At 68.3% G+C, this 456,229-nt stretch carries 423 protein-coding genes, 5 tRNA genes, 1 other RNA gene and 2 riboswitches (1 of these 431 cut by a window edge); of the genes, 226 read left to right on the top strand and 203 right to left on the bottom strand.

The genetic code is table 11. The features are described 5' to 3' along the window. From hutC to HRU81_07985, 4 genes are all read right to left on the bottom strand, one after another. Positions 1-449: the 5' portion of a histidine utilization repressor gene (gene hutC, locus HRU81_08000; protein ID QOJ32043.1), read on the bottom strand. The gene continues 310 nt to the left of window position 1, outside the view; only the first 449 of its 759 coding nucleotides appear in the window; it begins with the start codon at positions 447-449; its stop codon lies off the left edge, out of view. Further along, entirely contained in the window at positions 446-2,254 is a 1,809-nt protein-coding gene (gene hutH / locus HRU81_07995) for a histidine ammonia-lyase (protein QOJ32042.1), read from the bottom strand. The genes hutC and hutH overlap by 4 nt, the downstream gene beginning before the upstream one ends. A 714-nt stretch (positions 2,255-2,968) precedes the next feature. Further along, positions 2,969-4,210 carry an imidazolonepropionase gene (locus HRU81_07990; protein ID QOJ32041.1) on the bottom strand — a complete coding sequence of 414 codons (1,242 nt, stop codon included), beginning with the start codon at positions 4,208-4,210 and terminating at the stop codon, positions 2,969-2,971. After that, complete coding sequence (locus tag HRU81_07985) at positions 4,207-5,874, bottom strand: urocanate hydratase (protein ID QOJ32040.1); 1,668 nt, start codon at positions 5,872-5,874, stop codon at positions 4,207-4,209. The genes HRU81_07990 and HRU81_07985 overlap by 4 nt, the downstream gene beginning before the upstream one ends. Positions 5,875-6,066: 192 nt before the next feature. On the opposite strand from HRU81_07985, the gene HRU81_07980 reads away from it, so the two are divergent. Next, on the top strand, positions 6,067-6,543 hold the full coding sequence (locus HRU81_07980; protein QOJ32039.1) for a hypothetical protein: 477 nt from the start codon (positions 6,067-6,069) through the stop codon (positions 6,541-6,543). Positions 6,544-6,558: 15 nt separating this feature from the next. On the opposite strand, the gene HRU81_07975 is transcribed toward HRU81_07980, so the two are convergent. After that, on the bottom strand, positions 6,559-7,320 hold the full coding sequence (locus HRU81_07975) for an SDR family oxidoreductase (GenBank protein QOJ32038.1): 762 nt from the start codon (positions 7,318-7,320) through the stop codon (positions 6,559-6,561). A 236-nt stretch (positions 7,321-7,556) separates the two neighbouring features. Between HRU81_07975 and HRU81_07970 the strand changes: the two genes are divergently transcribed. The 4 genes from HRU81_07970 (at position 7,557) to HRU81_07955 (ending at position 11,536) form a co-directional block, all read left to right on the top strand. Continuing rightward, positions 7,557-8,351, top strand: coding sequence for an alpha/beta fold hydrolase (locus tag HRU81_07970; GenBank protein QOJ32037.1), 795 nt, complete (start codon positions 7,557-7,559; stop codon positions 8,349-8,351). An 86-nt stretch (positions 8,352-8,437) separates the two neighbouring features. Next, on the top strand, positions 8,438-9,787 hold the full coding sequence (locus HRU81_07965; GenBank protein QOJ32036.1) for a hypothetical protein: 1,350 nt from the start codon (positions 8,438-8,440) through the stop codon (positions 9,785-9,787). 147 nt (positions 9,788-9,934) lie between these two features. Continuing rightward, positions 9,935-10,657 carry a hypothetical protein gene (locus tag HRU81_07960; GenBank protein ID QOJ32035.1) on the top strand — a complete coding sequence of 241 codons (723 nt, stop codon included), beginning with the start codon at positions 9,935-9,937 and terminating at the stop codon, positions 10,655-10,657. 47 nt (positions 10,658-10,704) lie between these two features. Next, positions 10,705-10,815, top strand: a riboswitch (cyclic di-GMP riboswitch). Positions 10,816-10,870: 55 nt separating this feature from the next. Further along, positions 10,871-11,536: a hypothetical protein gene (locus tag HRU81_07955; GenBank protein QOJ32034.1), complete on the top strand. Its 666-nt coding sequence runs from the start codon at positions 10,871-10,873 to the stop codon at positions 11,534-11,536. Between the two features lie 135 nt (positions 11,537-11,671). On the opposite strand, the gene HRU81_07950 is transcribed toward HRU81_07955, so the two are convergent. Beyond that, the gene (locus HRU81_07950; protein ID QOJ32033.1) at positions 11,672-12,976 is read right to left on the bottom strand and encodes a methyltransferase; all 1,305 of its coding nucleotides are present in this window, start codon (positions 12,974-12,976) and stop codon (positions 11,672-11,674) included. Between the two features lie 96 nt (positions 12,977-13,072). Here HRU81_07950 and HRU81_07945 point away from each other — a divergent pair, with 96 nt between their 5' ends. From HRU81_07945 to HRU81_07930, 4 genes are read left to right on the top strand one after another with little or no spacing between them, the layout of a single operon-like run. Then, a complete protein-coding gene (locus HRU81_07945; protein QOJ32032.1) occupies positions 13,073-13,537 on the top strand; it encodes a peptidylprolyl isomerase in 465 nt (154 codons plus the stop codon). A gap of 7 nt (positions 13,538-13,544) precedes the next feature. Continuing rightward, positions 13,545-15,026, top strand: coding sequence for a tetratricopeptide repeat protein (locus HRU81_07940; GenBank protein QOJ32031.1), 1,482 nt, complete (start codon positions 13,545-13,547; stop codon positions 15,024-15,026). Then, complete coding sequence (locus tag HRU81_07935) at positions 15,023-15,787, top strand: hypothetical protein (protein QOJ32030.1); 765 nt, start codon at positions 15,023-15,025, stop codon at positions 15,785-15,787. The genes HRU81_07940 and HRU81_07935 overlap by 4 nt, the downstream gene beginning before the upstream one ends. Before the next feature lie 10 nt (positions 15,788-15,797). After that, positions 15,798-16,691, top strand: coding sequence for a hypothetical protein (locus HRU81_07930; GenBank protein QOJ32029.1), 894 nt, complete (start codon positions 15,798-15,800; stop codon positions 16,689-16,691). Positions 16,692-16,708: 17 nt separating this feature from the next. Here HRU81_07930 and HRU81_07925 read toward each other — a convergent pair whose 3' ends face one another. Then, on the bottom strand, positions 16,709-18,793 hold the full coding sequence (locus HRU81_07925; protein ID QOJ32028.1) for a hypothetical protein: 2,085 nt from the start codon (positions 18,791-18,793) through the stop codon (positions 16,709-16,711). Positions 18,794-19,055: 262 nt separating this feature from the next. Between HRU81_07925 and xrtD (HRU81_07920) the strand changes: the two genes are divergently transcribed. From xrtD (HRU81_07920) to HRU81_07900, 5 genes are all read left to right on the top strand, one after another. Continuing rightward, positions 19,056-20,684, top strand: coding sequence for a VPLPA-CTERM-specific exosortase XrtD (xrtD, locus tag HRU81_07920; protein QOJ32027.1), 1,629 nt, complete (start codon positions 19,056-19,058; stop codon positions 20,682-20,684). Continuing rightward, positions 20,684-21,817, top strand: coding sequence for a UDP-N-acetylglucosamine 2-epimerase (non-hydrolyzing) (wecB, locus tag HRU81_07915; protein ID QOJ32026.1), 1,134 nt, complete (start codon positions 20,684-20,686; stop codon positions 21,815-21,817). The genes xrtD (HRU81_07920) and wecB overlap by 1 nt, the downstream gene beginning before the upstream one ends. Further along, positions 21,818-24,244, top strand: coding sequence for a tetratricopeptide repeat protein (locus HRU81_07910; GenBank protein ID QOJ32025.1), 2,427 nt, complete (start codon positions 21,818-21,820; stop codon positions 24,242-24,244). It abuts the gene before it with no gap. 95 nt (positions 24,245-24,339) lie between these two features. Then, positions 24,340-24,597: a hypothetical protein gene (locus tag HRU81_07905; protein ID QOJ32024.1), complete on the top strand. Its 258-nt coding sequence runs from the start codon at positions 24,340-24,342 to the stop codon at positions 24,595-24,597. Positions 24,598-24,600: 3 nt separating this feature from the next. Next, the gene (locus HRU81_07900; GenBank protein QOJ32023.1) at positions 24,601-25,794 is read left to right on the top strand and encodes a CoA transferase; all 1,194 of its coding nucleotides are present in this window, start codon (positions 24,601-24,603) and stop codon (positions 25,792-25,794) included. 181 nt (positions 25,795-25,975) lie between these two features. Here HRU81_07900 and HRU81_07895 read toward each other — a convergent pair whose 3' ends face one another. Then, complete coding sequence (locus tag HRU81_07895; GenBank protein ID QOJ32022.1) at positions 25,976-26,845, bottom strand: amidohydrolase; 870 nt, start codon at positions 26,843-26,845, stop codon at positions 25,976-25,978. A 79-nt stretch (positions 26,846-26,924) separates the two neighbouring features. Then, positions 26,925-27,027, top strand: a riboswitch (TPP riboswitch). Between HRU81_07895 and HRU81_07890 the strand changes: the two genes are divergently transcribed. The 13 genes from HRU81_07890 to HRU81_07830 all read left to right on the top strand — a co-directional run bounded on the left by HRU81_07890 (position 27,025) and on the right by HRU81_07830 (position 42,222). Further along, complete coding sequence (locus tag HRU81_07890; protein ID QOJ32021.1) at positions 27,025-29,238, top strand: TonB-dependent receptor; 2,214 nt, start codon at positions 27,025-27,027, stop codon at positions 29,236-29,238. Its footprint overlaps the riboswitch before it by 3 nt. Before the next feature lie 27 nt (positions 29,239-29,265). After that, positions 29,266-29,547: a hypothetical protein gene (locus HRU81_07885; GenBank protein ID QOJ32020.1), complete on the top strand. Its 282-nt coding sequence runs from the start codon at positions 29,266-29,268 to the stop codon at positions 29,545-29,547. Continuing rightward, positions 29,531-30,151: a nicotinamide mononucleotide transporter gene (locus tag HRU81_07880; protein ID QOJ32019.1), complete on the top strand. Its 621-nt coding sequence runs from the start codon at positions 29,531-29,533 to the stop codon at positions 30,149-30,151. Before HRU81_07885 ends, HRU81_07880 begins: the two co-directional genes overlap by 17 nt. Further along, positions 30,148-30,990: a phosphotransferase gene (locus HRU81_07875; GenBank protein ID QOJ32018.1), complete on the top strand. Its 843-nt coding sequence runs from the start codon at positions 30,148-30,150 to the stop codon at positions 30,988-30,990. The genes HRU81_07880 and HRU81_07875 overlap by 4 nt, the downstream gene beginning before the upstream one ends. A gap of 204 nt (positions 30,991-31,194) precedes the next feature. Continuing rightward, positions 31,195-31,986 carry a hypothetical protein gene (locus HRU81_07870; protein ID QOJ32017.1) on the top strand — a complete coding sequence of 264 codons (792 nt, stop codon included), beginning with the start codon at positions 31,195-31,197 and terminating at the stop codon, positions 31,984-31,986. A gap of 330 nt (positions 31,987-32,316) precedes the next feature. Beyond that, entirely contained in the window at positions 32,317-34,080 is a 1,764-nt protein-coding gene (locus tag HRU81_07865) for a hypothetical protein (protein ID QOJ32016.1), read from the top strand. 16 nt (positions 34,081-34,096) lie between these two features. Next, complete coding sequence (locus HRU81_07860; protein ID QOJ32015.1) at positions 34,097-34,942, top strand: AAA family ATPase; 846 nt, start codon at positions 34,097-34,099, stop codon at positions 34,940-34,942. A 31-nt stretch (positions 34,943-34,973) separates the two neighbouring features. Next, complete coding sequence (locus HRU81_07855) at positions 34,974-35,840, top strand: AAA family ATPase (protein ID QOJ32014.1); 867 nt, start codon at positions 34,974-34,976, stop codon at positions 35,838-35,840. Between the two features lie 59 nt (positions 35,841-35,899). Then, complete coding sequence (locus tag HRU81_07850; protein QOJ32013.1) at positions 35,900-37,372, top strand: lipopolysaccharide biosynthesis protein; 1,473 nt, start codon at positions 35,900-35,902, stop codon at positions 37,370-37,372. A gap of 41 nt (positions 37,373-37,413) precedes the next feature. Continuing rightward, positions 37,414-38,766, top strand: a complete 1,353-nt coding sequence (locus tag HRU81_07845) for a hypothetical protein (protein ID QOJ32012.1) — start codon at positions 37,414-37,416, stop codon at positions 38,764-38,766. Then, complete coding sequence (locus tag HRU81_07840; protein ID QOJ32011.1) at positions 38,744-40,252, top strand: oligosaccharide repeat unit polymerase; 1,509 nt, start codon at positions 38,744-38,746, stop codon at positions 40,250-40,252. The genes HRU81_07845 and HRU81_07840 overlap by 23 nt, the downstream gene beginning before the upstream one ends. A 70-nt stretch (positions 40,253-40,322) precedes the next feature. Next, the gene (locus tag HRU81_07835; protein QOJ32010.1) at positions 40,323-41,399 is read left to right on the top strand and encodes a glycosyltransferase; all 1,077 of its coding nucleotides are present in this window, start codon (positions 40,323-40,325) and stop codon (positions 41,397-41,399) included. Continuing rightward, positions 41,356-42,222, top strand: coding sequence for a class I SAM-dependent methyltransferase (locus tag HRU81_07830; GenBank protein ID QOJ32009.1), 867 nt, complete (start codon positions 41,356-41,358; stop codon positions 42,220-42,222). The genes HRU81_07835 and HRU81_07830 overlap by 44 nt, the downstream gene beginning before the upstream one ends. A 26-nt stretch (positions 42,223-42,248) precedes the next feature. Here the strand turns inward: HRU81_07830 and HRU81_07825 are convergent, their stop codons facing one another. From HRU81_07825 to asnB (HRU81_07815), 3 genes are read right to left on the bottom strand one after another with little or no spacing between them, the layout of a single operon-like run. Further along, positions 42,249-43,184, bottom strand: a complete 936-nt coding sequence (locus HRU81_07825; GenBank protein ID QOJ32008.1) for a hypothetical protein — start codon at positions 43,182-43,184, stop codon at positions 42,249-42,251. Positions 43,185-43,189: 5 nt separating this feature from the next. After that, on the bottom strand, positions 43,190-44,314 hold the full coding sequence (locus tag HRU81_07820; protein ID QOJ32007.1) for a glycosyltransferase: 1,125 nt from the start codon (positions 44,312-44,314) through the stop codon (positions 43,190-43,192). Between the two features lie 18 nt (positions 44,315-44,332). Then, positions 44,333-46,249 carry an asparagine synthase (glutamine-hydrolyzing) gene (gene asnB, locus HRU81_07815; GenBank protein ID QOJ32006.1) on the bottom strand — a complete coding sequence of 639 codons (1,917 nt, stop codon included), beginning with the start codon at positions 46,247-46,249 and terminating at the stop codon, positions 44,333-44,335. 104 nt (positions 46,250-46,353) lie between these two features. On the opposite strand from asnB (HRU81_07815), the gene HRU81_07810 reads away from it, so the two are divergent. The 12 genes from HRU81_07810 to HRU81_07755 all read left to right on the top strand — a co-directional run bounded on the left by HRU81_07810 (position 46,354) and on the right by HRU81_07755 (position 65,010). After that, positions 46,354-48,099: an alginate lyase family protein gene (locus HRU81_07810; protein QOJ32005.1), complete on the top strand. Its 1,746-nt coding sequence runs from the start codon at positions 46,354-46,356 to the stop codon at positions 48,097-48,099. A gap of 58 nt (positions 48,100-48,157) precedes the next feature. Further along, a complete protein-coding gene (locus HRU81_07805; protein QOJ32004.1) occupies positions 48,158-50,320 on the top strand; it encodes a Gfo/Idh/MocA family oxidoreductase in 2,163 nt (720 codons plus the stop codon). A 177-nt stretch (positions 50,321-50,497) separates the two neighbouring features. Further along, positions 50,498-51,757, top strand: a complete 1,260-nt coding sequence (locus HRU81_07800) for a glycosyltransferase family 4 protein (protein QOJ32003.1) — start codon at positions 50,498-50,500, stop codon at positions 51,755-51,757. A gap of 4 nt (positions 51,758-51,761) precedes the next feature. Then, positions 51,762-53,399: a VPLPA-CTERM-specific exosortase XrtD gene (gene xrtD, locus HRU81_07795; GenBank protein ID QOJ32002.1), complete on the top strand. Its 1,638-nt coding sequence runs from the start codon at positions 51,762-51,764 to the stop codon at positions 53,397-53,399. A gap of 75 nt (positions 53,400-53,474) precedes the next feature. Beyond that, positions 53,475-55,409, top strand: a complete 1,935-nt coding sequence (gene asnB, locus HRU81_07790) for an asparagine synthase (glutamine-hydrolyzing) (GenBank protein ID QOJ32001.1) — start codon at positions 53,475-53,477, stop codon at positions 55,407-55,409. Continuing rightward, the gene (locus HRU81_07785) at positions 55,406-56,932 is read left to right on the top strand and encodes a polysaccharide biosynthesis C-terminal domain-containing protein (protein ID QOJ32000.1); all 1,527 of its coding nucleotides are present in this window, start codon (positions 55,406-55,408) and stop codon (positions 56,930-56,932) included. Before asnB (HRU81_07790) ends, HRU81_07785 begins: the two co-directional genes overlap by 4 nt. A 27-nt stretch (positions 56,933-56,959) precedes the next feature. After that, positions 56,960-58,348, top strand: coding sequence for a hypothetical protein (locus HRU81_07780; GenBank protein QOJ31999.1), 1,389 nt, complete (start codon positions 56,960-56,962; stop codon positions 58,346-58,348). Further along, entirely contained in the window at positions 58,345-59,844 is a 1,500-nt protein-coding gene (locus tag HRU81_07775; protein ID QOJ31998.1) for a hypothetical protein, read from the top strand. The genes HRU81_07780 and HRU81_07775 overlap by 4 nt, the downstream gene beginning before the upstream one ends. A gap of 15 nt (positions 59,845-59,859) precedes the next feature. After that, complete coding sequence (locus HRU81_07770; protein ID QOJ31997.1) at positions 59,860-60,966, top strand: glycosyltransferase family 4 protein; 1,107 nt, start codon at positions 59,860-59,862, stop codon at positions 60,964-60,966. Next, a complete protein-coding gene (locus tag HRU81_07765; protein QOJ31996.1) occupies positions 60,963-62,717 on the top strand; it encodes a right-handed parallel beta-helix repeat-containing protein in 1,755 nt (584 codons plus the stop codon). Before HRU81_07770 ends, HRU81_07765 begins: the two co-directional genes overlap by 4 nt. A 53-nt stretch (positions 62,718-62,770) precedes the next feature. Continuing rightward, positions 62,771-63,910: a glycosyltransferase gene (locus tag HRU81_07760; GenBank protein ID QOJ31995.1), complete on the top strand. Its 1,140-nt coding sequence runs from the start codon at positions 62,771-62,773 to the stop codon at positions 63,908-63,910. Next, positions 63,907-65,010, top strand: a complete 1,104-nt coding sequence (locus HRU81_07755; GenBank protein ID QOJ31994.1) for a glycosyltransferase family 4 protein — start codon at positions 63,907-63,909, stop codon at positions 65,008-65,010. Before HRU81_07760 ends, HRU81_07755 begins: the two co-directional genes overlap by 4 nt. On the opposite strand, the gene HRU81_07750 is transcribed toward HRU81_07755, so the two are convergent. The 5 genes from HRU81_07750 to HRU81_07730 all read right to left on the bottom strand — a co-directional run bounded on the left by HRU81_07750 (position 65,011) and on the right by HRU81_07730 (position 70,215). Further along, complete coding sequence (locus HRU81_07750) at positions 65,011-65,910, bottom strand: hypothetical protein (protein QOJ31993.1); 900 nt, start codon at positions 65,908-65,910, stop codon at positions 65,011-65,013. Between the two features lie 8 nt (positions 65,911-65,918). Continuing rightward, the gene (locus HRU81_07745; protein QOJ31992.1) at positions 65,919-66,851 is read right to left on the bottom strand and encodes a hypothetical protein; all 933 of its coding nucleotides are present in this window, start codon (positions 66,849-66,851) and stop codon (positions 65,919-65,921) included. A 27-nt stretch (positions 66,852-66,878) separates the two neighbouring features. After that, on the bottom strand, positions 66,879-67,901 hold the full coding sequence (locus tag HRU81_07740) for a DUF354 domain-containing protein (GenBank protein ID QOJ31991.1): 1,023 nt from the start codon (positions 67,899-67,901) through the stop codon (positions 66,879-66,881). Positions 67,902-67,921: 20 nt separating this feature from the next. After that, complete coding sequence (locus HRU81_07735) at positions 67,922-69,142, bottom strand: delta-aminolevulinic acid dehydratase (protein ID QOJ33340.1); 1,221 nt, start codon at positions 69,140-69,142, stop codon at positions 67,922-67,924. Positions 69,143-69,237: 95 nt separating this feature from the next. Next, entirely contained in the window at positions 69,238-70,215 is a 978-nt protein-coding gene (locus tag HRU81_07730) for a GDP-L-fucose synthase (GenBank protein ID QOJ31990.1), read from the bottom strand. A 51-nt stretch (positions 70,216-70,266) separates the two neighbouring features. Here HRU81_07730 and HRU81_07725 point away from each other — a divergent pair, with 51 nt between their 5' ends. From HRU81_07725 to HRU81_07710, 4 genes are all read left to right on the top strand, one after another. After that, positions 70,267-71,013: a serine protease gene (locus HRU81_07725; GenBank protein QOJ31989.1), complete on the top strand. Its 747-nt coding sequence runs from the start codon at positions 70,267-70,269 to the stop codon at positions 71,011-71,013. A gap of 55 nt (positions 71,014-71,068) precedes the next feature. Further along, positions 71,069-71,359, top strand: coding sequence for a hypothetical protein (locus tag HRU81_07720; protein QOJ31988.1), 291 nt, complete (start codon positions 71,069-71,071; stop codon positions 71,357-71,359). Continuing rightward, entirely contained in the window at positions 71,341-71,637 is a 297-nt protein-coding gene (locus HRU81_07715; protein ID QOJ31987.1) for a type II toxin-antitoxin system RelE/ParE family toxin, read from the top strand. Before HRU81_07720 ends, HRU81_07715 begins: the two co-directional genes overlap by 19 nt. An 81-nt stretch (positions 71,638-71,718) precedes the next feature. Next, positions 71,719-73,191, top strand: coding sequence for a dihydroorotase family protein (locus tag HRU81_07710; GenBank protein QOJ31986.1), 1,473 nt, complete (start codon positions 71,719-71,721; stop codon positions 73,189-73,191). A gap of 183 nt (positions 73,192-73,374) precedes the next feature. Here the strand turns inward: HRU81_07710 and HRU81_07705 are convergent, their stop codons facing one another. Together HRU81_07705 and HRU81_07700 are read right to left on the bottom strand one after the other, a co-directional pair. Continuing rightward, positions 73,375-73,770, bottom strand: a complete 396-nt coding sequence (locus HRU81_07705) for a hypothetical protein (GenBank protein ID QOJ31985.1) — start codon at positions 73,768-73,770, stop codon at positions 73,375-73,377. 288 nt (positions 73,771-74,058) lie between these two features. Next, positions 74,059-76,605, bottom strand: a complete 2,547-nt coding sequence (locus HRU81_07700; protein QOJ31984.1) for a TonB-dependent receptor — start codon at positions 76,603-76,605, stop codon at positions 74,059-74,061. Between the two features lie 445 nt (positions 76,606-77,050). On the opposite strand from HRU81_07700, the gene HRU81_07695 reads away from it, so the two are divergent. Next, positions 77,051-77,950, top strand: a complete 900-nt coding sequence (locus HRU81_07695) for a hypothetical protein (GenBank protein QOJ31983.1) — start codon at positions 77,051-77,053, stop codon at positions 77,948-77,950. Positions 77,951-78,195: 245 nt separating this feature from the next. Next, positions 78,196-79,881 carry a glutamine--tRNA ligase/YqeY domain fusion protein gene (locus tag HRU81_07690; protein QOJ31982.1) on the top strand — a complete coding sequence of 562 codons (1,686 nt, stop codon included), beginning with the start codon at positions 78,196-78,198 and terminating at the stop codon, positions 79,879-79,881. 39 nt (positions 79,882-79,920) lie between these two features. Here the strand turns inward: HRU81_07690 and HRU81_07685 are convergent, their stop codons facing one another. Then, positions 79,921-80,706: an SAM-dependent chlorinase/fluorinase gene (locus HRU81_07685; protein QOJ31981.1), complete on the bottom strand. Its 786-nt coding sequence runs from the start codon at positions 80,704-80,706 to the stop codon at positions 79,921-79,923. 160 nt (positions 80,707-80,866) lie between these two features. Between HRU81_07685 and HRU81_07680 the strand changes: the two genes are divergently transcribed. Then, on the top strand, positions 80,867-81,202 hold the full coding sequence (locus HRU81_07680; GenBank protein ID QOJ31980.1) for a high-potential iron-sulfur protein: 336 nt from the start codon (positions 80,867-80,869) through the stop codon (positions 81,200-81,202). Positions 81,203-81,286: 84 nt separating this feature from the next. Here the strand turns inward: HRU81_07680 and HRU81_07675 are convergent, their stop codons facing one another. After that, on the bottom strand, positions 81,287-81,685 hold the full coding sequence (locus HRU81_07675) for a SirB2 family protein (protein QOJ31979.1): 399 nt from the start codon (positions 81,683-81,685) through the stop codon (positions 81,287-81,289). Positions 81,686-81,791: 106 nt separating this feature from the next. Next, positions 81,792-83,039 carry a molybdopterin molybdotransferase MoeA gene (locus HRU81_07670; GenBank protein QOJ31978.1) on the bottom strand — a complete coding sequence of 416 codons (1,248 nt, stop codon included), beginning with the start codon at positions 83,037-83,039 and terminating at the stop codon, positions 81,792-81,794. 55 nt (positions 83,040-83,094) lie between these two features. Between HRU81_07670 and HRU81_07665 the strand changes: the two genes are divergently transcribed. The 6 genes from HRU81_07665 to HRU81_07640 all read left to right on the top strand — a co-directional run bounded on the left by HRU81_07665 (position 83,095) and on the right by HRU81_07640 (position 89,543). Beyond that, positions 83,095-85,875: a molybdopterin-dependent oxidoreductase gene (locus HRU81_07665; protein QOJ31977.1), complete on the top strand. Its 2,781-nt coding sequence runs from the start codon at positions 83,095-83,097 to the stop codon at positions 85,873-85,875. Then, the gene (locus tag HRU81_07660; GenBank protein QOJ31976.1) at positions 85,872-86,558 is read left to right on the top strand and encodes a molecular chaperone TorD family protein; all 687 of its coding nucleotides are present in this window, start codon (positions 85,872-85,874) and stop codon (positions 86,556-86,558) included. Before HRU81_07665 ends, HRU81_07660 begins: the two co-directional genes overlap by 4 nt. Positions 86,559-86,568: 10 nt before the next feature. Further along, entirely contained in the window at positions 86,569-87,540 is a 972-nt protein-coding gene (locus HRU81_07655; protein ID QOJ33339.1) for a 4Fe-4S dicluster domain-containing protein, read from the top strand. A 134-nt stretch (positions 87,541-87,674) separates the two neighbouring features. Then, positions 87,675-88,079 (top strand): response regulator, encoded by a 405-nt coding sequence (locus HRU81_07650; GenBank protein QOJ31975.1) that lies wholly within the window; start codon positions 87,675-87,677, stop codon positions 88,077-88,079. Between the two features lie 92 nt (positions 88,080-88,171). Then, a complete protein-coding gene (locus HRU81_07645) occupies positions 88,172-89,068 on the top strand; it encodes a rhomboid family intramembrane serine protease (GenBank protein QOJ31974.1) in 897 nt (298 codons plus the stop codon). A 67-nt stretch (positions 89,069-89,135) separates the two neighbouring features. After that, positions 89,136-89,543 carry a hypothetical protein gene (locus tag HRU81_07640; GenBank protein ID QOJ31973.1) on the top strand — a complete coding sequence of 136 codons (408 nt, stop codon included), beginning with the start codon at positions 89,136-89,138 and terminating at the stop codon, positions 89,541-89,543. A gap of 74 nt (positions 89,544-89,617) precedes the next feature. On the opposite strand, the gene HRU81_07635 is transcribed toward HRU81_07640, so the two are convergent. Genes HRU81_07635 through HRU81_07625 form a run of 3 tightly spaced genes read right to left on the bottom strand, consistent with a single transcriptional unit; the run spans position 89,618 to position 92,968 of the window. Next, the gene (locus tag HRU81_07635) at positions 89,618-90,556 is read right to left on the bottom strand and encodes an aldo/keto reductase (protein ID QOJ31972.1); all 939 of its coding nucleotides are present in this window, start codon (positions 90,554-90,556) and stop codon (positions 89,618-89,620) included. Beyond that, entirely contained in the window at positions 90,547-91,875 is a 1,329-nt protein-coding gene (locus HRU81_07630; protein ID QOJ31971.1) for an MFS transporter, read from the bottom strand. The genes HRU81_07635 and HRU81_07630 overlap by 10 nt, the downstream gene beginning before the upstream one ends. Before the next feature lie 34 nt (positions 91,876-91,909). Further along, positions 91,910-92,968, bottom strand: a complete 1,059-nt coding sequence (locus tag HRU81_07625) for a hypothetical protein (GenBank protein ID QOJ31970.1) — start codon at positions 92,966-92,968, stop codon at positions 91,910-91,912. 109 nt (positions 92,969-93,077) lie between these two features. On the opposite strand from HRU81_07625, the gene HRU81_07620 reads away from it, so the two are divergent. Both HRU81_07620 and HRU81_07615 read left to right on the top strand, forming a co-directional pair. Then, on the top strand, positions 93,078-93,833 hold the full coding sequence (locus tag HRU81_07620; protein ID QOJ31969.1) for a GntR family transcriptional regulator: 756 nt from the start codon (positions 93,078-93,080) through the stop codon (positions 93,831-93,833). Next, a complete protein-coding gene (locus tag HRU81_07615; protein QOJ31968.1) occupies positions 93,834-95,126 on the top strand; it encodes an MFS transporter in 1,293 nt (430 codons plus the stop codon). A 21-nt stretch (positions 95,127-95,147) separates the two neighbouring features. Here HRU81_07615 and HRU81_07610 read toward each other — a convergent pair whose 3' ends face one another. The 4 genes from HRU81_07610 to HRU81_07595 form a co-directional block, all read right to left on the bottom strand. Beyond that, positions 95,148-95,465, bottom strand: coding sequence for a CcdB family protein (locus HRU81_07610; protein QOJ31967.1), 318 nt, complete (start codon positions 95,463-95,465; stop codon positions 95,148-95,150). Beyond that, complete coding sequence (locus HRU81_07605; GenBank protein ID QOJ31966.1) at positions 95,465-95,710, bottom strand: type II toxin-antitoxin system CcdA family antitoxin; 246 nt, start codon at positions 95,708-95,710, stop codon at positions 95,465-95,467. Before HRU81_07605 ends, HRU81_07610 begins: the two co-directional genes overlap by 1 nt. 147 nt (positions 95,711-95,857) lie before the next feature. Next, positions 95,858-96,160, bottom strand: a complete 303-nt coding sequence (locus HRU81_07600) for a DUF1330 domain-containing protein (GenBank protein ID QOJ31965.1) — start codon at positions 96,158-96,160, stop codon at positions 95,858-95,860. Further along, positions 96,157-97,359: an MFS transporter gene (locus HRU81_07595; protein ID QOJ31964.1), complete on the bottom strand. Its 1,203-nt coding sequence runs from the start codon at positions 97,357-97,359 to the stop codon at positions 96,157-96,159. The genes HRU81_07600 and HRU81_07595 overlap by 4 nt, the downstream gene beginning before the upstream one ends. Positions 97,360-97,425: 66 nt before the next feature. Here HRU81_07595 and HRU81_07590 point away from each other — a divergent pair, with 66 nt between their 5' ends. From HRU81_07590 to HRU81_07545, 10 genes are all read left to right on the top strand, one after another. Continuing rightward, positions 97,426-99,585, top strand: coding sequence for a xanthine dehydrogenase family protein molybdopterin-binding subunit (locus HRU81_07590; GenBank protein ID QOJ31963.1), 2,160 nt, complete (start codon positions 97,426-97,428; stop codon positions 99,583-99,585). After that, on the top strand, positions 99,569-100,510 hold the full coding sequence (locus tag HRU81_07585) for a formylglycine-generating enzyme family protein (GenBank protein ID QOJ31962.1): 942 nt from the start codon (positions 99,569-99,571) through the stop codon (positions 100,508-100,510). The genes HRU81_07590 and HRU81_07585 overlap by 17 nt, the downstream gene beginning before the upstream one ends. Continuing rightward, a complete protein-coding gene (locus tag HRU81_07580) occupies positions 100,507-102,027 on the top strand; it encodes a 4-hydroxybutyryl-CoA dehydratase (GenBank protein ID QOJ31961.1) in 1,521 nt (506 codons plus the stop codon). The genes HRU81_07585 and HRU81_07580 overlap by 4 nt, the downstream gene beginning before the upstream one ends. A gap of 49 nt (positions 102,028-102,076) precedes the next feature. Next, on the top strand, positions 102,077-103,480 hold the full coding sequence (locus HRU81_07575; protein QOJ33338.1) for an aldehyde dehydrogenase family protein: 1,404 nt from the start codon (positions 102,077-102,079) through the stop codon (positions 103,478-103,480). A gap of 150 nt (positions 103,481-103,630) precedes the next feature. Next, positions 103,631-104,533, top strand: a complete 903-nt coding sequence (locus HRU81_07570; GenBank protein QOJ31960.1) for an HDOD domain-containing protein — start codon at positions 103,631-103,633, stop codon at positions 104,531-104,533. 224 nt (positions 104,534-104,757) lie between these two features. Continuing rightward, positions 104,758-106,074, top strand: coding sequence for a DEAD/DEAH box helicase (locus HRU81_07565; protein QOJ31959.1), 1,317 nt, complete (start codon positions 104,758-104,760; stop codon positions 106,072-106,074). A 77-nt stretch (positions 106,075-106,151) separates the two neighbouring features. After that, a complete protein-coding gene (locus HRU81_07560; GenBank protein ID QOJ31958.1) occupies positions 106,152-107,261 on the top strand; it encodes an S-(hydroxymethyl)glutathione dehydrogenase/class III alcohol dehydrogenase in 1,110 nt (369 codons plus the stop codon). Continuing rightward, positions 107,261-108,442: a hypothetical protein gene (locus tag HRU81_07555; protein ID QOJ31957.1), complete on the top strand. Its 1,182-nt coding sequence runs from the start codon at positions 107,261-107,263 to the stop codon at positions 108,440-108,442. The genes HRU81_07560 and HRU81_07555 overlap by 1 nt, the downstream gene beginning before the upstream one ends. 70 nt (positions 108,443-108,512) lie before the next feature. Further along, complete coding sequence (locus HRU81_07550) at positions 108,513-110,909, top strand: TonB-dependent receptor (protein QOJ31956.1); 2,397 nt, start codon at positions 108,513-108,515, stop codon at positions 110,907-110,909. 45 nt (positions 110,910-110,954) lie between these two features. Further along, a complete protein-coding gene (locus HRU81_07545; GenBank protein ID QOJ33337.1) occupies positions 110,955-112,553 on the top strand; it encodes a sulfotransferase in 1,599 nt (532 codons plus the stop codon). Here HRU81_07545 and HRU81_07540 read toward each other — a convergent pair. From HRU81_07540 to HRU81_07505, 8 genes are all read right to left on the bottom strand, one after another. Beyond that, positions 112,504-113,952: an MFS transporter gene (locus tag HRU81_07540; protein ID QOJ31955.1), complete on the bottom strand. Its 1,449-nt coding sequence runs from the start codon at positions 113,950-113,952 to the stop codon at positions 112,504-112,506. The genes HRU81_07545 and HRU81_07540 overlap by 50 nt on opposite strands. Before the next feature lie 4 nt (positions 113,953-113,956). Further along, a complete protein-coding gene (locus HRU81_07535; GenBank protein QOJ31954.1) occupies positions 113,957-115,297 on the bottom strand; it encodes an MFS transporter in 1,341 nt (446 codons plus the stop codon). A 27-nt stretch (positions 115,298-115,324) separates the two neighbouring features. Continuing rightward, a complete protein-coding gene (gene rnk, locus HRU81_07530; GenBank protein ID QOJ31953.1) occupies positions 115,325-115,738 on the bottom strand; it encodes a nucleoside diphosphate kinase regulator in 414 nt (137 codons plus the stop codon). 88 nt (positions 115,739-115,826) lie between these two features. Then, complete coding sequence (locus HRU81_07525) at positions 115,827-116,429, bottom strand: DedA family protein (protein ID QOJ33336.1); 603 nt, start codon at positions 116,427-116,429, stop codon at positions 115,827-115,829. A 20-nt stretch (positions 116,430-116,449) separates the two neighbouring features. Next, complete coding sequence (locus tag HRU81_07520; GenBank protein QOJ31952.1) at positions 116,450-117,190, bottom strand: SIMPL domain-containing protein; 741 nt, start codon at positions 117,188-117,190, stop codon at positions 116,450-116,452. A gap of 3 nt (positions 117,191-117,193) precedes the next feature. Beyond that, positions 117,194-118,117, bottom strand: coding sequence for a hypothetical protein (locus tag HRU81_07515; protein QOJ31951.1), 924 nt, complete (start codon positions 118,115-118,117; stop codon positions 117,194-117,196). Positions 118,118-118,179: 62 nt separating this feature from the next. Continuing rightward, positions 118,180-119,889, bottom strand: coding sequence for a hypothetical protein (locus HRU81_07510; GenBank protein ID QOJ31950.1), 1,710 nt, complete (start codon positions 119,887-119,889; stop codon positions 118,180-118,182). Between the two features lie 106 nt (positions 119,890-119,995). Continuing rightward, positions 119,996-121,006 (bottom strand): LLM class flavin-dependent oxidoreductase, encoded by a 1,011-nt coding sequence (locus HRU81_07505; GenBank protein QOJ31949.1) that lies wholly within the window; start codon positions 121,004-121,006, stop codon positions 119,996-119,998. A gap of 160 nt (positions 121,007-121,166) precedes the next feature. Here HRU81_07505 and bioF point away from each other — a divergent pair, with 160 nt between their 5' ends. The 5 genes from bioF to HRU81_07480 all read left to right on the top strand — a co-directional run bounded on the left by bioF (position 121,167) and on the right by HRU81_07480 (position 126,474). Continuing rightward, positions 121,167-122,348 (top strand): 8-amino-7-oxononanoate synthase, encoded by a 1,182-nt coding sequence (gene bioF / locus HRU81_07500; GenBank protein QOJ33335.1) that lies wholly within the window; start codon positions 121,167-121,169, stop codon positions 122,346-122,348. Continuing rightward, on the top strand, positions 122,341-123,045 hold the full coding sequence (bioD, locus tag HRU81_07495) for a dethiobiotin synthase (GenBank protein ID QOJ31948.1): 705 nt from the start codon (positions 122,341-122,343) through the stop codon (positions 123,043-123,045). Before bioF ends, bioD begins: the two co-directional genes overlap by 8 nt. Continuing rightward, on the top strand, positions 123,011-124,303 hold the full coding sequence (gene bioA / locus HRU81_07490) for an adenosylmethionine--8-amino-7-oxononanoate transaminase (GenBank protein QOJ31947.1): 1,293 nt from the start codon (positions 123,011-123,013) through the stop codon (positions 124,301-124,303). The genes bioD and bioA overlap by 35 nt, the downstream gene beginning before the upstream one ends. Positions 124,304-124,327: 24 nt before the next feature. Further along, a complete protein-coding gene (locus HRU81_07485; GenBank protein ID QOJ31946.1) occupies positions 124,328-125,431 on the top strand; it encodes an enterochelin esterase in 1,104 nt (367 codons plus the stop codon). A 239-nt stretch (positions 125,432-125,670) separates the two neighbouring features. Next, complete coding sequence (locus HRU81_07480; protein QOJ31945.1) at positions 125,671-126,474, top strand: class I SAM-dependent methyltransferase; 804 nt, start codon at positions 125,671-125,673, stop codon at positions 126,472-126,474. Between the two features lie 143 nt (positions 126,475-126,617). Here HRU81_07480 and gstA read toward each other — a convergent pair whose 3' ends face one another. Further along, a complete protein-coding gene (gene gstA, locus HRU81_07475) occupies positions 126,618-127,226 on the bottom strand; it encodes a glutathione transferase GstA (GenBank protein QOJ31944.1) in 609 nt (202 codons plus the stop codon). Next, entirely contained in the window at positions 127,223-128,233 is a 1,011-nt protein-coding gene (locus tag HRU81_07470; protein ID QOJ31943.1) for an LLM class flavin-dependent oxidoreductase, read from the bottom strand. The genes gstA and HRU81_07470 overlap by 4 nt, the downstream gene beginning before the upstream one ends. A 78-nt stretch (positions 128,234-128,311) precedes the next feature. Here HRU81_07470 and HRU81_07465 point away from each other — a divergent pair, with 78 nt between their 5' ends. Together HRU81_07465 and HRU81_07460 are read left to right on the top strand one after the other, a co-directional pair. Further along, a complete protein-coding gene (locus HRU81_07465; protein ID QOJ31942.1) occupies positions 128,312-129,355 on the top strand; it encodes a hypothetical protein in 1,044 nt (347 codons plus the stop codon). Further along, the gene (locus HRU81_07460; GenBank protein QOJ31941.1) at positions 129,355-131,181 is read left to right on the top strand and encodes a multicopper oxidase family protein; all 1,827 of its coding nucleotides are present in this window, start codon (positions 129,355-129,357) and stop codon (positions 131,179-131,181) included. Before HRU81_07465 ends, HRU81_07460 begins: the two co-directional genes overlap by 1 nt. Positions 131,182-131,199: 18 nt before the next feature. Here the strand turns inward: HRU81_07460 and HRU81_07455 are convergent, their stop codons facing one another. The 5 genes from HRU81_07455 to HRU81_07435 all read right to left on the bottom strand — a co-directional run bounded on the left by HRU81_07455 (position 131,200) and on the right by HRU81_07435 (position 135,524). Further along, entirely contained in the window at positions 131,200-131,436 is a 237-nt protein-coding gene (locus HRU81_07455) for a DUF167 domain-containing protein (GenBank protein QOJ33334.1), read from the bottom strand. Between the two features lie 7 nt (positions 131,437-131,443). Further along, complete coding sequence (locus HRU81_07450; GenBank protein QOJ31940.1) at positions 131,444-132,652, bottom strand: ABC transporter permease; 1,209 nt, start codon at positions 132,650-132,652, stop codon at positions 131,444-131,446. Continuing rightward, on the bottom strand, positions 132,639-134,042 hold the full coding sequence (locus HRU81_07445) for an efflux RND transporter periplasmic adaptor subunit (protein ID QOJ31939.1): 1,404 nt from the start codon (positions 134,040-134,042) through the stop codon (positions 132,639-132,641). Before HRU81_07445 ends, HRU81_07450 begins: the two co-directional genes overlap by 14 nt. Then, a complete protein-coding gene (locus HRU81_07440; protein QOJ31938.1) occupies positions 134,035-134,733 on the bottom strand; it encodes an ABC transporter ATP-binding protein in 699 nt (232 codons plus the stop codon). The genes HRU81_07445 and HRU81_07440 overlap by 8 nt, the downstream gene beginning before the upstream one ends. 98 nt (positions 134,734-134,831) lie before the next feature. Further along, positions 134,832-135,524, bottom strand: coding sequence for a TVP38/TMEM64 family protein (locus HRU81_07435; GenBank protein ID QOJ31937.1), 693 nt, complete (start codon positions 135,522-135,524; stop codon positions 134,832-134,834). Between the two features lie 120 nt (positions 135,525-135,644). On the opposite strand from HRU81_07435, the gene HRU81_07430 reads away from it, so the two are divergent. From HRU81_07430 to HRU81_07410, 5 genes are all read left to right on the top strand, one after another. Continuing rightward, positions 135,645-137,075 (top strand): aldehyde dehydrogenase family protein, encoded by a 1,431-nt coding sequence (locus tag HRU81_07430; protein QOJ31936.1) that lies wholly within the window; start codon positions 135,645-135,647, stop codon positions 137,073-137,075. Positions 137,076-137,325: 250 nt separating this feature from the next. Then, positions 137,326-138,666 (top strand): MFS transporter, encoded by a 1,341-nt coding sequence (locus HRU81_07425; protein ID QOJ31935.1) that lies wholly within the window; start codon positions 137,326-137,328, stop codon positions 138,664-138,666. Next, positions 138,666-140,591 (top strand): thiamine pyrophosphate-binding protein, encoded by a 1,926-nt coding sequence (locus HRU81_07420; protein ID QOJ31934.1) that lies wholly within the window; start codon positions 138,666-138,668, stop codon positions 140,589-140,591. Before HRU81_07425 ends, HRU81_07420 begins: the two co-directional genes overlap by 1 nt. Positions 140,592-140,593: 2 nt before the next feature. Then, positions 140,594-141,487, top strand: a complete 894-nt coding sequence (gene gluQRS, locus HRU81_07415) for a tRNA glutamyl-Q(34) synthetase GluQRS (protein QOJ31933.1) — start codon at positions 140,594-140,596, stop codon at positions 141,485-141,487. 20 nt (positions 141,488-141,507) lie between these two features. Next, entirely contained in the window at positions 141,508-142,353 is an 846-nt protein-coding gene (locus HRU81_07410) for a restriction endonuclease (protein ID QOJ31932.1), read from the top strand. Positions 142,354-142,394: 41 nt separating this feature from the next. On the opposite strand, the gene HRU81_07405 is transcribed toward HRU81_07410, so the two are convergent. Next, positions 142,395-143,330 carry a hydrogen peroxide-inducible genes activator gene (locus tag HRU81_07405; protein ID QOJ31931.1) on the bottom strand — a complete coding sequence of 312 codons (936 nt, stop codon included), beginning with the start codon at positions 143,328-143,330 and terminating at the stop codon, positions 142,395-142,397. Between the two features lie 99 nt (positions 143,331-143,429). Between HRU81_07405 and HRU81_07400 the strand changes: the two genes are divergently transcribed. Both HRU81_07400 and HRU81_07395 read left to right on the top strand, forming a co-directional pair. Then, on the top strand, positions 143,430-143,903 hold the full coding sequence (locus tag HRU81_07400; GenBank protein QOJ31930.1) for a DNA starvation/stationary phase protection protein: 474 nt from the start codon (positions 143,430-143,432) through the stop codon (positions 143,901-143,903). An 87-nt stretch (positions 143,904-143,990) separates the two neighbouring features. After that, complete coding sequence (locus tag HRU81_07395; protein QOJ31929.1) at positions 143,991-144,968, top strand: ACP S-malonyltransferase; 978 nt, start codon at positions 143,991-143,993, stop codon at positions 144,966-144,968. Between the two features lie 51 nt (positions 144,969-145,019). Here HRU81_07395 and HRU81_07390 read toward each other — a convergent pair whose 3' ends face one another. The 12 genes from HRU81_07390 to HRU81_07335 form a co-directional block, all read right to left on the bottom strand. Continuing rightward, the gene (locus HRU81_07390; GenBank protein ID QOJ31928.1) at positions 145,020-145,340 is read right to left on the bottom strand and encodes a cation:proton antiporter; all 321 of its coding nucleotides are present in this window, start codon (positions 145,338-145,340) and stop codon (positions 145,020-145,022) included. Positions 145,341-145,362: 22 nt separating this feature from the next. Then, positions 145,363-145,644 (bottom strand): K+/H+ antiporter subunit F, encoded by a 282-nt coding sequence (locus tag HRU81_07385; protein QOJ31927.1) that lies wholly within the window; start codon positions 145,642-145,644, stop codon positions 145,363-145,365. Continuing rightward, complete coding sequence (locus tag HRU81_07380) at positions 145,641-146,138, bottom strand: Na+/H+ antiporter subunit E (protein ID QOJ33333.1); 498 nt, start codon at positions 146,136-146,138, stop codon at positions 145,641-145,643. Before HRU81_07380 ends, HRU81_07385 begins: the two co-directional genes overlap by 4 nt. A gap of 8 nt (positions 146,139-146,146) precedes the next feature. Continuing rightward, the gene (locus HRU81_07375) at positions 146,147-147,700 is read right to left on the bottom strand and encodes a monovalent cation/H+ antiporter subunit D (GenBank protein ID QOJ33332.1); all 1,554 of its coding nucleotides are present in this window, start codon (positions 147,698-147,700) and stop codon (positions 146,147-146,149) included. Further along, positions 147,700-148,047 (bottom strand): Na+/H+ antiporter subunit C, encoded by a 348-nt coding sequence (locus tag HRU81_07370; GenBank protein QOJ31926.1) that lies wholly within the window; start codon positions 148,045-148,047, stop codon positions 147,700-147,702. The genes HRU81_07375 and HRU81_07370 overlap by 1 nt, the downstream gene beginning before the upstream one ends. Then, entirely contained in the window at positions 148,035-150,926 is a 2,892-nt protein-coding gene (locus HRU81_07365) for a monovalent cation/H+ antiporter subunit A (protein ID QOJ31925.1), read from the bottom strand. Before HRU81_07365 ends, HRU81_07370 begins: the two co-directional genes overlap by 13 nt. Before the next feature lie 147 nt (positions 150,927-151,073). Then, positions 151,074-151,478 (bottom strand): methylmalonyl-CoA epimerase, encoded by a 405-nt coding sequence (gene mce, locus HRU81_07360; GenBank protein ID QOJ31924.1) that lies wholly within the window; start codon positions 151,476-151,478, stop codon positions 151,074-151,076. Further along, the gene (gene meaB, locus HRU81_07355) at positions 151,475-152,482 is read right to left on the bottom strand and encodes a methylmalonyl Co-A mutase-associated GTPase MeaB (protein ID QOJ31923.1); all 1,008 of its coding nucleotides are present in this window, start codon (positions 152,480-152,482) and stop codon (positions 151,475-151,477) included. The genes mce and meaB overlap by 4 nt, the downstream gene beginning before the upstream one ends. Positions 152,483-152,502: 20 nt before the next feature. After that, a complete protein-coding gene (locus HRU81_07350) occupies positions 152,503-154,488 on the bottom strand; it encodes an acetyl/propionyl/methylcrotonyl-CoA carboxylase subunit alpha (GenBank protein QOJ31922.1) in 1,986 nt (661 codons plus the stop codon). A 31-nt stretch (positions 154,489-154,519) separates the two neighbouring features. Continuing rightward, complete coding sequence (locus HRU81_07345; GenBank protein QOJ31921.1) at positions 154,520-156,052, bottom strand: acyl-CoA carboxylase subunit beta; 1,533 nt, start codon at positions 156,050-156,052, stop codon at positions 154,520-154,522. Between the two features lie 92 nt (positions 156,053-156,144). After that, complete coding sequence (gene scpA, locus HRU81_07340) at positions 156,145-158,298, bottom strand: methylmalonyl-CoA mutase (GenBank protein ID QOJ31920.1); 2,154 nt, start codon at positions 158,296-158,298, stop codon at positions 156,145-156,147. Then, complete coding sequence (locus tag HRU81_07335; protein QOJ33331.1) at positions 158,295-159,149, bottom strand: CoA ester lyase; 855 nt, start codon at positions 159,147-159,149, stop codon at positions 158,295-158,297. The genes scpA and HRU81_07335 overlap by 4 nt, the downstream gene beginning before the upstream one ends. Before the next feature lie 65 nt (positions 159,150-159,214). On the opposite strand from HRU81_07335, the gene arsC reads away from it, so the two are divergent. Next, a complete protein-coding gene (gene arsC / locus HRU81_07330) occupies positions 159,215-159,577 on the top strand; it encodes an arsenate reductase (glutaredoxin) (GenBank protein QOJ31919.1) in 363 nt (120 codons plus the stop codon). Between the two features lie 42 nt (positions 159,578-159,619). Here the strand turns inward: arsC and HRU81_07325 are convergent, their stop codons facing one another. After that, complete coding sequence (locus tag HRU81_07325) at positions 159,620-160,477, bottom strand: arylamine N-acetyltransferase (protein ID QOJ31918.1); 858 nt, start codon at positions 160,475-160,477, stop codon at positions 159,620-159,622. 117 nt (positions 160,478-160,594) lie between these two features. Here HRU81_07325 and HRU81_07320 point away from each other — a divergent pair, with 117 nt between their 5' ends. The 6 genes from HRU81_07320 (at position 160,595) to HRU81_07295 (ending at position 166,242) form a co-directional block, all read left to right on the top strand. Beyond that, positions 160,595-161,374 carry a (Fe-S)-binding protein gene (locus HRU81_07320; protein ID QOJ31917.1) on the top strand — a complete coding sequence of 260 codons (780 nt, stop codon included), beginning with the start codon at positions 160,595-160,597 and terminating at the stop codon, positions 161,372-161,374. Then, complete coding sequence (locus tag HRU81_07315) at positions 161,355-162,800, top strand: lactate utilization protein (GenBank protein ID QOJ31916.1); 1,446 nt, start codon at positions 161,355-161,357, stop codon at positions 162,798-162,800. The genes HRU81_07320 and HRU81_07315 overlap by 20 nt, the downstream gene beginning before the upstream one ends. Beyond that, on the top strand, positions 162,797-163,420 hold the full coding sequence (locus tag HRU81_07310; GenBank protein QOJ31915.1) for an LUD domain-containing protein: 624 nt from the start codon (positions 162,797-162,799) through the stop codon (positions 163,418-163,420). Before HRU81_07315 ends, HRU81_07310 begins: the two co-directional genes overlap by 4 nt. Before the next feature lie 133 nt (positions 163,421-163,553). Continuing rightward, positions 163,554-164,261: a VPLPA-CTERM sorting domain-containing protein gene (locus HRU81_07305; GenBank protein QOJ31914.1), complete on the top strand. Its 708-nt coding sequence runs from the start codon at positions 163,554-163,556 to the stop codon at positions 164,259-164,261. A gap of 160 nt (positions 164,262-164,421) precedes the next feature. Continuing rightward, a complete protein-coding gene (locus tag HRU81_07300) occupies positions 164,422-165,111 on the top strand; it encodes a VPLPA-CTERM sorting domain-containing protein (GenBank protein QOJ31913.1) in 690 nt (229 codons plus the stop codon). A 303-nt stretch (positions 165,112-165,414) separates the two neighbouring features. Next, entirely contained in the window at positions 165,415-166,242 is an 828-nt protein-coding gene (locus tag HRU81_07295) for a VPLPA-CTERM sorting domain-containing protein (GenBank protein QOJ31912.1), read from the top strand. On the opposite strand, the gene aceE (HRU81_07290) is transcribed toward HRU81_07295, so the two are convergent. Beyond that, complete coding sequence (gene aceE, locus HRU81_07290; GenBank protein QOJ31911.1) at positions 166,227-168,914, bottom strand: pyruvate dehydrogenase (acetyl-transferring), homodimeric type; 2,688 nt, start codon at positions 168,912-168,914, stop codon at positions 166,227-166,229. The two genes, HRU81_07295 and aceE (HRU81_07290), sit on opposite strands and share 16 nt — an antisense overlap. 136 nt (positions 168,915-169,050) lie before the next feature. Here aceE (HRU81_07290) and HRU81_07285 point away from each other — a divergent pair, with 136 nt between their 5' ends. After that, positions 169,051-170,241, top strand: a complete 1,191-nt coding sequence (locus HRU81_07285) for an alpha-hydroxy-acid oxidizing protein (GenBank protein QOJ31910.1) — start codon at positions 169,051-169,053, stop codon at positions 170,239-170,241. Between the two features lie 1,352 nt (positions 170,242-171,593). On the opposite strand, the gene nadB is transcribed toward HRU81_07285, so the two are convergent. Together nadB and nadA are read right to left on the bottom strand one after the other, a co-directional pair. Then, positions 171,594-173,189 carry an L-aspartate oxidase gene (gene nadB / locus HRU81_07280; GenBank protein ID QOJ31909.1) on the bottom strand — a complete coding sequence of 532 codons (1,596 nt, stop codon included), beginning with the start codon at positions 173,187-173,189 and terminating at the stop codon, positions 171,594-171,596. A 23-nt stretch (positions 173,190-173,212) separates the two neighbouring features. Further along, positions 173,213-174,250 (bottom strand): quinolinate synthase NadA, encoded by a 1,038-nt coding sequence (gene nadA, locus HRU81_07275; protein ID QOJ31908.1) that lies wholly within the window; start codon positions 174,248-174,250, stop codon positions 173,213-173,215. A gap of 195 nt (positions 174,251-174,445) precedes the next feature. Between nadA and HRU81_07270 the strand changes: the two genes are divergently transcribed. Continuing rightward, positions 174,446-176,596, top strand: coding sequence for an EAL domain-containing protein (locus HRU81_07270; GenBank protein ID QOJ31907.1), 2,151 nt, complete (start codon positions 174,446-174,448; stop codon positions 176,594-176,596). 17 nt (positions 176,597-176,613) lie between these two features. On the opposite strand, the gene HRU81_07265 is transcribed toward HRU81_07270, so the two are convergent. The 9 genes from HRU81_07265 to HRU81_07225 all read right to left on the bottom strand — a co-directional run bounded on the left by HRU81_07265 (position 176,614) and on the right by HRU81_07225 (position 185,941). Then, on the bottom strand, positions 176,614-178,512 hold the full coding sequence (locus HRU81_07265; protein QOJ31906.1) for an Ig-like domain-containing protein: 1,899 nt from the start codon (positions 178,510-178,512) through the stop codon (positions 176,614-176,616). A gap of 127 nt (positions 178,513-178,639) precedes the next feature. Further along, complete coding sequence (locus HRU81_07260; protein QOJ31905.1) at positions 178,640-179,080, bottom strand: prepilin-type N-terminal cleavage/methylation domain-containing protein; 441 nt, start codon at positions 179,078-179,080, stop codon at positions 178,640-178,642. Between the two features lie 24 nt (positions 179,081-179,104). Beyond that, positions 179,105-182,485 carry a PQQ-binding-like beta-propeller repeat protein gene (locus tag HRU81_07255; protein QOJ31904.1) on the bottom strand — a complete coding sequence of 1,127 codons (3,381 nt, stop codon included), beginning with the start codon at positions 182,483-182,485 and terminating at the stop codon, positions 179,105-179,107. Between the two features lie 33 nt (positions 182,486-182,518). After that, a complete protein-coding gene (locus tag HRU81_07250; GenBank protein ID QOJ31903.1) occupies positions 182,519-182,872 on the bottom strand; it encodes a hypothetical protein in 354 nt (117 codons plus the stop codon). A 34-nt stretch (positions 182,873-182,906) separates the two neighbouring features. Continuing rightward, positions 182,907-183,356 carry a hypothetical protein gene (locus HRU81_07245; protein ID QOJ31902.1) on the bottom strand — a complete coding sequence of 150 codons (450 nt, stop codon included), beginning with the start codon at positions 183,354-183,356 and terminating at the stop codon, positions 182,907-182,909. A 4-nt stretch (positions 183,357-183,360) separates the two neighbouring features. Next, positions 183,361-184,287, bottom strand: coding sequence for a PilW family protein (locus HRU81_07240; GenBank protein ID QOJ31901.1), 927 nt, complete (start codon positions 184,285-184,287; stop codon positions 183,361-183,363). Next, the gene (gene pilV / locus HRU81_07235; protein QOJ31900.1) at positions 184,287-184,757 is read right to left on the bottom strand and encodes a type IV pilus modification protein PilV; all 471 of its coding nucleotides are present in this window, start codon (positions 184,755-184,757) and stop codon (positions 184,287-184,289) included. The genes HRU81_07240 and pilV (HRU81_07235) overlap by 1 nt, the downstream gene beginning before the upstream one ends. 7 nt (positions 184,758-184,764) lie before the next feature. Next, positions 184,765-185,367 carry a type II transport protein GspH gene (locus HRU81_07230; GenBank protein ID QOJ31899.1) on the bottom strand — a complete coding sequence of 201 codons (603 nt, stop codon included), beginning with the start codon at positions 185,365-185,367 and terminating at the stop codon, positions 184,765-184,767. Between the two features lie 4 nt (positions 185,368-185,371). Continuing rightward, complete coding sequence (locus HRU81_07225) at positions 185,372-185,941, bottom strand: type II transport protein GspH (protein QOJ31898.1); 570 nt, start codon at positions 185,939-185,941, stop codon at positions 185,372-185,374. 464 nt (positions 185,942-186,405) lie between these two features. Here HRU81_07225 and HRU81_07220 point away from each other — a divergent pair, with 464 nt between their 5' ends. After that, on the top strand, positions 186,406-187,068 hold the full coding sequence (locus HRU81_07220) for a hypothetical protein (protein ID QOJ31897.1): 663 nt from the start codon (positions 186,406-186,408) through the stop codon (positions 187,066-187,068). Between the two features lie 9 nt (positions 187,069-187,077). Continuing rightward, entirely contained in the window at positions 187,078-189,057 is a 1,980-nt protein-coding gene (locus HRU81_07215) for an MFS transporter (GenBank protein ID QOJ31896.1), read from the top strand. Positions 189,058-189,072: 15 nt separating this feature from the next. Here the strand turns inward: HRU81_07215 and HRU81_07210 are convergent, their stop codons facing one another. Next, complete coding sequence (locus HRU81_07210; protein QOJ31895.1) at positions 189,073-189,261, bottom strand: hypothetical protein; 189 nt, start codon at positions 189,259-189,261, stop codon at positions 189,073-189,075. A 100-nt stretch (positions 189,262-189,361) separates the two neighbouring features. On the opposite strand from HRU81_07210, the gene HRU81_07205 reads away from it, so the two are divergent. Next, positions 189,362-189,868: a MarR family transcriptional regulator gene (locus tag HRU81_07205; protein ID QOJ31894.1), complete on the top strand. Its 507-nt coding sequence runs from the start codon at positions 189,362-189,364 to the stop codon at positions 189,866-189,868. An 8-nt stretch (positions 189,869-189,876) separates the two neighbouring features. On the opposite strand, the gene mscL is transcribed toward HRU81_07205, so the two are convergent. Further along, positions 189,877-190,287 (bottom strand): large conductance mechanosensitive channel protein MscL, encoded by a 411-nt coding sequence (gene mscL / locus HRU81_07200; GenBank protein QOJ31893.1) that lies wholly within the window; start codon positions 190,285-190,287, stop codon positions 189,877-189,879. Between the two features lie 99 nt (positions 190,288-190,386). Here mscL and HRU81_07195 point away from each other — a divergent pair, with 99 nt between their 5' ends. Beyond that, positions 190,387-191,784 (top strand): MBL fold metallo-hydrolase, encoded by a 1,398-nt coding sequence (locus HRU81_07195; protein ID QOJ31892.1) that lies wholly within the window; start codon positions 190,387-190,389, stop codon positions 191,782-191,784. 44 nt (positions 191,785-191,828) lie between these two features. After that, complete coding sequence (locus HRU81_07190; protein QOJ31891.1) at positions 191,829-193,403, top strand: cation:proton antiporter; 1,575 nt, start codon at positions 191,829-191,831, stop codon at positions 193,401-193,403. Here the strand turns inward: HRU81_07190 and uvrA are convergent. Next, complete coding sequence (uvrA, locus tag HRU81_07185) at positions 193,369-198,939, bottom strand: excinuclease ABC subunit UvrA (GenBank protein ID QOJ31890.1); 5,571 nt, start codon at positions 198,937-198,939, stop codon at positions 193,369-193,371. The genes HRU81_07190 and uvrA overlap by 35 nt on opposite strands. A gap of 130 nt (positions 198,940-199,069) precedes the next feature. Between uvrA and pyrB the strand changes: the two genes are divergently transcribed. Then, positions 199,070-200,101: an aspartate carbamoyltransferase gene (gene pyrB, locus HRU81_07180; protein ID QOJ31889.1), complete on the top strand. Its 1,032-nt coding sequence runs from the start codon at positions 199,070-199,072 to the stop codon at positions 200,099-200,101. On the opposite strand, the gene HRU81_07175 is transcribed toward pyrB, so the two are convergent. Beyond that, positions 200,025-200,876 carry a ParA family protein gene (locus tag HRU81_07175; GenBank protein ID QOJ31888.1) on the bottom strand — a complete coding sequence of 284 codons (852 nt, stop codon included), beginning with the start codon at positions 200,874-200,876 and terminating at the stop codon, positions 200,025-200,027. The genes pyrB and HRU81_07175 overlap by 77 nt on opposite strands. Positions 200,877-200,912: 36 nt before the next feature. Next, a complete protein-coding gene (locus HRU81_07170) occupies positions 200,913-201,572 on the bottom strand; it encodes a DTW domain-containing protein (protein ID QOJ31887.1) in 660 nt (219 codons plus the stop codon). A gap of 89 nt (positions 201,573-201,661) precedes the next feature. Here HRU81_07170 and HRU81_07165 point away from each other — a divergent pair, with 89 nt between their 5' ends. Both HRU81_07165 and HRU81_07160 read left to right on the top strand, forming a co-directional pair. Then, positions 201,662-201,940, top strand: coding sequence for a type II toxin-antitoxin system RelE/ParE family toxin (locus HRU81_07165; GenBank protein ID QOJ33330.1), 279 nt, complete (start codon positions 201,662-201,664; stop codon positions 201,938-201,940). A 10-nt stretch (positions 201,941-201,950) separates the two neighbouring features. Beyond that, positions 201,951-202,259, top strand: a complete 309-nt coding sequence (locus HRU81_07160) for a HigA family addiction module antidote protein (GenBank protein ID QOJ31886.1) — start codon at positions 201,951-201,953, stop codon at positions 202,257-202,259. A gap of 126 nt (positions 202,260-202,385) precedes the next feature. Here the strand turns inward: HRU81_07160 and HRU81_07155 are convergent. After that, positions 202,386-202,462: transfer RNA gene (locus HRU81_07155), tRNA-Pro, on the bottom strand. 115 nt (positions 202,463-202,577) lie between these two features. Further along, positions 202,578-203,576 (bottom strand): octaprenyl diphosphate synthase, encoded by a 999-nt coding sequence (gene ispB, locus HRU81_07150; protein ID QOJ31885.1) that lies wholly within the window; start codon positions 203,574-203,576, stop codon positions 202,578-202,580. A 21-nt stretch (positions 203,577-203,597) separates the two neighbouring features. On the opposite strand from ispB, the gene HRU81_07145 reads away from it, so the two are divergent. The 4 genes from HRU81_07145 (at position 203,598) to obgE (ending at position 206,231) form a co-directional block, all read left to right on the top strand. Next, complete coding sequence (locus HRU81_07145; GenBank protein ID QOJ31884.1) at positions 203,598-204,422, top strand: S1/P1 nuclease; 825 nt, start codon at positions 203,598-203,600, stop codon at positions 204,420-204,422. Positions 204,423-204,497: 75 nt separating this feature from the next. After that, positions 204,498-204,842 carry a 50S ribosomal protein L21 gene (gene rplU, locus HRU81_07140; GenBank protein QOJ31883.1) on the top strand — a complete coding sequence of 115 codons (345 nt, stop codon included), beginning with the start codon at positions 204,498-204,500 and terminating at the stop codon, positions 204,840-204,842. A gap of 6 nt (positions 204,843-204,848) precedes the next feature. Beyond that, positions 204,849-205,112 carry a 50S ribosomal protein L27 gene (gene rpmA, locus HRU81_07135; GenBank protein QOJ31882.1) on the top strand — a complete coding sequence of 88 codons (264 nt, stop codon included), beginning with the start codon at positions 204,849-204,851 and terminating at the stop codon, positions 205,110-205,112. A 69-nt stretch (positions 205,113-205,181) separates the two neighbouring features. After that, positions 205,182-206,231 carry a GTPase ObgE gene (obgE, locus tag HRU81_07130; GenBank protein ID QOJ31881.1) on the top strand — a complete coding sequence of 350 codons (1,050 nt, stop codon included), beginning with the start codon at positions 205,182-205,184 and terminating at the stop codon, positions 206,229-206,231. On the opposite strand, the gene rpsT is transcribed toward obgE, so the two are convergent. Next, positions 206,228-206,506 carry a 30S ribosomal protein S20 gene (gene rpsT, locus HRU81_07125; GenBank protein ID QOJ31880.1) on the bottom strand — a complete coding sequence of 93 codons (279 nt, stop codon included), beginning with the start codon at positions 206,504-206,506 and terminating at the stop codon, positions 206,228-206,230. The two genes, obgE and rpsT, sit on opposite strands and share 4 nt — an antisense overlap. A 104-nt stretch (positions 206,507-206,610) precedes the next feature. On the opposite strand from rpsT, the gene murJ reads away from it, so the two are divergent. Genes murJ through HRU81_07105 form a run of 4 tightly spaced genes read left to right on the top strand, consistent with a single transcriptional unit; the run spans position 206,611 to position 212,516 of the window. Then, positions 206,611-208,230, top strand: coding sequence for a murein biosynthesis integral membrane protein MurJ (gene murJ, locus HRU81_07120; protein QOJ31879.1), 1,620 nt, complete (start codon positions 206,611-206,613; stop codon positions 208,228-208,230). Between the two features lie 26 nt (positions 208,231-208,256). Then, complete coding sequence (locus HRU81_07115) at positions 208,257-209,189, top strand: bifunctional riboflavin kinase/FAD synthetase (GenBank protein ID QOJ31878.1); 933 nt, start codon at positions 208,257-208,259, stop codon at positions 209,187-209,189. 16 nt (positions 209,190-209,205) lie between these two features. Next, positions 209,206-212,025 (top strand): isoleucine--tRNA ligase, encoded by a 2,820-nt coding sequence (gene ileS / locus HRU81_07110; protein QOJ31877.1) that lies wholly within the window; start codon positions 209,206-209,208, stop codon positions 212,023-212,025. After that, a complete protein-coding gene (locus HRU81_07105) occupies positions 212,025-212,516 on the top strand; it encodes a lipoprotein signal peptidase (GenBank protein ID QOJ31876.1) in 492 nt (163 codons plus the stop codon). Before ileS ends, HRU81_07105 begins: the two co-directional genes overlap by 1 nt. Here HRU81_07105 and HRU81_07100 read toward each other — a convergent pair. From HRU81_07100 to HRU81_07065, 8 genes are all read right to left on the bottom strand, one after another. Further along, positions 212,513-212,977 carry a prepilin-type N-terminal cleavage/methylation domain-containing protein gene (locus HRU81_07100; protein ID QOJ31875.1) on the bottom strand — a complete coding sequence of 155 codons (465 nt, stop codon included), beginning with the start codon at positions 212,975-212,977 and terminating at the stop codon, positions 212,513-212,515. The two genes, HRU81_07105 and HRU81_07100, sit on opposite strands and share 4 nt — an antisense overlap. Then, a complete protein-coding gene (locus HRU81_07095) occupies positions 212,974-216,243 on the bottom strand; it encodes a hypothetical protein (protein ID QOJ31874.1) in 3,270 nt (1,089 codons plus the stop codon). The genes HRU81_07100 and HRU81_07095 overlap by 4 nt, the downstream gene beginning before the upstream one ends. Then, on the bottom strand, positions 216,240-216,599 hold the full coding sequence (locus HRU81_07090; protein ID QOJ31873.1) for a hypothetical protein: 360 nt from the start codon (positions 216,597-216,599) through the stop codon (positions 216,240-216,242). The genes HRU81_07095 and HRU81_07090 overlap by 4 nt, the downstream gene beginning before the upstream one ends. After that, a complete protein-coding gene (locus HRU81_07085; protein ID QOJ31872.1) occupies positions 216,596-217,081 on the bottom strand; it encodes a hypothetical protein in 486 nt (161 codons plus the stop codon). Before HRU81_07085 ends, HRU81_07090 begins: the two co-directional genes overlap by 4 nt. Continuing rightward, entirely contained in the window at positions 217,081-218,049 is a 969-nt protein-coding gene (locus tag HRU81_07080; protein QOJ31871.1) for a PilW family protein, read from the bottom strand. The genes HRU81_07085 and HRU81_07080 overlap by 1 nt, the downstream gene beginning before the upstream one ends. Further along, a complete protein-coding gene (pilV, locus tag HRU81_07075; GenBank protein QOJ31870.1) occupies positions 218,046-218,504 on the bottom strand; it encodes a type IV pilus modification protein PilV in 459 nt (152 codons plus the stop codon). Before pilV (HRU81_07075) ends, HRU81_07080 begins: the two co-directional genes overlap by 4 nt. Positions 218,505-218,506: 2 nt before the next feature. Continuing rightward, positions 218,507-219,121, bottom strand: a complete 615-nt coding sequence (locus HRU81_07070; GenBank protein QOJ31869.1) for a type II transport protein GspH — start codon at positions 219,119-219,121, stop codon at positions 218,507-218,509. Positions 219,122-219,214: 93 nt separating this feature from the next. Next, positions 219,215-219,748 carry a type II transport protein gene (locus HRU81_07065; GenBank protein ID QOJ31868.1) on the bottom strand — a complete coding sequence of 178 codons (534 nt, stop codon included), beginning with the start codon at positions 219,746-219,748 and terminating at the stop codon, positions 219,215-219,217. A 224-nt stretch (positions 219,749-219,972) separates the two neighbouring features. Here HRU81_07065 and HRU81_07060 point away from each other — a divergent pair, with 224 nt between their 5' ends. The 4 genes from HRU81_07060 to HRU81_07045 all read left to right on the top strand — a co-directional run bounded on the left by HRU81_07060 (position 219,973) and on the right by HRU81_07045 (position 221,562). Next, positions 219,973-220,308, top strand: coding sequence for a transcriptional repressor (locus HRU81_07060; protein QOJ33329.1), 336 nt, complete (start codon positions 219,973-219,975; stop codon positions 220,306-220,308). Between the two features lie 33 nt (positions 220,309-220,341). Next, a tRNA-Thr gene (locus tag HRU81_07055) sits at positions 220,342-220,417 on the top strand. A gap of 24 nt (positions 220,418-220,441) precedes the next feature. After that, positions 220,442-221,038 (top strand): UbiX family flavin prenyltransferase, encoded by a 597-nt coding sequence (locus HRU81_07050; GenBank protein QOJ31867.1) that lies wholly within the window; start codon positions 220,442-220,444, stop codon positions 221,036-221,038. 29 nt (positions 221,039-221,067) lie between these two features. Then, positions 221,068-221,562 (top strand): pyridoxamine 5'-phosphate oxidase family protein, encoded by a 495-nt coding sequence (locus HRU81_07045; protein ID QOJ31866.1) that lies wholly within the window; start codon positions 221,068-221,070, stop codon positions 221,560-221,562. On the opposite strand, the gene HRU81_07040 is transcribed toward HRU81_07045, so the two are convergent. Beyond that, positions 221,556-222,350, bottom strand: coding sequence for an SDR family oxidoreductase (locus HRU81_07040; GenBank protein QOJ31865.1), 795 nt, complete (start codon positions 222,348-222,350; stop codon positions 221,556-221,558). The genes HRU81_07045 and HRU81_07040 overlap by 7 nt on opposite strands. Before the next feature lie 139 nt (positions 222,351-222,489). Between HRU81_07040 and HRU81_07035 the strand changes: the two genes are divergently transcribed. From HRU81_07035 to HRU81_06925, 23 genes are all read left to right on the top strand, one after another. Continuing rightward, a complete protein-coding gene (locus tag HRU81_07035) occupies positions 222,490-223,986 on the top strand; it encodes a UbiD family decarboxylase (protein ID QOJ31864.1) in 1,497 nt (498 codons plus the stop codon). A gap of 59 nt (positions 223,987-224,045) precedes the next feature. Further along, a complete protein-coding gene (locus tag HRU81_07030) occupies positions 224,046-225,026 on the top strand; it encodes a 2-dehydropantoate 2-reductase (protein ID QOJ31863.1) in 981 nt (326 codons plus the stop codon). Next, complete coding sequence (locus HRU81_07025) at positions 225,019-226,308, top strand: 3-isopropylmalate dehydratase large subunit (GenBank protein ID QOJ31862.1); 1,290 nt, start codon at positions 225,019-225,021, stop codon at positions 226,306-226,308. Before HRU81_07030 ends, HRU81_07025 begins: the two co-directional genes overlap by 8 nt. 17 nt (positions 226,309-226,325) lie before the next feature. Continuing rightward, positions 226,326-226,826, top strand: a complete 501-nt coding sequence (locus HRU81_07020) for a 3-isopropylmalate dehydratase (GenBank protein ID QOJ33328.1) — start codon at positions 226,326-226,328, stop codon at positions 226,824-226,826. After that, positions 226,826-227,716, top strand: a complete 891-nt coding sequence (locus HRU81_07015) for an oxaloacetate decarboxylase (GenBank protein ID QOJ31861.1) — start codon at positions 226,826-226,828, stop codon at positions 227,714-227,716. Before HRU81_07020 ends, HRU81_07015 begins: the two co-directional genes overlap by 1 nt. Beyond that, positions 227,713-228,426, top strand: a complete 714-nt coding sequence (locus tag HRU81_07010) for a hypothetical protein (GenBank protein ID QOJ31860.1) — start codon at positions 227,713-227,715, stop codon at positions 228,424-228,426. The genes HRU81_07015 and HRU81_07010 overlap by 4 nt, the downstream gene beginning before the upstream one ends. Positions 228,427-228,438: 12 nt before the next feature. Further along, the gene (locus HRU81_07005) at positions 228,439-229,377 is read left to right on the top strand and encodes a hypothetical protein (protein QOJ31859.1); all 939 of its coding nucleotides are present in this window, start codon (positions 228,439-228,441) and stop codon (positions 229,375-229,377) included. Between the two features lie 150 nt (positions 229,378-229,527). Next, positions 229,528-230,316, top strand: coding sequence for a phytanoyl-CoA dioxygenase family protein (locus tag HRU81_07000; GenBank protein ID QOJ31858.1), 789 nt, complete (start codon positions 229,528-229,530; stop codon positions 230,314-230,316). 17 nt (positions 230,317-230,333) lie between these two features. Further along, on the top strand, positions 230,334-231,995 hold the full coding sequence (gene aepX / locus HRU81_06995; protein QOJ31857.1) for a phosphoenolpyruvate mutase: 1,662 nt from the start codon (positions 230,334-230,336) through the stop codon (positions 231,993-231,995). Further along, positions 231,992-233,149: a phosphonopyruvate decarboxylase gene (gene aepY, locus HRU81_06990; protein QOJ31856.1), complete on the top strand. Its 1,158-nt coding sequence runs from the start codon at positions 231,992-231,994 to the stop codon at positions 233,147-233,149. Before aepX ends, aepY begins: the two co-directional genes overlap by 4 nt. Next, positions 233,146-234,240: a 2-aminoethylphosphonate aminotransferase gene (locus HRU81_06985; GenBank protein QOJ31855.1), complete on the top strand. Its 1,095-nt coding sequence runs from the start codon at positions 233,146-233,148 to the stop codon at positions 234,238-234,240. Before aepY ends, HRU81_06985 begins: the two co-directional genes overlap by 4 nt. Before the next feature lie 11 nt (positions 234,241-234,251). Beyond that, entirely contained in the window at positions 234,252-235,019 is a 768-nt protein-coding gene (locus HRU81_06980; protein ID QOJ33327.1) for a phosphocholine cytidylyltransferase family protein, read from the top strand. 52 nt (positions 235,020-235,071) lie between these two features. Then, positions 235,072-235,341, top strand: coding sequence for a hypothetical protein (locus tag HRU81_06975; GenBank protein QOJ31854.1), 270 nt, complete (start codon positions 235,072-235,074; stop codon positions 235,339-235,341). Beyond that, positions 235,341-236,507, top strand: a complete 1,167-nt coding sequence (locus tag HRU81_06970; protein QOJ31853.1) for a CDP-glycerol--glycerophosphate glycerophosphotransferase — start codon at positions 235,341-235,343, stop codon at positions 236,505-236,507. The genes HRU81_06975 and HRU81_06970 overlap by 1 nt, the downstream gene beginning before the upstream one ends. Further along, on the top strand, positions 236,508-238,304 hold the full coding sequence (locus HRU81_06965; protein QOJ31852.1) for a DUF3413 domain-containing protein: 1,797 nt from the start codon (positions 236,508-236,510) through the stop codon (positions 238,302-238,304). 146 nt (positions 238,305-238,450) lie between these two features. Beyond that, positions 238,451-239,851 carry a membrane protein insertase YidC gene (locus tag HRU81_06960; protein QOJ31851.1) on the top strand — a complete coding sequence of 467 codons (1,401 nt, stop codon included), beginning with the start codon at positions 238,451-238,453 and terminating at the stop codon, positions 239,849-239,851. Positions 239,852-240,150: 299 nt separating this feature from the next. Continuing rightward, positions 240,151-241,107 (top strand): methylenetetrahydrofolate reductase, encoded by a 957-nt coding sequence (locus tag HRU81_06955; protein ID QOJ31850.1) that lies wholly within the window; start codon positions 240,151-240,153, stop codon positions 241,105-241,107. A 23-nt stretch (positions 241,108-241,130) separates the two neighbouring features. After that, a complete protein-coding gene (locus tag HRU81_06950) occupies positions 241,131-241,787 on the top strand; it encodes a cobalamin B12-binding domain-containing protein (GenBank protein ID QOJ31849.1) in 657 nt (218 codons plus the stop codon). Further along, positions 241,784-243,034: a hypothetical protein gene (locus HRU81_06945; GenBank protein QOJ31848.1), complete on the top strand. Its 1,251-nt coding sequence runs from the start codon at positions 241,784-241,786 to the stop codon at positions 243,032-243,034. Before HRU81_06950 ends, HRU81_06945 begins: the two co-directional genes overlap by 4 nt. A 3-nt stretch (positions 243,035-243,037) precedes the next feature. Then, positions 243,038-243,730, top strand: a complete 693-nt coding sequence (locus HRU81_06940; protein ID QOJ31847.1) for a hypothetical protein — start codon at positions 243,038-243,040, stop codon at positions 243,728-243,730. Continuing rightward, the gene (locus tag HRU81_06935; protein ID QOJ31846.1) at positions 243,727-245,598 is read left to right on the top strand and encodes a DUF4445 domain-containing protein; all 1,872 of its coding nucleotides are present in this window, start codon (positions 243,727-243,729) and stop codon (positions 245,596-245,598) included. The genes HRU81_06940 and HRU81_06935 overlap by 4 nt, the downstream gene beginning before the upstream one ends. Beyond that, complete coding sequence (locus tag HRU81_06930) at positions 245,595-246,467, top strand: dihydropteroate synthase (protein QOJ31845.1); 873 nt, start codon at positions 245,595-245,597, stop codon at positions 246,465-246,467. Before HRU81_06935 ends, HRU81_06930 begins: the two co-directional genes overlap by 4 nt. A gap of 8 nt (positions 246,468-246,475) precedes the next feature. Beyond that, a complete protein-coding gene (locus HRU81_06925; protein ID QOJ31844.1) occupies positions 246,476-247,687 on the top strand; it encodes an amidohydrolase family protein in 1,212 nt (403 codons plus the stop codon). Positions 247,688-247,781: 94 nt separating this feature from the next. Here the strand turns inward: HRU81_06925 and HRU81_06920 are convergent, their stop codons facing one another. Further along, positions 247,782-248,423 (bottom strand): MBL fold metallo-hydrolase, encoded by a 642-nt coding sequence (locus HRU81_06920; protein QOJ31843.1) that lies wholly within the window; start codon positions 248,421-248,423, stop codon positions 247,782-247,784. A gap of 142 nt (positions 248,424-248,565) precedes the next feature. Here HRU81_06920 and HRU81_06915 point away from each other — a divergent pair, with 142 nt between their 5' ends. Continuing rightward, on the top strand, positions 248,566-251,223 hold the full coding sequence (locus tag HRU81_06915; protein QOJ31842.1) for an EAL domain-containing protein: 2,658 nt from the start codon (positions 248,566-248,568) through the stop codon (positions 251,221-251,223). A 179-nt stretch (positions 251,224-251,402) separates the two neighbouring features. Beyond that, positions 251,403-251,657, top strand: a complete 255-nt coding sequence (locus HRU81_06910) for a hypothetical protein (protein QOJ31841.1) — start codon at positions 251,403-251,405, stop codon at positions 251,655-251,657. Here HRU81_06910 and HRU81_06905 read toward each other — a convergent pair. The 9 genes from HRU81_06905 to HRU81_06865 all read right to left on the bottom strand — a co-directional run bounded on the left by HRU81_06905 (position 251,654) and on the right by HRU81_06865 (position 258,273). Beyond that, positions 251,654-252,061, bottom strand: coding sequence for a type II toxin-antitoxin system death-on-curing family toxin (locus HRU81_06905; protein QOJ31840.1), 408 nt, complete (start codon positions 252,059-252,061; stop codon positions 251,654-251,656). The genes HRU81_06910 and HRU81_06905 overlap by 4 nt on opposite strands. A 6-nt stretch (positions 252,062-252,067) precedes the next feature. After that, entirely contained in the window at positions 252,068-252,295 is a 228-nt protein-coding gene (locus HRU81_06900; protein QOJ31839.1) for an AbrB/MazE/SpoVT family DNA-binding domain-containing protein, read from the bottom strand. A 327-nt stretch (positions 252,296-252,622) separates the two neighbouring features. Continuing rightward, complete coding sequence (locus HRU81_06895) at positions 252,623-253,072, bottom strand: peptidylprolyl isomerase (GenBank protein QOJ33326.1); 450 nt, start codon at positions 253,070-253,072, stop codon at positions 252,623-252,625. Between the two features lie 73 nt (positions 253,073-253,145). Further along, positions 253,146-253,628, bottom strand: a complete 483-nt coding sequence (locus tag HRU81_06890) for a YajQ family cyclic di-GMP-binding protein (GenBank protein QOJ31838.1) — start codon at positions 253,626-253,628, stop codon at positions 253,146-253,148. Between the two features lie 7 nt (positions 253,629-253,635). Continuing rightward, a complete protein-coding gene (locus HRU81_06885; GenBank protein QOJ31837.1) occupies positions 253,636-254,430 on the bottom strand; it encodes an NUDIX domain-containing protein in 795 nt (264 codons plus the stop codon). An 11-nt stretch (positions 254,431-254,441) separates the two neighbouring features. Continuing rightward, complete coding sequence (gene nadC / locus HRU81_06880; protein ID QOJ31836.1) at positions 254,442-255,314, bottom strand: carboxylating nicotinate-nucleotide diphosphorylase; 873 nt, start codon at positions 255,312-255,314, stop codon at positions 254,442-254,444. Between the two features lie 34 nt (positions 255,315-255,348). Next, entirely contained in the window at positions 255,349-255,894 is a 546-nt protein-coding gene (locus tag HRU81_06875) for a hypothetical protein (protein ID QOJ33325.1), read from the bottom strand. Positions 255,895-256,027: 133 nt separating this feature from the next. Beyond that, positions 256,028-256,708: a ribonuclease T gene (gene rnt / locus HRU81_06870; GenBank protein ID QOJ31835.1), complete on the bottom strand. Its 681-nt coding sequence runs from the start codon at positions 256,706-256,708 to the stop codon at positions 256,028-256,030. A gap of 11 nt (positions 256,709-256,719) precedes the next feature. Further along, positions 256,720-258,273 (bottom strand): leucyl aminopeptidase family protein, encoded by a 1,554-nt coding sequence (locus HRU81_06865; protein ID QOJ31834.1) that lies wholly within the window; start codon positions 258,271-258,273, stop codon positions 256,720-256,722. Positions 258,274-258,346: 73 nt separating this feature from the next. On the opposite strand from HRU81_06865, the gene aceE (HRU81_06860) reads away from it, so the two are divergent. From aceE (HRU81_06860) to lpdA, 3 genes are read left to right on the top strand one after another with little or no spacing between them, the layout of a single operon-like run. After that, on the top strand, positions 258,347-261,130 hold the full coding sequence (gene aceE / locus HRU81_06860; GenBank protein QOJ31833.1) for a pyruvate dehydrogenase (acetyl-transferring), homodimeric type: 2,784 nt from the start codon (positions 258,347-258,349) through the stop codon (positions 261,128-261,130). Positions 261,131-261,152: 22 nt separating this feature from the next. Then, on the top strand, positions 261,153-262,457 hold the full coding sequence (locus tag HRU81_06855) for a 2-oxo acid dehydrogenase subunit E2 (GenBank protein ID QOJ31832.1): 1,305 nt from the start codon (positions 261,153-261,155) through the stop codon (positions 262,455-262,457). 6 nt (positions 262,458-262,463) lie between these two features. Then, positions 262,464-264,257 carry a dihydrolipoyl dehydrogenase gene (gene lpdA / locus HRU81_06850; GenBank protein ID QOJ31831.1) on the top strand — a complete coding sequence of 598 codons (1,794 nt, stop codon included), beginning with the start codon at positions 262,464-262,466 and terminating at the stop codon, positions 264,255-264,257. A gap of 12 nt (positions 264,258-264,269) precedes the next feature. On the opposite strand, the gene HRU81_06845 is transcribed toward lpdA, so the two are convergent. The 13 genes from HRU81_06845 to HRU81_06785 all read right to left on the bottom strand — a co-directional run bounded on the left by HRU81_06845 (position 264,270) and on the right by HRU81_06785 (position 277,873). Beyond that, positions 264,270-264,818: a YbhB/YbcL family Raf kinase inhibitor-like protein gene (locus tag HRU81_06845; protein QOJ31830.1), complete on the bottom strand. Its 549-nt coding sequence runs from the start codon at positions 264,816-264,818 to the stop codon at positions 264,270-264,272. A 66-nt stretch (positions 264,819-264,884) separates the two neighbouring features. Continuing rightward, positions 264,885-265,754: a DMT family transporter gene (locus HRU81_06840; GenBank protein ID QOJ33324.1), complete on the bottom strand. Its 870-nt coding sequence runs from the start codon at positions 265,752-265,754 to the stop codon at positions 264,885-264,887. Positions 265,755-265,815: 61 nt separating this feature from the next. Further along, complete coding sequence (locus tag HRU81_06835) at positions 265,816-266,175, bottom strand: hypothetical protein (protein ID QOJ31829.1); 360 nt, start codon at positions 266,173-266,175, stop codon at positions 265,816-265,818. Positions 266,176-266,284: 109 nt separating this feature from the next. Then, positions 266,285-266,926, bottom strand: a complete 642-nt coding sequence (nth, locus tag HRU81_06830; GenBank protein QOJ31828.1) for an endonuclease III — start codon at positions 266,924-266,926, stop codon at positions 266,285-266,287. Continuing rightward, positions 266,923-267,441 (bottom strand): hypothetical protein, encoded by a 519-nt coding sequence (locus tag HRU81_06825; GenBank protein QOJ31827.1) that lies wholly within the window; start codon positions 267,439-267,441, stop codon positions 266,923-266,925. Before HRU81_06825 ends, nth begins: the two co-directional genes overlap by 4 nt. 75 nt (positions 267,442-267,516) lie before the next feature. Continuing rightward, positions 267,517-268,149 (bottom strand): electron transport complex subunit RsxG, encoded by a 633-nt coding sequence (rsxG, locus tag HRU81_06820; protein QOJ31826.1) that lies wholly within the window; start codon positions 268,147-268,149, stop codon positions 267,517-267,519. Positions 268,150-268,155: 6 nt separating this feature from the next. Continuing rightward, the gene (locus tag HRU81_06815; GenBank protein ID QOJ31825.1) at positions 268,156-269,187 is read right to left on the bottom strand and encodes an RnfABCDGE type electron transport complex subunit D; all 1,032 of its coding nucleotides are present in this window, start codon (positions 269,185-269,187) and stop codon (positions 268,156-268,158) included. Then, positions 269,184-270,572, bottom strand: a complete 1,389-nt coding sequence (gene rsxC / locus HRU81_06810; GenBank protein ID QOJ31824.1) for an electron transport complex subunit RsxC — start codon at positions 270,570-270,572, stop codon at positions 269,184-269,186. The genes HRU81_06815 and rsxC overlap by 4 nt, the downstream gene beginning before the upstream one ends. Before the next feature lie 11 nt (positions 270,573-270,583). Then, positions 270,584-271,156 (bottom strand): hypothetical protein, encoded by a 573-nt coding sequence (locus HRU81_06805; protein QOJ31823.1) that lies wholly within the window; start codon positions 271,154-271,156, stop codon positions 270,584-270,586. A gap of 9 nt (positions 271,157-271,165) precedes the next feature. Then, positions 271,166-273,205, bottom strand: a complete 2,040-nt coding sequence (metG, locus tag HRU81_06800; GenBank protein ID QOJ31822.1) for a methionine--tRNA ligase — start codon at positions 273,203-273,205, stop codon at positions 271,166-271,168. Between the two features lie 93 nt (positions 273,206-273,298). Then, positions 273,299-274,402, bottom strand: a complete 1,104-nt coding sequence (locus HRU81_06795; protein ID QOJ31821.1) for a type IV pilus twitching motility protein PilT — start codon at positions 274,400-274,402, stop codon at positions 273,299-273,301. Then, the gene (locus HRU81_06790; protein QOJ31820.1) at positions 274,389-275,480 is read right to left on the bottom strand and encodes a PilT/PilU family type 4a pilus ATPase; all 1,092 of its coding nucleotides are present in this window, start codon (positions 275,478-275,480) and stop codon (positions 274,389-274,391) included. Before HRU81_06790 ends, HRU81_06795 begins: the two co-directional genes overlap by 14 nt. A 14-nt stretch (positions 275,481-275,494) precedes the next feature. Further along, the gene (locus HRU81_06785; GenBank protein ID QOJ31819.1) at positions 275,495-277,873 is read right to left on the bottom strand and encodes a HEAT repeat domain-containing protein; all 2,379 of its coding nucleotides are present in this window, start codon (positions 277,871-277,873) and stop codon (positions 275,495-275,497) included. Between the two features lie 233 nt (positions 277,874-278,106). Here HRU81_06785 and HRU81_06780 point away from each other — a divergent pair, with 233 nt between their 5' ends. Both HRU81_06780 and HRU81_06775 read left to right on the top strand, forming a co-directional pair. After that, positions 278,107-279,207: an Mrp/NBP35 family ATP-binding protein gene (locus tag HRU81_06780; protein QOJ31818.1), complete on the top strand. Its 1,101-nt coding sequence runs from the start codon at positions 278,107-278,109 to the stop codon at positions 279,205-279,207. Next, on the top strand, positions 279,204-279,770 hold the full coding sequence (locus tag HRU81_06775) for a dCTP deaminase (GenBank protein QOJ31817.1): 567 nt from the start codon (positions 279,204-279,206) through the stop codon (positions 279,768-279,770). The genes HRU81_06780 and HRU81_06775 overlap by 4 nt, the downstream gene beginning before the upstream one ends. An 11-nt stretch (positions 279,771-279,781) precedes the next feature. On the opposite strand, the gene HRU81_06770 is transcribed toward HRU81_06775, so the two are convergent. Next, the gene (locus HRU81_06770) at positions 279,782-280,447 is read right to left on the bottom strand and encodes a phosphoribosylglycinamide formyltransferase (protein QOJ31816.1); all 666 of its coding nucleotides are present in this window, start codon (positions 280,445-280,447) and stop codon (positions 279,782-279,784) included. Next, positions 280,444-281,481 carry a phosphoribosylformylglycinamidine cyclo-ligase gene (locus tag HRU81_06765; GenBank protein ID QOJ31815.1) on the bottom strand — a complete coding sequence of 346 codons (1,038 nt, stop codon included), beginning with the start codon at positions 281,479-281,481 and terminating at the stop codon, positions 280,444-280,446. Before HRU81_06765 ends, HRU81_06770 begins: the two co-directional genes overlap by 4 nt. A gap of 90 nt (positions 281,482-281,571) precedes the next feature. On the opposite strand from HRU81_06765, the gene HRU81_06760 reads away from it, so the two are divergent. From HRU81_06760 to hda, 3 genes are read left to right on the top strand one after another with little or no spacing between them, the layout of a single operon-like run. Then, positions 281,572-282,615 (top strand): DUF2066 domain-containing protein, encoded by a 1,044-nt coding sequence (locus HRU81_06760; protein QOJ31814.1) that lies wholly within the window; start codon positions 281,572-281,574, stop codon positions 282,613-282,615. Positions 282,616-282,636: 21 nt separating this feature from the next. After that, positions 282,637-283,188, top strand: coding sequence for a CDP-alcohol phosphatidyltransferase family protein (locus tag HRU81_06755; protein QOJ33323.1), 552 nt, complete (start codon positions 282,637-282,639; stop codon positions 283,186-283,188). Positions 283,189-283,219: 31 nt separating this feature from the next. Then, positions 283,220-283,906, top strand: a complete 687-nt coding sequence (gene hda, locus HRU81_06750) for a DnaA regulatory inactivator Hda (GenBank protein QOJ33322.1) — start codon at positions 283,220-283,222, stop codon at positions 283,904-283,906. 4 nt (positions 283,907-283,910) lie between these two features. Here the strand turns inward: hda and HRU81_06745 are convergent, their stop codons facing one another. Next, entirely contained in the window at positions 283,911-284,213 is a 303-nt protein-coding gene (locus HRU81_06745; GenBank protein ID QOJ31813.1) for a DUF2069 domain-containing protein, read from the bottom strand. Continuing rightward, a complete protein-coding gene (gene wrbA / locus HRU81_06740; protein ID QOJ31812.1) occupies positions 284,210-284,818 on the bottom strand; it encodes an NAD(P)H:quinone oxidoreductase in 609 nt (202 codons plus the stop codon). Before wrbA ends, HRU81_06745 begins: the two co-directional genes overlap by 4 nt. A 51-nt stretch (positions 284,819-284,869) precedes the next feature. Between wrbA and HRU81_06735 the strand changes: the two genes are divergently transcribed. Beyond that, the gene (locus tag HRU81_06735; GenBank protein ID QOJ33321.1) at positions 284,870-285,145 is read left to right on the top strand and encodes an acylphosphatase; all 276 of its coding nucleotides are present in this window, start codon (positions 284,870-284,872) and stop codon (positions 285,143-285,145) included. Positions 285,146-285,151: 6 nt separating this feature from the next. Here the strand turns inward: HRU81_06735 and HRU81_06730 are convergent, their stop codons facing one another. Next, entirely contained in the window at positions 285,152-285,763 is a 612-nt protein-coding gene (locus HRU81_06730) for a lytic transglycosylase domain-containing protein (GenBank protein ID QOJ33320.1), read from the bottom strand. Then, on the bottom strand, positions 285,714-287,435 hold the full coding sequence (locus HRU81_06725; protein ID QOJ31811.1) for a proline--tRNA ligase: 1,722 nt from the start codon (positions 287,433-287,435) through the stop codon (positions 285,714-285,716). Before HRU81_06725 ends, HRU81_06730 begins: the two co-directional genes overlap by 50 nt. 114 nt (positions 287,436-287,549) lie before the next feature. On the opposite strand from HRU81_06725, the gene HRU81_06720 reads away from it, so the two are divergent. Genes HRU81_06720 through HRU81_06705 form a run of 4 tightly spaced genes read left to right on the top strand, consistent with a single transcriptional unit; the run spans position 287,550 to position 290,794 of the window. Further along, positions 287,550-288,356: a phosphatidylcholine/phosphatidylserine synthase gene (locus HRU81_06720; GenBank protein ID QOJ31810.1), complete on the top strand. Its 807-nt coding sequence runs from the start codon at positions 287,550-287,552 to the stop codon at positions 288,354-288,356. Next, complete coding sequence (locus HRU81_06715) at positions 288,316-289,047, top strand: uracil-DNA glycosylase (GenBank protein QOJ31809.1); 732 nt, start codon at positions 288,316-288,318, stop codon at positions 289,045-289,047. The genes HRU81_06720 and HRU81_06715 overlap by 41 nt, the downstream gene beginning before the upstream one ends. Then, complete coding sequence (rimI, locus tag HRU81_06710; protein ID QOJ31808.1) at positions 289,044-289,529, top strand: ribosomal protein S18-alanine N-acetyltransferase; 486 nt, start codon at positions 289,044-289,046, stop codon at positions 289,527-289,529. Before HRU81_06715 ends, rimI begins: the two co-directional genes overlap by 4 nt. After that, on the top strand, positions 289,529-290,794 hold the full coding sequence (locus HRU81_06705) for an MFS transporter (GenBank protein ID QOJ31807.1): 1,266 nt from the start codon (positions 289,529-289,531) through the stop codon (positions 290,792-290,794). Before rimI ends, HRU81_06705 begins: the two co-directional genes overlap by 1 nt. Here HRU81_06705 and HRU81_06700 read toward each other — a convergent pair. The 9 genes from HRU81_06700 to HRU81_06660 all read right to left on the bottom strand — a co-directional run bounded on the left by HRU81_06700 (position 290,754) and on the right by HRU81_06660 (position 306,184). Further along, on the bottom strand, positions 290,754-292,745 hold the full coding sequence (locus HRU81_06700) for a DUF3488 domain-containing transglutaminase family protein (GenBank protein QOJ31806.1): 1,992 nt from the start codon (positions 292,743-292,745) through the stop codon (positions 290,754-290,756). The two genes, HRU81_06705 and HRU81_06700, sit on opposite strands and share 41 nt — an antisense overlap. Next, positions 292,742-293,731: a DUF58 domain-containing protein gene (locus HRU81_06695; GenBank protein QOJ31805.1), complete on the bottom strand. Its 990-nt coding sequence runs from the start codon at positions 293,729-293,731 to the stop codon at positions 292,742-292,744. Before HRU81_06695 ends, HRU81_06700 begins: the two co-directional genes overlap by 4 nt. A 40-nt stretch (positions 293,732-293,771) precedes the next feature. Continuing rightward, on the bottom strand, positions 293,772-294,734 hold the full coding sequence (locus HRU81_06690; GenBank protein ID QOJ31804.1) for an AAA family ATPase: 963 nt from the start codon (positions 294,732-294,734) through the stop codon (positions 293,772-293,774). A 124-nt stretch (positions 294,735-294,858) separates the two neighbouring features. Further along, entirely contained in the window at positions 294,859-296,343 is a 1,485-nt protein-coding gene (locus HRU81_06685) for a glutamate synthase subunit beta (GenBank protein QOJ31803.1), read from the bottom strand. Between the two features lie 2 nt (positions 296,344-296,345). After that, the gene (gene gltB / locus HRU81_06680) at positions 296,346-300,971 is read right to left on the bottom strand and encodes a glutamate synthase large subunit (protein ID QOJ31802.1); all 4,626 of its coding nucleotides are present in this window, start codon (positions 300,969-300,971) and stop codon (positions 296,346-296,348) included. Between the two features lie 148 nt (positions 300,972-301,119). Then, entirely contained in the window at positions 301,120-303,909 is a 2,790-nt protein-coding gene (locus HRU81_06675) for a valine--tRNA ligase (protein ID QOJ33319.1), read from the bottom strand. A gap of 19 nt (positions 303,910-303,928) precedes the next feature. Continuing rightward, positions 303,929-304,213 carry a hypothetical protein gene (locus HRU81_06670; protein ID QOJ31801.1) on the bottom strand — a complete coding sequence of 95 codons (285 nt, stop codon included), beginning with the start codon at positions 304,211-304,213 and terminating at the stop codon, positions 303,929-303,931. After that, positions 304,210-304,662, bottom strand: a complete 453-nt coding sequence (locus tag HRU81_06665) for a DNA polymerase III subunit chi (protein ID QOJ31800.1) — start codon at positions 304,660-304,662, stop codon at positions 304,210-304,212. Before HRU81_06665 ends, HRU81_06670 begins: the two co-directional genes overlap by 4 nt. A gap of 28 nt (positions 304,663-304,690) precedes the next feature. Then, entirely contained in the window at positions 304,691-306,184 is a 1,494-nt protein-coding gene (locus tag HRU81_06660; GenBank protein QOJ31799.1) for a leucyl aminopeptidase, read from the bottom strand. A gap of 193 nt (positions 306,185-306,377) precedes the next feature. On the opposite strand from HRU81_06660, the gene lptF reads away from it, so the two are divergent. Further along, the gene (lptF, locus tag HRU81_06655; protein ID QOJ31798.1) at positions 306,378-307,478 is read left to right on the top strand and encodes an LPS export ABC transporter permease LptF; all 1,101 of its coding nucleotides are present in this window, start codon (positions 306,378-306,380) and stop codon (positions 307,476-307,478) included. Then, complete coding sequence (gene lptG / locus HRU81_06650; protein QOJ31797.1) at positions 307,475-308,542, top strand: LPS export ABC transporter permease LptG; 1,068 nt, start codon at positions 307,475-307,477, stop codon at positions 308,540-308,542. Before lptF ends, lptG begins: the two co-directional genes overlap by 4 nt. On the opposite strand, the gene HRU81_06645 is transcribed toward lptG, so the two are convergent. Continuing rightward, positions 308,539-308,886 carry an RDD family protein gene (locus tag HRU81_06645; protein QOJ33318.1) on the bottom strand — a complete coding sequence of 116 codons (348 nt, stop codon included), beginning with the start codon at positions 308,884-308,886 and terminating at the stop codon, positions 308,539-308,541. The two genes, lptG and HRU81_06645, sit on opposite strands and share 4 nt — an antisense overlap. Before the next feature lie 144 nt (positions 308,887-309,030). Then, positions 309,031-309,105, bottom strand: a tRNA-Glu gene (locus HRU81_06640). A gap of 78 nt (positions 309,106-309,183) precedes the next feature. Here HRU81_06640 and pcnB point away from each other — a divergent pair. The 5 genes from pcnB to HRU81_06615 are packed head-to-tail and all read left to right on the top strand — an operon-like array spanning position 309,184 to position 313,499. Further along, the gene (gene pcnB, locus HRU81_06635) at positions 309,184-310,539 is read left to right on the top strand and encodes a polynucleotide adenylyltransferase PcnB (protein QOJ33317.1); all 1,356 of its coding nucleotides are present in this window, start codon (positions 309,184-309,186) and stop codon (positions 310,537-310,539) included. Positions 310,540-310,568: 29 nt separating this feature from the next. Next, entirely contained in the window at positions 310,569-311,069 is a 501-nt protein-coding gene (gene folK / locus HRU81_06630) for a 2-amino-4-hydroxy-6-hydroxymethyldihydropteridine diphosphokinase (GenBank protein QOJ31796.1), read from the top strand. A gap of 56 nt (positions 311,070-311,125) precedes the next feature. Next, a complete protein-coding gene (locus HRU81_06625; GenBank protein ID QOJ31795.1) occupies positions 311,126-311,773 on the top strand; it encodes a deoxynucleoside kinase in 648 nt (215 codons plus the stop codon). 60 nt (positions 311,774-311,833) lie between these two features. Continuing rightward, positions 311,834-312,637, top strand: a complete 804-nt coding sequence (gene panB / locus HRU81_06620) for a 3-methyl-2-oxobutanoate hydroxymethyltransferase (protein QOJ33316.1) — start codon at positions 311,834-311,836, stop codon at positions 312,635-312,637. 10 nt (positions 312,638-312,647) lie between these two features. Then, on the top strand, positions 312,648-313,499 hold the full coding sequence (locus HRU81_06615) for a pantoate--beta-alanine ligase (GenBank protein QOJ31794.1): 852 nt from the start codon (positions 312,648-312,650) through the stop codon (positions 313,497-313,499). 12 nt (positions 313,500-313,511) lie between these two features. On the opposite strand, the gene queG is transcribed toward HRU81_06615, so the two are convergent. Next, entirely contained in the window at positions 313,512-314,576 is a 1,065-nt protein-coding gene (gene queG, locus HRU81_06610) for a tRNA epoxyqueuosine(34) reductase QueG (GenBank protein QOJ31793.1), read from the bottom strand. A 39-nt stretch (positions 314,577-314,615) separates the two neighbouring features. Between queG and HRU81_06605 the strand changes: the two genes are divergently transcribed. From HRU81_06605 to HRU81_06550, 12 genes are all read left to right on the top strand, one after another. Next, positions 314,616-316,106 carry an NAD(P)H-hydrate dehydratase gene (locus HRU81_06605; GenBank protein ID QOJ31792.1) on the top strand — a complete coding sequence of 497 codons (1,491 nt, stop codon included), beginning with the start codon at positions 314,616-314,618 and terminating at the stop codon, positions 316,104-316,106. Continuing rightward, positions 316,085-316,612: a tRNA (adenosine(37)-N6)-threonylcarbamoyltransferase complex ATPase subunit type 1 TsaE gene (tsaE, locus tag HRU81_06600; GenBank protein ID QOJ31791.1), complete on the top strand. Its 528-nt coding sequence runs from the start codon at positions 316,085-316,087 to the stop codon at positions 316,610-316,612. The genes HRU81_06605 and tsaE overlap by 22 nt, the downstream gene beginning before the upstream one ends. Before the next feature lie 107 nt (positions 316,613-316,719). Next, positions 316,720-318,189 (top strand): N-acetylmuramoyl-L-alanine amidase, encoded by a 1,470-nt coding sequence (locus HRU81_06595; protein ID QOJ31790.1) that lies wholly within the window; start codon positions 316,720-316,722, stop codon positions 318,187-318,189. A 58-nt stretch (positions 318,190-318,247) separates the two neighbouring features. Beyond that, complete coding sequence (mutL, locus tag HRU81_06590; GenBank protein QOJ31789.1) at positions 318,248-319,996, top strand: DNA mismatch repair endonuclease MutL; 1,749 nt, start codon at positions 318,248-318,250, stop codon at positions 319,994-319,996. Then, complete coding sequence (gene miaA, locus HRU81_06585) at positions 319,929-320,972, top strand: tRNA (adenosine(37)-N6)-dimethylallyltransferase MiaA (GenBank protein QOJ31788.1); 1,044 nt, start codon at positions 319,929-319,931, stop codon at positions 320,970-320,972. The genes mutL and miaA overlap by 68 nt, the downstream gene beginning before the upstream one ends. Before the next feature lie 112 nt (positions 320,973-321,084). Further along, on the top strand, positions 321,085-321,324 hold the full coding sequence (hfq, locus tag HRU81_06580) for an RNA chaperone Hfq (protein ID QOJ33315.1): 240 nt from the start codon (positions 321,085-321,087) through the stop codon (positions 321,322-321,324). Positions 321,325-321,385: 61 nt separating this feature from the next. Then, positions 321,386-322,690 carry a GTPase HflX gene (hflX, locus tag HRU81_06575; GenBank protein QOJ31787.1) on the top strand — a complete coding sequence of 435 codons (1,305 nt, stop codon included), beginning with the start codon at positions 321,386-321,388 and terminating at the stop codon, positions 322,688-322,690. Positions 322,691-322,728: 38 nt separating this feature from the next. Continuing rightward, positions 322,729-323,910, top strand: coding sequence for an FtsH protease activity modulator HflK (hflK, locus tag HRU81_06570; protein QOJ31786.1), 1,182 nt, complete (start codon positions 322,729-322,731; stop codon positions 323,908-323,910). Positions 323,911-323,930: 20 nt separating this feature from the next. After that, positions 323,931-324,782, top strand: coding sequence for a protease modulator HflC (gene hflC / locus HRU81_06565; GenBank protein QOJ33314.1), 852 nt, complete (start codon positions 323,931-323,933; stop codon positions 324,780-324,782). 48 nt (positions 324,783-324,830) lie between these two features. Continuing rightward, on the top strand, positions 324,831-325,028 hold the full coding sequence (locus HRU81_06560) for a DUF2065 domain-containing protein (protein ID QOJ31785.1): 198 nt from the start codon (positions 324,831-324,833) through the stop codon (positions 325,026-325,028). A 40-nt stretch (positions 325,029-325,068) separates the two neighbouring features. Continuing rightward, positions 325,069-326,376 carry an adenylosuccinate synthase gene (locus tag HRU81_06555; GenBank protein ID QOJ31784.1) on the top strand — a complete coding sequence of 436 codons (1,308 nt, stop codon included), beginning with the start codon at positions 325,069-325,071 and terminating at the stop codon, positions 326,374-326,376. Between the two features lie 6 nt (positions 326,377-326,382). Continuing rightward, positions 326,383-327,270: a hypothetical protein gene (locus HRU81_06550; GenBank protein QOJ31783.1), complete on the top strand. Its 888-nt coding sequence runs from the start codon at positions 326,383-326,385 to the stop codon at positions 327,268-327,270. Positions 327,271-327,291: 21 nt separating this feature from the next. On the opposite strand, the gene HRU81_06545 is transcribed toward HRU81_06550, so the two are convergent. Continuing rightward, the gene (locus tag HRU81_06545; GenBank protein QOJ31782.1) at positions 327,292-328,431 is read right to left on the bottom strand and encodes an aromatic ring-hydroxylating dioxygenase subunit alpha; all 1,140 of its coding nucleotides are present in this window, start codon (positions 328,429-328,431) and stop codon (positions 327,292-327,294) included. A gap of 89 nt (positions 328,432-328,520) precedes the next feature. Here HRU81_06545 and HRU81_06540 point away from each other — a divergent pair, with 89 nt between their 5' ends. Further along, a complete protein-coding gene (locus HRU81_06540; GenBank protein QOJ31781.1) occupies positions 328,521-329,120 on the top strand; it encodes a hypothetical protein in 600 nt (199 codons plus the stop codon). A gap of 25 nt (positions 329,121-329,145) precedes the next feature. Here HRU81_06540 and HRU81_06535 read toward each other — a convergent pair. Next, positions 329,146-329,230 (bottom strand) — tRNA-Leu (locus tag HRU81_06535). A gap of 115 nt (positions 329,231-329,345) precedes the next feature. On the opposite strand from HRU81_06535, the gene rnr reads away from it, so the two are divergent. The 8 genes from rnr to alr all read left to right on the top strand — a co-directional run bounded on the left by rnr (position 329,346) and on the right by alr (position 337,049). Beyond that, positions 329,346-331,556 (top strand): ribonuclease R, encoded by a 2,211-nt coding sequence (gene rnr, locus HRU81_06530; protein ID QOJ31780.1) that lies wholly within the window; start codon positions 329,346-329,348, stop codon positions 331,554-331,556. Beyond that, positions 331,553-332,308: a 23S rRNA (guanosine(2251)-2'-O)-methyltransferase RlmB gene (gene rlmB, locus HRU81_06525; protein ID QOJ31779.1), complete on the top strand. Its 756-nt coding sequence runs from the start codon at positions 331,553-331,555 to the stop codon at positions 332,306-332,308. The genes rnr and rlmB overlap by 4 nt, the downstream gene beginning before the upstream one ends. 89 nt (positions 332,309-332,397) lie before the next feature. Next, the gene (rpsF, locus tag HRU81_06520; GenBank protein QOJ31778.1) at positions 332,398-332,817 is read left to right on the top strand and encodes a 30S ribosomal protein S6; all 420 of its coding nucleotides are present in this window, start codon (positions 332,398-332,400) and stop codon (positions 332,815-332,817) included. 35 nt (positions 332,818-332,852) lie between these two features. Beyond that, entirely contained in the window at positions 332,853-333,077 is a 225-nt protein-coding gene (gene rpsR, locus HRU81_06515; GenBank protein ID QOJ31777.1) for a 30S ribosomal protein S18, read from the top strand. A 60-nt stretch (positions 333,078-333,137) separates the two neighbouring features. After that, a complete protein-coding gene (locus HRU81_06510; protein QOJ31776.1) occupies positions 333,138-334,019 on the top strand; it encodes a hypothetical protein in 882 nt (293 codons plus the stop codon). Positions 334,020-334,070: 51 nt separating this feature from the next. Further along, the gene (rplI, locus tag HRU81_06505) at positions 334,071-334,532 is read left to right on the top strand and encodes a 50S ribosomal protein L9 (protein QOJ31775.1); all 462 of its coding nucleotides are present in this window, start codon (positions 334,071-334,073) and stop codon (positions 334,530-334,532) included. A gap of 19 nt (positions 334,533-334,551) precedes the next feature. Beyond that, positions 334,552-335,940 carry a replicative DNA helicase gene (gene dnaB / locus HRU81_06500; protein QOJ31774.1) on the top strand — a complete coding sequence of 463 codons (1,389 nt, stop codon included), beginning with the start codon at positions 334,552-334,554 and terminating at the stop codon, positions 335,938-335,940. Then, positions 335,937-337,049 (top strand): alanine racemase, encoded by a 1,113-nt coding sequence (gene alr, locus HRU81_06495; protein QOJ31773.1) that lies wholly within the window; start codon positions 335,937-335,939, stop codon positions 337,047-337,049. The genes dnaB and alr overlap by 4 nt, the downstream gene beginning before the upstream one ends. Before the next feature lie 13 nt (positions 337,050-337,062). Here the strand turns inward: alr and HRU81_06490 are convergent, their stop codons facing one another. From HRU81_06490 to HRU81_06480, 3 genes are read right to left on the bottom strand one after another with little or no spacing between them, the layout of a single operon-like run. Further along, complete coding sequence (locus HRU81_06490) at positions 337,063-337,746, bottom strand: FHA domain-containing protein (protein QOJ31772.1); 684 nt, start codon at positions 337,744-337,746, stop codon at positions 337,063-337,065. 9 nt (positions 337,747-337,755) lie between these two features. Beyond that, entirely contained in the window at positions 337,756-338,580 is an 825-nt protein-coding gene (locus HRU81_06485; protein QOJ31771.1) for a Stp1/IreP family PP2C-type Ser/Thr phosphatase, read from the bottom strand. Next, the gene (locus tag HRU81_06480; GenBank protein QOJ31770.1) at positions 338,577-341,138 is read right to left on the bottom strand and encodes a protein kinase; all 2,562 of its coding nucleotides are present in this window, start codon (positions 341,136-341,138) and stop codon (positions 338,577-338,579) included. Before HRU81_06480 ends, HRU81_06485 begins: the two co-directional genes overlap by 4 nt. Before the next feature lie 117 nt (positions 341,139-341,255). Here HRU81_06480 and radA point away from each other — a divergent pair, with 117 nt between their 5' ends. Next, entirely contained in the window at positions 341,256-342,614 is a 1,359-nt protein-coding gene (gene radA, locus HRU81_06475; GenBank protein ID QOJ31769.1) for a DNA repair protein RadA, read from the top strand. On the opposite strand, the gene HRU81_06470 is transcribed toward radA, so the two are convergent. After that, positions 342,611-343,876, bottom strand: a complete 1,266-nt coding sequence (locus HRU81_06470; protein QOJ33313.1) for an HlyC/CorC family transporter — start codon at positions 343,874-343,876, stop codon at positions 342,611-342,613. The genes radA and HRU81_06470 overlap by 4 nt on opposite strands. Before the next feature lie 211 nt (positions 343,877-344,087). Between HRU81_06470 and ffh the strand changes: the two genes are divergently transcribed. The 11 genes from ffh to sppA all read left to right on the top strand — a co-directional run bounded on the left by ffh (position 344,088) and on the right by sppA (position 354,365). Next, the gene (gene ffh, locus HRU81_06465) at positions 344,088-345,449 is read left to right on the top strand and encodes a signal recognition particle protein (protein ID QOJ31768.1); all 1,362 of its coding nucleotides are present in this window, start codon (positions 344,088-344,090) and stop codon (positions 345,447-345,449) included. Positions 345,450-345,578: 129 nt separating this feature from the next. Then, the gene (gene rpsP, locus HRU81_06460) at positions 345,579-345,854 is read left to right on the top strand and encodes a 30S ribosomal protein S16 (GenBank protein ID QOJ31767.1); all 276 of its coding nucleotides are present in this window, start codon (positions 345,579-345,581) and stop codon (positions 345,852-345,854) included. 40 nt (positions 345,855-345,894) lie between these two features. Continuing rightward, entirely contained in the window at positions 345,895-346,410 is a 516-nt protein-coding gene (gene rimM / locus HRU81_06455; protein QOJ31766.1) for a ribosome maturation factor RimM, read from the top strand. A gap of 18 nt (positions 346,411-346,428) precedes the next feature. Next, positions 346,429-347,187: a tRNA (guanosine(37)-N1)-methyltransferase TrmD gene (gene trmD / locus HRU81_06450; GenBank protein ID QOJ33312.1), complete on the top strand. Its 759-nt coding sequence runs from the start codon at positions 346,429-346,431 to the stop codon at positions 347,185-347,187. A 58-nt stretch (positions 347,188-347,245) separates the two neighbouring features. After that, positions 347,246-347,590, top strand: a complete 345-nt coding sequence (gene rplS, locus HRU81_06445) for a 50S ribosomal protein L19 (protein ID QOJ31765.1) — start codon at positions 347,246-347,248, stop codon at positions 347,588-347,590. A 115-nt stretch (positions 347,591-347,705) separates the two neighbouring features. After that, positions 347,706-348,521 (top strand): hypothetical protein, encoded by an 816-nt coding sequence (locus tag HRU81_06440; GenBank protein ID QOJ33311.1) that lies wholly within the window; start codon positions 347,706-347,708, stop codon positions 348,519-348,521. 62 nt (positions 348,522-348,583) lie between these two features. Continuing rightward, a complete protein-coding gene (dctP, locus tag HRU81_06435) occupies positions 348,584-349,588 on the top strand; it encodes a TRAP transporter substrate-binding protein DctP (protein QOJ31764.1) in 1,005 nt (334 codons plus the stop codon). Next, entirely contained in the window at positions 349,588-350,103 is a 516-nt protein-coding gene (locus tag HRU81_06430) for a TRAP transporter small permease (GenBank protein ID QOJ31763.1), read from the top strand. Before dctP ends, HRU81_06430 begins: the two co-directional genes overlap by 1 nt. Further along, positions 350,103-351,356: a TRAP transporter large permease subunit gene (locus HRU81_06425; GenBank protein QOJ31762.1), complete on the top strand. Its 1,254-nt coding sequence runs from the start codon at positions 350,103-350,105 to the stop codon at positions 351,354-351,356. Before HRU81_06430 ends, HRU81_06425 begins: the two co-directional genes overlap by 1 nt. A 22-nt stretch (positions 351,357-351,378) precedes the next feature. Then, complete coding sequence (locus tag HRU81_06420; protein ID QOJ31761.1) at positions 351,379-352,482, top strand: sorbosone dehydrogenase family protein; 1,104 nt, start codon at positions 351,379-351,381, stop codon at positions 352,480-352,482. Positions 352,483-352,502: 20 nt separating this feature from the next. Beyond that, the gene (gene sppA / locus HRU81_06415; protein QOJ31760.1) at positions 352,503-354,365 is read left to right on the top strand and encodes a signal peptide peptidase SppA; all 1,863 of its coding nucleotides are present in this window, start codon (positions 352,503-352,505) and stop codon (positions 354,363-354,365) included. Between the two features lie 33 nt (positions 354,366-354,398). Here the strand turns inward: sppA and HRU81_06410 are convergent, their stop codons facing one another. The 8 genes from HRU81_06410 to HRU81_06375 are packed head-to-tail and all read right to left on the bottom strand — an operon-like array spanning position 354,399 to position 361,207. After that, positions 354,399-354,920, bottom strand: a complete 522-nt coding sequence (locus tag HRU81_06410) for a histidine phosphatase family protein (protein QOJ31759.1) — start codon at positions 354,918-354,920, stop codon at positions 354,399-354,401. A gap of 7 nt (positions 354,921-354,927) precedes the next feature. Beyond that, positions 354,928-355,482, bottom strand: coding sequence for a putative Fe-S cluster assembly protein SufT (sufT, locus tag HRU81_06405; GenBank protein ID QOJ31758.1), 555 nt, complete (start codon positions 355,480-355,482; stop codon positions 354,928-354,930). Between the two features lie 10 nt (positions 355,483-355,492). After that, positions 355,493-355,942, bottom strand: a complete 450-nt coding sequence (locus tag HRU81_06400) for an SUF system NifU family Fe-S cluster assembly protein (GenBank protein ID QOJ31757.1) — start codon at positions 355,940-355,942, stop codon at positions 355,493-355,495. Further along, positions 355,942-357,183: a cysteine desulfurase gene (locus HRU81_06395; protein QOJ33310.1), complete on the bottom strand. Its 1,242-nt coding sequence runs from the start codon at positions 357,181-357,183 to the stop codon at positions 355,942-355,944. The genes HRU81_06400 and HRU81_06395 overlap by 1 nt, the downstream gene beginning before the upstream one ends. 11 nt (positions 357,184-357,194) lie before the next feature. Then, a complete protein-coding gene (gene sufD / locus HRU81_06390; GenBank protein ID QOJ31756.1) occupies positions 357,195-358,514 on the bottom strand; it encodes a Fe-S cluster assembly protein SufD in 1,320 nt (439 codons plus the stop codon). A 6-nt stretch (positions 358,515-358,520) separates the two neighbouring features. Beyond that, the gene (sufC, locus tag HRU81_06385; GenBank protein QOJ31755.1) at positions 358,521-359,273 is read right to left on the bottom strand and encodes a Fe-S cluster assembly ATPase SufC; all 753 of its coding nucleotides are present in this window, start codon (positions 359,271-359,273) and stop codon (positions 358,521-358,523) included. 24 nt (positions 359,274-359,297) lie between these two features. Continuing rightward, on the bottom strand, positions 359,298-360,743 hold the full coding sequence (sufB, locus tag HRU81_06380) for a Fe-S cluster assembly protein SufB (protein QOJ31754.1): 1,446 nt from the start codon (positions 360,741-360,743) through the stop codon (positions 359,298-359,300). Beyond that, positions 360,740-361,207 carry an SUF system Fe-S cluster assembly regulator gene (locus HRU81_06375; GenBank protein ID QOJ31753.1) on the bottom strand — a complete coding sequence of 156 codons (468 nt, stop codon included), beginning with the start codon at positions 361,205-361,207 and terminating at the stop codon, positions 360,740-360,742. Before HRU81_06375 ends, sufB begins: the two co-directional genes overlap by 4 nt. 189 nt (positions 361,208-361,396) lie before the next feature. Here HRU81_06375 and HRU81_06370 point away from each other — a divergent pair, with 189 nt between their 5' ends. The 5 genes from HRU81_06370 to HRU81_06350 are packed head-to-tail and all read left to right on the top strand — an operon-like array spanning position 361,397 to position 364,447. Next, complete coding sequence (locus HRU81_06370) at positions 361,397-362,188, top strand: ATP-binding cassette domain-containing protein (protein ID QOJ31752.1); 792 nt, start codon at positions 361,397-361,399, stop codon at positions 362,186-362,188. A 1-nt stretch (position 362,189) separates the two neighbouring features. Further along, a complete protein-coding gene (gene mlaE / locus HRU81_06365; GenBank protein QOJ31751.1) occupies positions 362,190-362,957 on the top strand; it encodes a lipid asymmetry maintenance ABC transporter permease subunit MlaE in 768 nt (255 codons plus the stop codon). A 14-nt stretch (positions 362,958-362,971) separates the two neighbouring features. After that, positions 362,972-363,457: an outer membrane lipid asymmetry maintenance protein MlaD gene (gene mlaD, locus HRU81_06360; GenBank protein QOJ31750.1), complete on the top strand. Its 486-nt coding sequence runs from the start codon at positions 362,972-362,974 to the stop codon at positions 363,455-363,457. Continuing rightward, positions 363,432-364,097, top strand: a complete 666-nt coding sequence (locus HRU81_06355; GenBank protein ID QOJ31749.1) for an ABC transporter substrate-binding protein — start codon at positions 363,432-363,434, stop codon at positions 364,095-364,097. The genes mlaD and HRU81_06355 overlap by 26 nt, the downstream gene beginning before the upstream one ends. Next, on the top strand, positions 364,097-364,447 hold the full coding sequence (locus tag HRU81_06350; GenBank protein ID QOJ31748.1) for an STAS domain-containing protein: 351 nt from the start codon (positions 364,097-364,099) through the stop codon (positions 364,445-364,447). The genes HRU81_06355 and HRU81_06350 overlap by 1 nt, the downstream gene beginning before the upstream one ends. Here HRU81_06350 and HRU81_06345 read toward each other — a convergent pair. From HRU81_06345 to HRU81_06330, 4 genes are read right to left on the bottom strand one after another with little or no spacing between them, the layout of a single operon-like run. Beyond that, positions 364,414-365,172 (bottom strand): VacJ family lipoprotein, encoded by a 759-nt coding sequence (locus tag HRU81_06345; protein ID QOJ31747.1) that lies wholly within the window; start codon positions 365,170-365,172, stop codon positions 364,414-364,416. The genes HRU81_06350 and HRU81_06345 overlap by 34 nt on opposite strands. Then, the gene (locus HRU81_06340) at positions 365,169-366,659 is read right to left on the bottom strand and encodes a M48 family metallopeptidase (protein QOJ31746.1); all 1,491 of its coding nucleotides are present in this window, start codon (positions 366,657-366,659) and stop codon (positions 365,169-365,171) included. The genes HRU81_06345 and HRU81_06340 overlap by 4 nt, the downstream gene beginning before the upstream one ends. A gap of 20 nt (positions 366,660-366,679) precedes the next feature. Next, positions 366,680-367,147, bottom strand: a complete 468-nt coding sequence (locus HRU81_06335) for a peroxiredoxin (GenBank protein ID QOJ31745.1) — start codon at positions 367,145-367,147, stop codon at positions 366,680-366,682. Between the two features lie 32 nt (positions 367,148-367,179). Further along, complete coding sequence (locus tag HRU81_06330) at positions 367,180-367,707, bottom strand: glycine cleavage system protein R (protein QOJ31744.1); 528 nt, start codon at positions 367,705-367,707, stop codon at positions 367,180-367,182. Between the two features lie 131 nt (positions 367,708-367,838). Between HRU81_06330 and HRU81_06325 the strand changes: the two genes are divergently transcribed. From HRU81_06325 to HRU81_06310, 4 genes are all read left to right on the top strand, one after another. Then, a complete protein-coding gene (locus tag HRU81_06325) occupies positions 367,839-368,714 on the top strand; it encodes a 4-hydroxy-tetrahydrodipicolinate synthase (protein QOJ31743.1) in 876 nt (291 codons plus the stop codon). Between the two features lie 41 nt (positions 368,715-368,755). Further along, on the top strand, positions 368,756-369,013 hold the full coding sequence (locus HRU81_06320; GenBank protein ID QOJ31742.1) for a hypothetical protein: 258 nt from the start codon (positions 368,756-368,758) through the stop codon (positions 369,011-369,013). A gap of 59 nt (positions 369,014-369,072) precedes the next feature. Further along, positions 369,073-369,163 (top strand) — tRNA-Ser (locus HRU81_06315). 106 nt (positions 369,164-369,269) lie between these two features. Continuing rightward, positions 369,270-369,737 (top strand): TlpA family protein disulfide reductase, encoded by a 468-nt coding sequence (locus HRU81_06310; protein ID QOJ31741.1) that lies wholly within the window; start codon positions 369,270-369,272, stop codon positions 369,735-369,737. A 28-nt stretch (positions 369,738-369,765) separates the two neighbouring features. Here HRU81_06310 and HRU81_06305 read toward each other — a convergent pair whose 3' ends face one another. After that, the gene (locus HRU81_06305) at positions 369,766-370,386 is read right to left on the bottom strand and encodes a hypothetical protein (protein QOJ31740.1); all 621 of its coding nucleotides are present in this window, start codon (positions 370,384-370,386) and stop codon (positions 369,766-369,768) included. Between the two features lie 128 nt (positions 370,387-370,514). On the opposite strand from HRU81_06305, the gene ffs reads away from it, so the two are divergent. The 4 genes from ffs (at position 370,515) to recR (ending at position 373,264) form a co-directional block, all read left to right on the top strand. Further along, positions 370,515-370,611, top strand: an RNA gene (gene ffs / locus HRU81_06300) — signal recognition particle sRNA small type. Between the two features lie 51 nt (positions 370,612-370,662). Next, the gene (gene dnaX, locus HRU81_06295) at positions 370,663-372,258 is read left to right on the top strand and encodes a DNA polymerase III subunit gamma/tau (protein ID QOJ31739.1); all 1,596 of its coding nucleotides are present in this window, start codon (positions 370,663-370,665) and stop codon (positions 372,256-372,258) included. Positions 372,259-372,303: 45 nt separating this feature from the next. Continuing rightward, a complete protein-coding gene (locus tag HRU81_06290; GenBank protein QOJ31738.1) occupies positions 372,304-372,627 on the top strand; it encodes a YbaB/EbfC family nucleoid-associated protein in 324 nt (107 codons plus the stop codon). A 16-nt stretch (positions 372,628-372,643) separates the two neighbouring features. Then, positions 372,644-373,264, top strand: coding sequence for a recombination protein RecR (recR, locus tag HRU81_06285; GenBank protein QOJ31737.1), 621 nt, complete (start codon positions 372,644-372,646; stop codon positions 373,262-373,264). 5 nt (positions 373,265-373,269) lie between these two features. Here the strand turns inward: recR and rsgA are convergent, their stop codons facing one another. Beyond that, complete coding sequence (rsgA, locus tag HRU81_06280) at positions 373,270-374,169, bottom strand: ribosome small subunit-dependent GTPase A (protein ID QOJ31736.1); 900 nt, start codon at positions 374,167-374,169, stop codon at positions 373,270-373,272. A 96-nt stretch (positions 374,170-374,265) separates the two neighbouring features. Here rsgA and orn point away from each other — a divergent pair, with 96 nt between their 5' ends. Next, positions 374,266-374,841 carry an oligoribonuclease gene (gene orn, locus HRU81_06275; GenBank protein QOJ31735.1) on the top strand — a complete coding sequence of 192 codons (576 nt, stop codon included), beginning with the start codon at positions 374,266-374,268 and terminating at the stop codon, positions 374,839-374,841. On the opposite strand, the gene ppsA is transcribed toward orn, so the two are convergent. Further along, the gene (gene ppsA / locus HRU81_06270; protein ID QOJ31734.1) at positions 374,827-377,223 is read right to left on the bottom strand and encodes a phosphoenolpyruvate synthase; all 2,397 of its coding nucleotides are present in this window, start codon (positions 377,221-377,223) and stop codon (positions 374,827-374,829) included. The two genes, orn and ppsA, sit on opposite strands and share 15 nt — an antisense overlap. A gap of 74 nt (positions 377,224-377,297) precedes the next feature. On the opposite strand from ppsA, the gene HRU81_06265 reads away from it, so the two are divergent. Continuing rightward, positions 377,298-378,125: a kinase/pyrophosphorylase gene (locus HRU81_06265; protein QOJ33309.1), complete on the top strand. Its 828-nt coding sequence runs from the start codon at positions 377,298-377,300 to the stop codon at positions 378,123-378,125. Between the two features lie 25 nt (positions 378,126-378,150). On the opposite strand, the gene HRU81_06260 is transcribed toward HRU81_06265, so the two are convergent. Continuing rightward, positions 378,151-379,803 (bottom strand): alpha-D-glucose phosphate-specific phosphoglucomutase, encoded by a 1,653-nt coding sequence (locus HRU81_06260; protein ID QOJ33308.1) that lies wholly within the window; start codon positions 379,801-379,803, stop codon positions 378,151-378,153. A 215-nt stretch (positions 379,804-380,018) separates the two neighbouring features. Here HRU81_06260 and HRU81_06255 point away from each other — a divergent pair, with 215 nt between their 5' ends. Together HRU81_06255 and HRU81_06250 are read left to right on the top strand one after the other, a co-directional pair. Continuing rightward, positions 380,019-380,339, top strand: coding sequence for a DUF1249 domain-containing protein (locus tag HRU81_06255; protein QOJ31733.1), 321 nt, complete (start codon positions 380,019-380,021; stop codon positions 380,337-380,339). A 75-nt stretch (positions 380,340-380,414) separates the two neighbouring features. Beyond that, positions 380,415-381,461 carry a hypothetical protein gene (locus tag HRU81_06250; protein ID QOJ31732.1) on the top strand — a complete coding sequence of 349 codons (1,047 nt, stop codon included), beginning with the start codon at positions 380,415-380,417 and terminating at the stop codon, positions 381,459-381,461. Positions 381,462-381,491: 30 nt separating this feature from the next. Here the strand turns inward: HRU81_06250 and HRU81_06245 are convergent, their stop codons facing one another. After that, positions 381,492-383,450, bottom strand: coding sequence for a carboxy terminal-processing peptidase (locus tag HRU81_06245; GenBank protein QOJ31731.1), 1,959 nt, complete (start codon positions 383,448-383,450; stop codon positions 381,492-381,494). A 232-nt stretch (positions 383,451-383,682) separates the two neighbouring features. Here HRU81_06245 and HRU81_06240 point away from each other — a divergent pair, with 232 nt between their 5' ends. Next, a complete protein-coding gene (locus HRU81_06240) occupies positions 383,683-384,021 on the top strand; it encodes a hypothetical protein (GenBank protein ID QOJ31730.1) in 339 nt (112 codons plus the stop codon). 173 nt (positions 384,022-384,194) lie between these two features. Here the strand turns inward: HRU81_06240 and HRU81_06235 are convergent, their stop codons facing one another. From HRU81_06235 to HRU81_06220, 4 genes are all read right to left on the bottom strand, one after another. Further along, the gene (locus tag HRU81_06235) at positions 384,195-384,479 is read right to left on the bottom strand and encodes a hypothetical protein (GenBank protein QOJ31729.1); all 285 of its coding nucleotides are present in this window, start codon (positions 384,477-384,479) and stop codon (positions 384,195-384,197) included. Positions 384,480-384,553: 74 nt separating this feature from the next. After that, on the bottom strand, positions 384,554-384,862 hold the full coding sequence (locus HRU81_06230; protein ID QOJ31728.1) for a hypothetical protein: 309 nt from the start codon (positions 384,860-384,862) through the stop codon (positions 384,554-384,556). Between the two features lie 76 nt (positions 384,863-384,938). After that, the gene (locus HRU81_06225) at positions 384,939-385,631 is read right to left on the bottom strand and encodes a hypothetical protein (GenBank protein QOJ31727.1); all 693 of its coding nucleotides are present in this window, start codon (positions 385,629-385,631) and stop codon (positions 384,939-384,941) included. Further along, positions 385,621-386,229, bottom strand: a complete 609-nt coding sequence (locus tag HRU81_06220; GenBank protein QOJ31726.1) for a hypothetical protein — start codon at positions 386,227-386,229, stop codon at positions 385,621-385,623. The genes HRU81_06225 and HRU81_06220 overlap by 11 nt, the downstream gene beginning before the upstream one ends. A 211-nt stretch (positions 386,230-386,440) precedes the next feature. Here HRU81_06220 and HRU81_06215 point away from each other — a divergent pair, with 211 nt between their 5' ends. Beyond that, positions 386,441-386,905, top strand: coding sequence for an ASCH domain-containing protein (locus HRU81_06215; GenBank protein ID QOJ31725.1), 465 nt, complete (start codon positions 386,441-386,443; stop codon positions 386,903-386,905). Positions 386,906-386,917: 12 nt separating this feature from the next. Here the strand turns inward: HRU81_06215 and HRU81_06210 are convergent, their stop codons facing one another. From HRU81_06210 to HRU81_06190, 5 genes are all read right to left on the bottom strand, one after another. Then, positions 386,918-387,874: a cation diffusion facilitator family transporter gene (locus HRU81_06210; protein ID QOJ31724.1), complete on the bottom strand. Its 957-nt coding sequence runs from the start codon at positions 387,872-387,874 to the stop codon at positions 386,918-386,920. Positions 387,875-387,907: 33 nt separating this feature from the next. Next, positions 387,908-388,780: an urea transporter gene (locus HRU81_06205; protein ID QOJ31723.1), complete on the bottom strand. Its 873-nt coding sequence runs from the start codon at positions 388,778-388,780 to the stop codon at positions 387,908-387,910. Between the two features lie 291 nt (positions 388,781-389,071). After that, on the bottom strand, positions 389,072-390,406 hold the full coding sequence (locus HRU81_06200; protein ID QOJ31722.1) for a hypothetical protein: 1,335 nt from the start codon (positions 390,404-390,406) through the stop codon (positions 389,072-389,074). An 86-nt stretch (positions 390,407-390,492) separates the two neighbouring features. After that, positions 390,493-391,002, bottom strand: coding sequence for a hypothetical protein (locus HRU81_06195; protein QOJ31721.1), 510 nt, complete (start codon positions 391,000-391,002; stop codon positions 390,493-390,495). A 16-nt stretch (positions 391,003-391,018) separates the two neighbouring features. Continuing rightward, positions 391,019-392,431, bottom strand: coding sequence for an ADP-ribosylglycohydrolase family protein (locus tag HRU81_06190; GenBank protein ID QOJ33307.1), 1,413 nt, complete (start codon positions 392,429-392,431; stop codon positions 391,019-391,021). Between the two features lie 624 nt (positions 392,432-393,055). Here HRU81_06190 and HRU81_06185 point away from each other — a divergent pair. The 10 genes from HRU81_06185 to HRU81_06140 are packed head-to-tail and all read left to right on the top strand — an operon-like array spanning position 393,056 to position 409,081. Further along, positions 393,056-393,961 carry a WYL domain-containing protein gene (locus tag HRU81_06185; GenBank protein QOJ31720.1) on the top strand — a complete coding sequence of 302 codons (906 nt, stop codon included), beginning with the start codon at positions 393,056-393,058 and terminating at the stop codon, positions 393,959-393,961. A 1-nt stretch (position 393,962) separates the two neighbouring features. Further along, a complete protein-coding gene (locus HRU81_06180; GenBank protein QOJ31719.1) occupies positions 393,963-396,041 on the top strand; it encodes a RecQ family ATP-dependent DNA helicase in 2,079 nt (692 codons plus the stop codon). Continuing rightward, positions 396,038-397,447, top strand: coding sequence for a DNA-processing protein DprA (locus tag HRU81_06175; protein ID QOJ31718.1), 1,410 nt, complete (start codon positions 396,038-396,040; stop codon positions 397,445-397,447). Before HRU81_06180 ends, HRU81_06175 begins: the two co-directional genes overlap by 4 nt. 59 nt (positions 397,448-397,506) lie before the next feature. Next, positions 397,507-399,009 (top strand): SAM-dependent DNA methyltransferase, encoded by a 1,503-nt coding sequence (locus tag HRU81_06170; GenBank protein ID QOJ31717.1) that lies wholly within the window; start codon positions 397,507-397,509, stop codon positions 399,007-399,009. Continuing rightward, complete coding sequence (locus HRU81_06165) at positions 399,006-400,532, top strand: SAM-dependent DNA methyltransferase (protein QOJ31716.1); 1,527 nt, start codon at positions 399,006-399,008, stop codon at positions 400,530-400,532. Before HRU81_06170 ends, HRU81_06165 begins: the two co-directional genes overlap by 4 nt. Next, a complete protein-coding gene (locus HRU81_06160; GenBank protein QOJ31715.1) occupies positions 400,525-401,697 on the top strand; it encodes a restriction endonuclease subunit S in 1,173 nt (390 codons plus the stop codon). Before HRU81_06165 ends, HRU81_06160 begins: the two co-directional genes overlap by 8 nt. Further along, positions 401,694-404,687, top strand: a complete 2,994-nt coding sequence (locus tag HRU81_06155; GenBank protein ID QOJ31714.1) for a type I restriction endonuclease subunit R — start codon at positions 401,694-401,696, stop codon at positions 404,685-404,687. The genes HRU81_06160 and HRU81_06155 overlap by 4 nt, the downstream gene beginning before the upstream one ends. 12 nt (positions 404,688-404,699) lie before the next feature. Then, positions 404,700-406,922 carry an AAA family ATPase gene (locus HRU81_06150; GenBank protein QOJ31713.1) on the top strand — a complete coding sequence of 741 codons (2,223 nt, stop codon included), beginning with the start codon at positions 404,700-404,702 and terminating at the stop codon, positions 406,920-406,922. After that, positions 406,922-408,061, top strand: coding sequence for a 5-methylcytosine-specific restriction endonuclease system specificity protein McrC (gene mcrC, locus HRU81_06145; GenBank protein ID QOJ31712.1), 1,140 nt, complete (start codon positions 406,922-406,924; stop codon positions 408,059-408,061). Before HRU81_06150 ends, mcrC begins: the two co-directional genes overlap by 1 nt. 6 nt (positions 408,062-408,067) lie before the next feature. Continuing rightward, the gene (locus HRU81_06140; protein QOJ31711.1) at positions 408,068-409,081 is read left to right on the top strand and encodes a DUF4917 family protein; all 1,014 of its coding nucleotides are present in this window, start codon (positions 408,068-408,070) and stop codon (positions 409,079-409,081) included. A gap of 33 nt (positions 409,082-409,114) precedes the next feature. Here HRU81_06140 and HRU81_06135 read toward each other — a convergent pair whose 3' ends face one another. From HRU81_06135 to HRU81_06000, 28 genes are all read right to left on the bottom strand, one after another. After that, complete coding sequence (locus HRU81_06135; GenBank protein QOJ31710.1) at positions 409,115-409,594, bottom strand: lysozyme; 480 nt, start codon at positions 409,592-409,594, stop codon at positions 409,115-409,117. Beyond that, positions 409,591-410,067, bottom strand: a complete 477-nt coding sequence (locus HRU81_06130) for a hypothetical protein (protein QOJ31709.1) — start codon at positions 410,065-410,067, stop codon at positions 409,591-409,593. Before HRU81_06130 ends, HRU81_06135 begins: the two co-directional genes overlap by 4 nt. After that, on the bottom strand, positions 410,064-410,363 hold the full coding sequence (locus tag HRU81_06125) for a hypothetical protein (protein QOJ31708.1): 300 nt from the start codon (positions 410,361-410,363) through the stop codon (positions 410,064-410,066). The genes HRU81_06130 and HRU81_06125 overlap by 4 nt, the downstream gene beginning before the upstream one ends. A 65-nt stretch (positions 410,364-410,428) precedes the next feature. Next, positions 410,429-410,782 carry a DUF2793 domain-containing protein gene (locus tag HRU81_06120; GenBank protein QOJ31707.1) on the bottom strand — a complete coding sequence of 118 codons (354 nt, stop codon included), beginning with the start codon at positions 410,780-410,782 and terminating at the stop codon, positions 410,429-410,431. Continuing rightward, complete coding sequence (locus HRU81_06115) at positions 410,782-412,968, bottom strand: hypothetical protein (GenBank protein ID QOJ31706.1); 2,187 nt, start codon at positions 412,966-412,968, stop codon at positions 410,782-410,784. The genes HRU81_06120 and HRU81_06115 overlap by 1 nt, the downstream gene beginning before the upstream one ends. Beyond that, positions 412,958-413,176, bottom strand: coding sequence for a hypothetical protein (locus HRU81_06110; GenBank protein ID QOJ31705.1), 219 nt, complete (start codon positions 413,174-413,176; stop codon positions 412,958-412,960). Before HRU81_06110 ends, HRU81_06115 begins: the two co-directional genes overlap by 11 nt. Then, entirely contained in the window at positions 413,173-413,406 is a 234-nt protein-coding gene (locus HRU81_06105) for a hypothetical protein (GenBank protein ID QOJ31704.1), read from the bottom strand. Before HRU81_06105 ends, HRU81_06110 begins: the two co-directional genes overlap by 4 nt. 9 nt (positions 413,407-413,415) lie before the next feature. After that, positions 413,416-414,225: a phage BR0599 family protein gene (locus tag HRU81_06100; protein QOJ31703.1), complete on the bottom strand. Its 810-nt coding sequence runs from the start codon at positions 414,223-414,225 to the stop codon at positions 413,416-413,418. Continuing rightward, positions 414,222-415,913 carry a hypothetical protein gene (locus tag HRU81_06095; protein ID QOJ31702.1) on the bottom strand — a complete coding sequence of 564 codons (1,692 nt, stop codon included), beginning with the start codon at positions 415,911-415,913 and terminating at the stop codon, positions 414,222-414,224. Before HRU81_06095 ends, HRU81_06100 begins: the two co-directional genes overlap by 4 nt. 33 nt (positions 415,914-415,946) lie before the next feature. Next, positions 415,947-416,879 (bottom strand): hypothetical protein, encoded by a 933-nt coding sequence (locus tag HRU81_06090; protein QOJ31701.1) that lies wholly within the window; start codon positions 416,877-416,879, stop codon positions 415,947-415,949. Then, positions 416,879-417,709 carry a hypothetical protein gene (locus tag HRU81_06085; GenBank protein QOJ31700.1) on the bottom strand — a complete coding sequence of 277 codons (831 nt, stop codon included), beginning with the start codon at positions 417,707-417,709 and terminating at the stop codon, positions 416,879-416,881. The genes HRU81_06090 and HRU81_06085 overlap by 1 nt, the downstream gene beginning before the upstream one ends. Before the next feature lie 32 nt (positions 417,710-417,741). After that, positions 417,742-420,249 (bottom strand): phage tail protein, encoded by a 2,508-nt coding sequence (locus HRU81_06080; GenBank protein ID QOJ31699.1) that lies wholly within the window; start codon positions 420,247-420,249, stop codon positions 417,742-417,744. Then, positions 420,249-420,890, bottom strand: coding sequence for a hypothetical protein (locus HRU81_06075; protein QOJ31698.1), 642 nt, complete (start codon positions 420,888-420,890; stop codon positions 420,249-420,251). Before HRU81_06075 ends, HRU81_06080 begins: the two co-directional genes overlap by 1 nt. Beyond that, positions 420,880-421,071 (bottom strand): hypothetical protein, encoded by a 192-nt coding sequence (locus tag HRU81_06070; protein ID QOJ31697.1) that lies wholly within the window; start codon positions 421,069-421,071, stop codon positions 420,880-420,882. The genes HRU81_06075 and HRU81_06070 overlap by 11 nt, the downstream gene beginning before the upstream one ends. Then, positions 421,068-421,466 (bottom strand): hypothetical protein, encoded by a 399-nt coding sequence (locus tag HRU81_06065; GenBank protein QOJ31696.1) that lies wholly within the window; start codon positions 421,464-421,466, stop codon positions 421,068-421,070. Before HRU81_06065 ends, HRU81_06070 begins: the two co-directional genes overlap by 4 nt. Positions 421,467-421,474: 8 nt before the next feature. After that, on the bottom strand, positions 421,475-422,227 hold the full coding sequence (locus tag HRU81_06060) for a hypothetical protein (protein ID QOJ31695.1): 753 nt from the start codon (positions 422,225-422,227) through the stop codon (positions 421,475-421,477). A gap of 2 nt (positions 422,228-422,229) precedes the next feature. Next, on the bottom strand, positions 422,230-422,409 hold the full coding sequence (locus tag HRU81_06055) for a hypothetical protein (GenBank protein QOJ31694.1): 180 nt from the start codon (positions 422,407-422,409) through the stop codon (positions 422,230-422,232). Positions 422,410-422,415: 6 nt separating this feature from the next. Continuing rightward, positions 422,416-422,841 (bottom strand): hypothetical protein, encoded by a 426-nt coding sequence (locus tag HRU81_06050; GenBank protein ID QOJ31693.1) that lies wholly within the window; start codon positions 422,839-422,841, stop codon positions 422,416-422,418. A 12-nt stretch (positions 422,842-422,853) separates the two neighbouring features. Beyond that, positions 422,854-423,138, bottom strand: a complete 285-nt coding sequence (locus HRU81_06045; GenBank protein QOJ31692.1) for a hypothetical protein — start codon at positions 423,136-423,138, stop codon at positions 422,854-422,856. Beyond that, the gene (locus HRU81_06040) at positions 423,138-424,139 is read right to left on the bottom strand and encodes a major capsid protein (protein ID QOJ31691.1); all 1,002 of its coding nucleotides are present in this window, start codon (positions 424,137-424,139) and stop codon (positions 423,138-423,140) included. The genes HRU81_06045 and HRU81_06040 overlap by 1 nt, the downstream gene beginning before the upstream one ends. A 14-nt stretch (positions 424,140-424,153) precedes the next feature. After that, a complete protein-coding gene (locus HRU81_06035) occupies positions 424,154-424,531 on the bottom strand; it encodes a head decoration protein (protein QOJ31690.1) in 378 nt (125 codons plus the stop codon). 3 nt (positions 424,532-424,534) lie between these two features. Beyond that, positions 424,535-425,854: a S49 family peptidase gene (locus HRU81_06030; GenBank protein ID QOJ31689.1), complete on the bottom strand. Its 1,320-nt coding sequence runs from the start codon at positions 425,852-425,854 to the stop codon at positions 424,535-424,537. 1 nt (position 425,855) lies between these two features. Next, positions 425,856-427,340, bottom strand: a complete 1,485-nt coding sequence (locus tag HRU81_06025) for a phage portal protein (GenBank protein QOJ31688.1) — start codon at positions 427,338-427,340, stop codon at positions 425,856-425,858. Further along, on the bottom strand, positions 427,340-427,561 hold the full coding sequence (locus tag HRU81_06020; protein QOJ31687.1) for a hypothetical protein: 222 nt from the start codon (positions 427,559-427,561) through the stop codon (positions 427,340-427,342). Before HRU81_06020 ends, HRU81_06025 begins: the two co-directional genes overlap by 1 nt. Further along, positions 427,561-427,953 (bottom strand): hypothetical protein, encoded by a 393-nt coding sequence (locus tag HRU81_06015; GenBank protein ID QOJ31686.1) that lies wholly within the window; start codon positions 427,951-427,953, stop codon positions 427,561-427,563. The genes HRU81_06020 and HRU81_06015 overlap by 1 nt, the downstream gene beginning before the upstream one ends. After that, positions 427,953-428,444, bottom strand: coding sequence for a hypothetical protein (locus tag HRU81_06010; GenBank protein ID QOJ31685.1), 492 nt, complete (start codon positions 428,442-428,444; stop codon positions 427,953-427,955). Before HRU81_06010 ends, HRU81_06015 begins: the two co-directional genes overlap by 1 nt. Positions 428,445-428,461: 17 nt before the next feature. Beyond that, positions 428,462-430,420, bottom strand: coding sequence for a phage terminase large subunit family protein (locus tag HRU81_06005; GenBank protein ID QOJ33306.1), 1,959 nt, complete (start codon positions 430,418-430,420; stop codon positions 428,462-428,464). A 2-nt stretch (positions 430,421-430,422) separates the two neighbouring features. Continuing rightward, a complete protein-coding gene (locus tag HRU81_06000; GenBank protein QOJ31684.1) occupies positions 430,423-430,959 on the bottom strand; it encodes an elements of external origin in 537 nt (178 codons plus the stop codon). A 117-nt stretch (positions 430,960-431,076) separates the two neighbouring features. On the opposite strand from HRU81_06000, the gene HRU81_05995 reads away from it, so the two are divergent. The 3 genes from HRU81_05995 to HRU81_05985 all read left to right on the top strand — a co-directional run bounded on the left by HRU81_05995 (position 431,077) and on the right by HRU81_05985 (position 432,359). After that, positions 431,077-431,274, top strand: a complete 198-nt coding sequence (locus HRU81_05995; GenBank protein ID QOJ31683.1) for a hypothetical protein — start codon at positions 431,077-431,079, stop codon at positions 431,272-431,274. Positions 431,275-431,370: 96 nt separating this feature from the next. After that, positions 431,371-431,892: a DUF3489 domain-containing protein gene (locus HRU81_05990; protein QOJ31682.1), complete on the top strand. Its 522-nt coding sequence runs from the start codon at positions 431,371-431,373 to the stop codon at positions 431,890-431,892. Positions 431,893-431,990: 98 nt separating this feature from the next. Continuing rightward, positions 431,991-432,359 (top strand): hypothetical protein, encoded by a 369-nt coding sequence (locus tag HRU81_05985; protein QOJ31681.1) that lies wholly within the window; start codon positions 431,991-431,993, stop codon positions 432,357-432,359. On the opposite strand, the gene HRU81_05980 is transcribed toward HRU81_05985, so the two are convergent. The 16 genes from HRU81_05980 to HRU81_05905 form a co-directional block, all read right to left on the bottom strand. Then, the gene (locus tag HRU81_05980; protein ID QOJ31680.1) at positions 432,323-433,594 is read right to left on the bottom strand and encodes a site-specific DNA-methyltransferase; all 1,272 of its coding nucleotides are present in this window, start codon (positions 433,592-433,594) and stop codon (positions 432,323-432,325) included. The genes HRU81_05985 and HRU81_05980 overlap by 37 nt on opposite strands. After that, a complete protein-coding gene (locus HRU81_05975) occupies positions 433,591-435,000 on the bottom strand; it encodes a site-specific DNA-methyltransferase (protein QOJ33305.1) in 1,410 nt (469 codons plus the stop codon). The genes HRU81_05980 and HRU81_05975 overlap by 4 nt, the downstream gene beginning before the upstream one ends. Positions 435,001-435,377: 377 nt before the next feature. Next, positions 435,378-435,782 (bottom strand): helix-turn-helix domain-containing protein, encoded by a 405-nt coding sequence (locus tag HRU81_05970; protein QOJ31679.1) that lies wholly within the window; start codon positions 435,780-435,782, stop codon positions 435,378-435,380. Beyond that, a complete protein-coding gene (locus tag HRU81_05965; protein ID QOJ31678.1) occupies positions 435,775-435,987 on the bottom strand; it encodes a hypothetical protein in 213 nt (70 codons plus the stop codon). The genes HRU81_05970 and HRU81_05965 overlap by 8 nt, the downstream gene beginning before the upstream one ends. Before the next feature lies 1 nt (position 435,988). After that, positions 435,989-436,450, bottom strand: coding sequence for a hypothetical protein (locus HRU81_05960; GenBank protein QOJ31677.1), 462 nt, complete (start codon positions 436,448-436,450; stop codon positions 435,989-435,991). 314 nt (positions 436,451-436,764) lie between these two features. Next, on the bottom strand, positions 436,765-438,951 hold the full coding sequence (locus HRU81_05955) for an AAA family ATPase (GenBank protein QOJ33304.1): 2,187 nt from the start codon (positions 438,949-438,951) through the stop codon (positions 436,765-436,767). Next, complete coding sequence (locus tag HRU81_05950) at positions 438,951-439,706, bottom strand: hypothetical protein (GenBank protein ID QOJ31676.1); 756 nt, start codon at positions 439,704-439,706, stop codon at positions 438,951-438,953. The genes HRU81_05955 and HRU81_05950 overlap by 1 nt, the downstream gene beginning before the upstream one ends. Then, a complete protein-coding gene (locus HRU81_05945) occupies positions 439,706-440,128 on the bottom strand; it encodes a hypothetical protein (GenBank protein QOJ31675.1) in 423 nt (140 codons plus the stop codon). Before HRU81_05945 ends, HRU81_05950 begins: the two co-directional genes overlap by 1 nt. Beyond that, positions 440,125-441,801, bottom strand: coding sequence for a DEAD/DEAH box helicase (locus HRU81_05940; protein ID QOJ31674.1), 1,677 nt, complete (start codon positions 441,799-441,801; stop codon positions 440,125-440,127). Before HRU81_05940 ends, HRU81_05945 begins: the two co-directional genes overlap by 4 nt. A gap of 13 nt (positions 441,802-441,814) precedes the next feature. After that, the gene (locus HRU81_05935; protein QOJ31673.1) at positions 441,815-442,420 is read right to left on the bottom strand and encodes a hypothetical protein; all 606 of its coding nucleotides are present in this window, start codon (positions 442,418-442,420) and stop codon (positions 441,815-441,817) included. Between the two features lie 2 nt (positions 442,421-442,422). Beyond that, on the bottom strand, positions 442,423-443,298 hold the full coding sequence (locus HRU81_05930; GenBank protein QOJ31672.1) for an ATP-binding protein: 876 nt from the start codon (positions 443,296-443,298) through the stop codon (positions 442,423-442,425). Next, positions 443,295-443,609, bottom strand: coding sequence for a hypothetical protein (locus tag HRU81_05925; GenBank protein QOJ31671.1), 315 nt, complete (start codon positions 443,607-443,609; stop codon positions 443,295-443,297). The genes HRU81_05930 and HRU81_05925 overlap by 4 nt, the downstream gene beginning before the upstream one ends. 5 nt (positions 443,610-443,614) lie before the next feature. Beyond that, the gene (locus HRU81_05920) at positions 443,615-444,085 is read right to left on the bottom strand and encodes a hypothetical protein (GenBank protein QOJ31670.1); all 471 of its coding nucleotides are present in this window, start codon (positions 444,083-444,085) and stop codon (positions 443,615-443,617) included. Then, positions 444,082-444,294 carry a DNA-binding protein gene (locus HRU81_05915; protein QOJ31669.1) on the bottom strand — a complete coding sequence of 71 codons (213 nt, stop codon included), beginning with the start codon at positions 444,292-444,294 and terminating at the stop codon, positions 444,082-444,084. Before HRU81_05915 ends, HRU81_05920 begins: the two co-directional genes overlap by 4 nt. A 182-nt stretch (positions 444,295-444,476) precedes the next feature. Continuing rightward, entirely contained in the window at positions 444,477-445,481 is a 1,005-nt protein-coding gene (locus tag HRU81_05910) for a hypothetical protein (GenBank protein ID QOJ31668.1), read from the bottom strand. Next, on the bottom strand, positions 445,444-446,673 hold the full coding sequence (locus HRU81_05905; protein ID QOJ31667.1) for a hypothetical protein: 1,230 nt from the start codon (positions 446,671-446,673) through the stop codon (positions 445,444-445,446). Before HRU81_05905 ends, HRU81_05910 begins: the two co-directional genes overlap by 38 nt. A gap of 205 nt (positions 446,674-446,878) precedes the next feature. Between HRU81_05905 and HRU81_05900 the strand changes: the two genes are divergently transcribed. The 9 genes from HRU81_05900 (at position 446,879) to HRU81_05860 (ending at position 456,112) form a co-directional block, all read left to right on the top strand. Then, a complete protein-coding gene (locus HRU81_05900; protein QOJ31666.1) occupies positions 446,879-447,199 on the top strand; it encodes a helix-turn-helix transcriptional regulator in 321 nt (106 codons plus the stop codon). Then, positions 447,196-448,107: an ImmA/IrrE family metallo-endopeptidase gene (locus HRU81_05895; protein ID QOJ31665.1), complete on the top strand. Its 912-nt coding sequence runs from the start codon at positions 447,196-447,198 to the stop codon at positions 448,105-448,107. Before HRU81_05900 ends, HRU81_05895 begins: the two co-directional genes overlap by 4 nt. A gap of 42 nt (positions 448,108-448,149) precedes the next feature. Further along, a complete protein-coding gene (locus tag HRU81_05890; GenBank protein QOJ31664.1) occupies positions 448,150-449,223 on the top strand; it encodes an HlyD family efflux transporter periplasmic adaptor subunit in 1,074 nt (357 codons plus the stop codon). Continuing rightward, on the top strand, positions 449,220-451,994 hold the full coding sequence (gene rbbA, locus HRU81_05885; GenBank protein ID QOJ31663.1) for a ribosome-associated ATPase/putative transporter RbbA: 2,775 nt from the start codon (positions 449,220-449,222) through the stop codon (positions 451,992-451,994). The genes HRU81_05890 and rbbA overlap by 4 nt, the downstream gene beginning before the upstream one ends. Next, positions 451,991-453,121: an ABC transporter permease gene (locus HRU81_05880; protein QOJ31662.1), complete on the top strand. Its 1,131-nt coding sequence runs from the start codon at positions 451,991-451,993 to the stop codon at positions 453,119-453,121. The genes rbbA and HRU81_05880 overlap by 4 nt, the downstream gene beginning before the upstream one ends. Before the next feature lie 492 nt (positions 453,122-453,613). Further along, positions 453,614-453,832, top strand: a complete 219-nt coding sequence (locus HRU81_05875; protein QOJ31661.1) for a hypothetical protein — start codon at positions 453,614-453,616, stop codon at positions 453,830-453,832. Continuing rightward, positions 453,829-454,335 (top strand): DUF2924 domain-containing protein, encoded by a 507-nt coding sequence (locus tag HRU81_05870; GenBank protein ID QOJ31660.1) that lies wholly within the window; start codon positions 453,829-453,831, stop codon positions 454,333-454,335. The genes HRU81_05875 and HRU81_05870 overlap by 4 nt, the downstream gene beginning before the upstream one ends. Then, positions 454,332-455,687 carry a recombinase family protein gene (locus HRU81_05865; protein ID QOJ31659.1) on the top strand — a complete coding sequence of 452 codons (1,356 nt, stop codon included), beginning with the start codon at positions 454,332-454,334 and terminating at the stop codon, positions 455,685-455,687. The genes HRU81_05870 and HRU81_05865 overlap by 4 nt, the downstream gene beginning before the upstream one ends. Then, positions 455,684-456,112 carry a LacI family transcriptional regulator gene (locus HRU81_05860; GenBank protein QOJ31658.1) on the top strand — a complete coding sequence of 143 codons (429 nt, stop codon included), beginning with the start codon at positions 455,684-455,686 and terminating at the stop codon, positions 456,110-456,112. The genes HRU81_05865 and HRU81_05860 overlap by 4 nt, the downstream gene beginning before the upstream one ends. The last annotated feature ends 117 nt before the right edge of the window (positions 456,113-456,229 follow it).

The raw sequence follows: 456,229 nt of genomic DNA, 5'->3' as shown, positions 1-456,229 counted from the left end.
CCGTTCTCGCAGTGCACGATGCTGGAGTGGTGCAGGCTGGTGTTCGGCACCACGCCCATGCGCCCGGCGAGCTCGGCGCCGGCCTTGATCGCCAGCAGTCTGACCACGCGCGCGCTGTAGGCATGGCCGCGCTCGCGCACCTCGTCGGCGATGTTGCGCACCTCCAGCGGGTGCGCATGCACGCGCCGGTCGGCGACGAAGGTGCCGACCCCGGAGACGCGCAACAGCACGCCGCTCTCCGCCAGCTCCCGCAGCGCGCGGTTCACGGTCATGCGCGAGACGCCGAGCGTGCGCACCAGCTCGTTCTCCGAAGGGATGCGGTCGTGCGGCGCGAGCGCTCCCGAGGTGATCAGGCCCAGCACATGGCTCCTGACCTGCCGGTAGCGCGGTGCCGCGCTGGCGGCCGGCAGCCGGTCGGCCTGCGGTTCATCGCGGTTGCGCGTGCTCATGGCTGGTCTGCGCCCAGGCGCAGCTCGCCGGCCAGTGCCGCCGGTTCACCGCTGCGCAGCAGCCGGACGGCCGCGGCGATGTCATCGGCCATCAGGCGATCGGCGTCCAGGAAGGGCACCTCGCGGCGCAGGGTGGCATGGGCGACGGCGAGGACGGGCGAGGTCGCCAGCGGGCGGTGGAAGTCGATGCCCTGGCAGGCGGCGAGGTACTCGATGGCGATGACCTGCTGCAGGTTCGCCGCCATCGCCAGCGAACGGCGCGCGCCATGCGTGGCCATGCTCACGTGGTCCTCCTGGTTCGCCGAGGTGGGGATCGAGTCGATGCTCGCCGGGTGGGCGAGCATGCGGTTCTCGGCCACCAGCGCCGCGGCGGTGACCTGCGCGATCATGAAGCCGGAGTTCAGGCCGCTGTCGGCGACGAGGAAGGCCGGCAGGCCGCTCATCTTCGGGTCGACCAGCAGGGCGATGCGCCGCTCCGCGAGGCTGCCGATCTCGGCGGCCGCCAGCGCCAGCTGGTCGGCGGCGAAGGCCACCGGCTCGGCGTGGAAGTTGCCGCCGGAGAGCACCTCGTCGCCGAAGATCAGCGGGTTGTCGGTCACCGCATTGGCCTCGATCCGCAGCGTGCCGGCGGCGAAGCCGAGCAGGTCGAGGCAGGCGCCCATCACCTGCGGCTGGCAGCGCAGCGAGTAGGGGTCCTGCACCCGCGTGCAGTCGCGATGCGAGGCGCGGATGCCGCTGCCGGCAAGCAGGCGCCGGTAGCAGGCGGCGACGCGCTGCTGTCCGGCGTGGCCGCGCACCGCCTGGATGCGCTCGTCGAAGGGCGCGTCGCTGCCGCGCAGGGCGTCGACGCTGAGCGCACCGGTCACCACGGCAGCGAGCGCCGCGGTCTCGGTCTCGAACAGCGCCGCCAGCGCCAGCGCCGTCGACACCTGCGTGCCGTTGAGCAGGGCCAGGCCCTCCTTGGGGCCGAGCGCCAGCGGCTGCAGCCCGAGCCGCGCCAGCGCCTGGTCCGCCGGCAGCGTGACGCCCTCGAGGCGCAACTGGCCGTGACCCATCAGCGGCAGCGCCAGATGGGCCAGCGGCGCGAGGTCGCCGCTCGCACCCACCGAGCCCTGCGCGGGCACCACCGGCCAGGCCTGCGCATCGAGCAGTGCCGCCAGCAGGTCGAGCACCGCGCGGCTGACGCCCGACTGGCCGCGCAGCAGGCTCGCCAGTTTCAGGATCATCACCAGGCGCACCACGTCATCGGACAGCGGCTCGCCGACGCCCGCCGCGTGCGACAGCACCAGGTTCTGCTGCAGCTTCGCCTGCTGCTCGCGGGCGATGCGCGTGTTCGCCAGCAAGCCGAATCCGGTGTTGATGCCGTAGGCCGGGGCATCGTGCGTGACCAGCCGCGCCAGCGCCATGGCCGAGGCCTGGGCGCGTTCGAGCCCTTCCGGCGCGAGGGCGATGCGCAGCGGACCGGCCCAGGCCCGGCGCAGCTCGTCGAGCCCGAGCGGGGCACTGCCGAGGGTCAGCATGCGGCACCTCCGGCCCGCGGCCGGGCGATGCCGGGCGCGGTCACCGTGCGGGCGACATCGAAGGCGATGCGCGCGGCGAGCCGGCTGGTGATGCCATCGCGGTCGAAGGCCGGGTTGCACTCGGCGATCTCGGCGAGCACCAGGCGCGGTGCGGTGCCCGCGGGCGCGCCGGCCACGCGCCGCAGCACGTGGTCGAGGAGGGCGAAGAACAGGTCCGGCGCCACGCCGCGTGCCGCCGGGGCGCTGACGCCGGGCGCCGCCCAGCCGGGCAGGGCATCGAGGCATATGCTGAGCTGGAGCAGTTTCACGCGATCGAGGAAGGCATCGATGACGGCCGTTGCCCGTTGCAGGTTCGGCCAGGTGAGTTCCTCGTTGCCGATCCAGCTGACGCCGAGCCGGTGCGCGGTGTCGAAGCTGGACCGGGTGTTCGACGCCTCGCTGACGCCGGCGCAGAGGTAGCGGAAGGGCAGGTGGCGCAAGGCAAGGGCCTCCGAGATCTGCAGAAAGGGTGTACCGGAATGACCTCGCCCGTCCGGCGGGCGGCGCAGGTCGAAGTGGGCGTCGAAGTTGAGCACGCCATAGCCGTCGAGCTGGTCGGGGAACGCCTGGGCCACGCCCTGGAACGAACCCCAGGCGATCTCGTGTCCGCCGCCGAGGAGCAGGGGCAGGTGGCCGGCGCGCAGCAGGCCGGCCACGCGCTCGCCGAGCGTGGCCTGCGCGGCCTCGAGTTCATCGCCGCTGCAGGCGACATCGCCGGCATCGATCAGCGGCCTGTGCCCGTCGCCGTGCCAGGCCAGCGCCGCCGCCATGCCGCGGATGGCGGCCGGCCCCGCGGCCGCACCGGGCCGGCCCTGGTTGCGGCGCACGCCGGCGTCGCAGGCGAAACCGAGCAGGGCGACACCGGGCGCCAGCCCGGGCTGCAGCGGTTGCACCACCTGGTGCCAGCGCCGCGCGCGGGCGCCTTCCGCCGCATCGACGCGGCCGCTCCAGAGCTTGCGGTCAATGTCCATGGCTCAGCTCCCCGTGCACGAGTTCCCCCGCGCGCACCACGGCGCGGCAGGGATTGAAGCCGGTCCAGTAACCGAGCTCGTCCGGCTCGCCGATGTCCCAGATGGCGAAGTCGGCCGCCTGTCCGGTGGCCAGCGTGCCGCGGTCCGCGGCCAGGCCCAGTGCCTTCGCGGCGCCGCGGGTCGCACCGGCCAGCGCCTCGTGCTGGGCGAGGCCGAAGGAGCGGGTGGCCATGGCGAGCGCCAGCAGCAGCGACGCCCCGGGTGCCGAGCCGGGATTGCAGTCGCTCGCCACCGCGAGTTCCACGCTGGCGTCGCGCAGCGCGGCCACCGGTGGCCGTTGCGTCTCGCCGAGGCAATACCAGGCGACGGGCAGCAGCACGGCGGTGGTGCCGGCGGCGGCGAGCGCGGCGACATCCGCCGCGTCGCTGTGCTCCAGGTGATCGCAGGACAGCGCGCCGAACCGCGCGGCGAGACGCGAGCCGCCGAGGTTCGACAGCTGCTCGGCGTGCATCTTCACCGGCAGGCCGAGCGCGCCGGCCGCCTCGAACAGGCGCCGGGCCTGCGCCGGACTGAAGCCGATGGCATCGCAGTACACGTCCACCGCATCGACGAGCCCGGCGCGCGCCAGCCGCGGCAGCCAGTCGCGGGCGAGGGTGTCGATGTAGTCGTCGGCGCGCCCGGCGAACTCCGGTGGCAGCGCGTGCGCGCCGAGGAAGCTGGTGGTGACGCTGACCGGCAGCTCCCGGCCGAGCGCGCGGGCGACGCGCAGCATCTTTGCCTCGCTGTCGAAGTCCAGCCCGTATCCGGACTTGATCTCCACCGTGGTCACGCCCTCGGCACAGAGCGCGGCCAGTCGCGGGCGGCTCTGCGCCAGCAGCGTCGCCTCGTCGGCGGCGCGGGTCGCGCGCATGGTCGAGAGGATGCCGCCACCCTCGCCGGCGATGCCGGCGTAGCTGGCACCGCGCAGGCGCGCGGCGTATTCCCGCGCGCGGCTGCCGGCGAAGACCAGGTGGGTGTGGCAGTCGATGAGACCGGGCGTCAGCCAGGCGCCGCCGAGGTGGTGCCGCACCGTGCAGGCGGCACGCAACGCCGGCGGCAGCGCGGCCGCGGGACCCGCCCAGCGGATGCGGCCATCCTGCGTCACCAGCGCGCCATCGGCGACCGGCGCCGCGCCGGCCACGCTGGTGCAGAGGCCCGCGCCGTGCCAGAGGGTCTGCGCGCCGTCGCTCACGGCAGGGCCGACGGCAGGTCGAGCCGGTGGGCGCGGGCGCAGTCGAGCGCCTCCCCGTAGCCGGCGTCGGCATGGCGCATGACGCCGCTCGCCGGGTCGTTCCACAGCGTGCGTTCGATGCGTCGCGCCGCCTCCGCCGTGCCGTCGCAGACGATGACCACGCCGGCGTGCTGCGAGTAGCCGATGCCCACACCGCCGCCGTGGTGGATCGACACCCAGGTGGCGCCGCTCGCGGTGTTGAGCAGCGCATTGAGCAGCGGCCAGTCGGCCACCGCATCGGAGCCGTCGCGCATGGCTTCGGTCTCGCGGTTCGGCGAGGCCACCGAGCCCGAGTCCAGGTGGTCGCGGCCGATGACCACCGGCGCGCTCAGCTCGCCACGGGCCACCATCTCGTTGAAGGCGAGCCCGAGGCGGTGGCGGTCGCCGAGGCCCACCCAGCAGATGCGCGCCGGCAGGCCCTGGAAGTGGATCTTCTCGCGCGCCATGTCCAGCCAGTGGTGCAGCGCACGATCGTGCGGCAGCAGCTCCTTCACCTTCTCGTCGGTGCGGTAGATGTCCTGCGGGTCGCCGGAGAGCGCCACCCAGCGGAAGGGGCCGATGCCGCGGCAGAACAGCGGGCGGATGTAGGCGGGCACGAAGCCGGGGAAGTCGAAGGCGCGCGCCAGGCCCTCGTCCTTCGCGACCTGGCGGATGTTGTTGCCGTAGTCGAAGGTGGGGATGCCCTGGTCGTGGAAGGCGAGCATGGCCTCGACATGCCGCCGCATTGAAGCGCGCGCTTCGCGCTCGACCAGCGCCGGGTTGGCGCTGCGCTCGCGGTCCCAGCGCTCGAGCGTCCAGCCCGCGGGGAGATAGCCGTGCAGCGGATCATGGGCCGAAGTCTGGTCGGTGACCGCGTCCGGGCGCACGCCGCGCGCGAGCAGCTCCGGCAGCAGTTCGGCGGCGTTGCCCAGCAGCCCGACCGACAGCGGCCGGCGTTCGGCCGTGGCACGCGCAATGAGCGCCAGCGCCTCGTCGAGCGAGGTCGTCGAGGTGTCGAGGTAGCCGGTCTGCAGGCGCTTCTCGATGCGCTCCGGCCGGCACTCGATGGCCAGCATCGAGGCGCCCGCCATGGTGGCGGCCAGCGGCTGGGCGCCACCCATGCCGCCGAGCCCCGCGGTGAGGAACCAGCGTCCGGCGAGCTCGCCGCCGAAGTGCCGGCGGCCCACCTCGACGAAGGTCTCGTAGGTACCCTGGACGATGCCCTGGCTGCCGATGTAGATCCAGGAGCCGGCCGTCATCTGGCCGTACATCATCAGGCCCTGGCGGTCGAGCTCGTGGAAATGCTCCCAGGTTGCCCAGCGGCCGACCAGGTTGGAATTGGCGATCAGCACGCGGGGCGCATCCGCGTGGGTGCGGAACACGCCGACCGGCTTGCCCGACTGCACCAGCAGCGTCTCGTCCTCGCGCAGCCGGCGCAGCACGGCGCAGATGCGCTCGTAGCACTCCCAGTTGCGCGCGGCGCGGCCGATGCCGCCGTAGACCACCAGGTCCCCGGGGCGCTCGGCGACCTCGGGGTCGAGGTTGTTCATCAGCAGGCGCAGCGGCGCCTCGGTCAGCCAGCTGCGGCAACTGAGCTGCGTGCCCCGCGGGGCCCTGATGATGCGTGCACCGGTGCTGGCTGGCATGCCTGTCTCCCGCGCCACGGCGGGCTGCCGGGCGACCTGTATAGACAGGATAATACAGCAGGGATGGCCTGCCGTGTCAGCCGGCCGGCGAGGCGGCCTTTTTGCCCGACACCGTGAGGCGCATCACGTCGCGCCATCCGGTGCCGGCGTAGTGTGGCGCTGCCAACATCCCTTATGTCAGGTACGCCACCGATGGGCTGGGTCAAGTGGTTGAAAGGACTCGCCGGAAACGGCCAGGCCGGTGCCGGGCCGGGTCGTGCGCGACCGCCCGGGGCGGCTCGCGCCGGACGCAGGCCGGGCGAGGCCTATGCCAGCGAGTGGGTGAAGGTCCTCGAGGACAACGCGCCCGCGCGCGACACCATGAATACCTACACCTGGGAGCTGCAACCCGACGAGGAAACCGGTGCCCTGCGCCGTCCGCCGCCCGCCGCGGCGCGTGCCACGGCGCCGGCCCCGCGCGAGCGGCAGGCAGCGCCCGACGCCAGGGCGGACCAGGTCGACCCGTTCGACACCTACACCTGGGAACTGCACGAGACCGACTCGCGCGACGATCCCTGGGGCCTGAAGCGGGACGCGCCGAAGCCGCCGCCGAAGCGGCGTGATGGCGTCAACCCCTACGACACCGGCATCTTCGACGCCAGCTGGACCGGCAAGTTCGACAAGCGCTGAACGGCCGGCCCGCGGCTACAGCCGCAGCGCGCCGTCGATCTCGAACACGCGCCCGGACACGTAGTCGTTCTGCAGGATGAACTCGACGGTGTGGGCGATCTCGTCCGGCTCGCCCATGCGCCGCAGCGGGATGCCCGACACCAGTTTCTCGCGCGCCTCCGGCTTCATGCCGGCCACCATTTCCGTGTTGATGAAGCCCGGCGCCACCGCCGCGGCACGGATGCCGTAGCGCGCCAGCTCCTTGGCCCAGGTCACCGCCATGGCGGCGACGCCCGCCTTGGCGGCGGAGTAGTTCGTCTGCCCCATGTTGCCGGCGCGGGAAATGCTCGAGATGTTGACGATGCAGCCCTTGCGGCCGGCCTCGGCCATGCGCTGCGCCGCTTCGCGGCCGCAGAGGAAGACGCCGGTCAGGTTGACGTCGATCACCGCCTGCCACTGTTCCAGGCTCATTTTCACGGTGGGCTTGCCCTCGGCGACCTTGAGGAGCAGGGCATCGCGGGTGATGCCGGCATTGTTGACCAGCGCGTCGATGCCGCCGGTGTCGCGGACGATGTCGTCGAAGAGCTTCACCACGTCGGCTTCCTTCGCCACGTTGGCGCCGTAGGCGCGCGCCTCGGCCCCGGCCGCCTTGCAGGCGGCGACCACCTCGCTGCAGCTCGCGGCGTCCATGTCCACCAGCGCCAGCTTCGGCCCGTGCTTCGCCAGCCGCCGTGCCATGGCCGCGCCCAGCCCGCGCGCCGCCCCGGTGATCACGATGGTCTTGCCCTTGAGTTCCATGTCCGTCCTCGTCCTGTCCATCCGGCAGCCATATAAAGGAGTGCGCCATCCTACCGGCTTTCCGCGGCGCCGGGACAGTGTACCCATCTGCGGATGGCACATCGGCTGATTAGAGACCGGGGGCCCCCTTCGTGCCTTCTGAAGGCACGAAGGGCCCCCCGGTCTCCCCTGTACGCCGTAGCGGCTCCGCAGATGGGTACACTGTCCCGGAATCGCTGAAAGCAGGGGTGATGCCGATGAAGCCGCGCAAGGGTTATGCCGACGGCCGCTGGGGCCAGATCCACTACACGCAGTGCGGGGAGGGCCGGCCGCTCGTGCTGGTTCACCAGTCCCCCACCGACAGCGTGCAGTTCGCCCGCGTCCTCGGGCCGCTCGCGCGGCGGGGCCTGCGCGCCATCGCCGTGGACATCCCCGGCTTCGGCGGCTCGGACGTGCCCGATGCGCCGCCCAGCATCGCCGACTATGCGCACATCGTGCCCGCCGTGCTCGACGCGCTGCATATCCCCAGGGCCAGCGTCTGCGGCCACCACACCGGTGCCGTGCTGGTGACCGAGGCGGCGCTGCAGTATCCCGCGCGGGTGGACAAGGTGGTGCTGCACGGGCCGCTGCCCATGAGCGATGCCGAACGCGCGCAATGGCGCGCGCTGCTCTCCCGCGAGAAAGAGTGGAACCTGCGCTGGGATGGCAGCCACCTCGCCGAGCTCTGGGGCGTGCGTCACCGGGCGCAGCCGGCCTGGACCGATCTCGAGGCTTTCCACGCCAACTTCGTCCATGGCCTGCTTGCCGGGCGCACTGTGTGGTACGCGCACGATGCCGTCATGAGCTATGCGCACGAGGCGGCGATGGCCCGGCTCGTCCAGCCGACGCTGATCCTCGCCAACACCGGCGATGCGATCTACGGCTACTCGCAGAAGGCGCAGCAGCTGTTCCCGCATTTCGCCTACACGGAGCTCGCCGGCGGCACCATCGATTGCATCGACGAGATGCCCGAGGCCTGGGCCGAGGCAGTGGCTGCATTCGTGACCACCTGACGGTCTTGCCTGTCCTGGTGCAAGCCAGTAACGTCGCGACGGGTGTCTTGTTGTCCATTGTTCCCGCATCGCGGGGAGGGTCGCGAATGAATCGGAATACCAACGCGCTGGCGATGGCCATTGCGGCAAGTCTGGGTGCGGGCACGGCGCAGGCGGCGGTGACCACGGTCACCCTCCAGCAGTACACGACCTTCAGCAACAACGGTCCTTCGAACGGCAACCTGAGCTCGACGACGGCCACTTGGCAGTACGACGATGCCACCGGCATCGTCACCCAGACGGGTGGCGACCTGAATGCCCGTTTCAACACCTCGCCAGCCACGACCCTGTTCCGCCATACGTCGACGGGCCTGGCGATTGGCGCCGGCGGCGCAGCCAGCGCCACCACCTGGTCCTGCATCGAAGGCAATTTCGGCGGCGTGGTGGGCGCGAACCTTTGCGGCAACTACACGTTCGGCGCCAACTTCACCGACGAGTCGACCGTGGTCTACTCGGGCCCGTCCGTGACCCGCACCATGGGTGGCGACGACGCGCCGCTCGGCCCGCCGCAGAGCCTGTCGGACCTCGACGGCATGACCGCCACCGTCACCGGCACCTCGCTGGTCCTGACCAACGGCGTGTGCACGCTGTCACCGGCCAGCAACTGCACCACGATCGCCGGCAACCCGCTGTACAACAAGGGCATCAGGGTGACCTTCCAGCTGCCGCTGCCGCCCGACGCGGTGAACGACAGCGCCATCACCCGCGTGAACACCGCGGTGGTGATCGATGCGCTGGCGAACGACACCAGCCTCGTGGATCCGGTCACCGTGTCCATCAGCACCCCGCCGGATCACGGCGGCGCGGTGGTCATCACCGACAACGGCGCCACCGCTTCGCAGGCCTGCGCGGATCCCTGCACCGCTTCGGCGGCCAGCATCCGCCTCACCCTGACGCCCTCCGCGGTGCCCAATACCGCCACTTATGCCGAGAACTTCGGCTACACGGTCACCAGCGGCAGCCAGTCCGACAGCGCCACCGTGGCTGTCACCGTGAACAACGCGGTGCCGAACGCCAACAACGGCAGCCTGACCGTACCCGCCAGCGGCGGGCCGCAGACCCTCGACGTGGCGGCCATCACCGGCAACCTCATGGGTGATGCTCCCGTGACCGTCACTGCCACCGCCGGCACGCTGGGCACGACCTCGGTCTCGGGCACCTCCGTCACCTACACGCTGACCGGCGCGCAGACGGGCGGCAGCGACAGCTTCGGCTACACCATCACCGACGCTGATGGCGATTCGGACAGCGGCACCATCAGCGTGACCATCGCCGCGCCGAACCCGCCGTTCAGCTCCACCGGCCTGCGCGAGGACGACGGCGGCAGCGCGCTCGACTGGGCGATCCTCTCGCTCTTCGGCGGCGCGGCCCTGGGCCGGCGCCGGCGGCGGGCCTGAGCTGCCCTGTCCACATAGTGGTCAGGCCGGCAGGTTCCGGGTGAATACCCCGGCTTTATGTAAAGGGACAGGTTGCCGCACCCCCCGGGCAGTCCGATAGAGTCGGGGTCGCTGGCCTTCCATAAAGAACGAAAGAAGAGGGGACAGATGGGGAACAAGACCAGAACTGCGCTCGGCCTCGCCATCGCGGCGACGCTGGGTGCCACGGCCGCCGATGCGGCGCTGTATTCGGCCACGCTGACCTCGTTCCAGACGTTCAGCAACAACGGTGCCTCGAACGGCAACATCACCTCGTCGACTGCCACGTGGCAGTACGACGATGTCACCGGAATCATGACCCAGAGCGGCGGCACGTTGAACGTCCGCTTCACCACGACCCCGACCACCACGCTATTCCGCTACCTCACCACCGGTCTGACGATCGGCGCCGGCGGTGCAGCCAGTGCCACGACCTATACGTGCCAGGAAGGCAACTTCGGCGGAAACGTGGGCGCCAACCTCTGCGGCAACTACACCTTCGGCGCCAACTACGCCAACGACTCGACGCTGGTGTACTCGGGTTCGTCGGTCACCCGCACGATGGGTGGCGATGACGCTGCGCTAGGCCCGCCGCAGAGCGTAGCGGATCTCGGCGGCATGTCGACCGTGAGCTGGGTGGGCACCACGCTGACCCTGAGCAACGGTGTGTGCACGCTGTCGCCTGCCGCCAATTGCACCACGATCACCGGCGCGCCCCTGTACAACAAGGGCATGCAGCTGGTGTTCAACGCCGGCCCGCAGGCCGTCGTGCCGGTGCCCGCCGCCGCCTGGCTGCTCGGCCCCGCGGTGCTGGCTGCCGGACGCTTTGCCCGGCGCCGCAAGATTTCATGAGGCGATCGAAACGCAGAGTTTGAGCAGAAGAGAAAGAGGAAGAGAAAAAGAGGAAAGGGCAAAGCAGGCGCGAGCCTGTGACGCAAAGCCAGCGGATCTCGGGCTCTCCAGGACGAAGGGCGTACAGGGGGAGGGGAAGAGATGGCCGGGTTGTCACCTCGGGAAGAAGCCACCAAGAGACGTACCCACCCTTATACCTGGAGGATTGACTGGATGAACAAGACTGCAACCAAGCTGGGGCTGGCGATCGCCGCCACCCTGGGTGCTGCTTCCGCCAACGCGGCCTTGTACTCGGCCACGCTGACCGGCATCGCCATGAGCAGCGCCAATGGCCCCTCGGCCGGCAACATTTCATCGTCCACCGCCACGTGGCAGTACGATGACGTGACCGGCATCATGAGCCAGACCGGCGGCACGCTGAATGTCCGCTTCAACACGTCACCGACGTCCACCCTGATGCGTCACACCTCGACGGGTCTGGTGATCGGTGGCGGTGGTGCGGCGAGTGCGACCACCTGGTCCTGCATCGAAGGCAACTTCGGCGGTGTGGTCGGCGCCAGCATCTGCGGCAACTACACCTTCGGTGCCAACTTCACCAACGAATCGACGGTGGTGTACTCCGGCTCGTCCGTCACCCGCACCATGGGCGGTGATGACATTGTCAAAGGACCGGCGCAGAGCGTGGCTGACCTGAACGGCATCTCGACCCTCAGCTGGGTCGGCACCGCGCTGACGCTGTCGAACAGCACGGGTACGGCAGGCCAGACCTGGACGTTCAACGCCGGCCCGCAGGCCGTCGTCCCGGTGCCGGCAGCGGTCTGGCTGTTCGGTTCCGCCGTGGGCCTGCTCGGTGCGGTACGTCGCCGCGCCAGGGCCTGAGGTTCGCCAGGGTGACCTGACAGCGGCCGGGCGCCAACGTCCGGTCCTCGCACGGAAGAGCCCCGCCAGCGATGGCGGGGCTTTTTCATTGTGCCGGCGTTGCCCTGGCCGGCAGGGTGGCGGCCGGGCTCGCCGTCAGCGCAGCTGCGCGTAGTCCGGCACGGTGACGCCGTAGCGGCCGGCCTCGATCAGGTAGAGGTAGCCGCGCGGGTGGAGCTGGTCGTAGACCTGCCGCAGTTCCTGCGCGACCTGCTCCGCGGTCGAGCCCGGCACCGTGGCCAGGATGTGACGGCGCAGGTCCGCAAGCGACAGGCTCCCGTCCATGTGGGCATAGATCTGCTTCGAGATGGCGCTGCAGGCGATCGGCAGGCTGTGTTCCGGATCCCGGTAGCGCAGCACGCGCCCCGGCACCATGTCGGCGGCCAGCTTCGCGGCATTGTCGTGCAGCGTGCCGAAGGAACGCAGCGCCAGGCCCTCGTCGTCCAGGGTCGCGGTGCGTCCCGGCTGCCGGCCGAGGAAGAACTCGTGCTTGCGCAGGTTGCCGACCAGTTGCTCCGCCAGCGCCTGGCGCCGTTCCAGGCTCCAGCCTGCAAGGGTGGGGGCGAGCCCGCCGTCGCCGATGTGGTTGCGCGGCTCGTAGGCGTCGGCGCGATGGGCGAAGCCGAGCAGCTGCAGCCCGGCGCCGGCGGCCAGCGCGTAGAGCTCGGGCACCTCGAAGCAGCGGTCCTGGCTGTGCAGGAGCAGGTCGTAGAGGCCGGCATCGCCGAGGCCTTCGGCCTCGATCTCGCTGCGCCACTGCTCGTAGTCGCGGGCAAAGCCGTGGGTCGCCGGCAGGGCCGCCAGCAGCTGGCGGGTCAGCCGGATCTTCTCCGGGATCGGCAGCCCCGCGGGCAGCCAGTCGCGCAGCAGCTGCTGCATGTCGTAGACCACCCGCCGGCCATGACGCCCGTAGAGCATGAGGAACAGCGCGCCATCCTCCGCGAGCACCGCCGTGAGCGCCGCGAGGCCCGCTTCGGTGGACTCCAGGTGATGCAGCACGCCACAGCATTCGATGTAGTCGAACCGGCCCAGCCCGAGCCGCGGCAGCTCGAGGATCGAGCCGGTGACCCAGCGGATGTTCTTCAGGCCCCGCACCCGGGCGCGGGCCTCGGCCACGGCACGCGAGGCGGTGGAGAGGTCGAGGTACACCACCTCGGCGTCGTGATGCCGCAGTTGCTCGGCGAGGAAGATCGTGGTGTCCCCGGTGCCGCCGCCGGCCACCAGGCAGCGGAAGCCCTGGCGGAAGTCGCGACGTCCGCCGAAGCAGTGGTGGTTGATCACCAGCAGGTTGCCCGAGGTGGCGAGCACCAGCCGCCGCGCTTCGTCGGCGGGATCGCGCGGCGGATAGGGCAGCGCTTCGTACTGCTGCCGGACCGCTTCGAGATAGGGTTTTTCATTCATGGCGCATTAAGTCAATCCTGGTGATTTGACCGCGTCGCTGGCTGGCCCCGAGAATGGCCGCTATAACGATACTACCGCTCCGCGCAAGGACCGCCCATGCAGATCGCCGACCGCTGCGTCGTCAGCCTCGAGTACCGCCTCAGCAATGACCGGGGCGAGCTGCTCGACAGTTCGCCGGCCGGCGAGCCGCTGGATTACCTGCACGGCGCCGAGGGCATCCTGCCGCTGCTGGAACAGGCGCTGGCGGGTCGCTCGGCGGGGGAGCGCTTCGACATCACCATCACCCCGGAAGAGGGCTTCGGCGAGCGCGAGGCGCGCCTCATCGAGGTGGTGCCGCGTGCCGCCATCGCCCATGCCGATCAGATCACCCTCGGCATGCAGGTGGACCGTGAAGGCGACGCCACCGACGGCACCCCGCCGCGGCGCTATGTCGTCACCGCGCTCGACGAGACCACGGTGACACTGGATGCCAACCACCCGCTGGCGGGGCAGACCCTGCGCTTCGAGGGTCAGGTCGTCGCCGTGCGCGCGGCGACCGCCGAGGAACTTGGCGAGGACTGAGGCCATCATGAGCAGCATCGCCATCGAGGAGCCGCTGGCCGCGGCGCGGACCGCGCTGGCCGCCGGACGGCTGACGGAGGCCGAGGCCGCCTGCGAGGCGCGGCTGGCGCAGCAGGCCGCCGATCCGCGGGCCCTGCACCTGCTGGCGCTGGTACGCTTCCGTTGCGGGCGCGGTGAGGAGGCGCTGCGGCTGCTCGAGCGCGCGCTTCGCGCCGATCCCGCGCTGGTCGCGGTGCAGTCCGACCTCGGCGCCATGCAGGTCATGCTCGGCCATCCGGAGGCGGCGCTGGCGCCGTTGCGTGCCGCGCTGGCGCTCGACGCCGGCCATATCGAGGCGCGCACCAACCTCGGCAATGCGCTGCATGCCTGCGGCGAGCTGGAGGCGGCCGAAGCCGAGTACCGGCGCGCCGTCGCCGCCGATGCGCATCACGGTCGCGCCAACCTCAGCCTCGGCAACCTGCTGGTGCAGCTGCGCCGGCCCGCCGAGGCCCTGCCGTTTCTCGAGGCGGCGCGGGCCACCGCCCCGGAGAGCGCCGCCGTCCACGCCTTCCTCGGCAACGGCCTGCGCGATGCCGGGCGCGTGGAGGAGGCGGTGGCAAGCTACCGCCGCGCCATCGCCCTGGAGCCCGGGCAGGCGGAGGCCAGCGAAAGCCTGGGCCTGATGCTGAAGAATGGCACTGACTATGCCGAGGCCCTGCCGCTGCTGCGCGCCTCGGGCAAGCCCTACGCGCATGCGCAGGCCCTGGAGTGCCTGCTGCGCCTCGGCCGGCATGAGGAGTTCTTCGAGGAAATCCGCGGCCACAGCGAGGCGGAGGCGACCAACCTGCACTCGGCCTCGCTCGCGGCCTACGCCTCCTGGCACCTGGGCCGGCGCGATCCCCATCCGTTCTGCCCGGATCCGCTGCAGCGCGTGCGGGTCATGGATGTCTACACCGGCGTGGGCGCCGACCAGGCCTTCCTGCAGGACCTGATCCGCGAGGCCAGCCAGGTGACGGCGATCTGGGAGCCCCGCGGCGTCACCACCATCGGCGGCTTCCAGACCGGCGGCAACCTGTTCCGCCACGGCTTTCCGGCGCTGGCGCGGCTGGAGCGCGACATCCTCGCCGGGCTGGAGCGCTATCGCGCCGCGCTGATGCCCACCAGCATGACCATGATCACCCGCTGGCCCGGCACGCTGCGGCTGCAGGGCTGGTTCGTGCGCCTGCTGACGGGCGGCCACCAGCATTTCCACAACCACCCCTTCGGCTGGATGAGCGGCTGCCTGTACCTGCAGCTGCCGCAGCGCGCGGCGGCGGGCGAGGGCGCCATCGAGTTCGGCCTGGAGAGCGGCGCCTATCCGCGGCTGTCGGAGCGGCCATCGCCGACCCTGCTGCACCAGCCGAAGCCCGGCCAGATCGCCTTCTTTCCCTCGTCGCTCTATCACCGCACCATTCCCTTCCGCTCCGACGAGGAACGGCTCTGCATCGCCTTCGACCTGCTGCCGCCGTGACGCCAGCCAATGCCGGGCCAGGGGCGCCAGCGCCCACGCTGGTGCGCATCGCGGGCCTGATGCGCTCGGGCACCAACCTGCTGACCTGGATGCTGCGGCGGAATTTCACTGGGCTGCGCACCGCCACCATGCTGCTCGGCTGGAAGCACGGGCCGATCTACCGCGATGGCAGGGAACTCGGGCCCGACGAGTTCGTCGATCCGCGCTACGCGGCGGAACTGCACCGCTTCAGGCACGAGCAGCCGGCGGCCTGGGCGGGCCTCGCCGGCAGCGCCTTCTACCGCGAGGCGGTTGCCGCCCAGCGCGCGCAGGACTTCGCCGTGGCGCTGGCGGTGCGCGATCCCGCACGCTGGTATGCGAGCGTGCTGCGCATCGCCGCCGAGGCGCCGGATTTTCTGCCCTTCGGCAGCTCGCCCGCGGAAGCCGCCGCCGCCTGGAACACCCGCCATGCGGACTGGCTGGCGAACCTCGGGCCGCGCAGCATCGTTGTCGACACCGATGCCCTGCGCCAGGACCCGGAGCGCTGGCTGGAGCGCATGGCGGCGGCGCTGCGACTGCGCCGCAGCGGCGGGTTGCAGCAGCCCGCGGGCTACCTGCATCCCCGCGGCACCGAGGAGATCTACGAACTGCTCGGTGCGCCGGTCGCCACGCAGCTGGAGCGCGAGTTCACGCGGGCGGAGGCGGCCAGCCCGGCGTTGCTCGCCGCCTTCCGCGCCGGGCTCGACGCCGACATCCTGCGCCGGCTCGGGCTCGCGGCCTGAGGGGGTGACGGTGACGGCGGACATCGGCATGGTCTACGTGGCGACGCGCCGGCCGCATTACGTGGCGGAGGCCTTCCTCTCCGCCGCCAGCGCGCGCGACTTCGCCCCACAGCTGCCGGTGACGCTGTTCACCGACCTGCCGGAGCTGCCCTTCTGCCGCAGCCCGGCCTTCAGCAGCGTGGTGCCGCTGGCCACGCGGCGCAGCTACCAGAGCCTGTGGGCCGAGGGCCAGCTCGACCGCATCCGCTCGCTGCGCCAGTCGCCCTACGAGTACACCCTGCACCTGGATACCGACACACGCGTGCTGAGCGCCGAGTTCCTCACCCTGTTCGGGCGCCTGCGCGACATCGACATCGCCATGGCCGTCTGCCAGCCCGATGTCAGCAAGTGCGCGCAGATGACCGGCAGGGCCATGTTCAACGTCGGCCACATCCTCTTCCGCCGCTCGCCGCCGGTGCAGGCGCTGCTCGCCGGCTGGGAGGAGCTCACGCGGCAGAATTTCGAGCTTGGCAACCGGCCGGTGCCGCCGCCGACCGCGGTGACCGCGCACATCGCCGACCCGGAGATCCGTCGCGAGGCGCTGTTCATGGACCAGACCAGCCTGGTGGAGCTGCTCAGCCCCGACAACAACCGCCACGGGGTGAAGCTCGCGATCCTCGACGAGGGCTGGAACTTCCGCGGCACCGGCGCGCAGCGGCGCTTCGACGGCCCGGTGAGGATCAGCCACCATCCCTCGCTGCGCGGCCGTCTCGGCGAGGACATCATCCAGCGTGCCGCGCAGTACCGGCAGCAGGGCCGGCACGAACTGGTCCGCGAGCTGCTGCAATGCCTGCACGATGAGCTGATTCCGCCGGAGAACGCGGCGGGCAGGCAGTTCGTGCAGGGGCTGATCGCCCAGGCCTGAAGGCGGCTGGCCGCTGCTCAGGACCGCCGCAGCACGCTGAAATCGAAGGCCGCCATGGCCTGCTGCCGGGGCGTCAGCGTCGCGCCCTGCCGGCGGCACCAGTTGGCCCACATGCCGCGCAGCGCGAACTCGAAGCCGGCCATGAACGTCGCGCCGTCGCAGAGCTCGCTGGCGAACAGCTGCTGGCGCAGGCTGCCGTGCAGCCCGGCGATGCGCTCCGGATCGCAGGCCAGCTCGATGGCGAGCGCGACGTACTCGTCGGCGTCGCGGGCGATGAACTCCGGGATGCCGATGCGGGTGAGCAGGCTCGCACCCACGCGGCCGGCGTGGCAGTCGCCGGCCAGCGTCACCACCGGGACGCCCATCATCAGCGAGTCGAGCGTGGTGGTGGTGCCGTTGTAGGGAAAGGTGTCGAGCGCCACGTCCACCTGCCGGTACCAGCCGTAGTGCTCCTGCTGGCTGGCGATGAAGCCCACCAGCTCGATGCGCGCAGCCGGTATGCCGCGGCGCTCGAACTCGCCGAGGAGGAAGGCGCGGGTGCCGGCGTCGGCCGCGCCCAGGCACTTCATCACCAGGCGCGAGCCCGGCACCGAGCGCAGGATCCGCGCCCAGAGGTCGTAGGCCTGCTTCGATACCTTGAACTCGCGGTTGAAGCAGCCGAAGGTGACGTGGCCGCGGCCCGGCCCCGGCGGCGGGGTGATGTCGGGCAGCAGCGGCGGCGGGCGGAAGCAGAGGAAGCTCCCCGGCAGCCGTACCAGCCGCTCGGCGTAGTCGGCATCGACGCCGGGCGGATCGGCGATGTCATCGGTGATGCGGTAGTCGACGGCCTCGAGCCCGGTGGTGTCCGGGTAGCCGCAGTAGGTGACCTGCACCGGCGCGCCCTTCCAGGCCAGGGCGGCCGCATGGGTGTTGCCGGCGTGGCCGGCGAGGTCGACGAGGATGTCGATCCCGGCGGCGCGCACGCGCTCGGCGATGACGGCGTCCGGCAGGTTGACGATGCTGTGCCACTCGTCGCACTGGCTCCGCAGCCTCGCGGTCACCGCGTCCGGACCCTTGACGTCGGCGAAGGCCACGACCTCGAAGCCCTCGCGGTCGCGGTGCTCGAGCAGCGGCTCGAAGAAGAAGGCCACCGAGTGGGTGCGGAAATCCGGCGAGCTGTAGCCGATGCGCAGGCGTCGCCCCGGATCCGCGCTGTTGGCGAAGGCGCGCGCGGCGGCGGCCGGCTGCGCGTGCAGGCGGCCGAACTCGCGGTGCGCCTGCACCCGCTGCGCCGGCGTCACCTCGCTGGAGTAGTGCATGGCGAGCAGCAGGTTGGAGCGTGTGGCGGCCAGCGCCGGCGCGAGCTCCAGCGCCCTGTGGTAGGACTGCAGCGCCTCGCCGGTCTGCCCCATGCAGGCCTGGGCGTTGGCCAGCGTGTTCCACATCACCGGTGCATCGGGTTCGAGCATCAGGCCCTTGAGGCACAGCTCGCGTGCCTTGCTGAACTGCGTGTGCTCGTTGTAGAGCTGGGCGCAGTCGTTGTAGGTGGCGGCGCGCCGCGGCTCGAGCTGCAGCAGGCGGATGTAGCTCGCCTCGGCGCTGCCCGCCAGCCCGACACGCGCATACAGGCGCGCGGCGGCGGCGAGGAAGCGCGCGTCGTTCTGGTACTGGCCCTCGACGGAGCTGAACAGCGCGGCGCCGTCCTCGAGCCGGCCGGCATCCACCAGCACGTCGGCCAGCAGGGCGCGCAGCGGGTGCATGTCCGAGCGGGCCAGCAGCGCCTTGCGCAGCAGGGCGATGCCTTCGTCGACCAGCCCGCAGGCGACGCTGGCCTGGCCGGCATTGGCGTTGACCATCGGGTCGTCGGGCTGCAGGGCGAGCGCCTGGCGCGCCGCGGCCAGCGCTTCCTGCGCCTGGCCGATGCCGAGCAGCAGGCCGGAGAGATTGTTGTGCGCCTGGTGGATGTGCGGCGCCAGCTGCACCACGCGCCGGTAGGCGGCGATGGCACGCTCCGCCAGCCCGTTCTGTTCCGCCCAGGCGGCATCCTTGAGGGCGCGGTTGGCCGCTTCGATCGCGGCCGCGTCCGTGCCATGGGCGGGCGGGGGTCCTGGGTTACCATTCATAGCGTGGGCACCGGTGCCCGCCATCGCGGGCTGCAGGGCATGATAACGGCTGTCGCCGGTCCGGCAGCGTTATGGCAACACCACGACCACTACGGACTGAGACCCGCGCCATGGAGCGGAGCACCCCGCCCGGGAGAGAATGCGTCGGACGCAGCGGGCCCCATGGGGCCTTAATAAATCCTTAAATGAGCCTGCCCAGCATGCAGACCCGGAGCCGGGGCGCCCACCGCGCTGCCGCCTGAGCACAACACCGGCGAGAACGATGTCAGCAGAGACGATTGCACCATCCGGCGCGCCAGCCCCGGGCAGCGCCAGCAAGCTGCCCGCCACCCTGCTGCTGGCGGTGCTCATCGGTATCCTGATCTTCGCCTTCCGCGACTCCCTGCACTGGATGTGGGTCAAGGACTGGCCGCGCGACGAGTACAACCACTGCTACCTGATCCCGTTCATCGCCGCCTTCCTGATCGCCACCCGCTCGCGCGAACTGGCGGCGGTGCCCTGGCCGGGCTCGCTCGCCGGGCTGTGGCTGGTGCTGCTCGGTTTCCTGCTGCTGCTGCTCGGCTCGTTGAGTTCGATCTTCACCATCGCGCAGTACGGCTTCATCACCGCCGTCTGGGGCTGCTTCGTCGCCGTCTGGGGCTGGCCGGCGGTGAAGCTGGTGTGGCCGGCGCTGTTCTACCTGGTGTTCATGGTGCCGCTGCCGGATTTCCTCGAGGTGAAGCTCACCGCAGGGCTGCAGCTGCTGTCCACGCAGATCGGCGTGGCGGTGATCCGCCTCGCCGGCGTGCCGGTGTTCGTCGAGGGCAACCTCATCGACCTCGGCAGCTACCAGCTGGCGGTGGCCGAGGCCTGCAGCGGCCTGCGCTACCTGTTCCCGCTGATGAGCTTCGGCTTCCTCTGCGCGGTGCTGTTCCAGGCGCCGGCCTGGCAGCGTGCCATCGTCTTCCTCTCGTCGGTGCCGCTCACGGTGCTGATGAACAGCGTGCGCATCGGCGGCATCGGCATCCTGGTGAGCCTCTACGGCTCGGAGCAGGCCGAGGGCTTCCTGCACGACTTCGAGGGCTGGGTGGTGTTCATGGCCTGCGTGGCCATCCTGTTCCTGGAGATGACGCTGATGGCGCGCCTCTCCGGGCGGCGCCTGCTGAGGTCGCTTCGCATGGACACGCCGCCGCTGGCCGAGGCCTGGCGGATCTTCACCGCGCAGGGCGCGCAGCGCGCCGGCTTCGTCGCCGGTCTCGCCGTGCTGATCGGCACCGCGATCATGGGTGTGGTCGAACAGCGCCAGGACCTGGTGCCGGCGCGTTCCAGCCTCGCCAGCTTTCCGCTGGTGCTCGGCGACTGGCATGGCAGCGAGATGCCCGTGGACCAGGTCTCGCTGGATACCCTGAAGGCGGACGACACCATCCTCGCGCTCTACCGCCGCGCCGACGAACACGCGGAAGTCAGCCTGTGGATGGCCTACTACAGCAACCAGCGCAGCGGCCGCGCCATCCACTCGCCGGCCACCTGCCTGCCTGGCGGCGGCTGGCAGATGCAGATGCTGCAGGCCGTGGAGATCCCCGACGTGCGTGCCGATGGCGGCCCGTTGCCGGTGAACCGCTCGATCATCGCCCAGGGCGGCGCCCGCCAGCTGGTGTACTACTGGTTCGCGCAGCGTGGCCGCATGCTCACCAACGAGTACCTGGTGAAGTGGTACATCTTCTGGGACGGCCTGACCCAGCGGCGCACCGACGGCGCCCTGGTGCGCGTCATCACCATGGTGGATGACGGGCCCGACGGCCTGGAGAAGGCGGACCAGCGGCTGCAGGCCTTCGTGCGCGCCCTCGACCCGAAGCTCGCCTACTTCGTGCCGGGGCGCGAAGCGGTGCTGCAGACCGCGAAGGCCGAGTGATGAGCCGCCCGGTCCTCGTGCACCTGGTGGCCGCGGCGCGCCCGAACTTCATGAAGGTGGCGCCGCTCTACCATGCGCTGGCCGCCGATCCGCTGTTCGCACCGCGCATCGTCCACACCGGCCAGCATTACGACGCCAACATGTCGGATGCCTTCTTCAGCGACCTGGGGCTGCCCGAGCCGCATCATCACCTCGCCGTCGGCAGCGGCAGCCACGCCGAGCAGACCGGCCGCGTGATGATGGCCTACGAGCAGGTCGCGCTGCGCGAGCGGCCGGACTGGACCATCGTCGTCGGCGACGTCAACTCCACGGCCGCGGTGGCCCTGGTCTGCGCCAAGCTGCTGATCCCGGTGGCACACCTCGAGGCGGGCCTGCGCAGCGGCGACCGCGCCATGCCGGAGGAGATCAACCGGCTGGTCACCGATGCCATCTCCGACCTGCTGTGGACGCCTTCGCCCGACGGCGACGAGAACCTGCGGCGCGAGGGCGTGCCCGCCTCGCGCATCGAGCGCGTCGGCAACATCATGCTCGACTCCTTCGAGCTGCTGCGCGCGAAGATCGCCGCCGACGCCACCAGCGCCGGCCTCGGCCTCGGCGGCCGCCGCTACGGCGTGGTCACCCTGCACCGGCCCTCCAACGTCGACGACCCGGCGACCCTGCGCGGCCTGGTCACGCAGCTGCAGGCGGCCGCCCGCTCCATCGACATGGTGTTCCCGGTGCACCCGCGCACGCGCAAGCAGCTGCGCGAGTTCGGCCTGCACGACGGCCTGGCGACCACGCCCGGCATCCGCCTGATCGAGCCGCTGGGCTACGTGCAGTTCATGGGCCTGGTCACCCACGCGGCCCTGGCGGTCACCGATTCCGGCGGGCTGCAGGAGGAGACTACCTACCTCGGCATTCCCTGCCTGACCGTGCGGCCCAACACCGAGCGGCCGGTCACGGTCACCGAGGGCAGCAACCGGCTGGTGAAGCCGGCGGCGCTGTTGGAGAATATCGGCAAAGCGCTCGCCGGCGACTGGCCGGCGGGGCGCAAGCCCGAACTGTGGGACGGGCGCACGGCCGGCCGCTGTGTCGCCAGCCTGCGTGCCCGCCTCGAGACGGCCCCGGCGGCCGCCATCAACGGAGTGTCCTGAATGAACCATGCATCGGCCCCGTCCACCCGCAACCCGCGTGCCCGCTGGCTGACCGCGCTGGCGCTCGGCGCGGCGCTCGCCACGCTCGCCGCCTGCACGCCGCCGGAGGAGCGCGCCGCCAACTACATGAAGAAGGCGGAGGAGCTCTTCGCCCAGGGCGACTACGTCAAGGCGAAGCTCGAGGCGGCGAACGCCGCGCAGATCGAGCCGAAGAACGCCAGGGCGCACTACATGCTGGCGGAGATCGCCGAGAAGCAGCAGGAATTCCGGCCGATGATCCAGCAGCTGCTGATGGCCGTGGACTCCGATCCGAACATGGTCCCGGCGCGCGTCAAGCTCGGCACGCTGTACTTCTTCGGCCAGGCCTACGAGCAGGCCGCCGAGCAGGCCAAGGCCGCCACCGCGCTGGCGCCCGATGACCCGACGGTGCGGGTGCTCAACGCGCGCCTGCTGCTCCAGGACAAGAAGATGGAGGAGGGCCGCAAGGAACTCGATGCCGCGCTGGCCAAGGACCCGGACCTGGTGGACGGCATCCTGCTGCGCGCCGCCATCGAGGCCCAGCAGGGCGACGCCGCCGCCGGCCTGAAGATCCTCGATGCCGGCATCGCCCGGCTCGCTGCCGAGGCCGCCAAGCCGCTGCGCCAGGTGCGCATCGCCATCCTCGCCCAGCAGAACCGCAAGGACGAGGTGGAGCAGGGCATCCGTGACCTGATCCGCGACTTTCCCAAGGAAGAGGAGCTGCAGTACCAGCTGGCGCGCTTCTACGCCGGCGAGGGCCGCATCGACGACGCCGAGAAGGTCATGCGCAGCGTCATCGCCACGGACCCCAAGGATGTCGACGCGCGCCTCGGCCTGGCGCAGTTCCTCGGCCAGATGCGCAGCCCCGAGGAGGCGGAGAAGGCGCTCGAGGCCTTCGTCGCCGAGGATCCCGACCAGCCCGAGCTGCGGCTCGCCCTCGGCCGGCTCTACGAGGCCACGCGCAAGCCCGATGCGGCGCTCGCCGTCTACGAGGAGCTGGCCAAGCGCGATCCGAAGTCCAAGGCCGGGATGTCGGCGCGGGTGCGGGTGGCGGCGCTGAAGATCGCCAAGGGCGAGATCGAGCCCGGCCGGGCGCAGATCGAGGCCGTGCTCGCCGACGAACCCGACAACCCCGAGGCGCTGCTGATCCGCGCCGGGCTGCGCGTGCGCGACAAGAAGTTCGACGACGCCATCGCCGATATCCGCACGGTGCTGCGCAAGGAGCCGGAGAACACCCGGGCGATGCTGCTGCTGGCCCGCACCCACACGCTGATGGACGACAAGGTCCTCGCCAAGGATGCCTACCGGCGCCTGATCGCCGCCGACCCGCTGAATGCCGATGGCCCGCGCGAGCTCGCGGCCCTGGAAGTGGCGGACAAGAACATCGACGGCGCCGAGCAGGTGCTGCGCGACCACCTGAAGAAGGCGCCCGGCGACCTCGATGCCGGCAGCCGTCTGGTGACGCTGCTCGGCTCGCAGAAGCAGTGGAGCGCCGCCGAGGCCGAGGCGCGCCGCATGGTGGCGCTGCCCGACGACAAGGGCGTCGGCTACTTCCAGCTGGCGCGCGTCATGCGCTCGCAGGAGAAGAACGCCGAGGCGGCGGACGCCTTCCGCAAAGCGCTGGAGCGCAACCCGCAGTGGACCCTGGCGCTGGAAGGCCTGGTCGGCACGCTCAACGCCATGGGCCGCAAGGACGAGGCGATGAAGGCGCTGAAGGACTTCCAGGCGGCCAATCCGCAGGACCTCTCGGCGAAGTTCCTCGAGGGTGGCGTGCGCGCCCAGGCCGGTGACAAGGTCTCCGCCGAGAAGATCTTCCAGGAGATCGTCACCGCCCAGCCCAAGGCCAGCATGGCCTGGGCGGCGCTGGCCAGCCTCGACAACGACGACCCGGCCGCGCGCATCGAGGCGTACAAGAAGGGTCTCGCCGCCAACCCCGGCAATGCCGAGCTCGGCATGCTGCTCGGCTCGGAGTACGAGCAGCAGCGTCGCTGGGACGAGGCCATCACCCACTACGAGGAACTGCTCAAGGCCAACCCGAAGGTCGAGGTGGCCGCCAACAACCTGGCCGCGCTGCTGCTGGACTACCGCTCCGACGCGGCGAGCTGGTCGCATGCGCTGGAGCTGGTCAAGCCGCTCGCGGAGACCACCAACCCCGCGGTGCTCGACACCATTGGCTGGGCCTATTACCGCAACAAGGACTACCCGAAGGCGGTGCAGTTCCTCGAGCGGGCGGTGGCCGGCGCCAGCAACATCCCCATGCTGCAGTACCACCTGGGCATGGCCTACATCGCCACCAACAACACCGCGGGCGCGAAGCAGTCGCTGGGCAAGGCCGTGGGTGACGGCAAGGCCGAGTTCCCCGGCGTGGTCGAGGCGAAGGCGGCGCTGGCGAAGCTCGGCGCGGGCTGAGGCCCGACCGGTCCGCGGCATCGTGCTTCATTGACAGGCCCGGGCGCAGGCGGCATATTCCTGCGCTTCCGGAAATCAGGCCCAGAGAGGCAATCATGAAGCTGATCCCGCACAAGAAGAGCCCGGCCGTGAGCCGGTGGCTCCGCGCCGAGACCGGTGAGCAGAAGCTGCGCTACAAGCGCATCGCCCACCGCATGAACGTGGTCGACGCGCCGAAGCGCGCGCGCCGCTATGCGGCCTTCCTCGAGCGCATCCAGGTGCGCGGCTTCAGCGTGAACTTCGACCAGATGCGGCTGATCCCGCCCGCCGAGCTGCCGCGCGAGCCGCGGCGCAAGCACCGCGTCGTGTTCTGAGGGATGTCCGGTCCCCTCACAGGCGTCAAAATCCTCGAGATGACGGCCGTCGTCCTCGGCCCCTGGGCCTGCCAGATCCTGGCGGACATGGGTGCCGAGGTCATCAAGGTGGAGCCGCCTCGCGGTGACAGCAACCGCACCCTGGGCGCCTCGCGCAGCAAGGGCATGTCGGCGCTCTATCTCACCTGCAACCGCAACAAGCGCAGCGTGGTGCTCGACGTGAAGCAGCCCGCGGCGCGTGCCGCGGTGCTGAAGATCGCCGAATCCTGCGACGTGGTGATCCACAACAACCGCGCCCAGGTCATGGACAAGCTGGGCCTGGCCTACAAGGATTTCCGCGCCGTCAACCCGAAGATCATCTACTGCGGCACCTACGGCTATGGCCGCAAGGGTCCCTACGGCAGCCGCGGCGCCCTCGACGACTCGATCCAGGCCATCAGCGGCATCGCCATGCTCAACGAGATGGTGCTCGGCGAGCCGCGCTACCTGCCCACCGTGGTCGCCGACAAGACCACCGCCATGGCGGTGGTGCAGGCGGTGACGGCGGCGCTGTTCAGCCGCGAGCGCACCGGCCGCGGGCAGGAGATCGAGGTGCCGATGTTCGAGACCATGGTGTACTTCGTCATGGCCGAGCATCTCTGGGGCATGAGCTTCGAGCCGCCCATCGGCACCGCCGGCTACACGCGCCTGATGAGCTACCACCGCAAGCCCTACAAGACGCTGGACGGCTACATCGCCATCCTGCCGTACCTGGACAACCACTGGGAGACCTTCTGCAAGGTATCCGGTCATCCCGAGCTGATCACCGATCCGCGCTTCCGCACGCTGAACAGCCGGGTGACCAACATCGACGACACCTACAGCGAGACCGCGAAGATCATGGCCACGCGCAGCACCGGCGAGTGGCTGAGGATCTTCGGCGAGACCAGCGTGCCGACCAACGCCGTCAATTCGCTCGAGGACCTGGTGCGCGACCCGCACCTGCAGGCGGTCGATTTCTGGCAGGAGGTGGATCACCCCACCGAGGGCCGGCTGCGCATGACGCGCTTTCCCTACACCTTCTCCGAGACCCCCGCCGACGTGCGCCGCCTGCAGCCGCGCCTCGGCGAACACAGCGTCGAGGTGCTGCGCGAGGCCGGCTGCAGCCAGGCCGACATCGACGCCATGCTGGAATCCGGCGCCACGCTCCAGGCCTGAGAAAAAGAGAAAAAGGTGTCAGACTTATTTAAGAAAAGGTGTCAGACATATTTTTGGAAAAGGTGTCAGACATATTTTTCACGTGACGCGCGAAAAATATGTCTGACACCTTTTCCAAAAATATGTCTGACACCTTTTCTTAAATAAGTCTGACACCTTTTTCTGACACCTTTTTCTTTTCTTACAGGCCGTAGATCCGCACGACGTTGTCGCGCATCAGCTTGCGGCGTGCTTCGGGCTTGAGGCCGAGGGCATCGATGTCCTCGACGGTGCGCTTGAAGGGCAGCACCGGGAAGTCGGTGCCGAAGATCACCTTGTCCTGCCCCTGGGTGTTGATGTAGCGCCGGAAGCTCTCCGGCCAGTACTTCGGCCGGTGCGCATCGCTGCCGATGTAGACGTTCTTGTGTTTCCATGCCATGGCGATCATCTCCTCGGTCCAGGGGATGCCGACGTGGATGCCGATCAGCTTCAGCTCGGGGAAGTCGCAGGCCACCGCATCCAGGGTGATCGGCCGGCCGACGCTGCGGCAGGGAAAGTCCGGCGCATAGATCATCGACTGGCCCACCTGCATCTGGATCGGCACCCCGAGCTCGCAGCACTTGGCGTAGAACGGGTAGTACTTCGCCTCGTCGGGCGCCAGCTCGAACCAGTGCGGATAGAGGTGCGCGCCGATGAAGCCGTCGTTCTTCACCGCGGATTCGAACTCCCGCACGCCCTTCATGCCGGTGAACGGGTCGATGCCGGCCAGCGCACGGAAGCGGGTGGGGTGCCTGGCGACCGCGCGCGCCACGACGTCGTAGGGCATGTGGTAGCAGCCCGGCAGCCCGGGACGGCCTGAGCGCGCGGCCACGAGGAAGGCGATCTCGATGCCCGCCGCATCCAGCTGGTCAATCATCGCCTCGAGGCTCAGCGGGTTGGCGATGAGGTTCTGGTCGGCATTCATCTTCCCGGAGAAGAACGAGGTGCCCCAGTTCGGGCGCTTGGAGAGCGCCTCCTCGGTCCAGATGTTGACGACGGCGTCGATCGCCTTGTAGTCCGCGCTCTGCGTCATGGCCGGGTTCCTGAGGAAAATCGGGGCGCACAGTTTACCCATCTGGCGCTTTCCCTGCCGGGCAGCCTCGCCTAAGATGAGCGCGTCTGAGGGGTGGCTGACGCAGCCTGAGACCCGCGAGCCGGGAACCCTTTGAACCTGATCCGGTTAGTACCGGCGTAGGAACAGGACCGTACCCGATGCCCTTCCGCCCTGATCGCTTGCTGGCCGCCGCCGTGCTGCTGGCTCTCGCCACTGCCGCCGCCGCCGGGCCCGGCCCCGCCGCCGGCCTCGAGGAAATCGTCGTCACCGCGCGCCTGCGCCCGGGCGAAGCCCTGCGCGAGGTGCCCGCCAGCGTCGCCGTGCTCGACGCAGCCGCGGTACAGGCGCTCGCCCTGCAGCATTTCGAGGAGCTCGGCGCCGCGGTGCCGAACCTCGGCTTCTCCGGCGAGGGCGCCCGCGCGCGCTATTTCCAGGTGCGCGGCAGCGGCGAGCTCGAGCAGTACGAGGGCGCGCCGAATCCCTCTGTCGGCTTCGTCATCGACGACGTGGATTTCTCCGGCATCGGCGGCATCGCCACCACCTTCGACACCGCGCGCGTGGAAGTACTGCGCGGCCCGCAGGCCACGCGCTACGGCGCCAACGCCCTGGCCGGCATGATCTACCTGAGCTCCGTGGCACCCACCGCCGAGCCCGACGCGCGGGTCGAGACCCTGGCCGGCAGCGACGGCGCCCGCGGCATCGGCGCCGCCGGCGGCGGGCCGGTGCCCGGCACGGGCGAGGCGCTCGCCTGGCGCCTGGCCCTGCAGCAGTTCCGCGGCGACGGCTTTCGCCGCAACGCCTACCTCGGCCGCGATGACAGCGCGCGGCGCGACGAGCTGACCGGCCGCGGCCGCCTGCGCTGGCATCCCGCGCCAGGCTGGCAGGTGGATGCCACGGCGCTGTACGTCGACATCGACGACGGCTACGACGACTGGTCGATCGACAACGGCTTCACCACGCAGTCCGACCAGCCCGGCCGCGACGCCCAGCGCAGCCGCGCCGGCTCGCTGCGCGTGACCGGCGATCTCGGCACGGCCGCGAGCCTGGTGAGCATCACCGCTACGGCCGACTCGGACATCCGCTTCGGCTTCGATGCCGACTGGGGCAACCCCGCGCTCTGGGCGCCCGATGTCTACGCCTACACCCAGCTCACCGACCGCGAGCGCGACACCCTGTCGCAGGAACTGCGGCTGCTGTCGGGCCCGGACGGGCGGCTCTTCGGCCGCGTCGACTGGCTGCTCGGTGCCTATGGCCAGCGGCTCGAGGAGGACAACCTCGTCACCGACCACGGCCTGCTCGACCTCGACGACGCGGCCTGTCCCGCGCCGCCGGATCCGGGCGCCGCCTTCTGCGCGCCGCTGGCCACCGATCGCAGCGTCACCAGCCGCTACCGCGCCACCAGCCTGGCCCTGTTCGGCGAGGTCTCCCTGCCACTCGGCAGCGCCACGCGCCTGGCGCTCGGCCTGCGCGGCGAGCGGCGCGAGGCCCGCTACCAGGACCAGCTCGATGACCGCGCGGCCGCCGTCACCGCCAGCAACCAGTTCGCGCCCACCGACCGCCTCTGGGGCGGCGAGCTGACCCTGACCCGCGAGCTCGGCCCGCTCGCCACCGTCTATGGCCGCGTCGCCCGCGGCTACAAGGCCGGCGGCTTCAACCCCGGCCTGGCACGCACCGATTTCTCGCAGCCGGGCCTGCAGGTGTCGCGCGAGCAGATCGAGTTCGGCCCGGAGGCGCTGTGGAACTACGAGATCGGCACGCATCTCGGCGATGCCGATCTCTGGCTCGACGCCAGCCTGTTCTGGCAGCAGCGCGAGCGCATGCAGGTGCGGGTGCCGATCCAGCTCAGCGCCGGGGACCCGAACACCTTCATCTTCCTCACCGACAACGCGCAGGCAGCGCGCGCGCTCGGCGCCGAGGCGCAGCTGTCCTGGCGGCTGGGCGCGTCGCTGACGCTGCGCGCCGGCCTCGGCCTGCTCGACACCGAGCTGCAGCGCTTCGCCACCCGCCCGGAGTTCGAGGGCCGCGAATTCCCCCACGCGCCGCCGCTGAGCTGGTCGGCCGGCCTGCTCTGGCAGGACGGGGCAGGGTGGTTCGCCAGCCTCGATGCCAGCGGACGCGGCTGCTATGTCTTCGATTACGACAGCAGCACCGGCGGCGACCGCAAGGCGCCGGCCGCCGAGCTGTTCAACCTGCGCGCCGGACGCCGCTGGGACCACTGGGAAGCCGTGTTCTGGGTGCGCAACCTGTTCGACGAGACCTGGGTGACCCGCGGTTACTATTTCGGCAACGAGCCGCCCGATTTCCCCGCCAGGCGTTATCTCCGCCTCGGCGATCCGCGCCAGGTGGGTATCGGGCTCGCCTGGCGGATGTGACCGCCACCCGTTTCCGAGGAGAGCAGCATGCGCATCACCGCCGAGATCAGCCTGTACCCGCTCAACGAGCAGTTCGTCACCACCATCACCGAGTTCATCTTCCACCTGCGCCGCCAGCCGGGGATCGAGGTCATCAGCAACCAGATGAGCACGCAGCTGCGCGGTGAGTTCGCCGCCGTCACCGGCGCGATCGACCGCTGCATGCAGGCGAGCATGGCTGGCCCCGGCGCCATGGCCTTCGTCGTCAAGTACCTGAACGCGGACCTCGCCATCGGCTCGGCGCCGGGAATCGATGGCGCCGGCCACTGAGCCGCTGGGTCCAGCCGGCGGGCAGATCCTCGCGCAGGTCGCGGCGCTATGGCCCTGGGAGGCGCTCGCCGTGGTACTCGCCATCGCCTACCTGCTGCTCGCCATCCGCCAGAACATCTGGTGCTGGGCGGCGGGCATCGCCAGCACGCTGATCTACCTGCTGCTGTTCTTCCGCGCCGCGCTGTACAGCGAAGCCGTGCTGCAGCTCTTCTACATCGGCGTCTCCGTCTACGGCTGGCTGCACTGGGCGCGCCCGGCCCGGCCGCTGCCGGTGACGCGCTGGCCCCTGCGCCGGCAGGGGCAGGCGCTGTTGCTGGTCCTCGCGCTCGGCCTCGCCAACGGCGCGCTGCTCGCCGCCTGGACACCGGCGGCGCTGCCCTACGCCGATGCGCTGGTCGCCTGGGCCTCGGTGCTGGCCACCTGGATGGTGGCGCGCAAGCTGCTGGAGAACTGGCTGTGGTGGTTCGTCATCGACAGCGCCTCGATGTGGATCTACGCGCAGCGCGGCCTGTGGCTGACGGTGCTGCTCTTCGGGCTGTACCTGCTGCTGATCCTGCGCGGTTACCGCGCCTGGCGCCGCGATCTCGTGGCGCAGCCCGCATGACGCCCGAGGCGGCACTGCGCCGGGCAGGCTCGGGCCGGCACGGACTGCGTGGCCTGCGCCTGCTGCACCGGCTGCACGCGGGTCCGCTGAAATCGAGCTGGCTCGCCGGACGTGGCGCCGAGCGCTTCGTCTTGCGCATCGACGAGCCGCTGGCCGCGGGCTTCGCCCCCGATCGCGGCGTGGAATTCGCCGCCTGGTCGGCGGCGGCCGCCGCCGGCATCGCACCGGAGCCGCTCCTGCTCTGGCCGGGCCCGCCCGCGGTGCTGGTCACGCGCCATGCCCCGGGCCGTGCCTGGCGCGCGGCGGAGCTGGCGCTGCCCGGGCGCATCGAGACGCTGGCCGGGCTGCTGCGGCGCTTGCACGAGTCACGCCTGCCGGGCCAGCCGCTGGACCTCGAGGCGAGCCTCGACGGCTATGCGCGGCGCGCGGGCGGCCGCCATGCCCGGCAGCTCGCGCGCGCCGCGCGGCGGCTGATGGCGGACTGCCTGCAGGGGCCATCCACGCTGTGCCACCACGATCCCATCCCCGCCAATGTCGTCGGCCTGCGCAAGCCGCTGCTGATCGACTGGGAATACGCCGCGCTCGGTGACCCGCTGTTCGACCTCGCCGTCCTCCTCCAGCACCACCGCCTGCCGGCGGCCCTGGCCGGGCGGCTGACCCGCGCCTATTTCGGCGCCGCGGCGCGCGTCCCCGTGGTGCGGCTGACGCTCGCCCGCCGGCTCTACGACCATGTCCACTGCCTCTGGCTGCTGGCCCTGGCCGTGGCGGCGCCCCTGACCCCCGCGCAGCAAACCCAGCTCGCCACCGTCACCCGTCGACTAAACAATAAGTTGGAGTGAATTCCGGTGCCGGTGTTACGGTTCGGTTGGGAGTTGCCGACCAGGTGGGTCGGGAGGGTGCGCAGGGCGGCACCGGGGCGCGCGGGCGTTATGTCCAAAACGGCTTGCTGGCGGGCATTCGCGTTTGCTAAGTTGCTGTCCAAGAACAACTCCAAGCGCGCTGGCCGATGCCGGCTGCGCCGCAGGTGAAGGGGGATGGCAACCATGAGTTCGCTGAAGTTCACGCGTTTCGCGGGGCTCTGCGCTTCGCTCGCGCTGTCCGTTTCCGCCCAGGCTTCGTCGCTCTCGTTCTACCTCGATCAATCCAACGTCCTCGCCGACGGCACCAACTACCTGCGGGTGGATGTGGCCGATGGCGCCGGCGGAGCCATCGACTTCACCGTGCAGGTGCTCGGCCCGCTGACCGGCATCGCCGGCAGCAACTTCGGCATCCAGTCCTTCGCCCTCAACGTGGTCCCCGGCGGTGACGCCGAGGCCATGGACATCAGCGGCCTGCCGCAGGGCTGGAAGGCGGTCAACGACCGTCGCATGGATGGCTTCGGCCGCTTCGACATCAAGCTGCGCGGCAAGGGCAACGCCCGCCTGGAAACGCTGACGTTTTCGATCACCGGCATCGACGGCGACACCCCGGAGGACTACGCCATCCTCTCCACCGGCAAGAGCCCGCAGGGCCACGAGTTCTTCGCCGCCCGCGTGGCGGGCTTCCGCAGTGGCGAGTGCGACTCCGGCGGCTGCGGCTCATGGGACGACGACGACAACATGAGCCCGCGCTTCGCGATGCAGACCTTCGGCAAGGGCGGGCACGACTGGTCCCGCATCTGGCGCCACGACTGGCGCGGCCACATGGACCACCACTGGGACGGTGACTGGCTGCAGGATTGCATCACCAGCGGCTTCTTCGGCGGCAGCACCGCCGTGCCGCTGCCCGGCGCCGCCTGGCTGTTCCTGACCGGCGCCGCCGGCATCGTCGCCCGCGCCCGCCGTCGCCGCACCTGAGCCGGGGCGCAACCCGAACACCAACGGGCCTCGGTCGAGGCCCTTAATCGGCCCTTAATTCTCCCTGCCAACACTGCATTGCGCCGGCTCCGGCCGGCGATGCATGGGCACTGCAAGGCCGCCGAGACGGGCGCGCCGCGATAGTGCTATATTTCGCCCCGTCGCCCCAACGGGCTGGCAGATACCAAGCAGGACAGCAAGTTACATCATTTTTCTGGGCGGCTGGTCACATCGCCACGGCGGCCTGTCCGCTAGACTCCGCCGGCACGCTGAGTAGAACACCCAGAACCCGAACCGGCGACAACCATCCCAGGGAGCACCAGGCCGCGCATGGCTTACGACATTCCCCTTCCCGAGGACGACTCGAAGAGTCTCCAGGATTACATGGACGCCCTGCGCCGGCGTGGCGGCACCGCCCTGAAGGCGGCGGCCGCGCTGCTGGTGCTGGGCCTGCTGGCCATTTTCCTCTGGCCGAACCGCTACCTCTCCAATGCGACGATCCTCATCGAGGATCCGGAGATCCCGCCCGGGCTGGTGCCGACCACGGTGACCACCATGGCGGCGCGGCAGATCCAGTACATCAACCAGCGCGTCATGACGCGCACCAACCTGCAGCAGATCATCGAGAAGTTCGACCTCTTCCCGAAGGAACGCAAGTACCTGCCGACGCTGCTGCTGGTCGAGGACGTGCAGAAGGATATCCGCATCGACGTCATCGATGCGCCGCTGGCCGAGCAGGCAGGCGGACGGCCGATCAACCAGACCATCGCCTTCACCGTCGGCTTCGAGCACGAGAACCCGGCGATCGCCCAGAAGGTGGCCAACGAGCTGGTCACCCTCTACCTCGGCGAGAACGTCCGCGCCCGCACCGAGCAGACCGCCGAGACCAGCCAGTTCATGCAGGCCGAGGTGGACCGCCTCGACGGCCAGGTGCGCGAGCTGGAGAGCCAGATCGCCAGGGTGAAGCAGGAGAACAAGGGCTCGCTGCCCGAGGAGAGCGTCTTCAACCTGCAGATGCTGCAGCGTTCGGATGCCGACCTCATGGAGATCGACCGCCAGATCAAGGACATCGAGCAGTCGAAGATCATGCTCGATGCGCAGCTCGCGCAGCTCGAGCCCATGGCGCCGGTGATCATGCCGGATGGCCGGGGCATCGCCGCGCCGGCCGACCAGCTGCGCGCCATGGAGAGCCAGCTCGCTTTGCTGGAGGGCCGCTACAGCCCCGACCACCCCGACGTGGTGCGCATGCGCCGCGACGTCGAGGCGCTGCGCCAGGAAGTCGGCGAGAACGTCAGCCCGAACGACACCGCCTCGCGCATCACCAGCCTGCGGGCGCAGCTCGCCAAGGCCCGCGAGCGCTACAGCGCCGACCACCCCGAGGTGCTGACGCTGCAGCGGCAGATCCAGACGCTGGAGGGCAAGCTGGCGGCCGAGCCGCCGGTGTCCGCGCGCCGCCCCTCGCGCGAGCCGACCAACCCGGCCTACATCCAGGTGCAGGCGCAGCGCGCGGCGCTGGATTCCAAGGCAGCCGCACTGCGGGACGAGCGCGCCAAGGTGCAGGCGAAGATCGCCAGCTACGAGCACAACGCCATGCAGACCTCGGACGTGGAGCGCCAGCTCTCCGCCCTGCAGCGCACGCTGGTGACCACCGCCGAGAACTACCGCAACGCCAAGGACCGCCTGTTCGCCGCGAAGATGGGCCAGGCGATGGAAACCCAGGCGAAGGGCGAGCGCTTCACCCTGGTGGAGCCGCCGAACATGCCGCTGGTGCCGGCGAGCCCCAACCGCCCGGTGTTGCTGGCGCTGCTGCTGGTGCTGGTGCTGGCGGTGGCGCTCGGCTGGCCGCAGGTGGCGGAATCCCTCGACGGCTCGGTCAACAGCGCGCGCGCCATCGAGCGCGTGCAGGGCTCGCCGCCGCTCGCCGAGATCCCGCTGATCCAGAACAGCGGCGACCAGGCGCAGAAGCAGAAACGGCGGATCACCGCGCTGGTCGTGGTGCCGGCGGTGCTGGCCGTGGTCGCCGTACTGATCCACTTCTTCATCATCAACCTGGACGTGGCCTGGTACGTCGCCCTGCGACGCCTGGGCATGTGATGGCGTAGGACTTCCCATGGAACGGATTCGCAAGGCACTGGAACAGGCGGGGCGCGAGCGCGCGCAGAACCTCGGCACCGAGCCCCGGCCGGGCGCCGCCGGCGGCAACCCCGCGCAGGACCTTTCCACCGGCGTGCGCTACACGCAGACGCGGATCGTCGACGTGCCCGAGCAGGTGCTGCGCGACAACCGCCTGGTCGCCGCCGTCCCCGGCCACGAGCTCTCCGACGCTTACCGCATGCTGCGCACGCGCGTGCTGCAGACCCTGCGGGAGAACCACTGGACCTCGGTGGCCGTCACCGGCCCGGCCAGCGGCTGCGGCAAGACGCTGACGGCCATCAACCTCGCCATCAGCCTGGCGATGGAAGTCACGCACACCGTGCTGCTGGTGGACCTCGACCTGCGCAAGCCCTCGGTGCACCAGTACTTCAATTACCAGCCGGAGCTGGGCCTGAGCGACTACCTCAAGGGCGAGGTGTCCGTCCACCGCATGCTGTTCACGCCGTCGATCGAGCGCCTCGTGGTGCTGCCGGGACGCGAGCCCATCCAGAACTCCTCCGAGATGCTGCGCTCGCCGAAGATGGTGGCGCTGGTGAACGAGATCAAGCACCGCTATCCGGACCGCCTCGTGGTGTTCGACCTGCCGCCGATCCTGGCCGCCGACGATGCGCTCGCCTTCGCCCCCTACACCGATTCGATGCTCATGGTGGCCGAGGCGGGCGGCACCTCGCGCGAGGACCTGCAGAAGGCGCTGGAGGTGCTGAAGAGCGCGCCGGTGATCGGCACCGTGCTCAACAAGGCCCACGCGCCCCGCGGTGGCTACGGCTACGCCAGGCAGCGCGCCTCGCTCGCCAGCGAGTAGGGACGGCGCCAGCCGCGGCCGGTTACACGGGATGTACGAAAGCTTCTACGGCCTCAAGGAACGCCCCTTCGCGCTGCTGCCCGATCCCTCGTTCCTCTACATGTCCAAGCGCCACGCCACGGCGCTGACGCTGCTCCAGTACAGCATCCAGAACCGCCAGGGCTTCACCGTCATCACCGGCGAGGTCGGCTGCGGCAAGACCACGCTGATCAACCGCCTGCTCGACGAAGTCGGGCCCGAGCTGCGCGTCGGCCTCATCAACTTCACGCACAACAACTTCGGCGAGATGGCCGAGTGGATCATGATGGCCTACGGCCTGCCCTACAAGGGCAAGACCCAGGTCGAACTCTACGACGACTTCGTGCAGTTCCTCATCCGCGAGTACGCCGCCGGCCACCCGGTGGTGCTGATCGTCGACGAGGCGCAGAACCTCGGCGTCAAGGGCCTGGAAGAGATCCGCATGCTCTCCAACGTCAACGCCCAGAAGGACTACCTGCTGCACCTCATCCTCGTCGGCCAGCCCGAGCTGCACGACCTGCTGAAGAAGCACGAGCTGCGCCAGCTCACGCAGCGCGTCTCCGTCGCCTACAACCTCGCCCCCTTCAGCTTCGGCGACGTCGCCGCCTACATCGCCCACCGCATGAAGGTCGCCGGCGGCAGCCCCGAAGTCTTTGCCCCCGAGGCCGTGCGCCTCATCGCCGCCGCCAGCGACGGCATCCCGCGGCTGGTCAACACGCTCTGCGACCTGTGCCTGGTGTATGGGTTCTCGGCCGAGCAGGCGCGCATCGAGGGCGCAACGGTGCGGTCGGTACTGCGGGACCGGGTGCGGATGGGGTTGCCGGTGGGGTCCGCGAGACGGCATAGGATCTCACCAGCCAATAGCGAATCGCCGGGATAAACCCTCGGACTGTCAGTGATCGAGGTACTAGGCGCTCTTCGGCAAATCAGGTTCACGCGATGACAAAGCCGGGGACACTGTCCCGCAGCTTTCTGTGGGCCACATCAGGTACCGTCCTCCAAACAGGCGCACAACTCATCGCGCTCGTCGCACTGGCTCGCCTGTTGACGCCCTTTGAGTTTGGGGTTGCAACGATTGCGACGCTCGTAACGCAGCTGTGCCTCGCCTTCTCGGAGTTCGGTGTTGCGCCGTTCATAGTTCATTCGGCAACTCTCTCGCCGTCGTTGCTTGGCTCCGGATTTCTGCTGTCCTGCCTCTTTGGAATTGGCGTTGCAGTCGTAGTCTGGCTTATGGCGCCGCTCCTGGGTCAGCTAACTGGAGTGGAAGTCCTGATCCCAGCTATCCGTGTCCTTTCCGTTGTCTTTCTCATTCGTGGCTGGTCAGCTGTTCAGGAATCTTTATGTCAGCGCGAGTTAGATTTTCGCTTCTTGGCGCGTGTGGATGGCTGGAGTTTCGGTATTGGATACGCGGTGGTTGCAGTGGGGTGCGCGATGTCAGGGCTATCCTATTGGTCCGTGATCATTGGTCAGATTGGTCAGGCAGCCATAAGGGCGGCCTTGTTGGGGGCTAGGCATCGAAATCTTTCTGCGCTACCAAGCAGTTTCGCAGACGGAAAGCAGATCTTGAAGTTTGGTGTCGGGCAAACCTTTGCACGCTTTGGCAGCTACGTTGGCAGTCAGGCCGATAGCTATCTGGTTGCGGCCTTTATCGGTGTTGTTTCAACTGGGCACTATGGAAGGGCTAACCAACTAGTCACGATGCCCTCCTTCTATATAGGCCAGGTCTTCGATAGGTTTGTATTTCCAGTCATCGCCAGATTGCAGGGTGACACAATCCGGCTTCCCAAGGCCTACCTCATGGCTGTTAGTGGTGCTTCCTTGATAAGTGTTCCAATGGCGGTCCTTACTTGGCTTTTCGCAGATGCGGGTGTGAGTGTGATCCTTGGAAAGCAATGGAGCGCGGCTGTCGCAGTTGTCCAAATTTTGGCGCTGGCGGTTCCATTTCGAATGCTCCATAAGGTAGCGGACCCGACAGCGCGCGCCCTCGGTGCGACATACACGCGAGCATGGCGGCAGTGGTTGTTCGCAGCCATGGTGTTTTCGCTTGGATTTGTACTTCTGAGCTTGGGCATTAACGGTGTTGCATGGGCCGTTGTTGTCTCAACAATGCTCGATGCAATGCTCATGACGTACCTTTGTTGTCGGCTGGCAGACGTCTCAATCGCAGAAGTTCTTCGCGCGCTTGTGCCGGCGACGCGGATAGGAATGGCGGCGCTAGTACTCGGAGGAGCAACGCATGCGGTGGGTGTGGCCATTGATATTGGAAGTGCCGCGGTGCTGTTAAGTGGCGTTGGAATTGGAGGGGTGCTCTTGGCATTCGTTTTCAGCAAGAATACGGGAGTGCTTCTGGGCAGGGACGGGGAGCAATTGATCAGTGTGGTGCGATCCGATATACGAAGTGCACTGAGATAGAGTCTTGGAGTAGCGGGCTAGCCGGTATGCGAGTCGGTAGGATGACGGTTTATTGGACAAGACGCACGATCACCAAAAGCGTAGCGCTTGGTATTGCGGGTTCGCTGCTTGGTAGGGCACGTGCGGTGCTCAGCGCCGAGGGGGCAGGCGTCTCAAGGGAGTTCGATATCTCGACCTACGATTCAATTCTCCTTCCGCGAGAGCATGGGCAATTGACTAGCTCTCTGGCGCCGATCTTCCGGCGCTATCCATCCAGAGATCATTGCATGCAGATGGCTGCCTTCTTCAGTGCGAAGAAGGGATTATTGGTGTTCTCCAAGGATGCCGACGGCCAGTCATCTGATTGGGCAATTTACCCAAGGCGCAAGTTGAGAATTACCTTTCATGGTAAGACGCCAGAAGTCGAGGCAGTGGAGATTCCACCCACCATTGAGGCTGCTGCTGCTGTTTATAGAGAGTGGGCGCTTAAGCAGACGTGGGCCAGCTGGACGAAGGCGCACAAGAATGACTTTAGCTGGTGTGTCGTGGCCTCTAGCCCAGATTCGGATGTGCAAGGCCGCTACCTCGACGAGATATATGCGGACTTCCCGCGACCGATCGGCGTGTGGTTTACCCAGTATCGGCGACATGCATTCGATACGATGTACCCCGATTATCGCGCCAGAGATGAGGGCGGTTTCGGGCTGCTCATGCGCCGGGCTCGTGCTGCAGGAGCTGTTGCGCTGCCATACGTAAATGGTTTGCTTTGGGATCAGCGATTGGAGTCATTTCGAGCGATTGGTAATCGTGTCGCTGTTCGAGGGCGGTTTGGTGGCCTAATTTCATACAGCAACACACTTCAGGACCTTTGCTACGCGTGCCCGGCCTCGCCAGAATGGCGAGAGATCATACGGAAGGCGAGGGGCGCACTCAATGACCTAGATGGGCAGCGGGCAGGCGGTATCTATCTAGATATGGTTCTTGCGACACCCCCATTGGTTTGCTGGTCTGACCAGCATGGCCATGAACCAGGCGATCCGAATGCGTGGCAGCAAGGCATTCGGGAACTTCTCGGAGAAATGGCTGGTGTCGTAGTGAGTGAAGGCTGCGCTGAGGTGTATCTGGACAAGACAAGTTACGCTCTGATGCATCTGTATTCGCAGTCCAGCGATTCTGTTCCGCTGTGGCGAAGAGTATACGGCGCAGGTCCGCCTTCTCTCGGTTGGAGTCTTCCGACAGACGTATCAGTGGCTCGTCTGCAGGGTGAGCTGGGTAGGATCAGGCAGTTCGGCACGGCTGCTATGGGGTCGCCGTGGATGACAAAAATACCAGAGCAAACGCTGATGACTTCCGGTGTAAGGCGGTTATTGCATGATGAGCTAAGGCGGTCGCATGAGACGTCTGGGGCGGGTTGAAGAGGAAGGAGTTGTGCTTGGCAGTGGTCGAAAAACACAAGTTGGAATGAGCGCCCCAATCAATACGATTAGGACGCGACACGGGAGTGATGGTGGGAAGCTTACGCTAGGCATCTTCCTGGCTGTAGTGGGCATGTTCGCGATGAGTCGCGCTTCATGGGGCTCGGCGACGACAAGTTGCATGATATTGGCGATTCTAGGTCTTGTTGCATCGTCATTCGTACTGCTGGAGCGATCTGCTGATCCGTTGCATCCAGTCGCGGTGGCGGTCTTACTTTACGCTGTCAGCATGGCTGTGGCGCCTTTATGGCTTGGTTCGTTTTACGGCAGCGAAAGGCCTGCTTATGGGGCAGCCAATGATGAGGCCCTTACGTGGGCGGCTGTCCTTGCTTTGGTTGGTATGCTCGCATTGCTGGCGGGATATTCACTCGTTCGCTTGGGGAGTGGCCGGTCAAACCGAAGCGGCCTTGCTCATTGGGACCTTTCGGGGAAAACCAGAACATTCATGCTTGGTGCAGCGGTGGTCCTCGGTGCACTTGGAGTTGTTTGCTATCTCACTCTGGTGATGAAGGGTGGTGGCACTAGTTACTTTCTGCAGTACAACCTAGGTCGAGCGGACATCTTTCGTGGAATTTATGGCGGCTGGTTCTGGGGCGCGATGCTGATGTTCGCGGCCCTTGGCCTGTTTGGCGTATGTATGATCCACAACCACCCGTGGTGGTGTCTCACGATAGCGTTAATGATGTCAGGAGCATTTTTTCTGTTTCAGGGCAGAGACTTGGTAATTGCTCCGCTATTTTGCTGGTTGACGCTATTCCACTATGGTCGCCGCCGATTCCGGTGGCAGGCCATCTTGGCTGGAGGTGTTCTCCTAATTGTGGTTAGTGCATTTGTCGGCACGTATCGGATGACCGCCAATACGAAGGTGCGGGCAGATTGGGGGCAGATGACGGAATACTTCTACGAGAACCTTGATTTGCAGATTGTGCGGGTGGTTGCACAAAATATCGAGCAACTGGATTCAGTCGCAATAGCAGTGCGGTATGTAAGGCATGGTGGAGAGCTACTAGGGCCATTGGCGTTGCTCAATTGGATTGAGCCAATTGATAGACAATTGTTTGGGGATTCCATCCCGACAATTGAAACGGGTCGGTTCATGGACCTGCTCGTGTACCCTGAGCATGTAGGATGGAATACAGCACTGAGTCCCTCACTGATCGGAGAGTTGTATATCGCGCTTGGTCTTGGAGGAGTTCTCATCGGAATGTTTGTGTATGGGGCGGTGCTCGCAATGATGCAGCGGTGGGTGGATAACAGATTTCATGCGCCTGTGCTGTTCGCGGCATACCCATTTGTCTCGTACATGATCTTCAAAATGGTAGTAGATGGAACGGGACAGCTGTTTCGGTTAGTTCTCATACTTGCGGTGGTGTGGGCCTGCGTGTGGATGGCGCCCATTCGGCGCACGAGGTCTTTCGATGTCTAGTGGGCATGTACGGTTGTTGGTGATTTTGAACCACTCTGTCTTTCCATCTGGATCGATTAGAAGACTGGAGGTGGCAGAGGTTGATCTGGTATCGGATCTTGCAGCGCATTTTGATGCGACTGCCATCGCGGCATTTCATGAGTACGCTGACAATTCGAGCCTGTCCGGGCAATTGTCCGTAGACGCGCTGCGCGTGTGGGATCTGGGAAGCGTATTACCAGGAGGAAAGGGTCTGGGCGGGGTATTCAGGTATCTCACCGCTATCATCCGCTTGGTCGTGATTCTTCCCAGATATGACATTGTATACATCTTCTTTCCCGGGACGCTCCCGATCATTGCGGGCCTTCTGTGCCAACTGCTGCGGCGTCGCTACGGCCTGTACGTCCGAGGGGCATGGATGTCCAGGGGGGAAGAAGAAGGCTACTTCACGGGCGTTGTGCTCGGTGGTGCGAATTTTGTCGTAGCGACTGGAGAAGGATTTCGCCAGCGGCTAGTCCGCAAGTGTAGGCGGGTCGTAAACGAAGTACCGTTGACCCTATTTAAGCCTGGCATCAAGCCGCATCCGCGCGACTTTGCATCGCCTCGGCTGAGTTTGATGTTCGCCGGCAGATTGGTGGAATCAAAGGGGGTCTTGGACATTGTGAGGGCGGTGGGCTTGCTGACATCTAAGAAACGGCTTGATGTCAGGCTGGTGGTGGTGGGTGGCGGATTGAGGGAGGAATCAGAGGCAGTAGAAGCGTTGGCGAGTGAGTGCGGTGTGCGAGATCGTCTAACGCTGCTCGGGCATCAGTCCGCTGATGAAATGATACATTGCTATTCACACGCAGATGTCTTTGTCTTTCCGTCTTACTATCCTGAGGGGTTCCCCCGAGTTCTCTACGAAGCGATGATGTTCCGTATCCCGATCATCACAACGCCGATGCCTGGTGTGCTGGGATTCCTTGAGGATGGGAAGAATTGCGTATTCTGTCCGCCGAGATCGCCGCACGAGCTGGCGGAAGCGATCGCCCGTCTCGGCGCTGATCGGTCGCTCATGAGCAGGCTCGCGAGCTGTGCGGCGTCGGATGTAGATCAGCTTTTTCGAGGATTTGAGCATAACAGCCATGCCGAGCAGGTTCGTGCGCTGGTTGTCGATGCTGGACGATAGACGGAGTCTCGGAACGATGGGTTCGAAAATCGACCGGGCGATCGAAGATGTGGCGGCCATGTTTCCATTTCCCGGCTATATGGATTCGCAAGCGCGGGGGAAGATGGCGTACAGAAGTATCGCTGGAGTTGCGGAACAGTTCATCACACCCGGATCCCGTATCCTCGACTTCGGCTGTGGCCCGTGCGATCACGCAGCCGTATTGCAGCGGTTGGGCTTCTCCTGTGCTGGTTACGATGATCTTGGCGATGGGTGGCATCTGAGGGATGGCAACCGGGAGAGGATTATGAAGTTTGCCGCGGCGACAGGAGTTGACCTGCGGGTGGCAGATGGCGGGCCGATACCGTTTCCGGAGCAATCGTTCGATGTCATCATGCTCAATGACGTCCTGGAGCATCTCCATGACTCACCACGGGAGCTACTTTGCGATCTGCTGAGGCTCGCGGTTCCCAGCGGGTTACTACTGATCACCGTTCCAAACGCCGTGAACATTCGTAAGCGATTAGCGGTTCTGTGTGGCAGGACGAATCTTCCGCCGTTCGAAGATTACTACTGGCAGGAAGGGCGATGGCGAGGCCATGTGCGCGAGTATGTCCTTGGCGATCTGGCGCACCTTGCGCAGTACCTGCAAGTGGAGATCATACTTCTCCGCGGGTGCGACCATATGCTCGGTAGGGTTCCCGATTGGGCGCGCGCGGCTTATCTCGCTGTTACGCGACTGTTCCCTGGCTGGAAGGATTCTTTGATGTTGCTTGGGCAAAAGAAGGACAACTGGCATCCGCAACGTCAAGGACGGGTTGTCCGCGCTGGGTCGTCTGATTAATCGATCGCGCGGCAGACGTAGGAGCGCTACGTCAATGCAGTGCGGTTACCGATGATCCGGAATAGCAGCCAGCCAAGCAGCACGATCGGCGCACTGAATGCCAGGACAGCATCGATACGTAGTAGTGCAGTGAGTGTACGGGCGGCGACGCGGACAGGCCGGTGGCCGGCAAACAGCTTTTCGTAGTCGGCTGCCGTTACCACTACCGGCGGATATAGCGCGAACACAATAGCGAGGCCGCGATACATATACGTCTCTAACTTGCGGCCTCCCAGCGGCACATAGATGCGCTCCAGGAATCTGAAATACCTGGCAGTCGCCGCACCATCCATGATTCCCAGGATGGAACCATCCAGGAATGGCCCGTAGTATGGGCTGGCGCGGTCCTGCCGTGAATTCAGCGGTTCTATGGTGACGTCGTGCAGCCCACCAGCGGCGAGATCAGCGAGCGTCAGATTGCGTGACTTCATCATGGGGATTCCGCCCTCGGCTACATCCACAATTCCGATGTGGTGCTGCCCATCGATTTCATACGGCACATTGAGAGCGCTATGGCCAACCCCTCGCAGAAAGTCCTCAATGTGGAGAAAGTGAGCGATCTGGAAGGAGACGCCATCATGGATCAATTGGTAAGCAAGACCATTGACGAAATTCGAGCAATTGCCGTTACCCTCAATGATCGTCCGCTGGTAGCGGTCGGGCGGATTGATCGCAAACACCTGCGCCGTAGAGTTATATGGAATCTTGCCAAGCGCCGTACGCACGTCTAAGAAGCGATGCTGCGCGGTGCCTAGATCCGTTACAGTGCCAGCTGTGATCACATTCGACCACTGGAAGGCAACGGGGTGCATCAGAAAGTAGGCGACGAGTGGCGTTTGTAGGGCGATGATGATCAGGCAAATCTTCCAAGGAAGTGCTGCATGCTTCTTGGTCAACGCCGAGAGCCCCGCATCAGCATGCATCGCGATCAGATCCTTCCAAAGGCGTCCTCGAGGGCCGTGGCTGCCTGTTCCAAGGCTGACTTCCAGTCGACTTGCAATGAAGTGAGGCGGCCGAATCCAGCTGTCACCAAATCATGACGTAACTGCGCATCGTCCCTCAGTCTAATCAGAGCTTGCGCGAGATCCATCATAGAGGTCGGGTCAAAGTACAAGGCCGCATTACCGCAGACCTCGTGTGCAAAGTCTAGATTGGAAGTGACGATCGGTATGCCGGTCTGCATGGCTTCCAAATATGTCCCGGAAAAGGATTCCAGCAGCGATGGCAGCAGCATGACGTCTGCGTCCTGGCAAGCGAGCGCAAGATCCGTGATCGGTATGGGCCCGGTATTCACGATCTGCCGTTCAAGGTGGTCTGCGCTGATCGCCTGCAATAGTCGACGGGCTCCGGGATGCTGGTTTGCAGAGATAGTCAAGCGGATCTCAATATCATGCAGCTCGTGGCGAAACTGCCGGAATGTATTAGCGATTAGTTCCAGGTTCTTGTGCGGATAGTAGCGACTGAGCACCAGCACGCGCAGAGGCAGCCCTTGGGGCGGGGTGGAGTGTGGCGTCGCATGCGGCCGGCTGTCGAGGAAGTTGGGTAAGACGGCCACAGAACCGGCGAAATTCCAAGCCTCCAGAAACCGAGCTTTCATGCAGGTCGTCTGCAGAAACACAAGCCGCGCGTAGCGGAGCGAGCGTCGCAGGCGTAGGCGGTTTACGGCCAGCTGTAGACGGTCAGCTGGACTCAGCGGCCCGTAATGGCTGGCCGGATAAACGAAATGCGCATCCTGCAGCAGCATTGCATGGAGGCGGGCATGAACGGGAACAGTTGCGTTGCCCAAGCTGAAAATGATGTCCGGCGCGAAGCGGCGAATTGCGCGTGGGAGGGCCATCTGCTCGAACAGTAGACGAGTGGCCCGGCTTGTCTGCCGGAATGGCAGGGTGTGCACATGCGGCTGCCCTGTGGCCGCCAGATATTCCGGCATGTCGGGTACAACACAGAGAAATTCCCAGTCGGGGCGGACGCGTGGCAGGCCGCCCGCTATGTTTACGCCGACCGGGACACCCCCGCCAGCGCGGAGGGCATGGGCGACGATTGCGACCCGCATGTCAGCAGCACCTGCGCATCACACCACCACCAGTTCTCCCGCCCGGTCAACGAACGTCTGCTGCCAGACCTCCAGGTTGACCAGCGCGTAGAGCAGGTAGGAGTGATCCGCCCGGCCAGCCACCGATTCGCGGCGAAGCTGGTCGATAGCCTGTGGATCGAACAGGCCACGTGCGCGCACACGCGCTGGCGACAGCAGTTCGGTCACCACGCCGGCCATGTCCCCGTGTATCCACTTGCGCAGCGGTGCGCCGAATCCGGCCTTGGGCCGGTAGATCACCTGGCGGGGCAGCCACGGCTCCATGGCTCGCTTGAGCAGGTACTTCGTGACGTTGTTGCGCATCATCAGTCTCTCGGGAATTCGTGCAGCGAGCCGCATGACTTCGAGATCCATGAAGGGAACCCGGACCTCGATGGAAGCAGCCATGCTCGACTTGTCGGTATAGAGGAAGTTGTGCGCGGCGAGGAATGTCTGCGTGAGGAGATGCGAGTGGTGGTTGAGGTTGCCATGGCCGCTGAAGGCAGCCGAGTAGTTGAGGAGGCAGGGCGGGACGGCACGCCGGAGCGGCCGCCCGAGCAGACGCTCGCGGACTTCTGGCGCCGACCAGTCGGTCAGCGCAAGGTGGCGTTCCAGTGGTGATCGTGCCTGCATTGCGCGCCGGAACTTGGCGAGCCGGCGCGCCAGGGGTGCCGAGGCGCCGGTGAACCGGCGTGTGAGGCCGGCGGCGATGCCGAGCGCGCCGGACAGCAGGGGTCGCGGAAGGTGCTGCATGCTCTCGATGCGCCTGATGGCGGCATGACTGCGATAGCCGAAGAACACCTCGTCACCGCCCGTACCCGAGAGCAGGACCCGCAAGCCGTCCTCGCGTGCCTGTCGTGCGATCAGATAGGAGGGGAAGATGGCGGGATCGGCGTCGGGCTCGTCGAGATGGTAGACCATGCGCGGCAGCAGGCTGATCACATCGGGCCGGATATCCACGCTGACGAGCTGCAGGCCAAGGTGGCGGGCCACGGCCTCGGCGAAGGGCTGGTCATCGACGCCCTGTTCGGCGGCCATTTCCCCGGGCGGAAATCGTGCGGAATAGGCACGGATTTCCCGGTCGGGGAAGGCGCTGCGCATCGCGGCGAGAATGCTGGAGGAATCGAGGCCACCCGAGAGGAAGGCGCCCAGGGGCACGTCGGAGATCATCTGCGCCGTTGCCGCGCGCGTGAACGTCGTGCGGATGGCCTCGATCCATTCGTCCTCGCCGGGGCCGGGATCAGGGTCGTAATCCATGTGGAACCAGCGGCGCACCGTCAGCTTGCCAGCCTCCCAGACGAGGTGATGGCCCGGCTCCAGCTTGCGGATGCCCTCGATCATGGTGTCGGCGCCAGGCACCCAGAGGAAGGTCAGGTAGTCCACCACGGCCTCGGGATTGAGCCGCCGCGGCAGGCCGGGCACGTGCAGCAGTGCCTTCACCTCGGAGGCGAAATACAGCACGCCGGCATGCTGGCAGTAATACAGCGGCTTGATGCCGGCATGGTCGCGCGCGAGGACCAGCCGGTTTCTGCGCTGGTCCCAGAGGGCGAAGGCGAACATGCCGTTGAGCCGTGCCAGCGCGTCGAGGCCGTCACGCTCATACAGTCGCAGCAGCACCTCGGTGTCGCTGTGGCTGTGGAAGGCCACTCCCCCAGCCTCGAGGCTCGCACGAAGCTCCGGGAAGTTGTAGATCTCGCCGTTGTAGGCGAGTACCAGCGAGCCATCCGGCGTGCACATCGGCTGGTGGGCGGCGGCCGACAGGTCGATGATGGACAGCCGGCGGTGGGCGAGTCCCACCTGGGCGTTCTCGTCCGTCCACATGCCTTCGTGGTCCGGGCCCCGGTGCGCCAGCGTGCGGACCATGGCCTGGAGCAACTCCGGCTGGTGCGTGCCGGCGTAGCCGGTCAGCCCGCACATGAGGCACCCGGTAAGCAGGGCATAATCCGGTTCAGTTTCAGAAGCATGGGTGCCTGTACTACTGTAGTACGGTATTACTGTACACAAGTACCTGGCCCCGGCACGTGCGCCGACGCTCAAGGGCGGGATTTCTCGGCAAGGAGAGCTTCAGGCGCGTGCTTGCACGGTATTTCCACACCCTGCGCAGACTGCGGTTCCGCCAGCTCGCCGGGCTGCTGCGCCGGCGGGTCCTGCCCCAGCTGCCGGCGCGCCCGCCACGGGATCCCGGTCAGGCGCTCCTCCATCCGTGCCGCGCAGCCTTCCTCGCGCCCGTGGTGGAGGGGAGCGGGCTTCCCCGCCATCTCACTTTCCTCAATGACCCCCACCGCCTGCCGCTCGACGCAATCGACTGGCGCAGCCCCGCCCAACCCAAGCTCTGGCGCTACAACCTGCACTACATGGACTACCTGCGCGCACCGGACCTGCCGCCGGCGGATCGCGCACGGCTGATCGAGAGCTGGATCGCGGGCAACCGGCCGGGGAGCGTGGATGCCTGGGAGGCCTATCCGATCTCGCTGCGCGCGGTGAACTGGATCAAGGCCTTCTCCGAGGGCCTGGAGCCGCGGGAGGCGTGGCTGGCGAGCCTCGCCCTGCAGCTCGCCTGGCTGGAGCGCAACCTGGAGTTCCATCTCGGCGCGAACCACGTGGTGAAGAATGCCAAGGCGCTGGTGTTCGGCGGTGCGTTCTTCGGCGGCGCGCAGGCGGCGGCCTGGCTGGCGCGGGGCGTGGCGCTGATGGTGGAGCAGGGCGCGGAGCAGGTGCTGGCGGATGGCGGGCACTACGAGCGCAGCGCGATGTACCACGCGATCGTGCTCGAGGACTATCTCGATGCCATCAACCTGCTCGATGCCAATGCGTCGCTCGCGAGCGACGCCGATCGTGCGGCGCTGCGCGCGGTGGCGGCCCGGGCCTGGCACTGGCTTGCGCAGGTCCTGGCGGGTGATGGCGACATCCCGCTGTTCAACGATGCGGCCTTCGGCATAGCGCCGGCACCGGCAGCGCTGCTGGACTACGGGCGCCGGGTGCTCGGCGAGGGCGTGGCCGGCGGGGCGCCGGAGGACGCGGCCCCGCGCCGCATCGAACTGCCGGAGAGCGGCTACTACGGTTATCGTGCCGGCGGCGACAGCCTGCTGGTGGATTGCGGCCCGGGCGGGCCGGACTACCAGCCTGGCCACACGCATGCGGACCTGCTGAGCTACGAGCTCTGCCTCGACGGCGAGCGGGTGGTGGTGGACAGCGGCACCTACGACTACGAGGCGACACCGCTGCGCGCGCGGCTGCGGGGCACGGCGGCGCACAACACCGTGGTGGTCGATGGCGCGGACCAATCGGAAGTCTGGGGCGCGTTCCGCGTGGCGCGCCGCGCGCGGCCGCTGTTCGCCCGTCTCGGGCCGCTGGCGGGCGGGCGGCTGGAATTCCACGGCGCGCACGATGGCTACCGGCGCCTGCCGGGCCGGGTCGTGCATGAGCGTCGCATCACGGCGAGCCTCGATGGAACATGGGATATTGCCGATCGCCTCACCGGCGGCGGCGCGCATCGCCTCGAGAGCTTCATCCATCTGCACCCGGCCTGCCGCGTCGAGGCCGGGCCGGATGGCCGGTACCGGGTGCTCCGCGAGGGGCGGACGGTGCTGTGGATCACGCCCCGGGGTGAGGCATCGGTGGAACTGCGCCGGGGGCTGCATTGCCCGGAGTTTGGCCGGCAGCAGGAGACCACGGTGGTGGTGCTGGTGCTGCAACGGCAGCTGCCGGTGGAGTTCGGCTACCGGCTGCAGCGCGCCGCGGCGGGCAGCCGGGAAGGGCCGGCCTGAACCCCCATTGCTGTTAGCATTCGGGCCCGGCGCCCGACAAGGAAAACGGATCGGAACCATGCGACAGGTCGTGCAGAACTACCGCAGCGGCGAGCTGGCCGTGCAGGACGTACCCGAGCCCACCGGCCGCGGCGGCGGGCTGGTGGTGGCCAATGCCGCCTCGCTGATCAGCGCGGGCACCGAGAAGTCCACGGTCAGCGTGGCCCGCAAGAACCTGCTCGGCAAGGCCATGGAACGCCCGGAGATGGTCCGCAAGGTGCTCAACAAGGCCCGCAAGGATGGCCTCGCCGACACCCTGAAGATGGTGTTCCAGCGCCTGGATTCCCCGGTGGCGCTTGGCTACAGCTGCGCCGGCGTGGTCATCGACGTGGGCCCCGATGTGCAGGGCTTCGCCGTGGGCGACCGCGTGGCCTGCGCCGGGCAGGGCTATGCCTCGCATGCCGAGCAGGTCTGGGTGCCGAAGAATCTGTGCGTGCACCTGCCCGAAAGTCTGGGCTTCGAGGAGGGCGCCTACGTCACTCTCGGCGCCATCGCCCTGCAGGGCGTGCGCCAGGCGGAGCCGCGCCTCGGCGATGTGGTGGCGGTCATCGGCCTGGGGCTGCTCGGGCAGATCACGGTGCAGATCCTCAAGGCCAACGGCTGCCGCGTCGTCGCCGCGGACATCGCCGCGGACAAGCTGGCGCTGGCGAAATCCTTCGGCGCGGACGAGGCGGTGCTGCCGGGCGAGCTGCCCGCGGCCGCCCTGGCGCTCGGCCAGGGGCAGGGCGTGGATGCGGTGATCATCACCGCCAGCACCCGCGACAGCGGGCCGGTGTCCGTGGCCGGCGAGATCTGCCGGCCGAAGGGGCGGGTCGTCGTGGTGGGCGCCGTGGGCATGGACCTGCCGCGCGAGCCCTACTACAAGAAGGAGCTCGAGCTGCGCCTCTCCATGTCCTACGGCCCGGGCCGCTACGACCCGGCCTACGAGGAGAAGGGGCAGGACTATCCCTACGGCTACGTGCGCTGGACCGAGCAGCGCAACATGGCGGCCTTCCTCTGGCTGATCCAGGCCGGGCGGGTCAACGTCAAGGCGCTGACCAGCCACCGCTACGGCATCGCCGAGGCGGAGGCGGCCTACCAGATGATGATGGCGGGGACCGAGCCCTACCTCGGCATCCTGCTCGAGTATCCCCCGCATCCCGCGGCGTCCGCGCCGGCACCTGCGCCGGTGGCTGTCCCTGCGGCGCCCGCGGGCAGCCTGGCGCTCGGTCTCATCGGTGCGGGCAATCATGTGCGCGACATGCTGCTGCCGCACCTCAAGGGCCAGCCCGGAGTGAGCCTGCGCTGGTTGTGTGGTGGTACCGGCATCTCGACCAACGCGCTGGCGGAGCGCCTCGGCATCCCCGGGCGCACCACGGATTTCACCGAGGTGCTGGCGGACGCGGCGGTGAACGCGGTGCTGATCGGCACCCGCCACGCGGATCACGCGCGCATGGTCATCGCCGCCCTGCAGGCGGGCAAGCATGTGTTCGTCGAGAAGCCGCTGTGCCTGACGGAAGAGGAGCTCGAGGCGATCCTCGCCGCCTGCCGCGCCCCGGCGGCGCAGTCCCTGCGGCTCATGGTCGGCTTCAACCGCGCCTATTCCAGCCACGGCCGGCAGGCGCGGGAGTTCTTCGCCGGCCACCGCGAGCCGCTGGTGATGAGCTACCGGGTCAATGCGGGGGCCATCCCCGCCAGCCACTGGGTGCAGGATCCGGCGGTCGGCGGCGGGCGCATCATCGGCGAGGGCTGCCACTTCCTCGATTTCATGGTCGAGGTCTGCGGCGCGTTGCCGGTGCGGGTGCGCGGCATCGCCATCGGCCGCCACGCCACGGGCATCACCTCCGACCAGTGCATCCTGACCTTCGGCTTCGCCGACGGCTCGGTGGGCACGCTGGTCTATGCCGCCGGGGGCGATGCCGCGCTCGCCAAGGAGCGCTTCGAGGCCTTCGGCGATGGCCGCGCGCTGGTGCTGGACGACTTCCTGGTGACGGAGCTGTACCAGGGAGGTCGCCGCCGGCTGTTCAAGTCCGGCAAGCGCGACAAGGGCTTCGCCGCGGAGATGGCGCAGTTCCGCCGCGAGGTGCTGGAGGGGGTCGCCCCCTCGCAGTCGCTGGAACGCCTGGAGGCCGTTTCCAGGGCCTGCATCCTCGGGGCGCGCAGCCTGCAGACCGGGGACGAGTACGGCTGGGCAGCCCCTTAAGCCCGGATTAACACCCGTCCGGGAGACTCGCGGGCAGGGCCGGGCATCCGGCCTGACATAAGGGGGAGTCCCTTTGCAGACCGTGCATCCCGTCCTCGCCCTGTCCGACAGGCGGGTTAGAATCCCCGGACCACAGCGCCGCACCGGGTGCCCGGGGCCAGAAAAACAACCACATCCGTGCGAATCCTGTTCCTCAGTCACTACTTCCCGCCGGAGGTCAACGCCCCGGCCAGCCGCACCTACGAGCACTGCCGGGCGTGGGTGGCCCATGGCCACGAGGTGGCGGTGCTGACCTGCGTGCCCAACCACCCGGCCGGGCGCATCTACGAGGGTTACCGCAACGGCTTCCTGCAGCGGGATGTCCGCTCCGGGATCCGGGTCTACCGCATGTGGACCTTCCTGGCGCCGAACAAGGGCTTCCTGCGGCGCACGATCAACTACAGCGTCTACCTGCTCATGGCGACCGTGCTGGCGCCGTTCCTACCGCGCACCGATATCGTGGTCAGCACCTCGCCGCAGTTCTTCTGCGGCCTGGCGGGCTACCTGGTCAGCCGGCTGAAGCGCGTGCCCTGGGTGCTGGAGATCCGCGACATCTGGCCCGAGTCCATCGTCGCCGTGGGGGCGATGAAGAAGAGCATCTGGATTCGCTTTCTGGAGTGGCTGGAGTCCTTCGCCTACCGCAAGGCCGACCACATCGTTTCGGTCACCGATTCCTTCTGCAGCCATATCGAGGCCCGCGGCGGGCGCCCGGAGAAGATCTCCGTCATCAAGAACGGCGTGGACCTCGCCTTCTTCGCGCCCTCGCAGAGCGCCAGCGACGTGGCCGAGGAGCTCGGCCTGAGCCGCAAGTTCGTCGTCTCCTATGTCGGCACGCACGGCGTCTCGCACGGCCTGGAGACCGTGCTGGAGGCCGCGCGCCTGCTGCGCGGCCAGCCCGAGATCGTCTTCCTGCTGGTGGGCGACGGCGCCCGGCGCGAGGCGCTGCTGCGCCAGCGCGACGAGATGCAGCTCACCAACGTCATCATGCTCGGCCAGCAGTCCAAGGTGCGCATGCCCGCCATCTGGGCGGCCACCGCGGTGAGCCTGGTGCTGCTGCGCGACCAGCCGCTGTTCCGCTCGGTGATCCCCTCGAAGATCGTCGAGAGCCTGGCGATGATGAAGCCCGTGATCCTCGGCGTGCGCGGCGAGAGCCAGGCGCTCATCGAGCAAAGCGGTGCCGGGCTGTGCATCGCGCCGGAGAATGCCGCGGAACTCGCCGGCGCGGTGCGCGAGCTCTGGGCCGATCCGCAGCGGCGCCTCGCCATGGGCCAGGCCGGCCGCGAGTGGGTGGAGCAGAACGCCGACCGCAGCCGCCTCGCCGAGCGCTACGAAGACCTGCTCGCCGCCGTCGTGGCCGAGCATCACCGCATCCCGGTCCGCCAGGACCCCGAGCCCTGAAGCCATGACAACGAACCCGGCCCCATCGCCCGCAACCCCTGCCGCCGTCCCGGCGCCGCCCTGGTCCCGCGCCGGGCTCGCCCTGCTCGTCGCCTGCGCGCTGGCGCTGGCGGTGATCTTCCGCGACGGCCTGTGGCTGATGGTGCAGTGGTGGCAGGAGCCCGAGTACCAGCATGGCTATCTGATCCCGCTGGTCAGCCTCTACCTGCTGTGGGCCAGGGCCGAGCAGCTGCGGGCCACGCCGACGGCGCCCTCGGCCGCCGGCCTGGTGCTGGTCGTGCTCGGCCTCGCCGGCTTCGTGCTCGGCGAGCTCAGCGCCATCTACACCGTCATCCAGTACGCCTTCCTGCTGACGCTCTGGGGCCTGGTGTGGACGGCCGTCGGCTGGCGCGGCGTGCGGGTGCTCTGGCCGGGGCTGGTGTACCTGGTGTTCATGATCCCGCTGCCGCGTTTCTTCCAGTGGAACCTCTCCAACCTGTTCCAGCTCTGGTCCTCGGAGATCGGCACCACGTTCCTGCGCGCCATCGGCATCAGCGTCTACCTCGAAGGCAATGTCATCGACCTCGGCGTCTACCAGCTGCAGGTGGTCGAGGCCTGCAGCGGCCTGCGCTATCTCTTCCCGCTGGTCAGCTTCTCGTTCTTCTGCGCCTACATTTTCCGCGGCCGCCTGTGGCAGAAGGCGGTGATCTTCCTCTCCGCGGTGCCGATCACCATCTTCATGAACAGCTTCCGCATCGCCGTCACCGGCGTGCTGGTCAACCGCTACGGCACCGGCCAGGCCGAGGGCTTCCTGCACTACTTCGAGGGCTGGATCATCTTCGTCGCCTGCATCGCGCTGCTGTTCCTGGAGATGGGCGCCTTCGCCCTGATCGAGAAGCGCCGGCTGGCCGAGGTGTTCGAGGTGGAGATCCCCGGCCTCGGGGATTTCCGCTACCTCGTCGGCGAGCGCGGCGCCCGCGCACCGGTCTACGTGGCGCTCGGGCTGCTGGTGGCCGGCATGGCCGGCTCGCTCGCCATCCAGGTCCGCGAGGAGGTGGTGCCGCAGGGGCGTGCCGCGCTCAGCAGCTTCCCGCTGGTGCTCGGCACCTGGCGCGGCCAGGACGGCGTCCTCGGCAGCGATGTGCTCGGCGAACTGAAGCTCACCGACTACCTGGTCGCCACCTACAGGCAGCAGGGCGACCCCGTGCCGCTGGACTTCTACGTCGCCTACTACGACTCCCAGCGCAAGGGCGCCTCGGTGCACTCGCCCAAGGCCTGCCTGCCCGGCGGCGGCTGGCAGATCGAGGAGTTCGGCACCCGCAGCCTCGCCGATGCCGGCCCGGGCGGCGCGCCGCTGCAGGTCAACCGCGCGCTCATCACCAAGGGCGACACCAGGGCACTGGTGTACTACTGGTTCATGCAGCGCGGCCGCTACCTCACCAGCGAGTACCTGGTGAAGTGGTTCATCTTCTGGGATTCGCTGTGGCACAACCGCACCGACGGCGCCATGGTGCGGGTCACCGTGCCCGTCACCGGCGGCGAGGACATCGCCGCCGCGGACCGCCGCGTGGAGGCCTTCATCCGCCTCGCCGAGCCGAAGCTCTACTACTTCATCCCGCAGAAGAGCCTGGTGGCGGGACCGGCGGGCAGCCCCGCGCAGTGATGATCACCAGACCCGACGGGAGCGCCGCGGCGACGACAGCCGCGCCAGGTGGCGTGGGCCGCCCGGGGACGAGCGATGTGCGGCCTCTGCGGCTTCATTGACCGGGGCCATGCCCGCGATGCCGCGTCCCGGGCCGCGATCCTCGGGGCGATGGCGGAGCGCATCCGCCACCGAGGACCCGACGACGGCGGCATCTGGCAGGACGCGGAGGCGGGCATCGGCCTCGGCCACCGCCGCCTGTCGATCATCGACCTCTCTCCCGAAGGCCACCAGCCGATGCACTCGGCCTGCGGCCGCTACGTCATCGCCTTCAACGGCGAGGTCTACAACTACCGCCAGGTCCGCGCCGAGCTCGAGGCCGCCGCCGGGCCGGTGGCCTGGCGGGGCCATTCCGACACCGAGGTGATGCTGGCGGCGATCGCCCACTGGGGGCTGCGCGCGGCGCTCGGGCGCTTCAACGGCATGTTCGCCTTCGCCCTGTGGGACAGGCAGGAGCGGACGCTGCACCTCGCCCGTGACCGCCTCGGCGAGAAGCCGCTGTACTACGGCTGGATGGGCGGGGTGTTCCTCTTCGGCTCCGAGCTGAAGGCGCTGCGGGCGCATCCGGCCTGGCGGGGCGAGGTGGACCGCGACGTGCTGGCCCTCTACATGCGCCACGGCTACGTGCCCGCGCCGTTCTCCATCCATGGCGGCATCCACAAGCTCCTGCCCGGCACCTGCCTGAGCCTGCCGGCAGCGGCCGCGCCCGGCGATCTCCCGCAGCCGCAGGCCTACTGGTCCGCGGCGCAGGTGGCGGAGCAGGGCGCGGCCAGGCCGCGCAGGGTGGCGCCGGAGCAGGCCATCGACGAACTGGAGGCGCTGCTGAAGGACGCGGTGGCCCTGCGCATGGAGGCTGACGTGCCGCTGGGCGCGTTCCTCTCCGGCGGCATCGACTCCTCCACCGTGGTGGCGCTGATGCAGGCGCAGTCGTCGCAACCGGTGAACACCTTCAGCATCGGTTTCCACGAGGCGGGGTTCAACGAGGCGGTGCACGCCGCCGAGGTGGCGCGCCATCTCGGCACCCGGCACACGGAACTCTACGTCAGCCCGGAGGAGGCGATGGGCGTGATCCCGCTGCTGCCCACGCTCTACGACGAGCCGTTCGCCGATTCCTCGCAGATTCCCACCTATCTGGTCGCGAAGCTGGCGCGCCAGCACGTCACGGTGGCGCTCTCCGGCGACGGCGGGGACGAGTTCTTCGCGGGGTACCGGCGCTACTTCCGTGAATCCGCCCTGTGGCGCCGCATCGGCTGGATGCCCCGGCCGCTGCGGCGCGCGCTGGCGTCGCTGGTCGGTGCGCTCGCACCGGAGTTCACCGGGCACCCGCTGCGCAAGCTCGCGGCCATGCTGCCGGCGGCATCGCGTGAGCGGTTCTTCGCCCACCGCATCTCCCATTGGCCCGAGCCGGAACGGATCGTGCCGGGTGCGCGCGAGCCGCTGACCGTGCTCACCGATCCTGCCCGCTGGCCGTCGTTCGACCGCTTCCTGGACTTCATGATGTTCCAGGACATGGTGATGTACCTGCCCGACGACATCCTCGTGAAGGTCGACCGCGCCAGCATGGGAGTGAGCCTCGAGGCCCGCGTGCCGCTGCTGGACCATCGCGTGGCGGAGTTCGCCTGGTGCCTGCCGCCGGATCTCAAGGTCCGGGACGGGCAATCGAAGTGGCTGCTGCGCCAGGTGCTGTACCGGCACGTGCCCCGCGTGCTGATCGACCGGCCGAAGCGGGGCTTTGCCGTGCCGATCGACAGCTGGCTGCGGGGACCGCTGCGCGACTGGGCCGAGGGGCTGCTGGCGGAGGACCGGTTGCGGCGCGAAGGCTATTTCGACCCGGCCGGGATCCGGGCGAAGTGGCGGGAGCACGTCTCGGGCGCGCATGACTGGTCGGGCCAGATGTGGTTCGTGCTGGGGTTCCAGGCGTGGCTGGATGCCGACGTGGCGGCCACGAGCCAGCCGGGCGGTGGACGATGAAACCCGCGGCCCCGCGGCAGAACGCCCTCGCCTGGTCGGCTGCCGGCTACGGCGCCTTCCTGGTGGAGACGGTGGTGGGGGTGGCGGTCTCCATCCTCACCGTGCGCACGCTCAGCGTGACGGACTACGGCGCCTACAAGCTCGCCGGCTCCATCATCATGATCGGCTCCTACGTGACCTCCTGCGGGCTGGAGGCCACCCTGCAGCGCTTCGGCGCGGAGATGGTGGCGCGCGGGCGCTTCGGTGCCCTGCGCTCGCTGCTGCTCGCGGTGCGGGTGGTGCGGGCGATCGCACTGCTGGCGTTCTGCGGCATCCTGCTGGCGGCGCGCGGGCCGGTCGGCGCCTTCTTCGCCTTCCCGCCGGCGCTGACCGATGCGCTGCTGCTGGTCTGCGCGATCCTCGTGGTGCAGAGCGCGAACAGCATCAACGGCTACAGCCTGTTCTCCGCGCGGGGCGCCTACGTGGAGATGAGCGGGCTGCGGGCGGTCGTGGCCTTGCTGAAGCTCGCCGGGTTCACCGTGGCTTTCCTCGCCGGGCTCGGCCTGGTCGGCGTGCTGGGCGCGCTGTTCGTGGCGCCGGCGCTGGCGCTGGCCTACATCCTGGTGCGCAACCGGCAGTGGCTCGGTGCGCATCCGCCGGCGGCGGGCGGCGCGGCGGAGATCGACGCCGACGACTACCGCGGCCGCATCCTGCGCTACTCGCTCATCGGCTACCTGGCGATCAATGTCAACGTGTTCCGCGATCTGTCGGTGGACAGCTTCGTCATCGCCCATTACCTCGGGCCGGAACAGGTGGCCCTGTACGGCCTGGCCTCGACGCTGATCCTGTTCGCGAACGCCCTCAACCCGGCGAGCCTGTTGCGCGGCGTGCTGACGCCGCTGCTGACCGCCCGCCATGCTGCCGGCGGCGGCCAGGCGGAGCTGCTGCGGGCCTTCCGCTTCCTCAACAAGGCGGTGATGCTGCTGCACTGGCCGCTGGTGACGCTGCTGCTGGTGCTGGGCGGGGAGGTGATCCGCCTGGTGTATTCGCCGGCCTATGCGCCAGCCTTCGGGCCGCTGGCGGTCCTCGCGGGCTTCGGCTTCTGCCTCGGGCTGACCTTTCCCTTCGTGCCCCTGATAGCGGTGCTGGAGAAGAACGTCCTGTTGCTGTTCTCGGGCCTGACCTCTGTCTACAATCTGCTGCTCGATGTGCTGCTGGTGCCACGCTGGGGCATCGCCGGGGCGGCGCTGGCGACGGGCAGCGCGGCGGTACTGCAGCTGGCGCTCTACTGGTTCGCCTTCCGGCGCGTGTTTTCGGTGCCGCTGAGTTTCCCGTTCGCGATGATGGGGCGCACGGTAGTCAACCTCGCGGTGCCGGTCACCGTGGCGCTGCTGCTGAAGGAACACGTGGTCGACGTCATGCAATTGCTGCTGCTCATCGCCGGCTGCGGGCTGCTCTACTGCGTGGCGGTGTTCTTCAACCATGGCCTCGATGCGGAGGAACTCCGCCTGTTCGACGGCCTGCGCCGGCGCGTGCGGGGCTGAGGGGCGATGGCGGCCGATGCACGCAGGTTGACCACCATTCCAGGCCAGGCCCGGGCCGGGTCGCTGGGCCTGTGGCTGCTCGTGGGCCTGATCCTCATCCGTTTCTTTCCGTTACCGGTGTTGCCCGGTGTCAACCTGGCACCTGAGAATTTCCTGTTCCTGGCGGCGCTGCTGCTCTACGGTGGCCGGCTGTCGCGGCTTGCATTCTCCAGTGGGCGCCTGTCGGCGGTGGTCATGCTGCTGGTGCTGTTCAGCATGCTGGACGTGGCCCATGATTTCCTGCGCGGTGGTGTCATTGGCAACCCCGGCCGGCACCTCCGTGCGGCCGTCTACATCCTGCTCCTGGCCGACGTTTGCAGCTACCCGGCAACCAGGCGGCAGATCCTCAAGCTGCTGGTGGTCGTAGGCGTGATACAGGTGGTGTTCGGCAGCCTGGTGTTTTTCATCGGCGAGCCGTTTGCCTCGATCCGCGACTGGATGCTGCACTCGAGTGACACCGGCGAGATGATGATTGGCGAGGGCAGCCAGATCGCCGGCCTGTACGGGCCTCCGCATATCTTCTCGTACCTGCTGGCGTCATTTCCGTTCCTGGCGGTGGGCCTTTACCAGCGGGAGAAAAAGCTGATCTGGCTGGCGGCGCTGGTGGTGCTGGTGCTGGGACTGTTCCTCAATGCCGAGCGGGCATCTGCAGCAGTTTTCTTCGTGGGTGTGCTGTACCTGGTTTTGAAGGCGCAGCAACGAGCGCGCAACCTTGTCCTGCTGGCGGTGCTGGCGCTGGCATTCATCGGCATGCAACAGCTGATCGGCAGTCGGGCTCCGGGCGCCAGCCCCGGCGCCGTGAACCAGGTAGCCCTCTCCAGTGGAACGCTGGCGGACCGCTTCGGTGGCACCAGCATCGACGAGGTCGTGACCCGGATCATGTACCAGGTGCATGGCATCACCAGCGTGCTCAAGCACCCGGTCATCGGGCCGACACAGCGCGAGTATGCGCGGGAGGTCATCGGCGGGGATGCGGTGTTTTCCGGTGTCTTGGCGGCAGAGGTGCTGGCGCCCCACAACCATTACATCAATGTCGGCGTGCGGGCAGGTGTGCCCGGCTGGCTGGTGCTGCTGGCCTGCCTGTGGGCGCTGTGGAAGGCGCAGCGGACGTTGAAGGCCGCGGTGCTCCGGACCCACCCGGACCTGCGTATCCCGTACCTCTGCTTCTCGGTCGGCCTGCTGGCGGTGATGGGCAACGCGGTATTCCACAACGCGGGCATCTTCAGCCCTGAGCTCGCGACCAGCACCATGGTCGGGTTGTTGCTGGCACTGTGGCGGCAGGTGCAGCGTGAACCGGTGGTGTGGCGGACGGCGCCGGCGCCCGATGGGGAAGCCGAGCCCGTCGGCGAGCCGGGCCGGGGCACGCCTCGCGCATGACCGGTGACACGGGCATGGCTGTCACCGGCTGGCTCCTGTCCTGGCTCGCGGCAGGCGTGATTTTCCTGCAGACCTGGCGCATCGTCCGCGTCAACTCGCGCCCGGCACTTGGCGATGCCTTCACCTACCTGCGCACCGCAAGGGAAATGAGGCGCCAGCGTACGCTGTTCCCGGAACTCAGCTTCTACAGGACTGGGGAGCGCGAGGTCCTGCAGCTACCACCGCTGCTGATGGCCCTGCTCGTTCCGCTGGCAGAACTGCCCTATGCGCTGGTGCTGAGCCTCGTGGCTGCGGTGGACCTGCTGACAGCCGTGCTGGTGGCCGGGCTGGGCCACCTGCTGTTCGGGCTCGAGCCCTGGCGGGCGGTACTGGCAGCACTGGTTTTCCTGCTGACGCCGATCAACGCCATCATGACTGCCTCGCTCACGCCGCGCGGCCTGGCGCTGTTCTGGTTCACGGGTTTCGTGGGAGCGTTGTCGGCTTATATTGCCGACGGCAATGTATTGTGGGTGCTGGCCGGTGCCACGGCCGTGGCGCTCGCCCTGTTGTCCCAGCGCATGGTCACGCAGATCCTCGTGCTGGTGACGCCGGTGGTGGCCATCGGCTTCTGGGCGTCAGGCCAGCAGCGCCACGCCCAGTTGCTCACTGCCCTCCTGCTCGGCTTCGCGCTGGCCTGGCTGGTCACCGGTGGCCGGTATGGTCCCGTGATTCGCGACCACCTGCGCCGTGTCCTCGTGCATGCGCGCATCGGCCAGCAGCAGCGGCTGCGACGGGAGTTCGGCAACCCGGTGCATATCGTCAAGGCCAATCCCTGGTTGCCGTTGCTGGGCGTCACGCTGGTGCTCGCCGGGAGTCGCGGCCAGATCCTGCCTCCGGATCTAGCGCTTGCTGCGGCCTTTGTCGTGGGCATCCTTGTGCTGGCAATCGTCTGGGTGATGGGCAACAGCGTCAACCATATGTTCTTTGCAAGTCCAATGGTGGCCTGGCTGCTGGCAGCGACGCTGCCAGCCGGCGGCTGGTGGCTACTGGCGGTAGGGGGGCTGGGGCTGGTTGCGGTGGTTATTGTCTGGCGGGAGTTCGGCGTAGTCGTTGCCAACCAGCTGCCGGTAGCCTGGCTCGAGTGTTTTGCGTTCATCCGCAAGCAGAACCTCCAGGGCTGCGCACTGGTAGTACCGCGAGTGAGCTTCCCGCCGCTGGTGTATTACACGCCCCTGGTCATGCTGTCCTCCGGTCATGGCAGCAAGGCCATGACGTTCGACCGGCTTACCATTCGCCAGCGACTCGCGGAAGCACAGTCGATGGCTGGCCTGGCCCGGGACCTGGGCTTGCGCTACGTACTCGTCGATCGGAAGATCAGCTCCGCCGAGGTGTTGGCGGCGGTGGATGGCTTGCAGACGCTCGGCTTCCAGCCGCTTTTCGACAGCGGGCAGGTAGTGCTGCTGCAAGCGCCAGAAGGTGCAGCAGATTCGGCGCCGACCGTGCCATCAGCGGGCTGAACGTCATCCGCAGCCATGCGCATCTGCTTCGTTTCCATGACCATCTACCCGGTGCTCCACGGCGGCACGGGTATCGAGCAGGTGGGGGGCGCGGAGATGCAGCAGCTGCAGATTGCCCGCCTTCTTCAGCGCATGGGTCACGAGGTCAGCTTCGTGACCGAGGACCATGGCCAGCCTGATGGTGAGATCATCGATGGCTGCGTGGTTTATAAGGCCTACAGGCCCTCGGCTGGGGTGCCTGGGTTGCGTTTCCTGCATCCGCGAATGACCAGCATCTGGCGTGCGCTTCGTCGCTCGGGGGCGGATATCTATTACAGCCGAGCGGCCGGCTACATGCCGGCGTTGCTGGCATTGCTCAGGCGATTCCAGCCGCTGCATTTTGTTTATGCAGCAGCGCATGACTCGGATTTTATGCCTGGTCGCGAGTGTCCACGCCTCGCACGCGATCGCTGGTTATTCCGATATGGGATGCAGCGAGCGGATGTAATCGTGGTTCAGAATGGAACTCAGAAGGAATTGCTGCAAACTCACTACGGCCGTGAGGCGGTGCTGATCCCAAATTTCCTTGGTACCGGATCCCGGTCGCTGCCGGAGGCCGACCGCACAGAGATTCTGTGGGTGGGGCGCCTCGCATCCTTCAAGCGTCCGCTGATGTTTGTTGAACTTGCTCGTCGCTTGCCGGACCTCCGCTTTACCATGATCGGCCCGCCGGCTGCGGGCGAGGCTGCCCTGTATGGTCGTGTTAAAGCGGCTGCCGCTGGCATCAGTAATCTACGAGTTCTGGGTTTCCAGCCACCAGCCAGTGTCGAGGACCACTTCGATCGCTGCCGGACGCTCGTCAGTACTTCCGAGAGGGAGGGTTTTCCGAACGTCTTCCTGCAGGCCATGCGGCGGGGTATTCCCATTGTTTCCTATGTCGACCCCGATGGCATGATTGCCGGCGGCGGTCTCGGCACCGTCGTGAAGAACGAAGGGGAACTGGAGGCTGCTGTTGGGGTAAGCACGCGGCCGGGTGCGTTCCCGCCGGGGCCGATCCAGGACTACTTTGCCGCGCACTTCGGTCCAGGGGCTGTCGAGGAGAAGTACAGGGTCCTGATCGAAAGCTTGGGCAAGCCGTCATGAGGCAGACGACGGCAATCGGCGCAGGGCTGCTGGCGCTACTGGCCGGCATCACGGGCTGCAGGGCAACGCTGGCTGCGGACATTCACGTGGATCCGTCCCGCCATGCAGCCTGCCCGGGCTCCGGTTCCATCGATGATCCGTACTGCGACTGGAGCCACATACGGCAGTTCACCGGCGGCAATCGCTACCTCCAGAAGGCCGGGACGCTGTCAGGAAGTCCGATAAAGATCGTCGGGCCGAGCCATGCATCGGCGACACAACCCGTGCTCATCGGTGCCTATGGACAGGGCCCGCGGCCCCGGATAAGGATAGAAAACACCCTGCGCGAGGGGCTGAACCCGGAACGCTGGAAGCGCATTCGCGGGGATGTATGGGCATTCAGCACCAGGGAATTCCGCAGTGGGGATCCAGAGGTGCTGCTGCTGGACCAGCGTCGTGCCTTCGGCAAGGCGCGGACCGAGCTGGACCTGTGCGAGAGACACGGTTCCCAGGTCATCGAGTGGTTTCACCATGACACAACGCTGCTCGTGTGTTCGCCACGCGGTAATCCCGCGCGCATCTACACCAGCATCGCGGGGATGCAGCAGTTCGACAAGCGTGACTCCCGGTTTCCGGTCTACATCGAGGACCAGCAGCACATCATCATTGACGGCCTTGCGATCGAGGGCGGCAGCCTGGGTGCCGTAGAGATCAGGGGGGCCTCTTCGGACATCGAAGTCCGCAATTCGGTCATTGGCCTGGACAGCGCTACCGGGATACGTGCGCAATCATTCGCGACGCCGATCAGTCGCCTGGAGATCCACGACAACCTGATCGACAGCGGCATTCGCTGGGGCATGGTCGGCTACGAACCACATGTGTCAGGCGAGGGTGTGCACTTCGTGGCAGGGGTGCAGGACTCGCGCATCTACCGGAACCGCTTCGTGGCATGGTCGCACAATGGCGTTTACCTGGATGCGCACTGGCCGGATTCCCCGGGCGTCAGGCGCAACAGGTTGTTCGATAACGAATTCCATTGTGGTCCGGACAGCAGCTACTTCGACTACTGCCGGCCGTTCGGCGTCGACGGTCTCAGGCCGGATTCTGTGCGGGACAACCTTGTGTATCGCAACGTCATGCATGATTTCTCCGTTGCAGCGCAGATCAACGGCAACAATAACTACTTCGTTGACAACATCTGCTACAACACCAGCAACAGCAAGGCAAAGAGCTACCCGACAGGTCAGTGCTTCAGCTTGCAGCCTTATGTCTGGAGTCGCGACAACCTGGTAGCGAACAACACCATGGTGAATATGGCGGACGTGGCCGTGCAGTTCATACCTGGTGTGGCCGGCATGTCTTCAGGTCATCGCATCGTCAACAACATCATGGTCGACTGCGGGCGGGCAACGGTGCCGACGCGAAAGGATGCCTGCTTTGCCGTTGCGCCGGACGCGTCTGTCGGGCCGCAGGAGATCAGCAACAACCTGATGTACAACCCGGACCGGCCGGTGCGGGTCCTCTATCGGAAGCAGTGGTCGGAAGATGCCGCCGAGCTGCATGCCGTGCGTGGCGATCTTGTCCGGGACAATCAGGTGGCCGACCCAAGGTTTCGGGATCCGGACCAGCATGACTTCGGCCTGCTGCCAGGCAGCCCGGCCATTGGTGCCGGCAGGCCGCTGGAGGTACCTGGCCTGGTAACGTCCGGAGAAGGCGCGAGCGTCGGTGCCGGGCAGCTGCTGGAGAAGGCAGCTGGAGGGGGCGACCGTTGACGGGTACTGTCTCGGTCACATCTGTCCCACCTGATCGGATCCGGCTGCTGTTCGTGTCGGCTTCGCTGTATACGGGCGGAGCGGAGCGGCAGCTGGTGCAACTGGTGCGGGGTCTGGATCCGGCCCGTTATGAGATGACGGTAGCGGTATTCATTGGGCCTGAAACAGCCACCCAGGAGGGATTCTACGGGCAGGTTGCAGAACTGCCTCATGTCAGGCTGGAGGTATTGCGCCGCTCAGGGCGCTTTGACGTGGCCGGGCCTATCCTGTCCCTGGTCAAGCTGATTCGTTCCCGGCACATCCAGCTGATTCATACTTACCTGAACCTCGCCAGCACTTTTGGCGTCATTGCTGCACGGTTGGCCGGTGTGCCCATCGTCGCATCGGCCATTCGCGACAGCCGCGATATTGGCCTGACTTACCGCCTGTGCCGGGTCGTTCAGGCATACGGTGCGGATGCCTTGCTGTCGAATTCAGCCGCGGGATTCGATAATCGCTTTCGCCACTGGCGGGCCAACTTCCACGTCATTCCGAATGGCCTGGACCTGCGGCGCTTTGCGTCGCAGCCCGACCATATCGCACAGCTGCGTGAGGACCTGCATCTAGGCCGATTCACGAAACTGATCGGCATGGTAGCTACCCTTTCCGGCTTCAAGGACCACGAGGCGTTCCTGCAGGTCGCACTCCGGGTGCTGCAGCAGCAGCCGGAAGTCGGCTTCCTGGTCATCGGGGACGGTCCGAACCGGGCCTCGCTGGAGGCCCGGTGCCTGGAGCTGGGACTGGCGCGGAACGTGGTGTTCACCGGATATCGCCGGGATATCGATGTGCTGACCGGAATCCTGGACGTGGCCTGTCTGTTTACCAATTACCGAGTCATTTCCGAGGGATTACCCAACGCGGTCATGGAGGCGATGGCCTGCGGCGTGCCTGTCGTCGCCACCGAAGATGGCGGCACTGTCGAGATCCTGCACGACGGTGTGGAGGGCTATCTCGTTGCCAGAAACGACGTCGGGATTGCGGCCGAGAGGATCATGCGATTGCTGAACGACGGATCCTTGCACGAGAAGATGGGGCGCAGCGGACGGACCGCTATAGAGAAAAGGTATGGACTGGATACCTGCATTGCCCGCCATGAACTGCTGTACGGCACGCTATTGAACAGGCGCAGCGTCGATGGTGTGGGCGGGTCATGACCAGCAGCGCGGACCGTAAGCTGCGGATCGTGATGGTGGGTCCTGGCAGAAAGGCGCAAGGAGGGATCGCGGCTGTAATCAACAACTACCGGAGCAGTAGCCTGTGGTCGGAATTCGACTGCCATCACTTCGCTTCCTGTACGGAAGCCGGAAGATTGTCCCGCCTGGCCTACTCATCATGGCGCTACCTGGCATTTGTTGGTCGCATGGTCATTGGCAGGCCAGACCTGCTCGTCGTGCACGTTTCCAGCGGATTGAGCTTCTACCGCAAGGCCTGCTATCTGCTCACAGCTCGTCTGCTGCGCATTCCGCAGATCATGCATATCCATCCCGCCCACTTTCGCGAGTTCTATGCTGCCGGACCGGTATGGCGGCAGTCCCTGATACGCCGCTTTGCTCGCTGGAGCCTCAGGATCATCTTCCTTTCTGACCTGCAGCGGGATTCGTTCGCAGGTGTGTTTCCCCAGGAGAAAATGGTTGTTGTCGGAAACCCGGTCAATACGCGGTGCTATGCGGTCGAAGCAAACAGGGCGCCACGTTCACGTCGCCAGATTCTCTATCTGGGGTGGATCGTGCCTGCCAAAGGCGTCTATGACCTGGTCGCGGCGATGCCGCTGGTCTTGCAGGAGTTCCCGGACGCGACGCTTGTGTTTGCAGGCCCGAAGGAAGTGGACAAATTGCGCACGCAGATTGTCGAGCGCGGCCTGGACTCGTCAATGCGTGTCCTGGGTTGGGTCGAGGGTGCGCAGCGCCTGCACCTGTTGCACTCATCCCGCCTGCTCATTCTGCCAAGCTATACAGAGGGGGTGCCCAACGTGATTCTGGAAGCGATGGCGAGCCGGTTGCCGGTTATTGCGACGCCTGTAGGAGGGGTACCGAGTATTGTCACGGATGGCGTCAGTGGCCGCATGGTGGAGCCAGGAGATATCGGCGGCATTGCCCAAGCCATGTGCCGTCTCCTGCGTGACGATCTCGAATGTGAGCGGCTGGCGGAGGCGGGTTACCGCGAGGTTGTCGAAAAGCATGATACCGAGGTGGTTGCCGCCCGATTGCGGGAAGTCTTCCTGCAGGCGCTGGTACCGCGTATGCCGAAGCGCTGATTAGCCGTCGCCTGGCGGCGAGGCAACGGTCTGACGCGGGTTTGCGACAAGGCCGCTGGATTTGACCACGTCGATTAATTGTCCGATTCGTTCTGGCTTTGTCGTTGCATAGAGAACCGCGTCGAAGTGACGTAGCACGTCATCCTGCATGGCGGCTTCGGGGGTGATGCCACCGCCGGCGAGGATCTGCATTGCCCACATTTCCCAGTTCGACCTGTCTGACGTGGCTATGGCGTCGACGACCCTCTCGATAGAAGGATTGACCATATATCCGAGCTTGTTGTAGGAGAAGCACGCCACCAATGGCCCCGTCAACGGCGCGGACAACAGTGCAGCGGGGTTCTGCGAGATCAGGACGGCTCGCAAGCCAAGGCGTGAGCAGGCGTTGATGAAGCCCTGGAGCATCTCGAAGCGCCCGAAGGCGAGCAGCAGGTCTGTGAGGATATTGTGCAGGCAGACATGGCGGACCGCGAAGCCGGTTTTGCGGATGCAGTCGAGCTCGACGTCGATGATCAGCCGGAACGCTCTCTCGAGTGCCGCTTTGCCGCGACGCCGGGAAAAGCCGGTGAGCCTGAGCGCATCGGCTGTCACTGCGGCGATGTCACGAAACCCCAGGCGCTTCAGGAAGCCCGAATAACCATCCTGCGCGATGATGTTGTTGATCGTGTGCGGATAGGGCACCACCGGCGCAATCTCGAATGCATGGGGTTCCGCCAGGGCGCGGACGGCCGTTGTTAGCAGCCGGTCATACCCGGGGTGCGTGGACAACATCAGCGAGCGGATGCCGTGTGTCTGAGCCGCCGCTATGACCAGCGCAGCCGTATCGAAACGTTCGCTTTCATCATCCAGCGCCTTCGAGCCAAGCCTGTGGTTGACCCCAAAGAACGGATTGTCACCCAATAGGATTTTCAATGACGCTCAACTGCAAGAAGCAATTGCTCCATGTTGGCGATCTGCTCGCTCGACAGGATATCCATCGTCCCGTCGAGGAAGGCCGTCATCTGGCGTGTGAACTCGAATCCGCGGAGATAGAAGTCCACGCTGATGCCCAGCTCTGGAATGGATGTCGCGTCGAATCCTGGAATGGTGGATCTGATCGAGTAGAGATCGTAATGGACGTCGCCGTGGGCGGTGCGGACCTGTATGTCATACGAGGCCTTGCGCACATCCTGACGATTGGCAAGCAGCTCGATGGAGTAACGCACGGCTGCTTCCGTGAAGGCAAACCGGACCTCGTCCCGCGAGTGTCTGGCAATTTCAAGCTGAATGTCGTTGATGTGGCTCCGGAAAATATTGTCGTCGGGCCATGAAGCGCCAACAAGGGACAGGACGTGGCCACCAAATTCATGGAGGACAGAGCCGAATGACTTGGATCGCCAGCCGCTCTTGATGCTTTCAAACGATGCATTGGTTACCAGGCGTGCGGTAACTTCGCTGATCGGCAGGCCGCGCAATCGGTCGCGCAGCACCGGGTTCAGGGGAGCATGCTGAAGGACATAGCCCGACATCTGGTTGGCGGAGAGATGGCAGAAGACCGGCTTCTCAACAAATACCCGACCCCGAAAGTCTGCAAGCAATTCCAGGAACTCCGAACGCAGGAACGGAGGGGCAGTCAGCAGGATGTAATCGAAGGAATGCAGCAGATCCCGGTGGCGTTGCAGAGTCTTCAGGCGGACGAACCGCAGGTCCTTGATCAAGGACCGGGCGACCAGCCTTGAAAAGAAACCGGGGTCGGAAACGGAAAACTCGACATTGTCCGGCCCGAGCAGGCCGGACATCAGGGCCGCATGAGACAGGCCCATGCGGCCAAAACCGACAATCAGCGCCCTTTTCTTGCTCAAGCTAGCCCACCGGGAATGCGGCCATGTTCAGCGTTTGCCGAGCGCATAGACCCTGCTGCACAGTTCATCAAAGGCGGCAGCGCCGAGCCTCAGCATGTTCTCGGCCGACTGCCTGTGGCCGGCCTGCAGGTCAGGGCTGCGCAGGAAGCCCTGCATCTCGATGGGATCTCGGGTATGAAGCATCAAGCCAGCCTCGATGAGGGTCCGGTCGACCGACAATAGGGCCCCTGTGTACAGCGATACCGTTGGCACGCCAAGCAGAGCGAGTTCCCGGCACATTGTTCCGCCCGAGCCAACAAAGGCGGACGCATGCTGCACGATATCATCGAGGGTGACCACTGTTTCGACAACCGTCACGTTCCTGTTATCGGCGAACTTCTCATGGTAGTAGGCGCGCTGGCGATGGTCCCTGCAGACGACCTTGACATCGCCAAGTGCCTGCATGGCCCGGATAATCTCCAGGGAAAACGCGGGATCGGCGTCATGGTACTGCGCTTGCCAGGGCTCCGGGCGATAGAAGAATACCCGGTTCGCGTGCGCTTTCGACCCGGCAATCGGCATCCGGGAAAGGTAAATGCCTTCTTTTACGCCATCGAAGAACAGGGAGTTCCGCCCGAGGAACCAGCGCGCAGGCCGGCTGTGGCGCAGGGAAGCAGGGTAAATGGCCACTCCGCCAGGCAGGCGGCCGAACAGGTTGCCTTTGGCGTACTCGTTGTCGTTGGTGTACACGAAGGGAATTCCCAGAAGACGCGCTACCAGCGGTGAGTAGAAGGAACTCTGCGAGAATGCGACGCTGGGACCATGAGTTTGCAGGAAGCGCGCGAGGGACCATACACGGGAAGGGAATGCGAGCAATTTGCCGAAGAATCGCTTTCCCCCATGCCCACCCACAACATGGAAGTCCCAGCCCTCGGCAGCAAGCAGGTCAATGGTATTGCCATAGTCTCGCGCGGTGATTACATAGGCGACGCCATCCTCGTTGAACCTGCGTACGAAGGGACGCATGAAGGCCACATGCGGGCTGTTGGACAAGTCGATCCAGACCTTCATGCGGACAGATTGGAGGCGAGCTAGTGGCTGGCGGCAGAACGAGTGCCGGAGGGCACGGCTGATTCCGCAAGAAAGTAGTGACTGAGTGCATTGAACATGAATGCATTGCTCCAGCGCATGTAGGACAGCTTCGAGCTGATGCCTTCCTTCAGCTGATAATAGAAGTAGCCCCTCTCGTCCTGCATGTTCCTGATCGTCCAGGCCAGCACCTTGCGGCAGGTCTCCGCCATGTACGGCCACTGGCCAAGGACATGCGCGGTCACGAGAAGCTGTCCTGGGCAATGAATGTCAATGGGATAGGTGCGGTTGTGGTAATACTTCGGAGTGCCATCCGCAAGGAAAAAATTCCTGATATAGAAATCCAGTCCCTCTTCCAGGTTGGTGGCGAAGCTGGGGTCATCGCACAGCCTCATGTAATGGGCAATCCCGTCGAGGTTGTATCCGGTATGAAAGCTGTCGATCCACGACTGGGCCGGAAGCAGGCCGTAGATCCACGAGCCATCGTCGCCCTGCCCGGCACAGACAGCAGAGACAATCTGCCGTGCTGTATCCCGGAATACATCGTCCGCCGTATGGTGATAGCAAAAACTCAGCAGCTTGGCCCCGAGGAGTGACGCGTTATAGACGGAATCGTTTTCCTTCATCGGGCTGTACGACAACAGAAACCCGTTGTCACAGGGTCGGCGATTGAGATCGCGCAGGACAAACTGGCCTGACGACAAGGCGGTCTCAAGGTAGCGCGAGTTTCCCGTTGCCTCGTACGCGGAGAACAGGGCCGTGGCACAGAAGCTGGTCGCCACCACGGTGGGGGTGTGTGCCGGAAAGAAGAACAGGCGCCGTGCCTGCCAGTCGAAGTTGTAGCCCCAGCACGCACCAGAGTAACCCTTGCTCTGCAAGCCGAGCAGCAGCTCTGCCACGGTCTCGATCCGGCCTCGCAGCTCGTCCTGCGAACCAAAGCTGGTATCGCCATTGCGGACGAGCTTGTAGAGGTTGCAATAGCCGCTGAGGAACAGTCCGATGCCCTTCGCATTGTGCTGCTTTGGAACCCTCAGCAAGGGCCGCAGGTTCACGGGTGAGCGCTTGCAGAGCTGGATCAGCACCAGTCTGGCGATGTCCCAATGCTTCAGGGGGGTGGCCTGAAATATGGCTGAGTTCAGGCCATCGTACGGATCCCAGCCCCGGTAATCTTCAGTCTCGCAATAGGCCCTCAGGCGGGAGAAGCTGTCAGCAATCATCGGCAGCCCCCGAGGCAATTCCCGTGGGACCGGCAGGAACCGTAAGCCACTTGTGGTTCTGGGTGTCTGCTCATGATGAGGACAGGCATGGGAGCCGGAGGTCAGCAGTTCTCCCGGTACCACCCATAAGTCCCCGCCACCCCCTCCCGCAGCGGAATCCGCGCCTGCCAGCCGAGCGAGCGCAGCCGGCTCACGTCCAGCAGCTTGCGCGGCGTGCCGTCGGGGTAATCGGGGTTGAAACGGATGCGGCCCCGGTAGCCGACCACCTCGCGCACCAGTTCGGCGAGCTCGGCGATGGCGATGTCCTCGCCGGTGCCGATGTTGATGTGCGAGGCGGCGGGCGTGGTGACGGCGGCGAAGCGGTCCCGCGGCAGGCTCATCAGGTACACGCAGGCGTCGGCCATGTCGTCGACGTGCAGGAACTCGCGCCGCGGCTGGCCGCTGCCCCAGACCTCGACTTCCGCGGCGCCGGATTCGCGCGCCTCGTGGAACTTGCGCAGCAGCGCGGGCAGGACGTGGCTGGTCTCGAGGTTGAAGTTGTCGTGCGGGCCGTAGAGGTTGGTGGGCATGACGCTGCGGTAGTCGGTGCCGTACTGGCGGTTGTAGGCGTCACAGAGGCGCATGCCGGCGATCTTGGCGATGGCGTAGGGCTCGTTGCTCGGTTCCAGCGGGCCGGTGAGGAGGGCGTCCTCGGCGATGGGCTGGGGCGCGAGCCGCGGGTAGATGCAGGAGCTGCCGAGGAACAGCAGGCGGCGGCAGCCGCTGCGGTGGGCGGCGTCGATGACGTGGGTGGCGATGGCCAGGTTTTGGTGGATGAACTCGGCGGGGAAGCGGCTGTTGGCCTGGATGCCGCCGACGAGCGCGGCGGCGAGGTAGACCACGGCAGGGCGCTCGCGCTGGAAGAAGGCGTGCACGGCGGCCTGGTCGGTGAGGTCGAGTTCGGCGCGGCCGCGCAGCAGCAGCCTGCGCTGGCCGAGTGCCTGCAGCCGGCGCACCAGCGCCCGGCCGACGAGGCCCTGGTGCCCGGCGACGAACACGGGTTCGTCGTGAGGGCTGTCGGCTGCGGTCTGCGTCACCATCCTGTCCCCGTCCTCCATCGCCCCGGCGGGCGTCGGCTAATATTACCGGCTATGGCTTGTCGTCGCTGTGCCGCCGTCGCGGCTTTGCTCTGTGCCTGCCTGCTCGCGGTCGCGCCGGCGTTCGCCATCGTCAATGGCACCATCGTCGGCGATGCGCGCTTCGCCGCGCGCTACCCCTGGGCGGTGGCGCTGGTGAGCCCGTCCTCGGGCGGGGTGTGCACCGCGCAGCTGATCGCCCCGCGCTGGGTGCTGACCGCGGCGCATTGCACCTCGACCGGCTCGGAGGTCCGGGTGGGGAGCAGTGACCGCAGCCAGGCGCGCGTTGTCGCCGTGGCCGAGGCCATCCAGCACCCGCGCTACGACGCCAGGGCCGGGACCTGGGACATCGGCCTGCTGCGCCTGGCGGAGCCGGTGGCGGGCCCGGTGGTGCAGCCGGCGACGGCAGCCGATGCCGCGGCCCTGCTGCGCGAGAAGGCCCTGGCGGCGATCGCCGGCTGGGGCCGGCGGGCGACCGGGCTCGGGTATTCGCAGCGGCTGGTGGAATCCGAGGTGGAGCTCGACGACCTGCGCCGCGAGGACTCGCGGTTCATCTTCATCGACCGCGCCTCCGGGCCCTGCGGCGGCGACAGCGGCGGGCCGCTGCTGCTGCGCCGGGCGGATGGCAGCTGGGTGCTGGCAGGCATCGCCAGCCGGGTGGCGGGCGACCTCTGCGCCATGGGCGGCGGGGTCAGCCTGTATACCGATGTCGCCGCGGCGAGGGGCTTCATCGAGGGGCATGTGGCGGAGCTGGCGCGTTGACCGTGGGGGCGGCAAGTAGTACATTCTGACTACCCTGGATCCGGATGCTCGTGCCATGGCTGCAACCAGCCTCAAGCTTCCCGATGACTTGAAGCGCCGCATCGAGGGCTTGGCAGCCAGCGCAAGGAAGACCCCCCACGCGTTCATGGTCGATGCGCTGGAGCGTGAGGCGGCGCGGCTGGAGCTTCGCGCCCGGTTTGCGGCCGATGCGGCCCGGGCGGAGGCGCGGGCGCTCGCGACCGGCAAGGCCATCCCCCTCGATGCCGCCTTCGATTACCTGGAAGCACGGGCGGCCGGGGCAAAGGCCCGCCGACCGCGGGCACGCCGTTGGCGCGGGTCGAAATAGCGCCGGAGGCGCTTGCCGATCTCGAGCGGCTGTTCGACTTTCTCGCCGAACACGATCCGCGACGGGCCCGTGCCCGGATGCTGAGTGTGCGCCAGGCCATGGAACTGCTGGCCGACCACCCGCTTCTCGGTCATGAGGCCGAGGACGGGCGCCGGGAGCTGGTACTGTCGCGTGGCCGGTATGGCTATGTCGCCAAGTACCGCTGGCTGCCCGCAGGGGATGTTGTGCTCGTCCTTGCCGTGCGCCATCAGCGCGAAGCAGGCTTTCCGGAAAGCTGATCCCTGCGCCGGGGTCATTGGCCGGCGCGCCCATTCCCGGTATCCTTTGCCGCCTGCTGAAACCCCGCCGAGGAAGCTCCCATGGCCGACAAGAAAGAATTCGATCTGCTGATCAGGAACGTGCGCGTCGTGCGGCCGAATGCGGCCATGGTGGAGGATGCGGACATCGCCATCAGCAAGGGCAAGTTCGCGAAGATCGCCCCGGGCATCCCGGCGGCGAGCGCCCGCGAGGTGTTCGACGCGAAGAACCGCCTGGCCTTCCCCGGCCTGGTGGATCCGCACATGCACACCGGCATCTATTCGCCGCTCGGCGAGGATGCGGTGACCGAGAGCCGCGCGGCGGCCCAGGGCGGCGTGACCTCGAGCCTGAACTACATGCGCACCGGCGGCTACTACCTGAACAAGGGCGGCCCCTACAAGCGCTTCTTCCCGGAGGTGCTTGACATCTCCGAGGGCAAGTTCCACGTGGACTATGCCTACCACCTGGCGCCGATGAGCCGGCAGCACATCCGCGAGATCCCGATGCTGGTGAACGACTTCGGCGTCACCTCCTTCAAGATCTTCATGTTCTACGGCAGCCACGGGCTGCACGGCCGGTCGCAGAACCAGGCCGAGTTCCTCATGATCGGCAAGGACGAGAAGTACGACATCGCGCACTTCGAGTTCGTCATGCGCGGCATCAGGAAGGCCATGGAGAAGTACCCGGACAAGGCCGATGACATCTCGCTCAGCCTGCACTGCGAGACCGCCGAGATCATGTCCGCCTACACGAAGATGGTGGAGGAGGAGGGCACGCTGAAGGGGCTGGCGGCCTACAGCGCCGGGCGGCCGCCGCATTCCGAGGGGCTGGCGATCTTCATCGCCTCCTACCTCGCCAACGAGACCGACCTGCCGAACATCAACCTGCTGCACCTGACCTCGCGCAAGGCGGTGGTGGCGGCGCTGCAGATGGCGGCGGTGTTCCCGCACATCAATTTCCGCCGCGAGGTCACCATCGGCCACCTGATGCTCGACACCGAGTCGCCCTGCGGCCCGCTCGCCAAGGTGAATCCGCCGATCCGCCCGCGGCCGGACGTGGAGTTCCTCTGGGAGAGCCTGATCGAGGGCGACATCGACTGGGTGTGCAGCGACCACGCCTGCTGCAAGCACGAGATGAAGACCGACCCGCGCAAGCCCAAGGACATCTGGCTGGCGAAGTCCGGCTTCGGTGGCACCGAGTACCTGCTGCCTGCGCTGGTCACCGAGGGCCGCCGCCGCGGGCTGAGCTACAACCAGATGGCGAAGCTGACCAGTTACAACGCCGCCCGGCGCTTTGGCCTGGCGAGCAAGGGCGACATCGCGCCGGGGCTGGATGCGGATCTCGCCATCCTCGAGCCGAACGAGACCTGGACGGTGCGCTCGGCGGACTCCGAGTCCGAGCAGGGCTATACGCCCTTCGAGGGCATGGAGCTGACGGCAGCGGTCAAGACCACCTTCCTGCGCGGCCAGCGCGTGTACGACGGCGGCAAGGTCGTCGGCAAGGCGTCCGGGAAGTACCTCAGCCGGCCGTACTGAGGAAAAAGGTGTCAGACTAAAAAGGTGTCAGACTTATTTAAAGAGGCGTCAAAAAAAGGTGCCTGACATATTTTAGAAAAGGTGCCTGACATATTTCTTGATGAAAAATATGTCAGGCACCTTTTCTAAAATATGTCAGGCACCTTTTTTTGACGCCTCTTTAAATAAGTCTGACACCTTTTTCTAGCGCGCCTGGTTGTGCAGCTGGATGACGCCGGGGATGGCTGATTCCTCGGCGATCGCCGGGCGGCCGGGCTTGACGAAGGCGAGGCGTTCGCCGTTGCCCTTCACCCGTACCAGCTCGGCCAGCATCAGCAGGATGCTGGTGGTATAGCGCTGGGCATCCACGGCCGACATCTTGCGCACCGAGGCGTGCACGGCGCTCTCGCCGTTGGCCGGGCCGACGGCGGTCAGCGCCTGGCGCAGCGAATCGAACTTCTGGCGGATGCTGTCCGGGATCTGCTCGTCGCGCAGGTCCTCGAGATGTTCCTTGTAGGCGCTGGCGAGGCGCTGCTTGATCGGGCCGTCACCGGAGAGGGTGCGGACGGCGGAGAAGAAACGGTCGGAAACCTGGCACATGGGGGCCTCGGACGGACTGGCTTTTTTCTGTGTGTCGAGCCTGGAGTAATCGGCCGTTGCCGGCACTTTCTGCTTGGCTCGCAGACCGGGTCTGCTGGGATGAATATTGATGACGCCGGCGGGAAAAGACAAGGACGGGGAGGGGGTTTTGTGACAAAGCTCCGGCTTCACTGCAGCGCACGGCCGGGGTTTTCACAGAATGGGCGCCAGGACGGGCGCGGCCGCCGGCGGCAATGAAAAAGGGGGCCCCTGGCGGGGCCCCCTCGGTCGACCAGGCCACAGCCCGGCTCAGAACTTGTAGGTGGCCTCGAGCCCGAACCGGCTCTGGGTGCCGACGTGGGTGAAGGTGCCGCCGAACTCGGGGGCCGGGATGGCTTCCTCGATGTAGTCCTCGTCGAAGACGTTCTTGCCGAAGGCCACCAGCGACCAGTGCTCGCCCTGGACGCCAATCCGGGCGTCGACCAGGGTGTAGGCGTCGCGCTCGGTGGGTGCGTACTGGCCGTAGCCGAAGCCGAACAGCGAGAACAGCGTCGGGCGACTCTGGTCCTGGACGGTGTGGAACCAGGTGTCGCCCACGGCGCGCACGTCGACGTTGGCGATGAAGTCGAGGCCCGAGCCGGCGATCGGCCAGGTGAAGCGGGCGCCGAGGTTGCCGGTCCAGTCCGGCGTGTAGGGCGACTCGTTGCCCACGGTGTCCGGGCGCACGCTGTTCTGCTCGATGTTGCTGTGGGTGATGTTGGCCCCGGCGTAGAGTTCCAGCCAGTCCGTGGCGATCCAGTTGACGCTGGCCTCGACGCCGTAGAGGTTGACCTCGTCGATGTTGGAGACCACGCGCAGCAGGCCGAAAGGCCCGACGTAGAACTCGAAGAACTGCATGTCGTCCACGGTGGTGTAGTAGTAGGCGGCATTGGCGCGCAGCCGGTTGTCGAGCCAGGTGCCCTTGGCGCCGATCTCGAAGGCCACCGAGGTTTCCTTCTTGTAGTCGTCGGCGATGTTCACTGGCGTGCAGGGGCTGTTGTCGCCGCAGAAGCCGGGGAAGGCGGCGACCACCGCGTTGTTGATGAAGGCGTCGATGGTGGCCTTGGAGCCCTGGCTGTTGAAGCCGCCGCTCTTGAAGCCGACGCCGATGCTGGCGAAGCCGGTGATCGCCTCGCTGGCATCCCAGGTGACGGCGAGCTTCGGCTCCAGCTGCTCGAAGGTCTTGTCCTTGTCGGGGATGCTGGCGCCGCCGCAGAGGCCGGGGTTGATCGGGTCGATGCCGGCGCCGTCGAGGCAGGTGTCGATGTAGGAGGTGGTGGCGCCGGTGGGCACCTTGTTGTGCACCTCGCGCTCCTCGCGGTCATAGCGCAGGGCCAGCGAGGCCTCGATGGTGTCGGTGACGTCGTAGGCCAGCTGGCCGAACACCGCGTACACATCGGTCTTGAACTGGTCGTGCAGCAGCTGCTGGGTCGGGTTGTCGGGGCCGGCGGTGTAGGCCGTCTTCGCCACGCCGGTGCCGGTGTCGAGCCCGGTGTTGACGGCGACCTCGCGGTCGATGTTCAGGTAGTACAGCCCGCCCAGCCAGCGCAGCCGCTGGTCGGACTTGGAGGCGAGGCGGACCTCGAAGGAGTAGTCCTTCTGGTCGCGCTGCTGGTACTGGGTGCCGTCGCAGGTCGTCGGCGTGTAGGCGCCGAAGATGGAGGTGGCGGGCGTGGGTCCGATGGCCTGCGGCGGGTTGACCGGGAAGCCCTGCAGGGCGGCGGTGGAGGCCTGGCAGCGCGCCTCGCCCCAGAAGAAGCCGAAGGCGCCGCTGGTGCCCTCGGAGCCGAGGTCGTTGTCGATGTCGCTGTACAGGCCCCAGGCGGTCAGGTCCGCCCAGCCGAGGTCGTAGTCGAGCTTGCTGGAGAGCTCGAAGGACTGCTGGTCATTGTACGGCTTGACGTTGGGGTTGAAGCCGAAGGGGTGGTCGTTGACGTTCTCGTAGAACGCCTTGTCGAAGCCGAACTGCACCGGTACCGGCAGCTGGAACACCGAGTTGAAGCTGATGGAGCCGGCGTCGACCTCGCCGTAGCGGATCTTGGTATCCAGGCTCGCGTCGGCGTTGAGGTCCCAGATCAGGCGCCCGGCGACGTCCCAGCCCTCGAAGAAGTCCACGCAGTCGTCGCAGCCTGGATCCGGGTAGTACTCACGCGAGTAGGTGTTGCCGGTGTCCTTGTTCTTGTAGTAGCCGTTGCTGTCGCGGTAATCGGCCTCGAGGCTCCAGCGCAGCGAGTCGCTGAGCGGGCCGCCGACGTTGCCGGAGAGCACGTAGGTGTCGTCCTGGGCGGCGCTCGCCTTGACGTTGCCGGAGAGGGTGTCGCCCGGCTTCTTCGTGGTGATGACGAAGGCGCCGGCCGCGGCGTTGCGCCCGTAGATGGCGCCCTGCGGGCCCTTGAGCACCTCGATCTGCTGCAGGTTGGTGTACTCGCGGTTCAGCGCCGCGGGGTTGGTCATGAGGATGCCGTCGATGACCAGCGCGTAGTTGGTCTCGGCGTCGCGCGCGCCGTTGATGCCGCGGATGTTGACCTGGCTGTCGGCCACTTCCGCGGCGTTGACGATGGATACGCCCGGGGTCAGGGCGATGAAGTCGCGGGCGCGCTCCACTCCCGCGTCCTCGATGGCCTTGCTGGTCAGCACGTCGACGCTGCCCGGCACATCCTTCACGGACTCGGCGCGTTGCCGGACGGTGACCACGATCTCGTCGATGGTGTCCGCGGCCAGCGCCGGTGCGGTGGCCATGACGGCCAGGCCGGCGACGGCTAGCGGCCTGAGCCACGGGCGGGCGAAGACGCCCGGTGAACGGTGCCTGGAAAACATGCTGAACCTCCCCCTGTCCAGTTTTTGATACAGCTGCCGGGGATGCCTGCACGCCCTTCCCCCGCCGCAGAAACGCCGCTAACGCTAATATCTGTGCGAGGTAAGGTCAAATACTGATTGCGTGCCAGCCTGATTTGTGGTCGCGCCGCGACAGAGAAGAGGGGGGAAAAGGTGTCAGGAAAAGGTGTCAGACTTATTTTCGCTCTGATCTGGAAAGGGCCCCTGGCCCGGCGGGGCGAAAATAAGTCTGACACCTTTTCCTGACACCTTTTCCGGGCACCTTTTCCCCTGCGCGTGACAAAAGGGTCATGTTTTTGCTGTGGACAGGGCTGGTGCAGGCCGCCGTTGTGTACACTGGACATCGATGCTGCACGAGCGCATTGCCCTGACCTGGAGAACAAGAATGCTTATCCGCGGGCTTTCCGCTGCCATCACGGCAGTCGCCATGGTTTCGATCCAGATGATGCAGTCCGCCCAGGCGGCGACCTGGACCGATGTGTACTACGAGCTGAACGTCAGCAACTCGCAGACTGGATCTGCATCGATCGGTGGCACCCATGTCCAGGATCCCGCGGGTGCGCTGGTGAGCATGAACGAGACCCTGGGTGGCCAGACGGCGGTCTGGGGTTCGGCACTGCCCGGCCTGCTGAAGACGGGTGTCTGGAGCTCGGCCAGCGTTGTCTCGCAGCCGAGTGGCATCAGCGAGAACAATTCGGTCCACGGTGCGGCCTCGTTCTTCGACCAGATCACCATCCTGCCCGTCGACACCTCGCTCCTGGGCCAGACCGTGACCATCAATGGGCGCTTGCTGGTCTCCGGCTCCATGGTGTCCTTGTGGCATCTGCAGGATGCCAATTCGCTGTATTACGACATCTTCGGTCGTGTCGCCGCCAGCGTGGGGGGAACCGGGATCAGCGGCTTCGTCACCGGGCGCGAGATCCATGGGCGTTCCGGTCCCTATCCGGAGGTCAGCATCAGCGAGCCGCTGCCGCTGGTGATCCCGGTCAGCTTCTCGGCCTCGCTGGGTGGAGTGACCGGTATCCAGTACAACCTCGACCTGCAGGCCAGCGCCAGCGCGGCCTTTGGTTTCCGGGAGTGTGGTGCTGGCTGGGGGGCGTGCGGGGCGATAGCCAGCGCGGTGGGCAGCGGGGATTATTCGAACACCGTGGCCTGGGGCGGCATCACCAGCGTGACCGATGCGAATGGCAACCCGATCGCGTTCAGCGTCAGCTCGTCCTCGGGCGTCGACTACAGCGTGGCCGTCGTCCCGGTACCCGCGACCCTGCCCCTTTTGCTGACCGCGCTGGGCAGCATCGGGTGGTGGCGCAGGGCCAGGCGCGGATAGCGGAAAAAAGGTGTCAGACTTATTTTTGTCGGAAAAGGCGGAAAAGGTGTCCGGAAAAGGTGTCCGGAAAAGGTGTCAGACTTATTTTCGCTTTGATCTGGAAAGGGCCCCTGGCCCGGCGGGGCGAAAATAAGTCTGACACCTTTTCCGGACACCTTTTCCGGACACCTTTTAAAATATGACACCTCTTAAAATAAGTCTGACACCTTTTTTGACACCTTTTTTGTTGGGACGTATCCGCATCCATGACGGCAGCAGCTGACCCTGGCGGCAGGGATTTCATTCGCCAGATCGTCGCCGACGACCTCGCCAGCGGGCGGCACAAGGCGGTCGTCACGCGCTTCCCGCCCGAGCCCAATGGCTACCTGCACATCGGCCATGCCAAGAGCATCTGCCTGAACTTCGGCATCGCCGCGGAGTTCGCCGGCCAGTGCTACCTGCGCATGGACGACACCAACCCCATCCGGGAAGAGCAGCACTACGTCGATGCCATCGTCGAGGGCGTGCGCTGGCTGGGCTTCGACTGGGGCGGGCGCCTCACCCACGCCTCGGATTACTTCGAGGCCTTCCACGACTGCGCGGTGCAGCTGATCCGCGCCGGCAAGGCCTACGTCGACGGGCTTTCCGCCGAACAGATCCGCGAATACCGCGGCACGCTCACCGAGCCCGGCTGGCCGAGCCCGGACCGCGAGCGCCCGGTGGCCGAGAACCTCGAGCTCTTCAGGCGCATGCGCGCCGGCGAGTTCGCCGACGGCCAGTACGTGCTGCGGGCGAAGATCGACATGGCCTCGCCGAACATGAACCTGCGCGACCCGACGCTCTACCGCATCCGCCGCGCGCAGCACCAGCGCACCGGCGATGCCTGGTGCATCTACCCGATGTACGACTTCGCGCACACGATCTCCGACGCGCTGGAGGGCATCACGCATTCCATCTGCACGCTGGAGTTCGAGGACCACCGGCCGCTCTACGAGTGGATCCTCGACCAGCTGGACCTGCCCGCGCGCCCGCGCCAGTACGAGTTCTCGCGGCTGAACGTCGCCTACACCGTCACCAGCAAGCGCAAGCTCGCCGAACTCGTCGAGCGCGGGCTGGTGGCCGGCTGGGACGACCCGCGCCTGCCGACGCTGCTCGGCATGCGCCGGCGCGGCTATCCGCCGGAGGCGCTGCGGGACTTCTGCAGTCGCGTCGGCGTCACCAAGAAGGACCACCAGATCGAAATGGAGCTGCTCGAGAGCTGCGTGCGCGACGACCTCAACGTCCGCGCGCCGCGCGCCATGGCCGTGCTGGACCCGCTGAAGGTGGTGCTGACCAACTATCCGGCCGACCGGTTCGAGACGCTGCCCGCGGCTAGCCACCCGGAGCGTCCCGAGCTCGGCAGCCGCGAGCTGCCCTTCGGCCGCGAGCTGTGGATCGAGCGCGGGGACTTCATGGAGGACCCGCCGAAGAAGTTCTTCCGCCTGCGCCCGGGCGGCGAGGTGCGACTGCGCAATGCCTACATCATCCGCTGCGACGAGGTGGTGAAGGATGCGTCGGGAAACATCGTCGAGCTACGCTGCAGCTACGATGCCGACACCCGCAGCGGCAGCGGCCCGCAGGCCGAGCGCAAGGTGAAGGGCACCATCCACTGGGTGGCGGCCCACGCGGCGCTGGCCGCCGAGCTGCGGCTCTACGACCGGCTGTTCAGCGTGGAGCGGCCGGATGCCGACGCCGCCGGCCGGGACTTCAAGGACTTCCTCAATCCCGCCTCGCTGGAGCGCCGCGCCGGCTGCTGGCTCGAGCCCTCGCTGGCGCAGGCGCAGGCGGGTGCCTGGTACCAGTTCGAGCGGCTCGGTTACTTCGTCGCCGACCGGGTGGATTCCCGGCCCGGCCAGCCGGTGTTCAACCGCGTGGTGACGCTGCGCGACAGCTGGGCGAAGGCAAAGGCCTGATACGGCCAGGATGGCGACCAGGTCGCTGGCCAGGACGTCTCAGGCGCCGGCGGTGATGCGCACCACGGCGCCACGGCCGAGCTGCAGCATCGCCGCGGCATTGCCCTCGCGCCAGGCGATCTCCACCACGCCGAGCGAGTTCACCAGCGCCAGCAGCACGCCCGGCGGCGCATCGCCATAGGTCGCATACAGCCGCACATCGCGGTGGCCGATGCCGACCCGCGGGGCAGCGAGGCCGGCGACCAGCGAGGCGTCGATGTTGGTGATCAGGTTGCCCCAGTTGTCGAGGGCGATGACCCGTCCGCTGACCTCGCCATCGATCCGGCGCGCCGGCGGCACCGCCGCCGGCACCGGTTGCTGCAGCCGCGGCCCGATATCGGCGGGTACCGCGCGGCCGGTGCAGAGCGCGGCGGCCAGCGGCGCGAAGATGTCGCGGCCGTGGAAGCTGTTGCTGGGCGCCGGCCAGTCGCGGCGGCCCGGCCAGTCCGCGGCGAGCGCATGCAGCGGCGTCGCTTCGGGCAGCACCATGGGCAGCAGGCCATTGTCGGGGGCGAGGAACAGGTGGCCGTCGTGTGCCGCGGCGAGGATCGCCCGCGCCGTGCCCACGCCGGGATCCACCACGGCGACATGCACGCTGCCGGCGGGGAAGTGGCGGTAGCAGCGCGCGATCCAGAAGCCCGCCTCGCCCGGATCGCAGGCTGCCACCTCGTGGTTGAGGTCGACGATGCCGGCCTGCGGTGCGAAGCGGGCGATCACGGCCTTCATCATCGCCACGTAGGGCCCGGCTGCGCCGAAATCGGTGGTCAGGGTGATGAGCGGAAGCATGGCGTCCGGTGCAGCATACGTAGGTTTGCGGATGAAGGGCGGCCGGGGTGCTGGTAGCATGCGCACCGCTGGGCCGCCAGCGCGCTTTTCCTGATGGCGACGCAGCATATCCGAACAGCCAACACTGGCCAATGCTTGCCATTCTTTGGAAGGAACCCAGATGACCGACAAGACGATTTCCCGGCGCGGTTTCATCGGCGCCACCGCGGTTGCCATTCCGGTGACGGCGATCCTCGCCAGCCGTACCGCGGCCGCCCAGGGCAAGGCCCTGCCGCACCTCGATCCGAACGATCCGGTCGCCAAGGCGCTCATGTACACGCCTGACGCCAGCAAGGTGGACAAGGCAAAGGTGCCGAACTTCAAGGCGGGTTCGGATTGCGCCAACTGCGTGCAGATCCAGGCCGCTTCCGGTGCCTGGCGCCCCTGCACGGCGTTCCCCGGGAAGCTGGTGGCCGAGAAGGGCTGGTGCAGCGCCTGGGCGCCGAAGCCGGCCTGACGCTGCCTCAGCCGTCAGCGTGAGATCTCGCGGCCCGGGTATCCCCCGGGCCGCTTGCTTTCCGGGGTGCCGTGCTTTGCCGGCCTAGGCGAGCAGGCTCCGGGCGCAGAGCCAGGCGCGCGGGTCATGGCAGCGCGCCACCAGCAGGATATAGCCGAAGCACGCCAGCGAGGCGGTGAACCACAGGGCGCGCTGCGTGTTGTTGCGGCAGCGCCAGAGGGTGATGTGGCCGAGCACGATGTAGGCCAGCAGCGCCAGGACCTTGGCCGTCAGCCAGTCGTTGACGAAGGGATACTGGCCGAGCACGGCGGCGGTGGCGAGCGCGCTGGCGAGGAGCACGGTGTCGTTGACATGGGGTACCCAGCGCATCAGCGGCATGCGCAGCCTCGCCGAGCCCTGGAAGGCCCATGCCGCACGCAGCATGAACAGCGTGATGGTCGTGGCGATGGCAGTGAGGTGGATGGCCTTCAGCACCGGGTACATTCCTGCTCCTTTTTGTCCTGTCCTCACGGGGCCCGCGCAACGGCCGCGGGCGGGCCAGCTTGAGCGGCCGGCGTCGGCCGCGGGAATACGGGTTTCTACCTGTGGTTCAGTCGCCGCCCGCCGGGAATTCCCCGGGCACGAGCGGCGCCACCTCGAGCAGCTCGCCGGCGGCGACGCCGCCGCGCTGTGCATCGAGGATGGCCCAGCAGTTCGCCGCGAGCAGCGGCGCGATGCGAAACGATTCCTGTCCAGGCAGGGCGCTGACACCGAGCGTCGCCTGCGGGTCCAGCTGCGCGCGGGCCTTGGCGAAGAAGGTGAGTCCGGCGCGGCTGTGGATCGCCGCGAGCGCACGCGCGCGCAGCCGCGGCTCGGGCCCGCGTCCGGCGAGGGCGCGCAACGCCGGCACCACGAAGAAGCGCAGGCCGACGGCCACCGCCATGGGGTTGCCGGGCAACGCCAGCACCAGGCGCCGGCCGAAGCGCGCGGCGAGCAGCGGCTTGCCCGGGCGGATCGCCACCTTGTGGAACAGCGTCTCGCCGCCCATCGCGGCGATGGCCGCGGGCACGAAGTCCAGGCGCCCGGCGGACACGCCGCCGGTGGTGATGACGAGGTCGGCGGCGCCGAGCGCGGCGTCGAGCGCGCGGCTGAAGGCCGCCGGTTCGTCGGCCACCGCGGTGCTGGCCACCAGCGGCAGCTGCAGCTGGCCGAGCATCGCCGCGATATAGGGCCGGTTGCTGTCGCGGATCAGGCCGGCGCCGAGCGCGGCCGCGCCGGAGAGTTCGCTGCCGGTGGCGATGACCGCGATCCGCGGCGGCGGGCGGGCCAGCAGGCTCGTGGTGCCGGTGGCGGCGAGCGCCATGATGGCCGGCGCATCGAGGGCGCGGCCGGCGGCGAGCAGCCGGTCGCCGGGGCGGAAGTCCTCGCCTGCACCGCGGCGGTTGCGGCCCGCGGCCAGCGGCTCGCGCAGCAGCAGGGCCTGCGGCCAGCCGGCCGCATCGCGCTGCACCTCGACGCGCTCGAGCGCGACCACGGCATCGCAGCCGGCCGGCATCGGCGCGCCCGTCATGATCTCCCAGGCGACGCCGGCTTCGGTCGCGGCCGGTGCCGGCGTGCCGGCCGGGATGCTGCCGGCGACGACGAGCCGCAGCGGCGCCCCGGCGCTGGCGGCCTGCGTGTCGGCGCTGCGCAGGGCGAAGCCGTCCATGGCGGCATTGGCGAACGGCGGCACCGCCTCGGCGCTCGCCAGGTCGGCGGCAGCGGTGAGGCCGGGCACGGGGCTGCAGGGCAGCTCCGCGGCAGGCAGCGGCGTGATCGCCGAGGCGAGGATATCCAGTGCAGCGGCGTAGCTGATCATTGGGTGATAATTGTCATGCCCTGCCGCAGGGCCTTCACATAGTCTCCCGGCCACTATGCCAGCTGCCACCGATCGACGGAAGTTCGTGCAGGGACTCGGCTCCGCCGGTGTCGCACTGAACCTGCGCTACGCGGTGGCGGCGACGCCCGGCGCGAACGCCGGCGCCTACCGCCGCTGGGAAGACCTGATGCGCAACAAGTGGACCTGGGACCGCGTCAGCCGCGGCACCCACGGCACCAACTGCGCCGGCACCTGCGCCTTCAACGTCTACGTGAAGAACGGCATCGTCTGGCGCGAGGAACAGCAGGGCATGTACGCGCCCTCGGGCAGCGACGTGCCGGACTACGGGCCGCGCGGCTGCAACAAGGGGCTGCGCCATGCGAAGTACATGTACGGCCCGCAGCGCGTGCTCTACCCGATGAAGCGCGCGGGCGAACGCGGCTCCGGCAAGTGGCAGCGCATCAGCTGGGAGCAGGCGACCACGGAGATCGCCGACCGCTTCCTCGACCTCGCCACCAGCCGCGGCCCGCAGTGCATCACCTACGGCAGCGGCACGCAGATGTCGATCAAGATGGCGTCGTTCGCCGCGCTGGCCCGCTTCGCCAACATCACCGGCGTCACCGTGCCGGAGTTCTATTCCGGGGTCGGTGACCTGCCCACCGGCGTCTACATGACGCTGGGCGCGGTCTACACCGGTGACACGCTGGCGGCGATCTTCAAGGCGCGCTGCGTGCTGGTGTGGATGGCCAACCCCGCGGTGACCCGCATCCCGGATGCGCACTTCTTCTGGGAGGCCCGCTACAACGGCACCGAGGTCATCGCCATCTCGCCGGAGTTCACGCCCACCGCCATGCACTCCAGCCTGTGGGCCAACCCGAAGCCGGGCACCGACCTGGCGCTGGCCATGGCCTTCGTCAGCGTCATCCTCGAGGAGAAGCTCTACAAGGCCGACTACATCCGCGAGCAGACCGACCTGCCGTTCCTGGTGCGGCTCGACACCCGCGAGTTCCTCCGCGGCGAGGACCGCTCGCTGGTCGGCAAGCTGGCGGTGCGCGAGAACGTCTACTACCTGTGGGACGAGGCCGCCGGCCGCGTGGTGCAGGCGCCCGGCACCGGGCTCGCCGACCCGCCCGTGGGCCGCGACCGCCGCCGCTTCGAGACGCTGGATCTCGGCGCCATCCGCCCGGCACTGGAAGGCCGCTGGAAGGTCGACACCCTGGACGGCGAGGTCGAGTGCACCACGGTCTTCGAGCTGCTGAAGCTGAAGGCCGCCGCGCACACGCCGGAAAAGGTCGCGGCCATCACCGGCATGAGCCCGAAGCTGATCCGGCGCATCGCCCGCCGCTTCGCCGGCGCGCAGCCGGCGATGATCTATACCGGCTACTCCGCCTGCAAGTGGCTGCATGGCGACATGCTGCAGCGGGCGATGCTGCTGATGCTGTCACTCACCGGCAACATCGGCCCCGAGGGCAGCGGCATCCAGTTCGGCAACGCGCCCAAGGGCCGTGGCCTGTCGGCCTTCGCCTTCGCCGACATCGGCCCGGCACTGCGCATGATCTCCAGCACCACCTGGGACTACGACCACGCGAAGCTCAAGGAGCAGAACCGCGAGATCTACGGCAAGGAGCTCGCCGACCTCTACGACGAGCGCTACCAGTACAGCATCCGCGAGGACTGGTTCCCGAGCTACAGCGAGCAGGGCTGGAAGATGGCGTTCTTCGCCGGCGAGAACGCCGCCAACTGGCGTGCCTCCGGCAACCAGTGGCGGCGCGAGGCCTTCGACAAGCTGGAAACCATCGTCGTGCTCACGCCCGACATGAGCGTCACGGCCCACAACGCCGACTACGTGCTGCCGATCGCGCATCATTACGAGCGCCAGGACCTGATGCTCCAGGCGCGCATGCCCTACCTGCAGGTGCTCGACGAGGCGGTGCCGCCGCTCGGCGAGGCGGTCAACGACTGGGAGGCCAACCGCCGCCTGATCGCCGCCATCGCGCGCCGCGCGCGGGAGCGGCGCACGCCGGCGGTGCGCGACGAGGTCGACGGCCGCTCGGTGCGCCGCGACTACGCCCGCGCACTCGATTACTACACCATGGGCGGGCGCATCCGCAGCGTCAAGGATGTCGCCCAGTACCTCATCAACACCACCCAGGGACTGCCGAAGATGTCCTTCGACGAGCTGGCCGCGCGCGGCATCGTCCGCGTCGATGATTCCGCGGGCGTCATGTGGGATCAGGCCGGCTCGCCCTACCACGAGGACATCACCCGCAGCGTGCGCCACAAGCAGCCCTACGAGACCTTCACCGGGCGCCAGCAGTTCTACATCGACCACGAGTGGTTCATCGAATTCGACGAGCAGCTGCCCGGGCACCGCGATCCGCTGCGCCTGCAGGGCTATCCGCTGCAGATGACCATGGGCCATGCGCGCCACGGCATCCACAGCATGTGGCGCGACGACAAGCTGCTGGTGAGCCTGCAGCGCGGCGAGCCCGACATCTACGTCAATCCAGACGATGCGCGCTCGCGCGGCGTCGCCGACGGCGACATGATCCGGGTGTTCAATCCGGCCGGGGAGTTCTTCGCCATGGCGCACCTCAGCGCGGGCATCCAGCCCGGCATGCTGTTCATGTACCACGGCTGGGACCCGCTGATGTTCCGCGGCGGGCAGAATTTCAGCGCGGTGATCCCCACCGGCGGTCTCATCAAGCCGACCAGCATGGCCGGCGACTACGGCCATCTCGGCTACCGGCCGCTGGCCTACGCCCCCAACCAGACCTACCGCGACTTCACCTGCAACTTCGAGAAGGCGGCCCCGGCCGCGGCGGGGCGGGCGTGAGCGCGGCGGGCGGGACGGCGCCGGCGGCGCCCGCGTTGCGCAGCGTGGCCGCCGGCCGCGAGCCGCTGCTGACGGCGCCGCGGCGCTGCCAGTGCTACGCGGCGTTCTCCGAACTCACCGCCTCGCCCCACGACGTGGATGCCCAGGCGGCGGTGCGCGCGCGGATCGGCGCGGGCCGCGAGTTGCTGCCCGCGTCGCTGCTGGCGCTGCTCGAGGAGTTCGCCGCCGGCGACATCGACGACCTCAAGGCCGGCTACAGTGGCCTGTTCGAGGTGGGCAGCCAGGGGCCGCCGGCACCGATCCGCGAGGACCTGTTCACCGGCCAGAAGGCCGGCACGCGCGAGGACCTGGTGCGGTTCTTCGATTTCTTCGGCTACCGCCTCGACGAGCGCTTCGCCTGGGCGCCGGACCATCTCTCGGTGGAACTCGAGTTCATGCACTTCCTCTGCTACCACGAGTTCGCCGACGAGCCCGAGCGGCTGTCCTGGCAGCTGGCGCAGGCGGACTTCACCGCGCGCCACCTGGCGAACTGGCTGCCGGGCCTCGCCGCCGCGGTCGCCCGGCTGGCGCCCGGTGCCTATTACAGCCGCGTGCTCGAGGCGCTGAGTGGCTACGTCGCCGATGATCTCGCCTGGCAGTCCTCGACCATCATCGGCCCGGCGGAGGGCACGCAGCATGGGTAACCAGGTCGCCATGGTCATCGACCTCAACAAGTGCATCGGCTGCCAGGCCTGCACCGCCGCCTGCAAGAGCCTGTGGACCGACGAGCCGGGGCAGGAGTACATGCTCTGGAACAACGTCGAGACCAAGCCCGGCCCGGGCTATCCGCGCGGCTGGGAGGAGCACGGCGGCGGCTGGCAGGGCGGCAGGCTCAAGCCCGGCACGCTGCTGCCGCAGGAGGCGTTCGGCGATGTCATCCCGCTCAACCACGAGCAGGTGTACTTCAAGGGCGAGGCGAGCCGGCTGGTGCAGGAGCGCCCGATGGGCAAGGGCGCCAACTGGGACGAGGACACGAGCCAGGGCAGCTATCCGAACAACTATCATTTCTACCTGCCGCGGCTGTGCAACCACTGCACGAAGCCCGCCTGCCTGGAGGCCTGCCCGGTGCGCGCCATCTACAAGCGCGAGAAGGATGGCATCGTGCTGATCGACCAGGACAAGTGCCAGGGTTTCCGCGAGTGCAACCGTGCCTGTCCCTACAACAAGATCTATTTCAACTTCGTCACCGGCCGTTCGCAGAAGTGCATCTTCTGCTTCCCGCGGGTGGAGCAGGGCGTGGCGCCCGCCTGCGCGCGCCAGTGCCCGGGCCGCCTGCGCTTCGTCGGCTTCGTCGACGACGTGGATGGCCCGATCTGGAAGCTGGTCAACGTGTGGAAGGTCGCCCTGCCGCTGCACCCGGAGTTCGGCACCGAGCCCAACGTCTATTACGTGCCGCCGCTGCTGCCGCCGCCGTTCGATGCCGAGGGCGACGTGCAGGAGGAGGAGCCGCGCATCCCCATGGATTACCTGCGCTATCTCTTCGGCCCGCGGGTCGACGAGTCGCTGGCGACGCTGCACTTCGAGATGGAGAAGAAGCAGGCCGGCCAGGCCTCGGAGCTGATGGACCTGCTCATCGCCAGGGAGTGGAAGTCGCTGTTCAACATTCCCGACGTCAAGGTGTTCTGAGCGCCTCCCGGCCCGCTTTTAGGTAGTTGTCCGTATAGGCCGGCCCGGCGGTGCTCCCGATACTCATCCGGTGTCTGAGGCCAAGCGGAGGATGCCGTGCTCCTGCCGGAGCGTGGCCCGTCGGTGACCGGATCATGGGCACGCAATTCATTCCCAGCGACTATACCGTGCTGGTCGTCGACAGCGACCCGCGAGACAGCGCCAGCCTGACGGCGCTGCTCGAGCGTGCCGGTTACAACACCCGCACCTACCAGTCCGGCGAGGCGCTGCTGCAGGAGATCCCGGCCTGCGGCGCGAACTGCTGCGTCATCTCCGAGGTGGAGCTGCCCGGCATGACCGGGCTGGAACTGATCTCGCGGCTGCGGCAGGACAACGTGTTCGCCCCGGCGATGATCCTCACGCGGCTCGGCGACGTGCCGACCGCGGTGCGCGCCATGCGCGCCGATGTCGCCGACTACCTGACCAAGCCCTACATCGAGCGCGACCTGATCGAGCGGCTGCGCTCGGCGCTGCTGCGCGAACGGGCGCGCCTGCACTGACGGGCGGCGCGCGGCGGCGGCCGGCCCTTGCCGGCGGGCGGTCCGGAGGCTAAAAGGACGGGTTCCTGCCCGCGCCACGGAGCCCGCCATCCATGCTGCCAGACGGGTCCCAGCCCGCCGACTGGGTGAGCGTGTTCTGCTCGCCCATGCGCCGGCCCTGCGAGGAGCAGGCGCTGGTCCTCAAGGCCATGGACATCGCCCACTTCGTCACCGAGCAGCCGGATGGCTGCCACCTCATGGTGCCGGTGGCGCTGGCAGTCCAGGCCCGCAGCCAGCTCGGCCTGTACCGCCGCGAGAACCCGCAGCGCCCGGCGGCACCATGGCCGGCAATCCCGCCCACCCGCGGGCTGCCGCTGGTGACGGCCTGGATCGTGGTGCTGAGCCTGGCCTATGCCGTGCAGGTCAGCAGCCTGTTCGGCCTGGACTGGCTCGGCGCGGGCGAATTGGTGGCCTGGCGGGTGCGCGAGGGCGAGTGGTGGCGCACGGTCACGGCGCTCACCCTGCACGGCGACATCGATCACGTCATCGGCAACATCGTCTTCGGCGCCTTCTTCGCCTACCTCGCCGGCCAGTACCTGGGCTCGGGGGTGGCGGCGCTGGGCAGCATCGCCCTGGCCAGCCTCGGCAATGCGGCCAACGCCTTCCTGCAGCTCGCCCAGCATCGCAGCATCGGCGCCTCCACCGCGGTGTTCGCCGCCCTGGGGCTGGTGGCGGCCGTGGTCCTCGGCCGCTCGCGCCAGCAGCCGCCGGGCTGGGCGCGGCGCTGGTCGCCGGCCGTCGGGGCGGTGGCGCTGCTCGCCTACACCGGCACCGGCGACGAGCACACCGATGTCTTCGCCCATCTCGCCGGCTTCCTCGCCGGGGCGCTGGGTGGCGCCGTGCTGCACGGGCTGGGCGGGGTGCGTCCCGGGCAGCTGCCGCTGCAGGCGGGCACCGGATTGGCGGCGGCGGCGCTGCTGGCGCTGGCCTGGTGGCGTGCGTTCCTGTGACGCAGGGCGTGGCAGCCGGCGCGGCGCCGGGTTATGTATGGCGCCGGGCCGCAGAGGAGATCGTGACTTGGGCACGATGGCTTGGATCGTCATGGGCGTGGCAATTGGCGTGCTGACGCCCTTTCTCGTGGTGCAGTACCAGCGGCGGCGCGATCTGGTGCGCGCCGGTCCGGTAGCGCCGGCGGCGCGCCGCGACCTGTCGCGGCCGGGCAATCCCTTCGCTGCGGTCTCGGTGCGCCCCTGCGCGGATCATCCCTGCAAGGCGGTGCTGGCCATGGCCGGCACGCGCTATCTCGCGGTGCGGGCGCCGACCCTGCCGGTGGCCGGCTGCGACCATCGCAGCTGCGGCTGCCGCTTCGTGCGCCATGCCGACCGGCGCACGTCCGGCGACCGTCGCGATCTGTTCGCGCGCTTCGGCGGACTGCTGCCCAACGCCAATCGCGAGCGCCGCCACCGGGAAGACCGCCGGAAGTAATGCGGTGCCGGTGTTACGGTTTCGGTTGTACACAACCGAAACCGTAACACCGGCACCGTATTACCGGCACCGTATTACATGGCGTCGATGCGGGCGAGGTCTTCCGGGGTGGGTTCCCAGGAGGCGGCGCGGATGTTGGCGTGGATCTGCTCGGGTCGCGTCGCGCCGGCGATGACGCTGGAGACGAAGGGCTGGGCGGCCAGCCAGCCGATGGCGATGTCCAGCAGCGAGCGGCCGATGCGGCTGCCGTACTCCTCGAGCCTTGCTACCCTGGCCCAGCGCTCGTCCGAGACGAAGGCGCCACCGCCGCGCCAGCGGGCGAAGCGCGTGTCCGCGGGTGGCGTCTCGCCCTGCCGGTACTTGCCCGTCAGCAGGCCGCTTTCCAGCGGGAAGTAGGGCAGGATGCCGACCTGCTGCGCCTGGGCGATGGGCACCAGCTCGCGTTCGATGTCCCGGTGCAGGAGGCTGTAGCGGTTCTGCGCGCTGACGAAGCTGTGGGTGCGGCCGCTGCGCGCGGCGATGGCGGCTGCCTTGAGTTGCCCGGCGTCGTAGTTGGAGCAGCCGATGTGGCGCACCTTGCCCTGGGTGACGAGGTCGTCGAGGGCGCGCAGCGTGTCCTCGATCGGCGTGCCGGCATCCGGGAAGTGGTGCTGGTAGAGGTCGATGTAGTCGGTGCCGAGGCGCCGGAGGCTGTCTTCGACCGCGCGGGCGATGTAGGCCGGGGAGCCGCCGCCGCGGACGCCGGGCTCGCGGCTGCCGCGCTGGCCGCCGAACTTGGTGGCGACGATCACCTCGCGGCGGCGCGTGCCCAGGGCACGGCCCAGCAGCACCTCGGCCTCGCCCTGCGGACCGCCGTACATGTCGGCGACGTCGAAGAAGTTGATGCCGGAATCGAGCGCCGCATCGACGATGGCCTGGGCCGCCGCCTGATCGCAGACCATGCCGAAGTTCATGCAGCCGAGGCCGACGGCCGACACCCGAAGCCCGGAATGTCCCAGCGCCTTCAGTTGCATGGCGTCACCGCCTGCACCGCACGAGCTGCCCGCACCCGCACCAGCAGCGCCGCGGCCAGCAACACCAGGTTGAGCAGCCCCATGAGGCTGAACGGCGCGGTGCGCCCGATGGCGTCGAACACCTGGCCGCCGACGAAGGTGGCGAAGAGGATGCCGACGCCGCCCACCGCGTTGTAGAAGCCGATCACCGGCCCGCGGTTCTCCAGCGGCGCCTCCTGGCCGAGCAGCGCGCCGGCGGCGACGATGACGCTCATCTCGCCGATGCCGAGCAGCACCGCGAAGGGAATGAAGCCGGCATCGAAGGGCTGCGTCATCTGGCCCATGAGCAGGTAGCCGGTCCCGGCGAGCGCCAGCGCCAGGCACAGCCCGTCGAGGCGCCGCAGGCGGTCGACCAGCCAGCCCATGACCGGTGCCCAGAGCATGGCGGCCAGCTGCAGGATGCCGAACAGCTTGCCGGCCGTGGCCAGCGCCTCCGCCGAACTCATGCCGGCATCGCGGCCTGCCTGTACCAGCCACAGCGAGAAGAACACGCCGACGATGGTGAAGTCGCCGCGACCGATGAAGGCGGCGCCGTAGGCGATGCCGAGGCGCGGATTGCGGCGCGCCAGGCCGAGCGCCTGGCCCACCAGCCGCCAGGCGCCGCGGCCGCGGCCGCGGATGTGCCCGGGGGCGAGGCGCGGCAGGCCGGCGAACACCACGGCGGCCGCCAGCAATGCCAGCGCCGCCGCCATCCAGAACGCATAGCGGATGGCGTCCACCGGCGCCACGCCCCGGCTCTCGAACCACGCCGGCATCTTCGCCAGCAGGAACGACATGATCACCACGCCCAGGCCCTGCAGCAGGGTGTTGGAGGCGATCCAGCGCCCCCGCGACACTTCCTGGATGGCATCGACGACGCAGGCGCTGAGCATCAGCGGCGCCATGGCGATGCCCAGCGCGAAGACGCAGCGGAACAGCACCAGCTCGGCGACGGTGTCGGCGAGGGGATAGATGGCGAAGCCCGCCGCCATGGCGAGGAAGCCGAGGTAATAGACGCGGCGGCGGCCGCTGCGATCCGACCACACGCCGAAGAAGCTGGCGCTGCAGATGACGATGATCTCCTGCAGGGCGCCCAGCGAGCCGGTGAGCCGGCCCTGGATGGCGTCGGGGAGGTGCAGCACCTCGGTGAGCAGGTAGGGCTGCACGAAGCTGATGAAGGCGGCCAGGCCGATGGTGAGGAAGGACGCGGCCCATACGGTGGCGGCGTTGAGCCGCGTCCAGCCTGGCGTGATCCAGAAGGGCCCGATGCGCGCGCCGGCAGCGTCGGGCGTGAGCCTCACTCGCGCTGTCCTCCCGGGATGGGCACGGCCTGCCTCACCAGAAGTGGGTCCAGCGCGCGTTCTCCTGGAAGTAGCGGAAGGCGTCGCGCTTGTCCTTCGGCAGTTCCTTCAGGTACAGGCTGTGGTCATAGCGCTCGCGGTACTGGTCGAGTACCGGACGGTAGAGCTGCATGTGCAGGTCGGGAATGCGGTGGCGCGTGCGGAACTCGGCGATGGGAATCACCGCCATCTTCTTGGTCTCGAAGGCGCCGGCCTTCGCCAGCTCGATGCCCCGCGGGCCGTAGATGGCCGAGCGGCCGGGCCCGCCGAAGGCCTCCTCCTCGAAGAAGCCGCGGTTGCGCCCGTGGGTGCTCACCGAGTTGTTGCAGATCATGGTGTAGACGCTGTTGTGGTAGGAGGTCAGGCGCATGTCGTCGCTCTCGAAGCCCCCGGTGGCCACGCGGCAGATGATCTCCGCGCCCTTCATGGCCATGCAGCGGAACAGCTCGGGCTCGAACTGCACGGCCGACATGGCGATGTTGCCGATGTCGGTGCGCTCCACCGGGATGACGGCGTCGAGGCCGTACATCTCCACGAAGCGCTCGTAGACGTCGTAGATCACCGAGGTGTACTGCTCGGAGCCGGGGAACATGCCGCGCACGTTGCGCTGCTTCCAGTGCTTGATGACCCGCCCGTCGGGGGTGACCATGACCATGAGGTGCAGGATGTGGCCCGGCCAGTCCTTCTCGTCGCGGGCGTAGGTGCCGAAGACGATGTAGCAGTTGTACTGCTTCGCCTTCTTCACCACCTCGTCGACCTCCGGCCCCGGCACCTCGATGGCGATGCGGTAGTGCTGCTCGCGGGTCCAGTCGGAGAAGCCGGTGATGGGGAACTCGTGGAACAGCAGCAGGTCGCTGCGCCCGCCGTAGCCCTGGGCGATGTCGATGGTCTCGAGGAAGTAGTCGAGGTTGCTGCGCAGGCCAGGGCCCGGGTTGGTGCCATCGATGCCATGCACCCGCGTCTGCACCACCGTGGCGAAGGTCACCGGCTTGCGCAGGTTGGTGACGGGGTAGGTGCCATCGGCACGGACCATGGGCTCGGTCGGGGTCGTCATTATTCTTGTCTCCTCCGTGTGGGCTTTGACATTATCATATCCACATGACATGGGGACGTCTGCCACCGGCACTGCGGCCGGATGACGCAGGCCGGGCGGAGTACTTTGCATGGTGGCCAGAAAGGGCGAGCTGATCGACCACGCGATCAAGAGCCCGCGTTACATCCAGGTTTATTCCACCGTGCGTGACTGGATCTACCAGGGCAGCTACAAGCCCGGCAGCCGGCTGCCGACCGAGGAGGAGCTGTGCCGGCTGTTCAAGGTCTCGCGCATCACCACGCGCAAGGCCGTCGACATGCTGGTCGACGAGGGCCTGGTGCTGCGCCAGCCGGGTCGCGGCACCTTCGTGGTCGAGGACCTCGCCGACGCGCCGGTGATCGGCGAGATGGACCAGCTGCTGCGCAAGGTCGAGCGGCTCGGCAAGACCAGCCGCGTCGCCCAGGCGGAGGTCACCGAGATCGAGGCCGACCCGGAGACCGCGCATGACCTGCAGCTGCTGCCGGGTGCCCGCGTGCAGCGCGCCTCCCATGTGCGCCTGAGCGACCGCAACCCGGTCGGCTATGTCATCACCTACGTGCCGTCCACGCTCAAGGTCCGATTCGACCTGCGCGAGCTCAACGAGAGCCCGATGCTCAACCTGCTGGAGCGCAAGGGCGTGGACATCGCCGCGGCGGACCAGGTCATCAGTGCCACGCTGGCCGATGCCCGCCTGGCCTCGCTGCTCAACACCACCGTGGGCGCGCCGCTGGTGCACATCCGGCTGGTGGTGTTCGACAGCCAGCGCCGTCCCGTCGAGCGCCTGGTTGCCTGGTATCGTGGCGACCACTACCACCACCACGTGCACCTGACCCGCAAGGCGCGCTGAGTGCTCGGCTTCAGCCGCTACCAGTGGACAGTGCTGTTCGCCGCCTGGCTGGGCTGGGGCTTCGACGTCTTCGACGGCCTGCTGTTCAACTACGTGGCGCCGAACTGCGTGCCGACGCTGCTCGGCCTGCCGCTGGGCTCGCCGGCGGCCAAGCAGGCGACGCTGTACTGGACGGGGCTGCTCACCTCGGTGCTGCTGCTGGGCTGGGCCACCGGCGGCGTGCTCTTCGGCCTGGTCTGCGACCGCATCGGCCGCAGCCGCACGCTGCTGCTGACCATGCTGCTCTATGCGGTCGGCACCGCGGCCTGCGCCTTCGCGCCCAACATCTGGTGGCTGCTGGTGTTCCGCGTCGTCGCCTCGCTGGGCATCGGCGGGGAATGGGCGGCGGGCGCCTCGATGGTCGCCGAGACCGTGCCCGAGTCGAAGCGGGTGGAGGCCGGCGCGCTGCTCTATACCGCCGCGCCGATGGGACTGTTCCTCGCCACCTTCGTCAACCTGCAGGTGGCCGGCAACTGGTTTGCCGACAGCCCCGAGCAGTCCTGGCGCTACGTGTTCCTCTTCGGCCTGCTGCCGGCCGCAGCGGCGTTCGCCGTGCGTCTCTTCGTCAGGGAGCCGGAGCGCTGGAAGAACCTCGCCGACCGCCGCGCGCACATCGGCGAGCTGTTCGGCCCGGAGTTGCGCCGCGCGACGCTGTCGGGATTCCTCATGGCGCTGGTGGCGCTGCTGACCTGGTGGAGCTGCAACGCCTTCATCCCGGTGGTCGCCGGTGGCCTGGCGCGCGCGGCCGCCGAGAGCCGCGGGCTCGGCAACAGCGAGACGCTGGCGCTGGTCGAGCACTGGAAGACGCTCGCCACCAGCTGGTTCAACCTCGGCGGCCTCATCGGCACCCTGCTCACCATCCCCGCGGCGAAGCTCCTCGGCCGCAAGGCGATGTTCCGCCTCTACTGGGTCGCCTCCGCGGCCGCGATCTTCGCCACCTTCGGCCTGGACCTGCCGCCGGAGACGCGCCTGTACCTGTACTTCGCCATCGGGCTCACGGTGTTCGGCGTATTCGGCAGCTTCACCTACTACCTGCCGGAGCTGTTCCCCACGCGCCTGCGCGGCACCGGTGCCGGCTTCTGCTACAACATCGGCCGGGTGGTGGCGGCAGTCGGTCCCTTCATGGTCGGCGCCATCGCCGCGCGCGGCACCAGCGCCGCGGTGGACGTGCTGTTCTACGTGGGATTCATCCCGCTGCTCGGGCTGGCCTTCATGCCCTGGGTCATCGAGACGCGGGGACGGGCGCTGGCCTGAGGCATGGCCGTCGTGTCCGGTTCAGATACCGGTCAGCAGCAGGTCCAGTGCAGCGATGACGGCATCGCGTTCCCCCGGGAGATCGCCCACGGCCGGGCCCAGCGCTTTCCGTGGAATGCCCGCCAGCTGCGGGACGACTGCCCGGTAGCGCTGCTTGTCGACGACCACCAGCGGTGTCAGCCTGCCGATGGCTGCCGCCTTGCGTGAATCCGCCGGCGCAAGCGGGACAACGACCCGCGTGGCGAGATCGTCGAGCAGCTCACTCTGCACGTCGAGCAGCAGCGGAAAGCGGCGGCGCGTGGCCGGATCCGGATTCCGGTAGACGGCAAATTGCGCCATCAGAAGCCGCGCAGCCCGTCACTGAACACACCGTCGCGCTCGACTTCGTCGTTGTAGGCGGAAATCGCCTCGCGGTTCTCCGCAAGCCATTGCTGACGTTGACGCTGGCGCAGGCTGTCGGCCAACGCCTTCTCCAGCGTTGCCGAGAGGTTGATGTCGAGCGCACGGGCCTTGGCCAGCAGGTCGCTGTTGATGGTGAGATTGGCAGGCTGCTTGCGCGCAGCCGTATCGAAGAGACCACTCATGAGCGTTCCTGATACGCGTAGCGATACGCACAGGCTATGCGCATCGATGTATCCGGGTCAATGTGACCGGACGCCACGGTGCTGCATTGGACATAACCTCGGGCCAGGCAACCGGCCGCGGCCGGGCGATCCGGGCGCGCCGGCGCCTCAGGCGGCCTCGATCAGCAGCACCTGGAAGTCGCCCGCCCCCTCGCGCAGCTTCTTCGCCTCGGCGTACTCGGGCGAGTTCCAGAAGGCCAGTGCTGCCGCCTTGCTCGGCCATTCCGACACCAGCGCGCTGGGGTTGTCGCACCAGCCGCCCTCGAGGAAGCGGCCGCCGCTGCCGCGGATGACGTAGCGCCCGCCGAACTTCTCCACCAGCGGCGGCACGGCGCGGGCGTAGCCGTCGAGGAAGCGCTGGCGGTCGCCGAGATGGGCGATGATGATCATGTAGCAGCGTGGCGGGCTCATGGTGCGTCCTCCATGTGACGGCCGATGCGCAGCGCCAGCCACAGGGCAGGGGCCATGGCGGCGGCGCCGATGAGGAAGGGGGCGTTCATGCCGATCTGCCCGAACAGCGTACCGGCGCTGGCCTGACCCATGAAGCGCGCCAGTGCGCTGGAGGACTGGTACACGCCGAGCACCAGGCCGCGTTCGGCGGCCTCGGCGCGCTTGGAGATCAGCGTCTGCATGCTGCTCTGGAAGAAGGCGGTACCGAGCCCCTGGGCGGTGAGCGCCACCATGCACTGGAGCATGTTGCCGGAGAGCGACAGGCCGATCCAGGCGGTGGCGAACATCAGCACCGCCGCCTTCACCAGGCCGAGTTCGCCGAAGCGATTGCTCAACCGGCCCATGCCGAGGAACTGCACGGCACTGATGAGGGCGCCGTTGTAGCCGAGGGTGATGCCGATCTCGCGGGCGTTGAGGTCGAGGCGGTAATACGCCCACAGCGGGAAGATCGACTCGCGCACCGCCATGAAGGTGACGACGATCAGCGCCAGGACGAGCATCATGCTGATCACCGGGCGGGCCGTCACGCGACGCAGGTCCCGCAGCAGGCCACGGCGCTCGCGCTGCGCCGCCGCGCGGGAGGCGGCGTGGTGGGTTTCGGGCAGGTAGAACCAGATCGCCACGGCGGCGACCAGCGAGAACGCCGCCGCGGCCACCGCCGGACGCATCAGGTTGGCTTCCTCGATGCTGCTGCCGCCCGCCAGCAGGCCGCCGATCGCCGGACCCACGGCGAAGCCGAGGCCGAAGGCCGCGGAGATCTTGCCCATGGCGCCGGCGCGCTCGGCCGGGCTGGTGATGTCGGTGATGTAGGCGTAGGCGGTGGAGAGGTTGGCGGCGGTGACGCCGCTGATGATGCGCGCCAGCGCCAGCATCCACAGCGAATCGGCAAAGCCCATCATCAGGTACGATCCGGCATGGCCGAGCATGCTCACCAGCAGCACCGGGCGGCGGCCGTAGCGGTCGCTGATGGCGCCCCACAGCGGCATGGCGAGCGACTGGCAGAGCGCGTGCAGCGCGATGATCAGCGTGATCAGCTCCGGGCCGGCGCCGAGCCGCTCGACGTAGAATGGCACCAGCGGGATGACGATGCCGAAGCCGACCAGATCGATGAAGACGACCGCGAACAGCGTGGGGAAGGCGAAGCGCGGTGCGGCGGTCATAGGCTGCGGAAATTTATCATATTGTTATAATGATATGCAGACCCGGTCCCGAGGTTTTCCAGCCCGATGACGGCCCCGCGACAACCCGCAGTCCCCTCGGCGGCGACCCTGAACCGCCGCGACTTCGTCGTGGTGACGGGTGCCTCGGCGGCGGGGCTGTGGCTCGGGCTGCGCCCGGCGCCGGCCGGCGCGGCTGCCGACCCGGCCTGGACCGAGCCGCGCCTGGCCGCCTACCTCGAGATCCGCGGCGACGGCAGCGTGATCATCGTCGATCCCGAACTCGAGGTCGGGCAGGGCGTGCACACCTCGCTGCCGCTGATCCTCGCCGACGAGCTCGGCGCGGACTGGGAGCGGGTGGAAGTGCGCCAGTCCTGGGCGGACGAGCGCTTCATCAACCCCATGAAGGGCATCCAGGCCACCGGCCGCAGCATGAGCGTGCGTGGCCACTACCAGTCCTTGCGCGAGCTCGGCGCCACGGCCCGCAGCCTGCTGTGCCAGGCGGCGGCAACCGCCTGGGGCGTCCCGGCGGCCGAATGCGCCACGCAGGACGGCATGGTGCTGCACCGGCCGAGCGGCCGGCGCCAGCCATTTTCCGCGCTGGCCGCGGCGGCGGCCGCCTTGCCGGTACCCGGGAAAGTCGAGCTGCGGCCGGATGCCGAGTTGCGCCACCTGGGACGGGACCAGCCGCGCAAGGACCTGCCCGCCAAGGTCACCGGCAGCGCAGAATTCGGCGTCGACGTGCGCCAGGGCGACCTGCTGGTGGCGAGCGTCATGGCGAGCCCGGTCTTCGGCAGTCCCCTGGTCGCGGTGGACGAGGCACCGGCCCGCGCCATGCCGGGCGTCGAGGCGGTGGTGCGCCTGCCCGACGCGGTGGCGGTGGTGGCCAGGGATTTCTGGCGGGCGGACACCGCCTTGCGCGCCTTGCGGCCGGAGTTCGCCCGCGGCCCGAACGATGCCGTGGATTCGGCCAACCTGCAGGCGGCCCTGCGCCGCGCCCTGGACGAGCCCGGCGTGTCGAGCGCGCAGCATGGCGAGGCACCGGCCCCCGGCCCGCGCCACCTGCAGCTCGAGTACGAGGTGCCCTACCTCGCGCACGCGACGCTGGAGCCGATGACCTGCACGGCGCTGGTCAGCGAGGGCCGCTGCCAGCTCTGGGCGCCGTCGCAGGGCCCGATCCGCCTGCGCGACGAGGTGGCGGCCGCGCTCGGCCTGCCGGCGATGGCCGTGAGCGTGCAGCGTACCTTCGCCGGCGGCGCCTTCGGCCGGCGCTGGCCGGTGGACTACGGCATCCAGGCGGCGCTCATCGCCCGCGCGGTGCCCGGCCGGCCGGTGAAGCTGATCTGGTCGCGCAGCGAGGACATGCAGCACGACTTCTACCGCCCGGCCTTCGCCGCGCGCATCGGCGCCGATCTCGATGAGGGCGGCCGGCTCACCGGCATGGCGGTGAAGCTGGCGGGCGCGTCCATCATGGAGTGGGGCCGGCCGGGGCGGCTCAAGGGCAAGCCGGACCCGCTCGCGGTGAGCACCTTCGACGACACGCCCTATGCCATCGATGCCTACCGCGTGCACTGGGTGTCCGTGCCGACCCACGTGCCGATCGGCACCTGGCGCTCGGTGGGCCAGTCCCACAACGGCTTCTTCATGGAATGCGCGCTGGACGAACTCGCTCATGCCGCCGGCCGCGATCCGCTCGACTTCCGCCTCGGCCTGCTCGAGGCCCACCCGCGCCACCAGGCGGTGCTGCGCGCGGTGGCGAAGCGCGCCGGCTGGGGCCGCCGGCTGCCGAAGGGCGAGGGCCTCGGCCTGGCGCTGGTGGACGACCAGGGCTCCAGCGTGGCGCAGGTGGCGCACGTGCGGGTCCGGGACGGCAGGCTCGAGGTGCTGGAGGTTTTCTGCGCCATCGACTGCGGGCGTGCGCTGCAGCCCGAGGTGGTGCGCATGCAGATGGAGGGCGGCATCATCTTCGGGCTCTCCGCCGCGCTCTACGGCGAGATCCACATCGAGGCCGGCCGTGCGGTCGAGAGCAACTTCCATGACTACCGCATGGTCACGCTGGCCAACACGCCGCGCATTGCCGTCGACATCGTCGAGGGCGGCCTGCCGCTCGGTGGCGTCGGCGAGCCCGGCGTGCCCCCGGTGGCGCCCGCGGTCGTCAACGCGCTGTTCGCCGCCACCGGCCAGCGCATCCGCAGCCTGCCGCTGGCACGCCATGGCCTGGTCGCCTGAGCGCATCCGGCGCCGGTGGCCGCTGCTGCTAGCCCTGCCGCTGCTGCTGGCCGGCTGCGCTGCGGGCACGCCGCGTGCCGGCAGCCTGCTGCAGGACTGCGCGCAGTGCCCGGCGCTGGTGGTGATCCCGCCAGGCGAGTTCCTCATGGGCGCGCCGGGCGGCGAGGAAGGCCGGCCCGAGGGTCCGGTGCACAAGGTGCACATCGGCAAGCCCTTCGCCCTCGGCCAGGTCGAGGTGACGCAGGCGCAGTTCGCCGCCTTCGTCGGCGCCAGCGGCCACGTCATGGCCGGCGGCTGCCAGGTCTGGCAGGGCGAGTGGCGCACGCCACCGGATGCGGACTGGACCAATCCCGGCTATGGGCGCGCGCCGTTCGACGACGAGCCCGTGGCCTGCGTCTCCTGGAACGATGCGCAGGCCTACGTGCAGTGGCTGTCGCAACGCACCGGCAGGCATTACCGGCTGCCCAGCGAGGCGGAGTGGGAGTACGCGGCCCGCGCCGGCAGCAGCGCCGCCTACTACTGGGTGGACCAGGGTGCCGATGCCGACAGCGGCGCCTGCGCCTACGCCAACGTCTACGACGCCAGCGGCGCGCGCGCCAACGGCTTCAGCTGGGCGCCCTTCGGCTGCGATGACGGCCATGCCCAGGCCGCGCCGGTGGGCAGCTACCTGCCCAATGCCTTCGGGCTCCACGACATGATCGGCAACGTCTGGGAGTGGACCGCCGACTGCTACCAGGCGCCCTATCCGGCCACACCGGTGGACGGCAGCGCGGTGCAGGCCGCGCAGGGGAGCTGCGAGCGCCGCGCCGTGCGCGGCGGCAGCTGGATCACCCGGCCCAGCCGCCAGCGTGTCAGCTTCCGCGGCCGCGACCCGGTCGATGCCCGTTACTCCTTCTTCGGTTTTCGTGTGGCAGCCGACCCATGAACGCAGCCGACGGCACAGAACCCCGGCCCATCCGCAGCGGCGCCGAGTACATCGAGTCGCTGCGCGGGCGCCGGCTGCGGGTCTTCCTGCAGGGCGCCTTCATCGACGAGCCGGTGGACCACCCGGTGATCCGCCCGTCGATCAACGCGGTGGCGGCCACCTACGACCTGGCTCTGGACGACCCGGAACTGGCCTCGGCGCTCTCGCCCTACACCGGGGCGCGGGTCAACCGTTTCCTGCACATCGCCACTTCGCCCGGCGACCTGGTGATGCAGAACCGGATGCAGCGGCGTCTCGGCCAGCTCACCGGCACCTGCTTCCAGCGCTGCGTGGGCATGGACGCCTTCAACGCGCTGCACTCGGTCACCCACGAGATCGACGCGCGGCATGCCACCGCCTACCACCGGCGGCTGCTCGACTTCCTGGCGCTGGTGCAGCGACAGAATCTCGTGGTCGGCGGCGCCATGACCGATGCCAAGGGGGACCGCGGCAAGGCGCCCCACGAGCAGGCCGATCCGGACCTGTTCGTGCACGTGGTGCGCCGTGATGCCAGCGGCGTGTGGATCCGCGGCGCCAAGGCCCACCAGACCGGCTGCGTGAATTCCCACTGGCTGCTGGTGATGCCGACCATGCGGCTCGGGGCCGCGGACCGCGACTACGCCATCGTCGGCGCCATCCCGGTGGATGCGCCGGGCATCACCTACCTCTATGGCCGGCAGAGCTGCGACAGCCGCGCCATGGACGGCGACATCGACGCCGGCAACCCGCGCTTCGCCGGCCAGGAAGCGATGATCGTCTTCGACGACGTGTTCATCCCGCAGGAGCGGGTGTTCATGGATGGCGAGCACGAGTTCGCCTCGCTGCTCGTCGACCGCTTCACCGGCTATCACCGTCGCAGCTACGTCTGCAAGACCGGCGTCGGCGACGTGCTGATCGGCGCCGCCGCCACCGTCGCCGACTACAACGGTGTCGAGCGGGCCAGCCACATCCGCGACAAGCTGGTGGAGATGACCCACCTCAACGAGACCATATACGGCACCGGCATCGCCGCCAGCCACCAGGCCACGCCCATGGCCTCGGGCGTGTACCAGGCCGACGACATGCTCGCCAACGTCTGCAAGCACCACGTGACGAAGCTGCCCTACGAGATCGGCCGGCTGGCGCAGGACCTCGCCGGCGGGCTGGTGGTCACCATGCCGGCGGCCGCCGACCTGGAACACCCGGAGATCGGCGCGCTGCTCCGCAAGTACCTGCAGGGCCGCGAGGGTGTCGCCACCGAGGACCGCATGCGCATCCTGCGCCTGATCGAGAACATGACCATGGGGCGCAACGCCGTGGGGTACCTTACCGAATCGCTGCACGGCGCGGGCTCGCCGCAGGCCCAGCGCATCCAGATCGGGCGCGCCATGCAGCTCGAGTTCAAGAAGCGGCTCGCCATGGCCCTGGCCGGCATCGAGCCCGGTCCTGAAGCGAAGCCCGGAACGGACGACACGCCCGGGTCCGGCAACCACAACTAGGAGCGACAGCCGTCGCGGGAACGCCATGCCAGTCACACAGCCCCTCGCCATTTCCCCCGCCATCCAGGTGCGCAATCCGCGCACCGGCAAGGACGACTACGAGTTCACGCCGCCCACCGACGGCGAGCTCGCCGCGCGCTGCCAGGCGCTGCGCCAGGAACAGGTGGCCTGGCGCGAGGCGGGACTGGCCGCGCGCAGCGCGGTGCTGCGCCGCTTCGCCGATGCGCTCGAGGCGCAGCGCGAGCCGCTGCTGCAGGCGCTGAGCGTGGATACCGGACGCGTGGCGGTGGCTGCCGGCGAGATCGCCTCGGCGGCGCGCAACATCCGCCGCTGGTGCGAGCGCGCGCCGGCCATCGTCGCCACGACGGAATTCGACTCGAAGATCATGCCGACGCTGCGCATCGCCCACCAGCTGGTGCCTTACCCGCTGGTCGGCGTGATCAGCCCGTGGAACTTCCCGATGGCGTTGTCGCTGATCGATTCCGTGCCGGCGCTGCTGGCCGGCGCCGCGGTGCTGGTGAAGCCGAGCGAGGTGACGCCGCGCTTCGCCCCGCCGCTGCGCGCCATCATCCGCTCGGTGCCGGAGCTCGCCCGGGTGTTCGACATCATCGCCGGCGGGCGCGATACCGGCGCGGCGCTGGTCGCCAATGTCGACGTGGTCTGCTTCACCGGCAGCGTGGCCACCGGCCGCAAGGTGGCGGTGGCCGCCGCCAGCCACTTCATCCCCGCGTTCCTCGAGCTCGGCGGCAAGGATCCGGTGGTGGTGCTGGAGTCCGCCAACCTCGAGCAGGCGAGCGACGGCATCCTGCGTTCTTCCTGCCTCGCCAGCGGCCAGGCCTGCCTGGCGGTGGAGCGCATCTATGCGCAGGAGTCGGTGCACGACCGCCTGGTCGCGCTGCTGGTGGAGAAGTCGCGGCGCATCCGCCTCAACTACCCGGACATCAACGAAGGCCAGGTCGGCCCGATGATCTTCGACCGGCAGGCCGACATCATCGACGCCCAGCTCGACGATGCCGTGGCGAAGGGCGCCGTCATCCACTGCGGCGGCAAGAGCCTGAACCTCGGTGGTGGCCGCTACGTGCCGGCCACGGTGGTGACCGGAGTGGACCACGGCATGACCCTCATGACCGAGGAAACCTTCGGCCCGGTGACACCGGTGATGAAGTTCCGTACCGTGGACGAGGCCGTGGCGCTCGCCAACGACAGCATCTACGGGCTCTCCGGCGCGGTGTTCGCCGGCACGCTGGAGGAGGCGCGCGCCGTGGCCGAGCGCATCAACGCCGGCGGCATGAGCCTCAACGATGCCGGCCTGACCCGCGAGACCTACGAGGCCGAGAAGAACTCCTTCGGCTACTCCGGCATCGGCGGCTCGCGCCACGGTGATGCCGGGCTGCTGCGCTTCTTCCGCAAGAAGGCGCTGCTGGCGCAGCGGGGCGTGCCGGCGCGGATCTGATCGCCGCCAGCGTCGCCCGGGCTCCAGCGGCCCCATCTGCGCATCCGGTCACAGCGATGATCGGCCCGCCACCCGTATAGTGCGCGACGGGGTGGCGGCGGCGCCTGCGTGCCGGCCGCAGCGGACAGTGCGGGACGCGTGAGGATTCCCATGACAGCAGCAGCCAACCTGCGGGCCGAAAGCGGCCCGGCAGCGAGCGGCACCGGCTTGCCGGACATCGACGCCGCGCAGATCGTCAAGGGCCTTGCCCGCGAGCTCAATGCGGACAAGATCGAGCTGCCGGGGTTTCCCGACATCGTCGCCCGCATCCATCGCGCCCTCGCCGATCCGGACGTCGCGGCCAGCGACATCGTCAAGCTCGCGGCGAGCGAGCCGGCGCTGGCAGCCCGGCTCCTGCAGCTGGCGAATTCCGCGGCCTTCAACAAATCGGGCCGCGAGGTGGCGGACCTCAGGGGAGCGATCACCAGCCTCGGCTTCAACACGGTGCGCAGCCAGGCGACCGCCTTCGCCATGAAGCAGCTGGACCGGCAGGAGTGGCTGCAACCCATCCGCCCGGTGCTGGCCGACATCTGGAAGAACAGCAACGGTGTCGCCGCGCTCTGCTTCGCCGTGGCCAGGCAGGTGAGGGGCGTGAAGGCCGACGAGGCCATGTCCGCGGGCCTGTTCCACCTGATCGGCAAGCTCTACCTGTTCGCGCGCGCTCGCCGGGAGAGCATCGATCCCCAGGCCATCGCCGGCTGGGAGAGGGCGCTCAACGAATGGCATGTCGCCATTGCCCGCGCGATTCTCGACCACTGGAAGATCCCCGCGCGGGTGGCCGAGGCGGTGGAAGCGCAGAACGCCATCTTCGACGCCGACAACGAGGAACTCGAGCCGCTGGTGCGCATCCTCTGCGGGGCCAAGCTGCACCTGCGCCTGCGCAAGCCGGGTGCTCCGGCGGAGCCGGAGGCCGAGCAGGCGCTCGCGCGCATCCGCATCGACGGCCGCGGCTTCGAGGAGCTGGTCAGGGCGGCGCAGGCCGATGCGCAGCTCGTCCAGGCCGCGCTCGCCTGAGGCGCCTGTCACGCTCCCGCCGCGCGCGCCGGGGGTGGACCCGGCAGCCGATCCCGGTTACAGTGCGCCCCGCCGTTCGGGCACGTGCGCGGTCAGCGCCGCCCCGGCTCGCAGTCCGTCGACCTGTTGCTGACGCACTCCGGTAACTTTTTTCCTCGCTTGTGACCGCACCGGACCGCGCTTGCGCGGCCCGGAATGAGCGGGTTTTTTCCAGGAATCATTCAATGTCATTCTCCGATCTCGGGCTTGCGCCCGAACTGCTGCGTGCCGTGGCCGACAAGGGCTACGACACGCCCACGCCGATCCAGGCCCGTGCCATTCCCGCCGTGCTCGGCGGCCACGATGTGCTGGCCGGCGCCCAGACCGGCACCGGCAAGACCGCCGGCTTCATCCTGCCCATCCTGCAGCGGCTGAAGGAGGCACCGGCGGACGCGCAGCGGCGCGCGCCGCGCGCCCTGGTGCTGACTCCCACGCGCGAGCTCGCCGCCCAGGTCGGTGACAGCGCGCGCGACTACGGCAAGTACCTGCGCCTGCACACCGTGGTGGTGTTCGGCGGCGTCGGCATCAATCCGCAGATCGACGCGCTGCGCCGGGGCTGCGACATCCTCGTGGCGACGCCGGGCCGGCTGCTGGACCTCGCGGGGCAGCAGGCGCTGGACCTGCGCGCCGTGGAGGTGTTCGTGCTCGACGAGGCCGACCGCATGCTCGACATGGGCTTCATTCACGACATCAAGCGCGTGCTCAGGCTGCTGCCGCAGCGGCGCCAGAACCTGATGTTCTCGGCAACCTACTCCGACGACATCCGCAGCCTGGCGGCGCGCTTCCTCCACGAGCCGGTGGGCATCGAGGTCGCGGCGCGCAACGCCACGGCGGATCGCGTCGAGCAGTGCGCCTACCGCGTGCCCAAGGACCACAAGCGCCACCTGCTGGTGCACCTGGTGAAGACGCAGGGCTGGAACCAGGTGCTGGTGTTTACCCGCACCAAGCACGGGGCCAACCGACTGACCCAGCAGCTGGAGCGCGCCGGGATCGCGGCGGCCGCCATCCACGGCAACAAGAGCCAGGCGGCGCGCACCCGCGCGCTGGCTGACTTCAAGGCCGGGCGCATCCTCGCGCTGGTGGCCACCGAAGTCGCGGCCCGCGGGCTCGACATCAAGGAGCTGCCGATGGTGGTCAACTACGAGCTGCCGAACGTGCCCGAGGACTACGTGCACCGCATCGGCCGCACCGCCCGCGCCGGCATGGATGGCGGCGCGGTGTCGCTGGTGGCGCCTGACGAGTCGGTGCTGCTGCGGGACATCGAGCGGTTGCTGAAGCGCGCCATTCCGGTGCTGCCGCTGCCCGCTTTCGAGATGCCGGCGGATCCGCCGGCGGCCCCGCGTGGTCACGACGGGCACGCCGGCCATGGCGGCCAGGCACAGCCGGGGCGCGGGTCGCGGCCGGGTGGCGGCGGTGGCCAGCGCCACCCCGGTGCGCAGCAGCGTCGCAGCGGCGGGCGCCATCGCCAGGGCGGCGCGGGCCGCCACTCGCGCAGCCACTGAAGCAGCCTCCCGCCGGGCCGCCACCGGCCCGGCGCGAGTCGCCTATACTCCGGGCTTCGCGGTGCAGGAGCGACCCGATGAAGACGCGCGCGGCGGTAGCCTGGGAGCCCGGCAAGCCCCTGGTGATCGAGGAGGTGGACCTCGAGGGCCCGAAGGCGGGCGAGGTGCTGGTGGAGATCCGCGCCACCGGGGTCTGCCACACGGATGAGTTCACCCGCTCCGGGGCCGACCCGGAAGGGCTGTTCCCCGCGATCTTCGGCCACGAGGGCGCCGGCGTCGTCGTCGATGTCGGCTCCGGCGTGAAGTCCGTGAAGAAGGGCGACCACGTCATACCGCTGTACACGCCGGAATGCCGCGAGTGCCCGTCCTGTCTCTCGCGCAAGACCAACCTCTGCACCGCGATCCGCGCCACCCAGGGACGCGGCCTGATGCCCGACGGCAGCAGCCGCTTCTCGCGCGGCGGCACGCTGATCCACCACTACATGGGCTGCTCCACTTTTTCCAACTTCACGGTGCTGCCCGAGATCGCCGTGGCGAAGATCCGCGAGGACGCGCCGTTCGACAAGGTCTGCTACATCGGCTGCGGGGTCACCACCGGCATCGGTGCGGTGGTCAACACGGCGAAGGTGGAGGCGGGGGCGAACGTGGTGGTGTTCGGCCTCGGCGGCATCGGCCTCAACGTGGTGCAGGGCGCGCGCATGGTCGGGGCGCGCCGCATCATCGGCGTCGACCGCAACCCCTCGCGCCGGGCACTCGCCGAGAAGTTCGGCATGACGCACTACGTCAACCCCCGGGAAGTGGAGGGTGACCTGGTGGCCTGGCTGGTGGCGCTCACCGATGGCGGGGCCGACTACAGCTTCGAGTGCATCGGCAACGTCGATGTCATGCGCCAGGCGCTGGAGTGCTGCCACCGCGGCTGGGGACAGTCGATCATCATCGGCGTGGCGGGCGCCGGCCAGGAGATCCGCACGCGGCCGTTCCAGCTGGTGACGGGCCGCGTGTGGAAGGGCACGGCCTTCGGCGGCGCACGCGGGCGCACCGACGTGCCGAAGATCGTCGACTGGTACATGGAGGGGCGCATCGACATCGACGACCTGATCACCCACACGCTGCCCCATGCCGAGGTCAACCACGCCTTCGACCTCATGCACCGTGGCGAGTCGATCCGCACGGTGCTGACCTACTGATGCGCGGCACGGCCCCGATCCGCGGACACCGGGCGCGGCAACTGCTGCTGCTCTGCCTCGCGGGCGCCTGCTCCGCGGCTTCCCTGGCGGCGGGCGACACCAGCGGCCTGGCCATCGACGACGATTACTTCGAGGCCGGCGGCAGCGTGCGCCTGGAGCAGACCGTCGGCGGCGACGCGCTGCTGGCCGGCGCCACGGTGGAGAGCAATGCATCCGTCGACGGCGATGTCAGCCTCGCCGGCGGCCAGGTCGCGGTGCGCGCCACCGTGGGCCAGGACCTCTACGCGGTCGGCGGGCAGGTCGAGGTGGATGCGCTGGTGCAGGGCAACGCCCGGCTGGCCGGTGGCCGGGTGCGCATCACCCCGGAGTCGAGCATCGCCGGCGGCGTGGCCATCGCCGGCGGCAGCGTCGACGCCGAGGGCGAGTTCGGCCATTACCTCACCGTGGCAGGTGGTGACGTCACCATCGGCGGCATCGTCGACGGCGACGTCCGGGTCTATGCCGAGCGCCTGACGGTGCTGCCCGGCACGCGCATCGGCGGGGCGCTGCGCTACCGGACCACGAGCCCGGTGACGCTGCCGGAGGACCTGGAGGTCGGTGCCGGTGTCAGCCGGGACGAGGACCGCACAGGCCCCGAAGCGGATGGCTGGAGCGCAGGCGGCGCCGCGCGCAATGCCGGCTGGCTGTGGTTCGCCGGCCTGCTGGCGCTGGGCCTGCTGCTGGCCTACGCCTTTGCCGGCTTCTCGCGCCGCACCAGCGCCGCGCTGGGCGAGCGGCCCTGGTTCGGCATGGCGGTGGGGCTGCTGGTGCTGGCCGGCGTGCCCTTCGTGGCGGTGGCGCTGGCGCTCAGCCTGGTTGGCCTGCCGCTGGCGCTGATCCTCGTGCTGGTCTACCTCGCCATGCTGATCGGCGCCTATGTGGTGGGCGCACTGTACCTCGGCGATCGCGCGCTGGCGGCGGCACGCCCGGGCCAGCCCGTCACGGCCGGCCGGCGCCTGCTGGCTCTGCTGCTGGTGCTGTTGCTGCTGGCCCTGGTCGGGTCCCTGCCGCTGTTCGGCAGCCTGGCGCGGCTGGCGGTGCTGCTGCTGGGCCTGGGCGGCATCGCGCTGGCCCTGTGGGGCTGGCCGCGGGCCGCCGATGCGCAGGCACGCACGTCCGGAACTGTGAATCCGTTCCTGTGATCCCCGTCGAGGGACGGCTGATTATGTCGTCCCAGCGTTTCCCCCAGGGGATGGGGTCCGGGAGTTGCACATGGTTCATCGCCGCCGGCGGCCGCTGCGGCCCGTCTCGCGCATTCATCCGCTGACTGCTGCCATTGCCGCCACGCTCGGCGCGGCGGGCCTGGTGCCGGCCGGTGCATCGGCAGCCGATGAAGGCATTCCGGAGATCATCGTCACCGCTTCGCGGCGCGAGACCTCCGTGCAGGAAATCCCCTACAACATCGCCGCCATCGGCAGCCAGCAGATCGACGAGCAGCGGCTCGGCGACCTGGCGGACCTCGGCCGCGTGGTGCCGGGGCTCACGGTCATCGACCAGGGGCCGCGCTCCGGCAACGTCATGACGGTGCGGGGCCTGAACACGGAATCGCTCAACGGCACGGAACTGCTGAACAACACCAGCGGCAATATCGTCGGCACCTACATCGGCGAGATCCCGCTGTACCTGGACCTGAAGCTCAAGGACATCGAGCGGGTCGAGGTGCTGCTCGGGCCGCAGGGCACGCTCTATGGCGCCAGCACGCTCGGTGGCGCCGTCCGCTACATCCCCGTGAAGCCCCGCACCGACGCCTTCAGCGTCGACGTCGAGGCCCAGGCCTATGGCCTCAGCCACGGCAGCGGGCTGGGCTTCGATGGCGACGTGGTGATGAACCTGCCGCTCGGCGAGCAGCTGGCCTGGCGGGTGCTGGTGGGCAGCGTCAGCGATCCCGGCTTCATCGACTACGACTACCTGGTGAAGGTGCCCGGCGTGTCCAACCCGCAGCCGGACTTCAGCGATCCGGCCGACGTGGCCGCGAACCTCGTCCGCAAGAAGGACGCGAACTCCGAGCACACGCTGTACGCGCGCTCGCTGCTGCAGTGGACCCCCGCCGCGAACATCGACGCCACGCTCGGCTACTACTTCCAGGACAGCGACGTGGGCGGGCGGCAGATGAACCACGCCGCCGCCTTCGGCACCGGCAATTACGTCTCGGCCTACCGCTACCTGGAGCCCAACGAGCGGCAGAACCACCTGCTCAGCCTGGAGGTCAACGTCGCGGATCTCGAGCTGCCGCTGCTGGGACGCGCGCGGCTGACCTCGGCCACGGGCTACTCGATGTTCCACGAGGACGGCCAGCGCGACCAGACCGACCTGCTGCTCAATTTCGAGTACGGCTACGAGGGCTTCCCGGCGTTCTCCGCCTATACCCTGGACCAGGCCGACGAGGATCGCTTCAACCAGGAGCTCCGCCTGGTGTCGGACAACGACAGCGCCTGGAACTGGATCGCCGGGGTGTTCTACAACAATTTCGACACCGACGCGAAGAGCGAGGAGTTCACCCCGGGCTATCCCGCCTGGGCCGGCATCGACCGGCCGGACAACCGCGAGTACGTGCAGCTGACCGACGACGACCTGGAGGAGAAGGCCATCTTCGGCGAGATCGGTTACCACTTCACCGAGGCCTGGCAGGTGACCGCCGGCGCACGCTGGTTCGACTACGAGGAGAAGGTGCAGATCTGCACGGATTTCCCGCTGGTGAACGGACTCTCCAGTGGCTACGCCTTCTCCTGCGCGCCGAACACAGTGAGCGACAGCGACTTCATCTTCAAGCTGAACACCTCCGTGGATGTCACCACCGACCTCACGGCCTACGCCACCTACAGCGAGGGCTACCGCATCGGCGGCGTGAACTCCGGGCCGCCCTGTCCGGATCCGGTGCCCCCGGGCCAGAGCTTCTGCCTGCATCCCGACGAGGTGCTGATCAAGCCGGACACCACGCGGAACTACGAGCTGGGCGTGCACAGCGCCTGGCTGGACCGGCGCCTGATCGCCAATGGCGCGCTGTTCTGGATCGACTGGGAGGACATCCAGATCGCCAGCACCTCGGTCATCGGCGGGCTGCCGATCACCGGCAACGGCGGCAAGGCCCGCAGCACCGGCATCGAGCTGTCGGCCGAGTTCATGCTCGACGAGCACTGGTCGCTCCGTGGCAGCTACGCCTATGCCGATGCCGAACTCACCGAGGATGCCCCGGGCGTGGTCGACGGGGTGGCGGACGGCAAGGACGGCGACCGCCTGGCCGGCACGCCCGAGCACAAGGGCGCCTTCGGCCTGCGCTACACGACCGGCATCGGCGGCGGTCGACGCATCACCGCGGACTACGGCCTGACGGCGCAGAGCGACATCTATTCCAAGGTGGGCCTGCGCAACAATGGCGAGGACATCGGCGGCTTCACGGTCCACAATGCCTCGCTGTCCCTCGGGGACGAGGCCTGGGATGCGACGCTGTATGCCGACAACCTCACCGACAAGTTCGCGGTCACCGGCGTGCGCCAGGACCGCAGCTACATCCGCGACGTCGGCGGCTTCGCCCTGCGGCGCTACCACCAGGATGTGCTGCGCCCCCGCGAGGTCGGGCTGCGCTTCCGCTACCGCTTCCGCATGGACTGAGCACGGGGGCCACGGGTGAGTGCGCCCCCGCCCGGGGCCCGGGCGCTGCACCAGGCGGCGCGGACCGCACTGGCGCGGGGTGACCTCGCCCAGGCCCAGGACAGCGCCCTGCGCCTGCTCGCGGCCGACCGCGGCGACGCCGGGGCGCACTTCATCCTCGGGCTGGTGGCGGCCGCCGGCGGGCGCTTCGCCAATGCCCTGGAGTTCATCGACGAGGCCATCCGCCTCGACGGCCGGCAAGCCGAATACCATGCGCACCGCGGCCGCTGCCTGGTGGCGCTGCGGCGGGTCGGCGAGGCGGCCGCCGCCGCTGGCCACGCGCTGGCGCTGGAACCCGGCGACGCCCTGACGCTCGATACCCTGGGTGTGGTCTTCAGCCATGCCAACGACCATGCGCGGGCAGCCCGGGCCTTCGCCGGGGCAGTGCGGCTCGCCCCGCGCCATCCCGGCTACCAGTTCAACCTCGGCGCTTCGCTGAAGTTCATCGGGGACTTCACTGGCGCCGAACGCGCGTTCGAGGCAGCCATCGCCCTGAGCCCCCGCTTCTGGAAGGCGTACTCGTCGCGGTCCGAACTGCGCCGGCAGACGCCGGAGCACAACCACGTCGCCGCGCTGGAGAGCCTGCTGGCCAATGCGGCACCCGATGCCGACGGCGAGCTGCACCTGCGCCATGCCCTGGCCAGGGAGTACGAGGACCTGGGCGACAGCGCCCGGGCCTTCGCCCACCTTGCCGCCGGCAAGGCGCGCAAGCGCCGCGCAATGGCCTACGACAGCGGGCGCGACCAGGCGCTGTTCGATGCGGTGCGGGCTGCCTTCCCGGCCGCAAGGCTCGCGGTGCCGGCGGCCGCTGCGGCCGACGCCGCGCCGATCTTCGTCGTCGGCATGCCGCGGACCGGCACCACGCTGGTGGAGCGCATCCTCTCCAGCCACCCGTCGGTGGTCTCGGTGGGCGAGTCGCAGAACCTGCCGCTGGCCCTGCGCCGCGCCGCCGGCGGCAGCGCCCGCGAGGTGCTCGATCCCGGGACCCTCGCGCGCTGCCAGGACCTGGATTTCGCCGCCATCGGCCGCGAGTACCTGGCCGCCACCGCGCCACCCGGCGCGATGCGCTTCGTCGACAAGATGCCGCTCAATTTCCTCTATGTCGGCGTGATCCGCCTGGCACTGCCGTCGGCGCGCGTGGTGTGCCTGCGGCGGCATCCGCTGGACACCTGCCTCGGCAACTACCGCCAGCTGTTCTCGCTGGGCGTGACCTATTACGACTACGCCTACGACCTTGCCGACACCGCCCGCTACTACCTGCTGTTCGACCGGCTCATGGCGCACTGGCGTGCGGCGGCGCCCGGCTTCGTGCACGAGCTGTCATACGAAGGGCTGGTCGCCGACCAGCTGGGCGAGACGCGCCGGCTGCTCGAGTTCTGCGGCCTGACCTGGGACGAGGCCTGCCTGCATTTCCAGGACAATGCCGCGCCGGTGGCCACCGCCAGCGCCGTGCAGGTGCGTGAGCCGCTCAACCAGCGCAGCGTCGGCCGCTGGCACCGCTACCAGGCGGAGCTCGCCCCGGCCAGGGAGGTGCTGGAGGCCGCGGGCATCGACCTCAGCCCTGCCTGGCCGCCTGCCGCAGTTCCTGCAGCCGCTGCTCGGTGAGGTCCCAGCGCAGCAGCACCAGGGCGGCCAGGCCATTGCAGATGGCGGGCACGATGGCGATGTTGAGGTAGATGCCGAACAGCGCGTCGCTGCTCTGTTCGACGAAGGCATTGTTGACGCTTTCGCGGTAGCCGAACAGCGCGAGGATCAGCGACAGCACCAGCGGGCTCAGCGCGAAAGCACTCTTCTCCACCAGGCTGTAGGCGCCGGAGAACACGCCCTCGCGGCGCATGCCGGTGCGCAGGCTGTCGTACTCCATGATGTCGGGCAGCAGCGTCATGCCGAGCAGCAGCTTGCCGGCGGCGAAGGCGCCGAGCGCGAAGGCCCGCAACGTGAACATCCACTCGCTCTCGCCGGGTTCCGCCAGCAGCCAGGAGAGCGCCACCAGCAGGAAGCCGAGCGTCGCCACCATCAGCGCGCGGTGCTTGCCGATGCGCGCCGAGAGCGGCACCCAGAACAGCGGCACGCTGAGCAGCGCGGCGCCGGCATGGCCGATGCTGTACCAGAGCATGATGCCGGCATCGTGGCGCAGTATGTTCTTGACGAAGTACAGCAGCGTGGCGGTGACCGTGGCGCCGGAGAACAGCGTCAGCAGCTTGAAGGCCGAGAGCAGCAGGAATGGCCGGTTGCCGATGGCGCTGAGGAACTGCTCGCGGGCCGTGTAGCGCACGCTCTCGCGCTCGGTGGCGCGCGCGCGCGCGGTGCCGAAGAAGCTGGCGAGCATGGCCAGCCCGGCCGCCACGCCGAGGATCCAGCCGATGCGGCCGTAGCCCAGGGCGCCGCCACCCAGCACCCTGGCGAGGCGCGGCGCGAGGCCGACGCCGATCAGGTAGCCCACCTGGATGAACACCACGCGGTAGGACATGATCGCGGTGCGCTCGTGGTAGCTGTTGGACATCTCCCCGGGCATGGCCATGTAGGGCACGTTGAACATGCTGTAGGCGGTGGCGTAGAAGACCAGCGAACCCAGCACGTAGGTGGCCGTCTCCATGTCGCCCGGCGTGCCGGTCTGCGGCACGTTGAACATGACGATGAAGGCCGCCGCGCACAGGAAGGACCCGGCCAGCATCCACGGTCGCCGGCGCCCCCAGCGCGAGTGGCTGCGGTCGCTCAGCAGGCCGATGGGCACGTCGCAGACCACGTTGTAGAGCTTGGCGATGGTCAGCAGCAGGCCGGCCACCTGCACCTTCATGCCGACCACATCGGTCAGGTAGAAGAGCAGCAGCACTGCGTAGCTGTTGAACAGGATGGCGACACCGAGCGAGCCGATGCCCCAGCCGAGCCGCGTGGAGAACGGCACCGGCGCAGCGCGGGCTGCCTCGCTGGCGATGGCGGGGGGGGCAGGACTTGCGGTCACGGCGCTGGCGTCGGTGGCGGCGGGATGCGCCGATAATGTCATAGTTCTATGACAATTGGGACCAGCTGGCGCGTGCGACGCTCTCGCGGTAGGACTTCAGGCCGTAGCTGACCAGGGCGATGCCGAGCAGCCCCATCACGAAGGTGACCAGCGCGATCGAGTAGTGGATCTTCATGGGATCGCCGAAGACCTGGTCGGTGACCATGCCCATGATCCACGGGCCGAGCCCGGCCCCGGCGATGCCGATGACGAAGACATACAGGGAGGTGACGAAGCCGCGCAGCTGGTTGGGCGTGATCTCGGCCACGGCGGCCAGCGCCTGGGCCGGCGGGAAGTTGGTGAAGATGCCGGTGATGCAATAGCCGGCCAGCACCAGCTCTGGCGTGGGCATGAGCGGCGCGATGCTGGTGCCGATGGTCAGGCCGATGCCGCCGACCAGCACCGTGCGCATGCTGCCATCGCTGTGGCCCCGCTTCCTGAACCAGCCGGTGACGTAGCCGCTGGCGATGGCGGAGAGGATGCCGGCGGTGCCGCCGAAGATGCCGTACCAGATGCTGAAGCGCGCCACCGGCCAGTCGTGCAGCCGCACGAACAGCGTCGGCAGCCAGTTCACCCAGCCGTAGATGGCCATGAGGATGAAGGCGACGCCGAAGTGGTGGCAGAGCAGCGTGGTACGGTTCTGCCGCAGGAAGGCCCGGGTCTCCGCCCAGCTCGCCTGCTGGCCGGCGCCGCGCTCCAGGTCGCGGCGCGCCGGCTCACGGATGGTCAGCGCCATCAACAGCGCGGGCACCAGGCCGGCGAGGCCGATGAGGATGAACACCGCCTGCCAGGCAGGTATCGGACCGAGCAGTGGCATGTCGAAGCGGTTGCCGCCCGCGGGCCCGCCGATGAAGCCGATGACCAGGCCGCCGCCAAGGTAGGTGACACCGGTGCCGAGCGCGGTGGACATGGTGTAGATGCCGAAGGCCTTGGCGCGGCTCTGGGGGCGGAAAAAATCGCCGATCAGCGAGGTGGCGCAGGGGTTGAGCGTGGCCTCGCCGACGCCGACCCCGGCCCGCATGAAGAACAGGCCGCCGAAGCTGCGCACCAGCCCGGCGCCGGCGGTCATCAGGCTCCAGAGCGTGGTGCCGGCGGTGAGCAGCCACTTGCGGTTGAAGCGGTCGGCGGCGCGGCCGAGCGGCAGGCCGAACAGCGTATAGAAGACGGCGAAGGCGAGGCCCTGGATGAAGCCCATCTGGCCGTCGCTCAGGCCGATGTCCTTCTGGATCGCCGGCGTCAGCAGGCCGACGATGATGCGGTCCATGAAGCCGAACAGGTAGGCGAAGCAGATCACCCCGAGGCAGTACCAGGCATAGGCGGGGCGCGGGTAGGGCGTCGGCTCGCTCACGGTCGGGGCTCCCTGGGCCGTGATGGCCTAGCGGTGGTAGTCGCCGGTCCGTTCGGGCTGGTACGCCACTTCCTTGATGCGCACCCGCAGGGTGCCGCCGCCTGGCTTCGGCCATTCGATCGCATCGCCCTGGGACAGCCCGAGCAGGGCGCTGCCCACCGGGGCGAGGATGGAAATGGTGGTGCCCGAGGCATCCACGTCCTTCGGGTACACCAGCGTCAGGCGGAACTCCTCGGAGGAGGATTCCACCTCGAAGCGCACCGTCGAGTTCATGGTCACCACGGTCGGCGGCAGGTCCTTCGGCTCGACGATCTCGGCCCGCGCCAGTTCCTCCTCCAGGGCATTGCGGCCCGGAAATGCACCGGCCGGCAGCGATTCGAGAAGTTTCTCGATCCGCTCCACATCCAGGGAAGAAATGATGACCTTGGGCCTGGCAGGCATGGCTGAACCTCGAAAAAACACGCGGATTTGCGATCTTGACCTGCCGCGCGGTGCGGCGCAAGGCGGACCGTGGCGGTGGCTGCCGGCCTCAGCCCTGGCGGGCGCGCATCTGCCGGTGCACGAAGAAGTAATAGATGGCGCCGAGCACCAGCAGCAGTCCGCCCACCCAGAGGGTGATGCGGTGCAGGTCGCCATCGAGCAGGGCCTGGTCCTGGCCCGCGGTGACGCCGAGCCAGGCCAGTACCGAGCACCAGATGGCGCTGCCGATCAGCGTGGCAAGGCTGTAATAGAGGAAATTCATGCGCACCACGCCCGCCGGGATGCCGATCAGGTGGCGCACCACGGGCAGCAGCCGCGAGATGAACACCCCCACCTCGCCGTAGTGGTTGGCCCAGCGCTCGGCGCCCTCGATCTTCGCCGGCGTCACCAGCAGGTAGCGGCCGTAGCGCATCAGCAGCGGGCGGCCGATGAGGCGGGAAGCCCAGTACATCAGCGCCGCGCCCAGCCAGGAACCCGCGGTGCCCGCCAGCACCACGCCGGTGAGCGACATGCTGCCGGTGGTGTGCGCGATGTGCGCGGCGGGGGGGATCACCACCTCGCTCGGCAGCGGGATGATGGAGGACTCCATGGCCATCAGCAGCACCACCAGCCAGTAGCCGCCGGTCTCGAGCTGCGCCAGGTACCAGTCGATGAACGGTTGCAGCAGCGCCATCAGTCCACCAGGCCGTATTCGACGGTCGACACCACGCGCACGGTCTTGTCGATCTGGCTTTCCTGGTTCATGCCCGGCGCCTGGTCGCGTGGCAGGATCTCGAACACGCCCTGGTTGGCGCGGTGGATGCCGGCGAGCCGGCTGCTGGAATCGCGTGCGAACTGCTCGGCCGCCTCGCGTGCCCGGGCGGTGGCATCGGCGATCATTTCCGGCTTGAGCCGGTTGAGGCCGGAGAACACGTAGGTCGGGCCGCTGGCGCCGTACTCGCCACCCGATGACAGCACCACGCCGGCCGATACCAGCTCGCCGACCTTCTCCGAGGCCGCGCGCACCTTCGCCGGCTCGGTGGAGCGCACCACCAGCGTCTGGTTGATGACGAAGCGGCTGCCCTCCCGCGGGCCGTTGCCGTACTGGTTGGTCTTGGCATCGCTGACCGAGAAGGCTTGCAGCGTTGCCGCGGCCGGATCCAGGCCATGGCGCCGGAGGAAGGCGTTGATCTCCTTCAGGCTGCGCTCGAGGCCGGCCTGGGCCTGGCCGAGGTCGTCGCTGGCGGCCGAGATGCGCAGCGGCCAGATGGCGATGTCCGCCTGGGCCTCGCGTTCGGCGATGCCCTTGACCGTGACCACGCGGTCCGCCGCGCGGGCCCTGACGAAGCCCTGGCCGGCGAACCAGCCGCCTGCGGCCAGGCCGAGGGCCAGGACGAGGGCGGGGGCGAGGAGGTTGCGGGTGGGGTTGTTCATCGCTCAGCCTGCCGGCCTGGGCCGCGGGGTGACCTTGAGGATGGTGCGCGTGGCGTTGCCGCTGACGTACAGGGTGCCATCGGGTGCGGCCGCGACGTCGGCCATGGCGTGCGGGTCGGTGGCGCCGTCGGCACCGACCAGTGTCAGCGGCAGGTCGGTCGCCAGCACCTCGACCTGGCCGGTGACGACTTCCACCGCGACCAGGCGCCGCTTGCCCGCTTCCACCACGGCCAGGCGGCCATCGGCCATGCGCGCGATGCCCTGCGGCCGGTCGAGGCCCCCGGCGATCTCCTTGCGCTCGTAGCGGTCCAGGCGGATGCGGCTGACGCGACCGCCCTGGCTCTCGGTGACATAGGCCTGCGTGGCGTCGGCGAGCAGCAGGCCGCAGGGCCAGTCCAGGCCATCGGCCACCAGCTTGGGCCGTGAATCCTCGTGGGGCCCGAGGCGCAGCACGCGGCTGGCCGCGGCTTCCGCCACCAGCAGGCTGCCGCCGGGTACCAGGCGCACACCCTGCGGGTGGTGCAGGCCCGAGGCGTTGAAGGTGATCGCGCCCGTGGCATCGATGGCGCGCACCGTGCCCGACAGGCTGCTGCCGAAGGCGAGGCCATCGCTGGTGCCGTCCACCATGGTCGGGGCGATCGAGTCGCCATGGGTCGGCAGCAGTTCGGCGGCGCCGTTGCCGGCATCCACCGCCATCACGCAGCCGCGCACGGCGACGAGGATGACGTCGCGGCCCTCGCTGCGCACCACGGCAAGGCCACCGGGAATCACCGGTGCGGCACCGGCCGGGGGCGCGGTGCTGCCCGGTTCGCAGCTCGGCGGCAGGCCGCTCAGCAGCGGCGTGGCCTGCCAGGGGCTGAGCCTGGGCGTGCTGGCGCAGCCGGCCAGCAGGAGCAGGGCGGGCAGCAGGATCGGCAGGGGCTTCATGTACTCTCCATCGGCAACCGCGGTGCGGCGCCGGCCCACGTTAATGGCGGCGCCGGCAGGGGTCAAACGGTCCGGGAAGCGGCGCGTCGACGCCGCCGCAGCGCCAGCCCCAGCAGCCCCAGCAGCGACAGGGCGTCGGCCGTGCCACCGCCACCGCCGCCGCCACCGCTGCTTCCGGTGGTGGCGGCCTGGGGGTTGCCGACCGTCAGGGTGAAGCTGCGGCTGTTGTTGCCCGGCGAGCCGTCCACCGCGGCAGTGACGCTGGCGCTGATCGCGTAGCTGCGCTCCTCGGTGCCGGTCACCTGCAGGCGCAGGTCCCAGCTGCCGCTCGCCGAGAGGGAGGCCAGGTCGCAGCTCACCTGCGTGGCATCGAAATCGCAGTAGCCCTTGTCCGGGATGGCATCGGTCACCTGCAGCGGCGCCGGCACCTGTACCCGCAGGTTGAGCGTGCTGGCCGGCTGCTGGCCGAGGTTCTGCACCCGCAGCGGCAGCTCGACCGTGGCGCCCGGGTCCACATGGGCCGCGGCGGGCTGGGCCAGCGCCACGTCGAAGTCGATGATCGACGTCAGGCAGGCTGGGTAGGCCGCGGAGCGCTCGGCGATCACTACATTCATGTATTGCAGGCTGCAGGGCGAGAAGGTCGAGCTGCCGGCATTGCGCGGCGCCATGAGGAAGGTCTGCGGCGTGGATTCGCAGGGTTTGCCGGCCTCGCCATCGTGGTAGGCGCCGAAGTTGTGGCCCAGCTCGTGGGCGACCACCAGGCCGCTGGTCACCGTGCTCATGCCGGCGCTGCTGCTGAGGCTCGCGCCTTCCCGGCCCAGGCACACGGCACTGCGCCAGGCGATGCCGACGACGTTGTTGGCGAAGGACTTGTTGGTGAACAGGTGGGTGATGCCGGCACTGGTGCCACTGGTGACGCGGTAGTCGGACAACTGGTCGAGCAGCCCGCCCGGCGTGGTGGCGGTCAGTGGATAGCTGGTGGAGGTGAACACGGTGGGCGCATCGGCCATGAGGTCGACGCCGACCTGGCTGGAGAAGATGCCGTCGGCGATGTTCAGCCGCGCGAGGAGTTCGCCGATGGCATTGGCGCCGAAGCGGCTGGCGAACTCGTGGTCGGCCACCGGCGCGATGTGGATGCGGTAGGCCGGGTTGGTGGCGGCCTCGGCGGCCAGTTCGCTGGCGAGCGCGCGCAGGGCCGCCGCGGCATTGCCGGCCGGCAAGGCCTCGCCGGCGAGCGTCGCTTCGTCCGTGCCGCAGGCCAGGACCTGCGGATCGACGAGCAGGTCGGCCAGCCGGTAGACCATGCTGCCGGTGGCCGGCTGCGGCACGTCGGGGTCGAGCACCGTCACCAGGTTCGCCACCGGCTCGATGCCGAAGTAGTCGGCGCCGTCGTACACCAGGCCGGTGAGTGCATCACCCTGCCGCATGAGGCGGGCCCAGGAGCCGGGGATGCCGGGCACCGAGCCTGCCAGCAGCATCACCCCGGGCGGTGCCGGGCCGAGCCGGCTGTTGGGCGCCAGTTCCAGTTCGAAGCCGCGGCCGAAGGCGCGAAAGCGCAGCATGCCGCGGGTCGCGCCGCTGCCGGCCGCGTGCGCGGAGGGCGCGCCCTCCCAGCGGGGCGCGAGGGCCTCGGCGTAGAGCAGCCGGGTTGCCCCGGCGGCTGTGGCCGCTGCATCGGGGGAAGCGGCCGGCGCGGCGGGTGCCGGCGCCGCGGCCAGCAGCATCGCGCACAGCCCGGCGGCCAGCGCGCGAATGGATGGTCGGGGCCGCATCCTGGCTCCGGGCTCGCTGCAATCCAATGTCGGCGTCTCCCCCTTGGCAGGGGCAGCACCATGCCCGCCGCCTGCGCGGCGATGATACCGCAGTGCGCGGTCCGGGTTAGCGCAGGCGCGGCAGCAGTTCGCGGCCGATGATGTGCAGCGCTTCGGCCGGATCGTCGTGCAGGCGCAGCGCGTTCTCCGTCATGCCGGCGGCGGCGAAGACCTTCAGGCGCGCCACGTGGCGGTCGAGGTCGGAGATGTCGCCGGCGAGGCTCAGGCTCTCCACCAGCTTCGCGCAGATCTCCGGGGGCACGCCCTTGATGTCGCCGCTGCGGGTGCGGTAGGCGGTGAGGAAGGCGTTCTTGCTGGCGGTGACGATGCGCGCTTCCTCGGCGTCGAGCAGCGGCTGGTACCATTCCTCGCCCAGCCAGCCGCGCAGCATCAGTTCGCGGCGGGCCTCGGCGAACGAGGCTTCGCGGTCCTTCTTGACGTGGAAGGCGCAGAAATTGTTGACGCGGAACGCGCCGCGCTCGCGGCCATGCCGGGCGAGGCTGTCGTGCAGGTTCTTCATGGTCCCCGGCAGCATCGGCACGATCATGTCGCTGAGCATGGTGCCGTCGGCGAAGCGCGCGGCCATGTCGAGCATCTTCGGGCCGGTGGCGCCGGCGTAGACGATGGGCGGCGGTCCCTTCACCCAGGTCGAGCGGAAATAGCGCGCGCTGTAGACCTGGCCGTCCCACTTGACGACCTGGCCGCGCACCGCGCGGTGCACCATGGCCACGGCCTCGCCGCAGCCGGTGACGCGCTTGCCGTAACCGACCCTGAGCACGCCCGGCCACTCGCCGCCGGCGCCGATGACCACCATGCCGCGGCCGCTGCTGGCCTCGTTGAGAGTCGACACCAGGTTGGCGATCTTCAGCGGGTGCATCTCGTAGGGGCTGATGACCACGGCGCCCAGCAGGATGCGCCGGGTGGTCGCCGCCGCCGGCATCAGCGACATGAACGGGTCGCGGCCGTTGGCGAAGTTCTGCGTCCACAGCCCGCGGATGCCGTAGCCCTCGGCGATCTGCGCCAGTTCCGCGACCTGCGTGGGCGTGAGGTCGGCTTCGAGGATGACATCGGTCTGCATGGCGGCTCCTGCTGGTGGTATCGATGATGCCGCGGAATCTAGCACGCCCGCCCGATGCTGCTGTTGATCCGGATCGACCGGTACCTGGCGCATGCCGCTGTCGCTACACTAGGCAGCCTGCCCGCGTTCCGGACCATCCGCCTTGCCACGCACCAGGAGCATCGCCGAGCGGCTCGCCGACCTGCGGCGCCGCGACCTCTACCGCCGCCGCCGCGTGGTCGAGGGCCCGCAGGGCCGCGAGATCCGCGTCGACGGCCGCGCGCTCCTCAATTTCTGCAGCAACGACTACCTGGGGCTCGCCGCCGACCCCCGCGTCCGCGAGAGCCTGCGCGAGGCGGCGCTGCGCTGGGGCGTGGGGGCGGGCGCCTCGCACCTGGTCTGCGGCCACACCGCGGCGCACCAGGAGCTGGAGGAGGCGCTGGCTGCATTCACCGGCCGGCCGCGCGCGCTGCTCTTCGGCAGTGGCTATGCGGCCAACATGGGCGCGATCGGCGCGCTGCTGGGGCCTCGCGACCGCGTCTTCGAGGATCGCCTCAACCACGCTTCGCTGCTCGATGGCGGCTGGCTGAGCGGCGCACGGTTCAGCTGGTACCGGCATGCCGATGTGGTCGATCTCGCACAACAGCTGCAGGCGGCGGCTGCGGACCGGCCTGCGGGCCAGGCGCTGGTGGTGAGCGACGGTGCCTTCAGCATGGATGGCGATCTCTGCCCGCTGGCGGAACTCGTCGATGTCGCGCATCGCCACGGCGCCTGGCTGATGATCGACGAGGCCCATGGCCTCGGTGTCCACGGCCGCGGCGGCCGCGGCCTGGTGGATGCGCAGCGCTTCGGCACCGGGGATGTGCCGGTGCTGGTCGGCACGCTCGGCAAGGCCTTCGGCACCGCCGGTGCCTTCGTCGCCGGCGGGGAGGATTTCATCGAGCTGCTGGTGCAGCGGGCCCGACCGTACATCTACACCACCGCGCAGCCGGCCGCATTGGCCGCGGCGACGCTCACCAGCCTGCGCATTGCGGAAGCCGAGGAATGGCGGCGCGAGCGGCTGCGCGAGCTGGTGGCGCGCTTCCACGCGGGACTCGCCGCCCTGGGTCTGCCGGTGCCGGCATCGACGCTGCCGATCCAGCCGGTGGTCGTTGGCGATCCGGCACGCGCCGTGGCGCTGAGCTCGGCGCTGGAGGATGCCGGCCTGCTCATCAGCGCCATCCGCCCGCCGACGGTGCCGGCAGGCACCTCGCGCCTGCGCGTGACCTTCACCGCGGCCCACGGGCCCGGGGACGTGGACCGGCTCGTCGAGGCGCTGGCTGGCGCGCTGCGTGCGGTGCCGGAAGAGGTGGGCGATGCCTGAGTTCTTCGTCACCGGCACGGATACCGGCGTGGGCAAGACCCTGGTCACGGCCGGCCTGCTCCGGGCCGCGGCGGCGCGCGGGCTGCGCAGCACCGGCGTGAAGCCGCTCGCGGCCGGCGCCACGGCGCACGAGGGTGGCTGGGCCAACGACGATGCGCTGCTGCTGCGGGCCGCCTCCAGCGCGCCGCTCGATCTTGCCGCGACCAATCCGCTGCTGCTGCGCGCGGCGATGGCGCCGCATCTCGCTGCCCGGGCGGAGGGCGTGGTGCCTGGCGCCCGCGCGCTGGCGGAATCCTGCCTTGCGGCGGCCCGCCGGGGCCACGACCTGCTGCTGGCGGAAGGCGCCGGCGGCTGGCTGGTGCCGCTGAACGGGCGGGAGACCATGGCCGATGTCGCCCGGCATCTCGGCTGGCCGGTGATCCTCGTCGTGGGCATGCGCCTCGGCTGCCTCAACCATGCGCTGCTCAGCGCCGCGGCGATCCGCGCCTCGGGCCTGGCGCTGGCCGGCTGGGTGGCGAACTCGGCCTGGCCGGCGATGCCCGCGCTGGAGGAGAACATCGCTACGCTCGATGCGCGCCTCGGCGCGCCGCGCCTTGGAGCGGTGCCCTGGCTGGGCGCCGTTGCCGGCAGCGACATGCCGGAGGCCGTCGCGCGCCATCTGGATGCCGGCGTCTTGCTGGAGCGCGCCGGTGCTTGAGTTCGACCGCCGGCACCTCTGGCATCCCTACACCTCGATGACGGCGCCGTCGCCGGCCTGGCCGGTGGTCTCCGCCAGCGGTTGCCGCATCCGCCTCGCCGACGGGCGCGAGCTGGTGGATGGCATGTCGTCGTGGTGGTGCGCCATCCATGGCTACAACCACCCGGCGCTCAACGAGGCTCTGCAGGCGCAGCTCGGGCGCATGGCCCACGTGATGTTCGGCGGGCTCACCCACGAGCCGGCGGTGGCGCTCGGCAGGCGGCTGCTCGACATCGTCCCGGCGGGGCTGGAGCGGGTGTTCTTCTGCGACTCGGGTTCGGTGGCGGTCGAGGTCGCCATCAAGATGGCGCTGCAGTACTGGTTTGCGCAGGGACGCACGCGCAAGGCGCGGCTGCTGACCCTGCGCGGCGGGTACCACGGCGACACCTTCGGCGCCATGGCGGTCTGCGATCCGGTCAACGGCATGCACGAGCGCTTCACCCCGGTGCTGCCGCGCCACCTGTTTGCCGGGCGGCCCCGTCGCCGTTTCGGCGAGGCGCTGCAGGCCGGGGACCTCGCGGACTTCGAGGCGCTGATCGCCTCGCACGCGGACGAGCTGGCGGCGGTGATCCTCGAACCCATCGTGCAGGGCGCGGGCGGCATGTGGTTCTACTCCGCGGAGTATCTCGCCGGCGTCGCCGCACTCTGCCGCCGCCACGAGGTGCTGCTCATCGCCGACGAGATCGCCACCGGCTTCGGCCGCAGCGGGCGCCTGTTCGCCTGCGAGCACGCCGGCGTCAGCCCCGACATCCTCTGCCTCGGCAAGGCTTTGACCGGCGGCTACCTGACGCTGGCGGCGACGCTCGCCACCGGGCGCGTGGCCGACGGCATCTCGGCCGATGGCGGCGTGCTGATGCACGGGCCGACCTTCATGGCCAACCCGCTCGCCTGCGCGGTGGCCGCGCGCAGCATCGGGCTGCTGCTCGAGGGGCCCTGGCAGGCGCGGGTGGCGGCCATCGAGGCGCAGCTGCGCACGGAACTCGTGCCGCTGGCCGCGCATCCGGCGGTGGCCGATGTGCGGGTGCTCGGGGCCATCGGCGTGGTGGAGACCCGCCAGCCGGTACCGATGGCGCGGCTGCAGCGGCACTTCGTCGACGCCGGCGCCTGGATCAGGCCCTTCGGCCATCTCGTCTACCTGATGCCGCCCTTCGTCATCAGTGCCGACGAACTCTCCTTGCTCACCCGCGCCGTGGCCAGCGGCCTCGACATGCTGGCCTGAACCCCGACCGCAGGAGTCCGCCCCATGGCACTGAAACGCCCGCGCCACGCCGAAGGCACGCTGGTCGTGCTCGAGCACGACTCGCAGGTCCTCAGGGACAACCCGCTGGGTGATCCGCACCGCCGCCGCCTCGGCGTGTGGCTGCCCCCGCAGTACGACCGGGGGCCGGCCCGCCGGCGCTTTCCCGTGCTCTACGACCTCGTGGGCTTCACCGGCTCGGGCCTGTCGCACACCAACTGGAAGCCCTTCGGCGACAACCTGCCCGAGCGCGCCGCGCGGCTCATCGGCGAGGGACGCATGGCGCCGGCGATCATTGTTTTCCCGGACTGCTTCACCGCGCTCGGGGGCAACCAGTACATCAACTCCGGCGCCATCGGCCGTTACGCGGACTACCTGACGCGGGAGCTCATCCCCTTCGTCGACCGCGAGTTCCGCACACGGGCAGGTCGCGAGCACCGGGGCTGTTTCGGCAAGTCCTCCGGCGGCTACGGCGCCATGATCCACGGCATGCGCTACGCGCGGTACTGGGGCGCCATCGCCAGCCACTCCGGCGATGCCGGCTTCGATTTCATCTACCGCTGCGACTGGCCCAACACGCTGAACGAGCTGGCTCGGCATCGTCGCCCGGCGCGCCGCGCCGGCGCCTATGCGGCGCGGCGTGAGGCCGGCCGCAAGGGCCTGGCAGAAGGGCTCGACGACGGGCGCATCCGCCGCTTTCTCGATGCGGTGTGGAAGAAGGAGAAGCTGTCCACCGCCGAGGGCCACTGCATCATGAACCTGTGCATGGCCGCGACCTACGATCCTGATCCGCGCGCGCCATTGGGGTTTCGCGTGCCGTTCAACCTGGAGTCGGGCGAGCTGCTGCCCGGTCGCTGGGCGCGCTGGCTGCGCCACGATCCGGTCCGTCTCGTCTCGCGCTACCGGAACAACCTGCGCTCGCTGCGCGGCCTCTACATCGACTGCGGCTGGCGCGACCAGTACCACATCCACTACGGCAGCCGGCAGCTCTCGCAGCGCCTCGCCGCCGCCGGCATCCGCCACGTCTACGAGGAGTTCGACGACAACCACTCCGACATCGACTACCGGATGGATGTCAGCCTGCCGTTCCTCACGCGCGCGCTGCGCTGAGGGGAAAAGGTGTCAGGAAAGAAAGGTGTCAAAAAAGGTGTCAACAAAAAAGGTGTCAGACATATTTTTCAGAAGAAAGTCTTCTGAAAAATATGTCTGACACCTTTTTTGACACCTTTCTTTCCTGACACCTTTTTCCCTGCGGTCCGGCAATGCGTCGCAGGCTTGAATTCCGCCCTCCGGAGGGACAGCATCAGGCCTGCCGGGATCCGGCACAGGAACAACCAAGGAGACCTACGATGAAGACCACACTCACCCTGGCGGTTGCAGTGGCCTGCGCGATGCTCCTCCAGCCGGCGATGGCCCAGACGGCCCGGCCGCCCGACGCGGTGTCCGGTGCGTCCGCGGCGCGACCGGCAGGCGCAGCGGCGCCTGCGACCGCGGCGGCCGAGGCCGCGCGCCCCGAGGCGGATACGAAGCGCGACACGCTGCGCAAGCCAGCAGAGATGGTGAAGTTCGCCGGCATCAAGCCGGGGAGCAAGGTCGTCGACTTCATGCCGGGCAGCGGCTACTTCACGCGCGTGTTCAGCGAGGCCGTGGGGCCGAAGGGCGTGGTGTACGCCGTCGTCCCGGAGGAGATGCTCAAGCGCCGCGCGACGGCCGCCGATGGCATCAAGGCCATCGCCGCCGAGCCCGCCTTCGGCAACGTCAAGGTGCTGGTGCAGCCCGCGGGCGCCTTCGCGCCGCCCGAGCCGGTGGATGTGGTGTGGACCTCGCAGAACTACCATGACGTGCACACCGCGAGCTTCGGGCTCGGCAACGTCGCCGACCTCAACAAGACGGCCTTCAGGGCACTGAAGTCCGGCGGCATGTACATCGTGCTCGATCATGCCGCCGCCCCGGGCGCGAGCATCGAGGACTCGGCGAAGCTCCATCGCATCGATCCGGCGATGGTGAAGCAGGAAGTCACCGCGGCGGGCTTCGTCTTCGACGGCGAGGACAGCTCGCTGCGCAACCCGGACGATCCGCACACCGCCGGCGTGTTCGACCCCTCCGTGCGCGGCAAGACCGATCAGTTCATCTACCGGTTCCGCAAGCCGTAACGGCAACGGGGGGGAAGGAAAAAGGTGCCACGGAAAAAGGTGTCGGAAAAAGGTGTCAGACTTATTTTTCAGAAGAAAATCTTCTGAAAAATAAGTCTGACACCTTTTTCCGACACCTTTTTCCGTGGCACCTTTTCCCCCGCTCAGGCCGGCAACCCCTCCGCCTGGCGCGCGGCCCGCACCGCAGGCCGGGCGCCGATCCGCGCGTGGTAGTCGCGCAGTACCGGCCAGCGCTCGCGGTCGAGGCCGGCGGGTTTCATCCAGCCGATCACCACGTACAGGTAGGCGTCGGCGATGGTGAATGCCGTGCCGACGGCGAAGTCGCGGCCGGCGAGCTGGCCGGCGACGAAGTCGAAGCGGCCGGCGACCCGTTCGCGGGTGCTGGCCTTGAGGTCCTCGGGGGTGCCCGGGCGGAAGATCGGGCCGAGCCCCTTGTGCAGCTCGGTGGCGGTGAAGGCGACCCATTCGAGCGTGCGGTAGTACGCCATCGTGCCCGCGGGCGGCAGCAGCCCGGACCCGGGCCGGCGGTCGGCGAGGTACTGGAGGATCGCCGGGCACTCGGTGAGTGACTCGCCGCTGTCGAGGAGCAGTGCGGGCACGTAGCCCTTGGGGTTGACGGCGAGGAAGTCCGAGCCGTCGCTGGTGCTGCGCTCGCGGGTGTTGGTCTTCACCGCCTGGAACGGCAGCCCGAGCTCGTGCAGGACGATATGCGGGGCGAGCGAGCAGGCGCCGGGGCTGAAGTAGAGCTTCATCGCAGTGCCGGCACCACCCGCTCGCCCAGGATGCGGATGGTTTCCTCGGGTTTCTCGTAGATGCGCAGCGCGATCTCGGTGAGGCCGGCCGCCCGGAACTGGCGCAGGCGTTCGATCTCGCGGTCGAGGTCGGCGAGCGCGGCGCAGGAGGTGAGGTTGTCCACCAGCAGCTTCACCACCCGGTCGGGGACGCCGGCGATGTCCGGGCTGCGCCGGCGCAGCGCGTCGAAGAATGCCGGGCGCTTCGCCTCGACGAGGTCCATGTCCGCCTCGTTCATGAAGTAATGGTGGTTCTGCCGCAGCAGCACGCCGCGCAGCGCCAGCCAGATGCGCGCCTCGCGCTCGGCTTCCTCGCGGCTCTCCTTGATGTGCCAGGCCCAGAAGTTGGTCAGCCGGAACTGCGCCGGATCGCGGCCGGCCTCGCGCAGCACCGGGTCGATCACCGCGCGGGCCTCGCCGACCTGGGGCACGATCTTGTCGGAGAGCATGATGCCGTCGGCGTATCGCGCGGCCATGCGCTGCATGCTGTCGCGGTTGGCACCGGCATAGATCACCGGTGGCGTGCTGCGCGCCCAGGAGGGGTTGTAGCGGCGCACCTTGAAGATCTCGCCCTCGTAGCTGACCTGGCGGCCCTGGCTGGCGAGCTTGAGGATCTCCAGCGCCTCGCGCACCGCGCGCACGCGGCGCGTGGGCTGCAGCGCCATGGCGGTCATGGTGCCGCCGCCACCGCCGACGACGATCTGCGCGCGGCCGCCGCAGGCCTCGTTCAGCGTCAGCAGCGAGGTCGCCATCTTCAGCGGATGCAGTTCGAAGGGGCTGACGGCGATCGGGCCCATGCGCAGGCTGCGTGTGGTGCGCGCGGCTTCGGCGAAGCACATGAAGGGGTCGCGGGCATCGAGCATGCCGGACACCCAGATGCCGCCCAGGCCGTGCTGTTCCGCCAGCCGGCCGAGCTCGGCGATGCGTTCAGGCGAGGAATTGCTTTCCAGGATCAGGTCGATGCGCATGTCGGTTGGCTCCTCCGGGGCTGCTTCCCCTTGTTTGTCCTATCGTTATAACATTACGACCACTGGGGGTGACAAGCCATGCGGATACGATGGGCAGGACTGGCGCTGGCGGCGGTGGCCGCGGCAGGGGCAGGGACGGCCACGGCACGCGAGGTGGCGACTGCGGTGCAGGGCAGGTTCAACAGCAGCCAGGAGAACGCCTGCATCCACGTCTCGATCTTCTTCTACCTCAGCGATTGCAGCTACGCGCGCTCGCATGCCGAGATCGCCGGTCAGGCCCTGCCCTGGGTCGGCCCGACCGTGAACCCGGTGTACTACGTGCCGGGCAGCCCGCACTCTGCGCCCGACTACGTGCCGGTGGCCGGCGATGACCGCATCGCGCCGGCGCTGAGCGGCACGCTGACCATCGACGACCGCGGCACCCGCGATGGCGCCGACGACCGCATCGCCGGCCGGCTGGTGGTGGGTCCTGCCGCGCGTTCTGTGGTCGCCAACGTCAACGAGCTGGCCGGTGGTCCGGCTGGCCGCCCGCCGCGGGCGGTGATCTCCTGGTCCGCCATCACCCACAAGCTGGAACCGACGCCCGTCAGCAGCGCCACGCGCAATGCCGCGGGCGGCTTCGATTACGTCATCGGCAGCAAGGGATTCCCGGCGCGCATCTGCCGCGCGGCGGATGCCGGCGACTGCTTCCCCAGCGCCAGGGCGCCGAAGACCACCGACGGCCAGAAGGGCGAGGGCGTCTGGGCGGCGCCGGGCAACGTCGGCAACACCCGCGACAGCGCGATGGACGGCAATGCCGGCGCGCGCACCAGCGCGGTGATGGAGGGCTACCACTGCACCGACAACCGCGGCGGCATCACCTGCCCGAGCCACAACGTGGTGTGGCGCAACGCGGAGGAGCCGGTGCCGGGCGCGCGCAACCTCTCCGAGGCGCCGGGCCTCGACAACCTGCTGCTGCGCGTGGTGACCGATGCCGCGGGCCGGGTGGTCGCGGCGCAGGGATTCTGGACGCAGGAATACCGCATCGACGCCGGGCCCGACGCCTTCCAGGTGCCGGAAGGCCACGACAATTCCTGGCAGGGCGGTTACCTCGAGCTCGAAGCGGCGCGGAGGGCACCGTGATGAACCATCGATCAGCCGCTGCGGTACTCGCCGGCTTCTGCCTGGCAGCCTCGGCCACGACCGGCCTGGCGGCAGCCGTGGGCAACCTGCGCCCGGCCGAGGACCTGAACCCGGATCCGCACATCCTCGAGGTGCGGCTGGTTGCCGAGGCGGCCACCGTCGACCTCGGCGGCGTCAGCGCCCATGCCCTGACCTTCAACGGCGCCATCCCCGGACCCGAGTTGCGGTTGAAGGTGGGCGACGAGGTCATCGCCCATTTCACCAACCGGCTCGCCGAGCCGGTGAGCGTGCACTTCCACGGCATCGAGCTCGACAACGCCCACGACGGCACCACCACCACCCAGGACCCGGTGCCGACCGGCGGCACGTTCACCTACCGCTTCCACGTCACCCGGCCCGGCATCTTCTGGTACCACCCGCACGCCATGATGCCCACCGACCAGGTCTTCAAGGGCTTGTACGGCGTCGTCGTCGTGGAAGACCCGGCCGAGCCGGCGCTGATCGCGCGCGGCGTGCTGCCGCGGCAGGCCTACACGCTGATGCTCGCGGACACCACCGTGTGCAAAGCGCCCGGCAGCAACGACACGGCGACATTCCCGGCCGATCCGGCGCTGCCCTGGTCGCTGACGGCCAAGGGCCTCGGGACATTCCCGGGCAACAGCGCCTACCCCACGCCCAAAGACCTCTGCGAGACGCCGCGCGATGGCCACGGCCATCCGCTCGCCAGGGTGCTCGCCGCCGGCGACATCCCCAACGTGCAGCCCCCTGGTAACTGCGGCGGCAAGACTTCCTGCCGCGTGAACGAGGGGCAGATCGTGCTCGGCAACGGCCGCATCGCGCCCGAGGTCGAGGTCCGTGCCGGCCAGGGCCTGCGCCTGCGCCTGGTCAACGCCGCGGTCAGCCGCTATTTCCGCCTCTGGCTGGCGGATGCCAGCGGCCAGCGTGTCAGCCTGGTCCGCGTCGGCGGCGAGGGCGGGCTGCTGGATCGCGCGCGCCTCGAGGGCGGCCGGCAGGGCAGCCTCGACCTGCAGTACGACCCCGGCGAGATCATGCTCGCCAACGCCGACCGGGCGGACATCGTCTTCACCGTGCCCGATGCGAAGCCGGGCGAGGTGCTCACGCTCTGGACCGGCGACTACCAGCACTACGGCACCACGGAGTATCCGTTCGGCTATGGCGGCGTGCCCTCGGCGCCGGTGCTGAAGCTGCGGGTCAGCGGCCGCGCGGCGAAGGCCGAGCGCTTCAGCATCGCCGCGGGCGCGCCGCTGCGCCTGCATCCGGCGGTGCAGGCGCCGGTGGAGGACCTGCGCGGGCTGCCGATCACCGCGCACCTGCAGGATCCGGCGAAGTTCGAGGTGCCGCTGCCCGGCAGCGCGGACGAGTCCATCCTGTTCACGGTGCTCGGCCTGCGCGAGTCCATAGACGGTATCCACGGCATGGCGCTCGAGGGCGGCGGTGCCGGCGGCTACCGCGCCATTCCGTACCTGGCCTCCAGCCGCTACGCGCGGGTTGGCGACCTGCTCGAGCTCACCATCCGCAACGGCACCCAGCAGCATCACCCGCTGCACCTGCACGGCTTCTCGTTCCAGCCGGTGCGGCTGCTCGATTCCACCGGCAAGCTGGTCTACGAGTACGACTACAACGAGTTCATGGACACCATCGACGTGCCGGCGACGCACCAGCTGGTGTTCCGCGTGCGCCTGCACGACCGTCCGCTCGCCGGCGGCGACAAGCCCGGGGGCGCGGCCGGCCGCTGGATGCTCCACTGCCACATCTTCAACCACGCCGGCATCGGCATGATGGCGGAGCTGGTGGTGCTCGAGTAGGCGCCGGCCGCGGGCCGCCTAGGGACGCTCGACCTGCACCAGCTTGATGCGCCCGGAGGCGCCGGCGCGGATGCGCACCGCCGAGCGGCTGCAGCCGAAGTGATCGGCTACCAGGGCGAGGAGCTCGGCGTTGGCCTTGCCGTCGACCGGCGGCGATTTCAGCCTGGCGACCCAGCTGCCGTCGGCCGCCTGCTCCAGCGACGAGGCGCGGCTGCGTGGCCTGACCCTGACCTGGAGGGTGACAGCGGCCACGATCCAGCCGTCACTCGTAGCGCAGCGCTGCGATCGGATCCATCTTCGCCGCCTTGCGCGCGGGCCAGAGGCCGAAGAACAGGCCGACCCCGGCGCTGAAGCCGAAGGCCATGGCGATTGCCGCCAGCGACACGGTGGCCTGCCAGCCGGCGAAGGTGGTGATCAGGCGCGAGACGCCGAGGCCGAGCAGCACGCCGATGGCGCCGCCGAGCAGGCAGATGATCATGGCCTCGATGAGGAACTGCACGAGGATGCTGAAGCGCGTGGCGCCAAGCGCCTTGCGGATGCCGATCTCGCGCGTGCGCTCGGTGACGGTGACCAGCATGATGTTCATGATGCCGATGCCGCCCACCACCAGGCTGACGCTGGCGATGCTGGCGAGCAGGATGGCGAAGATGTTGGCGGCGGTCTGCTGGAAATCGAGGAACTGGCGCGGGTCCTGGATGCTGAAGTCGTTGTCCTGTCCGGGACGGATCTGGTGCTCGCGGCGCATGATGCGCTCGATGTCGACGATGGCCTGCTGCATGCCCACCCCGGGCGTGGGCTTGACGCTGATCAGGTCCAGCGTGGTGGTGCCGAACAGGCGGTAGCGGCCGGTGTTGAGCGGCACCCAGGCCTGCTCGTCGACGTTCCTGAAGCCGGTGGTGCCTTTCTCGCGGAACACGCCCTGGACGCGGAAGGACAGGCCGCGGATGTAGATGGTCTTGCCGACGATGGAATCGGCGGTCTCGTTGAACATCGGCGGCACCTTGGCGCCGAGCACCACCACGGCGCGCTTGGCGACGTCGTCGGCGGCATCGAACATCCGGCCCGCCTCGATGTGGTAGTCCTGCACCGCCGCGAAGTTGGCGGTGGTGCCGACCACACGCAGGTTGCGGTTCTGGTTCATGAACTTGACCTGCTCCATGCCGGAGCGCTCGGGCACCGCGGCGGCGACGGTGACGCCATCCGCCAGCAGCGCCGCGACATCGTCGATGTCGAGCTTCTCGGAGGCCTTGGCGACGCCCATCTGGAACACCTGGCCGGGGCGGATGCTGAGCAGGCCGGCGCCGAGGGCCTCGATCTGCTTGTCGACTGCGCCGCGGGCGCCGGCGCCCACCGCCAGCATGGTGATCACCGAGGCCACGCCGATGATGATGCCGAGCATGGTGAGCATCGAGCGGAACAGGTTGGCCCGCACCGACTGCAGCGCCACCAGCAGCAGTTCACCGAGCTGCATCGCCGCCTCCCGGCCGGGTGCCACGCTCTGCCGCGGGCTGTTCCGCCTTGTCGGTCGCGGCGGGCTGGCCGTTCTGGCCGGCCTGGCCGGCCTTGTCTGCCTGGCCCGCCTTCGTGTCCTGGCCGGGCTTGCCCGCGGGCTTCTTCGCGCCGCCGGTGGGCATGACGCTGAAGCGGCGCATCATCTCCCGGCCGCGCGCCTGCTGCTCCAGCAGCCCGGTGCTCGGCAGCATGAACACCGCGTCGCCTTCCCTGAGCCCGGCCAGCACTTCGCTGAACTCCAGGTCGGTGATGCCGGTTTCCACGTTGACGGCGACCGGCTTGCCGTCGCGCCTGACGAAGGTCCAGTAGTGGCCGCCGTATTCGTAGCCGCTGCTGCCGGCGCCCTGGCCACCCGCCCTGGCCAGGCCATCGCCGAGCTCACGGCGGACTGCGGCCTCGTCGAGACCCATGGCGGCGGCATCGGTGCCGATTTCCCGCGGCGTGCGCAGCGCCACCGTCGGCACCGCCAGCACGTTGTGCCGCTCCGCCACCTTGATCTCGACATCGGCATTCATCCCCGGGCGCAACAGCCCCTGCGGGTTGGGCAGGCGGATCAGCACGGCGAAGGTGGTGACGCTCTGGTCCTGCTTCGCCTGCGGCTCGATCTTGTAGACCTCGCCGGGGAAGGGCTGGTTCGGGTAGGCAGTGACCTTGACGGTGACTGGCTTGCCCGGCTCGATCTTGCCGACGTCGGTCTCGTCCACCAGCGCGCGGACCTGCACCGTGGTCAGGTCGGCCATCTTCATCAGCGAGGTGCCGCCGCCGAAGTCCTTCATCGGCGAGGAGATCACCTGGCCGGTCTCCACCAGTTTCTCGATGATGGTGCCGGTGATGGGCGCGCGCACATCGGTGTCGTCCAGCGTGATGCGCGCGTTCTCCACCGCGACCTGGGCGCTGACGACGTCGGCCTTGGCATTGGCCAGTTCCAGCTGGGACTTCTCGTAGTCCACCTCGTTGATGGTGCGCGACTGGACCAGCTGCCGCGAGCGGGCCTCCTGGGTCTGGGCAATGCTGCGCCGCGCGATGGCGGCTTCCAGCGAAGCCTGTGCCTGGGAGAGCAGGTTGCGCGGGGTGCGCTTGTCGATCTGCACCAGCAGGGTGCCGGCCTGCACCAGCTGGCCGGTCTCGCCGTTGACCTTCAGCACCTCGCCCGAGGCCTTGGACTTGATCTCCACGGTCAGCAGCGGCTCCACGGTGCCGGCGGCCTCGACGGCGACGACGATGTCGCGCCGGCCGATGGTCTCGGTGCCGAACTTCGGCCCCGCGTCCTCGGCGTTGCGGCCGCAGCCGCCGAGGAGCAGCAGGCCGCAGGCGGCCGCGGGGATGAGCAGGAATCTGGTGTCATGCATGGGCAATATCCGTCTCGATCATTCCGTCTCTGAGCCTGATGATGCGCCGGGCGCGATGCGCCACCTCGTCGTCGTGGGTGACCAGCACGATGGTGTTGCCGGCCGCGTGCAGTTCGTCGAAGGTGGCGAGGATCTCGGTGGCGGTGTGGGAATCCAGGTTGCCGGTGGGCTCGTCCGCCAGCAGGATGCTCGGCCGGTTGATGAGCGCGCGGGCAATGGCCACCCGCTGGCGCTGCCCGCCGGACAATTCATTGGGCCGGTGGTGCATGCGTTCGGCAAGGCCCACGCGGCCGAGCGCCGCAGCGGCACGTTCATGGCGCTCGTGGCGGCCGACGCCGGCATAGACCAGCGGCAGCTCGACGTTGCGCAGGGCGGTGGCACGCTGCAGCAGGTTGAAGGTCTGGAAGACGAAGCCGATCTCGCGGTTGCGGACATGGGCGAGTTCGCTGTCGCCCATCTTCGATACCCGCCTGCCGTTGAGCGTGTAATCGCCGCTGTCGGGGCGATCCAGGCAGCCGATGATGTTCATCAGCGTGGACTTGCCCGATCCCGAGGGTCCCATGATGGCCACGTACTCGCCGCGCCCGACGCCGAGGTCCACGCCCCGCAGGGCATGCACCACCGAGTCGCCCATGGCGTAGCTGCGGCCGACGCCGCGGATGGTGATGACCGGTTCGCCGGCAGTGCTCATGGCAGGCAATCGTCCCCTGGTTTGCGGGCCACCATGCCACGGGTATGGGGTTGCCACTGTAACAATTTGTTTCCGCAGGGCATGCCCGTGGCCGCCCGTCAGCCGGTCCGCCGCTGCCGGGCCATCAGCAGCGCCGTGAACCGGCGCGCGGCCAGGGGGAACAGGCCGAGCAGCAGCAGCGACAGCACCAGGCCGGGCGACAGCAGGTCGGCGGTGCTGTCGATCCGCGCCAGCTGCACCCCGGCATTCACGAACAGCAGGGTGGAGGGCAGCATGCCGAGCTGGCTGACCCAGTAGAAGGTCCCGAGCGGCAGCCGGGTCAGGCCCATGACCAGGTTGATCAGCCAGTACGGCACGACGGTGGCCAGCCTCATGGCGAGCAGGTACCAGGCGCCGTTGTCGCGGATGCCGGCATCGGCACGCGCCACCGGTCCGGGAAATCGCCGTTCCACGAAGCCGCGCAGCAGGAAGCGCGAGATGGCACAGGCCGCGGTGGCGCCACAGCTGCTGGCGAAGGACACCAGCACGCTGCCCCAGGCGAGGCCGAACAGCGCGCCGCCGGCCAGCGTGCAGGCCAGCGCTCCGCCGGGAATGCCGGTGGCGGCGATGGCCACATAGGCGGCGAAGAACAGCAGCGGGGCCGCCAGGGGGTGGGCATCCGCCTGCGCGCGCAGTTCCGCATAGTGCCTTTGCAGGGACTCGATGCCGAGGAACCGGCCGGCATCCAGCATCACCCAGGCGAGGATGGCCGTGGCCAGCAGCAGGAGCACGAGGAGTCGACGGTGGTTCATGCGCGGTCCGGGCTGGAGGCTGTCCGGCGGAGCGCGCACGATACAATGCGTGCCCGGCCAGAGGAACGGGTCAGAGGGACGGGTCAGAGGAACCGGTCGGCCGGCCCGGTGGAGGGGTGCATGCAGGCGCATCGCCGTTTCTACATCGGCGGCCGCTGGGTCGAAGCGGCGGCGCCGCGCGATTATCCGCTGACCAACCCGGCCACCGGGGAGCGGGTGGGCAGCATCGTCCTCGGCGGGGCGGCGGACGTGGACCGTGCCGTCGCCGCCGCGCGCCAGGCCTTCCCGGCCTTTGCCGCCAGCAGCGTCGCCGAGCGGCGCGAGCTGCTCGCCGCCATCGCGCAGCGCTGTGAACGCCGGCGGGAGGACCTTGCGCGGGCCATTTCCGCGGAGCTCGGCGCGCCGATCGGTTTCGCCCGGCGGGCCCAGGCCAGGCTCGCCGCAGGCCACATGCAGGCGATGGTCGAGGTGCTCGCGCGCTACCCCTTCACCGAGGACCGTGGCCGGTTGCGCCTGCAGCGCGAGCCGATCGGGGTATGCGGGCTGATCACGCCGTGGAACTGGCCGCTCAACCAGATCGCCTGCAAGGTCGCCCCGGCGCTGGGTGCCGGCTGCACCATGGTGCTCAAGCCGAGCGAGCTCGCGCCGCTGTCGGCGCTGGTCTTCGCCGAGATCCTCCACGAGGCCGGCGTGCCACCCGGCGTCTTCAACCTGGTGCAGGGCGATGGCGCGGACACCGGGCAGGCGCTGGCGGCGCATGAGGGGATCGACATGGTGTCCTTCACCGGCTCCACCCGCGGCGGCATCGCCGTGGCCAGGGCCGCTGCCGACACCGTCAAGCGCGTGCACCAGGAGCTCGGCGGCAAATCGCCGAACATCATCCTCGACGAGGGAGTGCTCGGACGGGCGGTCAGCTGGGGCGTGCGCGAGTGCTTCCAGAACAGCGGCCAGTCCTGCAACGCGCCCACGCGCATGCTGGTGCCGCGGGCGCTGCACGACCAGGCCGTGGCGCTGGCCTGCGAGGCCGCCGCGGCGCTGCGCACCGGGGATCCGGCCGACCCGGCCACGGATCTCGGCCCGGTCATCAGCCGCAATCAGTACGAGCGCATCCAGCGGCTGATCCAGTCGGGCATCGACGAGGGTGCGCGCCTGGCCCTGGGCGGCACCGGCCACCCGCCCGGCCTGGATCGCGGCTTCTACGTGCGGCCGACGATCTTCGCCGGCGTCGATGCCGGCATGACCATCGCGCGCGAGGAGATCTTCGGCCCGGTGCTGGCGATCATGCCTTTCGTCGACGAGGCGCAGGCGCTGCACATCGCCAACGACAGCCACTATGGCCTCGCGGCCTATGTCTCCGGCAGCGACCCCGCGCAGGTGCGTCGCGTCGCCGGCCAACTCCGCGCCGGCATGGTGCATCTGAACGAGGCGCCGATGAACCTGCACGCGCCCTTCGGTGGCTACAGGCAATCCGGCAATGGCCGCGAGTGGGGCGAGTTCGGGCTGGAGGCCTTCCTCGAGCTGAAGGCGATGCCGGGCTGGGGGCAGGCCTGAGTGGCCGGGAAGGCCGGCTGCCGCCGGCCTTCCCGACTCCGGCGCCCGCGATCCCCCGCGACGACGCTCTCCCTCCCCAGGGACTGATGACGGACCGGCGCAGCCTGCCGCTCCGTGCCTGCCAGGATTGTAGCAACTGCCGTGGCGACCGCCAGCGCCGCGTGCCAACGGCTCTGCGACACCCTGCCGCTTGCCCGGGACACCGTCGCCGGCACAGACTGCGGTGACAGCGCCGGGGGGAGAAGGCAGCATGGACAACGCACAGGCCGGGTCGCTCGAGGCCGCGCCAGCACGCCTCGGTCCCTTCCATCTCTCTGCGGGCACCAGCCGGGGCAATGCCGCGACACTGCTGTTCGGCACCTTCAGCACCATCGGTCTGGTCACCTTCCTGAGCTTCGTCAACCCGTACCTGTTCCATGTGCTCGGCATCCCCACGGACCAGCAGGGCGCGCTCTCCGGCCTGCTCGTTTCGCTGAGCGAGATCACCGTGGTGCTGCTCGGCGCCGGGGTCGGTGCCTGGTCGGACCGCGTCGGGCGCCGGCCGGTGCTCATCGCCGGCCTCGGCATCATGGCGCTTGGCTTCGTCGTGTACCCGCTGGCGCCGTCGGTCGCCTGGCTGGTGGCGTTGCGGCTGCTCTACGCGGTCGGCATGGCCGCCGCCATCGTCATGCTCTCGACCTCGATCGCCGAGTATGTCGCCGAGCGCTCGCGCGGGCGCTGGATGGGCGCGGTGGGCGTGTGCAACGGGCTGGGCGTGGTGGTCACCGCGACGGTGCTCGCCAAGCTGCCGCTGGTGTTCGCCAGCAACGGCTTCAGCGAGGTCATGGCGCTGCGCCTGAGCTTCTGGGTGCTGGCGCTGGCGGTGCTGCTGCTGGCCTGGCTGATGCGGGCCGGGCTGCGCGCACCGGCGCAACCCGCGGCACGGGCGCGCGCGAATCCGCTGCGGCTGACGCTGCGCGGCGTGGCCATCGGCCGTGCCAGGCCGCGTGTCGCGCTCGGCTACCTGACGGCCTTCGCCGCGCGCAGCGACCTGACGGTCATCACCACGTTCCTGTCGCTGTGGATCGTGCAGGCCGGCCTCGCTGCGGGCATGAGCGTCAGCGCGGCGACGGCCCGGGCCGGCATGGTCTTCGGCATCTCGCAGGCGGTCGGGCTGCTGTGGTCCTTCGGCATGGGGCTGGTGCTCGACCGGCTGCCGCGCCTGGCCGGTGTGGCCATCGCCTTTGCCGCCGCCGCGGTGGGCTACCTGGCGCTGGGGCTGGTGGACGATCCGCTCGGCGGCGCCATGATCCTCGCGGTGATCGTCGCCGGCCTCGGCGAGGCCAGCGCCGTGGTCAGCGCCGGCACGCTGATCGGCCAGGAGGCGCCGGCGGAGGACCGCGGCGCAGTGCTCGGCACCTTCACCCTGGCCGGGTCCAGCGGCCAGATCCTGCTGACGGTCGCCGGCGGCCAGCTGTTCGACGTGGTGGGGCCGCATGCGCCTTTCGTGCTCATGGGAGCCGTCAACCTGCTGGTGTTCGGCGCGGCGCTGGCGGCCTGGCGCCGTGACGCGCGCGGCAGGGCGCGCGCCGCCGTCGTGGAAGGAGCCTGATGATGCGTGGTCTGGTCAAGCGCTTTGCCGACGGCGGGCTCTCGCGACGGGATTTCACGCTGGGCCTCGCGGCGCTCGGTTTTTCCGCATCCGCGGCCGATGCCGTGGCCTCGGCGCTCGACCCCGGCGTGGCGCTGGCGCAGCCGCTGCCGGCGGCCGGCACGCGCATGAAGGGCACCGGGGCGGAGGTGTTCGTCGAGACCCTGCGCGCGGCCGGCATCCGCAACGTCTTCGGCACCACGGCCACCGGCATGTCGCCGTTCTTCGACGCCATCACCCTGCGCCCCGACGTGCGCCTGATCCTCTCGGTGTCCGAGTCGCAGGCCACCAGCATGGCGCAGGGCTTCGAGCTGGCGAGCCTGCGGCCGGCGGCGCTGTTCGTGCCGGGCGTGGCGGTGCCGAGCACGCTCAACAACCTCTACAACGCCTGGAAGGACCGCTCCGCCATCGCCGTGTTCTCCGACGGCCCGGGCAACGAGATCCCGGGCCGCGACGGTTTCGAGCAGATGGACGACTGGCTGGCGCCGGCCGCGGAATTCACCAAGTGGCTCTGGCAGGTGGAGCAGACCAGCCAGATCAGCGAGATGACCCGGCGCGCCATCCGCGTCTCGCAGACGCCGCCGGGCGGACCGGTGCACATCCGCCTGCCGAACGAGATCCTGGCGGCCCGTGACGTCGAGCAGGTCATCTTTCCGCAGGAACGTTTCGCGGTGCCACCGGCCATGCAGCCGAAGGCGGAGCCGGTCGAGACGGCGGCGCGGCGGTTGCTCGAGGCGCGCCAGCCGCTGCTCAGCGCCGGCGGCGAGGTGACGCGGGCGGGCGCCAACGCGGAGTTCCTCGCGCTGGCGGAGCTGCTCGGCGCGCCCTTCACCCAGAGCCTGAGTGTCTACGGCGATGTGCCTTTCCGCCACCCGCTGTTCGCCGGCTTCCACGGGCTGGGATTCCCGCGGGCCAGCGCCGGCACCGACGTGTTCCTCAATGTTGGCGCCGCCATGCCGGATCCGGCCTTCATCACTGCGCCGGTGCCACGCGATGCCTTCGTCATCCAGGCGCGGGTGGAGGCCGAGGCGATCGCCATGAGCCAGCCGGTGGACCTGCCGATCGCGGCCGGCGTGCGCGAGACGCTGCAGGCGCTGATCGATGCCATCCGCGGCATGGCCACGGCCGAGCGCCTGCAGGCGATCCGCGAGCCGCGGCTGGCGGCGGCGCGCGCCGCGGCCGTCGCGGAAGACGACCGGCGCCAGCAGGCCGCCCGGGAGCACTGGAACGCGAGCCCCATGTCCTGGGAGCGGGTGTCCGCCGAACTGGAGGAGGTGCTGGAGGCGGACGCCATCGTCGTGCCTGAACTCGACTACCGCACACCCTACCAGTGGCTGGACTTCTCGCCGGGCCGCAAGCGGCTCATCGGCCAGACCACCGGCTTCGCGCTCGGCTGGGGCATCGGTGCCGCGCTCGGCGTGAAGACGGCATTGCCGGACCGCGAGGTTGCCTGCCTGCTCGGCGATGGCGCGATGCTGTTCGGCCAGGTCGAATGCCTGTGGACCGCCGCGCGCCATGACATTCCCGTGCTCATCCTGGTGCTGAACAACCGCAGCTACGACAACGAGCGCAACCGCATCCAGGCCGCCTCGCCGCTGTGGCGCAACCAGCAGACGCGCGCGCAGTGGCGCGACGTGAGCGGCTACCTGGGCAAGCCGGAGGTGGACTTCGCCGGCCTGGCCCGCGGTTTCGGCATCGAGGGGGCCAACTGCAGGACGCCGGCGGAGCTGCGCCGTGCCCTGCGTCGTGCCAAGCGGGTGCTGGCCGAAGGACGGCCGTTCCTGGTCGATGCCCTGATCATGCAGCTCGACCGCGGCATGAAGCGCACCGAGCAGACCTGGTATCCGCAGATCTCCATCGCCGCCGAGCGCCAGCGCAAGGTCTAGGGATGCAGGCATCGCTGCGCCGGCCGCCGGATGCGCCGGAGACCACCCGCTTCGCGCCGAGCCCGAGCGGCCGGCTGCATCTCGGCCATGCGCTGGCCGCCATGACCGCCGCGCGACTGGCAGAGGGCAGTGGCGGCCGCTTCCTGTTGCGCATCGAGGATATCGACACCACGCGCTGCCGTCCGGAGTTCGTCGCCGGCATCATCGAGGATCTGGCCTGGCTCGGGCTGCGCTGGGAGCAGCCGGTGCTGCAGCAGTCGACGCGCCTGGCGGACTACCGGGCCGCGCTCGCCGCTCTCGCCGCGCGCGGCCTGGCCTATCCCTGCTTCTGCACCCGCGCCGACATCGCCGCGGAGATCGCCGCCATGCCGGCGGCTCCGCAGGGCCCCGAGGGGCCGCTGTATCCGGGCACCTGCCGCAACCTGCCCGCCGGGCAGCGGCAGCAGCGGCTGGCGGCCGGCGAGCCCCATGCCTGGCGGCTGGATGCCGGCGCCTGCGCCGCTGCATCGGGCGGCCGCGAACTGTGGTTCGAGGAAACCGGGCGGGGCCCGGCGGGCGAAGCGGGCCGCCAGAACGTGGCGCCATCCGCCTGTGGCGACATCGTGCTCGGTCGCAGGGATGTCGGCGTCAGCTACCACCTGGCCGTGGTGCTCGACGATCACCTGCAGGGCGTGACCCTGGTGACCCGCGGCGAGGACCTGTTCGCCGCCACCCCGGTGCAACGCCTGCTGCAGGCCGTGCTCGGTCTCGAGCCGCCGCGCTACCACCACCACCGGCTGCTGCGCGACGCCAGCGGGCGGCGCCTCGCCAAGCGCGACCGCGACCTGGAGATCGCCGCGCTGCGCGCGCGGGGCCTCGCTCCGGCCGCGGTGATGGCGCTGGCGCAGGGCGACTGAGCCCTGCTAACTTGCCGGCCATGTCTGTCGAAACTTCCTTGCTGGTGACCAAGGCCAACGGCGAGCGGGTGCCCTACGATGTCGCGAAGCTGCGCCACTCGCTGGAGCGCGCGGGCGCCACGCCGGAGATGAGCGCGGCCATCGCCACGGCAATCCGGCCGGAGCTGGAGCCAGGCATCAGCACGCGGCGCCTGTACAAGCTGGCCTTCCGGCTGCTGCACCGCCGGTCCAGGCGGGTAGCCGGCCGCTACCGGCTGAAGCAGGCCATCCTCGACCTCGGGCCCTCGGGGTTTCCCTTCGAGGACTTCGTGGCCCGCATCCTCGGGGACGAGGGCTACCGCGTGCAGCTGCGGGTGATGGTCGAGGGGCGCTGCGTCCGCCACGAGGTCGATGTCGTCGCCGATCGCGGGCATCAGCACTTCCTGGTGGAGTGCAAGTATCACAATGTCCCCGGCCGGGTCTGCGACGTGAAGATCCCGCTGTACATCCAGGCGCGCTTCACCGACGTGGCGCAGCGCTGGCAGCAGCAGCCGGGCAACGGCGAGCGCTTCCACCAGGGCTGGCTGGTGACCAACACCCGCTTCAGCAGCGATGCGCTGCGCTATGGCCAGTGCGTCGGCCTGCAGCTGGTGGGCTGGGACCAGCCCGCCGGGGGCAGTCTGCGCGAGCGCATCGACCGCTCCGGGCTGCATCCGCTGACCTGCCTCGGCGTGCTCTCGCGGGCGGAGAAGACACGCCTGCTCGAACAGGGCCTGGTGCTGGCCCGTGACGTGCTGGCGCGACCTGATGCACTCGATACGCTGCGACTGCCGGCGCCGCGTCGCGCACGTCTGCTGAAGGAGGCGACGGAGCTGTGCCGGGACTGACCCCGCAGCGGCCCTGAAGCGGGCCGCGCCGGCGCCCGCCTTCAGGTGGCCTGCGGCCGGGCCTGGCGGAACAGCTCGCCGAGCTGGCGAAAGTCCGCGCCGCGTGCCGAGCGGCGGCGCCAGCACAGGGCAATTTCGCGGCCCGCGCCACCGGGCAGCGGCCAGGTGCGTACGCGGGTGTGCCGCAGCAGTCCCGAGCCCGCCGCCATTTCCGGCACGAAGCTGATGCCGAGGTCGCTGTCGACCATTTCCAGCAGGGTGTGCAGGCTCGAGGCGGCGAAGGGGCTGACCCGGCTACGGCTGCGCAGGCGGCAGGCGGCGAGGGCATGCTCGCGCATGCAGTGGCCTTCCTCCAGCAGCAGGATGGACTCCGGCGCCAGGCGGTTCACCACGAAATGCCGCGGGTCGGTGAGGCGCGTGTCCTCCCGGCAGGCCAGCAGGAAGCGCTCCTCGAACAGCGGCATGACCTCGGTGCCACGCAGCTCGTGCGGCAGGGCGACCAGCAGCAGGTCCAGCGTGCCCTGCGCCAGTTCGTCGAGCAGCGTATCGGTCAGCGCCTCGCGGATGAACAGCTGCAGCGCCGGGAACTTGCGCCGCAGCCGTGGCAGCGCCGCGGGCAGCAGGAAGGGCGCGATGGTGGGGATGACTCCGAGGCGCAGCGGGCCGCTGAGCGCCTGCCGGCGCTCCCGCGCCATGTCCACCAGGCTCTCGATGTCGCCGAGGCAGAGCCGCGCCTGCGTGGCGATGTCGTGCCCGGCGCGGGTGATGGTGACGCGCCGGTTGGTCCGTTCCACCAGGCTGACGCCGAGCAGGCCCTCGAGCTCGCGGATGGCCACGCTGAAGGCGGATTGCGAGACACAGCAGGCCGCTGCCGCCCGGCCGAAGTGACCGAGGCGCTCCAGGGTGACGAAGTAGCGCAGCTGGCGCACCGTCGGCAGGTGGCGGGGTTGCGCTGCCTGGTTTCCGGCCCGGGCCATGGTTCATCCAGAAAGGCGAACAATCCGATCGCAACATTCTACTGGAATGATTCGGGCGACGGGCTAGGATAGGGCTGTGGAAAACCAGAGGAGAATCCCGTGGCCATCGATATCGGCATCAAGGAGAAGGACCGCAAGGCGATCGCGGAGGGGCTCGGCAAGCTGCTGGCAGACAGCTACACGCTGTACCTGAAGACGCACAACTACCACTGGAACGTCACCGGGCCCATGTTCAACACGCTGCACCTCATGTTCGAGGCGCAGTACACCGAGCTGGCGCTGGCGGTGGACGTCATCGCCGAGCGCATCCGTGCCCTGGGCTATCCGGCGCCGGGCTCCTACCAGGCCTTCGCCCGGCTCACCGCCATCAAGGAGGAAACCGGCGTGCCCGGCGCGGAGGACATGATCCGCAACCTGGTGACGGGCCAGGAGACGGTGGTGCGCACGGCGCGCAAGCTGTTCCCGCTGGTGGACAAGGCGGGTGATGAACCGACGGCCGACCTGCTGACCCAGCGCATGCAGATCCACGAGAAGACCGCGTGGATGCTGCGCAGCCTGCTGGAAGACGCCTGATCCCGCCGCACGGGGGCGCCGCGGGCGACGGCTCGCGACGCCTCCGTTTTGCTATTCTCTGCGCCGTGTTTCCAGCGGGGTGATTCCATGGCCGAGCGGCGCATCATGTTCGTGTTCCCGGGGCAGGGCTCGCAGTACCGGGGGATGGGCAGCGACCTCTGCGCTGACTACAGCGTCGCCCGCGAAACCTACGCCGAGGCCAGCGAGGCGCTCGGCTATGACATGGCGCGGCTGTCCTTCGAGGATCCGGCCGGCGAGATCGGCCTCACCCGCCACACCCAGCCGGCGCTGCTCACCCACGAGGTGGCCTGCCTGCGCGTGTTCCAGGCGCTGGTGGGCAGGCCCGTGCTGCCGCTGCTCGCCGCCGGGCACAGCCTCGGCGAGTACACGGCGCTGGTCGCCGCCGGCAGCCTCGGCTTCGCCGATGGCCTGCGCCTGGTGCGGCGCCGGGGCGAGCTGATGGGCGAGCACGGCGAGGGCGGCATGCTGGCGCTGGGCCTCGATGCCGCCGCGGCCCGCGCCATCGCCGACCGGCACTACTGCCAGGTGGCGAGCATCAACCTGCCCGAGCAGACGGTCGTCGGCGGCCGCGAGGCCGACCTCGAGGCGCTGGCCGCGGAGATGGAGCAGACCAGCCCGCGCAAGCGCGCCATCAGGCTGGCGACCGAAGGCGCATTCCATACCTACCTGATGGTGGAGGCGGCACGGCGCTTCCGCGAGACCCTCGATGCCACGCCCTTCGCGCCGCTGGCCATCGGCGTGCTGTCCAACTACACCGCCAGCCTGCACGATGCCGCGGCGGGCGCGATCCGCACGCGGCTGTTCTTCCAGCTCTTCAATCCCGTGGACTGGGTGGGCTGCCTGGCGACCGCCATGCAGCAGGGGATCAGCCACATGATCGAGTTCGGCGGCGGCATCGGCAGCGGCGAGGGCCCTGCCGACAAGCGCCCCAACCTCGAGAGCATCGTGCGCAAGACCCTCAAGGGATCGAACTACGAGGCGCAGTACGCGGCGGCGATCAACAGCGCCACGCTGCGCGCGGCGGCGGAGCAGTTCGCGGCCTGAGGCCGGCGGATTCCCGGGCGCGCCGGCCGTGGCGCCGGGATGGCGGGCTTCTCAATTGCCCGAGCCCTCGCGCCGCCGTGCCGCCCGCAGCAGCAGCACGAAGGTCACCGGCGTGGTGAGGGTCATGAACAGGCCGAGCACGATCTCGTGCAGCACCGGCCGTGTCTCCAGACTGGAGAACAGCAGCATCGACGCCAGCAGGATGCATCCCGTGCCGAGCGTGGTCCCGAGCGTCGGTGCGTGCACGCGCTCGTGGAAGGTGCCGAGTCGCAGCAGGCCGAGCGCGCCGACCAGCGTCAGCGCGGCCCCGCACAGGGCCAGCAGCGCGACCGGCACGGCCACCACCCACGGCAGGTCGGCGAACTGGGCCATCAGCCCGTCCCTTTGCGGCGGCTCATTCGATCACCTCGCCGCGCAGCAGGAAGCGGGCGAGTGCCGCGGTCGAGACGAAACCGAGCGTGCCGATCACCAGGGCGGCATCGAAGTAGTGGCCGACGCCGCTGCGCATGCCGAGCAGCAGCAGCACCAGCATCGCGCTGACGTACAGCGTGTCGAGGGCCAGCACCCGGTCCTGGGCGCGCGGCCCGCGCATCAGCCGCAGCGTAGCCAGGGCCATCGCCAGCGTCAGCAGGCCCTGGGCCAGCAACAGGCTGCCATCGAGGAGCAGGGCGGTCATTCGAAGATCTCCTGCAGGCGCCGCTCGTAGCGGTCCTTGATGATGCGGGTCCAGGCCGACCTGTCGACCAGGTCGAGGACGTGGATGGTGAGGATGCCGCGTCCGGCATCGTAACGCCCCCAGGCAGTACCGGGCGTCGCGGTGATGATGCAGGCCAGGGTGGCGAGCCCTGCCGGGTCGCGCAGCTGCAGCGGAATGTCGAGGAATCCCGCGGTCTGGTTGCGCGTGCCCCGGAACAGGATGATGCGTGCCACGGCGATATTGGAGCGCACCACGTCGATGGCGACTTCCAGCAGCAGCCGGAAGGCGGTGCGGCCGCGTCGCCAGGCGGCAGCCTGTGCCGGCACCGGGTCGGCCGGGGGCTGCAGCCTGCGATAGGCGCGACAGGCAACCAGGGCGATGAGCGCGCCCAGCAGCACATCGCCGGCCCACAGGCTCTGGTTCAGGGCCAGCCACAGCGCCGTGAGCGACAGCCACAAGCACAGGCCGGACAGCCGCTCCCTCAATCGAGCACCCCTTCCAGGTAATCATGCGGCGCATGCAGCGCCTGCGCCGTGTCCCCCAGATACTGCATCACCGGGCCGGCCTGCACCACCAGCAGGATGGCGGCGCCGAGCAGCAGCAGCACGGCCATCATCTCGATGGCGCTGACGCGGGCCGCCAGCGGCTGCGCCGGCATCCAGAAGATGCGCGCGCCGATGCGGCTGGCCGCCACCAGGGTCGACAGCCCGGACAGCAGCAGCAGCGACATCAGCATCCAGGCGGACGCGCCGACCGGCTCCGGGCGGATCAGGGCATCGAGGAGCGCCAGCTTGGCGACGAATCCGGGCATGGGTGGCAGCCCGGCCACCAGCAGGGCGCAGACGACGAACGACATGCCGAGGAACGCCCAGGCCGCCGGGATGGCAACCCCGACCTCCTCGCGGTCCTCGGCTTCGAAGCTGCCGACCGACTCCTCGGTGATGCTGCGCACGCCCGCCTCGCCACCGCTGCGTTCCATCGGCTCGATCAGCAGGAACAGCGTGCCCAGGCCCAGCGTCGAGGCAACGAGGTAGTAGAGGCTGGCAGCGCTCACTGCGGGATCGCCCGTTCCCAGCGCGGCGAGCAGGGTGCCGCAGGAGACGATCAGGCTGCAGGTCGCCAGCCGCGACAGGCTGGGCGAGCTGAAGACGCCGATGGCGCCCACGGCGAGCGTCAGCAGGCCGCCGGCGATCAGGACTTCCTGGCCGAAGTGCGGCGCCGCCTCCGTGCCGCCGAAGAACAGCAGCCAGACCCGCAGGATGGCGTAGATGCCGACCTTGGTGAGGATGACGAACACGGCGGCGGCCGGTGCGCAGGCCATGCCATAGGCTCGCGGCAGCCAGAAGCACAGGGGCCACATGCCGGCCTTCACCAGGAAGGCGATGCCGAGCACGGCGGCACCGGCTTCGAGCAATGTCCGGCCGGTGCCTGCCGTCGCCGGGATGCGCAGCGCCAGGTCCGCCAGATTGAGCGTGCCGGTGACGCCGTAGATCAGGGCGACGCCCACCAGGAACAGCAGCGCCGCGGCCAGGTTGACCACGATGTAATGCAGGCCCGCCTGCACGCGCGCGGCGCCGGCGCCATGCAGCGCCAGCCCGTAGGAGGCGGCGAGGAACACCTCGAAGAACACGAACAGGTTGAACAGGTCCCCGGTGAGGAAGGCGCCATTGACGCCCATGAGCAGCACCAGCACCAGGCTGTGGAAGCGGGGTCCGGCACGATCCCAGCGCGCGAACGAGAACACCAGCGCCGCCAGCGCCAGCAGCGAGGCGAGCAGGACCATCAGTGCCGCGAGCCGGTCGGCCACCAGCACGATGCCGAACGGCGCCGGCCAGCCGCCGAGGCGGTAGACGGCCGGCGGCCCCTGGCCCGCCTGCTGTACCAGCAGGGCCGCCACGGCCAATACGGCCAGCATGGTCAGCGAGGAGACCATGCGCTTGACCATGCGGCGTTGCTCGCTGACGAAGAGCATCAGTGCCGCCGCGGCCAGCGGCAGCACGATCGGCAGCACCACCAGATGTGGCTGCCAGCGGATCACTGCCCGCCCTCGCGACCGTCCACGTGGTCGGTGCCGGCCAGGCCACGCGCGGCCAGCAGCACCACCAGCAGCAGGGCCGTCATGGCGAAGCCGATGACGATGGCGGTCAGCACCAGCGCCTGGGGCAGCGGGTCCGCCAGCAGGGCGGCGTCCGGTGCCGGCCCGGCGGGCACGATCGGCGCCGCCCCGGACTTCAGGCCGCCCATGCCGAAGAGGAACAGATTCACCGCATTGGAGAGCAGCGACAGGCCGATGACCACCTGGAAGGTCCGCGGGCGCAGCAGCAGCCAGGTGCCCGCGCCGGCGAGCACGCCGATGGCGAGTGACAGGATCAGCTCTGCCATGGCGAGGGTTCCAGCTGGCGCGCCTGGCGTTCGCCGCGCACCGACTGGTGGGCGAGCGTGATCAGCATGAGGATCGTCACTCCCAGGACGAGGAGGAACACCCCGAGGTCGAACAGCACCGCGCTCGGCAGGTGCAGTTCGCCCAGCCAGGGCAGGTCAGCGTGCCAGACCCCCGAGGCGAGAAACGGCCGCGCGAACCACCAGGAGCCGGCGCCGGTGGCCACGGCCAGCAGCAGGCCCAGGCCCATCCACTGCAGCGGCCGTATCCTCAGGCGCGCCTCGAGCCAGCGGGTGCCACCCGCCATGGCCTGGAGGCTGATGCCGATGGCCAGCGTCAGCCCGGCGACGAAGCCGCCACCCGGCTGGTTGTGGCCGCGGAGCAGGAAGTACAGCGCGAGTACCACGGACACCGGCAGCATCAGCCGCATGATCACCGCCGGCACCTGCATCTCCCGCTCCAGGTCCGCTTCCGGGAGGCCCTGCTGCGGCGGCGGCCGGGTGCTCTCGGGCGCCGGCCGGAAGCGTCGCAGCAGCGAATACAGCGCCAGGCCGGCGACCGCCAGCACGGTGATCTCGCCGAGGGTATCGAAGCCGCGGAAGTCGACCAGGATCACGTTGACGACATTGGTGCCGCCACCCCTGTCGAAGGCGTGCGCCACGAAGAACCGGGAGATGCGCTCCACCGGTGCCTGGCTCATCGCCAGGTACGACAACAGTGCCAGGCCACCGCCCGCGGCGATGGCCAGCAGCAGGTCCAGACTGCGCCTGGGCAGCGCCGCCAGCGCGCCGGCGCGGGTCGCGGCGAACGGGATGCGCCGGGGCAGCCAGCGCAGCCCGAGCAGCAGCATCACCGTGGTGACGATCTCCACCAGGAACTGCGTCAGCGCCAGGTCCGGCGCGGAGAACCAGATGAAGGTCATGCAGGTGACCAGTCCGGCACCCCCGGCCAGCATCAGTGCAGCCAGCCGGTGGAACTTCGCCTGCTGGGCGGCGACCAGCGCACAGCCGCCCCCCACCACCCAGGCCAGGCCGAAGAGCCAGTCGGCTGGCGCGGCCTGCGAGGGTGCCGCCAGGCCGCCGCCGGCGAGGCTGCCGCGCCAGGCGGGAACCGCCGCGGCGACGACCGCGGCGGCAACCATCCAGCGCAGCTGCGGCTGCAGGCGCTGCGGGTTCAGCCAGCCCTCGAGCCGGCCGGCGGCGCGACGCGTCAGCTCCAGCGTGCGCTCGAACACCACCCGGCCATCGACCGGTGGCAGCAGCGGGATGCCTTCCTCCCCGGCCTCCAGGCGGGCGCGCAGCAGCCGGTAGAGCAGGGCACCGCCCGCCAGCGCGGCCAGGCTCATGGCGAACGGCAGGCTGAAGCCATGCCAGACCGCGATGCGGTAGGCCGGGGTGTCGCCGCCGAGCACGGCCGGCACCGCGATGTCGAGCAGTGGCCGCACGGTGATGCCCGGCATGACGCCGACCAGCACGCAGGCCAGCACCAGCAGCTCGATCGGAAAGCGCATCCAGCGCGGCGGTTCGCGTGGCTGGCGCGGCAGGTCGAGCGGATCCGGCCCGAAGAAGGCACCGATGATGAAGCGCAGCGAGTAGGCGACGCCGAAGGCGCCGGCGGCGATCGCCACGTACGGCAGGGCGCGGTCGACCAGCGGTACGGGCCCGCTGACGCCCAGCGATGCGGAGAAGAACATCTCCTTCGACAGGAAGCCGTTGAGCAGCGGCACACCGGCCATGGCCGCGGCTGCCACCATGGCGGCCGTGGCGGTGATCGGCATGTAGCGCACCAGGCCCGACAGCCGGCGGATATCGCGGGTGCCGGCTTCATGGTCGATGACACCCACCGCCATGAACAGCGAGGCCTTGAAGGTCGCATGGTTGAGGATGTGGAAGATGGCGGCCACGGTTGCCAGCGGGCTGTTCAGGCCGAGCAGCGCGGTGATCAGCCCGAGGTGGCTGATGGTCGAATACGCCAGCAGGCCCTTCAGGTCCTGCTGGAAAATGGCGATGAACGCACCCAGCACGAAGGTCACCAGGCCGGCGAGGCCGACACTCAGCATCCAGGCATCGGTGCCCGCCAGCACGGGCCACAGCCGTACCAGCAGGAAGACGCCGAGCTTGACCATCGCCGCGGAGTGCAGGTACGCGGATACCGGCGTCGGCGCCACCATCGCCTGCGGCAGCCAGAAATGCCAGGGAAACTGCGCGCTCTTGGTGAGCGCGCCGGCCACGACCAGCAGCAGCGCAGGCAGGTACAGCGCGTGCCCGCGGACGAGGTCGCCGGCGGCGAGCACCACGTCGAGGTCGTAGCTGCCGACCATGCGGCCGATGAGCAGCACGCCGGCGAACAGTGCCAGGCCGCCGCTGCCGGTCACCAGCAGCGCCATGCGCGCGCCATTGCGTGCCGCGGGGTTGTGGTGCCAGTAGCCGATGAGCATGAAGGAGGACAGGCTGGTCAGCTCCCAGAACAGCACCAGCTGCACCAGGTTGCCCGACAGCACCACGCCGAGCATGCTGGCCATGAAGGACAGGAAGAAGGCGAAGAAGCGCGGCACCGGATCCCGCGGCGACATGTAGTAGCGGGCGTAGATCACCACCAGCAGGCCGATGCCGGTGATGATCAGCGAGAACATCCAGGCAAAGCCGTCCATGCGCAGCGCGAATGCCAGCCCCAGCGCGGGCAGCCACTCGAGCGTCAGGCGCAGTGTTTCGCCGCGCGCCAGCTGCGGATAGCAGCCGAGCAGCAGCAGGAAGGCCGCGAGCGAGCAGATGGCGGCCAGCCAGGCCTCGGCATTGCGTGCGTTGACGCGGAACAGCAGTGCGCCGACGGCGCCGGCGGCCGGCAGCGCAAGGATCAGTGGCAGCAGCAGCGATGCCGGCATCCGTCACGGGCTCCTTTGCGGGTCAGGCGCGGCTGCAGCCCGGGTGGCCCGGTCGACAGTCCGACATGTGCGGCACCCCGGCCGGGATCCCGCGGTGCCAGGTCGCGTGGTGACTGGCCGGTGGCGGGGGTGGCGGAATCGAGTCTATCAGGCCTGCTCGAGTTCGAGCAGCGTGCCGCAGAAATCCTTCGGATGCAGGAACAGCACCGGCTTGCCGTGTGCGCCGGTCCGCGGCTCGCCATCGCCCAGCACGCGGGCACCGGCGGCACGCAACTGGTCACGCGCCGCGAGGATGTCGGCGACCTCGTAGCAGAGGTGGTGGATGCCGCCCGAGGGATTCGCCTCGAGGAACCGGCCGATGGGCGAGGCCTCGCCCAGCGGGTGCAGCAGCTCGATCTTGGTATTCGGCAGCTCGACGAACACCGTGGTGACGCCGTGCGCGGGCAGCGGCAGCGGCGCGGAGACGCGCGCGCCGAGGGTGTCGCGGTACAGGGCCGTGGCGGCCTCCAGGTCGGGGACGACGATGGCGACGTGGTTGAGCTTGCCGATCACGATGCAGCCTTTCCGGACTTGAGGAAGATGTCGACGAGTTCCGCGGCGGCGACCCGTGGTGCGGCCGTTCCCGCGGCCACGGCAGCCTCGATGGCATCGAGCCGGCCCTGCATGCCGCGGTCGGCGCGCAGGGCATCGATGAGGGTTTCCGCCATCTCGCTCCACAGCCAGGCGCGGGCCTGGCTGGCGCGGTTGGCGGCGAAGTCGCCGCTGGCGGTGACCGCGACACGGAAGCGGCCGATGGCGTCCCAGGCCGCGGCGATGCCCGCGCCGTCGCGCGCGGAGCAGGCCTGCACCGGTACCTGCCAGGCCGCGGCGCGCCGCTGCAGCAGGCGCAGCGCGTTGCGGTAATCGGTGGCGGCGCGCTCGGCGGCGGCCTGCAGGTCGCCGTCGCACTTGTTGACCAGCACCAGGTCGGCGCGCTCCATGATGCCGCGCTTGATGCCCTGCAGTTCGTCGCCGCCACCGGGCAGCAGCAGCAGCACGAACATGTCGGTCATCTCCGCCACCGCGGTCTCCGACTGGCCGACGCCGACGGTTTCCACCAGGATCACGTCGAAGCCGGCGGCCTCGCTCACCAGCATCGCCTCGCGGCTGTGGCGGGTGACGCCGCCAAGCGTGCGGCCGGCGGGAGAGGGGCGGATGAAGGCCTCGAGGCGGCGCCCGAGCGTCTCCATGCGCGTCTTGTCGCCGAGGATCGAGCCGCCGCTGATGGCCGAGGAGGGATCCACCGCCAGCACCGCGACCTTGTGGCCCTGGTCGATGACATGGTTGCCGAGCGCCTCGATGAAGGTCGACTTGCCCACCCCCGGCACGCCGCTCACGCCGATGCGGATGGAGCGCCCGGCATGGGGTGCCAGCAGCTCGAGCAGCCGGTTGGCCGGCCCCTGGTCCTCGCGCCGCGCCGATTCCACCAGGGTAATGGCGCGCGCCAGCGCCCGGCGGTCACCGGCGCGGACCTGTCCGGCGAGCTCGTCAGGGTTCAGTGCGCGCCGGGCGCTCATGCGGACGTGGGGCCGCCGGCCTAGTCGAAGGCCAGGATCGGCTGGTCCACCGCGAGGCTCTGGCCCTCGGTGGCGAGGATCTTGCCGACTTTCACGTCGTCGGTGGCGCGCAGGCTGTTCTCCATCTTCATGGCCTCGACCACCGCGAGCTCCTCGCCGGCCTTGATCTCGTCGCCGACCTTGACCGCCAGCCGTTTCAGCAGCCCCGGCATGGGCGAGAGCAGGAACTTCGACAGGTCCGGCGGCTGCTTCTCCAGCATAAGCGCTTCGACGGCCGCCGTGGACGGCGTGACCACCAGCGCGTCGACCTGCGAGCCGCGCCGCGTGAGCCGGTAGCGGATGCCGACGCGGTCGACCTGGATGCAGATGGCCTCGCCATTGACGCTGCCGCGCATCAGCGGCTGGCCCATCTGCCAGTCGCTGATGACCTCGTAGTCCGTGGTGCCGACCCGCACCCGGCAGCCACCCGGGATGGCCTGCACCGTCACCGCATGGTGGATGCGGTTGACGATGACGACGAAGGCATCGCCGACCACGCGCTCGTGGCTCGGCAGCTGGCCGGAGAGCCGTGCGGCACGGTCCATGAAGCGGCGGTGCACGCTGGCCGCCACCGCGATCAGCAGGCCGGGATCGGCCTGCGGCACGTCGGCGGCGCTGAAGCCGTCCGGATACTCCTCGGCGATGAAGCCGGTGCTGAGCCGGCCCTGGCGGAAGCGCTCCTTCGACAGCACCGCGTTGAGGAAACCGATGTTGTGCGACACGCCGCGGATGTAGTACGCATCGAGCGCGTCCTGCATGCGGTCGATGGCCTGGGCGCGGGTTTCGCCCCAGGTGACCAGCTTGGCGATCATCGGGTCGTAGAACATCGACACTTCGCTGCCTTCCTCGATGCCGGTGTCGATGCGCACGGCATCGCCGGCCTGCGGCGGCCGGCAGCGCACCAGGCGGCCGGTCGAGGGCAGGAAATTGCGGAACGGATCCTCGGCATAGACGCGCGCTTCCAGTGCCCAGCCCTTGAGCTTCACGTCCTTCTGGGAGAGCGGCAGCTTCTCGCCGGCGGCCACGCGGATCATGAGTTCCACGAGGTCCACGCCGGTGACCATCTCGGTCACCGGATGCTCGACCTGCAGGCGCGTGTTCATTTCCAGGAAGTAGAAGTTGCGGTTCTGGTCGGTGACGAACTCCACCGTGCCGGCGGAGCAGTAGTCCACGGCCTTCGCCAGCGCCACGGCCTGCTCGCCCATCGCCCTGCGGGTCTTCTCGTCGAGCAGCGGCGAGGGGGCTTCCTCCAGTACCTTCTGGTGCCGGCGCTGGATGGAGCATTCGCGCTCGCCCAGGTAGATGACATGCCCGTGCTGGTCGGCCAGCACCTGGATCTCGACGTGGCGCGGGTCCTCGATGAACTTCTCGGCGAACACGCGGCCATCGCCGAAGGAGGCGACCGCCTCGTTGGTGGCGCGCAGGAAGCCGTCGCGGCACTCGGCATCGTTGCGCACCACGCGCATGCCCTTGCCGCCGCCACCTGCCGAGGCCTTGAGCATCACCGGGTAGCCGATGCCGCGCGCGATCTCTACCGCGTGGTCGGCTCCCTCGATGACTCCGGTGAAGCCCGGGATGGTGGTGACGCCGGCCTTCTGCGCCAGCAGCTTGGAGGCGATCTTGTCGCCCATGCTGGTGATGGCGTGCGGCCGGGGGCCGATGAAGACGATGCCGGCCGCCGCCAGCGCCTCGGCGAAGGTGGCCCGCTCGGAGAGGAAGCCGAAGCCGGGGTGCACGGCCTCGGCGCCGGTGTCCCTGCAGGCCTGGATGATGCGCTCCGCGACCAGGTAGCTCTGTGCCGACGGCGAAGGGCCGATGTGCACGGCCTCGTCTGCCATGCGCACGTGGAGCGAACGCCGGTCGGCGTCGGAGTACACCGCCACGGTGCCGATGCCCATGCGGCGCGCGGTGCGGATGATGCGGCAGGCGATTTCGCCGCGGTTTGCGATGAGGATTTTCTTGAACATGTGCGATGCGGCCCCTGGTGCAGAGCGCGGGTCAGAGCGGGATGTTGCCGTGCTTGCGCCACGGGTTCTTCAGCTCCTTGTTGCGGAGCATGGCGAAGGAGCGGCAGACGCGCGCGCGGGTGTCGCGCGGCATGATGACGTCGTCGATGAAGCCGCGGGCGCCGGCGATGAACGGGTTGGCGAACTTCTGCCGGTACTCCTCGGTGCGCGCGGCGATGGCCGCCGGGTCGCCGATGTCCTTGCGGAAGATGATCTCCACCGCGCCCTTCGGGCCCATCACGGCGATCTCGGCGCTCGGCCAGGCGAAATTGACATCACCGCGCAGGTGCTTGGAGGCCATGACGTCGTAGGCGCCGCCGTAGGCCTTGCGGGTGATGACGGTGACCTTGGGCACCGTGGCCTCGGCGTAGGCGAACAGCAGCTTGGCGCCGTGCTTGATGATGCCGCCGTACTCCTGCGAGGTGCCGGGCATGAAGCCGGGCACGTCCTCGAGCGTCAGGATGGGGATGTTGAAGGCGTCGCAGAAGCGCACGAAGCGCGCGCCCTTTATCGAGGAGTCGATGTCCAGGCAGCCGGCCAGCACCATCGGCTGGTTGGCGACCACGCCCACCGTGGAGCCCTCGAGGCGGATGAAGCCGATGACGATGTTCTTCGCGTAGTCGGGCTGGATCTCGAAGAAGTCACCCTCGTCGGCCACCTTGAGGATCAGCTCCTTGATGTCGTAGGGCCGGGCCGGGTCGTCGGGCACCAGGGTGTCGAGCGAGGGCTCGGCGCGCAGCGGGGAATCCAGCGTCGGCCACACCGGCGGCTTCTCGCGGTTGCTGGCCGGCAGGAAGTTGAAGAAGCGGCGGGTGTTGAGCAGGGCCTCCAGGTCGTTCTCCATGGCGAGGTCGGCCACGCCGGACCTGGTGGTGTGGGTGACGGCGCCGCCGAGTTCCTCGGCCGTGACTTCCTCGTGGGTCACGGTCTTCACCACGTCCGGGCCGGTGACGAACATGTAGGAGCTGTCCTTCACCATGAAGGTGAAGTCGGTGATGGCCGGCGAGTACACGGCGCCGCCGGCGCAGGGGCCCATGATCAGCGAGATCTGCGGGATGACGCCGGAGGCCAGCATGTTGAGCTGGAAGACGTCGGCGTAGCCGCCCAGCGAGGAGACGCCCTCCTGGATGCGCGCGCCGCCGGAATCGTTGAGACCGATCAGCGGCGCGCCGACCTTCATCGCCTGTTCCATGATCTTGCAGATCTTCTTCGCATGCGATTCGGAGAGCGAGCCGCCGAACACGGTGAAGTCCTGGCTGAAGACGAACACCAGGCGGCCGTTGATGGTGCCGTAGCCGGTCACCACGCCGTCGCCCGGGATCTTCTGCTCGGCCATGCCGAAGTCCGTGCAGCGGTGCTCGACGAACATGTCCCATTCCTCGAAGCTGCCCTCGTCGAGCAGCAGCGCGATGCGCTCCCGCGCGGTGAGCTTGCCCTTGGCGTGCTGCAGCCCGATACGCTTGGTGCCACCGCCGAGCTTGGCAGCCTCGCGCTTGTCCTCGAGCTGCCGGATGATGTCTTGCATGCCTTGCTACTCCAGATTGCAGGTTGCGCGCGGGCCGGCCGGACGCGGGTGCCGGACCGGGCCGGACCGCGACGCTGCCGTTCGCGTATGTCCTAGGCCGCCAGGCGCCGCTGGCGCACCAGCTTCAGCACTTCGGCGGCGGACTGCGGGATGTTGGTCCCGGGTCCGAAGATCGCCGCCACCCCCGCCTCCCTGAGGAAGGCATGGTCCTGCGGCGGAATGACGCCGCCGCAGACCACGACGATGTCACCCGCGCCCTCGCGGCGCAGCGCCTCGATGAGCTGCGGCACCAGCGTGCGGTGGCCCGCAGCCTGCGAGGAGACGCCGACCACGTGGACGTCGTTCTCGATGGCGTGGCGCGCGCCTTCCTCGGGTGTCTGGAACAGCGGGCCGACGTCGACGTCGAAGCCGAGGTCGGCAAACGCGGTGGCGATGACCTTGGCGCCGCGGTCGTGCCCGTCCTGGCCGAGCTTGAGGACCAGCAGGCGCGGGCGCCGGCCTTCCTCGGCGGCGAAGCGCTCGACATCCTGCCTGATGGCGGCGAAACCGGCGTCGCCCTCGTAGGCCGAGCCGTACACACCACTGATGGATTGCACCACGGCGCGATGCCTCCCGTAGACCTTTTCCAGTGCATCGGAGATCTCGCCGACGGTGGCCCGCGCCCGCGCGGCGGCCACTGCCAGCTCCAGCAGGTTGCCGGTGCCGGATGCCGCCGCCTGCGCCAGCGCCTCCAGCGCGGCGCGGCAGGCGCCGGCATCGCGCGTGCCGCGCACCTGCTGCAGGCGCCGCAGCTGTGCCTCGCGCACCGCGCTGTTGTCGATGGCGAGGATCTCGATCTCCGGTTCGTCCTCGCGCTGGTAGGCGTTGACGCCGACGATGACTTCCTCGCCACGGTCGATGCGCGCCTGGCGCAGCGCGGCCGACTGCTCGATGCGCAGCTTCGGCATGCCGGATTCCACCGCACGGGTCATGCCGCCGAGCTTCTCGACCTCGTCGATGAGCGCGCGTGCCTCGCGCGCCAGCGAGGCGGTCAGGCTCTCGACGTAGTAGGAGCCGGCCAGCGGGTCGACCACGCGGGTGACGGCGGTTTCTTCCTGGATCACCAGCTGGGTGTTGCGGGCGATGTGGGCGGAGAAGGGCGTCGGCAGCGCCAGCGCCTCGTCGAAGGAATTGGTGTGCAGCGACTGCGTGCCGCCCAGCACCGCGGCCAGTGCCTCGATGGTGGTGCGGATGACGTTGTTGTACGGGTCGCGGCTGGTGAGGCTGACGCCCGAGGTCTGGCAGTGGGTGCGCAGCATCAGCGAGCGCGGGTCGGCGGGCTGGAACAGCTCCTGCATCAGCTGCGCCCACACCAGCCTGGCGGCGCGCAGCTTGGCGACCTCCATGAAGAAGTTCATGCCGATGCCGAAGAAGAACGACAGCCGCGGCGCGAACTCGTCGACCTTCAGCCCGCTGCCGATGGCGGCCCGCACGTACTCGATGCCGTCGGCGATGGTGAAGCCGAGTTCCTGCACGCAGGTCGCGCCGGCCTCCTGCATGTGGTAGCCGGAGATGGAGATGGAGTTGAACTTCGGCATGTGCCGGGCGGTGTAGCCGATGATGTCGGCGACGATGCGCATGGAGGGTCCGGGCGGATATATATAAGTGTTGCGGACCATGAACTCCTTGAGGATGTCGTTCTGCAGGGTGCCGGAAAGGCCGGCCTGCTTCACGCCCTGCTCCTCGGCGGCGACGATGTACATGGCCATGACCGGCAGCACGGCGCCGTTCATGGTCATGGAGACGGACATGCGGTCGAGCGGAATGCCGTCGAAGAGGATCTTCATGTCCTCGACCGAATCGATCGCCACACCCGCCTTGCCGACGTCACCCACCACCCGCGGGTGGTCGGAGTCGTAGCCGCGATGGGTGGGCAGGTCGAAGGCCACCGAGAGGCCGGTCTGCCCGGCGGCGAGGTTGCGGCGGTAGAAGGCGTTGGATTCCTCCGCCGTGGAGAAGCCGGCGTACTGGCGCACTGTCCAGGGCCGCACCGCGTACATGGTGGCGCGCGGGCCGCGGGTGTAGGGCGGCAGGCCTGGCAGCGAGTCGAGGTGTTCGAGGCCGGCCAGGTCGGTCGCCGTGTACAAGGCCTTGACGGCTATGCCTTCGGGGGTCTTCCAGGTGAGTTCCCCGGCGGGCTTGCCGCTGTTTTCCTTCGCGGCCAGCCGCTCCCAGTCGGCGAGGGTGCGTTTCGGAAAGCCTGTCATTCCCTGTTCCTGTCCTGTTGCCGGGCCATGGCGCTGCAGTGCTGGCGCAAGGCGATCTGGCGGCGCGCCTCCTCGGCGTGCAGCCGCTCCACCATGCGCCCGTCCAGCACGGCGATCCCCAGGCCCGCCGCATCCGCCGCCTCCCAGGCCGCCACGACCCGGGCCGCGGCCGCCGCCTCGGCCTCCGACACGCCGAAGGTCTCGTTGGCGGTGGCAACCTGGGAGGGATGAATCAGCGTCTTGCCGTCGAATCCGAGGGCCTTCCCCTGCCGGCAGGCCGCCCGGAATCCCGGCTCGTCACGGAGGTCCGTGAAGATGCCGTCCAGTATATCAAGACCCCGGGCCCGGGCCGCCAGCAGGCACTGGCCGAGCGCGGGCAGCAGGCCGAGCCGCGTCGGGTCAGCCGGCAGGCGCAGCGCCCGGCCGAGGTCGGCCGTGCCCATGACGATCACGGCCACGCGCGGGGCCAGGCTGGCGATGGCGTCCGCGGCCAGCACGGCCTGCGGCAGTTCGGCCATGACCCAGACAGGCAGGTGCCCGCCACCGGCCTGGTCGAGGCGATGGATGCTCGCGCGCAGCTGCGGGCCATCCTCGACCTTCGGCAGCAGCACGGCGTCGGCCTGCATGGTGGCCACGGCCGCCAGGTCATCGGCACCCCAGGGCGTATCCAGGCCATTGATGCGCACCACGGTCTCGTGCCGGTCGTAGCCACCCGCGGCCAGCGCCGCGGCGACCTGCGCGCGTGCTCCGGCCTTGGCCTGCGGGGCGACGGCATCCTCTAGATCCAGGATGAGCACGTCGGCATCGAGGCCGCGCGCCTTGTCCATCGCCCGGGCATTCGAGCCGGGCATGTAGAGCGCCGAGCGGCGGGGGCGGATGGTGCTGGTGTTCATGGTCCCGACGTTACCGGTATCCTGTGTCCATGCTAACGATCTATCACAATCCCGCCTGCAGCAAGAGCCGGGCGACGCTGGAGATCCTGCGCGCCAGCGGCGTGGCGCTCCGCGTGGTCGAGTACCTGAAGACGCCGCCCGATGCGGCCGAGCTCGCGCACATCGTCGGCAAGCTCGGCATCCGGCCGGCCGAGCTGGTGCGCAGGGGCGAGGCCGTGTTCCGCGAACGCTATGCCGGGCGCGACCTCGGCGATGCGGAGTGGCTGGAGGCGATGGCCGCTCATCCCATCCTGATCGAGCGGCCGATCGTGGTGGGAGAGGCGGCTGCCGTCATCGGTCGTCCGCCGGAGAACGTTCGCCGGCTGCTGCCATCCGCACGCGGCTGACCGCCGGCAGCGGTGGCGACCGGCGCCGGGAACAGCGGCCGCTCAGGCGCCAGTCAGGATCCGCTCCAGCGCCGCGTCGAGCTTCGCGCCGGCCGGCGCCTCGATGCCGAACAGCTCCGCCAGGACCTGGCGCAGTTCGGCCACGCTGCCGAACTGCCGGCGCTCGCTGCGGGCATCGGGGTCGTGCAGCTTGAGTTCGGCATTGAAGAGGGACTGGCGGCGCCGGCCTGCCGGGCGCGCCACCATCAGCACCTGCCTGAAGCGCGAGGTCGGGTGCGCCGAGACGAACCAGCTGGCGACCTCGTAGTCGACGAACTGCTGCGGCTGCAGGTCGAAGCTGTAGACCGGCTGCCATTCCCCGCGCATCTCCACTTCGAGCCGGAAGAGATCGGCCTTTGCCAGCAGGCGATAGGGCTCGATCGGCGTTGCCTGGGCATGACCCGTGGCGAGTTCCAGCGGGCCCGGCAGCGAGGCGCCGCCGAAGCCGGTGTCGGCGATATACGTGCCCTCGGGCAGATCGACCTTGAGCAGCATGTGGGTACGCGGGCCCGTGCTGTCCGCCGGCGCCTTCCACAGCACGCGGGCCGCCAGCCCGGTGACCACGAAGCCCAGGCGCTGCAGCGCTGCCGCGAACAGGATGTTGTGTTCGAAGCAGTAGCCGCCGCGGGGGCCGTGGATCATCTTGGCCTGCAGCGCCGCGAGGTCCAGTGCCACCGGTTCATCGGCCAGACAGGAAAGGTTCTCGAACGGGATCGTGCTGATGTGCCGCCACTGGATCTCGCGCAGGGTGGCCAGAGTCGGCGGGCATTCGCCCTGGTAGCCGATGCGGGCCAGGTAGGCGTCCAGGTCGAATGCCGTGAGGTCCGGCAGCTGCAACGTGTCCGGATGCTGTGGTGCCATGGGAGGGCCTGGAGGTGACCGGCCCCCATCTTGCGCAAGACAGCCGAAATCCGTCAACGGTGAAAGCCCGGTGCCGACGCCCGCGATCCTCCCACGATACTTTAGGATAGCCGCACCATGACGCCTCCCGCCCGCACTGTCGCGCTGTTCGTCACCTGCCTCGTGGATGCGATGCGGCCATCGGTGGCCGAGGCTGCGGTCGGCCTGCTCGGGCGCGCGGGGTTCGAGGTCAGCGTGCCGCTGCAGACCTGCTGCGGCCAGCCCTTGCTCAACGGCGGTGACAGCGAGGGCTGCGCGGCGCTGGCGCGCCGCATGATGGCTGCCTTCCGGGGCTTCGACTTCGTCGTGGCGCCGTCGGGATCCTGCGTCGCCACCCTGCGCGAGGTTCCGCGGCTGTTCCCGGCCGGCTCGGCCGAGCAGGTGGCTGCGCTGGAGCTGGCCGCACGCACGTTCGAGCTTTGCGATTTCCTCGAGCGCCATGCGCCGTTGCGGGACGACCTGCCGCGCTGGGACGCCTCGGTGACCTGGCACGATGCCTGCTCCGGCCTGCGCCAGCTCGGCATCCGTGACCAGCCGCGGGCGCTGCTGTCGCGGATCCCGGGACTGGAGCTGCGCGAACTCCCCGCGACCGAGGCCGCCGAGTGCTGCGGCTTCGGCGGCCTGTTCTGCGTGAAGTATCCAGCGGTCTCCGCGAACATCGCCGACCGCAAGCTCGATGCCGTGGTGGCCACCGGCGCGGACTACCTCGTCGGCGGCGACCTCGGCTGCCTGCTGCACCTCGAGGGCCGCCTGCAGCGGCGCGGGCTGTCGGTGCGCGCCGTGCATGTCGCCGAGGCGCTGGCCGGTCAGGTGCCGGGCAACCGTGCGCCGCGCGCGGATGATTCCACGAGTGGATAGCCACGATTTTGCCGCGCAGGCGGGCGCCGCCCTGCGCCGGCCGGCACTGCAGCGCTCGCTGGCGGGCCTGCGCGCGGCCATGCCCGGGCTGCGCGCCGCGGCGCTGGCGGAGCTGCCCGACTATCCGCAGCTGCGGGCCCGGGCACGCGACATCCGTGATGCCGCGATCGGCAGCCTCGGCGCGCAGCTCCTTGCCTTCGAATCGCAGGTCACGGCCGCCGGTGGCAGCGTGCACTGGGCGCGCGACGCCGAGGAGGCCTGCCGGATCGTCGGCGGCATCTGTGCCGAAGCCGGTGCCCGTCATGTCATCAAGAGCAAGTCGATGGTGACCGAGGAGATCGCGCTCAACGACAGCCTGCAACGCCAGGGGCTGCGCGTCACGGAGACCGATCTCGGCGAGTACATCATCCAGCTGCGCGGCGAGCGGCCGAGCCACATCCTGGCGCCGGCGCTGCACCTCGGCCTGGCCGAGGTGGCCGCCACGTTCGAGCACCACCACCGGCGCGCGCGCGCCGGGCCGCTGCGCGAGGCACAGGACATGCTGGCCGAGGCGCGCAGCGAGCTGCGGTCGGTATTCCTCGGCGCCGATGTCGGCATCACGGGCGCCAACTTCCTGGTCGCGGAAACCGGCTCGGCGGTGATCGTCACCAACGAGGGCAACGCCGACCTCGCCATGACGCTGCCGGCCACCCACATCGTGGTGACCGGCATCGAGAAGGTCGTGCCGACGCTCGATGACCTGGGCGTGCTGCTGCGGCTGCTGGCGCGCTCGGCGATCGGCGAACAGCTCAGCGCCTACACGACGCTGGTGCAGGGGCCGCGCCAGGATGGCGATGCCTCCGGGCCGCGCGCCTTCCATGTGGTGCTGGTGGACAACGGGCGCAGCGCGCTGCTGGGTACCCCGCAGCAGCCGCTCCTGCGCTGCATCCGCTGTTCCGCCTGCCTGAATCACTGCCCGGTCTACACGACGGTCGGTGGGCACGCCTACGGTTCGGTGTACTCCGGTCCCATCGGCGCGGCACTCGCACCGGCGCTGGCCGGCACCGCCGCCCCGGCTGGGCTGCCCGGTGCTTCCACACTCTGCGGCCGCTGCGAGGAAGTCTGCCCGGTGGCGATCCCGATCCCCGACATCCTGCGCCACTGGCGCACGCAGGCGCGGTCGGCACGCATCGGCTCCGCGTGGGAACGGCGTGGGCTGCGGGTCTGGCGGCAACTCGCCGCGCATCCCTGGATGTACGGCTGGACGCTGGCGTTGCTGGCCCGGCTGCTGCGGCTGCTGTCGGTACCCACCGGCCCCCGGCGGCGGCTGCGGGGCCTCGGGCCCCTCGGCCGCGGCTGGTTCGCCTGGCGCGACCTGCCCGCACCGGACGGGGAGACCTTCCAGGAGCGCTGGCGCCGCCGGCGGCTGCGGGAGCGGGGCGAGTGAGCGCCCGGGAGGACATCCTGGCGAGGCTGTCGCGGGCGACGGCGGCACCGGACCGGCCATCGGCCGCGTCGGCGGAGCCGGTGGCCGGGGCGTGGGCCACGCGGCTCGCGCGGTTCGCCGCCAGCCTGCAGTCCGCCTCGGCCACGCACGCCGTGGTGGCAACGCCTGCGGCAGTGCCCGGGGCCGTCGCTGCCTACCTGGCGGGGCAGTTCCTGCCGTTGCGGATCCAGGTCGGCGAGTCGCCGGCAGCTGCCGAGCTGCGCGGGTCCGGGGAGCTCGCCTGCCACGACGATGGGCTGGCCGGCGATGGCGGCGTCCTGGTGACGGGCTGCCTGGCGGCGCTCGCGGAGGAGGGGGTGGTGGTGCTGGCTTCCGGTCCGCGGCAGGCGGCGGGCGATGCCTTCCTCGCCGCCACGCATATCGTCATCGTCGAGTCCGGCCAGCTGCTCGACGGCCTGGACGCGCTCTGGCCGCTGCTGCGGCGCCGCCGGCTGCCGCGCTCCGTGCACCTGATCCGCGGCCCATCGCGCACCGCCGATCTCGGTGTGCCCAGCCGCCTGGGTGCCCACGGACCGCTGCGCGTGCACGTGATCCTGATCGCTTCACCTTATGTCCAATGACGGGGGTTCTGCACCGCGACTCGTTGCTTTTTTCGACGCAGCGGAATAACTTGGCCCTGCAGCACCGCGCTGGGGAGCATGCGGGCGGGCTGGGACGCCAACGCATAAAGACACAATAAATGCGGTTATCCATATGAAGTTTTTCCATCGTGCCTTCCTGCTGACGGCGTTGTCGCTTGCCCCGCTGGTTTCGGGGGCGATGACCACCACCTGCGGGCCGGACATCTGCTACCAGTACGACGAAACCCAGGCAGCGGTCGCGTGGTTCGGCACGCCGTTTCGCGTCGGCAACGAAATGCAGTTCCTGCCGGCGAATTTCTATGCGCTGTCCGAAGACGGCGCCGGGCTCGACTCGCATTCCGCGACCTTCGTCTTCGACCGCGTCTACACCGTGAGTGGCGTCGAGATCCTCGGCGTGTCGGTGGAGGAGAGCGGCGATTACGAGATCATCGGCAACGGATCCGTGAGCGCGCTGCTGGGCCTGACCGTCGACAGCAACGTGCTCGGCACCGACACCACCAGCACCTCGTCGATGTTCTCCGCTTCCACCGACTCGGGTGGTCCCGACCTCTGGGGCACCACGGCGTCGGTCTGGCCGCAAGCGGCCTTCGTCGGACTGGCCAATGATCTGAAGGTCGCCATTGCCAACACGCTGACGGCCAACACCACGGCTCCCGGCCAGTACGCGCTGATCCAGAAGAAGTTCACCATGGAGGCGCAGTGGCTGCCGGGCACGACGGTGGTGCCGGTGCCGGCGGCGGCATGGTTGCTGGGGTCGGGTATCGCTGTCCTGGGCGCGCTGCGGCGGCGTTCGCGGCGGGCGGATCCGGCCTTATGTTAAGGCCGGTCCCGGGACAGTCCTGAGCGCAGGCGGCGGGCGTTTACAAGACCGGACAATACGCATATCTTCCACCCGAGGGCCGACGGTGCTGCGCCTTGACCAGCACCGACCCGGCAAGAACATAAAGACACAACACGACACGGCAGGCGGGGACCATATCGTGAACATCAGGCAACTCCTTGCGGTGGTGACGGCAGCCGCTGCGTTCGGCACGGCAGCATCCGCCAATGCGGCGCTGGTGACCGATTGTCCGGTCACGGCGATCGTCTGCTACGAATACGACAACGCGCAGGCCGCCGTGGCCCTCACCGGCCTGCCGACCCGCGTCGGCGACGACATGCAGTTCACCCCCGCGAGCTTCCTCGCGCTGTCCAACGGCGCCGGTTTCGTCACGGCCGGCCCGGCGAACTTCGTCTTCAGCCGCGTCTGGACACCGGGCGGGCAGGAGATCGCCTCGCTGACGGTGAACGAGGAGTTCGACTACGAGATCGTCAACGGCGGCGATGTACGCGCCACCCTCTACATGCAGGCGCGCAGCAACCTCGTCTCGTCCGACAGCCTCAGCAACCTCTGGAGCCTGCCGATCGCCGGTGATTCGGGCGGCCCGCAGATCGCCAACCTCAGCGGCACGCTGCTGACCGCCGCCAACTTCGTGCAGGCGGCCAACGACATGCGCGTCACCATCCAGGACACGCTGCGCGCCAATGCGGGCGCCGGCCAGCTGGCCTGGATCCAGAAGAAGTTCACGCTGGTGACGGAGACCGTGGTGCCGGTACCCGCCGCGGTCTGGCTGCTGGGTTCGGGCCTCGGCCTGCTCGGCATGGCCCGCCGCCGCCAGCTGATCGGCTGACGCCGGCCGCCGCCACCTCCGGGTAGCGTTTCTCCCTGCAGGGCCCGCCTCGAAGGCGGGCCCTGTCATTTTGTGGGTCCAGCTTCGGTCCGGGCTGGCCCACCGTCACCAGCCGCGGTCCCTGTCCCCAAACGGGTGCCAGGTCTCATTCCTGAGTGCATATCAGGGTGTTATGGCAACTTCCTGTGGCTCACCCCAGGACAAGGCCCTAGTCTTGCGCGCAACAAGCAAAGCGCGGGTGCCATGGCCTGGCCACCCGGCCCGAGACCGCCCCGCACCACGTCTTCCCGGGATTTCGCACCGATGCGCAGCACGACTGCCGACACGACGCATTCCATCCGGCTTTCCGCCTGCCGGGCCCTCCGCCTGGCCGCCGCGACCGCATTGCTGCTCGCCAGCGCCACGGCAGCGGCCGTGAGCATCGATTTCGCCGGTGCCGGCGGCAGCGGCGGCTATGGCAACAGCCTGGCATTCAGCGCCGGTGGCGTCGACGTCACCGCCAGCGCCTGGGCTGAAACCGGGGCGGCGCTGCCGGCGAGCCCGGGCTACTACGCCTTCCAGACGGCCGAGATCCACGGCTGGGGCAACGGGCTCGGCATCTGCAACCGCAGCGAGGGTCGCGCCTTTGCCGGCTGCGATGACAACGAGCACGAAGTCGATACCGCCGGCCGCGATGACCTGCTGGTGCTGGTCTTCAGCCAGCGGGTGAACTTCCTCGGCCTGACCGTCGATGCCTGGGATGGTCCCGGCAGCGATCCCAACGACCGCGACATCCTCTACCGTGTGGGCGACCTGCCGGGCGGCGTGCCGGATCTGGCCCTGCATGGTTTCGATAGCCTCGGCTCCATCGCCGGCCTGGGCGCCGAGCAACTCAGTGCCGCGCTGTCGGGCTATGGTCCGCTGACGCATGACCTGGCCGGCACCGGCAACGTGCTGTTCCTGAGCGGCAACCACCACGACCGCGCCTGCGTCAACCGCAACATCAAGGCCGGCAACGAGTGCGAGGCCTACAAGATCCGGAGCATCACTTTCAGCGTCGCGCCCGCCGTCGTGCCGCTGCCCGCGGGCGGCTGGCTGCTGTTGTCCGCCCTGGGCTCCCTGGTGGTGATGTGCCGTCAGCGCCGGCCGTAGCCCGCCGGCCCGACCAGCGAGGCATCGGGCTTGTCCGGCTCGATGCCCCAGCGCGACGCCAGTTCCTTCAGCTCCCGCCGCGTCACGGCCCGTCGCCCGGCGAGGGCCGCTGCTGCCGCGTGGGCGATGTATGCGGCGTTGACCTCGAAGTGCCGTCGCAGCGCCTCCCGTGACTCGCTGAGGCCATAGCCGTCGGTGCCGAGCACGGTGTAGGGGCCCGGGACCCAGCGGGCAATGGAGAGCGGCAGGGCCTTCATGTGATCGCTCGCCGCCACGAACACGCCTTCCTCGTTCTCGAGCAGGCCCTGGACCCAGGGCTTGCCCTCGTGGCCCAGCCGCTGCTCCCGTTCCACGCGCAGCGCCTCGCGGCTCAGCTCGTTGTAGCTGGTGACGCTCCACACGTCCGCGGCGATGCCGGCCGCTTCCAGCAGGCCGGCCGCCTCCAGCACCTCGGTCATGATGGCACCGCTGCCGAACAGCTGTGCCTTGCGGCCGCGGGTGACGCCGAGGCCGGAGCGGCGGAAGCAGTACATGCCGCGCACGATGCCGTCGGCCGCCGCCGCCGGTACCGGCGGCATGGCGTAGTTCTGGTTGTAGATCGTGATGTAGTAGATGAGGTCTTCCTGGCGCCCGTACATGCGCTCGATGCCGTCGCGGACGATGATCGCGAGCTCGCCGGCGAACGCCGGATCGTAGCTGCGGATGCTGGGTATGGTGTTGGCGACCACCTGCGAATGCCCGTCCTGGTGCTGCGGCCCCTCGCCATTCAGCGTGGTGCGCCCCGAGGTGCCGCCCAGCAGGAAGCCGCGGCAGAGCATGTCGCCGGCGCTCCAGATCATGTCGCCGACACGCTGGAAGCCGAAGATCGAGTAGAACACGTAGAACGGGATGGTCGGCACGCCGTGCAGGGCATAGGCGGTGCCCGCTGCCAGGAAGGAGGCCATGGCGCCGGCCTCGCAGATGCCTTCCTGGAGGATCTGGCCATCCGTCGCCTCGCGGTAGGGGCTGAGCGTGCTGCTGTCCACCGGGCGGTACTTCTGGCCCTCGGAGGAGTAGATGCCCGAGCGGCGGAACAGCGCCTCCATGCCGAAGGTGCGCGCCTCGTCCGGCACGATGGGCACGATGTAGCGGCCGAGATCGGCATGGCCGATGAGCTTGCCGAGCATGCGCACGAAGGCCATGGTGGTCGACAGCGGCCGGTCACCGGAGCCCGCCAGGTGTTCCTCGAAGAACTCGAGCGCCGGGGCCTGCAGTGACGGGCACTGCACCAGGCGCTGCGGCCAGGGGCCGCCGAGGGCGGCGCGCCGCTCGCGAAGGTAGCGCATTTCAGGGCTGTTCTCCGGCGGCCGGTAGAACTCGGCGCGGGCCGCGGCCTCGTCAGTCAGCGGGATGCCGAGGCGGCGGGCGGTGTGGATGCGTTCCTCGGTGGCGAGGTTCTTCTTCTGGTGCACGACATTGGAGCCCTCGTAGCCCTGCATGCCGTAGCCCTTGATGGTCTTGATGAGGATGGCGGTGGGCCGGTCCCTGTGCTGGACCGCGTGGTGGAAGGCCGCGTGGATCTTGCGCTGGTCGTGGCCGCCGCGGCGGATGCAGCGGATCTCCTCGTCGGACAGGACCGCCATGATCTGCGCCAGGCGCGGGTTGTCCTCGACCCAGTGCTCGCGCACCTCCTGGCCGCTGGAGACGGAGTACATCTGGTAATCGCCGTCCACGGCCCGCTCCATGCGTTCCTGCAGTACGCCGTCGTCGTCGATGGCGAACAGCGGGTCCCATTCGCCGCTCCAGATCACCTTGATGACGTTCCAGCCGGCACCGCGGAAGCTGCGCTCCAGCTCCTGGATGATCTTGCCGTTGCCGCGCACCGGGCCATCGAGCCGCTGCAGGTTGCAGTTCACCACCAGCACCAGGTTGTCGAGGCGTTCGCGCGCGGCGATGTTGATGGTGCCGAGGACTTCGGGCTCGTCGGCCTCGCCGTCGCCGACGAATACCCATACCTTGCCGCCGTTGGCCGGCTTCAGCCCGCGGTTCTCCAGGTACTTGGCGAATCGCGCCTGGTAGATGCCGCTCGGGGTCGAAAGGCCCATGGAGGCGCAGGGCGCCTGCCAGAACCCGGGCATGTTGCGCGGGTGCGGGTAGGAGGAGAGGCCGCCGCCGGCATGCAGCTCGCGGCGGAAGTGCTGCAGCTGTTCCAGGCTGAGCCGGCCCTCGAGGAAGGCGCGGGCGTAGATGCCGGGTGCGGCATGCGCCTGGATGGTCACCAGGTCGCCGCCGTAGTCCGGGCCGCGGTTGCGGAAGAAGTGGTGCAGCCCGACCTCCAGCATGGTCGCCGCCGAGGCGTAGGTGCCGATGTGGCCGCCGACCCCGGTGCCGCTGTCGTAGCCCTGCAGCACCATCGCCATGGCGTTCCAGCGCAGGATGTTCTCGATGCGCTCCTCGATGGCGATATCACCGGGATAGGCCGGCTGCCGGGCCAGCGGGATGGTGTTGCGGTAAGGCGTGTTGAGCGTGGCATCCTCGACGATGACGTGCTCGTCACTGAGGTAATCGCGCAGCGCGCGGAAGATATGCTTGGCCCGGTCGGGGCCATCGGCCTGCAGCAGCGACTCCATGGCTTCCAGCCACTCGCCGAGCTCCAGGTCCTGGCTGACGATGTCCCTCTGCCGCGTGGCCATGCCCCTCGCTCCTTGTCGCCCGGCCACCGGGCCGGGGCTGCATCCGCAGGCCAGCATAGCTGGTTTTCGCGGCAACTTGCCGCTTCCCGCCGCGGTCGCTACCGCCTATCGTGGCCTGACCGGGAGGGAGGCCGACATGCCCTGCGAAGACCTGCAACTGGCGTCGCGACGTGCGTTGCTGCGCTTCATCCTCGAGTCACCGCTGCTCTGGGCCGCCACGGGCCTGGCGACGACCGCCCGGGCGCGGCCGGAACTCGCCGTGCCGGCCAGCGCCGCCGAGGCACTCGACGTTTTCCAGATCGAGCGGGTCGCGCGGCAGAAATTGCCGCTGCCGGTGATCCACTACATCGTCAATGGCGCCGACGACGGCAAGACGCTGCAGGCCAATCGCGACGCCTTCGATGCCTGGGCCATCCGCGTGCGCCGGCTGGTCGACGTCAGCCATATCGATACCGCCGTGCGCGTGCTGGGCGCAGACCTGTCCTGCCCGGTGATCCTCGCGCCCGTGGGCAACCAGCAGTCGATCCATGCCGACGGGGAACTGGCCACGGCCCGCGCTGCCCGGGCCGCCGGCCAGCTGATGATCGCCTCGACCGTCAGCAACCACAGCGTCGGCGCCATCGCCCGCGAGGCCGGCCCGCTCTGGTTCCAGCTCTACGCCTCGCCCGACCAGCACCTCATGGAGAAGCTGCTGCGGGATGCCGAGGCGGCCGGTTGCCGCGTGCTGGTGCTGACGGTGGACTCCAATACCCGCGGCAACCGCGAGGGCGAGGCCTGGTGGGCCCGGGCGGGCGCCGCTCCGGACGGTGGCCGCCCGCCCGCGCTGCCGCTGGGCAACTTCGCCGGCTACGACGGCCGTCCCCGCGTCGGTGACGTGGCGCTCGACTGGCGCATCATCGACTGGCTGCGCGCGCACATGTCGATGAAGCTGGTGCTGAAGGGTATCGTCACGCGCGAAGACACCGTGATGGCCGTGGAGCGCGGCGTGGATGGCCTCATCGTTTCGAATCACGGTGGCCGCCAGGAGGAAAGCCTGCGCTCCACGCTGGCGAGCCTGCCGGAGGTGGTGGAGGCGGCTGCGGGGCGGATTCCGGTGCTGGTGGATGGCGGCTTCCGGCGCGGCACCGATGTCTTCAAGGCGCTGGCACTCGGGGCGTCGGCGATCTGCATCGGGCGGCCGTATCTCTGGGGACTGGGAGCCTACGGGGAGGAAGGGGTGAGCCGCGTGCTCGCGATCCTGCGCGAGGAGCTGAAGCGCATCATGCAGTTCGCGGGCACTACGTCGCTGGCGGCGATCAAGCGTTCGCATCTCGAGATAGCCGGCTGAAACCTCGCGCAGTGTGGCTGCCCGGGGGGTTCACACGTTGCGGCTGCCCTTGCGGCCGGGGTCTCCGAAGTCGCTCCACGTTATTCGCTTGGTTCGGAGACCCCGGCCTCCGGGCAGTTCGGCGCGGTGACGATGCAGGGAGTCGTAGTCCTGGCCTCGCGGGGGCGCTTCAGCGCCCGGAGGCGGATACCCCCGAACAAAGCGAATCACGTGGAGCGACTTCGGGGGTATCCGCCGCAAGGGCGCCCGCGGCGCCGTGCGGCGCAGCTTACGCGGCGCACCGGGCTGGTGGCACTGCGGTGCCGGCGTGACGTGGTGGGCTGCTTCTGAAGACATTGATGTTGCGGCTGCCCTTGCGGCCGGGGTCTCCGAAGTCGCTCCACGTTATTCGCTTGGTTCGGAGACCCCGGCCTCCGGGCAGTTCGGCGTGGTGGCGATGCAGGGAGCCGGCCTCCGGGCAGTTCGGCGCGGTGACGATGCAGGGAGTCGTAGTCCTGGCCTCGCGGGGGCGCTTCAGCGCCCGGAGGCGGATACCCCCGAACAAAGCGAATCACGTGGAGCGACTTCGGGGGTATCCGCCGCAAGGGCGCCCGCGGCGCCATGTCCCGCAGCCCACGCGGCGCACCGGGCTGGTGGCACTGCGGTGCCGGCGTGACGTGGTGGGCTGCTTCTGAAGACATTGATGTTGCGGCTGCCCTTGCGGCCGGGGTCTCCGAAGTCGCTCCACGTTATTCGCTTGGTTCGGAGACCCCGGCCTCCGGGCAGTTCGGCGTGGTGGCGATGCAGGGAGCCGGCCTCCGGGCAGTTCGGCGCGGTGACGATGCAGGGAGTCGTAGTCCTGGCCTCGCGGGGGCGCTTCAGCGCCCGGAGGCGGATACCCCCGAACAAAGCGAATCACGTGGAGCGACTTCGGGGGTATCCGCCGCAAGGGCGCCCGCGGCGCCATGTCCCGCAGCCCACGCGGCGCACCGGGCTGGTGGCACTGCGGTGCCGGCGTGACGTGGTGGGCTGCTTCTGAAGACATTGATGTTGCGGCTGCCCTTGCGGCCGGGGTCTCCGAAGTCGCTCCACGTTATTCGCTTGGTTCGGAGACCCCGGCCTCCGGGCAGTTCGGCGTGGTGGCGATGCGGGGAGCCGGCCACCGGGCAGTTCGGCGTGGTGGCGATGCAGGGAGCCAGATTCCTGGCTTCGCGGGGACGCTTCAGCGCCCGGAGGCGGATACCCCCGAACCAAGCGAATCACGTGGAGCGACTTCGGGGGTATCCGCCGCAAGGGCGCCTGCGGTGCCATGCGGCGCAGCCCACGCGGTGAACCGGGCTCGGGGTCGCCCGCGGCGCCATGCGGCGCCAGCCCTACGGAGTCAGTATGGTGTCGCGTGCCTCGGTGTCGGGCAGCGTCCGCGGGTAGTCGCGGTTGAAGTGCAGGCCGCGGCTCTCGTGGCGGGAGAGGGCGCTGCGGATGGTCAGCTCCGCCACCAGCGCCAGGTTGCGCAGTTCCACCAGGTCGTTGGTGATGCGGAAATTGCCGTAGAACTCGGCGATCTCCTCCTGCAGCAGGTTCACCCGGTGGCGGGCCCGCTCCAGGCGCTTGTTGGTGCGCACGATGCCGACATAGTCCCACATGAAACGGCGCAGCTCGTCCCAGTTGTGCGAGACGACGACCTGCTCGTCCGGGTCGGTGACCCGGCTCTCGTCCCAGGCAGGCAGGCGCCCGGGCAACGGCGCGAACCCCGGGAGCCGGTCGGCGATGTGCTCGGCCGCCGCCGCGCCGAACACCGCGCATTCCAGCAGCGAGTTGCTCGCCAGGCGGTTGGCGCCGTGCAGGCCGGTAAAGCTGCATTCGCCGACGGCGTAGAGGCCGGGCAGGTCCGTGGCGCCGTGCAGGTCGGTCATGACCCCGCCGCAGGTGTAGTGGGCCGCAGGCACCACCGGGATCGGCTGGCGGGTGATGTCGATGCCGTACTCGCGGCAGCGGGCAGCGATGTTGGGGAACTGCGCGAGGATTTCCCCGGCCGGCTTGTGGCTGATATCGAGCCAGACACATTCGAAGCCGCCGCGCTTCATCTCGTGGTCGATGGCGCGGGCGACGATGTCGCGCGAAGCCAGTTCGCCCCGCGGATCGTGGTCCAGCATGAAGCGGCGCCCGTCGGGCAGCAGCAACCGGCCACCCTCGCCACGCACCGCTTCGGAGATCAGGAAGGACTTCGCCTGCGGATGGAAGAGGCAGGTGGGGTGGAACTGCACGAATTCCAGGTTGGCGACCCGGCAGCCGGCGCGCCAGGCCATGGCGATGCCATCTCCCGTGGAGGTGTCGGGGTTGCTGGTGTAGAGGTAGGTCTTGGAGGCGCCGCCGGTGGCCAGCACCACGGCGCGCGCCGGGTGGGTCACCACGTGCCCGCTCGCCCGGTCCAGCGCATAGGCACCCAGGCAGCGGTTGTCGCCGCCGGCGCCGAGCTTCGCGGTGGTGATCAGGTCCACTGCAATTTCGCCACCGAGCAGGGTGATGTGTGGGTTGGCCAGCACCCTGGCGGAGAGGGCGTCGACGATGGCGCGTCCCGAGGCATCCGCTGCGTGGACCACCCGCCGGCGCGAATGACCACCCTCGCGGGTCAGGTGCAGGCCACCGGCATCGCCATTGGCGGTGAAGCGCACGCCCTGGGCCTCGAGCCAGCGCACGCAGTCGGCTCCGCGGGAGGCAACCCACTCGACGGCGTCACGATGACAGAGGCCGGCACCGGCCACCAGGGTATCGGCGACGTGCAGGGCAGGCGAATCATCGGCGGCGATCGCCGCGGCGATGCCGCCCTGGGCCTGGCTGCTGGAGCTTTCGCCGAGGCCCTTCTTGGCCATGAGCGCCACCCGGCATTGCGCCGAGGCGAGGCGCAGGGCGACCGACATGCCGCCGAGGCCGGCGCCGATCACCAGGACGTCGAAGGATCCGCGGGTCACCTGCGTGGCGGCAGGGGCGGTGCTCAGGCCGCCACCGGGCTGCGCCCGACGGCCAGCATGCGCTCCATGGAACGCCGGGCGCGACGCGCCACCTCGGCATCGACATCGATCGCCGGGGTGAGGGTCTGCAGGCTGCGCAGGATGTTCGGCAGCGTGATGCGCTTCATGTGCGGGCAGAGGTTGCAGGGCCGCACGAAGTCCACCTCGGGGAACTCCACGGCGACGTTGTCGCTCATGGAGCACTCGGTGATGAGCACCACCTGCCGCGGCTTCTCCTCGGCGATGTGGCGGATCATGCCCGAGGTCGAGCCGACGAAGTCCGCCTCGCGCAGCACCTCCGGCGGGCATTCGGGATGTGCCATGACGTGCACGCCGGGCTGCTGGCGGCGGTACTCGCGGATCTCTTCCGGCGTGAAGCGCTCGTGCACCTCGCAGGCGCCTTCCCAGAGGATCACCTCGACGTCGGTCTTGCTGGCCACGTACCGGCCAAGATAGCCGTCGGGGATGAAGATGACGCGGTCCGTGCCCAGCGATTCGACGACCTTCACCGCGTTGGCGGAGGTGCAGCAGACATCGGACTCGGCCCGGACATCGGCATAGGCATTGACGTAGCAGACCACCGGCACGCCGGGGTACCGCGCCTTGAGGCGACGGACATCGGCAGCGGTGATGGAAGCGGCCAGCGAGCAGCCGGCCTCGAAGTCCGGCAGCAGCACGGTCTTCTCCGGGCTGAGGATCTTGGCGGTCTCGGCCATGAAGCGCACGCCGCAGAGGACGATGACATCCGCATCGACACGCGCGCCTTCCTGGGCGAGCCCCAGGGAGTCGCCGCGGTAGTCCGCCACGCCGTAGAAGATCTCCGGCGTCTGGTAGTTGTGCGCCAGGATCACGGCATTGCGCTGGCGCTTGAGGTCGTTGATGGCGGCGATGAGCGGCGCGTGGACCGGCCACTCGACCTCGGGGATGACCCCGCGGACCCGCTCGTAGATGGCGCTGGTGGCGCGCTCGACTTCGGCCGTGAACGGCAGCGATCCGGCCCCGGGCTGTACGTCTGTGCTCATGATCGCCCAAGTGCGCCCGGCCGGGCGCGGAACTCCTTGAACATGAACCGGCGGCGCCGGTGGGCAGCCATCCTAGTCGCAGCCGGGGGGGCGGTCAACGCGACGCCATGGCGCGGCGAACTGGGAGGGCGGTCACGGCCCGCCGGACCCTGGCCGGGCATTATGTCCCGAGCCCCGGAGACCCTTCGAGCACCCATGGCCGAGCCCGCAGACAAGGATGCCGTGTTGCGCGACTACGCCGCGTTCCTCAAGGCTCTGCTGCCACAGGTCCAGGGCTTCGTCTGCCACGATGTGCAGGGGCGTGTGTTCTGGAGCGAGGCACCGCCCGATGGCGTGCCGCCGGTGTCCGAGCCCTACCGTGAGCTGCTGTCGCAACTGTTGAAGGGTGGCCCGCCGTCGGCGGAGGGCACGCGCCTGAAGCTCGGTGCTTGCATCGTCCACATGGCGCTGCTGCATGGCGAGGACGGCCGGGTGCTCGGTGCGCTCAGCGTGCTGCTGGACCGCGACGCCGCCGGCATGTCCAGCCGGTTCGTGCTCGACCTGCTGGCGCCGGCGCTGCGCAGCCTGCAGCGCGAGCTGTCGCTGCGCTACAGGCTGCTGGACAGCCAGCGCAAGCTGCAGGTGCAGGCAGCCGAGGAGCGGTTGCTGCACAAGGTGGAGACGCTGCTGCACGATCCTTCGCAGCCCTGCGAGACAGCCATGTCGGGGATCCTGGCGCTGTGCTGCGCGCACCTCGATGTGGCCGGTGTCTGGCTGGTCATCCCCGACAAGGGCATTGCAATGGCCGAGGGCGCCGGGGTCGACCTGGCCGGGGCGCGCACCGCCTGTACCGGGCTGATGGCCGCGGCCGGAGATTCGATCTCCGGGGCCCAGGGTGTGGAACAAAGCGACTCGCTGCTGTGGACCGCGATACGCACGCGCGGCCAGCCGGTCCAGGGCATGCTGGCGTTCGCCGGCTGGCGGTCCTCGCGTTTCAGCGAGCGGCGGCTGGCGCGCATCGCCCGCTATGTCGGCTCGCATGTCGAGGCACTGCTCGACCGGACCTACGACGGCCTCACCGGCCTGCTGGCGTGGCCGGTGTTCCAGCGCGAGCTGGCCGCGGCGCTGTCCGATCACGAGAGCATGGTGCTGGCGCTGGACGTCGACCGGCTGCACGTCTTCAACGAGACCTTCGGCAGCGAGACCGGCGACGAGGTGCTGGTGCATCTCGCCTCGGTGTTGCGCGAGCTGCTGCCTGGCCGGCCGATGACGCGGGTGACCGGCGACCAGTTTGCCGTCCTGCTGCGCCATACCAGCCTCGACGAGGCCCGCCGGCTGGGCGAGCGTATCTGCGCGCGCTTCGCCGGACGCTGCTTCGAGCGCGGCGACCAGACCCATCGCCCTTCGGTCAGCATCGGCGTGGGTGCGCTGGAGGAGGGCGCCGAGGCGGGGGGCGAGATGGGTGCCGCGCGCATTGCGCTGCAGGCCGCCAAGGACCGCGGCCGCGGCCGCACCGAGGTTTACCAGTCGGCCGATGCCAGCATCGTGCAGCGCTTCGATGACATCCAGCTGGTCGGCTACGTGCGCAATGCCATCGAGAACAACCGGCTGGTGCTGGTGGCCCAGCCGCTGGTGGCGCTGAAGCCCGGGCGGGTTGCCGACTACAACGAGGTGCTGGTGCGCATCGTCGACGATGCCGGCCAGCACGTGCCCCCCGGCGAGTTCATGTCCGCGGCCGAGCGCTACCAGCTCATGGAAGAGCTCGACCGCTGGGTGGTGTCGACGACGCTGCGGCTGCTGACGCAGAAGGGCCGGCACCTGGTCGGCAACAGCGCGCGGTTCGCCATCAACCTGTCCGGGCAGAGCCTGGGCAGCGAGCAGTTCCTGCGCTTCGTCGAGAACGAGGTGCGTTCCAGGAACGTCGACCCCGGCATCATCGCCTTCGAGATCACCGAATCCGTGGCCGTGGCACGCATGCAGCAGGCCCAGGCCTTCATGCACGCCATGCGCAACCTGGGCTGCCACTTCTCGCTGGACGACTTCGGTACCGGCCTGAGCTCGTTCGCCTACCTCAAGCTGTTCCCGGTGGACACACTGAAGATCGACGGCAGCTTCGTCCGCGACGTCACCACCAACGTGGTTTCCCAGTCTGTGGTCGCCGCGATCGCCGAGGTGGCGCGGGTGATGCAGCTGGAAACCGTCGCCGAGTTCGTCCAGGACCAGGCCTCGCTGGACCTGCTGCGTCGGCTCAACATCAGCTACGCGCAGGGCTTCTTCGTCGGCACCACCGAGCTGCTGGCCGACAGGATCGCCAGCCTCGACGACACCATCCGTCGCGCGACGCGCGACGCGCCCGCCGTCCGCTGAGGCGGCAGGCCGCGCCGTCAGGCCCGGTGCCGCCGGCGGGCCAGCAGCGGCGTACCGGCCAGCAGCGCCCCCAGGACCAGCCAGTCGAGGCTGCTGCCGCCCGAGGGCAGCTGCGGGCCCTTGCTGCCGCCAGCGCTGCCAGCGTTGCCGCGGACGTCGACGATGAACTGCGCGGTCGCGGTGTCGCCATCGAGGTCGGTGATGGTGTAGCTGCAGCCACCGGTGCCGTTGCCGGCACCGGGCGTTGGCGTGAAGGTCAGCTGGTCGCCGTCGACACCTCCGGAACCGGACACGGTGCAGCTGCCGAGCGTGCCGGCGCCGGCATCGAGGTCGTGCTGGGCGAGACTGCCGCTGCCGAGCGATCCGGCCGTCAGGGCGGTGACGATGGCCGGGCTACCGCCGCTGGAGCTGCCGTTCAGGGTGCCGGCGACGGGCAGCTTGCGGGTCACGGTGATGCTGACCGTGGCCGGTGAGGATTCGTTGCCGAGGCCGTCGACCAGCTTGTAGGTCAGTGAATCCGGGCCGTCGTAGTAGACATTGGGCGCGGGCTCGCTGGTGCTGGGGGAATAGAGGATCGATCGCCCGTCTGCAGAGACCGTGGCCGAGCCGTGTGCCGGACCGCTGACGAGTTGCACGACGTTCGGCTCCGCGCAGCCGAGGGTGTCGTTGCCCAGCACCTGGATGACGGCATTCGCCGTGCCTTCGACCACGGTGGCGGTATCGGCTACGGTGGCCGGCAGCGAGCAGCCGCGGAAATCGAAGCGGCCGCCGTTCCAGGAGTTGTTGGTCACCCACTGGTTCGGGTTGGCCGGATCGTTGCCGATACGGCTGCCGAAGCCCCTGATCATGTACTCGCGGGTCCAGTAGGCGCGGGCTTCGGTGACCTTGCCGGCGGCATCGGTGGCGAGCAGCAGGATCAGGTTCTCGAAGCCCGGCGGGCTGGTGCTGCCGCCACCCTCGCTCTGCGAGCCGAAGATGTACTCGCTGGTCGAGCAGTCGTTGTCGCCGGTGTCGTCGGTGCAGTGGTAGTTGGTGAAGCTGCCGGTGGTCTGGCCACCGACGTTGGGCTGCAGCGTGGCCGTGCCCGGGTAGGGGTTGCCGCTGATGTTGCCGAAGCCCGCGGAGCGCTCGATGCCTACACGCTGCGAGACGCTGGCGATGTCCGTCGAGCCGGTGGTCACCCAGCGCGGGCCCGTCGGGTTGGCGATGTCCGCCTCGGCACTTTCCGAGGGGAACGGGTCGGGATTCAGGGTGCCGTCGCCGGGCAGCGGGCCGTGGGGAAAGCCGCCGACCACCGGCGTGGGCTTGCCGCGGCTGCCAATGACGTAATCGAAGCCGCCGTTGGCGTTGGCCACCGTGGCGGTAGGGTTGACCGCGGTCGCGGCCATGACATGGGTGAAGCTGTCCCAGGTCTCGATGGCGTAATCGTTCTGCTGCACCTGGGTGTGGTGGACGGCCTGCCCGAAGGTCCAGGTGGCGGCGATGGTGTCGTCGGCCGGGCTGGCCGTGCCCTGGTCGTCGATGGTGACGCTGCCGAGGAGCGGGATGGGGTACTTGTTGTCGCCCACCGATGGCCGGTAGGCCAGCGCGGCGTTGGCGCCCGCGGGAGCGAAGGGATCCGCCGCGCTGCCGGCGGCGTAGAAGCCGGCAGCGTAGGTGGGCCCGATCCAGCTGCCAGCCACGGTTGCCGCGCCGTTGCCGGTGCCGCCGCTGGTCTTGCCGGGGTAGCGCGTGCCGGCGTAGCTGCAGTCACCGAGGTTGAAGCCGTCGATGACGGCAAAGCAGGTGTTGGTCACGGGCGCCATCGCCCCGCTGACCGGACTGGTGACCTGGTCGGCATGCCCGTTGGCGGCCGGTACGCTGCTTGCAGCGAGCATCAGGCCTGCGACCGAGAAAATGACGGCAAACTTCCCCATGGCGCCTGTCCCCCTGGTGCCTGGCATGGTTGTTCTGGATTGTCAGGCCGTCACCCTACCCCGCGACCCTCGGCTGAGGCAATACGCCGCGGGCGGGCCCATGCGGTACCCGCCACCCTGTGGCCGTTCAGCGCCAGCAGCGGTCGGTATTGTCGGCGCCGCCACTGTCGGTGGCGCTGCGCAGGCCCTGTGCGGTGACGCTGAACGTCGCGCAGTCGCTGTCGTCGGCCTGTTCGCCACCGGCGTCCACGGTCGCCGTGGCCGTGTAGCCGGTGGTCAGGTCGTTGGACTGGATGTCCAGCGCATAGTAGCCGCGCTCGGTGCCGGCGATGCCGAGGCCCGCCGGCGGGGCATCATCCATGAGGTCGGCGGAGGCGTAGGTGTTGTTCTGGATGTAGAAGCGCTCCTGCATGGCGGCCAGGCGCAGCAGCGCCGTGGTGGCATCCGTGCGCTTGGCCCGCAGGGTGTACTGGCGGTAGGAGGGCACGGCCACGGCGGTGAGGATGCCGACGATGGCGACCGTCACCAGCAGTTCCATGAGCGTGTATCCCGAGTGCTGCCTTTTCATTGGCCTTCCTTTCTCGTGGCTTGCCTACTCGGAGCCGTCCTGGTTCCAGTGCGTGCGCCGCGGCGGGTTGGCGAAGCCCGGGTCGAAGCACTCGACGCCGATGCAGAGCGTGGGCTGGCTGCCATCGCCATTGCCCTGCTTGGTGTCCTCGCAGTTGTCGCCGAGGCAGGCCACGGGGTCGCCGGTGGTGAGGTCGCCATTGGGCGGCGAGAAGAACACCGCCGGATCCGGGGCAATGCCGCCCTGGTTCAGTTCGCGGTAGCGGTCGTCGGCGGTCAGGGCCGTATCGGGGGAGCCGTCCGGGTTCAGCGAGCCATCCAGGTTGGTCACGGGTGCGCCGTCGCGGACGCTGACCAGGTACAGGCGGTTGAGGCCACCGGCCGCGACGCAGGCGTCGCCCTGGCCACCCGGGGTGAACGAGGTGAACAGCACCACGTTGTCGAAGGTCAGCGACTCGGTCATCACCTTCTCCCCGGCGCTCAGGTCCAGGCGCAGGCGCCAGCCGGGCGAGTTGTAGGGGATGCTGGGTGCCAGGTCCCCGGTGATGTCCAGCAGGTCCGCCACCGTGATCGGTTGCGGGTAGCTGGCCGTGGCGATCTTGTCGAGCACCTTGTAGTCACGCAGCGCGAAGAACTGGTCGTCCGTGGCGGTGTCCAGCGGATGCGCGCGGTGGCCCGAGCCGATGTTGATGCTGAGGTAGGCGCGGTTGTTGGCGACGATCCGCGCCACGTCCGGGGTGGCGAAGAAGCGCCGCGCGGTGCTGTCCGGCACCGGGGCCGTGACGACCGCACCGCCGAGGCTGGCGAACACGCCGCCATCGACGAGGCTGCTGGCAGGCTGGCCGTTGTTGATGTCGAAGCGCCAGACCTGGCCCGCCATGTCGCCGACGTACATGCGGTCGGCCAGGCCGTCGAGGTCGAGGTCCAGCACGCGCAGGCCCGCCGGGATGGCATGGGTCATGGCGGAGAGGTTGAGATTGTTGCTGCTGCCATTGCCGGCGCGCCACAGCAGCTCGCCGGTGAGGGCGTCCACCATGTAGACGGCGTTGCCGCGGCTGTCGGCGCTGCGGAAGGCGGTGGCATCCTCGGCATCGTCGTAGCCGCCACCGAAGATGGCCACGTTGCGGATGGCCGCATCGACCTGGACCCGGGCGGTGACCGGCGGTGACCAGGTCTGGCCGAGCTGGCCGAAGCCGGTGGTGCTGCTGCTGATCCTCCACAGCAGCTGCGGATTGCTGCGGTCGGTGACGTCGAGCGCATAGACGCTGTCGCCGCCGCGGCGCATGCCGAACAGCAGGATGACCTTCTCGCTGCCGCTGATGCCCGGCACGCCGTCGTCGTTGGCGATGTAGACGCTGATCTCGCCGTCCAGGCCGTAGGTGCGGGTAGCCGTCGGCTCGTCGAGATAGAGGTCGTAGAGGCGACCCAGCATCTGCGACGGGATGAAGGCCCAGAGCTCGCTGCCGTCATCGGGGTCGATGGCGTGCAGGTAGCCGTCATTGGTGGAGACATAGACCGTGGCATCGGGGCTCGCCTCGGTGCCGCCGTAGAGCACGTTCACCGGGCGCACGTGCAGCGGGTCGCCCATCACATGGCGCACGTCGGTCATGTCGCCGTCGTCGTCCTCGTCGCGCACGTCCAGGCCGCGGGCCCAGTTGATGACCGTGTCGCGGTCGGCGGCGGGGGCACCGATCATCGCCGCGGTGATCGCCGTATTGGCCGTACTGACGGCGTTGGAGCTGGCGGCGAGCTGGTTGCCGGAGATGCTGGTGTAGAGGTTGCGTGCCGTGTGTACCGGCAGCTCGCCGGCGGCGCCGCCGAGCTGGGCGCTGTTGCCGTCCACGGCATCGGACCAGTAGCTCTGGGAGGTCTTGGAGAAGAAGCCGGTATTGGCGTCCACGGCCGGCTGGCTGTTGACGTCCAGCAGCCGCCCGTTGCGCAGCTGGTACTTCTTCAGGTTGCCCGCCCAGTGCTCGGTGGCAGAGGGTGCGAACACCGAGACGAAGACGTCGCTCAGGTTGGTGGTGCGGTTGAAGGCGTTGACCGGCGCCGTGGGCGTCGAGAACGTGGTGGCGTCGTCGAGGATGTCGTAGACGATCGCGGTCAGCGCCGCCTGCAGCGTCGCCGTGTCGCCGGCGGGGAAGTACTTGCCGCCGCCCTTGTTGGCGGTCTCCTGCAGGAATGTGGTGTCGCCCAGCGCCAGGTCGACGCCGAAGCCGATGGTATAGGTGGTGACGCTCTGGTTGCCCGTCAGGCTGGCATCCAGGTCGTGCTTGCGCAGGTACTCGGCCAGGTCGCTCATGCACTGGCCGTCGCTGCCGGCCGCGCCGCTGCAGGCCGGCGTGGTGACGGTGGCCGCCCACTGCGGCAGGCCCTTGATCTTCGACGTCGCACTGACGTCCTTGGTGGGCTGGCCGTCGGTCAGCAGCACGATGTAGTTCTTCTGGCAGGCATACAGCACCGGCTTCTTGTAGGTGGTGCCGGTGGTTGTGCCGCTGGTCCGCGAGGGGCCGACGCTCAGCACCGGGCCGGTGTTGCCGTAATCGACGTTGCGGCCCATGTAGTAGTTGCCGGCTTCGTACAGGGTTTCCGACAGCGGCGTCCAGGTGCTCGCCGTCAGGGCGCTGACCGCCGTCTGCAGGTTGCCGCGGGCGGTGGCGATGTTCTCGATGGCATGGGCCACGGTGCCGCCCTGGTCGACGTTGAAGTGCATCAGGCCGACGTTGACGCCATTGAGGCTGGCCAGCATGTTGTTGGCGACGTTGCGCACGATCTCCATGCGGGTCTGGGTGACGGTGCCGCCGCTGGAGTACCAGTTCAGCCAGTTGCCGTCCCAGATGGTGTAGTCGTTGTTCCACGAGGGCTCGCTGGCGGTACCGGCGGCCCAGGGGCCGCCGCTGCCGGTGGCGGCATAGGGCTTGCCGTCGCCGGCCGCCTGGCCGTGGACGCCACGGTCGGCGCGGCACTCCATGGGCCGCGTGCTGTTGCTGCCACCGCTCAGCGCCACCCAGCTGCGGTTGCCGCTGCGCCAGGCGAGCAGGCGGTCGGAGTAGCTGCCGACGTTGGCCAGCGCGGCCTTCGAGGCGTCGCAGTAGTTGGCGCTCTTGGCGATGTAGTTGCTGCTGCCGCAGCCCGGCCGGGTGCTGTTGGTCGAGAAGTACAGGCGGTTGGCGTTGTAGCAGCCGCTGAAGGTGGTGGCGGCGTTCCACGGCTCCTGGGTCGTCACCGTGCTGTCCATGCTGCCGGAGTTGTCGATGATGAACAGGATGTTGGGCTTGGCCCCGGTGATCGAGGGATCCTGCGAGGCGATGAAGATCTCGGTGTCGTCGGCGATGGCCGGCAGGGCCGCGAGGCCGAGCAGCAGGCCGCAAGCCAGGGAGCCGAGGCGATGGGTGATGGTGTTCATGGTGATCGCAACCTCTCTGGATGTGCCGGCCGATCAGTGGGCGCCAAGGACGACGCGGGTCACGACGTTGTCCGCGAGCCGGTAGAAGACCGTGAGCAGGCGCTGGCTGGCGCCGGGGGCGCGCAGTGTGTCGCGCATCTGTGCCAGGCTGACGGCCTCGCCCTTGCCGCCGCCAACGAGGTACTGCGTGGCCTCGGTGACGCGCAGCACCACCGGCTTGCAGCCGGTGCAGCCGGTGACCACCAGCTGGCCCGTGGCGACGGAAGGCAGGCTGACCTGCTGCGCCGTGGCCTCGTAGGCATTCTCGATGTTGGTCATGGCTGCCAGGGCAGGGCCGCCGGTGAAGGCCAGGGCTGCCGCCAGGACGATGCCGATACGCTTGCGCATGACTGGGTCTCCTTGGAATCCGGTTGGGGTTCGCTCAGCAGCCGTCGGGACCGATCAGGAAGAACTCCTGCTGGTTCTGCGACTGCGCGCCGCGGGAGGACTGGCCCACCGAGGCAATGCGGAAGTGGTAGGCCCGGAAGTTCGCGCTGTAGCCGTCGCGCATGGTGCAGGCCTGGTAGGTGGTGTTCGCCTGGTAGGTGCCGATCTCCCTGCCGCCGGTGTCGAGCACCTGGGTCTGGGCAATGGCATTGACCGGGCAGCCGGTGCCGGCGCAGAAGGGGCCGTTGCTGATGGCGACCTCGATGCCGGTCTCGGCGAGCTGGAAGGCGTTCTCGCTGTACTGCATGTTGCCGGCCATGGTCAGGCCGAAGGTGGCGCTGTTCATGGTGGAGACGGCCAGCACCGAGAGCACCAGCAGCAGCACCAGGCCGATGACCAGCGAGGCGCCTTGCTGCCGCGAGGGATTGTTGTTCGGGTGCGTCATGGCTTCATGAGCTCCGCATGTTGCGCAGCACGACGGTCTTGTTGAGGAGTTGGCGCCGGAATCGGTCCGCCGGCGCGTAGTTGGCGACATTGGCGAAGTTGTAGGTGGCGCCATCGGTGAAGCCCACCTCGAGCTGCCCGGCCCGCAGCATCAGCCAGAAGCGCACCGCCATGATGCGTGACGGGTCGACCAGCGGCGTCACCAGTGCATTGCCGGGATCGACGTAGCGGTCCACCGTGCCGTCGGCATTGGTGTCCACGCCGAGTTCCACCTGCAGGTTCTCGACGCCGGCGATCAGTTCCTCGTCCTGCCACACGCCGTTGATCAGCGTCATGCGCCGCAATGACGGCACCGTCGCGCCCAGCGACGATGCCGAGGACACGTAGTAGGCGTTGGTTTGCCAGTCGTAGATGCAGCAGGCGGCCGGCGCCGCGCCGTTGGCGAACACGCGGCTGTTGCCGCGGTCGCTCTGGATCTGGACGGCGCCGGCGGCGGGCAGCACCTGGGCGCCGCTGGCGTGGCGCAGCACCAGCACGTCGGTACCGGCCAGGTAGGGCGTGGCGGCAGGGGGCGGGCAGGGCAGGTTGTAGGCGGAGTCATCCGCGGCCACCGGCGTCAGCGGATCGAGCAGCCATGCGGTGGCGTCGGTGCCATCGGAGCAGGTGGCGGTCACACCGGCCGGCACCTCGACGTGCGGCCCGGTGTTCTGCATGCCCCAGCTGCCGGTCAGGCGCAGGTCAGGCTCCATCTGGCTGAGGATGAAGCGCGCGTTTTCCTGCATCCGCGCCACGGTGTCGTTGGTGCGATAGGTGCTGCGGGTCTGCGAGAACATGGCGATGACGCCGATCATCAGGAAGGCGCCGATCACCAGCGTCACCATCATCTCGATGAGGCTCAGGCCGGCCTCGCGGGCGGGTGGTCGGTGGTTCATCACATTTGCACCGTCAGCGCGTACTGGAGCGTGCCGTTCGCGCCCGGCTCGTTCCAGTCCAGGGTAATGGTGTAGACGTTGGGCCCGCCGGCGCCGGCGGCGAAGCCGAGCACGCCGGCGCCGGCCGGCAGCAGCGTGGTGACCTGCTGTTGCCAGAAGAACAGGTCGCAGGCTGCCTGCGCGGCAGGGGCAAGGTTGGCACCGGCGTTGACGCAGCCGGCGCCGTTGCCGGCGGGAGCGCCCGCATAGGCGGCCTGGCCGGCGCTGTTGGCGCGGATGCGGTCGGCCATGTCGGCCGCCAGGTCCACGGCCACGGTGCGGTAGATGGAGGTGCGCCCCGCGCGCAGTCCTTCGACGTACATGGCGGCGATGCCGAGCATGCCGACGGAGATGACCACCATCGCCACCAGCGACTCCACCAGGGTGAAGCCGGCGACGCGCGGGATTCGGGGAACAGGACGCTGGTTCATGGGAGCCTCAGCAACCGCCCACCGGGTTGCCCTGGACCTCCGCCTGCATGCGGAAGGTCTGCGGGCGGCCCGTGGGACCGATCTGGATCCAGCGGCCGGCCGCCACGCCGCCACCGGTATCGTGGTCGCCGCGGGCATCGCAGAGCTGGATGTCGTTGATGGCGGGCCCGACGCCCGCCGCCTGCGGGAAGCCGTTGCCGCCGTACTGGATGTAGGGCAGGGCAGCCGCGTCGATGGCGAGCGTGATGCCATCGGCCAGCGGGCCATGGGTCAGCACCACCGTGTCGCCGGCATCGACACTGGCGTTGGCATTGACATCGGCGAAGACGATCCAGCCGGGGGCACCGCCGCCGAGGTCGCAGGCCGGTGCCGCGTCAGCCCAATTGCTGCTCGCGCAGAGCGTGACCGGCTGCCGGCGCTTCACGGCCTCGGTGCGCGCCGCGTGGATCGAGGTCACCAGGTCATTGGCCGCAGAGGCCATGCGGTTGGTGGCGATGAAATCGGTGAACGACGGGATGCCGAAGCCGAGCACCATGCCGGCGATCATCAGCGTGATCATCAGTTCCAGCAGGTTGTAGCCGCCCTGGCGTGTGCCGTGATCGCTGTGCATGGCTTCAGGCCTCCGGCCCGTCCGGGCAACTGACCGGCATGCCGTCGCGGCCCTGTCCGGCCAGCGTGGGCAGGCCGCTGGCCCGCACGATGACGACACGGCCCGCGGTGCGGGCCCCGGTCTCGCAGAAGGCGAATTCGCCGCTGTGCGCATCACCGGCGGCGCTGCTCGCGCGGCCGTCGGCACCATAGCTGACGCTGGTGGCGAACTGTGCCGAGGCCAGCGACATGCCTGGTGCCGGCACCCGGTCCACCAGGGTTTCGGCGGCGCCACGCTCCAGGTTGCCGTCGGAGTCGATGAAGGCGATCCAGCCGTCGCTCCAGCCGCGACCATTGCAGTGGCTGCCGTCGGCACTGGCGCAGACCGCGACGCGCGCATTGAGCATCACCGCTTCGCTGCGGGCCAGGTGCAGGGTGCCGACCAGCTGGTTGACGGCCACCGCCTGGTCGTTGCTGCGGTGGAGTGCCTGCATGCCAGGCACCGCCAGCGACAGGCCGATGCCGGCCACGGCCAGGGCGGTCAGTGTTTCGCCCAGCGTGAAGCCGTGTTGCCTGTGGGTGGTGCTGCTGCGCATGGCGCCTCTCGTTGCGGAATCTCTCGAGGGCGCAATCTAGGCATCCGCTCTCCCCGAAACCTTGAAGCAGTTCCGCCCGGAGGCGCTGCGAGGCCCGCCAGAGCCTCCGGTCCGGACCTGGGGCAGCCACCCGGCCTGGCGCGGAGCTTTCTGAATAAAAACAGATATAAACAATGCTTTACGTCGTACTTCTCAAGTGCTGATCGATGACGGGCTGCTGCCCTGCCGCCACCGCGATTCGTGACGCCGTTCACGGAATCCGGTGCTGCAGGAGTGCGGCGACAGGCGGGGATTCGAGGGCGATGACCGGTCGTGGCGGCGGAAGAGGTCGCCCCGAGCCACGCCGGATCGCGCAGCCACGTGGCCGATGGGCATGCTGCCGCTGCCTGCCTTGTACTGTGGTTATGACAATAGGTTAAAGTGCCGCCGTCCCGGCGGCGCCGCGCGTCCTGGCGGGGGAGACCGTGTTCGACTCTTATGAATGGCTGCGCTTTGCGCATGTGATCCTGTTCGCCTACTGGCTTGGCGCGGATCTGGGCGTGTTCCTCGCCGGCGGCGTCATGTCGCGCCCCGGGTTGCCGGTGCCGGAGCGCAACCGTGTGCGCGCCCTGCTCATGGACATCGACCTGGCGCCGCGCGTCGCGCTGCTCGCCATCCTGCCGGTAGGCTTCCAGATGGCGCTGCAGTGGGGCGCACCGCTGCCGCCGGTGGCGGTGGCGGCGACCTGGTTCGTGTCGCTGGCGTGGATCGTCATGGCCCTGGCCATCCACTTCGGCCATGGCCGCGTGCCGGTGGCGCGGCTGCTGACCATCGACCTGGCCTGCCGCGTCGCGCTGCTGGCCGGCTTCAGCTTCCTCGCCTGGCGGCAGTGGCGACTGCCCGGCAACACCGTGCCGGACTGGCTGATCCTCAAGTTGGTGGTGGTTGCCGCCATCGTCGTCGATGGCATGGTGCTGCGGGTCTACAGCGGGCAGTGGCGCCTGGCCATGGCGCGCTTCGCGGCCGGCGACGTCGATGGCGGCGAGCGCCTGCTGCGGGTGCGGCGGCGCAAGGCGGCGAGCGCTGCCCTGGTGATGTGGGCGCTGGTGGCGCTGGCGGCGTTCCTCGGCGCCGTGAAGCCGCTCTGAGATCCATCGATGACCGACGCCGCCGCAGCGCAGACCCGGCCCGAGCCACCCTTGCCCGGCGCACGCGCGCTGCTGGTGATGGTGACCCTTCTGCTCGCCACCGCCATGGCGAGCCTGGACTCGAGCTTCATGCCGCTGGCCTTCGCCGACATGATCGACGACCTGGATTCCAGCACCAACCAGATCGTCTGGGTCGCGCTCGGCTACCTCGTGGCGGCTACCGGGCCGATGCTGCTGGCGGCCCGGGTTGCCGATGCCTTCGGCCATGCGCGGCTGTTCCAGGCCGGCGCCACGCTGTACTCGCTGGCGATGATCGCCTGCGCCTTCGCGCCGGACGTGCCCGAGCTCATCGGCCTGCGGCTGGTGCAGGGCTTCGGCATGGCGCTGTTCCTGCCCACCACCTTCACCATCGCCACGCGCATCTTCGGCGCGGAACGCCGCGGCCGCGCGCTGGGCTGGCTGCAGGCGGCCAATGCGCTGGGCTTCATCCTCGGGCCGATCTTCGCCGGCTGGCTGCTCGATGCCTACGACTGGCGCGCCACCTTCTGGAGCCGCATCCCGCTGGCGGCGCTGATCATCGTGCTGGCCTTCGCCGCGTTGGGCCTGCGCCGGCCGATGGCCCTGGCCGGTGCCTCGCGGCGCTTCGATTTCGCCGGGGCGGTTTACCTGACGCTGGCCATGTTCGGCGTGCTCTTCGGCTGCACGCAGCTGCCGGTCGAGGAGAACTGGCGCGATCCCTGGTCATGGCTGGTGTTCGTCGCCGGCTTCGTGTTCGCCGTGCTGTTCCTGCGCCACGAACGGCGCGTGGCGGAGCCGCTGATCGACCTCGAGCTGTTCACCCGCAGCCGCGAGTTCACACGGGCAGCGGTCGCCTTCGCCACCATGTTCGCCAGCCTGCCGCTGACGCTGTTCGTGCTGCCGATCGTGCTCATCAACGCGCTGGAGATGCGTGCCTGGGACGTGGGCCTGATCATGGCGGTCTCCGCGCTGTTCACCACGCTGATGAGCCCGGTATCGGGCTGGGCCTCGGATCGCTTCCGGCCGGAGATCATGAGCAGCACCGGCGCGCTGGTGCGCGGTGCCGGCTACCTGATGCTGCTGGCGGTGACCGTGGACTCCGATGTCGCCGGCCTGCTGCCGGCGCTGATCGTCATCGGCATCGGCACCGGGCTGTTCTTCTCGCCCAACAACGCGCTGCTGATGGCACATGCGCCCCCGGAGCGGGCCGGCATGGTGTCGGGGCTCTTCGGCACGCTGCGCCAGTCGGGTTACGCGCTGGGCTTCGCGCTCATCGCCAGCCTGTTCGCCGTGATCCAGAAGAACTTCGAGCTCGACTGGGTCTACACCTCGCTGGATCAGCTGCCTGCCGCCAGCGCCGCAAGCCTGGCGGCGATCTTCCAGGCCGGGGGCATCTGGTCGCCGGAGCTGCTGATCTTCATCCTGCGGGTGGCGGTGCTGGCCTGTACGGCGATCCTCGCCCTGAGCCTGCTGAACTCGCTGCCGCGCCTGCAGCTGTCGTGGCGGCGTCAGCTCGGTGCTGCGGCGCTGCTGGCGGCCCTGGCCTCCGGCGGCAGCTTCGCCCTGGGCACGCTGATGCCGGTGGGCATGACGGTGGCGACGACGGCAGCCGGCGACGGAGCAGGGGAGCCGCCGCCCGCGGTCGCGCCCTTCGGCATGGCGCAGCGTGCAGCGGTGGCCGTGGCCGAGCCGCAGGCGGCGCCCGCCGCGGGTCCGTTTGCCCAGTACTGCAGTGCCTGCCATGGTGCAGGGGCCGAAGGCGTGCCGGGGCTCGGCGTGAACCTGCACCAGTCGGTGTTCGTGCGCGGCCAGGACCTCGACGGCCTGAAGCGCTTCCTGCGAGCGGGGCGCGACCCGTCCAGCCCGGAGAACCGCACCGGGCGTGCCATGCCGGCATTCGGCTGGCTGCCGGACGCCACCCTGGACGAACTCGCCCGCTATCTCCGCGAGACAGCGGCCAGCCGGCGCTGAGCGGGATCGGGCCGCCTACTCGTCGGCGTCGGCCTGGCGCGCGGAGCGGCGCCTGGGCCGGGGCGTGCCCGGGACCTTGCCGTGCGCCGCATCGACGGCATCGTGCTCGTGCTGTGCAAAGAAACGCTCGACGACGTGATCGGAGGAGAGCTTCTCCTCGTCGTCGTCCCACAGGTCCTGGTCGATCTTCCGCTGGCGGTTCATGGGACGCCTCTGCGATAGCGCGTTCCCAGAAGATAAGCCGCGGCATTTCGATGTCAAGATACATGGACGGCACCCGCCACGGCCGGTAATCTGGCTGGCAGTGGAAGATCAGGTCGACAAGCTGCTGGGCCAGTGGGCACGGGAACGGCCGGAGCTGGATTGCTCGAGCCTGAGCGTGGTGGTCCGCGTGCAGTTCCTGGCGAAGTTATGTCAGAAGGAGGCCGAGCGCGCGCTGGCCGGGCTCGGGCTGCGGCTCTGGGAGTACGACGTGCTCTCGGCGCTGCGCCGCCAGGGCGCTCCCTTCCAGCTGCCGGCGACGGCACTGGCGCGGGCTTCGATGCTGACCAGCGGCGCCATGACCAACCGCATCGACCGCCTGGAGGCGCGCGGTCTGGTGCTGCGGGCCACCGAGCCGAGCGACCGGCGCGGGGTCAACGTGCGCCTCACCGAGCGCGGGCACCAGCTCATCGACCAGGCGATCGGTGCACGGCTCACCGCGGCGGACAGCCAGCTCGGCGCGCTCTCCGGCCCGGAGCGGCGTGCCGCCTCGGCGGCCCTGCGCAAGGTGCTGCTCGCCGCCGGCCGCGGCAGCCGGCCCCGGCCCTGACGCAGCGCTCAGCGTGCCTTGAGCAGGTCGCGGATCTCGCCCAGCAGTTTCTCCTCGGCAGTGGGGCCGGCCGGCGCGGGCGTGGGCTCGGCCTTCTTCAGGCGGTTGATGGCTCGCACCAGCAGGAAGATGGCGAAGGCGACGATGAGGAAATCCAGCAGCGTGTTGATGAAGGCACCGTAGCGGATCACTGGCGCACCGGCGGCCTGGGCGGCAGCCAGGCTGGCATAGGCCGTTCCCGAGAGGTTGATGTACAGGCTGCTGAAATCGACCTTGCCGAGCAGCAGGCCGACGGGTGGCATGATGACGTCGTTGACCAGCGAAGTGGTGATCTTGCCGAAAGCACCGCCGATGATGATGCCGACCGCGAGATCGACGACGTTGCCCCGCATGGCGAATTCCTTGAACTCCTTCAGCACTGGACTGACCCCCTGCGAGTGGCGTGGAACACGGCAGGATGATGGCGGTGGCGCGCAAGCAGCGTCAAGCGCGGCCGCCGGCGGATGGCGGGTGCCGCCATGATCCGCATCGGTTTCTGCGGTGCGGTCGGCGAGGTCACCGGCTCGGGCTATCTGGTGCAAACGGGTGCGGCGTCCGTGCTGGTCGATTTCGGCGCCTTCCAGGGCGGTGGTGATTCCCGCGAGCGCAGCGCCTCGCTCGGTCCGGTCCAGCCGGCGAGCCTGGATGCAGTGGTGCTGAGCCATGCGCATCTCGATCATTCCGGCAGGCTGCCGCTGCTGATGGCAGCCGACTATGCGGGCGCCGTCCATGCCACGCCAGCGACGCTCGATCTGGCGGCATTGCTGCTCGCCGACCTCGGCCGTATCCAGGAAGCGGACCTTGTCAGGGAGAACCGCCGGCGGCGCCGCGAGGGCCGCCGGCCGCTGAAGCCGCTGTTCGACGCCGCCGATGTCCAGCGCGTGCGCGAGCTCAGCCGCGCCTTGCCCTATGGCCGGGTGCGGCAGGTCGCGGCCGGTGTCAGCGCGCGGCTGGAGGACGCGGGCCACATCCTCGGCTCGGCCTGTGTCGAGCTCACCGTGGAGGGCAGCAAGGGTCGCCGCGTGCTGGTGTTCTCCGGCGACCTCGGCCCCTGCGGGGCGCCGATCCTGCGGGACCCCTGGCGCCCGCAGGCCGCGGACCTGGTGATCATGGAGTCCACCTACGGCGGCCGCGACCGCGAGCCGCAGGCGCTGACCGTGGCGCGCTTCCAGGACATCCTGCGCGAGGCCGTGCGCAGCCGCGCGCGCATCGTCATTCCGGCGTTCGCCGTGGGCCGCACGCAGCTGCTGCTGTTCCACGTTGCCGAGGCCATCCGCGAGGGCGTCATCCCGCCACTGCCCGTGTACCTGGACAGCCCGATGGCGACGGCCGCCACGCTCGCCACCATGCGCCATCAGGAGCTCTACGACGAGGAGTTCGGCAGCCTGGTGCGCGCCGGGCAGATACGCCGCGACCTGCAGAGCCTGCGTGTGGTGGAATCGGCCGAGGAGTCGCGCAGCCTCAACGATCGCGAGGAAGCCTGCATCATCATCAGCGCCTCGGGCATGTGCGATGCCGGGCGGGTGGTGCACCACCTGCGCCACACGCTGTGGCGCGAGAATGCCCACGTCATCCTGCCGGGCTACATGGCGCCAGGCACACTCGGCCGTGCATTGGCCGACGGCGCCCGGGAGGTGGAGATCCTCGGCGAACGGATGCATGTCCGCGCCACCGTCCACCACCTGAGCGGCTTCTCCGCCCACGCCGGCCAGGGCGAGCTGCTGGACTGGCTGGCCGGCGTGGCGGCCTGTAGGCCGCGCGTGGTGCTCACGCACGGTGATGATGAGGCACGCTCGGCCTTGCGCGAGCGCATCCGCGAGCGTTTCGGCATCGATGCCGAATGCCCGGCACCCGGGAGCGTGCTCACCCCGGACTGAGCGCCGGCTTGACAGGTCGCGGGGATTGCTGCGACGTTCACCCCATGCTCGCCCTGTGGATCCTCGGCGCCTTCGTCTTCGGCCTGCTGGCGCGCCAGCTGGCCCTGCCGCCGCTGGTGGGCTTCCTCGCCGCGGGGTTCCTCCTCAATGGTTTCGGTGTCGAGCCGGTACCGGCGCTGGCGCGGATCGGCGAGGTGGGTGTCTGGCTGCTGCTGTTCTCGGTGGGGCTGAAGCTGCGCTGGCAGAGCCTGATGGCGCCCGCGGTGTGGGCCACGGCGAGCGTGCACCTGCTGCTGACCGCGGCACTGGCCGCGTTCATTGCCCACGGGCAGGTCGGCGTGCCATGGCCGGCCGCCTGGCTGCTGGGGGCCGCCTTCGGCTTTTCGAGTACCGTGCTCACGGCCACCATCCTCGAACCGAAGAAGGAGCTGCGTGCCTTCCACGGGCGCATCGCCATCGCCATCCTGATCATCCAGGACATCGTCGCGGTGGCGGTGCTGGCGATCGGCGCCGACACCGCGCCGTCACCCTATGCAGGCCTGCTGGTGCTGGTGGTGTTCGCCAAGCCGCTGCTGGACCGGCTGGTCGACTTTGCCGGGCATGACGAGATCCTCGCGCTGTTCGCCGTGCTGCTGGCCGTGGGTGCCGGCGGCTATGGTTTCGAGGCCCTGGGGCTGAGCGGCGAGGTGGGCGCGCTGCTGCTCGGGGCGCTGCTGGCCAGTCATGCCCGCGCGGTCGAGCTGGCCGACGTACTCTGGGGCATGAAGGAAGTCTTCCTGGTCGGCTTCTTCCTCAGCATCGGCCTCGGCGGCATGCCGAGCCTGGGGTCGCTGGTGGGGGTCTCGGTGCTGCTGCTGGCGCTGCCCTTCAAGGCCGCGCTGTTCTTTGCCCTGCTGGTGCTGGCCGGCCTGCGTGCCCGCAGCAGCTTCCTCGCGGCGCTCAGCCTGGCGAGCTATGGCGAGTTCAGCCTCATCATCATGCAGCTGGGCGTGCGCCAGGGCATGCTGGATCCGGCGTGGATGCCGCTGGCGGCGGTGGCGGTGGCGGGATCCTTCGTGCTGGCGGCGCCGCTGAATCGCGTGGCACACGGGCTGTACGGCCGGTGGGAGCCGCTGCTGCAGCGTTTCGAGCGTCGCCGCAGGCACCCGGACGACGAGCCGCTGTCGGTGGGCGCGGCGGAGGTGCTGGTGGTGGGCATGGGCCGTGTCGGCAGCGGCGCGTATCGCTACCTGCGCGAGCGGGGCGTGCAGGTCGTCGGCCTCGACAGCGACATGAGCAAGGTCGAGGCCCATGTGCGTGGCGGCCGGCGCGTCGTCTACGCGGACGCCGAGGACCCGGACCTCTGGCACCGCCTGCAGCTGGACCGCGTGCGCGCGGTGATGCTCGCCGTGCCGGACACCGAGGCGAAGATCCTCGCCAGCCGCCGGCTGCGCCAGCGCGGCTTCGCCGGCCTGATCGCCGCCACCCACGTCTATGACGAGGAGCGGCAGGAGGTGCTCGACGCGGGCTGCGACGTCACCTACAACTACTTTGCCGAGGCGGGCACCGGCTTCGCGGTGCATGTCAGCGATTCGCTGCAGGACCTCATCGGGCCGGCGCGGCGCCGGCGCCCGGACTGAGGGCGGCGGCGCCACCGGCGCGCCGCGCGAGGTGCGCGGCCAGCGCGGCACCGGTGTGCGAGTGCCGGCAGCGGGCGATTTCCTCGGGCGTGCCGGCGATCACCAGCCTGCCGCCACCGGCACCGCCTTCGGGGCCCAGGTCGATGATCCAGTCGGCCTGGGCCATGACCTCGATGTTGTGCTCGATCACCACCAGCGTGTTGCCGGCATCGACCAGCCGCTGCAGCACGGACAGCAGCTGCTCCACGTCGCTCATGTGCAGGCCCACCGTCGGCTCGTCGAGCACGTACAGCGCGCCGCTGGCGCCGGGGCGCGCGCGCGCCAGCTCGGTCACCAGCTTCAGCCGCTGCGCTTCGCCGCCGGACAGGGTCGGGCTGCGCTGGCCGAGGCCGAGGTAGCCGAGGCCAACCTCCTCCAGCAGGCGCAGCGTGTGGTGCAGGCGGCCGTGCGCCGCGAAGAATTCCGCCGCGGTGCTGATGTCCATGCCGAGGACCTCGCCGATGTTGCGCCCGCGGTAGCGGACCTCGAGTGTCTCGCTGTTGAAGCGCGCGCCGTTGCAGCTGTCGCAGTCGACCTCGACGTCCGGCAGGAAGCTCATGCCGATGCGCTGCACGCCCTGGCCCTCGCAGGTCTCGCAACGTCCGCCGGCGACGTTGAAGGAGAAGCGGCTGGGCGAGTAGCCGCGGATGCGGGCCTCGGGCGCCTGCGCGAACAGCCGGCGCACCTCGTCCCAGAGCCCGGCATAGGTGGCGGGGCAGGAGCGCGGGCTCTTGCCGATGGGCGTCTGGTCCACCTCCAGCACGCGCTGGATGTCCTCCCAGCCGCCGAGGCGAGTGCAGCCCACCGGTGCGGCGCGGCGGCCGCCGCGGGCGAGGCGCCGCTGCAGGCTCGGCAGCAGCACGTGGCGCACCAGCGAGCTCTTGCCACTGCCGCTGACACCGGTGACCACCGTCAGCCGGCCGAGCGGGAAGGCGACATCGATGTCACGCAGGTTGTGGACCCGGGCGCCGGAGATGCGCAGCTGCTGGCCGGCGGTACGCGGTGGGCGCTGGTGCCGGCGCGGCGGCGGTGGCTGTGACAGCAGGCGCCCGGTCAGCGAGCGCGGTGCGGCGGCCAGGTCCGCGGCACGGCCGGTGCCCACCACCTCGCCACCGCGGCTGCCCGCGCCCGGGCCGAGGTCGACGACATGGTCGGCCTGGCGGATGGTGTCCTCGTCGTGCTCGACGACGACCACGGTGTTGCCGTGGTCGCGCAGGCTGCGCAGCGTGGCCAGCAGCCGCTGGTTGTCGCGCGGATGCAGGCCGATGGTCGGCTCGTCGAGGATGTAGCACACGCCACGCAGGTTCGAGCCGAGCTGCGCGGCGAGGCGGATGCGCTGCGCCTCGCCGCCGGAGAGCGTGCCGGCGGCACGATCCAGCGTGAGGTAGCCGAGACCGACCTCCTGCAGGAAGCGCAGCCGCGAGCGGATCTCCTGCACGGCATCGCGGGCGATGGCTGCCTCGCGGCCGGCGAGGCGCAGGCGGTCGAAGTACCGCCTCGATGCATCGATGCTGGCCGCCGTGAACTGGCTGATACCCTGCTCGCGGAAGCGCACGGCCAGCGCCTCGGGGCGCAGGCGCTGACCGTGGCAGCTGCCGCAGATGGTGGCTTCCAGCGGCTGCCTCCATTGCGCCTCTTCGCCGCTCTGTTCGGCGTCGAAGCCCTCGATCTCCTCGCCGGTGCCGAAGCAGCGCGGGCACCAGCCATGGCGGGAGTTGAAGGAAAACAGCCGCGGATCCAGTTCCGGGAAGCTGCGGCCGCAGCCGGGGCAGGCGCGGCGTACCGAATAGAGCACCGGCGCGCCACGCGCACCCAGCACCTGCACGCTGCCCTTGCCGAGCTCGATGCCCTCGAGCAGCAGCTGGCGCAGGCGCCCCTCGTGGCGCGGCTCCACCCGCACCTCGCCCAGTGGCAACTCGATGTCGTGCTCGATGAAGCGGTCGAGGCGGGGCCAGGCGGCGGTGGCTGTCATCTCGCCGTCGACGCGCAACTCGTCGTGGCCGCGGCGGGCCGCCCAGCGCGCGAGTTCCGTGTAGTAGCCCTTGCGCGCCACCACCAGCGGCGCCAGCACCTGCACGGTCTGGCCGCGTTGCGCGCGCACGATGCGCGCGACGATGGCATCGGGGTCCTGCGGAACGATGCGCGTGTCGCAGTCCGGACAGTGCTGGGTACCGAGCCGGGCGAAGATCAGCCGCAGGAAGTGGTAGGCCTCGGTCAGCGTGGCCACCGTGCTCTTGCGGCCGCCGCGGCTGGTGCGCTGCTCGATGGCCACCGTGGGCGGAATGCCCGAGATGGCATCGACATCCGGCCGCGCTGCCGGCTGCACGAACTGCCGTGCGTAGGCATTCAGCGACTCGAGGAAGCGGCGCTGGCCCTCGGCGAACAGCACATCGAACGCAAGCGTGCTCTTGCCGCTGCCGCTCACGCCGGTGATGACGCTGAAGCGGTCGCGCGGCAGGCTGACGTCGATGTCCTTCAGGTTGTGCTCGCGGGCATGCCGTACGCGGATGTCGGCGCTGGCGGGCGCAGCGGACGCTGTGGTGGCCGGCGTCGTCGCCGCGAGCGCCGCGCCCCGCAGCCGCGCCTGGTGCCGTCCGAGGGCCTGGCCGGTGCGGGATTCGGCCACGCCCGCCAGCTGCCGCGGCGTGCCCTCGGCCACCAGCCGGCCGCCGGCCTCGCCGGCCTCGGGCCCGAGGTCGATGACCCAGTCGGCGCTCCAGATGACGTCCAGGTTGTGCTCGACCACGACCAGCGAGTGGCCCTGGGCGAGCAGGGCGCGCAGCGCGCCGAGCAGCGCCGCGATGTCGTGCAGGTGCAGGCCGGTGGTGGGCTCGTCGAGCAGCAGCAGGTTGCGCGCGCCGCTGGTGCGCGCCAGCTGGCCCGCAAGCTTCAGGCGCTGGGCCTCGCCGCCCGACAGCGTGGTCACCGGCTGGCCGAGGCGCAGGTACTGCAGGCCGACGGCGGCGAGGTGACGCAGCCCGCGCTGCAGCTCGGGATCGCCGGCGAAGAACGCCGTGGCCTCGGTGACCGTCATCTCCAGCACCCCGGCGATGGACTTTCCGGGTCCCTTGCCGCCGGCCGGGGGCAGGCGCACTTCCAGAACCTCGGGGCGGTAGCGCTGACCGTCGCAGTCCGGGCAGCGCAGGTAGACGTCGCTCAGGAACTGCATCTCGACATGCTCGAAGCCGTTGCCGCCGCATGTCGGGCAACGGCCGTCACCGGAGTTGAAGCTGAAGGTGCCGGGCGTGTAGCCGCGGAGCTGCGAGGCGGGCAGCGCGGCGAAGGCCTTGCGGATGGGACCCAGCAGGTCGACGTAGCTGGCGGGGTTGGAGCGGGTGGTCTTGCCGAGCGGGGACTGGTCGACCAACAGCACCTCGTTGATGTGTTCGTGGCCGGTCAGCTCGCGATAGGCGCCGGCGGCTTCCGCGGGCTTGCCCTTGAGCTTCTGCAGCGCCGGGTAGAGCAGGTCCTCGACCAGCGTGGACTTGCCCGAGCCGCTGACGCCGGTGATGCACACCAGCCGCTGCAGCGGGATGCGCACATCGAGGTCGCGCAGGTTGTGGGCGGTGGCGCCGCGCAGCTCGAGCCAGCCGCTGTCGGCGTCGGGTGGATGGCCCCTGCCGGAGGCATCCGCGTCGACCTGGCGTTCGCCGCGCAGGTAACTGCCGGTGAGCGAGGACGCATCCGCCACCATTGCCGCCGGCGTGCCGGAGAAGACGATGCGCCCGCCATCCGCGCCGGGCCCGGGGCCCATCTCCAGCAGCTGGTCGGCGGCCAGCATGAGCTGCGGGTCATGCTCCACCACCAGCAGCGAGTTGCCGGCATCGCGCAGGCGCTGCAGCACGCCGATGACGCGGTCGAGGTCGCGGGCATGGAGGCCGACGCTCGGCTCGTCGAGCACGAACAGGGTGTTCACCAGCGAGGTGCCGAGAGCGGTGGTCAGGTTGATGCGCTGCACTTCGCCGCCCGACAGGGTGCGTGACTGGCGATCGAGGCTGAGATAGCCGAGGCCGACCTCGACCAGGTAGCCGAGGCGGCTCCTGATCTCGGCGAGCAGCAGCCCGGTCGCCTGGTCCAGAGGCGCCGGCAGGCGCAGCGCCTCGAAGAAGGCCTGTGCGCGCTGCAGCGGCAGCAGCATGAGGTCATGCAGGCACAGGCCGGGGAGCGTGGCGAGCAGCGCATCGCTGCCGGTGAAGCCCTCGGGCCGGAAGCGGTGCGCGGGATCGAGCACGGCGTCGGCCTGTGCCGCCGTGCCGAGCCGCCACAGCAGTGGCTCGGGTTTCAGTCGCGCGCCACGGCAGGCAGGGCAGGTGGAGTAGGAGCGGTAGCGCGCGAGCAGCACGCGCACGTGCATGCGGTAGGCCTTGCCCTCCAGCCAGGTGAAGAAGCGGCGCACGCCATACCACTTGCCTTCGGCGCGGCTGCCCTCGCCATCGATGACCCAGCGCTGCTGCCCGGCATCCAGTTCCCGCCAGGGGGCCTGTGTCGGCACGCCGCGCTGGCGCGCGAAGCGCAGCAGGTCGTCCTGGCACTCGTGGTAGCTCGGGCTCTGGAACGGCCTGACCGCGCCAGCCGCCAGGCTCAGCGAGCCGTCGGGGATCACCAGCCCGTAGTCGATGCCCATGGTGCGGCCGAAGCCGCGGCAGGTTTCGCAGGCGCCGGCGGGCGAATTGAAGGAGAACGCGGCGGGACCCGGTTCGCGGTAGTGGATGTCGCAGCCGGCGCAATGCAGGTCCGCCGAGAAGCGCAGGGGCGTGCCGGGCTCACCACCCTCAAGCGGCCAGGCGGCGAGGCGGCCGCGGCCGAGTTCGAAGGCTTTTTCCAGCGCCTCGATGAGCCGGCCGCGGCTGGCCGCCTCCAGCCGCACGCGGTCGAGGATCACCTCCAGGCGCTGGCCATCCTGGCGGTGGATGCGCTCGTGCCCCTGGCGGGCGAGAAGCCGGGTGACCTCGTCGACCGTGAAATTGTCCGGGACGATCACCGGGGCGGTGATCATCAGCCGGGCACCGCCCGCCATCGACGCCTGCAATGTTGCCGCCACCGAATCGGGACTGTCGCGCGTGACGCGCTGGCCGCACTGGCGGCAATGCAACGCCGCGGCCCGGGCGTAGAGCAGCTTCAGGTGATCGGCGAGCTCGGTCATGGTGCCGACGGTGGAGCGCGAGGTGCGCACCGGGTTGGTCTGGTCGATGGCGATCGCCGGCGGCATGCCGTCGATGCGCTCCACCCGGGGCTTGTCCATCCGGTCGAGGAACTGCCGCGCGTAGGGCGAGAAGGTCTCGACGTAGCGGCGCTGGCCCTCGGCGTAGAGAGTGTCGAAGGCCAGCGAGGACTTGCCCGAGCCGCTGACGCCGGTGACCACCACTAGCCGGCCGAGGGGCAGGTCGAGATCGAGGTTGCGCAGGTTGTTCTGGCAGGCGCCGCGGATGGCGATGACGCCCGGATCCGTGCCCGGGGGCGTGGCGTGGCTGGCTGGCTTCGGGCGTCGCTTGGGCATGATTCTGGCGGGCGGGTGGATCGCCCAATATAAATGAGGCCCGGCCGCCGCGGACAGGTGCCCACCCTGCGCAAAGCGGCTATGATTCGCGCCCGGAATACCCACGCCAAGGCAGCGAGGAGCCGTCCCGATGCAACCCGACCTGGCAGGCCGGCTCTACCATGTCATCGACACCAGCGGCTTCGACCGCGCGCTCCTCGACGAGCTCTGCGAGCTGACCACCCGGGTGCGCAACATCGCCAAGACCACGGCCGGCGCCCAGGCACTGCAGGCGCTGCTGCCCCATGCCCGCGCCATGCTCTACTTTCCGCAGCCCTCGACGCGGACCTTCCTCTCGTTCAACAACGCCTGCCACATCCTCGGCATCCGCACCAGCGAGATCCGCGACCCGGCGACCTCCTCGGAAGTGAAGGGCGAGAGCTTCGACGACAGCATCCGCACCTTCAGCTCCTACGTGGATGTCATCATCATGCGCACCCCCGAGGCGGGCTACGCGGCCCGCGCCGCCGCGCAGATGGACCGCATCCCGCGGCCGGTGCCCATCGTCAACGCCGGTTCGGGCAAGGACCAGCACCCCACCCAGGCACTGCTGGACATCTACACCCTGGGGCGCAGCTTCGCCGACCGCGGCGGCATCGACGGCAAGACCATCGCCATGATGGGTGATCTCAAGCGCGGCCGCACGGTGCGCTCGCTCTGCGGCCTGATGCGCAACTACCGCGATGTGCGCCTGGTGCTGGTGGCCCCCGAGGCCTTCGCCATGGAGGATGACGTCAAGGCGCGGCTGCGCGCGCAGGGCATTCCCTTCACGGAAACCAGCCGGCTCGCCGATGTGCTGCCGGAGATAGATGCCCTCTACGTGACGCGCATCCAGACCGAGTGGGACACGGCCGGCGAGTCCCGTGGCGTCGATTACGCGCAGTTCAGCGTCAACCCCGGCAACCTGCCGCTGCTCAAGCACGACGCCATCATCATGCACCCGCTGCCGCGCGGGCCGGAGATCGATCCGGCGGTGGACGATGACCCGCGTGCCATGTACTGGCGCCAGGAGCGCAATGGCATGTGGATGCGGGTGGCGATCCTCGTCAAGATATTCCGGCTGGAGGATCGTATCGCCGCGCTGGCGGCAGCGGTTGCGCCAGAGGCTCCGCGTCCGGCGTAGCGGGCGGGGCGACCATCGCCGCCGCCGGGCGCACCAGCACGCTGCCCTGCACGCTCTGCAGCGGGGACATCAGGTCGCGCGGCGTGAGCGGCGTGGCCATGCGCTGCTCGACCCAGTCGAGGAGCGGCGCCCAGCCCTCCAGGTCCTTGGCTGCCTGCGTGTGCGGCAGTTCGTGGATGCCGAGGCCCTGCTCGGCGGCATGCACGTAGGTCTGGCTGTCGCGCAGTTTCGCCACCACCGGGATGTTCAGCGACTCGAGGAAACGCATCAGCCGCCGGTAGGCGAGCGTGTTCTCGCGCACGCGGTTGGCGATGACGCCGAGCCTGCCCATGCGGCGGCTGACTTTGGCGACCAGCAGCAGGTCGGTGACCAGCTGCGATACCGCGTGGATGTCCATGTCCGATGGCAGCACCGGCACCAGGATGGCATGGGCGCCGCGGGTGAACTGCGACAGCCGCTGCGAGGACAGGGCAGCCGGTGTATCCACCACCAGCTGGCGCACCTCGGGCGGGATGCGCAGCTGGAAGCTGCGCGTCACCCGCGGATTGGTGGCGAATGCCGCCACGCTGTAGATGTAGGGCCTCTCCTGCGGGCGGTTGTGGACCCAGCGCATTGCCGAGGCCTGCGGGTCGAAGTCCATCAGCGCCGTCTTGCGCTCCTGCGAGGCGAAGTACGCCGCGAGATTCGCCGCGACCGTGCTTTTGCCGGACCCGCCCTTCGGGTTCAGCAGCACGATCTTGCGCAACTCCGGATGGCCGGGGATGTTGAGCAGCATGCGGCTATTATCGGCGCTTGCCGGCCGGAACTTAAGTCAACCCGCCGCCTCGCCCCGCCGGGCGTCGCGCGCGCGTTGCAGCAGCGTCCGCAGCAGGCGCCGCAGGCTGTCGCGGGCCGCCTCCGGCTCGCCGAGCGCCGGCAGCACGTCGGCGATGGCCTCCAGCGTCGACACCCACTCGCGCCGCGGCTCGCGCCGCAGCTTGCCGTACATCGACGGCTCGCGCGGCACCAGCACCAGGCGCGGCAGCTTCAGCAGCCAGGGGTTGCGCCACCACAGGGTCTTCGCCTGGCTCCAGCTGCCATCCAGTACCAGGATGCCCTCGAGCCCGTGCCGGCGCCGGTCGAGCAGGGCGCCGCGGCGGTCCACCAGCGCCACCTGCTCGCGCCGGGCCGTGGCGAGCGCGGCCTCGGAGACCTTGGTCACCGCCAGCACTGCCCAGCGATCGGCGTCCGCCGCAGGCTCGCCGAGCGCCCCGGCCAGCGACGGCCAGGACAGGCCGACGCGGATCCCGGCGCCGGGCAGCGTCAGCGCGACCAGCCTTGCGGTACCCAGCAGCGCATCGTCCTCCCGCGGGTGCTGGAGGATGACCACCCGCAGGCGGGTATCCACCGGCTCCACGCGGTCGCAGATGCAGAGCGCCGGTGGCTTGGCACAGCGGGGGCAGGTGTCCGGGTTGTCGGTCGCGGGGCGCACCCGTGCATTCTAGCCGGGTGGCGCAGGTCCGTGACCGATGGCACGGTTGCTGCCTTGCCAACCTGTATCGCTACGCGATACGATGCTGCGTGATTCGCAGTTTCCGCCACCGCGGCCTGCAACGGTTCTTCGAGACCGGATCGAAGGCCGGAATTCAACCGAAGCACGCTGCGCGACTGCGTCTCCAGCTTGGCCGGCTCGACGCCGCCGGCGGCCCCGAGGACATGAACCTGCCAGGCTGGCGGCTGCACTCGCTGAAGGGCACGCTCGCCGGTCATTGGGCCGTTTGGGTGGACGAGAACTGGCGGCTGACATTTTGTTTCGTCGGCATGGATGCCGAGATCGTCGACTATCAGGATTGCCACTGAGGACTGGCACATGACGCGAATGCACAACCCGCCGCATCCCGGCGAGGTGCTGCAGGATACGGTGCTGCGCGAGGCTGGCGGCCTGACCGTGACGGCATTCGCCCGGCGCCTGGGTGTCTCGCGGGTCGCACTCTCGCGCGTGGTCAACGGTCGTGCGGCGGTGAGTGCGGAACTGGCGATCCGCCTGGCTGCTGCGCTTGGCGGCTCGGCGGAATCATGGCTTGCGATGCAGGCCGCTTTCGATCTCTGGCAGGCGCAGAAGAACCGCCGGCCAAGGATTCGTCGCCTGCCGGCCGCTGGCGCCGGGGAAGCGGTCTGACTCCTGATCTACGCCTTCCGCACCCTGCTGTCGCCGGCTGCACGGCAGACGTGGCGGGCAGGACGCGGTGGCCCCCGGGCCAGCCGGCCGCGGCCGGGACGTCGAAACCTGGCCAGTGCCTGTTGTTGGTCGGGGTGACAGGATTCGAACCTGCGACCTCTTGCTCCCGAAGCAAGCGCTCTACCAAGCTGAGCTACACCCCGAAATCCGGCGGTGCGCGGCGGGAAGGCGCACCGGGCCGGCGAGCCGCCGGCAAGGCGGGGCATTTTGCGGGAACGGCGTGGGCACGTCCAGTGTCCGGCGGCCCCGGGGAACGCCTCAGTAGCGGCGCTCGACGGCGAAGTCGGCGAGTTGCACCAGGGCGTCCTTGAAGGGCGAGCCGGGCACGCGGGCCAGCGCGGCCACCGCCTGGCGCGAGGCTTCCCGCGCTCGGGTGAAGGTGTAGGCGAGCGCGCCGGTGGTCTGGATGGCCTCGAGGATCATCGCCAGGTCCTCGATGCCGCCGTGCTCGATGGCGCGGCGGATGGCGAGCTGCTCGCGCGCCGAGCCACGCTGCAGGGCGTAGATCAGCGGCAGGGTCGGCTTGCCCTCGGCGAGGTCGGTGCCGATGTTCTTGCCGAGCTCGCTGGCATCGGCCTGGTAGTCGAGGGCGTCGTCGACCAGCTGGAAGGCGAGGCCGACCTGCTTGCCGTACTCCACCAGCGTTTCCTCGACGGCGAGGGTCTGGCCGGCGAGGATGGCGCCGATCTGCATGCCGGCCTCGAACAGCTTGCCGGTCTTGCGGTAGATCACCTGCAGGTAGCGGGCCTCGGTGGTCTCCGGGTCACGGCAGTTCATCAGCTGCATGACCTCGCCCTCGGCGATGGTGTTGGTGGCGTTGGCCAGCACATCCATGATGCGCATCTGCCCCACCTGCACCATCATCTGGAAGGCGCGCGAGTAGAGGAAATCACCGACCAGCACGCTCGCCTGGTTGCCGAACACGCTGTTGGCGGTTTCCTGGCCGCGGCGCAGGTCGGACTTGTCCACCACGTCGTCGTGGAGCAGGGTGGCCGTGTGGATGAACTCGATGATCGCCGCGCAGAGCACATGCTGCTGCCCGCTGTAGCCGCAGGCACGCGCGGCGAGCAGCACCAGCAGCGGACGCAGGCGCTTGCCGCCGCTGCCGATGATGTAGTGGGCCACGCTGTTGACCAGCGCCACGTCGCTGCTGAGCTGCGCCTGGATCTCGCGGTTGACCGCGTTCCAGTCCTCGCCGACCAGCTGGCGCACACTGTCGAGGTCGAACCGGGCCGGCTTGGCTTGGACGAGCTGCATCGGGGGGCAATAATGCGCCGGATGCAGTGCCCTGTAAAATTCGGCTTTCTCTTACTGGTCCTTGCCGGGCTGCCGTGGGCCGATGCTGCCCACGGCTTCGGCGCCGAGGGCCATCGCGTGGTCGGCGAGATCGCCGAGGCGCGGCTCTGCGCCGGCGCCCGCGCCTGGATCGCCCCGCTCCTCGACGGCAATTCGCTTGCCAACGCCGGCGTATGGGCGGACAGCATCCGCGATGACCCGGTCTGGCGCCACACCGGGGACTGGCATTTCATCAACGTTGCCGATGGCGAGTCGCTGGAGCGGGCCATGGCGCGCCCCGGCGGCAACGTGCTCAAGGCGCTGGCCAGCGCCAGGCGCGACCTCGCCGACACGCGCCTGCCGCGGGCGCGCCGTGCCGAGGCGCTGCGCTTCTTCGTGCATTTCACCGCCGACCTGCACCAGCCGCTGCATGTCGGCCTCGGGGTCGACCGCGGCGGCAACGACATCCCGGTCCGCTGGGGCAGGCGCGAGCTGTCCCTGCACGAGTTCTGGGATGCCAGTGCGCTGCTCCACGCGCAGGGCCTCGATCTCGCGGGCCTCGCCGCCTCGATCGGCGCCCTCGCCAGCGGCCAGGAAGCCGCCTGGCAGGCCAGCGGGCCGCAGGACTGGGCGCGCGAGTCGCTCGCGCTGCGGCCGCGGGTGTACGCGCTGCCTTCCGGCGGGGGGCGCCTGCGACTGGATCCGCAGTACGTGGCCACTGCCCGCAACCTCGTCAGCCTGCGGCTGGCCGAGGCCGGGGTGCGCCTCGCCGGGCAGCTCAACCAGCTGGGTTGCCCAGGGGCGGCGGCGGCCCATCCAAGCCGTTGAACCGGCAGGGCCGAATCATTAGAATGCCGGCTCTTTTCCGGTTCCTTCCGGGCCGGACCTGCGGAGAAGTTCAGGATGTACGCCGTATTTGTGACGGGTGGCAAGCAGTACCGCGCGAGCCCGGGTGACCAGCTCCAGGTGGAAAAGCTGCCGGCTGCCGAGGGCGACAGCGTCGAGTTCACCGACGTGCTGATGATCGGCGAAGGCCGCAACCTCAAGGTCGGCAAGCCGAAGGTGGCGGGCGGCAAGGTCAAGGCCAAGGTCCTGGCCCAGGGCCGCACCGACAAGGTGAGCGTCATCAAGTTCAAGCGCCGGACCACGTACAAGCGCATGGGTACGCACCGGCAGTCTTTCACGCTGGTGGAGATCACCGGCATCACCGGCGGGCCGAAGCAGGGCGACGGCGCCGCGGCGGAGTAAGGCCAGATGGCACATAAAAAGGCAGGCGGCAGCACCCGCAACGGCCGCGATTCGGAGTCCAAGCGCCTGGGCGTCAAGCTCTTCGGCGGCGAGGACGTGGTGGCGGGCAACATCATCATCCGGCAGCGTGGCACCCGCTACCATGCCGGTGCGAACGTCGGCATGGGCCGTGACCACACGCTGTTCGCCAAGGCCGCCGGCACCGTGGCCTTCCAGCGCAAGGGCCCGAAGAACCGCCTGTTCGTCAGCATCGTTCCCCAGCAGGGCTGAGGCAGCCCGCGCCGGCTACTGCGCGAACCCCGCTGCGGCGGGGTTCGTCGTTTCTGGATCCAGGCCAGCATGAAGTTCGTCGATGAAGCCACGGTTCGCGTGCAGGCCGGCAATGGCGGTGCTGGCTGCGTCAGCTTCCGTCGCGAAAAGAACATCCCCTGGGGCGGGCCCGACGGCGGCGATGGCGGCGACGGCGGCAGCGTCTGGCTGGTGGCCCGCGGCGGCATCAACACGCTGGCGGACTTCCGCGTCAACCGTCGCTACCGCGCCACCCATGGCGAGCCGGGTTCCGGAGCCAACTGCAGCGGCCGCAGCGGCGGTGACCTCGAGGTGCCGGTGCCGCCCGGCACCCGGGTGATCGAGGACGAGACCGGCGAGCTGCTCGGCGACCTGACGACCGACGGCCAGCGCCTGCTGGTGGCCGCGGGTGGCCACGGAGGCAAGGGCAACACGCGCTTCAAGAGCAGCGTGAACCGGGCGCCGCGACGCTCGACCCCGGGCACCGCCGGCGAGGCGCGGGCCCTGCGGCTGGAACTGACGCTGCTGGCCGACGTCGGCCTGCTCGGCAAGCCCAATGCGGGCAAGTCCACGCTGATCCGCGCGGTATCGGCGGCGCGACCCAAGGTGGCCGATTATCCCTTCACCACCCTGTACCCCAACCTCGGGGTCGTCTATGTCGGCGCGCTGCGCAGCTTCGTCATGGCGGACATCCCGGGGCTGATCGGTGGCGCGGCCGAGGGCGCCGGGCTGGGCACGCGCTTCCTCAAGCACCTGCAGCGCACCCGCCTGCTGCTGCACCTGGTGGATCTGGCGCCACCCCCGGGAACCACGCTGCCGGCGGATGATGCGCTGGAGATCGTGCGTGAGCTCGAGCGCTTCAATCCCGGGCTGGCCGCCAAGGAGCGCTGGCTGGTGCTGACCAAGACGGACCTGCTCGAGCCCGCCGAAGCGCAGCGGCGCGAGGCCGAGGTGGTGGCCGCCCTGGGCTGGACCGGCCCTGTGCATCGCATCAGCGCGTTGTCGGGGGAGGGTACCGCGCGGCTTACCGGCGAGGTGATGACGCGGCTGGAGGAAATCCTGCGGCCCCCGGAGGAAGAGGGCGAGGCAGCGCCAGGCTAGCCGGCCTTGGACGCCTTGAGGGCCTTGAGCGCCTTGTTCAGGCGGCTCTTGTGGCGGGCGGCCTTGTTGCGGTGGACGAGGCCCTTGCTGACCATGGTGTCGATGGCCGGAACCGCGGCCTGGCAGGCGGTCGTGGCAGCGGCGGCATCACCGGCCCCGGTAGCCTTGACGGCCTTCTTGATGGCGCTGCGCATGCGGGTGCGCAGGGCGACGTTGCGCTGGCGGTGCTTTTCCGCCTGGCGCGCCTTCTTCGCTGCTGACTTGATGTTCGCCAAGGGGCTGACCTGACTCGTCGGACGCCGGGCGTGGGCGCCGGCAAGGGCGCGTATTCTTTGGGTTTGGCCCACCCTTGTCAATACGCTGGTAGACTCCCCGGCCGATGCCTGGCCAGTCACCGCAGCCATCCACCCACGTCTCCGGGCGTCACCTGCTGAAGTCCACGACCACCGTCGGCGCCATGACGCTGCTGTCACGGCTGCTGGGCCTGGTGCGCGACATGGTCTACGCCCGCTACTTCGGCGCCGGCTACCTGATGGACGCCTTCTTCGTGGCGTTCAAGATTCCCAACATCTTCCGCCGCTGGTCCGCCGAGGGCGCGTTCTCGCAGGCCTTCGTCCCGGTTTTCGCCGACTACGACCAGAACCGCAGCCGCGAGGAGATCCGCGAGCTGGTGGACCGGGTCACGGGCACGCTGGGCGCGGCGCTGCTGGTGTTCACCGCCGTCGGCATCGTCGCTGCGCCGCTGCTGGTGCTGCTGTTCGCGCCGGGTTTCGCCGCGGCATCGGCCGAGGCCGGGCGATTCGAGCTGACCGTGGACATGCTGCGGCTGACGTTCCCGTACCTGTTCTTCATCTCGCTGTCGGCACTGGCCGGCGGCATCCTCAATACTTATCACCGCTTCGGCGTGCCGGCATTCTCCCCGGTGCTGCTCAACCTGGTGATGATCGGCTTCGCGGCCTTCGTGGCGCCCTACTACGCGCGCCCCGGCATGGCGCTGGCCGCGGGCGTGTTCGCCGCGGGCCTGGTGCAGCTGGGTTTCATGTTCCCCTTCCTGCGGCGCATCGGCATGGTGCCGCGGCCGCGCTGGGGCTGGTCGCACGAGGGCGTGCGCCGGATCATGAAGCTGATGGTGCCGGCGGTGTTCGGCTCCTCGGTGGCGCAGGTGAGCATCCTGCTCGATTCGCTCATTGCCTCGTTCCTGGTGACCGGCAGCATCAGCTGGCTGTACTACTCCGACCGCCTGATGGAGTTCCCGCTGGGCATCTTCGGCATCGCGCTGGCCACGGTGATCCTGCCCAACCTGTCGCGCCAGCACGCAAGCGCCTCGCGCGGCCAGTTCACCGCCACCCTGGAGTGGGCCGTCCGCGTGGTCATCCTCATCTCGGCACCCGCCTCGGTCGGGCTGGTGGTCCTCGCCGGACCGATGCTCGGCACCATTTTCTTCGGCGGTGAATTCACCGTCGCCGACGTGCGCATGGCCAGCCTCAGCCTCATGGCCTACGGTGGCGGCCTGGTGGCACTGACACTGGTCAAGGTGCTGGCGCCGGGCTACTTCGCCCGCCAGGACACCCGCACCCCGGTGCGTGTCGGGCTGATCTCCCTCGGCTGCAACATGGCCTTCAACATCGCGGTGGTGGTGCCTTGGGCGCTGGCCGGGATGCCGGCGCCGCATGCGGGCCTGGCGCTGTCCACCTCGCTCGCCGGGTTCCTCAACGCGGGCCTGCTCTGGCGCGGCCTGCGCCGCGATGGCGTGCTGCCGCCGGCCACGGGCCTGCCGCGCTTCCTGCTGCGGGTGGCGGTCGCCTGCGGCGTCATGGCCATGCTGCTGGTCACCATCACGCCGCCGCTGCCGCGCTGGCTCGAAGCGGCTGTCTGGGTGCGCGGCCTGTGGCTGGCCGGCGTCATCGTCGTGGCGGTGCTGGCCTACTTCGCCACGCTGCTCGCGGTGGGCCTGCGCCCCGGCGAGCTGCGGATGAAATCACCGGGCCCGACCGTATAATCCGGCTTTTCCGAGCCGCCATTCCCATGAGACTGATCCGCCGCCCCGCCGAGGAGGCCAGCCTGCTGTCGCCCGGCTGCGTGGCGACCATCGGCGCCTTCGACGGCGTGCACCTCGGCCACCAGCGCATCCTGGCGCGGGTGGTTGCCGAGGCGCGCCGCCGCGGGCTGGCGGCGCTGGCCTTCACCTTCGAGCCGACGCCGCGGGAGTACTTCAGCCCCGGGCGGCCGCCGGCGCGGCTGACGCGGCTGCGGGAGAAGGCGGCGCTGCTGGCGGGTCTGGGGCTCGACTGGATGTTCTGTCCGCCGTTCGATGCGCGCATGGAAGCGCTGGGGCCCGGGGAGTTCATCGAGCGCCTGCTGGCGCGCACGCTGCGCGTGCGGCACCTGGTGGTGGGCGACGATTTCCGCTTCGCCCGCGGGCGGGCTGGTACGCTGGCGGACCTCGAGGCCGCGGGCGGGCGCCTGGGCTTCGGCGTGGAGCAGGTGGGCAGCGTGGTCATCGACGGCACCCGCGTGTCGAGCACCGCGGTGCGCGAGGCGCTGGCCAGCGGCGACATGGACGAGGCGCGCCGGCTGCTCGGCCGCCACTACGCCATGACCGGCCGGGTGGTGCCGGGGCGGCGGCTGGGGCGCGAGCTCGGCATGCCCACCGCCAACCTCAATCTCTGCCGCCGGCAGAGCGCGCTGGCGGGCATCTTCGCGGTGCGCGTCGCCGGCCTGGGCGAGGGGCTGTTGCCCGGCGTGGCCAGCGTCGGCACGCGTCCCACCATCGACGGCATCGAGCCGCTGCTCGAGGTGCACGTGTTCGACTTCGACCGTGACATCTACGGGCGCTACATAGAAGTGCAGTTCGTCGCCCGCCTGCGCGACGAGCTGAAGTTTCCCGACCTGCCCACCCTGCAGCAGCAGATGCACCGGGACGCCGAGGCCGCCCGGCGCATACTGGCGGCAGCCTGATGGAGAGCGCGAGCGCGTGAGCGAGCAAGACTACAAGGCGACCCTGAACCTGCCGGAGACGGACTTCCCCATGAAGGCCGGCCTCGCGCAGCGCGAACCCGGCATGCTGGCGCAGTGGGAGGCCGACGACATCTACGGCCGCATCCGCCGCGCGGCTGCCGGCCGGCCGGTGTTCCTGCTGGTCGATGGCCCGCCGTACGCCAACGGCCAGATCCACCTCGGCCATGCCGTCAACAAGGTGCTGAAGGACATGGTGGTCAAGTCGAAGACCCTGTCCGGCTTCGATGCGCCCTACATCCCGGGCTGGGACTGCCATGGCCTGCCCATCGAGCTCGAGGTGGAGAAGAAGCATGGCAAGGTCGGCAGCAAGCTCGACGCGGCGCGGTTCCGCGAGGCCTGCCGCCAGTACGCCCGCGCCCAGGTGGACAGCCAGCGGCGCGATTTCCGCCGCCTCGGCGTGCTGGGCGACTGGGACCGGCCCTACCTGACGCTGGACCCGGCTTTCGAGGCCAACCAGGTGCGCGGCTTCGCCCGCATCATGGAGAAGGGCCACGTGCAGCGTGGCTACAAGCCGGTCCACTGGTGCCTGGACTGCGGCTCGGCCCTGGCGGAGGCCGAGGTCGAGTACCAGGACAAGACCTCCAGCGCCATCGACGTGCGCTTCGCGCTGCCGGAGCCCGAAGCCCTGCGGGCACGCCTGCAGGCGGCCGGCATCGCGGTTCCGGCCGCTGCGGTGGCGGTGAGCCTGCCCATCTGGACGACGACGCCGTGGACGCTGCCGGCCAACCAGGCCGTGGCAGTGGGGCCTGAACTCGAGTACCTGCTGGTGGAGGCCACCATCGGCGGGCAGACCGAGCGGCTGATCCTCGCCGCGGACCTGGCCGAGGCGGCCCTGCGACGCTACGGCGCCGCGGACAGCCGCAGCCTGGCGCGATTCCCGGGCGCGCTGCTGCCGGGCCTGCGCCTGCAGCATCCTTTCTATCCGCGCCAGGTGCCGGTCATCGCCGGCGACCATGTCACGCTGGAGGCCGGCACCGGTGCCGTGCACACCGCCCCGGGGCATGGCCTGGAGGATTTCGCCGCCGGCGTCGCCCACGGCCTGCCGCTGGAGAATCCCGTGGACGGCTCCGGCGTCTACCTGCCCGGCACCGGACTCTTCGCCGGGCAGCACATCTACAAGGCCAACGACGCCATCCTCGCGCTGCTGGCCGACAGCGGCCGGCTGCTGTGCGCCGCGAAGGTCACGCACAGCTATCCGCATTGCTGGCGCCACAAGTCGCCGCTGATCTTCCGCGCCACGCCACAGTGGTTCATCAGCCTCGACCAGAACGGGCTGCGCGGCCAGGCGCTGGCCGCCATCGCCACGGTGCAATGGCTGCCCGACTGGGGCCGCCAGCGCATCGAGAACATGGTGGCCGGGCGCCCGGACTGGTGCGTCTCGCGCCAGCGGGCCTGGGGCGTGCCGATCCCGCTGTTCGTCCATCGCGGCAGCGGTGAGCTGCACCCGCAGACGCCGGCGCTGCTCGAGGACGTGGCACGGCGCATGGATGCGCGCGGCATCGAGGCCTGGTTCGAGCTCGAGCCGCGCGAGCTGCTGGGCGATGCGGCCACCGACTACGAGAAGATCGCCGACACCATGGACGTGTGGATGGACTCCGGCATGGTGCACCATTGCCTGTCCCGGGCCCGTCCCGAGGTGGGCTTCCCGGCGGATCTCTACCTCGAGGGTTCCGACCAGCACCGCGGCTGGTTCCAGAGCTCGCTGCTGACCTCGGTCGCCATGCATGGCGTGGCGCCCTACCGCGGCGTCCTCACCCACGGGTTCACCGTGGACGAGAAGGGCCGCAAGATGTCGAAGTCGCTGGGCAACGGCATCGAGCCGCAGAAGGTCTGCGATACGCTGGGCGCCGACGTGCTGCGGCTCTGGGTCGCCGCCACCGACTACCGCGCCGAGATGAGCGGCTCGGCGGAGATCCTCAAGCGCATCTCCGAGTCCTACCGGCGCATGCGCAACACCGCGCGCTTCCTGCTCGGCAACCTCCATGGCTTCGACCCGGCCAGCGACCAGGTGGCCGGGGACGCGCTGGTGGACCTCGACCGCCAGGCGCTGGCGCGCGCGGCCGAGCTGCAGCGGGAGATCGTCGCCGCCTACGGCGCCTTCGAGTTCCACCGCGTCTACCAGCTGCTGCACAACTTCTGCGTGGTGGACCTCGGCGCCTTCTATCTCGACATCATCAAGGACCGGCTCTACACGACCCCGCGGCGCAGCGTCGCGCGCCGCTCGGCGCAGACGGCCATGTACCACATCGCCGAGGCCATGGTGCGCTGGCTGGCGCCGGTGCTGAGCTTCACGGCGGAGGAGATCTGGAAGGCGCTGCCGGGGCAGCGCGACATCACGGTGTTCACCAGCACCTGGCACGAGCTGCCGCAGGTTACGGCCTGCCGCGTCGACTGGCCGGCGGTGCTGCGGGTGCGCGAGACCGTGGCGCGCGCCCTGGAGGCGCTGCGTGTCGCCGGGCAGATCGGCTCGGGGCTCGATGCCCGCGTGGAAGTCTATGCCGACGGCGCGCTCGCCGAGAACCTGCGCCTGCTGGGCCCGGAGCTGCGCTTCGTCTTCATCACTTCCGCGGCCAGCATCCACCCGGCCGCCGGGCGGCCCGCCGCGGCGCTCGAGGGCGAGGGGTTCGCCGTGGCCGTGTCTGCCACCGGCGACGCCAAGTGCGTGCGCTGCTGGCACCGTCGCCCCGAGGTCGGCACGCTGGCCGCACATCCGCAGCTCTGCGGGCGCTGCGCCGGCAACCTGGAGGACCCGGGCGAGCACCGGGTATTTGCCTGATGGCGGAACGTATCTCCTGGGGCGGCTGGCTGCTGGTCTCGCTGGCGGTGATCGCCGCGGACCAGATCACCAAGATGCAGGTGACCGGGGCACTCGGGCTCTACGAGCGGGTGCCGGTGCTGCCGTTCTTCGACCTCGTGCGGCTGCACAACCCGGGGGCCGCCTTCAGCTTCCTCGCCGGCGCCTCGGGCTGGCAGAACTGGCTGTTCAGCGGCGTGGCGGCGGTGGTGAGCCTGGGGGTGTTCTGGTGGCTGACGCGCCTGCCGCCCCGGGGGCACAGCCTGCTGGCGCTGGGCCTGTCACTGCTGCTCGGTGGTGCCATCGGCAACCTGATCGACCGGCTGCTGCATGGCTACGTCGTGGATTTCATCCTGCTGTACTACCGCGACTGGTCCTACCCGGCCTTCAATCTCGCGGACTCGGCCATCACCTGCGGCGTGGTGCTGGTGCTGTTCGACGGGCTGGTGCTCGACCGCCGCCGCGGCAGCTAGCGCCAGCAGCGGTCGGTGACGGCCGCACCGGCATCGCCATCCTGCGCCTCGGCGCCGCGCAGGCCACGCTCGTTGATGCTGAGGATCCAGCATTCGCTGTCGTCGGCCTGCGGGCCGGCGGCCGCCACCGTGGCGGTGGCGGTATAGCCGACCGCGGCGCCGTCCTCGTCGATGCGGATGTCGAGCACGTAGTAGCCGCGCTCGGTGCCGGCGATGCCGAGCCCCAGCGGTGGGGCCGCCGCCATGGCGCCGGCGTCGGCATACTGGCCGTTCTGCACGTAGAACTTCTCCTGGGCGGCAGCCAGCCGGAGCAGGGCCGAGGTCGCATCCACGCGATTGGCGCGGCGCAGGTACTGCCGGTAGCCGCCGACGGCGAGCGAGGTGACGATGGCCATGATCGCCAGCGTGACCAGCAGCTCGATCAGGGAGAACCCGTGCGCGGCGCGCCGGCCACGCCTCACCGTGCCCGCTCCTGCGACCAGTAGCTGCGGGACGCCGCGCCGGACCCGGAAGCGGGCGGGAAGCAGCTCAGGCCGACGCAGCGCGTGGGCTTGCCGATGCCGTTGCCGGGGAACAGGAAGATGGAGCCGGGCGCGATGCCGGTCTGGCTCAGGGTGCGGAAGCGGTCCTCGATGGCGAGCGGCCCGTCCTCGCTGCTGCCGTCGAGGTTGGTGAGCGGGCGGCCGTTGCAGATGCCGACCTGGTACGCGCGGTTGATGCCGAGGCCGCCGGCGCAGGCGCTGACGCCCGCGCCGGGCGCGAACGAGGTGAAGAACAGGGTGTTGTCGAAGGTCACCGCCGGGGTGAGCACCTTCTCGCCCGGCTCCTGCTCGAGCCGCAGCCGCCAGCCGGCGGCATCGACCGGCACCTCGGCATCCGGGTCGTCGGTGATGTCCATGAGGTCGCCGATGCGGATGGGCTCCCCGTAGCTCGCGGTGTCGAGGGCCAGGTAGACGTTCGGGTCGCGCACCGAGAAGAACTGGTCGGCGGCGTCCGTGTCCAGCGGATGGCCGCGGTAGCCCGAGCCGAGGTTGATGGCGAGGAAGTTGCCGCGGATGCAGTCCACCAGCACCACGTCCGGCGTGGCATGGAAGCGGCGCACGTCGGCCGCGTCCGGACTGGCGAGGTCCGCGGCGCCGAGCGAGGCGAGCACGCCCGCGCTCACCAGGCTCGCGCGGTCCTGGCCATTGCGGATGTCGAAGCGCCAGAGCTGGCCGCCCATGTCGCCGACATAGAGACGGTCGGCAAGGCCGTCCCCGCTCAGGTCGATGACCCGGGGTGCGGCCGGGATCGAGTTGCGCATGGCGGGCAGGACGAGATCATGGCCCTGGCCGGAGGCGCCGGCGCTCCACAGCCGTTCGCCGCTCAGCAGGTCGATGAAGTACAGCGCATTGCCGACCTGGTCCTCGCGATAGCCGCGGTTGTCCTGGGCGTCGTCGTAGCCGCCGGACAGGATCACCGCTTCGTGCGTCGTGGTGCCGATGGTGATCTTCGCCACCTCGGGTGCCGCCCAGGTCTGGCCGAGGGCACCGAAGCCCGCGCTCTGGCGGTCGATCTGCCAGAGCAGGGCCGGGGCGTCGGGATTGGTCACGTCGAGGGCGAACACCGCGGTGCCGCCGCGTCCCATGCCGAAGACGAGGATGGCCTGCTCGCCGGCGCCGATACCGGGCTGCCCGTCGTCGTTGCGCAGGTGGAAGCGCAGCTCGCCGTCGAGCCCGTAGTGGCGCACCGGGGTGAGCGGATCGAGCAGCAGCGCGTTCTGCCGTGCCAGCTGCCGCCCGGGCAGGTAGGCCCAGCGCTCGATGCCGGTGGCGGCATCCACGGCGTGGAGGAAGCCGTCGTTGGTGGCGAGGTAGACCACCGTGCCCGGTGTGGCGGAACCCGTGCCGTAGGTGACGGTGACCGGGCGCACATGCAGCGGGTCACCCATCTGCAGGCGCGCTTCCGCGCGGTCGCCGTCGCCGTCGAGATCGGCGGCATCGGCGCCACGGATCCAGGCGATGAGCCCGTCGCGCTGGCCCGGGGCCACGCCGAGCAGGGCGGCGGTGAGGGCGCTGTTGCCCACCTCGACGCGGTTGGCGGCGGCGGCGAGATCGGCGCCGCTGATATCCGTGAAGACGCGGCGCGCGGCCGGTGCGGGCAGGCGGCTGGCGGCGCCGCCTTCCACGACGCGGTCGCCATCCGCCGCCGTCGACCAGACGCTGCGCGTACCGGGACGGAAGAAGCCGGTCGCCGCGTCCACGGCCGGCTGGCCGTCCTGGTCGACGAGGTTGTTGCCGGCGAAGCGGTACTTCTTCAGGTTGCCGGGCCAGTGCTCGTTGCCGGTGGGTTTGAACACCGAGACATAGACGTCGCGCTCGCTGGCGGCGCGGTTGAAGGCGTTCACCGGGATCGCCGGCGCGACGAAGGTCGCCGAGCGCTCGGCGATGCCGGAGATCACCGCGGACAGCGCGGTGGCGAGGCTGCCGGTGTCGTCGGCGACGTAGTAGCGGCCGCCACCGCGGCGTGCCGCGGACTCCAGCAGCGGCACGTCGAGTTCGAAGCCGATGGTATAGGTGACCACGTTCTGCATGCCGGGGATCGAGGGGGCGGCATCCGCGCGGTACAGATACTCGGCCAGGTCGTCGAGGCAGGCACCGTCGCCGGAGCCGTCGCAGCCGCCGAGCAGGGCAGTGAAGCCGGGCAGGCCGGCGACCTTGGCGAGCGTGCCATTGTCGTCGTTGGAGGGCTCGCCATCGGTGAGCAGGATGATGAAGTTCTTCTGGCACTCCGCCGTGACGGGCGAGAGATAGCTGGTGGCCGATGCGCTGCCGTTGAGGCGCGAGGCGGCCACGCTGCGCAGCGGGCCGACATTGCCGTAGTCGACGGGACCGCCGCGCAGGTAGTTGGTCGCCTCGTAGAGCGTTTCCGAGAGCGGCGTGCGCGTCGAGGCAGTCAGCGCGTCCACCGCGTCCTTCATCGCCTGGCGCGAGGTGCCGATGTCCGCCATGGCCTGGCTGACGGTGCCGCCCTCGCTGAAGTTGAACTGCATCAGGCCGACGTTGACGTCCTGGAGGTTGTCGAGCACCTCCTTGACCACCTGCTTGACGATCTGCAGGCGGGTGCGGGTCACGGTCGGCGGATTGTTCCGCCAGTTGAGCCAGTTGCCGTCGAAGACCGTGGCCTGGGCCGTCCAGCCGGGTTCGCTGGCCGCATCGGCGGCCCAGGGCCCGGCCGCGCCGTTGGCGGCGTAGGGATTGCCGGCGCCGCCGGAGCCGTCGATCCCGCGGTCGGCATGGCACTCCAGGTAGGTATTGGCGCCGCCGGCATCGAGCGGCTGCCAGAGCCGGGCATTGCCATCCCAGCCGAGCAGCTGGTCGCTGTACTGGCCGCGGCTGCGCAGTGCGGGTTGCGCGGCCGCGCAGTGGTTGGCCGACTTGAGCACCTCGACCGCGCCGTTGCAGGGCGGCGGTGCGCCGCTGGTGCCGAGGTAGAGCGAATCGCTGCGATAGCAGCCGGTGAACTGCTGGTCAGGGTCCCATTCGGCCTGGGTCTGCACCGCGGAGCTCATGCTGCCCGAATTGTCGAGGATGAAGAGGATGTTGGCGTTGCCGGCGGCGGGATTGCCTGCGGCCTGGCCGATGTACAGCTCGGTGTCGTCGGCGTGCAGGACGCCTGCCGGCAGCCACAGCGTGGCAGCGGCGAGGAGGGCGCTCGCGGCGCGGCGGATCCGGGCAGGCTTGCTCATTGCGTGGCATCCAGCACGATCCGCCGCACGATGCCGGAACGCGGATCGAAGTAGACGAAGATCGAGGTGCGCGGCCGGCTGGCGACCCGCCCGGCCTCGCGGCGCAGGACATCGAGGCTGACGTTGCCGGCTCCCGGCAGCACCTGGAACTGCGTGTGCGCGTCCACGCGCAGCAGCTCGGCCGCGCAACCCGCGCAGCGGCGCAGCGCCAGGCTGCCGCCGGTCGCGGCGGGCAGGCTGACCTCGGCGGGGTCGAGTTCGTAGGCCTGTTCGATGGCCTTCAGGCTGGCCTGCGCGCTGCCGGCGGCGGCCAGCGCCAGCAGCAGGGGCAGCACGCGCGTGGTCCACGGCGTCATTCTTCGTACTCCCGGTAGAAGCCCTGGGCGTGGATGGCTTCGGCATTGCGCTGGTCGGTGCGGCCGCGGGACTCGATGCGGTAGTGCAGCTGCGTGAAGCCGACGCTCGAGCCGACCGCGTCATGCGTCCTGCCGGCGGCGCACAGCCGCACTTCGTAGCGCCCCTTGAGTGCCGGCACTGCCACCGGGGCCTCCCAGGGCAGGGCTGCGGCGCTCCACGGGCGGGGGCTGGCCGGGCAGGGCGGCACGGCGTCGAGATCGATGGCGCTGGCCTCCACGCGGCGCAGGGTGGCGGCAATGCCGGAGTCGGCGAGCTGGAAGGCGTTCTCGCGGAACTGGGCGTTGCCGGCCATGACGAGATCCAGCGTCGCGGTGCGCATGGCGGAGATGGCGAGCACCGTCAGCACCATCAGCATCACCAGGCCGACGATCAGGGCGGCTCCCCGCTGCGATGCGTGAGCATGTGCTGTCGCGGGCCGCATCAGCGGGCCCCCACGTTGCGCAACAGGACGGTCTTCGTCACCTCGATGCGCTGGAACTGCGCCGGGTAGTCGGCATCGCCCGGGGTGATGAGGGGAGCATCGAGGTCCAGCGGCTGGTAGCTGCGCGCATCGCTGAAGGCGGGGCCCGGGGACTCCTCGGAGCGCACCAGCATCCAGAGACGGACGGCGACGATGCGCGCATCCTCCAGGTAACCGACGGCACCGGGCGTCACCGCCGGGCTGTCCGGGTCCACGTAGCGCTCCACGCTGCCATCGCCATTGGTGTCCAGGCCGAACTGCAGCTGCAGGTTCTCGACGCCGGTGATCATCTCCTGGTCCTCGATGATCCCGCCCTTGACCAGGGTGAGCCGCCGCAGCGAGGGGACGCCGGCGTCGAAGCTCGAGCTGTTGTCGACGTAGTAGGCGTGCACCTGCAGGTCGCGGGTTTCGCCGCCGCCGGCGAGGATGTCGGCGGGCACGACGCCGTCGTCGAACACCCGGGCCATCGCCAGGTTGCTGGCCACCTGCGGCTGCCCGGGGTCGGGGCTGGCGAGCATTTCCCCTGCATGGCGGATGACCAGCACGTCGCTGCCGGCGCGGGCCGTGCCATGCGGCCCGCAGCCGGGGATGTCGTAGCCGTCGTCGCTGGCGCTGATGGGGCGATCGAGCGCCAGCACCCAGGCGCGCGCATCGTTGCCGCCGCAGCTCACGGCGATGCCGGTGGCGTCGGGCGCGAAGGCGGTGTTGGTGCTCGGGCCCCAGAACCCGGCGAGGCGCAGGTCCGGCTCGATGGTCTCCAGCGCGAAGCGCGCGTTCTCCTGCAGGCGGGTCGCCACCTCGGCGGCCTTGTAGTTGCCCTTGCTCTGCAGGTACACCTCGAACGCGCCCCAGGTGAGGAACAGGCCGATGGCCATCGCCACCATCAGCTCGATCAGCGTCATGCCGCGGTCGTGATGCCGGCTGCTCATAGCTGCAGCGCCAGCGAGTAGGTGACCGGTGCCTCCTGCCCCGCCTCGGGCCAGGACAGCGTGATGGCGACCTGGCGCACCGGGGCGCCGGCCTGCTCCTCGATCACCGCGGTGGCGCCCGCCGGCAGCCGCCGGTGCAGGTCGCCCAGCCAGCGAAACCAGTCGTCCGCGGCGAGATCGTCCGCGCTGCAATCGCCACCGCCGTTGACGCAGCCGCGGTCGGCGCCCGGTCCGCTGCCGGCATAGCTGCCGCCCGGGTTGGCGCGGATGCGGTCGGCCATGTCGCCGGCCAGCGTGACCGCCGCCCCACGGTAGACCGAGGTGCGCCCGGCGCGCAGTCCCTCGATGTAGAGGCCGGCGATGCCGAGCATGCCCACCGCCATGACCACCAGCGCAACCAGCACCTCGACCAGGCTGAAGCCGCGGCTGCGACGGCGGGGGCGCCGCCCGGCCATGGTCAGCAGCCCCCCAGCGGGTTGGCGGCATCCTGCAGGCGGCTGACCTGGTCGACCAGCACCGTGTGGCCCGCCGGGCTGACGATGATCCAGCGGCCGGCGGCACGCCCGCCGCCGGTGTCGCGATCGCCGCGCGCATCGCAGAGCTGCAGGTTGCGGATCCCGGGGCGCCCGGCGACTTCGGCCGGGAAGCCGTCGCTGCGGAAGCTGAGGAACTGCGGCGTGCCGCCGTCGGCCGCGGTGCGCGCCTCGCCGCGGATGCGGTCGTCGATGGGCCCGTGGGCCAGCAGCACGGCTTCGCCGGTGCTGCGCGCGGCGTTGCCGTCGGCGTCCTCGAAGACGATCCAGCCGTCGAACAGCGAGGCCGAGGGCGCGCAGCCGGGTTCATCGGCCTGCCAGTCGCTGCTGGCGCACAGCGTGACGGGCCGGCTGCGCGTCGAGGCCTGTGCACGCGCGGCCCGGATGCTGCTCACGAGGTCATTGGCGGCCACGGTCATGCGGCCGTTCGCCGCCATGCCGGTCATGGCCGGCACGCCGAGGCCCAGGGTCAACGCCAACACCATCATCAGCACCAGGAGCTCGATGAGGGTGAAGCCTTCTTGGTGCTTCTTGCCCATCACCGTGCATCCTGCCGCGCCCGCCGGCCGGGGTCAGCCTGTCCCGATGGGCGGCACGCATGCAGGGATGAGCGGCCGGCGGCCCCTGCGGACTCAGCCGGGGCATGTCAGTGGACGACCGTCGGCGGTCTCCCGCGACAGCCGCGGCCGGCCGCTGTAGCTGACGATCACCGCCCGGGCCCGGGCCGGTCCCCGGGCATCGCAGAAGACCACCGTGCCGTTGCTGGCCCGCAGGGCGTGGGGGCGCAGGGCATAGGCCCGCCGGTTGCTGCGCACCGAGGCGAGCGGCAGGGCGCTGCTCGCCGCCAGCACCGGCTCGCCCGGGTCGACGGCGGGCGGGTCGTCGCCGTCGCCGTTGACGAACACCAGCCAGCCGCTGGTCCAGTCGCCCGCCGGCGCGCAGTGCCTGGCGTCCAGGCTGCGGCAGACCACCACGTCGCGGGCCTGCGTGGCCGCGGTGACCCGGGCGAGGTGGATGGCGTGCACGAAGCCGTTGACCGCCGCGACCATGCGCGCCTCCAGCAGCAGCTGCTGACATAACGGCACCGCGGTGACCGCCAGCACGGCGGCGGCCAGCAGCGCCAGCAGCATCTCCAGCAGGCTCAGGCCGTGGGCGCGCCGTTCCATGGCGCGCAGCTTAGGCGGCGCCACCCGGCGCCACAGCCGCCGTTTCCCCCGGGAATCACTGGATTCCCGGCGCGGTGCGCGCGTTTACAGCCCGGCGGCCGGCCCACTAGAATGCGGCGCAGGAGCCTTGCCGGCGGACACGACACTTGGATCTTCGCGAGCGCGTCAGCGCACAACTCGTCGAGCATGGCGTGCGGCCGACCGCCCAGCGCCTGCAGATCGGCATGCTGGTGCTGGAACGCCCCTGCCACTTCTCGGCCGACCAGCTGCTCGCCACCCTGCGCAGGACCGGGCAGCGCGTGTCGCGGGCGACGATCTACAACACGCTCAGCCTGTTCTCCCGCCGCGGCCTGATCCGCGAGGTGGCCGTGGACCCGGCCCGCCTGCTCTACGATTCCACCACCCGCCCGCACCACCATTTCTACAACGCCGAGACCGGCGAGCTCACCGACATCGACCCCGCCGACCTGCGCCTGCCGCGGCTGCCGGCGCTGCCGCGCGCCACCGAGGCGGAGAGCGTCGAGGTCATCATCCGCGTGCGACCGCGCAAGGACGGGTGAGCGGCAGCCCGAGCTGCTATACTTCGCCGCCGCGCCGGCGTAGCTCAGTTGGTAGAGCAGTCGCTTCGTAAGCGAGAGGTCGGGGGTTCAAGTCCCTCCGCCGGCACCACCATCCCGTCACCGGGGAATCGCCATGCGGCTCATCGTCGGCATATCGGGCGCGAGCGGTGTCGTCTACGGCATCCGCCTGCTGGAAGTCCTGGCGGCGCAGCCGCAGGTGGAAACCCACCTGGTCATCAGCCAGGGCGGCAAGCTCAACATCGCGCTGGAGACCGGCCTGGACCTGAAGCGGGTGGAGAAGCTCGCCCAGGTCGTGCACAGCGACCTGAACCTCGCCGCCAGCATTGCCAGCGGCTCGTTCCGCACCGACGGCATGATCGTCGCGCCCTGCTCGATGAAGACGCTGTCGGGCATCGTCCATTCCTATGCCGACACGCTGATGATCCGCGCCGCCGACGTGGTCCTCAAGGAGCGCCGCCGCCTGGTGCTGGTGCCGCGGGAATCGCCGCTGCACGAGGGCCATTGCCGGCTGCTGCACGAGGCGAGCCGCATGGGCGCCATCATCGCGCCGCCGATGCCGGCGTTCTACGCCGCGCCGAAGTCGGTGGACGACCTGGTGAACCACACGGTGGGGCGGCTGCTGGACCTGTTCGGCATCGACAGCGGCATCGTCCGTCGCTGGAACGGGCCCGCGGCCAGGCGCGCGCGCGGCACCAGGCGCCCGCGATGAATCGGCGATGAGCCCGCGATGAACCCTCGATGAACGATCGCGCCGCCGTCGCGCAGCTGCTCGCCAGCCACCACGCGCTGACGCTGGCCACCTGCCACGATGGCCAGCCCTGGGCGGCGGCCGTGTTCTATGCCAGCGACGAGGCCCTGCGGCTGTACTTCGTCTCCGACCGGCGTACCCGCCACGCGCGGGACATGGCCGCCAATCCGCGCGTGGCGGCGGCGATCAACGCCGACCCCGACAACTGGCACGATGTGCGCGGCCTGCAGATCGAGGGCGACGCGGCATGCGTGGCGCCGGCGGGCCGTGCCGCGGCGCTGGCGCTCTACCTCGACAAGTTTCCAAGCGTGAAGGCGCTGTTCGAGCAGCCGCGCTCGGCCGACGAGCAGCTCATCGCCTCGCGACTGAAGAACACCGACTTCTGGTGCCTCACGCCGCGCAGCATCCGCCTGATCGACAATGCGCGCGGCTTCGGCTTCCGCATCGAGCTGCGCGAGCCCGCGGCGGGCGCCCCGCCTCAGTAGGCATCGCCGCTCGAGTAGGGCGGCAGCTGCCCCAGGTGGATGCCGCTGTCGACGATCAGCGTCTCGCCGGTGATCAGCTCGGCATCCGTGAGGAACCACACCAGCACGCGGGCGATGTCTTCCGCGGTCGCCACCTTCTTCAGTGGCAGCGCCTGGCTCTGGGCGCTGAGCATGGCCTGGTACTGCTCCTCGCCCATGCCTCCCTTCAGCCAGCGGGTCTGGATCATGCCCGGGACCACGGCATTGATGCGGATCTCGGGCGCCAGCACATGGGCCAGCGACTTCGTCATCATGTTCAGCGCTGCCTTGGAGGCGGCGTAGGGGATGGAGGAGGCGATGCCGGTCACGCCGCCGATGGAGGAATCGTTGACGATGGCGCCGGCGCCCTGCTTCTTCATGTAGGGGGTGACGGCCCGCACCATCTGGTAGGCACCGACGACGTTCACCGCGTAGATGTCGAGGAAGTCCTGCTTGCTGACGCCGTTGAGCTTCGGGTACGGATTGAACTTGGTGCGGGCGGCATTGTTGATGAGGTAGTCGATGCGTCCCCAGCGCTCGGCCGCGGCACGCGCCATGCCCTGGCAGGCGTCGTCATCGGCCACGTCGGCCTGGAAGACGATCACCTCGGCGCCCCGTTCGCGGCAGGCTGCGGCCGTTTCCTCGGCCTCGGCCTGGCTGCGCGTGTAGTTGACGACGACGTTGCAGCCGCGTTCGGCCAGCAGGATGGCGGCGGCGGCGCCCACACCCGTGGCGGAACCGGTGACGATGGCGACTTTGCGGGCGGCCATGGGCGACTCCCCGGAATGAAAATGAACACGTGGAGGCCGGATGATACGTGGGCCGGTGGCAAATGCTATGGTGTGGCGGGCTGGCGGGCCGTCCGGTTCCGGCAGCCGAACCAGGCATCACGAGAAGGAAATCCGGCCGATGGCATACCAGGACATGCGTGAATTCCTCGCCCAGCTCGAGGAGGCGGGCCAGCTCCGGCGCATCAGCGTGCCGTTCAATGTCGAGCGTGGGCGCAACGAGCTGCAGGCGCTGATGCGTCACCTCGCCGAGACCGATGGCCCGGCGCTGGTGCTCGACAAGCTCGAGGGCTACAACACGCCGGGCGTGCCGCTGGTGTTCAATCCCTACGGCACCCGCGAGCGCACCGCCATGATCCTCGGCACCCGCGACCCGCTGGAGGCCAAGCTGCGGCACGTCAGGGTATTGCAGGAACCGTCGGGCTGGATCAAGCCGAAGCTGGTCGATCGCGCCAGGGCCCCGTGCAAGGAGGTGGTCATCCCGCGCGAGAAGGTATCCGTCGACCAGCACATCCCGCACGTGTTCTTCGGCCGCGAGGGCTCCTCTTATATAACGGGCGGCGTGGTGGTGACCAAAGACCCGGAAACCGGCGTGCGCAACGTCGGCGCCTACCGTGTCACCAGCTTCTGGAACAGCGAGCATCCGCAGGGTGGCCGCTACAGCGAAGAGCAGATGAAGAAGCAGCTGTCCTTGTTCGCCTTCTGGAACCCGCCGATGAACCACATCGGCCTGCACCTGGCGAAGGCGCAGAAGCTGGGCCGGCCGCTGGAACTGGCCATCGCCTGCCAGGTGGATCCGGCGCTGCACCTGGCCTGCGCCACCGGCATCCCCTTCGGCATGGACGAGTACGATTACGCCGGCGGTCTGCGCGGCAGCCCGGTGGAGCTGGTGAAATGCGAGAGCGTGGACCTCGAGGTGCCGGCGACCGCCGAGTACATCATCGAGGGCGTGTTCCGGCCCGATGTGCCCAGCGACATCATCGGCTGGCACTCCAACTCCGTCGGCTACTACGACAAGCACCAGATCTTCCCGATCTTCGACATCACCACCATCACCCACCGCAAGGACCCGCTGTGGTACGGCACCATCGAGATGATGCCGCCGTTCGACCACAACTACATGGCGCTGATGCCGGTGGAGGGCGAGCTGCTGGCGGACCTGCAGCGCAAGATCCCCGAGGTCAAGGATGCGGTGGTGACGCCGAACATGACCTACATCGTGCAGCTCGCCGTCGACGGCGCCAGCAAGCCGCACCCGGAGTTCGGCAAGTACGTGCTGCACGCCGCCTGGGGCGCCGCCGGCCGCTGGCCCCGCACCGCCAAGCTGCTGGTGGTGGTCGGCCCCGACGTGAACCCCTACGACCTGCAGGCCGTGGAGTGGGCCATCCTCACCCGTGTGCAGCCCTACAGCGACGTCATCATCAACCGCAGCGGCCAGGCCATGGTGCTCGACCCCTCGGCGCCCAAGGGCCCGCAGGGTTTCCCCACCACCTCCGAGCAGATGGGCATCGACGCCACCATCAAGGTGCCCGAGCGCTTCAGCGACTACGCCGAGGTCAGCCAGGCCGATCCCGAACAGGTGCGCCGCGTCGCCCGCAAGCTCGCCGGGGTGCTGTAATTGAAGGTGCCGGTGTTACGGTTTCGGCAAGCCGGCCACCTGGACCATAATTCCGCCCGATGAACACCGCCTGCGTCTTCGGCCTCGGCGCCATCGGCAGCTATCTCGCGGCACGCCTCGCGCTGTCCGGCGTGCGGGTCACCGCCATCACCCGCGGAGCCACCCTCGAGGCAGTGCGTGCCCGCGGCCTGGTGCTGGTGGAGCGCGGCCGGCGCGAGACGGTGCAGCTGCGTGCCGTGGCGAGTCCGCAGGAAGCCGGCCAGCAGGAAGTGGTGTTCCTGACCGTCAAGGCCAACGACCTGCCCGTGGTCGCATCGCAGTTCCGCCCGCTGCTCGGGCCGGCCACGGCCGTGGTCACCGTCGGCAACGGTTTCCCCTGGTGGTATTTCTTCCGCGCCACGCCGGGCGGCATCAACCCGACGCTGACCTCGGTGGATCCGCGCGGATCGCTCTGGCGCCTGGTCGGGCCCGAGCATGCCATCGGCTGCGTGGTCTATCCCGCGGTGCGCGTGGCCGAGCCCGGCGTGGTCGAGCACATCTACGGCAACCGCTTTTCGCTCGGCGAGCCCGACGGCTCGCTCTCGACCCGCGTCCGCGCCATCGCCGCCATGCTCTCGGCCGCGGCCCTCGAGGCACCGGTGCGCCAGGACATCCGCACCGAGATCTGGACCAAGCTCACCCTCAACGCCGCCTACAATCCGGTCAGCCTGCTCACCGGCGCCACGCTCGGCCAGATGCTCGATGACCTGGCCACCGCCGGCACGCTCGAGGCGCTGATGCAGGAGGCCATCGGCGTGGCCGCGACCCTGGGTGTGCGCGTGCCGATGCAGCCGCGCCAGCTCATGGAGCTGACGCGACCGCTGTCGGCGCACAAGACCTCCTCGCTGCAGGACCTCGAGGCCGGCCGGCGCATCGAGCTCGATCCGGTCGCCGGTGCCGTGGCCGAGATCGGCCGCCTGCGCAACGTGCGCACGCCGGCCCTCGACGCCATGCTGGCCCTGGCGCGGCTGCGCGCCCGCCTGTCCGGCTGCCATGGCTGAGACGCCTGCGGCCAGCACCGGCCGGACGCTGGCGCAGAAGATCATCGCGCGCGCCAGCGGCCGCCAGCAGCCGCGGCCGGGCGAGGTGGTCACCTGCAGCGTGGACCTGGTGCTGCTGCTCGACTCCGGCGGCCCGCGGCGCATCTGGCCGCGGCTGCGCGAACTGGGCGTGGGTGTCCGCGACCCGGACCGCCTGGTGCTGGTGACCGACCACTTCGTGCCGGCGGTGGATGCCGAGTCCGCCGCCATCCTGCGCCTGACCCGCGACTTCGCCCGCGAGTTCGGCATCCGCCGCTTCTTCGACATGCAGGGCATCGGCCACGTGCTGCTGCTCGAGCGCGGCCTGGTGGAGCCCGGCATGTTCATCTGCGGCGGCGATTCGCACACCAGCAACGCCGGCGCGGCCGGCGCCTACGCCATGGGCCTGGGCGCCATCGAGATGACCGGGGTGGTGGTCACCGGCGAGATCTGGGTGCCGGTGCCCGAGACCATCCGCGTGGAATGGTCGGGGCGCTTCGCGCGGGGCGTCGTCGCCAAGGACATCATGCTGCTGCTGTGCCGGGAGCTCGGCATGGAGAACGCCCTGCGTGCCATCGAGTACGGCGGCGAGACCGTGACGGCGATGTCCATGGAAGAGCGCGCCGTGCTCTGCAACATGGCCGCGGAACTCGGCGCCGAAACCGGGCTGGTGGAAGCCGACGCGCGGACACTGGCCGCATTGCAGGCGGCCGGCCGCCAGCCCGCTGCCGATGCGCTCTCCTGGCGCAGCGACCCGCAGGCGCGCTACCTGCAGCGGTGCAGCTACGACGCCGCCTCGCTCGCCCCGCAGGTGGCGGCGCCGCATTCGCCGGCAAACTCGGCTGCGGCGGGGGAATTCGCCGGCACGCGCATCGACCAGGCCTACATCGGCTCCTGCATGGGCGCGAAGCTCGGCGACCTGCATTGCGCGGCCGAGGTGCTGCGCGGCCGGCAGGTGTCGGCAGGCGTGCGGCTGCTGGTCGCACCGGCCTCGCAGCAGGTCTGGGCCGCAGCGGCCGCGGATGGCACGCTCGCGGCGCTCACCGCCGCCGGGGCGACACTGCTGCCGAGCGGCTGCGGTGCCTGCGCGGCGCTGGGCGCGGGCGTGCTGGGGGAAGACGAAGTGTGCATCTCCTCGACCAACCGCAATTTCCGCGGCCGCATGGGTGCCAGCAGCGCGCAGGTCTACCTCGGCTCGCCGTACACCGTGGCCGCCTCGGCCGTGGCCGGCCGCATCGCCGATCCGCGGGAGTTCCTCGCTTGAGCGGCGCGCCGCCGGTGCTGTCGGGCCGCGCCTGGCGTTTCGGCGACGACATCGACACCGATGTCATGGCGCCCGGCCTGTACTTCAAGGCGCCGATGGCGGAGATGGCACGCCACTGCCTCGAGGCGGTGGATCCGGCCTTCGCCGCCGGCGTGCGGCCGGGCGACATCATCGTCGCCGGCCGTCGTTTCGGCGTGGGATCGGCGCGGGAGCAGGCGGCGATGGCGCTGGTGCACCTCGGGGTGGGCGCGGTGCTGGCCGTGTCCTTCGGCCGCATCTTCCATCGCAATGCGCTGAACTTCGGCCTGCCGGCGCTGTGCTTCCCGGCGGCCGGCGAGATCGACGCCGGCCAGCGTCTGGAAGTCGAGCCCGTGGCTGGCCTGGTGCGCAATCTCGACACCGGGCGCGAGTACCGCATCGACGGCATTCCCGACCACCTCATGGCCATGGTCGGCGCCGGCGGGCTGCTACCCTACCTTCGGCAGCGGCTGTCCCGGCCGCCAACGGAGAGCCGCTGATGTCCCCTGCGCACCGTTTGCGCGAGCTGCTGGCCGGCCCGGCCTTCATCGCCCCGGGCTGCTACGACGCGCTGACCGCGTTGCTGGTGGAGCAGGCAGGGTTCGGCTGCGCCTACGTCAGCGGCGCGAGCATCGCCTTCACCCGCATCGCGCGCCCCGACCTCGGGCTGACCACGCTCAGCGAGGTGGCCGACACCGTGGCCGGCATCCGCGAGCGGGTCACGCTGCCGCTGATCGTCGATGCGGACAATGGCTTCGGCAACGCGCTCAACGTGCAGCGCACCGTGCGCCTGCTCGAGCGCATGGGCGCCTCGGGCATCCAGCTCGAGGACCAGGCCAGCCCGAAGCGCTGCGGGCACCTCGACGGCAAGGTGCTGGTGTCGCCCGCCGAGATGGTCGGCAAGATCCGCGCCGCGCAGGATGCGCGCGGCGACGCCGGCACGGTGATCGTCGCGCGCACCGACGCGGTGGGCGTGGAAGGCCTCGATGCCGGGCTGGAGCGTGCCCATGCCTACGCGGAGGCGGGCGCCGACGTGCTGTTCGTCGAGGCCCTGCGCAGCCACGAGGACTTCGCGCGTGTCGGCCGTGAACTCGGCGGCCGGGTGCCGCTGCTGGCGAACATGGTGGAAGGCGGCCGCAGCCCGCTGCTGTCCATCGGCGAGCTGCAGGCACTGGGCTTCCGCCTCGCCATCTTCCCCGGCGCCATGCTGCGGGTGGTGATCCATGCCGCCACCGGCTACCTGGCCACCCTGCGGCGCGACGGCACGACCCGCAACATGCTCGATCGCATGGCGGATTTCGCCGGCATGAACGCCGTGATCGGCACGCAGGCGCTGCTGGAGCAGGGGCAGCGCTACCAGGGCCCCGGAGAGGAACAGGGAAGCGCATGAATTCCGGACGATCGATGGTCCTGGTGGCCTGCCTGGTCGCGGCGCCGGCCATCACGGTGGCGGGGGCGCAGCCCGCCGCCGGCAGACTGCCGCCGCCGGCATCGGCGGATTTCTGCATGACCGTGCAGCAGCTGATGGCTGGCACCTCGCTGCGCGGCGAGAACACGGTGTTCACCGACATGCCGTCCTACCGGCACTCGAAGCCCTTCGTGAAGCCGCTGCGCATCTACCAGGTGGTGACCTATGCCGGTCGCCGGCCGATCGTCGTCTCCTGCAAGGTGAAGACCGCCGCGCAGCTGCGCGCGGTCTACGGGCCGCAGGCGGCGGGCACGCAGCGATCCTGCCCGGACCTGACACGGCTGGCGCGCGACCAGGCCGTGGCCGCCCTGCGCCAGGCCGGGAATGCCGCCGCCGCGGCGCGCGCGGCTGCCTTCGTCGTCGACGATGACGAGCCCTATGTCACGGGGCGGTCCTACCTCGGCGATTTCCAGGCGATCCACGCGGCTGCCGACGGTCGCACCCACCTGTCGTCGCCCGGCCTCTTCCAGGACTACGACCGCTGGTTCACGCGCTTCCTGCCCGAGAAGTTCCAGGGCCAGGCGTACTGCCACCTGCCGACGGTCGACTACATCGAGGCGGTGGCCACCGGCGAGATGCCGCCGGGCGCGACCATCACTACCGGGGAGGATGCCCCGGTCACGCCGCGCTAGCCGCGGCAACCCATGCCCGCCATCGTGAAGCGCTGCGTCGCCCGGCGTGATGCGCGGCTGCATGCCACCGTGGTCGGCGAGCGGGAGCTGTTCCGGCGCGATACAGGCGGCGCGCGGCTGCCCCTGCGCGGGGGTTCCGCCCTGGCCTGGTTCGGCGGACGCCTGGCCCTGGTGCAGGACGACGCCGATGCCGTGGCCCTGGTGGAGCCGCGGGATGGCCGGGTCACCACGGTGCCGGTGCCGAGGACGGCCGATGACCCGCCACGCTTCGATTTCGAGGCCTGCGTGCGCTTCGGTTCCGCCGCCGGGCCCGAAACGCTGCTGCTGCTGAGTTCGGGCAGCCGCAAGCCACCCTGGCGCCTGGCACAGCTCGCCGATCCGCTGCGGCCGCGGGTGGCGGTACGGGCGGCGGACGGGCTGTATGCGATGCTGCGGGCGGCCGGCGATTTCACCGGTGGCGTGCTCAACATCGAAGGGGCCCTGGCCCGCGGGCGCGGGCTGCGCCTGTTCAACCGCGGCGGGCGCGGTGGCTTCAATGCCAGCGTGGACCTGCCACGGCAGGCCTTCCTGCCGCAGTCACCTGGCGCCGGGGTGATGCCCGGGGCCGACAGGGTGACGCGCTACGATCTCGGCATGCTCGACGGCATCGCGCTCGGCTTCACCGATGTCGCGGCGGCGCCGGCGGGCGGCACGCTGTTCGTCGCCGCGGCCGAAGACAGCGCCGGCGCCACGGTGGATGGCGCCGTGGCCGGTTCGGTGGCCGGCATCATCCGCCGCGGCCACGCGCGCTGGATCGAGATCCGCGATGCCGCCGGCGCGCTGCACGGCCAGAAGATCGAGGGCCTCTGCCTGGACCCGGCCGATCCCGGCCGTGGCTGGGCGGTGACCGATGCGGATGATGCCGGCGTGCCGGCCCGTCTCTACCGGCTCGAGTTCCACGGTCCCTGGTGAGGACGCCCGGCCGCGACGGCCGTATTGCGGAGCCGGCAGGCGCAGCGGACAATTCCACCGCGGCGCGGGCCCGGCGGCCGCGGGCGGTGGCGTGCCGATGGATCGTCGGGTAGATCTTCCAGTCGTTGAATCAAACAGATAGGACATGATTTGAAAGCTGAAGCTCGTCCTGTTGCGGCCGTCGACGGGCCGCTCGATGCCAGCCAGGTGGCGCGCTTCCGCGCCGAGGGCCATGTGGTGGTGCCGCGCCTGTTCGGTGCCGCCGAGGTGGCGGACATCCGTCGCTGGACCGACGAGGTGCAGGCCTGGCCGGAAACCGCGGGCCGCCACATGATGTATTTCGAGCAGTCGCGCGACGGACGGCGCCTGCTCAACCGCATGGAAAACGTGCTGCCCTGGCATGCGGGCTTCCGCAGCCTGGCGACGGGCGCGGCGCTGCAGGGCGCCTGCGGCCAGCTGCTGGGCGAACCGGCGGTGCTGTTCAAGGACAAGATCAACTTCAAGCTGCCGGGTGGCGGCGGCTTCGAGCCCCACCAGGACGTGCAGGCCGGCTGGTCGCGCTATGCGTCGCTGCACATCACCGCGCTGGTCACGGTCGATCGCGCCACCATCGCCAACGGCTGCCTGGAGATGGCCAGCGGCTTCGCCGGCGCCCACCGGCTGATCGGCCGCGAGTGGGAGCCGCTCGATGCCGCGCAGCTCGCCGGCCTTCGCTGGCTGCACATCGAGGCGGAACCGGGTGACGCGGTGTTCTTCGATTCCTTCATCCCGCACCGTTCCGCGCCCAACCACACCGGCGATGCGCGCCGCGTGCTCTATTACACCTACAATCGCGCCAGCGAGGGCGATCACCTGGCGCAGTACTACGCCGACAAGCGCGCCAGCTACCCGCCCGACATCGAGCGCGAGGCGGGGCGGGAGTACCGCTACCGCGTCTGAAGCGGGCAGGGCAGATCATGGCAGCGAACCCCAGGGCACCGGAACCCTCATCCGGACGGCTGCGCCGGACCACGCGCTTTCGCCAGTTGCTGCACAGCGCGGAACTCGAATTCCTGCTCGAGGCCCACAACGGCATCAGCGCGCGCATCGGCGAGGAGGCCGGCTTCAGGGGCCTGTGGGCCGGCGGCCTGTGCATGTCGGCGCAGTACGGCGTGCGCGACAGCAACGAGGCCTCCTGGACCCAGGTGCTGGAGATGCTGGAGTTCATGGTGGATGCCACCACCGTGCCCATCCTGCTCGATGGCGACACCGGCTACGGCAACTTCAACAACGTGCGCCGCCTGGTGCGCAAGCTCGAGCAGCGCGGCGTGGCCGCGGTGTGCATCGAGGACAAGATCTACCCGAAGACCAACAGCTTCATCGACGGCGAGAAGCAGCAGCTCGCCGACATCGACGAGTTTTGCAGCCGCATCAAGGCCGGCAAGGACGCGCAGCGCGACGACGATTTCTGCATCATCACCCGCGTCGAGGCCTTCATCGCCGGCTGGGGTCTGGCCGAGGCCATGCGCCGCGCCGAGGCCTACCACGCCGCCGGCTCCGACGGCATCCTCATCCACAGCGCGCTCGCCACGCCCAAGGAGGTGCTGGCCTTCAAGCGCGAATGGGCCGACAGGAGCCCGGTGGTCATCGTCCCCACCAAGTACTACGCCACCCCCACCGACGTGTTCCGCGAGGCTGGCTTCTCCATCGCCATCTGGGCCAACCACCTGCTGCGCGCGGCGATCCCCGCCATGCAGGCCTGCGCCGCCACGCTGGCGCGCGAGCAGAACCTGCAGGCCATGGAGGACCGCGTGGCGCCGGTGCGCGAGATCTTCCGCCTGCAGGGGGCATCCGAGCTGCAGGAGGCCGAGGAGCGCTACCTGCCGCGGCAGGCCAACGATGCGCGCGTGGTGGTGCTGGCGGCCTCGCGCGGCTCGGAGCTAGGCGAGCTCACCGCGAACCGGCCCAAGGCCATGGTGGAGGTGCGCGGCCAGCCGCTGCTGGCGCATATCGTCGCCGCCTACAATGCCGCGGGCATCAAACGCATCACCGTGGTGCGCGGCTACCTGCCCGAGGCCATCGACCTGCCCGGACTCGCCTACGTGGACAACCCGCAGTACGCCGACACCGGCGAGCTGCTGTCGCTGGCCCGCGCGCTGGAGGCCGATGCCGACGACGGCAGCGACCTCTACGTCTCCTACGGCGACGTCATCTTCAAGCGCTACATCGTCGACAACCTCGCCGAGCCCGCGGACGACTTCGTGGTGGTGGCCGACACCGACTGGCGCGACTCGGTGAACCGCGGCCGTGCCGCCGACTACGTCAGCTGCAGCGAACCGCACTCGCGCCACGCCTTCTACCATGACATCACGCTCACGCGCTGTGCCGAGGACATCCCCGAGCGCGAGCGCCACGGCGAGTGGATGGGCTTCCTGCGGGTGCGCGCGCGGGCGCTGCCGCGCCTGCGCGCCGTGGTGAGCGCGATGGCGGCGCTGCCCGCCAACCGCCAGGCCAAGCTGCACCACCTGCTGAGCGAGCTGGTGGCCCGCGGCGAACGCATCCGCGTGGTCTACACCACCGGCCACTGGCTCGACGTCGACAGCCTCGCCGACGTGCTCGCGGCCGGGAGCTTCGCGTGATCGAGGCTGCAAGCTTCATCGAGGCGGCGAGCGCCCGCGGCTTCGGCCTGTACACCGGCGTGCCCTGTTCGTATCTCACGCCGTTCATCAACCATGTCATCAACTCGCGCGGGCTGCGCTACGTGGGTGCGGTCAACGAGGGCGATGCGGTGGCGGTGGCCGCCGGCGCCGAGCTCGGCGGCCTGCCGGGCGTGGTGATGTTCCAGAACTCCGGCCTCGGCAATGCCGTCAATCCGCTGACCTCGCTCACCTGGACCTTCCGCCTGCCGGTGCTGGTCATCGTCACCTGGCGCGGCGAGCCGGGCGGCGCCGCCGACGAGCCACAGCACGAGCTGATGGGCCGCATCACGCCGCAGCTGCTGGAGCTGATGGGCATCCCCTGGGCACCCTTCCCGGCGGAGGAGGCGGCGATCGTGCCGGCACTCGAGCGCGCCTGCGAGTACATGCAGCGGGAGCAGCGCCCCTACGCGCTGGTCATGAGCAAGGGCGCGGTCGCGCCCACGGAGCTCGAGGCGCGCACCCCCGAGCCGCTGCGCCGCCGTCACGGCGGCGAGATGGGCTCCGAGCGCATCGCCCGCGCCAGTCGCCGCAGGATGCTGGGCGCGGTGCAGACGGCGCTGCGCGGTGACGACATCGTCATCGCCACCACCGGCTACACGGGCCGCGAGCTCTGGGCCCTGGACGACCGGCCCTGCCAGCTCTACATGGTCGGCTCGATGGGCTGCGCCTCGAGCTTCGGCCTGGGGCTGGCCATCGCCCGGCCGGACAAGCGCATCGTCGTGCTCGACGGCGATGGCGCGATGCTGATGCGTCTCGGCGCCTTCGCCACGCTCGGCACCGAGAGGCCGCCGAACCTCCTCCATGTCCTGCTCGACAACGGCATGCACGAATCCACCGGTGGCCAGGCGACCGTGTCGCGCAACGTGGACTTCTGCGCGCTCGCCGCCGCCGCCGGCTACCCGCGGGTGACGGTGGCCAACGACCCCGACGAACTGCGCGAGCATGTCGACTGGCGTGCCGCCGGCCTGCGCCTGGTGCACGTGCCGACCCTCCCCGGTGTCGCGCCCGACCTGCCGCGGCCGGATACCGCGCCCGCCGAGGTCGCCGCCCGCCTGCGCCGCCACCTCGGTCCGCGGCCCCTGTCGTCGGCATGATGCGCACCATCCTGCTCAATCCCGGCCCCGTGACCCTGACGCGGCGCGTGCGCGCCGCGCTCGGCCGCGGCGACTGGTGCCACCGCGAGCCGGAGTTCGCCGCCCTGGTGCGCCGCATCGATGCGCGGCTGGCCGCCGTCCACGAGGAGCTGGCGGGGGACTACGAGGCGGTGCTGCTCACCGGCTCGGGCACGGCGGCGGTGGAGGGGATGCTGGCGAGTTTCGCGCCCCGCGAGCGCAGCACGCTGGTGCTCGCCAACGGCGTGTACGGCGAGCGCATGGCACGCATGCTCGCCGCGCAGGGGCGCCCGCACCAGGTGCTGGCGCATGATTGGCTGGAGCCGGTCAGCATCCCGCGGCTGGAGGCCGCGCTGGCACGGGATCCGGCCATCAGCCACGTGGCCGTGGTGCACCACGAGACCACTACCGGCAGGCTCAACGATCTGGAGATGATCGGCCGCAGCTGCCGCGCCTGGGGCGTGCAGCTGCTGCTCGACGGTGTCAGCAGCTTCGGCGCCGAGCGCATCGCCGGGCGCGACTGGAACCTGGCAGCGGTGGCGGCCACCGCCAACAAGTGCCTGCACGGCGCGCCCGGCCTGTCCTTCGTGCTGGCGCGGCGCGAGCTGTGGCAGCGCCCGGCCGCCGCCGGCGGCGTCTACCTCGACCTGCATGCCTACCATGCCGCCCAGCACACGGACGGCTACTCGCCCTTCACCCAGGCGGTGCAGGTGGCCTTCGCCCTGGATGCGGCGCTGGAGGAGCACGCGGAGCAGGGCGGCTGGCGCGGACGGCTGGCGCGCTACCGCGAGCGGGCGCTGCGCGTGGCGACGACGCTGGCGCCGCTCGGTGCGCGCCGCCTGCTGCCGGAGGGCGAGGCGAGCAGCGTGCTCCACGCCTACCGCCTGCCGCGCGGCCTCGACTACCGCGGCCTGCACGATGCGCTGAAGCGCCGCGGCTTCATCATCTATGCGGGGCAGGGCCGCCTCGCGCCGGACATCTTCCGCATCGCCCACATGGGCGACATCACCGCGGCCGACCTCGAGCGTCTGTGCCGGGCGCTGCGCGCCGTGCTGCGCGGGCGGGGCCGGTGAGCGGCGCGGCGATCCGCAGCGCCGTCATCCTCGCGGCGGGCCAGGGCCAGCGGCTGCGGGCCGAGGTCGACGGCTACCCGAAGGGCTTCCTGCGCCTGGGCGAGCGGCCCATCGTCGAGGAATCGATCCTGCGGCTGCTGGCGCAGGGCATCGACGACGTGGTGATCGTCACCGGCTACTGCGCCGGCCACTACGAGGCGCTGGCGCGGGACTACGCGGACCGCGTGCGCACCGTCCACAACGCCGACTTCGCCCGCTCGGGCAGCATGTACTCGCTCTATTGCGCGCGCGAGGCCGTGCAGGGACCGTTCCTGCTGCTGGAATCCGATCTCATCTACGAGCCGCGCGCGCTGCAGGTGCTGCTGGCGCAGCCGGCGGCCGATGCCATCCTGCTCTCCGGGCCGACCGGGGCCGGCGACGAGGTGTATGTCGAGGCGCCGGGCGGGCTGCTGCGCGCCATGTCCAAGGACCGCAGCCGCCTCGGCGCCGCGGTCAGCGGCGAGCTGGTGGGCATCTCGCTGATCTCGGCCGGGCTGTTCGCGCTGATGCAGGACATCGCCGCGCAGGCCTTCGGCCGCTCGCTGAAATTCGACTACGAGACCGACTGCCTGGTTGCCGCCGCGCGCGAGCGCCCCATCGCCTGCCCGCTGGTGCCGGACCTGCTCTGGGGCGAAATCGACGACCCGGCACAGCTGCGGCGGGCGCGGGCCGGCCTCCATGCGCGCATCGCCGCGCTGGATGCCGGGGCCGGTCGCGGCATTGCGCCGTGCACGCATTGATGCTAAACAGCCGCCGGGCGCCGGGTGCCCGCGCCGGCCGAGGAGAGCTGCGATGAGGATGACAGGTGCCAGGGGCCTTGCCCCCTATCTATTGATATCGCTGGCGATGGTGGCGCCGGAGGCCTGGGCGTACCTCGACCCCAGCACCGGCAGCATGATCCTCTCGGCCATCGTCGGCGTGTTCGCCACCGCGGCGCTGGCGGTGAAGACCTTCTGGTACAAGATCAAGGGCCTGTTTCGCCGCGATGCCGCCCGCCCCGGGCCGGCGCCCGGGCAGCCGGCGAAAGCCGAGCCGGGGGAACCGCCCGCGTCCGCCGACTGATGGCGGGCCTGCTGCGCGAGTGGCGCGAGTACCGGCGCTTCGGCCGCCAGCCGCGCAGCGCGCGGCGCATCGTCCTGTACTCGGAGAGCGGCCAGGACTGGCACCACTTCCAGCCGATCGTCGCGCACCTCACCGGCGTGCTGGGCGAATCCATCTGCTACGTCAGCTCCGACCCGGCCGACCCCGGGCTGCACCAGGCTGATCCGCGCATCGCCGGCTTCTGCATCGGCAAGGGCCTGGTGCGCATCTGGTTCTTCCAGTTCCTGCAGGCCGACGTGCTGCTGACCCAGCTGCTGGACCTCGGCAACTTCGACCTCAAGCGCTCGATGCATCCGGTGCACTACGTCTACATGTTCCACTCGCTGATCAGCACCCACATGGCCGATCACGCCAACTCCTTCGACCACTACGACACCATCCTCCATGCCGGCCCGCACCAGGCGCGGGAGATCCGCCGTCGCGAGCAGCTGCACCAGCTGCCGGCCAAGCGCCTCGTGCCGCACGGCTACCACCGCATCGAGCAGTTGCTGGCGCAGCGGCGCGAACCGCCGCCGGTGGCGACCGACGCGGACATCCACGTGCTGCTGGCCCCGTCCTGGGGCGAACAGACCATCCTCAATACCTGCGGGCTGGAGCTGGCCGATATCCTCCTCGACGCAGGGTTCCGCCTGACGCTGCGCCCGCACTTCCAGACCCGGTGGCAGACCCCTCAGGTCATCGACCGCATCAGCGCGCGCCACGGCGCCAACCCGCGCTTCCGCCTCGTCGAGCAGATGGGCGAGAGCGACTCGCTGTTCGACTCGCACGTCATGATCACCGACTGGTCCGGCGCCGGGCAGGACTACGGCATGGGTCTGGAGAAGCCGGTGCTCTACATCGACCTGCCGCCGAAGAGCCGCAACAGCAGCTGGCAGGAGCTGGGCATCGAGCCGTTCGAATCGCTGGTGCGCGAGAAGCTCGGTGCGCTGCTGCCGCCGCAGCGGCTGGCCGAGGCGCCGGAGCTGATCCGCCGGCTGGCGCGCGATCCCGCCCGGGCGCGCGACAACGCCGCGGCCCTGCGCCGCGACTACATGTGCAATGTCGGCAGCAGCGGTCGTGCCGGCGCCGAGGCGGTGGCCGCCATCGCCGCGGAGATCGCCGCGGCCGCACCCGCGGCGCATCGCTGAATGGAGAGCCGCCGCCGCCTGCTGCGCTGGATCGGCTGGTTCGTCGCCGCCAACGCCGCGCTCTACGGGCTGCTCGGCCTGCGCTACCTGCTGCTGGTGCCCTGGCAGGCCGATACGCTGGGCCTGGTCTACGCGCTGCTCGCCTACGTCGGCCAGTTCGCGCTGCTGGCGGCGCTGCCGGCGATCCTGCTGCTGGTGCCGCTGTGCCTGCTGCTGCCCCTGCGCCCGCTGGTGACCGGCCTCGCGGTGCTGCTGGCCGCGGCGCTGGCGACGCTGCTGGTGGTGGACGGCAATGTCTTCGCCAGCCAGCGCTATCACCTGACGCTGCTCACCGCGATGCTGTTCGAGCCGGCCACCTGGGTGATGGTGGGCATCATCGGCCTGCTGGCGCTGGTATTCGAGGCGCTGCTCGCCCGCAGCGTGCGCGGCTGGGTCGAGGCCCGGCCCTCGCGGGGCGGGCGCTGGCTGGCGCTGGGCCTGGTCGCGGCCTGGCTGGGCGGGCAGGGCATCCACATCTGGGCCGATGCCATCGGCCATCTTCCGGTCACGCAGCTGACCCGCTACCTGCCGGCCTACTTCCCGATCCATGCCAAGCGCAGGCTGGTGCGCCTCGGCCTGGTCAGCCAGGCGCAGGTGGACCGGCAGATCCAGCTGCAGCGCGTGGGCGCAGAGGGCGCCGGGCAGCTGCAGTACCCGCTGCATCCCCTGCAGTGCGCCGCGCCGGCGGGCACCACGCCCAACATCGTCTGGATCATCGTCGATGCGCTGCGCCCAGACGCCATCGACCCGGCGCTGACGCCGGAGCTGGCAGGCTTCCGCGCGGCGGGGCTGGATTTCGCCAACCACTGGAGCGGCGGCAACTCCTCGCGGGCCGGCATCTTCTCCATGTTCTACGGCCTGCCGAGCACCTACCTCGATGCCTTCTACGGCGTGCAGCAGCCGCCGGTGCTGATGCAGGAGCTGCGCCGGCGCGGCTACCAGCTCGGGCTGTTCGCGGCGCCGGGGTTCCTCTCGCCCACCGACATCGGGCGCACCGTGTTCGCCGGCCTGCCCGGGCTCGGCGGCGAGACGCCCGGGGTCTCCGCCGTCGGGCGCAACCGCGCCGTCACCGACGACTGGCTCGCCTGGCTCGCCCAGCATGACCGCAAGCAGCCGTTCTTCGGCTTCCTCTATTACGACCCGCCGATGGGCGAGATGCCGGCCGATGCGGGCCCGCTGCCGATGGACGGGCGCTTCGCCGCCACCCCGGAGGTGCAGACCGCCTGGCGCCAGTACCGCCGCTCGGCGCGGATGGTGGACGGCGAGGTCGGCCGCGTGCTGCGGGACCTGCGGGCGCGGCAGCTGCTGGACGATACGGTGGTGATCATCCTCAGCGACCACGGCTACGAGTTCGACGACAACGGCCTCGGCTACCTCGGCCATGCCAGCGACTACAGCCCGGCGCAGCTGCGCGCGACGCTGCTCATGCACTGGCCCGGCCGCGCGCCCGCCGTGTACCACCACCGCAGCTCGCACTACGACCTGCCGGTGACGCTGCTGAAGGATGCCTTCGGCTGCAGCAACGATTCCGCCGACTACGCCCTCGGCCGCGACCTGTTCGCCGGCCAGGACTGGCCCTGGATCATCGCCGGCAGCTACAACTCCCACGCCATCGTCGAGCCCGGCCGTGCCATCGTCACCCACCCCGGTGGCTACGTCGAAGTCCTCGGCCCCGACTACCGCCCCATCCCCGGCGCCCGCTTCGACCCCGCCATCGTCGCCGCCGCCCTGCGCGACATGCGCCGCTTCTACCGCTGATGCATTCGTTCGGGTGCCAGGTCGGGCTTTTCGGGCTTGCGTGGCTTCGGTGTCAGGCCGGGCATTTCGGGTGTTTCGGGCTTGTGTGGCTAATCCTCGCCGGGCCTTCGCTCGCGGCTGAAGTCGAGCCGGGCGAAGAGGTGCTGTTGCAGTCGGCCTCCGTCGAAGTCGCGATCAGTACTCACGGTGGCCTGCCGCTACGCTGGCTGAGCTGCGCCGGCCCCTGCAACGACCCGGACGTGCCACGCCAGGTGCTGGTGGCGCCGGACGATGGCGCCATCCGCTGGCAGGCGGACGATGCCGCCACCGCCGACGCCATGGCTTCCACGCTCTACACCGCGACGGTCCACGAAACCCCCGAGGCCCTCGTCGCCGAGCTGCGCCCGGTGGAGGAGGCCGGTGGGACGAGCCGCGTGCAGCGCTACGAGCTGTCGCGGCACAGCCATGTGCTGCGCATGACCCTGCAGCTGCCGCCCGGAACCGGCTTGCAGCTGACGAGCGGCGCGCGCTTCGTGCCTCCTCCGCTGCCCGGCTTCGGCGCCGCGTTTTCCACCGTCGATGCCGTCCGCATCGACGCCGATGGCCAGCACGGCATCGGCCCTGAGGAAAGCGGTGTCGTCGCCGGCCTCACCGCCAGCCGCGCGGCCTGGACCGGCCTGCGATCGCGTTTCTGGGCCTGGCTCGTCCAGCCGGCGACCGAACTGCCGCTGCTGCTGCGCACGCTGGCCCCCAACCGGCACGAGCTGGTGTGGCGCGCGCCCGATGGCCAGCTCGACCTCACGGTCTACGCCGGGCCGGTGGAATGGAAGTCCCTGCGCGTGGTTTCCGCGGAGCTGACCGGGACGCTGTTCGCCGCGCTGTGGGAGCCGCTGCGCTGGCTGTGCCTGGGCCTGCTTTTCCTGCTGGGCGCCATCTCCAGCCGCGTCGGCAGCGAAGGCCTGGCGATCGTGCTGCTCTCGCTGGCGGTGAAGCTGATCCTCTATCCGCTGACCCACATCGCCGACCGCTGGCAGGCGGAGGTCAACCGCGCGCAGAGCCGGTTGCAGCCGAGGCTGGCCGAGATCCGCCGCCGTTTCCGCGGCGAAGAAGCGCACAAGCTGACGCTGCAGGCCTACCGCGAGGAGGGCGTGCACCCGCTCTACACCTTCAAGAGCCTCGCAGGCTTCGCCATCCAGGTGCCGATGTTCATCGCCGCCTTCGACATGCTGGCGGGCAACTTCGCGCTCGACGGCGTGGGCTTCCTGTGGATTGCCGACCTCGCCGCGCCCGATCGCCTCGCGCAGCTGCCCTTCACGCTGCCGTTCTTCGGCTCCGACCTGAACCTGCTGCCTTTCCTCATGACCGCCGTGAGCATCCTCGCAGCCGTCATCCAGCAGGAAGCCTCGCTGAACGCCGAACTGCAGGCGCGCCAGCGGCGCAACCTGTATCTGATGGCGCTGGCCTTCTTCCTGCTGTTCTACACGTTCCCCGCCGGCATGGTCCTGTACTGGACCGCCAACAACGTCTGGCACCTCATCAAGGTGCTGCTGATGCGGCGGTTCGCCTGACGGCCAGTCGCCTGGCAGGCGCCAGGTGGTGGGCTGCGACAAGCCCGAAAAGCCCGGCCTGGCACCACCACCCCCCTACATCAAGGTGCTGCTGATGCGGCGGTTCGCCTGACGGTCAGTCGCCTGGCAGGCGCCAGGTGGTGGGCTGCGACAAGCCCGAAAAGCCCGGCCTGGCACCGCCGCCCCCGACAAGCCCGAAAAGCCCGACCTGGCACCACCGCCAAAGCGGGCAACTTCGTTGACATATGAGCCAGTGTTGATACTGTGCCAGGCATCCGGCCGAACCCGGGAGTCGACGATTGACCGAGGGTGCAGGGCAATCCGCCGTGCCAAGCGGCCCGGCAAGCCTGCTGGAGCGCCGGCTGGCTGCCGGTGCCTTCGTCGTGACGACGGAGATGGTGCCGCCGGATTCGGCGGACGCGGACGATTTCCGCAGTCTGCTGGCACCTTACCGGGGCTGCGTGGATGCGATCAACGTCCCCGACGGACCGGGCGCCAACTGCCACATGTCGAGCCTGGCGGCCGCTGCGCTGCTGGTGCGCGAGGGCCTGCAGCCGGTCATGCAGCTGTGCTGCCGGGACCGCAATCTCATCGCCATCCAGGCGGAACTCCTCGGCGCGGCCGCACTCGGCGTGCACAACCTGCTGTGCCTGCGCGGCGATGACATCGCCAACGGCGACCATGGCTGGGCGCAGCCGGTATTCGAGCTCGACAGCCTGGCGCTGATCCGCACCGCGGTGACGCTGAGCAGGGAAGGCCGCCTGTGCTCGGGACGGCCGCTCGCCGCGGCACCGGCGCTGTTCATCGGCGCGGCCGTGGATCCGTTCAGCGGGCCAGTCGAGGCCTGCGTCGGCAACTTCGCCGGCAAGGTGGCGGCGGGCGCGCGCTTCGTGCAGAGCCAGTACTGCTTCGATGTCGCCCGCCTCGAAGCCTTCATGCAGCAGGTGCGCGACCAGGGCCTGCACGAGCGCTGCGCGATCCTGGTCGGCGTGGGCCTGCTGCCCTCGGCCCGCGCGGCCGGGTGGATGCGCGGGCACATCCCCGGCGTGCACATTCCCGACGGGCTGGTCCACCGGCTGGAGCAGTCGCGCGACCCGCCCGCGACCGGCGTGGCGATCTGCATCGAGCTGATCGAGCGGATCCGCGCCGTGCCCGGTGTCTCCGGTGTGCACCTGATGCTGCACCGGCATGTGCAGCGGCTGGCGGAGATCACGCAGCGTGCCGGGCTCTCGCGGCCGGCTTCCCGCATGGACTGAGAACGCAACGTGGAGGTGTCGTGATGACCGATGAGCAAGGCAAACGGCTGATCACCCTGCTGGCGGACATGGAGGAGGAGCCGGCCCTGGCCCTGGCGCGACAGATGCTCGATGCGGGCTACGACCCCCTGCAGATGCTCGCGCTCTGCCGCCAGGCCATGGACATCGTCGGTGCCCGCTACGAGGCCGAGGAGTACTTCCTCACCGAGCTGATGCTGGCCGGGGAGATGCTCACCGAGATCAGCGCCATGGCCCGGCCGTTGATCATCGGCGATGCGGGCGCCGCGGAGTCCGCCGCGCGCGCGAGCGTGGTGATCGGCACGGTGAAGGGCGACCTGCACGACATCGGCAAGAACATCGTGAGCTTCATGCTGGAGATCGCCGGCTACCGGGTGATCGACCTCGGCGTGGACGTCCCGGCGCAGCGCTTCCTCGAGGCCATCCGCGCCAACCGGCCGGCGGTGGTCGGCCTGAGCGGTTTCCTCACGCTCGCCTTCGATTCGATGAAGGACATCATCGAATCCTTCCGCGAGGCCGGCGTCCGCGGCGACTTCAAGGTGATGATCGGCGGCGGCCAGGTCGACGAGCGGGTCTGCGAGTTCACGCACGCCGATGCCTTCGGCCGCAGCGCCGTGGAGGCGGTGGCGCTGTGCAACGACTGGACAGGGCCCCGGCCATGAACACGTCCGTCGAAGAGCTCTACGCACAGCGCCAGCGGCGCATGGCCGATGCCATGGCCGGGCGGGTGCCGGACCGGGTGCCCGCGCCGCTGTTCACCGCGGACTTCTTCGCGCGCTATGCGGGCTTCACGCTGGCGGAGGTCGTCTACGACGCCGACAAGCTCGAACGCGCGCTCGAGAAGACCATTGTCGATTTCGAGCCCGATGCCTTCGAGCAGCAGCACACCCGCAACCTGCTGGGCCCGCAGCTCGACCTCATCGGCTACCTGCCGATGGAGTGGCCGGGCGGGCGCGTGGGGGAGGATGACCCCTTCCAGTACCTCGACCGCGAGATCATGCGCGCGGACGAGTACCGCGAGTTCATCGCCGATCCCTCGTACTTCTGGCTGACGCGCATGATCCCCCGCACGGCGAAGCACCTGGACGCCTTCGCCGGCTTCCCGAACCCGCTCGGCCTCATCTACACCGGCATGGCGCTCAATATCGCCCCCTTCGGCACGCCCGAGATGAAGCGGGCCATGGACACGCTCCACGAAGCCGGCCGGCATGCCCTGAGTACGCTGGCCCGCGACCGCGCCTTCATCCAGCGCATGGCGGGGCTGGGCTTTCCCGTGCACCGTGGCGGCGCGATGCTCTGTCCCTTCGACCTCATCGTCGACTTCATGCGCGGCGCCAAGGGCGGCATGCTCGACATGATGCGCCGGCCCGACGAGCTGCTGGAGGCGATCGACGTCGTGCTGGACAACTTCAACCGGCGCGCCATCGAGCTGTTCAGGACGCTGCCCAGCAAGACGGTGTTCATCCCGCTGCACTGGGGCATCGACGGCTTCATGTCGCCGAAGCAGTTCGCGACGTTCTACTGGCCGCAGCTGCGCCGGCTGATGCAGATGACCCTCGATGCCGGGCTGACGCCGATGCCCTTCTTCGAGGGCGACTGCACCAGCCGGCTGGAGGTCATCGCCGATGTGCCGCCGGGCAGCTGCACCTACCAGTTCGAGCAGACCGATCTCGTGCGCGCGAAGGCGGTGTTCGGCACCCGCATCTGCATCCGCGGCGGCATGCCCGCCTCGCTGCTGATCGCCGGATCGCCCGCCGAGGTCGAGGAACAGGTGAGACAGCTGGTGGCCACGGTGGGCAGGGATGGTGCCTACATCCTCGACGGCGGCGGCGCCGGCATCCCGCGCGAGGCCCGCCCGGCCAATGTCAGGGCCATGTTCGACGCCATCCGGCGGCACGGGGTGTACTGAGCCGTGGTGGTCGTCGCGGATTTCGACCTCGACCTCTCCTGCGACGAGGTACTGCGGCGGCTGGCGCTGGACGGACCCGCTTTCCGCGCACGGCCGGCCCGGGCGATGGTGGCGGAGCTGCTCGAGCACATCCGCTGCGAGCGGCTGATCCGGCCGCGGGCGAGCTACCGCTGCATCGGACTGCAGGGCGGGGAGGGCGACGGGATGCGGCAGCTGCTCGAACCGGGTCGCCGCCTGCCGCAGCGCGCACGGGCCGAGTTCGTCCTCGCGGCGGCCTGGTCGCTGGGGCCCGGGGTTTCCGCCGCGGTGGCGCAGGCCTTCGGCCAGCGCCGGGGCCTGCAGGCTCTCGTGCTCGACGAGCTGGCCAGCCTGTTCGTGTTCCGCCTCGGCGAGCAGCTGTTCGCCCGCCTGCGCGAGGACCTGGCGACACAGGGTCTGGCCGTCGGCAGGCCCGAGGCGCCGGGCGACGGCGTGGTGGCACTGACGGCGCAGGCCCCGCTGCTGCAGCTCGCCGGTGCCGGCCGGATCGGCATCACGCTGGCCGGCAGCGGCGTGATGTCGCCGCTGAAGACCGCCACCGCGCTGGCGCCGGTCGGCCGCCATGTCCGTCCGCCGCGGCAGGACCGGCCCGGCTGCGCCTGTGCCAGCGGCGCCCGCTGCCGCTTCAGCCGCGCGAGGTCGGCGGGAGCGGCATGACGCCATCGCCTGCCGATGCGCCGGGCGCGGTCATCCACTTCCGGCCTGCCGAGGCCACGCTGCGCCTGGAGCCGGGCGAGTCGCTGCTCGATGGCGCGCGCCGTGGCGCCATCCCGCTGGCGAGTTCCTGCGGGGGCAGCGGTACCTGCCTGTCCTGCCTGATCCGCATCGTCGACGGGCCGGCGCCCGAACCCAGTGCCGCGGATCGCCGGCTGCTGTCGGCGAAGCTGCTGGCCGACGGCTGGCGGCGGGCCTGCCAGATCTGGCCGCGGGAGGGCTGTGCGGTGCAGGTGCCGCCGCGCTCGGCCGCCGCGCAGACGGTGCGCGCGCTGGCCGGCAACGACGTCCGGCTGGTGCCGGACCCGACGGTGCGCACCTGGCGCATCCGCCTCGCGGGGCAGCCCGACGATCCCGCCAGCAGTCTCGACGACCGGCTGATCGCCGCCATCAACCGCCACGGCGCGGCGCGCTGCCAGGCGGTGGATGCCGACGCGCTGCGTGCCGCCGCGGCGTTCGCCGGGCGCGAGCCGGTGCGGTTGCTCGCGGCGCTGCGCCGGGGCGAGCTGGTGCAGGTGCTGCCGGCGGACCGCCGGGCGCTGGCGCTCGCCGTGGATCTCGGCACCACCAGCATCGGCGCCTTCCTGCTCGACCTGCGGCGGGGACGCACCGCGCCGCTGTGCCAGGCGGGCATCACCAACCCGCAGCAGTCGCTGGGCGGGGACATCATCACGCGGCTGAACCGGGCGGTGCACGATGCCAGGCAGCTGCGCCAGCTGCAGCGCCTGGCGATCGAGGGCATCAACCGGCTGGCGACGACGCTGTGCGCGCAGGCGGAGGCCGCCGTCACCGACATCTGCGACGTGGTGGTGGCCGGCAACACCGTCATGGCGCATTTCCTGCTCGCACTGCCGGTGGCGGGCCTGGCGCACGCGCCGTTCTCGCCGCTGCTGCGCGGGGCCGCGGACCTCGAGGCCCGCGACCTCGGCCTGGCGGCCGCGCCGGCGGCCAGCGTGCACCTGTTCCCCGCAATCGCCGGCTTCATCGGCGGCGACCACGTGGCCGCGCTCCTGGCACTCGAGACCCGGGAGCTGCAGGGGATCACGCTGCTGCTCGACATCGGCACCAATACCGAGATCTCGCTGCTGCGCGGGGAGGAGATCCTCAGCGTCTCCTGCCCGTCCGGCCCGGCCCTGGAGGGCGGCGAGATCACCTGGGGCATGCAGGCGGCACGTGGTGCCATCGAGCGGGTGACCCTGCGGGAGGACGGCGAGCCCCGGCTGCAGGTCATCGACGGGGCGCCGCCCGAGGGCATCTGCGGCTCGGCCGTGCTCGACATCGTCGCCGAGCTGCTGCGTGCCGGCCTGATCAACCACCGCGGGCGGCTGCAGCCGGGGCCGGAGCGGGTGCGCGACAACGACCACACCCGGGAATTCGTGCTGGTGGCGGAGGCCGAGCGCGATGCGCCGGCGATTGTCTTCACCCAGGGCGACGTGCGCGCCGTGCAGCTCGCCAAGGCCGCCATCCGCAGCGGCATCGACATGCTGCTGCAGGCCGCCGGCCTGGACGAGGCGCAGCTCGACCAGGTCATCGTCGCCGGTGCCTTCGGCAGCTACATCGATCTCGACAGCGCCATCGCCATCGGCATGCTGCCCGGGCTGCCGCGCGAGCGCTTCGCGCAGATCGGCGATGCCGCCGGGCTCGGCACGCGCCTGGCGGCGCTGTCGCATCCGCATCGCGCGCAGGCGGCGCGGATCGCGCAGCGTGCCCGCTACATCAGCATGGCGGGCAGCGCCGCCTTCCAGCGGCAGTTCGTCAGCCGCATCAACTTCCGGCAGCCCGCGGCGGCGGGCGGGGGCGGCGGGCGATGATTCCCGGTCTGCAGATCATCGGCGAGCGCATCAATCCGGGCTTTCGCAGCACGCGGCAGCTGTTCGAGACGGCCGACATCGCCGGCATCCAGGCGCTGGCGCAGCGCCAGGCGGCGGCCGGCGCGGCATGGCTGAACATCAACACCGGCGCGGACGCGCTCGCACAGCCGGATTTCCTGGTCGCCGTGATCCGCGCGGTGCAGGCGGTGGTCGACCTGCCGCTGAGCCTCGACTCGCCCGACGCGCGGGTGCAGGAGATCGGCCTGCGCGCCTATGACGCCGCGCGCGCCCGTGGCCGCAAGCCGCTCATCAACTCCATCACCGAGGCGCGCTGGACGCTGCCCGGCGGCGGGGCCTGCCCGGCCGGCGTCATCCTCATGGCCTCGGAGCGGATGGAGGCGGGCGAGGCGCGGCAGAACCGCAGCGGCGCCGAGATCCACGCCACCGCACGGCGCTGTGTCGAGCGGCTGGTGGCGGAGCACGGGCTCGCCCCCGGCGAGATCATCGTCGATGTCTCCATCAGCGCGCTGGCCGCGGACCTCACTGGCCTGACCCGCGCGACGCTCGAGGGCATGGAGCGCATCGCCGGTGATCCCGCGCTGGCCGGCGTGCACCTCTGCGGCGGGCTGAGCAATTTCGCCCAGCAGCTGCCGGCCACCACGCGCGGTGGCCTGCCGCTGCGGGAGGGCCTCGAGAACGCCTTCCTGACGCTCGCCATGCCGCGCGGGCTCGACATGATCATCGGCACGCCCTGGCGGGATTACCGGCTGCTGCCCGACGGGGACCCGGTGCTGGTGGCCCTGCGCGAGATCATCGCGCTGGATGGCCGGCCCGCGCTGCGCCGCCTGCTGCAGCTGCAGCGCTCCTGAGGCCCGCGGTGACCGGCGCTGCCGACACACAGGTGCTGGTCGCCCGCCGCTACTTCTGCGGCCGGCGCTTCCACGACGACGGGCCCTACGCGTTCCACCTGCGCGGCGGGCGCATCGCGGCGATCACCGCGCCCGGCGAACCGGGTCCGGGCGGAGCAGGGGCCGGCGCGGCGCACGCCACGACCGTCGGCTTCCTGATGCCCGGGCTGGTGGAGGCCCACTGCCATCTCTTTCTCGACGGTACGCCGTCCGCGCGCGGCGCGGGGCGCGCGGCCCCGGCCGGCGACACGGCGTCCCTGCAGGCGATCGCCACGGCCAACCTGCGCCGGGCACGCGCGGCGGGCATCACGCTGCTCCGCGATGCCGGCGACCGCCATGGCATCAATCACGCGATGCGCCAGCTGGTCCGCGGCGAGCCGGGCGTGGAGGTCCGCTCGCCGGGGCCGGCCATCTGCCGCCGGGGTGCCTACGGCCGCTTCATGGGCACCGAGGTCGCCACGCGCGAGGAGGCCTTCGCCGCGGTCGAACGCCTGGCCCCCGGGGCGGACGACATCAAGATCATCCTCACCGGCATCGTCGATTTCGGGCGCATGGCCGTGAGCGCCGGCCCGCAGTTCGATGCCGCGACGCTGCGCGGGATGGTCGAGCGCGCGCACCATCACGGCCGGCCGGTGTTCGTCCACTGCAGCGGGCTGGAGGGCATCGAGGCCGCCATCGCCGCGGGGGTCGACTCCATCGAGCACGGCTACTTCATGAGTGCCGCGGCGCTGCAGGCCATGGCCGACCGCGGCATCGCCTGGGTGCCCACGCTGGCGCCGGTGCACTTCCAGTGGGCGCACCCGCAGGCGGCGGGCTGGTCGCCGCCGACAATCGCGAACCTCGGGCGCATCCTCGACGCGCATCGGGCGCAGATCGCGCGGGCGGATGAGCTGGGGGTGCGGCTGATCGCCGGTTCGGATGCGGGCAGCCCTGGTGTCGTCCACGGCCAGGGCCTGCTCGACGAGCTGGCGCTCATGCGCGGGGCGGGGCTGTCGGTGGCGCGCGTGCTGGCCGCGGCGACAGCGGCGCCGCGCGAGCACTGGGGGCTGGCGTGGCCGGACCTGCGTGCGGGCAGTCCCGCCGAGTTCGTCACGGCGGAGGCGTCACCCTTCGAGGCGGCGGACTGGGGTGCGGCGCTCCGGGTCTTCGTGCCGGATGCCGCCGTTACGCCTGCCGGGTAAACAGGCCCGACAAGCCCGACAAGCCCGACAAGCCCGAAACGCCCGGCCTGGCACCCTCAACCCCGAAAAACCCGAAACGCCCGACCTGGCACCCTCAAAGCGCGGCGTCGCCGACGAAGGGGTTGCTCTGCCGTTCCTGGCCGAAGGTGGAGGTGGGGCCGTGGCCGGGGATGAAGGTGACATCGTCGCCGAGCGGCCAGAGGCGGTGCGTGATGGAGTCCACCAGCGTGGCGAAGTCGCCGCGGGGGAAGTCGGTGCGGCCGACGGAGCCGGCGAAGAGCACGTCGCCGACGAAGGCGATGCGGTCGCGGCGGTGGAAGAACACCACGTGGCCGGGCGTGTGGCCTGGCGTGTGCAGCACCTCCAGCTCCTCGTCACCGACGCCGACCCGGTCGCCGTGCTCGAGCCAGCGCGCCGGCGTGAAGGCCGCGGCCGGCGGGAAGCCGAACATCCGGCTCTGCTCGGGCAGCTTCTCGATCCAGAACTGGTCCTCGCGCTGTGGCCCCTCGATGGGCACGCCGAGCCGCGCCGCGAGCTCCGCCGCGGCCCCGGCATGATCGATATGCGCATGCGTCAGCAGCACCTTGCCGATGTCGATGCCCTCGGCTTGCGCGGTGGCGAGGATCTGCCCGATGTCGCCGCCCGGGTCGATGACGGCGCCGGCGCGGCCGGAATCGCAGCGCAGCAGCGAGCAGTTCTGCTGGAAGGGCGTGACGGGAACGACGACGACATGCATGCGCGTGTATTGTGTCCGAACCCCGCGCCGCAGGCAGCCTCCAGACCAACTCCCGGTGATTCATGGGCTTAGCTTGTATTCCACGATTTTCGTGGCAGAATGCGGGGCAAGCGTCTGGGGAGGCGCGAGAGCCATCGCCACCGTGGATCACGGTTCAACGCTGACGGGACTGCAGCAACTGCTCGGGAGCAGCCGCACGGCCGGCGGCCTCGACATCGCGCTGACCAAGGTCGCCGTCGATTTCCAGAACCTCGACGAGATCGATGCCGCCGCCCTGGTGGGCGCCGGCGCCGAGACCCTGCGTACCGGCACCGGCTGCGATGCCGTCGCCGTGGTGCTCATGGATCCCACCGGCGCGCGCGTGCAGCGCGTGTTCGCGGCCCGCGACGCCTTCACCGCCATCAATCCCGAGACCCTGCAGGGCGAGGCGCTCGCCGCCTGGCCCTGGCTGGACGCCAGCCTGGTGCACCTGCGCCTGCTCGGCATCGCCGACACCTCGGCCCCGGCCAGCGCCCAGCAGGCCGATGCCGCGCGCCTGCGCAGCCTGGGGGCCGCCGCGGCGCTGCTGGTGGGCTTCGAGGTGGCCGGGCACCGCGCGGGCTTCATCGCCTTCTTCTACGGTCAGCCGCAGGCGGCCTGGAACGCCGACCACCAGCTGCTGCTGAAGCTGCTCGGCTCGAGCCTGGCCTCGGGCCTGGAGCGCTCGCGGGCGCGGCAGGCGCTGGCCGAGATCGCCGAGCGCGATGCGGTGCTGATCGCCACCGCCAACGATGGCAGCTGGGATTTCGACCCGCGCGATGGCGCGATGCACTTCTCGCCGCGCTGGCTGGCGATCATGGGCTACACGGAGGAAGACCTGCGCAAGGCGCCGATCGACTGGCGGCGGCTGCTGCATACCGACGAGCTGCCCCGGGTGCAGGCGCGGCTGCGCGATCACATCGCCGGGCGCACGCCGCTGTTCGAGAGCGTGCACCGCATGCAGCGCAAGGACGGCGAGTGGCGCTGGATGCACTGCCGGGCGCGGGCCCTGCTCGACGGCGAGGGCCGCCTGCGCCGGCTGATCGGCGTGGAGACGGACATCACCGAGCAGAAGATCTACGAGGAGGCGCTGTTCCGCGAGAAGGAGAGCGCGCAGATCACGCTGCAGTCCATCGGCGACGGCGTGGTGACCACGGATGCCGAGTGCCACGTGGAATATCTCAACCCGGTGGCCGAGGAGCTGACCGGCTGGCGCCTCGAGGAAGCCGCCGGCCGGCGCATCGACGAGGTGTTCCGCGGCTTCCACGAGGAGACCTGCGAGCCGCTGGAGAACCCGCTCTCGGTGGCGATCCGCCGCACGCGGCCGATCAAGTCGGTGCGGCCCACGCTGCTGATCCGCCGCGACGGCAACGAGATCTACATCGAGAGCACTGCGGCGCCGATCCGCAACGACCGCGGCGAGGTGACCGGCGCCGTGCTGGTGTTCCACGACGTCAGCGAGTCGCGCGAGCTCAACCGCCGGCTGTCCTACCATGCCAGCCACGACATCCTCACCGGGCTGGTCAACCGCCGCGAATTCGAGAACCGGCTGGAGCGGGCGCTGAAGAGCGCCAAGGCGCGGGAGACATCCTATGCGCTCTGCTACCTCGACCTCGACCAGTTCAAGATGGTCAACGACTCCTGCGGCCACGGCGCCGGCGACGCGCTGCTCGGGCAGCTCGGTGCGCTGCTGAAGTCGAAGATCCGCTGGCGCGACACGCTGGCCCGCCTCGGCGGCGACGAGTTCGGCCTGCTGCTCGAGAGCTGCACGCTGGAGGAGGCGCTGAAGGCCGCCGAGGGCCTGAAGACGGCGATCCAGGAACACAAGTTCAACTGGGATGACCGCAGCTTCCGCCTCGGCACCAGCATCGGCGTGGTGCCCATCACCGCCGAGACCCAGGACGTCGCCGCGCTGCTCTCCGCGGGAGACAGCGCCTGCCAGGCCGCGAAGGCGGCCGGGCGCAACCGCATCTACAGCTACCAGGAAAACGACCTCGACCTGATGCGCCGGCGGCGCGAGATGCAGTGGGCCGCGCGCATCACCAGTGCGCTGGAGGAATCACGCTTCGAGCTGTTCCGCATGCCCATCCAGCCGCTGCAGGCCGAGGAGTTCGGCGCCCACTACGAGATCCTGCTGCGCATGCGCGACGAGCAGGGCGCGCTGGTGTCGCCCGATCTGTTCATCGCCGCCGCCGAGCGCTATGGCATCACCCCGCGCATCGACCGCTGGGTGGTGGAGACCGCCTTCCGCTGGCTGGTCTCCGACACCGACGAGCGCGAGCGCCTCGCGCTCTGCTCCATCAACCTTTCCGGCCAGAGCCTCGTCGACGACGACTTCCTGCCGTTCGTCGTCCGCCAGTTCCAGCGCAGCGGCCTCGACCCCACGAAGATCTGCTTCGAGATCACCGAGACCTCGGCCATCGCCAGCTACGCCCAGGCCAGCCGCTTCATCAACGCGCTGAAGGAGCTCGGCTGCAAGTTCGCCCTGGACGACTTCGGCACCGGCCTGTCCTCCTTCGGCTACCTCAAGCACTTCCCCGTCGACTACCTGAAGATCGACGGCAGCTTCGTCAAGGAAATCCTCCACGACCCCATCGATCGCGAGATGGTCCGCTCCATCAACGAGATCGGCCACCTCACCGGCAAGCAGACCATCGCCGAATACGCCGCCAACGCCGAGATCATCACCATGCTCAAGGGCATGGGCGTGGACTACGCCCAGGGCTACGGCATCTCCGAGCCCAAGCGCATCCTGATGGCGGCTTCGGTGGTGAATGGGTGAGGGGGGGTACTCAGCCACGAGAGGCCCCCGGGGAACTCCGCGGGCTCAGGAATCGAACGCGCCGCAAGAGCGGTTTGTCGTGAGTGTAGTGTTCCTTGGGAAGGTGGCTCGTATTGTTCCAGCACTCAGCCGACCTGGTTTCCGGTTGTTGACGGTGGTCTCTGCCCGGGATTTCTGAAATGGAAAGCGATGACGAATTGATCATGTCGCCCTTGTGTCAGGCGGTGACGCAGCAGGGTCATACGGTCGAGGTGGAAATCTACAGGGGGCCGACCAGCCAGTGGATACTGGAGGTGGTGGACGAGTATCGAAACTCCACTGTCTGGGATGACCAGTTCGAGACCGATCAGAAGGCCTGGGAGGAGTTCCAGCGAACCGTAGCCGAGGAGGGCATTCACGCGATCGTCGGCGAGCCGCCGGCCCGGAGTGGCTAGGGCACTTGTCCTGCGTCGTCCAGCAGCCTGGAGTTCCCTTCTATCCAGGCTGCGAGTTCTTCTTCGCTCGTCTCGCCACCTGCCACGGACTCGATGGTGAGGGCTGCATCGGTTTCAGATGCGATGAGTTCTTTCCCATTGACGTACAAGAAGACACCGATCGCCGTCAGCGCAATGCGTTTGTTGCCATCTGGGAAGCAATGATTGCGCGCAAAGCCAAAGGCATAGCTGGCAGCCAATCTGGCCAGAGAGCTTTCAGGTTCGTAGGCCAGCAAGTTATGAGGGCGTGCGAGCGTAGAATCCAGCGCGCCCTCATTGGGGGCTCCGGCTAACCCGCCGTGCTCGCTCAGGAGCTCGGCGTAGAAATGTCTGATGTCCCGCTGAGTCAGCCAGAAGATCGACAAGGCCGCTTACTGCGCCAGTCGCCGCAGGGCGTTGCGGTACTTCCGGCGGGTCTTTTCGAATCCCTTGAGTTTCATCTCAAACTCGGGGTCCAGGGGCGACAGCTCCAGCCCTCGTTCGGTTCTCGCCACGGTGAGCTCATCGCCATCCGATACGCGCAGGGCATCCAGGGCCTCCTTCGGGAGAATCACCCCGAGGGAATTGCCGATCTTTCGAATCTTCAGCACAGCAGCCATGCGTCACTCCCTTGGTGCACAGCATTCGCGATCCCCAGCAGTATAACGGATGTTATAACATCGAAGGCAACTGGGCTACTCGATCACCAGGGCGACTGCAAGTGATTGTCTTAAAATAGAAAAGCGGCGACTCGTGAAAGACCTGCCTGTCCGCCCCAGGCAAGAGCGCAACGCCCACGGTCTCGGGCACCCCCGGATTCTGCTCATGACGGCCCTGCGATCAGCCTTGGGATCTGTCATTCATCACGCACGCTGGATCGGCAGCCTCGACGACCCCCATAAGTGGGGCGTCGCCTGGAGTTGACCCGCTTCTGTGGACACCCGGCCTCACCCCACCACCCTCACCGCCACCATGCTGTCCCCCTGCTGGATGGCATCGACGACGTCCATCCCGGCCGTCACCTTGCCGAAGACCGTGTGGCGCCCGTCGAGGTGCGGCTGTGGCCCGTGGGTAATGAAGAACTGGCTGCCGTTGGTGCCGGGGCCGGCGTTGGCCATGGAGATGACGCCGCGTTCGTGGCGCAGGGGGTTGTCGTCGAACTCGTCCTCGAAGCGGTAGCCGGGGCCGCCGCGGCCGGTGCCGGTGGGGTCGCCGCCCTGGATCATGAAGTTGGCGATGACGCGGTGGAAGCGCACGCCGTCGTAGAAGCCGTCGCGGGCGAGGAAGATGAAATTGTTGACGGTGCGCGGGGCGTGGGCGGGGAAGAGCTCGAGTTCGATGTTGCCGCGGCTGGTCTCGATGGTGACGTGGTAGCTGCGGTCGGTGTCGACCTGCATCGGCGGCGGGGCGGGGTATTGCTTGGCGGCCATGGTGGTGCTCCGGTGTGGCGTGGTGGTCTGGCCCGCGGGGTCAGTCGCGGAAGTTGGTGAACTGCAGGGGCAGCTCGATGCGCGCGGCGCGCACCTGGGCGATGACGGCCTGCAGGTCGTCGCGCTTCTTGCCGGTGACGCGCAGCTGTTCGCCCTGGATGGCGGCCTGCACCTTGAGGCGCGAATCCTTGATCAGGCGCTGCAGGCGGCGGGCGGTGTCGGCGTCGATGCCGTGCCTTAGCGTGACCACCTGGGTGGCGGACTGACCGGCGACGGCCGGGTCGGCGACCTCCATGCAGCCGAGGTCGATGCCGCGCCGGGTGAGCTTGAGGCGGAGGATCTCCAGCATCTGCCTGAGCTGGAACTCGGCCTGGGCGTGCAGCGTGATCACGAGCTTCGCCAGCTCGAAGCGGGCGTTGCTGCCCTTGAAGTCGAAGCGTGTGCCGACCTCGCGGTTGGCCTGGTCGACCGCGTTGGTCACCTCGTGGGTGTCGAGTTCCGAGACGATGTCGAAGGAGGGCATCGGCGCATTATCGCGGATCGCGGCCCCGGCGGCGCAGGCAGTCGGCGACCACGAGGCCGGCCTCGATGCTGAACTCTCCCCGGGCGAGGGCCGCGGCCACCTCGGCGGGGGTCATGCGGTAGAAGGCCTGCACCTCGCCGTCCTGGCAGCGGGGCGTGAAATCCGCCGGCAGCATCAGGTCGGCGCAGAACAGCAGCTCGTCGTGCACGCCGTGGGCGATGCGCCGCAGGCTGTGCAGCGTGACGCCCGGGAAACGCAGCGGGGCGGCGAGGGCGGCCGGCACGCCGGCTTCTTCCCAGAGTTCGCGGCGGGCGCACTGCTCGGGGCTCTCCCCGGCGCTGATGAGGCCGGCGGCGAGGTTGTCGAGCTTGTTCGGCGCGCTCGGCTTGCTGGCGCTGCGCCGGGCGATCCACAGCCGCCCGTCCTCGAGCCGGCCGTTGACGTGCACCGCGCGGTTGCGCAGGCCGAGCGTGCGGAAGGCGCCCCGCTCGAAGCGCGCCAGCTCGCGCTCGCCGTCGAGGAGTGCGCAGAGCTCGTCGCGCCAGCCCGGCACCAGGCCGCGGGCGCGCAGCGCGAGTGCCGCGCGTTGCAGCAGCGCGCCGCGCTCCATGCTGTCCAGGCCCTCGTCGCGCAGGGTGTAGCCCTCGTCGTGGCGTGCGAAGAACTCCTCGAGGCCGGAGCCTGCCGCCAGTGCGGCGGCCACGACCGCTGCCAGCCGGCCGCGCGGCACGCCGGCGATCCACAGGGGCAGCGTATCCGCGAGGTCGGCGGCGGGGGGCGATGCGGGGGAGGAGGCGGGCACGGGGGCCGCGGTCAGCCGCCAAACTGGAAGCGCATGGAGAGGTCCACCGCCTGGATGTTCTTGGTCAGGTCGCCGATGGAGATGAAGTCCACGCCGGTTTCGGCCACCTCGCGCAGGTTGGCGAGCGTGATGCCGCCGGAGGCTTCCAGCCCGGTGGTGGGCGAGCGCGCATCGCGCAGGTGCACGGCCTCGGCGATGCGGGCGAGGGGGAAGTTGTCGAGCAGCAGGCGGTCGGCGCCGGCGTCGAACGCCTCCGCGGCCTGCGCCAGGGTTTCGACCTCCACTTCCAGCAGCACCCCGGGGCTCAGGCGGCGCGCGGCCTGCACCACGGCGGCGATGCCGCCGGCGGCGACGATGTGGTTTTCCTTGACCAGGATCGCGTCGAAGAGGCCGATGCGGTGGTTGTGCGCGCCGCCGACGCGCACCGCGTACTTCTGCGCGAGGCGCAGCCCGGGCAGCGTCTTGCGGGTGTCGAGGATGCGCGCGCGGGTGCCGGCAACGGCATCGGCGTAGCGCCGGGCCGCGGTGGCGGTGGCCGACAGCGTCTGCAGGAAATTGAGCGCGCTGCGCTCGCCGGTGAGCAGCGGGCGCGCCGCGCCGCGCAGTTCGCAGACCACCGTGCCGGCCGCCAGCCGCGCGCCCTCCGCGGCCCGCCAGTCGATGCGGATGGCCGGGTCGAGCTGGCGGAACACCTCGTCCACCCAGGCCTGGCCGCAGAGCACGGCGGCATCGCGCGCGGTGATGCGTGCCAGCGCGCGCTGGCCCGCGGGCACCAGCGCGGCGGTGAGGTCGCCGCTGCCGAGGTCCTCGGCCAGCGCACGGCGCACCTGCTCGGCGAGGTCGGCGGGCGGTTCCGGCCGCTCGGGCGGGGCGGCCTGGCTCATGGCCGCGCTGCGCGGGCTGCCGGCCGCCGTGGCATCAGAACGGCAGGCCGTGGCTCTGGCCGCCCATGCACATCAGCATGGGGATGGACAGGGCGAAGTTGACGCGCGAGGCCACGGTGGCGACCTTGCGGGCCCGGGCCTTTTCCTCGTCCGATGCGGGCTTGATGCCGAGCACCTTCTTCTGGTTCGGCCAGATCAGCACCCAGACGTTGAACAGCAGGATCAGCCCGAGCCAGGAGCCGATGCCGATCACCGCGAAACCCTCGCGCAGCATCAGCACCTGGCCGAGGCCGGCGCCGGCGCTGGCCCGGTAGTGCGATTCGATGAACAGTACGCCGCTCAGCACCGTGACCACGGCCGCCCAGCGGAACCAGAGCAGCGCGCGCGGCGCGACGTAGCGGGTGATGCCGGCACCGCCGGGCCCGCCCTTGTCGGCGCCGGCGGCGGCGAGGGCCGGGATCTGCACCACGTTGAAGTAGTAGAGCAGGCCGATCCAGGTGATGCCCGAAATGATGTGCAGCAGTCGGTCGAGGCTGGCGAAGTCGAAGCCGCCCGGCAGGGCGAGGGCGACGAGGATCATCAGCACCACGCCCGTGACGATGGCGCCCGTGACGCTATTCAGTGGATTCATGGAATGCTCCCCCCGGAACATGGTTGTGAACGCACCCGCCGGGTGCGTGGAAGCCAGAGGATAGGGGGGGCAGGCGGGCCGATCAAGCGTCGCGCGGGTCGGGCGGCTCGGGCGGCAGCGTGGCCGGCAGCGGCGGCGTGGCGGCGTAGATCGGGCGGAAGCGGTTGACGATCTCGCAGAACAGGTCGGCGGTGATTTCCGCGTCGTAGACGGCGGAGTGCGCGGAGCTGCTGTCCCAGCCGAGGCCCGCGGCCACCGTGGCCCGCGCCAGCACCGTCTGGCCGAAGGCGACGCCGGCCAGCGTCGCGGTGTCGAAGATGGCGAAGGGATGGAAGGGGCTGCGCTTGATCTCGCTGCGGGCGATGGCCTCGTTGAGGAAGCCGAGGTCGAAGTGCGCGTTGTGGCCGACCAGCACCGCGCGGGTGCAGCCGGCCGCGGCCATGGCGGCGCGCACCTCGCGGAAGATGCGCTGCAGGGCCTCGCGCTCGGGTATCGCCGGGCGCAGCGGGTGGTGCGGATCGATGCCCGTGACCTGCAGCGCGGCGGCTTCGATGTTGGCGCCCTTGAAGGGCGTGACATGCCAGGCGTGGGTGGCGCCGCGCACCAGCCGGCCCTCGGCATCGAGGCCGATGATCACCGCGGCGATTTCCAGCAGCGCGTCGGTGCGGGCGTTGAAACCGCCGGTCTCGACATCCACCACCACGGGCAGGAAGCCGCGGAAGCGTTCGGCGAGGGTCGGTGTCGGGTTCGTGGCCGGCGGCACGGGTTGCGGGCTCAGGCGCCGGGCGCGGCGAGCAGCCGGCCGAGTTCGGCCTGCCGGTCCAGCAGCAGGTTCAGCGTCAGGCGCACGCCGAAGCCGGTGGGGCCGGCGGGGACCTGGGCGAGGCCCTTCTTGCGCGCGGCCGCGCTCAGGTCGACGTGCACCCAGGGCTGGGAGGCCGGCAGGAAGCGCTGCAGGAAGCGCGCGGCGAGGATGTGGTCGCCCTCGTTCTCCGGCGAGCACTGCAGGACGTCGGCGACATCGGACTTGAGCTCCTCGTCGAAATCCTCGTCCATGGGGAAGGGCCAGACGCGCTCGCCGCTGTCGCGGCCGGCCGCGACCAGCAGCGCGTCGAGGGCGGGACGATTGCTGAACACGCCGCTGTAGCGCTCGGTCAGCGCGTTGATGCACTGCCCGGTCAGCGTCGCGTAGTCGATGATCAGGCGCGGCTTCTCGCGGGCGGCGAGCGCCAGCGTGTCGGCCAGCGCCATGCGGCCCTCGGCATCGGTGTGGATCACCTCGATGCTGGTGCCATCGACGGCCCGCACCACATCGCGCGGCTTGTAGGCCTGCGGCCCGATGCGGTTCTCGGTGATGGCGAGCCAGCAGTCCGCCGCCAGCGGCAGGCCCAGCCGCGTCATCGCCAGCAGCGTCGCCAGTGCCACGGCGCTGCCGCACATGTCCTGGTGCATGTCGAGCATGGCGCGGAACGGCTTGAGGTTGGTGCCGCCGGTGTCGAAGAGGATGCCCTTGCCGACGAGGGCGACATCGGGCCGGCTGCGGCCACGGCCGCGCGGCCGGTGCGACAGGTGCAGGATGCCGGCATCCGCGCCGCGACCCTCGCTGCCCTGGGCGACGGCGAGGAAGGCGCCGGCGCCGAGGCGGCGCAGGGCGGCGCTGTCGAGGAAGCGCAGGCCCCAGTCGTGGTGCTCGGCGAGCTGCGCCACCAGCTCGCGGTAGCCGCCGGCGGTGAGCTTGTTGGGCGGCAGCGCGGTCAGCCAGCGCACCAGGTTCGCCGTCTCGATCTCCACCAGCGTGCGGCGCAGGTCGAGCTTCGTCTCGAGGCCGAGCAGCTGCACGGCGTGCAGCCGGCGCGCGGGATCCGGCTGGCGGCGGAAGCCCGGCATGCGGAAGGCGGCCGCACCCGCGGCGAGCAGCAGCGACTGCGCCAGCGTCGCGCTGCATTCCGCCGGCAGCCCGGCCACCAGGATGCCGAGCCGTCGCGGGCGCGAGCCGAGCGCTTCGGCCATCACCTCGCCGCTCCACTTCAGCCGGGCGAAGGCGGTGTCCGCCTGCTTGCCGGGCGCGGGCAGGCAGGCGAGCGTCACGCCGGTGTCGGCGCTGCCGCCGAGGCGGCTGCGCAGCATGCCGCGCGTGGCGGGTGGGCCGAGGCGCTGCAGCTGGCGCTGCAGTCGCGCGGCATCCGGCACGCGCCGCCACGCGGCTGCGCCTGGCGCATGCGGCAGCACCACCAGCAGGTGATCGAGCGCCGCCAGCGTTTTGCCGGCGGGCATGCCGGTGGCCTGGCTCACGCGCAGCGCCGGTTCGGCGGGCAGCAGTTCGGACATGCGTCGGCTCTTTCCGGTGTGACGGCTTGAAGATGGATGCGGAAGGCGGCTGGATGCGTTGCCCACCTGATCCATGCCGGTGACAGCGCAGGGACAATCCGCTATTCTTCGGCGCAGGGATTATAGGGCAGAGCAGGATGCGTGCGGTCGCTGTTTCCCGCATGCGGGTGGCGGTTTCAGGTCGAGCGTGCCAGTGCGGGACTTCAACCGATTTGATGATGTCGATCCGGATGAAACCCAGGAATGGCTTGAGTCCATAGACTCCGTCCTGCGAACGGGTGGCGCCTCGAGGGCCCACTTCCTGCTCAACCACATGATCGACCACGCGCGCCGTTCCGGCGCGTACCTGCCGTACAGCCCCAATACCGCCTACGTCAACACCATCCCGGTGTCGCAGCAGCCGGAGTACCCGGGCGACCGGGCGCTGGAGCGGCGCATCGAGGCCTACATCCGCTGGAACGCGCTGGCGATGGTGACGCGGACCAACAAGGTCAGCACCGAGTACGGCGGCCACATCGCCAGCTACGCCTCCTCGGCGACACTCTACGAGGTCGGCTTCCATCATTTCTGGCGGGCAGCCGGCGCGGCGCATGGCGGCGACCTGGTGTTCATCCAGGGGCATTCCTCGCCCGGTTTCTACGCGCGCGCCTTTCTCGAGGGGCGGCTGAGCGAGGAGCAGCTCAAGCGCTTCCGCCAGGAGGTCGGCGGCGGCGGGCTGTCCTCCTACCCGCATCCCTGGCTGATGCCGGACTTCTGGCAGTTCCCCACGGTATCGATGGGCCTCGGGCCGATGATGGCCATCTACCAGGCGCGCTTCATGCGCTACCTGGAGAACCGCGGGCTCATTCCCGCCGGCGACCGCAAGGTGTGGTGCTTCCTCGGCGACGGCGAGATGGACGAGCCCGAGTCCATGGGCGCCATCGGCATGCCGGTGCGCGAGGGCCTCGACAACCTGGTGTTCGTCATCAACTGCAACCTGCAGCGGCTCGACGGCCCGGTGCGCGGCAACGGCAAGATCATCCAGGAGCTGGAGGCCGCCTTCGGCGGTGCCGGCTGGAACGTCATCAAGGTGCTGTGGGGTTCGCGCTGGGACCCGCTGCTCGCGGCCGACCACCAGGGGCTGCTGCGCCGGGTCATGGAAGAGGCGGTGGATGGCGAGTACCAGGCCTGCAAGGCCTTCGGCGGCGCCTACACCCGCGAGCATTTCTTCGGCAAGCACCCGGATCTCAAGGCGATGGTCGCCAACATGTCCGACGAGGACATCTGGCGGCTGAACCGCGGCGGCCACGATTTCGTCAAGGTGTACGCGGCCTACGACCGCGCCATGAAGCACACCGGCGGCCCGACCGTGATCCTCGCCAAGACGGTGAAGGGCTTCGCCATGGGCACCTCAGGCGAGAGCCGCATGATCGCCCACCAGGCGAAGAAGGTCGACCTCGAGAACCTCAAGCATTTCCGCGACCGTTTCAACATTCCGCTCTCCGATACCGAGATCGAGGCCATACCCTTCCTCAAGCCGGCCGAGGACAGCGACGAGATCCGCTACCTGAAGGAGCGTCGCGAGAAGCTCGGCGGCTACCTGCCGGCGCGCTCGGTGCGTGCCGAACCGCTGCAGGTGCCGGGGCTCGACAGCTTCCGCCAGGAACTGGAAGGCTCGGGGGACCGCGAGATCTCCACCACCATGGCCTTCGTGCGCCTGCTGACCCGCCTGATCCGCGACCCGGTGGTGGGCAAGCTCATCGTGCCTATCGTCGCCGACGAGGCGCGCACCTTCGGCATGGACGGCATGTTCCGCCAGATCGGCATCTACTCGGCGGTCGGCCAGCTCTACCGTCCGCAGGATGCGGACCAGCTCTCCTACTACCGCGAGGACAAGAAGGGCCAGATCCTGCAGGAGGGCATCAACGAGGCCGGCGCCTTCTGCTCCTGGCTGGCGGCGGGGACCAGTTACGCCAACCACGGCGTCAACATGATCCCCTTCTACATCTACTACTCGATGTTCGGCTTCCAGCGCATCGGCGATTTCGTCTGGGCGGCCGGCGACATGCAGGCGCGCGGCTTCCTGCTCGGCGCCACCGCCGGGCGCACCACGCTGGCGGGCGAGGGCCTGCAGCACCAGGACGGCCACAGCCACGTGCTGGCCTCCACGGTGCCCAACTGCGTGGCCTACGACCCGGCCTATGCCTACGAACTGACGGTCATCATCCAGGATGGCCTGCGGCGCATGTACCAGGAGGGCGAACGCGTCTTCTACTACATCACCTGCATGAACGAGAACTACGTGCAGCCGCCGATGCCGCCGGGCGTCAAGGACGGCATCCTGCGCGGGCTCTACCAGCTGCAGGTCGGCGGGCCGGGCAAGGTGCGAGTGCAGCTGCTTGGCTCCGGCACCATCCTGCGCGAGGTGATCGCCGCCGCCGAGATCCTCGAGCGCGACTACCGCATCCCGGCCGACGTCTGGAGCGTGACCAGCTTCTCCGAGCTGCGGCGCGAGGGCCTGGACTGCGAGCGCTGGAACAACCTGCATCCCGGCGAGCGTCCGCGCCGGCCCTACGTGGAACGCAGCCTCGGCATGCATGGCGGCCCCTTCGTCGCCGCCACCGACTACATGCGCATCGTGCCCGACCAGATCCGCCAGTGGATCCCCGGCCGCTACGTGGTGCTCGGCACCGATGGCTACGGGCGCAGCGATTCGCGCGCGGCGCTGCGCGACCACTTCGAGGTCGATCGCCGGCACATCGCCGTGGCCGCCCTCAAGGCCCTGGCCGACGACGGCGCCCTGGACATGGCCACGGTGCGCGGGGCCATCGAGGCGCTGCAGGTCGACCCCGAGCGGCCGAACCCGGTGACGGTGTGACGGTCCGGGCGGGGTGGGGCAGATGACGCGGCGCGAGGAAATCCGGGTTCCCGACATCGGCGATTTCCACGACGTCGAGATCGTCGAAGTATTGGTGGCCGCCGGCGACACGGTGAGCGCCGAGGCGCCGCTGATCACCCTGGAGACCGACAAGGCCTCGATGGAAGTGCCGGCACCGATGGCCGGGCGCATCGTCGAGCTGAAGGTCGCCAAGGGCGGCCGCGTCTCCAAGGGCAGCCTCATCGCTCTCATTGAAGTGGACGCGTCGGCCGCGCCACCACCGGCGGCACCCGCCCCGGCGAAGTCCGCGCCAGCGGCTGCAGCCGCGACACCGGCCAGGCCGGCTGCCGCGGCACCCGCGCCTGCAGCGGCGCCCGCCGCGCGCCCGCCGCCGGTGCGCGCCAGCGCCACGCTGCCGCCGATCGACGAGTCGGGCTTCGGCAAGGCGCATGCGAGCCCCTCGGTGCGCAAGCTGGCGCGCGAGCTCGGCGTCAACCTGATCGCGGTGAAGGGCAGCGGTGCCAAGGGCCGCGTGCTGCAGGAGGACGTCAAGGCCTACGTCAAGGCCATCCTCGGCGGCCAGGCGGGCGGCGGCCTGCCGAAGCTGCCGGTGGTCGACTACGCGAAGTACGGCGAGATCGAGCTGGTGCCGCTGTCGCGGGTGCGGCGGATCTCCGGCCCGCGGCTGCAGGCGAGCTGGCTCAACATCCCGCATGTCACCCAGCACGACGAGGCGGACATCACCGCGCTGGAGGCGCGCCGCGAGGCGCTCAAGGCCGAGGCGGCGAAGGCGGGCGTGCGGCTGACGCCGCTGGCCTTCATCATCCGCGCCTGCGTGCTGGCGCTGCGCGAGTTCCCGGATTTCAATTCCTCGCTGTCGGAGGACGGCGGCGCACTGGTGCACAAGAAGTACCACCACATCGGTTTCGCGGCCGACACGCCGCAGGGGCTGGTGGTGCCGGTGATCCGCGATGCCGGCACGAAGGACCTGTTCGCCATCGCCCGCGAGCTCGGCGATCTCAGCGCCCGCGCCCGCGAGGGCAAGGTCAGCGGCGAGGAGATGCGCGGCGGCAGCTTCACCGTGTCCAGCCTCGGCGGCATCGGCGGCAGCTTCTTCACGCCGATCATCAACGCGCCCGAGGTCGCCATCCTCGGCATCGGCCGGTCCGCCCGGCGCCCGGTCTGGCAGGACGGCGGTTTCGTGCCGCGGCTGGTCCTGCCGCTGTCGCTGTCCTACGACCACCGCGTCATCGACGGCGCGAGCGGCGTGCGTTTCACCTCGTTCCTGGTGCAGGCCCTGGCCGACCCGGACCGGCTCGCGGGCTGAGGCAGCGTGGCCAGCCTGACCGAGGTCAGCGTCCCGGACATCGGCGACTTCAAGGACGTCGAGGTCATCGAGGTACATGTGCAGCCCGGCGACCGGCTGGCCGTCGAGCAGCCGCTGATCACCCTGGAGAGCGACAAGGCGGCCATGGAGGTGCCGGCCACGGCGCCGGGCCGCGTGGTCGAGGTGCTGGTCAAGGCCGGTGACCGCGTGTCCAGGGGCACGCCCATCCTGCGCATGGAAGCCGACGCCGCATCCGCGCCCGCGCCGCAGGCGGCAGCTGTCGCCGCGACGCCCGCAGCGGCTGCTTCCGCCGCGCCCGCTGCCGCGCCTGCAAGGGCTGCGCCGCCGCCGGCCCCGGCGAAGACCGCCGGCGCCGCGCAGTACAGCGGTCCGGTGCAGGCCGAGGCCGATCTGCTCGTGCTCGGCGCCGGTCCCGGCGGCTACACGGCCGCCTTCCGCGCGGCCGACCTCGGACTGGCGGTGACGCTGGTCGAGCGCTGGCCGACGCTGGGCGGGGTGTGCCTGAATGTCGGCTGCATTCCCTCGAAGGCCCTGCTGCACGCGGCGCGCGTCATCGAGGAGGCAGCGGAGATGTCCGCCCTCGGCGTGGACTTCGGACCGCCGAAGATCGACAGCGCGCGGCTGCGCGAGTGGAAGAACAAGGTGGTGGGGCGGCTCACCGGCGGGCTCGGGCAGCTGGCGAAGCAGCGCCGCGTGCAGGTGGTCCGCGGCAGCGGGCGCTTCCTCTCGGACCATCACCTCGAGGTGAGCGGGGACGGGGGCAGCCAGGTGATCGCCTTCCGCCAGTGCATCATCGCCGCAGGCTCGGAACCGGTGCGGCTGCCGGACCTGCCCGAGGATCCGCGCATCATCGATTCCACCGCGGCGCTGGAACTCGATCTGCCGGAGTCGCTGCTGGTCATCGGCGGCGGCATCATCGGCCTGGAAATGGCGACCGTCTACGACGCGCTCGGCGTGAAGGTGAGCGTGGTGGAGCTGCTCGACCAGCTGATGCCCGGCGTGGATCCCGACCTGCTGCGGCCGCTGGAGCGGCGCCTGCGCAAGCGCTACGAGGCGGTGATGACGGGCACGAAGGTGGTGTCGATGAAGCCCGCGGCGGCGGGCATCGAGGTGACCTTCGACAAGGCCGGCAAGGGCGAGACGCGCAGCTACGGCAAGGTGCTGGTCGCGGTCGGCCGCCGGCCCAATGGCCGGCAGATCGGTGCCGACAAGGCCGGCGTCGCCGTCGACGAGCGCGGCTTCATTGCAGTGGACCGGCAGATGCGCACGAATGTGGCGCACATCTTCGCCATCGGCGACATCGTCGGCCAGCCGATGCTGGCCCACAAGGCGAGCCACGAGGGCAAGGTGGCCGCCGAGGTGGCGGCCGGTCACAAGCGCGCCTTCGATGCGCGCGTCATTCCCTCGGTCGCCTACACGGATCCGGAAGTCGCCTGGGTGGGCCTGACCGAGACCCAGGCGAAGGCGCAGGGCATCGCCGTGGAAAAGGGCAGCTTCCCCTGGGCGGCCAGCGGTCGCGCGCTGTCACTGAACCGCGACGAGGGCCTGACGAAGCTGCTGTTCGATCCCGTCACCCGGCGCGTGCTCGGCGCCGGCATCGTCGGCCCCAATGCCGGCGACCTGATCGCCGAGGTGGCGCTGGCCATCGAGATGGGCTGCGACGCCGAGGACATCGGCCTGACCATCCATCCGCACCCGACGCTGTCGGAAACGGTCGCCTTCGCCGCCGAGGCCTTCGACGGCACGCTCACCGACCTCTACCTGCCGAAGAAGGGCTGAGCCGGCGCGCGCTCAGCGCGCATAGGTCGCCATCAGCTCCGCTTCCGCCAGGGCGTTGGCCCGCACATTGAAGCTGACGAAGGCCGCGCTGGCCTGGGCCGGCAGGTCCAGCTTTTCGACCTTCAGCGCGTAGAGCCGGAAGTGGTAGTGGTGCGGCTTCGAGCCCGGCGGCGGACAGGGGCCGCCATAGCCCGGGCTGCCGAAATCGGTGTTGCCCTGCACGGCCCCGGCCGGCATCGCGGCGGAGCCGGGTGTGCCGGCGCCGGCGGGCAGTGTCGTCGTCGCCGCGGGGATGTTCCACACCACCCAGTGCCACCAGCCGCTGCCGGTGGGTGCGTCCGGGTCGTGCACCATCAGGGCGAAGCTGCGGGTGCCGGCCGGCGCGCCCTGCCAGAGCAGGGCGGGCGAGATGTTCTCGCCGCTGCAGCCGAAACCCTTGTAGACCTGCTTCAGCGTCATCGGCTGGCCGGGCACCAGGTCCGGACTGGCGAGGCGGAAGCCGGATTCGGCAGCCTGGGCCGAGCCCAGCACGAGCAGGACGGTGACGAGGATCAGGCGCATGGTGGTTCTCCTGCAGACGGCCCCGGCCGCGTGAGGCTGCCTGTATAGCAGAGCGCGCGGGCGCTGTCAGTGCATGCTGGCGGGAGACTCGATGCTGGCCGCCAGCTCGCGATGCAGCCGGTGCTCGCGCCAGATGAGGTACAGCCCGGCAGCCACCACCAGGCTGGCGCCGGCGAGCGCGCGTCCGCCGGGCAGCACGTGCCAGAAGGCCCAGTCGATGCCGATGCCCCAGAGCAGCGCGGTGTACTCGAAGGGCGCGATGACCGAGGCGGGCGCATGCCGGAAGGCCTCGGTGACGAAGTGCTGGCCGACGATGCCGAGCGCGCCGAGCGCGAGGATCCAGCGCCAGTCCTGCGACTCGACCGGTACCCAGCCGGGCGCGGCGATGGCACCGGAGAACAGCGTCAGCAGCACCAGGAACCAGAACACCATGCTCACCGTGGTGTCGGTGCGGGTCAGTACCCGCACGGAGATGGCGCTCAGCGCATAGGCCACGGCGGAGAGCAGCGCACCGGCCATGCCGAGCGCGCCCATGGCGTGGCCGGAGGGCCGCAGCATGGTGAGCACGCCCGCCAGCCCCGCGAAGATGGCGAGCCAGCGCTGCCAGTCGACCCGCTCGCCGAGCAGCGGCACCGCGAAGGCGGTGACCATCAGCGGCGCGACGAAGAAGATCGAATAGGCGTCGGCCAGCGACAGCACCTTCACCGCGTAGACGAAGCCGGCCACCATCACCAGGCCGAGCACGCCGCGGACCAGGTGCAGGCCGATGCGCACCGGGCGCAGCTCGCGCCAGCGGCCGAGCAGGGCCACGCCGGCGAGCAGGAAAGGCAGCGATGCGGCACCGCGCAGGGCGCCGACCTGCATCGGCGGATAGCGCGCGGCCAGCACCTTGAGCATGGCATCCATGCCGGCGAAGGCCGCCACGGCCACCAGCATGGCGGCGATGCCGCGCAGGTTCTGCGAGAACATCGGGGCAGGTCTGCGGCGGGCCGGGCCGTCAGCCCGGCGTGCCGCCATCGAGCAGCAGGGCGATGCCGGCGACGACGCCGGCCTCGTCGGCGGCTGCCAGCGGGCAGTCGCGCAGGTCCTCCCAGCCGCCGGCGCGCAGGGCTGCCTGCAGCACCAGCCTGCGTTCACGGCCGTTCCAGACGATGCGCTGGCGCCGGCCATCGGCGCTGAAGTGGATCAGCCAGCTGCCCTGGCCGCCGAGCGCGGCGACGAAGTCCTCCGGCTCCAGTCCTCGGGACTGGCAGGCCTGGCGGACGGCCGGCTCCAGGGCGCTGGCGGCCGGGGGCGCTTCGGCCGCCTGCTGGGTGCCGGGCTTGCCACCCAGCCAGAACACGGATTCCTCTTTCACGGCGCCTCCAGCGGGAAAAGCCGCATCTTACAGCCTGCCCTGGGCGCCTGGTCGCAGGCCGCGGCCAGCCCAGGCCAGATCAGGCCAGCCCAGGCCAGCTCAGGCCAGCTCAGGCTGGCGCGGGCGTCTTGTGCCGGTACTCGCACAGGTCGGCGATGAGGCACTGCGGGCAGCGCGGCCGGCGCGCCAGGCAGGTGTAGCGGCCGTGGAGGATCAGCCAGTGATGCGCATCGCGGCGGAACTCCTCCGGCACGCCACGCAGCAGTTTCCTTTCCACGGCCAGCGGCGTGCGGCCGGGCGCGAGGCCAGTGCGGTTGCAGACGCGGAAGATGTGCGTGTCGACGGCGATGGTCGCTTCGCCCCATGCGGTGTTGAGCACCACGTTGGCGGTCTTGCGACCGACGCCAGGCAGCGCTTCGAGTTCCTGCCGCGTGCGCGGTACCGCGCCACCATGCCGGTCGACGAGGATGGCGCAGGCGAGGATGATGTGCTCCGCCTTGGTGTTGAACAGGCCGATGCTGCGGATGTGGCGCTTCAGCCCGGCCTCGCCCAGCTGCAGCATGCGCTCCGGCGTGGGTGCCACGGCAAACAGCGGCCCGGTGGCCTTGTTGACGCTGACATCGGTCGCCTGCGCGGAGAGCATCACCGCCACCAGCAGCTCGAAGGGACTGGCGTAGTGCAGTTCCGTCGCCGGTCGCGGGTTGGCCGCGCGCAGCCGGAGGAAGATCTCCGTCCGCCTGGCCGCGTTCATGCCGGGCGGTTGCCCGATGTCTGTAACGCCTGCAATGCGGCGGCGGCGCCGGCGAGCAGGAAGAACATCGTCGCCGGCGGCAACCCGGCCAGCGCGGGAAGCTGGCGCAGTGCGCCGGCCATCGCCAGCGCCCCGACGCCAGCCAGTGCGATGCGCCAGGCCGGTCCCGCCTGCGCGGCATCGGCTTCGCCCGCGGCGGTGCCGGCCACCAGGCCGTGCAGCGTCGCGAGGGCGAACAGGCCGCCGCTGGCCAGCGCCAGGTCGTAGGCGAAGGCCTCGCAGGCCAGGTGCAGGATGACGGTGATGCCGGCCGCGATGAGCAGCAGGCCGGCGATGCCGGCGCCGCCGCGGGCGGTGGCGTGCACCGGGACGCGGCGGACGCCGAGCAGCACGACGCCGCTGACCGCGCCGAGCAGCAGCCCCTGGGCCAGCGTGTCGGCGCCGGCCAGCAGCGGGCAGACACCGAGCCAGGCCATGGCCTCGGGGGTGGCGCGTGGCGGCGTGGTGGCGGTCATGCGCGGACGGTTCCGGTGGTGGCGGCGGTTGCTGGCGAGTCTGGCATTCTAGCTGGCCCGGGTGGATGGACGCCGTCAGCGCGACGTCTCGTCGAAGATCGCCTGGCGGTGTGCGGCGAAGTACTCCGCCGCGCGGCGCACTGCCTCGACCACCGCGCGGCTGGTGACGGTGGCGCCGGTGATGGCGTCGAAGTCGCCGCCGTCGTGGCGCAGCGCCCAGCGCTCCGCGGGTGGATCGCCGAGGGAGCGTCCGGTGAAGCCCTCCATCCAGGCGGATTTCGCGATGTCGATGCGGTCGCCGAGCCCCGGCGTCTCCTGGTGGGCCACCGTCCGGACGGCCAGCACCCGGCCATCGGCGGCGATCGACACCAGCAGCCGGATGGGACCGCCGTAGCCCCGGGGCGCCACGACGGTGAGGATGGCGGCGGCCGGCCGGCCGCCGAGGCGCGCGCGATAGACCGGCAATGGCGTGGTGCTGCCGAGCAGGGCGGCATCGGTCACCTCGATGCGGTCCTCGCCCGGGCGGTTGTCGTAGCCGCCGGCGGGCAGCAGCCCGGCCAGGGCGGCGAAGGCCTGCGTCGCGGCGTTGCGCTCGATGCGCCCGCGCGTCAGGACCACGGCGAGCGCCACGGCCACGGCGACCGCGGCCACCACCGTTGCCAGCCAGGGCAGGGTGTCGCGCCATCCGGTCGAGCCTGTGCCCTGCATGACGGTTCAGCGCCCGTAGATGCGCGGCCGCGTGTAGCGGTCGATCACCGGCACCGCGGCGTTCATCAGCAGCACCGCGAAGGCGACGCCGTCCGGGAAGCTGCCCCAGCTGCGGATGATGAAGATGATCAGGCCACAACCGGTGCCGAAGACCAGCTGGCCGCGGCTGGTGACCGGCGAGGACACCGGATCGGTGGCGATGAAGAATGCGGCGAGGAGGGTGCCGCCGGTCCACAGGTGGAACAGCGGCGAGGGATGCGTCTGCGGATCGGCGAGCCAGAACAGCAGCGCCGGCAGCATGATGCCGGCCAGCGTGGCGGCCGGCAGCTGCCAGCGGATGATGCCGCGGTAGAACAGCCAGGCACCACCCAGCGTCACGAAGTTGCCGACCCACTCCCAGCCGGCGCCGCCGAAGTCGCCGAACACCGGGTTGACGCGGATCTCCTCCATGGTGTGCATCTGGCCGAGTCCGGCCTTCACCAGCTCCAGCGGCGTGGCGCGGGTGACGGCGTCCAGCGTCAGCGCGTCCGGCAGCCGGCCGCTGAAGGTGTAGAAGAGCGTCTGCCCGAGCGACAGCGACTGGTAGTCGAGGTCGCCGATGCGCGGTGGCGGCCAGGCCGTCAGCTCCGCGGGGAAAGCCAGCAGCAGCAGCGCGTAGCCGGCCATCGCCGGGTTGAAGACATTGAGCCCGAGCCCGCCATAGAGATGCTTGGCGATGCCGATGGCGAAGGCGCTGCCCGCGGCCGTCACCCACCAGGGGGTGAGCGGCGGCAGGCAGAAGGCCAGCAGCACGGCCGTGACCACGGCGCTGCCGTCGCCGAGGAACGGTTGCAGCGGCCGCCCGCGCCAGCGCAGGGCGAGCGCTTCCGTCGCCAGCGCGACCAGCACGGCCAGCAGCGTGTTGATGACCAGGCCCGGCCCGTAGAAGAACACGTGGGCACAGGCGGCGGGCAGCAGCGCATAGAGCACCTGGCGCATCATCGCCGGCACGTCGCCGGCGCCGTGCCAGTGCGGAGCCGGGGTGGCGGGTGGTGTCATCGGCGCGTGTCGTCCGCCGTGGCCGCCGTGGCCCGGGCCGCCCGGGCCGCCCGGGCCACCCGGGCCGCCGCAAAGCGTGGTGTCAGCGCGATGGCGCTGGGACAGACGTAGTCGCAGCAGCCGCACTCGATGCAGGCGTCCAGGCCGAGCTCGTCGAGCGCCGCCGCCTCGCCGCGCGCCAGGGCACCGAGCAGCTCGTTGGGCAGCAGCCCCGCCGGGCAGACCTGCACGCAGTCCCCGCAGCGGATGCAGGGCATCTCCGGCTGCGGCGGCGCCAGCTCGCCGGCGGTCGCCGCCACCAGACAGTTGGTCCCCCGTGTGACCGGCAGGCTGTCGTCGGCCAGCTCGATGCCCATCATGGGTCCGCCGAGGATCAGGCGCTGCGGCGGGGCGCGGTAACCGCCGGCAGCCGCGACCAGCGCCGCCAGCGGCGTGCCCAGACGTGCTTCGAAATTGCCCGGCGTGGCGATCGCCCCACCGGTGAGGGTGACGATACGCGAGATCAGCGGCCGGCCGTCATCGAACCATTCGGCGACGGCCGCCGCGGTGCCGGCATTCTGGCAGACGTAGCCGATGTCGCGCGGCAGGCCGCCCGCCGGCACTTCCTCGCCGGTGAGCAGCTCGATCAGCTGGCGCTCGCCGCCGGCGGGATACTTGGCGGTGACCACGGCGATGCCGATGTCATCGCCCGCCTGCGCCTGCAGGCCGTCGTGCAGGGCGACGCGCGCCTCCGGCATGTTGGCTTCCACGGCGATCACCGCGCGGGCCGTGCCGAGCGCGCGCATCATGATGCGGGCACCGCGGATGACGCGCGCGGCGCGCTCGCGCAGCAGCATCTCGTCGCAGCTGATCCAGGGCTCGCATTCCACGCCGTTGACCAGCAGCGCGCGGATGGCGCGCCCGGGCTGCAGCTTCACGGCGGTGGGGAACTGCGCGCCGCCGAGGCCGGCGATGCCGCCCGCGGCGATGTGCCGGGCGATGTCCGCGGGCGCCAGCGTCGCGGGATCGAGCGGTGCCAGCCGGGGATGGAAGCACTCGGGGTCGCGGCGGCGGATCACCACGCAGGGCACGGTGCCGAGGCCTGGTACCGGGCGCGGCTCGATGGCGAGCACGGTGCCGGTGATGCTGGCATGGGCGGCTGCCGCCGCATCGCCGGCCACGACCTGCCCGGTCAGCACCTCGTCGCCAGGGCTGACGCATGGCATGGCGACGCCGCGGGCGTGGGCCAGCGCGATCACCGCCTCGTCGGGAGGCGGCGCCTGGCGGATCGGCTCGCGCATCGACAGCGCCTTGAGCGGCGGCGCGTGCAGGCCCCAGCCGGGCCGCGGCGGCCGCGGATCGTAGTTCCATGCGGCGGGCGGCGCGGCTGCGGAGGGCTCGGCCACGGCAGCTTCCGTCAGCCGCCCCGGAGACCGGCGAAGCCGCCGAGGCCGAGGGCGAGGATTCCCGCCGTGACCAGCATGATGCCGGCGCCGCGCCAGGCCCGGGGCAGGTCGGTGGCCGCGAGGCGTTCGCGCAGGCCGGTGCAGCACAGCTCGAGGGCGCCCAGCGCCGCGCCGCTGGCGCCGCCGGCGACGACCGCTGCCGCGAAGCCGTCCGGTGCCAGCGTCGCCTCGAGCGCCAGGCCGGCCGCCACGGCGTCGAAGGTCAGCCGGGAGCGCGGCAACGGCTCATCCCGGTGCGCCAGGGCATCGTGGAGGCGGGCGATGACCTGCGCCGTCAGGGCCGCGACGATGATGAGCAGCAGGGGCTGCAGCTCGACGAGGTGCGAGGGCTTCAGCAGCTGCTGGCCGAGCAGCCAGGCGAGGCCGGCCGATGGCGCGACCACCAGCGGCAGCAGCAGCGCCAGCCGCGGCAGCGCCGTGCCCGGGGCAATGCCCGGCGCCAGCGAGGCCAGGGCCGGGAAGGCGGGCAGCATCAGGACATTGACCATGACCACGCCGAGCAGGATCGCGATGAGGTCGTGCATCGGCGGGTCTCAGCGCACGCGCATGCCGGCCTTCGCCCCGCTGTCGGGCGCGACCAGGAAGATGCCGTCGTCGTCGCCGGCCGCGAGCAGCATGCCCTCCGAGGTGCCGAAGCGCATCTTGCGCGGCTTCAGGTTCGCCACCAGCACTACCTGGCGTCCGACCAGCATCGCCGGATCGTAGGCGCGACGGATGCCGGCCAGCACCACCCGCTGCTCGCTGCCGATGTCGACGGTGACGCGCAGCAGGCTGTCGGCACCCTCGACGGTCTCGGCTGCGAGCACCGTGGCCACGCGCAGGTCGGCCTTGAGGAAGCTGTCGAGGTCGATGGTCATGGATTTCTCCTCCGGCTCGGCGGCTGCGGGCGCTGCCGCGGCAGGCGGCGCCTCCTTCGGCCTGGACGCGGCGATCAGGTTCGCCACCGCGGCCGGATCCACCCGCGTGACCAGCGGCTCGTACTGGCCGATGACGTGGTCGAGCAGCGGCTGCGCATGCTGCGCCCACTCGAGCGGCCCGGCACCGAGGAAGGCCTCGGCGCGCTGCGCGATGGCCGGCAGCACCGGCTTGAGGTAGAGCATCAGCAGGCGGAACAGGTTGATACCATCGGTGCACACCGCCTGCACCTCGGCGACGCGCGCCGGATCCTTCGCCAGTGCCCAGGGCTTGCGCTCGTCGATGTACTGGTTGGCGCGATCGGCGAGCGCCATGATCTCGCGCAGCGCCCGGCCGAATTCGCGTGCCTCGTAGTGCCGGGCGATGAGCGGGGCGGCCGCCGAGAATTCGCGGAACAGCGCGGCATTGCCCAGCGCGGGCGCCAGCCGGCCCCCGGCCAGCCGGCCGATGAAGCCGGCGCAACGGCTGGCGATGTTGGCGAACTTGCCCACCAGGTCCGCGTTGACGCGGGCCGCGAAGTCCTCGAGGTTGAGGTCGATGTCGTCGGTGCCCGGCCCGAGCTTGCAGGCGTAGTAGTAGCGCAGGTACTCCGGCGACAGGTGATCGAGGTAGGTCGCGGCCGGGATGAAGGTGCCGCGCGACTTCGACATCTTCTGGCCGTTGACGGTGAGGAAGCCGTGCACGAAGACCCCGCTCGGCTTGCGGTAGCCGCTGCCCTCGAGGACCGCAGGCCAGAACAGGGTGTGGAAGTAGGCGATGTCCTTGCCGATGAAATGGAACAGCTCGGTCCGGCTGTCCTCGGACCAGAATTCATCAAAATCAATGGGTTCTGGTGAATTCTTGCGCTTCTCGCACAGGTCGAGGAAGCTCGCCATGTAGCCCACGGGCGCATCGAGCCACACATAGAAGTACTTGTCCCCGGTGCCGGGGATGCGGAAGCCGAAGTAGGGCGCGTCGCGCGAGATGTCCCAGTCCCTGAGGCCGGCGGCGAACCACTCCTCGAGCTTGCGCGCCACGCTGGCATCGAGGTGGCCGCCCGCCGTCCAGCGGCGCAGCGAGTCCTCGAAGCGGCCGAGGCTGAAGAACAGGTGCTCGGAATCGCGCTGCACCGGCGCCGTGCCGGTCACCGCCGAACGCGCGTCGATGAGGTCGGTGGGCGAGTAGGTGGCGCCACAGGCTTCGCAGCTGTCGCCGTACTGGTCCTTCGCGCCGCATACCGGGCAGGTGCCGCGGATGAAGCGGTCGGGCAGGAACATCTTCGCCTCGGCATCGTAGGCCTGGCGGATGCTGCGCCAGGTCAGCAGGCCGCGCTCGCGCAGGCGCGCGTAGATGCCTTCGACCAGGCGGCGGTTCTCCTCCGAGTGCGTGCTGTGGTAGTTGTCGAACTCGATGTGGAAGCGCGCGAAATCCCGCAGGTGCTCGGCACGGAAGCGCGCCACCAGTTCCTCCGGCGCCATGCCGAGTTCCTGCGCCTTGAGCATGATCGGCGTGCCGTGGGCATCGCTGGCGCAGACGTAGAGGCAGTGGTTGCCGACGAGCTTCTGGAAGCGCACCCAGATGTCGGTCTGGATGTACTCCACCAGGTGCCCCATGTGGATGGAGTTGTTGGCGTAGGGCAGGGCGCTGGTGACCAGGATCTTTCTGGGGACGGTGGGCATCGGCGGGCTGGTGTCCGGCGGCTCGCGGCCAGGGGGCGCCTATGCTAGCAGCGATGCCCGGCAGCGTGTAGGCGCGGGGCCGCGACTGCGGCGTCAGCTGGTGAAGTCCTTCACGTCCTCGAACTTCTTCTTGTCGAGCGATGCTTCGTAGGCGGCGCGGCCGGTGACCTGGCCGCGGTCGAAGAGCTCCCTCAGCGAGCTGTCCATGGTCTTCATGCCGGCGGCACGCCCGCCCTGCATGGCATTTTCCAGCTGGTCGAGCTTGCCCTGGCGGATGAGGTTGGCCACCGCCGGCGTGTTCACCATGATCTCGAGCGCCGCAACCAGCCCCGGCTCGCCCTTGCGCGGCACCAGCTGCTGCGAGATCACGCCGCGCAGCGAGGTGGAGAGCATGGTGCGCACGTGCGACTGCTTGTCGGTCGGGAAGGAGTTGACGATGCGGTCCACGGTCTGGGCGGCGCCATTGGTGTGCAGCGTGCCCATGATGAGGATGCCCATCTCCGCGGCGGTCACCGCGATGCTGATGGTCTCGAGGTCGCGCATTTCGCCGACCAGGATGACGTCGGGGTCCTCGCGCAGCGCCGAGTTCAGCGCGTCGGCGAAACTCGGCGTGTGCTGGCCCACCTCGCGCTGGCTGATCAGGCATTTCTTGCGCTGGTGGACGAACTCGATGGGGTCCTCGATGGTGAGGATGTGCCCGGTCTCGCGGTTGTTGATCTCGTCGATGATGGCTGCCAGCGTCGTCGACTTGCCCGAGCCGGTCTTGCCCGTCACCAGGATCATGCCCTGCGGCTGGCGGGCGAGCGTGCTCAGCACCGGCGGCAGGTCGAGGTCCTTCAGCGTCTTCGCCTGGGACGGGATGGAGCGGAACACGGCGCCCATGCCGCCGAGGTGGCGGAAGACGTTGACGCGGAAGCGCGCCACGCCGTCCACCGCATAGGCGAAGTCGGTGGAATCACGCCTGGCGAAATCGGCGCGGGCCGCGGCCGACATGATCTGCAGCAGCACCTCCTCGGTGCGCGCCGCGGTCAGCAGCTCGCTGGCGAGCGGCTGCAGCTCGCCGTACAGGCGCATGCGCGCCGGCTCGCCGGCGACGAAATGCAGGTCCGAGCCGCGCTTGCCGACGACGTCCCTGAGATAGGCGTCGATGGCGTTGGCCGCCGCACGCGGTGTCGATGTGGTGTCAGCCTGCGACATCGGCCTTCGGCAGCATGGTGGTGTCGGTGACGAAGCGGGTGAACAGCCCCTTGTCGGCCGCGTAGCGGAAGGCGTCGTCGGGGTCGAGTTCCTTGCGCTGGATGGCGTCGAGCAGCGCCTGGTCCATGAGCTGCATGCCCTGGTCGCGGCCCATCTGCAGCTGCGTGGGGATCTGGTGCGTCTGGTCGGTCATGATGAGCTTGGCGATGGCGCGGTTCATCACCATGATCTCGGCGATGGCGCGCCGCGCGCGGTTGTCCGGGGTCTTGACCAGCACCTGGCTGATGACGGCCAGCAGGCTCTGCGAGAGGAAGCTCTTGGTCTGCTCGCGCATCTCGCCGGGCAGCGCGTCGATGACACGGTCGATGGTCTTCACCGCGCCGGTGGTGTGCAGCGTGCCCAGCACCAGGTGACCGGTCTCCGCGGCGGTCATGGCCATGGAGATGGTCTCGGCGTCGCGCATCTCGCCGACGAGGATCACATCGGGGTCCTGGCGCAGGGCGGCGCGGATGCCCTCGGCGAAGCTCGGCAGGTGCGAGCCGAGCTCGCGCTGCACCACCTGCGAGCGTTTGCTGCGATGGACGAACTCGATCGGGTCCTCGAGGCTGATGATGTTCAGGTTCTGCGTGCTGTTGAGGTGGTCGATCATCGCTGCCAGCGTCGTCGACTTGCCGGTACCGGTCGAGCCGGTGACCAGGATCATGCCCTGGTGGTAGTCGCAGAGCTTCTGGATGATCTTCGGCAGCTGCAGCTTCTCGAGCTTGGGAATGTCGCCGGGGATGAAGCGGAAGGTGGCGCCGACGCCGGTTTCCTTGCGGAAGACGTTGACGCGGAAGCGCCCGCCATCCTCGGAGACGTAGGAGAAATCGACGTCGCGGCCGGAGCCGAAGCGCTCCTTCTGGCCCGGGGTGAGGATCTCGCTGACGTAGCTCTCCAGCTCCGCGGCGCCGAGGTCGCGGAACTTGATGGGCATGAGGTCGCCATGCAGGCGCAGCATGGGCGGCACGCCGACGGCGAGGTGCACGTCGGAGCAGCCCTGGGCCAGGCCGAGCTTGAGGAAGGCGTCGATGCGTGGCACGGCAGGACCCCTGCTCAGCCGGCCTGCACGGCCAGGCGCAGCTCGTCCATGGATTCGTAGCGCTTCATCTTGTCCACTTCCATGGCCTTGCGCACCACCGCGGCCAGCGCCGCCGGGATCCCGGGGTTGATCTCCTCGCAGGGCTTGCAGCGGCCCTGCACGTGCTGGTACATGACCGACATGTGATCGCCCTTGGAGTAGGGCGGCACGCCGGCCAGCATCTCGTACATGATCACGCCGAGGCTGTAGATGTCGGCCCGGTGGTCGACCTTCTTGCCGAGGATCTGCTCCGGCGCCATGTACTTGGGTGAACCGATGACGTAGCCCGTCTTGGTGAGCTGGGTGTCGGCATGGGAGGCCACGGCAGCGACACCGAAGTCGACGATCTTCAGCAGGCCCTCGTCGTTGATGAGGATGTTGGCGGGCTTCAGGTCGCGATGCACGATGCCGACCTGGTGTGCCACCGACATGCCGGTGGCGATGTCGATGGCCCAGCCCCGGCTCTTCTCGAAGGGCAGCGGTTTCTTGCCGTTGATCTCCGCCCCGAGGGTATGCGACGGGAAGTACTCCATGGAAATGGCGTAGTTCCCCCCGAGGTTGAGGAAATCGTAGATGCGGATCACGTTGTTGTGCGTGATCTTGCGTGAGTAGCGCAGCTCGTGGACGAAGCGCTTCATCATCTCCTCGTCCTGGCTGACGTTCGGATTGAGGAACTTGAGGATGAGCCGCTCGTCCACCACCGTGTCCTCCACCAGGACCACGGTGCCGAAGGCGCCCTTGCCGATCTTCTGGATGTAGCGGTAGCGGCCCTCGATCATGTCGCCCTGGTTGAGCAGGCTGACGTCGAGCTTCTGGCCGGACTCGGCCTCGCGCACGATGCGCTCCACCTCGGCCGGTTCCACCAGCAGCGTGCGGTTGGGCGAGGCGTTGCGTTCCTGCTTCTCGGCCGCCTCGACCGCGGTGGCGGAGAAGCGGTTGTCCAGCCTGACGACGGCCTCGGCGGCAGCCTTGGCGATGGTCTCGTCGGCGCCGGCCATGAAGGGCTGCAGCCGGGCCTTCACGGTGCTGGCGTTCTGGTGGTCGGCGAGGCGGGCGACGGCCGCCACCGCCTCGAGGCGGATGGCCTTGTCGGCGTGGTCGAGCAGCGGCATCAGCGTCGGCATGATCTTCGAGTCGCCCAGCCGGCCGAGCGCCCGCACCGCCGCCGGCGCCGAGCGCACGTCGCCGCCGAGCATCTTCACCAGGGCCGGCACGGCCTTGACGCTGCCGATCTCGGCGAGGGCATCGGCGGCGCGCTCGCGCACCCACCAGTCCTTGTCCTGCGTCGCCGCCATCAGGTGTTCCACCGCGCGCTGGTCGCGGGTCTGGTTGAGGATCTCGATGGCGGCGCGGCGGATGTTCTCGTCGGGATCCCGCACCAGCTGCAGGACCGCGTCCATGACCTTCGGCCCGCCGATCTTCGCCAGCGCATCGGAGGCGCGCGAGCGCACCCACCAGTCCTGGTCCTCGAGCGCCGCCAGCAGGTACTTGAGCGTGGCGACCTCGGCGATGCCGTTGAGCACCTCGACCGCGGCGCGGCGCGCGTCCTCGGATTCGTCGCGCAGCACCTCCACCAGGTGCTTCATGGTGTCCGGGTGGCGGGCCTTGACCACCAGGTCGATGGCCTTGCTGCGGGCTTCGAGGTCCGGGTCGCGAAGGATCATGCACAGCAGCGCCAGGTTGCGCTCGCCCGGCATGTTCTCGACGGCGAGCAGCGCCGCCTTGCGCACCGCCTTGTTCTTGTCCTTCAGCTGCTCCTCGAGGGCCTTCGCCACCTCGGGCGTGTTGAAGCGCGCGAGCACCTCGATGATATGTACCCGCACCGAGGGGTCCTTGCCCTCGAGGCGGTTGAGCAGGTCGGGCACCATGTCGGCGGTGGCCACCTCGGCGATGATCCTGAACACGGCCGCCTTCTCGCGCGGCTCGAGGTCGTAGGCGCGGCGCAGCAGCTCGCGGGCGTTGAGCCGCTGTCGGGTGGCGCGCAGCACGTCGATCAGGGCCGAGACGGAGAGGTCATCGCGGCCGAGGTAGGCGAGCAGCCCGTTGGGATCGTAGTCGCCGGCGGCGGCCAGTGCCGCGGCGGTTCCCGAAACGCAGCGCGCATTGCCCTGCGCCAGGCCGGCGATGACTTCCTTGAGCGTGCGGTCGTTGACCTGCGATGCCAGGGTCTGCACCAGCGCCGGCACCTGCTCCTTCTCGGCCGTGGCGAAGGCCTCGATGAGCTTGGGGATGGCGGTGGCGCCGATCCTGCGCAGGCTCTCCAGCGCCTTGCGCGCCTCCGGTGCCTGCATGTCGCGCTCGGCCAGCAGCTGGGCGATCGAGCGCTCCGCCTTCAATGTGCTGATGAACTTCATTGCCCCGGGGGAACGTCCCTTGCCACGCACACGACAACCACGCGGCCGCGCACCGCCACGGGTTATGTCAACGAGGATACGCCGGGCCGAGCCGCGCCTGCCGCATTATGCCACAGGGCTGCTGGTCTCCCGATCCCCGGCCGTACCTTGGCCCTTGCCGGGGCGCACCCGCGCCGTTGCGCTACAATGTCGCCGGTCGAGCCTGCCTCATACTGTTAACAACGTCACGAATCATGCCTGACCTGCCTGTCCACGCCATCGAGCGGGCCATCGCGGCCCTTCCCGTCCCCCTGCTCGGCGCCGATCTGGAGGCCCTGGGTGGCCGGGCCGAGGTGGTGGCAGCCGGAGCCGACGCCGTTTCCGTCCGGGTCACCCTCGGCTTCCCGGTGGCGGGCCTGCGTGACGAGCTGCAGGGCGCCATCGAGGCGGCGGTGCGCAAGGCCGGCGCCGTTTCACGGGTGTCGGTCGGCATCGAGGCGGCCATCGTCGCCCATGCGCCGCAGGGTACGCTCAGCCCGCTGCCCAACGTGCGCAACGTCATTGCCGTGGCCTCCGGCAAGGGCGGCGTGGGCAAGTCGACCACCGCCGTGAACCTCGCCCTGGCGCTGGCGGCCGAGGGTGCGAGAGTCGGCATCCTCGATGCCGACGTGCATGGACCGAGCCAGCCGCTGATGCTGGGGCTCTCGGGGCAGAAGCCCGAAAGCCGGGATGGCAAGACCTTCGAGCCGCTGGTGGCGCATGGCCTGGAGGCGATCTCCATCGGCTTCCTCGTCGACCAGGCGACGCCCGTGATCTGGCGTGGCCCCATGGTCACCCAGGCGATTTCGCAGCTGGCATTCCAGACCCGCTGGCATGACCTCGACTACCTGCTGGTGGACCTGCCGCCGGGCACCGGCGATGCGCAGCTCACGCTGAGCCAGAAGGTGCCGCTGGCCGGCGTCCTCATCGTCACCACGCCCCAGCAGGTGGCCACCCAGGTGGCACTGCGCGGCCTGCGGATGTTCGAGAAGGTGGGTGCGCCGATACTGGGCATCGTCGAGAACATGAGCAGCTTCGTCTGCCCGGGCTGCGGTCACGAGGAGTCGCTGTTCGGGGAGGGCGGCGGCGAGCAGCTCGCGGCCGCCTGCGGCGTGCCGCTGCTCGGCAAGCTGCCGCTCAACGGCGCCATCCGCGCGCAGACGGATGCGGGACGGCCGCCGCTGGTGGCGGAGCCGCAGGGGCCCGTCGCGCGGCGCTACCGGGAGATTGCGCTGCGCATGGCCGCCGAGCTGGCCCGCCGTCCGTTGCCGCGCACGTACAAGTTCTTCAAGAACGCCACGCGGGACGAGCAGTGAGCATCAAGTCAGATCGCTGGATCCGCCGCATGGCGGAGGGACGCGGCATGATCGAGCCCTTCGAGGCCGGCCAGGTCCGCGAGCACGCCGGTCGGCGCGTGATCTCCTACGGCACCTCGAGCTACGGCTACGACGTCCGCTGTGGCCGCCACTTCAAGATCTTCACCAACATCAACTCCACCATCGTCGATCCCAAGGCGTTCGATCCCTCGAGCTTCGTCGACATGGAGGGCGATGTCTGCATCATCCCGCCGAACTCCTTCGCGCTCGCGGCGACGGTGGAGTACTTCCGCATCCCGCGCAACGTGCTCACCGTCTGCCTAGGCAAGTCGACCTATGCCCGCTGCGGCATCATCGTCAACGTCACGCCGCTGGAGCCGGAGTGGGAGGGCCACGTGACGCTGGAGTTCTCCAACACCACGCCGCTGCCGGCGCGTATCTACGCCAACGAGGGTGTCGCGCAGATGATCTTCTTCGAGTCGGACGAGGTCTGCGAGACCTCCTACAGGGATCGCGGCGGAAAGTACCAGGGACAGCGCGGCGTCACCCTGCCGCGTACCTGAGGCCCGGCGCCTCAGTCCGCCTCGTCGACGATCTCCGGGCCACTGGCCGGTCGCCCGTCACGCCAGACGATGCCGTCGCGGCAGGCCACCCGGCCTTCCGCCAGCCACTGGATGGCCTGCGGGTACAGCCGATGCTCGCCGCGTTGCACGCGCTGGCGCAGCGATTCCACGGTATCCCCGGGACGGATCCGTATGCGGTACTGGAGGATGGCCGGCCCGGCATCGAGCTCGGGTATCACGAAGTGCACGGTTGCGCCGTGCCAGGCATCACCGGCCTCGAGTGTGCGACGGTAGGTATCCAGGCCGGGGTACAGCGGCAGCAGCGAGGGGTGCACGTTGAGCATGCGGTCGCGGTAATGGTCGACCACCGCGTCCGGCAGGATGCGCATGAAGCCGGCCAGCACCACCAGTTGCGGATCCAGGCGCTGGAGTTCCTCCAGCAGTCTGGCACCAAAGGCCTCGCGGCCACCGCAGGCCCTGTAGTCCACGGTGATGGCCGGGATGCCAGCCTGGCGCGCACGCTCCAGCGCCAGGACACCGGGGCGGTCGCTGATCACGCCGACGACACGCGCGTCAAGTGTGCCGGCGCGGGTGGCGTCGAGGATGGCCTGCAGGTTCGAGCCACTGCCTGAGACGAGCACCGCGAGGCGCAGCATCGGGCGCCGGGTGCTGCTCATGGATCGATGCGCACCCGGCCCGTACCCGCTTCGATGCGGCCGATGATCTGCACGGTCTCGCCCGCCTCGCGCAGCAGCGCCATGGCACGCTCGGCCTGTGCGCGCGCCAGGACCACGGTCATGCCGATGCCGCAGTTGAAGGTGCGCAGCATCTCCTCGTCGGCGACCCGGCCGGTCTTCTGCAGCCAGTCGAACACCGCCGGGCGGCGCCAGGCCGAGGCCTGGAGGCGGGCATCGACCCCGGCTGGCAGCACGCGGCAGAGATTGCCGGGCAGGCCGCCACCGGTGATGTGGGCCATGCCTTTGACCTCGCAGGCACCGATGAGGCCCAGCAAGCTGCGCACGTAGAGGCGGGTGGGTGTCAGCAGGTGCAGTGCCAGGCTGGCGCTGCCTTCCCAGGGACGCCCCGCGGCAGCCGGATCGAGGGCGAGGATGCGGCGGATCAGCGAGTAGCCGTTGGAGTGGGGGCCCGAGGAGGCAAGGCCCAGCACCACGTCGCCGGGAACGATGCGGCTGCCGTCGATGATGCGGTCGCGGTTGACGATGCCCACCGCGAAGCCGGCGAGGTCGATGTCGCCGGGGGCGTACATGCCCGGCATCTCCGCGGTCTCGCCACCGAGCAGGGCGCAGCCGCTCTGCTCGCATCCGGCGGCAATGCCGCCGATCACGGCCTCGGCCTGGTCGAGCGAGAGCTGGCCGGTGGCGTAGTAATCGAGGAAGAACAGCGGCTCGGCGCCCTGCACCACGACGTCGTTGACGCACATGGCCACCAGGTCGATGCCGATGCTGTCGAGCCTGCCGAGATCGAGGGCCAGGCGCAGCTTGGTGCCCACGCCGTCGGTGCCAGCCACCAGCACCGGGCGGGGAAAGCGGGCGGTGTCGATCTCGAACAGGCCACCGAAGCCGCCGATGCCGCCCAGCAGGCCGGCCCGTGCGGTGCGGCGCGCCAGCGGCTTGATGCGCTCGACCAGTGCATCACCCGCATCGATATCGACGCCGGCGTCCTTGTAGGTCAGGGATGGATCGGGACTCATGGGGTTCCTGTGACTGCGCGATCCCCGGCCGGGGTCGCAGGGCGTGGCTGCCGGGCGTGTCTATAATAGAGCAGGCATGGGAGCGGGCGCATGATCCACATTTCCGGGGACCAGGCAAGGACTGCGCTGCTGCTCCTGCTGCTGGTGATGGCCGGCCTGCCTGGCGGTGCAGGCGCCGCGCAGGTCGCCGACCTGTATGCGGCGTCGGTTCCCGCCAGTGAAGCGGCGACGTCGGGCAACGCCGCGGCCTTCACCGCGGCACTGCGCCAGGTGCTGGTGAAGGTTTCCGGGCGGCAGGCTGCTGCCGAACCGGCGGTGCTGGCAGCCTTCGCCGATCCCGCGGCGCTGGTCCAGCAGTATCGCCGCGATCCGGCCGGCGCCTACTGGGTGCAGTTCGACCCGGCCGCGATTCGCCGTGGCCTTGCGGCCGCGGGGCTGCCAGCCTGGAGCGGGGACCGGCCGGCTACCCTCGTCTGGCTCGCCTACGACAATGGCGCCGGCGAGCGCGACATCGTTGCCGGCAGCGACGAGGCAGGTGTGGCGGGCACGCTCCGCCAGCAGCTGCTGGACGCCGCGGCCGCCCGTGGCATCCCGCTGCTGCTGCCACTGCGAGACTCGCAGGAACTCGCGGAGCTGGGCGCCGCCGATGTCTGGGGCGAGTTCACCGAGCCGATCCGCCGCGCCTCGGCGCGTTACCAGGCCGACGTCATCCTGGTGGGACGCGCCAGGCTGTTTCCGCCGGGTCTTCCCGATGTGCGCTGGACGCTGCTCGATGGCGCGGAGCGCGCCGACTGGCGCGGCAGCGTCGCCGACGGTCCGGGCGGGCTGGCGGAGCGGCTGGCGAGCCGGGCCGCTGCGGCACCGGAGGGCCCGGGCCGCATCGGGCTCGCCGTGAGCGGCCTGCGGGATTTCACGCAGTACGGTGGGCTGCTCGGCTACCTGGCTGGCCTGGAGGGCGTGCAATCGGTGGGCATCACGGGCATCCGCGGCGACGTCCTGCGACTCGACCTGCAGCTGCGTGCCGGCCGCGAAGCATTCGCGCGGCAGCTCGCCATGCGGCGCATCCTCGAACCCGAGACGGCGGCCGGCCAGGGAGATGGCACGCTGTACTACCGGCTGGTGGGCCAGCCCTAGGCCAGGGTTGTGCGGCGCATGCTGAGGCCGTCGGACATCCCGAACCTGATCTGCGTCCTGCGCATGCTGCTGGTGCCGCCCATCGTCGTGGCGCTGCTGGCCGATCGCATCGGCCTCGCCCTCGTGCTGGTGGCCATCGCCGGCCTGTCCGACGGCATAGACGGTTTTCTCGCCAAGCACTGTCACTGGCAGAGCCGCCTGGGCGGGCTGCTCGATCCGCTGGCCGACAAGCTGCTGCTGGTGTCGCTGTTCGTCACCCTCGCGCTGCAGGAGCAGATTCCCGCCTGGCTGGCGGTGCTGGTCGTCAGCCGCGACCTGGTCATCGTCACCGGCGGCGTGCTGTACAACGTGCTGGTCGGTCCGCTGCAGCCGGAGCCCTCCGGCGCCAGCAAGCTCAACACGCTCGCCCAGCTGGTGTTCATCCTCGCGGTGCTGGTGCAGCGTGCCATGGGCTGGGCGCTGGACAGCCTGGTGACGGTGGCTGGCGCCGCCGTGCTCGTGACCTGCGTGGTCAGCGGCCTGAACTACGTGATCCGCTGGAGCCGCAAGGCGCTGGCGCCGCGCGCCTCCTGACCGCGGCACACCGGTGCAGGACATGCGGCAACTGGCGCTCGACATCCGGCTGGCGGACCATGCGGTGTTCGACAGCTTCCATCCCGGCGGCAATGCGCTGGCCGTCGCCACCCTGCGCGGCATGGCGGCTGGCGAAGGCCCGCCCGCGGCCTGGATCTGGGGTCCGGCGGAAGCCGGCAAGAGCCACCTGCTGCAGGCCGCGGTGGCCAGGGCCCATGCGGGCGGCCTGCCGACGGCCTACCTGCCTCTCGGCGAACTCCTGCAGATGCCCGCCAGCGTGCTCGACGGCATGGGTACCTTGCGCCTGGCCGCGCTCGACGACATCGCCGCGGTGGCCGGCAACCCGTCCTGGGAGATGGCCTTGCTGCGGCTGTACGAGCAGCTGATGGCGGAAGGTGGCCGGCTGCTGGTGGCTGCCGGCGCGCCACCGTCGGCGAGCGGCATCGGCTTGCCCGATCTGCGCTCGCGGTTCTCGGCGGGGGCGGTGTTCCGCCTCGAGCCGCTCGACGAGGCGGGCTGCCGGCAGGCCCTGCAGCGGCGCGCCGAGTGGCGGGGCTTCAGCCTGCCGGACGAGACGGCCGACTACCTGCTGGCGCGGGTCGGGCGCGGCACCGGCAGCCTGTTCCAGTTGCTCGACCGGCTGGATCGCGCGGCGCTGGCAGCGCAGCGGCGCCTGACCATCCCCTTCGTGCGCACGGTCCTCGGTGGCGGTGACTGACCCCTCAGCGGCGGCGGATGGAATCCAGCGCGGCGAGGAAGATGCCGACCGTCAGCAGCGAGAAGCCGATCGCGCGCGTGCGCCCGGCCGGGTTGGTGAGGATTTCCATCACGCCGTAGCTGAAGTAGGCGAGCATGACGCTGGCCGTGGCCACGGCCCAGGTTCTCGACGGCCGCCAGGCTGCCATCAGCAGCACGCCCAGCGGCAGGGCGGCGAGGGCGGTGGCCGGCTGCGGCGGCAGGGCGATCATCAGGCCGAGCAGCAGCAGCCCGGCCAGCGCCGCGCGACGCGAGAGCGCGGCGCTCACCGCGGCCGGGCACCAGCCAGGCGCGAGGCCACCTCGGCGACGCGGCGGCCGAGGTGCGTGGCGATGCGTGCTTCCTCCTCGCTCAGGGTGGTCTGCGCGGCCTCGGGCGCCAGGTGCGAGGCGCCGTACGGGCCGCCACCCGCCCGCGTGGCCGACACCGCGCCTTCGGTGTAGGGCACGCCGACCAGCAGCATGCCGTGGTGCAGGAGCGGCAGCGCCATGGACAGCAGCGTGGATTCCTGGCCGCCGTGCATCGAGCTGCCCGAGGTGAAGACGCCGGCGGGCCTGCCGCTCAGCGTGCCGTTTAGCCATTCGGTGCCGGTGCCGTCGAGGAAGTGCTTGAGTGGCGCTGCCATGCCGCCGAACCGCGTCGGGCTGCCGAGGATCAGGCCCGCGCAATCGCCGAGGTCGCGCAGCGTGGCGTAGGGCGGGCCGCTGGCCGGGACTGCGGCCAGCCTGTCGGCGGTCTGCGCCGTCACCGGCGGCACGGTGCGCAGGCGCGCCGCCACCCCGGGCACGCTGTTGACGCCACGGGCGACCTGGCTCGCCAGCGCCGCGACCGAACCATGGCGCGAGTAGTACAGGACCAGCACTTCGATGTTCATGGCGGGCTATTCTAGCGGCCCCGTCACGGCAGGACAGGACGAGGCATGAGCATGGACGAGAAGGCGGTGCGGTTCATCGTCGCCGGCAAGGTGCAGGGCGTGTTCTTCCGTGCCAGCACCGCACGCGAGGCCGCGCGCCTCGGCCTGCGCGGCCATGCCATCAACCTGGCAGACGGGCGCGTGGAAGTGCTGGCGGTGGGTGGGGCCGCGGCCATCGATGAACTCGGGCGCTGGCTGCAACGCGGTCCGCCGGCGGCTCGGGTAGACAGGGTGGAGCACGAGCCGGTGGCTGATCCGCAGGTCGGCGATGGCTTCCGGACGGGCTGAGAGCCCCTACTGCTGGAACCACCGCCGGCTGAGCCGGTCGAGCACCTTCTGCGGGTAGTCGGGGCGGCCGAGGCTGCCGTTGTAGCGCGCCAGCGCGCGGTTCCAGTCGCCCTTCTCCATGTCGTAGTAGTACCGGAGGATGGTGCAGCCCATGAGCAGGTTGTCGGCGACGTCCACCAGGCGCCGGTGGCCGAGTTCCTTGCGCCAGAAGGGCATGACCTGCATGAGGCCCTGGGCGCCGGCCGAGGAGATCGCGTAGGGGTTGAAGGCGCTTTCGACGTCGATCACCGCGAGCACCATCTCGGGCGGCAATCTGGCGCGGCTCGCCTCGCGGTGCGCCGCCTTGAGGATCTCGACGCGCAGGGCGGGGTCGGCGACCTGGTTGCCGAGCCGGCTGGCCATGTCGGTGAGCCAGACCTGGGCGTCGTAGCGGTCCTCGAAGCTGTCGGCCTGCTCGAGGACGGCGCGCACCCGGGCACGCAGCTCGGGCGTCGGCACCTGGCCGGCCACGGCCGTGCCGCTGGCCAGCAGCAATGCCAGCGCCGCCCAGCGGCGCCAGCTGCCACGCTCAGCCGGGCGTGCCGGCTGCCAGCAGTCGCTGCAGGAATCCGCAGGCATCATGCAAGGCCACCTTCTCCTCGGTTCCGCCGCGACGCTGGCGGTACTCGACCATGCCTTCCTTCAGGCCGCGCTCGCCCAGCACCAGGCGGTGCGGCACGCCGAGGAGATCCGCCTCGGCAAACTTCACTCCGGGCCTGGCGTCGCGGTCGTCGAGCAGCACCTCCAGGCCGGCCTGCTGCAACTCTAGGTACAGCGCTTGTGCCGCGGCTGTGACGGCCTCGGAGTTTTTCGGGTTGAGCACCAGCAGGGTGACATCGAACGGGCTCATCGGCGCCGGCCAGATGATGCCCCCGGCGTCGTGGTTCTGCTCGATGGCGGCAGCGACGATGCGCGAGACGCCGATGCCATAGCAGCCCATGGTCATGACGCGCTCCCTGCCGTCCTGGTCCAGCACCACGGCGTTCATCGCCTGGCTGTACTTGTCGCCGAGCTGGAAGATGTGGCCCACCTCGATGCCGCGGGCGATGGCGAGCACACCGCCGCCGCCCGGGCTCGGATCCCCGGCGACGACATTGCGCAGGTCCGCCACGGCCGGTTCCGGCGCGTCGCGGCCCCAGTTGACGCCGCTCTGGTGGAAGCCCTCGCGATTGCCGCCGGCGACGAAGTCGGCCAGTGCCGCGGCCGCATGGTCGGCGATGACGGGAATGGTGAGGCCGACCGGGCCGATGAAGCCGGTCGGTGCCCCGGTGAGCGCCAGCACGCGCTCCGGGGCGGCCAGCGTCAGCGGCTTCGCCAGCTGCGGCAGGCGCTCGGCCTTGATGGTGTTGAGGATGTGGTCGCCGCGCAGGGCGAGGGCGACGATGCCGCCGTCGCTGCCATCCACCAGCAGCAGCTTCAGGCAGCGTGCGGCTGGCACGCCGAGGAAGGCGCTGACTTCCTCGATGCTGCGCATCCCGGGCGTGGCGACCTCGGCCAGCGTGGCCGCCGGTGCCGGGCGTGGTCCCGCGGGCGGCAGCGCCGGGGCGGCCTCGACGTTGGCGGCGTAGCGGTCGCCATCGCAGTAGGCGATGGCATCCTCGCCGGAATCGGCCAGCACGTGGAACTCCTGCGAGCGCGAACCGCCGATCTCGCCGGAGTCGGCCTCCACGGTGCGGAAGCGCAACCCCAGGCGCGTGAAGATGCGCGCATAGGCGGCGGCCATGGTCTGGTAGGTCTGCTCCAGCGACGCCTGGTCCATGTGGAAGGAGTAGGCGTCCTTCATGATGAACTCGCGGGCGCGCATCAGGCCGAAGCGCGGCCGGATTTCGTCGCGGAACTTGGTCTGGATCTGGTAGTAGTTCACCGGCAGCTGGCGGTAGCTGCGCAGCTCGCGCCGGGCGAGGTCGGTGATGATCTCCTCGTGGGTCGGGCCGAAGCAGTAGTCGCGCTCCTGGCGGTCGCGGATGCGCAGCAGCAGGTCGCCGTAGCGGTCCCAGCGGCCGGTTTCCTGCCAGAGCTCCGCCGGCTGCACCGCCGGCATCAGCACCTCGAGGGCGCCGGCGCGGTCCATCTCCTCGCGCACCACCTGCTCCACCCGGCGCAGCACCCGCAGCCCCAGCGGCATCCAGGTGAAGATGCCCGAGGTCAGCCGGCGGATCAGCCCGGCGCGCAGCAGCAACTGGTGGCTGACGACCTCCGCCTCGGCAGGGGTTTCCTTCAGGGTGGTCCACGGCAGCTGGCTGAGTCGCATTCCGGTCGGTCCCTGCAGGCTGGAAAAAATCCGCGCCATTCTAGCGGCATCAGGCTGGCAAGTCGCTCGGCGCGGCCATCCCCGCGCAGCGGGAACCATGGCAGAATCCGCCGCATGGGCGACCCCTTGCTCGACGATCCTGCCGGGACGGCACCGCGGCCGCGGCGCCGTGGCATCTACGTGCTGCCGAACCTGCTGACGACCGGCAGCCTGTTCGCCGGCTTCTACGGCATCATCGCCAGCATCGATGGCCGCTACGAGCCGGCGGCCATCGCCGTCATCGTCGCCGGCGTGCTCGATGGCCTGGATGGCCGCCTGGCGCGCCTGACCCACACCGAATCGGAGTTCGGCCAGCAGTACGACAGCCTCTCCGACATGGTGTCCTTCGGCCTGGCGCCGGCCGTCATCGTCTACCAGTGGGGCCTGGTCCGCCTCGCCGACTACGGCTGGATCTGGGCCAAGCTGGGCTGGCTGGCGGCGTTCATCTATGCGGTGGCGGGCGCGCTGCGCCTGGCGCGGTTCAACGTGCGCATAGGCAGCACGGACCGGCGTTTCTTCGAGGGCCTGCCCAGCCCATCGGCGGCCGGCCTGATGATGAGCATGGTGTGGCTGGGCACCAAACTCGGCTGGACCGGTGTCTACGCGCTGGCCCTGGCCTTCGTCGTCTCGTCCATGGCGGGGCTGCTCATGGTGTCGCCGTTCCCTTATTACAGCTTCAAGGAGATCCACGCGCGCGGACGCATCTCCTTCACCTATGTGTTCGTCGTGCCGCTGGTGTTCGTGCTCATCGCCATGGACCCGCCCACGGTGCTGTTCGGCATCGGGGTGATCTACGCCCTGTCCGGCCCGCTGCTCGCGCTGTGGCGCCTGCGCCGCCGCCATGCGCGGCTGCCGCGGCAGGAACGCCAGACGGAACGGTGAGCCGGTGAGCGCGCGTCCGGCCCGCACGGCCCGCCAGCAGGAGGTGCTGCGCGCGCTCGGCATCGAGGTCTGGCAGCGGCGGGAGCCCGCGCCGGACACCGCGGACCGTCGGCTGACGGATGCCGAGCCACCCGACTGGGCTGCGTTGCGCGCCGCCGTGCGCGACTGCCGCCGCTGCGAGCTGCATCGGAGCCGCACGCAGACCGTCTTCGGTGTCGGCGACGAGTCGGCCGCCTGGATGATCGTCGGCGAAGCACCGGGTGCGGAGGAGGACCGCCAGGGCGAGCCCTTCGTCGGCCCGGCCGGCCAGCTGCTCAACGAAATGCTGCGCGCCGCGGGTGCCAGCCGCGAACAGGTCTTCATCGCCAACATCCTCAAGTGCCGTCCGCCGGACAACCGCGACCCGCAACCAGGGGAGGTCGCGGCCTGCGCCGACCACCTGGCTGCGCAGATCCGGCTGGTGGCTCCGCGGCTGATCCTCGCGGTGGGGCGCATCGCCGCGCAGAACCTGCTGGGCCAGGACCTGCCGGTCGGCCGGCTTCGCGGGCGCGTCCACCGCTGGGGCCCGGCCGGCATCCCGCTGGTGGTGACCTACCATCCGGCCTACCTGCTGCGCTCGCCGATGGAGAAGCGCAAGGCCTGGGATGACCTGCGCCTGGCGCTTTCCGTGGCGCTGCCCGTCAAGCCATGATCGCCAATCCCAGCGCGCTGGCACCGGTCATCCGCGAGATGCGCCAGGCGGATGTGCCGCGGATCGCCGCCATCGAACGCGAGGCCTACGAGTTTCCCTGGAGCCCGGGCATCTTCCGCGACTGCCTGCTCGCCGGCTACACCAGCCTGGTGATGGAGCACCGGGGGGAGGTCAGGGCGTACGCCATCATGTCGGTGGCCGCGGGCGAGGCACACCTGCTGAACCTCTGCGTCGCCGTGTCGGGCCGCCGCGAGGGCCATGGCCGGCGCCTGCTGGAGGCGATCCTGGAGCGGGCGCGGCTCGCCGGCGCCGAGCGCATCCACCTGGAGGTGCGGCCGTCGAACGATGCCGCCATCGCCCTCTATGTGCAGAACGGCTTCGAGCGCATCGGTGTGCGGCGGCGCTACTACCGCGCCAGTTCCGGCAGCGAGGATGCCGTGCTGCTGGCCCGCGCGCTCGAGCGCCGGCCGCGACGCCCCTGATGCGCCGCGTACCGCTCTGGCGGCAGCCGCCCGTGCTCGGCTGGGCCCTGTACGACTGGGCCAATTCGGCCTTTGCCCTCAGCGTCATGACCAGCTTCGTGCCGGTGCTGATGGCCGGCTACTGGAACGACGGCGCGCCGTCCAGCGTCGGCACCTTCCGTCTCGGCATGGCCAATGGCATCTCCAGCCTGCTGGTGGCGCTGGCGACACCGCTGCTCGGTGCGCTGGCCGACCGCAGCGGCCGGCGCAAGGCCTGGCTGTTGTGGATCACGGCGCTGGGCTGCGCCATGACCGGGGCGCTGTACTTCCTCGCCGCCGGCATGTGGCTGGCCGCGGCGCTGCTCTACGTGGGCGCCTCCGCCGCCTTTGCCGCCAGCAACTCGCTCTATGATTCCCTGCTGGTGGATGTCACCCTGCCCGGGGATTACGACCGGGTTTCCGCCTACGGCTACGCCCTCGGTTACCTCGGCAGCGCGCTGCTGTTCACGCTCAACGTCGTCATGGTGGCGCGGCCCGCGGCCTTCGGCCTGGCCTCGGCCGACGACGCCATCCGCCTGGCCTTCCTGCTGGTGGCCCTGTGGTGGCTGCTGTTCTCGCTGCCGCTGGCGGCCTGGGTGCGCGATGACCCGGCGCGCGAGGGCGGCCCCGGGGCGCTGGTGGCCGGCTTCCGCCAGCTTGCCGCCACCGGCGCGAGCCTGCTGCGGCAGCCAGCGCTGCGGCGCTTCCTGCTCGCCTACTGGCTGTACATCGATGCCGTGTACACCATCATCAAGATGGCCGTGGACTATGGCCTGGCCATCGGCCTCTCGCGCCAGGCACTGATCCAGGCCATCCTGCTGACGAACTTCGTGGCTTTCCCGGCGGCGCTGGGCTTCGGCGCGTTCGCCGCGGTGATCGGCGCGCGCGCCGGCATCTACCTCGGGCTGGCGGTGTACCTGGCGGCAACGGCGTCCGCCGGCTTCCTCAGCACCGAACCGCAGTTCTATGTGCTGGCGGTGGTGATCGGCCTGGTGCAGGGCGGGGTGCAGGGCCTCAGCCGTTCGTTTTTCGCGCGGCTGGTCCCGGCGGAGCAGGCAGCGGAGTACTTCGGCTTCTACAACATGCTCGGCAAGTTCGCCGCCATCATCGGGCCGATGCTCACCGGCATCGTCAGCCTCGTCACGGGCAGCCAGCGGCTGGGCATCGTTTCGCTGCTGCTGCTGTTCATCGCCGGCATCGTGCTGCTCATGCGCGTGCCGGACGAAAGCCGCGCAGCCGCTGCCTGAACTCGTGTTCGCCGGCGGCATCGGCGCTGCCGCCGTAGCGCAGGCGCAGGTAGAGCTCGGTCATGGCCTGCACGTCGGCTGCGAGGTCCGGCCGCGCGGCCGCGACCGCGGCGGCATAGTGCTGCGCCGTCTCGCCGGGGCGCGGCGGACGCACGCAGCCCTCGAGCCGGCGGCAGAGCCGGGCGTAGAGCCGGACCACGTGGTCGCGCTGGCGGCGGCCCTGGCGGTGCAGGGCGAATCCGAGCAGCAGCAGGCAGGCGGTGGAGGCCAGTCCGGCGAGGAGCGCCAGCTGCATCGTCCGCGGCACATCGAAGCCCAGCGCGAGCAGCAGGTCGTCCTGCGTCTCCGGCCCGAAGGCCAGCACCCAGCGGTCCCAGGCTGCATTCGCCGCATCCCAGGAGAGCACCATGCGATTGACGAAGGGGCTGGAGCGCCACAGGCGGCCGGATGCGATGCCGGCCCGCGCCATGGTTTCCTCGATGCCGTTTTCGATGCGCTCGGGGGCCACGGCAGCGGTCGGGTCGATGCGGTGCCAGGCACCGTCCATCCACACCTCCACCCAGGCATGGGCGTTGGCCTGGCGCACGATCCAGTAATCGCCGAAGGGATTGCGGTCGCCACCCTGGTAGCCCGCGATGACGCGCGCCGGGATGCCGGCAGCCCGGGCCAGCACGGCCAGCGCTGAGGCGTAGTGCTCGCAGAAGCCGGTGCGGGTCTCGAACAGGAAGTCATCCACCGCCTCCTGCCCGAGCCTCGGCGGAGTGAGCGAGTAACGGAAGCCGTCGTTGCGGAACAGGGCGAGGGCGCGACGCATGAAGTCGCCGTCGCCGGCGGCATCCGCGCGCAGCTGCCGAGCCAGGGCCAGCGTTCGCGGGTTGCGCCCGGGCGGCAGCCGCAGGTTGGCAGCCAGCATCTGCGGCGTGGCTGGCGTCGCGGCGATGCCGCTGGCGACGGAGCGGCCGTGGTAGGAGAGCCGTTCCCAGTAGGGCTCGGCGCTGAGCAGCTGCATGGCCGGGCTGAGGACGGCGCGGGGTGCCGACCACTGCAGCGGTGTTTCCAGCGCCAGCAGCCAGCGCTTGCCCTGCGGCTCGAGGACCAGCTGGTAGCCGTACTCGCGTCCGCCGCTGCCCGCCGGCGGTGCGACGCCCTGCACGCGACGCGGACCGGGCAACGCTGACCAGCCGCGGCCGTCGAAGCGCTCGAGCACCGGGCCGCGCCAGTACAGTGCGCCGGTGGCAGGCACCGCGCCCTCGAAGCGCACGCGGAAGGCCACCTCGTCGGAGAGCCCCAGGGCACTGATGTCGCCGGGCTGGATCTCCTCGGCGAGGCCGCTGCGCCCGGTGGCCTGCGGGTCCGGCATGGCCCAGAACGGCCCGGGGATGCGCGGGAACAGGACGAACAGCACGACGGCGAGCGGCAGGCCCTGCAGCAGCAGGCGGCCGGCGACCAGCACCGCCTGCGGCAGCGGCAGCAGCGGCCCGCGGCGCACGGTCTGCACCAGCGCGGTGCCGATGCCGAGGCAGCCGCCCGCCAGCCAGGCGGCGGACCAGATGGCCTGCTCGCGCAGGAACACGGCAAACAGCAGGAACAGGGCGATGAAGACCACGAGGATGCGGTCGCGCTCGTCGCGTGTTTCCAGCAGCTTCATGCCGCCCATCACCAGCAGCAGGGCCGAGCCGGCCTCCACGCCGGAGATGCTGTGGTAGGTCATGACCACGGCGAGGAAGGCGAGAACGGTCACCGGCACGCGCAGCCACAGCGACGGCAGGCGCCAGCCGCGCTCGGCGGCGACGATGCGCCAGCAGGCGATGCCGAGCACCAGCAGCGCCACCCATGGCTCCACCGCGAACAGATGTGGCGCGCCGCCGAAGACCAGCGCTGCGGCGGCCCAGGCCATCTGGCGCCGCTCCCGGGCCGTATCCGGCGGCATGGCGCTGAGGGCCCCCGTCACGGCACCGGCTCCACGGGTGCTTCCACCGTGGCCAGGGCTGCCAGGCAGCGATGCAGGTGGTCGCGACCGCAGGCGGGACCGAGCCGGGTGCCCGGCAGGCGCAGCCCCCAGGCCGAACCGGCTTCGTGGGCATCGATGACCAGGCGTGCCAGGCGGGCGGCGCGCAGGTCGGCATCCCCCGGCACGCAGTCCCAGTCGAGCCACAGGCTGTCCTCGGCGCGGCCGCCGCGGTATTCCTGGACCAGCAGCTCGTCGGCACGGGCGTAATGACGCCAGGCCACCCGGCGGGGCGAGTCGCCCGGCTGGTAGCGGCGCAGGCCCGCGAAGTCGTCATCTCCCTGCACGCGCGGGCCCGGGTCCGCTGCCTCGCCGGCGGGTCGGCTGCCGGCGGGCACGCGGCTGGCGGGGCGCGGGTAGACCAGCGGCCGTGGCTCCATGTGCACCCAGGCCCAGGCGCGCATCAGGCCCAGCGGCGCGCGCGTGCTCAGGCGCAGCCCAGGCAGGGGCAGGGCGCCACGGCGCCGGGTGGCGAGCGGCAGGCACACGGTGCGCGCCTGCCGGGCCGCCAGCCCGCCGGGGATGTCGCTGCTGCCCGCCCAGTCGAGGACGATCTCCTCGCGCGCTTCGGCCGCCTCGTTGACCAGGGAAAAGCGCACCGACAGCGGATCGCCCGCGAACACCGGCTCGGCCCCCAGGTAGTGGATGCGCAGGCCGGCGAGGATGCGATGCGTGTGGTAGATGCTGGCGACGCCCGCGCCGGCCAGCAGGAAGGTCAGGGCGAACCCGAGGTTGTTGTTGTAGTTCATGGCGCCGGCGAGCATCGTCGCCAGCATCGCCGCGTACAGCAGGCCCGGCACCGTGGGCAGGATGTAGATGCGCGCCGATGCCAGCGTCAGTTGCGGCGGATCGCTGCCCTGGCGGCGCAGCGCCCAGCGCTGCAGGCGGCTTCGCCAGCGGTCGCGGAGGAGGCGCAGGGGCGAACGCATGCGCGTCTCGGGCAGCCTGCCGAGGATCAGCCCGGGGCGCTCAAGGGATGGCCACTTCGGCGAGCACCGCGTCCGCGGGGTTGCCGGTGGCGAAGCCTGCCTCGCCCCGCCGGCGCAGCCTGTGGCCCGCCACCGCGGCAAACACCGCCTGCACGTCTTCCGGATAGACGCCGCCGTGGCCGGCGATCATGGCCCAGCAGCGGGCTGCTGCCACCAGGTCGACCGCGGCCCGTGGCGAGAGGCCGAGATCGAACTGTGGCGCCTCGCGCGTGTAGCGGACCAGCGCCTGCACGTAGTCGAGCACGGCATCGGTGACCTGCACTGCGCGGGTGGCTTCGCGCAGCGTGGCGATCTCCTCCAGGCCCATCACCGGGCGCAGGCCGGCGATGAGGTGGCGGCGGTCCTCGCCCCGCAGCAGCTTGCGTTCCAGCGGCTCGGCGGGATAGCCCAGGCCGATGCGCAGCAGGAAGCGGTCGAGCTGGCTCTCGGGCAGCGGGAAGGTGCCGACCTGCTGCACCGGGTTCTGGGTGGCGATGACGAAGAAAGGCGAGGGCAGCGGGTGGCTGACCCCGTCGATGCTGACCTGCTGCTCCTCCATGGCCTCGAGCAGCGCGCTCTGTGCCTTGGGTGTGGCGCGGTTGACTTCGTCGGCGAGGATCACCTGGGCGAACAGCGGGCCCGGCTGGAAGACGAAGCGGCCGCTGCTGCGGTCGAAGACCGCGGCGCCGGTGATATCGGCCGGCAGCAGGTCGCTGGTGAACTGGATGCGGCGGAAGCTCAGGCCGAGGACCGCGGCGAGGCTGCGGGCGAGCAGCGTCTTGCCGACGCCGGGAACGTCTTCGATCAGCAGGTGGCCCTGGGCCAGCAGGCAGGTGATGGCGAGGCGGATCTCGTTCTGCTTGCCGAGGATGACCTGGCCAACCTCGCGGACGGCCTGCTCGGCGAGCCCGCGGGCCTGCCCGTGCCGCGAATCGATGGTCAGCGCCGAAACCCGTTCCGCCATGATGCTCCGCTCCGCGCGCGAGACGCGGACGCGCTCCCGATCATATCCGGGCATCTTGCCCGAGCACAGCGCCGGGCCGGGTTGAACTGCGCCACAGATTGGCCATGCCCGCGCCGGCGGCGGCTCAGGGCAGGTCGGTGCTGCCCATCAGGTAGCGGTCCACCTCGCGGGCAGCGGCACGCCCCTCGTGGATGGCCCAGACGATGAGGCTCTGGCCGCGCCGGCAGTCGCCGGCGGAAAACACGCCCGGCACGCTGGTCGCGTACTGGCCGTAATCGGCCCGGACGTTGCTGCGCGCGTCCACCTCGACACCCATCTCGCGCAGCAGCGGCTGCTCGGGGCCGAGGAATCCCATGGCGAGCAGCACCAGCTGCGCCGGGTGGGTCTGCTCGCTGCCGGGTCGCTCGCGCGGCACGCGCTGGCCCTGCTCGTTGCGTTCCCAGCCGATATCCACGGTGACCACTTCGGCAACGGCACCGCTGGCATCGCCCACCAGCCGCTTCACGGTCGTCAGGTAGCCGCGCGGGTCGTTGCCGAACCGGGCGGCCGCCTCCTTCTGGCCGTAGTCGATGCGATGGATCTGCGGCCATTCCGGCCAGGGGTTGTCGGCCGCCCGTTCACCGGGAGGCTGCGGCAGGATCTCCAGCTGGCGCAGGCTGCGGCAGCCCTGGCGCATCGCCGTGCCGACGCAGTCGGTGCCGGTGTCGCCGCCGCCGATGACCACCACGTCGCGGCCCCGGGCGTGGATCGGCGCCGCGTCCGGTGCCCCCGCGAGCAGTGCCCTGGTGCTGGCGGTGAGGTAGTCCATGGCGAAATGCACGCCCTTCAGGGCACGGCCCTCCACCGGCAGGTCGCGGGGCTGGGTCGCCCCGGTGCAGATCACGGTGGCATCGAAGTCCCGAAGCAGCAACATGGCCTCGACGTTCTCGCCGACGTGGGCGTTGCAGATGAACTTGATGCCTTCCTGCTCCATGAGGCGCAGGCGCCGCTGCACGACCTCGCGCTTGTCCAGTTTCATGTTCGGGATGCCGTACATCAGCAGGCCGCCGGGCTGGTCATCGCGCTCCAGCACCGTCACCAGGTGGCCGGCGCGGTTGAGCTGGGCGGCGGCGGCGAGACCGGCCGGGCCGGAGCCGATGACCACCACCTTCCTGCCGGTGCGAACCCGGGGCGGTTCGGGCATCACCCAGCCTTCCTCCCAGCCGCGATCGCTGATCGCCTGTTCGAGGTTCTTGATGGTCACCGGTGGCGCATTGATGCCGAGCACGCAGGAGCCCTCGCAGGGGGCGGGGCAGACGCGGCCGGTGAACTCCGGGAAGTTGTTGGTGCGATGCAGGCGCTCGAGCGCCTCTTCCCACAGGCCGCGGTAGACCAGGTCATTCCACTCGGGGATGAGGTTGTTGACCGGGCAGCCGGCCGTGGCGCCGTTGATGATGCGACCGGTCTGGCAGAACGGCACGCCGCAGTCCATGCAGCGGGCGCCCTGCTGGCGCAGGCGCTTCTCCTCCATCGGCAGGTGGAACTCCGCCCAGTCGTGGATGCGCTCGCGCGGCGTGCGGTCGACTGGCAGCTCGCGCAGGTATTCGAGGAATCCGCTTGCCTTGCCCATGATCAGTTACCACCCACCCGCGCCAGGTCGTGCGCGTTCTCTTCGAATGCCGCCATGATGGCTTCGTCGCCGCTGAGCCCCTGCTCGTGTGCGCGGCTGATGCACGAGAGCATGCGCTGGTAGTCGCGGGGCACCACGCGGATGAAGCGTGGCAGGCTGGTTTCCCAGGCATCGAGCACGGCGCGGGCGCGCTTGCTGCCCGTCAGCGCGTGGTGGCGTTCGACCAGGGTCTTCACGGCGGCGATCTCCCCGGGGTCTTCCAGCTTCTCGCTGCCCACCATCTGCCGGTTGATACGGCCTTCGGCGGCGCCGCTGTCGTCGAGGATGTAGGCGATGCCACCGGACATGCCGGCGCCGAAGTTGCGGCCGACCGGCCCGAGCACCACCACCCGGCCACCGGTCATGTATTCGCAGCCATGGTCGCCGACCGCTTCCACGACCGCGTCCACGCCGCTGTTGCGCACGGCGAAGCGCTCGCCGGCCATGCCGCTGATGAAGGCCTCGCCGCTGGTCGCGCCGTAGAGGGCGACGTTGCCGATGATGATGTTCTCCTCGGCGGCGAAACGCGCCGCCGCGGGCGGGTAGACGATGATCCGGCCGCCGGAGAGGCCCTTGCCGCAATAGTCGTTGGCATCACCCTCGATGGTGAAAGTCATGCCCTTGGGCATGAAGGCGCCGAAGCTCTGTCCGGCGGATCCGCGGAACCTGATGCGGATGGTGTCGTGCGGCAGGCCCCTGGCGCCCCACTTGCGGGTGATCTCGCTGCCGGTGATGGTGCCGACCACGCGGTTGACGTTGCGGATCGGCAGTTCGGCGCTGACCTGGGTGCCGTTCTCGATGGCGGGACGGCAGATGTCCAGCAGCTGCGTGCTGTCCAGCGACTTCTCCAGGCCATGGTCCTGGTCGATCTGGCGAAAGCGGCCGACTTCGGCGCCGACATCGGGTTCGTAGAGGATGTTGCTGAAGTCGAAGCCCCGCGCCTTCCAGTGCCGGATGGCCTGGCGCGGCTCGAGGCGGTCGACGCGGCCGACCATCTCCTCGATGCGCCGGAAGCCGAGCCGTGCCATGTGCTCGCGCACGTCCTGGGCGATGAAGCGCATGAAGTTGACCACATGCTCCGGCTTGCCGGTGAAGCGCTCGCGCAGCCGCGGATCCTGGGTCGCCACGCCCACCGGGCAGGTGTTCAGGTGGCAGACGCGCATCATCACGCAGCCGACGGCCACCAGCGGTGCCGTGGCGAAGCCGAACTCCTCGGCGCCGAGCAGGGCGGCGACGATGACATCGCGGCCGGTCTTCAGCTGGCCATCGGCCTCGACCGTGACGCGGCTGCGGAGCCGGTTGAGCACCAGCGTCTGGTGGGCCTCGGCGAGGCCGAGTTCCCAGGGCAGGCCGGCGTGGGCGATGGAGGTCTGCGGCGAGGCGCCGGTGCCGCCATCGTGGCCGCTGATCAGCACCACGTCGGCGTGCGCCTTGGCCACGCCGGCGGCGATGGTGCCGACGCCCACCTCGGCCACCAGCTTGACGCTGATGCGCGCCTGGCGGTTGGCATTCTTCAGGTCGTGGATCAGCTCGGCGAGGTCCTCGATGGAGTAGATGTCGTGATGCGGCGGCGGCGAGATGAGGCCGACGCCCGCCGTGGTGTGACGTGTCTTGGCGATCCACGGGTAGACCTTGGTGCCCGGCAGCTGGCCGCCCTCGCCGGGCTTGGCACCCTGCGCCATCTTGATCTGGATCTCGCTGGCGCTGACCAGGTACTCGCTGGTGACGCCGAAGCGGCCCGAGGCCACCTGCTTGATCGCCGAGTTCCTCGAGTCGCCATTCGGCAGCGGCTGGTAACGCTCCGGGTCCTCGCCGCCCTCGCCGGTGTTGGACTTGCCACCGAGGCGGTTCATGGCGATCGCCAGGGTCTCGTGCGCCTCCTTGCTGATGGAGCCATACGACATCGCCCCGGTCTTGAAGCGCCTGACGATGCTGTCGACGGACTCGACCTCGTCGAGCGGGACGGGGGTGCCGGCGGTGAACTCCAGCAGGCCGCGCAGGGTGCTCTTCATCTGCGACTGGTCGTCGATCAGCTCCGCATAGGACTTGTAGGTCGCGTAGCTGCCGGTGCGCACCGCCTTCTGCAGGCGGTGGATCGACTCCGGGTTGAACAGGTGGTGCTCGCCGTCCACGCGCCAGCGGTACATGCCGCCGGAGGGCAGGCTGTGGCCCTCGACCTGGCGGTCGGGGAACGCGGCGTGGTGGCGCATGAGTGCCTCGCGGGCGATCACGCCGATGTCGATGCCACCCACCCGGGAAGCGGTCCAGGTGAAGTACTCGTCGATGACGTCCTGGCGCAATCCCACGGCCTCGAAGACCTGGGCACCGTGATAGCTCTGGATGGCGGAAATGCCCATCTTCGACATGACCTTGACCACGCCCTTGGTCGCCGCCTTGACGAAGTTCTTGCAGGCCGTCTTGTGGTCGATGCCGGTCAGCACGCCGTCGTGGATCATGCCGTCGATGGTCTCGAAGGCGAGGTAAGGGTTGACGGCGCTGCAGCCATAGCCGATGAGCAGGCTGAAGTGATGCACCTCGCGCGCCTCGCCCGTTTCCAGCACCAGGCTGGCCCGGGTGCGCAGGCCTTCGCGGATCAGGAAGTGATGCAGCGCGGATACCGCCAGCAGGGCGGGGATGGGCGCGAAGTCGCGGTTGACGCCGCGATCGCTGAGGATGATGACATTCAGTCCCTCGTCCTCGATCATCCGGCGCGCACGCTTGCACAGGTCCTTGATCGCCGCCACCAGGCTCTTCTCGCCGCGGGCGACGCGGAACAGGCTCGGCAGCACGCCGGCACGGATGCCGGGCAGGTCGAGCCTCCGCACCCTGGCGAACTGCTCGTTGGTGAGGATGGGGCCGGCCAGTTCCAGGCGCCGGCAGTCGGCCGGCTGGGGCTCGAGCAGGTTGCCCTCGGAGCCGAGCCACACCTCGGAAGCCGTGATGAGTTCCTCGCGGATGCAGTCGATCGGCGGGTTGGTCACCTGGGCGAACAGCTGCTTGAAGTAATCGAACAGCAGCCGCGGGCGGTCCGAGAGGGCAGCGAGCGGCGTGTCGTTGCCCATGGAGCCCACGGCTTCGACGCCGTCGCGGGCCATGGGCAACATGAGCACGCGCTCGTCCTCGAAGCTGTAGCCGAAGGCCACCTGGCGCTGCAGCAGCGTCTCGTGGTCGGGCGCCGGCACCTCGGGCGCCGCGGGCAGCCGGTCGAGGTGTACCAGGTGCTCGTCGAGCCACTGCCGGTAGGGCCGTTCGCGGGTGATGCCGCGCTTGATCTCCGCGTCGTCGATGATGCGGCCCTGCACGGTGTCCACCAGGAACATGCGGCCCGGCTGCAACCGGCCCTTGCTGAGGATGTTCTCCGGCGGGATGTCCAGCACGCCGGCCTCGGAGGCCATGATGACCATGTCGTCGCGGGTGACGTAGAAGCGCGACGGGCGCAGGCCGTTGCGGTCGAGGATCGCGCCGATCTGCCGGCCATCGGTGAAAGCGATCGATGCCGGTCCGTCCCAGGGCTCCATCAGGCTGGAGTGGTACTGGTAGAAGGCGCGCGTCTCGTCGTCCATCTCGCCATGGTTGGACCACGGCTCCGGGATCATCATCATGATGGCGTGGGGCAGGGAGCGCCCGGAGAGCACCAGCAGCTCGAGCACGTTGTCGAACATCGCCGAGTCGCTGCCGTTCGGGTTGACGATGGGCGGGATGTTCTGCATGTCCTCGCCGAAGATCGCCGACTCGAAGCGGGCCTCGCGCGCCGTCATCCAGTTGACGTTGCCGCGCAGGGTATTGATCTCGCCGTTGTGCGCGAGATAGCGGTAGGGATGTGCCCGGTCCCAGCTCGGGAAGGTGTTGGTGGAGAAGCGCGAGTGCACCAGCGCCAGCGCCGTCTCCATGTCCGGATGGAGGAGGTCCGGGTAGTACCCGGTCAGCTGCTCGGTGAGCAGCATGCCCTTGTAGACGAGCGTCTTGTAGGAGAGGCTGCAGAGGTACCACTGCTCGGCGCCGTCCAGCGTCGAGGTGCGGATCTCGTTGTAGGCGCGCTTGCGGATCACGTAGAGCTTGCGCTCGAAGGCCATCTCGTCGGCGAGCTGCGGGTCACGGCCGATGAACGCCTGGCGCACGAAGGGCTCCGAGGCCCGGGCGGTCTCGCCGAGGGACTTGTTGCAGGTGGGCACGCTGCGCCAGCCGAGGAATTCCTGGCCCTCGGACTGCACGATCTGCTGGAAGCGCTGTTCCAGCTTGCGCCGCTTGCCGCTGTCCTTCGGCATGAAGATCGTCGCGCAGCCGTAGTGTCCGGGCTCGGGCAGCGTGATGTGGGCCTGCCCGCAGGCGCCGACCAGGAACTTGTGCGGCATCTGCATCAGCACGCCGGCGCCGTCGCCGGTGTTGACCTCGGCGCCGCTGGCGCCGCGGTGGTCGAGGTTGCGCAGCACCTCGATGGCCTGGGCGAGGATGCGGTGCGACTTGCGGCCCTTGATGTCGACGACGAAGCCGACGCCGCAGGCGTCGTGCTCGAAGGCGGGATCGTAAAGGCCCTGGCGCCCGGGAGGGCAGGCCCGCAGGGGGGCGGAGTCAGTCTCTCGTGCCGTCATGTGCAGCCTTCGCTGGCGGTGGTCTGGGGGGTGCGAATCGACTTCGCGGCGCGCCAGTCTACGGCGCCGGGGCCCCGCCGGAAAGTCTCGGCGCGGCCGGCGGGGGATGGCGCCGGCGAGGAGGGCGGGTGCCGCCGGCCGCCGCCGTTCAGGCCAGGCGGGCCAGCTGCTCGCCCAGCTGGCGGATTTCCTGTTCGACGGCCAGCAGCCTCTCGCGCTCCCGGGCCACCACGGCGGCCGGCGCGTGGCCGGCGAACTGGGGGTTGGCCAGCTTCGCCTCGACCCGGCCGCGGTCGGCCTCGGCCTTCGCCAGGGCCTTCGCCAGACGCTCGCGCTCCGCGGCGAGGTCGATCAGCCCGGCCATCGGCACCAGGATCCGGGTGCCGCCGAGCAGCGCCGTGGCGGACACCGGAGCCTGCTCGCCCGCATCGAGCAGCCGCAGGGACTCCAGCCGGGCCAGCTGCCGCAGGAAGGGCCAGTGGGCCTCCACGCGATGGCGGTCGGCGTCGGCGGCGTCCTGCAGCAGCACCGGCAGCGGCTTCGACGGGGCGATGTTCATCTCGCCGCGGATCTGGCGGATGCCGAGCACGAAGCCCTGTACCCAGGCGAGTTCGGCTTCCGCGGTCTCGTCGACGGGGAACGCGGCCGTCTCCGGGTAGGGCTGCAGCATGACCGAGTCGCCGGCGACTCCTGTCGCCGCGGCCACCTTGCGCCAGAGTTCCTCGGTGATGAACGGCATCAGCGGGTGCAGGGCACGCAGCAGCGCCTCGAGGACCTCGATCAGCGTGCGGCGCGTGGCGGCGCGCAGGGCCGGTTCCGCTTCGGAGCCCTGGAGGACCGGCTTGGTGAGTTCCAGGTACCAGTCGCAGTACTCGTTCCAGGTGAACTCGTAGAGCGCGCGGGCCGCGAGGTCGAAGCGATACTGGGCCAGCTGCTCGTGGACGCTGGCGATGGCGCGGCCAAGGCGCGAGCGGATCCAGCGGTCGGGCAGCGAGGCGGGGGCGGTGCCGGCCGCGGCCAGCTCCTGCCCCTCGACGCTCATCAGCACGTAGCGGGTGGCATTCCACAGCTTGTTGCAGAAGTTGCGGTAGCCCTCGATGCGGTTGAGGTCGAAGCGGATGTCGCGGCCGGTGCTGGCCAGCGCCGCGAAGGTGAAGCGCAGGGCATCGGTGCCGAACTCGGGGATGCCGTCGGGGAACTGGCGGCGGGTGGCCTTCTCGATCTGCGGCCTGAGCTGCGGCTGCATCAGCCCGCTGGTGCGCTTGGCGACCAGGGTCTCGAGGTCCACGCCGTCGATGAGATCCAGCGGGTCGAGGATGTTGCCCTTGGACTTCGACATCTTCTCGCCGTGCTCGTCGCGGATCAGCCCGGTGATGTAGACCTCGCGGAACGGCACCTCGCCGGTGAACTTCAGGCCCATCATGATCATGCGGGCGACCCAGAAGAAGATGATGTCGAAGCCGGTGACCAGCACGCTGGTCGGGTAGAAGGCCGCCAGCTCCGCGGTCTGCTGCGGCCAGCCGAGCGTGGAGAACGGCCACAGCGCGGAGGAGAACCAGGTGTCCAGCACGTCATCGTCCTGGCGCAGGGCGACGCTGCTGTCCATGCCGTGGTTGCGGCGAACCTCGGCCTCGCTGCGGCCGACGTAGACCCGGCCCGCCTCGTCGTACCAGGCCGGGATGCGGTGGCCCCACCAGAGCTGGCGGCTGATGCACCAGTCCTGGATGTTGTGCATCCACTGGAAGTAGGTCTTCGCCCAGTTGTCGGGAACGAAGCGGATGCGCCCGTCCTCGACGGCGGCGATGGCCGGCGCCGCCAGCGGCGCGATCTTCACGTACCACTGGTCGGTGAGCCAGGGTTCGAGCACGGCATTGCTGCGATCGCCGCGCGGCACCGGCAGCGGATGCGCGTCCACCTTCTCGAGCAGGCCGGCATCCTGCATCAGCGCCACGACCTGGCGGCGGGCCTCGAAGCGATCGAGGCCGACCAGCGCGGCGGGTATCTCGCCCGCCGGCAGCGCGCCGCCGGCGTGGTCGCCGGCGGTGATGCGCGCATCGCGATCCATGATGTTGATCAGCGGCAGGTCGTGGCGGCGGCCGATCTCGTAGTCGTTGAAGTCGTGGCCGGGGGTGATCTTGACGCAGCCGGAACCGAAGGCCGGGTCGACGTAGGCGTCGGCGATGACCGGCACCAGGCGACCGGTGAGAGGCAGGCGCACCTGGCGGCCGACCAGGTGGCGGTAGCGCTCGTCCTCGGGATTCACCGCCACCGCGGTGTCGCCCAGCAGGGTCTCCGGACGGGTCGTTGCCACGACCAGGTGGCCGCTGCCGTCGGCGAGCGGGTAGCGGAAGTGCCAGAGCTGTCCCTGCTCGGGCTCGGCGATGACCTCGAGGTCCGACAGCGCGGTGTGCAGCACGGGGTCCCAGTTGACCAGGCGCTTGCCGCGATAGATCAGCCCTTCCTCGTGCAGCGTGACGAAGACCTCGGTTACCGCGGCCGACAGCCCCTCGTCCATGGTGAAACGGTCGCGGCTCCAGTCCACCGAGTCGCCCAGCCGGCGCATCTGCCGGCAGATGGTGCCTCCCGATTGCTCCTTCCATTCCCAGACCCGGGCGACGAAGGCCTCGCGGCCGATGTCGGTGCGCCGCTGGCCGGCGGCGTTGAGCTGGCGTTCCACCACCATCTGGGTGGCGATGCCGGCGTGGTCCGTGCCCGGCTGCCACAGTGCGCGGTGACCGCGCATGCGGTGGTAGCGCGTGAGCGCGTCCATGAGCGTGTGCTGGAAGGCGTGGCCCATGTGCAGCGTGCCGGTGACGTTCGGCGGCGGGATCATGATGCAGTAGGGGGTGCCGCTGCCCGATGGCGCAAACAGGCCGCGCCGCTCCCATTCCTCGTAGAGGCGCTGCTCGATGCTGGCGGGGTGGTAGGTCTTCTCCATGCTCACGCGGTGTGCTTTCCTAGCGGCGGCCCGTGCCGGGGCCGAAATGTTCCTGCAGCACGTCGTCGATCAGGTCGGGCAGCTCGGTGCGCAGCCGGCCGATGACGTCGGCGAAGAGGTTGGCTTCCATCTCCCGGAGCGATTCGTGCAGCAGCCGCTCCATCAGCGCGTAGCCCTCGGTGGCGATGCGCGCCTGCAGCCCGGCCAGTTCGTCGGCCGTCACCACCAGCGGTGGCGAGGCCGGAGGCGCCTCGCCCGGCGTGCCGACCATGTCGGTGAGCACCGGGATCTTCTTCTCGGTCATGGCTCTGCTCCGATGTCGTGGCTGCTGATCTCGCGACCGGCCTCGCGGTAGCGGCGGAAGCGCTCGCGGCCGCGCTGGCGCCCGGCATCGGTGTCGTCGATGACCTCGGCGACGCGGGGAAACGTCGCCGCGAACGCCGGCAGCTCGTCGGCGAGATTGATCAGCAGTCCGGCAGCGGGCGGATTCCCGGGACCGTGCCCGATGGTCACCGGCGAACCCGCGGCGGCGTCCGCGGCGATGACCTCGTGGGGCACGAAGCTCCCCTGGCGGAAGGTCCAGAGCAGTTCGTCGAGCTGCGTGGCCTGTGCCGGCGAGCCGGCGTGGAGGTGCACGCGGTGCTGCAGGCGATAGGCCTTCTCGGCCAGCCGGCAGGCAAAGCGCAGCCTGGCGCCGGGATCCGCCACCGCCAGCACGTAGAAATCCACGCGACCGGGTTCGGGCAAGCTCATGTGCCCCGCCGGGCCCGGGAGCGGGCCGTCATGCTGCCGCCGCGCGGCCCAGCAGGTATTCCACCAGCAGGCCGACGGGCCGTCCGGTGCTGCCCTTCTGCGGGGCGGTGACCCAGGCGGTCCCTGCCACGTCGAGGTGCGCCCAGGGGATGTCGCCGGCGAAGCGCGAGAGGAAGGCGGCGGCGGTGATGGTGCCGGCATCGCGGCCGCCGATGTTGGCCACGTCGGCGAACGGGCTCTTCAGCAGTTCCATGTACTCGGCATCCAGCGGCAGGCGCCAGGCCGGGTCGTCGGCGGCCTCGCCGGCGGCGAGCAGCGCGGAGGCCAGCGGATCGGAGTTGCCCATGAGGCCACTGCGGTGCTTGCCCAGCGCGACGACGCAGGCACCGGTCAGCGTGGCGATGTCGATCATCGCCGCCGGTTTGAAGCGGGCGCCGTAGGTCAGCGCATCGCAGAGGATCAGGCGTCCCTCGGCGTCGGTATTGAGGATCTCGATCGTCTGGCCGGACATGGAGCGCACGATGTCCCCCGGCCGGGTCGCCCGGCCGCCCGGCATGTTCTCGCAGCTCGGTACCAGCCCCACGACGTTGAGCGGCAGGCCGAGTTCGGCCACCGCCTGCATGACGGCGATCACCGTGCCCGCACCGCTCATGTCGTACTTCATCTCGTCCATCTGCGGGCCGGGCTTCAGGGAGATGCCGCCGGTGTCGAAGGTGATTCCCTTGCCGACCAGGACCACCGGCGCCTTGGCGGCGCCGGCACCCTGGTACTGCATGACCACGAAGCGCGCCGGCTGCGCGCTGCCGGCGGTGACCGACAGCAGCGAGCCCATGCCGAGGCGGCGCATGCGTGCTTCGTCGAGCACCTGCACCCGCAGCTTGCGCTGCCGGCCTGCGAGTTCGCGGGCGCGCTGCGCCAGCCAGGACGGGGTGCAGACATTGGGAGGCTCGTTGCCGAGGTCCCGCGCGAGGCTGATGGCGCGGCCGATGGCATCACCCTGGGCAAGGCCGCGGCGGACGGCGGCGGCATCGTCGCCGGCCGCCAGCACCAGGCTGCGCAGCTTCGGCGGCGGATTGCCGGCCTCGCGCGTCTTGTGCGGCTGGAAGCGGTAGGCGGTGTCGTGCCAGGTCTCGGCGGCAATGCGGGCGCGGCGGCAGGCATCGGTGCCGGTGATATCCGCGGTGCCGAGGAAGGAGATCGCCTCCGTCACCGGCGAGCGGCCCAGCGCGAGAAAGGCGCTCCGCACCGCCTTGCGGAAGGCCTTGCGGTCGCAGCGCCCGCGTGCGCCCAGCCCGGCGAGTAGCACCCGCTGGGTGGCGAGCCCGGGCACCCGGGGCAGCAGCAGGCTGTCGCCGGCCTCCGCGCGGAAGTCGCCCTGGCGCAGCAGCCTGCGGATGAAGCCGCCGGCAGCGCGGTCGGCTTCGCGCGTCGCCGCCGGCAATGCGCCGTCGGCGAACACGGGCAGGATGAGACATCCCGTGCGCTGTCGCGCCACCGGGCCGGCCTTGACCAGAAATTTCATGTGATCCTCCAAGCCGGAACCCCGGTGCCGCGCGCCGCAAGGTGCCGCGTGCTCCTTGACGGCTGCGCGGGATGGGCCGGATGATTGCCTGGCGCCGCTACGGGCGCGCTCCCTCTCGTGCCTGGCGCGGTAGTCTAACGGATGAAGCCGAAACCTGGGCAAACCGCATGCAGGCGCATCCTGCCGCCGGGCCATGGCTGCCATCGCTAGCCGCTACATCCTGCGCGAGGCCGCACAGACCTGGCTGGCGGTGACCGGCGTGCTGCTGCTCATCCTCGTCACCAACCAGTTCGCCAAGGTGCTCGGTGACGCCGCCTCGAACAAGGTCCCCCGGGAAGCGCTGCTGCTGGTGATGGGACTGACCTCGCTGCAGTACCTGACCATCCTCATCCCGGTCGGCCTGTTCCTCGCCATCCTCCTGGCCCTCGGCCGCCTGTACCGCGACAGCGAGATGTATGCGCTGATGGCCTGCGGCGTGGGGCCGGCGCAGCTCTACCGGCCGGTGATGACGCTCGCCCTGGTGCTGGCGGCGGTGGTCGGCTGGCTGGCGCTCGACGTCTCGCCCTCGGCCATCCGCGAGGTGCGCCGCATCGGCCAGGAGGCGCGGGCACGCGCCGACCTGCGCATCATGGAGCCGGGCCGGTTCGTGAAGTTCGGCCAGGCCGATGCCGTGGTGTATGCCGAGCAGGTGACGGCCGACGGGCACCTCCACAACGTCTTCGTCCAGCGTCGTCGCGACGGCATCATCGAGGTGATCGTGGCCGCCGAGGCCCATCAGCAGGACACGCCGGACCCCAACGTCAAGATGCTCACCTTCGGCAACGGGCGCCGCTACGAGGGTGAGCCGGGCTCCGCGCGGTTCAAGGTGGTGGAGTTCGTCGAGCATGGCATTCCGTACTCGTTGCCGAGCCAGGTGCCGGTGAATTTCGGTGCCAAGGGACGCAGCGTCGGCGCGCTGCTGGAGTCCGGCAGCCTGGCGGATGTGGCGGAGCTGCAGTGGCGCGTCTCGGTGCCGCTCATGGTGCTGGTGCTGGCGCTGCTGGCCGTGCCCCTGGGGCGTTCCTCGCCGCGGCAGGGTCGCTATGCGGGGCTGGTGATCGGGCTGCTGGTGTACTTCAGCTACTCCAACCTGCTGGGAGTCGCCCGGGTGTGGGTCGAGCGCGGCAAGGTGCCGCCGCTGCTCGGGCTGTGGTGGGTCCATGCCGGCTTCATCGCCGCCGCGCTCCTGCTGCTGGCGGCGCGCTACGGCGCCTGGCAGCGCCCCTGGTGGCGGCGCAGGTTGCGGCCGGCATGATCATCATCCGCCGTTACCTGGCCGGGGCGGTGCTCGGCACCACGGCGCTGGTGCTCGGCGTGCTGCTGGTGCTGGGCGGCTTCGTCGAGTTCATCGGCCAGCTCGACGACGTGGGCACTGGTGGCTTCGGCATCGTGCAGGCGCTGGCCTTCGCGCTGATGCAGCTGCCGGACCTGGCGTTCACGGTTCTGCCGATGGCGGTGCTGCTGGGCAGCCTGCTGGGCCTCGGCGCGCTGGCGGGCGGCAGCGAGATCATCGCCTTGCGGGCGGCGGGGGCTTCACCCGTGGCCCTGGCCCGCGCCTTGGTCGTCACCGGGTCCGGTCTCGCACTGCTGACGCTGGTCATCGGCCTGCATGTCGCGCCGCCGCTGGAACGCTATGCCCGCCAGTACCGCACCTTCGCCATGCAGGGGCCCTCCGGTCTCGCCAGCACCGAGTCGGCATGGGTCCGCGACGGGGACGTGATCATGAACCTGAGCCAGCTGGGCGACCCGACCCGGTATGGTGGCGTGTACCTGTTCAGGCTCGCGCCACCAGGCCGCCTGGCGAGCGTGGCGCGGGCCGATTCGGCCAGCTTCGGCGCCGGCAAGGAGTGGACGCTCAACAATTTCGCCGAGTCCCGCTTCGATGACGGCGGCGTGACGGTGCGGCGCGAGCGTCGCTTTGCGGAGCTGACCGGCCTGAATCCCGAGCTGCTCAGCCTGACGGTGGTGCGGGCCGAGGCACTGGACGGGCTCGCGCTGTGGCGCTACATCCGCTACCTGCGCAGCAACGGGCTCGACTCGCGGCACTTCGAGGTGGAGCTGTGGAGCCGCATCGCCGCGTCGGTGGCGGTGGTGCCGATGTGCATCCTGGCGCTGGCTTTCTGCTTCGGGGCACTGCGCCGCGCCGGCACCGGTGCCCGCATGCTGATTGGCGTGGTCACGGGCCTCGCGTACTTTCTCGCCAGCCGCGGCCTGGCCGATGGCGGCGAACTCTACCGGCTCGATCCGCTGCTGGTGGGGTGGCTGCCGACCCTCCTGCTGGCTGCCGTCACGGCCATCGCCCTGGCGAGGGCGCGCTAGTCGTTTCCGGCGGCCGCCGGCATCACCCGCGTGCCGCTGAGCCGGTCATGCCAGCTGCGGCCCTGTGCATCGACGAGCATCCACCAGTAGCCGGCACCCAGCGCCGCCAGCGAGAGCAGGGCGGCGAGGAAGCGCAGCGCAGCCCTGGCCGGCAGCAGCCTGCCCCCGTCGTCGCGCTCGAGGCGGATGCGCCAGGTGCGCAGGCCGGGTGTCTGGCCACCGCGCGACCAGAAGCCGATGAAATAGGCGGCGACCAGCGCCAGCAGGAACAGGCGGTAGCCGAGGTGGCCGGGTGGCAGGGCGTCGCCGCCGCGGGCGATGACGAGAATGAAGGAGCCGAGCATGAGGATGCCGGCCACGATCAGCCAGTCGTACAGGCCGGCGGCGAGCAGGCGGAGCAGGGCCGCGGCCCGAGTCGGGGTGGTGGCGATGCGGACTCCTGTCGGCAGCGGCGCCTGCCCGGTGGCCAGTGGACAGCGCGGCTGCGATGGCGCTCCCTGCGGGAATCGAACCCGCGTTTCAGCCTTGAGAGGGCCGCGTCCTAACCGCTAGACGAAGGGAGCCGGCAACCGCATCGGGTGCCCGGGGTGCGGGCGGGCTGCTATTATAGGTACGCATGGCAATCCCACAAGCCGGGCTGACTGTTGACCGACTCCACACAAGCTGACCGTCCCGCACCCCAGATCATTCCGCGGTCCGAACACAACATCTCCAGGGCCGATATCTCCCGGCCGGCACTGAAGGTGCTGTATCGATTGAAGGATGCCGGCTACCAGGCATTCCTCGTCGGCGGCAGCGTGCGCGACCTGCTCCTCGGCCGGCATCCGAAGGACTTCGATGTTGCCACCGATGCGCATCCCGAAGACGTGCGCGCGCTGTTCGGCAACAGCCGGCTCATCGGCCGCCGCTTTCGCCTGGCGCATGTGCGTTTCGGCGGCGAGATCATCGAGGTGGCGACCTTCCGCGGCCTCGGCACGGAAGAGGCGGCCAGCGAGCACCGCGAGGTCTCGGCCGAGACCGGCCGCCTGATCCGCGACAATGTGTATGGCACCATCGAGGAGGACGTGTGGCGCCGTGATTTCACCGCCAACGCCCTCTACTACAACATTGCCGACTTCTCCATCTGGGACTTCACCGGCGGTGTCGCCGACATCGGGGCGCGGCGCCTGCGCATCATCGGTGACCCGGAGGCGCGCTTCCGCGAGGACCCGGTGCGGATGCTGCGGGCGGCGCGGTTCGCCGCCAAGCTCGGCTTCGAGCTGGACGCCGAGTCGGCGGCGCTCATTCCCCGCCTGGCCCACCTGGTCGGTGGTGTACCCCCGGCGCGGCTCTTCGACGAGTTCATGAAGCTGTTCCAGAGTGGCCATGCGCTGCAGAGCTACCGCCAGCTGCAGCGGTACGGCCTGTTCGGCCAGCTGTTTCCGGCGACGGCCGCATGGCTCGGGCCGGGCACGGATGCGCGCGGGCGATTCCTCGAGGCCGCGCTGGCCAGTACCGATGCGCGCGTGGCCGAGGACCGCCCGGTGACGCCGATGTTCCTGCTGGGCGTGTTCCTCTGGGGCCCCGTGGCGGACCGGGCGGCTGCGCAGGCAGGGCAGGGCATGTCGGATTTCCAGGCGCTGGCGGTGGCAGCCGCCGAGCTGACGCGCGAGCAGACCGAGCGCATCGCGGTGCCGCGCCGCTTCTCCATCCCGATGCGGGAAATGCTCCAGCTGCAGATCCGCTTCGACAAGACGCGCGGCGCCCGCGCCCTGGCCTTCATCGAGAGCAAGCGCTTCCGCGCGGCCTATGACCTGCTGCTGCTGCGCGCCGCTGCCGGCAATGCGGATGCGGGCCTGGCGCAGTGGTGGACCACACTGCAGGGATTGTCTCCGGAGGAACAACGCCGCGAACTCGGCCTTGGCCGTGCCGGCACGTCGGGACGCCGCCGTCGCGGGCGCGGTGGCCGCGGTGGCCACGCCGTCGACGACGCCCACGGCGACCGGCAGCCGGCCTGAGCCGCGCCGCCACGGCTGTCGGGTGGGTGATGCCCGAGCCTGTCTGGACCCCGGCCTACGTCGGCATGGGCAGCAACCTCGATGATCCGGTGCGCCAGCTCGACCGCGCCACGGCCTCGCTCGCTGCCCTGGATGCGACGCGGCTGGTGGCCGTCTCCGCGTATTTCCGCAATCCGCCCTTCGGTCCGGTCAGCCAGCCGGATTTCGTCAATGCGGCGGCAGCCCTGCTGACGCGACTGGGGCCCGCCGAGCTGCTGGCGGCGCTCAAGCGGATCGAGCATGCGCAGGGACGCGAGCCGTCGCCGGCCCTGCGCTGGGGGCCGCGTGTCCTGGACCTCGACCTGCTCGTCCACGGCAGGCTGCGGCTCGACCTGCCGGGCCTGGTGCTGCCGCATCCGGGCATTGCCCAGCGAAATTTTGTATTGTTGCCGCTGGCGGAGATCGCACCCGGATTGGATGTGCCGGGGCTGGGCCGGGTCCGCGACCTTCTGGGTCGCGTGGACGGGACGGGCATGGAGCGCCTTGCCTGACTGCAAGCCATCGCCCCCGATGGCGGTGTCGAACAAGAACAAAGCAGCACGAGCGCATGGCGGAACGGCGGCATATTGTCATCGAGGGCCCCATCGGCGTGGGCAAGACCAGCCTGGCGCGTCGCCTTGCCGGCAGCATCGACAGCGAGCTGATGCTGGAGGAGGCAGAGGCCAATCCCTTCCTCGAGCGTTTCTACCGGGATCCGCGCGGCGCCGCCCTGCCGGCCCAGCTGTTCTTCCTGTTCCAGCGCGTGCGGCAGATCGAGCAGCTGCGCCAGCACGAACTGTTCCATCCGACCCGCATCGCCGACTTCATGATCGAGAAGGACCGGTTGTTCGCCGAGATCAACCTCGACCGGCACGAGCTGTCGCTCTACGAGAAGGTCTGGGATTCGCTCGACATCCAGCCCCCGGTGCCGGACCTGGTGGTGTACCTGCAGGCGCCCGTGGACACGCTGCTGTTCCGCATCGCCCGTCGCGGCCTGGAGCACGAGCAGCAGATCAACAGGCGTTACCTGGAGCGGCTGGCCGAGGGCTATGCGCGCTTCTTCCACGGCTATGACGCGGCCCCGCTGCTCATCGTCAATGCCGCGACCCTCGATCCGGTCCATAATGACGAGCACTTCGGCATCCTGAACGAGGCAATCGGCAGGGTCCGCAGCGGCAGGCACTTTTTCAACCCTGTGGCTGCCGCGCTCGCCTGAGTGGCGCAGCCCGGCTGGCGGAGAGGAAACTTGGCCTACAAGCAGCTCCAGCAGCGCGGGATGCCGCTGCCGCCGGTGACGGTCACCACGCTGCGCAACATGAAGGCCGAAGGCGAGCCGATCGCCTGCCTGACGGCTTATGACGCCAGCTTCGCCACCATCGTCGAGGAAGCCGGGACCGACGTGGTGCTGGTGGGCGACTCACTGGGCATGGTCATCCAGGGCCACGACACCACGGTGCCGGTCACGGTCGCCGATGTGATCTATCACTGCCGGGCCGTGGCGCGCGGCCTGCGCCGTGCATTCCTCATGGCCGACCTGCCGTTCATGAGCTACACGACGCCGGTGGTGGCGCTGGAAAATGCCGTGCGCATGATGCAGGAGGGCGGGGCGATGATGGTGAAGCTCGAGGGCGGTCTCGGCCAGCTGCGCATCGTCGAGCACCTCGCCCAGCATGACATCCCGGTCTGCGCCCACATCGGCCTGAAGCCCCAGTCCGTGCACAAGCTGGGCGGCTTCCGCGTGCAGGGCCGCGATCAGGCGCAGGCGCTGCGCATGATCGAGGAGGCCACTGCGCTGGAACACGCCGGTGCCGACGTCATCCTGCTCGAGTGCGTGCCGAGCGAGCTCGGCCAGGCGGTGCGCGATGCCGTCGCCGTGCCGGTGATCGGCATCGGCGCCGGGCCTGCGGTCGACGGGCAGATCCTCGTGCTGTACGACATGCTGGGCATCACCCAGGGGCGCCTGCCGCGCTTCGTGCGCAATTTCATGGAGGGGGCCGATTCGGTCGCGTCCGCCTGCGAAGCCTACGTGCAGGCGGTCAAGGAACGGCGCTACCCCGCACCCGAGCACTGTTTCTCCTGAGCGGCAGCGCGTGAGGATCCTGCGCAGCACCGTCGCGGTACGGCGCCTCGTGCGCGCCTGGCACGTCGCGGGTGAGCGCATCGCGCTCGTGCCGACGCTCGGCAACCTGCATGCCGGCCACGTCAGCCTGGTCGGAATCGCCAGGCGGCGCGCAGACCGGGTGGTCGCCAGCATCTTCGTCAATCCGACGCAGTTCGGGCCCGGCGAGGACTACGCCAGCTATCCACGCACCCTGCGGGCCGATGCGGCGCAACTGCGCGCCGCCGGTGTCGATGCCCTGTTCCTGCCGACCGTGCAGGTCATGTACCCGCGGGGGGGTCGCCACAGCGTCAGCGTCACCGTGCCCGGCCTGTCGACCGATCTCTGCGGCGCCCACCGGCCCGGGCACTTCGACGGCGTGGCCTCGGTGGTACTGCGGCTGTTCAATATCGTCACGCCCGATCTGGCGGTGTTCGGCGAGAAGGACTACCAGCAGCTGGTGCTGTTGCGGCGGATGGCCAGCGACCTGCACCTGGACCTCGACATCCGCGGCGCGCCCACGGTGCGCGAGGCCGACGGGCTGGCGATGAGCTCGCGCAACCAGTACCTGGGTGTGACCGAGCGCCGCACGGCCCCCGCGCTCTACGAGGCACTGCGGGAGTGCCGCGCGCAGCTGCTCGCTGGCAACCGCGCCTATGCCCGCATCGAGCGCCAGGCGCACCGGCGGCTCGAGGCCGCCGGCTTCCGGCCGGACTATGTGGCGATCCGCGATGCGCGGGAGCTGGCGCCACCGGATGGCGCCAGCCGCACGCTGCGGGTGCTGGCTGCCGCCTGGCTCGGCCGCGCACGGCTCATCGACAATCTGGCGGTGCGCCTGCGCTGAGCGGCGACGGTCTCACTCCCGGCCGTGCCGGCGCAGCGCCCAGCGCACGTGCTCGCGCACCAGCGGCGAGGGGTGGTCGCGATGTGCCTGCAGCGCTGCCAGAACCTGCGGCGTCGTCGGCGCGTTGCCCAGTGCCACGGCGAGGTTGCGCAGCCAGCCGTGGTATCCCGCGCGCCGGATGGCGCTGCCGGCAGTGCGCTCGAGCCAGGTGGTCTCGCTCCACAGGAACAGCTCCGCCAGTGATGGATGGTCGAGCCCGTGGCGCGGCGCGAAGTCGTCTTCCGCGGAAAACCGTGCGAACTTGTTCCATGGACAGGCGAGCTGGCAGTCGTCGCAGCCGAAGACGCGGTTGCCCAGGGCCGGCCGCAGTGCTTCGGGAATGGGCCCCTTGTTCTCGATGGTGAGGTAGGAGATGCAGCGCCGGGCATCGAGCACGTAGGGCGCGACGATGGCGCCGGTGGGACAGGCGGCCAGGCAGGCCGTGCAGCTGCCGCAGTGGTCGTCGGCCGGCGTGTCCACCGGCAAGGCGAGGTCCGTGAGGATTTCGCCCAGCAGGAACCAGGACCCGGCCTTGCTGTTGACCAGGTTGGTGTGTTTGCCGATCCAGCCGAGGCCGGCCTGCTGGGCCAGCGGCTTCTCCATGACGGGCCCGCTGTCGACGAACGCGCGGTAGCCGAATGGGCCGATGGCTCCGCTGATGCGCGTGGCGAGCCGCTGCAGGCGCGGCCGCATGATGCGATGGTAGTCGCGGCCCAGGGCGTAGCGCGTGATCCAGGCGCGATCGGCCTCCGTCGCCAGTTGCGCGGCCGGCCAGGCTTCTTCCCTCTGGTAGTCCATGCGCACGGAGATCACCCTGATGGTGCCGGGCACGGTCGTGGCCGGGCTGGTGCTGAGCGCGGCGCGGCTGCGCAACCATTCCATGTCGGCGTGATAGCCCCGGTTCAGCCATTCCTGCAGCCGCGCGCCGGCCGTGGCGAGATCGGGAGCGGCGATGCCGACCTGCTGAAAGCCGAATTCACCTGCCCAGATGCGGATGCGGGAAGCGAGGTCGGCAAACTCTGCCGTTGACAGCGTCATGGGCGTTCCGGTCCCGGGTGCTCCATTATAATCGTGGGCATGTCGCTGCCCTCGAGCCTGCTCTACACGCCCGCGGCGGTGCGCGAGATGGACCGCATCGCCATCGAGGAGGTCGGCATCTCCGGTTTCGATCTCATGGGCCGTGCCGGGCGGCTGGTCTGGGACACCGCGCGCGAGCTGCATGCCGGTGCCACACGCTGGCTGGTGCTGTGCGGCGCAGGCAACAACGCCGGCGATGGCTATGTGGTCGCCACGCTGGCCCGTGCCGCCGGCATGCAGGTCACGGTGGCGGCACTGTCCGATCCCCGGGGATTGCGTGACGATGCCGCCCGCGCCTGGGAGCAGTACCGGCAGGCCGGTGGCAGCGTGGTGCCCTTCCACGACGGCCTGCTGGCAGGAGCGGACCTGGTCATCGACGCCATGCTCGGCACCGGGCTGCTTCGCGATCTCGAAGGCGCCTGGCTGCTCGCCGTGGAGGCGGTCAACGCGGCCGCCGTGCCCGTGGTGGCCGTCGACCTGCCGAGCGGGCTGGATGGTGCCAGCGGACGCGTGCTGGGCGCGGCGGTGCGGGCGGACACCACGGTGACTTTCATCGGCCGCAAGCAGGGCCTGTACCTCGGCGCCGGGCCCGATCATGCCGGCGAGATCGTCTTCGGTGACCTCGGTGTGCCGCCTGGCCGGGTGTCGCGGGTGGCGCCGACGCTGCGCCTCTTCGATGGCGACGACCAGGTGCGCCTGCTGCCGCGCCGGTCACGAACTGCACACAAGGGGAAGTTCGGCCACGTGCTGGTGGTGGGTGGCAACCGGGGCATGGGTGGCGCGGTGCGCCTGGCCGCGGAGGCGGCGCTGCGCGCCGGCGCCGGTCTGGTGAGCGTGGCCACCCGGCCCGGGAACGTGGTGCCGGTGGTGGCCGCCCGGCCGGAGCTGATGTGCCTGGATGCAGAGGATGCGGCGGATCTCGGCGGCCTGCTCGAGCGTGCCACGGTCATTGCCGTGGGCCCGGGCCTCGGACAGGATGCCTGGGCGCGCAAGCTGCTCGCCCACCTGCTCGGGCGGCGACAACCGCTGGTCATCGACGCCGATGCGCTGAACCTGCTGGCCGGACAGTCTCAACGCCGCGAGGACCGGGTGCTGACCCCGCATCCCGGCGAGGCCGCACGCCTGCTGGGCGTGAATACGGCGCAGGTCCAGGCCGACCGCCTGCATGCCATGGCCAATCTGTGCCAGCGGTATGGCGGCGTGGTGGTGCTCAAGGGGCGCGGCACGCTTGTCGGCCGGTCCGGCGAACTGCCGTACCTCATCGATGCCGGCAACCCGGGCATGGCCTCCGCCGGGATGGGCGATGTGCTGACCGGCCTCGTCGCCGGCATCGTCGCCCAGCATGGGGTGGAGGATCTGCTGGCTGCAGCGGCCTGTGCGGCCTTCGTTCACGCGAAAGCTGCCGACGATGCGGCACGCCATGGCGAGCGCGGCCTCGTGGCCAGCGACCTGTTCGGATGCCTGCGCCCATGGCTGAACCCGCAGGCCTGATCCTCCCGGACGCTGCGGCGACCGAGAGGTTTGGCCGCCAGTGCGCCATGGCGCTGCTGGCCACGCGACCGGAAGGTTTGATCGTGTACCTCGAGGGTGAACTCGGCGCGGGGAAGACCACGCTGGTGCGGGGTCTCCTCGCTGGCCTGGGCCACACGGGCAGGGTACCCAGTCCCACCTACACGCTGGTCGAGCCCTATGCGCTCGCCGACCGGGTCATCCAGCACGTGGACCTGTATCGCCTGCGGGACCCGCGCGAACTGGAAGAGATCGGCCTCGTCGAGGCGCTGTCGGGTGGCGTGATCGGCCTGATCGAGTGGCCCGGTCAGGGTGCGGGCTACCTGCCGGAGGCGGATCTCGTCCTGCGGCTCGAGCTCGCCGCCCAGGGTCCGGGCCGGGTAGTCAGCTGGGAGGCAAGGAGTGCTGCGGGCCAGGCCCTGTGCCGGTTGTTCGGGCCGCAGGCGGAGGGCAGCCAGGGCGGGCAGCCAGTTACGACAGGTCGATGAGCAGCCAAGTCAGGAATGACTGATATCTGCTTCATTACTTAGGGGAATCATCTTCCAATCGCACCTGCTCCCGCTATAATCGGGGCCACTGCCCAGGGGAGTGTGGCGTGCGCAAGGCTTGGTACGTGTCCACCGTGGTTTTCGCCGCGGCGCTGGCGGCCTCGACGGCATCCGCCGGGCAGGCGTCGGTCGAGCGCCTGGCGCTGTCGAGCGCCGGCACGAGCACCACGCTGGTGCTGGAGATGACCGACAGCAGCGAGTACCGCCTGTTCACCCTGCAGGATCCCTACCGGGTCGTCGTCGACCTGCTCTCCGCGCGCCTGACGCGGCAGGCCCTGCCGCTGCCGGCAGGCACCGGCAGCGTGCGGCAGCTGAGGGCCGCGAACCGCCCGGACGGTTCCCTGAGGATCGTGCTCGACATGGCGGCGCCGGCCATCCCGGAGCCGCTGCTGCGGACTGCCGGCGGGGCCGGTGGCACGCGCCTGCAGATCGGGCTTGCCGAGGCGACACCGCCAGCCAAGCCGGTGGTCACGGAGATGGCGACTGCGCGGGAGGCGGCCCCGCCGCCCGCCACGGCGCAGGCGCCCGTGGCGATGGTCGCGGATCCGCCCGCCGTGCAGCCGGAGACGGCGGCGCCGGCCGCGCTGGCCGCACCCGAGTCGGCAGCGGGCACGTCCTCGCCGAGGACAGGTCGCGACATCATCATCGCCATCGACGCCGGCCACGGTGGCAAGGATCCGGGCGCGCACGGCCCACGCGGCGTTCTGGAGAAGGACATCACGCTCCGGCTCGCCCGCCGGCTGGCCGAAGTCGTCAATGCCGAGCCCGGCATGCGGGCGGTCCTCACCCGTGACCAGGACGAGTTCATCCCGCTGCGTGGCCGCATGGAACGGGCGCGCAAGGCCTCGGCCGACCTGTTCATCTCGGTGCACGCCGATGCGGTCCGCGACCGCGATGTGCAGGGCAGTTCCGTCTATGTGCTGAACGAGAAGGGCGCCACCGACGAGGCCGCGCGCCGGCTGGCCGCGCGCGAGAATGCGGCGGACCTCATCGGCGGCGTGTCGCTGCGCACCAGGGACCCGACGCTGGCTTCGGTTTTGCTGGATCTTTCGCAGAACGCGTCGCTGAGTTCCAGCATCGAGGTGGCCGACGAGATCCTGCAGCAGATGGCCAGGGTTGGCACGGTACGCAAGCCGCAGGTGATGCAGGCACCGTTCATGGTGCTGAAGTCGCCGGACGTGCCATCGGTGCTCATCGAGACCGCGTACATCTCCAATCCCGAGGAAGAGCGGCGGCTGGACAACAACGAGTATCGCGGGCGGCTTGCTACAGCGATCTTCGCCGGCGTGCGGGACTATTTCTACAGGAACCCGCCACGCGGCACCCTGGTGGCGGAGCTGAGCCGGCAACGCCTGGCGGAATCCGTGCAGCACGTGATCCGTCCCGGCGAGACCCTGTCCGGGCTCGCTGCTCGCTACAACGTCAGCGTTCGCCGCATTCGTGATGCCAACCAGCTGCATACTGACCGGGTGGCACCCGGGCAGGTGCTGCGCATCCCCGCAGCGCAGGAGACCTGAGCCGCAGCCGTCGCCGCCCGCCATGACAAGTGGGGGCATCGTTTGAAACAATCGGCGCATGCCGATCCGCCAGTTGCCGCCGCAGCTCATCAACCAGATTGCCGCTGGCGAAGTCGTGGAGCGGCCGGCATCGGTAGCCAAGGAACTGCTGGAGAACAGCCTGGACGCCGGGGCCCGGCGCATCGACATCGATGCCGAGGAGGGCGGTATCCGCCTGCTGCGGGTGCGCGATGACGGTGTCGGCATCGCCCGTGACGAACTGGCACTGGCGCTGGCGCGCCATGCCACCAGCAAGATCGGCAGCCTGGAAGACCTCTCCTGCATTGCCTCGCTCGGCTTTCGTGGCGAGGCCCTGCCCAGCATCGCCTCGGTGTCCCGGCTGCGCCTGGTTTCCCGGCCTGCCGATGCCGAAGCGGCGTTCGGCGTCGACAGTGACGGCGGCAACATCGAGGGGCCGGCCCCTGCTGCCCATCCCCCCGGTACGCTGGTCGAGGTCCGCGACCTGTTCTTCAATACGCCGGCACGACGCCGGTTCCTGCGCTCGGAGCGCACCGAGTACCAGCACCTGCAAGCCGTCGTCGAGCGCATCGCGCTGGGGCGTTTCGCGACCTCGATCCGCTTCACGCACAACCGCCGGCAGGTGCTGGACCTGCCGGCGGCAGCTGACCGCGCCGCGCAGGAACGCCGCCTGGCCCAGCTGGCCGGCGAGGATTTCGTCTCCAGCCTGATGTACCTCGAGCGCGATGCCGGCGGCTTGCGGCTCTCTGGCTGGATCTCGCGCCCGACCTTCTCGCGCAGCCAGCCCGATCGGCAACATTTCTACATCAATGGCCGCGCCGTGCGGGACAAGCTGGTGGCCAGCGCCGTGCGGCTGGCCTACCAGGACGTGCTCTACCACGGCCGCTTCCCGGGATTCGCCCTGTACCTGGAGATGGATCCCGCCCTGGTTGACGTCAACGCCCACCCTGCCAAGCTCGAGGTGCGGTTCCGGGAGCCGGGCAGCATCCACGACTTCATCCGCAGGACGGTGGAAACCGCACTGTCGGGTACCAGCCCGGGCCGCATTCCGGCCAGTACGGCACCGATCCGGATGCAGGCAACGGCGCCGGCCGCGGCAACCGCGGCGCTGTTCCCCGGCGCCGGCCGCGTGCTGCGCGAAACGCCGGATGCCTACGCCGTGCTGGCCATGCCCTCGCAGCCGGTGGAACCCACGGCCGGCGGGATGCCGCCGCTCGGCCATGCGCTGGCGCAGCTCGGCGGCATCTACATCCTCGCCGAGACGGATCGCGGCCTGGCCATCATCGACATGCACGCGGCACATGAACGTGTCACCTACGAGGCGCTGAAAGCGCAGTGCGCTGCTTCGGGTGTGGCCAGCCAGCCCTTGCTGGTGCCCCAGGCCCTCGCGGTCAGCGAGAGCGAGGCCAGCTGGGTGGAGGAGCAGGGGGCTGCCCTGCTGCAATACGGGTTCGCGATCGAGCGTACCGGACCGGCGGCAGTGACGGTCAGGGCTGTCCCGGCGCTGCTGGCCGGCGCCGACATCGAGCGCCTGGTGCGCGACCTGCTTGCCGACCTGTGCCTCGATGGCCACAGCGCCAGGGTCGGGCAGGGACTGGACGCCGTGCTGTCGACCACCGCCTGCCATGCCTCCGTGCGGGCGCATCGTCAGCTGACGGTGGCGGAAATGAATGCCTTGCTGAGGTCGATGGAGAACACCGACCGGGCCGACCAGTGCAATCATGGCCGGCCCACCTGGACCGAGCTGTCGATGCAGGATCTCGACCGCCTGTTCCGGCGTGGCCGCTGAGGTCGACACCGGCGGCACCCGTGCCGCATCCACGGATGCGGTCGCCTGCATCATGGGCCCGACCGGTACGGGCAAGACGGCCCTGGCGCTGCAGCTGGCGGCGCGCTTCGACCTGGAAATCATCAGCGTCGACTCCGCCATGGTTTATCGTGGCATGGATATCGGCACCGCCAAGCCGGATGCGGCGACACGGGCGTCGGTGCCCCACCGGCTGATCGACGTCCGTGACCCCTGGGAGGGTTATTCGGCGGGGGACTTCCGCGTGGATGCCCTGCGCGCCATCGCCGAAGTGCGGGCCCAGGGCAGGGTACCGCTGCTGGTCGGCGGCACCATGCTCTACTTCCGCGCCCTCGAGCGTGGCCTCTCGGCGCTGCCCGGCGCCGATGCCGGTATTCGCGCCCGCATCGATGCACAGGCCGAGCGCAGCGGCTGGCCAGAATTGCACGCGCAGCTGGCCGCGGTCGACCCCGGGGCAGCAGCACGCATCAAGCCAGGGGACCGGCAGCGCATACAGCGTGCACTGGAAGTATTCATGCTGACGGGTGAGCCGATTTCCGTCCTGCAGGCGCAATCCGGCAAGTCGCGCCTCGAGCTGCGACGCCTGGCGCTGGTGCCCGCCGATCGCACGGCGTTGCGCGCCCGGCTGGATCGGCGCCTGCGCGCCATGATGGACGCGGGATTCCTCGGGGAAGTCCGTCGCCTGATGTCCGAGCCGCTTATGTCAGCGGATCGTCCTGCCATGCGTGCCGTGGGATACCGCCAGCTCTGGGCTCACCTGGCGGGCCAGCTGAGCCTCGAGGAGGCAATGCGCCAGGCTGCGGTGGCCACCCACCGGCTGGCCAAGCGGCAATTGACCTGGCTGCGCTCCGAGGCGCTCGACCTCAGTCTGGACCCGCAGTCGCCCGACTGCGCCATGCGTGCCGCGGCGGCGCTGGAAGGCTGGGGGTGTCGCGCTCGGGCGGGCGATGCAATATGATGGAGCGGCTTACAGAACGCCGGGAAAACGGGACATGAGCAGACTATCTCTTCCTTCCAAGAACGCGCCCGCGGAGAAAACCGAAAAGCCAGAACAACACCGGGAGGCCAGGATGTCCAAGGGGCAGATTCTGCAGGACCCTTTCCTGAACGCCTTGCGCAAGGAGAAGATCCCGGTCTCGATCTACCTGGTCAACGGCATCAAGCTGCAGGGAACGATCGAGTCGTTCGACCAGTTCGTCGTGCTGCTCAAGAACAGCGTCAGCCAGATGGTCTACAAGCACGCGATTTCGACAGTGGTTCCGTCGCGCAATGTGCGCATGGGTGGCGATGAGGAAGAAGCTCCTGAGTGAGTCCACTGCCGCCCCTGGCGGCCGCGCGGTAGCGGATGCCGCCGGCACGGGGAGCGGCTGATTGTTCGAGCGTCCCGGGCGCGGCGAACGTGCGGTGCTGGTGCATGTCGGAAGCGGGCAGGCGCCATCGGCAGAAGAAATGCAGGAGTTTGCTGCCCTTGCGCTGGCCGCGGGGGCGCAGGTCGCCGATGCGCTGGCGGCACCGTTGCGCAGCATCAATCCGCGTTTCCTCATCGGCACCGGCAAGCTCGGCGAACTCAAGCAGCTGGCGGAGTCGGCTGCGGCTGATGTCATCCTGGTCGACCATCCGCTGTCGCCGGCCCAGGAGCGCAACCTGGAGAAGGAGCTCGGCCGGCGCGTCGTCGACCGCGCAGGACTGATCCTCGACATCTTCGCGCAACGGGCACGCAGCTTCGAGGGCAAGCTGCAGGTGGAGCTCGCCCAGTTGCAGCACCTTTCCACGCGTCTGGTCAGGGGCTGGTCGCACCTGGAACGGCAGAAGGGTGGCATCGGCCTGAGGGGTCCCGGCGAGACGCAGCTCGAGACCGACCGCCGGCTCGTCGCGCGGCGTATCCGCCAGCTGCAGGAGCGCCTGCAGCGGGTGGCCCGGCACCGCGACCTGTCGCGACACCAGCGACGCCGGCACGAGGTGCCCGTGGTGTCGCTGGTCGGCTACACGAACGCCGGCAAGTCGACCTTGTTCAACCGGCTGACGGATGCGGGGGCATTCGTTGCCGACCAGCTGTTCGCGACGCTGGATCCGACACTGCGGGCCGTGCGGCTTCCTGACGGCGGCCGGATGGTGCTGGCCGATACCGTGGGCTTCATCCGCGACCTGCCGCACGAGCTGGTGGCGGCATTCGAGTCGACGCTGGAGGAGACCCGGGAGTCCCGGCTGCTGCTGCACGTGGTGGATGCCGCGGACCCCGCGCACGACGAGCGCGTCGGCCAGGTACAGCAGGTGCTGGCCAGCATCGGCGCCGGGCACCTGCCGACGATCCTGGTCTACAATAAGGCTGATATACTTGGCCTCGCGCCGCGGGTAGACCTGTCCGAGACAGGCATGCCGGCGCGCGTGTGGCTGTCCGCGGCCACCGGATCGGGCATTGATCTCCTCCTGCATGCAATTGCCGAGTACCTGCACCGGGACGTGGTGCGGGGCACGGTCAGGTTGAGCACCGCCCAGGCCCGTTTGCGCGCACGCCTGTACGAGTGTTCGGCCGTGCGCAGCGAGCGGACCACGAGCGACGGCGGCTGGGAAGTCGACGTCGAACTGGACCAGGCGGGTTTTCTCGAGTTGCAGCGCTCCGACGGGCTGCGCCTCGTCCCGGCCGGCGGTGCAGCGATGCCGGCGATGATTCAATGACGAGCGTTTGGGCGCATTTCCTGGGGTACAGGCAAGCCATGGCATGGAATGAATCCGGGAACGGCCGTAATCCGTGGGGGCGCGGCGGCGGCGACCGACAGGGGCCGCCCGATCTCGACCGCATCATCCGCGACTGGCAGCAGAAGCTGGGCAGGCTGTTCCGCGGCGGCGGCGGTTCGCGGCCGGGTCCCGGTACCGCGGGCCCCCCCGGCCCCGCCAGCCGCTCCGGCCTGGCCGTCCTCGGCGCCCTGGTGGTGGCGGGTTGGGTGGCGACAGGCCTGTACCGCGTCGATGATGCCGAGCAGGGCGTGGTCCTGCGCTTCGGCCAGTACGTGGCGACGACGATGCCGGGCCTGCGCTGGCACCTGCCATGGCCGATCGAGCATGTGGAGCTGGTGAACGTCAACGAGATCAGCCCGTTCAACAAGCAGACCCGCATGCTTACCGCGGACGAGAACATCGTGGATGTCGACCTGGTCGTGCAGTACCAGAAGGCCGATCCCGTGAAATACCTGTTCAACGTGCGGGATCCGGAGGGCACGATCTCCGACGTCAGCGAGAGCGCCATCCGCGAAGTCATTGGCAAGAGCACCATGGACTTTGCCCTCGGCGAGGGCCGTACCGAGATCGGACAGCGCACCCAGGAGCTGATCCAGGAGACACTGAACGAATACGGCACCGGCGTGAGGATCACCACGGTCAATCTTCAGGACGTGAATTTTCCCGACCAGGTCGATGCGGCCGTCCAGGATGCCATCAAGGCGCGCGAGGATCGCGAGCGCCTGTCCTTCGAGGCGCAGGCCTATGCCAATGACGTGCTGCCGAAGGCGCGCGGCGAGGCGGCACGCCGCCAGGCCGATGCCGAGGCCTACAAGTCGCGCGTCGTCGCCGACGCCCAGGGCGAGGCAGCACGCTTCGAGGCGTTGCTGAAGGAATACGAGCTGGCGCCGGGCGTCACCCGGGAACGGCTCTATATCGATGCCATTGCCGACATCCTTTCGAGGACGAACAAGGTGCTCGTGGACACTTCCGGCAGTGGCAACATGCTTTACCTGCCGCTGGACAAGATCATGGAGAACCGGGGGATGTTGCCGGCGGCTTCCGGTTCCGGCAGCACCCGCGTCACCACGCCGGTGACATCCGGCGGGACCGGCAGCGAGCCTGATGCCGCCACGGCCGGCCGCTCCCGCGAAGACCTGCGCAACCGGGGGGCACGCTGATGAACAAGTTCGCTCCCGGGATGCTGGTCGCCGCCGTGGTCGCGGTCGTCCTTGGCCTGATGTCGGTGTTCACCGTCGACGAGCGTGACCTTGCGGTGAAGTTCCGCTTCGGGGAGATCGTCGAGACCGGCTTCAAGCCGGGCCTGCACTTCCTGATCCCGTTCGTCAACAACGTCGAGAAGTACCCACGCCAGATACTGACGATCAACAACCCGCAGGAACAGTTCCTCACCAAGGAAAAGAAGAATCTGCTGGTCGATTTCTACGTCAAGTGGCGCATCACCGACGTCGGCGAGTACTACCGCGCCAGCGGCGGCAACGAGCCACTGGCGTCGCAGCGCCTGCTGGAAATCCTCAAGGACGGCATCCGTGCGGAGTTCGCCAAGCGCACGGTGCCGCAGGTGGTGGCTGCCGAGCGGCGCGAGATGCTGGATGCCATGCTGTCGGGGGCGCGCGAGAACGCCGCGTCACTCGGCATCGAGATCGTCGACGTGCGCGTGAAACGCATCGAGTTCTCCGATGAGGTCAGCGAGTCCGTGTTCAACCGCATGCGCCAGGAGCGCGCGCAGATGGCGGCGGGGCTGCGAGCGCAGGGTGCCGAGGCGGCCGAGCAGATCCGTGCCGATGCGGATCGCCAGCGCACGGTGATCATTGCCACGGCCTACCGTGATGCCGAGGTGTTGCGCGGCGAGGGCGATGCCGAGGCAGCCCGGATCTACGCCAGTGCGTATCGAAGGAACCCGGAGTTCTTCGCCTTCTACCGCAGTCTGTCGGCCTACAAGCAATCACTGGGCCAGCCCAACGACCTCATGTTGCTCGATACCAAGGGCGAGTTCTTCCGTTTCCTGAACAAGTCGGAAGGCGGGCGCTGACGCTGGCGCGGGCCGGACCGTCGTGCCAGGCCGAACCGGCAAGACGCCATGCAGTGGGCGGATCTGTTTGCGGCACTTGCCCTCTACCTGGTGATCGAGGGCCTGTTGCCGTTCGCCAGTCCCTCGGGCTGGCGGCGCAGTCTTGAAATGCTGTCGCGGCTGAGCGATGCACAGTTGCGGGTCTTCGGGCTGACGGTGGTGGTTTCGGGCCTCACCCTGCTGGTGCTGGTGCGGGGGTTCGCCTGAGCACATGCAGGGGCAGGGACGAGCAACGGATCCGGAAGTCATGACGACCAGCAGGACAGGGCGCAGCGTAATCGTCGTCGGCATCCAGTGGGGCGACGAGGGCAAGGGCAAGATCGTCGATCTGCTGACCGAGCGTGTCGGTGCAGTGGTGCGCTTCCAGGGCGGCCACAACGCCGGCCACACGCTCATCATCGCCGGCGAGAAGACGGTGCTGCACCTGATTCCGTCCGGCATCCTGCGTCCGGATGTCGCCTGCGTGATCGGCAATGGCGTGGTACTGCACCTGCCGTCGCTGCTGCAGGAGATCGATCGCCTGGAATCGCGCGGCGTGCAGGTTACGCAGCGGCTGCGCATCAGCGCCGCCTGTCCGCTGATCCTGCCGACGCACATCGAGCTGGACCGGGCGCGGGAGAGCGCCGGTGGCGCCAGGGCCATCGGCACCACGGGGCGCGGCATCGGCCCCGCCTACGAGGACAAGGCAGCCCGCCGCTCGCTGCGCGTTTCGGACCTATTCGGTCCGGCCCGGCTTGCCGAGCGCCTGGCGGCGGCCACGGCCCTGCACAACTTCGTGCTCGAGCACTATCACAAGGTTGTGCCGGTCGATGCCGGGGCCATCCTCGAGGAGCTGCAGAGGCTCGGTGAGCGCATCAAGCCGCTGGTGGGGGATACCGCCCTGTTCCTCGATCGCCAGCGGCGTGCTGGTGCAAACCTGCTGTTCGAGGGTGCGCAGGGTGCCATGCTCGATGTGGACCACGGCACCTATCCCTACGTCACCTCGTCGAATACCACGGCGGGCTTTGCCGCCACGGGCAGCGGCCTCGGCATTGGCGCCTTCGATTACGTGCTGGGTATCGTCAAGGCCTACACGACCCGCGTCGGCGCCGGCCCGTTTCCCACCGAACTGTTCGACGATACGGGCAGGCACCTCGCGGAAGTCGGTGTGGAGTTCGGCTCGACGACCGGCCGGCCGCGGCGCTGCGGATGGTTCGATGCGGTAGCGGCGCGGCGTGCCGTCCTGCACAACGGCGTGACCGGCCTCTGCGTGACCAAGCTCGATGTGCTGGACGGCCTCGAGCGCCTGAAGATCTGCGTGGGCTACCGGCTGCATGGCCAGGTGGTCGACGCCACGCCCGTGCTCGTCGACCAGTATGCCGACTGCGAGCCAGTCTACGAGGAGCTGCCCGGTTGGCGTTCCTCGACCGTGGGGATCACCACGCTGGAGGGCCTGCCGGCGAATGCACGACGGTACCTGGCCCGCATCGAGGAGATCCTCGGTGTGCCGGTGGACATGATCTCCACCGGCGCCGACCGGGCGCAGAACATCATCGTCCGTCATCCCTTCGACTAGACGTCCATGGCTCGTGCCGGCACGCCTGTCACCCAGCTGGTTTCGCCGGGGCGACGCGCGGGCCGGTTGCTTGCGGGCCTGATGCTGCTGGCTGTCACCGCCTGCAGCACGGGGTTCATCTACAACCGCGTGGGCTGGGCGGTGTCCTGGTATGTCGGCGGGTTCGTCAGCCTGGACGAGTCCCAGGAGCGGCAGTTGCAGGATGCGGTGCGGCGGACCCTGGTCTGGCACCGTGCGACGCAACTGGAGCGCTACGTCGGCGTGCTGGAGGGCCTGGCTGCAGCAGCAGCGGGTCCGCTCACGGTCGACACCCTGCAGGGCCAGTACCAGGAGGCCGAGCAGCTTCTCTCCGACCTGCTCGGGCAGATTGCCCCCGACGCGGCGCGACTCCTCGGTTCGCTGGATGCCGGGCAGCGTGCCGAGCTGGCCAGGAACCTGGAAGAATCCAATGCCGAACTCCGGGAAGATCGCGCCGGGCAGGACCCGCAGGCCCGCCAGCAGCGCCGCAGCAAGGTGGCAGTCCGCGTGATCCAGCGTTTCACTGGCAGACTGACGCCTGCCCAGCGCCAGCTGGTCGGGGAACGGCTGGCGACCATGCAGGACCTGGACGATGCCTGGCTGCAGCGGCGCCAGGCCTGGCAGCAGCAGTTGCTCGGCCTGCTGGAGACCAGCGATCGCGGGCCGGCGTTCGAGCAGGCCGTACGCGACCTGCTGCTGGATTCCGCGAGGGCAGGCGGAGAAGACTACCGGCGCGGGGCGGAGGCCAATCGACGCGTCGTCCTGGCCATGCTGGCTGCGCTATCGGAAACCCTGGATCCCGGGCAGCGTGAGCGGCTGCAGCGCAAGCTTCGGGGTTATGCGCAGGACCTGCGCCGCCTCGCCGAGGCAGGCTGAGGGATCTTTGCCAGCGGTGGCTCAGGCCGGTTCGGTGGTGTCGCTACCGGCGGGCCGCAGCGGCACGGTGCGATGCACCCAGTTTCCCGGGTCACTGCGTCGCAAGGGAGACGGGATCACCAGTACGTGGTTGCGGCTCTCCACCGCGTAGCGCTCGCTGTCGATCTCCCAGCCGCGATTGGCCCAGTGCCGCACCAGGCGGCGAAATGCCACCTCCATGCTGTCGGCCTTCGTCAGGAATTCCTCCGGCAGCGAGGGCGGGGTGAGCTGCGGCCGTACCTTCTCGACAATGCGCAGGTCCTCGGCAATCGCCTCCTCCAGGCCCTTGATCCGCTCGGCGTCGTGTTCCTCGCCTAGCAGGTAGTTGCGCGCCTGCCAGCCGAAGGCACGGGTATGGAACTCGTCGATGGGTGTGCGGGCGGTGAAGTTGATCTGGCTCATGCCCTCGCTGAAGGTCGGCTGGATGCGATGGCAGACGCCGACGATGCTGAACTCCAGCGACACGCGCGTGCGGCTGCGGTTCGCCGGCAGCAGCTTCGCCAGTTCGCCCGACTTTGCGCTCGCATCCGGCGCATGCTTCTCGCGGCGGACCCGGGCGCCATGCGGCAGCAGCTCGATATCGGCTGCCGCGGATTTCGGATCGACACGCCCGCCAAAGCGCCGGTGCACGAAGCTGGTGTGGATGGTGTCGAGGGAGTTCTCCTCCATGCGCACCCAGTTGGCCGCCGCCTCGAAGCGATAGGGAACGAGACGCCAGTGCTGCGGATCGTCGTACTCGGGGAGCAGGTCGGGAATCGGCGCACGCTCCTCGGGCGGCAGGTCGCCGAGGAACACCCAGATCCAGCCGTATTTCTCGGTAGTAGGGTAGCTGTCGAGGCGCGCCCGTCGCGGCGGCTTGACTTCGGCGCCCAGCGCCGGGATGAGCACGCATTGCCCGTTGGCATCGAACTGCCAGCCATGGTACGGACATGCCAGGCAGCCGGCGGCGACCTTGCCGTCGCCCAGGGCGCCGCCGCGGTGGCAGCAGGTGCCGGGCAGGCAGCTGACGCCGCCGCCAGAGCGGAACAGCACGAAATCCAGCCCCAGCATGCGCACCGCGAGCGGGCGGTCTTCCGGCAATTCGGCGGAGGTGGCGGCAACGTACCAGTTGTTGATCAGCATGGGGGCTTCCAGCCAGGTGGTCCTAAAGTCATACTAATATAACAATTGTACGCGACCATCAGTACCGGAGCCCCCGGGGGAGATCGAGCGTGGCGACAGCAGTGGAACTTCTTCGTTGGGAGCGGCGCCGCAAGATGCAGGTGCGCGAATCCTTCAGCGCGGGCCTGGCGCATTTCCGCAGCAGTGGCGGCAACGCCGAGCCGTTCTACCATGCCTGCATCGACTACCTCGTTCCGGGCCAGCAGCGCCTCATCGACCAGGACCGCCGGCTGGTGGATCTGCTCGCGCCGCGGGTTCCGGCGGCGCAGCAGGCGGATCACCAGGCCATGCAGGCACTGCGCGAACGGCTGGACCTTGGCTCGGGATCCCTGGACGAATTCCGGCGCGCCGCAGACCAGTACCGCCAGGCGGGCCGGGCGGGCCGGGCCGGCTTCGAAGCGGCCGCCGCGCGCTTTCTCGACGTGCTGGTCAACGTGCTCGGTGCCCGCAGCCATTCGCTGCGACACCTCACCTCGACGCTGCTGAAGGACGAGGATTGGCAGCGCATCGTCGATTCGACCCCGGAATTCACCGAGTCGGAGGCTGCGGCGTTTGCTGCCGTGAGCGCCGCGGCTCCGCCGGGCGCCGCACCGGAGGCCATGGCCGCGCAGCCGGCAGCCGGCGGCGGCCCGCCGCGGCATGGTGCCTGAAATCCTGCCGGAAATGCTCCGCTGATGGTGCCCAGGAGAGGACTCGAACCTCCACGGATCGCTCCACTGGTACCTGAAACCAGCGCGTCTACCAATTCCGCCACCTGGGCATGGGGCGCGAGAGTGGCGCGAATTTAAAGGCACCCTGTATGCTTGTCAACGAAATGGGCCGGTTTCCGTTGCACGACATTGCCTAAGCGCCGCACTCCGGCCGGGCGCAAGCCAGTGGATGGCGGTCGCCAGTCGCGCTACCGCCACCCGGTTCCCGACGCCAACGATGTCATCCTGGCATTGCAGGCCAGCGGCGTGCCCCAGTCCTTCGACGCGCTGGCTGCGACGCTCGGCGTGCAGGAGCCCCGTCATCGGCACAGCCTGCGCAAGCGCCTGCAGGAGATGGCCAGCGCAGGCCGCCTGCTGCTCAACCGCCGCGGCGAGTACTGCCTCATCGAGAAGCTCGATGCGGTGACCGGGATCGTTTCGGCGCACCGTGATGGCTACGGCTTCCTCATCACCAGCGATGACAGCGGTGACGTCTTCCTCCCTCCCGACGAGATGCGCCAGCTGCTCGATGGCGACCGGGTGGCCGTGCGACTCGCGGGATCCGGTCCGCGCGGGCGCCGGGCCGGCACGGTGGTGGAGATCCTGGAGCGCGGCAAGCAGAGCGTGGTTGGCCGCTACGTGCGCGAGCGGGGAGTGGGCTACGTCGTGGAAGGTGGCCGGTCCGCGCGCCATTACCTGGTTCCCGATGCGCATCGCGGCGGCGCCGCCGATGGCCATTTCGTCAAGATCGAGATCATCACCTACCCGGGCGTCAACCGCGAGGCGCAGGGCAAGGTGGTCAAGCTGCTGGGCAGCCCGGAGGAGGATCCGAAGGTCGCCACGGATGCAGCCCTGGAGATATTCGGGCTGCCGGCGGTATTCCCACCCGAGGCGCGTCGTGCTGCTGCCGACCTGGGCCCGGAGGTCCGGGAGGAGGACAAGGCCGGACGGGTAGACCTGCGCGGGCTGCCGCTGGTGACCATCGATGGCGCGGATGCGCGCGACTTCGACGATGCGGTGTACGCCGAGCCCGACCATGGAGGTTGGCGGCTGCTCGTGGCCATTGCCGATGTTTCCCACTACGTGCAGGCCGGTGACCCGCTGGACCGGGAGGCCGCCCATCGCAGCACCTCTGCCTATTTCCCGGACCGGGTCGTGCCGATGCTGCCGGAGCAGCTGTCCAACGGCCTGTGCTCCCTCAACCCGGGTGTCGACCGCCTGTGCATGGTCTGCGAGATGCGCGTATCGGCTGCGGGGGAGGTCGGCGGCGCGCGCTTCTACCGTGCCGTCATGCGCTCGCGCCAGCGCCTGGTCTACGAGGAGGTGCAGGCCGCGCGTGACGGCGACGCCGCCGCACGCCAGCGGGTGCAGGGCGTGCAGTCCCAGCTGGACAGCCTCTACGGCGTGTTCTCGAGCCTGGAACAGGCACGCCAGCGGCGTGGTGCGCTGGAGCTGGAGTTGCCCGAGACGCAGATCACCCTCGGCAGCGACGGCCGCATCGCCGGCATCAGCCTGCGCCAGCGCAACGACGCCCACCGGCTGATCGAGGAGTGCATGATCGCCGCCAATGTGCAGGCGGCGAAGTTTCTCCAGCGCCGCCATCTGCCGACGCTGTACCGGGTGCATGCGGGGCCGGACGAGGAGAAGTTCGAGAACCTGCGGCTGATGCTGCAGGCGCTGGGGGCCAAGGTCACCAGCCAGGCGCGGGCACGACCGCGCGAGATCAACCGTATCCTCGCCTCCATGCGCGACCGGCCCGATTACCCGATGCTGGCGACGGCGGTGCTGCGCACCATGTCGCAGGCCGTTTACCAGCCGGCCAACATCGGCCATTTCGGCCTGGGCCTTGCCACCTATACCCACTTCACCTCGCCGATCCGCCGCTACCCCGACCTGCTGGTGCACCGCGGGATCGGCCACCTCCTCGACCACGGCAAGCCGGCTGCCTACCGCTACGACCTGGCAGGCATGGAATTGCTGGGGCGGCTCACCTCCGAGCGGGAACGCCGCGCCGAGGAAGCCGCGCGCCATGTCGAGTCGCGCTACAAGTGCGCCTACGTCAAGGACCGCATCGGCGAGGTGGTCGATGGCGTCGTCTCCGGGCTGACACATTTCGGCCTGTTCGTGACGCTGACGGCACTCAATGTCGATGGCCTGGTGCACGTGACCAGCCTGCGCAACGACTATTACCACCTTGGGCAGGGCGGCCTGCGCCTGGTCGGCGAGCGCACCGGGCAGGGCTATGGCCTGGGCGAGCGCCTGCGGGTGCGCATCCTGCGGGTCGATGTCGACGAGGCACGCATCGACCTCGGCCTGGAGGAGGACATGCCGGTGACTGCCCGACGCAGCCGGCGCCCGGCATCGGGGCCGCGGCGGGGCCCGCAGCGGCGACGATGAGCACCGGGGACCGTCTTACCTACGGTATCCAGGCGGTGCGCAAGGCCCTCGCGGCAGGGCGTGCGACGCGGTTGTACCTGCAGGCAGACCTGGGTCAGAAGCGGCTCGGTCGCCTGGCCGAGGACATCGCGCGCAGCCGGGTGCCGGTGGAGCACTGCCCGGCAGAGCAGCTCGAGCGCCTGACGGGCACCGCCAAGCACCAGGGCATTGCCGCGCGGGTGACCGGCACCGCCAGCCTTTCCGAGCGCGAGGCGCTTGGCCTGCTGGCCACGCTCTCGCCGCCCTTGGTCCTGGTCCTGGACGGCATCGAAGACCCGCGCAACTTCGGATCGCTGCTGCGGACGGCCGACGCGGCGGGAGTGGACCTGGTGGTCACCGGCAGGAGCCGCAACGTGGGGGTGACGCCGGTCGCCAGCAAGGTGGCGGCAGGCGCGGCCGAGGCGCAGACCCTGGCCGAAGTGGCCAACCTGGCGCGCTTCCTGGAGCAGCTCGCGGTGGCGGGCGTCAAGGTCGTCGGCACCGATGAGGCGGCCCCCGTCAGCCTGTTCGATGCCGACCTGACCGGCCCGTTGGCGATCGTCATGGGGGCCGAAGGCAAGGGCATGCGGCGCCTCACGCGGGAGCACTGCGACCTGCTCGTGAGGCTGCCCATGCACGGCGTGGTCGAGAGCCTGAATGTCGCCGTGGCGGCCGGCATCTGCCTGTACGAGTGCCAGCGCCAGCGCCTTGCACGGGCCGGACCCGTCCGGTAGCATTCCGCGTCCTGCGCGACCCGGCCGACACCGGATCCGCCTCCTTGCCACACCGCGCTGCGGGTGGCTGTCATCCACAGGGAGTCACAATGCGTCACTATGAGATCGTGTTCCTGGTCCATCCGGACCAGAGCGAGCAGGTTCCGGCGATGGTCGAGCGCTATCGCGGGATCGTCACCGGCAGCGGCGGCACGGTGCACCGCCTCGAGGACTGGGGCCGGCGCCAGCTGGCCCACACCATCGCCAAGGTCCACAAGGCACACTACGTGCTCATGAACATCGAGTGCGCCAAGCCGGCGCTCGACGAACTGGCCGATGCGTTCCGTTTCAGCGATGCGGTGCTGCGTCACCTGGTCATCCGGCGTGACGAGGCCGTGACGGAGCCGTCGTTCCTTGCCCGCTCGGCCGACGAGGAAAATCGCGAAGGTTCCGGCCGCGGCGCTGCCCGTGAGCAGGCGCGCGACAGCGAAGAAGCCCCGCCCGCCGCAGCCGATCAGGCCGCCGGCTGACGGCGGCTCCCGACACCAGATTCCGGAGTAGTGACGTGAGCAGATTTTTCAGGCGCCGCAAGTTCTGCAAGTTTTCGGCCGAAGGAGTCAAGGAGATCGACTACAAGGATCTCGAGACCCTGCGGCAATTCATCACCGAAACGGGCAAGGTGGTGCCAAGCCGCATCACCGGCACCAGGGCGAACTACCAGCGCCAGCTGGCACTGGCGGTGAAGCGTGCCCGCTTCCTGGCGCTGCTGCCGTACACGGACAAGCACTGATTTGGCGCTGCAGGCGCCCTGCCGGCGGCTGCGGCGGGGATCGACCGGGCGGCGTCCGCCATGACAGGCCTGCCGGCATGGCTCATGGAGCGTCGCGCGGCGCGGGTGGCGCTGCTCGCGGTACTGTTCCCGCTGCCGCTGGCGCTGGTGATCAGCGCCGCAATCGCGGTGTTGATCACCAACGTGAAGGGCTGGCGGGCGGCACTGGCGGACTGCGGCCTGGCGCTGCTGCTGTTGCTGGCCCTGGCCACGATGGCGGGGACGGGCTGGCTGGAACTCGGCAGTGGTGCCGCCCTGACCTGGCTGGTGGCGATCCTTCTTGGCGCGCTCCGCAGCCAGATGTCGCTGACACTGGCGGTGCAGGCTGCGGTGCTGCTCGGCGTGGCGGCCGCTGTCGGATTCACGCTGTGGATCCAGGATCCGCAGGCGTACTGGGAAAGGGTGCTGACGGACCTGGCACAGCGGGCCGACAGCGCCGGGTTGAATGTCGGCCCGGCAGACCTGGTGCCGGGAGCAGCCCAGGTCATGACGGGCATGATGTCGGCCAGCGCAGTGACGAGTTCGGTCGTTGCCTTGTTCCTCGGCTGTGCCTGGAGCGGTACCGCCCACGGCCGGGATTTCGGCAGCGAGTTCAGGCAGCTGCGCATGGGTCGGACGCTGAGCCTGGCGACCGCGGGCACGGCGCTGCTTCTGGCAACCGGCCTGCGCGGCACGGCCGACGACCTGCTGCTGGTCTTTGCCAGCGGCTTCGTGCTGCAGGGTCTGTCGCTCGTGCATTGGCATGGCTTCGTCCGGCGCTGGCCGCGGCTCTGGAGCCTGGCGCTGTACCTGCCGATGGCGTTGCTGCCGGCGGTTGCAGTGCTGGAACTGCTTGGCCTGGCCGTGATCGGCCTGGCCGACAATATCGTCAACCTGCGGCGGAATGGCCGCGAAGTGGTGTAATCTGGGAATCGCCGCCCGCGGGCTGGCGCAAGCAATAAGCGAGAGAAGCTCATGGAAGTCATACTGCTCGAAAAGGTCGCGAATCTCGGCAACATCGGCGACCGGGTGAAGGTGAAGCCCGGTTTCGGGCGCAATTTCCTGCTGCCCAAGGGCAAGGCGACCCTCGCCACCGAGGCCAACATCGCCAGGTTCGAGGCGCGCCGCGCCGAACTTGAAGGCAAGCAGGCTGCGGAACTTGCCGCAGCCCAGGCGCGCGCCGATCGGCTGGCACAGCTGCAGCTCAGGGTGCCGGCCAAGGCGGGCAGCGAGGGCAAGCTTTTCGGCTCGCTCGGCACGGTGGACATTGCCGAGGCCTGCACGGCCGCAGGCTGCCCGGTGGAGCGCAGCGAAGTGCGCATGCCCGCCGGGCCCATCCGCAGCATCGGCGAGCACCAGGTCGACCTGCACCTGCATGCCGACGTCACGGTATCGATCACGCTGAATGTCGTGGCGGAGGACGCCGCGTCCGCGTAACGGAGCGGCAGGCGCCGCCATGGCCAGCGCTTCCTTCGCTGCAGAGCCGTCCATGGCCGGGATCGACAGGCTCAACCTGCCGCCGAGCTCGGTGCAGGCCGAGCAGGCCCTGCTCGGCGGCCTCATGCTCGACAATGCGGCATGGGACAAGGTCGCGGACCTCGTCTCCGAGGCGGACTTCTACAGGCCGGATCACCGCCTGATCTACGCTGCCATCCGTGCGCTGGCGGAGCGGCGCCAGCCCTTCGACGCCATCACCATCTCCGAGTACCTGGAGAGTCGCGCCGAGCTCGCCGATGCCGGCGGCCTGGGTTACCTGGCGACACTGGTCCGGGATACGCCGAGCGCGGCGAACGTCGCGGACTACGCGCGCATCATCCGCGACCGGGCCCTGCTGCGCGAACTGGTGCAGACTGGCAACAGCATCGTCGGCAGCGCCTTCCATACCGAGGGCCGTCCCGCCAGCGAACTGGTGGACGAGGCCGAACAGCGCATCCTGGAGATTGCCCGCCGCGGGCAGCGCGGCGGTGCCGGGTTCGTGCACCTGCGTGATGTCCTCGGCAAGACCATCGACCGCCTGGACGAGCTGCACCAGGCGGGCGGCGCGATCACCGGGGTTTCCACGGGCTTCTCGCGCTTCGATGACCTGACCTCGGGCCTGCAGAAGGGCGACCTGATCATCGTCGCGGGCCGGCCCTCGATGGGCAAGACCACGCTCGCGCTCAACATCGCCGAGAATGCCGCCTTCGGTTCGCGCCTGCCGGTGGCGGTCTTCAGCATGGAGATGTCGGTCGACCAGCTGGCCTTCCGCATGATCTCTTCGCTGGGGCGCGTGGACCAGTCGCACCTGCGCAATGGCCGATTCGGGGACGAGGAGTGGCCGCGCATTCACGGCGCCGTGCGCCAGATGGCCGATGCGCGCATCTTCATCGACGACACGCCGGCGCTGACGCCCACCGAAGTGCGTTCGCGGGCCCGGCGCCTGCAGAAGGAGCATGGCCTCGAGCTCATCGTCCTCGATTACCTGCAGTTGATGCGGGTGGCCGGCAACGCCGAGAACCGGGCAACGGAGATCTCCGAGATATCACGCTCGCTGAAGGCGCTGGCCCGCGAGCTCAAGGTACCCGTCATCGCCTTGTCACAGCTCAACCGCAGTGTCGAGCAGCGCCAGGACAAGAAGCCGGTCATGTCGGACCTGCGCGAATCCGGCGCCATCGAGCAGGACGCCGACCTCATCGTCTTCATCTATCGCGAAGAGGTCTACAACCAGAATACGCCGCGCAAGGGAATCGCCGATATCACGATCGCCAAGCAGCGCAATGGCCCGACCGGCGAGTTTCCGCTGACCTTCCTCGGCAGGTACACGCGCTTCGAGAACTACGCCCCGGAGATCGAGGGATTTTCATGACGCCGGCGGCGGTGGCCGTCGTCAGTGCCGGAGCGCTGCGTCATAACCTGCGGAATGTCCGGGAACGGACTCCAGGTTGCCGCGTACTCGCCGTCATCAAGGCGGATGCCTACGGGCATGGCCTCATCGCCGTTGCCCGTGCCCTGGATGACGCTGACGGCCTGGCTGTGGCGCGCATGGAGGAGGCCGTGCGGCTTCGCGAGGCCGGGATCACCAGGCCGATCGTGGTGCTGGGTGGCTTCATCGACGGCAGCGAGCTGGAGGAGGCGGTCCACCGCGGGTTGGACGTCGTGGTCCATGATCCGGCGCAGATCGAAAGGCTTGAGCAGGTCCCGGCACGCATCGATGTCTGGCTGAAGATTGACACGGGCATGGGGCGCCTGGGGATCGCGCCCGGGACCCTGCTGGATTCGCTGGCGCGGCTGCGTGCCAGGCCGGCCGGCGGCACGGTCCGTCTGATGACCCACCTCGCTGCGGCGGATGACCCGGTTTCGACACAGACCGCGACGCAGCTGGCGGCCTTCGAGGCCTCGGTTGTTGAAGCGGTGGCCCAAGGCTGGGTGGGCGAGGTCAGCTTTGCCAACTCGGCAGGAATCCTCGCTGGACAGGCCATTGCGAGGGATGGCGTACTGGCAGCGGGGCAGGCCAATTGGGTCCGGCCGGGCCTGATGCTCTACGGTGCCTCGCCCCTGCCGGATCACGCTGCGGCTTCACTGGGCCTGGCGCCGGCCATGTCATTCGAGAGCCGGTTGCTGGCCGTACGCCGGTTGCCCCGTGGCAGCCGTGTCGGCTATGGCGGTGATTGGCAGGCTGCGCGGGACAGCGTGATCGGCGTGGCAGCCGCGGGCTATGCCGATGGCTATCCCTGGCACTCCTCGTGCGGCACGCCGGTGCTGGTGAATGGCCAGCGCGCACCGGTGATCGGCCGGGTTTCCATGGACATGATCAGCATCGACCTGACCGAGGTTCCGCTGCCTGGCCCGGGCGACAGGGTGGTCCTGTGGGGAAACGGCCTGCCGGTGGAGGAGGTTGCCCGCTGTGCCGGCACCATTCCGTACGAGCTGCTGGCCGGAATGGGCCCGCGTGTGCTGCGGCAGGTCGCCGGCTGAGGCAGGCACCGACTCAGTCGAGGAAGAACCCCATCTTGATGCCGACCAGCTCGATGACATCGTTGTCATTGAGCTTGCGCGCCTGTGAGCCGATCGGCTGGCCGTTGACCTTCGGCGGCTCGCGGTTCGGGGCATTCTCCACCTGCACCAGGTTGTAGCCGTCCCCGCGGCGCGTGATCGCGATCACCTGCACGCCCGGCTGGCCCATGGTGGTGAGGGCCTTGTTGAGCGCCACCTCACGGCCAGCGAAGTTGCCGTTGAGCACCTGGATCTTCGCGGATATGACCGCGGGAGCGGCCCGCTCCGCGCCACGGGCAGCAGTCGGTGCGACGTGCACGCCACTGGCGGCCATGTCGGACTTCGACAGCACCATGGTCTGAGCGAACTCGTCGTGGTCCTCGCTGTCGGTGGCGCTGTCGACGAAACGCAGCTGGTGGCGTCCAACCGTGATGAGGTCCCCGTTCTGCAGCGCATGCTTCTTGATCAGCTTGCCATTGACGTAGGTGCCATTGGTGCTGTTCAGATCCTCGAGGAACGAATCGTTGAGGATGTTGATGATCAGCGAGTGGTGCCCGCTGACCGTGGGGTTGTCGATGCGCACATCGTTGTCCGGGAGCCGGCCAACGGTGTAGCGCTCCTTCATCATGTTGTATTCGGCCAGCACCTGGCCGTCGAGGCTGAGAATGAGGCGTGCCATAGTGAAAGGCTACCCAAAAATGCTCTTGACCCTGGTGAGCAGGCCTGTCCGCGCCGGAAAAGGCTCGACGACCTGCGCCAGAATCACCGAGACGTTGTCCTTGCCCCCATGATCATTGCTGAGCTGGATCAGCTGCTGACCAACGATCTCAAGATTAGCATTAAAAGTGCTGATCGTTAAGTGAATGTCTTCATCTTCGACCATGTCCGGCAGGCCGTCCGAGCACATCAGGTAGATATCCCCCGGCAGGGCGTGGTCTTCCTGGACCTCGACCTGGACGGCCGGCTCGACTCCCAGGGCCCGGGTCACGTAATTCCGGTTGGTGGAGCGGGCAGCCTCTTCCTGGGAGTAATAGCCCCTGTCCACCAGCTCCTGGAGCAGGGAATGGTCCATGGTCAGCTGCTCGAAGCGGCCACGTCGCAGGCGATAGATGCGGGAGTCGCCGACGTGTGCGATGGATACCCGGTTGTCGTGGAACAGCAGCGCGACGATGGTAGTGCCCATGCCATCACACTGCGGCTGGCTCTTGGCGGTCTGGTGGATGATCTTGTTGGCCCGCGCCACGGCATCGCGCAGGATGATGGACTGGCGCATCAGGCGGGATTCGGGGTCCAGGGCGCTGCGGTCCTCGCGGCGACAGGCTTCACCCACGAATTCCAGCACCGTCCGCACGGCAATGCCGCTGGCCACCTCGCCAGCATTGTAGCCACCCATGCCGTCGGCGAGCACGAGCAGCCCGGTATCCAGGTTGGCGCCTATGGCGTCTTCGTTGTGCTCACGCACACGGCCAACATCCGTGAGCTGCGCGGCGCGGATTTTGTTTCGCAGGCTCATGAGGTCCGTGCGGGGGACGATGTTTCCAACCTACTACAACAGTCGCGCAACGCCAATGCCATGGCACGGCCGCTGGGGTAGCGGTCCGACGGGTCCTTCGCGAGGGCCCGGTCGAGCACGCTGTCGATGCAGGCCGGCAGGTCGTCACGGACTTCGCGGACCGACGGATGCCGTTCGTGGGCAATCTTCTGCATCAGTCGCGGTATGGAATCGGCCCGGAAGGGCGGGTTGCCCGTCAGCAACTGGTACAGCGTGACACCCAGGGAGAACAGGTCCGATTGCCCGGTCACGTTCGTGCCTGCCAGTTGCTCCGGCGACATGTAGGAGGGCGTGCCGAGGATGATGCCGGTCTTGGTGCGGCTGCTGTCGGTCAGCCGGGCAATGCCGAAGTCCGTGATCTTCAGGGCGTCGGTCTCGCGGTCGTACATGATGTTTGCAGGCTTCACGTCCCGATGCACGACATGCTGGCCATGTGCGTAGTGCAGTGCCTCCGCGGCCCGGGCCATCAGTTCCAGGACGCGGCGTGGCGGCAGCAGGTTGCCGGGCTGGGCGTAGTGGCTGAGGGACTTGCCGGGGAAGTACTCCATGGCAAGGTAGGCAACCTGGCCATCTTCGCCAGCGTCGTAGATGCTGATGATGTTCGGGTGGTTCAGCCGGCCGGCCGACTCGGCCTCGCGCAGAAACTGCGTCTTGGCGTTGACCAGATCGGAATCCGTGAATTCCTCGGCCAGGGCGATGGTCTTGATGGCGACACGGCGGTTGATCTTCGGGTCACGGCCGAGATAGACAGTCGCCATGGCGCCGCGGCCGATGGCGTCCTCGATCTGGTAGCGTCCGATGGTCTGGCCGTTGAGCGCGGGCGCATCCGTTGTCGGCTTCAGCACCGGGCGGAGCGAAGGCGCTTCAGGCGGCGCGCTCTGGCCGCCCTGCAGGCTGCTGCGCAGGCCGGCCAGCTTCTTCAGCTTCTCGCCAGCATGCCGGAATTCCGGATCGATTCCTGCCAGGTGCCGCAGGACGCGCTCCGCCTTGGCCAGGTCGCGCTGGCGGGCATGCTCGAGGGCCACTTCGTACAGGCGCTCCTTGACGTGGGCACTGGGCGCCTGGTGACGCAGCACGGAGAACGCCATGTCCAGCTCGTCTGCAGCATTGCCCGGTTCCATTGCGGGAGCCGGCGATCCTGCCGCGGCCGCGACAGCCAGCACGGGTGCTCCGACATGCGTTGCCGCGGGGTGCATGAGGCGTACGGTACCGCTGGCCACGGCCGTGAACACGGCGACGCTGCCCAGGTGAACCCAGAGACCGGGCCCGAGCAGCAGATAGGCTTCGATTGCCAGGATCGCGGCGGCACCGAACAGGCCGATCATGACCGTCAGCGCTGCCGGCATCGTCCGGCCCCAGCGCAGGATGGCGGCGCCGATGATCAGCATGAGGGAGATCTCCAGCCACTGCAGCCAGGGCGGCCGCACGATGTAATCCTCCTGCAGGATGTTGGACAGCGCGGTGGCTACCAGCAATGCCGGCGTACTGCGGTCCTCGAGCGGTGTCGGGTAGCCGCTGTCGGTGGCAGCCAGGCTGCCATGCCCGAGGATGACGATGTGGCCGGCAACGCGCCGTGCTGCCGCATCGGACTCCAGCAACTTCCCGGCAGGCACGATCTCGAAGGCAGTTTGCTGCTCGTGTCCGGGGTAGTAGCGCAGCAATGCGCTGGCGCCACCGGAGGTACGGACACGGTGCTGCTCCCAGCGGATGGATTCCGCGTCCAGCGTGGGCGGTTTGCCGTTCGGGAACGTCAGCGCCAGTGCCGCGCGCAGCGCTACCGAGGGCAGTTGTCCGCTGGCTGTCCCCACCAGCAGGTCGTGACGGCGGACGATGCCGTCCGAGTCCGGCCAGAATTCCGCGTGGCCCATGCCGAGCGCCACCTGGCATATGGCGTCTGCGGGCGCAGCCACCGCACGCACGCGTCGCATCGGGGCCGCTTTGGCATCCGGCGAGTCCGACACGACCTCGATGAGATGCCGCGCACAAGCGCCCGTCACGCTGGCCCCCATGGCGCGCGTGCCCTCGAAGGTCGGGGCGCTGAGGATCATGTTGCGCAGGCTGCCGATCGCGGCGAGGGTTGCCGAGTGCAATTCGGCACGGCGACGCATGTCGGTGAGCCGGCGCACGAAGGCGCCGCCGTCAGGACCCGCGCCGCCGCGGCGCTCGATCTCGGCAAGCGCCGCGAGTTGCGCAGCGTCGGGCAGCGCATCACCGGCGGGGGGCGGATCGAGCGCAATCACCAGGCGCGCGCCTGCCTTGCCCAGGGCCCTGAGAACATCGGGAAAGCTCGTTGCCTCCCACAGGCTGCCTGCACCCTCGTCGATCTGGCTGGTATCGACGATGACGACCTGCGGGCTGCCGGAAGCGCCTTGCAGGCCCTGGGTGAGGTCGTAGATTCCCTGCTCGATGCGCGTCGATACCGGAGCGAGCGATAGCAGTACGCCGGCCAGCAGGATGCTCAGGCCAGCCGGCCCCGGCCGCAGCGAGCCACCATTGGTAACGCTGTCCCACGCACGCATTTCGACATAGTATCGGCCGCGCCGGCCGACGACTGAGAACCGGTTGGGATTCTCCCGTGGCCGGCGTCATTTGCGACTGGCCGGGCAGCCGCCGGTGAGAGCAGGATCACAGTTCCCATGGCCAGAACACAGATCGCCTACAGCTGCAGGGAATGCGGCTCGACCAGCCTGAAATGGCAGGGCCAGTGCCCCGCCTGCGGTGCCTGGAACAGCCTGGATCCCGAGGCCCGGACACTCGAACCGAACGCGTCGCGGCAGCGACCCGAGGCGCGCCCCACCCGGTTGGCGGACCTGCGCCCGCTGGGGGTGGAGCGGCGGCCGACAGGCATCGGTGAGTTCGACCGCGTTCTCGGCGGTGGCCTGGTCCCGGGGTCCATCGTCCTCGTGGGGGGCGCTCCCGGCATCGGCAAGTCGACGTTGCTGTTGCAGGTGGCCGGCATCAGTCAGGCGGACTGGCCGACACTCTATGTCAGCGGCGAGGAATCGGCTGACCAGCTGGCCCTGCGTGCGCGCCGGCTGGGCCTCGACCCGGCAGCGGTGACGGTCATGGCCACGACCAGCGTGGAGGAGGTGGTGGACGCGGCCAGGCAGCTGCGCAGCGCCTGCCTGATCATCGATTCCATCCAGACAATGCTGGCGGATTCCGTGTCGGCGGCACCCGGATCGCCGAGTCAGCTTCGTGAGTGCACGGCAAGGCTGATCCAGCTGGCCAAAACAGCGGGGGTAGCCATCATCCTCGTCGGTCACGTGACCAAGGAGGGCGTCATTGCCGGCCCGCGGATGCTCGAGCACATGGTGGACGCAGTCCTGTATTTCGAGGACGAGACCAGCAGCCGGTATCGTCTGCTGAGATCGGTGAAGAACCGGTTTGGCGCGGCGAACGAGCTCGGCATCTTCGCCATGGGCGAAGAGGGATTGCGCGAGGTGCGCAATCCCTCGGCCATCTTCCTCTCGCCCCCCGGGGAGCGGGTGGCGGGAGCGGCGGTCACCGTCCTGCACCAGGGAACGCGGCCGCTGGTCGTCGAAGTGCAGGCGCTGACGGACCGGGGGGGCGGGGGTGCGTCCCGGCGGCTGGCGGTCGGGGTGGACCAGAATCGCCTGGTATTGCTCCTGGCGGCCCTGCATCGGCATGGTGGGCTCGACACTCACGACGATGACGTGTTCGTGAATGTCGTTGGAGGTGTACGGGTGAGCGAAACCGCCGCGGATCTGGCCCTGCTCGCCGCGGTGGCATCGAGCCAGCGCGGGACGGTGCTGCCAGCCGCCACGGTGGTCTTCGGTGAAGTGGGTCTCGGTGGCGAGATCCGGCCAGTGGCTTTCGGCGAGGAGCGTATACGCGAGGCGGCGAAGCTGGGCTTCAGGCGCGCGATAGTTCCGCGGGCAAACCTTGCACGCCGTCCCGTGCCCGGAATCGAGGTCGTCGGCGTGACGCGCCTGGCCGAGGCGCTGCACGCCCTGTCCCTTGCAGCGGGCTAGGCTTCGCGGGCAAGGCCGGGTGGTGCTTCCTCCGGCTGGCGGATGCGGACGGTTTCCACGACGTTGCCGCTGGTCTGCAGGATTTCGACCGCGTAGCCGTTGAGCATCAGGCCGGTCCCCTTGCGGGGAATGCTGCCGAGCTTCTCCAGAATCAGGCCGTTGAGGGTCTTGGGACCGTCTGTCGGCAGGCTCCAGTGCATGGTGCGGTTGAGGACCCGGACGTTGGCGCTGGCATCGATGATGTAGCCTCCGGAAGCGGTATCCGGGCGCGGGAGGCTGGGACCGGCATCCGCTGGCTCGCTGGTGAAGTCGCCGACGATTTCCTCCAGCAGGTCCTCCAGCGTGACGATCCCCTGGATGTCGCCATATTCGTCGACGACGAAGCCGGTTCGCTGGCGACTGCGCTGGAACTGCACCAGCTGCTTGTTCAGCGGCGTGCCTTCCGGCACGAAATACGGCTCGTCCAGCAGTGATTCGAGGACGGTGGCTGACAGCTTCTCGGAGTTGGGATGGGCGATGAGCCTCTTGACGTGCAGCAACCCGACGACGTTGTCGATCGCCTCGCGATAGACCGGCAACCTCGTGTAGCCACTGCCGCGTATGGTGGCGATGATCTTCTCCCAGTCGTCGGTGAGGTCGATGCCGACCACCTCGCTCTGCGGGATCATGATGTCCTCGACGGTGATCTCGCCCAGTTCCAGTACGCGCATCATGATCTCGTGCCGCTTGCGCGGCAGCAGCGCACCAGATTCCGCCAGTATCGTCCGCAGCTCCTCGATGGTGAGGTTGTGGCCGGCACTGTCCTCCGGGCGCATCCCCAGCAGGCGCAGCAAGCCATTCGAAAACAACGTGATGAGGGCAACTGACCAGCTGACCGGCAGCAGGAACCGCAGCAGGAAGTGATAGAAATAGGCGCCGGTGAATGCCACGCGCTCGGGCCGCACCGCCGCGTAGGTCTTGGGTGTCACTTCTCCGAAGATCAGGACGGCAATGGTGACGACCACGGTGCCAATCGCCGCAGCAGCCGGGCCGCCGAGCTGCATGGCTGCCACGGTGACGATGCCGGCCAGCGCGTTGTTGACCAGGTTGTTGCAGAACAGGATGACGCCGATCAGGCGGTCCGGTCGTTTCAGCAGGTTCTCGGCGAAGCGGGCACCGCGATGGCCGGTACTTGCGAGATGCCGCAACCGGTAGCGGTTCACCGACATCAGGGCCGTTTCGGTTCCGGAGAAAAATGCGGAGCAAAGCAGGAGAAAGAGCATGGACCCGAAAAGCGTGCCCAGCGGGATGTCAATGCCCAAGGTGAGGAATGCTCCTGTCTGGGGGATAAGGATCCATCGTTGCGAATGGCTGCCGCCGATGTCAAGGAAGGCGGCTGCCGGCCAGGACTGCCCGCGGGACGCTGGTGGCATTTGCCGCTAAAATGCCGGCAAACACCGGCAACGCCGGGCCATCGATCACAGGAGTGTGCGCTTGTTCGCCAATCTGACCGACAGGCTGCGTCAGGTCGTGGACCACGTCCGCGGACGTGGGCGGCTGACTGATGAGAACATCCAGGAAGCGGTGCGCGAGGTCAGGCGGGCGCTCATCGAGGCCGACGTCGCCCTTCCCGTGGTTCGCGACCTGATCGACCGTGTCCAAGCGCGGGCGATCGGCACCGAGATCAACCGCAGCCTCACCCCGGGCCAGGCATTCATTGCCATCCTCCAGCAGGAAATCGCCAGCCAGCTCGGAACCGAGCCGGCCGCGATCAACCTGCGCCACCAGCCACCGGTGCCGATCCTGCTGGTGGGACTCCAGGGCGGTGGCAAGACCACCAGTGCCGGCAAGCTTGCTGTCTACCTCAAGGAGCGCATGGGGCGCCGGCCGATGCTGGTCAGCCTGGATACGCGCCGGCCCGCGGCGATGTTGCAACTCGAGCGCCTCGCAGGGCAGGCAGGGGTGAGCTGTGCCCCGTCGAGCCCCAGCGAACGCCCGGCGGACATCGCCAGGCGCGCCATGGAGCTTGCGAGACGCGAGCAGGCGGATGTGCTCATCCTCGACACGGCCGGCCGCACGCGGCTGGATGACGAGTTGCTGGCGGAGCTGCGGGAACTGCATGCATTGACCAGCCCCGCTGAGACGCTGTTCGTCCTCGACAGCATGGCGGGGCAGGATGCGGTCAACGCCGCCCGCGCCTTTGCCGAGACCTTGCCGGTTACGGGCATCATCCTCACCAAGGCCGATGGCGATGCCCGCGGCGGTGCCGCACTCTCGGCACGCGCTGTCACCGGCCAGCCCATCAAGTTCGTGGGCACCGGGGAGAAGCTGCCGGCGCTAGAGCCCTTCGTGCCGGAACGCATGGCGACACGCATCCTGGGCATGGGTGATGTCCTCGGGCTGGTCGAAGACCTCGGCCAGAAAGTGGACAAGGCCGAGGCCGAACGGCTCGCGCGCAAGGTGGGCAAGGGACAGGGCTTCGACCTGGCCGACCTGCGCGACCAGCTTCAGCAAATGATGGGCATGGGCGGCATCGAAAGCCTGCTGGCCAAGCTACCGCTGCCAGGCGGGATGTCCGCCAACAAGCTGGCTGGCCAGATGGACCCCGCAGCCCTCCGGCGCCAGATAGCGATCATCAACTCGATGACCCCGACGGAGCGCCGTTTTCCCAAGAGTATCAATGGGTCGCGTCGCCAGCGCATTGCGCGCGGCGCGGGGGTTGGCGTACCGGATGTCAACCGCCTGCTGAAGCAGCATGAGCAGATGCAGAAAGTGATGAAGCGATTCTCCAGGGGCGGCCTGCAGAAGGCCCTGCGCAACATGCCGGGCGGGCCCGGGCGGTTCACCGGCCACTGACTCGGGATTTATTCGCGATAGGCTGTGCAGCGGGCGGGAGATTCCCGTAAAATCCACCGTTTACGCGAGCGTCAGATCCCTGGAGTCAGGCATCGCCGGCGCAGCGAAAACCAGAGGAAGAGACTGAGCATGGTGACCATTCGACTGAGCCGCGGCGGCACGACCAAGCGGCCCTTCTATCACATCGTCGCGACCGATCATCGCAACCGGCGCGATGGGCGGTACCTGGAGCGGCTCGGGTTCTTCAATCCGATTGCGACCGGCCGCGATACGGCGTTGCAGATCGACCTGGCCCGCGTCGAGTACTGGACAGGCCAGGGTGCGCAGCTCTCGGCCCGTGTTTCCGGACTGCTGGATGATTACCGTGCGGCCCAGCAGGCCGCGACGGGGGCCGCAGCCGCCTGAGTGCGGCGCGGAATACGCAAGCTCCGCGCAGGGTAACCTGGTGGACAAGCCGGCCGAGGCCGCGGAAGCGCAGGTTCTGGTCGGACGAATTTCGGGCATCTTCGGAGTCAAGGGCTGGGTCAGGATCTATTCGTACACCGACCCGCCGGAAAACATCCTGGGGTATGGTCCCTGGCTGGTCGGAGACGGCCAGCAGGGGGAGTACGCGGTGCTGGATGGAGCCATGCACGGGCGAGGAATCATCGCCCGCCTGGCTGGTATCGATGACCGTGACCGGGCCCGTGCCCTGATCGGCTCGGCCATCCGTGTGCCACGCGGACGATTCGGCCGAACCGCCGAGGGCGAGTACTACTGCTCCGACCTGATCGGACTGCGGGTATGCGACAGGGACGGCAGGGAACTGGGCCGGGTCGAGGACATCATGGACACGGGCGCCAATGACGTCCTGGTGGTCAGGGGGGAGCGCCGGCGGCTGGTGCCCTTCCTGGCTACGGTGGTGAAGACGGTCGACCTCGCCGCCGGCACGATGGAAGTCGACTGGGACGCTGATTTCTGAGACGGCGGGCTGATGGCGATGCGGGTCCGCGTGGTGACGCTGTTTCCTGACATGGTGGCCGCGGTAGCGGGTTTTGGCGTTTGCGGCCGGGCATTGTCCGGCGGAATAGCGGAGGTTGCCTGCATCAACCCCCGGGACTTCGCGGAGGGCCCGCACCGTTGCGTCGATGATCGCCCCTACGGGGGTGGTCCGGGCATGGTGCTGAAGGTCGCGCCGTGGCGGGATGCGATTCAGGCAGCACGGGCCGAATTGCCGGCCGGAGCCAGGGTCGCCTTCCTGGGACCGCAGGGTCGGCGGTTCGACCAGGCCATGGCACGTGAAATGGGCTCGTGGCCTGGTCTGGTCCTGGTCTGCGGGCGTTACGAGGGGTTCGACGAGCGCCTGGTGGAGGCGGAGGCGGACTGTGAAATTTCGCTGGGTGACTTTGTGCTCAGTGGCGGCGAGGTGGCGGCCATGGCGGTGATCGACGCGATCGTCAGGCTGCTGCCCGGGACACTGGGGGACGAAGGCTCCGCGGAGGCGGATTCGTTCGGCGGGCATCTCCTGGACTTTCCGCACTACACGCGACCGGAGGTGCTCGATGACGGTCGGCGGGTGCCGGCGGTCCTGGTCGAAGGCAATCACGAGGCCATCCGCAGATGGCGTCTGAAGCAGGCATTGGGACGCACGCAGTTGCGTCGCCCAGACCTGCTGCGGGGCAGGCAGCTGACGGATGAGGAGCAGGGTTTGCTCGGGGAGTTTCTCGCCGAGCACGACCGGACTCCTGGCGGAGATTGAGCAAATTCAACGAAGCGGAGCCGTGAGCGGCTGCGCAGCACGACGAAGGTGAAAGACGATGAGCAAGATCATGCAACAGCTTGAAGCCGAACTCATGCAGCGGCAGGTTCCCGAGTTCGCACCCGGCGACACGGTCGTCGTGCAGGTGCGGGTGAAGGAGGGCGGGCGCGAGCGCCTGCAGGCCTACGAGGGTGTGGTGATCGCCAAGCGCAACCGCGGCGCCAACTCCTCGTTCACGGTGCGCAAGATTTCCCATGGCGAAGGCGTCGAGCGCGTCTTCCCCACCTACAGCCCGGGGGTCGCGGAAATCAAGGTCAAGCGTCGCGGTGACGTCAGGCGCGGCAAGCTGTATTTCCTGCGCGAGCGCAGCGGCAAGTCTGCCCGTATCAAGGAACGAGTCTGACCGGGGCGACTGCCCGATGGTCGGAATCCTGCCTGGCTTCGGCCAGGGCTTGTGGCAGAGCCGCCGCAGGCCGGCCGGCGCGTTGCTGCTGATCCTGGCAGGCGCATTGCCTGCCATGGGTCCGGTCGGCTGCGCCGCACTTGCCGGGGCGGCGACGACACGGTTCGCGGACGGCCTGTCGCAGGCCATACTCAATCAGGACGATCCCGAACTGGTGCGCGAGGGCACTCCGGCCTATCTGATCCTGCTGGATGCCCTGGTTCGCAGCGAGCCCGACAACCCTCGCTACCTGGAGGCCGCCGCGCAGCTCTACGCCGCATACGGCGTGGCCTTCGTGCACGAGGAGCAGCGGTCTGCATCCCTGACGATGCGTGCGCGCGAATACGGCGCACGCGCCATCTGTGCCGCAGACCGGCAGGCCTGCCAGCTGGACGAGATGACGTACGACGCCTATGCAGCGGCCGTCGATCGTCTCCGTCCGGGTGATGCCGGAGCCCTCTACAGCTACTGTGTCGGCTCGCTGGCCTTCATCCGTGCCCACAGCGGTGACTGGGCAGCCATTGCCGGCCTGCCCAAGGTCGAGCATGCGCTGCAGCGGCTGCTCGACATGCCAGGCGCACCGAATCCCGCCGGAATCAACATGTATCTCGGTATCCTCAACACCCTGAGACCCGAAGCGCTGGGTGGCAGACCCGAGGTTGGCCGTGCCTACTTCGAGCGGGCCATCGAGATCAGCGGCGGGCGTGACCTGTCAGCCAAGGTGGAGTTCGCACGCAGCTACGCACGCATGGTATATGACCGCGACCTGCATGATCGCCTGCTGCGGGAGGTGCTGGATGCGTCCCCGCGCCAGGAGGGCCTGACGCTCTTCAATACCCTGGCCCAGGCGCAGGCACGGGACCTGCTGGCATCGGCCGACGACTATTTCTGATGGCGGGTCCTGGAAGGCTCGGGAGAGAATCGATGGGGCGGAAGATCCGGGATCTTGTCGGCATGACACTGGCGTGCCTGCTATGGGCCAGCGTGACCAGCGGCGCGGAATTCAAGCTTGCGTCGGTGGCCCCCGAGGGGTCCGAGTGGATGCAGGCGATCCGTGCGGCCGCCACGGAAATCAAGAGCCAGACCGGGGGGCGCGTCGTCATCAAGCTCTATGGTGGCGGCGTCATGGGCAACGAGAAGCAGGTGCTGCGCAAGATCCGCATCGGGCAGCTGCAGGGTGGTGCCTTCACTGCCAACGGTCTCGTCGAGCGCTATCCCGACATCGTCGTCTACGGCCTGCCGCTGACCTTCGAATCGCTGGCCGAGGTCGAATATGTCCGCCAGCGCATGGACCCCGTCATCGCCAAGGGGCTCGAGGAGGCCGGTTTCGTTTCTTTCGGCATGGCGGGTGGCGGGTTCGCGAGGATTTTTTCCCGCCAGCCGGTCAGCACCACCGCCGACATGCGGGGCCGGAAGATCTGGGTACCAGAGGGCGACCGGGTGAGCACGGCAGCCATGGAGGCACTGCGACTCTCGCCGGTGGTCTTGCCCGTGACCGACGTACTGACCGGGCTGCAGACCGGGCTGCTGGACATCGTCGCCGCACCGCCAGTGGGAGTCATTGCGCTTCAATGGCACACCCGGGTGAAGTACATGACTCGTGTACCGCTGATGTACACCATGGGTCTGATGGCCGTGGATGCCGCGCCATTCTCGAAGCTCAGCCCCGCTGACCAGGCGGTGTTTCGCAAGGTGATGGGGGATGTCTACCGGCGCCTCGATCAGCAGACCGCCAGCGACGAGGATGCGGCCGTGAAAGCCCTGGTGGCGAGCGGCATCACCATCGTCGATGCCACGCCTGAGGACCTGCGTGCCTGGCGCAGCGCCGTGGCTGAGGCGAATCAGCAGCTTGGCCGCGAGGGCACCTATCACGTTGCCCTGCGGGCGCAGGTGGATGCGTACCTGCGGGAGTACCGCCAGGCACAGCCGGCAAGGGCAGGCGCCGCCGGCAGGCAGTGATGCAGCCGCTCCGGGTACACTGGCTTGATCGGGCCGCGCATCTTGGCAGGCTGGTCGAGACTGCGGTGCTGACGGTGCTGGTTGTCGCCATGATCGGCCTTGCGGCCACACAGATCCTCATGCGCAACCTGCTGGGGTCCGGGTTCAGCTGGGCCGATGAGGCGCTGCGCATCATGGTCCTCTGGGTGACCATGGCCGGAGCAGTGGCAGCCAGCGGCGAGCAACGCCACGTCAGCATCGATGTCCTTTCCCGCTACCTGCCCCGCACCTGGCAGGGCTGGGTCGGCATGGCGACGAATGGTTTCGTGGCGCTCGTCTGTGCGGTGCTGGCGTGGGCCTCGTACGGCTTCGTGGCCGGTTCCATGGAGATCGACGACCGGGCGTTTGGCGGGCAGCTGCCAGCCTGGACCATCCAGGCGATCCTGCCTGTCGCATTCGTGCTGCTTGCTTGGCGTTACGCGCTCAGCAGCCTCGACGCCTGGCGTCATGCCGGGTCGAAGGCCGGGGACGGCTGATGGCGCCGGCCCTGCTGTTGCTGCTGACACTGCTGGGGACACCGCTGTTCGCGGTCATCGCCGCCGGAGCCATAGCCGGCTTCCGCAGTGCGGACATTCCGCTCTCGGCCATCGCCATCGAAGTGCTCGGCCTTGCGGAAACACCGATCCTGCTGGCAATTCCGCTGTTCACCTTCGCCGGCTACGTGCTGGCGGAAAGCCGCGCACCGGCGCGGCTGGTGCGTATCACGACGGCGCTGATGGGCTGGATGCCCGGGGGCGTTGCCCTCGTTTCCATCGCGGCTTGCGCACTGTTCACGGCATTCACCGGCGGCTCCGGGGTCACCATCATCGCCCTGGGAGCGGCGCTGTACCCGGCCCTGACACAGGCAGGCTACAGCGAGGACTTCAGCCTCGGCCTCATCACCTCGGCGGGTTGCCTCGGCCTGCTCTTCGCGCCGTCCTTGCCGCTGATCCTCTATGGCGTCATCACCGAGACGTCGATCGATGACATGTTCATTGCCGGTGTGGTACCCGGCACCCTCATGATCGTCTGCCTTGGCGCCTACTGCCTCTGGGTGAACCGCCACATCCGCGTGCCGATCAGCCAGTTCTCGTGGCGGGAGGTCGGTCTCGCCCTGCGCGAGAGCTGGATGGACCTTCCACTGCCGGTCATCGTCCTCGGCGGAATCTACGGTGGTGTCTTCGCGGTTTCCGAGGCCGCGGCCGTCACGGCCGTGTACGTACTGGTGACGGAGGTGGTCATCCGGCGGGACATTGCCATCAGCCGCCTGCCGCATATTGCCCGCCAGTCGATGATCCTGGTCGGTGCCGTGCTGCTCATCCTCGGGGTCTCCATGGCATCCACCAACGTGATGATCGATGCCGAGGTGCCCGAGAGACTCGTTGGCCTGGTGACGCAGTATGTCGGCGGTCCAGTGGGTTTCATGGCGCTGCTTTTCGTCTTCCTGCTGCTCATCGGTGCGGTGCTGGACATGTTTGCCGCATTGGTGCTGGTGGTGCCGCTGATCGCTCCCGTCGCATCACGCTATGGCATCGACCCGGTCCACCTGGGCATCCTGTTCGTTGCCAACATGGAACTGGGATACCTCGCGCCGCCAATGGGCCGCAATCTGGTGGTTGCGGGTTATCGCTTCGACAAGCCGATCCTCGGGGTGTATCGCGCAACATTGCCCTTCCTTCTGGTATTGCTGGGGACGGTCCTGGTCATTACATTCCTGCCACAGGTCTCGCTGGCATTGCTGCACCGCTAGCCAGGCGGCGAAAGGCATTTCAATGTGGATTCGACGCTGGTTGCCCTGCCTGCTCACCCTGCTGCCAGTGGCCGGGATGGCGCAGGGGGCCTTGCCGGGACACCTCAAGCTGCCCCCCGGGTTCGCGGCGGAGCTGCTGGCACCGGTGCCCGGCGCGCGCTCCATGGCCATGGGGAGGGCCGGCACCCTGTTCGTCGGTACGCAGCGCGGCGGCAAGGTGTATGCGGTTCGTGGCGCCCTCGGTGGCTCAGCGCAGACGTTGGTGCTGGCGGAGGGCCTGAAGATGCCCAACGGCATCGCCTTCCGCGACGGCGCGCTGTACGTGGCGGAACCGGAGCGGATCCTGCGTTTCGATGGCATCGAATCCCGGCTGGAGCGGCCGCCTGCACCGACGGTGGTCGTCGATAACCTGCCGACCAAGGGTATGCTGCACAGCTGGCGGTATCTCGCTTTCGGGCCGGATGACAAGCTGTACGTGTCGCTGGGCGCACCCTGCAATGTCTGCAACGAGCCCGACTTCGGCGCCATCCTGCGCATGAATCCCGACGGCTCCGGTCGGGAGTATTTCGCTCGGGGCGTCCGTAATTCGGTGGGCTTCACCTGGGATCCTGGCAATGGGGACATGTGGTTCACCGACAACGGGCGTGACATGCTCGGTGACGATCGACCACCCGATGAGCTGAACCACGCCACCAGGCCCGGCCTGGATTTCGGTTTCCCGTACTGCCATGGAGGCACGATCAGCGATCCGGAGTTCGGTGGCCTGGGCCAGTGCAAGGATGCGGTTGCGCCGGTACAGGCCCTGGGCCCGCACGTGGCAGCGCTCGGCCTGCGCTTCTACACGGGCAGCATGTTCCCCGCGGGTTTCCGCGGCCAGGTGCTCATTGCCGAGCATGGCTCATGGAACCGCAGCAAGGAGGCTGGGCGCACCGGCTACCGGGTATCGCTGGTGCGCATGGAGAAGGGCAAGGCCGTCGCCTACGAGCCGTTCATCGAAGGCTTCCTGGATGGCGATCAGGTCCTCGGCCGGCCGGTGGACTTGCTGGTTGCGCCGGACGGCTCCTTGCTGGTGAGTGACGACACGGCGGGTGCGATCTACCGCATCAGCTATCGCAGCGCAGATTGAGGGCACGAGCGGGGATTTCCATGGCCAAGAGCAATATCGTCTTTCGTTTCCTGGGTGGTATCTGGCGGGCACTCAACGGCCTGCGGCGGGTCCTGCACCTGATCCTGCTGCTGCTGGTCTTCGGTGTCTTCCTCGCCGGCATATCCGGCCCGCCGGTGCATGTCCCGGGTTCGGCTGCATTGCTGGTGGATCCGCAGGGCGAGCTCGTGGAGCAGCTCGCGGGTGATCCATTGAGCCGCGTGCTGGGGGAGCTGCAGGGCGATGGCGTGCGGCAAGTGCTGCTGCGCGATCTGGTGGATAGCCTGGAGGCGGCGGCCACCGATGAGCGGATCAAGGCAGTGGTCCTGCGCCTGGAGCAGCTCGAGGGGGGCGGCCTGCCTGAACTGAAGGCCGTCGCCAGGGCCATTGGCAAGGTGCGTGCCGAGGGCAAGAAGGTCATCGCGCTGGGTGATTCCTACGAGCAGGGCCAGTACTACCTCGCGGCGCAGGCTGACGAGGTCTACCTGAATGACCTGGGGATGGTGTATGTGGACGGCTTCGGCTACTACCGCACCTTCCTCAAGGCCGTCCTCGACAAGCTGCGAATCGATGTCAACGTGTTCCGGGTTGGCGAGTACAAGTCATTCGTGGAGCCCTTCATACGCGACGACATGTCCGAGGACGACAAGCGAGCGAGTCGCCAGTGGCTGCAGTCCATGTGGGGCAGCTACCAGCGTGACGTCGTCTCTGCGCGCAAGCTCGAGCCCGGTGCCCTGGACGACTATGCCAACAATTTTGCCACCTACCTGCAGGCGGCCGGCGGCTCCGCATCCCGGGTGGCGAAGGATCGCCACCTCGTGGACGACCTGATGAGCCGCCAGGATTTCCGCGAGTACATGATCGGCCAGGTGGGGGAGGGCGATGAGCTGGGTGAGGATGGCTACAACAGCATCGACTACCGGCAGTACCTGGCAGCGCTGCGCCGCACGCGTCCGGGCCTTGGCCATGAAGACAGCATCGGCGTCATCGTTGCCTCCGGCCAGATCGTGGATGGCGAGGCTCCTCCGGGCGAAGTGGGTGGCGACACACTGGCGGGCCTGATCCGCCAGGCCAGTGACGACGACAGCATCAAGGCCGTGGTGCTGCGGGTGGACAGCCCCGGGGGAAGCATGTTCGCTTCCGAAGTCGTGCTGGACGAACTGCGTGAACTCAAGGCGACCGGCAAGCCGCTGGTGGTGTCGATGGGCGGCCTGGCGGCATCCGGCGGCTACTACATCGCCATGGCAGCCGACGAGATCTGGGCCGACGAAGCCACCATCACCGGCTCAATCGGCGTGGGCGCGATGGTGCCGACGATCGACCGCGGGCTCGATGCGCTTGGCATCCACGTCGACGGCTTTGGCACCACCCGCCTGGCCGGTCAGCTGCGCCTGGACCGGCCTCTGGGTGCGGAAGCCCGCGATGTCCTGCAGCAGTCGGTGCAGGACGCCTACCGTATTTTCGTCAGCAGCGTCGCCGAAGCCCGCAAGATGGATCCGGAGCGCGTCGACGCCATCGCCCGAGGCCGCGTATGGATCGGCAGCGATGCCAAGGACCTGGGACTGGTGGATTCCCTGGGCGACCTGCCAGCAGCCATCGATGCCGCTGCCAGGCGGGCGGGTCTGGAGGACGGGGCCTTCGGCGTGCAGTATGTGGAGCCCGAACTGGCCTGGCCAGCCAGGCTCCTGGAGCAGTACTCCGTGCACCTGCTCGAGAATGCAAGGCACATGGGGGTGCGCATGGGCCACCGCGAGGCCAGCGGCCTCGAACGCCTGAAACGGGAGGCGCAACGCCAGCTCGAGGCATTCGCTGCATTCAACGACCCGCGCGGCATCTACATGCTCTGCTCCTGCGTGGCCAACTGACGGCAGTGGATGCGCGCAGGCCCGCGCCTGCGTTCAGTTCTCTCGCTGATCCCCGATATCGCCAGCCTGCGGGGATTCGAACCGGCACAGCCTGCCGCCGGCAGGCAGGCCGGACCAGCTGCTGATCTGCGCCTCGATGACCACCATCCCGCAGGTCGGCAGGTGATCTATGCCTGCGCCAGTGAGCTGGTTGGCGAGTTCGCTGATACCCGGATTGTGGCCGCACAGCAGAATGTCGTTGAAGGCATCGTCCTGCCGGGCGACAAGCTGCAGCATGTCCTGAGGCGAGGCGAGGTAGAGATCCGCCTCACGCTGGAGGAACTCCAGCGGATAGCCAATCTCCCTTGCCACCAGCCTGGCGGTCTGCAGGGCACGGATGGCCGGGCTGGTCAGCAACAATGACGGGCGGATTCCCGCTGCCCTGAGCCGGCGGCCGATCATGCGTGCATCCTGCTCCCCGCGTTCGTTCAGGGGGCGATCGCGATCAGCCATTCCGGCCGCAGGTTGCTGCGCCTTGGCGTGGCGCAGCAGGGTGATGCGTTTGCTGGCTGCCACCCGTTCCCTACAACAGCCCGGCCTCGAGGCGTGCCTCCTCGGACATCATGCTCATGCTCCATGGCGGGTCGAACACCAGTTCGACATCGACACTGGCCACCGTCGGCAGCAAACGGACCTTCTCGCGCACTTCTTCGACCAGCACCTCGCCCATGCCGCAACCCGGGGCCGTCACCGTCATCTTGATGTGAATGGACCGGGTATCGGTCTCCGCGGACTTCTCGATCCGGCATTCGTAGACGAGGCCGAGATCGACGATGTTGATGGGGATCTCCGGATCATAGACGGTGCGCATCTGGTCCAGCACCAGCTGCTCGAACTCGCCATCGGTTGCGCCCGGCCGGAGCTCCGGTAGCCTGGCGGGCTCCTTGCCCAGGGCGTCGGCGTCACGGCCCGCAACGCGGTAGAGATTGCCCTCGAAATACACGGTGAAGCTGCCCCCCATGGCCTGCGTGATGTAGACCAGGGAGTCTTTCGACAGGCGGTTGGGGATGCCAGCCGGGACACTCAAGGTATCCACATCCCGCTTCAGGACCACCGGCTCATTCTCGTTGCCAAACATGATTGCTCCGTTACTCCGTGCTCACCGGCTCCCGGGCGCCGTCCAGGGCCGCACGCAGCGTCCGCCAGGGCAGGGTGGCGCAGCGCACGCGGGCAGGGTAGTGGCGCACCCCGGCCAGGGCTGCCAGGTCTCCCGGCAGGATCCCGTCCGCACTGGCGAAGGACTCGGCCACCTCGCGGGCCAGTCGCTGGACTTCTGCCGTTGGCCGGCCACGCACGATATCGGTCAGCATCGATGAGGACGCAACGGAGATCGCGCAGCCGCGGGCCTCGAAGGCGGCGTCGGTGACGACGCCATCGCTCTCCTGCAGATACAGCGTGACCTGGTCGCCGCACAGCGGGTTGTTGCCGGTGGCCTGGTGCTGGGGTGCTTCCAGTCGCCGGAAGTTGTGTGGCCGGCGGCTGTGCTCCAGCACGGTCTCCCGGTACAGCTGCGCCAGTGGTTCCTCGGGCTTCGGCATCAGGCAAGCATCCTGCGTGCAACCTCCACGGCTGCCACCAGCTGCTCCACCTCGCGGTGGGTGTTGTAGAAGGCAAAGGAAGCGCGGGCCGTGCCACTGACACCAAAGAAGTCCATGACCGGCATGGCGCAGTGGTGGCCGGCGCGGATGGCGACACCCTGGTGATCGAGGACGGTGCCCAGGTCGTGCGGATGGATGCCGTCGATGTTGAACGACAGCACGCCTGCCTTCTCCCTGGCTTCGCCGATGAGGCGCACGCCGGGCAAGGCAGCGATGGCTCGGGTGGCGTGTTCCAGCAGCTCGGCCTCGTGCAGCGCGATGGCGTCCATGCCGATCCGCTCCAGGTAGGCGATCGCCGCGCCGAGACCGACTGCCCCGGCCACGTCGGGTGTGCCGGCCTCGAACTTGTAGGGCAACTCGTTGTACTCGGTGTGATCGAAGGCCACCGACAGGATCATGTCGCCGCCACCCTGGAACGGCGGCAGCTGCTCGAGCCATTGGCGCCGGCCGTACAGCACGCCGATGCCGGTGGGCCCGCACATCTTGTGGCCCGAGAGGGCGTAGAAGTCGCAGCCGAGGGCCTGCACGTCGACCTTCTGGTGGGCAACCGCCTGGGCGCCATCCAGCAACACGGGAACACCACGGGCGTGCGCCGCGGCGGTGATCTCCGCGACCGGGTTCACCGTGCCGAGCGCGTTGGATACATGGGCAATGGCAACCAGCCTGGTACGGGGATTCAGCAGGCGGTGGAACTCATCGAGGCGGAGTTCGCCCCGCGGGGAAATCGGCACGACCCGGAGGAGGGCGCCCGTGCGCTGGCAGGCCAGCTGCCAGGGGACGATGTTCGAGTGGTGCTCCATGTGGGAGATCAGGATCTCGTCACCAGGCTTGAGGCTCTCGCGCAGCGCATAGGCCACCAGGTTGATCGCCTCGGTTGCCCCGCGCGTGAAGACGATCTCCGCGCGCTCGCTGGCGTTGAGGAAGCGCCGTGCCGCCTCGCGCCCGGCTTCCTGGGCCTCGGTGGCCCGGTGGCTGAGCGTATGTACGCCACGATGCACGTTGGCGTGGTCGTGTTCGTAGTAGTGCCGTATGGCGTTGATGACGCTGGCGGGCCTCTGGTAGGAGGCGGCGTTGTCCAGGTAGGCCAGCGGACAGCCATTGATCTCCTGCTGCAGGATCGGGAAATCCTGGCGGATGCGCTCGACGTCGAGCCGGGCCTGGACCGGGGTCCCGGCCTCCATGCCGCGCGCAGTCATGGCGCAGCTCCCACGTCCGCGAGGTCCGGCAGCCGGGAGCCAAGCAGTTCCACGATATGGTCCTCGAGGTCCTTCACGGGCAGCTGCTTGACGATCTCGCGGGCGAAGGCCGCGATGAGCATGCGTCTTGCCGCGGCGGCATCGATGCCCCTGGAGCGAAGGTAGAAGATCGACGCGGGATCCAGCTGGCCGGTGGTGGCGCCGTGGGCGCACTTGACGTCGTCGGCGTAGATCTCCAGTTCAGGCTTGGTGTCGATCTCGGCTTGCCGCGAGAGCAGCAGGTTCTCGTTGCGGAGGACGGCATCTGCCTTGTCGGCGCCGGGATGCACGAGGATCTTGCCGTTGAATATGCCGCGGCCGGAGCCATCGGCAATGCCGCGAAAGTGTTCGCGGCAGCGGGTGCGGACGGCCCGGTGGTCCACGCGGGTCTGGTTGTCGATGTGCCGCCGACCGTCGGCGAAGAACAGGCCGTGGATGTCCGTGGCGGCGCCGGGACCTTCGAGGGTCACCCGCAGATCGTTGCGGGCCAGCTGCCCGCCCAGATCGATCCCCAGCAGACGGGCTTCGGCTCCTGCATGCAGGTGGATGCGCTGCGTGGACAGGTGGAAGGCCTCGTCCGACCCGTCCTGCAGCCTGACGTAGGTGAGGCGGGCATCGCGCTCGCAGATGATGTCGGTCACGGAATTTGCCGCGCTGGCGCCGCTGCTCGTCTGGTGTTCGATGAGGGTGCAGCTGCTGCCCGGCTTCAGGTGCAGGATGATGCGGTCATGTGCAATCCGCGTCGGCCCGGAGGCATGGACGATGTACAGCGGCCGTTCGACATCGACACCGGCCGCGACCTCGACGGCCAGGCCGTCGGCGAGCATGGCGGCATTGAGCGAGGCCAGGGCATCGCCATCCTCCCTGGTGTCGCCCGCCAGGCTGGTCTCCCAGGCCGGGCGCGCCGGTGCGGAGTCGAGTCCGAGCAGGGACAGGCCGGCGAGCGGCTCGAGCCGGGATGCCGCCGGCAACAGCATGCCTGCATCGAATATCGCTACGGCGCCCATGCCCGCAGGAACAGGCTGGGCGGCGTTTGCAGCCGCTGACCGCCTGGCACCGAGCGGATCTGGCTGCGACAGGCGCAGACTCCTTTCGGCAAAGCCGCTGAGGTCCGTGTAGCGCCAGTCCTCGAGGCGGGAGGAGGGGAACCCGGCGCGCTCGAACTGGCGCAGTGCCGCCAGCTGCAGGCGCTGCAGCCATTCCAGGCCAGGCCGCGTGTGTACCGGGATGGCGAAGGCCCCGGCCAAATCACTGGCAACACCCAGTCTCGCGTTCATGGGCGCCTAGCCGTTGGCTGCCACGAGCCAGTCGTAGCCGCGGGCCTCGAGGTCGAGCGCCAGTGAACGGTCACCGGTGCGCACGATGCGTCCGCCAGCGAGCACGTGGACGAAGTCGGGCTCGATATGCGACAGCAAGCGCTGGTAGTGGGTGACCATGACAAAGCTGCGCTGCCCATTGCGGAGGCTGTTGACGCCGTTGGCGACCACCTTCAGCGCATCGATGTCCAGGCCGGAATCGGTCTCGTCGAGCACGGCCAGGGCAGGCTCCAGGATGGTCATCTGGAAGATCTCGTTGCGCTTCTTCTCGCCGCCCGAGAAACCCTCGTTGACCCCTCGCGATATGAACTGCTCGCCCATCTGCATCAGCCTGGCCTTTTCCCTCACCAGACGCATGAACTGCAGGGCATCGATCTCGGTCTCGCCGCGGTGCCGGCGCCGCGCATTGAGTGCAGCCCGCAGCAGGTAGACATTGTTGACGCCCGGGATTTCCACCGGGTACTGGAAGCCCAGGAAGAGCCCTTCGCGGGCCCGTTCCTCGGGACTCAGTGCCAGCAGGTCCTTGCCGCGGAAAAGCGCGGTGCCTGCGGTGACTTCGAAGCCCTCCCGTCCCGCCAGCACGTGGGCCAGGGTGCTCTTGCCGGAGCCATTGGGGCCCATGATGGCGTGGACCTCGCCAGGACCGACCCGCAGGGAGAGGCCCTTGAGGATCGGCGTGCCGGCGACGCTGGCGTGCAGGTTATCGACTTCCAGAAGCATGATGAGTTGAATACCGGGCTGTCTTCAGCCGACGGCTCCCTCCAGGCTGACGTTCAGCAGGTTCTGGGCTTCCACGGCGAACTCCATCGGCAGTTCGCGGAAGACCTGCTTGCAGAATCCGTTGACGATGAGATTGACGGCGTCCTCCGCCGAGAGTCCGCGCTGCCGGCAGTAGAACAGCTGGTCATCGGAGATCTTCGAGGTGGTGGCCTCGTGCTCGATGATCGCACCCGGATTGCGGATCTCCATGTACGGGAAGGTGTGCGCTCCGCACTGCTTGCCGATCAGCAAGGAATCGCACTGCGTGAAGTTGCGGGCACCATCCGCTGACGGGAATACCTTCACCAGCCCGCGATAGGACTGTTGAGCGCGCCCCGCGGAGATGCCCTTGGAGACGATGGTGCTGCGTGTATTGCGGCCGATGTGGATCATCTTCGTGCCGGTATCGGCCTGTTGCAGGTTGTTGGTGACCGCTACCGAGTAGAACTCGCCGACGGAATTGTCGCCCCGCAGGATGCAGCTCGGGTACTTCCAGGTGATGGCCGATCCGGCCTCCACCTGCGTCCAGGAAATCTTCGAGTCGGCACCGCGGCAATCCCCGCGCTTGGTGACGAAGTTGTAGATGCCGCCGATGCCGTGCTCGTCTCCCGGGTACCAGTTCTGCACCGTGGAGTACTTGATCTCGGCACCACGCAACGCCACGAGTTCGACGACGGCGGCGTGGAGCTGGTTCTCGTCGCGCTGGGGCGCGGTACAACCCTCCAGGTAGCTGACGTGGGAACCTTCCTCGGCGATGATCAGTGTGCGTTCGAACTGGCCGGTCTTCGCGGCATTGATGCGGAAATACGTGGACAGCTCCATCGGGCAGCGTACCCCCTTGGGCACGTAGACGAACGAGCCGTCGGAGAATACCGCTGAATTCAGCGTGGCAAAGTAGTTGTCACGATAGGGAACCACGCTGCCCAGGTACTCCTCGACGAGTGCCGGATGCCTGCGTACCGCCTCGGAGAATGAGCAGAAAATGACGCCGGCGGCCGCCAGCTTTTCCTGGAAGGTCGTGGCCACGGAGACGCTGTCGAAGACAGCATCCACAGCCACGCCGGCCAGCCGCGCCCGTTCGTGGAGCGGTATGCCGAGCTTGTCGTAGGTTGCCAGCAGCTTCGGATCGACCTCATCGATGCTGCGCGGAGCATCACTGCGCACCTTCGGAGCGGAGTAGTAGGAGATCGCCTGGTAGTCGATAGGCGGGTGGTGGAGCTTGGCCCAGGCGGGCTCGCTCTGGGTGAGCCAGTAGCGGAAGGCCTTGAGGCGCCACTCGAGCAGGAAAGAAGGTTCGCCCTTCTTGGCGGAGATCAGCCGGATGACATCCTCGTCGAGCCCGGGCGGCACGGTATCGGACTCGATGTCGGTGACGAAGCCGTGGCGATACTTCTGCCCGACCAGCTCCTCGATGGATCCGGACTTGCTCATCGCCCGTACCGCACCAGGGTTCGGGTTATTCCCTGGGTGAGGCCAGCCACCGGCAGCTCGCGGGCAGGCCTTGCCAGATCGGCCAGGCTGATGTCGTCCAGCGCGGAGCGGATGGCCCGGTTGATCTTCTGCCAGGCTCCGCCCACCTGGCAGAGTGCCTCCAGCTCGCACTGGCTGTCCTCGTGGCTGCATTCGGTGATCGCCACCGGGCCGTCGAGAACATCGAGGATGTTGGCGGCGGTGATCTCTGTGGCGGGCCGCCCGAGGCAATAGCCGCCTTCCGCGCCGCGGGCCGATACCACCAGGCCGGAGCGGGTAAGAAGCTTGAGCACCTTTTGCACGGTGGGCAGGGCGACGTGGGTTCCGGCGGCGACATCGCTGGCGGAACACAGCTTCCCGCCGCGTCCGGCGAGGTGGACGAGGATCATCGTCCCGTAGTCGGTCAGGCGGCTGATTCGTAGCATGCGGGCAGCCCGGAAATCATATGGGACTATGCTAGTCCTGATTGCTCTGGCAGACAAGCGGGACAGGCGCACGCGGCCATCGGGTGCAGCGATTCTGGTATTCTGCCGGGCCAACACAAATCTGCGCCGGCCTGCGTCTTGCGTGGTGCCAGCCCTGACCGCATGCCAAGCCCAGGTTCCTCACAACCCATGATCGAAATCGACGACCTGCGATTCTCCATCGCGGGTCGCCACATCTTTGACGGCTTGAACCTGCGTATCTCCAGCGGCACGGTGACTGCCATCATGGGGCCGAGCGGCACGGGCAAGACCACCCTGCTGCGCATGATCACGGGGCAGCAGCGACCCGACAGTGGCAGGGTGCAGGTCGATGGTCGCGAGGTGCCGACGCTCGACCGCGCCGGCCTGTACGACCTGCGGCGCCACATCGGCATGCTTTTCCAGAATTCGGCGTTGCTTACCGACGATTCGGTGTTCGACAACGTGGCATTTCCGCTGCGGGAGCACACGCGGTTGCCGGAACGGCTGATCCGGACCGTGGTATTGACCAAGCTTCATGCGGTTGGCTTGCGGGGTGCCGCGCGGCTCATGCCGGCGGAGCTGTCCGGCGGCATGGCGAGGCGGGTCGCACTGGCGAGGGCCATGGCCCTCGACCCGGACCTGCTGCTCTACGATGAGCCGTTCGCCGGGCTGGATCCGATATCCCTGGGCATGATCCTGCGGCTCATCAAGGTCAACAACGACGTCCTGGGTGTGACCAGCATCGTGGTGTCCCACGACGTCGAGCAGATCAGCCGCATTGCCGACTACTGCTACGTGGTATCCGGAGGCAAGGTGATCGGTGAGGGCACTCCGGCGCAGCTGCGCCAGTCCGGATCGCCGCTGATCCACCAGTTCATGAGCGGGGAGGCCGACGGCCCGGTGCCGTTCCATTATCCTGCCAGCTCCTATCGCGACGAACTTCTCGGCGGTGGACCCTGACATGCGCTGGTTCGTGCAGATCGGACGGCGCCTGGCGCAGGCGGTACGCAAGCTCGGATCGATGGCGCTGTTCCTGCTCGCCATGCTGCAGTCGATGCCCTACGCACTGCGGCGCCCGCGGCTGGTGTCCGCCCAGATCCAGAATGCCGGTGTTCTCTCGCTCGTCATCATCATGACTTCTGGCTTCTTCGTCGGCATGGTTGTGGGATTGCAGGGGTACGACGCTTTCTCCCGGCTCCGCCAGGAGGACCTGCTGGGCGCGGCCGCGGCGCTGTCGCTCATCAAGGAACTGGGGCCGGTGGTCACGGCCCTGCTGTTCGCCGGCCGCGCCGGTACGGCGCTGACCGCGGAGATCGGCCTCATGAAGGCCACAGACCAGTTGTCCGCCATGGAGGTCATGGCCATCGACCCGATGGGCCGCATCGTCGCGCCACGGTTCCTGGGCGGCGTGATTTCGGTGCCATTCCTGACGGCGATCTTCAACAGCGTGGGCATCCTCGGCGCCTATTTCGTCGGCGTGCAGCTCATGGGCGTGGACAATGGCGCGTTCTGGTCGCAGATGCAGGAATACGTCGACAGCAGTGACATCCGCGAGGGCGTCATCAAGAGCCTGGCATTCGGTGGGGCGGCAAGCCTCGTGGCGGTTTTCGAGGGCTACACGGCCGAGCGCACTGCCGAGGGTGTGGGCCTGGCGACCACGCGAACCGTGGTAATCACCTCGGTGCTGGTGCTGATCCTCGATTACATGATTACCTCATTTCTCCTCTGAGGGGCGACAGGACCATGGAAAGCACTCCGGCTAGGGAACTCGGCGCAGGAATGTTCATCCTGCTCGGCTTCGCGTCATTGTTTTTTCTTGCGACCCAGACCACCAATGTCGAGAGCTACGTCAGCGAGAAGGGTTACACGGTGACAGCCCGGTTCGAGGACGTGGCCGGCCTGAAGGAGCGCGCCCCGGTGACCATGTCCGGCGTCACAATCGGCAGGGTGGAGCGCATCAGCTTCGACCCCAAGGCGCTGAATGCCGTGGTCACCATGCGCATCGCCCCGGAATTTGACGAAATCCCGGATGACTCCGATGCGGCCATCCTCACCGCAGGCCTGCTGGGGAGCAAGTACGTGGGCATCGGTCCCGGGGGGTCGGAAACCTATCTGAAGAACAATAGTCAGATCCAGCTGACGCAGTCCGCCATCGTCCTGGAGAACATCATTGGCAAGCTTCTGTTCAAGCTCGGGATGGAAAATGAAAGCTCGAAGCCCTCTGAGTAGCCTGGCATTTGCCCTGCTGGCCACCACCGGCATGGCGGCGGCCGCCGCGAGCGTGCCAACAGCCCATGAGGTGGTGGAAAATGCCGTGACCCGGATTGCCCACCAGCTTGACAGCCGCCGACAGGAGCTGGAGTCCAACCGCAAGGAGCTCTATGCGCTCGTCGATCGCGAGCTGCTTCCGCAGTTCGATACCGACTACGCGGGTCGGCTGGTGCTTGGCAAAGCGTGGCGCAACGCAACGCCCGAGCAGCGCAAGCGGTTTGTCGACGCTTTCTACAACTTCCTTCTGCGCAGCTATTCGTCCGCGATCCTGAAGTTCGACCAGCACAACATCAGGATCCTGCCGGAGCGTGCGCCACCACAGGACGGGCGCACGGTAGTCGACACCGAGATGCGCATGGCGGATGGGAGCACGGTACCGGTCAGCTATGCCATGCACGAGACGCCGGCCGGCTGGAAGGCCTTCGATGTCCGCATCGAGGGCGTGTCGTACATCCAGAACTATCGCAACCAGTTCAACGCCGAGGTGGCGGCCAAGGGCCTGGATGCACTCATCACCCGCCTGGAACGCGATACGGCCGATATTGACGCGGGCAAGCGGGATCCCGACAGGCCGAAAGCGGGCGCGGGTGGCGCCTGATGGAACAGGCGCGATTCGAAGCCCTGGGTGACGGCGCATTTCGCGTTACCGGTACGCTCGATTTCACCACCGTTCCCCAGGTCTGGAAAGCCAGCCAGCCTCTGCTCCGGCAGGCGGGCAGTGAACCATCCGTGGACCTCCAGGGCGTGACGCGGGTGGACAGTGCAGGGCTGGCACTGGTCCTGGAGTGGCTGGCGCTCGCACGACAGCAACGCCAGGGCCTGCGCATCCTCAGGATTCCGGAGAAGCTGCTGGCACTGGCGAGGATCAGTGAAACAGAGGCCTTCCTGATCGCGTCGGGCCCCGACGCGGCCGCTCACTCCGCGGCATCGTCGTCAGCCTCCGGATAGAGGTCGTCATACGGCGGGTGGCCGTCGTAGATCTTGTACCGGCGGTTCTGCAGGTAGGCGTCCCTGAGGAAGATGTAGGGGTCGAATGCCTCCCTGAGCTGCTCGTCCGCCGGCAACACGCTGTAGCGCCGGTGGACCAGGTACCAGATCATGAGGGCATTGCGCGTGCTCCTGTCCCAGGGCCCCTCGACGATGAACGATACCTGTGTTCCGGCAAGGTCGCCGATCCCGCTGGAAACCGTATAGGGCCCGAAGACGGGAACCACGAGATAGGGCCCCTGTGGCAGACCCCAGACCGAGAAGGTCTGCCCGAAGTCCTCGTCGTGCACCTCGAGGCCGGCCGCCGATGCCGGGTCGAACAGCCCGAACAGGCCGACCGTGCTGTTGATCGCAAAGCGGGCCAGGTCCTGTCCACCCTGGCGTACCTTGCCTTGCAGGAAGTCGTTGACGATCGTGATCGGGTAGCGCAGGTTTTCCAGGAAATTGTTGGCCCCCATGCGAAATACCCGCGGAGTGCCGGCCTCGTAGGCCTTGGCCACCGGTCTCGCGAGATAGCGATCGCCAAGGTCATTGATGTCATACATGACCCGGTTGAACGGCTCGAACGGATCGGGATTGGCCGGTTCCTTGCGGGTCGCGGCATTGCCGGCACAACCCAGGAGGCCGGTCAGGGTTGCCGCAACCAGGCAGGAGCGGGCAATGCGGCAGACGTTGGCTACGGTCATGAATCGAATCCTGTTTCACCGGCGGCCCGCGATCGACGCTTCTCCGATTGCAGCCGGTTGAGCACCTGCTGAATCTCGCTGAGCCGGGAGCTGAATCGTGCCTTCTGCACCGGATCGAGGCCCGGAATTCCCAGTGCGACCCGCAGCTCGTCCGCCGCGAGATTGAGGTCGCCGCCCATCAGGTGATACTCGGCCATGTAGTAGTGCGCATCGCCGGTGTCGCCGGCCGCGCTGGCCGCCAATGCAATCAGCCGTACCTGCTCCGGCGTTGGCGCCACGGCATTCAGCAGGTCGAGCAGCACCCGGTGTGCTTCCCTGGCGCGCCCATGCTGCATGAGCGCCTCGGCGTAACGCACGGTCAGCGGCACGTTGCGCGGGAACAGTCGCATCGCGCGCTCAAAGGTGGCGAAGGCCGCCTTCTCGTCGCCGACGGACATCTCGGCCATGGCCAGGCCGGAATGGAAGGCGATGACACCCGGGTGGCTGTCGACGAGGCTGGCGAACTCGTCCCGGGCATGTGCCGGGTCACCGGTCTGCAGCCTGGCCAGGGCCAGGCCGTATTCCAGGCCGATGTCCCCCACCTGCCTCGGGTCATGCATGTCGCTCTCGAACCGCGCCAGCGCGGCTTCCGGGGTGGTGCTGGTCAGTACCCGCAGCCGCGCACGAGCCAGGCGATACCCCGTGGCATCGGTGATGTCCTGGCGCGGAAACTGCGCCACTCGCTCGCGTGCCTCGGCGATGCGGTTGACGGTGACCGGATGCGTTCGCAGAAACTCCGGTGCCTGGCTGGCCAACGGGCCGCTCTGGCGTGCCAGGGTTTCGAAGAAGTTCGCCATTCCCGCCGGATCGAAGCCGGCACTGGCCATCAGGCCGACGCCGACCCGGTCTGCCTCATACTCGTTGCTGCGGGTGAAGTTGATCTGCTGCTGGGCAGCGGCTCCCTGTGCGGCAGCTACGGCGCCCTGGATGGCCTCGCCGGAGCCGGTGGCTGCCCCAAGCAGGATGGCGCCCAGCAGCGCCGCCATCGTCAGGATGCTGGCGCGCTGGTTGGCGTAGATGGCCCGCGATATGTGCCGCTGGGTGACATGCGAGATCTCGTGCGCCAGCACCCCGGCCAGTTCGCTTTCCGTTGCGGTCGCCATCAGCAGGCCGGAATGGATGCCGACGAAGCCACCGGGGAGGGCGAAGGCGTTGATTGCCGGATCGTCGACCACGAAGAAGCGGAACCTCTGGCCGTTGTCCGTGGCATTCGCCGCGATCTTCTGGCCGATGTCCTGGATGTACTCCTGTATCTCCGGGTCGGTGATGACCTTCCCGGTGTCCCGCAGACTCTTGTAGATGGAGCGGCCGATCTGCAGTTCCATGTCACGGGACAGGACGGTGTCGGCGGGGCTGCCGATATCCGGCAGGTCCTCGTTTGCCGCCAGCACCGGCGCGAAGGCCGTGGCCAGGCTGCAGGCGAGGGCGACCAGGCGACGAAATCTCACTGGAGCAGGCCTTGGTGGGCCTAAAGGGCCTTGACGGCGGCGAGAACGGCCTCCACGTGGCCCTCGACCTTTACCTTGCGCCATTCCTGGCGGAGGACACCCTTGCCGTCAATGAGGAAAGTGCTGCGCTCCACGCCCATCACCTTCTTGCCGTACATGTTCTTCTCGCGCATGACACCGAAGAGCCTGCAGAGGTCTTCATCGGCGTCGGACAGCAGGTCGAAGGGAAACTCGTACTTCGCCTTGAACTTCTCGTGGGAGCTCATTGGGTCGCGTGATACGCCGAGGATGACGGCACCGAGCTTGCGGAACGCCTGGTGATGGTCGCGGAACCCGCAACCCTCGCTTGTGCAGCCGGGCGTGTCGTCCTTCGGATAGAAATACAGCACCAACGGCCTGCCCCTGAGGTCGGCCAGACCGATGCTCTTGCCGCCAGTGGCCGGCAGGGTGAATCCCGGAACAGGTTTGCCCAGCGCAATCGTGGTCATGTCGGTTCGCCTCCGCGTCCAGGGCAGCCGGCTCAGCGCTGCGCCGGCTCCATGATGGCATCGAGGTTGTGTTCATCGCAGAAGTCGAGGAATTCCTCGCGCAGCGTTGCCACATGGACGCTTGCCGGGAGGTTCACGGTCATTTGCACCGAGAACATCGCGGCACCGGTATGCGGGGCATTGTATCGCCGGGTATTGAGTTCGGCGATCTCGAGGTTCCGGTTGGCGAAGAAGCTGGACAGCCGCAGCACGATCCCTTCCTGGTCGAGCGCCACCACGTCGACGTTGTAGGGTGCCGCGGGTTCAGCGGTCCGCGGTTCGGTGTCGCGCACGGTAATGGTCAGCGCGCTTTCGCGCTGCAGCTGGGCCAGGCGGTCGCGGATCTTGTTGACGGTGTGCCAGTTGCCGGCGATCAGCATCAGCACGGCAAACTCCGAGCCAAGGGCGATCATCCGGCTCTCGCGGATGCTGCCGCCCGAGCCGGCCACCGCCTGGCTGAGGTCGCGGATCAGGCCGGCGCGGTCGGGGCCAATCGCCGTGATGGCCAGCAGCTTGTCCATGGGCGACACCGTGAGGTCCTGGGAAAGCTCGGCAGTGTACCGGGAAAACCCCCTGCATCAAGCAGCCCTTGCGGGGGCTGGGGGCGGAAAGTACCATCGCATGCCCGCGACTTTCCCCCGGTCCATCTCCGATGTTCAGAGGCAGCCTGGTTGCGCTCGTCACGCCCATGAATTCCGATGGGGCAGTGGATTACGCCTGCCTCGAACGGCTCGTGGACTGGCACATCGAGGCAGGTACCGACGGGCTGGTCATCGCCGGCACCACCGGTGAATCGGCGACGCTCACCAAGGCCGAGCATGTGGAGGTGATCAGGGTTGCGGCCGCACGGGCCGCAGGCCGGGTACCCGTCATTGCCGGAACCGGCTCGAATTCGACTGCCCAGACCATCGATCTCTCGCAGACAGTCGGCATGCTGCCCATCGATGCGTACCTGATAGTCGTGCCGTACTACAACAAGCCAACGCAGGAAGGCATGTACCGGCACTTCTGCGCGGTCGCCGACGCCGTCGACAAGCCGGTCATGCTCTACAACGTCCCGGGCCGTACTGTGGCGGACCTGCTGCCCGCCACTGTCGGCCGCCTGGCCAGGCACCGGCGGATCTTCGGCATCAAGGAAGCCACCGGTGACCTGTCGCGGGTCGCGCAGATCAGGGCGGCCGCGGGGAAGTCGTTTGCGCTGTACAGCGGTGACGACGCCACGGCCCGCGAGTTCATGGCGCTGGGCGGGCAGGGCGTGGTCTCGGTCACGGCGAACGTCGCGCCGGCCGCGATGGCCAACATGTGCCGTGCGGCCCTGGCAGGGCGCGCAGAATCAGCCGCGGAGCTGGATGGCCCGCTTTCCCGCCTGCATCGGGATCTGTTCATCGAATCGAACCCCATCCCGGTGAAATGGGTGCTGGAGCGGATGGGCAAGCTGCCGGCGGGTATCCGCCTGCCGCTGACGCCGCTTTCTGCAGAGAGCCAGCCCGTCCTGGAAGCGGCCATGCGCCAGGCCGGGCTCCTGTGATCTCCGCTGGCCTGCCGTTGTGCCGGAAGGCACTGCCGCTGATGAGCGCCGTCCTGCTGCTGGGCGGGTGCTCCTGGTGGGGCCACGAAGCCGATCCCTGCGTATCCGTCGAGGAATACCAGCAGGCGCAGGAAGTTCCGGCGTTGACGGTGCCCGCTGGCCTCGACAAGCCGGATGCCAGTGGCCGGTTGAATGTGCCAGCGGAGCCCCAGGCAGCGGAGCCCCTTTCCCAGACGGCTGGCTGCCTGCTGCGTCCGCCCAGTTATTTCGACAAGCCGCTGAAAGAGACAGCGAAGTGAGCTGATTGCCCGGCTCCGGCTGCTCGGTTAACCTGCGCGGCGCGAGCGGTTCCGATCCAGGAGAGGTGGCCGAGTGGCTGAAGGCGCACGCTTGGAAAGCGTGTTTACGGTAACCCCGTAACGTGGGTTCGAATCCCACCCTCTCCGCCATTTGCCGATACGATGCACCAAGGCTGGCCAGTGGGGTGAGCACGTGGATATTCGTTCCGGGCTGATATCCCTGGTTGTGGTCCTGCCGTTCCTGGCAGCGCCCGGCATGGCCACACCGCCGGCACCCGCCCTGGATGCAGGGCAGTTCCGCCAGGTTCTCGAAAAGCAGCAGGGACAGGTGGTGCTGGTCAACTTCTGGGCCACATGGTGCCGGGCCTGCCTCAAGGAGATACCAGCCCTGCTCGATCTCGAGCGGCAATATCACGATCGGGGATTCAGGCTGGTGGCGGTGTCGCTGGATGAACCCGGTGACTACGCCGGGGTGGTTGCGCCCTTCCTGGACAAGTGGTTTCCGGAGCTGGCGACCTACCGCCGGTCGACCGCGGACATGGATGCCCTGGTGAGTGTCCTCGATCCGGCCTGGAATGAGCTGTTGCCGACCAGCTACGTGCTGGATCGTGCCGGCACGGTCCGCGCCCGCATCCAGGGCGGCAAGCCAGCGGACGAGTTTGCCGCGGCCATCCGCCCCTGGCTCGACCAGGCGGTACCCACCGGCAGGCCGACGAAGCCCTGATCCGGGGCCGGAGGCGGCGCCCGCTGGCTTAGCGGATCAGGCCCGCACGCTGCAGCTGGGCAGCAATGGCACGCGTGACATTGTCGACGACATCATCCCGGTCCTCGCGGAATTTCGCCGTCGTCGTGATGACGTAGGCGAGACGATCGTCCTGGCGCATGTCGTAAAGCGAGCTTTCGAGGACTGCAGTGGACTTGGCGCTGAGCTCGCCGGGATCTTCGTATTCGTTGTACTCGAGGCTGAACAGCTCGACGAGTCCCGGGCTGCCGTCGAGCTTCACCGGCTGTTGCGTCTTGACCTCGATGCGGCTCTCCGACTCCCTGGCCGAGACCTTGCGGGAGGCGAGTCTCGTCACCAGGACGCCATCGGCGTCGAGCGCACGAGCCATGGCGGTGACACCGTCCGGCGTCGGCGTGGCAGCGCCATCGCCGGCCTGGATGGCGGCGGTTGCCAGTGTTCCCCTGGCGCGGATCAGCTCGCCCAGGGCAATCTCGAAGCTGCGCCGCATCCGCGAATTGGCAGAGACACCCACGATGAGCAGGTGCTTGAAGGCGGGGGTCCGGTCGCCCTGCCATTGCCCGGTGACGGTGGTGGCCGTGCTGCAGGCCGTAAGCAACGCCAGCAGCACGGCCTGGCAGATCCTCTTCATGGGGCATTCCTGGTTTGCGGACGCAGGCCATTATTCCACCACCGGTTTTTCCGCCGCAAGCATGCCGGCCCGATGGTTGCAAGTCCTTGCTGAATCCGGGGTGGACGCATAACCTTGATGCGGGTCCGCGTCGGTCTCCCCGCGGCGGCTAGTCGTAAACCCCGTCAGGCCCGGAAGGGAGCAGCGGCAGCGATGATGCCGGGCGCCGGGGCCGGGCTGGCGCGGACTCACTGCATTCACGGCACGCGGCCCAAAGCCCGGCAAGATCGAACTTCAATGACCTACCTGGCGCTGGCACGGAAGTGGCGTCCCCGAACCTTCGAGGATGTTGTTGGGCAGCCGCACATCGTGCGTGCCCTGAGCAATGCGCTTGCCTCGGGGCGGATCCATCACGCATTTCTGTTTGCAGGGACCCGAGGTGTGGGCAAGACCACGGTGGCGCGCATCCTTGCCCGTTGCCTGAACTGCGAGCAGGGTGTCAGCGCGAGCCCCTGCGGCAGCTGCCGGGCCTGTGTCGCCATCGAGGAAGGGCGCTTTGTCGACCTGATCGAGGTGGATGCCGCCTCGCGCACCGGCATCGACGACATCCGCGAACTGCTCGACAACGTCCAGTACACGCCTGCTGCCGGCCGGTACAAGGTCTACCTGGTCGACGAGGTGCACATGCTCAGCAAGCCCGCGTTCAACGCGCTGCTGAAGACCCTCGAGGAGCCGCCACCACACGTCAAGTTCCTGTTCGCGACCACGGATCCGCAGAAGCTGCCGGTAACGGTCCTTTCGCGATGCCTGCAGTTCAATCTCAAGCGGCTGTCTGCCGCGCAGATTGCCGACCGGATGGGGCGGATCTGCGAGGCCGAAGGAGTCGCTGTCGAACAGGGTGCGCTCAAGAGGCTGGCGCGTGCGGCAGCGGGCAGCATGCGGGACGGCCTCAGCCTGCTGGACCAGGCGCTGGCGTTCGGCAACGAACAGCTCGGCGAGAGGGATGTCGCGGAAATGCTGGGCAGCCTGGACCGCTCCCGCGTGATGTCGCTGCTCGAGGTGCTGTCCCGGGGCGAGGGGCCAGCGCTGCTGGCGAGGCTCCGTGAAGTCGACGTCATGGCGCCCGACTATGGCGGCCTGCTGGACGATATCGCCGCCAGCCTTCAGCAGGTGGCGGTACTGCAGCTGACGGAATCGGCCCCGGCGGAGGACGACGACGGCGACGCCAGTGCCCTGCAGGCCCTGGCCGCGGCCATGGATCCCGAGTCTGTCCAGCTGTATTACCAGATCGCCATTCTTGGCCGGCGCGACCTCGGCCTGGCACCGGAACCACGCCTGGGCTTCGAGATGACCCTGCTGCGGATGCTGGCCTTCCGCCCGGCAGGGTTGGCCGCGGCGGTGCCCGGGCCGGCCGCCAGCACCCGTGCGCAGCCTGCCGTGGTGCCGCGCCCGGCCGCAGAAGCCCGGCCTGCGGTGCCGGAGGCGCCGGCGGACATTGCGGATTGGCCGGCATTCGCGCAGTCGCTGCGCGTCGAGGGCGCAGCGCGACAACTCGCCATGCATACGCAGCTCATGGCGAGAACGCCCGATGAATTGCGGCTGAGCATCGATCGCGCCAATGCGCATCTGCTCACGGACCAGCTCCGTTCCCGCCTCTCTGCAGCCATCAACGAGCGGCTTGGCGGGACAGTTGTCGTCAAGTACGAGACTCTGGATGCCGCAGCCGACACGGCAGCGACCCGCTCCGGGATTGCGCAAGGGGAGGCCATGGAGCGGGCGCGCCGCGCCATCGAGGCCGACCCCAACGTCCGCGCACTGAGCGACCTTTTCGGAGCCGAGCTGGTGCCGGCGTCAATCCGGCCGGCCAGCCAGGGCTCCGGTGACCAGCACTAGACCCCGGCGTGCGGCTGCACGCCGGCCAATCGAAAGGAAGGCGGAATGAAGGGCGACATCGGCCAATTGCTCAAGCAGGCACAACGGGTCCAGGCGGAGATGCAGAAGGCGCAGGAGGAACTCGCCGGCATCGAGGTGCAGGGCGAAGCCGGTGGCGGGCTGGTGACCATCACGATGAACTGCGCGCAGCACGTCAAGGCGATTCGCATCGACCCCAGCCTGCTGGCGGGCGACCGCGAAATGCTGGAGGACGTGCTGGCTGCGGCCTTCAACGACACGCTGCGCAAGGTGGAGCGCACGGTTCAGGAGCGTTACTCCGGCATGACTGCGGGCCTGGGATTGCCCGGCGGCTTGCGGTTCCCGTCCTGAGCAGGCGGGTCCGGCGATGCGATTTCCCCCGCGTCTCCAGCAGCTCCTGCAGGCATTCCGACGATTGCCGGGAGTCGGTGGCAAGACGGCACAGCGGCTGGCATTCCATCTGCTGGAGCACGACCGGGACGGAGCCCGTGTGCTGGCCGAGGCCTTGCAGGCGGCCCTGCACGAGGTGGTCCGCTGTTCCCGCTGCCGCATGTTCGCGGAGGCGGAGGTCTGCGGCATCTGTTCGGGGCCCGGCCGCGATGGCGCCACGCTCTGCGTAGTGGAGTCGCCCGCCGACGTCATGGCCATCGAGGAATCGGCGAGTTATCGCGGCCTGTACTTTGTCCTGCACGGCAGGCTCTCGCCGCTCGATGGTGTTGGCCCCGCTGAAATCGGCGCCGAGCAATTTGCCAGTGCGGTGGCGGCGCCTGAGGTGCGGGAAGTGATCCTCGCCACGAGCGCGACCGTGGAAGGGGAGGCGACGGCGGCTTACCTCGCGGCCATGGCGCAGCAGTACGGCAAGCACGCCACGCGAATCGCCCATGGCGTACCCATCGGTGGCGAGCTGGAGTATGTCGACAGCAGCACGCTGTCACGGGCCATCGCCGGCCGCATCGCGGTGGAGCAGGGCAGCCAGGACCGGGCCTGAACAGCCTAGCGTCTGGCGGCCTGGGGCTCCCCGTTGTCGAGCGTCGCCAGCAGCTGGCAATAGCTGGCATAGCGCCGCGCGGAGATGCTGCCAGAGGCGACCGCAGCCCTGACTGCGCAGTCGGGTTCCTGGAGGTGCCGGCAATTGCTGAAGCGGCAGCGTGCCGCCGGTTCGCGCATTTCCCGAAAGCCGCGATCCAGCCGCTGCCCGCTGCGTACCGAGGGCACGAACTGCCGGACCCCCGGCGTATCGAGCAGGCGGATGCCCTGCCCACCCGCGTACATGACCACGGCCGTCGTCGTGTGCGTACCCGTGGCGGTGGCGGCGGACAGTTCCCCCACGGCGGCCTCGCTGCCGGTGAAAAGCCGGTTCACCAGCGAGGACTTCCCGACCCCAGACTGCCCGGCAAGGACACTGGTCTCGCCAGCGAGCCGGTCCGACAGTTCCACGAGGCCATGGCCGGTCAGCGCGGAGACGGTGAGCAGCGGGTAGCCGAGGCTGGCCAGATCGGCCGCGCTGCGGGCGGCCTGCCCGTCGAGGTCGTACTTGTTCCAGACCAATGCAAACCGGCAGCCAAGGATTTCGGCTGCACAGGCATAGCGATCCAGCAGGAACGGGTCAGGTGCCGGCCGTGGCGCGCAGACGGCGATGAGCTGGGTGAGATTGGCGGCAATGATCTCCTCGTGCCGGGTCCGGCCATGAATACGCGCCAGGGCGTTGCTGCGGGTTTCAATGGCCGTAACCAGCAGTGCCTCCGAGCCTGTCCGGGCTTCGAAGCGCACGCGGTCGCCGCAGACCACCCGCAGCCCGCGGCCCTTCGGGATGAACGGATGCCTCTGGCCGTCCACCTCGAGGACGCCGCGTCGCCCATGGGCGGCCACCACCAGCCCGGAGCGGTCCGTCACGTACGGGCTTCAGCGGCGCAGCAGCCGGGAAGCGGCAGCGGCCCGCAGTCCTTTGCTAGACTCCGCCCGACGGCGGAGTGGCCAGGAAGACGAAGCATGGGGCAGACATCAGGGAGACTGGTCTGGATCGACCTCGAGATGACGGGGCTCGACCCGCAGCGGGATTCCATCATCGAGATCGCCACGATCGTGACCGATGCCGACCTGGAGATTGTCGCCGAGGGACCGGTGGTAGCCATCCACCACCCGGGCGAAGTCCTGGCGGCGATGGATGAGTGGAATACGCGCCAGCACGGCGGTTCCGGGCTGCTCGACCGGGTCCGCGCCAGCCGTTTTTCCCTGGTGGAGGCAGAAAGCGTCACTCTGGAGTTTCTCTCGCAGCACCTGGCTGCGAACACGTCACCGATGTGCGGCAACAGCATCTGCCAGGACCGGCGGTTTCTGGCGCGTCTGATGCCACGGCTGGAGGCATTTTTCCACTACCGGAACCTCGATGTCAGTACTCTCAAGATTCTCGCGGGCCTTTGGGCTCCCGAGGTCCTGGCGGGCGTGGCCAAGGAGTCGGCCCATCTGGCATTGTCGGACATCCGCGATTCGATCGCCGAGCTGCGCCACTACCGCGCGAAGCTGTTACGGCCAGCATCGGAGCTGTCCGGTTCAGCGGTCCCGTAGCGCGGTTTGCTGCTGGTCTGCAGGAGTCCCGGCGAGGTACAGCCAGGTTTCCACCACGGTATCCGGATTGAGGGACACGCTGTCGATGCCCTGGTCGACCAGCCAGCGGGCAAAGTCGGCGTGATCCGACGGCCCCTGGCCGCAGATTCCGATGTACTTGCCACTCTTCCGGCATGCCTGGATGGCCATGGCGAGGAGGGCCTTCACGGCATCATCGCGCTCGTCGAACAGCCCGGCAATGAGCCCGGAGTCCCGGTCCAGGCCAAGCGTGAGCTGGGTCATGTCGTTGGAACCGATCGACATGCCGTCGAAATACTCCAGGTATCGCTCTGCCAGCAATGCGTTCGTCGGCACTTCGCACATCATGATGACCCGCAGGCCATCCTGGCCCCGCGCCAGACCATTGGCGGCCAGCAGCTCGGTCACGGCGCGTGCCTCGTCGACCGTGCGGATGAAGGGCACCATGACCTCGACGTTGTTCAGGCCCATCTCGTCTCGCACCCGCTTCAGGGCGCGGCACTCGAGTTCGAAGCACGGACGGAATGAGTCTGCGAGGTAACGGGCAGCACCGCGGAACCCGAGCATCGGGTTCTCCTCTTCGGGCTCGTACTGCCGGCCACCGATCAGGTGTGCATACTCGTTGCTCTTGAAGTCCGAGAGCCGCACGATGACTGGGTGAGGGGAAAACGCAGCGGCAATGCAGGCAATGCCCTCGGTGAGGCGACTGACGAAGAATTCCACCGGGTCGTCGTAGCCTGCCATGTGCTCGCGAATGGCCTCCCGGAGATCGGGCCGCAGGCGCTGGAAGTCGAGCAACGCACGTGGATGCACGCCGATCATGCGGTTGATGATGAATTCCAGGCGCGCGAGACCGACTCCATGGTTGGGAATCCCGGCAAAATCGAAGGCACGATCCGGATTGCCGACATTCATCATGATCTTTACCGGGGGAGGGGGCAGGCGATCGAGCTCGATCCTGTGCTCCTCGAAGTCGAGGATTCCCTCGTAGACGAAGCCCTCGTCGCCTTCCGCGCAGGAAGCCGTCACCGGGACGCCACTGCTGATGCGATCCGTGGCGTTGCCGCAGCCGACCACGGCCGGTATGCCCAGCTCCCGCGCAATGATGGCGGCGTGGCAGGTGCGTCCGCCGCGATTGGTGACGATCGCAGCAGCCCGCTTCATGACAGGTTCCCAATCCGGATCGGTCATGTCGGCCACCAGGACATCGCCGGGGCGGATGAGGTGCATGTCGGCGACGTCATGAATGACGCGCGCGGGTCCGGAGCCGATGCGGTGGCCGATGCTGCGGCCGCTGGCCAGGACGGCAGAACGCTGACGCAGACGATAGCGCTGGATGGTCTGCCCCTTGCGGCTCTGCACGGTTTCAGGGCGGGCCTGCACCAGGTAAATCTCGCCCGTGACGCCATCCTTGGCCCACTCGACATCCATGGGACGCCCGTAGTGCTGCTCCACGACCAGCGCGTAGCGCCCAAGGGTCTCGAGGTCGGCGTCGCTGATGCAGAAGCGCCTGGCATCCGCTGCGGGCACCGGCACGGTGACGACCCGTTCGCTGCTGCCCGGTTCGGCGTACATCATGCGGATGGCTTTGGTGCCCAGCCGCCTGCGGATGACGGCCCGGCGACCGGCCTTCAGCGCGGGCTTGTAGACGTAGAACTCGTCGGGGTTGACGCTGCCCTGGACAACGGTTTCGCCGAGGCCATAGGCGGCGGTGATGAACACGACGTCGGGAAAGCCGGATTCGGTATCGAGGGTGAACAGCACGCCGCTGGTGCCGAGGTCGCTTCGCACCATATGCTGGACACCGACGGAAAGGGCAACGGCCTCGTGGTCAAAGCCCTGGTGGGTGCGGTAAGCAATGGCGCGGTCGTTGTACAGCGATGCGTAGACGGCGTGGACCGCCTTGATCACGCCATCCAGGCCACGCACGTTCAGGAAGGTCTCCTGCTGTCCGGCGAAAGATGCATCGGGAAGGTCCTCGGCGGTGGCGGAGGATCGCACGGCCACGGTGCGGGATTCCTCCGGCGCGCCGCCCATCCGCTGCCAGGCAGCTTCGATCTCGTCCAGCAATCGCCGCGGCAGCGGGGTGTCGGTGATCCATTGTCGAATCCGGGAGCCCGCCCCGGTGAGGCTGGCAATATCGTCGACATCCAGATTCGCGAGAGTCGCCTGTATGCGCTCGCCCAGGCCCTGTTGCGAGAGGAAGTCGCGGTAGGCCTGAGCCGTGGTGGCAAAGCCCCCCGGTACGCGCACACCAAGGCGGGACAGGTTGCGGATCATCTCCCCCAGGGATGCGTTCTTGCCGCCGACCACATTGATATCGCTGATCCCCAGCTTGTCCAGGGGAATTACATAGGGTTCCAAGCCAAAGCTCCCTTGTGCTGTGCGGGGGGGTGAGCGGACAATCGTGATGAATGGGCCACGAGTTGCGGGGAACCATGCCAGGCAAGCGGACCGTTTTTTTTGTTTCCGATCAGACCGGCGTCACTGCGGAGACGCTGGGCCGGAGCCTGCTGACGCAATTCGAGGCGCATGATTTCAACCAGGTGACTGTGCCATTTATCGATTCTGTTGACAAGGCAGATGAAGTCGTCAGGCGCATCAATGCAGTGGCCAGGGAGGAGGGCCAGCGCCCGGTCGTTTTTGGCACCTTTGTGCAGGACGAACTGCGGGAGCGATTCAGCCGGGTCACCGGATTGTTCCTCGACTTCTTCGATGCCTTTCTCGCGCCGCTGGAGCGGGAACTGCAGACCACGTCGTCGCACACCATCGGCCGCGCCCACGGCATGCGGGATGCGGAAGCCTACGACCGGCGGATCGAGGCGACCAACTTCGCTCTCCGCAACGATGACGGCTCGCACACCGGGGATTACGATTCCGCCGAGGTGATACTCGTCGGCGTATCGCGTACCGGCAAGACACCGACCTGCCTGTACCTGGCGCTGGCTTATGGCGTGTTTGCGGCCAATTACCCGCTGGCGGAAGACGAACTCGAGTCTGGCGTCCTGCCGAAGGCCCTGGCGGCCCACCGGGCAAAACTCTACGGCCTGACCATTTCTCCGGAGCGCCTGCAGCAGATCCGCCGGGAACGCCGGCCGCTGGGACGTTATGCCAGTGCCGAACAGGTGGGTTTCGAGTTGCGCAGTGCCGAGGCGCTGTTCAGGCGCTGCCAGATACCGTTCGTTGATACGACCGCTTTCTCGATCGAGGAAATTGCCAGCACCATCCTCAGCGGAACCGGCATCGAACGTCGGACCCGCCCGTAAATGCCGGGGTGGATCGACGAGGAGATCAGACTGTCAGTGTGGGGCGTGTGAGGCCTGTGTGGGCCTCGATGGCGGCCACGGTAGCGGCCAGCTGGCCCAGGCGACCAAGAGTCTCCGTCGGGCTGTGATTCAGTAATGCCGGATCGGACTGGTACTGCTCGAGATAGATGCGCAGGGTCGCACCGGCGGTGCCGGTGCCGGACAGGCGGTACACGATACGGGCACCGCTGCCCAACACGATACGCACACCCTGGTGCGGTGATTCGCTGCCGTCAACCGGGTCGTGGTAGTGGAAGTCGTCCGCCAGTTCCACGCGGCCCGGACCGAGATCCGAGCCGGGCAGATTGTCGAGCCGGGCGCGCAAGGCTTCAATGAGACCTGCACCATGGGTGGCATCGGCGATTTCATAGTCATGGCGCTGGAAATAGTGCCTGCCATAGCGGCGCCAATGCGCGGAGACGACATCTGGCAGGGACTCGCCCCGTGCGGCCAGCAGGTTGATCCAGAACAGGACCGCCCACAGGCCATCCTTCTCCCGGGCGTGTGACGACCCGGTGCCGAAACTCTCCTCTCCACACAGGCCAATGCGACCTGCTTCGAGCAGGTTGCAGAAGAAGCGCCAGCCGGTAGGCGTCTCGAAGCAGGGAATGCCAAGATCCGCAGCAACCTTGTCGACGGCTCGGCTGGTCGGCATCGATCGTGCCACGCCGGGTACACCCTGGCGATAGCCGGGGATCAGGTGAGCACCGGCCAGCATGATGGCGAGACTGTCGCCAGGTGAAACCGGGCAGGAGGGACCAAGGATCATGTTGCGGTCGCCGTCTCCATCGGAAGCGGCAGCCAGGGCCGGTGCGGCCGCACTCGCACACATCTCGACGAGGTGGCGGCCCTCGACGGGATTGGGGTCCGGGTGCAGGCCGCCGAAGTCGGGAAGTGGGTCCGTGTTGAGCAGGTCAGCCGGATCACCGCCGAGGGTGTCGGCGAGGATGCGGCGTGCATAGGGCCCGGTAATGCCGTGGAACGCGTCGAACACGAGGCGATTACCCGCCTTCAGCCAGCCGGACATCCGGTCGAAATCAAACAGGCTCTCCATCAGCTTCTGGTAATCCGTCACCGGATCCACCACCTCGACGAGCAGGGGGCCGTGCCGTTGCGCACCGCAGCGGGAGAGGTCAACGACCGGCAGCTCCGCAATGCGGTAACCGTGAATTGCCTGCGATGCGAGGAACACCGCATCAGTGACCGACTGCGGCGCCTGGCCGCCATTGGGCATGTTGAACTTGATGCCGAAGTCACCGTCGGGTCCCCCGGGATTGTGGCTCGCGGTGAGGAGGAAGCCACCATTCGCCTTGCGGGTGCGGATGAGATTCGATGCTGCTGGCGTGGACAGCAGCCCATGCTGGCCGATGATCAGGTGCTGGACGCCGGCTGCTGCGGTCATGCGTATCAACGTCTGCAGCGCTGCCTTATTGAAATAGCGTCCATCTCCTCCAAGAACCAGCGTCGAGCCGCGAGGCAGACGCAGCGTGTCGAGCACCGCCTGGAGAAAGGTCTCGAGGTAATGCGGCTGCTGAAACACCCGGACCTTCTTGCGCAACCCGGCAGTACCCATGCGCTGGTCGCTGAAGGGCGGGCAGCTTACGGCACGCACGGGCAATTCATCGTTGTCAATACGCATGGTTGACGACACCGCTTCCAATTGTGACGCCTGCCCTTCCGGCATGGGGCGGAAAAAGGCTGTGCTATATTCGAATCATGATCGCAGACAGCTACATCGTACCTGAGTGTTTGGTTCGTCCGGGATCCCTGGGTGGACTGATCTCGCTGTACGAGGGCAATTATCTCAAGCTCGGAGCATTGCTCGGTAATCCGGCCAGGCCGTTGGGAGCGGCCGTGTCGAGGACGCCCCGTGACGGTGACCTCCATCTCTCGGTGGAGGAGGGATCGCGATACACACGACTGCTGCGGCTGAGCTATCTCTTCGAGGATCCGGCCGGGCCCGTGGCCGAGCCCGACGTGGCGGTTCGCCTCTACCTGGACGCCCGGGTAGCCGCGGTAACGGCCTGGGCGGGATTCCAGCGCCATCCGCGCCTGGCTGCCCTGGCGCATGAGTACAGTGGCGAGATCGACAGGCGCTGGGCCTGCAACATGGCTTTCGGCAAGTGGCTGGATTTCCTGCTGGACAACGGCCACTCCTATCGGCTGACCCCGTAGCCCCGGCTCCCCGGGAAATGTCGACTGCTTCAAGGACCCGGAGCGGGCCGGCAGTTAGACTTAATCCCCATTCCCATGAGCACGGCCGCCACACCGCTGTTGCAGCGCAGGCAGGAGCCTGACGAAGAGCAGCTGCTCAAGCTGTTCTGGAATCGTGCCGAGCTGAAGAAGGAACTGGCGAAACTCCGCCGGGAGAAAGACAAGCTCATCGATCAGGTGCGGCAGCAGGAAGCGCTCAGCATGCGTGCCCAGCAGCGTCTGGAGCAGCTCGAAGGCGTGCTGGCTGATCCGCTTCAGGCAGTCAATGCCGTAGTCTACTACCAGCTCAGGGGCGTCTGGCAGCAGTGCCGCAAGCGGCTTGTTCGTCTCGCCAGGGAGCTGGCCGAACGGCAGCAGGACCGCGAGGAGCGCTTTGCCCGGGAGCAGTTCGAGGCCGCGCGCGACGCCGATCTGGCATTGATCGACCACCGCATTGCCGATGTCGAGCGCCGCGCACGCGTGGTCCAGACTGACCTCGATGCAGTCGAGGCACGGCTCGGTCAGCTGCGGGCATTCTGGCACTGCTTCCGGCGTCGTGCATTGCGCGACCAGCGGGCGGCAATACGTGCCGCGCTCGACGGCCTGCAGGTGCAGATTGACCGGATTCGTGAAGATCGCCGGGCACGGGAAGCCGAGCCGATGTCGCCATTTGCCGGCCTTGGCATCGACGGCAGGCGGAACATCAACCTTGCCCTGATCGCCATGGCACAGGAGATGCTCATCCAGTTCAGCGACCATGACGTGGCCGCGCTGGCGCGCGAGGCGTCGATCCGTGGTCTTGCCGATGTCAGCTACGGGAATGTGGCGCAATGCCAGATGCTGGGGCGAAACATCGAGGCGGTGGTCAACAAGGCGCATACCGCGGAGAAGATGGCCAGCCTGATCCGCCGCCGCGCGGAGTTCCTCAGGCAGACCGCTCAGTACAGGCGGGAGATTGACACGATTCCCGTGGCCGGCTCCTTCGCCAGCGTGCCTGTCTGCATCCAGGAGACGGGTGAGCCGAGACCCGTCGACGCCCGCGCGATGCCGGTCAATGTGCTCGCGGAAGAGTACTGGGACGTCTACAGCGTCCTGCTCAATTGAGTGCCGACAGGCAAGCGACGCCTGTCTCGCTCAGTTTCCGGAGTTGTTCCTCGCCATGGCCTTGCCGGCCTGATCCAGGGCGACATAGTCGCTGAGAACCTGCGTTGCCTGCTTCAGCAGGACATCCGGCAAGTCCTCGGGCTTGATCTTGTCCAGTGACTCGATGGGGGCAAGCCCCTCGGCCGCACGGCGCGTGTTCTCCCGCGCCAGCTGCTGCTTCCGCTGTTGCTCGCGCTCGTCGATGCGCGTCTTGAGGTTCAATGACACGGTCTTCTGCGAGCGCAGTTCGGCACCCGCTTCGATGTCCGCCAGCAGGTAGCGTACATCGGGGTCGGATTGCATGCGCTCGACTTCGTGCTGCGTGAGATAGGCGATGGCGCCGTCAAGCGGGCTGGCAGCCCGGAATCGGGTCGCATTGATCTGGTCCCAGGGCAGGGCGCCGTCGCGGCTGTTCTCGCCAACCTCGTCGGGATCGACGCCGGAGGGCAGCGCGATGTCGGGAACCACGCCCTTGTTCTGCGTGCTGCCACCCGTGACCCGGTAGAACTTGCCGATGGTCAGGGTCAGCTGGCCCAGGCCGGGCTCGGTTTGCCGCCGTGCATACTGGTCAAGCGGGTAGAGATTCTGCACCGTGCCCTTGCCGAAGGTCTGCTGGCCAATGACGATGCCGCGGTGGTAGTCCTGGATGGCCGCGGTGAAGATTTCCGAGGCTGATGCGCTGAAGCGGTCGACCAGCACGACCAGTGGACCGGCGTAGGCCACCGAGGGTACGGGGTCGGGAAGTACCTCGACCCGCCCGCTGGTATCGCGGAGCTGGACGACGGGACCGGTATCGATGAACAGACCGGTGAGGCCGGTGGCTTCGGTGAGGTGGCCGCCGCCATTGCCACGCAGGTCCATCACCAGTCCCTCGATCCCCTGCTTATTCAATTGCTCCAGCAGTCGGCGCACGTCACGCGTGGTGCTGACGTAGTCTTCATCGCCGCGGCTGCGGGCATCGAAGTCCTGATAGAAGCTCGGCACCGTGATGACGCCAACCTTGATGGTGCGGCCGTTGCGCTTGATTTCTCGCACCTCGCTCCTGGCCGCCTGTTCCTCCAGCTTGACCTTGTCTCGCACCAGGCTCAGGACCTGCTCCTGGCTGCCGGGAGGCGTATTCGCGGGCAACACCTGCAGGCGCACGGTCGTGCCCTGCGGCCCGCGTATCAGCTGCACGACATCGTCCAGCTGCCAGCCGACGACGTCGACCAGCTCGCCGCTGGTGCCCTGGCCGACGGCGGTGATGCGGTCGCTGGCCTTGAGCCGGCCGTCGATGGCCGCCGGTCCACCGGGGATGATGCTCAGGATCTTGACGACGTCATCATCTAGCTGCAGCGAAGCGCCGATGCCCTGGTAGGACAGGCTCATCTGGATGCGGTATTCCTCCGACTGGCGCGGCGACAGGTAGCTCGAATGCGGGTCCAGTGTGCGGGCGAAGGCATTCATGAAGGTTTCGAATACCTCGTCGCTGTCCAGGTCATTGATGCGCTTCAGGACCCGCTCGTAGCGCTTGTGCAGGATTGCTGCGGCCTCGGGCCAGGTCTTGTCCGCCATCAGCAGGCTGATGGCGTCGTTCTTCACGCGGCGGCGCCAGTTGTCCTGCATCTCCTGCGGGGTGGCAAGCCACGGCGCCTTCTCCCTGTCGAAGCGAAAGTCCTCGTCAATCGTGAAGTCCGGCTGCTTGTCCAGCTGGGAAATGGCAAAGGAGAGATGCTGCTGTGCCCGCAGACGGTAGAGGCGGAAAATGTCGAACACCGGTTCGACGTCGCCGGTCTCGAGCACATCGTCGAGGCTGTGGCGATAGCGGGAAAAATAGTTGATGTCGGATTCAAGGAAGTACTGGCGGTTGCCGTCGAGCGCCTGCAGGTAATTGTTCAGGATCTGCTCGGACAAGTGGTCGTCTATGGCCTGGCGCCCGTAATGAAAGCGCTCCACGAAGCGCGTGGTCATCCGTGCGACCTGTCGTTGCCGGTCAGTTGCCTGAAGGATGCCCGGCACGTCCGCTGCCGGAGCAGCCTGGGCGGGTGGGGCAGCCACAGCCGGCCACTGCAGTGCCGTAACCGCAAGGAGCAGGCTGCTTGCGGCAAGAGCACGCCATCTGCGCCAGGAGTCGTGGTTTGCGCTGTTGAGCATTTTCCGGTTCAATCTGTTCGCTTCCGTAGCCTGGAAATCATAGCAAGCCTTGGCCATCGTCGCCGCGACCGGCGGCGCGTGGTCGCTGGACTACCCGTGTATGCACCCGTTTACGGCCATCCTTGGATTCGTGGCAGGCAGTCTGGTATCGCTGGCATTCGGGCTCGGTGTCGTGCTGTTCGTGTTCTGGTTGCTGCAGCATGAGCATCCGCGCTTCGCGACCGAGTTGCCCGAGGTCGTTCGTGCCTTCACGATGTTCCTGGTGCTCGCCGTGGTGGCGGCAGCCGGGTTCGTGGGCACCCTGCGCCGTCGCCCTTGGCGATACCTGCCTTTGGCGCTGACCTGGATCGGCCTGTTGCTGGTTGCCTACTCCTACTGGCCAGCCTGAGCACCTGGCACGCAGTCATCCTGCTGTCCTTCTGCCGCTCTTCCTGGTCCCTTGCCGGGGATCCTGGCGGCTCCTGCTCCGTGGACTATAGGGCTTGCTGCCACGGCTTCCATGCCGGAGCAACATAACTTCTGCAAAAGCTGCAGAAGTGACTGATAAAAAACATATTTAGTCTATTCCGGAATATTGTTCCGGGCCGGCCGTGCCAGGAAATGCCGCAACCCCCAGCCGCGCAGCGCCCAGATGGCAGCGACCAGCACGGGGCCTGTAACCATCGCCAGTGCCAGCGGAGAGCCGTCGGCAGCATCGCGGTAAATGCTGCCGATGTACGTGGCGAGGCCTCGCGGTCCCGCATAAGCACCCACGATCTTGCCCCCGACCCAGTAGGCGACAACGGGCAGGATCAGCGAGCCTGAGAGGGCGAGGGCAAGCAGAGTCAGAACGCGGGTGGGTTTCACGAACCTGCATGCCTCACGGTCGCCCGAACGGGCACAGCGGCGCATTCTCTCACCAGTCGACGCCTTCCGGGTGATCAGCGGACCAGGGCCAGGCTACGGCCGCGGCGCCTGCCGTGAAAGCGCCGTCGCGCTGCAGCGATACCGGTTGCGGCGCGCAGCAGGCCGACCCCCGCCATCGCCAGATAGGGCAGGTACCAGCTGGTGTCGGGCAGGTAGAGGCCACCCAGCAGTGCGGTGCTTCCCATGCCCAGGTACATCCACGGCACGGCAGCATAGATCCCGGGGGGCAGCCAGATGGGCTTCAGCAGCAGACTGGCGAGGAACCGGCAGCAGGCATGCACGTGATCGCTGCTGCCGCGAGCGGCTGGACGTTCGACCTCCATGAGGCGATTCTGGCAGCAGGGGAGCCTGCCGTCTGTGAGAATCCGCACAGGGTTGCGCGGGGCAGCCGATGCCGGCTCAGGTACCGGCGTCCGGCCCGCGGATGAACTGCCGGAGCTGTTGCGCCATGTCCTTGCAGGCCGCCGACTGCGTGCGCGCTATCAGCGGCACCGGAATGATCAGCGCCGGGATCATCGAGGTCCCGTGGACGTCCGCGCTGACCGAGCCGGCATCGCTCTGCCGTCGCAGGTCCCAGACCGCGGCGTCGTAAGAGGCGTCGTCTTCCCACCAGGTGAGGCCGAAGCAGCCGCCACCGCCTGGACCGACTGCACAACTCAGGCTGCCGCCACCACTGGTCTTCTCCGTCGTGCCATCGAGCCAGACCAGGTACCGGACGCCCTTCGCCTCGATGCGCTCGGCCACGCCTGGCCGGGCCAGGAGTTCCGGAAGCGCTTCGGCGGACTGCGGTGCGGTGCGCGGCTCGAACCAGGGGAAAAGTGCGTCGACGAACTCCTGCTGGGGTGTCACACGCACCTTGCCATCTCCCGACTGCACCGCGTCGTTGACGCAGGATACGAAGTCTTCCTCGGTGGCCTTGCCGCGGTGATAGCTGGTGGCGAGGATCACGACCGATTCGCCGGCTGAGAGTCCCGTGGCCGCATTCTTCGATTCCTCGACGCGCGAGGTCATGCAACCCGCGAGCAGCATACCGGCAGCCGTCATGTACAGGCTGCGTGCCACCAGGGAATGGAGGATCATGTCACTGTCCATCGTTTGCCGGCTGCTTCAGCAGGATTTCGCGAACCCTTGGCTGCCGCGGAAATCCCACGGCAATCGCCGCCGCAGCGTCACGCAGCGCAAGGATGGTGGCCCGCTCCATGGACTCCTCATCGCTCATCCCTCCCGTCCCGGATTGCCCGTATGCAGTGACTGGCCAACGGACGATGAGTGTGCCATCCGCTGCCAGCACGTCGAGATTGTAGCGAATCCATACCGCAAACTGGTCCGTGCCGGACAATGCGGGCGACGACAGCTCGAAGGCGTCGATCGTCGGGGAGAGGATGGCGTCGGGCGGCGGAACACTGGCACGGGCCTCGTCGAGGCTGCCGGCATGGGCCACATCCCTGAAAAGCGCTGAAAAGACGGCGTCGAACATGCGCAGGTTGGCGTTCCCGAGGCGTACCGTCCACTCCTGTTGCGATGCGTCTTCCTCGTGGTAGACATAATCCGCAATCCCTGCCGGATAGTAGATGACGACGCGCAGGGGCAACTGTTCCACCAGTGGTGCCGGAAAGGCCTGCTGGACCTGCACCGAGCCGCTGCAGGCCGTCTGCAGGGCGGCAAGCATGAGCACGATGACCGTCCGCATCGGGAGCGCCGGCCAGCCACGCCCATCGCGACAGGATTCAAAGCAAATAGTGTGCCCCCGGATTCGCCACTGTGGCGGCTGCCTTGCGCCCGCGTCCTGGCGTCAGCCTGTATCAATCTACGGCGTGATGTCCGCCGCGGCAAGGAGCCTGAGGCGCTGGCAATTGCATCCTGCTGTCCAGTATCGCTAACCTGCAAGGGAAGGAGCGGAAATGATGGGCAGCATCGATGACTTCTGGCTGCGGTGTCGGGCGAGGCTTGCGCCAGACGATCCCGGGGATCGCTACCGGGTGCGCCGTATCGGCAATGCGCAAAAGCTGAGCGAGAGCCTGCTCGGGCTGATCATCTCAGGCGAGAAGACAGGGCTGTTCTCGAATCCGGACGAGATCCTCCCGCGGCCGACGGCAGCCGAGTATTTCGTTTTCACGGATTTCGGCGGCCGGCCTCGCTGCGCGGTGCGGCTCCTGGAAGCGCGACTGATCCGGTTTGCGGATGTCGGTCCGGGTGAGACCGCCTGCGAGAGTCCGGCAGCGCGTGACGTGACGGCCTGGCGTGAAATCCACGGTGGCTACTGGCGGCGCATGCGGGAGGCCGAGGGCGGGAGTTTCAGCGAGGACATGCTGCTGCTGTTCCAGCGGTTCGAGGTGATCTACGCCGAGCCGCCGCCAGCCGGCTGACCCGCCGGCGCGTCAGGAGGGTGCGCGGCCGGATTCCGCATCTTCAGCCGGCAGCTCGAAGGAGTCCTTGGTTTCTGCGATGCCGAGCGGGTCCGGGTGAATGATGATCTCGCAACCCGGGTATTCGCGCCGAATGCTTTCCTCGACTTCATCCAGAATCTCGTGGCTGCGCCACAGTGAGATGTGGTGTGGCAGGTCCAGGTGGAACTGCACGATGTAGTGGGCGCCGCCGTGCCGCGTGCGCATGTCGTGGAGTCCCAGCACGTCGGGATGGGTGAGGGCGATCTGCTGAAGCCGGTAGCGATCAGCATCCGGGATCTCGCGATCGAGCAGTATGTCGAGTGACTGGGCGATCATTTTCGCGGAACTCAGCAGGACATAGCCGCCGATCGCCAGTCCGACCAGCGGGTCCAGCAGCAGCCAGCCGCTCCTGCTGGAAACATAAAGTGCTGCGCCGACGCCGACGTTTGCCAGGAGGTCCGCGGAGTAGTGCATGGCGTCGGCGCCGATGGCGACGGAGCCGGTCCGCCGGCTGACGAAGCGCTGGTAGGCCACCAGGACGAAGGTGGCCGCGGTGGCACCGCCGATCACCAGCAGGCCTGAACTGGTTTCCTCGATCTGCCGTGGCATCAGCATGCGACCGACGGCCTCCCCACAGACGAACAGCCCCGAACCGCCGATGATCAGGCCCTGGATCAGCGCGGCAAGGCCTTCGGATTTTCCATGGCCGAACCGGTGCTCGGCATCCGCCGGGGACATGGAGTAGCGCACGGCCCAGAAGGTGAGGCCGGAGGCCAGGCAGTCCAGCAGCGAGTCTGCGAGCGACGACAGCATCGACACGGAGCCCGTCGCCTGCCAGGCCCAGGCCTTGGCCACGACCAGGCAGATGGCGACGATCACCGATGCATAGGTAACCGAACGCAGCAAGCGCGCACGGCGGGCCGGATCCATGGGCGGGATGGGCGGCATCAGGCGAACCACTCGACGGGACAGCCACCCATGCTAACGGCCAGACGTTGGCAGCGCATATCGGGATGACCACGTATGGGCGCAGCGCAGCAGCCAGGTGCCCAGGATGAATGGCGCGGTCAGCGATGGCAGGCCCGCCAGTTGGAAGGCGCGTGTCAGCGCGACGCTGACAGGTATGGCCGCCAGCAGCAGCCACCAGCCGCGGCGGCCGGCCTGCGGGCGGAGCGCTTCCACGGCCAGGACCGCATTGAAGCCGTAGATCCCCAGCCCGGCCATGGCCTCCGGCAGGCCCAGCAGATCGGCACAAGCCATGCCGAGTGCGGCAGCGAGCAACGCGCAGCCTGCAACCACGGGACTCGAAAGGGCAAGACCCAGGGCGCAGAGCGCCCCGGCCCATGGCAGGTCGAGGAATATCACCTGACCGATGCCGCGCAGGACGCCGTCTGCCATGAACCCCAATCCGGCTGCAGCGGGCGGGGCTGGCGCAGCCAGGGGCAAGGCAAGAGGGCCGGACAACGCCATCAGCAGCCACGTCACCAGCACGAACGGCGCGGTGTACGGGGGCAGGGGCAGGCGCTCGCGCCAGATCCTGCCAATCCAGGTTGCCAGCAGTCCCGCCAGCACCACCATGCACCAGGCCATCACACCCGACTCGAGCACGACCATGGCACCAAGGCCGGCCAGGGCCCCGTTGTAGCCATGGAGGCCATCGTCCAGCGCCTGGCCGTCGGGCCAGGTCCGTGCCAGCAGGGTCGCTGCCAGCGCGCCGAGCAGGCAGGCCAGCGCCATGACCGTGGACTGCAGGGCCAGCGCGACGAGGCAGGCCAGTCCACACCAGGCACTGCGCTGGAGGAATATCTGGCCCACTCCGCGCAACAGCGCGCGCAGGAATCGTGTCGTGATCATTTGCAGGGCGGTCGGGTTGTTTCCCATTCAAATGAAAAGGGCCAAGAGAACACTCTTGGCCCTTGCCGGATGGTGGTGGGGTGAAACCCTGCGCCAAACCTATGTAACTCAGCGCCTTAGAGCCGCTGCGAACTCCTGCGGAAAGGTGCGGAATCCAGCCCCAACTGCCAACAATCCTACCAGTTCTGCCCGGCCGAGGTCATCAGCCAAGTGCCTAAGCCAGGACGCCAGTTGGATTCCCGTTTGCGGAATTGAACCCACGTCCGCAACTCTGGATCGGTTGGCATGGCTTCACTCAGCCGAACCGGCTCCGGGAAGGACCGCGTGCTTCTGAAGTAAGCGCCGGAAGAATGCTTCGATCCGTTCCGCCGACCCGTGGCCGGTGAGCTCGTTGGCCCCGAAACGATAGACCTCGTACCCGGCGAGCCGGAGGTCACGATCGGCCGCCACCATGTCCGCATACCTGGCGAGGGATGGCTTCCCGTCTTCGGCGAAGTGCTGAGATCCGTCAACCTCGACGACTACACGGCCTGCGTCGCTGAAAAGGAGTAGGAAGTCCATGCGTTGCCGAGACAAGCGTCCAACCCCGCCGAGCTGTGCCAGCGTGTATGGGTCGTAATGCAGATAGACCTGCGGAATGAGGGCTGGCAGCTTATCGCCGAGATCCTTGAATGCCCGGTAGTAGACGCTGAATACGTTTCGTTCGCCGTCCGATGCGAGGGATGCCATCAGACGTTGAGAAAGCGATCGCCGTGCATCTGATTCGTCCTGGATGCCTTGCCGTTCCTTCCACCACGAGAGCATCTCCTCCTTGGTAAGCCCGTTGGCCTGAATCGGGCGGTCGTACACGAGGCAGTGCTCTTCATTCCTTACGATTCGGATGTCGTTGTTGATGGCATCCTGGATGACGATCTCGGGCTTCGGACCCGTTGACGCGAAGATCAAATTCTTAGGCGCGCCAGATACGCCACCACTGATTCGATTCACCGCAAACGCCGAATGTCCTGAGATGCTCCCCGATGGCCTTAGCTGGAAGCCGTCCGCCTTGAGGAGAGTATTCAGTGTCTCGACGAGCTGCGTCTGCTCCTTTCCTCTTCGGGCATTTGGAGAGACGACCGCCTCAAGCAACTTGAAGAACAGTTGTCGGGAGCAGCTCAGCGCGCCCACCACCTCGAGCAATTCAGCGTTGGTCCAGTCGTCGTTGGTCACGCAGTGCCGTATAACGGACTCCTCCAAGTTTGCCTCGAAGCCCGCGCCACGCATTTCCGGTAATGGCCAGATCTTGGACAATTGGTCGACAAGCGGGAGTTCGCCGAAGAGATCCATGTCGTTCAGCAGCTTGAGGATCGAGCGCCGCGTGAGTTCAGTGACTGCCTGACCGTCGCTCGACTCGTCCAACAGTCGGAGAAATTCGCTCAGCGGAAAACAGACGTGATCCTGCTCAACCTGGCGTGCGAGCTGGAGAAGCTGATCGTTGCTCAGTCCTTGGAGGCGGCTTCGCACGTACACGCGCTTGCTGGAGTGCGCTTCGCTACCTGTCCCGGTAGCCAATCCGAGCCGCTCGCATTCCGCCGGCAAGTCATACGCCTTTACTGAATGAAGGGTAGCGGCGATCAGTTCGATCAAATCAGGCCTTTTGCCCTTGAGCAGTGGGCTTCCGTCTCGCGGTGTGCTGCTGGGTAAGTTATGCGACATCGAATCTATTTCCCTGATCAGTCACTGGCCCACAGCCGCTCGTCATCTTGGGTCCCGGCCCAGAAGTCGTCGAACAGGGCCAGCTTGGCTTCGTCTTTGGTTGCGTAGGTCTTGGTGCTGAACCGGCTGCCGATGCGGTAGCCCCACCGCTTGAACTTGTTCATGTGGACGCCGAGGTTGTGCCCATCGACGTTCAAGAAGCTGTTCCCCTTGGCGGACACCCGCCACTTGCGCTGCAGCCATCGGGTCCGGCGTGCTGCTCGGTTGCGCAACTTGGCCTCACGCCGTTTCGGCCCCTCGTAGTCGCCGCTCATCTTCTCGGCGCAGACGCACCCGACGTCGAAGTTCTCGTCCAGGTCCGGATGCTCCATGATGTGGACGTAGCGGATCTTCTCGTTGCCGCACATCTGGCAGGTCGCGTAATCGGTTTCGTCCGCCGACTCACCGTCGGCCCGCAGGTCGACCACGTCCACGCAGTGCCACCCCTTGTGGGGCATACCCGGCTGGTCCCATCGATTTCCGCTCATGCCAGTTCACTCCATCTCAGAACCCCGGGTACTTCCGCCAGATCCGCTGGTTCAGCTCTTCGTTTTCGCTGTACTCGCCGATCGCCCAATCCTTGAAGGCGTGGAGGTCTTCCGCCAATTCGGTAATGACGTCGCGCAGTTCCAGTGGCTCCAGCCACTCGGCAGGGATCGCTTTCACGCCGTGCATCGCGCCCAGCAGGTTGCCGACGATCGCTCCGGTCGAGTCGGAATCGCCATCGTGGTTCACGGCCAGGATCACGCCCTGTTTGAAATTGCGGGCGACCAGCGCGCAATAGATCGAGATCGCCAGGGCCTCCTCGGCGACCCAGCCCTGGCCCAGCCGGGCTATTGCTTCTTCATGTGGCAAACCGGAATCGGCTAACTCCTCAGCCATCTCGATCGCACGCAGCGTCTCTTCGTGGCGGGGCTCGGCTCGCAGCAGGAGTTTGGCGGCGGCCAATGCCTCGCGCAGCGAAGCGCCATCGGTCAGCGCCAGGACCAGCACCGCCAGCACACCACCGGTCAGGGCTCCGGTCGGGTGCCCATGGGTCAGCGCAGCCAACTCGGTACCCAGCCGGAAGGCGTCTTGGGGAGATTCGTACTGACGCAGGCGCCAGGCGAACAGACCGACCGGCGCAACCCGCATGACGCCGCCGCAGCCCTTGCTGTCGTTGCGGGCCGGCTCCCCAAGGGAGGTCATCGCCCGCAGGGCCGATAGGCAGGTGTTGCCCGGTGCGCGACGGCTGTGCAGTTGACGCTGCTGAAACAGCCAGCCAGGCTCATCGGTGCCGAAGTCGATGTCGCATGTCGGTCGTTCGCCTTGGGTTTGCAGCCAGCGCAAATAGGCGTGCGCAGTTACCCCGGAATAGGTCGTGATGCCTTTGAAGCAGCCGCGCACCCAGCCTCGGATCAACCCCTCGGCGGTGAATAAGGTCATCTGCGTGTCGTCGGTGATCTTCCCCAGGCCACCATAAGCCGGTGCGTACTGGGTTATTCCCTTCGGGCCGAAGCGACGGAGAATCTCGGCCCGCTTCATGAACTCCACCGGTGCGCCCAGCGCATCTCCGACTGCACCGCCGAGTAGGCAGCCCAGAAACCGCCCCTGGACTGTGCGTTTTTGCTGGCGCTTGCTGCGCCAGGCAAGTGGTGCCGGTGTCTCGAATTCTTCCGCCGCGCCCGCATCGGCAACAGGCTCCTCGTCCTCATTGCCAGACAAGGTGTAATGGATGCCCAACTCTGCGACCACGCGGGCGGCGGGCCGGGCAACGAGGTCGAGCTGCTTGCGCCACTCGGGCACATCGGAGCCGTCCCAACTGATGCCCAGGCCTTTCTCCCAGTAGGACAGGTAGGCATCGCCCCGGTCGGCGGCGTAGTAGTTGCCGTTGCCGGCGGAGCAGTCGAGCGCGTACTCCCAGTTGTTCTCGCGCATGCAGACTCCGTGCTCAGGGTGAGGCACTTGCCCCAGCCCGATCAGGTATTCCGCGCTCTTGGCGTCCAACGGGCGAAAAACGGCCACCCGCAAGCGTCCGTCGTCCCGGGCGGTGATGGCAGCGATCAGAGCATCGCCACGTTGGATGGTGACCAGTTTGCCGCCGAGGTCCATGGGCCCGACCTCGAGCCACCAGTGGTCCCCGGCCGCTGAAATGACATCGCGGGCATCGTCGGGCGCCAACAGCTCGGCAAGCCGATCCATTGCGGGTTCGACCTGCTGCCATTCGGCCTCCCCATCCCGGCTACGCTGCTGCAGACCGTGCAGCATCACGGCCAGCGGCAGGTCCCCGTTATCGAGCAGGGCCGACTTCAGATCGGCTGCTGGAACGGGGTACGCGATGTCCGGCAACCCGTACTGCGCCAGCGTCTCTGGCTTGAGGTGAAGCTCTGCGAAATTTTGCATGGCGCCCGTACCGATCCTTTTATCGTTGCGCCGCTTGTGGTTATCACAATACGACGCACACACAAATCAAAATAGAGTCATAGACAGATTCTAGAGCAGACCATATACTTTCCGCAATAACCCGTACAAGCATTCGCTAACCCGAACGAGCCAGCCAGGATGTCGAACGAACAGCTTGCAGATCTAACCCAGCCACAACGCGACCGACTCGCGTTTGTGGAGTTGCGCGTGCGCTTCATTGGGGAGATACGCCGTCAGGACTTGGTGACGCGGTTTGGCATCCAGTCCGCCGCCGCATCCAGGGATCTGGCGCTGTACAAGGAGTTGGCCCCGGGCAACATCGACTACGACCCCAAGGGCAAGTCCTACGTCCTGGGGCCGGATTTCCGGCCCGTCTTCGACTTCCCACCGGAGCGGGTGCTGTCGTGGCTGACCCAGGGCTTTGGCGACGGTGAGCCGATGCGGCTCAAGGCGTGGGTGGCCAGCGAGAGCCCGTCACGGCTCACGCACCCGGATCTGGATGTGTTGGCGAGCGTGACCCGTGCGATCCACCAGGAGTGTCCGCTCGGCATCGAGTACCACTCCATCTCCAGTGGCCGCACGGAGCGGGAGATCGTCCCGTTCGCGCTGATCGACAACGGCCTCCGTTGGCACGTCCGCGCCTTCGACCGGAAGTCCCAGGAGTTCCGGGATTTCGTCATCACCCGGATCAAGCGCCCGGTCCTTATGAGGGATGCAGATGTGCAGCCCCATGAGCGCAGTGATCAGGACATCCAATGGACCCGGATCGTGGAGCTGGAGATGGTCCCGCACCCGGATCAACCCCGCCCTGAAATTACGGAGATGGATTACGGCATGGTTCGCGGGTCGCTGCGGATGAAGCTGCGTGCGGCCACCGCCGGATACATCTTGCGGCAGTGGAGTGTGGACTGCTCTCCTGACCACAGTCTGCGCGGTTATGAATTCAGGCTCTGGCTGAAAGATCACCTGGCGCTGTACGGCGTCAAGAACGCTGTGTTGGCGCCGGGGTACCGCTCGCCCGACCAAAACAAGGGAGAGCAATAACGTGGCCTACGACCCAAAACGCGCGCTGGAACTTCTCCGCATCGGCTCCGGACGTGCCGATGCCACTTTCCGCGACGGCCAAGAAGATGCCATTCGTCACATAGTCGAAGGCAAAGGCCGCTTGCTGGTCGTGCAGAAGACCGGGTGGGGCAAGAGCTTTGTCTACTTCATCGCGACCAAGTTGCTGCGGGAAGCTGGGGCCGGCCCTGCGTTATTGATCTCGCCGCTGCTGGCGCTGATGCGAAATCAGATCGCAGCGGCAGAGCGGATGGGGGTTCGCGCCGCCACCATCAACTCCGACAATATGGACGACTGGACAGCAGTCGAGGGCAAGCTGGCCAAGGGGGAGGTCGACATTCTCTTGATCTCGCCGGAGCGCCTGGCGAACGAGCGCTTCCGCACGCAGGTCCTGGCCGGCATCGCCGCACAGATCTCGATGCTGGTCATCGACGAAGCGCACTGCATTTCCGACTGGGGCCACGACTTCCGTCCTCACTACCGCCTGCTGGAGCGGATCGTCAAGACGCTGCCGCAGAACCTGCGGCTGCTGGCCACCACGGCAACGGCGAACAACCGCGTGATGGAGGACCTTGCTGCCGTGCTCGGTCCGAAGCTGGACGTCTCGCGTGGCGACTTGAATCGGACCTCGCTTTCCCTGCAGACGATCCGCTTACCTAGCCAGGCCGAGCGCCTTGCCTGGCTGGCAGAGCAACTGGCCACGCTGCAGGGCCACGGCATTATCTACACGCTGACGGTTCGTGATGCCAATCAAGTGGCGCAATGGCTGAAGACCCAAGGCTTCAACGTGGAAGCCTACACCGGTGAAACCGGCGATCGCCGAGAACAGCTTGAACAGGCGCTGCTCAACAACCAAGTCAAAGCGCTGGTTGCCACAACGGCACTTGGCATGGGTTACGACAAGCCGGATCTGGCGTTTGTCATCCACTACCAAATGCCGGGATCGGTCGTCGCCTACTACCAGCAGGTTGGTCGCGCAGGACGCGCACTGGACTCCGCCTATGGAGTGCTCCTCAGCGGTCAGGAGGAGTCTGACATCACTGACTGGTTTATCCGGAGTGCCTTCCCGACCCGACAAGAAGTTGCCGACGTCCTGGGAGCGCTTGAAGACGAGCCCAACGGGCTGTCTGTCCCTGAGCTGCTGAGCCGAGTCAATCTGAGCAAAGGACGTGTTGACAAGACGATTGCACTGCTTTCGCTCGAAGCGCCGGCACCCATCGCCAAGCAAGGCAGCAAGTGGCAGCTCACGGCGGCAACGCTGAGTGAAGCGTTCTGGGATCGAGCGGAACGCCTCACCGCGCTACGGCGAGACGAGCACCAGCAGATGCAGGACTACGTCAGCCTGCCGTTTGGTGAGCACATGGGCTTTTTGATTGGCGCGCTCGACGGCGATCCAAGTGTTGTCACAGAACCTGCCTTACCGCCATTGCCTGCAACCGTGGATACCGAGCTGGTCAAAGCCGCCGTCGAATTTCTTCGTCGAACCAGCTTGCCCATCGAGCCACGCAAAAAATGGCCCGATGGTGGAATGCCCCAGTACGGTGTCAAGGGATTCATCGCCCCTGCCCATCAGGCCGAATCCGGCAAGGCGCTATGCGTCTGGGGCGATGCCGGTTGGGGTGGCTTGGTTCGACAGGGCAAATACCACGACGGCCACTTTTCCGATGACCTCGTTGCTGCGTGCGTAAAGATGATTCAAGAGTGGAATCCGCAGCCGAGCCCGACCTGGGTGACCTGCGTTCCTTCGCTTCGGCATCCCGAATTGGTACCGAATTTCGCGCAACGCTTGGCTGCTGCGCTGGGTCTGCCGTTTCATATGGTCATCGCAAAAACAGACGCAAGGCCCGAACAGAAAACGATGGCAAACAGTACACAACAGGCGCGAAACATTGATGGTTCGCTCGCACTCAACGGCCAGCCCATTCCTCCCGGCGCGGTCCTCCTGGTTGATGACATGGTCGACTCGCGCTGGACGCTGACGGTGTCTGCATGGCTGCTGCGCAAAAGCGGTAGCGGTGCGGTTTGGCCGATGGCCCTTTCACAGACGGGGCACGACGAATGACGCCAGTCCTTTCACCCAACACCCAAGCGATCCTGCTGCTGACTGCGCCGCTCATTGCCGGACGAGGCACTGCGTCATCGGATCTGCTCTCTCCTGGTGAATACAAACGTCTCGCGCGTCATTTGCGCGAGATCCAGCGTCAGCCTGCGGACCTCCTCTCGCCGGATGCAGCTGAGATCCTGCGTGCGTGCCAACCGGTGATTGACGAGAGCCGCCTGCAGAAATTGTTAGGGCGCGGATTTCTTCTGAGCCAAGTGATCGAGCGCTGGCAAGCACGCGCCATCTGGGTAGTCAGCCGCGCCGATGCAGAGTATCCACGCCGTCTGAAGGCCCGCCTGCGCGAAGACGCCCCGGCAGTGCTCTACGGCTGTGGCGACATGGCTTTGCTCGAAACCGGCGGGCTTGCCGTTGTTGGATCGCGCCATGTCGACGACGCCCTCATCGACTACACAATGGCAGTTGGCCGGCTCGCTGCTCGGGCAGGGAGAACGCTTGTCTCCGGTGGCGCCAAGGGCATAGATCAGGCCGCCATGCGTGGCGCACTCGAGTGTGGTGGAAAAGTTTGTGGCGTGCTGGCGGACAGTCTGGAAAAGACCACCATGAACCGCGAGCACCGCAACCTGCTGCTCGATGGGCAGTTGGTGCTGATTTCGCCCTACGACCCGAGTGCCGGGTTCAATGTTGGCAACGCCATGCAGCGGAACAAGCTGATTTATGCATTGGCAGACACCTCACTGGTGGTCAGTTCCGACCTCAACAAAGGTGGTACCTGGGCAGGCGCTGTCGAGCAGCTCGACAAACTCAAGTTCGTTCCGGTCTTCATTCGATCGACGGGCGAGTCTTCAGCCGGATTGGATGGTTTGCGAAAGAAGGGCGCACTTCCCTGGCCGAACCCGCAAGACGTGGATTCGTTCGAGGACGTGTTCAACATGGCGATGCCAACGCCGACGGCATCCCCACAGGTTGGTTTTGCGCTGTTTCCGAACGAAGATCCAACGTCGGCTGATGCCAAGCCAACGGCGCCCGTGCCACCCGACGCCACGCCATTGCCTCAGGCCGCGAGCGAGCCATCGGCGCCGGTCGACGTTGTTTCCGATGCGCAGCCACCCGCTGCGGCATTGGAAGAACCGCCGCCAGTCACACCAGAGGCTGTGGGGCCGATAGACGAGGCCAAGGAATCTCCGCAGCCGGAATCGACCCCTGCCGAAGTGCTCTTCGCTGCCGTGCGCGCAGCGATTCAGCAACTTTTGAGTGCGCCGATGAAGGACGCCGAAGTAGCGGCTGCGCTGGACGTTTCCAACGCGCAGGCCAAGGCATGGTTGCAGCGTCTCGTCGACGAAGGTGTATTGGAAAAACAGAAGAAGCCTGCGGGCTACATCGTCAAGCAAAAGCGGCTGTTCGAGTAACCGATGAAGACCAAACAAGAACACAAGCCGCAGAGCGACGGCATCGATATAGAAGGGCCATGCGTTTGAGCGACCAACAAATCACCCTCAGCCAGCTCGAAGGTCACCTCTGGGAATCCGCCAATATCCTGCGCGGGCCGGTGGATGCGGCTGACTTTAAGACCTACATCTTCCCGCTGCTGTTCTTCAAGCGCATCTGCGACGTCTGGGACGAGGAGTACCAGGAGATCGTTGATGAGACCGGCGACGAGCAGCTTGCCTGGTTTCCCGAGTCGCACCGCTTCCAGATCCCGGAAGACTGCCACTGGAATGACGTTCGCACCAAGGCCAGCAATGTCGGTACCGCCCTACAACGCGCGATGCGCGAGATTGAGAAGGCCAACCCCGACACCCTGTACGGCGTGTTCGGCGATGCCCAGTGGTCGAACAAGGAACGGTTGTCCGATGCCTTGCTCAAGGACCTGATCGAGCACTTCTCCAAGCTGCCGTTTGGCAACAAGAACGTCAATTCGGACCTGCTCGGGGACGCCTACGAATACCTGATCAAGAAGTTTGCCGACGCCACCAACAAGAAGGCCGGCGAGTTCTACACCCCACGCAGCGTGGTGCGGCTGATGATCGACATGCTCGATCCCCAAGAAGCCGAGACCATCTACGACCCGGCCTGCGGTACCGGTGGCATGTTGCTGGCAGCCGTGCAGCACGTCAAAGAAATGCACGGCGACGTGAAGCGGCTGTGGGGCAAGCTGTACGGGCAAGAGAAGAACCTCACCACCTCATCCATCGCGCGGATGAACCTGTTCCTCCACGGCATCGAGGACTTCCAGGTGGTGCGCGGCGACACGCTGCGCAACCCGGCCTTCTTCGAGGTCGATCGGCTGGCTACGTTCGACTGCGTAATCGCCAATCCGCCGTTCTCGCTGGAAAAGTGGGGCGAGGACCTATGGTTGAACGATCCTTTCGGCCGCAACTTTGCCGGTCTGCCGCCCTCGTCCAGCGGTGACTTCGCGTGGGTGCAGCACATGGTTAAGTCGATGGCTGATGTGACTGGCCGAATGGCCGTCGTGCTGCCCCAGGGCGCCCTGTTCCGCAAGGGGGTGGAAGGCAGCATCCGCCAGAAGCTGCTGGAAATGGATCTGGTCGAGGCTGTGATCGGGCTGGCAGCCAACCTGTTCTACGGCACCGGCCTCGCTGCGTGCATCCTGGTGCTGCGCAAGCGGAAACCGGTCAAGCACAAGAAGAAGGTGCTGATCGCCGATGCGTCACGCTTGTTCCGCCGGGGCCGCGCGCAGAACTATCTGGAACCCGAGCACGCCGCCGAGATCCTCGGCTGGTATCGCGGCTTTGCCGATGTGCAGGACGCGGTCCGGGTGGTCAGCCTCGACGAGATCAAAGCCGAGGACTGGACGCTGAACATTTCGCGCTATGTCTTACCACCACTGCAAGAAGACATCCCGCCGCTGCCCGACGCCATCGCTGCATTCAAGGATGCGCTCACCCGCTGCCGCGAGGCCGAAGAACGGCTTGCGCAGGTCATGAATGAAGGGGGATGGCTGAAATGAGTCACCCAAGCAAACGCATCAGCCAACAAGAACTCGAAAGCTACCTCTGGGGTGCCGCCGTGCTGCTGCGCGGCCTCATCGATGCGGGCGACTACAAGCAGTTCATCTTCCCGCTGCTGTTCTACAAGCGCGTGTCGGATGTTTGGGAGGAGGAATACCAGGTCGCGCTGGCCAACTCGAACGGCGACCTCTCCTACGCGCAGTTCGCCGAGAACCACCGCTTCCAAATTCCCGAAGGTGCGCACTGGAATGACGTTCGACAGACCCCGAAAAACGTCGGCGCTGCCATTCAGAAGGCCATGCGTTCGATCGAGACGGCCAACCCGGATCTGCTCGATGGCATCTTCGGCGATGCCCCCTGGACCAACCGGGAGCGCCTGCCCGACGAAACGCTGAAGAACCTGATCGAGCACTTCTCGACCCAGACGCTGTCGGTGGCCAACGTCCCAGAGGACGAGCTGGGCAACGCCTACGAATACCTGATCAAGAAGTTCGCGGATGACTCGGGCCATACGGCCGCCGAGTTCTACACCAACCGCACCGTCGTGCACCTGATGACGCAACTGCTTAGCCCCCAGGCCGGCGAGTCGATCTACGACCCCACCTGCGGCACCGGCGGCATGCTGATCTCGGCGCTGGATGAAGTGAAACGCTCCGGCGGCGAATACCGCACGCTCAAGCTCTATGGGCAGGAGCGCAACCTCATCACCTCATCCATCGCCCGCATGAACCTGTTCCTGCATGGCGTGGAGGACTTCGAGATCATCCGGGGCGACACCCTGGCCGAACCCAAGCACATCGAAGGCGACCGCCTGCGCCAGTTCGACGTGATCCTGGCCAACCCGCCGTACTCCATCAAGCAGTGGAATCGCGAGGCCTGGAGCAGTGACAAGTGGGGTCGAAACTCTCTCGGCACGCCGCCGCAAGGTCGCGCCGATTACGCCTTCCAGCAGCACATCCTGACCAGCCTCACCGCCAAGGGGCGGTGTGCCGTGCTCTGGCCACACGGCGTGCTGTTCCGTAATGAAGAACAGTCCATGCGCGCCAAGATGGTCGAGCAGGACTGGGTCGAGGCCGTCATCGGTTTGGGCCCCAACCTGTTCTACAACTCCCCGATGGAGTCGTGCATCGTCATCTGCAACCGCAAGAAGATCGCCGCTCGAAAGGGCAAGGTGATCTTCATCGACGCGGTGAACGAGGTCACCCGGGAACGGGCGCAGAGCTTTCTGAAGCCCGAGCATCAACAGCGCATCCTGACCGCCTACAAGACCTTTGCGGATGCGCCTGGTTTCGCCAAGGTCGCCACTCTGGACGAAATCGGCGCCAATGCGGGCAACCTCTCGATCCCGCTGTACGTGAAGCGCATTGCCGCCGCCATCGCCACCGACAGCAATGGCGACGCGGTATCGCTGCGCTCGGCCTGGGACCAATGGCAAGCCGATGGGCGTCCCTTCTGGCAACAGATGGACGCGCTGGTGGAAACGCTGGATGGACTGATTACGGAGGACATCGAGCGTGTCTGACAAGAACAATAAAACCCTGAAGCCCGGCTGGCGTCGGGTGAAGTTCGGCGAGGTGGTGCGCCTCTCGAAAGCGCGCAGCCAAGATCCGCTGGCCGACGGCATTGAACGCTACGTCGGCCTGGAACATCTCGAGCCCGGTGACTTGCGCATCCGCAATTGGGGCAACGTCGCTGACGGCGTGACCTTCACCAGCGTGTTTCAACCTGGGCAGGTGCTGTTCGGCAAGCGCCGCGCATACCAGCGCAAGGTGGCTGTGGCGGACTTCTCCGGCGTCTGCTCTGGCGATATCTACGTGCTGGAGACCAAGGATGCGCAGGTCTTGCTGCCGGAGTTGCTGCCCTTCATTTGCCAGACCGACGCCTTTTTCGATCACGCCGTAGGTACATCGGCGGGATCGTTAAGTCCTCGCACGAACTGGACAAGTTTGGCGGACTTTGAGCTTCCCCTTGCTCCTATAAACGAACAGAAACGGCTTGTTGATCTGCTTCGAGCAGTCGAACGAACCAGTGAGTTGCATCAGGAGGTTGGCGGATTTGCCGACCAGCTTGTTCGCGCATTACTTGCTGACGTACTGAGTCGAGAATGGCCAGTTGTCGACCTTGGCTCAGTCGTCCAGGGGACCCAGTATGGCCTCTCAATCAACGCCGGATCGGACGGTCAGTATCCGATGCTGCGCATGATGAATATCGAAGATGGCCTCTGCGTCGAAAATGACATTAAGTATGTAGACCTCAGCGAGAAAGACTTCGAAACCTATAGGCTGGTCGACGGCGATGTGCTTTTCAACCGGACAAACAGCTATGAGCTGGTTGGCCGAACAGGGGTGTACGAACTCAAGGGCGATCACGTCTTTGCTTCGTACCTTGTGCGGCTCAAGACTGTCCCTGACAAGCTGGAACCTAAGTTCCTCACGCTTTACCTGAATTCTGATTTTGGGCGCCGACAGGTACTCGCTTATGCGACTAAAGCCGTGAGCCAGGCAAACGTGAACGCCAGCAATTTACTCCGGGTCCGTCTGCCGCTGCCGCCACTGGATGTGCAACAACAGTTGCTGGATGAGATAGCGAAAGCAAAGTGTGCGGGAAAGGCAGCGATGGAACGGCGTACTTCTTCAGAGGTGATGAAGAAGCAGTTGTTCGCGGAGATCACGGGGGACGCAAGGTGAGTTCTTTCAACGAATCAAATACTGTCGAAGCCTACGTCCGCGATCTGCTCGCCGGTCCAATCAAGGCTGTCCCGGTCAACACCGCTCAAGAGCCTCAAGCCAGCTACGGCCCGAGCCCCAAAGGCATCGGCTGGCGCTACGCCGCTCCTGCTGAGGTGCCGCGCCAGATTCAGGAAGTGCTGGTCGAGACCTGGCTGCGCGATGCGCTGATCCGCCTGAACCCGGAGATTGCTGCCCAACCCGACCGCGCCGACGAGGTGCTCTACAAGCTGCGCGCCATCGTGCTGTCGGTGCGCTCGGATGGGCTGATCCGCGCCAACGAGGAAATGACCGCCTGGATGCGTGGTGAGCGCTCGATGCCCTTCGGCCCGAACAACGAGCATGTGCCGGTGCGGCTGATCGACCTGGATGATCTGGCGCAGAACCAGTACATCGTCACCCAGCAGTTCATCTACCGCGCAGGCCCCACCGAGCGCCGCGCCGATCTGGTGCTCTTGGTTAACGGACTGCCGTTGGTGCTGATTGAGGCCAAGACGCCGGTCAAGAAGTGCATCAGCTGGGTGGATGGCGCGGTGCAGGTGCACGACGACTATGAGAAGTTCGTGCCAGAGCTGTTCGTTTGTAACGTGTTCTCGGTCGCCACCGAGGGCAAGGCCTACCACTACGGCTCCATCGGGCTGCCGGTCAAGGACTGGGGCCCGTGGCATCTGGATGGCGCAGGCGATGATGGCCAGCATCATCCGCTGAAATCGCTCAAGCTGTCGGCCGAGAGCATGCTGCGCCCGCATGTGTTACTGGATATTCTAGGCAGCTTCACCCTGTTCGCCACCAACAAGAAGAAGCAGCGCATCAAGATCATCTGCCGCTATCAGCAGTACGAGGCGGCGAACAAAATCGTCGAACGCGTGCTGGCGGGTTACCCCAGGAAGGGCCTGATCTGGCACTTCCAGGGCTCGGGCAAGTCGCTGCTGATGGTCTTCGCCGCGCAGAAGCTGCGCATGCATGCCGGCCTGAAGAACCCCACGGTATTGATCGTGGTGGACCGGATCGATCTGGACACCCAGATCACCGGAACCTTCACCGGGGCGGACATTCCGAACCTGGAGAAGGCCGACACCCGCGAAAAGCTGCAGCAGCTACTGGCGCAGGACGTGCGCAAGATCATCATTACGACGATCTTCAAGTTCGGCGAGGCCACTGGCAGCCTGAACGACCGTAGCAACATCATCGCTCTGGTGGACGAAGCGCACCGCACCCAGGAAGGTGATCTGGGCCGCAAGATGCGTGAGGCTCTGCCCAATGCGTTTCTGTTCGGCTTGACCGGCACGCCGATCAACCGTGCCGACCGCAACACCTTCTACGCCTTCGGCGCCGACGAAGACGAGAAGGGCTACATGAGCCGGTACGGCTTCGAGGAGTCAATCCGCGACGGTGCCACACTGAAGCTGCACTTCGAGCCGCGCCTGATCGACCTGCACATCGACAAGGCCGCGCTGGACGCCGCCTACAAGGACTTGACCGGCGGCCTGTCTGATCTGGACAAGGACAACCTCGCCAAGACCGCCGCCAAGATGGCCGTGCTGGTGAAGACGCCCGAGCGCATCCGCAAGGTGTGCGAAGACATCGTCGAGCATTTCCAGACCAAGGTGGAGCCTAACGGCTTCAAGGGACAGATCGTCACCTTCGACCGGGAATCCTGCCTGCTGTTCAAGGCCGAGCTGGACAAGCTGCTGCCGCCCGAAGCCACGGACATCGTGATGTCGGTGCAGGCGTCCGACAAGAAAGAGCATCCAGAGTACGCGGCCTATGACCGTTCACGCGATGAGGAAGAACGGCTGCTCGATCGCTTCCGCGACCCGGCCGATCCACTGAAGCTGATCATCGTCACGGCCAAGCTGCTGACCGGCTTCGATGCGCCGATCTTGCAGGCCATGTACCTGGACAAGCCGCTGCGCGACCACACGCTGCTGCAGGCCATCTGCCGAGTGAACCGCACCTACTCCGAGCAGAAGACCCACGGCTTGATCGTGGACTACCTCGGCATTTTCGACGACGTGGCGGCGGCACTGGAATTTGACGACCAGAGCGTCAAGCAGGTGGTGAGCAACATTCAGGAGCTGAAGGACAAGCTGCCCGAAGCCATGCAGAAATGCCTGGCCTTCTTTGCCGGCTGCGACCGCAGCGTGCAAGGCTACGAGGGCCTGATCGCCGCGCAGCAATGTCTGCCCAATAACGAGGTAAGAGACGACTTTGCTGCTGAGTACAGCGTGCTCAACAAGATCTGGGAGGCCCTGTCACCCGACACTGTTCTGGGTCCCTTCGAGAAGGACTACAAGTGGTTGTCGCAGGTGTACCAGTCGGTGCAACCCTCCAGTGGCCACGGCAAGCTGATCTGGCATTCGCTGGGAGCCAAGACCATCGAGCTGATCCACCAGAACGTGCACGTCGACGCGGTGCGGGATGACCTCGACACCTTGGTGCTGGACGCCGACCTGCTGGAAGCCGTGCTCTCGAATCCCGATCCGAAGAAGGCCAAGGAGATCGAGATCAAGCTCAAGCGCAGGCTTCGTGGGCATGGCGGCAACCCCAAGTTCAAGAAACTTTCCGAACGACTCGATGCGCTGAAGGACCGCTTCGAGTCCGGTCAGATCAACAGCGTCGAGTTTCTGAAGCAGTTGCTGGAGATCGCCAAGGAGACGCTACAAGCCGAGAAGGAGGTCCCGCCTGAAGAGGACGAGGATCGCGGCAAGGCGGCGCTGACCGAACTGTTCAACGAGGTGAAGACCGCCGAGACGCCGATCATGGTCGAACGCGTCGTGGCGGACATCGACGAGATCGTGCGCCTCGTTCGTTTCCCGGGCTGGCAAGGCACGCAGGCCGGCGAACGCGAGGTCAAGAAGGCCCTGCGCAAGGCCCTCTTCAAATACAAGCTGCATGCGGATGAAGAGCTGTTCGAGAAGGCCTACAGCTACATCCGGCAGTATTACTAAAGGGGGCGGAGGATGACCACTCAGACGATAGATAGTGCACCGCATGCAACCTGGTTCGTCGGCGCCAGTTACGGCGGCACTGATGATCAGATGCCACGATTTCTCGCAGAAGGCATTTGGGAGAACGGCTACGACGACAAGCTCCTCGATGTGGTGCGCTCCATGCGCCCGGGCGAGCGGATTGCCATCAAGTCGTCTTACACGCGAAAGCACGGTCTGCCCTTCGATGGCCGAGGCCGAGCGGTTTCGGTTATGGGCATCAAGGCGGTCGGCACGATCACCGAAAACCTGAACGACGGGAAGCGGGTGAAGGTGGACTGGGCCAGGGTCGAGCCGGTACGGGAGTGGTACTTCTACACTCACCGAGCAACGATCTGGCGCGTGCTTCCCGGCGAATGGATGAACGATGCGCTGATCGCATTCGCGTTTGACGGCAAGCCGCAGGATGTGGATCGCTTTCGCAACGAGCCCTTTTGGCGGGAGCGGTACGGCACGACTTCGCCAGAAAAACAGCGTTTCGAGTGGACGGACTTCTACGAGGCAGTGGCCGAAAAGCTGCTGACCCACGCAGACGATCGAACTCCGCTCATCGAGGGCATCCACGAGATCGCGTCCCGGGTGCCGGGGCTGACCTATCTCCAGGATAAGTTTCCCGATGGAACCAGTGGTCCGTTGCGTGACATTTGCCCATTCACCACGATGGGCACCTTTAACCGGTCCATGACCGATGCCAACCGCAAGACCATCGCGGGCGAACTCGCTAAGTTGCTGGGTGTGACGGTGCCGGTCCCGCCTTCATTCGAAGGCATTCCCGTTCTCAACAACCAACGTTCCTGGTTTTTCGCCTATGCCGACAAGCGTGGTGCGGGCGACATCGACGCGCTATGGAAGGTATTCGTTGCCGCGAGCAAGATGGTCGATGGCGACCAATTGGACACTCGCGATGCCTTCATCCGGGCTTATGACGAGGCAACCCAAGTGTGGGGTGTCGCATGGAACCTTTCGACAGGTCTCTACTGGGCGCATCCGTGGGAATTCCTGACCCTGGATAGCCAGTCGCGCCACTACATCAACAAGCGGCTCGGACTGAATGTCGCCATCAGTGGTCAGCAAGGTCCATGTGATGGTCCGGCCTATCTGAAGCTGCTGGATGATTTGCGGTCGCGCTTCGGCGAAGACGGCTACCCTGTCCACAGTTTTCCGGACTTATCGCTTGCGTCCTGGATGTACAAAGACCCGGTTGACGAGCCTGTGCCGACTGGCGACATCGGTACCAATGCCGGAGCAGAACAGGAAACTGAAGGTGAAGTTCGCGAAGCCTTTCAGGTGGCAGCGCCAATCGTTCCCTACTCGGTGGAGGACATCCTCAAGGACGGCTGTTTCCTGGAGCGGGCCGAGATTGACCGCTTGCTCGATCGTCTGCGCACAAAAAAGAACCTCATCCTTCAGGGGCCTCCGGGCACGGGCAAGACCTGGCTAGCCAAACGGCTCGCGTTCGCGCTAATGGGGCAGAAGGACGATAGCAAGGTCCGTGCAGTGCAGTTCCACCCTAACCTGTCCTACGAGGACTTTGTTCGAGGGTGGCGCCCCACTGGCGAAGGCAAGTTGTCGCTGGCGGACGGTGTCTTCATGGAAGCCATCAAGGCCGCATCGAAGGACCCTTCGTCGAAGTTTGTCGTGGTGATCGAGGAGATCAACCGTGGAAACCCGGCGCAGATCTTCGGCGAGTTGCTGACGCTGCTTGAGGCCGGCAAGCGGACACCCAATGAAGCGCTGGAACTCTGCTATCCAGATGCAGACGGCAAACGACGTCCCGTCCATATTCCCGAGAATCTCTATGTGGTCGGCACCATGAATATCGCCGACCGATCACTTGCACTGGTCGATCTGGCATTGCGTCGCCGCTTTGCTTTCGTTGGGCTGGAGCCAAGACTGGGCCAGGTTTGGCGGGAGTGGGTGGTCAAGGAGTGTGCTGTCGATCCGGGTTTGGTCGCGGATATCGAGCGGCGTATCGCTGAGCTGAACGACCAGATCGCGGCGGACGCGCGCCTTGGCAAGCAATTCCGGATTGGTCACAGCTATGTGACACCCGCACATCGACTGGAGGCGGGAGACACGAAGAAGTGGTTCCAGCAGGTCGTGGAGACGGAGATCGGGCCGTTGCTGGATGAATACTGGTTCGACGCGCCCGACGAAGCACAAAAGGCGGTTACACGGCTGACGCAGGGCTGGTGATGACCGCCGTCGCAGAACAGGTGAAAAATGCATCCATAAGCGCTGAGGGCTTCATCGGACGCATTCCGGTGCGCAACCTCTGGCTGCTGATGCTCTACGCCTCTGACCTGTTCCGCACTCGCGGGATCGGCAAAGTCGGTTTGGAAGACAGCCCGGACGATCTGCCAGACCTCGTCGCCGAGATTCTTGCCCATGCGGTTGAAGTGCGACAACGTCGCCGCTTGAGTCTCGGCTATCGATCTCGCGACGCAGTAATCAATCGCGTGCGTGGCCGGATCGACGTCTTGACCACCGAACGCCATCAGTTGATGGATAGAGGCCTGGTGGCGTGCCGGTTCGACGAACTTACCATCGACACACCACGCAATCGTTTCGTCCGAGCAGCCTTGGAGTCCATCTCCAGGATCGTTCAGAGGAAGGACGTTGCCCATCGGTGCCGCGCGCTTGCTGGTGGAATGAAGTCAATGGGTGTATCGGGCGACGCACCGACCCGTGCCCAAATGAGCACCGATCGTTTTAGCCGTAACGATGCGGACGACCGGTTCATGGTGGCGGCCGCAAAGCTGGCGTTCGATCTAGTGCTACCTACGGAGGCGTCGGGTACGAATGTGCTCTCTCTGCCGGACCGAGAAGCGACTTGGGTACGCCGTTTGTTCGAGCGAGCAGTGGGCGGCTTCTACGAGGTCGTATTGAGCCCACAGGGCTGGCGGGTGCAGTGCGGCGGGACGATGGGCTGGCAGATCGAGCAGAAGACGGCGGGGATCGACAAGATCCTGCCGACGATGCGAACTGATGTCGTGCTCGACCACCCGTCAACCGGTCAGCGGATCGTCATCGATACCAAGTTCACCTCGATTGTGACAAGCGGTTGGTACCGTGAGGAAACCCTGCACAGCGGATACGTGTACCAGATCTATGCCTATCTGCGTTCCCAGGTTGGGTGCGGCGATGCGCTTGCAGATCACGCGAGCGGACTGTTGTTGCATCCAGCGATCGGTCAGATGGTCGACGAGACAGTGCTGATCCAGGGGCACGCCATTCGGTTTGCCACTGTGGATTTGACGGCAACTCCTGCCGACATCCGAGCGCAGCTGCTGCGACTCTGCGTGCCAGACCACGCGATGAAGACGGGCGCGTGAAAGAACATGGACGGAATCGCGATCGACACTTGGGCAAACATCAGCGCGGAAGGTTGGATTTCCCTCCTTCTGGGTAACGGCGCCAGCATCGCCATCCACAAGGAGTTTGCATACCCAACACTCCACAGCGTGGCTGATGCAAAAGGGTTGCTCGCAACCACCGCGCCAATATTCGCCAAGCTCGGGACGACCGACTTCGAGCATGTTCTGCTTGCATGCTGGTATGCCGAGCACGTCAACGTTGCCTTGGGGACTCCATCTGCCGACATCTCTGCGGCATATGCGGAAGTGCGAACAGCGCTGATCGAAGCGGTGCACAGCGTGCATCCGATACATGCCGATGTCGCCGCCGACTTACAACGGGTCGGTACATTCGCGAGCGCGTTCCCGACTGTCGTCAGCCTGAACTACGACCTCACCCTGTACTGGGCCATGCTGCTGTTCAATGCAGCAAACGGTAGCTGGTTCAAGGATGCCTTCCATCACGGTGAATTTCAGACGGACTGGGAGTACCTGCGGAGGCCATATGGGCACGCTGCCGGAGCAACGCTGGTGTTCTACCCGCACGGCAGTCTTTCCGTGGCTCGCGACTACATTGGTGACGAGACAAAGATCGCGGCATCCACTGGCGCGACGGGCGATTTGCTCGAAGCGATCACCCGAAAGTGGTCGTCCGGGCACTACGTGCCAGTGTTTGTTAGCGAAGGAACCAGCAAGGAGAAAGTCGCCGCGATTCGCCGGAGTCACTACCTGACGAACGTGTACGAGGAAGTCCTGCCAGCGATCGGGGAGAGTTTGGTCGTTTATGGCTGGAGCTTTGACGAACGGGACCAGCATGTGCTCAATGCCATCTCAGCGAATCCACCGAAGCGAATGGCGGTCTCCGTGTTCACTGGTCAGCCAGATGGAGATCAGCAAGCGTTCTGCCACCAGGTTCTGAAGGCTGCTGGCCGGTCCTTGCCTGACACAGAGGTGAAGTTCTTCGACTCGCGAAGCCCTGGATGCTGGAACAACCCATGACGTGGTAGGGGCAGCAGCTGCGGTTCTTCGTAGCTAGATTGCAGTCTTCGGTTCGGCGATGAGGAGCATGACCTCTGCCTCTCGTCGGGCAACGAGGCCAGGAAGAATCTTGCCGCCGCCATAGATCCATCGCCGCAGCTCCTTGCCCGCAGCATGCCAGTCCCGCTGATTGACCCGTCGCCTCAGGGTCGATGTCTGTAACCGCCCCGCGCCGAGGTTGAAGGTGAAGTCAACGATGGCCGCGATTCGTCCCTCTGGCTCGGCGGCCAGCACCGGGCAGTAGCGAAGCGTGGCGGTGAGTGCTGTGCGCAGGTCCTGACGCAGGTACATCTCGCCCTCTTCCTCGTTGATCGGTGGATGGTCTGGCTTGCACAAACGGCCGTAGCCGATCGTCCAGTAGCCAGCCGGGCAGATATAGGGATGGGCCCGGCGCAGCGGATCTGACCTCGGAATTCGATGGAACCCCTCGAAGCGCTTCGCCAGGGCGATAGCTGCCTGGGGAATCTGGCTCATGGCCTCACCCGGTCGAACACGCGCCCGATGAACCAGAAGTTCAGCACACCGGCCCACAGCGCTTGGTCGGCTTCGGTCCATGCGTGGAGGATGGCAACACCCCAGTCGGCACCGCCTTCAATAGCGGCAACGAAGGCGGCCGTTTTGGCTGCGCAGTACAGCGCCATGAACCAATAGGTAATGACTGGGCGCACGCTGCTCGACAACGCATCGGCCCAGCGCACACCGGTTTTTTCGCCCTGTGTGCGGACAGCCTCGCGCAGCGTCTCGATGGCGCCCACGTTCCACGCTGCATCGGCACCGGCGCCGATTTCGTGCATGCGCTGCGCGCCGCGTAGCTTCTCGAATTCGAGCGCCTTGTCCTGCATCGACAGTTCGTGGCCGCGTTCTCCCTTGCGGTCGAGCCACTTCAGAAGCTCAGGTGCCAGGCGAAAGGCGCCGCCGAGCAGGCCACCAAGAAGGGTCTCGATCATTGGCCACCTCCGAACACCTTGAACTTGATGAGGGCGCCCGCCACCAACGCCAGCAGGAATCCGGTGGTGAGCATCTTGATGACGGTCTGCCACGCGGTGTGCTTGGCGGTGTTGAAGGCATCGAGCAGGCCGCGCAGTTCGCGGATGTCGTGGGCGGCGTCGTCACCGTCCAAGCCAACATCGGCCAGGGCACGTTTGGCGCCGCGTTCGGCGGCGCGATCCAGAAGGTCTTCGAAGTCCTCCTTGCGCAGGAGGAGCATGTTGTCGACCAGTGCGGGTTTTTGTGGGTCAGTCATAGGGCGGGCTCCAGAAATGCAAAACCCGCCAATCGGGCGGGTTTTCGGGGTTCAGGGGAAAGCGATCAGATGGCGATGCCGGGACTCCAGCCGGTGGCCTTGTAGGCCGAGAGCACTGCCTCGTCCTCGATGAAGCAGAGCCAACCGACTTTAGGGATGAAGTATTCCCAGACGCCCGCGATGCGCGCCGCGATCTGATCGGTCTTGCCGCTCCAGACGCCGGTTGCGCCAGCGGGAATGAGGTAACGGTCGCCGTTAACCGGGCTGGCGGGTGGTGTGGCCAGATCGCGGTCTTTGACCGACAGGCTGACGACAGCGCCCAGCCGCTTCAGGTTGGCATCCATGCCGGCGCCCCAGCCGCTTTCGCCGAGCGTCCAGCCGTAGTTGAGTCCCAGGTTCGGGTCAGTGATTGCGGGCATCAGATGCCTCCGTAGTACTTGTCATAGTGAAGTCCGTAGCCGGCACGCTCGAAGGCGATCGAGTGCTTCTGCAGGCTGATCACGCCCGAGCGGTTGGATTCGAGCTCGATGCGCAGCGCAGCGTTGGGTCGGCCAAGGCCGGAATCAGCGGTGTCGTCGGCCAAGGTGTAGGTCTGGCTGGCGCCGGTCAGGCCGGAGTAGGTGCGGCGCAGGCTGCCCGCTTCCCCGTAGATGCGCAGCGTGTACGTCACGCTGGCTTCAGGGCCGATGTTGCCGTTGGTCTGGGGCACCAGGCTCACCGTCTGGCTCAGCCGATCCCGGTGCGCCCAGGAGATGACCAGGTCACCCTTGGCAATCGCCGGGTAGGCAACGTTGTTGATCTTCACATTGCCGGGCGGGTACGGCCGGTTTTGCCGGCGGTTCATGGCCAGGGAATCGGTTGGCGCCGATGCCAGCGCCAGCGTGCCTTTTCCGGTCACGGTGAGTAGTCGCGCGTTGACCGTTTCGCCAGCGGCGTACTCGGTCGGATCGACGCCCTGCGCGCCATCGGCGAACCAGATCCGGCTGCCGGCTGCGTGGCTGGTTGGCACGGTATCCATGACGCCACGGGTCAGGGTCAGGCTCTGCGTGGTCGTATTGATGGCCGTGACCAGGACGACCTCGTCGTTGATGTAGGCATAGCTCCCGGTTGCGACCAGATCGATGTCGAGTTCGCCGCTGTAGGTTGTCGTGCTCGTTACCTCTTGCGCAAGGCTGGTGGCGAGAACTGCCGTGGGGCAGAACTCGCCTTGGCCGCGCTGGTTGTAGGTCGTGGCCGAGTTCGTCTTGCTGTACAGGTCGTAGTTCAGCGCCCCTGGCGCGGGGCGGCCGCCCAGGGTCTGCAGGAAACAGTCGGTGGCATCGAGGTAGGCGAGCTCCGATGCAGAGAGTGCGCGGGCCACGTCCCAGTACGGCGCTTCGACCAGACGCCGTGGTGTGGTCGCGGATGGCGCTGGCACCGGGTCGGTCCAGCCGGTGGGCTGGGATGCGGTGTAGACCGCTGACGGCAGGCCGAACACATCCTCGACAGCGTCGATGCTGATGGCGCCGTTGGTGAGTGACCCGCCATCGACGCCGGCAATCCGCATCACCAGACCGGCGATCCCGAGCGCAGGCCACTCCAGCTTGAAGACATCGCCCGGGTACAAATTCCAGGCCTTGCGGTTCACCTTGAGCCGCACCTTGGCGAGCGGTGTGGACACGGATGCCAGATCGCGCATCGCGACGCGGGCGGCGAGGTTGTCCGAGGTGATGCCGGGGTAGCGCCGAGTTTGCGACACCACGGCGCCCTGAGCCTGGATATTGGCCAGGTCCTGGACCGCGATGCTGGTCTCCTTGAACGTGTCCGGCTTGGTGTAGATGAGCACTATCTCGTTGGTCGTCTCACCCCAAGCAGCGCGCTGAAAGCTCTCAAGCTCGATGACGTTGTCCGGGTTCAGGATGGGGAGCGTCGCTACGGTGTAGTCCGCCCGCACCAGCTTCAGGACGAAGCGTCCCGTAGACGGTGACGTCGTGAGCACACCGCCGATATGGTCCATCACCTCTTTGACGAACTGCTCGATCTTGCTCTGCTGCAGCCAGATCATGTTGAGCCCGAAGCCTTCGTTGGACAGCACATCAGCCGCCGCACGAAACGAGGCATCGTCGATGCTGGCCGTTGGATATCCCATGCCCCAGGCGGCATTCGTCAGGCATTCGTAGACGATGTGCGCTGGGTTGGCCGCGCCGTTGATCTCCGCCTTTGCTGAGTACCAGTCGCGGAAGCAGCGTTTGACGCGGACGGCCCACGGCTTAATGTAAGGATTGTTGGCGGCGATGTAGAGCTGGCGCAGGATCAGGCTGAGCACACCGCGATACGCGGGTTGAGGGGAGCCGATCTTCGACACGAGGTAATCATTCGGCGTCTGCGACGCTTGGCCGAACGCGGCATCGATGGCGCCGGAAATGCCGCCTTCGCGCTTTTCGCCACCGAACAGCTCGGGCATGTTCACCGTGATCCGGCCGCTGGCGGTGAGGTTGCCGCTCCATGCCTGGCGCTCGCCGACCTGGATCTCGGTGATGGCATCGACCGGCCCGTGACAGATCGCCAGATGCATCCCCAGGTAGTAGCGGTAGCCGACCGTCTGCGACTTGCTGCTACCGCCCATCGTTCACCTCGCAGCTCATGCGTTCGCGGGCAGCGGCGACCACGTCTTCGGCCATGCTGTCCCCGGTCGCCAGCAGCAGGGGCGCAGGCAGTCCCTGGTCGATGAACTGGCTCCAGTCGAGCTGGTGCCGCGCGAACCACTCCCGCGCGCCGCGATTGCAGTAACCCAGGCTGCGCATGTCGCCGTGGGTCACCAGGATGTCGGTCATTTCTTTCCACCTTTCGATTTAATTGGTGTGGTGCGCAGATCGCCGTACCACACCACGTTGGCGCTCTTCACCAGCACAGTGCCGAACACGACGGGCACCGGGCGGCCCTCATCGGCAGTCGGCGCATCGAAGTCTTTGAGTTCAGCAGCCTGGGGTTGCGGCGGTTTTGGCTGGAGCGCGTACTGGATCAGTGCGGTGACGATCCAGACGATGATTTGTGCCCAGGGCATACCGTCTACTCAGTAAATGGGGCTGCCGCCGAAGGGGTTCTTCGTCGGGATGAATGGGAAGCCGCCGAAATTGGCGCTGTTGCCAAACTTGGCCGCACAGGTCGCGAGAGTCCGGTCGCAACCGGGATACAGGTAGATCGTGTCGCCCACGGCGAGTCCGGGCGGCACGGCCGACAGTGTGATGACGTCCAGGTTGTGGGCAACGATCATTCGTTTCTCGGTGATGCCGTTGGCCGCCCAAGTGGCAAAACCGCCAGCGAAATGACCCGTGGCGTATCCGGCCGCAGACGGCACGCTCAGCAAGACTCCGGCGACGGACACCACGGTGCCTGGCACGCGATAGATCACCGCACTGGCCTGGCAAGACGTGCCGTAGAGCACATGCGGGCAATTGCGTTGGTAGAGGCGGCGCAAGCCGGTGCGCTGCAGGCTGGTGTAGACCGGCTCACAGTTGAGCTCGACCTCGGAACCGCGCCATTCGACGTTCAAGACGCGTCCCATCCACACCGCGACGGTTTCTGGATCATTCCGGTGCTGGCGATAGATGGTGAGCAAGGTCACCTCCGATGGCGGTGTTGCGATGAATGCCTGAGCAATCTCGACATCACGAGCCAGCGTGATCCGCAGGCCGGACCTCCCGATCTCGCCGGTCTGCTCGATGCTGCCGCGCTTCATCGGCACGGCCACATAGGCATAGGTGGCGTAGCTCGCGTCCTGCGCGCCGCTCGTATAGCGCCACGTAGAACCGCCACGGCGAAACTCGTACAGTTCGACCGGACTGCTGGCGTCCGTGGATACTTCTCTGCTGGCGTAGGTCATGTGTCATCCCGAATGCTTCTGACGGAGATCGATACCTCCGCCGTGTCGTCTGTCTGATGGGCGATCTCGATGGCATCGCTGTCCAAGCGCACCAGCTTCATGAACGACACATAGCGGATCTGTTCGGGAAGTAGCGCCGCGCCCACCACGCTGTCGATGGCGATGCTCTCAGTGCTTGGCGAAAGCGCCGTGGCACCGGTGATGCGCCGGTAGTAGCGACTGCCGGATGTCGTGGCGATCAGGATGTCGCGCCGCCCGATGGCGGCTGGCACATTGGCGGCGTAGGCGCGGTTCTCCACCGTGATGGCCGAATCAAAGGCCCCGATCGGGCTCACCACCTTTAAGTCGGATTGAAAGCTGGGCATCCAGAATGCCGTCAGCCTGCCGGCGCGGGCGGCCAGCCATGAGCGGAACGCAGTGATCGCGGCACGCCCAGTGATCAGCCACCGATGCGTCCGGCGAACCGTGCCAACACCGGAAAGATCGTCGATGACGCGTCGGCCCGTCAGAAAATCCAGTTCATTCAGCTTGCGGGCGTAGTCTGTATCGACGTCCTCGGTCCAGTTGGTGGCGGTGAGCAAGACGGGGTAGCCCCGGTAGTCCAATGTCTCTGTGGCTGCTGGAAGCAACCACTCGTCCTCAAACTGGAAGCGCAGCGTGGCTTGGCCGATGGCATCGCTCAGGTAGGTCAGTCCAAGGTCGTTCTGAACTCGGGCGGGCCGCACAGGCAGGATTTTGGTACCGACCGGCCAGGTAGAGTCCAGCGGGCTCTTGATCGTCAGTGACGTTGGCAGGACCGCCGTGATCTCGGCAAACTCCGACTCCATGCCCAGAACCAGTCCAACCAAACCACCCACGGCAAAGTCCCGATTCGTGGTCGTCACGGCAATGGACGTCGAGCCGGCTGGGATCGGTTCTGCCGCCAGCGCGACGTCGGTCCAGAGCGGTAGGCCAAAGACGCGCGCCTGCCATGACAGCAGCAGGTTTTCCATCTTCACCCGTTCGGTGTCGGAGCCGACCAAGGCGCTGTACTCAAGGCTGCGCCTTGCACCAGCACGCAAGCGCACGCGCTGCTCGAATCCGGCATGGGACTCCATCACATCCGTGAGCCATTCCAGCCGCTCGATGACCGGTTGCACCCAGTTCGGCGCAAAGATCCATCCGACGATACGGCGTCCGGTTGCGAGCAAAGCGGCATCGTCGAAAGCGAATGCGAACAGAAACGTCGCGTTCACGGTTGGCGGACCATTCGGCGTGACCGCGAGCGTATAGAGCCGCGATTCATTGGCGGCAAACACAGTGGGCGCGGGTGCCGGCCCGATCAGCGTCATGCCTTCTGCGCCGGTGGCGGTCAGGGACGCTAAGGTGTTCGGGGTCAGCCGTGCGTTCCAGACCTCGATCGTGCGGCTCTGCTCCGAGGCCAGACTGCCGAGGTCGATGCGCCCGGGCAGCAAATGCACCCGGAAGTAGTAATCCTCGAAGTAGCTCGGTACCTGGATGCCGGTCAGCGCCCGCTGCGCAGGAACCGTGATGTTGGTTGCGTAGCTTCGCGCTCCATTCTCCGCCCTTGGCGAATCGCTGGCGGTGTACGGATAGATGGCGGCAACCTGATACCCGTCGATGCTCAGGAGCGGGTTCAGTGAGCCAGCCTGGGCGCGATCGAGCACCATGCCTGTCAAGACCGGCATGTCATAACTCTCGGTTGAGGTAAAACGGGAAGATCAGGGACCGTCGTAGCGCACAGCCATCGCGATGGTCCCGGAGTGATTCGCGCCGTTGTATGGCGATGCGGCGCGACTCGCGGTGTTCTTGCGATACACAGGTGCGATGAACCAGCGCTCGGACCCAAGCGTGAGGATCTGCCCGTCGTCGATGTTGTCGTTGCGCGTCATCCGTAGATGCGGCAGTTCCGCGACGTGCGACCAGAAACTAGAGGGCTGCAACGCCATGATGTGGATGCGCGTAAGCACAGCTTCGCCGTTCCAGTTATTGGGCTGGGTCAGCAGCAACGTTGGTACTGCAATGGTGGCGCGCGCGTTGTTCGGATTCGCCGTGGAGACGCCCACGGGGTTGTTCCACCAGCCGTGACCGTTGAAGTTCAGGTAGATCGAACTGTTCTGGACGCCTGTGGTGTCGTTGGACTGCCAGAAAGGTGCGCCAGAGGTGTTGCCGCCACCGCTGCCGGTGCTGCCATTGGAGTCGATCGCCACGCCCGCACCGGTACTGATATCAGACGTCGCAGTACCCCAGTGCCAGATGGCGTTGCCGAGCACACCAAAGCTGCGGGCTTGGCCAAGCGACAGCCATTGCCACCACATCACCTGATAGTTCACGGCCACGATGATGTCGTCCGGCGCCGTGTGGACGAAGATGTGGTACGTCACCGGATAACTCAGCAGCGTATTACCGGCTTGACCCAGCCGGTTGGTGATTCCGACCATCTTTGCCGCTGGCGTGATCAGCGTGGCGCCGGAGTAGCCGAGCGCCGCCTGTACCAAGAGGTTCAAGCCGCTGACGGTGAGGCGGCCATAGATGTCCCCTTTGTAAAGCATGCTGTTGCTGGCGTCCCAGGACCAACCATTGTCGGTTCCGGCAGTGACTACAGCATTAAGCAGATCGCTGGCGCTGTTGGCCAGCCCAGTGACGTAGGGCATCAGGAGAGCTCCAGTGCGATGTAGTCGCCAAAGGACGTGCGGCCAACGTCCTGGATAACCACATAGTTCTTACCGTCGATGACGAGCGTGTTCTCGACGACGTTGTCGAAGCCGGTGATGTGGAAGATCCCGTCCAGCGCGCCGTAAATGTTTCCTGAGTCGTAGAGCATCACCGGGTAGAGCGCGTAGGTGGTTTCTGCCGGCCGGCAGGCGTTGGCCATCGTCGTTTGGCCCCAGGGCGTAGCGAGCGGCGCTTTCCAGGTGCCGTCGTTGAAATGCATCCGCAGGTTGTTGCGATTACCTTTCCACGGCATCGTGTGGGTCGTTTCGGAGTAGCGCGTGGCGGAGGCGCTGGTCAGCATTCCAGCTGCGAATAGCGGTTGCGGATATTGGCCTGGCGATGCGTAGGGAAAGAACTTGCCGATCCCGAAGGATTCGTACACCGGCGTGCCGACCTTCATCGCCACATTCAGACGCTGACCGTTCACCGAGAGCCAGTAATCGATGCGCTGGTTGTGGGCGGGCACACCGAGCACGGGCGAGATACCCGGCTGGGTCAGGAACGAGTTAGCGGCGACATAGCCCTTCATGGTCGCCACCGCCAGGTTGTAGTAGTCCGCGTTGCTGTCCTGGTAGCAGTAGACGCCGCAGAAGATCTGCTCGGTGCCCGATAGTCCGGGCGCCATCATCAGCAGCTCCCGGTTCGTGATGGCCGTGTCGTAGCGGAGAATGGTCCAACCCTCGGCCAGACAGACGTCCCGGATCGTTTCGAGCATCTTGTAATGGGCGAGCATCGTCGAGTTGTCGACGAAGCCGGTGTAGGCCGTCATGTCTTTGGTCCTTGCTGGATTCGGTGTATCGGTCAGCTCAATACCTGTCGCACGGCGCCGGCGTTGCGCTGCAGGATGTTGAGGATGGTTTTTTCGCCTGAGGAGGAGTTCAGGTAATCGGCGGCCATCGCTGGGTCGATGACATTGACGATGCGCACTGACTGGCCCGGGGCCTGCGCCTGGGCTGCTTCGGGCACCAGACCGCCGGCGGCAAATGCCAGCGTCGGGCCTGACACTCTCGGTCCGGCTGAGATGCCGTTGATCGACTGCAGAAAGGCCACGCCGACACGCTTCACGGCTGCGGCATTGACCACGTACTCGCCGGCGGACAGGCGTGCCGGGATCGAGTCGCTCGTAGATGTGCCCGGACCGGTCACGTAGCCGCCCGTCGCAAATCCCTTGAAGAAGGATGAAACCAGCGCGCCGAAGCCTCCCGTGCCGCCCGTCCCACCGCCCCCGAACAAACTCCCGAATAGCGATTCGGCGAGCTTCTGCGAGGCAATGCGGTTGATCGCCGCCAGCACGGACCTCGCGAAATCGGCGAAAGCGTCCTTGGCAGACTTGGCGCCGCTGCCGATGGCCTCGAACATCTGGGCGAACCCATCCTGGACCGCGCCGTCGATGGCCACAGCCACGTCGTCCACCACCAGCTTGACCTGGGCAATCTCGTTCTTCCATGCCTGCACGCGCGCCAAAGCGTCAGGACCGATCGCCGTAGCGCTGGCCTCGAGCTGGGGCAGCAGAGATTCCAGGGTCGCCCCGGTTTCCCGGTGCAGGGCCAGGATCTGTGCGCGTGCCTGCGACTCGGTCAGCAGGCCCGATTGGCGCTGCAGATTGATGGATTCCTCGGTGGCCCGCATGCGGCTGAGCGCGTCATTGAACTGGCGTTCATAGGTGGCCAGATCCGCTGCCGCAACCTTCACGTCGATCAGGCCCGCGACAGTGGCCACACCCTCGGTGTCGCCCTCGGCTCGGAGGCGCTCGATGAGTGACTGGTACTGGCGCTCGACCGCAGCACGACGGTCCTGACCGGTTGCAGCACCGGTGAGATCGAGCAACTCCTCCCGAACGCGGGCCAGTTCATCACGCAAGGAACGCTCGGCGTCGGCGGCCTTGCGCGCATTGGCGACCTCGACATCGGCCCGCTTGTTGTTGAGCACGATGAGGTCGGCCTCGATCTTGGCCACCTCGGCACGGGCCTTGATCCGTGCGCCTTCGTCAGCACCGGACGCCGCGATGCGCTTCTGCTCGGCCAGCAAGGTCTGCGTGCGTGCGATCTCGGCGTCGATCTCGCGCGTTTCCAGGGCGGTTTTGGCGGCGTAGTAGTCCGCCAGCGAGATCAGCCGCCCGTCGAGCGCCTCGTCCAGGCTGCGCGACTGCCGGTCCAGCACGTCCTTGAGCAACTTGAGCTCGGCATCGGCCTGTGCCTTGGCCAGTGCCAGTCGTGCCGCCCCGTTGTCCCCGGTGGACCGTCCTGGTGTGCGCAGACGATCGATCAGACTGGGGTCCGCAACGATCGCCGGTGCCCGCACCTCGACCGGCTTCGGGTCGAAGAGGCTGTCGCGGAATTCGGCGAGTTCGTCCAGCCGCTGGACCAGACTGCCCTTGAGTTCCGTGATGATGGCTTTCGCGCCGGACACATTGCCGGACAAGGCTTCGACGGCGGCTGCCATGCCTGCCCCGATGGCTTCACCCAGCGCCACGAATGCCTTGCCTACGGTGGCGGCACCCAGCGCCAGGGTTTTGAGCACCAGCACCACGCCGTCCAGGATGGCGCGCAGCGAGCCACCTTGTTTCGCCGACTCCACCATCCCGTTGGCCATGTCGTTCATGGCCGGCAGGAATGCTTCGATCACTCGGTTGCCGATGCTGGTGATCGCCAGTCGCACCTTGGCGAGCGAGTCGTTGAACACCTCGGCCTGTGCAGCGGTGTCGCCACCAATCTGCACGCCCAGGGCTTGCAGCTCCGTCGTCAGCGCCTCGACGCCATCACGCCCTTGGTTGAGGAACGGGATGAGGTCGGCGCCCGATTTGCCGAAGAGATCCACCGCGAGCGCGGTCTTCTGGGCACCATCGGGCATTGCCTTGAAGCGGTCGGTCAGGTCGAGCAGGACCTGATCCGTCGCGCGCAATGTTCCGTCCTGGTTCTGAATGGAGACGCCGACCGCAGCGAATCCTCGCGCTGCCTCGTCCGATCCGGTGGCCGCATCCAGCATGCGGGTGGCGAGCTTGCGCAAGCCACCTTCGAACTTTTCTCCCGAGACGCCGGCGAGATCCGCGACTGGGATCAGGGTGGAAAGCGACTCGACAGTGATCCCGACCCGCTGCGACAGCTTGGACAGCGAGTCCGCCGAGTCGAGCGAGGCCTTGACCATCGCGCCGAGACCGGCCGCCGATACGGCAAGGCCGAGCGTGCCGAGCAATCCATTGATGGATCGCGCCGCGTTGCCCAGGTCACCCAGATTGCGCTTGATGGAATCGAAGGCGCCACGGGTCTGGTCGACGGCAGTGATCAGCAGTTGTGCGCGGTTGTTTGCCATCAGGATTTCGCCAGTTCTTTCTGAATTGCGCCTGCCAAACGCGGCAGGGACCGCTGGACAGCGCCGGTCAGGTCCAGCCGCCGCTTGAGTGAGACGGACTTGACCAGCACGGCGATCGGAATCTCCTGGCCGCGTTTGATCTGTTTGGCGCCAGTGCGAGCGCGCTCGGCCCGCTTGAAGCGGGTGAGTTGGGAGGCGTTCTCGCGGATGTTCTCGGCCATCAAGATGACCTTGCCGTTCTTCTCGACGAAGAACGCGTTGCCTGATCGCAGCAAGCCATCGACCACTGCCTTGAAGCGCTTAGGCCCGATCCGTCCAGGAAGCAGCGGGATCAGCAGATTGCCGGAGACCGTGCCGCCTTTTTCGTGCAAACCCAGCCAGGGGATCTTGCTGCCCACCAGCAAGGCCGGCAGGCGATCGGTCTTCTTGTCCAGCACCTTGGCCTGCATCGAGGAGACGAAGCTGTTGCGCTTGACGTTGAACGCACCGCGCATCTGTGTGCGTGCCGCGTCGCGTACTTCGCGGCCACCGGATTGCATACCGCGCTTGAGCGCCGACCGGATGGCATCGCGGCGCTCGGTGGACCAGGCATTGAATTGCCGAGCATCGAACAGTCCTGAGGCGGTCAGATCAATCTTCACGATCGAGCTCCCGCTGTAGCCGTTCGATGGATCGCTTGTCGCCTTGGCTGGCCACCGCCGTCACCCCAAGAAGCAGACTGGCGTGCTCACGGTCACGACGCGCTTCGGCATCGAGAAACGCAGTCATCTGCGCGAGCGTGTAGTCCAGGACATCCGGCAGCCGGTGTCCGGCATGGATCAAACGGTGGATGGCGTGAGCCCAGCCAAGGGACCGCTCATTTGTGCATTGATCCGGGCGGCGGCGTGCTGGATCGTCGGCACCACCCGCTGCACGAAAAAATCCGCATTCACCTCAAACAAGGCGGTGGCCAGTCGGATGGCGTCGTCCATCGCCAGCCCTGAGACCCACTCCTGGGGACGGCGTGAGGCCACGGCGATTGCCGTGATCAGTGCGTCGCCGTGGTCCGCCAGCAGCGCCAGCCAGTCCGGATCCCCGTCGACCAATCGGTGCGCGAAGGGCCGAACCGCAGCGAGCAGCGCCGGGATCTCGCCGATGCGAATAGGCGTGATCGCCAGCACGATCTCCGCGATTTCCAAGGTCAGCGGGGTGGGTGGAAACGCGTCGAAGTCGTTCATCACTCACCTCACAGCAGCACGATGCGGCCGAACTGGCCAAGATCGCCGGCGGCAGGCTTCAGAGTGTCGGCCAGCACCTGGCCCGACAGCTCGAACTTGAGCAGTTCGTCGGTGATGACCGAGAGCTCCTTGGCCGGATTGATTGCCACGCGGTAGAGATCGATCACGACTTCGCGGTTGCCGTCAGCCGTGTTCAGTCCCTCGAAGCGCACCCAGCGCTCGGGCAGCGGTTGGGTGAACATCGCCGTGCTCTGGGCCGCGCCGTAGGCGTAGTCCACCTTGAACGGCTCCACGTAGGGGCCGCCGGTGGTCTTGTCGTTGATCGCCAGCGAACCATGCTTGGCGTTGAGGGTGTACTGGCCTGCCGGCAGCGTCTTGGGGGTGGCGGTGGAATCCTTGACCACCACGGTCGAGACGTTCTGCTTGGCCAGCAGGTAGAGACTACCCAGGGTGACGGGGTTAGGCAGCACCTCGGCGGTCACCGTACCGCTGACCTGGTCGGTGGTCGTGCCGTACAGCGCCAAGCCCAGGTTGACCGCGATCAGCTCTTCCAGCGTGCAGGCGAACTCACCCTTCTTGGTCTTGATCAGCTGCAGGTCGGTCAGGCGCTGGCCGCTGGTGGACTCCTGGTGTTCCAAGGTTTCCACCGAGAGAGAGACTTTTAGCTCGGGCACATTGCCCACGTAGTTCAAACCCTGGGGCTTGCCGGTGATGTCGCGGGCGCCGATGTAAACGCGCCCTTGTCCAGAAAAGTAAGGCATGGTCAGTCTCCCTTGCGTGCAGTGGGTTGAGGTGTGCCGATCGGCTCATCGATGCTGTCGGTGGCTTTGGCGACGCCGGCATCGATCAGCCAGCGTGCAGCGGCCTCGTCGAGGACGAGCAGATCGCCCGGCGCGAAGCTAACGCCGGCATGGGTATGGGGTTTCAGTAGTTCGATGTTCATGTCGGGCTATCCAGGTCGGGTCAGATCAAGTGCGTGGGTGCGGTAGCGGATCTCGTAGCGAGCAGGCAGCGCCACGGCTCCGGCGTCGGCGTCCTCCGGGTCCCACTCGCAATCCACCTCGCGCAGGGCCAGTGCCAGACCGCCAAGGTTGGTGTCGCTCATCAGGGCTGCGTGGGCGGCGACGACGGCCAGATCGGCTTGATCGAAGGCATCGTCCCCACGAGCCACGGCTACCAAACGCACCATCAGCAGCCGGTCGACGAGGTTGTTGGCATGCGCGCTGATGCTGTCGCCTTCGGCAAATAGCAGCAGCGCTGGGCTGGCCTCCCGCGTCACCGGCACGGTCGGAAAGCGCAGCACCGGCGTGGGCGCCACCCCGGCAGTGAGGCGCGCGACGACCTCCCGCAAGATGCGCTCGCGGATGGAGTTCATGAGTGGGGGTCCTCAGAGTCGAGAGAGTGAAGCGCGCCGTTCGCTGCCGTCGCCGATGCTGCGGATATCGCGGACGCGATACGTGTTGCCAGCGATGGACACGGTGTTACCCGCTGCCAGGGCAGGCAGCACCGAGGCTGGAAAGCGGATCGTGTAGTCGGCAGACAGGGCGAGCCCGTCGAGGACGCTCTCGTCCGGAGAGCGGAAATCGACAGCGATGGTGTGGCCATCGATTTCCGCATCCACCAGCAAGCCAGACCGGCTAGCGGCCTCATAGAAGTCCTCGATGCGCACCATCACACCGTCAGCTTCACGAGCACACCCGGGCGGTGGCACATGGGCAGCGGATTCGATTGGGTATGCAGGTCGGTGCCACGATCGAACTTGCGCGGCTCCTGCTTGGCATAGAGCGTCTGCCCGATGGTGTTGACCGTCTCGTTGAAGTCAGCCGGCGCGAAGTAGGTGCCGAAGGTATCCACCGTACCCAGCGGGAAGGCATGGGCCTCGCCAGCCGCGATAAAGCGACGGGTGGTGCCGGTGGGATCGGTTGCCTGCCCGCGATACTCCTCGAAGGTGATGCCGGCGTAGGTGAAGCCCCGGCGCACGTCGTTGATCAGGATGGCGCCCTGCTGCCAGTTCTCGAACGCTTTCTCGACCTTGGCATGACCGGTCAGGGCGGCGAAGAACTCGGGCGAGCACAGGCAGTGCACACCGGTCATGAATTCGCCCTTGAGGTTGTCCTCGATCGCGGCCAGGGTCGCGAGGCATTTCGCCTTCACATTGGTGCCGGCATTGCCGAGGTCGTAGGCGATGGTCTGCGGCGTGATGTCGAACTCGTCGAACAGGTCATACAGCACGGAGCCATCGGCATCCAGGATGACGCCCTTGAGCGCGCCCATGCGCAGGTGCTCCAGCGTGATCGCGTGCTTGTTGCGCATCGTCTCCAGATGGCGCGCGATGACGCCCGCGACGGCTTCCGTTTCAGTCTCGGAACCAAAAGCGCGGATGCCCTGAACCTCTTCCGGCAGGACGACGTCGTCATGCGGGATGTGGGGGATCACGAACGAACGCAAGGTGCGCTTACCGCGCACACCGACCGTGCCCGGGGCGCCCGGCGGCAAGGTCGGCAGCAGGTTCAGTACGCCGTTCATCTCCTCGACGATGACTTGTCGCTGGCGCACGGGCTTGGCCGGCATCAGGCCCAGATCCTCGATTCGGCCGTACCGGTTGGGGAGAATGTTGATGGCCGCTGTGAGCGCTGCCATCGAGAACGCGGGATTGGTAAAAGGGTTCTGCATGGTTGTCTCCTAAATCAGGCGGCGGTTCGGACGAGGACGCCACGCGCTTCGATCTGAGCGATCGCAGTGGCCTTCTCGGTAGGGGTGATGGCGACCGGCCACACCAGGGCATGGCTGGCGACGATGGCGTGGCGGGAGATCAGCAGCGCGTCTTCCCGGTCGATCAGGGTCGCGTCCACGTCAGCGGCGAGCACGCCGACCGCGTTCTCAGTGCCATCGGTGGCGGCCGGGTCGAGCGCTTTCAGCTTGCCGGTCGTACTGTCGCGGCCGACGATGGCGCCGAGCTGCAGGTTTTGACCGGCAGCGACCGAGGCCAGGTCGCGTGAATAGAGATTCGGCGCCTCGTACTTGAGGAGATCACCGAGGTTGTTGGTTTCCTGAATGGCAGACATGGCTTACTCCTTCGTGGCGAGTTTCTTGACGGCGGCAACGACCGGGCTGCTCTCCGGCCGCACGGTGGTTCCCGCATCGGCGGTGATGCGCGAGGTAATCTCTGGCTGTTCAGCGCGAGCCTCGAGCAGTGCGCGGCGGACTTGGGCCTCGTTCATCCCGGATGCGAGGAATTCCGCCGTGCGCTGTGGCGTGCCTGCGATCAGGCAGATCTCGGCAATGGCTTGTGCCTCGATCCGGCCGTTGGCGTGCGCACCGACGAGCGATGCAGACACGGGCGGGGTGGTGGGTTCTTGCGCTGGGGTGTCTGCCGGGTCTGGCGTGGCCTCCGGCTCGGATTCGTCCAGAGGGGGCTGCTGTTCGTGATCGGTCATGGTTTTCTCCAAATGAGACTGTTGTTGGCTGGAAATCTGCGGGCGTGCGTTCCGTGAAGCAGGCGAGGCACGGGCGAGCGGGCCGCGTTTCGCGGCGCCCGTACTGGGTGTCGCCAGCCGGCGTTGCGCATCCAGTGCGTTGGAGAACTCGATCAGGACCTGATCGAAACTCATCACCGCGTCAGCCAGGCCTGCCGTCACAGCAGCCTCGCCGAAGAGCAGGCTGGCTTCGGTCGCCCGCACGGCATCGCTGTCCAGAGCTCGCATTTGCGCGACCTGGCTGACGAAGATTCCGTAGAGCCGATCCACTTCCGCCTGCAGGGTGGAAGCCGCCTGTGGCGACAGCGGCGCGTGGGGAGAAAAGTCGTTTTTGTGGTGGCCGGCGTAGATTGCGGTGAAGTCGATGCCGTCCTTGGCATCCTTGACCGACTGATCGACGTGCAGCGCAATAACACCGATGGACCCCACCCCGGCGGTTTGGGACAGGGTCAGGCGTGATGCGGCGGCGGCAATCGCGTAAGCCGCCGAGTACGCGGAGTCATTGGCATGCGCCCAGACCGGCTTGATGTCGTTGGCGGCGCGAATCCGCTCGGCCAGCTCAAACACGCCACCCGCTTCGCCGCCGGGCGAATCTAGGTCGAGCAGGATGCCGCTGACCTGTGGGTCCGCCAGCGCGGCGTCGAGGCGTGCCGCGATCTCCCCATAGGAGGTCAGGCCAGACGCCGCCTCCAGTCCCATCGCCCGTCGTACCAGGGTGCCGTGCACGGGAATGATCGCGATGCCGGGCTGCCCGACCGAAGTGCCCGGTTTCGAAGTGGGAAGCGGGACGGCAGCATCGATCTCGGGCAATCCGATGCGCGGGCCGAGGACGGACAGGATCACGTCCAGTTTCGAACGCGCAATGAGAAGCGGCGTCCCGTAGAGACGGGACGCCAGGTGTACGAGCTGCATGTCAGTTGTCCTGGGGTTCTTGCGCCGGAGCCGGGGCGGCCGTCGCGATGGGCGCTTTGTCGTGGCGCGGGTCGGAGTCGAAGACCAGCCCCAGCTCATCGGCACGTTGGTTGTCGGCCGCGATCTCGCGGTCGATGTCTTCAGCGTCGTAGCCGAAGGCGGAAATTGCTTCGGAACGTGAGAGCAGTCCGGCGCGAATCGCGATGAGCATCGCGTCGAACTCCTTCTTCGGATCTACCCACTGCCAGCCCTGCGGAATCCACTTCGCGGCCAGGTATTCCCGCTTGCGTTCGACAAAGCCCGGCAGATCGAGTGCACCTTCGAGCGCAGCCTGTTCCATCCATGCGCGCCAGATCGGGCGGCAGAGCTGGTGGACGATCACGCCATGCTGGATCGCTTCGCAGCGGCGACGAAACTCCAGCAATCCGGCGCGGATTGACGAATAGTTCACCTGCGTCAGATCACCGGTGAGCATCTCGTAAGTGATGCCCATCGCGGCAGCGACGGCCCGGAACTGCATGCGCAGAAATTCGGCGTAGCTGGCACCGACGTCTGCCGGTTGGCTGAATTTCACGTCCTCGCCAGGTTCCAGTAACTGCATGGTCCCGGGTTCCAGTCCTGCCAGGGACACGCCGTTGGCGTCCGCCAGCCCTTCGCCCATGAGGGTGTCCTCGGGCGCCAGGCGGGTGATGAAGCCCGCGAACATCGCCGCCGTCTTTTTGCGCACCAGTTCGGCGTCGTCGTACTGATCCAGCTCATTGAGTTTGACCAGCGCCCGCGCCAACCACGGCTCGCCCCGGATCTGGCCAGGGCGCAGCGGACGGAACAGGTGGATGATCTCGGAGGCAGGCACGCGCACGGTGTCCATGCCACCCGTGCCGGACATCGGCGCCAAGGCGCCATCACCGGGGTGCGAGCGATACAGGTGGTAGGCGACGCGGCGGCCGAGCCGATCGAACTCGATGCCGGCCCGAACCACGTTGCCGGAAGGTAGCTCCAGGTTCATCGTCGTGGGCAAGTGTTCGGGTTCCAGCAGCTGGAGCTGGAGACCAACCGCCAGACCGTCTTTGGGTCGGCGATAGCGCAGCCGCACCAGAGCCTCTCCGCCTTCCAGCATTGCCCGGCAGGCGAGTGCTTGCAGGCCGTAGAAGTCTGTCAAGCCGGCTGCATCGGCATCGCTGCACCACTCCCACCAGAGGGCGTGAATGGCTTCCCGCAGTGCGTTGTCCGAAAGCATCGACTGCGGCTTGATCCCCGTGCCGATCGCGTTGGCGACGAAGGCCTCCACGCCGGCGGCCGCCCACGCGTTGCGTCGCACCAGATCGCGGCTTTTGGCGCGGAGCTCGTTCTGGGTGAAGGCCAGCGCGGCAACGGCACCAGGATTTCCGACCTGCCAGGCGATCGCACGTCGACCACCGCCGATACCGTCGTAAGTCGGCGACGGGCCGCCAAACATGCCGCGCCGAAGTTTGGAGAACCAGCTCATCAGGTGGCCTTCCGGGTCGTGACGCGGATCTGGCGCGGGGCACCTGGCCACAGTCCGGTGGCCACGGCGTCTTCGAACAGGCCGCGCTTGACTTCGCGAATGGCGGTAGCCAACTCCTCGACGGTGCGGTACTCGATGGTCTTGTCGCCGAAACTCACGCGGCGCTCGCCCTTGGCCAGTGCGGCTTCGAGCGCATCGAGTTGGGACTGGGTATAGGCCATCAGCGATACACCACCAGGTTGATCTCGGTGGAGTCGGCAAACGACGTCGCCATCGTGGCGCAGGAGACATCGACGTACTCGGCAGTCTTCTGGTCGGCGCTGGCACGCGCGATTGCGATGCGCTGCGTGCCGCTGTCGGTGCTGCTGCGGGCCAGTGCAACCCAGCAGTAATCGGCATCCGGCATTGGCTGCGTGAAATGGACGCGGTAACGACCGGTCGCCAGGCGTTCCACGCTCACCACGTTGCGAGCGCCATGCATCACCATCTGGCCGTTGACGTAGCCGAAGCTCACCCACGCGCGAGCAAGTCCTGGATGAGATGCATCGATCTTGGTCTTCACTTCGATGCCGATGCGCGCGGCGAGAGATGCGATGCGGTCGGAAAGCGACATCAGACCAGGGCTCCCTCGAACACGGCGACGAAGTCGGTGTCGGCATCGCCGATGGCAGTCAATGCAACCGCGCCGATGTTCGATCTGGCCTGCTGCTGCTCAATGACGGTCAGCGTCTGCGCGGCATCGAAGCGCACGCGGTTGTTGACAGCGGCAAGCAGCGCATCGAGGCCGCTGGTGCCGTCCTGTAGCAACTGCTGGATCTCTACCAGCGTGTCGTAGGCAGCATCGGCACCACCGAGGATCTCGGCTTTGAGCGTGTCGAGCAGCGTGACGATCTTGGTCGACGAGTAGGTGGTGGTCAGCGCCACGTTTGCGTCGTCGATACCGGTCCCGCTGAGAACGGCCGACTGAAGCTCATTGATGGCAGCCACCAGACTCGATTTGTCGGTCGTGGTCAGGCTCGCCAACGTGCCGGTCTTGCCGTTGAGCGTGTTGAACTCCTGGGCGATACGAATCACCAGGCTTTCGATGCGGGTCTGCAAACTCATGGGATTTCCTTTGTTGGTCAGGAGAGCCAGCGGCTGCGCACCAACTGGCGTGCGCGGCGACCTGGCCCAGAAACAGCGAGGCCACCGCGTTGGGTGGCCTCGTCAGTCGTTGTGGTGGTCACGGGGTCAGGCGGATCTGCCATCCCCAGTTGTCGCTCCAGCTCGCGCCAATGACGTTCGTCGAATCGATCCAGTCCCGCCGCTGAAGCGGCTGCGCGGGCGTAGACGTAGCAGTCCAGCGCCTCGTTACGCTCGCGCATCTTTTGCCACTCCCGGATGGGAAAGCCATTCCGGTCGCGTCGGGTGATGAGTTGTTCCGCGCAGAGCTGCTGGATGAACTCCGCGTCCACATGCGGCAGATGGATGAATCCGGCCGGATAGATCGCGGTGATACCGTCCTCGGCCACATCCGCCGATTTGCGCAGGTTGTTGTAGAGCTCGAGCTTGGCAATGCCGACGGCGACCGAGAACACCTTGATACCTCGGCGCAGCTTCTTGCCGCCTTTGGAAATATCCACGGCGGTGGGGGTCCCGATCAGTGCCGCGCCGCGCGCGACACCTTTGATGGCCATGACGCGCGGGTCGCGACTGGCCCGCACGAAGGTATAGGCCTCTTGGGTGGCAAACCCAGTGTCTAAGGCGAACCGTGCCAGCGGCATCGCCGCGCCGGACGCGTGCGTCCAGTTTTCCGCGAGCAGATTCGCCAGTTGTTTCCAAACCGCATCCCGCGCGGTGTCGCCCATCAAGACGCGATGCTCGACCAGCCATGATTCCTTGCCGCGCCCAAAGGCCCAGATCGAGGCTTCGATGCGATCCTTCTGGACATCCGCGCCGCCCACCAGCAGGAGTCCACCGGGAGGAATCGATCCGACCGGGTAGTCCTCGCGCCGCTCGACGAGGCGTTGCCAATCCGGTGCTTCGCCTTCCTCGACCCAGGTCTCACCCAGTTCGGTGTTCTTGAACGTCTTGATGGCCGCCGCAGAACCCGACTCCTTGCTCACAGCGAGTTCCCAGGCGACGGCGATCTCGCGCCAACTGCGCCAGCCGACCGGGCTGTAGAGTGACGACAAGTGAAAGCCAGCCGTCTTGGCGCCATTCTCTGGTGCCAATGCGCGCCACTCGCCGTGTTCCAGCATCCAGGTCTTGTGGTGTTCGGAAATCGGCGCATCGCAGGATTCGCAAACATAGGCGGCGCTTTCCGGCTGGCCTTTCTCCCACCGCAGTTGTTCGAAGCGCAGCCACTGCCGGTGCGAGCAGTGTGGGCAGGGCACAAAGTAGCGGCGCTGATCGGATGCCTCATATTCCCGTTCGATGGCGCTCGCGCCAGAGATTGTTGGCGTCGAGACGATGAAAATCTTGCGGCGCGCGAAGGTTCGGGTACGCGCTTCGGCCAGTGAAATCGCGTCGCCTTCACCCTCAACGTCAAGCGGATAGCCGTCCACCTCGTCGAGGAACAGGTAACGCACTGGCATCGACCGCAGTCCGACTGCGCTGTTGGCGCCCGTCATCACCAGGACGCCGCCCCGGAACTCCTTCGCGAGAATGGTGTTGCCCGAGTCCCGGCTCCTGGCCGGTGCGATTAGCTCTGCAAGAACGCCCGACTCCTCGATCAGGGGATCGATCCGCTGCTTGGAGTTGCGCTTGGCCATCTCGACTGTCGGCCAGACCGCCATCATCGGGCCGGGCGCGTGGTGGATGACGTAGCCGATCCAGTTCGATCCCATCTCGGTCGCGCCGAGCTGAGCAGCCTTCATGAACACAACGCGCTCGACCGGGGATGTCGGCGACAGGCAGTCCATGATCACCTTCAGGTACGGCGTGCGACTGGTCCGCCAGCGGCCCGGTTCGGCGGACGCTTTGCTGGAAAGCATCCGGTGCCGATCCGACCATTCGGATACGGTCAGCAGTGGGTCTGGCGTCAGTCCTTCTCGCCAGGCGCGCTCGATTTCCGCCGCGCCTTCGTAATCCACGTCCAGCATCAGTCCACCCGAGGACGCAATTCGCCCAGCTCTTGCAGGTGCTCGCGCACTGCGGCTTCCAGTGCCACGTGCATGGCATGCGGATCGACATCGAGCCTGGCAGCCATCTGCGCCGAAATGCGCGCGGGCCAGTTGAGCCAGGCATCGCGCTCGGATCGCGCCAGCTTGAACACATGCGCGATGGCCTGTGGGCGATCGACCAGTTCACCTTTCAGGCGGGCCAGTCGCACCTTGTTGGTTTGCGCCTTGACCACTTCGTTGACCGTGCGGGCTTGGAGCAACGACGTGCCACCAGTGGGTAAGGCGGCAGGTCCATCGTTCGGCGGTGTACTGGCGTCCGGCACGACCACTTTGGCCGCCTTGGCGCGGGTACCTGCCTTGGGCACATCGGAGTTGCGCGCCCACTCGCGATCCGCCCGGTCGGCATCGATGGTTCCGTCAGCCTCCGGCGTGATGCGCCCGGCGCGAATGGCCTTATGAACAGCGGTGTCGGTCACGCCACGGTGCCGGGCGTAAGCGCGTATCGAAATGCCCATGGTGAGAACCGGTGGCCCCTTCAATCATTTGATCGTTATTCCTCGGGATTGAGCTTGGCTTCCATCTGGAACAGCGCGTTCATACGTTCGTCATCAACCACATCGAAGGACACGGAAATGAACCAGCTCGATCAACTCCTGACGCAGATCGCCCAACAACACCTCCGCATCGAAACCCTGGAAGCACGCCGGTCAGACAGGCTGGACTTCCACGACGTCGCGGTCTGGTGCCTGCGTGACGCCCTCGAAGCCGCCTTCAACGCCGGTGTCGAGCAGGCCCGCAAGGCTAAGAAGTCGGACAACGCCAACAGCTGATTCCGCCCCTGCAAAACCAAGCAGAAAGCGCTTGGCTTCCCTGGCGAACAGCGCGTTTATCACGTCACTCGATCAACCACCCCGAAGGAGCAGGAAATGACCACTACCCATTTGACCCCGGCCCAGCACGCGATCTTGGCCTACGCACTAGAGCACGCCGGCGGCAAGATCGACTGGTTCCCCGACAACATCAAAGGCGGCGCACGCAAAAAGGTGCTCGACGGCCTGTTCAATCGCGCACTAATTACCACTGATGGCAGCGACTGGTTTGTCGCCGCCGAGGGCTACGACGCGATGGGGCGCGCCCGGCCTGCGCCTTCGTCCCCGCTGGCAGACCCCGAGATCGAGGCTGCAGTGACGGCAGCCGAGGCCACGTGGGCCAAGGACGCCAGCACCGAACCGACCAAGCCGCGCATGCGCGAGAACAGCAAGCAGGCCGAAGTAATCCGGATGCTGCAGCGCCCCGAGGGCGCCACCATTGCTCAGATCTGCAATGCGACCGGATGGCAGGCGCACACCGTGCGCGGCACTTTTGCCGGCGCCTTCAAGAAAAAGCTGGGTTTGACCATCGTCTCGGACAAGCCCCGGGGCGGGGAGCGGATCTACCGGATCGCATGATCAGAAAGATCGAGAAAGAGGCCAAGACCCGCTTGGCTTCTCAATCGAACAGCGCGTTACTACAGGTGTCGCAACGATCCGCACCAAGGAGCTAAACCATGAAAACCACCAACCAGATCCCTGCCACCCAGAACCAAGACTGGGGCTTTTGGGGCACGATGAACGAGCACGCCAGCGCCGCGTGGCCCTTGGCGATGACCGCCGTCTCGGACGCCACACACCAGCCGCTTGAGTCGGTGCGGACCTTCCTCGACAGCCGCCACGGTCGCCACTTTGCCGACGACGTCCAGAACGGGTTGTACCAAGGCCAGGTCTTGCAGGATGCGATCAACGCCGCCACCCAGCGCTGGATGGGCTGGACGATTGGCCGCCAGACCAGCAAGGACTACGGCATCCCGCGCGGCATGCCTTACCTGACGGGTTTTGTGATTCACTGCGAGATCGTCGAGGAATCGCTCGTCGTCTGATCATCGAACAACGCGCCATCCGACTCACGGGTGGCCTGCTTTCCGGTCCAGCCCTGCCAGCGGCGCACGATCACATCGACGTACTTGGGGTCGAGTTCGATTAACCGCGCCAGTCGCCCGGACTTCTCGGCGGCGATCAGCGTTGTGCCGGAGCCCCCGAACGGGTCGAGCACCACGTTGCCGGGGCGGCTCGAATTGCGGATCGCTCGCTCAACCAACTCCACTGGCTTCATCGTCGGATGCAGGTCGTTCTTCTGCGGCTTCCTGATGTTCCAGACGTCCCCCTGGTCGCGGTCGCCGCACCAGTGACGCTGCGCGCCCTCGGGCCATCCGTACAGGATCGGCTCGTACTGGCGCTGGTAGTCGGCGCGGCCCAGCGTGAAGGTGTTCTTTGCCCAGATGATGAAGGTCGACCACTTGCCGCCGGCGGCGCGGAACGCTGCCTGCAGCACGTCGAGTTCGCTGGACGACATCGCCACGTAGATTCCACCCCGGCAGTGGGCGATGGTCGGCGTCAGTGCCGCCAGCAGGAAATCGTAGAAGCCGTCGCCCAAGTTGTCGTTCAGGATCGCACGATCCTTGCCGCGCATCTTGTCCTTGGCGCTGTTGGCGTAGTTCACGTTGTACGGCGGGTCGGTAAACACCATGTCCACCGGGGCGCCATCGAGAAGGCGGTCGTAGCTGTCGGCGACCGTAGAGTCGCCGCACAACAGGCGGTGACCACCGAGCAGCCAGACATCCCCAGGACGCGAGACTGGCGTCTCTGGCATCTCGGGCATGGCGTCATCGTCGGTCTGGCCTTGGCCATCCGATTCGTCGCCGGCCATCAGCTCCGCCAACGCATCGGCATCGAAGCCGGTCAGCGACAGATCGAAGTCATCGTCCTGCAGAGCGGCGATCTCGATGCGCAGCATCGCGTCATCCCAGCCGGCGTTCTCGGCGATGCGGTTGTCCGCGATCACCAGGGCCCGGCGCTGCGTGGGGCTCAGGTGATCGAGCACGACCACCGGCACTAAGTCCAGCCCGAGTTTCTGTGCGGCGGCGAGCCGTCCGTGCCCGGCGACGATGACGCCATCGCTGCCGGCCAGAATCGGATTGGTGAATCCGAACTCGGCGATCGACGCGGCGATCTGTGCCACCTGATTGTCTGAGTGGGTGCGCGCATTGCGCGCGTATGGCACCAGCTTGGCCGTCGGCCACTGCTCAATCTTGTCGGCCAACCAGGAAGCGCTCATTGCTCGGCACCCGTGGTTGGCAGTCGTTGCGTGACGACCTCGTCGAAGGATTGGCCGGTGGCCAGCAGAGTGACCGGAACGCCAGGATGATTCTGTTGGAAGCGTTTGATGGCGACATCCACGTACTCCGGCGCGATCTCGACGGCGCGGCATACGCGACCGGTACGTTGGGCAGCCAGCATCGTCGTGCCGCTGCCACCGAACGGATCGAACACGATGTCCCCCGATTCCGTGTAGGCCTCGATGGCGAACGCCGGCAACGCCACCGGGAACACGGCCGGGTGGTCGATGTCCTGACCGATCTTGCCCTTGTGGCGCATCACGCGGATCACCGAGTCGGGAATCCGGGTGTTCTGCGTCGGCTGCCCCTTGTGCGTCCAGCCGCCGACTTCGCCGTCCTTGCTGCGCATGGCCGTGGATGAGCCATCGGCGCGCAGGTGCGACTCCTGGCCTGCGTGCTTGCAGGGCACGATCTTGTTGGGCTTGCGGCTCTGCCGGTTGAAGTGGAAGACGAACTCGAAGCTCGGGGCGAAGCGCCCGGCCCAGTCGCCAGGCATGCCCGGCCCCTGATCCCACACGTACCACGCGAAGCGCCGCCAGCCTTGTGCACGCATCCAGCCGAGCCACGCGTCCCAATACGGGATGACTTCGTTGTCGCGGTGGATCAGCCCGAGGTTGACCAGCACCTGCCCATCGTTGGCCATCGGCACATTGCCGAACACACCGCGCATCAGGCCATCCCAATCCACGATGCCGCCGGAGGTGTAGTCGCGCTGATTGCCATAGGGCGGCGAGGTGAAGCACAGGCGCGCCGCGTCGCCTTGCATCAGCGTAGCGACCACGATCGGGTCGGTGGCGTCGCCACAGATCAGGCGATGCGTGCCGATTGCCCAGACATCGCCGGTGCGGGACACCGGCAACACAGGTGCATCCGGCACGTCGTCTGCGGCGTCCGGTTCATCGGCGCCTTGTTCTCGGGCGACTTCTTCGGCTCTCGCATCGTCTGCGAGCAGTGCTGCGATCTCAGCATCCTCAAAACCGGTCAGCGTGAGGTCGTACCCGGCGTCGGACAGCTCAGCCAACTCCAGCGCAAGCAGTTCCTCGTTCCAGCCCGCATCGAGCGCCAGCCGGTTGTCGGAGATGACGTAGGCGCGCTTCTGTGATGGTGACAGGTGAGCGAGTTCAATCACCGGCACTTCATCGAGTCCGAGCTTGCGCGCGGCAGCCATGCGGCCGTGGCCAGCGATGATGCCGTTGTCGCCATCCACTAGAACCGGGTTCGTCCAGCCGTACTCGACGATGCTGGCGGCGATCTTGGCTACCTGCTCGTCGGTGTGCGTGCGCGGATTGCGGGCATAGGGGATCAGCGCCTCGACCTTGCGGTACTCGACGTTGAGCGTGTTCAGAATCTGTTCCTCGAAAAAGAAAACCCGCCGACGGGAAACCGTGGGCGGGCTCGTGATGTGTGCTGGATGGGGCGGGTGCAAACTGCAAACCCTGCAAACCTAGGTTTGCAATCTGACGCTAAAAAAGCGCCGCGCTCGCGCCCCCCGCATTGCTTTCTGGCCGGGAAGGACCCGTCGCAACGGGTCGTGGCCATCGCGAGCCAGAAACGAAGAAGGCCACAGATCGCTCCGTGGCCTTTACGCACCCAATGCTCGCAAGATTAGCCGTAATACTAGCGAAAAAACCTCGGGATGTTGCACGCCAAAAAGCGACCGAAACCCGCATCGACACGCAGGATTCCCAACGACTTCGCGACTGTTCGCAACTACACCCAACGTCAGCGGCAATTGCTGGCTGCCCCAGTTTTCTTTTCCATCTGCAGGTGCACGGCGACCAATTCCAGTGCCGTCTGCCAGCGACGCCATGCGGTTGTCCGGTCACAGGCAAAGCGGCAGCAGATGTCCTTCCACGGATATCGTTGTGCTCGCATCCAGACGAGGTGTCGCTGTTCTTCTTCCAGCCACTGAACCCACCGCATGGTCTCCAGCATCCGGTCGATGGCAGCAGGGTCGGGAGGAAAGCGGTAGACCCGTGGCTCAGCTCCCAGGTTTTCCCATGGCATGCGTTTGATCGCCGGCCAGCAGTTGAAGTAGCCCTGCACACGAACCGGAGGAAGGCGGTGGGCGGTTCGTGCGGCCTCGATGAATCGGTCCGCCACAGTCTCGATCGTCCACTCAGCCATGTCGACGCTCCTTCGGCCCGTACAGCCGATCGCCGATACGGCGAAGCAGTTCACGTTCGACCCAGTCGAGCCGCGTGTCGTCGGGCGATATCACCAGGATCTGTTGGTCGCGCCAGCCCTCGCGCTTGATCTGCTCCGGATCGGGTCGCGGATCGGGTTGCAGTCGAGCCAGGGCACAGCGGTATGCGGGAGTCGGAACCTTCATGTCACACCTCCTGCGTCTCGATCGCCCAGTGCAGGAGGGCAATGGCGTCGGCTTCGTTGTCGTCGGCAGGCGCGTGGCCACGCAGACGAACGGCGCCGATCATCTGGTCCTTGCTCGCATTGCCTTTGCCGGTGGCGTGCTTCTTGATCGTGCCCACCGGAACGCCCTGGTACGGGATCTGGTGGTGCTCGCACCATGCGGTGAGGTGGGCCATGAACCCGCCGTAGGCGTGTGCTGCATCGACGCCGGCGTGGCGGCGGACTTCCTCGAAGTACACCGCTTCGATGCCATCGCAGGACTGCTTGATCTCGGTGAGCCAGCGCTTGAAGCGCAGGTAGCGCATGCCGCCACCCTCAAATCGCTGCGGCTTGAAGGATTCCGTTCCGCTGGTCACGGCGCCGTCGCGATCGCGTACTGCCCAGCCGGTCTGGGTGCCAAGGTCCAGTGCCAGGATCGAGGGCACGGATGGCCGCCGATGATCTGAGCCCGGGTGGCCGGCAAGTCCCTGACGTAGGGCAGAGGGACCCTCTGGTCCCTCTCCTACGTAGTAGGAGGGGGAGTTTTCGCCAACTGGAGAAAGGGAGAAAGTCCAGCAATGGCGCGGGTTTGCGCCAGTTGGCAAGTTGGCAGCGATGCCAACTGCCAACTGCGGGTCATTCCCTGCAATGCCTTGATCTGACTGGACTTCCAGTTGGCAGGGGTTTGCCAACTGCGAGTAGTTGGCAAGGAAATGAGTGCAGTTGGCAACGGCGCTTCCAACTGCCGATTGGGCAATATTCATGGGGCCTCCGGATCGTTCAGTTCGTCGTGATAGACCCACACATCTGGGTTCTCGACGGGCATCGAGGCGCCGGAATGCGGGCACTTGTAGTGGGTGGGGAGCACCGTGTGCTCGCGCATCGGCAGCTCGCCGGTGGCCGTGTCGACATCGCCCGCTGGCATGCGCAGCACCATGCCTTCGACGCAGAGATAGCCGAACTTGGTGCGGCCGCTGGAGGGCAGACCGTAGTCAGCCGCGTTACGGAAATACTTGATGTAGCCCTGCGTCGAGAGCGCGGAGACGCGTTCGCGGATGGTGCGCTCGCCGCCCAGACCGGCCTTTCCCTCGAAAGATTCGGCGAACTGGTTGGCTGTGTAGCAGCGCCCGCTGCCGGCCTCCTCGAACAGGATCTGAAGGATCGCGTCGCGTTTGCGGCGGCGCTCGGCATCCAAGCGCTGGCCGTAGTCCTTCATCACCAACCGCTCGTTGGCGTCGACTTCCCGCCACTCACCGTTGATCTTGTCGACGTGCCGTTGCGGGATACCCGCGCCATTGCGCAGCTCGAAGATGAGCTGGCGAGTGGTGCGCGTTTCATCGGGTCGGAACAGCAGCATTCCGGTCGAGTAGTAACCGCGCAGGCTTCCTGCGCCGGCTAGTGCCTGGAACGGGTCCTCCTCAAACTGCTTTTTGCCTAGCTTCTTGGTGTGGTGAGCGAGGATCACCCCGGCGTCGGGATTGACCGCCTGGCGAATCCGCTCCACCCGCTGCGAGAGGAAGAACAGCATGGCGCCGTTGTCGTTCTCTCCACCGGCATCGCCGCCGTCGAACACGTTGCGGATCGGATCGATGGCGATGATGTCAGGAGGCTCGCCGCCAAAAGCCTTCGCGATCGCTGGGATCACCTGCGCCAGACCGGCGTCATCGAGCACCAGCCGCAACTGCGGCGTGGCCACGAAATTGGCGCGGGCGTCCAGAAGCCGATGGGACGGCAGGCGAACATCCTTCACACGCTCGCGCAGGTAGTGGTACTGGACCTCGGCCTGCAGGTAGAACACTCGTAGCGGACGGGGTGGATGCATGCCCAGAAACGCAGCGCCAGCCGCCATGTGAGCCAGCCACGACAAGAGGAAGTCACTCTTGCCGACCTTGGGCGCACCGCCGAACACCAACATGCCTGCGGGCGTCAGCACGCGCGGCGAGATCAGATCGGGTGGCAGCGGTGAGTTATCGTCGAGCAGTTCGCCGAGCGTGAAGGTGGGCAGGGAGGGAGCCGCCGCCTTGACCACGCGGCGTTCGCTCTGGGCGATGAATGCCGCGCAGTCGAACCCTTCGTCGACAGCGTCTGCGGCGTCCCACTTGGGTGGCTTGTCGGTGGGCGGCACCAGGATGGCCACGGATGTGCTGCCAGCAGCCACGCAAGCACGCGCTGCGCTCTCGGCGTAGTCCCAGCCGGGTGCATCCCGGTCCGGCCAGATGACCACGGATTTCCCCGCCAACGGATGCCAGTCGGTTTTGTCGACAGGAGCCTTGGCGCCGTTCATCGCGGTGGTGGCCGCAATACCGCAAGCGATCAATGCAGCCGCACACTTCTCGCCTTCGACCAGGACGACCTCTCGCGCCCTCGAGATGACCGGGAGGTTGTAGAGCGGCCTAGGGTCGGGCGCGCGCCACATGCGGGCACGAACATCCCAGGGGCGATATTCCTTGCCCGTCGGTGGGTCGTAGCGGTAGACGCAGGCGATCAGTTCGCCCTCGGGTGACAGATAGTCCCACTTGGCGGTGTAAGCGCCGAGGTCGTCCATTGGCACGCTGCGAACATCGCGGCGCATCGGCGTTATGTTCGGTGGAGCAAGACCGAGCCACTGCCGGATCTCGCCAGCGATGCGCGGGAAGTCGCTGCGTGCGGAGCGACCCTGCGACCGCGCCCACAGATCGATGACATCGCCGCCCTCGTCGGTGGAGAAGTCCTTCCACAGGCCGCGCCGTGGTCCGTCGAGTTCAACCACCAGACTCTTGCCAGGGTTGCCATCGACATCGCCGACGTAGAACTTGCCACCTCGGATGCGCCCCTGCGGAAACAGGTAGTGGAGAACGGCTTCGAGCCGGTCCAGTAGCCCCGCACGCAGCGCATCGGTATCGGATGCCAGTTCGTCGCGCTGCTCGGGGGCGTCATTGAAGTCGAGCCAGATGATGTTGTCGGCCATCATGTCGAACCCCAACAGCGGTCCTGCCAGGGGCAGAACTTGCACTCGACATGCGTCGGTGTAGTCGCATGGCGCGGCAACAGTTCCTGGCTGTCGGTCGCCGTGATGACCCGAACCGCGCGATCGGACATCCGCTGCGCCAGGCCGCCGTCGAACGGCACCAGCTCGAACCAGATCTCCTCGGAGTCCTTGTTGATCGCGGTGAACAACGCCGGGTTCGCGGAAATGCCCGGGATACTGGCTTCCATGTAGGCCTGATAGATGGCCATCTGCGCGGCATAGACCGGTTTGGATTTGCTGACGCCGTGCTTGACCGTATCCCGCCAGGACTTGTCGTTCATGGTCTTGCACTCCCATAAGGCGGGATAGGCCATGCCTAGCGCTGCGGGGCCGCCATTCAGCACGCCATCGACGTGCCCTTGAATACGGCCGCCTGCAACGGAAAAGCCGAACTGACCGCCGCTGGCCTTTTGGGTGTACAGATCGAATCCGGCCATGCGCAGCCAACGAATGGCCAGTTCTTCGAGAGCGTGTCCCACCTCGAAGATGCGCAACACGCGACCCGGGATGTCCCTGCCAGGATCGACAGGGGTTTGCAGATACTCGTATTGCAGCGCGCGCTCGCAGGCGACGCCCAATCGCGACGCACCGAGGTAGTTGCGACGGGATTGGTTGTCACGGTCGGCGCTTAGTGCAGCGTCGATGAGCACCCCGATCAGCTCATGGATCTTGGGACGGTGATTGAAATCCAGCATCAGAACGGCACTCCCGTCGAAGCCGGCTTGCCTTGTCGGGCAAGCCGCTCCTCAAGAAAGGCGCGGTCCTTTTCAGCCATGCGCTCGTGCTCGACGAGCATGTGTTCCTGGTAGGCGGTCACTACCACGTCGATCAGCATCAGCACTTCGTCTTTGCTGTAATCCGCCAACGGTCGCTGCATGCCGATGGAGCCCACATACTCGCCAAGCGGCGCCAGGCAGGACGCCATGGCGGCGAGCTCCATATCACTGGGATCGATCATGTGACCTCCCGTCTTTTCCATGAGTCGCGAAAATGCGTTCTGGCAGCGCATGGAGCAGAACACCCAGCGGTCCGAGTAACGTCGTGGATCGCTGCGCGGCAGGCGTGGATTGAAGTAGCCGAAGCCCTTGGCCTTTCGTGAGCAGACTGCACATTTCACGCGGCCTCCCGGTGGGCATCGTTGGCAGCCACCACGAGGCGCTGAATCGACGACTTGTTGAACTGGAAGGACAGCAGCGCCGAGGCCTGATAGCGCGTCATGCCAAAGTCGGCGCGCAGCGCCTGCGGCAGATAATGGAGTTGCTTCGCGGTCGGCGGCTCGTTCAGCCAACGACGGGTCTTGTGCGCGGAGTCAGCCGACTCGCGGTCGTTCAGCCAGTCATCGGCTTTGGCCATGCAAACCGTGCGGTCGCCGACAGCCAACAAGCGTGGCTGCAGATCCTTACCTCCGCCCACGGCGTGCCAGCGGCCGTTTAGGAAGAAGACGCCACCCCAGGCGTTGAAGCCAGTCGCCATCAGTGCGTCGTCGCAGCCGAACAGATCGCACCAGCGGAAGTTGGAGCGCTTGAGGAGATCGATCTCGGTCATCACGAAATCGGCCAGCGCATCTCCTTCCTCGGTGGTCTCGTTCTCCCAGACGAAGCCGCACAGCGGGCATTCACGGCAGCCGAGCGGGACGGTGGCTTCACAGGACGGGCAGTCCTTGGTAGGCGCTTCGCCGTGATGCTGGTGTCCGTCGAGATTGACGTCCTGTTCCAGAGATCCGTGCATCAAGGTCGCGGTGCCGAAGTCCAGGACCACGCAATCGGTCTTGATGACGCCCGGATGCTCCGCTGGGTCGATGGTGCGTAGGCCACGCCCGATCATCTGGGTCAGAGTCGACTTGTGCGAGCTGGGTCGCAGCAGAACCACGCAGGAGGTGGGCGTGAAGTCGTAGCCCTCCGTGAGCACAGCCACATTGACCACGACCTGCGCGGCACCGGATTCGTACTCGGTCAGTCGTGTCTTTCGCTCTCCGTCTGAGAGCTCGCCGTGCACGATCACGGCGGATACACCAGCATCCTGAAAGGCCTGGCGCACACATTCGGCATGGGCGACGGTCGAGCAGAACACGATCGTCTTGCGGTCGCCGGCCTTCTCACGCCAATGACGGATCACGGCATCGGTGATGGGCGTCTTGTTGAGAATCGCCTCGACTTCCGTCATGTCGAAGTCAGTGGCCGTGCGCCGGACCCGCGTCAACTGCTCCTGGGCGCCGACATCGATGACAAAGGTGCGTGGCGGCACGAGGTGGCCGGAGGCGATCAGCTCGCCGAGGGTGATTTGATCCGCGACGTTGCTGAAGACCTCCCGTAGTCCCTTGCCGTCACTGCGGACAGGCGTCGCCGTCACCCCGAAGATCTGGGCGCGCGAGTTCTTGTCCAGCACCCTGTCGATCACGCGGCGGTACGAGGCCGAGGCTGCGTGATGCGCTTCATCGATCACCAGCAGATCGAGGATCGGGATGGCAGCGAGATGGTTGTCGCGCGAGAGCGTTTGCACCATCGCGAACGTGGCGCGCCCGGACCAGGATTTGTCCTTGGCATCGAACACGGAGGTGCTGACGCCCGGATTCACCCGTGCAAACTTGGATAGGTTCTGGCCGGTCAGTTCATCGCGATGAGCGAGGATGCAGGCCTTGGTATCTGGCTCGGCCAACAAGCTGCCGGCCACCGCCGACAGCATGATGGTCTTGCCCGACCCGGTGGGGCCAACAGATAGGGTGTTGCCGTGTTGGGCGAGCGCCGCCAAAGAGCGCTCGACCAGCAGGGCTTGGCGGGGGCGGAGCATCATGGCGGCGTCCCCCTTACTGTGCCCAGCTCGGGCGACCCGGCACGGAGGCACGGCCCGTGGCCTGGGCATACGCGTTCGACCCGTTTGCGGGTGCTGGCGCTTTCGCCGCTCCCTGCGCGCCACCCATGAGGGCGGCGTAGTCCTTGTGGTCGGGCGTGATCGCGGCCTTGATCACGCTCTTGTCTTGGCCGTTCTGGTCTTTGTCCCAGTCGACCTTGCCGAGAAACTCGATGCCATCGAGATCGGCAAACCCGCTGATGCGGCGCGCGTTCTGCGCGGCAGGACTGTTGTCGCCAGGATGAACGCCGCGCGCTGAGTTGAGGATCGCCTTGACGAAGGTGCGGCCCATGTTGGCCCACTCAGGGCCTTTCGGGCTGTGCAGGCCGATCAGCGACCACATCTTGCGACGGGCGAACTCACCCTCCATCACGACGAACTCGCAGTTCAGGTACACCGAGCCGGTGTTGTCGTTGCGGGTGGCGTAGCCGCCGGTCCATCCCTGCGACGGATCATCGAAGCCACCCGGCTTGATGGTCATGCGGACACGCACGAGCGTGCCTTTGGGGATCAGGTCGAAAGAGGTCTGTTCGGAAGCGGAATTGAAATCGAAGTAGGTCATGATCAGGACTCCTGAGTCGAAGTGGATTCGGGGATGGCAGCGGGCGCGGGGCGCGCGAAATCGAGCCGTTCGGTAGCGGGCCTGGCCGGGCCGGCGATCTTTTCCATGAGGCGGCCGAGGTGCGGCTCCTCGATCGGATCGAGCCGCCCGGAGCGGTCCTTGGCGGGGTAGCCCCATGCGTTCAGCGTGTGGCAGACGAAGGCGCGGTAACTGGCGCCGTCATCGGCCTTCAGCTCGGCCAAGGTGACGACCTCATCGACGATGCCGGGCAGTTCCAGGCCGGTTTTGGAGCCGTCGATCTGCAGGGAGAACACGCGGCGATTGAAGTCGTCCAGCCGCTCATCGAGGATGCCGACGAACCACACGTTCTTGCCGCGCGTGTGCTGCAGGTGGGTCAGCCAGGCGATCATTTCCTGGCCCATCAGCCCGTATGCACCCCGGCTGTCGGGTTTGCCCGTCTTCTCGGAGTAGGCCTGTGGCTGGCCCTTGCACCATTGCAGGCACAGGCGACCGGCCACGGTGATGGAGTCGACGAACACGGTGTCGTACTTGTCCAGGACCGTCGGATCACCGAAGCGCGCGCATACGGCATCGAAGTGGGCTTGGCTGAACGGCTGGTCGTCGCGCAGCGCCGGGTTCGGCCCGCCGATGTACACCGCGAAGTCACGACACTCCTGCCAGGTGCGCGGACGGATCGTGTCGCCGGCCCAGCCCTCGACCGCGAGATCACCAGCCTCAAGATCAAAGAACAGCGTGGCCGTGGGTTTCAGCGTCCAGAGTTGCGAGGTCTTGCCGATGCCGCTCTTGCCGACGAGCACACCCTTCACGCCACGGCGCTCGGCCAGACGCTGGTCTGCAGTAATGATGGGGAGGCTCATTTGCCGGCCTCCTCAGCGCTAATGCTGGCGAACGCGTCAGCAACGGTGGTCATACCGAGCGCACCACGCTTGCGGGCCATTTCGTACAGGTCGCGCAGACCACTCAGGCGCCGATGGATAACGCGAGTTTCGGACTCCAGGCCCTGGATCGCGAACGCCACGTCATCGATGGTGGCGTCCTCAAGGCGACGCACGACTTCGTCGGGGCGGTTGCCGTCCAGCGCTGGGATGCGAATGGTTTCGGGCAGATCCCGGAGGTACATCTCCGGTTGTTTGCGCAGCAGTTCGAGCAGCGTAGGTTTGGTTTTCATGGCAATTACTCCTGAAGCAGAGCGAGACGAAAGCCCGGCTTGCCGGTCTTGAGGGTGCGTGCCGGTGCGAAGGCGCTCTTGAGCGACTCGGGCCACGCGTTGAACTTGATTTCCGAGATCCGGTAGCTGATGTCCACGTACTCGGACGGGTCATCGCCGTTGGCTGCAATGCGACGAGAGATCTCGGCGAGCCGCGTCTGATCCCAGTCGACTTTCTTGGGTAGATCGGCGGTGATGCGGACATGGCCGTCGTCGAAGTGGACGACACCGGTGTCCTTGCCTGCCGCCAGGCGGAGCTGGTGCGCGCGGTCGGCATACTTGAGATCCAGTGCGCGATCGACGTGCTCGACGATCGCCTTGGCAGCGGCGAGAAGATCAGCAGCGTCGTTCTTGAGCTGGAACAGCGACTCGCTGGCAAGCGCAGCCAGTTCGCCGGCCGGGGTGGTCAGGACTTCGTCGGGGGAGATGCGGTTCACAGCGCACCTCCCGCATTGACGCGTTCAGAGGTGCTCTTGCGCAGGCTCTCGGACTCGTAGGCTTCGATGTCCTCGATGCGATAAGCGACGCGACCCTGCAGCTTCAGGAATACCGGGCCGATACCTTCGGAGCGCCAGCGCTCAAGCGTTGCTTCGCTGACTCCCCAACGGTCGGCCAATTGGCCTTGATTCAGATGTTTGACACTCACGATGCACTCCTTCTGGTTGTTGCGAATTCGTGAGGTCAGTTTCGAAGTCGGCCTGTGCGGGCGTCTGCCGCCGCCATGTACGGGCTGATGTACGGGCGCAGCTTCTGCGGGGAAAAGCGGGGCCCAGAAAGCAAAAAACCGCCCGAAGGCGGTTGTGCGTGGTGCTGCCAACTGGTGGCGGGTCAATCTCGGCGGAAGCCATACTTCCCCTTTTCAGGGTTGTCGATGTAGTCCTCCCAGTCGGTGTTGCCACTGAACAGGTTCTGCATGCGCTGACTGCGCGCCGTCTTCTTATCTGCATAGGCTGCGTCGAGAATTTCAGCGGCTGGGAGAATCCACCTGTCGTTGATAGCCTGCTCGAACATGTAGCGGACTGCCGCAGCCTGACGCTCGCCCTTGATCGTCCATGGCTTGGTCTTGGTGCGGATGGTCAGCGTGTTGGTGTACTCGTCGAAGTGCACCGGCAACACGGGGCGGATCGCCCCATCGGGCGGAGCGGCCAGTATTCGATGTAGGAGGTCCATGTCGATGCACGGCGTGGCGACGTAGTCGACGATTGCAGCTCGTAGCGATGCGAATCGGTAGCTACGCGGCGGCCGGACAAACTGCGGCAGCACACCTCCCGACGACAAGATCAGGCCCTGATCAGGCAGACCGGTTTGGCTGAAATGCCGAAACACCTGTTCGGCGGATCGCGCCAACCCACGAACAAGCCAGACGTCTGTCAGTGCTGGTCCCACTCTGGTCTTGCCAAGATGCCACAGTGAATCGTCCAGAGAGGGCGTCTCGATGCCCTTGCGCAGGGCCTGCGCGATACCGAGAAGATCAGAGACGACGTTCAGGATTGCCGGCGGTCGGACGCTGAAGACTGCGACCTCTGCGGCCGGGACGAACTTCCATCGAAAAGTCTCGGGGCACCGGTATCGATAGCGGTCAGGCTGGTCATCCTCGGCCAGGTCGACATGCACGCGGTCATCGCCGAGTGGCGCTGGGTAGCTCCCGGAATAGCCGACGCAATCCGCCCAGTGTTCCAACTGCTTGGCGGTCAGGGAGGTACGCCCGAAAGCGCTCCACCCTGGGACGCCATGAAGCCGCTGTCCATCTCCATCGAGAATCGGCTGTCCCGACTGCTCGAACAGGTCGATCAGCTCAAGCAGCGACTGCGTCGGCAGGGGCTTCGACGACATGCCCAATCTCCTTCACCAGATGCCATTTGGCGAGCAGGCGATCGCACAACGCCCGGTCCTTTTCCCGCTTCGTCTTGATGTTGCACTTGTTGTCGTCACGCAGGATCACGGTGATCGTCCGCGCGCGGTCCTTGCCGACCTTTTTCAGCTTGATGGACAGCTTGGCGTAGTTCAGGTGGTGATCGCGGAAGTCGAAGGTGGGGCTGATCAACGACCGAGCAGCGGCGTAGATGTCGTCGACGTCCTTGGTCCAGATCTTGACCAGCAGCGACCGACCATTGGCAGCGGAGTAGCCAAGCTCGACGACCTTGACGTGAGCCACGGGCTCGCCAGCCGAGTCGAAGTTTCGCGGCGCCGCCAGGCTCTGGTAGTCGTACTGCTTGAGCGGGATCTTCTCGCCGGTGATGGGCGCTTGCAGCAGGGAGTCGGCCACGATTCGGGCCAGCGCTTCGCGCCCATCCGTATCCTTTGACAGCACCTCCAGGTGTCCATTGGCCGGCTCATAGGTGATGTGCGATGAAACCGCACGGATCACCTCTTGTGGCACCAGTTCGCTGGCCTGCACGCAGTCGATTATTTCCGGTGGGCGGTTGTGGTGGATGCTGATCTGGTAGAGGTCCACGTCTTCGCCGGTCTGCGTATCGGGCCGCAGGCGCTTGAAGATCTGGATCGCGACGGCGTCATCGGAGCACCCGAGTTGTTGGGCCACGGTCTGGTGGAACGCCGTCTTGGCAGCTGCATCGTCGAGTACAGCAAGGTTGGCGGGCGCCATGAAGCCCGAGTAGCAAGAGGCGCTTTGCCGAAACACGTCGGCCTGCCGGGCGTTCAGCGCTTCCTCGAAGAGCGCGAGCTCGTTGATATGAAGCCACAGCGCCCGCTGGTACTGGTTCGGGATCGCAGCGAAGGCTTCCCGGGCGGCGTCATCGAAAATATCGTCCTTGAAGCCGTCGATGACGTCCTGGCCGGCGCCGTCCGACAAGAGCACGATTCGTTCGGCCACTTCCTCGATCCGCTGCCGCTCACTCACCCCAAGGGCGGACAGCACGGCCTCCATCTGTTCACGCTGCTCCTTTTTCGGCTTCTTGGTGTCCAGGTCCGGCATGGCCAGGCTGAACTCGTCCACCATGAATTCACGGAACACTGCCGGCGGCAGGTGTCCCAGGAGCTTGGTCAAGTTCTCTGCATCATTCATCTACATACCCCTCAAAAGGTTTGGATTGGCTTGGTATCAGCCCCGACGGCCCCTTTTCCTAAGTGGGGTGTGCAGACCGATGGCGTTCGGTGTACCGAACGATTGTGATTGTCTCGGAGCGGTTAGGGGTTTGTCAAGCAGGTACGAATTCGTTCGGCGTAGTGGTATTATTTTCGGCCTGACGCGAACACATGAGGAGATAACGGTGCCATCGCCCCTGGGGGACAAGATCCGCGCATTTCGGAAGCAGAAGAAGCTCAGCCTGGAGCAGTTGGCCGAGCTGACGGACTCCAGCAAGAGCTACATCTGGGAGCTGGAGAACAAGGACGATCCGAAACCATCGGCCGACAAGATCGGCAAGATCGCCGCCGTCCTCGATGTCACCACGGAGTTCCTGTTGACCGAGTCGGCCGCCACGCCGGACGAGCAAGTGCTCGATGAGGCCTTCTTCCGCAAGTACAAAACCATGTCGGAGCCGGACAAGAAGAAGATCCGCAAGATCCTCGATGCCTGGGAAGATGAATGACGGATGCGAAGAAGCCCATGGCCGAGGCCAATCGCATCTCGTCCATGCTCAACACGGTTCTCGGTGCGGATCGCTTTCCGGTCAAGGTTGATGAGCTGGCGCTGGAGTATTCCCGCCAGTGCTTTTCAGACTCGCCGATCGACAAGGTCCAGGGCGAGGATCTCGACGGTTTCGATGGTCTGCTGAAAGCCAACAAGTCGCGGTCGAAGTGGCTGGTCCTCTACAACAGTGCCACCCCGTCGGAGGGTCGCAAGCGCTTCACGATTGCGCATGAGTTCGGTCACTACATCCTGCACCGTCACCAGCAGGACATTTTCGAGTGCGGCGACGGTGATATCGAAACGGGAGACAACAACGAGCGCGACATCGAGGCAGAGGCGGACTTGTTTGCTTCGACCCTGCTGATGCCGCTGGACGACTTCCGGCGCCAAGTCGACGGCCAGCCGATCAGCTTCGATCTGCTGGGCCACTGCGCAGACCGCTATGGTGTATCGCTCACGGCCGCCGCCTTGCGCTGGACTGAGATTGCACCCAAACGAGCGGTGCTCGTGGCCAGTCGCGACGATCACATGCTGTGGGCCAAGTCGAACAAGGCGGCGCTGAAGTCTGGCGCCTACTTTGCGACCCGCAGGAACACCATCGAACTGCCGGGTGATGCGCTGGCGCACAGCAACAACGGCTGGGCCGGCAGCCAGCAACAGACGGCACAGGCGCAGCTCTGGTTTCCACGCGAACCGGAGAGCATGCAGGTCAATGAAATGATCAGGGTTGCCGGCCAATACGACTACACCCTGACCTTGCTACTGCTGCCTGAAGCCGAGTGGCAGGGAGCGCGCCACGACGACGAGGAGCCGGAGGAAGACACCTACGACCGGTTCATCCGCAACGGCCAGTACCCGGTGCGGTAACTCATACTGTACGGATCATGAGAGCCCTGACGCGAGTTGAATATGACTGAAAAAACGAAAAAAACCCTCGGTTTAATAGTCGCGATTGCTGTGATCACGGCTGTTGGACTGTATTTATGGCGTCAGAACTACAAAGACGACGCGCTCGAGCACATCGCCAGCGGTAACGGTCGCATCGAGGCGGTGGAGATCGATATCGCCGCCCGTCAGCCGGGCAGGGTCGCGGCGATCGAAGTGCGCGAAGGGGACCTGGTGCGCGCGGGTCAGTTGCTGGTGCGCATGGACACTGAATCGCTGCAGGCGCAACTGCGACAGGCTGAAGCCCGCGCCCGGCAGGCGGGAGATGCGGTGAGTACGGCACGCAGCCAACTGGCCCAGCGCGAGAGCGAGAAGGCCGCCATGCAGGCCCTGGTGGTGCAACGTCAGACCGAGCTGGCCGCCGCGCAGCGACGCGCCCAGCGCTTCGCCGATCTGCGCCAGCAATCCTTCATCTCGCAACAGCAACTCGATGACCAGACCGAAGCCGTGGATCGCGCCTCCGCCGCGCTGGCCGCCGCGCAGGCCCAGGTGGCGGCGAGTGACGCGGCGATTTCCACCGCCCGTAGCCAGATCCGGGGCAGCGAGTCGGCGGTGGACGCTGCGCGCGCCGAAGTGGAGCGCATCCGCACCGATATCGAGGACAGCGATCTCAAAGCCCCGCGCGATGGTCGCGTGCAACTGATCGTGGCGCGCCCGGGCGAGGTAGTGGGCGGCGGTGGGCGGGTGCTCAACCTGGTGGACCTGAAAGATGTGTACATGACCTTTTTCCTGCCGACCCGCGCAGTGGGGCGTGTCGCCGTGGGTAGCGAGGCGCGACTGGTGCTCGATGCCGTGCCGCAGTATGTGATTCCGGCACGTATTTCCTTCGTGGCGGATGTTGCGCAATTCACGCCCAAGACGGTCGAAACCCAGATCGAGCGCGAAAAGCTGATGTTCCGGGTGCGCGCGCAGATTCCGCCTGAGTTGCTGGAGAAGCATCTGGCGCAGGTCAAGACCGGCCTGCCCGGCATGGCCTACGTTAAGCTCGCTGGTGACGCCCCGTGGCCGCCGCAGTTGCAGGTGAGGCTGCCGGAATGAACCGCGTCGCCCCGCCCTCGTCCGCCCCGGTGGTTCGTCTGCAGGGGGTGAGCTTGAACTATCGCAAGGCCCAGGCGCTACGGGATATCGATCTCGATATCCCTGCCGGGGTGATGGCGGGCCTGATCGGCCCGGACGGGGTGGGCAAGTCCAGCCTGCTGGCCCTCATTGCCGGGGCGCGTGCCCTGCAGAGCGGACACATCGAGGTGCTGGGTGGCGACATGGCCAGCGCGCATTTTCGCGCCAAGGTGTGCCCACGCATCGCCTACATGCCGCAGGGACTGGGCAAGAACCTCTACCCGACCCTGTCAGTATTCGAGAATGTGGATTTTTTTGGCCGGCTGTTCGGGCATGACCGTGCCGAGCGCGAGCGGCGCATCGCGGCGCTGCTGGCCGCCACGGGGCTCGCACGGTTTGCCGATCGTCCTGCCGGCCAGCTCTCAGGCGGCATGAAGCAAAAACTCGGGTTGTGCTGTGCGCTGATCCACGACCCCGATCTTTTGATCCTTGATGAACCTACCACCGGCGTCGACCCGCTCTCGCGCCGCCAGTTCTGGGCGCTGATCGACGACATCCGCAGCGAGCGCCCCGGTATGAGTGTTCTGGTGGCCACCGCCTACATGGAAGAGGCCGCACGCTTCGACTGGCTGGCCGCTATGGACGCAGGAAGCGTGCTCGCCACCGGCACCCCGGCCGAGTTGCGCCAACGCACGGGCTGCGACACGCTGGAGCAGGCCTTCATCGAGCTGCTGCCCGAAGCACAACGCGCCGGTTACCGGCCGGTGGAAATCGTGCCGCACGCGGCCAGCGCCGAGGCTGATGTGGCCATCGAGGCGCGCGACCTCACCATGCGCTTCGGCGACTTCACGGCGGTGGACAGGGTGAATTTCCGCATCCGGCGCGGCGAGATATTCGGCTTCCTCGGCTCCAACGGCTGCGGCAAGACCACCACGATGAAGATGCTCACTGGGCTGCTGCCCGCAAGCGAGGGCGAGGCGTTGCTGTTCGGCAGGCCGCTAGACCCTCACGACCTGACCACTCGTCGTCGCGTCGGCTTCATGACCCAGAGCTTTTCGCTCTACGGCGAACTGACAGTACGCCAGAACCTGGTGTTGCACGCGCGTCTTTACGGCCTGCCGGAAGCCGACATCGCGTCTCGGGTGCAGGCCATGGCCGAACGTTTCGACCTCGCCGACATCCTGGATGCACTACCCGAGGCATTGCCTCTGGGTGATCGCCAACGCCTTTCGCTGGCGGTGGCGATGATCCACGGCCCGGAGATGCTGATCCTCGACGAGCCCACCTCGGGCGTGGACCCTGTGGCGCGCGACGCATTCTGGCGTGCGTTGATCGAGTTGTCGCGACGCGAGGGCGTGACGATTTTCATCTCCACCCACTTCATGAACGAGGCCGAACGCTGTGATCGCATCTCGCTGATGCATGCCGGCCAAGTGCTGGTCAGCGATACGCCGCAGGCCATCATGGCGGTGCGCGGTGCAAGCACGCTGGAGGACGCCTTTATCGCGCACCTGCAGGAGGCTGTCGGTGAGCCGCAGCAGGCGCGCAGCGGGCAGACAACCCCGTCTGCCTCGACCGTCACCCCAACTGTCACCCCGACGGTACCACTTCCGGCCGTCCGCAGTGCCTTCAGCCTGCGCCGGCTCTTGAGTTTCACTCGACGGGAGGCGCTGGAGCTTCGGCGCGATCCGATCCGCCTCAGCCTTGCAGCCCTGGGCAGCATCGTGCTGATGCTGGTGCTGGGCTACGGGATCACGCTGGACGTGGAGGACCTGACTTTTGCGGTGCTCGACCACGATCAGACCAGCATCAGCCGCGACTACAGTCTGAACCTGTCGGGTTCCCGCTATTTCGCGGAGCGCGCGCCGCTTGCCGACTACGCCGAGCTGGACAGGCGGATGCGCGCCGGTGAGATCAGCCTGGCGATCGAGATTCCGCCGGGGTTCGGACGCGACCTGCTGCGCGGCCGGCCCGTTCAGGTCGGCGCCTGGATCGATGGCGCCATGCCGCAGCGTGCCGAGACGGTACGCGGCTATGTGCAGGGCATCCACCAGCACTGGTTGGGAGAGCGTCTGCGCGAGGCGCTCGGCGATGCGGCAACGGCCCCGCTGGTCACGGTGGAGACGCGCTTTCGCTACAACCCCGACGTGCGCAGCCTGCCGGCCATGGTGCCGGCGGTGATTCCACTGCTGCTGATGCTGATCCCGGCCATCCTCGCGGCGCTCTCGGTGGTGCGCGAGAAAGAACTGGGTTCGATCATCAACTTCTATGTCACGCCGGCCACCCGGCTCGAGTTTCTGCTCGGCAAGCAGATTCCTTACGTCGTGCTGGCCATGGCGAGTTTTCTGTTGCTGGTGGCGATGGCCGTGATGCTTTTCCGGGTGCCAGTCACAGGCAGCTTCGGGGCGCTGACACTGGGCGCGCTGCTCTATGTGATCAGCGCCACAGCGTTCGGCCTGCTGATTTCTTCCTTCGTGCGCAGCCAGGTGGCTGCCCTGTTCGGCACGGCCTTGCTGACCATCCTGCCGGCGGTGCAGTTCTCTGGCATCATCGATCCGGTCAGCTCACTGGAGGGTGCGGGGCGCCTGATCGGTGAAATCTTCCCCACCACGCATTTCGTCATCATCTCGCGCGGTACCTTCTCCAAGGCGCTCGAATTCGAAGATCTCTGGGCCTCGTTCATCCCGCTCCTGATCAGCGCGCCTGTGCTGATCGGCCTGACCGCCGTGCTGCTGAGGAAGCAGGCAAGATGATCCGACAACGCCTGCGCAACATCACCCAGCTTGGCTTCAAGGAACTGCGCAGCCTGCTGCGTGACCCGATCATGCTGGTGCTGATCGTCTACGCCTTCAGTTTTTCTATCTACACCGCCGCCACGGCGATGCCCGAAACACTCAACAAGGCCCCCATCGCGGTCATCGACGAGGATCGCTCGCAGTTATCCCAGCACATCATCGACGCCCTGTATCCGCCGTATTTCATGCCGCCAGCGATGATCATCCCGGCCGAACTGGACGCGCGCATGGATGCCGGCCTCGACACCTTCGCCCTGCACATCCCGGCCGGCTTCCAACGTGATGTGCTGGCCGGTCGCGCCCCGGTGATCCAGCTGAGCGTGGACGCCACCCGGATGAGCCAAGCCTTCACCGGCAGCGGTCATATCCAGGTCATCGTTCAGGAGCAGGTCAACGAGTTCGTGCGCCGCCACCGTGCAGTGGCCAGTCCGCCCGTGGAACTGGCGCTGCGGGCCCGCTTCAACCCACAGCTGAACAAGGCATGGTTCGGAGGGGTAATGCAGATCATCAACAACATCACCATGCTGTCCATCGTGCTTACCGGCGCAGCTCTGATCCGCGAGCGCGAACACGGCACCCTGGAGCATCTGCTGGTGATGCCGGTCACCCCGTTCGAGATCATGTCCGCGAAGGTGCTTGCGATGGCGGCGGTGGTCCTGGTCGCTTCCGCCTTTGCGCTCAACGTCGTCGTGCGCGGTCTGATGGGCGTACCCATCGAAGGCTCCCTGCCACTGTTCTTCACCGGCGCGGCCCTGCACCTGTTCGCCACCACGTCGCTGGGTATTTTTTTGGCGACGCTGGCGCGCTCGATGCCGCAGTTCGGCATGCTGCTGCTGATGGTGCTTCTGCCTCTGCAGATGCTCTCCGGCGGCAGCACACCCCGCGAAAACATGCCAGAACTGGTGCAGTTCGTGATGCTGGCAGCACCCAATACCCACTTCGTGATGCTGTCCCAGGGCATTCTTTACCGAGGCGCGGGTCTGGCAGTGGTCTGGCCCCAGTTGGTCAGTCTGGCCGTGATCGGGTCGGCCCTGTTCATGTTGTCGCTGGCCCGGTTCCGTAAAACCCTGGCGTCAATGGCGTAGGCGCCTCATTGCCCATGTGGAGTTCGCAGTGCCCAATATTGCGAGAAATTGTGCAACAGCGAGCGATTTGAGCGAGTCACCGCGTCCCAAATACTCCTGTTACTTTGGGTGCAACCACCTTTTAACTTTCCCGTGAAGTTACCTTTCGACAATTACATTGGCTGCGTTGCACTGGATCTCGCGCGGTCATGGTTATGAGATCACCGGGGGCGATGTGCTCGATGCTTACTCGGCGGTGACCCAGGCGGCCGTCAGTGCGGGTGTTCCGGTCCAGCGTGTCAACGAGCAGATCCGGGCGATGACCGCCGGCGCGCAAGCTGGAAACTCGCTCATGAGAACGATCCTGGCCCGTCATTTATCGAGCTGAGCGGGAACCGCTTTCCGCAATAGCCCGCACCAGCCCGCACGCCTTCGAAACTCCCTCATGGTGCCGGCGGCAGTCCATCCGGACAATTTCACTGCATGTGAGTTTGACCGAGAGGACCGCCACCAATGCATCGAATCAACCATCTACCACCTGAGCGGATGACGCCGGAGCAGCGTCGCCACGAGATCGCGTCGCTATTGGCCAACGGCCTGGCACGCCTGCGCATCAGCGGCGCAGAACAGTCCGCAAGCAGGGCCGCAGAGAGCGAGTTTGAGCTTGGCTTCTGTGGCAACCAGCGCGTTCATACAGACCCCGTCAACAAGACAACTACGGAGTCGAAATGAGCACGCAAACACCAACACTTTCAACGTCGCCCTCGGTGGCGGCGCAGATCGCCAGGCTGCCCGAGATGCCGATGGCAGAGATCAAAGCGCTCTGGCAGAAGCTGGTCGGTGGCGACACGCCCACCCACAACCGTCAGTTCCTGGAACGTCGTCTGGCATACCGTCTACAGGAGGTGGAGTTCCGCAAGGTCGACGCCAACCTGCTGGAGCGGAACCAGCGTCGCATCGCATCCCTGGTGGAGACCGGCAAGGTCAAGAAGCGCGATCGTGATTACCGTCCGGCCGCAGGCACGGTGCTGGTCCGGGAATACAAGGGCGTCGAGTACCGTGTGATCGCAACCAGCGATGGCCAGTACGATTTCCAAGGTCGGATGTACCCGAGCCTTTCGATGATCGCCCGTGAGATCACTGGCATGCGCTGGTCGGGGCCGTTGTTCTTTGGGCTCAGGCCGCCATCCAATGCCAAGACCAAGCCGTCCACCAAGAAGCGAGGTGGACGATGAGCGACGTTTTGAAGCGCCGCATGCGCTGCGCGGTCTATACGCGCAAGTCCACCGACGAAGGACTCGACCAGGAATACAACTCCATCGATGCCCAGCGCGACGCCGGTCATGCCTACATCGCCAGCCAGCGCGCCGAGGGCTGGATTCCAGTAGCCGACGACTACGACGATCCGGCCTTCTCCGGTGGCAACATGGAACGTCCGGCGCTTCGCCGCATGATGGCGGACATCGAGGCCGGCAAGATCGACGTGGTCGTCATCTACAAGATCGATCGCCTTACGCGCAGCCTGGCGGACTTCTCCAAGATGGTCGAAGTGTTCGAGCGCTACGGCGTGTCGTTCGTGTCGGTCACCCAGCAGTTCAACACGACGACCTCGATGGGCCGCTTGATGCTGAACATCCTGCTGTCCTTCGCCCAGTTCGAACGCGAGGTCACCGGCGAGCGCATCCGCGACAAGATCGCGGCCAGCAAGCGCAAGGGCATGTGGATGGGTGGCGTGCCGCCGCTGGGCTACGATGTCGAGAACCGACGGTTGGTGCCCAACGAGCGTGAGGCCAAGCTGATCCGGCACATCTTCCAGCGCTTCGTCGAACTCGGTTCCAGCACCGAACTGGTCAAGGAACTGAAACTGGATGGCGTGACGTCGAAGGCGTGGACCACGCAAGACGGCAAGACCCGCGATGGTAGACCGATCGACAAGGGTCACATCTACAAGCTGCTCAGCAACCGAACCTACCTCGGCGAGTTGAGGCACAAGGATCAGTGGTACCAGGCCGAACACCCACCCATCATCAGCCGCGAACTGTGGGACAGCGTCCACGCGATCCTGGCCACCAACGGACGGGTACGCGGCAACGCAACGCGGGCAACCGTGGCGTATCTGCTCAAGGGCATCGTGTTCGGCAACGATGGCCGAGCACTGTCGCCGTGGCACACGACTAAGAAGAATGGCCGTCGGTACCGGTACTACGTGCCCCAACGCGATGCCAAGGAGCACGCGGGCGCCTCGGGCCTGCCGCGACTGCCGGCCGCCGAACTCGAGTCGGCCGTGCTGGACCAACTGCGCGCGATCCTGCGTGCCCCGAATCTCCTCGGTGAGATGCTGCCGCAAGCGATCAAGCTCGATCCAACCTTGGACGAGGCGAAGATCACCGTGGCCATGACCCGGCTCGACGCGATTTGGGATCAACTTTTCCCGGCCGAGCAGACCCGGATCGTGAAACTGCTGGTCGAGAAAGTCATCGTGTCACCCAACGACCTCGAAGTGCGGCTGCGCGCCAACGGCATCGAACGCCTGGTGCTCGAGCTGCGCCCCGAACCGGTCGAGCAACGAGAGGAAGCACTGGCATGAGCGACATCCGCATCCAGAAGACCGGCGAGCCCGACATCCTGCAGACCAGCGACGGCAGGCTGACCTTGTCCGTGCCGATCCAGATAAAACGCCGCAGCGGCCGCAAGCTGGTCACCTTGCCAAACGGCGAAACCGCGCCGGTTAGACCGTGGGACGTAGCACCGACCTCCATCCAACTGGCGCTGGCCAGGGGCCACCGCTGGCTGGCGATGCTGGAGTCAGGAGAGGCGAAGTCCTTGAAGGAGATCGCCACGCGGGAAGGAATCGACAACAGCTACGTCAGCCGGATGGTCAACCTGACCACGCTGGCACCCGACATCGTGGCGGCCATCCTGGACGACGCATTGCCGAACCACGTCACGCTGTTTGATCTGGCGGTTGATCCGCCAGCGCTGTGGGATGAGCAGCGGGCCAGGCTCATGTAGACCGAGCGGGGGCACAGGGGTAAAATTGCCCCAGGTGCCCACCTTACTTGCACACGAGTAAAAAAAGGCGTTGCCTCACTGTCACTGAAAACTTCTCTTTGAGCCTCGTCGTCGGGG

The organism is Gammaproteobacteria bacterium (assembly GCA_015709695.1).
GTDB lineage: Bacteria > Pseudomonadota > Gammaproteobacteria > Steroidobacterales.
The sequence above is the reverse complement of the archived record's forward strand: the minus strand, read 5'-3'. Positions and strand labels throughout refer to the sequence as shown.

Excerpts from the sequence above, each read along its gene's own strand:
- hutH (QOJ32042.1), bottom strand. The coding sequence starts at position 2,254 with ATGCCTCGATGCCCTGCCCGGCTGGGCGGCGCCCGGCGTCAGCGCCCC.
- HRU81_07985 (QOJ32040.1), bottom strand. The coding sequence starts at position 5,874 with ATGCCAGCCAGCACCGGTGCACGCATCATCAGGGCCCCGCGGGGCACG.
- HRU81_07980 (QOJ32039.1), top strand. The coding sequence starts at position 6,067 with ATGGGCTGGGTCAAGTGGTTGAAAGGACTCGCCGGAAACGGCCAGGCC.
- HRU81_07975 (QOJ32038.1), bottom strand. The coding sequence starts at position 7,320 with ATGGAACTCAAGGGCAAGACCATCGTGATCACCGGGGCGGCGCGCGGG.
- HRU81_07970 (QOJ32037.1), top strand. The coding sequence starts at position 7,557 with ATGAAGCCGCGCAAGGGTTATGCCGACGGCCGCTGGGGCCAGATCCAC.
- HRU81_07965 (QOJ32036.1), top strand. The coding sequence starts at position 8,438 with ATGAATCGGAATACCAACGCGCTGGCGATGGCCATTGCGGCAAGTCTG.
- HRU81_07960 (QOJ32035.1), top strand. The coding sequence starts at position 9,935 with ATGGGGAACAAGACCAGAACTGCGCTCGGCCTCGCCATCGCGGCGACG.
- HRU81_07955 (QOJ32034.1), top strand. The coding sequence starts at position 10,871 with ATGAACAAGACTGCAACCAAGCTGGGGCTGGCGATCGCCGCCACCCTG.
- HRU81_07950 (QOJ32033.1), bottom strand. The coding sequence starts at position 12,976 with ATGAATGAAAAACCCTATCTCGAAGCGGTCCGGCAGCAGTACGAAGCG.
- HRU81_07945 (QOJ32032.1), top strand. The coding sequence starts at position 13,073 with ATGCAGATCGCCGACCGCTGCGTCGTCAGCCTCGAGTACCGCCTCAGC.
- HRU81_07940 (QOJ32031.1), top strand. The coding sequence starts at position 13,545 with ATGAGCAGCATCGCCATCGAGGAGCCGCTGGCCGCGGCGCGGACCGCG.
- HRU81_07925 (QOJ32028.1), bottom strand. The coding sequence starts at position 18,793 with ATGAATGGTAACCCAGGACCCCCGCCCGCCCATGGCACGGACGCGGCC.
- xrtD (QOJ32027.1), top strand. The coding sequence starts at position 19,056 with ATGTCAGCAGAGACGATTGCACCATCCGGCGCGCCAGCCCCGGGCAGC.
- wecB (QOJ32026.1), top strand. The coding sequence starts at position 20,684 with ATGAGCCGCCCGGTCCTCGTGCACCTGGTGGCCGCGGCGCGCCCGAAC.
- HRU81_07910 (QOJ32025.1), top strand. The coding sequence starts at position 21,818 with ATGAACCATGCATCGGCCCCGTCCACCCGCAACCCGCGTGCCCGCTGG.
- HRU81_07905 (QOJ32024.1), top strand. The coding sequence starts at position 24,340 with ATGAAGCTGATCCCGCACAAGAAGAGCCCGGCCGTGAGCCGGTGGCTC.
- HRU81_07900 (QOJ32023.1), top strand. The coding sequence starts at position 24,601 with ATGTCCGGTCCCCTCACAGGCGTCAAAATCCTCGAGATGACGGCCGTC.
- HRU81_07895 (QOJ32022.1), bottom strand. The coding sequence starts at position 26,845 with ATGACGCAGAGCGCGGACTACAAGGCGATCGACGCCGTCGTCAACATC.
- HRU81_07890 (QOJ32021.1), top strand. The coding sequence starts at position 27,025 with ATGCCCTTCCGCCCTGATCGCTTGCTGGCCGCCGCCGTGCTGCTGGCT.
- HRU81_07885 (QOJ32020.1), top strand. The coding sequence starts at position 29,266 with ATGCGCATCACCGCCGAGATCAGCCTGTACCCGCTCAACGAGCAGTTC.
- HRU81_07880 (QOJ32019.1), top strand. The coding sequence starts at position 29,531 with ATGGCGCCGGCCACTGAGCCGCTGGGTCCAGCCGGCGGGCAGATCCTC.
- HRU81_07875 (QOJ32018.1), top strand. The coding sequence starts at position 30,148 with ATGACGCCCGAGGCGGCACTGCGCCGGGCAGGCTCGGGCCGGCACGGA.
- HRU81_07870 (QOJ32017.1), top strand. The coding sequence starts at position 31,195 with ATGAGTTCGCTGAAGTTCACGCGTTTCGCGGGGCTCTGCGCTTCGCTC.
- HRU81_07865 (QOJ32016.1), top strand. The coding sequence starts at position 32,317 with ATGGCTTACGACATTCCCCTTCCCGAGGACGACTCGAAGAGTCTCCAG.
- HRU81_07860 (QOJ32015.1), top strand. The coding sequence starts at position 34,097 with ATGGAACGGATTCGCAAGGCACTGGAACAGGCGGGGCGCGAGCGCGCG.
- HRU81_07855 (QOJ32014.1), top strand. The coding sequence starts at position 34,974 with ATGTACGAAAGCTTCTACGGCCTCAAGGAACGCCCCTTCGCGCTGCTG.
- HRU81_07850 (QOJ32013.1), top strand. The coding sequence starts at position 35,900 with ATGACAAAGCCGGGGACACTGTCCCGCAGCTTTCTGTGGGCCACATCA.
- HRU81_07845 (QOJ32012.1), top strand. The coding sequence starts at position 37,414 with ATGACGGTTTATTGGACAAGACGCACGATCACCAAAAGCGTAGCGCTT.
- HRU81_07840 (QOJ32011.1), top strand. The coding sequence starts at position 38,744 with ATGAGACGTCTGGGGCGGGTTGAAGAGGAAGGAGTTGTGCTTGGCAGT.
- HRU81_07830 (QOJ32009.1), top strand. The coding sequence starts at position 41,356 with ATGCCGAGCAGGTTCGTGCGCTGGTTGTCGATGCTGGACGATAGACGG.
- HRU81_07825 (QOJ32008.1), bottom strand. The coding sequence starts at position 43,184 with ATGCATGCTGATGCGGGGCTCTCGGCGTTGACCAAGAAGCATGCAGCA.
- HRU81_07820 (QOJ32007.1), bottom strand. The coding sequence starts at position 44,314 with ATGCGGGTCGCAATCGTCGCCCATGCCCTCCGCGCTGGCGGGGGTGTC.
- asnB (QOJ32006.1), bottom strand. The coding sequence starts at position 46,249 with ATGTGCGGGCTGACCGGCTACGCCGGCACGCACCAGCCGGAGTTGCTC.
- HRU81_07805 (QOJ32004.1), top strand. The coding sequence starts at position 48,158 with ATGCGACAGGTCGTGCAGAACTACCGCAGCGGCGAGCTGGCCGTGCAG.
- xrtD (QOJ32002.1), top strand. The coding sequence starts at position 51,762 with ATGACAACGAACCCGGCCCCATCGCCCGCAACCCCTGCCGCCGTCCCG.
- asnB (QOJ32001.1), top strand. The coding sequence starts at position 53,475 with ATGTGCGGCCTCTGCGGCTTCATTGACCGGGGCCATGCCCGCGATGCC.
- HRU81_07785 (QOJ32000.1), top strand. The coding sequence starts at position 55,406 with ATGAAACCCGCGGCCCCGCGGCAGAACGCCCTCGCCTGGTCGGCTGCC.
- HRU81_07775 (QOJ31998.1), top strand. The coding sequence starts at position 58,345 with ATGACCGGTGACACGGGCATGGCTGTCACCGGCTGGCTCCTGTCCTGG.
- HRU81_07770 (QOJ31997.1), top strand. The coding sequence starts at position 59,860 with ATGCGCATCTGCTTCGTTTCCATGACCATCTACCCGGTGCTCCACGGC.
- HRU81_07765 (QOJ31996.1), top strand. The coding sequence starts at position 60,963 with ATGAGGCAGACGACGGCAATCGGCGCAGGGCTGCTGGCGCTACTGGCC.
- HRU81_07755 (QOJ31994.1), top strand. The coding sequence starts at position 63,907 with ATGACCAGCAGCGCGGACCGTAAGCTGCGGATCGTGATGGTGGGTCCT.
- HRU81_07740 (QOJ31991.1), bottom strand. The coding sequence starts at position 67,901 with ATGAAGGTCTGGATCGACTTGTCCAACAGCCCGCATGTGGCCTTCATG.
- HRU81_07730 (QOJ31990.1), bottom strand. The coding sequence starts at position 70,215 with ATGGTGACGCAGACCGCAGCCGACAGCCCTCACGACGAACCCGTGTTC.
- HRU81_07725 (QOJ31989.1), top strand. The coding sequence starts at position 70,267 with ATGGCTTGTCGTCGCTGTGCCGCCGTCGCGGCTTTGCTCTGTGCCTGC.
- HRU81_07720 (QOJ31988.1), top strand. The coding sequence starts at position 71,069 with ATGGCTGCAACCAGCCTCAAGCTTCCCGATGACTTGAAGCGCCGCATC.
- HRU81_07710 (QOJ31986.1), top strand. The coding sequence starts at position 71,719 with ATGGCCGACAAGAAAGAATTCGATCTGCTGATCAGGAACGTGCGCGTC.
- HRU81_07705 (QOJ31985.1), bottom strand. The coding sequence starts at position 73,770 with ATGTGCCAGGTTTCCGACCGTTTCTTCTCCGCCGTCCGCACCCTCTCC.
- HRU81_07700 (QOJ31984.1), bottom strand. The coding sequence starts at position 76,605 with ATGTTTTCCAGGCACCGTTCACCGGGCGTCTTCGCCCGCCCGTGGCTC.
- HRU81_07695 (QOJ31983.1), top strand. The coding sequence starts at position 77,051 with ATGGTTTCGATCCAGATGATGCAGTCCGCCCAGGCGGCGACCTGGACC.
- HRU81_07690 (QOJ31982.1), top strand. The coding sequence starts at position 78,196 with ATGACGGCAGCAGCTGACCCTGGCGGCAGGGATTTCATTCGCCAGATC.
- HRU81_07685 (QOJ31981.1), bottom strand. The coding sequence starts at position 80,706 with ATGCTTCCGCTCATCACCCTGACCACCGATTTCGGCGCAGCCGGGCCC.
- HRU81_07680 (QOJ31980.1), top strand. The coding sequence starts at position 80,867 with ATGACCGACAAGACGATTTCCCGGCGCGGTTTCATCGGCGCCACCGCG.
- HRU81_07675 (QOJ31979.1), bottom strand. The coding sequence starts at position 81,685 with ATGTACCCGGTGCTGAAGGCCATCCACCTCACTGCCATCGCCACGACC.
- HRU81_07670 (QOJ31978.1), bottom strand. The coding sequence starts at position 83,039 with ATGATCAGCTACGCCGCTGCACTGGATATCCTCGCCTCGGCGATCACG.
- HRU81_07665 (QOJ31977.1), top strand. The coding sequence starts at position 83,095 with ATGCCAGCTGCCACCGATCGACGGAAGTTCGTGCAGGGACTCGGCTCC.
- HRU81_07655 (QOJ33339.1), top strand. The coding sequence starts at position 86,569 with ATGGTCATCGACCTCAACAAGTGCATCGGCTGCCAGGCCTGCACCGCC.
- HRU81_07650 (QOJ31975.1), top strand. The coding sequence starts at position 87,675 with ATGGGCACGCAATTCATTCCCAGCGACTATACCGTGCTGGTCGTCGAC.
- HRU81_07645 (QOJ31974.1), top strand. The coding sequence starts at position 88,172 with ATGCTGCCAGACGGGTCCCAGCCCGCCGACTGGGTGAGCGTGTTCTGC.
- HRU81_07635 (QOJ31972.1), bottom strand. The coding sequence starts at position 90,556 with ATGCAACTGAAGGCGCTGGGACATTCCGGGCTTCGGGTGTCGGCCGTC.
- HRU81_07625 (QOJ31970.1), bottom strand. The coding sequence starts at position 92,968 with ATGACGACCCCGACCGAGCCCATGGTCCGTGCCGATGGCACCTACCCC.
- HRU81_07620 (QOJ31969.1), top strand. The coding sequence starts at position 93,078 with ATGGTGGCCAGAAAGGGCGAGCTGATCGACCACGCGATCAAGAGCCCG.
- HRU81_07610 (QOJ31967.1), bottom strand. The coding sequence starts at position 95,465 with ATGGCGCAATTTGCCGTCTACCGGAATCCGGATCCGGCCACGCGCCGC.
- HRU81_07605 (QOJ31966.1), bottom strand. The coding sequence starts at position 95,710 with ATGAGTGGTCTCTTCGATACGGCTGCGCGCAAGCAGCCTGCCAATCTC.
- HRU81_07600 (QOJ31965.1), bottom strand. The coding sequence starts at position 96,160 with ATGAGCCCGCCACGCTGCTACATGATCATCATCGCCCATCTCGGCGAC.
- HRU81_07595 (QOJ31964.1), bottom strand. The coding sequence starts at position 97,359 with ATGACCGCCGCACCGCGCTTCGCCTTCCCCACGCTGTTCGCGGTCGTC.
- HRU81_07590 (QOJ31963.1), top strand. The coding sequence starts at position 97,426 with ATGACGGCCCCGCGACAACCCGCAGTCCCCTCGGCGGCGACCCTGAAC.
- HRU81_07585 (QOJ31962.1), top strand. The coding sequence starts at position 99,569 with ATGGCCTGGTCGCCTGAGCGCATCCGGCGCCGGTGGCCGCTGCTGCTA.
- HRU81_07580 (QOJ31961.1), top strand. The coding sequence starts at position 100,507 with ATGAACGCAGCCGACGGCACAGAACCCCGGCCCATCCGCAGCGGCGCC.
- HRU81_07570 (QOJ31960.1), top strand. The coding sequence starts at position 103,631 with ATGACAGCAGCAGCCAACCTGCGGGCCGAAAGCGGCCCGGCAGCGAGC.
- HRU81_07565 (QOJ31959.1), top strand. The coding sequence starts at position 104,758 with ATGTCATTCTCCGATCTCGGGCTTGCGCCCGAACTGCTGCGTGCCGTG.
- HRU81_07560 (QOJ31958.1), top strand. The coding sequence starts at position 106,152 with ATGAAGACGCGCGCGGCGGTAGCCTGGGAGCCCGGCAAGCCCCTGGTG.
- HRU81_07555 (QOJ31957.1), top strand. The coding sequence starts at position 107,261 with ATGCGCGGCACGGCCCCGATCCGCGGACACCGGGCGCGGCAACTGCTG.
- HRU81_07550 (QOJ31956.1), top strand. The coding sequence starts at position 108,513 with ATGGTTCATCGCCGCCGGCGGCCGCTGCGGCCCGTCTCGCGCATTCAT.
- HRU81_07540 (QOJ31955.1), bottom strand. The coding sequence starts at position 113,952 with ATGACATTATCGGCGCATCCCGCCGCCACCGACGCCAGCGCCGTGACC.
- rnk (QOJ31953.1), bottom strand. The coding sequence starts at position 115,738 with ATGCCTGCCAGGCCCAAGGTCATCATTTCTTCCCTGGATGTGGAGCGG.
- HRU81_07520 (QOJ31952.1), bottom strand. The coding sequence starts at position 117,190 with ATGAACAACCCCACCCGCAACCTCCTCGCCCCCGCCCTCGTCCTGGCC.
- HRU81_07515 (QOJ31951.1), bottom strand. The coding sequence starts at position 118,117 with ATGAAGCCCCTGCCGATCCTGCTGCCCGCCCTGCTCCTGCTGGCCGGC.
- HRU81_07510 (QOJ31950.1), bottom strand. The coding sequence starts at position 119,889 with ATGCGGCCCCGACCATCCATTCGCGCGCTGGCCGCCGGGCTGTGCGCG.
- HRU81_07505 (QOJ31949.1), bottom strand. The coding sequence starts at position 121,006 with ATGCAGACCGATGTCATCCTCGAAGCCGACCTCACGCCCACGCAGGTC.
- bioD (QOJ31948.1), top strand. The coding sequence starts at position 122,341 with ATGCCTGAGTTCTTCGTCACCGGCACGGATACCGGCGTGGGCAAGACC.
- bioA (QOJ31947.1), top strand. The coding sequence starts at position 123,011 with ATGCCGGCGTCTTGCTGGAGCGCGCCGGTGCTTGAGTTCGACCGCCGG.
- HRU81_07485 (QOJ31946.1), top strand. The coding sequence starts at position 124,328 with ATGGCACTGAAACGCCCGCGCCACGCCGAAGGCACGCTGGTCGTGCTC.
- HRU81_07480 (QOJ31945.1), top strand. The coding sequence starts at position 125,671 with ATGAAGACCACACTCACCCTGGCGGTTGCAGTGGCCTGCGCGATGCTC.
- gstA (QOJ31944.1), bottom strand. The coding sequence starts at position 127,226 with ATGAAGCTCTACTTCAGCCCCGGCGCCTGCTCGCTCGCCCCGCATATC.
- HRU81_07470 (QOJ31943.1), bottom strand. The coding sequence starts at position 128,233 with ATGCGCATCGACCTGATCCTGGAAAGCAATTCCTCGCCTGAACGCATC.
- HRU81_07465 (QOJ31942.1), top strand. The coding sequence starts at position 128,312 with ATGCGGATACGATGGGCAGGACTGGCGCTGGCGGCGGTGGCCGCGGCA.
- HRU81_07460 (QOJ31941.1), top strand. The coding sequence starts at position 129,355 with ATGAACCATCGATCAGCCGCTGCGGTACTCGCCGGCTTCTGCCTGGCA.
- HRU81_07450 (QOJ31940.1), bottom strand. The coding sequence starts at position 132,652 with ATGCAGCTCGGTGAACTGCTGCTGGTGGCGCTGCAGTCGGTGCGGGCC.
- HRU81_07445 (QOJ31939.1), bottom strand. The coding sequence starts at position 134,042 with ATGCATGACACCAGATTCCTGCTCATCCCCGCGGCCGCCTGCGGCCTG.
- HRU81_07440 (QOJ31938.1), bottom strand. The coding sequence starts at position 134,733 with ATGAGCACTGCCGGCGAACCGGTCATCACCATCCGCGGCGTCGGCCGC.
- HRU81_07435 (QOJ31937.1), bottom strand. The coding sequence starts at position 135,524 with ATGAACCACCGTCGACTCCTCGTGCTCCTGCTGCTGGCCACGGCCATC.
- HRU81_07430 (QOJ31936.1), top strand. The coding sequence starts at position 135,645 with ATGCAGGCGCATCGCCGTTTCTACATCGGCGGCCGCTGGGTCGAAGCG.
- HRU81_07425 (QOJ31935.1), top strand. The coding sequence starts at position 137,326 with ATGGACAACGCACAGGCCGGGTCGCTCGAGGCCGCGCCAGCACGCCTC.
- HRU81_07420 (QOJ31934.1), top strand. The coding sequence starts at position 138,666 with ATGATGCGTGGTCTGGTCAAGCGCTTTGCCGACGGCGGGCTCTCGCGA.
- gluQRS (QOJ31933.1), top strand. The coding sequence starts at position 140,594 with ATGCAGGCATCGCTGCGCCGGCCGCCGGATGCGCCGGAGACCACCCGC.
- HRU81_07410 (QOJ31932.1), top strand. The coding sequence starts at position 141,508 with ATGTCTGTCGAAACTTCCTTGCTGGTGACCAAGGCCAACGGCGAGCGG.
- HRU81_07405 (QOJ31931.1), bottom strand. The coding sequence starts at position 143,330 with ATGGCCCGGGCCGGAAACCAGGCAGCGCAACCCCGCCACCTGCCGACG.
- HRU81_07395 (QOJ31929.1), top strand. The coding sequence starts at position 143,991 with ATGGCCGAGCGGCGCATCATGTTCGTGTTCCCGGGGCAGGGCTCGCAG.
- HRU81_07390 (QOJ31928.1), bottom strand. The coding sequence starts at position 145,340 with ATGGCCCAGTTCGCCGACCTGCCGTGGGTGGTGGCCGTGCCGGTCGCG.
- HRU81_07385 (QOJ31927.1), bottom strand. The coding sequence starts at position 145,644 with ATGACCGCCCTGCTCCTCGATGGCAGCCTGTTGCTGGCCCAGGGCCTG.
- HRU81_07370 (QOJ31926.1), bottom strand. The coding sequence starts at position 148,047 with ATGGCAGAGCTGATCCTGTCACTCGCCATCGGCGTGCTCGCCGGCGCG.
- HRU81_07365 (QOJ31925.1), bottom strand. The coding sequence starts at position 150,926 with ATGCCGGCATCGCTGCTGCTGCCACTGATCCTTGCGCTGCCGGCCGCC.
- meaB (QOJ31923.1), bottom strand. The coding sequence starts at position 152,482 with ATGAGCGCCCGGCGCGCACTGAACCCTGACGAGCTCGCCGGACAGGTC.
- HRU81_07350 (QOJ31922.1), bottom strand. The coding sequence starts at position 154,488 with ATGTTCAAGAAAATCCTCATCGCAAACCGCGGCGAAATCGCCTGCCGC.
- HRU81_07345 (QOJ31921.1), bottom strand. The coding sequence starts at position 156,052 with ATGCAAGACATCATCCGGCAGCTCGAGGACAAGCGCGAGGCTGCCAAG.
- scpA (QOJ31920.1), bottom strand. The coding sequence starts at position 158,298 with ATGACAGGCTTTCCGAAACGCACCCTCGCCGACTGGGAGCGGCTGGCC.
- HRU81_07335 (QOJ33331.1), bottom strand. The coding sequence starts at position 159,149 with ATGCCCGGCTCGAATGCCCGGGCGATGGACAAGGCGCGCGGCCTCGAT.
- HRU81_07325 (QOJ31918.1), bottom strand. The coding sequence starts at position 160,477 with ATGGCACCACAGCATCCGGACACGTTGCAGCTGCCGGACCTCACGGCA.
- HRU81_07320 (QOJ31917.1), top strand. The coding sequence starts at position 160,595 with ATGACGCCTCCCGCCCGCACTGTCGCGCTGTTCGTCACCTGCCTCGTG.
- HRU81_07315 (QOJ31916.1), top strand. The coding sequence starts at position 161,355 with ATGATTCCACGAGTGGATAGCCACGATTTTGCCGCGCAGGCGGGCGCC.
- HRU81_07305 (QOJ31914.1), top strand. The coding sequence starts at position 163,554 with ATGAAGTTTTTCCATCGTGCCTTCCTGCTGACGGCGTTGTCGCTTGCC.
- HRU81_07295 (QOJ31912.1), top strand. The coding sequence starts at position 165,415 with ATGCGCAGCACGACTGCCGACACGACGCATTCCATCCGGCTTTCCGCC.
- aceE (QOJ31911.1), bottom strand. The coding sequence starts at position 168,914 with ATGGCCACGCGGCAGAGGGACATCGTCAGCCAGGACCTGGAGCTCGGC.
- HRU81_07285 (QOJ31910.1), top strand. The coding sequence starts at position 169,051 with ATGCCCTGCGAAGACCTGCAACTGGCGTCGCGACGTGCGTTGCTGCGC.
- nadA (QOJ31908.1), bottom strand. The coding sequence starts at position 174,250 with ATGAGCACAGACGTACAGCCCGGGGCCGGATCGCTGCCGTTCACGGCC.
- HRU81_07270 (QOJ31907.1), top strand. The coding sequence starts at position 174,446 with ATGGCCGAGCCCGCAGACAAGGATGCCGTGTTGCGCGACTACGCCGCG.
- HRU81_07265 (QOJ31906.1), bottom strand. The coding sequence starts at position 178,512 with ATGGGGAAGTTTGCCGTCATTTTCTCGGTCGCAGGCCTGATGCTCGCT.
- HRU81_07260 (QOJ31905.1), bottom strand. The coding sequence starts at position 179,080 with ATGAAAAGGCAGCACTCGGGATACACGCTCATGGAACTGCTGGTGACG.
- HRU81_07255 (QOJ31904.1), bottom strand. The coding sequence starts at position 182,485 with ATGAACACCATCACCCATCGCCTCGGCTCCCTGGCTTGCGGCCTGCTG.
- HRU81_07250 (QOJ31903.1), bottom strand. The coding sequence starts at position 182,872 with ATGCGCAAGCGTATCGGCATCGTCCTGGCGGCAGCCCTGGCCTTCACC.
- HRU81_07245 (QOJ31902.1), bottom strand. The coding sequence starts at position 183,356 with ATGACGCACCCGAACAACAATCCCTCGCGGCAGCAAGGCGCCTCGCTG.
- HRU81_07240 (QOJ31901.1), bottom strand. The coding sequence starts at position 184,287 with ATGAACCACCGACCACCCGCCCGCGAGGCCGGCCTGAGCCTCATCGAG.
- pilV (QOJ31900.1), bottom strand. The coding sequence starts at position 184,757 with ATGAACCAGCGTCCTGTTCCCCGAATCCCGCGCGTCGCCGGCTTCACC.
- HRU81_07230 (QOJ31899.1), bottom strand. The coding sequence starts at position 185,367 with ATGCACAGCGATCACGGCACACGCCAGGGCGGCTACAACCTGCTGGAA.
- HRU81_07225 (QOJ31898.1), bottom strand. The coding sequence starts at position 185,941 with ATGCGCAGCAGCACCACCCACAGGCAACACGGCTTCACGCTGGGCGAA.
- HRU81_07215 (QOJ31896.1), top strand. The coding sequence starts at position 187,078 with ATGACCGACGCCGCCGCAGCGCAGACCCGGCCCGAGCCACCCTTGCCC.
- HRU81_07210 (QOJ31895.1), bottom strand. The coding sequence starts at position 189,261 with ATGAACCGCCAGCGGAAGATCGACCAGGACCTGTGGGACGACGACGAG.
- HRU81_07195 (QOJ31892.1), top strand. The coding sequence starts at position 190,387 with ATGATCCGCATCGGTTTCTGCGGTGCGGTCGGCGAGGTCACCGGCTCG.
- HRU81_07190 (QOJ31891.1), top strand. The coding sequence starts at position 191,829 with ATGCTCGCCCTGTGGATCCTCGGCGCCTTCGTCTTCGGCCTGCTGGCG.
- uvrA (QOJ31890.1), bottom strand. The coding sequence starts at position 198,939 with ATGCCCAAGCGACGCCCGAAGCCAGCCAGCCACGCCACGCCCCCGGGC.
- pyrB (QOJ31889.1), top strand. The coding sequence starts at position 199,070 with ATGCAACCCGACCTGGCAGGCCGGCTCTACCATGTCATCGACACCAGC.
- HRU81_07175 (QOJ31888.1), bottom strand. The coding sequence starts at position 200,876 with ATGCTGCTCAACATCCCCGGCCATCCGGAGTTGCGCAAGATCGTGCTG.
- HRU81_07160 (QOJ31886.1), top strand. The coding sequence starts at position 201,951 with ATGACGCGAATGCACAACCCGCCGCATCCCGGCGAGGTGCTGCAGGAT.
- ispB (QOJ31885.1), bottom strand. The coding sequence starts at position 203,576 with ATGCAGCTCGTCCAAGCCAAGCCGGCCCGGTTCGACCTCGACAGTGTG.
- HRU81_07145 (QOJ31884.1), top strand. The coding sequence starts at position 203,598 with ATGCAGTGCCCTGTAAAATTCGGCTTTCTCTTACTGGTCCTTGCCGGG.
- rplU (QOJ31883.1), top strand. The coding sequence starts at position 204,498 with ATGTACGCCGTATTTGTGACGGGTGGCAAGCAGTACCGCGCGAGCCCG.
- rpmA (QOJ31882.1), top strand. The coding sequence starts at position 204,849 with ATGGCACATAAAAAGGCAGGCGGCAGCACCCGCAACGGCCGCGATTCG.
- obgE (QOJ31881.1), top strand. The coding sequence starts at position 205,182 with ATGAAGTTCGTCGATGAAGCCACGGTTCGCGTGCAGGCCGGCAATGGC.
- murJ (QOJ31879.1), top strand. The coding sequence starts at position 206,611 with ATGCCTGGCCAGTCACCGCAGCCATCCACCCACGTCTCCGGGCGTCAC.
- HRU81_07115 (QOJ31878.1), top strand. The coding sequence starts at position 208,257 with ATGAGACTGATCCGCCGCCCCGCCGAGGAGGCCAGCCTGCTGTCGCCC.
- HRU81_07105 (QOJ31876.1), top strand. The coding sequence starts at position 212,025 with ATGGCGGAACGTATCTCCTGGGGCGGCTGGCTGCTGGTCTCGCTGGCG.
- HRU81_07095 (QOJ31874.1), bottom strand. The coding sequence starts at position 216,243 with ATGAGCAAGCCTGCCCGGATCCGCCGCGCCGCGAGCGCCCTCCTCGCC.
- HRU81_07090 (QOJ31873.1), bottom strand. The coding sequence starts at position 216,599 with ATGACGCCGTGGACCACGCGCGTGCTGCCCCTGCTGCTGGCGCTGGCC.
- HRU81_07085 (QOJ31872.1), bottom strand. The coding sequence starts at position 217,081 with ATGCGGCCCGCGACAGCACATGCTCACGCATCGCAGCGGGGAGCCGCC.
- HRU81_07080 (QOJ31871.1), bottom strand. The coding sequence starts at position 218,049 with ATGAGCAGCCGGCATCACGACCGCGGCATGACGCTGATCGAGCTGATG.
- pilV (QOJ31870.1), bottom strand. The coding sequence starts at position 218,504 with ATGGCCGGGCGGCGCCCCCGCCGTCGCAGCCGCGGCTTCAGCCTGGTC.
- HRU81_07070 (QOJ31869.1), bottom strand. The coding sequence starts at position 219,121 with ATGGGCAAGAAGCACCAAGAAGGCTTCACCCTCATCGAGCTCCTGGTG.
- HRU81_07065 (QOJ31868.1), bottom strand. The coding sequence starts at position 219,748 with ATGGAACGGCGCGCCCACGGCCTGAGCCTGCTGGAGATGCTGCTGGCG.
- HRU81_07060 (QOJ33329.1), top strand. The coding sequence starts at position 219,973 with ATGCTGGTGCTGGAACGCCCCTGCCACTTCTCGGCCGACCAGCTGCTC.
- HRU81_07050 (QOJ31867.1), top strand. The coding sequence starts at position 220,442 with ATGCGGCTCATCGTCGGCATATCGGGCGCGAGCGGTGTCGTCTACGGC.
- HRU81_07045 (QOJ31866.1), top strand. The coding sequence starts at position 221,068 with ATGAACGATCGCGCCGCCGTCGCGCAGCTGCTCGCCAGCCACCACGCG.
- HRU81_07040 (QOJ31865.1), bottom strand. The coding sequence starts at position 222,350 with ATGGCCGCCCGCAAAGTCGCCATCGTCACCGGTTCCGCCACGGGTGTG.
- HRU81_07035 (QOJ31864.1), top strand. The coding sequence starts at position 222,490 with ATGGCATACCAGGACATGCGTGAATTCCTCGCCCAGCTCGAGGAGGCG.
- HRU81_07030 (QOJ31863.1), top strand. The coding sequence starts at position 224,046 with ATGAACACCGCCTGCGTCTTCGGCCTCGGCGCCATCGGCAGCTATCTC.
- HRU81_07025 (QOJ31862.1), top strand. The coding sequence starts at position 225,019 with ATGGCTGAGACGCCTGCGGCCAGCACCGGCCGGACGCTGGCGCAGAAG.
- HRU81_07015 (QOJ31861.1), top strand. The coding sequence starts at position 226,826 with ATGTCCCCTGCGCACCGTTTGCGCGAGCTGCTGGCCGGCCCGGCCTTC.
- HRU81_07010 (QOJ31860.1), top strand. The coding sequence starts at position 227,713 with ATGAATTCCGGACGATCGATGGTCCTGGTGGCCTGCCTGGTCGCGGCG.
- HRU81_07005 (QOJ31859.1), top strand. The coding sequence starts at position 228,439 with ATGCCCGCCATCGTGAAGCGCTGCGTCGCCCGGCGTGATGCGCGGCTG.
- aepX (QOJ31857.1), top strand. The coding sequence starts at position 230,334 with ATGGCAGCGAACCCCAGGGCACCGGAACCCTCATCCGGACGGCTGCGC.
- HRU81_06985 (QOJ31855.1), top strand. The coding sequence starts at position 233,146 with ATGATGCGCACCATCCTGCTCAATCCCGGCCCCGTGACCCTGACGCGG.
- HRU81_06975 (QOJ31854.1), top strand. The coding sequence starts at position 235,072 with ATGAGGATGACAGGTGCCAGGGGCCTTGCCCCCTATCTATTGATATCG.
- HRU81_06970 (QOJ31853.1), top strand. The coding sequence starts at position 235,341 with ATGGCGGGCCTGCTGCGCGAGTGGCGCGAGTACCGGCGCTTCGGCCGC.
- HRU81_06965 (QOJ31852.1), top strand. The coding sequence starts at position 236,508 with ATGGAGAGCCGCCGCCGCCTGCTGCGCTGGATCGGCTGGTTCGTCGCC.
- HRU81_06950 (QOJ31849.1), top strand. The coding sequence starts at position 241,131 with ATGACCGATGAGCAAGGCAAACGGCTGATCACCCTGCTGGCGGACATG.
- HRU81_06945 (QOJ31848.1), top strand. The coding sequence starts at position 241,784 with ATGAACACGTCCGTCGAAGAGCTCTACGCACAGCGCCAGCGGCGCATG.
- HRU81_06935 (QOJ31846.1), top strand. The coding sequence starts at position 243,727 with ATGACGCCATCGCCTGCCGATGCGCCGGGCGCGGTCATCCACTTCCGG.
- HRU81_06930 (QOJ31845.1), top strand. The coding sequence starts at position 245,595 with ATGATTCCCGGTCTGCAGATCATCGGCGAGCGCATCAATCCGGGCTTT.
- HRU81_06920 (QOJ31843.1), bottom strand. The coding sequence starts at position 248,423 with ATGCATGTCGTCGTCGTTCCCGTCACGCCCTTCCAGCAGAACTGCTCG.
- HRU81_06910 (QOJ31841.1), top strand. The coding sequence starts at position 251,403 with ATGGAAAGCGATGACGAATTGATCATGTCGCCCTTGTGTCAGGCGGTG.
- HRU81_06900 (QOJ31839.1), bottom strand. The coding sequence starts at position 252,295 with ATGGCTGCTGTGCTGAAGATTCGAAAGATCGGCAATTCCCTCGGGGTG.
- HRU81_06895 (QOJ33326.1), bottom strand. The coding sequence starts at position 253,072 with ATGCAGGTCGACACCGACCGCAGCTACCACGTCACCATCGAGACCAGC.
- HRU81_06890 (QOJ31838.1), bottom strand. The coding sequence starts at position 253,628 with ATGCCCTCCTTCGACATCGTCTCGGAACTCGACACCCACGAGGTGACC.
- nadC (QOJ31836.1), bottom strand. The coding sequence starts at position 255,314 with ATGAGCCAGGCCGCCCCGCCCGAGCGGCCGGAACCGCCCGCCGACCTC.
- HRU81_06875 (QOJ33325.1), bottom strand. The coding sequence starts at position 255,894 with ATGATCCTCGTCGCCCTCGCCCTGCCGGGCGGCTTCGACTTCGCCAGC.
- HRU81_06865 (QOJ31834.1), bottom strand. The coding sequence starts at position 258,273 with ATGTCCGAACTGCTGCCCGCCGAACCGGCGCTGCGCGTGAGCCAGGCC.
- aceE (QOJ31833.1), top strand. The coding sequence starts at position 258,347 with ATGCCGGTGACAGCGCAGGGACAATCCGCTATTCTTCGGCGCAGGGAT.
- HRU81_06855 (QOJ31832.1), top strand. The coding sequence starts at position 261,153 with ATGACGCGGCGCGAGGAAATCCGGGTTCCCGACATCGGCGATTTCCAC.
- HRU81_06845 (QOJ31830.1), bottom strand. The coding sequence starts at position 264,818 with ATGCGCCTGATCCTCGTCACCGTCCTGCTCGTGCTGGGCTCGGCCCAG.
- HRU81_06840 (QOJ33324.1), bottom strand. The coding sequence starts at position 265,754 with ATGCTGGTGGCCGTGGCGGCCTTCGCCGGCATGGATGCCATGCTCAAG.
- nth (QOJ31828.1), bottom strand. The coding sequence starts at position 266,926 with ATGAACGCGGCCAGGCGGACGGAGATCTTCCTCCGGCTGCGCGCGGCC.
- HRU81_06825 (QOJ31827.1), bottom strand. The coding sequence starts at position 267,441 with ATGACCGCCACCACGCCGCCACGCGCCACCCCCGAGGCCATGGCCTGG.
- rsxG (QOJ31826.1), bottom strand. The coding sequence starts at position 268,149 with ATGCAGGGCACAGGCTCGACCGGATGGCGCGACACCCTGCCCTGGCTG.
- HRU81_06815 (QOJ31825.1), bottom strand. The coding sequence starts at position 269,187 with ATGACACCACCCGCCACCCCGGCTCCGCACTGGCACGGCGCCGGCGAC.
- HRU81_06805 (QOJ31823.1), bottom strand. The coding sequence starts at position 271,156 with ATGCACGACCTCATCGCGATCCTGCTCGGCGTGGTCATGGTCAATGTC.
- metG (QOJ31822.1), bottom strand. The coding sequence starts at position 273,205 with ATGCCCACCGTCCCCAGAAAGATCCTGGTCACCAGCGCCCTGCCCTAC.
- HRU81_06795 (QOJ31821.1), bottom strand. The coding sequence starts at position 274,402 with ATGTCGCAGGCTGACACCACATCGACACCGCGTGCGGCGGCCAACGCC.
- HRU81_06785 (QOJ31819.1), bottom strand. The coding sequence starts at position 277,873 with ATGAAGTTCATCAGCACATTGAAGGCGGAGCGCTCGATCGCCCAGCTG.
- HRU81_06780 (QOJ31818.1), top strand. The coding sequence starts at position 278,107 with ATGCCTGACCTGCCTGTCCACGCCATCGAGCGGGCCATCGCGGCCCTT.
- HRU81_06770 (QOJ31816.1), bottom strand. The coding sequence starts at position 280,447 with ATGAGCAGCACCCGGCGCCCGATGCTGCGCCTCGCGGTGCTCGTCTCA.
- HRU81_06765 (QOJ31815.1), bottom strand. The coding sequence starts at position 281,481 with ATGAGTCCCGATCCATCCCTGACCTACAAGGACGCCGGCGTCGATATC.
- HRU81_06760 (QOJ31814.1), top strand. The coding sequence starts at position 281,572 with ATGATCCACATTTCCGGGGACCAGGCAAGGACTGCGCTGCTGCTCCTG.
- wrbA (QOJ31812.1), bottom strand. The coding sequence starts at position 284,818 with ATGAACATCGAAGTGCTGGTCCTGTACTACTCGCGCCATGGTTCGGTC.
- HRU81_06735 (QOJ33321.1), top strand. The coding sequence starts at position 284,870 with ATGGACGAGAAGGCGGTGCGGTTCATCGTCGCCGGCAAGGTGCAGGGC.
- HRU81_06730 (QOJ33320.1), bottom strand. The coding sequence starts at position 285,763 with ATGCCTGCGGATTCCTGCAGCGACTGCTGGCAGCCGGCACGCCCGGCT.
- HRU81_06725 (QOJ31811.1), bottom strand. The coding sequence starts at position 287,435 with ATGCGACTCAGCCAGCTGCCGTGGACCACCCTGAAGGAAACCCCTGCC.
- HRU81_06720 (QOJ31810.1), top strand. The coding sequence starts at position 287,550 with ATGGGCGACCCCTTGCTCGACGATCCTGCCGGGACGGCACCGCGGCCG.
- HRU81_06715 (QOJ31809.1), top strand. The coding sequence starts at position 288,316 with ATGCGCGGCTGCCGCGGCAGGAACGCCAGACGGAACGGTGAGCCGGTG.
- rimI (QOJ31808.1), top strand. The coding sequence starts at position 289,044 with ATGATCGCCAATCCCAGCGCGCTGGCACCGGTCATCCGCGAGATGCGC.
- HRU81_06705 (QOJ31807.1), top strand. The coding sequence starts at position 289,529 with ATGCGCCGCGTACCGCTCTGGCGGCAGCCGCCCGTGCTCGGCTGGGCC.
- HRU81_06695 (QOJ31805.1), bottom strand. The coding sequence starts at position 293,731 with ATGCGTTCGCCCCTGCGCCTCCTCCGCGACCGCTGGCGAAGCCGCCTG.
- HRU81_06690 (QOJ31804.1), bottom strand. The coding sequence starts at position 294,734 with ATGGCGGAACGGGTTTCGGCGCTGACCATCGATTCGCGGCACGGGCAG.
- HRU81_06685 (QOJ31803.1), bottom strand. The coding sequence starts at position 296,343 with ATGGGCAAGGCAAGCGGATTCCTCGAATACCTGCGCGAGCTGCCAGTC.
- gltB (QOJ31802.1), bottom strand. The coding sequence starts at position 300,971 with ATGACGGCACGAGAGACTGACTCCGCCCCCCTGCGGGCCTGCCCTCCC.
- HRU81_06675 (QOJ33319.1), bottom strand. The coding sequence starts at position 303,909 with ATGGAGAAGACCTACCACCCCGCCAGCATCGAGCAGCGCCTCTACGAG.
- HRU81_06670 (QOJ31801.1), bottom strand. The coding sequence starts at position 304,213 with ATGACCGAGAAGAAGATCCCGGTGCTCACCGACATGGTCGGCACGCCG.
- HRU81_06665 (QOJ31800.1), bottom strand. The coding sequence starts at position 304,662 with ATGAGCTTGCCCGAACCCGGTCGCGTGGATTTCTACGTGCTGGCGGTG.
- HRU81_06660 (QOJ31799.1), bottom strand. The coding sequence starts at position 306,184 with ATGAAATTTCTGGTCAAGGCCGGCCCGGTGGCGCGACAGCGCACGGGA.
- lptF (QOJ31798.1), top strand. The coding sequence starts at position 306,378 with ATGGCTGCCATCGCTAGCCGCTACATCCTGCGCGAGGCCGCACAGACC.
- lptG (QOJ31797.1), top strand. The coding sequence starts at position 307,475 with ATGATCATCATCCGCCGTTACCTGGCCGGGGCGGTGCTCGGCACCACG.
- HRU81_06645 (QOJ33318.1), bottom strand. The coding sequence starts at position 308,886 with ATGCTCGGCTCCTTCATTCTCGTCATCGCCCGCGGCGGCGACGCCCTG.
- folK (QOJ31796.1), top strand. The coding sequence starts at position 310,569 with ATGCCCGAGCCTGTCTGGACCCCGGCCTACGTCGGCATGGGCAGCAAC.
- HRU81_06625 (QOJ31795.1), top strand. The coding sequence starts at position 311,126 with ATGGCGGAACGGCGGCATATTGTCATCGAGGGCCCCATCGGCGTGGGC.
- panB (QOJ33316.1), top strand. The coding sequence starts at position 311,834 with ATGCCGCTGCCGCCGGTGACGGTCACCACGCTGCGCAACATGAAGGCC.
- queG (QOJ31793.1), bottom strand. The coding sequence starts at position 314,576 with ATGACGCTGTCAACGGCAGAGTTTGCCGACCTCGCTTCCCGCATCCGC.
- HRU81_06605 (QOJ31792.1), top strand. The coding sequence starts at position 314,616 with ATGTCGCTGCCCTCGAGCCTGCTCTACACGCCCGCGGCGGTGCGCGAG.
- tsaE (QOJ31791.1), top strand. The coding sequence starts at position 316,085 with ATGGCTGAACCCGCAGGCCTGATCCTCCCGGACGCTGCGGCGACCGAG.
- mutL (QOJ31789.1), top strand. The coding sequence starts at position 318,248 with ATGCCGATCCGCCAGTTGCCGCCGCAGCTCATCAACCAGATTGCCGCT.
- miaA (QOJ31788.1), top strand. The coding sequence starts at position 319,929 with ATGGCCGGCCCACCTGGACCGAGCTGTCGATGCAGGATCTCGACCGCC.
- hfq (QOJ33315.1), top strand. The coding sequence starts at position 321,085 with ATGTCCAAGGGGCAGATTCTGCAGGACCCTTTCCTGAACGCCTTGCGC.
- hflK (QOJ31786.1), top strand. The coding sequence starts at position 322,729 with ATGGCATGGAATGAATCCGGGAACGGCCGTAATCCGTGGGGGCGCGGC.
- hflC (QOJ33314.1), top strand. The coding sequence starts at position 323,931 with ATGCTGGTCGCCGCCGTGGTCGCGGTCGTCCTTGGCCTGATGTCGGTG.
- HRU81_06560 (QOJ31785.1), top strand. The coding sequence starts at position 324,831 with ATGCAGTGGGCGGATCTGTTTGCGGCACTTGCCCTCTACCTGGTGATC.
- HRU81_06555 (QOJ31784.1), top strand. The coding sequence starts at position 325,069 with ATGACGACCAGCAGGACAGGGCGCAGCGTAATCGTCGTCGGCATCCAG.
- HRU81_06550 (QOJ31783.1), top strand. The coding sequence starts at position 326,383 with ATGGCTCGTGCCGGCACGCCTGTCACCCAGCTGGTTTCGCCGGGGCGA.
- HRU81_06545 (QOJ31782.1), bottom strand. The coding sequence starts at position 328,431 with ATGCTGATCAACAACTGGTACGTTGCCGCCACCTCCGCCGAATTGCCG.
- rlmB (QOJ31779.1), top strand. The coding sequence starts at position 331,553 with ATGAGCACCGGGGACCGTCTTACCTACGGTATCCAGGCGGTGCGCAAG.
- rpsF (QOJ31778.1), top strand. The coding sequence starts at position 332,398 with ATGCGTCACTATGAGATCGTGTTCCTGGTCCATCCGGACCAGAGCGAG.
- HRU81_06510 (QOJ31776.1), top strand. The coding sequence starts at position 333,138 with ATGACAGGCCTGCCGGCATGGCTCATGGAGCGTCGCGCGGCGCGGGTG.
- rplI (QOJ31775.1), top strand. The coding sequence starts at position 334,071 with ATGGAAGTCATACTGCTCGAAAAGGTCGCGAATCTCGGCAACATCGGC.
- dnaB (QOJ31774.1), top strand. The coding sequence starts at position 334,552 with ATGGCCAGCGCTTCCTTCGCTGCAGAGCCGTCCATGGCCGGGATCGAC.
- alr (QOJ31773.1), top strand. The coding sequence starts at position 335,937 with ATGACGCCGGCGGCGGTGGCCGTCGTCAGTGCCGGAGCGCTGCGTCAT.
- HRU81_06490 (QOJ31772.1), bottom strand. The coding sequence starts at position 337,746 with ATGGCACGCCTCATTCTCAGCCTCGACGGCCAGGTGCTGGCCGAATAC.
- HRU81_06485 (QOJ31771.1), bottom strand. The coding sequence starts at position 338,580 with ATGAGCCTGCGAAACAAAATCCGCGCCGCGCAGCTCACGGATGTTGGC.
- HRU81_06480 (QOJ31770.1), bottom strand. The coding sequence starts at position 341,138 with ATGCGTGCGTGGGACAGCGTTACCAATGGTGGCTCGCTGCGGCCGGGG.
- radA (QOJ31769.1), top strand. The coding sequence starts at position 341,256 with ATGGCCAGAACACAGATCGCCTACAGCTGCAGGGAATGCGGCTCGACC.
- HRU81_06470 (QOJ33313.1), bottom strand. The coding sequence starts at position 343,876 with ATGCTCTTTCTCCTGCTTTGCTCCGCATTTTTCTCCGGAACCGAAACG.
- rpsP (QOJ31767.1), top strand. The coding sequence starts at position 345,579 with ATGGTGACCATTCGACTGAGCCGCGGCGGCACGACCAAGCGGCCCTTC.
- trmD (QOJ33312.1), top strand. The coding sequence starts at position 346,429 with ATGCGGGTCCGCGTGGTGACGCTGTTTCCTGACATGGTGGCCGCGGTA.
- rplS (QOJ31765.1), top strand. The coding sequence starts at position 347,246 with ATGAGCAAGATCATGCAACAGCTTGAAGCCGAACTCATGCAGCGGCAG.
- HRU81_06440 (QOJ33311.1), top strand. The coding sequence starts at position 347,706 with ATGGGTCCGGTCGGCTGCGCCGCACTTGCCGGGGCGGCGACGACACGG.
- dctP (QOJ31764.1), top strand. The coding sequence starts at position 348,584 with ATGACACTGGCGTGCCTGCTATGGGCCAGCGTGACCAGCGGCGCGGAA.
- HRU81_06430 (QOJ31763.1), top strand. The coding sequence starts at position 349,588 with ATGCAGCCGCTCCGGGTACACTGGCTTGATCGGGCCGCGCATCTTGGC.
- HRU81_06425 (QOJ31762.1), top strand. The coding sequence starts at position 350,103 with ATGGCGCCGGCCCTGCTGTTGCTGCTGACACTGCTGGGGACACCGCTG.
- HRU81_06420 (QOJ31761.1), top strand. The coding sequence starts at position 351,379 with ATGTGGATTCGACGCTGGTTGCCCTGCCTGCTCACCCTGCTGCCAGTG.
- sppA (QOJ31760.1), top strand. The coding sequence starts at position 352,503 with ATGGCCAAGAGCAATATCGTCTTTCGTTTCCTGGGTGGTATCTGGCGG.
- sufT (QOJ31758.1), bottom strand. The coding sequence starts at position 355,482 with ATGTTTGGCAACGAGAATGAGCCGGTGGTCCTGAAGCGGGATGTGGAT.
- HRU81_06400 (QOJ31757.1), bottom strand. The coding sequence starts at position 355,942 with ATGCCGAAGCCCGAGGAACCACTGGCGCAGCTGTACCGGGAGACCGTG.
- HRU81_06395 (QOJ33310.1), bottom strand. The coding sequence starts at position 357,183 with ATGGAGGCCGGGACCCCGGTCCAGGCCCGGCTCGACGTCGAGCGCATC.
- sufD (QOJ31756.1), bottom strand. The coding sequence starts at position 358,514 with ATGAACGCGAGACTGGGTGTTGCCAGTGATTTGGCCGGGGCCTTCGCC.
- sufC (QOJ31755.1), bottom strand. The coding sequence starts at position 359,273 with ATGCTTCTGGAAGTCGATAACCTGCACGCCAGCGTCGCCGGCACGCCG.
- sufB (QOJ31754.1), bottom strand. The coding sequence starts at position 360,743 with ATGAGCAAGTCCGGATCCATCGAGGAGCTGGTCGGGCAGAAGTATCGC.
- HRU81_06375 (QOJ31753.1), bottom strand. The coding sequence starts at position 361,207 with ATGCTACGAATCAGCCGCCTGACCGACTACGGGACGATGATCCTCGTC.
- HRU81_06370 (QOJ31752.1), top strand. The coding sequence starts at position 361,397 with ATGATCGAAATCGACGACCTGCGATTCTCCATCGCGGGTCGCCACATC.
- mlaE (QOJ31751.1), top strand. The coding sequence starts at position 362,190 with ATGCGCTGGTTCGTGCAGATCGGACGGCGCCTGGCGCAGGCGGTACGC.
- mlaD (QOJ31750.1), top strand. The coding sequence starts at position 362,972 with ATGGAAAGCACTCCGGCTAGGGAACTCGGCGCAGGAATGTTCATCCTG.
- HRU81_06355 (QOJ31749.1), top strand. The coding sequence starts at position 363,432 with ATGAAAGCTCGAAGCCCTCTGAGTAGCCTGGCATTTGCCCTGCTGGCC.
- HRU81_06350 (QOJ31748.1), top strand. The coding sequence starts at position 364,097 with ATGGAACAGGCGCGATTCGAAGCCCTGGGTGACGGCGCATTTCGCGTT.
- HRU81_06345 (QOJ31747.1), bottom strand. The coding sequence starts at position 365,172 with ATGACCGTAGCCAACGTCTGCCGCATTGCCCGCTCCTGCCTGGTTGCG.
- HRU81_06335 (QOJ31745.1), bottom strand. The coding sequence starts at position 367,147 with ATGACCACGATTGCGCTGGGCAAACCTGTTCCGGGATTCACCCTGCCG.
- HRU81_06330 (QOJ31744.1), bottom strand. The coding sequence starts at position 367,707 with ATGGACAAGCTGCTGGCCATCACGGCGATTGGCCCCGACCGCGCCGGC.
- HRU81_06325 (QOJ31743.1), top strand. The coding sequence starts at position 367,839 with ATGTTCAGAGGCAGCCTGGTTGCGCTCGTCACGCCCATGAATTCCGAT.
- HRU81_06320 (QOJ31742.1), top strand. The coding sequence starts at position 368,756 with ATGAGCGCCGTCCTGCTGCTGGGCGGGTGCTCCTGGTGGGGCCACGAA.
- HRU81_06310 (QOJ31741.1), top strand. The coding sequence starts at position 369,270 with ATGGCCACACCGCCGGCACCCGCCCTGGATGCAGGGCAGTTCCGCCAG.
- HRU81_06305 (QOJ31740.1), bottom strand. The coding sequence starts at position 370,386 with ATGAAGAGGATCTGCCAGGCCGTGCTGCTGGCGTTGCTTACGGCCTGC.
- dnaX (QOJ31739.1), top strand. The coding sequence starts at position 370,663 with ATGACCTACCTGGCGCTGGCACGGAAGTGGCGTCCCCGAACCTTCGAG.
- HRU81_06290 (QOJ31738.1), top strand. The coding sequence starts at position 372,304 with ATGAAGGGCGACATCGGCCAATTGCTCAAGCAGGCACAACGGGTCCAG.
- recR (QOJ31737.1), top strand. The coding sequence starts at position 372,644 with ATGCGATTTCCCCCGCGTCTCCAGCAGCTCCTGCAGGCATTCCGACGA.
- orn (QOJ31735.1), top strand. The coding sequence starts at position 374,266 with ATGGGGCAGACATCAGGGAGACTGGTCTGGATCGACCTCGAGATGACG.
- HRU81_06265 (QOJ33309.1), top strand. The coding sequence starts at position 377,298 with ATGCCAGGCAAGCGGACCGTTTTTTTTGTTTCCGATCAGACCGGCGTC.
- HRU81_06260 (QOJ33308.1), bottom strand. The coding sequence starts at position 379,803 with ATGCGTATTGACAACGATGAATTGCCCGTGCGTGCCGTAAGCTGCCCG.
- HRU81_06250 (QOJ31732.1), top strand. The coding sequence starts at position 380,415 with ATGAGCACGGCCGCCACACCGCTGTTGCAGCGCAGGCAGGAGCCTGAC.
- HRU81_06245 (QOJ31731.1), bottom strand. The coding sequence starts at position 383,450 with ATGACCACGCGCTTCGTGGAGCGCTTTCATTACGGGCGCCAGGCCATA.
- HRU81_06230 (QOJ31728.1), bottom strand. The coding sequence starts at position 384,862 with ATGGAGGTCGAACGTCCAGCCGCTCGCGGCAGCAGCGATCACGTGCAT.
- HRU81_06225 (QOJ31727.1), bottom strand. The coding sequence starts at position 385,631 with ATGGACAGTGACATGATCCTCCATTCCCTGGTGGCACGCAGCCTGTAC.
- HRU81_06220 (QOJ31726.1), bottom strand. The coding sequence starts at position 386,229 with ATGCGGACGGTCATCGTGCTCATGCTTGCCGCCCTGCAGACGGCCTGC.
- HRU81_06215 (QOJ31725.1), top strand. The coding sequence starts at position 386,441 with ATGATGGGCAGCATCGATGACTTCTGGCTGCGGTGTCGGGCGAGGCTT.
- HRU81_06210 (QOJ31724.1), bottom strand. The coding sequence starts at position 387,874 with ATGCCGCCCATCCCGCCCATGGATCCGGCCCGCCGTGCGCGCTTGCTG.
- HRU81_06205 (QOJ31723.1), bottom strand. The coding sequence starts at position 388,780 with ATGATCACGACACGATTCCTGCGCGCGCTGTTGCGCGGAGTGGGCCAG.
- HRU81_06195 (QOJ31721.1), bottom strand. The coding sequence starts at position 391,002 with ATGAGCGGAAATCGATGGGACCAGCCGGGTATGCCCCACAAGGGGTGG.
- HRU81_06190 (QOJ33307.1), bottom strand. The coding sequence starts at position 392,431 with ATGCGCGAGAACAACTGGGAGTACGCGCTCGACTGCTCCGCCGGCAAC.
- HRU81_06185 (QOJ31720.1), top strand. The coding sequence starts at position 393,056 with ATGTCGAACGAACAGCTTGCAGATCTAACCCAGCCACAACGCGACCGA.
- HRU81_06175 (QOJ31718.1), top strand. The coding sequence starts at position 396,038 with ATGACGCCAGTCCTTTCACCCAACACCCAAGCGATCCTGCTGCTGACT.
- HRU81_06170 (QOJ31717.1), top strand. The coding sequence starts at position 397,507 with ATGCGTTTGAGCGACCAACAAATCACCCTCAGCCAGCTCGAAGGTCAC.
- HRU81_06165 (QOJ31716.1), top strand. The coding sequence starts at position 399,006 with ATGAGTCACCCAAGCAAACGCATCAGCCAACAAGAACTCGAAAGCTAC.
- HRU81_06150 (QOJ31713.1), top strand. The coding sequence starts at position 404,700 with ATGACCACTCAGACGATAGATAGTGCACCGCATGCAACCTGGTTCGTC.
- mcrC (QOJ31712.1), top strand. The coding sequence starts at position 406,922 with ATGACCGCCGTCGCAGAACAGGTGAAAAATGCATCCATAAGCGCTGAG.
- HRU81_06140 (QOJ31711.1), top strand. The coding sequence starts at position 408,068 with ATGGACGGAATCGCGATCGACACTTGGGCAAACATCAGCGCGGAAGGT.
- HRU81_06135 (QOJ31710.1), bottom strand. The coding sequence starts at position 409,594 with ATGAGCCAGATTCCCCAGGCAGCTATCGCCCTGGCGAAGCGCTTCGAG.
- HRU81_06130 (QOJ31709.1), bottom strand. The coding sequence starts at position 410,067 with ATGATCGAGACCCTTCTTGGTGGCCTGCTCGGCGGCGCCTTTCGCCTG.
- HRU81_06125 (QOJ31708.1), bottom strand. The coding sequence starts at position 410,363 with ATGACTGACCCACAAAAACCCGCACTGGTCGACAACATGCTCCTCCTG.
- HRU81_06120 (QOJ31707.1), bottom strand. The coding sequence starts at position 410,782 with ATGCCCGCAATCACTGACCCGAACCTGGGACTCAACTACGGCTGGACG.
- HRU81_06115 (QOJ31706.1), bottom strand. The coding sequence starts at position 412,968 with ATGGGCGGTAGCAGCAAGTCGCAGACGGTCGGCTACCGCTACTACCTG.
- HRU81_06110 (QOJ31705.1), bottom strand. The coding sequence starts at position 413,176 with ATGACCGACATCCTGGTGACCCACGGCGACATGCGCAGCCTGGGTTAC.
- HRU81_06105 (QOJ31704.1), bottom strand. The coding sequence starts at position 413,406 with ATGCCCTGGGCACAAATCATCGTCTGGATCGTCACCGCACTGATCCAG.
- HRU81_06100 (QOJ31703.1), bottom strand. The coding sequence starts at position 414,225 with ATGACCTACGCCAGCAGAGAAGTATCCACGGACGCCAGCAGTCCGGTC.
- HRU81_06095 (QOJ31702.1), bottom strand. The coding sequence starts at position 415,913 with ATGCCGGTCTTGACAGGCATGGTGCTCGATCGCGCCCAGGCTGGCTCA.
- HRU81_06090 (QOJ31701.1), bottom strand. The coding sequence starts at position 416,879 with ATGCCCTACGTCACTGGGCTGGCCAACAGCGCCAGCGATCTGCTTAAT.
- HRU81_06085 (QOJ31700.1), bottom strand. The coding sequence starts at position 417,709 with ATGACGGCCTACACCGGCTTCGTCGACAACTCGACGATGCTCGCCCAT.
- HRU81_06080 (QOJ31699.1), bottom strand. The coding sequence starts at position 420,249 with ATGGCAAACAACCGCGCACAACTGCTGATCACTGCCGTCGACCAGACC.
- HRU81_06065 (QOJ31696.1), bottom strand. The coding sequence starts at position 421,466 with ATGAACGACTTCGACGCGTTTCCACCCACCCCGCTGACCTTGGAAATC.
- HRU81_06060 (QOJ31695.1), bottom strand. The coding sequence starts at position 422,227 with ATGCCTTACTTTTCTGGACAAGGGCGCGTTTACATCGGCGCCCGCGAC.
- HRU81_06055 (QOJ31694.1), bottom strand. The coding sequence starts at position 422,409 with ATGAACATCGAACTACTGAAACCCCATACCCATGCCGGCGTTAGCTTC.
- HRU81_06050 (QOJ31693.1), bottom strand. The coding sequence starts at position 422,841 with ATGAACTCCATCCGCGAGCGCATCTTGCGGGAGGTCGTCGCGCGCCTC.
- HRU81_06045 (QOJ31692.1), bottom strand. The coding sequence starts at position 423,138 with ATGGTGCGCATCGAGGACTTCTATGAGGCCGCTAGCCGGTCTGGCTTG.
- HRU81_06040 (QOJ31691.1), bottom strand. The coding sequence starts at position 424,139 with ATGCAGAACCCTTTTACCAATCCCGCGTTCTCGATGGCAGCGCTCACA.
- HRU81_06035 (QOJ31690.1), bottom strand. The coding sequence starts at position 424,531 with ATGTCTGCCATTCAGGAAACCAACAACCTCGGTGATCTCCTCAAGTAC.
- HRU81_06030 (QOJ31689.1), bottom strand. The coding sequence starts at position 425,854 with ATGCAGCTCGTACACCTGGCGTCCCGTCTCTACGGGACGCCGCTTCTC.
- HRU81_06025 (QOJ31688.1), bottom strand. The coding sequence starts at position 427,340 with ATGAGCTGGTTCTCCAAACTTCGGCGCGGCATGTTTGGCGGCCCGTCG.
- HRU81_06020 (QOJ31687.1), bottom strand. The coding sequence starts at position 427,561 with ATGGCCTATACCCAGTCCCAACTCGATGCGCTCGAAGCCGCACTGGCC.
- HRU81_06015 (QOJ31686.1), bottom strand. The coding sequence starts at position 427,953 with ATGTCGCTTTCCGACCGCATCGCATCTCTCGCCGCGCGCATCGGCATC.
- HRU81_06010 (QOJ31685.1), bottom strand. The coding sequence starts at position 428,444 with ATGAGTTTGCAGACCCGCATCGAAAGCCTGGTGATTCGTATCGCCCAG.
- HRU81_06000 (QOJ31684.1), bottom strand. The coding sequence starts at position 430,959 with ATGGGCATTTCGATACGCGCTTACGCCCGGCACCGTGGCGTGACCGAC.
- HRU81_05995 (QOJ31683.1), top strand. The coding sequence starts at position 431,077 with ATGAACCAGCTCGATCAACTCCTGACGCAGATCGCCCAACAACACCTC.
- HRU81_05990 (QOJ31682.1), top strand. The coding sequence starts at position 431,371 with ATGACCACTACCCATTTGACCCCGGCCCAGCACGCGATCTTGGCCTAC.
- HRU81_05985 (QOJ31681.1), top strand. The coding sequence starts at position 431,991 with ATGAAAACCACCAACCAGATCCCTGCCACCCAGAACCAAGACTGGGGC.
- HRU81_05980 (QOJ31680.1), bottom strand. The coding sequence starts at position 433,594 with ATGAGCGCTTCCTGGTTGGCCGACAAGATTGAGCAGTGGCCGACGGCC.
- HRU81_05970 (QOJ31679.1), bottom strand. The coding sequence starts at position 435,782 with ATGGCTGAGTGGACGATCGAGACTGTGGCGGACCGATTCATCGAGGCC.
- HRU81_05965 (QOJ31678.1), bottom strand. The coding sequence starts at position 435,987 with ATGAAGGTTCCGACTCCCGCATACCGCTGTGCCCTGGCTCGACTGCAA.
- HRU81_05955 (QOJ33304.1), bottom strand. The coding sequence starts at position 438,951 with ATGGCCGACAACATCATCTGGCTCGACTTCAATGACGCCCCCGAGCAG.
- HRU81_05950 (QOJ31676.1), bottom strand. The coding sequence starts at position 439,706 with ATGCTGGATTTCAATCACCGTCCCAAGATCCATGAGCTGATCGGGGTG.
- HRU81_05940 (QOJ31674.1), bottom strand. The coding sequence starts at position 441,801 with ATGATGCTCCGCCCCCGCCAAGCCCTGCTGGTCGAGCGCTCTTTGGCG.
- HRU81_05935 (QOJ31673.1), bottom strand. The coding sequence starts at position 442,420 with ATGACCTACTTCGATTTCAATTCCGCTTCCGAACAGACCTCTTTCGAC.
- HRU81_05930 (QOJ31672.1), bottom strand. The coding sequence starts at position 443,298 with ATGAGCCTCCCCATCATTACTGCAGACCAGCGTCTGGCCGAGCGCCGT.
- HRU81_05925 (QOJ31671.1), bottom strand. The coding sequence starts at position 443,609 with ATGAAAACCAAACCTACGCTGCTCGAACTGCTGCGCAAACAACCGGAG.
- HRU81_05910 (QOJ31668.1), bottom strand. The coding sequence starts at position 445,481 with ATGTCGTCGAAGCCCCTGCCGACGCAGTCGCTGCTTGAGCTGATCGAC.
- HRU81_05905 (QOJ31667.1), bottom strand. The coding sequence starts at position 446,673 with ATGAATGATGCAGAGAACTTGACCAAGCTCCTGGGACACCTGCCGCCG.
- HRU81_05895 (QOJ31665.1), top strand. The coding sequence starts at position 447,196 with ATGACGGATGCGAAGAAGCCCATGGCCGAGGCCAATCGCATCTCGTCC.
- HRU81_05890 (QOJ31664.1), top strand. The coding sequence starts at position 448,150 with ATGACTGAAAAAACGAAAAAAACCCTCGGTTTAATAGTCGCGATTGCT.
- rbbA (QOJ31663.1), top strand. The coding sequence starts at position 449,220 with ATGAACCGCGTCGCCCCGCCCTCGTCCGCCCCGGTGGTTCGTCTGCAG.
- HRU81_05880 (QOJ31662.1), top strand. The coding sequence starts at position 451,991 with ATGATCCGACAACGCCTGCGCAACATCACCCAGCTTGGCTTCAAGGAA.
- HRU81_05875 (QOJ31661.1), top strand. The coding sequence starts at position 453,614 with ATGCATCGAATCAACCATCTACCACCTGAGCGGATGACGCCGGAGCAG.
- HRU81_05870 (QOJ31660.1), top strand. The coding sequence starts at position 453,829 with ATGAGCACGCAAACACCAACACTTTCAACGTCGCCCTCGGTGGCGGCG.
- HRU81_05865 (QOJ31659.1), top strand. The coding sequence starts at position 454,332 with ATGAGCGACGTTTTGAAGCGCCGCATGCGCTGCGCGGTCTATACGCGC.
- HRU81_05860 (QOJ31658.1), top strand. The coding sequence starts at position 455,684 with ATGAGCGACATCCGCATCCAGAAGACCGGCGAGCCCGACATCCTGCAG.